General features: G+C 39.8%; 306 protein-coding genes, 10 tRNA genes, 1 other RNA gene, 5 pseudogenes, 2 riboswitches and 1 other annotated feature. Of the genes and pseudogenes, 183 read left to right on the top strand and 139 right to left on the bottom strand.

What is annotated here, in order from left to right:
* The 15 genes from FFM63_RS00005 to ilvA all read left to right on the top strand — a co-directional run bounded on the left by FFM63_RS00005 (position 1) and on the right by ilvA (position 7,008).
* Positions 1-76: transfer RNA gene (locus tag FFM63_RS00005), tRNA-Asp, on the top strand.
* A 31-nt stretch (positions 77-107) separates the two neighbouring features.
* Positions 108-183 (top strand) — tRNA-Phe (locus FFM63_RS00010).
* A 1-nt stretch (position 184) separates the two neighbouring features.
* Positions 185-265, top strand: a tRNA-Tyr gene (locus tag FFM63_RS00015).
* 8 nt (positions 266-273) lie between these two features.
* Positions 274-344: transfer RNA gene (locus tag FFM63_RS00020), tRNA-Trp, on the top strand.
* 14 nt (positions 345-358) lie between these two features.
* Positions 359-431 (top strand) — tRNA-His (locus FFM63_RS00025).
* A 10-nt stretch (positions 432-441) separates the two neighbouring features.
* Positions 442-513: transfer RNA gene (locus FFM63_RS00030), tRNA-Gln, on the top strand.
* A 65-nt stretch (positions 514-578) separates the two neighbouring features.
* Positions 579-649 (top strand) — tRNA-Cys (locus FFM63_RS00035).
* 26 nt (positions 650-675) lie between these two features.
* A tRNA-Leu gene (locus FFM63_RS00040) sits at positions 676-759 on the top strand.
* A 55-nt stretch (positions 760-814) separates the two neighbouring features.
* A tRNA-His gene (locus FFM63_RS00045) sits at positions 815-887 on the top strand.
* Positions 888-1,263: 376 nt separating this feature from the next.
* Positions 1,264-1,854, top strand: coding sequence for a GNAT family N-acetyltransferase (locus tag FFM63_RS00050; protein ID WP_212741160.1), 591 nt, complete (start codon positions 1,264-1,266; stop codon positions 1,852-1,854).
* A 458-nt stretch (positions 1,855-2,312) separates the two neighbouring features.
* A complete protein-coding gene (locus FFM63_RS00055; RefSeq protein ID WP_137608299.1) occupies positions 2,313-2,498 on the top strand; it encodes a hypothetical protein in 186 nt (61 codons plus the stop codon).
* Positions 2,499-2,509: 11 nt separating this feature from the next.
* Complete coding sequence (gene ilvB / locus FFM63_RS00060) at positions 2,510-4,216, top strand: biosynthetic-type acetolactate synthase large subunit (RefSeq protein ID WP_137608300.1); 1,707 nt, start codon at positions 2,510-2,512, stop codon at positions 4,214-4,216.
* Complete coding sequence (gene ilvN / locus FFM63_RS00065) at positions 4,217-4,693, top strand: acetolactate synthase small subunit (protein ID WP_137608301.1); 477 nt, start codon at positions 4,217-4,219, stop codon at positions 4,691-4,693.
* Between the two features lie 48 nt (positions 4,694-4,741).
* On the top strand, positions 4,742-5,737 hold the full coding sequence (gene ilvC / locus FFM63_RS00070) for a ketol-acid reductoisomerase (RefSeq protein ID WP_137608302.1): 996 nt from the start codon (positions 4,742-4,744) through the stop codon (positions 5,735-5,737).
* 14 nt (positions 5,738-5,751) lie between these two features.
* The gene (ilvA, locus tag FFM63_RS00075) at positions 5,752-7,008 is read left to right on the top strand and encodes a threonine ammonia-lyase IlvA (RefSeq protein ID WP_137608303.1); all 1,257 of its coding nucleotides are present in this window, start codon (positions 5,752-5,754) and stop codon (positions 7,006-7,008) included.
* 95 nt (positions 7,009-7,103) lie between these two features.
* On the opposite strand, the gene FFM63_RS00080 is transcribed toward ilvA, so the two are convergent.
* The gene (locus FFM63_RS00080; protein ID WP_137608304.1) at positions 7,104-7,358 is read right to left on the bottom strand and encodes a hypothetical protein; all 255 of its coding nucleotides are present in this window, start codon (positions 7,356-7,358) and stop codon (positions 7,104-7,106) included.
* Between the two features lie 237 nt (positions 7,359-7,595).
* Here FFM63_RS00080 and tuf point away from each other — a divergent pair, with 237 nt between their 5' ends.
* Positions 7,596-8,783, top strand: coding sequence for an elongation factor Tu (gene tuf, locus FFM63_RS00085; RefSeq protein WP_137608305.1), 1,188 nt, complete (start codon positions 7,596-7,598; stop codon positions 8,781-8,783).
* A gap of 130 nt (positions 8,784-8,913) precedes the next feature.
* On the opposite strand, the gene FFM63_RS00090 is transcribed toward tuf, so the two are convergent.
* Together FFM63_RS00090 and FFM63_RS00095 are read right to left on the bottom strand one after the other, a co-directional pair.
* Positions 8,914-9,651, bottom strand: coding sequence for an amino acid ABC transporter ATP-binding protein (locus FFM63_RS00090; RefSeq protein WP_137608306.1), 738 nt, complete (start codon positions 9,649-9,651; stop codon positions 8,914-8,916).
* 1 nt (position 9,652) lies between these two features.
* Positions 9,653-11,815, bottom strand: coding sequence for an amino acid ABC transporter substrate-binding protein/permease (locus FFM63_RS00095; protein WP_137608307.1), 2,163 nt, complete (start codon positions 11,813-11,815; stop codon positions 9,653-9,655).
* 244 nt (positions 11,816-12,059) lie between these two features.
* Here FFM63_RS00095 and uvrB point away from each other — a divergent pair, with 244 nt between their 5' ends.
* From uvrB to whiA, 7 genes are all read left to right on the top strand, one after another.
* The gene (gene uvrB / locus FFM63_RS00100; RefSeq protein WP_137608308.1) at positions 12,060-14,051 is read left to right on the top strand and encodes an excinuclease ABC subunit UvrB; all 1,992 of its coding nucleotides are present in this window, start codon (positions 12,060-12,062) and stop codon (positions 14,049-14,051) included.
* Between the two features lie 383 nt (positions 14,052-14,434).
* Positions 14,435-17,257, top strand: a complete 2,823-nt coding sequence (gene uvrA, locus FFM63_RS00105) for an excinuclease ABC subunit UvrA (protein ID WP_137608309.1) — start codon at positions 14,435-14,437, stop codon at positions 17,255-17,257.
* Between the two features lie 101 nt (positions 17,258-17,358).
* Complete coding sequence (locus tag FFM63_RS00110) at positions 17,359-18,615, top strand: carboxylate--amine ligase (protein WP_137608310.1); 1,257 nt, start codon at positions 17,359-17,361, stop codon at positions 18,613-18,615.
* A gap of 2 nt (positions 18,616-18,617) precedes the next feature.
* Positions 18,618-19,331, top strand: coding sequence for an amino acid racemase (locus FFM63_RS00115; protein WP_137608311.1), 714 nt, complete (start codon positions 18,618-18,620; stop codon positions 19,329-19,331).
* A gap of 335 nt (positions 19,332-19,666) precedes the next feature.
* On the top strand, positions 19,667-20,554 hold the full coding sequence (gene rapZ / locus FFM63_RS00120; RefSeq protein WP_137608312.1) for an RNase adapter RapZ: 888 nt from the start codon (positions 19,667-19,669) through the stop codon (positions 20,552-20,554).
* Positions 20,551-21,549: a gluconeogenesis factor YvcK family protein gene (locus FFM63_RS00125; RefSeq protein WP_137608313.1), complete on the top strand. Its 999-nt coding sequence runs from the start codon at positions 20,551-20,553 to the stop codon at positions 21,547-21,549. Before rapZ ends, FFM63_RS00125 begins: the two co-directional genes overlap by 4 nt.
* 128 nt (positions 21,550-21,677) lie before the next feature.
* On the top strand, positions 21,678-22,613 hold the full coding sequence (gene whiA, locus FFM63_RS00130) for a DNA-binding protein WhiA (RefSeq protein ID WP_137608314.1): 936 nt from the start codon (positions 21,678-21,680) through the stop codon (positions 22,611-22,613).
* Positions 22,614-22,672: 59 nt separating this feature from the next.
* Here the strand turns inward: whiA and FFM63_RS00135 are convergent, their stop codons facing one another.
* Positions 22,673-23,188, bottom strand: a complete 516-nt coding sequence (locus FFM63_RS00135; protein WP_137608315.1) for a thioredoxin domain-containing protein — start codon at positions 23,186-23,188, stop codon at positions 22,673-22,675.
* A gap of 312 nt (positions 23,189-23,500) precedes the next feature.
* Between FFM63_RS00135 and nifJ the strand changes: the two genes are divergently transcribed.
* From nifJ to glmM, 4 genes are all read left to right on the top strand, one after another.
* Positions 23,501-27,169, top strand: coding sequence for a pyruvate:ferredoxin (flavodoxin) oxidoreductase (nifJ, locus tag FFM63_RS00140; protein WP_137608316.1), 3,669 nt, complete (start codon positions 23,501-23,503; stop codon positions 27,167-27,169).
* A 116-nt stretch (positions 27,170-27,285) separates the two neighbouring features.
* Complete coding sequence (gene cdaA / locus FFM63_RS00145) at positions 27,286-28,170, top strand: diadenylate cyclase CdaA (protein WP_137608317.1); 885 nt, start codon at positions 27,286-27,288, stop codon at positions 28,168-28,170.
* Entirely contained in the window at positions 28,167-29,267 is a 1,101-nt protein-coding gene (locus FFM63_RS00150; RefSeq protein WP_137608318.1) for a CdaR family protein, read from the top strand. Before cdaA ends, FFM63_RS00150 begins: the two co-directional genes overlap by 4 nt.
* Before the next feature lie 23 nt (positions 29,268-29,290).
* On the top strand, positions 29,291-30,646 hold the full coding sequence (gene glmM / locus FFM63_RS00155; protein WP_137608319.1) for a phosphoglucosamine mutase: 1,356 nt from the start codon (positions 29,291-29,293) through the stop codon (positions 30,644-30,646).
* Between the two features lie 207 nt (positions 30,647-30,853).
* Here the strand turns inward: glmM and glmS are convergent, their stop codons facing one another.
* Positions 30,854-32,662, bottom strand: a complete 1,809-nt coding sequence (glmS, locus tag FFM63_RS00160; RefSeq protein ID WP_137608320.1) for a glutamine--fructose-6-phosphate transaminase (isomerizing) — start codon at positions 32,660-32,662, stop codon at positions 30,854-30,856.
* Positions 32,663-33,092: 430 nt separating this feature from the next.
* Here glmS and FFM63_RS00165 point away from each other — a divergent pair, with 430 nt between their 5' ends.
* The 7 genes from FFM63_RS00165 to yihA all read left to right on the top strand — a co-directional run bounded on the left by FFM63_RS00165 (position 33,093) and on the right by yihA (position 39,599).
* Positions 33,093-33,380 carry a hypothetical protein gene (locus FFM63_RS00165; protein WP_137608321.1) on the top strand — a complete coding sequence of 96 codons (288 nt, stop codon included), beginning with the start codon at positions 33,093-33,095 and terminating at the stop codon, positions 33,378-33,380.
* Between the two features lie 115 nt (positions 33,381-33,495).
* Positions 33,496-34,524: a signal peptide peptidase SppA gene (gene sppA, locus FFM63_RS00170; RefSeq protein ID WP_137608322.1), complete on the top strand. Its 1,029-nt coding sequence runs from the start codon at positions 33,496-33,498 to the stop codon at positions 34,522-34,524.
* Between the two features lie 2 nt (positions 34,525-34,526).
* Positions 34,527-35,072, top strand: coding sequence for an RDD family protein (locus tag FFM63_RS00175; RefSeq protein ID WP_137608323.1), 546 nt, complete (start codon positions 34,527-34,529; stop codon positions 35,070-35,072).
* Entirely contained in the window at positions 35,069-35,992 is a 924-nt protein-coding gene (locus FFM63_RS00180) for a tetratricopeptide repeat protein (RefSeq protein ID WP_137608324.1), read from the top strand. Before FFM63_RS00175 ends, FFM63_RS00180 begins: the two co-directional genes overlap by 4 nt.
* A 103-nt stretch (positions 35,993-36,095) precedes the next feature.
* On the top strand, positions 36,096-37,379 hold the full coding sequence (gene tig, locus FFM63_RS00185) for a trigger factor (RefSeq protein ID WP_137608325.1): 1,284 nt from the start codon (positions 36,096-36,098) through the stop codon (positions 37,377-37,379).
* A 321-nt stretch (positions 37,380-37,700) separates the two neighbouring features.
* A complete protein-coding gene (gene clpX, locus FFM63_RS00190; RefSeq protein WP_137608326.1) occupies positions 37,701-38,948 on the top strand; it encodes an ATP-dependent Clp protease ATP-binding subunit ClpX in 1,248 nt (415 codons plus the stop codon).
* Positions 38,949-39,002: 54 nt separating this feature from the next.
* On the top strand, positions 39,003-39,599 hold the full coding sequence (gene yihA, locus FFM63_RS00195; protein WP_137608327.1) for a ribosome biogenesis GTP-binding protein YihA/YsxC: 597 nt from the start codon (positions 39,003-39,005) through the stop codon (positions 39,597-39,599).
* On the opposite strand, the gene FFM63_RS09760 is transcribed toward yihA, so the two are convergent.
* Entirely contained in the window at positions 39,596-39,748 is a 153-nt protein-coding gene (locus FFM63_RS09760; protein ID WP_171000165.1) for an SPJ_0845 family protein, read from the bottom strand. The two genes, yihA and FFM63_RS09760, sit on opposite strands and share 4 nt — an antisense overlap.
* 135 nt (positions 39,749-39,883) lie before the next feature.
* Here FFM63_RS09760 and FFM63_RS00200 point away from each other — a divergent pair, with 135 nt between their 5' ends.
* Both FFM63_RS00200 and FFM63_RS00205 read left to right on the top strand, forming a co-directional pair.
* Positions 39,884-41,209, top strand: coding sequence for a hypothetical protein (locus FFM63_RS00200; RefSeq protein WP_137608328.1), 1,326 nt, complete (start codon positions 39,884-39,886; stop codon positions 41,207-41,209).
* Between the two features lie 15 nt (positions 41,210-41,224).
* Positions 41,225-41,410 carry a hypothetical protein gene (locus tag FFM63_RS00205; protein ID WP_137608329.1) on the top strand — a complete coding sequence of 62 codons (186 nt, stop codon included), beginning with the start codon at positions 41,225-41,227 and terminating at the stop codon, positions 41,408-41,410.
* 65 nt (positions 41,411-41,475) lie between these two features.
* Here FFM63_RS00205 and FFM63_RS00210 read toward each other — a convergent pair whose 3' ends face one another.
* Genes FFM63_RS00210 through FFM63_RS00220 form a run of 3 tightly spaced genes read right to left on the bottom strand, consistent with a single transcriptional unit; the run spans position 41,476 to position 45,110 of the window.
* Positions 41,476-43,389, bottom strand: a complete 1,914-nt coding sequence (locus FFM63_RS00210) for a PTS fructose transporter subunit IIABC (RefSeq protein ID WP_137608330.1) — start codon at positions 43,387-43,389, stop codon at positions 41,476-41,478.
* Positions 43,390-43,446: 57 nt separating this feature from the next.
* On the bottom strand, positions 43,447-44,361 hold the full coding sequence (gene pfkB, locus FFM63_RS00215) for a 1-phosphofructokinase (protein ID WP_137608331.1): 915 nt from the start codon (positions 44,359-44,361) through the stop codon (positions 43,447-43,449).
* A complete protein-coding gene (locus tag FFM63_RS00220) occupies positions 44,358-45,110 on the bottom strand; it encodes a DeoR/GlpR family DNA-binding transcription regulator (RefSeq protein ID WP_137608332.1) in 753 nt (250 codons plus the stop codon). The genes pfkB and FFM63_RS00220 overlap by 4 nt, the downstream gene beginning before the upstream one ends.
* Positions 45,111-45,267: 157 nt before the next feature.
* Between FFM63_RS00220 and FFM63_RS00225 the strand changes: the two genes are divergently transcribed.
* Positions 45,268-46,728: an alpha-amylase gene (locus FFM63_RS00225; RefSeq protein ID WP_137608333.1), complete on the top strand. Its 1,461-nt coding sequence runs from the start codon at positions 45,268-45,270 to the stop codon at positions 46,726-46,728.
* Positions 46,729-46,735: 7 nt separating this feature from the next.
* Here the strand turns inward: FFM63_RS00225 and FFM63_RS00230 are convergent, their stop codons facing one another.
* Positions 46,736-48,310: a ClC family H(+)/Cl(-) exchange transporter gene (locus tag FFM63_RS00230; protein ID WP_137608334.1), complete on the bottom strand. Its 1,575-nt coding sequence runs from the start codon at positions 48,308-48,310 to the stop codon at positions 46,736-46,738.
* A 153-nt stretch (positions 48,311-48,463) separates the two neighbouring features.
* On the opposite strand from FFM63_RS00230, the gene pcrA reads away from it, so the two are divergent.
* From pcrA to FFM63_RS00380, 31 genes are all read left to right on the top strand, one after another.
* Positions 48,464-50,701, top strand: a complete 2,238-nt coding sequence (pcrA, locus tag FFM63_RS00235) for a DNA helicase PcrA (RefSeq protein ID WP_137608335.1) — start codon at positions 48,464-48,466, stop codon at positions 50,699-50,701.
* 74 nt (positions 50,702-50,775) lie between these two features.
* Entirely contained in the window at positions 50,776-52,803 is a 2,028-nt protein-coding gene (gene ligA, locus FFM63_RS00240) for an NAD-dependent DNA ligase LigA (RefSeq protein WP_371851295.1), read from the top strand.
* A gap of 195 nt (positions 52,804-52,998) precedes the next feature.
* On the top strand, positions 52,999-53,304 hold the full coding sequence (gene gatC / locus FFM63_RS00245) for an Asp-tRNA(Asn)/Glu-tRNA(Gln) amidotransferase subunit GatC (protein WP_137608337.1): 306 nt from the start codon (positions 52,999-53,001) through the stop codon (positions 53,302-53,304).
* Complete coding sequence (gatA, locus tag FFM63_RS00250; protein WP_137608338.1) at positions 53,304-54,773, top strand: Asp-tRNA(Asn)/Glu-tRNA(Gln) amidotransferase subunit GatA; 1,470 nt, start codon at positions 53,304-53,306, stop codon at positions 54,771-54,773. The genes gatC and gatA overlap by 1 nt, the downstream gene beginning before the upstream one ends.
* A complete protein-coding gene (gene gatB, locus FFM63_RS00255) occupies positions 54,773-56,203 on the top strand; it encodes an Asp-tRNA(Asn)/Glu-tRNA(Gln) amidotransferase subunit GatB (protein ID WP_137608339.1) in 1,431 nt (476 codons plus the stop codon). Before gatA ends, gatB begins: the two co-directional genes overlap by 1 nt.
* Before the next feature lie 11 nt (positions 56,204-56,214).
* Complete coding sequence (locus FFM63_RS00260; protein WP_137608340.1) at positions 56,215-57,225, top strand: diacylglycerol kinase; 1,011 nt, start codon at positions 56,215-56,217, stop codon at positions 57,223-57,225.
* Between the two features lie 242 nt (positions 57,226-57,467).
* Positions 57,468-58,832, top strand: coding sequence for a 23S rRNA (uracil(1939)-C(5))-methyltransferase RlmD (rlmD, locus tag FFM63_RS00265; RefSeq protein ID WP_137608341.1), 1,365 nt, complete (start codon positions 57,468-57,470; stop codon positions 58,830-58,832).
* A 2-nt stretch (positions 58,833-58,834) separates the two neighbouring features.
* Positions 58,835-58,963: a hypothetical protein gene (locus tag FFM63_RS09910; RefSeq protein ID WP_275578068.1), complete on the top strand. Its 129-nt coding sequence runs from the start codon at positions 58,835-58,837 to the stop codon at positions 58,961-58,963.
* A gap of 30 nt (positions 58,964-58,993) precedes the next feature.
* Positions 58,994-59,404, top strand: coding sequence for a hypothetical protein (locus tag FFM63_RS00270; RefSeq protein WP_246033261.1), 411 nt, complete (start codon positions 58,994-58,996; stop codon positions 59,402-59,404).
* A 52-nt stretch (positions 59,405-59,456) separates the two neighbouring features.
* A complete protein-coding gene (locus FFM63_RS00275) occupies positions 59,457-60,125 on the top strand; it encodes a 2,3-bisphosphoglycerate-dependent phosphoglycerate mutase (RefSeq protein ID WP_137608342.1) in 669 nt (222 codons plus the stop codon).
* Between the two features lie 30 nt (positions 60,126-60,155).
* Positions 60,156-60,779 carry an HAD-IA family hydrolase gene (locus tag FFM63_RS00280; RefSeq protein WP_137608343.1) on the top strand — a complete coding sequence of 208 codons (624 nt, stop codon included), beginning with the start codon at positions 60,156-60,158 and terminating at the stop codon, positions 60,777-60,779.
* A 150-nt stretch (positions 60,780-60,929) separates the two neighbouring features.
* On the top strand, positions 60,930-61,313 hold the full coding sequence (locus FFM63_RS00285) for a DUF1149 family protein (protein ID WP_137608344.1): 384 nt from the start codon (positions 60,930-60,932) through the stop codon (positions 61,311-61,313).
* A 466-nt stretch (positions 61,314-61,779) separates the two neighbouring features.
* Positions 61,780-63,171, top strand: coding sequence for an L-cystine transporter (locus FFM63_RS00290; RefSeq protein ID WP_137608345.1), 1,392 nt, complete (start codon positions 61,780-61,782; stop codon positions 63,169-63,171).
* Between the two features lie 85 nt (positions 63,172-63,256).
* Positions 63,257-63,628: a VOC family protein gene (locus tag FFM63_RS00295; RefSeq protein WP_137608595.1), complete on the top strand. Its 372-nt coding sequence runs from the start codon at positions 63,257-63,259 to the stop codon at positions 63,626-63,628.
* A gap of 31 nt (positions 63,629-63,659) precedes the next feature.
* Complete coding sequence (locus tag FFM63_RS00300) at positions 63,660-64,385, top strand: metallophosphoesterase family protein (RefSeq protein ID WP_137608346.1); 726 nt, start codon at positions 63,660-63,662, stop codon at positions 64,383-64,385.
* A 187-nt stretch (positions 64,386-64,572) separates the two neighbouring features.
* Positions 64,573-65,487: a DMT family transporter gene (locus FFM63_RS00305; RefSeq protein ID WP_137608347.1), complete on the top strand. Its 915-nt coding sequence runs from the start codon at positions 64,573-64,575 to the stop codon at positions 65,485-65,487.
* A gap of 91 nt (positions 65,488-65,578) precedes the next feature.
* On the top strand, positions 65,579-67,759 hold the full coding sequence (locus tag FFM63_RS00310; protein WP_137608348.1) for a Tex family protein: 2,181 nt from the start codon (positions 65,579-65,581) through the stop codon (positions 67,757-67,759).
* Positions 67,752-68,201: a SprT family protein gene (locus FFM63_RS00315; RefSeq protein ID WP_137608349.1), complete on the top strand. Its 450-nt coding sequence runs from the start codon at positions 67,752-67,754 to the stop codon at positions 68,199-68,201. Before FFM63_RS00310 ends, FFM63_RS00315 begins: the two co-directional genes overlap by 8 nt.
* 96 nt (positions 68,202-68,297) lie before the next feature.
* Positions 68,298-69,632: a UDP-N-acetylmuramate--L-alanine ligase gene (gene murC, locus FFM63_RS00320; protein WP_137608350.1), complete on the top strand. Its 1,335-nt coding sequence runs from the start codon at positions 68,298-68,300 to the stop codon at positions 69,630-69,632.
* 184 nt (positions 69,633-69,816) lie between these two features.
* A complete protein-coding gene (locus FFM63_RS00325) occupies positions 69,817-70,281 on the top strand; it encodes a MaoC family dehydratase (protein ID WP_371851309.1) in 465 nt (154 codons plus the stop codon).
* Positions 70,274-70,957 carry a Bax inhibitor-1/YccA family protein gene (locus FFM63_RS00330; protein WP_137608352.1) on the top strand — a complete coding sequence of 228 codons (684 nt, stop codon included), beginning with the start codon at positions 70,274-70,276 and terminating at the stop codon, positions 70,955-70,957. Before FFM63_RS00325 ends, FFM63_RS00330 begins: the two co-directional genes overlap by 8 nt.
* A gap of 283 nt (positions 70,958-71,240) precedes the next feature.
* Positions 71,241-73,880 (top strand): DNA polymerase I, encoded by a 2,640-nt coding sequence (gene polA, locus FFM63_RS00335; protein WP_137608353.1) that lies wholly within the window; start codon positions 71,241-71,243, stop codon positions 73,878-73,880.
* A gap of 93 nt (positions 73,881-73,973) precedes the next feature.
* Positions 73,974-74,807 (top strand): DNA-formamidopyrimidine glycosylase, encoded by an 834-nt coding sequence (gene mutM, locus FFM63_RS00340; protein WP_137608354.1) that lies wholly within the window; start codon positions 73,974-73,976, stop codon positions 74,805-74,807.
* A gap of 2 nt (positions 74,808-74,809) precedes the next feature.
* Positions 74,810-75,409 carry a dephospho-CoA kinase gene (coaE, locus tag FFM63_RS00345; protein ID WP_137608355.1) on the top strand — a complete coding sequence of 200 codons (600 nt, stop codon included), beginning with the start codon at positions 74,810-74,812 and terminating at the stop codon, positions 75,407-75,409.
* Positions 75,410-75,593: 184 nt separating this feature from the next.
* Positions 75,594-76,067, top strand: a complete 474-nt coding sequence (gene nrdR, locus FFM63_RS00350; RefSeq protein WP_137608356.1) for a transcriptional regulator NrdR — start codon at positions 75,594-75,596, stop codon at positions 76,065-76,067.
* A gap of 12 nt (positions 76,068-76,079) precedes the next feature.
* Positions 76,080-77,393 (top strand): DnaD domain protein, encoded by a 1,314-nt coding sequence (locus FFM63_RS00355; RefSeq protein WP_137608357.1) that lies wholly within the window; start codon positions 76,080-76,082, stop codon positions 77,391-77,393.
* Positions 77,393-78,319, top strand: coding sequence for a primosomal protein DnaI (dnaI, locus tag FFM63_RS00360; protein ID WP_137608358.1), 927 nt, complete (start codon positions 77,393-77,395; stop codon positions 78,317-78,319). Before FFM63_RS00355 ends, dnaI begins: the two co-directional genes overlap by 1 nt.
* A 117-nt stretch (positions 78,320-78,436) precedes the next feature.
* Positions 78,437-79,150 carry a tRNA (adenine(22)-N(1))-methyltransferase gene (locus FFM63_RS00365; protein WP_137608359.1) on the top strand — a complete coding sequence of 238 codons (714 nt, stop codon included), beginning with the start codon at positions 78,437-78,439 and terminating at the stop codon, positions 79,148-79,150.
* On the top strand, positions 79,131-80,252 hold the full coding sequence (locus FFM63_RS00370) for a Nif3-like dinuclear metal center hexameric protein (protein ID WP_371851296.1): 1,122 nt from the start codon (positions 79,131-79,133) through the stop codon (positions 80,250-80,252). Before FFM63_RS00365 ends, FFM63_RS00370 begins: the two co-directional genes overlap by 20 nt.
* 23 nt (positions 80,253-80,275) lie before the next feature.
* Positions 80,276-81,505, top strand: coding sequence for a peptidase T (gene pepT, locus FFM63_RS00375; RefSeq protein WP_137608361.1), 1,230 nt, complete (start codon positions 80,276-80,278; stop codon positions 81,503-81,505).
* Between the two features lie 98 nt (positions 81,506-81,603).
* Positions 81,604-82,638, top strand: coding sequence for a lysylphosphatidylglycerol synthase transmembrane domain-containing protein (locus FFM63_RS00380; protein WP_137608362.1), 1,035 nt, complete (start codon positions 81,604-81,606; stop codon positions 82,636-82,638).
* A gap of 21 nt (positions 82,639-82,659) precedes the next feature.
* Here the strand turns inward: FFM63_RS00380 and FFM63_RS00385 are convergent, their stop codons facing one another.
* Entirely contained in the window at positions 82,660-83,670 is a 1,011-nt protein-coding gene (locus FFM63_RS00385; protein WP_137608363.1) for a zinc-binding alcohol dehydrogenase family protein, read from the bottom strand.
* 156 nt (positions 83,671-83,826) lie between these two features.
* Here FFM63_RS00385 and clpB point away from each other — a divergent pair, with 156 nt between their 5' ends.
* From clpB to tdcB, 6 genes are all read left to right on the top strand, one after another.
* Positions 83,827-86,442: an ATP-dependent chaperone ClpB gene (clpB, locus tag FFM63_RS00390; protein WP_137608364.1), complete on the top strand. Its 2,616-nt coding sequence runs from the start codon at positions 83,827-83,829 to the stop codon at positions 86,440-86,442.
* A gap of 248 nt (positions 86,443-86,690) precedes the next feature.
* The gene (locus tag FFM63_RS00395; RefSeq protein WP_137608365.1) at positions 86,691-87,554 is read left to right on the top strand and encodes a glucosaminidase domain-containing protein; all 864 of its coding nucleotides are present in this window, start codon (positions 86,691-86,693) and stop codon (positions 87,552-87,554) included.
* Between the two features lie 174 nt (positions 87,555-87,728).
* Positions 87,729-88,658, top strand: coding sequence for a cysteine synthase A (cysK, locus tag FFM63_RS00400; protein WP_137608366.1), 930 nt, complete (start codon positions 87,729-87,731; stop codon positions 88,656-88,658).
* A 93-nt stretch (positions 88,659-88,751) separates the two neighbouring features.
* Positions 88,752-89,201, top strand: coding sequence for a Fur family transcriptional regulator (locus tag FFM63_RS00405; RefSeq protein ID WP_137608367.1), 450 nt, complete (start codon positions 88,752-88,754; stop codon positions 89,199-89,201).
* Positions 89,202-89,757: 556 nt separating this feature from the next.
* Complete coding sequence (gene ald, locus FFM63_RS00410; RefSeq protein WP_137608368.1) at positions 89,758-90,867, top strand: alanine dehydrogenase; 1,110 nt, start codon at positions 89,758-89,760, stop codon at positions 90,865-90,867.
* On the top strand, positions 90,867-91,874 hold the full coding sequence (gene tdcB, locus FFM63_RS00415) for a bifunctional threonine ammonia-lyase/L-serine ammonia-lyase TdcB (protein WP_137608369.1): 1,008 nt from the start codon (positions 90,867-90,869) through the stop codon (positions 91,872-91,874). Before ald ends, tdcB begins: the two co-directional genes overlap by 1 nt.
* A gap of 48 nt (positions 91,875-91,922) precedes the next feature.
* Here tdcB and FFM63_RS00420 read toward each other — a convergent pair whose 3' ends face one another.
* Complete coding sequence (locus FFM63_RS00420; RefSeq protein ID WP_137608370.1) at positions 91,923-92,840, bottom strand: magnesium transporter CorA family protein; 918 nt, start codon at positions 92,838-92,840, stop codon at positions 91,923-91,925.
* Positions 92,841-93,084: 244 nt separating this feature from the next.
* A riboswitch (purine riboswitch) is annotated at positions 93,085-93,182 on the top strand.
* A 76-nt stretch (positions 93,183-93,258) separates the two neighbouring features.
* Here FFM63_RS00420 and FFM63_RS00425 point away from each other — a divergent pair.
* From FFM63_RS00425 to purB, 5 genes are all read left to right on the top strand, one after another.
* Entirely contained in the window at positions 93,259-93,840 is a 582-nt protein-coding gene (locus FFM63_RS00425) for a xanthine phosphoribosyltransferase (protein ID WP_137608371.1), read from the top strand.
* A gap of 1 nt (position 93,841) precedes the next feature.
* Positions 93,842-95,125, top strand: coding sequence for a nucleobase:cation symporter-2 family protein (locus tag FFM63_RS00430; protein ID WP_137608372.1), 1,284 nt, complete (start codon positions 93,842-93,844; stop codon positions 95,123-95,125).
* Positions 95,126-95,369: 244 nt separating this feature from the next.
* The gene (gene purE, locus FFM63_RS00435; RefSeq protein ID WP_137608373.1) at positions 95,370-95,858 is read left to right on the top strand and encodes a 5-(carboxyamino)imidazole ribonucleotide mutase; all 489 of its coding nucleotides are present in this window, start codon (positions 95,370-95,372) and stop codon (positions 95,856-95,858) included.
* On the top strand, positions 95,851-96,972 hold the full coding sequence (gene purK / locus FFM63_RS00440) for a 5-(carboxyamino)imidazole ribonucleotide synthase (RefSeq protein ID WP_171000166.1): 1,122 nt from the start codon (positions 95,851-95,853) through the stop codon (positions 96,970-96,972). The genes purE and purK overlap by 8 nt, the downstream gene beginning before the upstream one ends.
* A 78-nt stretch (positions 96,973-97,050) precedes the next feature.
* Positions 97,051-98,346, top strand: coding sequence for an adenylosuccinate lyase (gene purB, locus FFM63_RS00445; RefSeq protein ID WP_137608375.1), 1,296 nt, complete (start codon positions 97,051-97,053; stop codon positions 98,344-98,346).
* 39 nt (positions 98,347-98,385) lie between these two features.
* Here purB and FFM63_RS00450 read toward each other — a convergent pair whose 3' ends face one another.
* Complete coding sequence (locus FFM63_RS00450) at positions 98,386-98,757, bottom strand: hypothetical protein (RefSeq protein ID WP_137608376.1); 372 nt, start codon at positions 98,755-98,757, stop codon at positions 98,386-98,388.
* A gap of 257 nt (positions 98,758-99,014) precedes the next feature.
* Here FFM63_RS00450 and purC point away from each other — a divergent pair, with 257 nt between their 5' ends.
* The 37 genes from purC (at position 99,015) to gltA (ending at position 142,109) form a co-directional block, all read left to right on the top strand.
* Positions 99,015-99,731, top strand: a complete 717-nt coding sequence (gene purC / locus FFM63_RS00455) for a phosphoribosylaminoimidazolesuccinocarboxamide synthase (RefSeq protein WP_137608377.1) — start codon at positions 99,015-99,017, stop codon at positions 99,729-99,731.
* 1 nt (position 99,732) lies between these two features.
* The gene (gene purS / locus FFM63_RS00460; RefSeq protein ID WP_137608378.1) at positions 99,733-99,987 is read left to right on the top strand and encodes a phosphoribosylformylglycinamidine synthase subunit PurS; all 255 of its coding nucleotides are present in this window, start codon (positions 99,733-99,735) and stop codon (positions 99,985-99,987) included.
* A 1-nt stretch (position 99,988) separates the two neighbouring features.
* Positions 99,989-100,669: a phosphoribosylformylglycinamidine synthase subunit PurQ gene (gene purQ, locus FFM63_RS00465; RefSeq protein WP_137608379.1), complete on the top strand. Its 681-nt coding sequence runs from the start codon at positions 99,989-99,991 to the stop codon at positions 100,667-100,669.
* Positions 100,669-102,888 carry a phosphoribosylformylglycinamidine synthase subunit PurL gene (purL, locus tag FFM63_RS00470; RefSeq protein WP_137608380.1) on the top strand — a complete coding sequence of 740 codons (2,220 nt, stop codon included), beginning with the start codon at positions 100,669-100,671 and terminating at the stop codon, positions 102,886-102,888. Before purQ ends, purL begins: the two co-directional genes overlap by 1 nt.
* Positions 102,873-104,312, top strand: a complete 1,440-nt coding sequence (gene purF, locus FFM63_RS00475) for an amidophosphoribosyltransferase (protein WP_137608381.1) — start codon at positions 102,873-102,875, stop codon at positions 104,310-104,312. The genes purL and purF overlap by 16 nt, the downstream gene beginning before the upstream one ends.
* Before the next feature lie 30 nt (positions 104,313-104,342).
* Entirely contained in the window at positions 104,343-105,386 is a 1,044-nt protein-coding gene (gene purM / locus FFM63_RS00480) for a phosphoribosylformylglycinamidine cyclo-ligase (protein ID WP_137608382.1), read from the top strand.
* Positions 105,383-105,955 carry a phosphoribosylglycinamide formyltransferase gene (gene purN / locus FFM63_RS00485; protein ID WP_137608383.1) on the top strand — a complete coding sequence of 191 codons (573 nt, stop codon included), beginning with the start codon at positions 105,383-105,385 and terminating at the stop codon, positions 105,953-105,955. Before purM ends, purN begins: the two co-directional genes overlap by 4 nt.
* Before the next feature lie 110 nt (positions 105,956-106,065).
* Positions 106,066-107,604: a bifunctional phosphoribosylaminoimidazolecarboxamide formyltransferase/IMP cyclohydrolase gene (purH, locus tag FFM63_RS00490; RefSeq protein ID WP_137608384.1), complete on the top strand. Its 1,539-nt coding sequence runs from the start codon at positions 106,066-106,068 to the stop codon at positions 107,602-107,604.
* 15 nt (positions 107,605-107,619) lie between these two features.
* A complete protein-coding gene (gene purD, locus FFM63_RS00495) occupies positions 107,620-108,873 on the top strand; it encodes a phosphoribosylamine--glycine ligase (RefSeq protein ID WP_137608385.1) in 1,254 nt (417 codons plus the stop codon).
* Positions 108,874-109,086: 213 nt separating this feature from the next.
* The gene (locus FFM63_RS00500) at positions 109,087-109,512 is read left to right on the top strand and encodes a DUF3788 family protein (protein WP_137608386.1); all 426 of its coding nucleotides are present in this window, start codon (positions 109,087-109,089) and stop codon (positions 109,510-109,512) included.
* Between the two features lie 122 nt (positions 109,513-109,634).
* Positions 109,635-110,612 (top strand): GMP reductase, encoded by a 978-nt coding sequence (gene guaC, locus FFM63_RS00505; protein WP_137608387.1) that lies wholly within the window; start codon positions 109,635-109,637, stop codon positions 110,610-110,612.
* Between the two features lie 155 nt (positions 110,613-110,767).
* Positions 110,768-112,189: an aminotransferase-like domain-containing protein gene (locus FFM63_RS00510; protein ID WP_137608388.1), complete on the top strand. Its 1,422-nt coding sequence runs from the start codon at positions 110,768-110,770 to the stop codon at positions 112,187-112,189.
* Positions 112,190-112,915: a nitroreductase family protein gene (locus FFM63_RS00515; RefSeq protein WP_137608389.1), complete on the top strand. Its 726-nt coding sequence runs from the start codon at positions 112,190-112,192 to the stop codon at positions 112,913-112,915.
* 43 nt (positions 112,916-112,958) lie between these two features.
* A riboswitch (M-box (ykoK) riboswitch) is annotated at positions 112,959-113,123 on the top strand.
* Between the two features lie 231 nt (positions 113,124-113,354).
* Positions 113,355-115,961 carry a magnesium-translocating P-type ATPase gene (gene mgtA / locus FFM63_RS00520; protein ID WP_171000173.1) on the top strand — a complete coding sequence of 869 codons (2,607 nt, stop codon included), beginning with the start codon at positions 113,355-113,357 and terminating at the stop codon, positions 115,959-115,961.
* 396 nt (positions 115,962-116,357) lie between these two features.
* Complete coding sequence (pdhA, locus tag FFM63_RS00525) at positions 116,358-117,467, top strand: pyruvate dehydrogenase (acetyl-transferring) E1 component subunit alpha (RefSeq protein ID WP_137608391.1); 1,110 nt, start codon at positions 116,358-116,360, stop codon at positions 117,465-117,467.
* A 2-nt stretch (positions 117,468-117,469) separates the two neighbouring features.
* A complete protein-coding gene (locus FFM63_RS00530; RefSeq protein WP_137608392.1) occupies positions 117,470-118,447 on the top strand; it encodes an alpha-ketoacid dehydrogenase subunit beta in 978 nt (325 codons plus the stop codon).
* 20 nt (positions 118,448-118,467) lie between these two features.
* Positions 118,468-120,078: a dihydrolipoyllysine-residue acetyltransferase gene (locus FFM63_RS00535; RefSeq protein WP_137608393.1), complete on the top strand. Its 1,611-nt coding sequence runs from the start codon at positions 118,468-118,470 to the stop codon at positions 120,076-120,078.
* A gap of 7 nt (positions 120,079-120,085) precedes the next feature.
* Positions 120,086-121,492: a dihydrolipoyl dehydrogenase gene (gene lpdA / locus FFM63_RS00540; RefSeq protein ID WP_137608394.1), complete on the top strand. Its 1,407-nt coding sequence runs from the start codon at positions 120,086-120,088 to the stop codon at positions 121,490-121,492.
* A gap of 439 nt (positions 121,493-121,931) precedes the next feature.
* Positions 121,932-122,210, top strand: a complete 279-nt coding sequence (locus FFM63_RS00545) for a UPF0223 family protein (RefSeq protein ID WP_137608395.1) — start codon at positions 121,932-121,934, stop codon at positions 122,208-122,210.
* 58 nt (positions 122,211-122,268) lie between these two features.
* Entirely contained in the window at positions 122,269-123,030 is a 762-nt protein-coding gene (locus FFM63_RS00550; protein ID WP_137608396.1) for an inositol monophosphatase family protein, read from the top strand.
* A gap of 113 nt (positions 123,031-123,143) precedes the next feature.
* The gene (typA, locus tag FFM63_RS00555; RefSeq protein ID WP_137608397.1) at positions 123,144-124,982 is read left to right on the top strand and encodes a translational GTPase TypA; all 1,839 of its coding nucleotides are present in this window, start codon (positions 123,144-123,146) and stop codon (positions 124,980-124,982) included.
* Positions 124,983-125,302: 320 nt separating this feature from the next.
* Entirely contained in the window at positions 125,303-125,605 is a 303-nt protein-coding gene (locus FFM63_RS00560; RefSeq protein ID WP_137608398.1) for an Fpa/YlaN family protein, read from the top strand.
* 3 nt (positions 125,606-125,608) lie between these two features.
* Entirely contained in the window at positions 125,609-126,799 is a 1,191-nt protein-coding gene (locus FFM63_RS00565) for an FtsW/RodA/SpoVE family cell cycle protein (protein ID WP_137608399.1), read from the top strand.
* A 5-nt stretch (positions 126,800-126,804) separates the two neighbouring features.
* Positions 126,805-130,227, top strand: a complete 3,423-nt coding sequence (locus tag FFM63_RS00570) for a pyruvate carboxylase (protein WP_137608400.1) — start codon at positions 126,805-126,807, stop codon at positions 130,225-130,227.
* A 36-nt stretch (positions 130,228-130,263) separates the two neighbouring features.
* Positions 130,264-131,370 carry a CAP-associated domain-containing protein gene (locus FFM63_RS00575; protein WP_137608401.1) on the top strand — a complete coding sequence of 369 codons (1,107 nt, stop codon included), beginning with the start codon at positions 130,264-130,266 and terminating at the stop codon, positions 131,368-131,370.
* 1 nt (position 131,371) lies between these two features.
* Positions 131,372-131,797 (top strand): YlbF/YmcA family competence regulator, encoded by a 426-nt coding sequence (locus tag FFM63_RS00580; protein WP_137608402.1) that lies wholly within the window; start codon positions 131,372-131,374, stop codon positions 131,795-131,797.
* Entirely contained in the window at positions 131,784-132,131 is a 348-nt protein-coding gene (locus FFM63_RS00585; protein ID WP_171000174.1) for a YlbG family protein, read from the top strand. The genes FFM63_RS00580 and FFM63_RS00585 overlap by 14 nt, the downstream gene beginning before the upstream one ends.
* A gap of 211 nt (positions 132,132-132,342) precedes the next feature.
* Complete coding sequence (rsmD, locus tag FFM63_RS00590; protein ID WP_137608404.1) at positions 132,343-132,897, top strand: 16S rRNA (guanine(966)-N(2))-methyltransferase RsmD; 555 nt, start codon at positions 132,343-132,345, stop codon at positions 132,895-132,897.
* Between the two features lies 1 nt (position 132,898).
* Positions 132,899-133,393 carry a pantetheine-phosphate adenylyltransferase gene (gene coaD / locus FFM63_RS00595; RefSeq protein ID WP_137608405.1) on the top strand — a complete coding sequence of 165 codons (495 nt, stop codon included), beginning with the start codon at positions 132,899-132,901 and terminating at the stop codon, positions 133,391-133,393.
* Positions 133,383-134,426, top strand: a complete 1,044-nt coding sequence (locus FFM63_RS00600) for a SepM family pheromone-processing serine protease (RefSeq protein WP_246033262.1) — start codon at positions 133,383-133,385, stop codon at positions 134,424-134,426. Before coaD ends, FFM63_RS00600 begins: the two co-directional genes overlap by 11 nt.
* A gap of 70 nt (positions 134,427-134,496) precedes the next feature.
* Positions 134,497-135,084 carry a helix-hairpin-helix domain-containing protein gene (locus FFM63_RS00605; protein ID WP_137608407.1) on the top strand — a complete coding sequence of 196 codons (588 nt, stop codon included), beginning with the start codon at positions 134,497-134,499 and terminating at the stop codon, positions 135,082-135,084.
* A 27-nt stretch (positions 135,085-135,111) separates the two neighbouring features.
* Entirely contained in the window at positions 135,112-135,603 is a 492-nt protein-coding gene (locus FFM63_RS00610) for a ComE operon protein 2 (protein WP_137608408.1), read from the top strand.
* A gap of 194 nt (positions 135,604-135,797) precedes the next feature.
* Positions 135,798-137,822: a DNA internalization-related competence protein ComEC/Rec2 gene (locus FFM63_RS00615; RefSeq protein ID WP_246033263.1), complete on the top strand. Its 2,025-nt coding sequence runs from the start codon at positions 135,798-135,800 to the stop codon at positions 137,820-137,822.
* Positions 137,823-137,943: 121 nt separating this feature from the next.
* Complete coding sequence (gene holA, locus FFM63_RS00620) at positions 137,944-138,972, top strand: DNA polymerase III subunit delta (RefSeq protein ID WP_137608410.1); 1,029 nt, start codon at positions 137,944-137,946, stop codon at positions 138,970-138,972.
* A 419-nt stretch (positions 138,973-139,391) separates the two neighbouring features.
* The gene (locus FFM63_RS00625) at positions 139,392-139,841 is read left to right on the top strand and encodes a flavodoxin (protein ID WP_137608411.1); all 450 of its coding nucleotides are present in this window, start codon (positions 139,392-139,394) and stop codon (positions 139,839-139,841) included.
* 29 nt (positions 139,842-139,870) lie between these two features.
* Entirely contained in the window at positions 139,871-140,707 is an 837-nt protein-coding gene (locus tag FFM63_RS00630; protein ID WP_137608412.1) for a sulfide/dihydroorotate dehydrogenase-like FAD/NAD-binding protein, read from the top strand.
* On the top strand, positions 140,700-142,109 hold the full coding sequence (gltA, locus tag FFM63_RS00635; protein WP_137608413.1) for an NADPH-dependent glutamate synthase: 1,410 nt from the start codon (positions 140,700-140,702) through the stop codon (positions 142,107-142,109). Before FFM63_RS00630 ends, gltA begins: the two co-directional genes overlap by 8 nt.
* Before the next feature lie 66 nt (positions 142,110-142,175).
* Here the strand turns inward: gltA and rpsT are convergent, their stop codons facing one another.
* Entirely contained in the window at positions 142,176-142,430 is a 255-nt protein-coding gene (gene rpsT, locus FFM63_RS00640) for a 30S ribosomal protein S20 (RefSeq protein ID WP_137608414.1), read from the bottom strand.
* A gap of 216 nt (positions 142,431-142,646) precedes the next feature.
* Between rpsT and FFM63_RS00645 the strand changes: the two genes are divergently transcribed.
* Together FFM63_RS00645 and FFM63_RS00650 are read left to right on the top strand one after the other, a co-directional pair.
* A complete protein-coding gene (locus FFM63_RS00645) occupies positions 142,647-143,660 on the top strand; it encodes an inorganic phosphate transporter (RefSeq protein WP_137608415.1) in 1,014 nt (337 codons plus the stop codon).
* Between the two features lie 17 nt (positions 143,661-143,677).
* Entirely contained in the window at positions 143,678-144,301 is a 624-nt protein-coding gene (locus FFM63_RS00650) for a DUF47 domain-containing protein (protein ID WP_137608416.1), read from the top strand.
* Between the two features lie 56 nt (positions 144,302-144,357).
* Here the strand turns inward: FFM63_RS00650 and FFM63_RS00655 are convergent, their stop codons facing one another.
* The 4 genes from FFM63_RS00655 to FFM63_RS00670 form a co-directional block, all read right to left on the bottom strand.
* Positions 144,358-146,241 (bottom strand): heavy metal translocating P-type ATPase, encoded by a 1,884-nt coding sequence (locus FFM63_RS00655; RefSeq protein ID WP_137608417.1) that lies wholly within the window; start codon positions 146,239-146,241, stop codon positions 144,358-144,360.
* A gap of 266 nt (positions 146,242-146,507) precedes the next feature.
* Positions 146,508-147,341 carry an undecaprenyl-diphosphate phosphatase gene (locus FFM63_RS00660; protein ID WP_137608418.1) on the bottom strand — a complete coding sequence of 278 codons (834 nt, stop codon included), beginning with the start codon at positions 147,339-147,341 and terminating at the stop codon, positions 146,508-146,510.
* 181 nt (positions 147,342-147,522) lie between these two features.
* Positions 147,523-148,227, bottom strand: a complete 705-nt coding sequence (locus FFM63_RS00665) for a histidine phosphatase family protein (RefSeq protein ID WP_137608419.1) — start codon at positions 148,225-148,227, stop codon at positions 147,523-147,525.
* A gap of 23 nt (positions 148,228-148,250) precedes the next feature.
* Positions 148,251-148,877 carry an MBL fold metallo-hydrolase gene (locus tag FFM63_RS00670; RefSeq protein WP_137608420.1) on the bottom strand — a complete coding sequence of 209 codons (627 nt, stop codon included), beginning with the start codon at positions 148,875-148,877 and terminating at the stop codon, positions 148,251-148,253.
* A 267-nt stretch (positions 148,878-149,144) separates the two neighbouring features.
* On the opposite strand from FFM63_RS00670, the gene FFM63_RS00675 reads away from it, so the two are divergent.
* Positions 149,145-149,516: a phage holin family protein gene (locus FFM63_RS00675; RefSeq protein WP_137608421.1), complete on the top strand. Its 372-nt coding sequence runs from the start codon at positions 149,145-149,147 to the stop codon at positions 149,514-149,516.
* An 88-nt stretch (positions 149,517-149,604) separates the two neighbouring features.
* Positions 149,605-151,947, top strand: coding sequence for a helicase C-terminal domain-containing protein (locus FFM63_RS00680; protein ID WP_137608422.1), 2,343 nt, complete (start codon positions 149,605-149,607; stop codon positions 151,945-151,947).
* Positions 151,948-152,090: 143 nt separating this feature from the next.
* On the opposite strand, the gene FFM63_RS00685 is transcribed toward FFM63_RS00680, so the two are convergent.
* Positions 152,091-152,582 (bottom strand): YajQ family cyclic di-GMP-binding protein, encoded by a 492-nt coding sequence (locus FFM63_RS00685; RefSeq protein WP_137608423.1) that lies wholly within the window; start codon positions 152,580-152,582, stop codon positions 152,091-152,093.
* Between the two features lie 148 nt (positions 152,583-152,730).
* On the opposite strand from FFM63_RS00685, the gene FFM63_RS00690 reads away from it, so the two are divergent.
* From FFM63_RS00690 to FFM63_RS00715, 7 genes and pseudogenes are all read left to right on the top strand, one after another.
* The gene (locus FFM63_RS00690; protein ID WP_137608424.1) at positions 152,731-153,633 is read left to right on the top strand and encodes a YitT family protein; all 903 of its coding nucleotides are present in this window, start codon (positions 152,731-152,733) and stop codon (positions 153,631-153,633) included.
* A 207-nt stretch (positions 153,634-153,840) separates the two neighbouring features.
* A complete protein-coding gene (locus FFM63_RS00695; protein WP_137608425.1) occupies positions 153,841-154,503 on the top strand; it encodes a response regulator transcription factor in 663 nt (220 codons plus the stop codon).
* Complete coding sequence (locus FFM63_RS00700) at positions 154,500-155,867, top strand: sensor histidine kinase (protein ID WP_212741161.1); 1,368 nt, start codon at positions 154,500-154,502, stop codon at positions 155,865-155,867. The genes FFM63_RS00695 and FFM63_RS00700 overlap by 4 nt, the downstream gene beginning before the upstream one ends.
* A gap of 118 nt (positions 155,868-155,985) precedes the next feature.
* A pseudogene (locus FFM63_RS09835) lies at positions 155,986-156,354 on the top strand (VanZ family protein); the annotation flags it as partial.
* Positions 156,355-156,489: 135 nt separating this feature from the next.
* Positions 156,490-157,065 (top strand): annotated as a pseudogene (locus tag FFM63_RS09840) (M15 family metallopeptidase); the annotation flags it as partial.
* 38 nt (positions 157,066-157,103) lie between these two features.
* Positions 157,104-158,150, top strand: a complete 1,047-nt coding sequence (vanA, locus tag FFM63_RS00710) for a D-alanine--(R)-lactate ligase (protein WP_137608427.1) — start codon at positions 157,104-157,106, stop codon at positions 158,148-158,150.
* A 192-nt stretch (positions 158,151-158,342) separates the two neighbouring features.
* The gene (locus FFM63_RS00715) at positions 158,343-158,684 is read left to right on the top strand and encodes a metal-sulfur cluster assembly factor (RefSeq protein WP_137608428.1); all 342 of its coding nucleotides are present in this window, start codon (positions 158,343-158,345) and stop codon (positions 158,682-158,684) included.
* 149 nt (positions 158,685-158,833) lie between these two features.
* On the opposite strand, the gene FFM63_RS00720 is transcribed toward FFM63_RS00715, so the two are convergent.
* On the bottom strand, positions 158,834-159,385 hold the full coding sequence (locus tag FFM63_RS00720; RefSeq protein ID WP_137608429.1) for a TetR/AcrR family transcriptional regulator: 552 nt from the start codon (positions 159,383-159,385) through the stop codon (positions 158,834-158,836).
* A gap of 141 nt (positions 159,386-159,526) precedes the next feature.
* Between FFM63_RS00720 and FFM63_RS00725 the strand changes: the two genes are divergently transcribed.
* Both FFM63_RS00725 and FFM63_RS09970 read left to right on the top strand, forming a co-directional pair.
* A complete protein-coding gene (locus FFM63_RS00725; RefSeq protein WP_137608430.1) occupies positions 159,527-160,423 on the top strand; it encodes a ketopantoate reductase family protein in 897 nt (298 codons plus the stop codon).
* Positions 160,424-160,638: 215 nt separating this feature from the next.
* Positions 160,639-160,776, top strand: a pseudogene (locus FFM63_RS09970) (glycine zipper domain-containing protein); the annotation flags it as partial.
* 493 nt (positions 160,777-161,269) lie between these two features.
* Here the strand turns inward: FFM63_RS09970 and FFM63_RS00735 are convergent.
* The gene (locus FFM63_RS00735; RefSeq protein WP_137608431.1) at positions 161,270-161,833 is read right to left on the bottom strand and encodes a hypothetical protein; all 564 of its coding nucleotides are present in this window, start codon (positions 161,831-161,833) and stop codon (positions 161,270-161,272) included.
* 115 nt (positions 161,834-161,948) lie between these two features.
* On the opposite strand from FFM63_RS00735, the gene FFM63_RS00740 reads away from it, so the two are divergent.
* From FFM63_RS00740 to FFM63_RS00765, 6 genes are all read left to right on the top strand, one after another.
* A complete protein-coding gene (locus FFM63_RS00740; protein WP_137608432.1) occupies positions 161,949-163,484 on the top strand; it encodes an ABC transporter permease/substrate-binding protein in 1,536 nt (511 codons plus the stop codon).
* Positions 163,485-164,438, top strand: a complete 954-nt coding sequence (locus FFM63_RS00745) for an ABC transporter ATP-binding protein (RefSeq protein WP_137608433.1) — start codon at positions 163,485-163,487, stop codon at positions 164,436-164,438.
* A 2-nt stretch (positions 164,439-164,440) separates the two neighbouring features.
* Positions 164,441-165,763: a dihydrolipoyl dehydrogenase family protein gene (locus FFM63_RS00750; RefSeq protein ID WP_137608434.1), complete on the top strand. Its 1,323-nt coding sequence runs from the start codon at positions 164,441-164,443 to the stop codon at positions 165,761-165,763.
* A 74-nt stretch (positions 165,764-165,837) separates the two neighbouring features.
* Entirely contained in the window at positions 165,838-166,524 is a 687-nt protein-coding gene (locus FFM63_RS00755; RefSeq protein WP_137608435.1) for a hypothetical protein, read from the top strand.
* Positions 166,525-166,529: 5 nt separating this feature from the next.
* Positions 166,530-167,441, top strand: coding sequence for a sce7725 family protein (locus FFM63_RS00760; protein ID WP_137608436.1), 912 nt, complete (start codon positions 166,530-166,532; stop codon positions 167,439-167,441).
* Positions 167,398-168,078, top strand: a complete 681-nt coding sequence (locus FFM63_RS00765) for a GNAT family N-acetyltransferase (RefSeq protein WP_246033264.1) — start codon at positions 167,398-167,400, stop codon at positions 168,076-168,078. Before FFM63_RS00760 ends, FFM63_RS00765 begins: the two co-directional genes overlap by 44 nt.
* Here FFM63_RS00765 and FFM63_RS00770 read toward each other — a convergent pair.
* Positions 168,070-168,609 carry a guanylate kinase gene (locus FFM63_RS00770; protein WP_137608438.1) on the bottom strand — a complete coding sequence of 180 codons (540 nt, stop codon included), beginning with the start codon at positions 168,607-168,609 and terminating at the stop codon, positions 168,070-168,072. The two genes, FFM63_RS00765 and FFM63_RS00770, sit on opposite strands and share 9 nt — an antisense overlap.
* A gap of 67 nt (positions 168,610-168,676) precedes the next feature.
* Here FFM63_RS00770 and pbp4 point away from each other — a divergent pair, with 67 nt between their 5' ends.
* The 7 genes and pseudogenes from pbp4 (at position 168,677) to FFM63_RS00805 (ending at position 178,628) form a co-directional block, all read left to right on the top strand.
* The gene (pbp4, locus tag FFM63_RS00775) at positions 168,677-170,698 is read left to right on the top strand and encodes a penicillin-binding protein PBP4(5) (protein WP_137608439.1); all 2,022 of its coding nucleotides are present in this window, start codon (positions 168,677-168,679) and stop codon (positions 170,696-170,698) included.
* A 55-nt stretch (positions 170,699-170,753) separates the two neighbouring features.
* Positions 170,754-170,936 (top strand): hypothetical protein, encoded by a 183-nt coding sequence (locus FFM63_RS00780; RefSeq protein ID WP_137608440.1) that lies wholly within the window; start codon positions 170,754-170,756, stop codon positions 170,934-170,936.
* Between the two features lie 210 nt (positions 170,937-171,146).
* Positions 171,147-172,178, top strand: coding sequence for a DUF1002 domain-containing protein (locus FFM63_RS00785; RefSeq protein WP_137608441.1), 1,032 nt, complete (start codon positions 171,147-171,149; stop codon positions 172,176-172,178).
* Positions 172,179-172,377: 199 nt separating this feature from the next.
* Positions 172,378-173,226 (top strand): hypothetical protein, encoded by an 849-nt coding sequence (locus tag FFM63_RS00790; protein ID WP_137608442.1) that lies wholly within the window; start codon positions 172,378-172,380, stop codon positions 173,224-173,226.
* A complete protein-coding gene (locus tag FFM63_RS00795; protein WP_137608443.1) occupies positions 173,227-174,255 on the top strand; it encodes a hypothetical protein in 1,029 nt (342 codons plus the stop codon).
* Between the two features lie 216 nt (positions 174,256-174,471).
* Positions 174,472-176,352: an asparagine synthase (glutamine-hydrolyzing) gene (gene asnB, locus FFM63_RS00800; RefSeq protein WP_137608444.1), complete on the top strand. Its 1,881-nt coding sequence runs from the start codon at positions 174,472-174,474 to the stop codon at positions 176,350-176,352.
* Positions 176,353-176,741: 389 nt separating this feature from the next.
* A pseudogene (locus tag FFM63_RS00805) lies at positions 176,742-178,628 on the top strand (endonuclease MutS2).
* 89 nt (positions 178,629-178,717) lie between these two features.
* On the opposite strand, the gene FFM63_RS00810 reads toward FFM63_RS00805, so the two are convergent.
* Together FFM63_RS00810 and FFM63_RS00815 are read right to left on the bottom strand one after the other, a co-directional pair.
* The gene (locus FFM63_RS00810; protein ID WP_137608445.1) at positions 178,718-180,820 is read right to left on the bottom strand and encodes an LTA synthase family protein; all 2,103 of its coding nucleotides are present in this window, start codon (positions 180,818-180,820) and stop codon (positions 178,718-178,720) included.
* A 514-nt stretch (positions 180,821-181,334) separates the two neighbouring features.
* Entirely contained in the window at positions 181,335-182,228 is an 894-nt protein-coding gene (locus FFM63_RS00815; RefSeq protein ID WP_137608446.1) for a LysR family transcriptional regulator, read from the bottom strand.
* A gap of 161 nt (positions 182,229-182,389) precedes the next feature.
* Between FFM63_RS00815 and FFM63_RS00820 the strand changes: the two genes are divergently transcribed.
* The 3 genes from FFM63_RS00820 (at position 182,390) to FFM63_RS00830 (ending at position 185,992) form a co-directional block, all read left to right on the top strand.
* Positions 182,390-184,012 (top strand): malolactic enzyme, encoded by a 1,623-nt coding sequence (locus tag FFM63_RS00820; protein ID WP_137608447.1) that lies wholly within the window; start codon positions 182,390-182,392, stop codon positions 184,010-184,012.
* A 17-nt stretch (positions 184,013-184,029) separates the two neighbouring features.
* The gene (locus FFM63_RS00825) at positions 184,030-185,310 is read left to right on the top strand and encodes a 2-hydroxycarboxylate transporter family protein (RefSeq protein ID WP_137608448.1); all 1,281 of its coding nucleotides are present in this window, start codon (positions 184,030-184,032) and stop codon (positions 185,308-185,310) included.
* A gap of 379 nt (positions 185,311-185,689) precedes the next feature.
* Entirely contained in the window at positions 185,690-185,992 is a 303-nt protein-coding gene (locus tag FFM63_RS00830) for a hypothetical protein (RefSeq protein WP_137608449.1), read from the top strand.
* 168 nt (positions 185,993-186,160) lie between these two features.
* Here the strand turns inward: FFM63_RS00830 and FFM63_RS00835 are convergent, their stop codons facing one another.
* Positions 186,161-186,958: a helix-turn-helix domain-containing protein gene (locus FFM63_RS00835; protein ID WP_137608450.1), complete on the bottom strand. Its 798-nt coding sequence runs from the start codon at positions 186,956-186,958 to the stop codon at positions 186,161-186,163.
* An 87-nt stretch (positions 186,959-187,045) separates the two neighbouring features.
* Between FFM63_RS00835 and FFM63_RS00840 the strand changes: the two genes are divergently transcribed.
* Complete coding sequence (locus tag FFM63_RS00840; protein ID WP_137608451.1) at positions 187,046-189,220, top strand: alpha-galactosidase; 2,175 nt, start codon at positions 187,046-187,048, stop codon at positions 189,218-189,220.
* A 114-nt stretch (positions 189,221-189,334) separates the two neighbouring features.
* On the opposite strand, the gene FFM63_RS00845 is transcribed toward FFM63_RS00840, so the two are convergent.
* Positions 189,335-190,948: a glycoside hydrolase family 13 protein gene (locus FFM63_RS00845; protein WP_171000168.1), complete on the bottom strand. Its 1,614-nt coding sequence runs from the start codon at positions 190,946-190,948 to the stop codon at positions 189,335-189,337.
* Positions 190,938-192,893, bottom strand: coding sequence for a sucrose-specific PTS transporter subunit IIBC (locus tag FFM63_RS00850; RefSeq protein ID WP_137608452.1), 1,956 nt, complete (start codon positions 192,891-192,893; stop codon positions 190,938-190,940). Before FFM63_RS00850 ends, FFM63_RS00845 begins: the two co-directional genes overlap by 11 nt.
* A gap of 253 nt (positions 192,894-193,146) precedes the next feature.
* On the opposite strand from FFM63_RS00850, the gene FFM63_RS00855 reads away from it, so the two are divergent.
* From FFM63_RS00855 to FFM63_RS00865, 3 genes are read left to right on the top strand one after another with little or no spacing between them, the layout of a single operon-like run.
* A complete protein-coding gene (locus FFM63_RS00855) occupies positions 193,147-194,628 on the top strand; it encodes a sucrose-6-phosphate hydrolase (protein WP_137608453.1) in 1,482 nt (493 codons plus the stop codon).
* Between the two features lie 13 nt (positions 194,629-194,641).
* Positions 194,642-195,625, top strand: a complete 984-nt coding sequence (locus FFM63_RS00860) for a LacI family DNA-binding transcriptional regulator (RefSeq protein ID WP_137608454.1) — start codon at positions 194,642-194,644, stop codon at positions 195,623-195,625.
* Between the two features lie 22 nt (positions 195,626-195,647).
* Positions 195,648-196,520, top strand: coding sequence for an ROK family protein (locus FFM63_RS00865; protein ID WP_137608455.1), 873 nt, complete (start codon positions 195,648-195,650; stop codon positions 196,518-196,520).
* A gap of 1,024 nt (positions 196,521-197,544) precedes the next feature.
* On the opposite strand, the gene FFM63_RS00870 is transcribed toward FFM63_RS00865, so the two are convergent.
* The 5 genes from FFM63_RS00870 to FFM63_RS00890 all read right to left on the bottom strand — a co-directional run bounded on the left by FFM63_RS00870 (position 197,545) and on the right by FFM63_RS00890 (position 201,844).
* Entirely contained in the window at positions 197,545-198,477 is a 933-nt protein-coding gene (locus FFM63_RS00870) for an alpha/beta fold hydrolase (protein WP_212741162.1), read from the bottom strand.
* A gap of 569 nt (positions 198,478-199,046) precedes the next feature.
* Positions 199,047-199,634 carry an NAD(P)H-dependent oxidoreductase gene (locus FFM63_RS00875; RefSeq protein WP_137608456.1) on the bottom strand — a complete coding sequence of 196 codons (588 nt, stop codon included), beginning with the start codon at positions 199,632-199,634 and terminating at the stop codon, positions 199,047-199,049.
* 78 nt (positions 199,635-199,712) lie between these two features.
* Complete coding sequence (locus tag FFM63_RS00880) at positions 199,713-200,258, bottom strand: Crp/Fnr family transcriptional regulator (protein WP_137608457.1); 546 nt, start codon at positions 200,256-200,258, stop codon at positions 199,713-199,715.
* A gap of 217 nt (positions 200,259-200,475) precedes the next feature.
* Positions 200,476-201,039: a hypothetical protein gene (locus tag FFM63_RS00885; protein WP_137608458.1), complete on the bottom strand. Its 564-nt coding sequence runs from the start codon at positions 201,037-201,039 to the stop codon at positions 200,476-200,478.
* Positions 201,040-201,220: 181 nt separating this feature from the next.
* On the bottom strand, positions 201,221-201,844 hold the full coding sequence (locus FFM63_RS00890; protein ID WP_137608459.1) for an NAD(P)H-binding protein: 624 nt from the start codon (positions 201,842-201,844) through the stop codon (positions 201,221-201,223).
* Between the two features lie 154 nt (positions 201,845-201,998).
* Here FFM63_RS00890 and FFM63_RS00895 point away from each other — a divergent pair, with 154 nt between their 5' ends.
* The 3 genes from FFM63_RS00895 to FFM63_RS00905 are packed head-to-tail and all read left to right on the top strand — an operon-like array spanning position 201,999 to position 203,844.
* Positions 201,999-202,778: a bifunctional hydroxymethylpyrimidine kinase/phosphomethylpyrimidine kinase gene (locus FFM63_RS00895; RefSeq protein WP_137608460.1), complete on the top strand. Its 780-nt coding sequence runs from the start codon at positions 201,999-202,001 to the stop codon at positions 202,776-202,778.
* Between the two features lie 16 nt (positions 202,779-202,794).
* The gene (locus FFM63_RS00900) at positions 202,795-203,289 is read left to right on the top strand and encodes an ECF transporter S component (protein ID WP_137608461.1); all 495 of its coding nucleotides are present in this window, start codon (positions 202,795-202,797) and stop codon (positions 203,287-203,289) included.
* Between the two features lie 15 nt (positions 203,290-203,304).
* Positions 203,305-203,844, top strand: coding sequence for a TIGR01440 family protein (locus FFM63_RS00905; protein WP_137608462.1), 540 nt, complete (start codon positions 203,305-203,307; stop codon positions 203,842-203,844).
* Between the two features lie 43 nt (positions 203,845-203,887).
* Here FFM63_RS00905 and FFM63_RS00910 read toward each other — a convergent pair whose 3' ends face one another.
* The 16 genes from FFM63_RS00910 to FFM63_RS00985 all read right to left on the bottom strand — a co-directional run bounded on the left by FFM63_RS00910 (position 203,888) and on the right by FFM63_RS00985 (position 221,076).
* Positions 203,888-206,110, bottom strand: a complete 2,223-nt coding sequence (locus FFM63_RS00910; RefSeq protein ID WP_137608463.1) for an AAA family ATPase — start codon at positions 206,108-206,110, stop codon at positions 203,888-203,890.
* Between the two features lie 24 nt (positions 206,111-206,134).
* The gene (locus FFM63_RS00915) at positions 206,135-206,614 is read right to left on the bottom strand and encodes a DUF6530 family protein (protein ID WP_137608464.1); all 480 of its coding nucleotides are present in this window, start codon (positions 206,612-206,614) and stop codon (positions 206,135-206,137) included.
* Positions 206,615-206,767: 153 nt separating this feature from the next.
* A complete protein-coding gene (locus FFM63_RS00920; RefSeq protein ID WP_137608465.1) occupies positions 206,768-207,613 on the bottom strand; it encodes a DegV family protein in 846 nt (281 codons plus the stop codon).
* Between the two features lie 79 nt (positions 207,614-207,692).
* A complete protein-coding gene (locus FFM63_RS00925) occupies positions 207,693-208,880 on the bottom strand; it encodes an LCP family protein (RefSeq protein WP_137608466.1) in 1,188 nt (395 codons plus the stop codon).
* Between the two features lie 89 nt (positions 208,881-208,969).
* Positions 208,970-209,821 (bottom strand): prephenate dehydratase, encoded by an 852-nt coding sequence (gene pheA / locus FFM63_RS00930; protein ID WP_137608467.1) that lies wholly within the window; start codon positions 209,819-209,821, stop codon positions 208,970-208,972.
* Positions 209,821-210,324 carry a shikimate kinase gene (locus FFM63_RS00935; RefSeq protein ID WP_137608468.1) on the bottom strand — a complete coding sequence of 168 codons (504 nt, stop codon included), beginning with the start codon at positions 210,322-210,324 and terminating at the stop codon, positions 209,821-209,823. Before FFM63_RS00935 ends, pheA begins: the two co-directional genes overlap by 1 nt.
* Positions 210,324-211,607, bottom strand: a complete 1,284-nt coding sequence (gene aroA / locus FFM63_RS00940; protein ID WP_137608469.1) for a 3-phosphoshikimate 1-carboxyvinyltransferase — start codon at positions 211,605-211,607, stop codon at positions 210,324-210,326. Before aroA ends, FFM63_RS00935 begins: the two co-directional genes overlap by 1 nt.
* A gap of 4 nt (positions 211,608-211,611) precedes the next feature.
* Positions 211,612-212,685 carry a prephenate dehydrogenase gene (locus tag FFM63_RS00945; RefSeq protein ID WP_137608470.1) on the bottom strand — a complete coding sequence of 358 codons (1,074 nt, stop codon included), beginning with the start codon at positions 212,683-212,685 and terminating at the stop codon, positions 211,612-211,614.
* A gap of 15 nt (positions 212,686-212,700) precedes the next feature.
* Entirely contained in the window at positions 212,701-213,861 is a 1,161-nt protein-coding gene (gene aroC, locus FFM63_RS00950; RefSeq protein WP_137608471.1) for a chorismate synthase, read from the bottom strand.
* 3 nt (positions 213,862-213,864) lie between these two features.
* Positions 213,865-214,923, bottom strand: coding sequence for a 3-dehydroquinate synthase (gene aroB / locus FFM63_RS00955; protein WP_137608472.1), 1,059 nt, complete (start codon positions 214,921-214,923; stop codon positions 213,865-213,867).
* Between the two features lie 135 nt (positions 214,924-215,058).
* A complete protein-coding gene (gene aroF, locus FFM63_RS00960) occupies positions 215,059-216,099 on the bottom strand; it encodes a 3-deoxy-7-phosphoheptulonate synthase (protein WP_137608473.1) in 1,041 nt (346 codons plus the stop codon).
* 21 nt (positions 216,100-216,120) lie between these two features.
* Entirely contained in the window at positions 216,121-216,999 is an 879-nt protein-coding gene (gene aroE / locus FFM63_RS00965; protein WP_137608474.1) for a shikimate dehydrogenase, read from the bottom strand.
* A gap of 382 nt (positions 217,000-217,381) precedes the next feature.
* On the bottom strand, positions 217,382-218,164 hold the full coding sequence (locus FFM63_RS00970) for an ABC transporter ATP-binding protein (protein ID WP_137608475.1): 783 nt from the start codon (positions 218,162-218,164) through the stop codon (positions 217,382-217,384).
* A gap of 68 nt (positions 218,165-218,232) precedes the next feature.
* Positions 218,233-219,129, bottom strand: coding sequence for an ABC transporter permease (locus FFM63_RS00975; protein WP_137608476.1), 897 nt, complete (start codon positions 219,127-219,129; stop codon positions 218,233-218,235).
* 4 nt (positions 219,130-219,133) lie between these two features.
* Entirely contained in the window at positions 219,134-220,144 is a 1,011-nt protein-coding gene (gene trpX, locus FFM63_RS00980; RefSeq protein ID WP_137608477.1) for a tryptophan ABC transporter substrate-binding protein, read from the bottom strand.
* 371 nt (positions 220,145-220,515) lie between these two features.
* Positions 220,516-221,076, bottom strand: a complete 561-nt coding sequence (locus FFM63_RS00985) for a hypothetical protein (RefSeq protein WP_137608478.1) — start codon at positions 221,074-221,076, stop codon at positions 220,516-220,518.
* Between the two features lie 165 nt (positions 221,077-221,241).
* Here FFM63_RS00985 and FFM63_RS00990 point away from each other — a divergent pair, with 165 nt between their 5' ends.
* On the top strand, positions 221,242-222,909 hold the full coding sequence (locus tag FFM63_RS00990; RefSeq protein ID WP_137608479.1) for a phosphoenolpyruvate carboxykinase (ATP): 1,668 nt from the start codon (positions 221,242-221,244) through the stop codon (positions 222,907-222,909).
* Between the two features lie 79 nt (positions 222,910-222,988).
* A complete protein-coding gene (gene efbA / locus FFM63_RS00995) occupies positions 222,989-224,692 on the top strand; it encodes a fibronectin-binding protein EfbA (RefSeq protein ID WP_137608480.1) in 1,704 nt (567 codons plus the stop codon).
* Between the two features lie 27 nt (positions 224,693-224,719).
* Here the strand turns inward: efbA and pyrE are convergent, their stop codons facing one another.
* The 18 genes and pseudogenes from pyrE to FFM63_RS01080 all read right to left on the bottom strand — a co-directional run bounded on the left by pyrE (position 224,720) and on the right by FFM63_RS01080 (position 244,772).
* Entirely contained in the window at positions 224,720-225,346 is a 627-nt protein-coding gene (gene pyrE, locus FFM63_RS09845) for an orotate phosphoribosyltransferase (protein ID WP_137608481.1), read from the bottom strand.
* A complete protein-coding gene (gene pyrF, locus FFM63_RS09850) occupies positions 225,347-226,063 on the bottom strand; it encodes an orotidine-5'-phosphate decarboxylase (RefSeq protein WP_137608482.1) in 717 nt (238 codons plus the stop codon).
* A complete protein-coding gene (locus FFM63_RS01010; protein ID WP_137608483.1) occupies positions 226,063-226,980 on the bottom strand; it encodes a dihydroorotate dehydrogenase in 918 nt (305 codons plus the stop codon). Before FFM63_RS01010 ends, pyrF begins: the two co-directional genes overlap by 1 nt.
* Positions 226,980-227,768, bottom strand: a complete 789-nt coding sequence (locus FFM63_RS01015; RefSeq protein ID WP_371851310.1) for a dihydroorotate dehydrogenase electron transfer subunit — start codon at positions 227,766-227,768, stop codon at positions 226,980-226,982. The genes FFM63_RS01010 and FFM63_RS01015 overlap by 1 nt, the downstream gene beginning before the upstream one ends.
* 33 nt (positions 227,769-227,801) lie before the next feature.
* Positions 227,802-230,984: a carbamoyl-phosphate synthase large subunit gene (carB, locus tag FFM63_RS01020; RefSeq protein WP_137608485.1), complete on the bottom strand. Its 3,183-nt coding sequence runs from the start codon at positions 230,982-230,984 to the stop codon at positions 227,802-227,804.
* Positions 230,985-232,064: a carbamoyl phosphate synthase small subunit gene (locus FFM63_RS01025; RefSeq protein ID WP_137608486.1), complete on the bottom strand. Its 1,080-nt coding sequence runs from the start codon at positions 232,062-232,064 to the stop codon at positions 230,985-230,987.
* Positions 232,065-232,068: 4 nt separating this feature from the next.
* Positions 232,069-233,349, bottom strand: a complete 1,281-nt coding sequence (gene pyrC, locus FFM63_RS01030) for a dihydroorotase (protein ID WP_137608487.1) — start codon at positions 233,347-233,349, stop codon at positions 232,069-232,071.
* Positions 233,350-233,362: 13 nt separating this feature from the next.
* Positions 233,363-234,289 carry an aspartate carbamoyltransferase catalytic subunit gene (locus FFM63_RS01035; RefSeq protein ID WP_137608488.1) on the bottom strand — a complete coding sequence of 309 codons (927 nt, stop codon included), beginning with the start codon at positions 234,287-234,289 and terminating at the stop codon, positions 233,363-233,365.
* A 52-nt stretch (positions 234,290-234,341) separates the two neighbouring features.
* The gene (locus FFM63_RS01040) at positions 234,342-235,613 is read right to left on the bottom strand and encodes a solute carrier family 23 protein (RefSeq protein WP_137608489.1); all 1,272 of its coding nucleotides are present in this window, start codon (positions 235,611-235,613) and stop codon (positions 234,342-234,344) included.
* Positions 235,614-235,650: 37 nt separating this feature from the next.
* Positions 235,651-236,187 (bottom strand): bifunctional pyr operon transcriptional regulator/uracil phosphoribosyltransferase PyrR, encoded by a 537-nt coding sequence (gene pyrR / locus FFM63_RS01045; protein ID WP_137608490.1) that lies wholly within the window; start codon positions 236,185-236,187, stop codon positions 235,651-235,653.
* 211 nt (positions 236,188-236,398) lie between these two features.
* Complete coding sequence (locus tag FFM63_RS01050) at positions 236,399-237,307, bottom strand: RluA family pseudouridine synthase (RefSeq protein WP_246033267.1); 909 nt, start codon at positions 237,305-237,307, stop codon at positions 236,399-236,401.
* 12 nt (positions 237,308-237,319) lie between these two features.
* Positions 237,320-237,760: pseudogene (gene lspA, locus FFM63_RS09855) on the bottom strand (signal peptidase II); the annotation flags it as partial.
* A gap of 3 nt (positions 237,761-237,763) precedes the next feature.
* Positions 237,764-238,465, bottom strand: a complete 702-nt coding sequence (locus FFM63_RS01055) for a CBS domain-containing protein (protein ID WP_137608491.1) — start codon at positions 238,463-238,465, stop codon at positions 237,764-237,766.
* 196 nt (positions 238,466-238,661) lie between these two features.
* A complete protein-coding gene (gene argD, locus FFM63_RS01060) occupies positions 238,662-239,801 on the bottom strand; it encodes an acetylornithine transaminase (RefSeq protein ID WP_137608492.1) in 1,140 nt (379 codons plus the stop codon).
* The gene (gene argB, locus FFM63_RS01065) at positions 239,798-240,544 is read right to left on the bottom strand and encodes an acetylglutamate kinase (RefSeq protein ID WP_137608493.1); all 747 of its coding nucleotides are present in this window, start codon (positions 240,542-240,544) and stop codon (positions 239,798-239,800) included. The genes argD and argB overlap by 4 nt, the downstream gene beginning before the upstream one ends.
* 110 nt (positions 240,545-240,654) lie before the next feature.
* Positions 240,655-241,848 carry a bifunctional ornithine acetyltransferase/N-acetylglutamate synthase gene (gene argJ / locus FFM63_RS01070; RefSeq protein WP_137608494.1) on the bottom strand — a complete coding sequence of 398 codons (1,194 nt, stop codon included), beginning with the start codon at positions 241,846-241,848 and terminating at the stop codon, positions 240,655-240,657.
* A gap of 21 nt (positions 241,849-241,869) precedes the next feature.
* Positions 241,870-242,901 carry an N-acetyl-gamma-glutamyl-phosphate reductase gene (gene argC / locus FFM63_RS01075; RefSeq protein WP_137608495.1) on the bottom strand — a complete coding sequence of 344 codons (1,032 nt, stop codon included), beginning with the start codon at positions 242,899-242,901 and terminating at the stop codon, positions 241,870-241,872.
* Between the two features lie 197 nt (positions 242,902-243,098).
* Positions 243,099-244,772: a formate--tetrahydrofolate ligase gene (locus tag FFM63_RS01080; RefSeq protein ID WP_137608496.1), complete on the bottom strand. Its 1,674-nt coding sequence runs from the start codon at positions 244,770-244,772 to the stop codon at positions 243,099-243,101.
* Between the two features lie 173 nt (positions 244,773-244,945).
* Here FFM63_RS01080 and FFM63_RS01085 point away from each other — a divergent pair, with 173 nt between their 5' ends.
* The gene (locus tag FFM63_RS01085; RefSeq protein ID WP_137603134.1) at positions 244,946-245,146 is read left to right on the top strand and encodes a cold shock domain-containing protein; all 201 of its coding nucleotides are present in this window, start codon (positions 244,946-244,948) and stop codon (positions 245,144-245,146) included.
* A gap of 9 nt (positions 245,147-245,155) precedes the next feature.
* Here the strand turns inward: FFM63_RS01085 and FFM63_RS01090 are convergent, their stop codons facing one another.
* Positions 245,156-245,590: an EbsA family protein gene (locus FFM63_RS01090; RefSeq protein WP_137608497.1), complete on the bottom strand. Its 435-nt coding sequence runs from the start codon at positions 245,588-245,590 to the stop codon at positions 245,156-245,158.
* A 32-nt stretch (positions 245,591-245,622) separates the two neighbouring features.
* On the opposite strand from FFM63_RS01090, the gene FFM63_RS01095 reads away from it, so the two are divergent.
* On the top strand, positions 245,623-246,009 hold the full coding sequence (locus FFM63_RS01095; RefSeq protein ID WP_137608498.1) for a ribonuclease HI family protein: 387 nt from the start codon (positions 245,623-245,625) through the stop codon (positions 246,007-246,009).
* Here FFM63_RS01095 and cls read toward each other — a convergent pair.
* The 3 genes from cls to FFM63_RS01110 form a co-directional block, all read right to left on the bottom strand.
* Entirely contained in the window at positions 246,004-247,464 is a 1,461-nt protein-coding gene (gene cls, locus FFM63_RS01100; RefSeq protein ID WP_137608499.1) for a cardiolipin synthase, read from the bottom strand. The genes FFM63_RS01095 and cls overlap by 6 nt on opposite strands.
* Positions 247,465-247,693: 229 nt before the next feature.
* Positions 247,694-250,327 carry an alanine--tRNA ligase gene (alaS, locus tag FFM63_RS01105; RefSeq protein ID WP_137608500.1) on the bottom strand — a complete coding sequence of 878 codons (2,634 nt, stop codon included), beginning with the start codon at positions 250,325-250,327 and terminating at the stop codon, positions 247,694-247,696.
* 267 nt (positions 250,328-250,594) lie between these two features.
* A complete protein-coding gene (locus FFM63_RS01110; RefSeq protein ID WP_137608501.1) occupies positions 250,595-251,647 on the bottom strand; it encodes a DUF7278 family profilin-like fold-containing protein in 1,053 nt (350 codons plus the stop codon).
* Positions 251,648-251,717: 70 nt separating this feature from the next.
* On the opposite strand from FFM63_RS01110, the gene FFM63_RS01115 reads away from it, so the two are divergent.
* Positions 251,718-252,155 carry a GNAT family N-acetyltransferase gene (locus FFM63_RS01115; RefSeq protein ID WP_137608502.1) on the top strand — a complete coding sequence of 146 codons (438 nt, stop codon included), beginning with the start codon at positions 251,718-251,720 and terminating at the stop codon, positions 252,153-252,155.
* Positions 252,156-252,281: 126 nt separating this feature from the next.
* On the opposite strand, the gene FFM63_RS01120 is transcribed toward FFM63_RS01115, so the two are convergent.
* The gene (locus FFM63_RS01120) at positions 252,282-253,631 is read right to left on the bottom strand and encodes a DEAD/DEAH box helicase (RefSeq protein ID WP_137608503.1); all 1,350 of its coding nucleotides are present in this window, start codon (positions 253,629-253,631) and stop codon (positions 252,282-252,284) included.
* 1 nt (position 253,632) lies between these two features.
* A complete protein-coding gene (locus tag FFM63_RS01125) occupies positions 253,633-254,781 on the bottom strand; it encodes a VanZ family protein (protein WP_137608504.1) in 1,149 nt (382 codons plus the stop codon).
* Positions 254,782-254,888: 107 nt separating this feature from the next.
* Here FFM63_RS01125 and FFM63_RS01130 point away from each other — a divergent pair, with 107 nt between their 5' ends.
* Positions 254,889-255,203 carry a hypothetical protein gene (locus tag FFM63_RS01130; protein ID WP_137608505.1) on the top strand — a complete coding sequence of 105 codons (315 nt, stop codon included), beginning with the start codon at positions 254,889-254,891 and terminating at the stop codon, positions 255,201-255,203.
* A 12-nt stretch (positions 255,204-255,215) separates the two neighbouring features.
* Here the strand turns inward: FFM63_RS01130 and FFM63_RS01135 are convergent, their stop codons facing one another.
* The 6 genes from FFM63_RS01135 to FFM63_RS01160 all read right to left on the bottom strand — a co-directional run bounded on the left by FFM63_RS01135 (position 255,216) and on the right by FFM63_RS01160 (position 259,064).
* A complete protein-coding gene (locus FFM63_RS01135; protein WP_137608506.1) occupies positions 255,216-255,563 on the bottom strand; it encodes a hypothetical protein in 348 nt (115 codons plus the stop codon).
* Between the two features lie 110 nt (positions 255,564-255,673).
* Entirely contained in the window at positions 255,674-256,318 is a 645-nt protein-coding gene (locus tag FFM63_RS01140; protein WP_137608507.1) for an HD domain-containing protein, read from the bottom strand.
* The gene (locus tag FFM63_RS01145) at positions 256,308-257,471 is read right to left on the bottom strand and encodes a THUMP domain-containing class I SAM-dependent RNA methyltransferase (RefSeq protein WP_137608508.1); all 1,164 of its coding nucleotides are present in this window, start codon (positions 257,469-257,471) and stop codon (positions 256,308-256,310) included. The genes FFM63_RS01140 and FFM63_RS01145 overlap by 11 nt, the downstream gene beginning before the upstream one ends.
* Before the next feature lie 176 nt (positions 257,472-257,647).
* Positions 257,648-258,020, bottom strand: an RNA gene (rnpB, locus tag FFM63_RS01150) — RNase P RNA component class B.
* A 14-nt stretch (positions 258,021-258,034) separates the two neighbouring features.
* Positions 258,035-258,439, bottom strand: a complete 405-nt coding sequence (gpsB, locus tag FFM63_RS01155; RefSeq protein ID WP_137608509.1) for a cell division regulator GpsB — start codon at positions 258,437-258,439, stop codon at positions 258,035-258,037.
* A 67-nt stretch (positions 258,440-258,506) separates the two neighbouring features.
* Positions 258,507-259,064, bottom strand: a complete 558-nt coding sequence (locus FFM63_RS01160) for an SLOG family protein (RefSeq protein ID WP_137608510.1) — start codon at positions 259,062-259,064, stop codon at positions 258,507-258,509.
* An 82-nt stretch (positions 259,065-259,146) separates the two neighbouring features.
* Here FFM63_RS01160 and recU point away from each other — a divergent pair, with 82 nt between their 5' ends.
* Together recU and FFM63_RS01170 are read left to right on the top strand one after the other, a co-directional pair.
* Positions 259,147-259,752, top strand: a complete 606-nt coding sequence (gene recU / locus FFM63_RS01165; protein ID WP_137608511.1) for a Holliday junction resolvase RecU — start codon at positions 259,147-259,149, stop codon at positions 259,750-259,752.
* 4 nt (positions 259,753-259,756) lie between these two features.
* A complete protein-coding gene (locus tag FFM63_RS01170) occupies positions 259,757-262,021 on the top strand; it encodes a PBP1A family penicillin-binding protein (RefSeq protein WP_137608512.1) in 2,265 nt (754 codons plus the stop codon).
* A gap of 27 nt (positions 262,022-262,048) precedes the next feature.
* Here FFM63_RS01170 and nth read toward each other — a convergent pair whose 3' ends face one another.
* From nth to FFM63_RS01195, 5 genes are all read right to left on the bottom strand, one after another.
* Complete coding sequence (nth, locus tag FFM63_RS01175; RefSeq protein ID WP_137608513.1) at positions 262,049-262,702, bottom strand: endonuclease III; 654 nt, start codon at positions 262,700-262,702, stop codon at positions 262,049-262,051.
* On the bottom strand, positions 262,695-263,405 hold the full coding sequence (locus tag FFM63_RS01180; protein WP_137608514.1) for a DnaD domain protein: 711 nt from the start codon (positions 263,403-263,405) through the stop codon (positions 262,695-262,697). The genes nth and FFM63_RS01180 overlap by 8 nt, the downstream gene beginning before the upstream one ends.
* A gap of 111 nt (positions 263,406-263,516) precedes the next feature.
* On the bottom strand, positions 263,517-264,860 hold the full coding sequence (locus FFM63_RS01185; RefSeq protein ID WP_137608515.1) for an NADH oxidase: 1,344 nt from the start codon (positions 264,858-264,860) through the stop codon (positions 263,517-263,519).
* 238 nt (positions 264,861-265,098) lie between these two features.
* Positions 265,099-267,093, bottom strand: coding sequence for a transketolase (gene tkt / locus FFM63_RS01190; protein WP_137608516.1), 1,995 nt, complete (start codon positions 267,091-267,093; stop codon positions 265,099-265,101).
* A gap of 92 nt (positions 267,094-267,185) precedes the next feature.
* Positions 267,186-267,428 (bottom strand): DUF896 family protein, encoded by a 243-nt coding sequence (locus FFM63_RS01195; protein ID WP_137608517.1) that lies wholly within the window; start codon positions 267,426-267,428, stop codon positions 267,186-267,188.
* A gap of 134 nt (positions 267,429-267,562) precedes the next feature.
* Here FFM63_RS01195 and lexA point away from each other — a divergent pair, with 134 nt between their 5' ends.
* Together lexA and FFM63_RS01205 are read left to right on the top strand one after the other, a co-directional pair.
* Positions 267,563-268,186, top strand: a complete 624-nt coding sequence (gene lexA, locus FFM63_RS01200; RefSeq protein ID WP_137608518.1) for a transcriptional repressor LexA — start codon at positions 267,563-267,565, stop codon at positions 268,184-268,186.
* 102 nt (positions 268,187-268,288) lie between these two features.
* A complete protein-coding gene (locus FFM63_RS01205) occupies positions 268,289-268,552 on the top strand; it encodes a hypothetical protein (RefSeq protein ID WP_137608519.1) in 264 nt (87 codons plus the stop codon).
* A gap of 256 nt (positions 268,553-268,808) precedes the next feature.
* Here the strand turns inward: FFM63_RS01205 and FFM63_RS01210 are convergent, their stop codons facing one another.
* From FFM63_RS01210 to obgE, 8 genes are all read right to left on the bottom strand, one after another.
* On the bottom strand, positions 268,809-269,321 hold the full coding sequence (locus FFM63_RS01210) for an adenine phosphoribosyltransferase (RefSeq protein ID WP_137608520.1): 513 nt from the start codon (positions 269,319-269,321) through the stop codon (positions 268,809-268,811).
* 14 nt (positions 269,322-269,335) lie between these two features.
* Positions 269,336-271,615, bottom strand: coding sequence for a single-stranded-DNA-specific exonuclease RecJ (gene recJ / locus FFM63_RS01215; protein ID WP_137608521.1), 2,280 nt, complete (start codon positions 271,613-271,615; stop codon positions 269,336-269,338).
* 90 nt (positions 271,616-271,705) lie between these two features.
* Positions 271,706-272,134, bottom strand: a complete 429-nt coding sequence (locus FFM63_RS01220) for a LapA family protein (RefSeq protein WP_137608522.1) — start codon at positions 272,132-272,134, stop codon at positions 271,706-271,708.
* A 9-nt stretch (positions 272,135-272,143) separates the two neighbouring features.
* Positions 272,144-272,932: an SDR family NAD(P)-dependent oxidoreductase gene (locus FFM63_RS01225; RefSeq protein ID WP_137608523.1), complete on the bottom strand. Its 789-nt coding sequence runs from the start codon at positions 272,930-272,932 to the stop codon at positions 272,144-272,146.
* Between the two features lie 55 nt (positions 272,933-272,987).
* Positions 272,988-273,911, bottom strand: a complete 924-nt coding sequence (rnz, locus tag FFM63_RS01230) for a ribonuclease Z (protein WP_137608524.1) — start codon at positions 273,909-273,911, stop codon at positions 272,988-272,990.
* A gap of 77 nt (positions 273,912-273,988) precedes the next feature.
* A complete protein-coding gene (locus tag FFM63_RS01235; protein WP_137608525.1) occupies positions 273,989-274,531 on the bottom strand; it encodes a DUF456 domain-containing protein in 543 nt (180 codons plus the stop codon).
* Between the two features lie 123 nt (positions 274,532-274,654).
* On the bottom strand, positions 274,655-275,386 hold the full coding sequence (locus tag FFM63_RS01240; RefSeq protein ID WP_137608526.1) for a winged helix-turn-helix domain-containing protein: 732 nt from the start codon (positions 275,384-275,386) through the stop codon (positions 274,655-274,657).
* 625 nt (positions 275,387-276,011) lie between these two features.
* Positions 276,012-277,325, bottom strand: coding sequence for a GTPase ObgE (gene obgE, locus FFM63_RS01245; protein WP_137608527.1), 1,314 nt, complete (start codon positions 277,323-277,325; stop codon positions 276,012-276,014).
* A 258-nt stretch (positions 277,326-277,583) separates the two neighbouring features.
* Between obgE and gap the strand changes: the two genes are divergently transcribed.
* Both gap and FFM63_RS01255 read left to right on the top strand, forming a co-directional pair.
* Complete coding sequence (gene gap / locus FFM63_RS01250) at positions 277,584-278,594, top strand: type I glyceraldehyde-3-phosphate dehydrogenase (protein WP_137608528.1); 1,011 nt, start codon at positions 277,584-277,586, stop codon at positions 278,592-278,594.
* 259 nt (positions 278,595-278,853) lie between these two features.
* Entirely contained in the window at positions 278,854-279,603 is a 750-nt protein-coding gene (locus tag FFM63_RS01255) for a peptidylprolyl isomerase (protein ID WP_137608529.1), read from the top strand.
* Positions 279,604-279,652: 49 nt separating this feature from the next.
* Here the strand turns inward: FFM63_RS01255 and fabZ are convergent, their stop codons facing one another.
* Positions 279,653-280,102 (bottom strand): 3-hydroxyacyl-ACP dehydratase FabZ, encoded by a 450-nt coding sequence (fabZ, locus tag FFM63_RS01260; RefSeq protein ID WP_137608530.1) that lies wholly within the window; start codon positions 280,100-280,102, stop codon positions 279,653-279,655.
* A gap of 159 nt (positions 280,103-280,261) precedes the next feature.
* On the opposite strand from fabZ, the gene fabI reads away from it, so the two are divergent.
* The gene (gene fabI, locus FFM63_RS01265) at positions 280,262-281,017 is read left to right on the top strand and encodes an enoyl-ACP reductase FabI (RefSeq protein WP_137608531.1); all 756 of its coding nucleotides are present in this window, start codon (positions 280,262-280,264) and stop codon (positions 281,015-281,017) included.
* Positions 281,018-281,143: 126 nt separating this feature from the next.
* On the opposite strand, the gene FFM63_RS01270 is transcribed toward fabI, so the two are convergent.
* The gene (locus tag FFM63_RS01270; RefSeq protein ID WP_137608532.1) at positions 281,144-282,157 is read right to left on the bottom strand and encodes a branched-chain amino acid aminotransferase; all 1,014 of its coding nucleotides are present in this window, start codon (positions 282,155-282,157) and stop codon (positions 281,144-281,146) included.
* Between the two features lie 157 nt (positions 282,158-282,314).
* On the opposite strand from FFM63_RS01270, the gene FFM63_RS01275 reads away from it, so the two are divergent.
* Positions 282,315-283,229, top strand: a complete 915-nt coding sequence (locus tag FFM63_RS01275) for a mechanosensitive ion channel family protein (protein ID WP_137608533.1) — start codon at positions 282,315-282,317, stop codon at positions 283,227-283,229.
* A 118-nt stretch (positions 283,230-283,347) separates the two neighbouring features.
* Here the strand turns inward: FFM63_RS01275 and rpsN are convergent, their stop codons facing one another.
* From rpsN to racE, 5 genes are all read right to left on the bottom strand, one after another.
* Positions 283,348-283,617 carry a 30S ribosomal protein S14 gene (gene rpsN / locus FFM63_RS01280; RefSeq protein ID WP_137608534.1) on the bottom strand — a complete coding sequence of 90 codons (270 nt, stop codon included), beginning with the start codon at positions 283,615-283,617 and terminating at the stop codon, positions 283,348-283,350.
* A gap of 194 nt (positions 283,618-283,811) precedes the next feature.
* A complete protein-coding gene (gene cbpB / locus FFM63_RS01285; RefSeq protein WP_137608535.1) occupies positions 283,812-284,300 on the bottom strand; it encodes a cyclic-di-AMP-binding protein CbpB in 489 nt (162 codons plus the stop codon).
* Positions 284,301-284,391: 91 nt separating this feature from the next.
* Complete coding sequence (locus tag FFM63_RS01290) at positions 284,392-284,904, bottom strand: metallophosphoesterase (RefSeq protein ID WP_137608536.1); 513 nt, start codon at positions 284,902-284,904, stop codon at positions 284,392-284,394.
* Complete coding sequence (rph, locus tag FFM63_RS01295; RefSeq protein ID WP_137608537.1) at positions 284,901-286,241, bottom strand: ribonuclease PH; 1,341 nt, start codon at positions 286,239-286,241, stop codon at positions 284,901-284,903. Before rph ends, FFM63_RS01290 begins: the two co-directional genes overlap by 4 nt.
* Positions 286,241-287,053 carry a glutamate racemase gene (racE, locus tag FFM63_RS01300; RefSeq protein ID WP_137608538.1) on the bottom strand — a complete coding sequence of 271 codons (813 nt, stop codon included), beginning with the start codon at positions 287,051-287,053 and terminating at the stop codon, positions 286,241-286,243. The genes rph and racE overlap by 1 nt, the downstream gene beginning before the upstream one ends.
* A gap of 150 nt (positions 287,054-287,203) precedes the next feature.
* Between racE and FFM63_RS01305 the strand changes: the two genes are divergently transcribed.
* Entirely contained in the window at positions 287,204-287,419 is a 216-nt protein-coding gene (locus tag FFM63_RS01305) for a hypothetical protein (RefSeq protein ID WP_137608539.1), read from the top strand.
* 102 nt (positions 287,420-287,521) lie between these two features.
* On the opposite strand, the gene FFM63_RS01310 is transcribed toward FFM63_RS01305, so the two are convergent.
* Genes FFM63_RS01310 through FFM63_RS01325 form a run of 4 tightly spaced genes read right to left on the bottom strand, consistent with a single transcriptional unit; the run spans position 287,522 to position 290,417 of the window.
* Positions 287,522-288,172: an amino acid ABC transporter permease gene (locus FFM63_RS01310; RefSeq protein ID WP_137608540.1), complete on the bottom strand. Its 651-nt coding sequence runs from the start codon at positions 288,170-288,172 to the stop codon at positions 287,522-287,524.
* 19 nt (positions 288,173-288,191) lie between these two features.
* Entirely contained in the window at positions 288,192-288,836 is a 645-nt protein-coding gene (locus FFM63_RS01315; RefSeq protein WP_137608541.1) for an amino acid ABC transporter permease, read from the bottom strand.
* Positions 288,836-289,669: a transporter substrate-binding domain-containing protein gene (locus tag FFM63_RS01320; protein ID WP_137608542.1), complete on the bottom strand. Its 834-nt coding sequence runs from the start codon at positions 289,667-289,669 to the stop codon at positions 288,836-288,838. Before FFM63_RS01320 ends, FFM63_RS01315 begins: the two co-directional genes overlap by 1 nt.
* A 10-nt stretch (positions 289,670-289,679) precedes the next feature.
* Positions 289,680-290,417, bottom strand: a complete 738-nt coding sequence (locus FFM63_RS01325) for an amino acid ABC transporter ATP-binding protein (protein ID WP_137608543.1) — start codon at positions 290,415-290,417, stop codon at positions 289,680-289,682.
* Positions 290,418-290,679: 262 nt separating this feature from the next.
* Here FFM63_RS01325 and trpS point away from each other — a divergent pair, with 262 nt between their 5' ends.
* Positions 290,680-291,690, top strand: a complete 1,011-nt coding sequence (gene trpS / locus FFM63_RS01330; protein ID WP_137608544.1) for a tryptophan--tRNA ligase — start codon at positions 290,680-290,682, stop codon at positions 291,688-291,690.
* Positions 291,691-291,764: 74 nt separating this feature from the next.
* Here the strand turns inward: trpS and hemH are convergent, their stop codons facing one another.
* A complete protein-coding gene (gene hemH, locus FFM63_RS01335; protein ID WP_137608545.1) occupies positions 291,765-292,706 on the bottom strand; it encodes a ferrochelatase in 942 nt (313 codons plus the stop codon).
* A 300-nt stretch (positions 292,707-293,006) separates the two neighbouring features.
* Between hemH and FFM63_RS01340 the strand changes: the two genes are divergently transcribed.
* From FFM63_RS01340 to FFM63_RS01355, 4 genes are all read left to right on the top strand, one after another.
* Positions 293,007-293,576, top strand: a complete 570-nt coding sequence (locus FFM63_RS01340; RefSeq protein ID WP_137608546.1) for a glycerol-3-phosphate responsive antiterminator — start codon at positions 293,007-293,009, stop codon at positions 293,574-293,576.
* Positions 293,577-293,752: 176 nt separating this feature from the next.
* Entirely contained in the window at positions 293,753-295,201 is a 1,449-nt protein-coding gene (locus FFM63_RS01345) for an NAD(P)/FAD-dependent oxidoreductase (protein WP_137608547.1), read from the top strand.
* Between the two features lies 1 nt (position 295,202).
* The gene (locus FFM63_RS01350) at positions 295,203-296,459 is read left to right on the top strand and encodes an NAD(P)/FAD-dependent oxidoreductase (protein ID WP_137608548.1); all 1,257 of its coding nucleotides are present in this window, start codon (positions 295,203-295,205) and stop codon (positions 296,457-296,459) included.
* A 2-nt stretch (positions 296,460-296,461) separates the two neighbouring features.
* Positions 296,462-296,815 carry a DUF1667 domain-containing protein gene (locus tag FFM63_RS01355; protein WP_137608549.1) on the top strand — a complete coding sequence of 118 codons (354 nt, stop codon included), beginning with the start codon at positions 296,462-296,464 and terminating at the stop codon, positions 296,813-296,815.
* A 108-nt stretch (positions 296,816-296,923) separates the two neighbouring features.
* Here the strand turns inward: FFM63_RS01355 and FFM63_RS01360 are convergent, their stop codons facing one another.
* The 8 genes from FFM63_RS01360 to lepB form a co-directional block, all read right to left on the bottom strand.
* On the bottom strand, positions 296,924-297,781 hold the full coding sequence (locus FFM63_RS01360; protein WP_137608550.1) for an NmrA family NAD(P)-binding protein: 858 nt from the start codon (positions 297,779-297,781) through the stop codon (positions 296,924-296,926).
* A gap of 2 nt (positions 297,782-297,783) precedes the next feature.
* On the bottom strand, positions 297,784-298,194 hold the full coding sequence (locus tag FFM63_RS01365; RefSeq protein ID WP_137608551.1) for a MarR family winged helix-turn-helix transcriptional regulator: 411 nt from the start codon (positions 298,192-298,194) through the stop codon (positions 297,784-297,786).
* A 321-nt stretch (positions 298,195-298,515) separates the two neighbouring features.
* Positions 298,516-300,933, bottom strand: coding sequence for a phenylalanine--tRNA ligase subunit beta (pheT, locus tag FFM63_RS01370; RefSeq protein WP_137608552.1), 2,418 nt, complete (start codon positions 300,931-300,933; stop codon positions 298,516-298,518).
* Between the two features lie 6 nt (positions 300,934-300,939).
* Entirely contained in the window at positions 300,940-301,983 is a 1,044-nt protein-coding gene (gene pheS / locus FFM63_RS01375) for a phenylalanine--tRNA ligase subunit alpha (RefSeq protein ID WP_137608553.1), read from the bottom strand.
* A gap of 398 nt (positions 301,984-302,381) precedes the next feature.
* Complete coding sequence (locus tag FFM63_RS01380) at positions 302,382-302,726, bottom strand: winged helix-turn-helix transcriptional regulator (protein WP_137608554.1); 345 nt, start codon at positions 302,724-302,726, stop codon at positions 302,382-302,384.
* Positions 302,727-302,792: 66 nt separating this feature from the next.
* A complete protein-coding gene (gene addA, locus FFM63_RS01385; RefSeq protein ID WP_137608555.1) occupies positions 302,793-306,470 on the bottom strand; it encodes a helicase-exonuclease AddAB subunit AddA in 3,678 nt (1,225 codons plus the stop codon).
* Positions 306,460-309,942 carry a PD-(D/E)XK nuclease family protein gene (locus FFM63_RS01390; RefSeq protein ID WP_137608556.1) on the bottom strand — a complete coding sequence of 1,161 codons (3,483 nt, stop codon included), beginning with the start codon at positions 309,940-309,942 and terminating at the stop codon, positions 306,460-306,462. The genes addA and FFM63_RS01390 overlap by 11 nt, the downstream gene beginning before the upstream one ends.
* 103 nt (positions 309,943-310,045) lie before the next feature.
* Complete coding sequence (gene lepB, locus FFM63_RS01395; protein WP_137608557.1) at positions 310,046-310,588, bottom strand: signal peptidase I; 543 nt, start codon at positions 310,586-310,588, stop codon at positions 310,046-310,048.
* A gap of 188 nt (positions 310,589-310,776) precedes the next feature.
* On the opposite strand from lepB, the gene FFM63_RS01400 reads away from it, so the two are divergent.
* Complete coding sequence (locus FFM63_RS01400) at positions 310,777-311,373, top strand: nitroreductase family protein (protein WP_137608558.1); 597 nt, start codon at positions 310,777-310,779, stop codon at positions 311,371-311,373.
* 141 nt (positions 311,374-311,514) lie between these two features.
* Here the strand turns inward: FFM63_RS01400 and FFM63_RS01405 are convergent, their stop codons facing one another.
* Positions 311,515-312,009, bottom strand: a complete 495-nt coding sequence (locus FFM63_RS01405; protein ID WP_137608559.1) for a hypothetical protein — start codon at positions 312,007-312,009, stop codon at positions 311,515-311,517.
* A gap of 12 nt (positions 312,010-312,021) precedes the next feature.
* Positions 312,022-312,225, bottom strand: a complete 204-nt coding sequence (locus FFM63_RS01410; protein WP_010739262.1) for a hypothetical protein — start codon at positions 312,223-312,225, stop codon at positions 312,022-312,024.
* Positions 312,226-312,384: 159 nt separating this feature from the next.
* Between FFM63_RS01410 and FFM63_RS01415 the strand changes: the two genes are divergently transcribed.
* The 3 genes from FFM63_RS01415 to FFM63_RS01425 all read left to right on the top strand — a co-directional run bounded on the left by FFM63_RS01415 (position 312,385) and on the right by FFM63_RS01425 (position 313,498).
* The gene (locus FFM63_RS01415) at positions 312,385-312,912 is read left to right on the top strand and encodes a DUF308 domain-containing protein (protein ID WP_137608560.1); all 528 of its coding nucleotides are present in this window, start codon (positions 312,385-312,387) and stop codon (positions 312,910-312,912) included.
* 60 nt (positions 312,913-312,972) lie between these two features.
* Complete coding sequence (locus tag FFM63_RS01420; protein ID WP_137608561.1) at positions 312,973-313,371, top strand: hypothetical protein; 399 nt, start codon at positions 312,973-312,975, stop codon at positions 313,369-313,371.
* Positions 313,372-313,425: 54 nt separating this feature from the next.
* Positions 313,426-313,498: transfer RNA gene (locus FFM63_RS01425), tRNA-Gln, on the top strand.
* Between the two features lie 57 nt (positions 313,499-313,555).
* Here FFM63_RS01425 and FFM63_RS01430 read toward each other — a convergent pair.
* Positions 313,556-313,987, bottom strand: a complete 432-nt coding sequence (locus FFM63_RS01430; protein WP_137608562.1) for a universal stress protein — start codon at positions 313,985-313,987, stop codon at positions 313,556-313,558.
* Positions 313,988-314,265: 278 nt separating this feature from the next.
* On the opposite strand from FFM63_RS01430, the gene FFM63_RS01435 reads away from it, so the two are divergent.
* The 3 genes from FFM63_RS01435 (at position 314,266) to FFM63_RS01445 (ending at position 315,594) form a co-directional block, all read left to right on the top strand.
* Positions 314,266-314,976, top strand: coding sequence for an AzlC family ABC transporter permease (locus tag FFM63_RS01435; RefSeq protein WP_137608563.1), 711 nt, complete (start codon positions 314,266-314,268; stop codon positions 314,974-314,976).
* Complete coding sequence (locus tag FFM63_RS01440; protein WP_137608564.1) at positions 314,969-315,289, top strand: AzlD domain-containing protein; 321 nt, start codon at positions 314,969-314,971, stop codon at positions 315,287-315,289. The genes FFM63_RS01435 and FFM63_RS01440 overlap by 8 nt, the downstream gene beginning before the upstream one ends.
* A gap of 86 nt (positions 315,290-315,375) precedes the next feature.
* On the top strand, positions 315,376-315,594 hold the full coding sequence (locus FFM63_RS01445; RefSeq protein ID WP_137608565.1) for a hypothetical protein: 219 nt from the start codon (positions 315,376-315,378) through the stop codon (positions 315,592-315,594).
* Positions 315,595-315,631: 37 nt separating this feature from the next.
* Here the strand turns inward: FFM63_RS01445 and FFM63_RS01450 are convergent, their stop codons facing one another.
* Positions 315,632-316,747 carry a glycoside hydrolase family 73 protein gene (locus FFM63_RS01450; RefSeq protein ID WP_137608566.1) on the bottom strand — a complete coding sequence of 372 codons (1,116 nt, stop codon included), beginning with the start codon at positions 316,745-316,747 and terminating at the stop codon, positions 315,632-315,634.
* Positions 316,748-317,020: 273 nt separating this feature from the next.
* Here FFM63_RS01450 and FFM63_RS01455 point away from each other — a divergent pair, with 273 nt between their 5' ends.
* On the top strand, positions 317,021-317,341 hold the full coding sequence (locus tag FFM63_RS01455) for a hypothetical protein (protein WP_137608567.1): 321 nt from the start codon (positions 317,021-317,023) through the stop codon (positions 317,339-317,341).
* 113 nt (positions 317,342-317,454) lie between these two features.
* On the opposite strand, the gene FFM63_RS01460 is transcribed toward FFM63_RS01455, so the two are convergent.
* The 13 genes from FFM63_RS01460 to FFM63_RS01520 form a co-directional block, all read right to left on the bottom strand.
* Positions 317,455-318,132 (bottom strand): TVP38/TMEM64 family protein, encoded by a 678-nt coding sequence (locus FFM63_RS01460; RefSeq protein ID WP_137608568.1) that lies wholly within the window; start codon positions 318,130-318,132, stop codon positions 317,455-317,457.
* A gap of 64 nt (positions 318,133-318,196) precedes the next feature.
* Positions 318,197-319,057, bottom strand: a complete 861-nt coding sequence (locus FFM63_RS01465; protein WP_137608569.1) for a nucleoside hydrolase — start codon at positions 319,055-319,057, stop codon at positions 318,197-318,199.
* Complete coding sequence (locus FFM63_RS01470) at positions 319,054-319,719, bottom strand: TIGR04282 family arsenosugar biosynthesis glycosyltransferase (protein ID WP_137608570.1); 666 nt, start codon at positions 319,717-319,719, stop codon at positions 319,054-319,056. The genes FFM63_RS01465 and FFM63_RS01470 overlap by 4 nt, the downstream gene beginning before the upstream one ends.
* Positions 319,712-320,707, bottom strand: a complete 996-nt coding sequence (locus FFM63_RS01475; RefSeq protein ID WP_137608571.1) for an aminoglycoside phosphotransferase family protein — start codon at positions 320,705-320,707, stop codon at positions 319,712-319,714. The genes FFM63_RS01470 and FFM63_RS01475 overlap by 8 nt, the downstream gene beginning before the upstream one ends.
* A 13-nt stretch (positions 320,708-320,720) precedes the next feature.
* Positions 320,721-321,401: a TIGR04283 family arsenosugar biosynthesis glycosyltransferase gene (locus FFM63_RS01480; RefSeq protein ID WP_137608572.1), complete on the bottom strand. Its 681-nt coding sequence runs from the start codon at positions 321,399-321,401 to the stop codon at positions 320,721-320,723.
* Entirely contained in the window at positions 321,398-322,393 is a 996-nt protein-coding gene (locus FFM63_RS01485) for an ABC transporter ATP-binding protein (RefSeq protein ID WP_137608573.1), read from the bottom strand. The genes FFM63_RS01480 and FFM63_RS01485 overlap by 4 nt, the downstream gene beginning before the upstream one ends.
* A complete protein-coding gene (locus FFM63_RS01490) occupies positions 322,377-323,171 on the bottom strand; it encodes an ABC transporter permease (RefSeq protein WP_137608574.1) in 795 nt (264 codons plus the stop codon). The genes FFM63_RS01485 and FFM63_RS01490 overlap by 17 nt, the downstream gene beginning before the upstream one ends.
* On the bottom strand, positions 323,168-324,022 hold the full coding sequence (locus tag FFM63_RS01495; protein WP_137608575.1) for an ABC transporter permease: 855 nt from the start codon (positions 324,020-324,022) through the stop codon (positions 323,168-323,170). The genes FFM63_RS01490 and FFM63_RS01495 overlap by 4 nt, the downstream gene beginning before the upstream one ends.
* Positions 324,015-325,253: an ABC transporter substrate-binding protein gene (locus FFM63_RS01500; RefSeq protein WP_137608576.1), complete on the bottom strand. Its 1,239-nt coding sequence runs from the start codon at positions 325,251-325,253 to the stop codon at positions 324,015-324,017. The genes FFM63_RS01495 and FFM63_RS01500 overlap by 8 nt, the downstream gene beginning before the upstream one ends.
* A gap of 10 nt (positions 325,254-325,263) precedes the next feature.
* Entirely contained in the window at positions 325,264-326,019 is a 756-nt protein-coding gene (locus tag FFM63_RS01505) for a heterodisulfide reductase-related iron-sulfur binding cluster (RefSeq protein WP_137608577.1), read from the bottom strand.
* Positions 326,016-326,375: a 4Fe-4S dicluster domain-containing protein gene (locus FFM63_RS01510; RefSeq protein ID WP_137608578.1), complete on the bottom strand. Its 360-nt coding sequence runs from the start codon at positions 326,373-326,375 to the stop codon at positions 326,016-326,018. The genes FFM63_RS01505 and FFM63_RS01510 overlap by 4 nt, the downstream gene beginning before the upstream one ends.
* A gap of 4 nt (positions 326,376-326,379) precedes the next feature.
* Entirely contained in the window at positions 326,380-326,751 is a 372-nt protein-coding gene (locus tag FFM63_RS01515) for a hypothetical protein (protein ID WP_137608579.1), read from the bottom strand.
* Entirely contained in the window at positions 326,751-327,782 is a 1,032-nt protein-coding gene (locus tag FFM63_RS01520; protein ID WP_137608580.1) for a sulfurtransferase, read from the bottom strand. The genes FFM63_RS01515 and FFM63_RS01520 overlap by 1 nt, the downstream gene beginning before the upstream one ends.
* A 615-nt stretch (positions 327,783-328,397) precedes the next feature.
* Here FFM63_RS01520 and FFM63_RS01525 point away from each other — a divergent pair.
* Positions 328,398-328,937 (top strand): GNAT family N-acetyltransferase, encoded by a 540-nt coding sequence (locus FFM63_RS01525; RefSeq protein WP_137608581.1) that lies wholly within the window; start codon positions 328,398-328,400, stop codon positions 328,935-328,937.
* A 192-nt stretch (positions 328,938-329,129) separates the two neighbouring features.
* On the opposite strand, the gene msrA is transcribed toward FFM63_RS01525, so the two are convergent.
* Positions 329,130-329,636, bottom strand: a complete 507-nt coding sequence (gene msrA / locus FFM63_RS01530) for a peptide-methionine (S)-S-oxide reductase MsrA (protein ID WP_137608582.1) — start codon at positions 329,634-329,636, stop codon at positions 329,130-329,132.
* Positions 329,637-329,653: 17 nt separating this feature from the next.
* Positions 329,654-330,466, bottom strand: a complete 813-nt coding sequence (locus tag FFM63_RS01535; protein ID WP_137608583.1) for a MetQ/NlpA family ABC transporter substrate-binding protein — start codon at positions 330,464-330,466, stop codon at positions 329,654-329,656.
* A 72-nt stretch (positions 330,467-330,538) separates the two neighbouring features.
* Positions 330,539-330,770, bottom strand: a binding site (T-box leader).
* 327 nt (positions 330,771-331,097) lie between these two features.
* On the opposite strand from FFM63_RS01535, the gene FFM63_RS01540 reads away from it, so the two are divergent.
* Positions 331,098-332,462: a DUF1576 domain-containing protein gene (locus FFM63_RS01540; protein ID WP_137608584.1), complete on the top strand. Its 1,365-nt coding sequence runs from the start codon at positions 331,098-331,100 to the stop codon at positions 332,460-332,462.
* A gap of 93 nt (positions 332,463-332,555) precedes the next feature.
* Here the strand turns inward: FFM63_RS01540 and FFM63_RS01545 are convergent, their stop codons facing one another.
* From FFM63_RS01545 to FFM63_RS01570, 6 genes are all read right to left on the bottom strand, one after another.
* Positions 332,556-333,890: an NAD(P)/FAD-dependent oxidoreductase gene (locus FFM63_RS01545; protein ID WP_137608585.1), complete on the bottom strand. Its 1,335-nt coding sequence runs from the start codon at positions 333,888-333,890 to the stop codon at positions 332,556-332,558.
* Positions 333,887-335,389 (bottom strand): AcpB/EbpR/MafR family transcriptional regulator, encoded by a 1,503-nt coding sequence (locus FFM63_RS01550; protein WP_137608586.1) that lies wholly within the window; start codon positions 335,387-335,389, stop codon positions 333,887-333,889. The genes FFM63_RS01545 and FFM63_RS01550 overlap by 4 nt, the downstream gene beginning before the upstream one ends.
* A 182-nt stretch (positions 335,390-335,571) precedes the next feature.
* On the bottom strand, positions 335,572-338,064 hold the full coding sequence (locus FFM63_RS01555) for a hypothetical protein (RefSeq protein ID WP_371851307.1): 2,493 nt from the start codon (positions 338,062-338,064) through the stop codon (positions 335,572-335,574).
* Positions 338,039-338,380 carry an LPXTG cell wall anchor domain-containing protein gene (locus FFM63_RS01560; RefSeq protein ID WP_371851308.1) on the bottom strand — a complete coding sequence of 114 codons (342 nt, stop codon included), beginning with the start codon at positions 338,378-338,380 and terminating at the stop codon, positions 338,039-338,041. The genes FFM63_RS01555 and FFM63_RS01560 overlap by 26 nt, the downstream gene beginning before the upstream one ends.
* Positions 338,381-338,395: 15 nt before the next feature.
* Complete coding sequence (locus FFM63_RS01565; protein ID WP_137608588.1) at positions 338,396-339,430, bottom strand: WxLIP family cell surface protein; 1,035 nt, start codon at positions 339,428-339,430, stop codon at positions 338,396-338,398.
* 58 nt (positions 339,431-339,488) lie between these two features.
* Positions 339,489-340,142 carry a WxL domain-containing protein gene (locus FFM63_RS01570; RefSeq protein WP_137608589.1) on the bottom strand — a complete coding sequence of 218 codons (654 nt, stop codon included), beginning with the start codon at positions 340,140-340,142 and terminating at the stop codon, positions 339,489-339,491.
* Between the two features lie 539 nt (positions 340,143-340,681).
* On the opposite strand from FFM63_RS01570, the gene FFM63_RS01575 reads away from it, so the two are divergent.
* Positions 340,682-342,073 carry an aminotransferase-like domain-containing protein gene (locus FFM63_RS01575; protein WP_137608590.1) on the top strand — a complete coding sequence of 464 codons (1,392 nt, stop codon included), beginning with the start codon at positions 340,682-340,684 and terminating at the stop codon, positions 342,071-342,073.
* A 197-nt stretch (positions 342,074-342,270) separates the two neighbouring features.
* Here FFM63_RS01575 and FFM63_RS01580 read toward each other — a convergent pair whose 3' ends face one another.
* The 3 genes from FFM63_RS01580 to FFM63_RS01590 form a co-directional block, all read right to left on the bottom strand.
* Positions 342,271-348,372 (bottom strand): SpaA isopeptide-forming pilin-related protein, encoded by a 6,102-nt coding sequence (locus tag FFM63_RS01580; RefSeq protein ID WP_137608591.1) that lies wholly within the window; start codon positions 348,370-348,372, stop codon positions 342,271-342,273.
* A gap of 299 nt (positions 348,373-348,671) precedes the next feature.
* A complete protein-coding gene (locus FFM63_RS01585) occupies positions 348,672-349,043 on the bottom strand; it encodes a hypothetical protein (RefSeq protein ID WP_137608592.1) in 372 nt (123 codons plus the stop codon).
* Between the two features lie 1,131 nt (positions 349,044-350,174).
* A partial coding sequence (locus FFM63_RS01590; protein WP_171000171.1) for an IS3 family transposase occupies positions 350,175-350,362 on the bottom strand: 188 nt, incomplete at its 5' end.

Consider the following 350,362-nt stretch of genomic DNA (forward strand, 5'->3'; position numbering starts at 1 on the left):
GGTTCCGTGGTGTAGGGGTTAACATGCCTGCCTGTCACGCAGGAGATCGCGGGTTCAAATCCCGTCGGGACCGCCATTTAATTAAAAAATTAATTTTAAAATAGTATGGCTCGGTAGCTCAGTTGGTAGAGCAATGGATTGAAGCTCCATGTGTCGGCAGTTCGATTCTGTCCCGCGCCACCATGGAGGAGTAGCGAAGTGGCTAAACGCGACGGACTGTAAATCCGTTCCTTAGGGTTCAGTGGTTCGAATCCACTCTCCTCCATTTGTTTCAGGGGCATAGTTTAAAGGTAGAACAGCGGTCTCCAAAACCGTTAGTGTGGGTTCAATTCCTGCTGCCCCTGTTTTTATTAATATGGCGATCGTGGCGAAGTGGTTAACGCACCGGATTGTGGCTCCGGCACTCGTGGGTTCGATTCCCATCGTTCGCCCTTGTATTATTGGGGTATAGCCAAGCGGTAAGGCAAGGGACTTTGACTCCCTCATGCGTTGGTTCGAATCCAGCTACCCCAGTTTTTCAGAAATTATCAAGAAATTTTATTGATAAGCTTGTTCTGAGAAAAAATTAATAGTATAATGGCGGTATAGCCAAGTGGTAAGGCAGAGGTCTGCAAAACCTTCATCACCGGTTCAAATCCGGTTACCGCCTTAGTACTAAAATAGTATTATTGATATGCCGGCGTGGCGGAATTGGCAGACGCGCTGGACTCAAAATCCAGTGCCCTCACGGGCGTGCCGGTTCGACCCCGGCCGCCGGTATAAACTAAGATGCTCAATCATCTTGGTTTTTTATTTGAAATTGAATAGCAACATGGCGAGTGTGGCGAAGTGGTTAACGCATCGGATTGTGGTTCCGACACGCGTGGGTTCGATTCCCATCTCTCGCCCTAAAACGAAAAGAGATCAGAGACAAGTGTCTGGTCTCTTTTTTTTGCATGTTCTGAAAATCACCTGTTATTGGGTTTCATAGCATGATTGATAGTTTTGATTATGAATTGCAGAAATTGAAAATAAGAATCTTTTGATAGGTGAGTTCTTTTGGTGATTCTTTTTTTAGATGATATGATTTAATATGTGGGGCTATAAGCCATTTTCAGAAATACAGAAATATTGAATAATCTGGAATGACGCAGCATTTAACCGAATTCTTGATAAATAATAACAATATGTAATTATATCCATAGAATGGGACTCAAGGCCCATTTACAGCGGCATCAGTCTATCGATATACTTGAGACTAGTGAATACGAAGGAGGTGTGATTATGGATATTTATCGGGCGGATAGATCGCCATTTGATTGCCGTGAAGAATTAGGAATTATTTTTGCAGATGGTTTTACTCAATGGCTAGGATTTTTTTCAAAGGATAAGAATATAATAGCAAAAGCATTCAGTCACTCTTTTCAGTTGGATCAATTTTATGTTGCTGTAGTGGATCAAAAAATTGCAGGCTTTGTCGCTTGCACCAATTGTTATGATAAGAGTCTAGTCTTAGAAAAAGAGGAGCTGAAAAAGCATTTTGGCTGGTTTAAAGGAACGATTGCTGCTAAAGTATTAAAAAAAGAATTCGAAGCCCCGTTTAAAAATCCGCCAAATAATACAGGTTCGATTGAATTTGTTGGTGTCGCTTCGGAATTTAGAAAGCAGGGGGTGGCTTCAAATATAATCGAATATATTATTGAACAGACTCCTTATGCACATTACGTCATTGAAGAGGTGGCAGACACTAACTTAGCAGCTATGTCGTTATATCGCAAGCTAGGTTTTGCTGAGACAAAACGCAAGAATCTTTCTCCAAGTCAAGCGAAGAGATTAAAGATCAATTCTTTTGTATCTTTTCAATTAAATAAATGATAATTCAATTGTGAGGCTGTTTTGATCACCTTTTCTATCAATCAAATTATTAATTAAGTCGGACAATTTTTGTCGGGCTTTTTTTGTACCTTGAATTTGAAGCTTCTTTCAAGTCGATAGAAATTAGATAAGTACACAATTAGTCAGAAAACCTTTATGAAATAAGTTGGAGAATATTATTTAGAAAATATTCTGAAAACTCATTGACTTTTAATTTAATGGGAGGTATAGTATTGAAAAGATTAAAACATCATTAAAAAACAAGGAGACGATTATTATGCATACAAGAAAATACAATAACTATGACGGTATCGTCTTATTAATTATTATGTCCAGGGCTTAGAACGCGGAGAAACAACCGTTAGTTTGAGTCCTGTTTGCGTTAAGAAATGGGACTCTTGCAAGAGCATCCCATTTCTTGATGGGATGCTCTTTTTTGAAGGTAGGAGATGTGAGTAGTGAGAAATATTCAATTAAAAAAAAGAATCGATGCGGGGGCAGTTGGAAGGTTATTTTCTACTGATCAAGCAAGAAATCGGTATGGTGCTATTACGGGTGACTCAGATATTGGCAGTAAAGACAAAAGTTACTCAGTAACAGCTTTAGCGGACACGAACAGCCTAATGAATGTGTCTGAAGTATAGGAGGAATGAGGATGGAAGAAATGAAGCAAAAGGTGGAAGTTGAAGACCTACAAACAGGTGCAGACATATTAATCAAATGTTTGGAAAATCAAGGAGTAGAATTGATTTTTGGTTATCCTGGCGGGGCCGTCTTGCCATTATATGATTCACTTTATGATGAAACTATTCCGAATATTCTTACTCGTCATGAACAAGGAGCAGTTCATGCTGCAGAGGGATACGCTAAAGCCACTGGCAAACCAGGAGTCGTGATCGTTACCAGCGGACCTGGCGCGACCAATGTGGTGACTGGAATTGCTGACGCAATGATCGATTCAGTACCGTTAGTAGTTATCACAGGACAAGTATCGCGGGCAGGAATTGGCAAAGATGCTTTTCAAGAAGCTGATATATTAGGAATCACAGTCCCAATCACTAAAAATAATTATCAGGTTCGAGATATTGAAGAATTGCCGCGAATTGTCAGCGAAGCTTTTCACATTGCGACGACTGGCAGAAAGGGTCCTGTATTGATCGATTTGCCAAAGGATATTACGACATTGAAGTCTAATCCTAAAATTGAAAATGTTGTTCAGCTGGAAAGTTATCAGCCTACGACGACACCTTCAACTTTACAGATCGAACGATTGATGAATCTATTGAAACAAGCAAAGAAACCACTTGTTTTGGCTGGCGCTGGTGTAGTTGCCGCTAATGGCGGAGAAGAGTTGCGACAGTTCGTTGAAAAATATCAATTGCCAACAGTTAACACATTATTAGGCTTAGGGCTATTGCCCCATGAGCATCCTAATTTTCTTGGGATGGGCGGGATGCATGGAGCTTATGCAGCCAATATGGCATTGATGGAGACAGATCTGTTGATCAACATCGGCAGCCGCTTTGATGATCGTTTAGCCTGTTCGCCGGAAGCCTTTGCGCCATATGCAAAAGTCGCTCATATCGATGTTGACCCAGTTGAAATCGGAAAAGTTATTCCAACGGATGTACCGATCGTCGGTGATGCAAAAATTGCTTTGCAGCAAATGTTGGCAGTTGAAATCGGTTCGCCTGACTATGACGAATGGCGGGAACTTTGTAACGAACGTAAACGGAAGCATCCATTGAAATATGAACGGGATGAAAAAGTCATCAAACCGCAAGAAGTGGTTGAGATCATCGGTCGGATCACTGAAGGCAAGTCGTATGTAGTCACTGATGTTGGTCAACATCAAATGTGGGCAGCTCAATTTTATCCATTCCAATTCCCTAAACAGCTGATTACAAGCGGCGGTCTTGGGACGATGGGATACGGGATACCTGCTGGAGTCGGTGTGAAATTTGGTAAACCAAATGATTCTGTAGTAGTTTTTGTTGGAGATGGCGGGTTTGAGATGACGAATCAAGAGTTAGCAATCTTGAATCAAAATAATTTGGATATCAAGTTTGTCTTGATGAACAATCAATCACTTGGGATGGTTCGGCAATGGCAAGAAAAATTCTTCAATGAGCGGCGTTCTCAATCCGTTTTCCAGGAACAGCCTGACTTTATGAAGATGGCTGAAGCTTATGGAATCGGCGGTAAAAAAATCACAGATCCAGCTACTTTGGATAAAGAATTGCAAGAAGCTTTTGCCACACCAGGACCTATGCTGATCGAAGTGATGATTAGCAATCGTGAACACGTATTACCAATGATTCCGGCTGGAATGCCAAATGATCAAATGTTGGGGGTTGATTAAATGAGGCGAATGATTACGGCAATGGTTCATGATCAAGCAGGGGTGCTGAGTCGAATCACAAGTGTTTTGAATCGACGACAAGTAAATATGGATAGTGTTTCCGTCGGCCGAACAGAACGAGCAGGGGAGTCGCAAATGACGATCATTATCCAAGCAGATACCTTAGCCGATGTGGAACAAGTTACCAAACAACTAAATAAACAAATTGATGTTGTTAAGGTATCTGATATTACCGATGAACCGCATCTAGAAAGAGAATTGGCATTGATCAAAGTCAACGCTCCAGCGGCAACCCGTTCGGAGATTCAAGCAATGATCGATCCATTTCGCGCAGATGTCGTGGATGTGGGATTAAAAACGATCGTAGTTCAAGTTGCGGGTTCTACTGAAAAAGTCAACGCTTGTATCGATGTATTGAGGCCTTATGGTATCAAACAATTGGCTCGAACCGGGGTAACCGGATTTAATAGAGGTTAATAGCAGAAATGCTTTTAATATAGTTTAAAAAAATGGAGGAAAAAAATTATGGTTAAAGTTTATTATGATAATGCAGTAGAAAAGGATGCTTTAGAAGGAAAAACAATCGCTGTGGTAGGTTATGGTTCACAAGGCCATGCACACGCACAAAACCTTAGAGACACAGGCCATCAAGTCGTAATCGGTATCCGTGAAGGAAAATCCGCTGAGGCAGCTCGTAATGATGGATTTGATGTATTTTCTGTAAATGAAGCAACTAAAAAAGCCCAAGTGGTCATGATTTTAGCTCCAGATGAAATCCAAGGAACTTTATATGAAAAAGAAATCGCGCCAAATTTGGCAGAAGGCGATGCCGTTGCCTTTGCTCATGGCTTCAATATTCATTTTGACGTAATCAAACCACCTAAAAACGTGGATGTTTTCTTAGTTGCTCCTAAAGGCCCAGGTCATTTAGTTCGTCGTACCTTTGCTGAAGGATTCGCGGTACCTGCTTTATTCGCTGTTCATCAAGATGCTACAGGAGCCGCTCAAGATTTGGCATTATCCTATGCAAAAGGAATTGGGGCTACTCGAGTAGGCGTGTTAGAAACAACCTTTAAAGAAGAAACAGAAACCGATCTATTCGGTGAGCAAGCGGTTCTTTGCGGCGGCTTGACAAGTATGATCGAAGCCGGATTTGAAACATTAGTTGAAGCCGGATACCAACCAGAATTGGCTTACTTTGAAGTTTGTCATGAAATGAAATTGATCGTTGATTTGATCTATGAAGGTGGTTTCGGAAAAATGCGCAACTCAATCTCTAATACCGCTGAATATGGCGACTACGTTTCTGGTCCACGCGTAATCACTGAACAAGCTAAAGCAGGGATGAAAGATATCTTGACGGATATCCAAAATGGAAAATTTGCTAAAGCCTTTGTTGAAGATAATGCGAATGGCTTCCCAGAATTCAAGAAAATGCGCGCGGAAAGTGCCGGTCATCAGATCGAAGCAGTCGGCAGCGAATTAAGAAAAATGATGCCATTTGTAAGTCGCAAGGATTAATGGGGGGATAGCTGATGGGATTAATCAAAGATACCGAAGTTCGAAGTGCGTATCAATTACTAAAGAACTCCGTAAATCATACACCGTTACAATATGATCGTTATTTATCTGAAAAATATCAAGCAACGATTCTTTTGAAACGTGAAGACTTGCAAAAAGTCCGTTCATTTAAATTACGCGGCGCTTATTATGCCATTAAGAAACTTCCGGAGTCTGAACTGAAAAAAGGTGTAGTGTGTGCGAGCGCGGGCAATCATGCGCAAGGAGTCGCCTATACTTGTCAGGAATTAAAGACAAAAGCTGCGATTTTCATGCCGACAACGACACCGCAACAAAAAGTTTCTCAAGTTCAATTCTTTGGCGGCGAATTTGCTGATATTCATTTAGTCGGCGATACGTTTGATGCTTCTGCGACTGCTGCGAGAAAGTATTGCGAAGAAAACGGTATGACTTTTATTGATCCTTTCAATGATCGAAACATCATTGCTGGACAAGGAACATTGGCTTTAGAAATGATGACTGATGCAGAAAGCGAAGGGTATAAACCTGATTATGTGATCACAGCAATTGGCGGCGGCGGATTGATCAGCGGCGTTTCTGCTTATGTGAAGAACACTTCACCAGATACAAAAATAATCGGTGTTGAGCCAAAAGGGGCTGCCTCAATGCAAGCAGCCTTTGCCAAAGATCAGCCGGTGACGTTAACAGAAATCGATAAATTTGTCGATGGTGCGGCGGTTCAACGGGTCGGTGATATCACTTATTTGCATAGTAAAGAATACGTCGATGAATTGATGTCAGTCGATGAAGGTTTGATCTGTTCAACGATTTTAGAATTATATGGCAAACAAGCGATCGTTGTTGAACCAGCTGGGGCATTAAGTGTCGCTGCGTTAGATCTTATGAAAGAAAAGATCAAAGGCAAAACAGTGATCTGTGTCATCAGTGGTGGGAATAATGACATCAATCGGATGGCCGAAATCGAAGAACGCTCGTTGATCTATGAAGGACAAAAACATTACTTTGTTGTGAATTTTCCGCAAAGACCGGGCGCGTTGAAAGAATTTGTCTCAGAAGTTTTAGACAAAGGCGATGACATTACTCGTTTTGAATATACTAAAAAGAGTCATCGTGGCAAGGGGCCAGTTGTGATCGGTGTATTATTAAAAGAGCCGAAAACTTTGCCAAATCTGTTAAAACGATTGGAAAAATTCGATTCAACCTATATTGAATTAAGTCAAAACAAAACATTATACGATTTATTGGTTTAAAACTAAAACGAGACGATGACATTAAACGGTCATCGTCTTTTTTTCTTCAATCAAGTCTGAAAAGTTTATCGTATCGTAGTAGGCAAAAAAATTGATCAGTAGGGAACGACAACGATCCAAGCGGGATGGTTATCAATTTGAACTTCTTTTAGTCTGGATTCAGGATGAGCGATAATGATTGAAGAGCTGCTATAGGTCTCTTTAAAGTACGCTTTAATTTGCGAATCCGTCCATTGGCGGGCTGGAAAATGTTGAAAGGTCTTTTCGTTATACATAAAAACAAAGCCGATACTCCAGGCTTTTCTTATGTTTTCTGGGAATTGTTGAATCTTTTCCTCAAAGGTTTTCATTCACTCACTCCTAGCTAAAAATTTCTTGAAATCAGAGGCTATCTTCATTATTGCGTAATTAAAATCATTCGTCCAGTAGATAGGAGACGAATCATTTGGAGTTTGACCAATTCTGATGTATTATGATCTCGGATAGTTACTTACAAAAAGTAAAAGTGTAAATCTTTTTCATTTAGCTAAAAATGTTTTACACTATATCCGTAAGAATTTTTTTATATTTTAGGAGGTTTGTTTATTATGGCAAAAGAACATTATGATAGAAGTAAACCACACGTTAATATTGGTACCATTGGTCACGTCGATCACGGTAAAACAACATTAACGGCAGCAATCACAACGGTATTAGGTAAGAAAGGTCTAGCAAACCCTCAAGACTATGCTAGTATCGATGCTGCACCAGAAGAACGTGAACGCGGAATTACTATTAACACGGCTCACGTAGAATATGAAACAGAAAAACGCCACTATGCCCATATTGATGCTCCAGGACACGCGGACTATGTGAAAAACATGATCACCGGTGCTGCTCAAATGGACGGTGCGATCTTAGTTGTATCTGCTACGGATGGTCCAATGCCGCAAACACGTGAACATATTTTGCTATCACGTCAAGTTGGTGTTAAACACTTGATCGTCTTCTTAAACAAAATCGACTTAGTGGATGACGAAGAGTTGATCGACCTAGTTGAAATGGAAGTACGTGAATTACTTTCTGAATATGGTTTCCCAGGTGACGATATTCCTGTTCTTAAAGGTTCCGCTTTGAAAGCTTTAGAAGGTGATCCTGAACAAGAACAAGTAATCCTTGATTTGATGGATACAGTGGATGAATACATTCCAACACCAGAACGTGACAATGACAAACCATTCTTATTACCAGTGGAAGATGTCTTCTCAATCACTGGCCGTGGGACTGTCGCTTCTGGTCGTATCGACCGTGGTGAAGTAAAAGTCGGTGACGAAATTGAAATCATCGGAATCAAACCAGAAGTTCAAAAAGCAATCGTAACTGGACTTGAAATGTTCCGTAAAACATTGGATTACGGTGAAGCTGGTGATAACGTTGGCGTATTGCTACGTGGAATCACTCGTGATGAAATCGAACGTGGTCAAGTACTTGCTAAACCAGGTTCAATTACACCGCATACGAAATTTAAAGCTGAAGTATACGTATTGACAAAAGAAGAAGGCGGACGTCATACACCATTCTTCAACAACTATCGTCCTCAATTCTACTTCCGTACAACTGACGTAACGGGTAACATTTTATTACCAGAAGGTACTGAAATGGTAATGCCCGGCGATAACGTAACGATCGATGTTGACTTGATCCACCCAATCGCTGTAGAACAAGGAACAACGTTCTCAATTCGTGAAGGCGGACGGACTGTTGGTTCAGGTATCGTAACTGAAATCGAGGCTTAATGAGTTAGCAAAGAACACCGCAATTTTTGCGGTGTTCTTTTTTTATGGTTAGGAGGATTGAGTTAGTTTATTATTCAGCAGACAAGCATAAAAAAACGTGAGATCTAAAAAGATTTCACGTTTTTTGCTGTTAGATATTTAAGACTTTATTCAAGAAATCTTGTGTTCGTGGGTTGTGGGGATTATTGAAGACTTGTTCAGGTGTGCCGTCTTCTAAAATTTTTCCGCCATCAGTAAAGATCACTCGGTCAGCAACTTCTTTAGCAAAGCCCATTTCATGCGTAACGATGACCATCGTCATGCCTTGCAAAGCTAAGTCTTTCATAACTTTCAAGACATCGCCGACCATTTCAGGGTCAAGCGCAGAAGTTGGTTCATCAAAGAGCATGATGTCAGGGTCCATTGCTAATGCCCGCGCAATCGCGACACGCTGTTTTTGTCCGCCAGATAAGCTGTCAGGGTAGACATCTTTTTTCTCAGCCAGTCCAACTTGAGTGAGTAATTCGACGCCTCGTTTTTCAGCGGCATCTTTTTTTCCACTTTTTAAATCTAACGGAGCCAATGTAATATTTTCTAAAACAGTCAGATGGGGAAACAAATTGAAATGTTGGAAAACCATTCCAATGTGTTGGCGGACTAAGTTGATATTTGTATGTTTATCCGTCAAATCTTGCCCGTCAATAATAATTTCACCAGAAGTTGGTTCTTCTAAACGATTCATACAACGCAAGAAGGTACTTTTCCCTGAACCAGATGGTCCAATGATACAAACAACTTCGCCTTCGCTGATGCTGATATTCAAGTCATTCAGAACGGTGTTGTCTCCGAATTTTTTTACTAAATGATTTACGACAATTTTTTTATCCATCTTATTTCACCTTCTTATCTAAACGGTTTGCTAACTTGGTTAAGATCGTGATCAAGATCAAGTACATGATCGCGATAATCAAATATACGTAAGAACTTTGGGTAGTCCGAGCAACGATGATTTTCCCTGTTTGCAACAATTCGACCACACCGATTGCAGAAATGATCGTTGTATCTTTCAAACTAATAACAAATTGATTGATGAAAGAAGGGATCATGATCTTCACGGCTTGCGGTAAAATAATTTTTTGCATTGTCCGATTATATGAAAGTCCCAAACTGCGGGAAGCTTCCATTTGTCCTACGGGTACTGCATTGATCCCACCGCGGACGATTTCAGCGATATAAGCACTAGCATTCAAAGTTAAAGTGATGATCCCGGCTGCAAAGTCAGGAATTTTGATTCCTGTGATCCCTGGCAGACCGAAGAAAATAAAGAAGGCTAAGACCATCATCGGGATTCCGCGGATGATATCGATATAGATCCCAGCGATGATCCGCAAGCTGCTGACAGGAGAAACACGGAATAGACCGAAAATAACACCAACGACTAATGCTAGTCCAAAGGAAACCAATGCTAAGATGATCGTTTTCCATAAACCGTCTAATAATGACTTATAGTTGTTTTTTAATAAACCGGTAATTGTTGATTCATCAACCGTTGATTGTTTTTCTTCGCTGCCTGAACCGATGTATTGGTTTACGATTTCATCGTATTCGCCTGTACGTTTTAATTCTTTCAACCCTTCAGTGAACATTTCGCTAAGTTCAGAGTTTTGCCCTTTTTTGACTGCAAAACCATATTCGCCACCGACTTCACGCTTGATCGGCGTTTTTAATTCTTGCCCTTGTTTCACCGCATAACCGATAACAGGGTAGTCGTCCATCATCGCGTCAATCGATCCGACTTTTAATGCATCATATAATTGATCGGCCGCATCAAAACTTTTGATAGTGTAGCCATATTCTTTTTTATGCGCTTCTAAGAAATCAGCACTTTCCGTTCCAACTTTGGCACCGACCGTTTTTCCTTTTAGATCTTCATAGTCTTTGATGTCTTTATTGTCTTTAGCAACGGCTAATTGGATACCGCTTTGGAAGTAAGGGTCAGAAAAATCATAGTTTGCTTTTCGTTCATCAGTGATCGTCATGCCGGCGATCATGCCATCTGCTTGACCAGATTCTAGGGCTTGCATCGCAGAAGAGAACCCGATAAATTTGAAGTCGATTTTGAAGCCCTGTAATTCTGCGATCCGTTTTAACAGATCCACATCGATCCCTTTATATTCGCCATCGCTGTCTTTGTATTCAAAAGGAGCAAACGCTGAATCACTAGCAATAACATAGACATCTTTTTTCGGTTCGATCTTTTTCATTTCGCTTGAAGCAGCAGAGTCATTTGAACCGGTAGAGATATATTCGCTGACGATTTTATCATAACTGCCGTTTTGTTTTAAATCTTTCAAGCCTTGGTTGAATTTTTTCAGCAGCTCTTTGTTTTCGCCTTTTTTTACAGCAAAGCCATACGAGCTGCCTTTTTCTGGATCACCGACCATTTTAAAGGATTGGCCATTTGTTACGGCATACCCTAAAACGGGGTAATCATCAAAAATTGCTTCAACGTTGCCATTTGTCAATGCGTTGTACATGGCATCGGCAGCTTCATATTGTTTGATCTCGTAGCCATATTTGTCTTTGTTCTTATTTAAGAAAGTCGCGCTTTCCGTGCCAATTTTAGCAGCAACCGTTTTTCCTTTTAAATCGCTGTAGTCTTTGATATCTTTATTATCATTTTTAACGGCCATTTGAATGCCGCTGTCAAAATAAGGGTCAGAGAAATCAAAAGTCTTTTTTCGTTCGTCGGTGATACTCATACCGGCGATCATGCCATCAAGTTGATCTGATTGTACGCCTTGGATTGAACTGTCGAAACCTAAGGGACGTAAATCTATTTTAAAATTTTGATCCTCAGCTATCTGGTTAAGTAAGTCAACATCGATTCCTATGTATTCGCCATCAGAATTTTGAAACTCGAAAGGCGCAAAAGTCAGATCCGTTCCGATTTTATATGTTTTTTCTGCAGCGTTCGTCTTGCTAGCAAAGCCTAGTGTGAAAATACTTGCCATTAAGAAAACGAAGAATGGAATTAATTTGTTTTTTCTCATAATAATCCTCCTAAGTACTTATCATTTGTTTATTATATGTTAGTTTAAGCTTAAAATACAAGGGAGTTTAGCGTTAGATCAAAAAAAATCGTAATTTAATGACACGTCATGTAACAAAATATGACATTAGAGTTTATGGAAATTTTTTGGAACAAGTACAAAAAATGGCGAAAATATGTTCGGTATGCTATAATTTTAAAACGGAAAATCTTTGTTTAGTGAATATAAAAAGGGGGATTTTTGTGTGATTGAAAGAGTAACGGATACTGCGTTTGACCTTCATTCAAAATATCAGCCTGCTGGCGATCAGCCTGAGGCCATCAAACAATTAGCCGAAGGAATCGTCGATGGAAAAAAAGCACAAATACTTTTAGGCGCCACCGGTACAGGGAAGACTTATACAATTTCTAATGTAATCAAGGAAGTCAACAAACCGACTTTGATCATCGCCCACAATAAGACATTGGCGGGCCAATTATATGGTGAGTTCAAGGAATTCTTTCCTAACAATGCGGTGGAGTATTTTGTTAGTTATTATGATTATTATCAACCTGAGGCTTATGTGCCTTCTAGTGATACTTATATTGAAAAAGATTCGAGTATTAATGATGAGATCGACAAATTGCGGCACTCGGCAACTAGTGCATTGCTTGAGCGCAACGATGTGATCGTTGTTGCTTCAGTTTCTTGTATTTTCGGATTGGGTTCACCTAAAGAATATTTGGAACAAGTCGTTTCATTGCGGGTCGGGATGGAAATGGATCGAAATCAATTGCTGCGAAATTTGATCGATATTCAGTTTGAACGCAATGACATTGATTTTCAGCGGGGCCGTTTTCGGGTTCGCGGCGATGTAGTAGAAATTTTTCCTGCCTCACGCGATGAACGAGCTTTGCGCGTGGAATTTTTTGGGGATGAAATCGAACGAATTCGGGAAGTTGACGCGTTGACGGGAGAAATTACCGGAGAAACCGAACACGTTGCGATTTTCCCGGCCACTCACTTCTTAACAAATGAAGACCATATGGAAGTGGCAATCAGCAATATCCAAACGGAACTGGCTGAGCGATTGACCGAACTGCGGAATGACAATAAATTATTGGAAGCGCAGCGGTTAGAACAGCGGACCAATTACGATATCGAAATGTTGCGTGAGATGGGCTATACATCTGGGATCGAAAATTATTCGCGGCACATGGACGGTCGTAAAGAAGGCGAACCGCCCTACACACTGATTGACTTTTTCCCTGAAGATTTTTTATTAGTAGTCGATGAGTCGCACGTAACAATGCCTCAAGTTCGAGGAATGTACAATGGAGACCGAGCACGTAAGCAAATGTTGGTGGATTATGGATTTCGTTTGCCATCAGCATTAGATAATCGTCCATTACAGTTGAAAGAATTTGAAGAACGGGTAAACCAGATCGTTTACGTTTCGGCAACACCTGGCCCCTATGAGCATGAACAAACTGACACGGTAGTAGAACAGATCATTCGTCCGACCGGCTTATTAGATCCGGTCATTGAAGTGCGTCCAATCATGGGGCAGATCGATGATCTTGTCGGCGAAATAAATGAACGGGCCGAACGCAATGAACGTGTCTTTGTCACGACTCTGACGAAGAAGATGTCAGAAGATTTGACGGATTATCTCAAAGAGTTGGGAATCAAAGTCAAGTATTTGCACAGCGATATTAAAACATTGGAGCGGACGGAAATTATTCGTGATCTGCGATTAGGTAAATTTGATGTACTGATCGGAATCAACTTGCTGCGTGAAGGCTTGGATGTGCCTGAAGTTTCGCTAGTAGCGATCCTAGACGCAGATAAAGAAGGATTCTTGCGCAGTGAGCGTTCACTTGTGCAAACGATTGGTCGGGCAGCGCGGAATTCTGAAGGAAGAGTAATCATGTATGCTGATAAAGTGACGGATTCAATGCAGCGCGCAATGGATGAGACAACCCGTCGACGTACTATTCAGCAGCAGTATAACGAAGATCATGGGATGGTACCAAAAACGATCATCAAAGAGATTCGTGATCTGATCTCTATCAGCAAAGTGGCAGAAGAGACCGGAACTTACGACACGACTTCTTATGAAGAAATGTCAAAAGCAGAGCGGAAAGAGCTTATTGCAAAACTTGAAGATGAGATGCGTGAAGCAGCCAAGACCCTTGATTTTGAAACAGCGGCAACCTTACGTGATACCATTTTAGAATTAAAAGCAGCAGAATAAAAAGATATTGAAAATAAGACTCATTTTTTTCTTTAAAAAATGAATACATTGAATTGAAATAGGATGCCAGTTCTGCTTTTTGTAGATAACAGAATCAAAAGAGCGACTATTCAGCTTTTTAACAATATTGATGACCAGCAGTTTAGCAGAATGGTATACGTGATGAAAATAAGACTCATTTTTTAGTTTTAAAAAATGAATACATTGAATTGAAATAGGATGCCAGTTCTGCTTTTTGTAGATAACAGAATCAAAAGAGCGACTATTCAGCTTTTTAACAATATTGATGACCAGCGGTTTAGCAGAATGGTATACGTAATGAAAATAAGACTCATTTTTTAGTTTTAAAAAATGAATACATTGAATTGAAATAGGAGATATAAATGGCGAATGATAAGATTGTAATTCACGGAGCGCGTGCTCACAATTTAAAAAATGTAGATGTCACGATTCCTCGTGACAAAATGGTAGTTGTTACTGGTTTATCGGGTTCGGGGAAAAGTTCGTTGGCCTTTGACACACTATATGCGGAAGGTCAGCGCCGCTATGTAGAAAGTTTGTCTGCATATGCCCGTCAATTTTTAGGCCAAATGGATAAACCAGATGTCGACAGTATCGATGGTCTGAGTCCGGCGATTTCTATCGATCAGAAAACGACGAGCAAAAATCCTCGATCGACAGTTGGTACGGTAACTGAGATCAATGATTATTTGCGGTTGTTGTATGCTCGCGTCGGACATCCGATTTGTCCCAATGACCACATTGAAATTACTTCACAATCTGTAGAGCAGATGGTCGACAAAGTTTTAGAATTGCCTGAACGGACGAAGCTTCAAATTTTGGCGCCAGTCATTGCGAAGAAAAAAGGGCAACATAAAAAAGTTTTCGAAATGATCCAGCGAGAAGGCTATGTCCGCATGCGCGTTGATGGTGAATTGTATGATGTAACAGAAGCACCAGAGCTGACTAAAAATAAAAAACATGACATCGAGATCATTATCGACCGGATCGTTGTTAAAGAAGGAATCCGTTCACGGTTGTTTGATTCATTTGAAGCGGCATTGCGCTTAGCAGAAGGCTATGCGATCGTTGATGTGATCGGTGAGAAGGAAATGTTGTTTAGCGAACATTACGCTTGTCCTTATTGCGGTTTTACTGTTGGCGAACTTGAACCGCGCTTGTTTTCATTTAATGCGCCGTTTGGTGCTTGTCCGGATTGTGACGGTTTAGGAATAAAATTGGAAGTCGATATGGATCTAGTGATTCCTGATCAAAGCAAAACTTTACGTGAAGGCGCGTTAGTTCCTTGGAATCCGATCAGCTCACAATACTATCCTCAAATGCTGGAACAAGCTTGTTTGAGTTTTGGAATCGATATGGATACGCCTTTTGAAGAATTGCCTGAAGAACATCAAGCAATTATTTTGAATGGTTCCAATGGTGAAAATTTTCATTTCCATTATGAAAATGATTTTGGCGGGGTTCGCGATGTGGAAGTTCCTTTTGAAGGAATCATCAGCAACATCGATCGCCGCTACAAAGAAACAAATAGCGACTTTACGCGCGATCAAATGCGTTTGTACATGACAGAATTGACTTGTCAAACGTGTCATGGTTATCGCTTGAATCCGCAAGCTTTATCCGTTCAAATCAACGGTGAAAATATCGGGAAAATTAGTGAAGCTTCGATAAATGGCACGTTGGGATTCTTTGAAACAGTTGCATTGAGTGAACAAGAAAAAATCATTGCTAAACCGATCTTAAAAGAAATCAAAGACCGTTTAAGTTTTTTGCGAAATGTCGGCTTGGATTATTTGACATTGAGTCGGGCCGCTGGAACTTTATCTGGTGGAGAAGCCCAACGGATTCGTTTAGCAACACAAATCGGATCAAACTTGTCGGGGGTTCTGTATATTTTAGATGAACCGTCAATCGGTCTACATCAAAGAGACAACGACCGCTTGATTGAATCATTGAAAAAAATGCGTGATCTTGGCAACACTCTGATCGTAGTAGAGCACGATGAAGACACGATGCGTGCGGCAGATTATTTGATTGATGTAGGGCCTGGCGCGGGAGATCAAGGTGGCGAGATCGTGGCGGCCGGAACGCCTAAAGAGGTCGAAGAAAATCCTAACTCACTAACCGGTCAGTATTTATCAGGAAAACGAGAAATCGCTGTACCGAAAGAACGCCGTAAGGGAAATGGTAAGAAAATCAAAGTTACCGGCGCAGCTGAAAACAATTTGAAAAATATTGATGCAGAATTCCCGCTAGGAAAATTTGTTGCAGTTACCGGAGTTTCAGGATCAGGAAAATCAACGCTAGTTAATCAGATCTTGAAAAAGGCGCTGGCGCAAAAATTAAATCGTAATTCAAATAAACCCGGGAAGTTCAAGAAACTCACTGGTTATAAACATATCGAGAAATTAGTCGATATCGATCAAAGTCCAATCGGTCGAACACCGCGAAGCAATCCAGCGACGTATACGAGTGTGTTTGATGATATCCGTGATCTATTTGCTCAAACGAATGAAGCAAAAATTCGCGGATACAAGAAGGGTCGATTCAGTTTCAACGTCAAAGGTGGTCGTTGTGAGGCTTGTCGCGGCGATGGGATTATTAAGATCGAAATGCACTTTTTACCGGATGTTTATGTTCCGTGTGAAGTTTGTCATGGCAAACGCTACAATTCAGAAACATTGGATGTCCATTACAAAGGTAAAAATATTGCAGACATTTTAGAAATGACTGTAGAAGATGCGGTTGAATTCTTCAAACACATTCCGAAGATCCACCGCAAACTGCAAACAATCGTGGATGTCGGTCTAGGCTATGTTACGATGGGGCAACCGGCGACGACTTTGTCTGGCGGAGAAGCGCAACGGATGAAGCTTGCCAGCGAATTGCATAAAAATTCGAACGGTAAAAATTTCTATATTTTAGATGAACCGACGACTGGTTTGCATACCGATGATATCGCACGGCTGTTAAAAGTCCTTGAACGGTTTGTTGATGCCGGTAATACTGTTTTAGTGATTGAACACAATCTAGATGTCATTAAATCTGCCGACTATGTCATTGACCTTGGTCCAGAAGGCGGCGATGGCGGCGGCACGATTTTAGCAACGGGGACGCCGGAAGAAATCGCTGAAGTACCAGAGAGTTATACCGGGTATTATTTAAACCGCGTACTCAAAAAATAAATAACTGATAAGTAAAAATGCGAGTAAAGGATTCTCCTTTGCTTGCATTTTTCTTTATGGTATGATTATCAAGGATTTAGAATGAGAAGGTGTAAGAGAATATGAATGAAAAACAAAAATTTGTACCGATTTTATTAGGCAGCGACATCAATGTGTATGGGATGGCACGCTCTTTTCACGAAGCTTACGGAATCGTTTCTGAAGCTTATGCCGGTTTGCAGTTGGCACCGACAAAGTACAGTAAAATCGTGAATGTCCACGTTGTTCCGGGATTCGACAAAGATCCTGTATTTATGGAACAAATGCGTGAACTGGGAAAAAACACTTATAATGACCCTGCAACAAAATATTTAGTGATCGCTTGCGGCGATGGGTATGCGGAATTGGTTTCCCAACACAAAGAAGAACTTTCTGAATGGTTTGTCTGCCCATACATTGAGTTTGATTTGCTGCAACAATTGATCAGTAAAGTCAGCTTTTATGACATCTGCGAAAAATATGATTTGCCTTATCCTAATACGTTCATTATTACAGAAGATATGCTGGAAGCCGGCAAATTGAAACAAGACTTGCCATTTGATTTTCCAATCGCATTGAAACCTGCGAATAGTGTCGAATGGTTGTCAATCGATTTTGAAGGACGTAAAAAAGCCTTTATTTTAGATACACGCGATGAGTTTGATACGATCATTGAACGAATTTATCAAGCGGGTTACACGAGCGAAATGATTGCACAAGATTTTATTCCTGGTGATGACAGCAATATGCGGGTTTTAAATGCTTATGTTGATCAAAATCATCACGTTCGAATGATGTGCCTAGGGCATCCGCTGCTGGAAGACCCTTCGCCAGAAGCAATCGGTAACTATGTAGCGATCATGCCGGAATATAATGAGAAAATCTATCAAACGATCAAAGGGTTCTTAGAAAAAATCAATTATACTGGTTTTGCAAACTTTGATATGAAATACGACCCTCGAGATGGCGAGTATAAATTATTCGAGATCAATTTGCGTCAAGGCCGCAGCAGTTTCTTTGCGACATTAAACGGCTTTAATCTGGCCCGATTTGTGACTGAAGATCGCGTCTTTGAAAAACCATTTACCGAAACACTTTATGGCAAAGCAGAACCTGAAACAGCGATGTTGTGGATGGGTGTACCAAAAAGTGTGTTTGAAAAATTTGCGCGAAATAATTCAGATAAAGAACAAGCTCTAGCATTGATCAAAAAGGATCATTGGGGAACAACGGTCTTTTATAAAAAAGATATGTCCTTAATGCGTTGGATCTTAATGAAATATATGTTCAGCAAATATAAAGGACGCTTCGATTTATTCTTTAAAGAGAAAGAAGGCTAAGCATGGAAAATTTCTTTAGTATTCTTGGTGGGATGGGAACGATGGCGACCGAAAGCTTTATTCGCATCTTGAATAAGCGGACGCAGGCACACAATGATCAAGAATATTTGAATTATGTGATGTTCAACCATGCCACCATTCCTGATCGGACGGCGTATATTTTGGATCATGAAGCGGCGAATCCGTTGCCGTTTTTGTTAGATGATATTGAGAAGCAAAATTTATTGCAACCTGATTTTATTGTGCTGACGTGCAACACGGCGCACTATTTCTTTGAACAATTACAAGGGGCAACAAAAATCCCCATCTTGCATATGCCGCGCGAAGCGGTAAATGAAGTCACTCGGCACCACCAACCCGGCGAGAAAATCGCTGTGTTGGCGACGGCTGGTACGATGACTGCGAAAGTATATCAGAGCGAACTAGAAGCGCGCGGTTTTGAAGTCCTGGTTCCTGAAAAAGAGCTGCAAGACAAGGTCAACTATTTGATCTATCATGATGTAAAAGAACATGATTTCATCAATAGTGAACTGTATTTAGAGATTCTTTCAGATGTTTTTGAAAAATATGGTTGTCAAAATGCTATTTTAGGTTGTACAGAACTTTCTTTGGTCCAAGAGTTGACAGAAGACGTTCCATATCCTGTCATCGATGCGCAATCGATTTTAGCTGATCGCACGATCGAGCATGCATTAAAAAACAGATCTTCCAAGTAGGAGGTCTGTTTTTTTAGTTTTATAACTAGAAGGACAATCAAGAAATCAGTAAAATGAATAAAAAGAGAAGAATTAGGAAAAGGTAAAGAATTATAAATAAGTAGCAAAGACACGCCAGGAGTGTTATAATTTTTATAGATAGCTAAGGAAGCTAACGTTCAGTTTCTTTAGCATCTTTTTGTGTGGTCAGAAATTTAAGTAATCCAAGAATAGTTGCTAAAGAAGCAATCTAGTTGGATTAAATTAAAAAAATCTTGGGAATAAAATCAAGGGTTCAACCATCAGAATCATTTTTTGCAAAATGATTCTCTAATTATGTGAAAGGAGTGACACAAATGACTGATAGTTTACATTTAGTTGTCATTACTGGTATGAGCGGCGCAGGGAAAACCGTCGCAATTCAAAGCTTTGAAGATATGGGCTATTTTTGTGTAGATAATATGCCTCCGGGGCTGATTCCAAAATTTTGGGAATTGATCCGTGAATCAGGCAAGGTAACTAAAATCGCGTTGGTAGTGGATTTACGCTCGCGTTCATTTTTTGAAGATATCCAAAAGATGTTGATAGAGATCGAAAATACTGGCTTCATCGATACGAGTATTTTATTTTTAGATTGTTCAGACGAGGAGCTTGTTTCTCGATACAAAGAGACTCGCCGCGCCCATCCGTTAGCAATGGACGGGATGATCACAGAAGGGATTCGCAAGGAACGTGCAATCTTAGAGGACTTAAAAAATCGTGCAACGCTGATGATCGATACGACTGAATTGTCGCCGCGACAATTACGCGAAAAGATCAATCAATCCTTTAAACAAAAAGACGATGTAGGATTCCATGTCGAAGTCGTTTCTTTCGGCTTCAAATATGGATTGCCGATCGATGCTGACATCGTAATGGATGTTCGTTTTTTACCAAATCCCCACTACATTCCAGAACTGCGTCCGCAGACTGGGTTAGACAAGCCTGTCTATGATTATGTAATGTCTTTTACTGAAACGGAAAATTTCTATACGAACTTTGTCCGCTTGATCATGGATATTTTGCCAGGTTATATCAAAGAAGGCAAAAGCTCGTTGACGATTGCAATCGGCTGTACTGGCGGCCAACATCGCTCAGTTGCCTTGACCGAGAGGATAGGCAAAGCAATCGCTGAGGCGGATTACCGAGTGAATATTACTCACCGCGACAAGGACAAGCGGAAAGAGACGGTGAATCGTTCATGAAAATGAAGACATACCGTATCCGCAAGCCTAAAATCGTTGTGATCGGCGGCGGAACGGGACTGCCGGTCATTCTAAAAAGCCTGCGCAACCAAAGTGCAGAGATCACAGCAGTCGTGACTGTAGCAGATGATGGCGGCAGCAGTGGTGAATTACGCGATTCGATCGATATGGCTCCACCCGGGGATCTACGCAATGTTTTGGCGGCATTATCTGATATGCCTAAATTGTATGAAGATCTATTTCAATATCGTTTTCATGAAGACGATAAGTTTTTAGCCAACCATACGATCGGGAATTTATTGATCGCGGCTTTATCAGAGATGCGCAGCAGTACTTATGAGGCGATCCAGTTGCTTTCTAAGATGATGCATGTGGATGGGCATATTTATCCTTCATCGGAAACGCCATTGATCTTGCATGCGGATTTTACTGATGGGACCAGTGCAATCGGCGAATCAAAAATCGCTCTTGATCGCAAGACGATCGAAAGAGTTTACGTCACTGAAAAAAATGGTCAAGAAGCGGTTCATGCGGCGCGTAAAGTTGTGAATGCTATCAATGAAGCGGATATGGTCGTATTAGGCCCGGGCTCTTTATTTACGAGTATTTTGCCGAATTTGGTGATTGAAGAATTAGGCGAAGCCGTTCGGACGACGGCTGCGGAAGTAGTCTATATTTGCAATATCATGACACAAAAAGGTGAAACCGAGCATTTTAGCGACGCGGATCACATTCGTGTACTGCATAAACATTTAGGCAGCCATTTTATTGACACTGTCTTGGTCAATACTGAAAAAGTTCCAGCAGGTTACATGGATCCTGAGATCTATGATGAATATTTGGTGCAAGTAACACATGATTTTAATGGATTAAGAGAAGAAGGCTGCCGCGTCGTTTCAACGGATTTTTTGAAACTGCGTGACGGCGGTGTGTTCCACGATGGTGAAAAAGTCGTAGATGAATTGTTCCGAATTGTTTTTGGGGCAAAACTTTAAACAAGGCAGACTGCTTCTATTATTTGCCAAAGCAGTGCAATCCTCAAAATCAGAAGTGTTTAGCAAAAAAAATAGCAGGTTCTGCTATATAAAAATAATTTTACCAATTTAAAAAAGGAGGGCTCGTCATGTCTTTCGCAGCAGAAGTAAAAAAAGAATTAACGAGTCTGACAGTCCAAAAGAATCTCGCACAAGCTGAGCTGGCTGCTTTGATTCGAATGAATGGCTCACTTAGTTTGAGCAATCATCAATTTGTTTTAAATGTCCAGACTGAAAATGCGGCGATCGCTCGTCGGATTTTTACTTTGTTGAAGGAACATTACGGTGTGCGCAGTGAATTACTGGTACGTCGGAAGATGAAGTTGAAGAAAAACAATGTTTACATTGTTCGGCTGAAACAAGGGACTCAAAATATACTATTGGATTTAGATATCATGGATGGAATGATGTTCCAAGCCCATATCGCCAATGAGATTAAACAGTCTGATGAAAAGACAAGAGCCTATTTGCGCGGCGCGTTTTTAGCTTCCGGTTCAGTCAACAATCCTGAAACAAGTCGCTATCATTTGGAGATTTCTTCGATCTATGAAGAACACAATCAAGATATTTGTGATTTGTTGAATCAATTCGAACTTAATGCACGGACGTTGGAGCGGCGTAATGGATTTATCACTTATTTAAAAGGGGCAGAGAAAATCGCCGACTTCTTGACGTTGATCGGTGCGACCAATTCGATGCTGAAATTTGAAGACGTGCGGATCGTGCGCGACATGCGCAACTCGGTGAATCGTTTAGTTAATTGCGAGACTGCTAATATGAATAAAACAATCGATGCCGCTTCAAGGCAGATTGAAAATATTCATTTTATTGAAGCGACTGTCGGACTGCAATCATTGCCGGAAAAATTGCAAGAAATTGCTGAATTAAGAATTCAAAACCCTGAAATCAGTTTAAAAGAATTAGGTGAAATGATTCCTTCAGGCGCAATCTCTAAATCAGGCATCAACCATCGCATTCGAAAGATCAATGATTTTGCTGATAATTTGCGAAAAAGAACCGTTTAAAATAGAACCGCCCCTCAAAAGCTAGCGCAAAAAGCTAACTTCTGAGGGACGGTATTTTTTTATTCAGCAATATAGGAGTTTAATGTTGCGTCATCGATCGCTTCATCAAAAATATGCTCACCTAAAATGATCGTCGGAACAAACGTGATATTGGCTTGTTCGGCTTCATTCCGAATTTCTTGTTGCAAACTTCGATTTGCCTGTTGAGCAAAGTGCAATGTTTTTTCAGCGTATTGAGCAACCGCTTCTAATTCAAAGTCTTTCCAAATCTCTTGAGTCTCAAAGGTTTGTTGGATCTGGATCAAGGCTTTTTTAGGATCAGCGCTGATATATTCATGCATCACATTTCCGCGTTGCAAACTAATTTTATCTTTATCTAATAATTTGATGACTCGCTGGATTTTTCCTTCAGCAACTGCCTGATTCAAAGTAGTATCAGATTGTTCAAACCATTGCTTACAATACGGACACCGCAGATTGATAAATTCAATTAACCGTTTAGGGGCAGTATCGGAACCAATCTTTATTCCATTGAAGTCATTGACTAGCTTTGTGTTAATAATCGAAATATCCATAAAAAAGACACGTCCTTTCTCTTAATAGTGTACAAAAAAAAGATTAGAAAACAAAATTTTTCGTATAAATAAATGAAAAAGCTTCAAACCTAGGTTTGAAATTGTGCGAGGTTGGTTTATAATTAAAGCGTTATAGCAATAGTTATATGGAAAGTACTTTAATTTTTCTACGCTTGCCAAATTTAAAAAAATGACAAGTTTTCTGCAATGAATTACAAGCACCTAGAAAAATTGGAGCGTATCAAACAGAGGAATCTGAAGGGATTTCCAGCAAGAAATACCCGGATATTACTATATATGAGGAGGAGAAACATGCGTAAGAAAAAAACGATGGATGGAAATACAGCAGCAGCTTATATTTCCTATGCATTCACGGAGTTAGCCGCAATATATCCAATCACCCCCAGCTCAACGATGGCCGAACTAGTCGACCAATGGGCGTCACAGGGCAAGAAAAATATATTTGGTCAACCTGTATCGATTACAGAAATGCAATCAGAAGCTGGTGCGGCTGGAGTTGTCCATGGTGCGTTGAAAACGGGTGCACTGACTACAACGTATACAGCATCACAAGGCTTGCTGTTGATGATCCCTAATATGTATAAAATTGCCGGAGAATTATTGCCGGGCGTTTTTCATGTAGCGAGCCGAGCAGTGACGACCAACGCGTTAAATATCTTTGGCGACCATGGCGATGTCATGGCGGCACGTCAAACGGGTTTTGCGATGCTGCAAGAAAGCAGTGTGCAAGAAGTGATGGATTTGTCCGCCGTAGCACATTTAGCCGCAATTGAAGGCAGCCTTCCTTTCATGAACTTTTTTGACGGATTTCGGACGAGCCATGAAATTCAAAAAGTGGAAGTCCTTGATTATGAAGAATTGGCTCCCCTGGTCGATCAAGAAAAACTGCGCGCTTTCCGCAAACGCAGCATGAATCCTAATCACCCAATGATCAGCGGGACCAATCAAAATCCTGACGTTCATTTCCAACAGCGGGAAACGGTCAATCGTTATTATGATGAGTTGCCGGCGATCGTACAAAAATATATGTTTGAGATCAATAAACTTCGTGGAACCAACTACGATCTAGTAACTTATTATGGTGCAGAAGATGCAGAAGAAGTTATCGTTGCGATGGGTTCTGTTGCTCAAACAATCGAACAGACAGTGGATTATTTAAATGCGAATGGCCGTAAAGTCGGATTTTTGAATATCCATCTGTATCGTCCGTTCCCAACGGAAAACTTTTTAGAAAAATTGCCAGCTACAGTCAAATCAATTGCGGTGTTGGATCGTTCAAAAGAACCTGGAGCAGATGGAGAACCTCTTTTATTAGATGTTCAAAGTGTGATGTATGAGGCAGATGTTCGGCCGAAAGTTATCGGCGGACGTTTTGGCTTAGGCTCAAAAGATGTGACGCCAGATCAAATCATCGCCGTTTATGATGAACTGTCAAAAGACAAGAAGACAGCGAAAAAACGGTTTACGATTGGAATCGTTGACGATGTGACAAATATGTCATTGGAAAAAAGAGAAGTTGTTGATTTAACTAATCCAAATACGTTCCAAGCAAAATTCTGGGGATTTGGCTCTGATGGGACAGTTGGCGCGAACAAATCAGCGATCAAGATTATCGGTGACCATACGGATAAATATGCTCAAGGCTATTTTAGTTATGATTCAAAAAAATCCGGCGGACTAACGGTTTCTCATTTGCGCTTTGGTGACACACCGATCCGTTCAACGTATCTTGTTGAAAGTGCTGATTTTATCGCGTGTCATACGCCAGCATATATTCATACTTATGATTTATTGAAAGGCTTGAAACCGGGCGGGATCTTTTTGATGAATTCTATGTGGAGCGATGCCCAGATCGATAAATTACTGCCTGCGAAGATGAAACGTTACATCGCTGAAAATGACATTAAATTTTATACAATCAATGCCGCAAAATTGGCGATGGAAGTCGGACTTGGTTCACGAATCAACACTGTGATGGAAACCGCATTCTTTAGTTTGACAGGGATCATTCCATTTGATGAGATTTTGCCGATCTTGCGAGCTGAAGCTGATAAAAGCTATCGTCGCAAATCGTTGGAAATCGTAGAAAAAAATATCGCGGCAATCAATCAAACGGTCGAATTGCTGCACCAAGTACAAGTTCCTGCGACTTGGCGGACCGTTGAAATACCTGAAAAAGTTCGTAAAACTCCAGTTTCTCAATACGTGGAACAAATTGTCGAACCGATCAATTCACAGCAAGGAAATGATTTGACTGTAAATGATCTTGTAGCAAATGGGATGACGGATGGAAGCATTCCAACTGGGACGGCGAAATTTGAAAAACGGGGTGTTGCGCTAGAAGTTCCTCACTGGATCAGTGATCGCTGCACGATGTGTAATGAGTGCTCCTTTGTTTGTCCGCATGCGGCAATTCGGCCGTTTTTAGCAGATGACGAGGAAATGGAAGAAGCACCAGCAGGCTACATCGTTCGCGAAATGCGCGGTGCTGACGGGATGAAATACCGCATCCAAGTTTCAGTTGAAGATTGCACAGGCTGTGGATTATGTGTTGAAGCGTGTCCTGCAAAAGACAAAGCATTGGTCATGAAACCTTACGAAGAAGAAAAAGAACAAGCGATCAATTGGGCCTTTTCGATGACGCTGAAACAAAAAGCTAACCCTGCAAAAACAAATTCTGTTATCGGATCGCAATTCAATCAACCGCTGCTTGAGTTTTCAGGCGCATGTTCTGGTTGCGGCGAAACACCGTATGTTAAATTGATGACACAAATGTTTGGTGCTCGAATGATGATCGCCAACGCGACAGGCTGTTCATCTATTTGGGGCGCAGCAGCACCAGTCAGTCCCTATACAACGAATGAAAAAGGTCAAGGTCCTGCGTGGTCTAATTCATTATTTGAAGACAATGCTGAATATGGTTACGGTATGTTTTTAGCAAATCAAACGCGGCGAAAAGAGTTGGCTGATAAAATCAGTGATGTCTTAGATACTGTTTCTGAACCTTTACGCAATCTGATGGAGGACTGGATGGATCATATGTCCGAATCAGAAGGAACGCAGCAGCGGGCAACGAAATTGACAGCAGCGCTTGAAGCAGAAGGCACTGCTGATCCTAAATTAGCAGATATTTATGATAACCGCGATTTGTTCGTCAAAACGAGTCAATGGATGTTCGGTGGCGATGGCTGGGCATATGATATCGGCTTTGGCGGGATCGATCACATCTTGGCAAGTGGTGCGGATGTGAACATTTTAGTCATGGATAATGAAGTCTATTCAAATACTGGCGGTCAGACTTCTAAAGCAACACCGGCTTCAGCTATTGCGAAATTCTCTGCCGGCGGTAAATATCAGTCTAAAAAAGATCTAGGGATGATGGCGATGACATACGGCAATGTTTATGTCGCGCAAATCGCATCAGGTGCAAACCAAATGCAAACAATCAAAGCTTTAGAAGAAGCAGAGAAATTCCCTGGACCATCATTGATCATCGCTTATACGCCATGTATCAATCATGGATTGCGCGGCGGGATGAGTCAAACATTGAAAGAAGCTAAAGAGGCTGTCAACTCAGGTTATTGGTCATTGTATCGCTTTAATCCTACACAACGCGAAAAAGGAAAAAATCCGATGTCATTGGATTATAAAAAACCTGATTTTGCCAACATGATCAGCTTCATGAAGCAACAGACTCGCTTCTCAGCATTAGAAAGAATCCAGCCTGATGATGCGCAGCGTCTATACCAAAAGACGGTCGATGATGCACAGACTCGTTTTTACAACTATGCACGATTAGCTGGACAGGAAGAAAAGATCCGTGCAAAATTGGAAGGAACGAAAGTCGCTGTTGGCGTCGCTGCTGAGGCGAAACCAACTCGCGAACGTACAGTGGATCCAGAAGCGGAAGCGCGCCGTGCTGCCCGCAGAGCCGCTCGAGCTGAGAAACGCAACAAGTAGTGAAAGTTTTGAAGAGCCTTAGTTTACTAGGGCTCTTTTTCTGTTCAATTCTTATGCCAGAACTGTACCACTGTGGTATAATTGTAGAGAATTTTGGATAGAAAGAGAGGTTATCTATGCCTAATCGTCTAATTGAATTATTCAAACCGGAATATTGGCTTAGCTTTTTTTCTGAGAATCTTTCAACCTGGGATATTATCGTCAACCTTTTAGATATATTTGTCGTTTGGTTTTTGATCTATCGTTTGTTTGAACTTGTTCGCGGAACAAAAGCCGTCCAATTAATCAAAGGTGTGGCGATTTTTATTGGGATCCGAATCGTGGCGGAATTGATCGGGTTGCACACATTGTCGTGGTTGATGAACCAAATCATTACATACGGTGTGATTGCGGCAATCGTAATTTTCCAGCCAGAAGTTCGACGCGGACTAGAACATTTAGGGCGGAGTTCTTTCTTTAAAACGACAAAGAAAGAAGAACGCGACGATGAGCGGATGATTCTGGCTTTTGACAAAGCGATTCAATACATGTCCAAAAGGAAAATCGGCGCATTAGTAACGATTCAACGTTTTACTGGATTGGAAGAATACATTGAAACGGGAATCGATCTGGACGCAGATATCACCGGTGAATTATTGATCAATATCTTTATACCGAACACGCCTTTGCATGATGGCGCTGTGATCGTTAGAAACGGTAAAATCGCTGTTGCTTCAGCCTATCTGCCTCTTTCAGACAGCATGTTTATTCCAAAAGAATTTGGAACGCGCCATCGGGCTGCGGTAGGGATTAGCGAAGTCAGCGACGCACTGACCTTTATTGTTTCTGAGGAGACTGGCGGCGTTAGTATCACACTGAATAATGAATTTCTGCATGATCTATCTCAAGAAGAATATTTAGCTGTGATGCGGCGAGAATTATTGCCGGATGAAAAAAATATTGGTAAAAAGAGTCTCTTGCAAACCTTTTTGGAAGGATTGACTAAAGGAGGCCAGAAATGAGAATTAAATTTAAAAAAAGCAATGTACCGTATATGCTGATCTCATTATTGTTTAGTTTGATTCTGTTTTTTAATGTGAACAGCCAAAGCTTCAGCCGTTTGATCTCATCTGAAACCAATTATGAAGAAGCACTTCAAAATGTACCAATCAACGTTGAGTATGATTCGGATGAATATTTTGTCCACGGTTTCTCGTCAACTGTTTCAGTTAAGTTGAGCGGTGCAAATCGAATTCAGCTAAATCGGGAAGTTGACCCGGATACGCATAATTTTAGTGTCGTAGCTGATTTAACGAAATTATCGACAGGAACACATGAAGTTCGCTTAAAAACAAAGAACTTATCCAGCTCGCTTGTTGCAACGATCGAACCAGAGACTATCTCGGTTACGATCGAGAAAAAAGTGACGAAGCAATTTGATGTGTCGCCGATTTTAAGCAGCACAACTAATAATTCCGGTTTAGAGATTGGCCAGATGTCTGTCGAGCCAACGAAAGTCAAGATCACGACCGGCGAAAGTACGATGAAAGAAATCGATCGTGTAGTCGCGTCAGTAGACAGCAGCAAACTGACTGCGGATCAAAAGAGCATTCGCGCATCTGTTCAAGCGTTGAATGCCAGCGGAGAAGCGTTGCCGATCCAGTCCGATCCGCAAAATGTTACGATCAATCTTGAGATTCAGACACCAAGCAAAGAAGTATCACTTTATCCGATCCAAGAAGGAGCGCTGCCTTCAACGATCGAAAGTGTCAAGATCACCTTGAATCGTTCAAAAGCAACGATTGCCGGTGCAGAATCAGTAATTGATCAAATAGACAGTATCGGAATACCAGTCGATGTCAGTCAAATACAAGGGACCGTTAAAAAATTGGTCGATATACCAGTCGCTGGAAATTATCAAGTTAATCCTAAAACGGTGAACGCGCAAGTGACACCGGTATTCAAGAAATCACAAGAAACAGAAACTAGTAGTACAGATCAGTCTGACGCATCGACAGAAGCATCCAAAAATTCAAGTGAAGCTTCAAGCTCTTCTGAAACAAGTACCACTCAAACGACGAGTGATCAAGAAGCGGCGACAGACCAATCAACGAACTAGATGGAGAAGGGAAATATAATTTAATGGGTAAATATTTTGGAACGGACGGCGTACGCGGAATCGCGAATAAGGAATTAACGCCGGAATTAGCATTTAAATTAGGACGATGCGGCGGGTACGTATTAAGCCAACATCATACAAGTGAAGAACGTCCGCGGGTTTTAGTCGGGCGCGACACACGTATTTCTGGGGAATTATTAGAAACAGCGTTGATCTCTGGATTGTTATCTGTTGGGATCGAAGTATTCCAACTAGGTGTTATTTCAACGCCAGGTGTGGCGTATTTGACAAGACTACAAAAAGCTTCGGCAGGTGTCATGATCTCTGCTTCTCATAACCCCGCAGAAGACAACGGCATCAAATTTTTTGGCGGCGACGGTTTCAAATTAGTCGATGAACAAGAAGCTGAGATTGAAGCGTTGATCGATGCAGCTGAAGATACATTGCCTCGTCCATCTGCTGAAGGACTTGGAACATTGGATGAATTTCATGAAGGTTTATTGAAATACTCACAATTTTTGGTCCAAACAATTTCAGGTGATCTATCAGGTCTGACTGTCTGTGTCGATGCAGCAAATGGTGCGACTTCGACAAGTGTCGATCGTTTATTTGCAGATTTAGAAACAGACTTCTATACGATGGGGACGTCACCAAACGGCTTGAATATCAATGCCGGCGTTGGCTCGACCCATCCTGAAACATTGGCAAAAATGGTAGTTGAAAAAGGTGCAGATGTCGGTCTGGCTTTTGATGGCGACGGCGACCGAGTGATTGCGGTGGACGAGTTAGGAAATATCGTTGACGGCGACCGAATCATGTTTATCTGTGCTAAATATTTAGCTGAACGCAAACGGTTGAAAAAAGATACCGTAGTGACGACAGTTATGAGCAATCTAGGTTTTCACAAAGCAATCGAAGAAATTGGGTTAGCGGATGTCATCACTCAAGTTGGCGACCGTTATGTCGTTGAGGAAATGCGCAAAAATGAGTACAATCTTGGCGGCGAACAATCTGGTCATGTCTTGTTCTTGGATTATAATACGACTGGTGATGGCATGTTGACTGGCGTTCAATTATTGAATATCATGAAACAAACTGGCAAGAAGCTATCTGAACTTGCGGGAGAAGTAACGATCTATCCGCAAAAGTTAGTCAATATTCGTGTGAGCGATAAATATGGTGCAATGGATGTTCCAGCTATTAAAAAGGCGATTGAAGAAGCAGAAGCTGAGATGAATGGCGATGGCCGTATCTTAGTTCGACCTTCAGGAACAGAACCATTATTGCGAGTAATGGCAGAAGCGCCTACCGATGAAAAAGTTGAATACTACGTTGAAAAAATCGCGGCGGTTGTCCGTGAAGAAATCGGTTTAGACTAGCTAAACGAGGTTATGATGGAAGTGAACAGTTTTAAGAAATTTTTGGCTTATTACTTAAAACTGCTTCTGTCACAACGTTTATTCAGAAAAAGAAGAGGGATGACAAACTTTTGTCATCCCTCTGTTTTATTAATAATGACGTTTCCAAAAAAAGCGGACACTTGCGAAATAGATTAGACTATTTTTTGCAAGTGTCCGCTTTTTGATTTATTCTACAGTAACTGATTTTGCTAAGTTACGTGGTTTGTCGACATCATAGCCGCGTAATAAGGTTGCGTAATAAGCAATCAATTGTCCGGGGATAACAGAAACAAGCGGACGTAAGAATTGGTGAACGATCGGTAAAATAATTTGATCGCCTTCTTTGCTCAATTCTTCTGAAACGATGACCAATGTATGAGCACCGCGGCTCTCTACTTCCCGCAGATTTCCACGAGTATGAGGAGCAGTCACTGCTTCAGTGATGATTCCGATAACCGGTGTGCCTTCTTCGACCAAGGCGATTGTTCCATGTTTTAGTTCGCCAGCTGCAAAACCTTCTGCTTGAATGTAAGAAATCTCTTTTAATTTTAGAGCAACTTCCATCGAAACATAATAATCTTCTGAACGTCCGATATAAAAAGCGTTCCGAGTCGTTGCTAAGTATTCTTTCGCCAATTCTTCGATCATTGCTTTTTCAGAGATCATGACATCCATCGCGTTGGCTGCGATCCCTAATTCTTTCGTTAAATCGAATTCTTTGGCTGCTACAATTCCTTTTGCTTGTCCAACAGCTTTAGCTAAGACAGTTAGTGCTGCAATTTGAGCCGTATAGGCCTTAGTTGAAGCCACCGCGATTTCAGGTCCAGCGTGTAATAACATCGTGTAGCTTGCTTCACGCGATAAGGTAGAGCCTGCGACATTCGTTATTGTAAGTGCAGGATGCCCTAATTCGTTCGTTTTAACTAACACTTGACGGCTGTCTGCTGTTTCACCGCTTTGAGTTAAATAAATGAAGAATGGTTTTTTTGAAAGGAGCGGCATGTTATAACCGAATTCACTCGACAGATGAATCTCAACTGGAATATCTGCTAAGCCTTCAATGATTTGTTTGCTTGCCCAACCGGCGTTGTTACTTGTACCGCAAGCAACGATGTAAATACGATCACTCGCTAATAAGCTTTGTAATAAGTCGTTGTCGATTACGACGGTTCCTGTTTCATCAGTATATTCACTGATGATCCGACGCATCGTTGCAGGTTGTTCATCGATTTCTTTCAACATGTAGTAAGGATAAGTACCTTTTTCCATATCAGAAAGATCGATTTTTGCTTCGTAAGGGGCACGTTGAATCTCATTGCCGTTTTCGTCTTCGATCTCAACATGTTCTTTTGTTACGATGACCATTTCGCCATCATTGATCTCAACAAATTGATTGGTTTGTTCTAACATAGCCATTGCATCGCTGCAGACAACATTGAAGCCGTCGCCTAATCCAATCAATAACGGACTTTTATTTTTTCCGACGTAAATCGTTTCACGATCATTTTTGTCGATCAAACCGAAAGCGTAAGAACCGTGGATCTCTTTCAACGCTTTTCGAAAAGCGTCTTTAGTCGAAAGACCTTGATCAGCAAAATATTCGACTAAGTGAACAGCAATCTCTGTATCGGTTTCGCCATAAAAAGTATCATTTGCTAAATATTCTTCTTTTAAATCATCATAATTTTCAATCACACCATTATGAACTAATACAAAGCGCTTACTTTGTGAAGTGTGAGGATGAGCGTTTTCTTCACTTGGTTCGCCGTGAGTTGCCCAGCGTGTATGACCGATTCCGATTGTACCGTGAACGTCTTCGCCGATTTTGCCGGCTAACTCTTTGATTCGTCCTTGTGATTTGATCAAGAAATCTTCGTTTTGATCTGCTACAAAAATACCAGCAGAGTCGTATCCACGATATTCTAATTTCTCCAATCCATTAACTAAAATACTTGTTGCTTGCGCATTTCCTACGATTCCTACAATTCCACACATAATGTTTTCCTACTTTCCTAGCATTATATGTTTCCGAGCTGTCTGACCATTTTTTTGTTCTTTTATAAAGTTTTTGTAATGATCTGTAGAGCACAGCTGCCCTGAAGCCACCCGCCGAATCCTTCGATTAACTTCTTCCTCGTCACCCTTGAAAGGGGTCTGGCGCTATCTTATTGGTACGTTTAAGATTTTTTTGTTTTATTATCGGAAACAAGGACTAATATAATATAAACTTTCCGACTAGTCAAATATTTTTTTATTTTTATCGAATTGGTATATATGTAATTTGTGAAAAAAGCTAAGAAGGTTGATTTGTTTCTGCGTTTCATCTATTAGAAGAATAGGTTAGAATGGAAGAGTATTATTTACAGAGATTCTGCTTGATAGGCGGAGTTGTAAGGAGTTTGGCACAAAAGAGGAGGAAATTTGAATGAATCAACTAGAGAATTTAACGGTCGGAGAATTACGTAAATTTTTAGCACAGCTGACGAATGATCCAGAAGTCACGGATGAAACCAAAATCTTTTTAGATACCGGCTGGGATAGCATCCAAGAAATCAGTCCAGATGCTTTGAGTATTGAAGCCGCACAAGCATTTAAAATTGAAGATCCTTTGACCCATGAATTTTTCGGCGGGTATTCTTTATTGGAGAAAGCTGAAAAGATGAAAGGCGAAGGCCCGATAGAAAAAGTTTTAGTTATCCGCAATTTATATTAAAATTCGGATTCAAGGTCATTTTCCGGCAAAAAACAGCTGTACGTTAAAGAGATATGTCCAAAAAAATCGGAAATAGGTGCATTCAAAAGTATTCGTACGAATGAGGAGGAAAACGATGAATAAAAGACGGTGGGCTGCTATTGGTATTGCAGTAATCTTATTGATTTTATCTGGGATAGCGTCAGCAGTCAGCAGCAAAAAAGACGAAAAAAAAGAACTTAGTCAAGTCAATGAATTATTGTATGGGACAAACGAAGTACAAGAAAAAACAGAAGAAACTGGCTCAAATAATCAAAAAATCGTCAAACTAGTAGTAGAAGGTGCAATTATTGATGATGGAACCAGTGGTCTGTTCTCGACTGGCGGATACAACCATGAATCCTTCATGCAACAATTGGCGAAGATCAAAAATGATTCTAAAGTCAAAGGAATCTTGTTGGAAATCAATTCTCCAGGAGGATCTGTGTATGAGACTGCTGAGATCACTCGTGCGTTGAAGGAGCTTCAAGCATCTAAGGAGATCCCAATTTATGCTTCGATGGAAAGCCAAGCAGCAAGCGGCGGCTATTACATTGCGGCCAATTCGGATAAAATCTACGCGACTGAAGACACGATGACCGGTTCGATTGGGGTTATCATGTCTAGTATGAACTATTCCGGATTAATGGAAAAAATCGGTATCAGCGATACGACAATCAAGAGCGGTGCGTTAAAAGATATTGGTTCCTCCTCGCGTCCACAAACAGAGGAAGACAAAGAAGTCTTGCAAGCTTTTGTTGACAGCATGTATGGTCGTTTTGTAAAAACAGTCGCGGAAGGACGCGATATGAATGAAGCCGATGTGCGCAAGTTGGCGGACGGCAGAATTTATGATGGGGCACAAGCGGTCGAAAACGGCTTAGTCGATACACTTGGTTATCCCGATCAAGCGCTAAAAGCACTGAAGAAAGATAAAAATTTGAGTGATGCAAAAGTTGTTTCTTATACTAGCGGATCGACCAATTTTATGAATACTTGGCTAGGCAATAGTTTGGCAGAACTTCAAGGAATCAAACCTTCACAAGAAGAATTAGTCAGAAATATCGTTGAAAGTGTCGGTACGCCTCAAGCGCCTAAAGCAATGTATCTTTACGGAGGTGAGTAAGTATGAACGAAGAAACCAGCCAAAAACCGGCAGTTGGACCGGTGACACGCTTACTGGAAAAACAAAATCGGCGGCCGCAGTTTCATGATTATCCTAATTATTTCTATGCCGGTTTTTTGATTCGGTTGTTTGCTTATTTATTAGATTTACTATGTATTTCTGCGGTGACAGGGCTTTTGCTGGGTTTGCCCGCGAATTTATTTGGTTTGACAAAAAGCACTGAATTGTTAAGTGTATACGGATCGTTGACACTTCTGATTTATTTGGCGTATTTTATTTTGTTGACAAAATTAAATCATGGACAAACGATTGGAAAAATGGTGTTTGGTATCCGAGTCATCTGCTTTACTGAAGAAGAATTAAGTTGGCAAACAGTTTTGATCAGAGAAGGGGCTTGCCGATTTGTTCTGCGTGGATCATTTTTTATGATTGGGTATCTTGTAACGATTTTTACAGCGAACAAACAGCACATCGGCGATTACTTTTCCGATACCAGTGTGGTAACCATAAACTTATTAGCAGCTAGAGAGGGCTTTATTAAAGAATGAATCCGATAGAATTTCCCAATAATGATCAATATTATTTAGCGCTGGCCGAAGAAGCATTTTCAGCCGGCAACTATCAGCAAGCGTTAGAAAATTATCAACTTGCTTATCAAGAAAATCCTTCGCCGAAACTCAATCGTTTGATCGCAAGTTTGGCGCTAGAACAAGGTGAATTTGCTGAGGCATTAGAATATGCAAATGAAGCAGCCGACAGTTATCTTGAAAATGCTGAAACAGTCGATTTGTATTTGCAGGTCCAAGCATATTCAAAAAATTTTTTTGCTGCGCGTGAATTTTTATGGCGGGCGCAAAAGGATCAGCTGCTGACCGAAGAACAAAACGAACTTTGGCTGCTGCGGATCGATGATCAAGAAGCGTTTTATCAAAGACAGCAGCAAACGTTACTTAAACAACTTGAGGAGCAACTTAGTCAATTACCAACATTAATGCCGATGGAGCAGTTGATGCTGGTCCGCAAAATCAAACAGCTTCCAGAAGAACGTTTGAGATCATTAGCTGAAGCATTCATGATTGATCCTAAAGTAGCTCCGTTAGTTCGCAGCTATTTATTTGAAAGCTTGGCACGCGTGGGGGTTGCTGATAAAGTCCGCTATTTGACCATTCAGGCTGAGATCGTGGAGTTGTCACCAGCAGAGACTGGATTTGATGTAACTTTACAAACTGAGATTGAAACGCGGCTGGATGAAAAGCTGAGTGATAATGATCCGATTCTTTTAGCTAACATATTAGAACAAGTCAAGTTAGAAATGGCTTTTTTATATCCATTGCAGCCGGCTTATCTAAAGCCAGAAGCTTGGGCTTCCAGTTATCTAGCTGATTATTTGGATGAAGCAGAGGCGCTTGACGAAACGATCGAAGCAATCCGTGAAAAAATCAAGCAGCTGATGTTTGATTACCATTAAAAAATGCCGATAGTAAAAGCTTTATATTTACATTTTATAATCAGTAGTGTAATATTTAATGGTATGCAAAATGCAAGTATATTAGTATTCGGAGGGAACAAACGTGACTGTAAATTTTGAAAAAACAGGCACCAATGATGGTGTGTTAACATTTTCAATTGAACAAACTGAGATTCAAAAAGGATTAACAAATGCATTCAACAAAGTGAAAAAAAATCTTAATGTACCTGGCTTCCGTAAAGGAAAAGTATCTCGTCAAGTATTTAACCGGATGTATGGTGAAGAAGCATTATATGAAGATGCGTTAAACGACGTATTGCCAACTGCTTATGAAGCTGCTGTAAAAGAAGCTGGGATCGATCCAGTCGCTCAACCAAAAATTGACGTAGACAGCATGGAAAAAGGCGAATCTTGGGTCATCAAAGCAGAAGTTACTGTAAAACCTGAAGTAAAATTAGGCGACTACAAAGAACTTGAAGTTCCTAAACAAGATGTAGAAGTAAATGAAGCTGACGTAGATGCTCGTTTGAAATCAGAACAAGAATCTCAAGCAGAATTAGTCATCAAAGAAGACGAAGCCGCTGAAAATGGCGACACAACTGTTATCGATTTTGAAGGTTTTGTCGGAGACGAAGCATTTGAAGGCGGTAAAGGTGAAAACTATTCACTTGAATTAGGTTCTGGCTCATTCATTCCTGGCTTTGAAGAACAATTAGTTGGTCACAAAGCAGGTGAAAGCTTAGACGTAACAGTTACTTTCCCAGCAGACTACCAAGCTGAAGATTTAGCAGGTAAAGAAGCTATCTTCAAAGTAACGATCCATGAAGTAAAAGCAAAAGAATTACCTGAATTAGACGATGATTTTGCTAAAGATGTTGATGAAGAAGTAAATTCTTTAGACGAATTAAAAGCAAAATATCTTGAAGAATTAACAAAACAAAAAGAAGAAGCCGCAAAAGAAGCAAAAGACGAAGCAGCAATCAAACAAGCCGTTGAAAATGCTGAAATCGTAGACCTTCCGCATGTAATGGTTCATGACGAAGTTCATCGTTCAATGGATGAATTCCTAAACAACATGCAACGTCAAGGAATCTCACCAGAAATGTACTATCAATTAACTGGTTCTACTGAAGAAGATCTTCATACACAATTTGAAGGCGAAGCTGAAAACCGTGTGAAGACAAACTTAGTAATGGAAACAATCGTTGAAGCGGAAAAAATCGAAGCAACAGAAGAAGATATCGCTAAAGAAATCAAAGAATTAGCAGATATGTATCAAATGCCAGAAGAACAAATCCGTCGTGTCCTAACAGAAGACATGATCGAACATGACATCAAAATGAAAAAAGCAGTTGAACTAGTAACTGGAACAGCCGTAGAAAAATAAGTTTAGCGACTAGACTTTTTGTCTCTTAGTAGCGAAGACTAAATAAATTTTTAAGTATGCAGCATGAAACTATGCTGCATACTTTTTTATGTCTTATACTCTTTTGGCAAAGATAATTTGGCCGAAAAGTGCTGGAAATATGAAGGTTTAGCTTGGTACGCAAAATAATCAGAGAAGTTCTCGGTTTTTCGAGAACTTTTTTCTTTAGAAATTCTTTCTAAATTTCTTCGGATTCTTTGTCTTTTTAGGGCTTTATGTTATTATAGATAAAGACTGCAATCGTGGAAACACTTGTAGAGAAAGAAACAAGAGGTGAAAACCATGTATGAGAGCACAGGCGCAGGTGAAACAGTCCGCTGTTCATTTTGTGGAAAGACCCAAGAAGAAGTAAAAAAAGTCGTTGCAGGTCCGGGTGTTTACATTTGTAATGAATGTATCGACCTTTGTAAAGAGATCATAGATGAAGAATTCCATGAAGAAGCTATTCGTGAGTTTATTGATGTACCAAAACCTAAAGAATTATTAGATGTTTTAAATCAATATGTGATTGGACAAGATCGTGCGAAAAAAGCATTGTCCGTTGCTGTGTACAATCATTACAAACGAGTAAATGCTGAAAATGATGGAGTTGACGAAGTTGAATTGCAAAAGAGCAATATTTGTTTGATCGGGCCGACTGGTTCGGGTAAAACATTTTTAGCGCAAACTTTGGCAAGAACGTTGAACGTACCATTTGCGATCGCAGATGCTACTAGTTTGACTGAAGCCGGCTATGTCGGTGAAGACGTTGAAAACATTCTATTAAAGCTGTTACAATCTGCTGATTACAATGTTGAACGTGCTGAAAAAGGGATCATTTATATCGATGAAATCGATAAGATCACCCGCAAGAGTGAAAATGTCTCAATTACCCGTGATGTTTCAGGTGAAGGCGTTCAGCAAGCATTGCTTAAAATTCTTGAAGGCACGATTGCCAGCGTACCACCGCAGGGAGGACGCAAGCATCCGCATCAAGAATTCATCCAAATCGATACAACAAATATTTTGTTTATCGTTGGTGGTGCGTTTGACGGGATCGAAACAATCGTTAAGAACCGTCTAGGCGAAAAAACGATTGGCTTTGGTCAAAACAATAAAAAGCTTGATGAAAACGAAAGTGTTATGCAGCAAATCATCCCTGAAGATTTATTGAAATTTGGGTTGATCCCAGAATTCATCGGGCGGTTGCCGGTTACGACAGCATTAGAAAAACTAACGACAGAAGACTTGGTTCGTATTTTGACAGAACCAAAAAATGCGTTGGTTAAACAATATCAAAAATTACTTTCTTATGATGAGACTGAATTAACTTTTGATGCGGATGCACTGAACGCGATTTCCGAAAAAGCGATTGCTCGTAATACAGGTGCACGCGGGTTGCGTTCAATCATTGAAGATGTGATGATGGATGTCATGTTCGACATTCCTTCAGATGAATCGATTGAAAAAGTCATCGTTACAAAAGATTCTGTTGAGGGATCGGGTAAACCAATTATCAAGTATCACAACGATACAAAAAAAGCAGGTTAACGAATGAAGGGTTCACAAAGTAATTTGTGGACCCTTTTTGAAAGGCGTGGAAGAATGAAAGTGCATAATGCAGAGATCGTCATCAGTGCGGTCTCACCTAAACAATATCCTGAAACTGAATTGCCTGAGATTGCTTTGGCGGGTCGCTCGAATGTTGGTAAATCTTCTTTTATCAATACATTGATTGATCGCAAGAACCTGGCACGGACTTCAGGAAAACCTGGGAAAACTCAGACTTTAAATTTTTATTTGATCGAGAATGCTTTGCATTTTGTCGACGTACCTGGTTACGGCTACGCGAAGGTTTCTAAGACAGAACGGGCAAAATGGGGCGAGATGATCGAGACCTACATTACTACTCGCGAACAGCTGCGGGCAGTGGTCTCATTAGTTGATTTGCGTCATGATCCTAGTAAAGAAGATATCCAGATGTATGAATTTCTGAAGTATTACGATATCCCTGTGATTGTGGTTGCGACGAAGGCGGATAAAATCCCGCGTGGAAAATGGAACAAACATACGAGCGCGATCAAGAAAAAACTAGATTTTGATTCCAATGATACCTTTATTCTATTCTCTTCTGAAACAAAAAAAGGGAAAGAAGAAGCCTGGCAAGCAATTGAAGCTGCAATCGAAAAGGACCGAGCTTAAGCTCGGTCCTTTTTTTTGTCTGATGGTTCTATTTTTGGTTTTAAGAACTTTTGAATATCTTCGTCCTTCTGTACTTTTTTATCTGGATCAACTACAAAAGATTCAAATAATTTATCCAAATCATCGGTTTTTTCAAATTTTAAGCCCATTTGAGCACCTCCATTTTTAAGTTTTAACATAATTCATTATAGTATACAATTTTTTAAAACTTAGTAATCAATTTTATAGGGATTTTTTAATCTTTACGATATAATTATAATAGATAAATAGGAAAGGGGAAGGCAATGGGAAAAAATCAATTATACTGTGTTAGTCAGCTGCATGATTTAAAACAAGAAGATATCCGATTGAAAATGGAAGACTGGCTAATTATGAGCCGTCTATTGCTGGAACCGGCTGAAATGTCGATCAACGGAAAAGATCAGGCGTTTGATCAGCGAATTTTGCAACAGCTGATTGCTGAATTTGGTCTGAATGAAGATTATTGGCTTCAATTACAAAATGACGAAGAAGAAACGACTATTCATCTGATGGGGGATCGACTATTTGAAAAAAGTATCATCAATGAGACTAATTTTTATTATTGGGAAAAGGTCTATCTAGATTACTTGAAAACACGCTTGATCGAACACGGTTCTTTCGCTTACATGCGCTCTTATGCGGAGTATTTGTATCACAATACGAGCGAATTAGCGAAACGGCGTTCATTTGAAACGGCAGAAGAGACTAAGACGTTGGCTAAAATGAAAGGGCTTAACGGAGATATCGTTGTCGATTGTAATGTTTTTCCAGGGTACGATGTCTTTTATAAAGGTGTTTGTTTGACAGCTTGCTGGCGGTTATTTTTAGGTGCGCCTTACAAAACATTGTTTGCCAAGCAACTGTTATTAGAGATCCAGCAAGTCGAACAAGTGGCAGAACTTGGCGAAGGCGTCTTTTTTGAATTGCACAAAGATCCATTTCAATGGCAGGAAGCAGCAAACTTAAAGTTTCAGCAGTTGTTTCGTGATCAATTAGGCATCCCGCAACTATCTTATACCAATGGAGTCGGATTATTAAAACAGCCATATATCGAATTTGCTTTTGAAGATACAGTGATCCAAACAGTCCAATATCAAAATGAACGATTTCAACCAACTGAAAAGCGCAATGCTTCTTATTTTGTGACACGCACATATAATTTTTTAACTGATCAGTACCGAGTTAACCGAATGAAGGGCGGGTTAAATGCGCTGGCCTATTTTCCGTGGATCGATGATAAAAGCGAGCGGATGATGAATTATCATATTTTGTATCCTGAGTTAACGTTGGATCAGGGCTTAGCGGCTTTTGAATATTATATTCGTGATTCAATGGAATTTGAGATCCATGACAAGCGTTACAAGGAGTATACCGCCATCTTGCAATTGTTTATCCCGAAAAAAGCTTTCTTAGATTTTCCTTCGGAAGAATTGAGGCGAGCCTTAAACGACATTACGATCCACCAGATCAGTCGTAAAAATGATTCGCTCACTTTTTCGTTGGAGAAAGAGTCGAAACACTTGATCGTTTCCTTTATCGATCAAAAGAAAGTCGCATTAAAAAATCAATTAGATATACTTGAGATTTGAGAGGAGAGGTTTATTATGGATCAAAGATACATTAAGATTATGGGCAGTTGTTTATTGATTGTTGGGCTGATATTTATGTTGCCGCTTGCGACATTGGCGATTCCATTATCAATTACCGTATTTTTTATCGGTATCGTTTTATTCGCGGTCAAACCAAAACCTCAACCGGTCCGTGTTCGCAGAAAAGATCGCTGGATGTAATAAAAAAGCAACCATTTCACTAAATTAAAAGATCCGTCCTCATTTTGAGAACGGATCTTTTTGAGTTATTTAGCTACCGGTTTTTTAACTAAACCGTAGATGATTCCTGAAACGATTGCGCCAATTGCGATGAATAAAAGATAAAGCAAAGGATGACTTAATAGGAAGACTACGAAGATCCCGCCATGAGGTGCAAGTAATTTGATCCCAACTGCACCGACTAAACCGCCAGCTAGAGCAGAACCGACAACAAAACTTGGAATGACACGAATTGGATCAGCAGCCGCAAATGGAATCGCGCCTTCTGTTACGAAAGATAATCCCATGATGATGTTTGTCAAACCAGCATCCACTTGGCTTTTTTCGAATTTATTTTTGAATAAACGTGTAGCAACAAAAATTGCTAATGGGGGAACCATTCCGCCTGCCATCACTGCGGCCATCACGATCGAACCGCCTTGTGCGACGCTTGAAGCTAAGGTTGCTGTACCGAAGACATAAGCCGCTTTATTGATCGGCCCGCCTAAGTCAACTGCCATCATCCCACCAAGTAAGGCACCAAGTAAAATAGCGTTAGATCCGCTAAGACCAGTCAAGAAGCCATTTAAGCCATCGTTAATTGCTTTCATCGGAACATTGACTAAAAGCATCAAGAAGCCTGTAATCAATAAGCCGAAGAAAGGATAAAAGAGAATCGCTTTGATTCCTTCAAGTGATTTTGGCAAGTTTTTAAAGAGTTTCTTCAAGAAAATAATGACATAACCAGCTAAGAAACCGCCAATCAAAGCACCTAAGAATCCTGCACCGCCAGCATTTGCTAAAGCACCGGCAGAAAAACCGACAATCAAACCTGGACGATCAGCGATACTAGAAGCGACGAAACCAGCAAGGACAGGGAGCATGAAACCAAATGCGGCGCTGCCGATTTGATTAAACCAACTCGCGGCTTGATTGTAATTACCAAGATTTGCTAATTCAGATTGGGGAACACCCATGAATTGGTCAATCATAAATGATAAAGCAATCATAATCCCGCCGCCGATAACAAATGGCAACATGTGGGAAACACCATTCATCAGATCTTTGTAGATTCGTTGACCGAGTGTTCCGTTATCACTCTCATCTTCGGCAGCAGCCTCTTCGCTGTTTCCGTGATAAATAGGGGCTTTACCGCTTAGTGCTAAATTGATCAATTCTTCTGGTTTGCGAATCCCGTCGCTGACTGGACGATTGACTAATTCCTTGCCATTGAATCGATTCATTTCAACTTTTTTATCAGCAGCAACGATGACGCCTTCTGCACGAGCAATATCTTCTTCGGTCAAGCGATGCTTGATGCCTTCAGAACCATTTGTTTCGACTTTGATGTCGATACCCATTTCTTTGGCTTTTTTCTTCAGAGCGTCTTCTGCCATATAAGTGTGGGCGATCCCAGTAGGGCAGGCGGTTACTGCGACGATGTAGCGTCGGTTCGTATCATCTTCTTGACTTTTTTCAGCTTCGGCTTTTTCTTCCGCGGCTTTCGCTTTTTCAGCAGCTTCAAAAGTTGCTTGAACTTGGTCCGGTGTTTCAGCAGCTTTTAGTTTTGTAACAAAATCAGGATCGATCAATAGTCTTGATAAAGCGGCCAAAGCTTGAAGATGGGTGTCATTTGCCCCTTCTGGAGCGGCGATCATAAAGAATAAATAAGTTGGCTGTCCATCTAATGCTTCATAATCTACTCCGGTTTGACTTTTTGCGAATAAAACGGTCGCTTCTTTTACTGAACTATTTTTTGCATGAGGCATCGCAATGCCATCACCTAGTCCAGTTGAAGTTTGAGCTTCGCGTTTTAAAATACCTTCTTTATACACATCGATATCTGAGATTCGACCGGCGTCATACATTTTTTGAACCATTTCATCGATTGCAGCTTCTTTAGTCACAGCCTGCAAATCCATGATCATGGCATCTTTGATCAATAACTCTTTAATATCCATCATAATTCCTCCGATTTCTAAATTGCTACATATTTTTAACAGAAAGCAAGGCGAAAACTATTTGACTTGTGTGATCTGTACTTCTGGTAATAATTCTTGGATAAAGTCGGCTGTTGCTAAATCATCTGAAAAAGTTGTGGCACTGCCGCATGCAACGCCCCATTTAAATGCTTCGACAGGATCTTGTGTCTTAGTGAAATTGCCGACAAAGCCTGCGATCATTGAATCACCGGCACCGACTGAATTTTTAACTGGTCGTTTTAAAACATTCGAACGATAGATCCCATCTTTAGTAAATAGCAACGCGCCGTCACCTGCCATAGAAACTAATGCATGCTGTGCGCCTTCATCCAGCAGACGTTGACCGAAAGGATAAATATCCTCAACAGAATTGAAAGTTGTCTGATACAACTCAGCTAATTCATGATTGTTTGGTTTGACTAGTAGTGGCCCTTTTACTAAAGCGTCCATCAAATCAGACCCCGTAGTATCGATGACAAAAGCTGCCTCTTGTGCTTTGATGATCTCAATCAACTCTTGATAAAATCCAGTTGGAACACTGGCGGGTTTGCTGCCAGACAAAACAACGATATCGGCTGAAGTCAGGTTTGCTAAAACTTTTTTTAGTTCAGCCATTTCGTTAGCAGAAACACGTGGGCCTTGACCGTTGATCTCAGTTTCTTCGTGGGCTTTCAATTTGATATTGATTCGTGTGTCGTCAGCCACTGTCGTAAAGTTTGTTTTGATCGTCTCACGTTCCAGCCATTCATTGATGAAGTCTCCGGTGAAACCACCAATAAATCCTAAAGCGGTCGAGTCGTGATCGATTCGTCTTAAAATGCGGGAAACATTGATTCCTTTACCGCCAGGCAATTTTAAATCGTTTTTCATTCGATTGACTGCGCCAATTGTCAGTTGATCGACGTGAACGATATAATCGATCGATGGGTTTAGTGTCACTGTATAAATCATACATAAACCTCCTTCAAGGTAGTTTGTTCTGTGATTTGATCACGGATAATCAAAGGACAGGTGTCGGTGAGGATTGAAGCTGCTGATAAAGGTGCGACACTGACAAAGCTAGTTTGATTAAATTTGCTGTGATCGACTAATACAAAAGCTTCTTCAGCTTGTTGGATTGCCGCTCTTTTTAAAATAGCTTCTTCTGGATCGGGAGTAGAGTAGCCGCTGTCTATCTGGACGCCATTCATTCCCATAAACGCTTTATTGAAGCGATATTGTTTTAATTGTTCTAGCGCTTGAGAACCAACAACGGCATCAGTCGTCAGTTTTATTCGTCCGCCAAGTACAATCACGGCAATTTGAGCTTCGACTAAACGTGCAGCAAGGCCAACCGAATTTGTCACAACAGTAACTGTTCGCTTTTTCATAAACGGGATCATTTCAGCAGTTGTCGAACCAGCATCTAAATAGATAACGTCGCCATCGGTGATGAAATCAGCTGCGTATTCAGCGACTAGTTTCTTTTGCTGAACGTTTTTGGCTGATTTTTCGATCATGCCGAGCTCTTGTTCTAAATGTTGCGGGCGTTTGGCACCGCCGTGGATACGTTCTAGCAAACCAAGTTCTTCTAATTCGTGCAGATCTCGCCGAATTGTCGATTCAGACGAGTCTAACCATTGAATCAAATTTTGTAATTTTACTAAGCCGTCACGTTCTAGCCATTCAATAATTTTTCTGTGTCGCTCTTCTGTAAGCATTTTCAAACCCTCCTTCAACTGAAATAGTAGCATAATTTTTTTTACAATACAACCGAAAACGGTCATAAACGTTCACGAACGTTAAAAAAGAAAATTCAGTCCGTCTTAGTTTAAAGGGATTCCTATTTTCTGTATGATAGAAATGGAGGTGAGGGGGATGAAAAAACAAACGATTTTACAAGGATTTGAATGGTATCTTCCTGCTGACGGCACTCATTGGAATACTTTAGCTGAAAAAGCAGAAGAGTTACGTGGCTTAGGAATCAGTGCGATTTGGCTGCCGCCAGCATATAAAGGTGCGGCAGGAGCAGAAGATACAGGTTACGGAACGTATGATCTTTATGATCTTGGCGAGTTTGATCAAAAAGGCAGCATTGGCACTAAGTATGGAACAAAAGAAGACTATTTAAACAGTATCGCTGCGTTAAAAAAAGCTGGATTAAAGATTTATGCGGATATTGTTTTTGATCACTTCATGGGTGCGGATGAAACGGAAATGGTTTCAGCGGTTTCCTATCAGTTTGACGATCGGACTAAACCGAGTTCTGACGAAGAAGAGATAGAAGCTTGGACAAAATTTACATTTTCAGGTCGCCAAGGGAAATACAATTCATACCAATGGAATTGGGAAAATTTTTCTGGGGTTGATTATGATGCTCGTGAAAAGGACCATGCAATTTTTAATTTTAACAACAAAGGTTGGGAAACTAAGGTCGATGATGAGAAAGGCAACTTTGATTATTTGATGGGCTGCAATCTGGATATGGAAAATCCAGCAACGATCGAACAATTAGATCAGTGGGGGAAGTGGTATCAAGAGCTGACGGATGTGGATGGTTATCGTTTGGACGCAGTAAAACATATTCGATTTGATCTATTTGTCGATTGGCTGTTGAATCGTCGAAAAGAAAAGGGGGAAGAACTATTTGTTGTCGGGGAGTATTGGTCCGATGAGCTAGAGAAACTGCAGGAATATTTAGAATCATCAGGAAATCTGATTACGCTTTTTGATGTACCGCTGCACTTTAATTTGCTGCAAGCATCCTCATCGCTGGGAAAATTCGATATGCGGCAGATTTTTACCGGTACTTTGATTGAGACACGACCAGACTGGGCAGTAACGTTTGTCGATAATCATGATACCCAGCATGGACAAAGTTTGGAATCTTGGATTGAAGGCTGGTTCAAACTGCAAGCTTATAGCTTGATTTTATTGAGAAATGAAGGAATACCCGTGATTTTTTGGGGCGACCTTTATGGTACTAAAAATGTTGAGGCTGTCGGTAACGGCTTGAATGCTTTGGTTAAATTACGAGAAGAATTAGAGTTTGGAAATCAAACAGACTACTTTGATGATCCCAGTGTGATCGGCTGGACCTTAACGGGAGAATTTGATCAATTGGACTCAGGGGCGGCAATTATTATGACCGATGCACAAGGCGGTGAAAAAACGATGACTGTCAGCGCGATTCATGAAGGCGCGACCTTTGTCGATTTATTAGGAAACAACGAAGCAAAAGTTACCTTAGATGCAAATGGTCAAGGAGTATTCCCCGTAAATGACGGACAAGTATCAGTCTATGTAAATGAAAAGTTAGCAAAAAAAATCCGAGGGTGAGTTTAACTCAGTCTCGGATTGCTTTGTCTTGTTTTTTCGCAATCGCGGCATTGGAGCGGTTGCGGATTTGTTTTTTGATTTTTTGCGTGTGTCCTTCATCGGTTAAAATCATCAGCAAGTCCCCAATTTTCATGACTGTATCGCCATGGGTAAGTATCTCAGCTGAGCCGCGGCGAATCGAGATCAATAACATTTCTTTAGGCCAATTGAAATCGCGGACCATCGTTCCATCTAATGTACTTTCAGCAGTGACCGGAATTTCGATCACAGTCTTATTTCCTGTGATACTAGGCAGATGTCCAGTCAGCAAACGTTCAAGCAATGATTCATAGATGGGATTTCCTCCTAATAGATCATTGATGACGTATGCAGTCAGTGAACAAACCGCTAGCGGCATTAGATGAGTGATGTTACCAACCATCTCGGTGACTAAAATAATAGCAGTTAAAGGCGCTTTACCGATTGCGGTGAAATAGCCAGCCATAGCAAAAATAGCGAAATCACTGATCAAGACAGAATCTATCCCAAACCATAGGTGTAAAACAGTGCCATAAATGCCACCAATCAGCGCCCCTAAAGTCAGGATCGGCAAAAAAATACCGCCGGGAAGGTTTGCACCGTATGAAATCATTGAAAAAATAAAGCGAAGTAAAAACAAAAGAATCAATAAACTTAATGAAAAATTCTTTTCACCGATCGCTAAAACGATTTGGTTTCCACCGCCTAAATAATGCGGAAATAAGAAAGCGACTGGAATGAGTAATAAAAAAGGAATGATTCCATAAAGATATTCTGGCAAGTACGATCGTTTATACAATTGCGGCAATGACAAAAGGACGACCTGATAGAGATAGCCAAGGAGACCTAAGATGATGCCTAGCAGAACTAATAATCCATAATATTTCAGCGGCAATGATGGGACGTTAGCAATAAATAAAACGGGTTTTAAACCAAAAAAATTAAGTGAAACTAAGTTTGCTGTCAGTGCTGCTGTTAGTGAAGTTAACCAAATCAACGGTGAGAAATGATGATGGACTTCTTCTATCACAAATAATAAGCCAGCGATTGGCGCGTTAAAGGCAGCACCTAATCCAGCAGCCGCACCGCTGGAAATAAAAATCTTTTTCTCAGAAGTTGAGGCATGGGTGTATTCACTGAATCCTTGGCCGACCATGGCACCTAGTTGGATCGATGGACCTTCACGACCAAGAAACAAACCGGAACCGACAGATAAGACTCCACCAACAAATTTTTTCCAAAGAACGGAAAACCAGTTCAATTTTATATCTCCTTGCAGTGTTCCTTCCACTTGAGGAATGCCGCTACCTTTGATGTTCGGCTCTGATTTTATCAAAAGACCGACGATAAACGCGATGCCCAGCATAACCAAACTCCACGGAATCAGTCCCAACGGATGTATTCGAAACCAGAGATAAAGCGTCACAATCTGTTCCATCATTTTTTCAATCAGCAGCCGAAACAAACTGACAACTACGCCGGCTAAAGCACCAATCAAAACACCTTTTAAAATAAAAACGACTTTTGTACCATCTAAACGTTTGATTTCATGTTCGTTTTTCATATCTTTCCTCCATAACCACTATCCAATTTAGCGCGAATTTCCAATAAAAACAAGACCGAATCAATGAATCCGTTTTTTTAAATTGTTGCTAGTGTCGCGAAACTTTCTGAGATGCTATAATAAAAAAGATTGAATAGAGAAAGGACGTTTTGCATGCCAAACAAACAGGAGTTGTTAGCAGGACTTAACCCTAAACAAAAAGAAGCGGTACTTCATACCGAAGGGCCGCTATTGATTATGGCAGGAGCGGGAAGTGGGAAGACACGGGTACTGACTCATCGAATCGCTTATTTAATAGAAGAAAAAAATGTGAATCCATGGAATATCTTAGCGATTACATTTACGAATAAAGCTGCACGAGAAATGAAAGAACGTGTTAATAGTATTCTAGGCCAAGGCGGTCAGGATGTTTGGGTTTCGACTTTCCACTCGATGTGTGTCCGGATTTTGCGCCGAGATGTCGATGCAATCGGTTATGATCGGAATTTTACAATTTTGGACGGTTCAGATCAGTTGACCTTGATGAAACGGATCTTAAAAGACTTGAATATCGATCCTAAAAAATATGACCCTCGCTCGATTTTAGGTGCAATCAGTAACGCTAAAAATGAACTGTTGACCCCAGAAACGTACGCAGAGCGGCAAGGGTCATTCTTTGAAGAAATCGTGGCACGCTGTTATGATGCGTACCAAAAAGCGCTGCGAAACAATCAAAGTATGGATTTTGATGATTTGATCATGAATACGATTCGATTATTCGAAGAAAATGAAGAGGTCTTGACCTATTACCAACATAAATTCCATTATCTGCATGTCGATGAATATCAAGATACCAATCATGCGCAGTATACACTAGTGAATATGTTGGCCGCTCGATTCCACAATTTGTGTGTGGTAGGTGATGCGGATCAGAGCATTTACGGCTGGCGCGGCGCTGATATGCAAAATATTTTAGATTTTGAAAAAGATTATCATGATGCATCAGTTATTTTATTAGAACAAAATTATCGTTCAACTAAAAGTATTTTGGACGCGGCAAATCAAGTCATCAAAAATAACAGCAATCGGCGAGACAAAAATCTTTGGACGGATAATCAAGCTGGCGAACAGATTACTTATTATCGGGCAGACAGCGAAAGAGACGAAGCGCAGTTCATCGTCAGCAAGATAAAGGAAGAAATCCAAAGCCAAAATCGCAGCTATAATGACTTTGCTGTTTTGTATCGAACAAACGCACAATCACGGGTGATCGAAGATACGTTAGTGAAATCGAATGTTCCTTATACGATGGTTGGCGGCCATAAATTCTACGATCGGAAAGAAATCAAAGACATTATCGCCTATTTGAATATTATCAATAATCCCCGAGATGGTGTCAGTTTTGAACGAGTGGTCAATACGCCGAAACGCGGGATTGGTGCCGCGTCAGTTGAAAAACTAAGAAGTTTTGCGACGATGCATGATTGGTCTTTAGTTGAAGCGGCTCAAAATGTAGATCTAGCCAATATCTCCGGTAAAGCCGGTCGAATGATTGGAGAATTCGGTACGATGGTCACACAGTTCCAAGAAATGGTCGCTTATCTTCCTGTAACGGATTTAGTTGATCAAATATTGGAACGAACAGGTTATTTAGCAGAGTTAAAAAATCAGCGGACGTTAGAAGCTGAATCACGGTTGGAAAACTTAGAAGAATTCCGTTCTGTTACGCAAGAATTTGATAAACGCAATGTAGTACAAGACGAGGAAACTGATACAGCAGAAAAACTAGCAGTCTTCTTGAACGACTTAGCATTAGTGTCTGATCTAGATGATTATCAAGAGGACAGTGCACAAGTTACTTTGATGACATTACATGCGGCCAAAGGGCTTGAATTTCCAATCGTCTTTTTGATTGGGATGGAAGAAAAAATCTTCCCATTGTCGCGATCATTAATGGAAGAAGCGGAGTTAGAAGAAGAACGACGCTTAGCCTATGTGGGCATCACGCGTGCGGAAGAACGTCTGTATTTGACGAACGCCTTTTCACGAACGCTTTACGGAAAAACGCAATACAATCAGCCTTCTCGTTTTGTTGCTGAAATCGATGACAGTCTGCTGAATGCTGTAGGAATGCAGCCGCAGCCAAAAGCTAGTTTCAATAGTCCATTTAAAAATAATCCGCTGAAACCTAAATATCAACACGCGACTCGCGAACCGATGATGGATAAGACGGCCTCTGGCGGCGATAAAGAAAACTGGAATCCTGGCGATAAGGTCCAACATCGAAAATGGGGTGTCGGTACGGTAGTAAAAGTCAGCGGCAAAGCCCAAGACATCGAGTTAGACATCGCGTTTCCGCAACAAGGGATCAAACGATTATTGGCGGCTTTTGCTCCAATCGAAAAAATTTAACTTTCTTTTATTACAAGGTTAGTTATCAAAATTAAGTTGTGTGTATCCTTTAATATAAATTAGGAGGGATTTTCTTGGAACCAATAACATTTCAAGCGGCGGAAAAACGTTCCATCGAACTCCGCGAAGAACTCAATCAATATGCGCATGAATATTATGTACAAGATCAGCCTTCGGTGGAAGATTTTGTTTATGATAAAAAATATCAAGAATTGGTCGCGCTCGAAACAGAATATCCAGATTTGATCACCCCTGAGTCGCCTACGCAACGAGTTGGCGGCAAAGTGTTAGCAGGGTTTGAAAAAGTCGTCCACGACATTCCGCTGTATAGTTTAAACGATGTATTCAACAAGGAAGAACTGATTGCTTTTGACGAACGAGTTAAAAAAGCTGTCGGGTATCCAGTTTCGTATTGTTGCGAATTAAAAATCGATGGTCTATCAATCTCTTTGAAATACGAAGCCGGACAGTTTGTCCAAGGAGCAACCCGCGGAGATGGGACAGTCGGCGAAAATATCACAGAGAATTTAAAAACAGTCAAGTCGATTCCGTTACGTTTAAAAGAACCTCTGACAATTGAAGTTCGCGGCGAATGTTACATGCCCAAAGCTTCATTCATTAAATTAAATCAACAGCGAGAAGAGGAGGGCAAAGAAGTTTTTGCAAATCCTCGAAACGCAGCGGCTGGAAGCTTGCGGCAATTGGACACTAAAATTGCGGCAAAACGTAATTTGAGTACTTTTTTATATACGTTGGCTGATTTTGGACCATTGGAATCAACGACTCAAGATCACGCACTGAATGAAATGTCGCGTTTAGGTTTTCGGACAAATCCTGAGCATCGCGTCTGCGAGACGATCAATGAAGTGTGGGAATACATCGAAAATTTCCATGAGACAAGAGATCAGCTGCCTTATGAAATTGATGGTATCGTAATTAAAGTGAATGAATTTGATTTGCAAGATGAATTAGGTTTCACAGTCAAAGCACCACGCTGGGCGACTGCCTATAAATTTCCACCAGAAGAAGCTCAAACGACCTTATTGGATATCGATTGGACGATCGGACGAACGGGAGTCTTGACACCAACGGCGATCATGGAACCGGTTCGCTTAGCAGGAACGACAGTTGGCCGAGCAAGTTTGCACAATAGTGATTATATCGAGAAGAAAGATATCCGCTTAAAAGACACGGTCTTGGTTTATAAAGCGGGTGATATTATTCCAGAGGTCGCACAAGTGGTGCTAGAAAAACGTCCGGCAGATAGTCAACCGTATCCAATTCCGACGCATTGTCCGATTTGTAATAGCGAGTTGGTCCATTTAGATGAAGAAGTTGCATTGCGCTGCATCAATCCAAAATGTCCAGCCCAGATCAAGGAAGGGTTGAGCCACTTTGTTTCACGAAACGCGATGAATATTGACGGATTGGGACCGCGAGTCTTGGCACAGATGTTTGATAAAGGACTAGTTTCGGATGTAGCTGATTTGTATAAATTGGACAAAGAACAGTTGTTAACGTTAGATAAAATCAAAGACAAATCGGCTGAAAATATTTTAACAGCGATCGATGCAAGCCGAGAAAATTCAGTGGAACGCTTGATCTTTGGTTTAGGAATTCGCCATGTTGGAGCAAAAGCTGCTGGGATTTTAGCGGAACACTTCGGCAGTCTGGCGGCGATGAGCCAAGGGACAAAAGAAGAAATCGTCAGTCTAAATACGATTGGTGAAACAATTGCAGACAGTGTTGTGACTTATTTTGAAAATGAGGAAGTCCATGAGTTGATGCAAGAGTTGGCTGAACGTGGCGTAAATTTGAATTACAAAGGACTGCGCGCAAGTCAATTGGCAGCAGTTGAATCACCTTTTAAAGATAAAACGATTGTTTTGACCGGAAAATTAGTGGATTACACTCGAGAAGAAGCTAAAGAAAAGATCCAAAAACTCGGCGGTAAAGTGACCGGCAGTGTTTCTAAAAAAACCGATATCGTAGTAGCGGGTGAAGAAGCTGGCAGTAAGCTGACAAAAGCTCAAAATTTAGGTATTGAAGTTTGGAATGAAAAACAAATGATCCAAGCAATCGAAGAAAGTCGGTTAGATTAGCTAATTTTAGATAGAAGATTGTTGACGAGTCCATAAACGAACGAGTATTATAAAAAAGCGTCGGCTCTATTAAAATCTATCTATTTTAAATTGTTTGAATTGAACAATTTTTTCAAGAAATTTCAAGAAAAAACCATGAATTCTAATAGAGTTATGATAAAATAATTGAAAATTGACAAAAGAAAGAGGGATATTATGGCAATCAATGAAGAACAAGTCAAACATGTGGCAAAACTTGCGAAACTTTCTTTCTCAGATGATGAATTGGCTGGATTTACCGATCAATTAGGGAAAATAATCGACATGGTTGAACAATTAGGTGAAGTGGATACTGAAGGTGTACCTTTTACTTCTAATGTTTCAGCAATGATCAATGTCATGCGAGAAGACGTCGCTGCACCAGGCTGGTCACGCGATGAGTTAATGGAAAATGTACCGGAAAGCGAAGATGGGTTTATCAAAGTTCCGGCAATCATTGACAACGGAGAGGCTGGTGCATAATGGAAAAGTTATATGATAAATCAATTGAAGAATTACACAGTCTGCTTGTTTCAAAAGAAATCACAGCAACTGACTTAACGAGTGAAACGTATGCTCGGATCAAAGAAACAGAAAAAGATATCGATGCGTTCATTACATTAAATGAAGAAAAAGCAATGGATCTAGCGAAAGCAATCGATGCCAAAGGAATTACTGAAGAAAATGCAATGGCTGGGATTCCGATTGGGATTAAAGATAATATTGTGACTAAAGGGATCTTAACGACAGCAGCATCTAAAATCTTGTCAAATTTCCAACCAATCTATGATGCGACTGTTATGGAGAAAGTCTATAGTGCTGATTTGATTCCAGTTGGGAAACTTAATATGGACGAATTTGCGATGGGTAGTTCAAGTGAAACTTCTTACTTCAAGAAAACTAAAAATGCTTGGGATCAAACAAAAGTTCCCGGCGGTTCTTCAGGTGGTTCAGCAGCATCAGTCGCTGCCGGTGAAGTTCCGGTTTCTTTAGGGAGCGATACAGGCGGAAGTATTCGTCAACCAGCTGCGTTTAACGGGATCGTAGGATTAAAACCTACTTACGGACGTGTTTCACGTTTTGGTTTGATCGCTTTTGCTTCATCATTGGACCAAATTGGACCGTTTACTCGTACAGTTAAAGACAATGCTTTAGCACTGAATGCAATCAGCGGATACGATCCAAAAGACGGCACTTCAGCCGGTGTTTCTGTCCCTGATTTTGCGGCTGGTCTAACTGGTGACATCAAAGGAATGAAGATCGCTTTGCCAAAAGAATACATGGCAGAAGGAATCGAACCAGGTGTCAAAGCAGCGATCGTCAAAGCAGTAGAAACATTCAAAGCTCTAGGCGCAACAGTCGAAGAAGTCAGCTTGCCTCATTCAAAATATGGTGTAGAAGTGTATTACATCATTGCTTCATCAGAAGCAAGTTCAAACTTGCAACGTTTTGATGGGATTCGCTACGGCTTCCGTTCAGAAGATGTTCAAAACTTGGAAGATGTTTATGTAAATACACGGACTGAAGGTTTTGGCGATGAAGTGAAACGCCGGATCATGTTAGGTACATTCTCACTTTCAGCTGGTTACTATGATGCATACTTCAAAAAAGCTGGACAAGTCCGGACTTTGATCAAACAAGATTTTGATAAGATTTTTGCTGACTACGATTTGATTATTGGCCCAACTTCACCAACCGTTGCTTTTGGGATTGGCGAAAATGTTGATGATCCAATCACGATGTATTTAAACGATATTTTGACGATTCCAGTGAATTTGGCTGGTTTACCAGGAATGTCTGTTCCAGCAGGATTCTCAGAAGGCTTGCCTGTGGGCTTGCAAATCATTGGGAAACATTTTGATGAATCAACAATGTATAAAGCAGCTTATGCTTTTGAACAAGCTACAGATTTCCATAAACAAAAACCTGTGATTTTAGGGGGGGACAAATAATGAACTTAGAGACAGTTATTGGGCTTGAAGTCCATGTGGAATTAAAGACAAACTCTAAAATCTTTTCACCTGCGCCCGCTCACTTTGGTGCAGAAGCAAATACGAATACAAACATTATCGACTGGGGCTACCCAGGTGTCTTGCCAGTCATGAATAAAGCAGCGATTGAATTCGGAATGAAAGCTGCGCTTGCTTTAAACTGTGAAGTCTCACAAAATATGCATTTTGACCGTAAAAACTATTTCTATCCTGACAATCCGAAAGCTTATCAAATCTCACAATTTGATGAACCAATCGGTCATGATGGTTGGATCGAGATCGATGTCAACGGCAAAAAGAAAAAGATTCGGATCGAACGGGTTCATTTAGAAGAAGATGCCGGTAAAAACATGCACGGGATCGGCGGCTATTCGTATGTCGACTTGAACCGTCAAGGGACACCATTGATCGAGATCGTTTCTGAAGCAGATATGCGTTCACCGGAAGAAGCCAATGCTTATTTGGAAGCATTGCGTTCAATCATCCAATTCACTGGCGTCAGTGATGTGAAGATGGAAGAAGGTTCAATGCGCTGTGATGCGAATATTTCATTGCGTCCTTATGGTCAAGAAGAATTCGGGACTAAAACGGAATTGAAAAACTTGAACTCGATCAGCTTTGTTAAAAAAGGATTGACCTTTGAAGTTCAACGTCAAACAAAAGTTTTATTATCTGGCGGAACGATTCAACAAGAAACTCGCCGTTATGATGAAGGGACAAACAAAACGATCTTAATGCGGGTAAAAGAAGGATCAAGTGACTACCGTTACTTCCCAGAACCAGATATTCCCCACTTTGAAATAGATAGTGAATGGGTCGAAAAAGTCCGTGAATCATTACCTGAAATGCCGGCGGCTCGTCGTGAACGTTACGTAAATGATTTAGGCTTGCCAGAATACGATTCAATGGTCTTGACATTGAGCCGTGAAATGTCTGACTTCTTTGAAGAAACGTTAGCTGAAGGAGCCGATGCCAAACAAGCGTCTAACTGGTTGATGGGTGAAGTTTCGGCATACGTAAACAGTGAAAAACTAGAACTAGCCGATACAAAATTAACACCAAATAATTTAGCGGGCATGATCAAATTAATTGCTGATGGAACGATCAGCTCTAAGATCGCGAAGAAAGTTTTCCGTGAATTGATCGAAAACGGCGGCGACGCAAAAGAAGTCGTTGAAGCTAAAGGGCTTGTTCAATTATCTGATCCTGCACAATTGTTGCCAATGATCAATGAAGTATTAGACAACAACGAACAATCCGTAGAAGACTTCAAAAACGGGAAAGACCGTGCAGTTGGTTTCTTAGTTGGGCAAATTATGAAAGCAACGAAAGGGAAAGCAAACCCTGGTGTGGTAAATAAATTGCTTCAAGAGGAATTAGCAAAACGGTAAGGAGTTCGATCATGAGAAAAGCACGACTGATTTATAATCCAGTATCCGGAAAAGAGATCATGCGTAATAATTTGGCGGATATCTTAGATGCCATTGAAAAAGCAGGTTATGAAGCAAGTGCCTTTGCTACGACTCCTGAACCTGATTCAGCAAAGAATGAAGCGACCCGTGCTGCAAAAGCTGGCTTTGAACTAGTGATTGCAGCTGGCGGGGACGGAACGATCAATGAAGTTGTTAACGGGATTGCTGGTTTAAAAAAACGTCCGAAAATGGCAATTATTCCTGCGGGGACTACGAACGATTATGCTCGTGCATTAAAAGTGCCGCGTGGCAATGTCAAAGCGGCCGCAGAAGTCATTCAAAAACAACAAACGGTCAAAATGGATATCGGAAAAGCTGCCGGAACGTATTTCATCAATATCGCAGCTGGTGGTTCATTGACTGAGCTGACTTATGAGGTTCCGTCTGAATTGAAAAGCATTTTCGGCTACTTAGCTTATTTAGCTAAAGGAGCCGAGATGCTTCCGCGGATCAAGCCGACTAAGATGCGGCTAGTCTATGAAGGCGGGGAGTACGAAGGCAATGCTTCGATGTTTTTCTTAGGGTTGACAAACTCTATCGGCGGCTTTGAAACGATTGCGCCGGATGCCAAATTAGATGATGGAAAATTTTCGCTGATTGTTGTGAAAACAGCCAATCTGTTTGAAATCGTTCGTTTGATCACGTTAGTATTGAACGGCGGAAAACACGTCAATGATTCAAAGGTTTTATATGTCAAAACTAGTTTCTTAGATGCCAGCTTAATTGACACCGATAAAAAGATGATGATCAATTTAGACGGTGAATACGGCGGCGATGCGCCAATGCGTTTTGAAAATCTTCATCAGCACATTGAATTTTATGCAAATACTGATGAAATCAATGATGATGCGATTTTGGGCGACGACGATCAAACCCGTGAAGCAGGGATTGAGCTTGTCAAAGAATACGAAAAGATCCAAGAAGAAGATTCAGAAGAGTAAGATTAAACGTTTCTGTCGTACGGCAGGAACGTTTTTTGTGGCTTGGTGACTTTATCGAACTACTTAAAAATAAGCCAAGTACTTTTGAAAAAAATATTTTCAGCAACAGCAAAAAAATTGTGTAAAACTGATCGGTGAGAGTTCATTCTTACAAAACTCTTAAGGGTCAAACACTTGGTGCCATCTTGCTTTTTCGATTAGAATTCATTAGAATAGGTGAATCAGCCTTGAAGGAGAATGAAATGACCTCAGTAGAAAAAAATCAAACATACAGCGTTACGATCGATGACTTGTCTCATGAAGGATTAGGTGTTGCTCATATCGATGGTTATCCGTTGTTTATCGAAAATGCGTTGCCTGCGGAAGAAATGACGATCAAAGCAGTCAAAGTCGGCAAAAAATTTGGTTACGGAAAAGTGATCGAACGTTTTACTGCAAATCCTGAACGTCAAGAAGTAAAAGACTTAGATTTATTAAGAAGCGGGATCGCACCTTTAAGCCATATGACGTATGATTATCAATTGCGATTCAAACAACAACAAATTGAAAAAGTTCTAAAAACAATTGCGAAATTGCCAGAATTACCAGTAGCACCTGCAATCGGGATGGAACAGCCATTTGGTTACCGAAACAAAGCACAGATCCCAGTCCAAAAAGTAAACGATCAATTAACGACGGGCTTTTATCGTAAAAATTCCCATGTATTGTTACCGATCGAAGACTATTTCATTCAAGAACCAAAAATCGATCAAGCAATCATCGCGGTTCGTGATGTCTTGCAACGATTTAATGTGAAAGCCTACAATGAACGCGAAAATACGGGTTTTATTCGTCACATCATAATTCGGCGCGGTCATTACAGCCATGAGATGATGGTGATCCTAGTTACTAGAACAGAACGTTTCTTTAAAGGAATGGAAATTGCTGAAACGATCAAAAAAGAATTGCCGGAAGTTGTTTCAGTCATTCAAAATATCAATCCTGAAAAGACCAATGTGATTATGGGACGTGAAGAAAAAATCCTTTTCGGAAAAACGACGATCAATGATACCTTGCTAGGAAAAACTTACCGTATTTCACCACAATCGTTTTATCAAGTAAATACCGAACAAACAGAAGTGTTGTACCAGACTGCCATTGAGTTTGCTGAACTTAGTGAAGAAGATGTCGTAGTTGATGCGTATTGCGGGATTGGAACAATCGGTTTGTCCTTTGCTGAAAAAGTGAAGCATGTTTATGGAGTAGAAGTTATTCCACAAGCAATTGAAGATGCTAAAGCGAATGCTGCAGCAAATGGAATCAAAAATGCCAATTATGAAGTCGGCAAAGCTGAAAAGATCATGTCACGCTGGGCACGCGAAGGAATCGAACCAACAGTGATTTTTGTTGATCCGCCAAGAAAAGGATTAGACGAAAAATTTATCGAAGTCTCAGCAGCCGCAAACCCAGAAAAAATTGTTTATATCTCTTGCAACCCAGCGACATTAGCTAGAGATTTGCGAAGATATGAAGATCTTGGCTATCACGCTGTGAAAGTTCAGCCAGTAGATTTATTCCCACAAACTTATCATGTCGAATCCGTTACTTTATTAGTAAAGGCGGTGTAAAAATGAATCAAAAAGAGAAAATGTTAGAATTGATCAAAAAGAAACAAGGTGGCGGACGCTCAAAGCAAATGGATCTGCCAAAAAATGATCGTAAAAACATGCGTAAAGGACCAAAGATTTTTAATAAATAAAGCAGAGATCACAGAAGAGAGGCGATTTCATTGGGAAATAGTTGGATGCAGCGACTGACGAAATTCTATCAAAAGTATGCGTATTTGATGCGCGGGCGTTATGGTAGAGTGGACCAGATCAATAAAGCGCTGCTAATTGTTTGGGCGGTCATGCTGATTTTTGACCGTTGGATCCCTTTTTATATTGGAAATGTCATTGCGTTAGCAGCTTTGGCAGTGGTTCTTTATCGCTTTTGTTCAAAAAAAATCTATCCCCGAAGCAATGAGAACCAAAAATTTATTCAATGGATCGCTCGTGTAAAAGATTTCTTCACAGGCAAGGCGACCTATCGCTATTTCAAATGCCCTGAATGCAAACAAAAGATGCGGGCACCAAAAGGTCACGGGAAAATCAAAGTGACTTGTAAAAATTGTCATACGCAATTCGTGAAAAAGGTCTAGTTTTTTAAACTAGGCTTTTTCTGATATCCTTAAAAAGAGAGGGTGAGAGTAAATGAAATTAATTTTAGTTCGTCATGGTGAAAGTGAAGCAAATTTTGAAAATTATTGGACAGGCTGGTTGGATGTCGATCTAACAGCTAAAGGAATCGAACAGGCAAAAAATGCCGGAAAAAAATTGAAAGCAGCAGGGTTAGTAATCGATGTTGCCTATGAATCTGTATTGAAGCGTTCCATTAAAACGGCACAAATGATTTTACAAGAAGCAGATGCACGGTTTGTTCCTGAATACAAAACGTGGCGGCTGAATGAACGCCATTATGGGGCATTGGTTGGAAAAAATAAAGACATCATCAAGCAAGAATTTGGAGCGGAGCAAGTAAAAAAATGGCGCAGAGGTTTTGATGAAGTACCGCCGCTAGTCGAAGAGAATCATTTTGATCGACGCTATGACAATTTAGATTCAAGTTTGATTCCTCTAGGAGAAAGTCTGCGAATGACTTCACAGCGAGTGATTCCTTTATGGCAAGATAAAATTGCTCCCGCTTTATTGGATGAAAAGACGGTCTTAGTTTGTGGACATGGCAACAGTTTACGTGTCTGGGTCCAATACCTTGAAGCGATTCCTACAGATGAAGTTGATCAAATTGATATACCTAACGCAACACCAGTAGTCTACACATTTGATTCGCAACTAAAAATCAGCAAAAAAGAAATTTTATAAAATTATTATGTTAACTTAGAAAGGTTTGTTATGAATTATATTTGGGATTTTGACGGGACAATCTATGATTCGTATCCAATCATGTTGAAGGCGCTGATGACGACTTTCAACGAGTTTGAGCTAGAAATAAATGAAGAAACAGTTTATCGAAAAATAAAAGAAGAATCGATTCGCCAAATGATCATCGACTGGCAGCTACCGGCACCAACTTTCGATCAGAAGTATCACGCCTATGAGGCGCAACAAAACAAAGCGTCGTTTCCTTTTACTGAAGCGGAAGAGACACTAAAGATATTGCGTGAAAAAGGCGGACAGCACTTTATTTTGACTCATCGTACGGTGGCGTCGACTTGGAAATTATTGAGGCGCGACGGATTAGACGGCTTGATCACAGCAATCATCGGCAGTGATTCAAACTTTCCGCGAAAGCCTGATCCAGCAGCAATCAATTATTTCATTGCTGACTATCGGCTAGATCCTGCTCAGACGGTGATGATCGGCGATCGCAGATTAGATATTGAGGCTGGCAGTAATGCGGGCATCCAGACAGTATTTTTTGATATCGATCATTTTGGTCAAAAAATCAAGGCGACACATTATATAAATAATTTAAAAGAAATGGTACAAATTTTTTGTGCAGAAAGCTATAATTAGGTAACTCGCTGATTCATTGCAACTGTTGAGGCAGACAGTAAATGATTTCAGCAAATGCACTGAATCAGATCGCTTTTTATTTGCATCAAGTATGTCTTATGAAGGGATCAGATTATTGCAAAATATAGATAAGAAACAAGGAGATGCAAAATGGAATTACAACGTGATCAAGAAGTTGTCGAGTCTTTTAATTACGGTCTTCCACCGAAAGATCAAGTAGTGAAACAGAAATTATTGATTAATTTTAGTCCTTTGGAAGCAGTTGATCCGGGATATCCGGCTGAAAATAGTATTATGGGTGTACGAGTCGAATGCGTTATTCCTTTTGAAGAATTCATTATCGGCGGGGTGTTCTCCCAAGTAGTCCATGTGGTTGGACGCAAAGTCAGACAACAAAATGATCTGACCGAAGCTGAAGCTAACGAGATGATCCGCCCGCTTTTGAAACTAATCGAACGAATGGTTTATGAAGTTACTGAAATTGCTTTGGATAAACCAGGAGTAAAAATTAATTTTTCTTCTAATGCTAAATAATTAGTTCCTCCAATTTAAAGAGAGTCTAACACGGTGATTTAGTCTCTTTTTCGAGTTGGAGGATTTTTTTGTGATGTAATTTTTGAAATTTTTCATGTAACAATGCAAAATATAAGACAGATTATTTTATCTAGGGTATAATGTTCAAGTCACTGAAGTGTAGGCGTCGCGCAGCTATATTTTAGGGTAGTTCGTTGAAGAACGGGCACCGGGAACCTTTACTTCCTTTGACAGACTTGTCATTATAGAAAGTTTTTGAGACTATCCGTTCAATTTTTCACAGCTGTTCGCTCGTTTTTTGTTTTTAGCAATCGTATACGTACAAAACTTTTTGAGTTTTTACGTTAAAAAATCAAATCATTATTTATGAGCGGAAAAGCAGAATGTTGAATGATAGACGACTTTCTAAGCGGATTGGTTTTTCCTTGGAAAAATTAATTCAGCACATCACATAAGGAGGAATACAATGACAACTCTGTTCACTGTATTAGTGATCTTAGTATTCGTTGCATTGCTTGTAGCTTTCTACCAAATGCAAAAAAGACATGTAAAATTTTCTAATCGTGTGTTTGCGGGATTAGGAGCCGGAATTATTTTTGGCGGTGTTTTACAACTTCTTTTAGGTAATGGTAGCAAGATTATTACGCAAGCGATGGAATGGATCGGGATCGTTGGTAATGGTTATATTTCATTATTACAAATGTTAGTAATGCCTTTAGTATTTATTTCAATCGTTGGTGCATTCACCAAAATGAAATCTAGTAAAAAACTTGGTAAAATTAGTGCCAATGTTTTAGTAACTTTATTGGCTACAACAGCAATCGCCGCTTTGATCGGTATTTTAGCTGTAATGGTCTTTGGTCTTGATGGGGCGACCTTTACTAAGGGTGCAGCTGAAACGGCTAGAATCAAAGAATTGGCAGACCGTCAATCAATGGTTCAAAACTTCTCAATTCCGCAACAAATTTTATCATTTATCCCAAGTAATGTCTTCGCTGATTTTGCTGGCACTCGTCCAACAAGTACGATTGGGGTAGTAATTTTTGCGGCTTTTGTCGGCATCGCCTTTTTAGGAGTACGCCGCAAAGCGCCAAAAGAAGCAGAATTTTTTGCGAACTTGATCGACAGTTTGTATAAAATCGTTATGCGAATCGTGACATTAGTCTTGCGTCTAACACCATATGGGGTCTTCGCATTGATGACAAACGTGTTAGCAACAAGTGATTTCGAAGCAATTGTTAATTTAGGGAAATTCATTTTGGCGTCATACAGTGCATTGATCGTTGTATTATTGATGCATTCATTGATTCTTCTAGGTGTTAAAGTCAGTCCAATCAATTTCTTTAAAAAAGCCTTTCCTGCATTGAGTTTCGCGTTTACTTCGCGTTCAAGTGCGGGCACATTGCCAATGAATATCGAAACACAAACAAAGGCTTTAGGTGTTGATGAAGCAACCGCAAACTTTGCTGGTAGTTTCGGTATCTCGATTGGTCAAAACGGCTGTGCGGGTGTTTACCCAGCAATGCTTGCAACAATCGTTGCACCAACAGTTGGCGTGGATGTTTTTGATTTGAAATTCATCGTGATGTTGATTGCAATCGTAACGATCAGTTCATTTGGTGTTGCCGGTGTCGGCGGCGGAGCAACCTTTGCTTCGTTGATCGTCCTAGGCGCGATGAACTTGCCAGTCGCAATCGTTGGTTTGGTTATCTCTGTTGAACCAATGATTGATATGGCTCGGACAGCGGTTAACGTTAGCGGCAGTATGGTTGCCGGTGTTGTGACCAGCGAACGCATTCATGAATTGGATCGCGACATCTTGCGTGATCAAAATGCTTCTATTGAAGTGAATTCATAATAATTAAAAGGCTTGGCTAGCGCAACCAAGCCTTTTTTGGTACACTTTTTTTGAGATACAGGAATTTGAGAGGAAAGTGACTAATTTGTTTAATGAACAAGTAAAAGTGATTTTATATGCGAACGATGTAAAAAAAGCCAGTTTATTTTGGCAAACGATCGGTTTTGTAGAGATTAGTTTTGAAGAATTAGATGGGTCGCAAGTTGCGGAAGTGGCAATGAGTGAAAACAGTACGACGCATTTAGTGATTTATGATCGGGCATTTATTGAAAAAAATGATGATGAAGCGACTGAACCTGCACCAGCTTTGATCTTTGGCAGCGATAATACAATCGACTTATATAAAAAAATGCAAGAAGCAGGTATTCAATTAGGAGATCTAACTCAAATTGGTGAAGAATATGTCTTTAATTTTGTGGATACGGACGGCAATTATTTTGTAGTATCCGGTAAATAGTTTGTTTTTTGGCTGGAGGGAGCGAGTGAAAATGGATCAAGTTTTTGTGATTGGCGATGTTCACGGTGAGTATACGTTATTTCAAGCAGTTTTGAAAAAATCCCAGCCGGACAAACAACAGCTGATTTTGATCGGTGATCTAAACGATCGTGGTCCGAAAAGTAAAGATTGTTGGTTATTAGGCATGGAACTAGTCGAAAAATATCAAGCAATTTATTTACGAGGCAATCATGAACAATATTTCTTAGAATTTATGGAAAGTCCAGAAGATTGGTTTCCAAGTTATTTGTACAATGGCGGAAAAGAAACAATCGAAAGCTTGCTGCATAAAGGCGCGACAGAGGAATATTCTCCCACTGAAATTGCGATGATGATCCGCAGCCGGTATCGATCGCTGTTGGAATTCTTAGCTGAGCGTCCATTTTATTATGAATGGAACGACTATCTCTTCGTCCATGCCGGTGTAGACTTAACCAAGCCTTGGCAGGAAAGCTCACCGCAAGACTTTTTATGGATTCGCGAACCGTTTCATGAAGGCAAGAATCAGACAGGTAAGACGATCGTATTTGGTCACACGATCACGCCAATGCTGTATGGCGATATGCAGACGACCGCTCTTTGGCAATCTGATGGAAAAATCGGGATCGATGGCGGCGCAGTCTTTGGTGGCAGTCTCCACGGGGTTGTCTTTGATGAAAATGGCATCGTACAGGATTATGAATTACCGAATACTAACGCGTGGCAACCCGATTTTTAAGCAGTGGATGTGACAAATTGTCGCATCCATTTTTTTGTAATGAAAGTTAACAGCGTTCTAACGTCTCACAATAAGTATCCTTCTATTACAGAAACTCTTTTCTGAATTTTCTTGCAACGACATCTACGTAGCGACAAAATATGATAGAATAACTTTTATATTTTTGAATTTATTAGGAGGCGCAAAGATGTCAGAGACAGTCAAAGGACATTTATCTGCCGGACTAACGGTCGCTATTTGGGCATTGACTTTTATTTCGACCAAAGTCCTGTTAAAAGATTTTTTGCCGATTGAAATTTTATTCATTCGTTTTTTGATTGGCTTTATCAGTTTGTTGATTGTTTCGCGAAAAATGTTGCCATTTAAAAGCTGGCGTGAAGAGAGGTATTATTTAATAGCGGGCCTATTAGGGGTCTTTCTTTATTATTATTTAGAAAATGTTGCGTTGACCTTTACTTTAGCGATGAATGTGGGCGTGATCGGCTCAGTCAGTCCATTTATGACGGCATTGATCAGCCGATTCATTTTAAAACAAGGAACGATTCCACGGGTCTTTGTTTTAGGGTTCATTTGTTCGATGATTGGCATTTCATTAATCAGTCTTTCTGGAACGTTAAACGTGAATCCGCTTGGTGATGGCTTAGCACTATTGGCTACGATTTGTTGGGCGACTTATTCCTTGATCGTCAAAAAGATTAGTACTTTTGGTCATGGCACGATTGCTATGACACAACGGATTTTCTTTTATGGATTATTATGGATGGTACCGGTCTTATTCTTTAGTATCGATACTTTCGATTTTTCACGATTCACCCAAATCACAAATTTCGGTAATCTCATCTTTTTAGGAGTGGGAGCGTCGGCTTTATGTTTTGTTACGTGGAATTTTTCTGTGAAAAATCTCGGAGCTGTTCGGGCGGCTGTTTATATTTATACGATCCCGATGTTAACGACGTTAGCATCCGTCTTAATTTTAGCAGAACCGCTGACCGGTAAAACCTTTTTCGGGATTTTGTTAACTCTGGCTGGTTTAGTATTATCAGAACTACCCAATTTTTTGCGTCAAAGAAAAATATGGACTAACAAACACCTTCACGACTGATAATGTGAAGGCGTTTTGATTTTACTGAAGAAGCATTCTTACTTGAAGTATGGTAGAATAAATAGGATTTTGAATGAAATGAGGAAGTAAAATGGCAGAAAATTTAAACCAAGAGATCATTCAACTACTGAACAAGGAACTGACTGATTATAGTGCAAAACAGATCAAAGTTGCATTGAATTTGTTAGCAGAAGGCAATACGGTTCCTTTCATCGCTCGTTATCGTAAAGAAATGACTGGCAGTCTGGATGAAGTACAACTTCGCGAGATCGAGGAACGCTACAATTATTTAGAAAATCTAGAGAAGCGCAAAAGTGAAGTCTTGCGTCTAATTGATGAACAAGGAAAATTGACTGAAGAGCTAGCTAAAAAAATTCAACAAGCCGTCAAAGTACAAAAGGTTGAAGACTTGTACCGGCCTTATAAACAAAAACGACGGACTAAAGCTACGATCGCTAAAGAAAATGGTTTGGAGCCTTTAGCACAGTATTTGCTGAGTTTCCCGCAAACTGGGGATGTTTATGCGAAAGCGGGAGAATTTATCAATGAGAATGTAGCAAATGCCGAAGAAGCTTTGCAAGGGGCGCATGAAATCGTCGCCGAACAAATCAGTGACAATCCCGATTATCGTACTTGGATCCGTAATTTTACTAAGAAAAACGGTGTTTATCAAAGTAAAGTTAAAGATGCGAATAAAGATGAAAAAGGCGTTTATGAAATGTACTATGATTTCACTGAACCAATCAATAAGATGGTTTCACACCGAGTGCTGGCCTCTAATCGGGGTGAAAAAGAAGAAATTTTGAAAGTCGCGATCGTTGCGGAAGAAACAAAGATCTTCGCGTATTTAGAAAATCAATTAGTGGAAAATAATCGCGCAATTACCGTTGAATTTGTTCGAGAAGCGTACAAAGACAGCTATAAACGTTTTATTGGACCCGCGATCGAACGGGAGATCCGTAATGAGCTGACGGAAGAAGCCGATGAACAAGCGATCAATATTTTTGGTGAAAATTTGCGTAATCTATTGCTGCAGCCGCCATTGAAAGGCAAAGTCGTCTTAGGGTTTGACCCTGCTTATCGGACGGGCTGTAAACTTTCAGTAGTTGATGAAACAGGAAAAGTTTTAGCAATCGAAGTGATCTATCCTCATAAACCCGCTTCGCAGGCAAAACGGCAAGCGGCTGGACCTGCTTTTCAAACGTTGATAAAAAAATACGGCGTTGAGATGGTGGCCATCGGGAATGGGACAGCAAGTCGTGAATCAGAATTATTTGTTGCTGAGCAATTAAAGCAAGTCCAACAAGAAGTTTTTTATGTGATCGTCAATGAAGCGGGAGCATCTGTCTATTCAGCTAGTGATATTGCGCGGACGGAATTTCCTGATCTGCAAGTAGAAGAACGTAGTGCTGTCAGCATTGCCCGGCGTCTACAAGATCCGCTGTCTGAATTAGTGAAAATTGATCCAAAAGCGGTTGGAGTCGGACAATATCAACACGATGTCGCTCAAAAACGCTTATCAGAACGATTAGACTTTGTTGTTGAAACAGCAGTAAACCAAGTGGGGGTCAACGTCAATACAGCAAGCCCGCAACTGTTGCAATATGCTTCTGGCTTAAATAAAACGACGGCTAAAAATATCGTGAACTATCGTGAAGAAAATGGTGCATTCACTTCACGGCCACAATTAAAAAAAGTCCCGCGCTTAGGACCAAAAGCTTATGAGCAAGCGATTGGATTTTTACGGATTCCTGCTGCAAAAAACATCTTAGATACAACGGCGATTCATCCGGAAAGTTACGCTAGTGCAAAAGAGATTTTAAAATTAGCCGGAGTCGAATTGAAAGCATTAGGCTCAGCTGAAGCCGCTGAAAAGATCAACGCACTGCAAATGGCGCAACTGCAACAAGAACTTGAAATCGGCAAAGAAACGATCAAAGATATTTTACAAGCATTAGTCCAACCGGGGCGAGATATGCGTGATGAAATGCCGGCACCCTTGCTGCGTCAAGATGTGTTGACGATGGAAGATCTGCAAGCGGGAATGGAATTGCAAGGAACGGTGCGCAATGTGATCGATTTTGGTGCATTCGTTGATATCGGGGTCAAGCAAGATGGACTAGTCCATATTTCCAAATTGAGCAAAAATTATGTCAAACATCCAACTGACGTTGTTTCCGTCGGCGATGTGGTCACTGTTTGGGTCGAAGCGATCGATGTGAAAAAAGGTCGAATCAGTTTGACAATGATCCAAAGTGAAAGAAATGACTGATCAAGAATTACAAACGCTAGTCGAAAAGGTTTCGCAAGAATCTTTTCGACAACCGTTTTGTCACAATGCTCGGTTCAATCAACGTTTGAAAACGACTGGCGGACGCTATCATTTGCAAAGCCACGATCTTGACTTTAATCGTTTGGTTTTTGAAAAATACGGAACGGCGGAATTGATCAAAGTGATCAAACACGAGCTGTGCCATTACCATTTGCATTTAGCTGGCCGGGGTTATCAGCATAAAGATCTAGAGTTTAAACAATTGCTGCAAAAGACTGGCGGTTCTCGTTTTGCACCGCTCTTAGCACCAGTGATTTTTCAAGTGTATCAATGCCAACAGTGTCAAAAAGAGGTCAAACGCCGCCGCAAGATTGATACGAAAAAGTATGTGTGCGGAAGCTGCCAAGGAAAGTTGAAATTTTTGAAGACGATTGAAGCATAAGTTCGATCTCCTGAAGAATAAAAGATTGCTATTTTTACTGTTTTATATGATAATGTGAACCGCAAACAATTTTGTACATATAAGGAAGATGATTAAATGAATAATAAAGATACACTTTATCATTTTGTTGGAATCAAAGGATCGGGTATGAGCTCGTTAGCATTGGTCCTGCATGAAAAGGGCTACAATGTACAAGGTTCTGACGTCGAGAAATATTTTTTCACACAACGTGATTTAGAAAAAGCCAAGATCATGATCTTGCCATTTAATAAAGACAACATTAAAGCTGGCATGACGATCATTCAAGGAAATGCGTTTCCTGATACACATGAAGAAATCGCGCAAGCGAAAGAATTAGGACTAGAAATCGTGCGTTACCATGATTTTATCGGTCAATTTATTCAGCCTTACACAAGTATCGCAGTGACTGGTTCTCATGGTAAAACAAGTACGACTGGATTGTTGGCACATGTGTTGAACGGTTTAGCACCAACCAGTTATTTGATTGGTGATGGAACGGGTCACGGTGTTCCAGATGCAACATTCTTTGCTTTTGAAGCATGTGAATACCAACGTCATTTCTTAGCCTATGCTCCAGACTACTCGATCATGACGAATATCGATTTCGATCATCCGGATTATTTCAAGAGCATCGAGGATGTTTTTGAAGCCTTTCAAACATTGGCTTCTCAAGTCAAAAAAGGAATCTTCGCTTACGGGGATGACGAATACTTGCGCAAATTAAAAGCAGATGTGCCGATTTATTATTATGGTCTATCTGAAAATGATGACATCCAAGCACGCAATATTGTTCGAACAACGAACGGCTCGGCTTTTGATGTGTATCATAAAGAAAAATTCATCGGCCGCTTTTCCGTTCCTTCATTTGGCAAACACAATATTTTGAATGCTTTATCAGTGATCGCAGTTGCTTATTTTGAAAATCTGGACATGGATAAGGTCAAAGAAGAAATGTTGACTTTCTCTGGTGTGAAACGCCGGTTTACTGAGAAAAAAGTTGCCGACATGATTATTGTCGATGATTATGCTCATCATCCAGCTGAAATCAAAGCGACTATTGATGCTGCTCGTCAAAAATATCCAGAAAAAGAATTGGTCGCTGTTTTCCAACCGCATACGTTCACACGGACGATCGCATTGATGGATGAATTTGCTGAAGCGTTGGATCGTGCCGATAAAGTTTATCTTTGCGATATTTTCTCATCTGCCCGCGAAATAGCTGGTGATGTAAAAATTGAAGATCTAGGCGCGAAGATCCAAAAGGGTGGACAAGTCATCAAAGAAGAAAATATGTCGCCGTTATTGGATCATGAAAATGCAGTAGTCATCTTTATGGGTGCCGGAGATGTTCAAAAATTTGAACGGGCATATGAAGATCTATTGAGTAATACAACACGCAACGTATTATAATTTTGAAGGAGGGTTCAGACAATTTTTGTCAGAGCCCTTCTTTTAGCAAAGTTTAAACGGGTGAAGAACAACGATTTTTACTTTAAAAATCTTTAGCACAAAGCATACACAAACTTGTGTTTTCATTGCTTTCTGATAAAATGATGAGGTAGAACACAATACGGAGGGAATGAGTTTGTATAATATGAAGGCTCGGAAAATAGGCAAGACGATTGATGAAATTGAGGAAGGCGACTCGTTGTCGTTAACAGAATCAATCGAAGATAATCAGATTCTTTTGTATTTAGGTTTGACAAATGATGCAAATCCTTTGTACATCCAACATGATTACGCAAAAGAAACTGAGTATGAACAACCGCTTGTACCATCGATCATGGTGATGGGAATCATCACAAGCGCGATTTCAAAACATTTACCAGGACCGGGTTCTCACGTAGTGAACTTCTCCATCAATTTTATTGATCCAGTTTTTCATTATGAAACATTAACGTTTGAGTTTGAAGTAATCAAAGTAGATAAAATGAAAGATGTCGTAACGATCTCTGTTGAAGCGGTAGAATCCACTGACAACGAAGAAAAACGCATCTTGGATGCTGTGGTCATGGTAAAACCGCCACAAGTACAAATAGGAGATGATCTAAATGAATAATCAAGAAGCACGCGTATACGGCTTGAACCGTTTCTATGGCAAGATCTATGCTTTTCTAGCTTTAGGGATCGGGATCAGTGCTGTAATTTCATATATGGCATTAGGACCTTGGGTATTCCAAGTTCAAAACTTTATTAATAATTTTCCGCTAGGATTCTGGGGAATCTGGATCGCTGAGATCGCCCTTGTTGTTTTTCTTGGATTCAAAGCACAGAAAAATCCCGCATTAGCGATCGGCGGATTTATCGTCTACTCAGCATTGAACGGGTTGACATTGGCAGTCACTTTGGCGATGTACGATCTAGGGACTGTGACGCAAGCGTTTATTACAGCTTCAGCGACATTCTTAGTCATGTCATTGATCGGCTCTTTCACGAAACGTGATCTTTCAGGCATCGGTCGAGCTGCTTTGAGCTGTCTGTTTGGAATCATTATTGCGATGCTGCTAAATGTCTTCTTGTTGCAAAGCAGCGCGGTTGATTTCTTTATCTCAATTTTAATGGTAGTGATCATGTCAGGAATCACAGCTTACGATAATCAAATGATCCGCAAGATTTATCTTGGGACAAATGGTGAAGCAGGAAATGGGGTTGCGGTCTTCATGGCCTTACAATTATACTTAGATTTCATCAACTTATTTATTTCATTTTTAAGAATTTTTGGAAGCAGCAAATAGAGGCGAATATTCGTCTCTTTTTTTATTTTCAGTAATCATAATAATTTTGCAAAAATCAGCGCCATTCTTTTCATTTCATTAAATACTTTGTTAAAATGAGGGGTGGAAGAAGAGCAGCTGTATCAATCAGCAAATAACTGAAACAGACACCAACTATCTTCAACTCGGAAGACGGCTTGTTGTAAGAAAAATGCTGAACAAAGACTATCGGTAACGATTCGTCGGCCGATTTAGAGAAACTGAGAAAAATGAAAATACTTTATATGAATTAGGAGTCGAGGACATGAGTGAGAATAAATTATTATTAGTAGACGGAAACAGTGTCGCTTTCCGTGCTTTTTTTGCCCTGCATAACTCTTTAGAACGATTTAAAAACAAGAATGGGCTCCATACTAACGCAATCTACGCTTTCAATAATATGTTTGAAAATGTAATGGAACGAGAAAAACCCACACACGTGTTAGTCGCTTTTGACGCGGGAAATACGACCTTCCGGACAGCGATGTATACTGAATATAAAGGCGGGCGTTCGAAAACTCCTGGAGAATTTCGTGAACAAATGCCTTATTTGCGTGATTTATTAGCTGGCTTAGGTGTAAAACATTATGAATTAGATAATTATGAAGCAGATGATATCATCGGGACATTGGCACACCGAGCAGCTGATGAAGGATTTGAAGTAGTCGTTTTATCAGGCGATCGCGACTTAACGCAATTGACGACAGAAAAGATCAAAGTAGATATTACGGTCAAAGGTGTTAGTGAAATCGAGTCATATACACCTGAACATGTGGCTGAAAAATATGACGGGCTGACTCCGAATCAAATCATCGACATGAAAGGCCTAGCAGGAGATACTTCGGATAATTATCCCGGCGTCACAAAGGTCGGCGAAAAGACTGCCATCAAATTATTGAAACAATTCGGCAGCGTTGAAGGGATCTACGAAAACATTGCTGAATTAAAACAAAGTAAAATGAAAGAAAATTTGATCAACGACAAAGAGCAAGCCTTCCTTTCAAAAGAGCTGGCGACGATCAAGTTGGACGCACCTGTAACTATTTCAATCGATGAATTAGTTTATGAGGGAAAAGACTTAGATAAATTGATCCCGTTCTTCAAAGAAATGGATTTCAAAGGTTTCTTGAATAAGTTAAACGTAGTTGAAGAAGAAGTCGAATTAGCAGATATCAAGTTTGAAGTCGTCACCGAATTCAGTGCAGACATGTTTGAACCAGATTCTGCTTTATATGTTGAAATGCTGGAAGAGAATTATCATTTTTCAGATATTGTTGGTGTTGCTTGGGGAACCCGTGAAAAGATCTATGTAACGAATGAATTGGCATTATTTGAAAATGAAGCCTTTAAAAAATGGCTGGAAACTGCAAATGGAAAGAAAGTCTATGATGCTAAGCGCACGTATGTTGCGTTGAATCGTTATATTACTAAAACGGAAGGGATCAACTTTGACGTATTACTGGCCGCTTATTTGTTAGATACGACGGATAACAGCAATGATATCGCTGGTGTGGCGCAGTATTATGGTTACACGGAGATCCAAACAGATGAGCAGATTTACGGCAAAGGCGCTAAAAAAGGGTTGCCAGAAGATGAGGAACTTTTATTTGGCCATTTGGCGCGTAAAATCAAAGCAATCCATTTCTTAAATGATAAATTAGAAAAAGAGCTGGAAGAAAAGCAGCAAGATAAATTATTTTATCAAATGGAATTGCCGCTTTCTCGTATTTTAGCTGAGATGGAAATCGCCGGGATCACGGTCGATGCGCAGCGCCTTCAATCCATGCGTGGAGAATTTTCAAAACGGCTACAAGAAATTGAAGAAAAAATCTATCGCGAAGCCGGCGAAGAATTCAACATCAATTCACCCAAACAGTTAGGTGTGATTTTGTTTGAAAAAATGCAGCTGCCTGTGATCAAAAAGACGAAGACCGGTTATTCAACTGCCGTAGATGTTTTAGAGCAATTACGCGAACAAGCACCGATTGCCGAATATATCTTAAATTATCGCCAAATCGCTAAGATCCAATCGACCTATGTCGAAGGCTTATTAAAAGTTATTCAAAGTGACAATAAGATCCACACACGCTATATTCAAACATTGACACAGACGGGACGACTAAGCTCAGTTGATCCGAACTTGCAAAATATTCCGATTCGATTGGAAGAAGGACGAAAAATTCGGCAAGCATTTGTGCCGCGAGCTGAGAATTGGCTGATTTATTCTTCAGACTATTCGCAAATCGAATTGCGGGTCCTAGCGCATATTTCTGGCGATGAACATTTGAAACAAGCGTTCCATGATGGAATGGATATTCATACAAGTACGGCGATGCGAGTCTTCAATGTTTCGCAAGCAGAAGTGACACCGAATATGCGGCGAAATGCCAAGGCTGTGAATTTTGGTATCGTCTATGGTATTTCGGATTATGGATTGTCGCAGAATTTAGGGATCACACGTAAAGCTGCGCAAGAGTACATCGATACTTATTTTGAGAATTATCCAGACGTGAAACGCTACATGGAAGAAAGTGTTCGCGAAGCAAAAGATAAAGGCTATACCGCGACTTTATACAATCGCCGACGCTATTTACCAGATATCAATGCCCGTAACTACAATCTTCGCTCGTTTGCAGAACGGACTGCAATCAATACACCGATCCAAGGTAGCGCGGCAGATATTTTAAAATTGGCGATGATCGAAATGGCCAAACGCTTAAAAGAAGAAAAACTCCAAGCGACGATGTTACTGCAAGTGCATGATGAACTTGTCTTTGAAGTCCCGGAAAGTGAATTGGAACAATTAGACAACTTAGTCAAAGAAGTGATGGAAAACACCGTTCAATTAGATGTACCATTATTAACCGACAGTAGTTGGGGGAAAACTTGGTACGAAGCAAAATAAAGCGGGGGCTGGAGAACATTCCAGCTTCTTCTTTTCTAATTTTTATTAAGTTGACAAAAAAACCAAAATGTTAATCGAGTTAGGATGATAAAGATGCCGGAACTACCAGAAGTTGAAACAGTCAGGAAGGGGCTCGTCTCTTTAGTTAAAGGAAAAACGATTGCAAAAGTGGACGTCTATTGGCCGCGAATCATTGAGTTTCCAGAAGTAGAAATTTTTCAACAACAATTAGTCGGAGAAAAAATCGAGACAGTTGACCGGCGTGGAAAGTATTTGATCTTTCAATTTACCCATTATGAAATGGTCTCCCACTTGCGGATGGAAGGGAAATACGAATACTTTGCGGAGCCGACGCCATTAGACAAACACAGCCATGTACGTTTTATTTTCTCAGATGGGACAGAATTAGTGTACCGTGATGTACGAAAATTTGGTCGGATGGCTTTGTTGAAAAAAGGAACGGCAAAAGAATACAAAGGATTGGCGCAGCTAGGACCTGAACCGACTGAGACAGAATTTGAGCTAGCTGATTTTAAAAGACAGCTTGCAAAGTCTTCAACGATGATTAAACCCTTATTATTAAATCAAAAGATAGTTGCCGGATTAGGAAATATCTATGTTGATGAAGTTTTATGGTTAGCGAAGATCCATCCTGAGCAGCCTGCTAATACACTAAATGCACGAGCTGTTCGGCGTTTGCGCGAAGCGATCATTGAAGTCCTCACAAAAGCAAAAGAAGCCGGCGGGACGACGATCCGAACGTATTTGAATGCTTTGGGTGAAGCGGGACATTTTCAGCAAGAACTGCATGTCTATGGTCAAACTGACAAACCTTGCTCTCGCTGCCAAACACCGATCATTAAAATCAAAGTGGCACAAAGAGGCACACATCTTTGTCCCCACTGTCAAAAATTAAAGAAGGTGTAATGATGAGCTTTATTCTAGGAATAACTGGTGGGATCGCCAGCGGAAAAACAACGGTTGTAAATTTTTTCAAAGCAAAAGGATTCCCAGTCGTAGATGGCGATATTATCGCGCGGGAAGTGGTGGAATCTGGCACAGACGGTTTGGATGCAGTGAAGCAGGCGTTTGGTCCAGCTATTTTACAAAGCGATGGCCGTTTAGATCGTAAAAAATTAGGCGCCATAATTTTTCAGGATGAAAAAAAGCGCCGACTATTAGACAAAACGCTCGATCCGTTTATTCGCGGTGAGATCAAACGTCAAATCCAAGCAGCGAAAAACACGGCAGACTTAGTGATTGTGGACATTCCGCTTTTATACGAAGGGCATTATGAAGCGATGATGGATGCGGTAGCTGTAGTTTATGTGACACCGAACATTCAGTTAAGCCGTTTGATGACCAGAAATGATTTAACTGAAAAAGCGGCATTAGAACGGATCAACAGCCAACTTTCATTGGAAGAAAAGAAAAAAAGAGCGACGCTCGTCTTTGATAATTGCGGTTTGCAAGAAACAACGCACAAGCAAGTTTCAGACTGGTTAAAAGAAAACAAATTTGTTTCTTAATGAATTCAGCGTCGTAGCTTTACGACGCTTTTTTTAGCGGGCTGGTTATGGTAAACTCATGTTATATAAACAAATAACTTTTTTTCTTTTGAACAATATTTGTTTTTAAAAAATTATTCTATATAACAAAAAATTATTCGCGATACGTGAATTTAATCAAGTTTAAGAAAGTGCAGGTGAAATCATGCGTTGTCCAAGATGTAATCATAATAATTCTCGAGTAATCGACAGTCGGCAAACGGATGATGGTCGAGCAATTCGTCGGCGAAGAGAATGCGAAAGCTGCGGATTTCGGTTTACGACATTTGAACGAATCGAAGCAGCACCCTTATTAGTTGTGAAGCGCAATGGCGATCGTGAAGAATTCAGCCGCGATAAGATTTTACGCGGATTGATCCGTTCAGCTGAAAAGCGGCCGGTAGCAATGGAACAGATGGAACAAATCGTTGATCATGTAGAAAATCGTGTCCGCAGTATGGGTGAAAATGAAGTGCCAACGAGTCAAGTCGGCGAATTTGTGATGGAAGATTTGATGGATGTCGATGAAATCGCCTATATCCGCTTTGCAAGTGTTTATCGCCAGTTCAAAGACATGTCTGTGTTTTTAAAAGAACTGCAGGAGATCGTCGATAAAGCAAAGACAACGGAAGAAGAGTAGGAGGCTTTTTTAGTGGCAGAAGAACTAAAACCTAGTACCTTTTACACGGTCTACGGAAAACCACGACTCGATCAAAGCAAACAAGAGTCACTGCTTTATTTATACCAGCCGATCGTCGGCAGTACCGCTTCTAGTTTATATTTGACTTTAGCGAGTGATCTTACAATAGAAGGCAAAAGTCCGAGTCTGATGCATACGGATCTGCTAGCGGCGGTTGATACTGGCTTGATGAATCTGATCAAGGCGCGGGAACGACTTGAAGGAATGGGCTTGCTGGAGTGCTATCAAGCAACTGATCATGAGATCGGTTTGAATTTGATCTATCAGCTGCGTTTACCGCTGACTCCCGAAAAATTTTTTCAAGATCCTTTAATGGCTTATTTATTATTAGATAAAGTTGGAAAAAATCGTTACGAACGGTTAGTTGAGCGTTTTAAAGCGACTGCGTTTGATAAGAAAAACTTGAAGAACATTACGAAACGTTTTCGTGATGTTTATCGATTGGATGAAAATGCTTTTACTAGCCAAGGGGAAGTATTGGAACAAACGCAAGAGGTATTTACAGAGACCCCTGAGTTTGATTGGTCATTATTTGCCCAGCAGCTGAAACGTTTCAATCTGCTGTTAAGTCTTGAAGAGCGGGAGAAACTGCAGACTTTTCAGACACTGTACGGTTTAAATGAATTGGATCTTGCAGAGTATGTGGCTAAAGCTGCTGCTGGAGAGAAATCGGGATTGAACTTCGATTATTTGCGTCAGCTGATCAATAAAGAAAAGCGGCCAAATGTCGCTGCTAAACAGCAAGCGGCCCCCATTGAGCATCCAGAAACGACAAGTAATTTTTCATCTCAAGAATTAGAGATTATTGCACAAAGTAAAAAGATCGCGCCAGTCACTTTTTTACGAGCAATCAAGCGGGAAAAAGGCGGATTTGAGACAAACACAGAAGTCCGGCTGTTAGAAGAATTGATTGGGCGCAACTTGCTGCCTAAAAGTGTCATCAACATCATTATCAATTATATTTTAGTGATCCAAGATCAAGCGGTGATCAACGCGAATTATTTAAACGCGATCGCGAATGACTGGGCGCAGAAAAAAATCGTTACCCCCGAAGGCGCGATCGCACATGTTCGGGAAAATAATCAAAAATTGGTGCGCAAACCGCAAACAAGCCGACCAGCCTATCAAAAGCGTGGGGCTGTTCGCAGAGAGACATTGCCGGAGCATATCAAACAGCCACCAAAAGAAACTAAATTAGCTCCAGAAAAAGAAGCAGAACTAAACCGCAAATTAGCGGAATATCTAAGCAAAGAAGGTGACACTTGATGGAAGATGTCGGAAAAGAATTGAATCGCATCATCAAAAGTCGCGGGGTCGATGGCCGTTATCGTCAAATGATGGAAGAAATTTTAGCTGACCCTGATGTTCGCCAATTTATTGAAGAACATAAAGAAAAACTGACACAAGAGGACATCGAGAAATCTTTTGCGAAATTATATGAATTTGTCCAAGAAAAGAAAAAGTACTTGGCTTCTGATCCTACGATGATCGCACCAGGTTATGAACCGCAATTAAGTTTGAACTTTCATTTTATCGATGTGACATATGTTCCGACAGATGAACTGCTGCGAGTAAAGAAAGAAGAAGAAATCCGTAATCGCGTAAATTCTTTAGATATGCCGAAAGATATTCGTAAGGCTTCTATTCGGACATTTGAAGTCACGTCTGGTCGCGGCGAGGCACTCGAAGCATCACTGGACTTTATCAATCAATACGAAGAAAATCCTAAGATGTTTCATAAAGCTTTGTATTTAGTCGGAGGTTTCGGAGTCGGAAAAACATATTTACTTGGAGCGGTCGCACACGAATTAGCTGTTAAAGGGTTCGAAACGACGCTGCTGCATTTCCCTACATTCACCGGTGAAATGAAACAAGCGATTTCTAAAGATAATGTGGGTCCTAAATTGAATGAAGTCAAACGTGCGCCGATTCTGATGATCGATGATATCGGGGCAGACTCGATGAGTGCTTGGATTCGCGACGAAGTGTTAGGCGTGATCTTGCAACATCGGATGCAAGAACAATTGCCGACGTTTTTCTCTTCGAATTTCAACATGGATCAACTTGAACAACATTTATCTGTCACCCAGCGCGGGGATGAAGAACCATTGAAAGCGCAACGGATCATGGAACGTATCCGTTATTTGAGCAAAGAAATTTTTATGACCGGGGAAAATCGCCGGAACGGTTAAAAAACGAAAATTCTCTTAGAAAAAAACAAACGCCCTATTAAAAAGCGCTGTCATTTAGCTCTTTTTTAGGGGCGCTTTTTTTAAGGAGTGTTATAATCTACTTTAGGATGTGAAAAAATGAACGCCAAAGATTTATCAAATCGTTTACAAAAAGCGGCAGAATTTGTACCGTCAGCTGCTATTTTAGCTGATATTGGGTCAGATCATGCTTATCTGCCGGTCGCTTTGATGCTGCAAGAAAAAATATCGTATGGGATTGCCGGCGAAGTTGTTGCCGGACCTTATGAATCTGCCAAAAGACAAGTAGCTAAGTACGGCTTAGAAGAAAAAATCGCTGTCCGTTTAGCAGATGGACTTGAGGCGGTAGAATTAGCTGATCAAGTTTCTGCAATCACTATTTGCGGCATGGGCGGTGTTTTGATCCGTGATATTTTGCAACGAGGCAAAGCTCAAAACCGACTATCTGGCAAAGAGCGCTTGATCTTGCAACCAAATGTCGGTGAACGTCAATTGCGTCAATGGTTAGTTGCAGAAGACTATCAAATCATCGATGAAGCAATGATTGAGGAAAACCATAAAACTTATGAAATCATCGTGGCTGAAAAAGCTGCGGCAACACCTGATTATTCAGCGAAGGAACTTTTTTTTGGTCCGGTTTTATTAGTTGAAAGAAGCCCAATTTTTATTAAAAAATGGCAGCACAAATTAAGTAAGAGTGAAAATATTTTAGCTAGTTTACATCAAAGCGATCAAGATGTCGCTAAAAAGATCGAGGAAGTCACACAAGAAATCGAATGGATCAAGGAGGTACTTGCAGATGCAGGGGAATGAATTTATCCAACGTTTTAATCAGTATTGTCCTGAGTGGCTGGCTGAAGAGGGCGATCCAGTCGGACTGCATATCGGTACACTAAACAAAGACGTGAAAAAAATCATGATGAGTTTAGATGTTCGGCCGGTGGTTGTCAAAGAAGCAATCGCGAAAAAGATCGATTTATTGATCGTCAAGCATCCACCGATTTTTCGACCAGTTTCACGTCTGACGACAGATGATGTTCAGACTAAAATGTATGCTGATTTGCTCAAACATGACATTGCAGTCTATGCAGCTCATACCAACATGGACATCATCCATAATGGTTTAAATGATTGGTTTTGCGAAGCGCTAGCTGTTTATGATACAGAATATTTGATTCATACGCATACTGTTCAGATGAAAAAATTAGCGGTTTATATTCCACAGACGGATGCTAAAGAAATGCGTCAAGCGTTAGCGGCGGCTGGTGCCGGCGAACAAGGCAATTACCAGGCGACTTCTTTTACAGTGAACGGTACGGGCCGCTTTACACCGACAAGTCAGGCAAATCCTGCAATCGGTTCGGCAAATGTTCCAGAACAAGTTCAAGAAAGTAAAATTGAAGTGATCTTTCCTGAGACAAAGCAAGCTGAAGTATTAGCGGCGATGTTCGCAGCTCACCCATACGAAGAACCTGCTTATGATCTTTACCCGCTGGATAATTTGCCAGAAAAATTTGGGATCGGCCGTGTCGGCAATTTGAAAGCTGAAATGTCTGCAGAAGACTTTATCGCAAAAGTAAAAAAAGTTTTTGGTTTGAAGGGTCTGCGTGTGGTCTATCCGCAGGCGACTAAAGAGACAGTTAAACGGATAGCGATCTGCGGCGGAAGCGGCGAGAAGTTTTATCGCAACGCTTTGGCGGCAAACGCTGACGTTTATATTACTGGTGATGTTTACTATCATACCGCGCATGATATGCAAGAAACAGGGATGCTGGTGATCGATCCAGGGCATCATATCGAGTCGCTGTGTAAAGAGAAAATGGTGGCTCTATTTGAACAATGGAAAAATGAAGAAGGCTGGAACGTTGAATTCCTTACATCTGAGGTTTCTACTGAACCTTTTTCATTTAAATAAATAGCATTAAAGGAGAGAGTACTATGTACGAAAATTTATTACCGCGTTTTTTACACTATGTTAAAACAGAAACTCGTTCTGATGCGACAAGCACCACAACACCAACGACTCAAACACAGGTAGACTTTGCCCATGAGCTGATGAAAGAGTTAGCAGAAATCGGCATGCAAGACATCGCTTATAACGAGAGTAATGGTTACGTGATGGCGACTTTGCCAAGTAATCTTGATAAAGAAGCGCGGACGATCGGATTTATCTCTCACATGGATACAGCCGACTTCAATGCGGCGAATGTTAATCCGCAAATCGTTGAAAATTATGATGGACAATCAACGATTAAATTAGATGCTGCTGGAAAATATACATTGAACGTAAAAGATTTTCCGAATTTGAAAAATTACACGGGTCAAACACTGATCACTACTGACGGCTCAACCTTGCTTGGCTCGGATGATAAATCAGGGATCGCTGAAATCATGACTGCAATGGAATATTTAATCGCTCATCCTGAAATCAAGCACGGTGAAGTTCGGGTTGGTTTTGGTCCGGATGAAGAAATCGGGATTGGAGCAGATAAATTTGATGTAAAAGAATTTAATACAGATTTTGCTTACACAATGGACGGCGGACCAATTGGGGAGTTGCAATTTGAAACTTTCAGTGCGGCTCAAGCTGAAATCACGATGCATGGTAAAAATGTTCACCCAGGTACAGCGAAAAATACGATGATCAACGCATTGCAAATGGCGATCGATTTCCATAATCAATTACCAGAAGATGAACGCCCAGAAAAAACAGACGGTCGCGAAGGATTCTTCCATTTATTAGCTTTAGATGGAAACGTAGAAGAAGCGAAAATGACGTATATCGTTCGGGATCATGATCATGATAAATTCGAAGCCCGCAAACAAATGATCACAGAGATCCAAGCAAAAATGAATAGCCAATTTGATCAAGAACGAGTAGAGATCAATATGTATGATCAATACTACAATATGGGTGAAATCATTGAAAAAGACATGAGCATCATTGAACTGGCTAAAGGTGCAATGGAAGAAGTAGATGTCAAACCAATTATCGAACCAATCCGCGGCGGGACAGACGGTTCTAAAATCTCATTCATGGGTATTCCGACACCAAATATTTTTGCCGGTGCTGAAAATATGCATGGACGTTTTGAATTTGTCTCATTGCAAACAATGGAAAAAGCAGTCGACGTGATCGTGAAGATCATTGAAAATAACGCAAAATAAGTTTAAGGAGAAAGCTTTGAGGAAACTTGAAGCTTTTTCTTTTTTTGCCCATTAGCATGTGGTAGGCTATACTAATAAAGAAAAAATGAGGCTAAAAAATGAATTTATCTATCAATCGTAAATTGATTCTAAATATTTTGTTGTTTGTAGTAATGATCGGTGTGATCATTTTTGTTATTCGCGATTCTTTGAGCGAAATTTTTACTGAGCTTGGCAGAACTTCGCTGCCAGTCCTTCTAGGTGTCACCGCGCTTGGATTGATCAGTCAAGTGATCGAAGGTTATAGCATTAAAAATATCGCAAACGAATTTAACCAGAATTTTTCTGTTCGTGATGGTTTTTTTGCATCTGCCTATGCGACATTTTATCGCGTGATCACGTTTGGGACCGGTTCAATCGTATCTGAGGTGATTTACTACCATAAAAAGAAGTTGCGGTTTTCAGAAGGAACAGGGACCAGCGCGTTAAGAATGATCACTTATAAGATCGCGTTGATCGTTTGGGCACTATTTTTTTTAGTGCTGAAAAATGATGCGATCCAACAATATGTTGCTAATGGGACTTTGTTAGTGATCGCAGGAATAGCGGTAACTTTACTGATCGTCTCAACTTTGCTGATTTTGAGTTTGAATATCAATGCGCAAGTGTTGTTAGTGATTTTTTGCAATCGCGTGATCAAACATCAAAAACTGCGAGATATCGTCGACCGCATCAATAATCAAGTCTATTCATTGCGTGCGGCGATCAAAGCATTTATTCGTGACCGAAAAGCGGTTGTCCGTGTATTTTGTTCGAATATGGCAAAACTAGTTGTCTGGTATTCTTTGCCATTTTTTATTTTGGTCCAAGATCATCCGACTATCGACATTTGGCTAACGGTGGCACTGATCAGCTTCACCGTAATTCTTGGCGGTGTTTTACCGGCACCAGGCGGGATCGGCGGCTTTGAATTCGTTTACGTTTTGTTGTTCCGAAATGTCGTAGGCAAAGTCGATGCAGTGTCTTCATTGCTCTTATATCGTTATGCGACCTATCTATTACCATTTCTGATCGGTATGATCTACGTATTATTTACTAAGCAACGTCAGATCAATCATGAATTTAAAAAAGCAAAAAAAGAAGTTAACGACTAAGATTCGTTAGCTTCTTTTCGCTTAATAATGTATGACGAGTTTTCCAATCATTTGATTTTCTTCGACGATTTGGTGGGCTTGATAGAAAACTTCTGGTGAAAAACCGGGAATGATCTTCGTTAAGGTGCTTTGAATTTTTTTCTCTTGCAACAATCGAACGAGCAGTTCCAAGATTTTTCCTTGAGAAGCAACATTAAAATCATAATCCGTCTTAGCGAACATGTATTCCCAATCGAAACTGCCGGATTTATTTTTTAATTTCGCTAAATTCAGATCTTTGTTCGTTCCTACAATGGAGCCTAGGTGACCAAAGGGTTCAAGCAGGTCGCACATTTCTTCAAAATAGTGATCGGTCGAATGAAGGATCAAAATATTAGGGATCGATTGATATCCAAGCTTATTTAATTGCTTTGTCAAATTTTTGTGATGATCGATGACAAAATCAGCCCCCATTTTTTCCGACCATTCTTTGCTTTCCTTGCGTGAGGCAGTGGTGATCACTGTCAGACCCGCCCATTTCGCTAGTTGAGTCGCAATTGAACCAACACCACCAGCACCATTGACAATCAACAATGTTCCTTCATTTTGTTTTTCTCCAGCTGTTAATCCCATTTTTTCAAATAACATCTCGTATGCGGTAATAAAGGTCAACGGTAGAGCGGCGGCCTCATCAGTTGAGATCTCAGTTGGCAATAGCGCAACGATACGAGAATCGACGACTTGACTTTCGCTATAACTGCCGAATCTTTTAGTCGTGCCGGCAAAAAGAACACGATCACCGATTTCGATATTTTCAACGTGACTGCCTAGTTGGGTCACGATCCCCACGCTGTCAAAACCAAGAATATGCGGCTGAGGGATCCCTTTACCGCTTTGTCTTAATTTTGTATCGACCGGATTGATCGATACCACTAAATTTTTTACGGCAAGATCAAATTTATTCAGTTTAGGAAGCATCACTTCATAAGTTTCAAAATGATTTCCATCCGAAAGCGGAAACCCTTTTTCAAATCCAATTACACGTGAAATCATTGAATCACTCACTTTCTAGTAATGAAAGAATTGTAGCATTATTTTGATTTTCTTCATAATAATAAACGTTGCTTAGAACAAGTACATTGTTTGACCTTTGTTGACCAATGATATATACTTTTAAGTGTAAATTATGAATCAGTCGGAGGTATGTTTATGAATATCGAAAAAATGACGACGACTTTACAAGAAACGATCGCTGAAGCACAGCAGATCGCCGTAACAAGACATCATCAAGAAATTGATATCGCGCACGTATGGAAAATTTTCTTACAGCCGAATCATTTTGGCCGCAACTTTTATACGGATGCTGGAATCGACGTCGAACGCTTTGAACAGGAAGTAGATAAGGCGCTAGATAATTATCCAACTGTTAGCGGAAACGTTCAATACGGTCAAAACTTGAGTCAGAATCTGTTTACGTTATTGAATGAGGCAGATCGATTACGTGAAACTTTTAACGACGATTTCTTATCAACTGAGATCGTCATTTTAGCGTTGATGAAATTAAAAAATTATCCTTTGACGAACTATTTGGTTCAACAAGGGTTGAATGAAAAAGAACTCCAAAAAAATATTGAAGACATGCGAGGAGGAGATCGAGTGACTTCGCAAAATCAAGAAGAAACTTATAAAGCTTTAGAAAAATATGGCGTTGATTTAGTTCAACAAGTAAAAAACGGCAAGCAAGATCCAATTATCGGCCGTGACGAAGAGATTCGTGACGTGATCCGAATTCTTTCACGGAAGACTAAAAATAATCCAGTCTTGATCGGTGAACCGGGTGTTGGTAAAACAGCAATCGTGGAAGGCTTAGCACAACGGATCGTTCGTAAAGATGTTCCGGAAAATTTAAAAGACAAGACTGTTTTCTCTTTGGATATGGGTTCTTTGATCGCTGGCGCAAAGTTCCGCGGCGAGTTTGAGGAACGCTTAAAGGCAGTTTTGAAAGAGGTTAAAAAATCAGACGGAAGAATTTTACTATTTATTGATGAGATCCACAATATCGTCGGAGCTGGAAAAACAGAAGGCAGTATGGATGCCGGCAATTTGCTGAAACCAATGCTGGCACGCGGCGAATTGCATTTGATCGGTGCCACGACACTGGATGAATACCGTCAATATATGGAAAAAGACAAAGCGCTAGAACGCCGTTTCCAAAAAGTACTCGTGAAAGAGCCAACCGTCGAAGACACGATCAGTATTTTGCGCGGCTTAAAGGAACGGTTTGAAATCCATCATGGTGTGAACATCCACGACAACGCGTTAGTTGCTGCGGCAACCTTATCCGATCGTTACATCACAGATCGGTTCTTGCCAGACAAAGCGATTGATTTGATCGATGAAGCCAGCGCAAGTATCCGAGTAGAAATGAACTCGATGCCAACGGAACTTGATCAAACGACCCGCCGTTTGATGCAATTAGAAATCGAAGAAGCAGCGCTGAAAAAAGAAAGTGACGATGCCAGCAAAAAACGGTTAGAAAATTTGCAAGAAGAATTGGCTGATTTGCGGGAAGAAACCCATGCGATGAAATTGCAGTGGGAGACAGAAAAAGAGGAAGTAGCCGTTGTTTCTAATAAGCGGGCAGAAATCGACCAAGCGAAGCATGAGTTAGAAGATGCCGAAAATAATTATGATTTGGAACGGGCTGCGGTACTTCGCCATGGAACCATTCCGAATTTAGAAAAAGAATTAGCTGAACTAGAGGAAAAAAATAAAAAGAGCGACCTTAAAATGGTACAAGAATCGGTTACTGAAAACGAAATCGCTCAAGTTGTCGGTCGCTTGACGGGGATTCCAGTGACTAAGTTAGTCGCGGGCGAAAGGGAAAAACTATTGAGTTTGAACAGTACGTTGCATAAACGTGTAATTGGCCAAGATGAAGCCGTTGATGCTGTAAGCGATGCGGTGTTGCGTTCGCGTGCTGGTTTACAAGACCCTGCATGTCCATTAGGTTCCTTCTTATTCTTAGGACCGACCGGTGTCGGGAAAACTGAACTTGCAAAAGCCTTGGCGGAAAATTTATTCGATTCAGAAAATCATATGGTTCGGATCGATATGAGTGAGTACATGGAGAAACATTCAGTGTCGCGGCTAGTTGGAGCACCTCCAGGTTATGTCGGATATGAAGAAGGCGGACAATTAACAGAAGCCGTTCGTCGGAATCCGTACACGATCATCTTACTTGATGAAATTGAAAAAGCCCATCCAGATGTTTTCAATATTTTATTGCAAGTCTTAGATGATGGCCGTTTGACTGATTCTAAAGGACGGTTAGTGGACTTCAAAAATACCGTTTTGATCATGACGAGCAACATTGGTTCACAAGTGCTCTTGAACGGTGTAACGGCTGACGGAAAAATTCCTGAAACAACAAAAGAACAAGTTTTTGAAATATTACGCGGGCATTTCAAGCCAGAATTTTTGAATCGAATCGATGACACGATCTTGTTTACACCATTAAGTCTGGATGATGTCAAAGGGATCGTCGAGAAAATCATTCAACATTTATCTCATCGCTTGGAAGAACAAGAAATTCAGTTGAACATTACTGAAGGTGCTAAAAGCTGGATCGCAGAAAAAGCTTATGAACCGCAATATGGCGCGCGCCCATTAAGACGATTTATTACTCGAGAAGTCGAAACGCCTTTAGCAAAAGAGATCATCGCTGGGCGTGTGATGCCAAAGACGACCGTATCGATCGAATTATGGGATGATCAATTAATTTTTCAAAATCAATCAAATCCTGAAGAATCATCAGATAAATAAGCAGAAAAAAGTCGGAACAAAGGCAAATCTTTTTGCTACTTGATCCGACTTTTTAAAGTTATTTCGGCTCTTTTGAAAAATCAAGGATTTTTGAATAGCAACAAATTAACTTTTTTATTACACATGTTACGATGCCGTGACAAATTAGTGAATTTAGAGGATATGAATTGTTTGTTGATGATTCTTAGATTATACTTTTAAAAGAAATTAAAATGAAGAGCTCTGTAAAGGTTTCTTGGAGGTATATGATGAATCAATTTAAAACCCGTACCGAAAAATATAATTATATAAGAATGCAGCAAAAAGCGAAAAAACTGAAAGTTGCGAAGAAAACAGTTCCTTTATTAGGGACAGCAATGATCCTTTCACCGGCTGTTTTAAGCATGAACACAGTTGAAGTAAGTGCGGCCGAAACAGGACAAGTACAAAATCAATCTGCGTTTATCGAGCAATTAGGTGCTTCGGCAATGCAAGTTTCATCAGCTAATGATCTCTATGCCTCAATTATGGTTGCTCAAGCGTTAGTTGAAACAGGTTTTGGATCTTCTCAATTATCAGCGGCGCCTTACTATAATTTGTTTGGTGTAAAAGAATACGGCGGCGGAGCATCGGTGACGATGGGCACGCAAGAGTATTTGAACGGACAGTGGGTAACGATGGATGAACCATTTGCTGTATATAACAGTTATGGCGAATCTTTTCAAGCACACGCGAGTTTGTTAGCTAGTTCGTATTACGCTGGCGCACGTAAAAGTCATACCAATAGCTATCAAGATGCAGCTGTTTACTTGACTGGTCGGTATGCAACGGATCCAGGATATGCGGGTAAGTTGATTTCTTTGATCCAATCGTATAATTTAACGCGTTTTGATACGCCAGGAGCCGGAACGGCTGTTCAAACAACGGCGCAAAGTACAGAACAAACAACACAAGCGGCTCAAACGACACAAACGACTGCTGCATCAGCAAGCGGTCAAACATACACAGTTCAGTCAGGTGATTCGATCTGGGGGATCGCTGAGAAATTTGGCATCAGTGTGGATCAACTATTAGCAGATAATGGCTGGAGTACTGAAACGATGATCATGCCGGGCGATACGATCACAATTTGATTTTTCTAAAGATGGAGCATTTTTTGCTTCATCTTTTTTTGCGCCTATTTATTATCGTCGGTTTAAACCCTGCCGAGCAAGGATCAAAGAAAGCTTTTAAAAGTCGAAATCCTCGCATCTTCTCTCATTATTCGTTAATATATTTGTAGAAGATAAGGAATGGAGCGAAGAAACATGACAAAAATTTATGACTCAATTTTGGATACAATCGGTGAAACGCCAATTGTTAAACTCGACAACATGACAACAGATAATATGGCGCAGATTTTTGTTAAGTTAGAATCATTTAATCCTGGCGGCAGCGTGAAAGATCGAATCGCACTGCGAATGATCGAGGATGCGGAAAAAGATGGCAAATTGAAAGCTGGAATGCCGATCATTGAGCCAACTTCTGGAAATACTGGTATCGGACTAGCAATGGTTGGTGCTGCAAAAGGTTATGCTGTAACGTTAGTAATGCCGGATACAATGAGTGTCGAACGCCGTAAGTTGATGCAAGCCTATGGTGCTGAATTAGTTTTAACGCCCGGTGCTGAAGGGATGAAAGGCGCGATTGCAAAGGCAAAAGAATTAGCAGAAGAAAAAAATGGTTTTATCCCAGCGCAGTTTGATAATCCATCAAATCCAAAAGTTCATGAAGAAACGACCGCTAGAGAGATCGTTGATGTTTTTGAGACCCATGGCTTAGATGCTTTCGTTGCCGGTGTCGGTACAGGCGGAACGATTACAGGTGTAGGAAATGAATTAAAACGCATGTATAAAGAGATCAAAATTTACGCGGTTGAACCTGTGGAATCAGCTGTTTTAGAAGGTGGTCAACCAGGTCCGCATAAAATTCAAGGGATTGGCGCAGGATTTATTCCAAGTGTATTGGATACGAAGGTCTATGATGAAGTTTTAGCTGTAAAAGGTGACGATGCAATCGAGACTGCGCGTGAAATCGCGAGAAAAGAGGGAATCTTGGTAGGCGTTTCGTCCGGTGCGGCACTGTTTGCTGCAATAGAAGTAGCGAAGAAAATGAATCCTGATCAAAAGGTCTTAGTTTTATTGCCAGATAATGGCGAACGCTATTTATCGACTGAATTGTTTCAATTTAATCAATAATTTTATGAAAATTATTAATTTTTGATTCTAAACTAGTATTTCCCCTCAGATAATAGTATTATTTAACTGAGAATACGAATAGGAGGGGCTTATATGGTAAATGAGGCAGTTGATCAAGCAGTTAAAGGATTAAAAGCCAGCGGAGTCAGAATTACACCGCAACGTTATGCCATTTTAGAGTATCTGATCCAATATCGTAGTCATCCAACAGCCGATGAGATTTTTCGCTCCCTTGAAAGTCGCTTCCAAAACATGAGTGTGGCTACAGTGTACAATAACTTGAGAAAATTTGTTGAAATCGGAATCGTCCAAGAAATGAACTATGGCGATGCGGCAAGCCGCTTTGATTATACTAACAAACAACATTATCATGCGATTTGTACAGAGTGTGGGAAAATCGTTGACTTTTTCTATCCTGGATTAGAAGATGTTGAGATGGCATCGAGCAAGCTAACCGGTTATCAAGTCAGCAAACACCGTTTGGAAGTTTATGGTCTATGTCCAGAATGCCAAAAGAAAGCTGAAGATGGCGCGACTGCTTAGTCGGGATCAGTCAAAAAAATATTTTTATAGCCTACGGATCATTAATGATCCGTAGGTTATTTTTTTGATTAAATCAATCATTTACTTTAGTTTGACAAGTCTGATTTTTTATCCAGTTCAAAAAGTTTATTTTTTGAAATACGGCTATTAGATTCAATAGTCCTTAATTTTATTTGGTTGAAAGAAGTTTAAGGGGGTTCGATCAAGTACCGCTAAATAGTACTGCGGCAATTTATTTTAATGAAGAAGAGAGAAATCAAATAATTTCACAAATTAGAACAATCACATAAAAAACTGATAACGTTTACTAATTTATTTATTAAAAAAACTATTTAAAGAGAACGATGGATGATAAAATGATAAAACTTTTATTTGCAAACGTTGTTGTATAAGTTTTTTAAGCTTTTTTATTTTAATTAAATGAGTAAAGATTTAAGATTAATGAGATATTAATAACACTTAGCAACCGATTGTTGTTTCAATAAATCATTGTGATATAGTAAACATGTTCAGAAGTTGAAGAACTTCGATAATAATTCTATAGGAGTGATTTACTGTGAAAATTGGCGTAATTAAAGATCCAAAACAAGGTGAGGCACGCGTAGGCATGACCCCTGAAAATGTTAAAATTTTAGTCGAAGCCGGAAATGAAGTACTAGTTGATGACCATGCTGGTGCAGGTTCAGGCTTCACCAATGAACAATACATCGAAGCTGGCGGTAAAATCGTGGACACTGATACAGCGTGGACTGCTGATTTAATCGTTAAAGTTAAAGAACCAATGGAAAGTGAATATCACTACTTCAAAAAAGGCCAAATCATCTGGGGCTTCTTGCACTTAGCTGCAAATAAAGCTTGCGTTGAAAAAATGATGGAAGTTGGCGTAACAGCTTTATCTGGCGAAAATATTTCAATCAATGGCGTTTTAGAATTATTGAAACCAATGAGTGCTATCGCTGGACGTCGTGCAGTTAATTTAGGTCAATATTATTTAGAAAAACAACATGGCGGCGAAGGAATCTTACTTCCTGGGATCGACGGTGTCGAAGCTGGAACTATCGTTATTTTAGGCGGCGGTAATGCGGCTGAAAATGCAGCAGACATGGCTGTTGGTATTGGCTGTCACGTAATCATTCTTGAAGTGAACGAAAAACGGATCAAACAATTAGAAGATCGTTACAAAGATCATAATGTTGATGTAATTGTTTCGAACACTGAAAACTTAGAAGCAAAAATCAAAGAAGCAGACGTCTTTATCTCAACAATTTTGATTCCAGGGGCTAAGCCACCAAAATTAGTAAAAGAATATATGGTTGAATCCATGAAACCAGGTTCTGTAATCGTTGATATCGCAATCGACCAAGGTGGTACAGTTGAAACGATTGACAAACCAACAAACCATGCAGATCCAGTATTCACTAAACACGGTGTGATCCATTACGCGGTTCCTAATATGCCAGGTGCTACACCAAGAACAGCAACAATCGCTCTAGCAAAAGGAAATATCTCATTCCTTAAAGATGTTAGTGTGAAAGGGTTAGACGTAGCGTTAAAAGCTGACGAATCATTATTGTCAGGTTTAAGCATTTACAATGGTAAAGTAGTTTCTAAAGCATTAGCAGATTCAATCGATGTTCCTTATACTGGAGTAGGAGATGTTTTGTAATGACTGAAACAATGACAGATCTACCTGTATCTATTGAAGATATTCATGAAGCGAAAAATGTGGTAAAACAATATGGACGTGTAACACCATTGATTCAATCAATGTTCTTAACTGCCCAAACTGGCGGCCAAGTATTCATGAAATTAGAAAATATGCAATTGACTGGCTCATTTAAATTCCGCGGTGCCTTCAATAAGATCGCTCATTTGACCCAAGCTGAAAAAGATAAAGGCGTTATTGCTGTTTCAGCTGGGAACCATGCACAAGGTGTTGCGTTGACTTCTAAATTATTAGGAATCGAAAGCACGATCGTTATGCCGAAAACAGCACCTAAAGCGAAAGTTGAAGCAACGGAAGGCTACGGCTCAAAAGTTATTCTTCATGGTTCTGGATTTGACGAAGCAAAAGCTTACTGTGAAAAAATCGTTGAAGAAACTGGTGTGACGTACATTCCTCCTTACGATGATGAATTTGTAATGGCAGGCCAAGGAACTATCGGCCTTGAAATCCTTGATTCTATTTGGGATGTTGATACTGTAATCGTTCCTGTCGGCGGCGGCGGATTGATCTCAGGGATTGCTGTAGCAATGAAGACTTTTAACCCGAACATCAAGATCATTGGTGTCCAAGCTGACAATATCCACGGAATGACAGCCTCTTTCCGTGCTGGTAAAAAAGTGGGCCATAAAGAAGCTGCAACAATCGCTGATGGATGTGCGGTTGAATTCCCAGGAAATCTTACTTTTGAAGTAGTAGAAGAACTTGTAGACGATATGGTTACAGTATCTGAACAAGAGATCGAACTTGCTATGAAAGATTTGATCCAACGGACGAAGATCGTTGTAGAAGGTGCTGGCGGATTAGCAACAGCTGCCATCCTTTCTGGTAAAGTAGATAAATATGTGAATGGTAAGAAAGTCGTTGCTGTCGTATCCGGCGGAAACGTTGATTTAAACCGGATCACAGATGTTATCGGACACTTCTCAGTAGCAAACGAATTAAAATAGACAAAAAAAGGAGGTGTGGCAAGATTTTTGCCACACCTCCTTTGTCTTTTATGCGTTGTAATCTTTTCGGAAAAGATAAATGCCGCTGACAATGGAAACAATCAGTGCCAACAATACAACTAAAAATGAACCGAGCTCAGAATCACGCCAGAGCAGCCCGCCGGTATTAATTCCCCATAGGCTGAAAATCAACGTCGGCAACGCCAGCAAAAGCGAGGCCGTATTCAGAAACTTCATCAATTGATTCAATCGATTATCCATCATACTATCGATCAGGCCGCTGATAGAACTTAACATCTCGCGATAAATCTGAACAGAAGTCGTCGCTTGTTTGGTTTGAAGTTCAAGTTCGATCGCCAAATCTCGATCAGAATAAACCAATTTGGACTCTAAAAGCTGAGTGACGGTTTTACGCTGTTCTTTTAATAAATTATCGATATAAACGAGATTTTTTTCAGTATCAGTCGCTTTTTCTAAAATATTTTTATTCGAGCCTCTCGTCGTTCCATAGCTGATTTCTTCGATCGTTTTACGCTGCTCTTTTAAAAATGCCAGATAGTGTTCATTGATTACTTGCAAAGTATGCAAGATCAGCCCCGCTTTAGTAAAAATTTTGGTTTTGAACATATTCAGAACTTGATCAATCAATGATTTTTCACTTACGGTAATCAAAATATCCGAGGTCAAAAAGATCGTCACAGTCGAAGACAAAGATTCGGGTCGGTGGATAGATTGAATGTCGATAAAGAGCATCAAACAAAGCGATTTTTTATCGTCTGTTTGGTATTTTTTGAAAAAAGAAACATTCGAATAGTCTTGACCAAACGAAAAGAAATTTCTAGGCAGTTCATAGTCTACTACCAGTTGTTCTTTTTCTGCTTCGGTGGGGTCGGTGACAGCTAACCAATTTGCTTGCTGTTTATTTTTTTGCAACCCGTCATTTGAAATAAAAAAATAATCAATCAACAGAAGAACCTCCTTGTTTTTGGCTCAGCTTTATTTAATCATCTCAAATTAACGAATGATTGCCAATTATTTTGAATCATTCAACTATCTCAATTATTTTTTTGTCCATATTATAGAAGGATTTTTTGAAAAAAAGTGAGACAATCATTTAATTCAGCTATAAATCTTCTCATTTGATAAGATTCTGGTTTACAGGACAACAGTATTTGATATAATAGTCTTCATATTTCATAAACTATAGTGGAAATTTTCACTATAGTAAACTTATATATCGTCATAATATGGATGACAGTTTCTACCTTGTGCCGTAAACGCAAGACTATAAGTAAAAATCGTACGGTTACGTACCTTTTTTGCTTTGCAGATGAGGTGCGTTTTTTGTATTAATCAAAAAACGACAAGAAAAGGAGAAAAGATAATGAAAGAATTGACAGATCGCATCAAGAGTAATGGCCGAGTTTTGGGTGAGGGTGTTTTAAAAGTTGATGAATTTATCACTCACCAAGTAGATCCTGAATTGATGGATTCAATGGGCAAACGTCTAGCAGAAGTGTTCGCAGATAAAAAAATCACTAAAGTAGTTACTATTGAAGCGTCCGGTATCGCACCAGCCGTCTATGCTGCCCAAGCATTGAATGTGCCGATGATCTTTGCCCGCAAATCAAAAAGTTTAACCATGGATGAAGAACTTTTGACCGCCTCTGTCTATTCATTCACTAAACAAGTAACTAGCACCATTTCTATTTCTCGCAAATTTCTTTCTGTAGATGATAATGTCTTGTTAGTCGATGACTTTTTGGCAAACGGCCAAGCTGCAAAAGGATTGATTGAATTGTGTCAACAAGCTGGAGCAAGTGTAGCTGGAATTGGAATCTTGATCGAAAAATCTTTCCAAGACGGGCGTCAGTTGATTGAAGACATGGATATTTCGGTTGTTTCTTTAGCGAGAATCGCTTCCTTACATGACGGTGAAATAACATTTATTAAGGAGGACGCATAAAGTGACAAGTGAAACGGGAAATGGAAAATCAGCAGTTTTAGGTTTGCAACATCTATTAGCGATGTATGCCGGAGCAGTAGCGGTACCGCTTTTGATCGGTACAGGATTAGGTTTTAACGAAGCGCAGATGACATATTTGATCTCAATCGATATTTTCATGTGCGGGATCGCAACATTGTTGCAATTGACAGTCAATAAATTTTTCGGGATCGGATTGCCGGTTGTTTTAGGTTGCGCGATTCAAGCTGTAGCTCCGTTGATCTTGATCGGTCAAAAGCAAGGCGTAGGGACCGTTTACGGATCAATTATAGCAGCGGGGATTTTTGTTGTTTTGATTGCCGGATTCTTTTCAAAAGTTGAAAAATTATTTCCGCCAATCGTCACAGGAACAGTTATTACAACGATCGGTTTGACATTGATCCCCGTTGCAACTACAAAAATGGGCGGTGGCGATGCGGCTGCTCAAAGTTTTGGTGATCCTACAAACTTAGTCTTAGCGGCTGTAACGATTCTGTTGATTTTAGCAGTACAAGTATTCGGTCGAGGATTTGTCCGCTCAATTGCGGTCTTAGTTGGATTAGTCGGCGGTACGATCTTGGCTGCACTTTTAGGCAAAGTTGATTTAACCGCGATTGGCCATGCGCCGATGTTTCATGTACCACAACCATTTTATTTTGGAACACCAAAGTTTGAGCCATTTTCGATCTTATTAATGATCATTATCTCTATTGTCAGTATGGTCGAATCGACTGGGGTTTACTTCGCTTTAGGCGACATCGTTGGTAAAAAAATCAAAGAAGATGATTTGAAACGCGGATATCGGGCAGAAGGTTTAGCTGTTGTTTTAGGCGGATTGTTCAATACCTTCCCGTATACAGGATTTTCGCAAAATGTCGGCTTAGTTCAATTGTCTGGAATAAAGACACGTCGTCCTATTTATTTCTCAGCGTTTTTTTTGATTATTTTAGGACTTTTTCCTAAAGTTGGAGCTTTAGCTCAAATTATTCCTGAACCTGTTCTAGGTGGCGGCATGCTGGTAATGTTCGGCATGGTGGCTGTTCAAGGCATGAAGATGCTGTCGAAAGTTGATTATAATGACGAAAAAAATCTTTTGATCATTGCGATCTCAATTGGATTTGGTTTAGGTTTCAATGCGATGCCGACCTTGTTTGCAAAATTACCAGAAACTTTGCAAATGTTCACAGGAAACGGAATTGTAATGAGCAGTTTATCAGCTATTATTTTAAACCTTATATTCCACGGTTATAAACGGGAAACGAAATAAAAGAAGACGCGGTGTCGCCGCGTCTCTCTTTTTATTCAAGCTAAACACGAACGTTATTAGATTTATTTCTTAAAATATTCGAATTTTATTTTGACTTACTATAGCGGTCTTGCTAAAATAAATTTGGATAAGTAATAGATAGTAATTTTTGTTTTACATTTCAAAATCTAATGGATTATATACGGAAGAGAATCTTTCAAGTTTGTATTAAAAAATCATTCTTCACTAGGAAAAGGAGCAGAATATGACTTTAGAAGTTGCAGTTATTATGGGCAGCACCTCAGATTGGGAGACGATGAAATATGCCTGTGACAGTCTTGATGAATTAGAAATCGGCTATGAAAAACGTGTTGTTTCAGCTCACCGAACACCGGATCTGATGTTTGAATTTGCCGAAAAAGCTCGCGGACGCGGAATTAAAGTTATCATTGCTGGCGCTGGCGGCGCGGCGCATTTGCCTGGAATGGTAGCAGCAAAGACCACATTGCCAGTGATCGGTGTACCGGTCCAATCGAAAGCGTTGAATGGTTTGGACTCTTTATTGTCGATTGTGCAGATGCCAGGCGGAGTACCTGTGGCTACAACAGCGATCGGAAAAGCGGGTGCAACGAATGCAGGACTACTTGCGGCACAGATGCTTTCCATGTATGATAAAAAAGTAGCTGATCGTTTGGAAGAAAAACGGCAGCGAATGACAGAAACTGTATTAGAAAGTAGTGAACGACTTGGTTAAATCGTTACAACCAGGCTCTACGATCGGGATCGTAGGCGGAGGACAATTAGGCCGCATGATGGCTATCAGCGCAAAGGAAATGGGTTTTCGCACAGGTGTGATCGATCCAACGGGAGATTGCCCGGCTGCGCAAGTTTCAGATTGGCACATTGTTGCTGATTATGACGATCAAACGGCTTTAGAAGAGATGGCCCGAAGATCGCAAGTGATTACTTATGAATTTGAAAATGTTGATGTCGATACAATCAATCATATCCAGCATTTTGCGAATATTCCGCAAGGTACCGACTTGTTGGCAATCAGTCAAGATCGTTTGATGGAGAAGTCTTTTTTAGAAAGCAATAACATTGTGATCGCGCCTTATGCGACAATTATCAGTCCGACAGATATCCAAGATGCAATCGAAGGAATCGGCTATCCTTGTGTGTTAAAAACAACTCGCGGTGGGTATGACGGCCATGGTCAGTATGTACTAAGAAGTACTGCTGATTTGGCACCATCGATGAACCTTTTACGGCAAGGAACGTGTGTTTTAGAAGCGTGGATCCCATTTGAAAAAGAACTATCTGTCCAAGTCGCAGGCAACAATCTGGGCGACTATGTGACTTTTCCAGTGGTAGAAAACATTCATCGCAACAATATCCTTCATGAAACGATCGCACCCGCGGGAATTGATGCTGCTGTTGCAAAAGAAGCCAGCCGAATCGCAAAAGTGATCGCTCAAGGAGTAGATCTAGTTGGAACGCTTTGTGTTGAATTTTTCTTAACAAAAGCTGGCGCGTTATATGTTAATGAGATTGCGCCGCGACCGCATAATTCAGGTCACTACACGATTGAAGCTTGTACGATGAGTCAATTTGAAGCCCATATTCGCGGGATCTGCGGCTGGCCGTTGAGTGAACCAAAATTATTATCAAATGCAGTGATGGTCAATGTTTTAGGTGAAAATTTGTTAAAAACATATGAGCTGATTGATTTGTGGCCAGACTGGCATTTCCATTATTATGGAAAGGCTCAGCCGAAAAAAGGACGTAAAATGGGCCATATCACGATTTTGACGGAAAGCATCCAACGAACACTGGATGATGTTAAAAAAACTGAGACGTGGGACTAATAAGCTAGTTTCAGATAGTACAAGGATTTTTATTTTATAAAAAGATTCCTTCAATTAGCAGAGAAAAAGGAGAATATAATGATACCTCGATACGCAAGAGCTGAAATGGAAAATATTTGGAGTGATGAAAATCGCTATAAAGCCTGGTTGGAAGTGGAGATTTTAGCAGATGAGGCTTGGGCAGAATTAGGAGAGATTCCTAAAGCAGATGCAGAAAAGATTCGAGAAAATGCCGGATTCAGCATCGATCGCATCTTAGAAATTGAGCAGTCAACAAAACATGATGTAGTGGCTTTTACCCGTGCGGTTTCTGAAACGTTGGGGGAAGAACGCAAGTGGGTACATTACGGTTTGACTAGTACCGATGTGGTTGATACAGCGTATGGTTATTTGTACAAACAAGCAAATGATGTTTTACGCCAAGACTTACAAGAATTTTTAGCGATCATCGGCGAAAAAGCCAAAGAACATAAAAATACTGTAATGATGGGTCGTACGCATGGAGTCCATGCTGAACCAACGACTTTCGGCTTGAAATTAGCTACTTGGTATTCAGAAATGAAACGCAACATCGAACGTTTTGAGCATGCGGCAAAAGGGGTCGAAGCAGGAAAAATCTCTGGAGCGGTTGGTACCTTTGCGAATATTCCGCCATTTGTAGAAGAGTTTGTCTGTGAAAAATTAGGGATTCGGCCACAAGAAATCTCAACGCAAGTTTTACCGAGAGATCTGCATGCCGAATATTTTTCAAGTCTTGCATTGATTGCAACATCGATCGAACGTTTCGCGACAGAAATTCGCGGATTGCAAAAATCTGAAACTCGTGAAGTAGAAGAGTTTTTTGCTAAAGGACAAAAAGGATCCTCTGCGATGCCGCATAAACGCAATCCAATCGGTTCTGAAAATATGTCTGGTTTGGCCCGAGTAGTTCGCGGTCATTTGATCACGGCTTTTGAAGATGTCGCTTTATGGCATGAACGCGATATTTCTCATTCATCTGCAGAACGGATCATCACGCCAGACACAACGATCTTGATCGATTATATGTTGGCGCGTTTTGGAAGAATCGTTAAAAACCTAACAGTCTTTCCAGAGAACATGAAGCGCAATATGCAAGCGACCTTTGGTTTGATCTACAGTCAACGGGTCATGTTGAAATTGATCGACAAAGGGATGGCGCGTGAAGCAGCTTATGACTTGGTACAACCTAAAACAGCTTATGCTTGGGACCATCAAACACAATTCCGTCCATTGCTGGAAGCCGATGAAAAGATCACAAATATTTTATCAGCTGCTGATTTGGATGACGCTTTTGACTACAATTATCATTTGAAGAATGTTGATAAAATTTTTGAACGCGTCGGAATCAAATAGAAAAGACCTCTTGCTTTTGGCAAGGGGTCTTTTTGCGTATTATGCGTAAGAATAAACGTCCACAAAACAAGTTTCATGAAGTTGTTCTAATAAACATTTGATTAAGCGATAGTCATAAATTTGCGAGTTTAATAAAATTTCGATTCGATAGGAATTTTTTAAAAATAAGTGATCTTTTAACTGTCTGATAATTAAACGGTCTTGAGTCTGATTGGAAAAATGCAAAGATTGCATCGCCTGAGATTGTTTTGGATGAAATAACTTTTTTAAATTGCGATAAGAATAAAAACTAGTATTGCAATTAAGATTATGCGTAGTATCAAGACCTAATAAAGCATTTAATAAATGCTGTTTGTCCAGTTCATTCGTTGAATCAAGAAATTTTTGAGCTGCTGCAGTTGCATCCAACATAAGCGATTCCTCCATATCGTTTATTCGAATTAAATATAGCATCATTTCCATAAAATGTAAACGTTCTCTAGAATCTGTTTTAGAATCTTTATAATTACCATTGGATTAAACACGAACATTTAACGATTATTTTTATTATAATATACGATAAAATATTGAAATATCAATTTTCAGTTGGTACACTAAAGATGAAAGTAATAAACGAATGATTTGTTGTTCTTAGTTTGTAAATGTTCATTAAAAGGGAGCGTTATATCGTGGAAAAAGGGAATCTACTGTATGAAGGAAAAGCAAAACAATTATTTCAAACAAATGACTCTGAAGTTATCTGGGTCGAATATTTAAATCAAGCGACTGCTTTGAATGGCGCAAAGAAGGATCAAATAAAGGGAAAAGGCGAACTTAATAATCAAATCACTAGTTTGATCTTTGATTATTTGAAGAGCAAAGAAATTAAGAATCATTTTATTAAAAAATTGTCTGCTAATGAACAACTGATTCAAGCGGTTGAGATCATCCCTTTAGAAGTAGTTGTTCGAAATGTCGCTGCTGGAAGTTTTTCTAAGCGATTGGCAATTTTGGAAGGGACACCTTTGAGTTCGCCAATCGTTGAATTTTACTACAAGAATGACGAACTGGATGATCCGATGGTTATTGATGATCACATCTTATTTTTGGAAATTGCTACAACTGAAGAAATCGCGCAATTGCGCCAAATGGCGTTAGAAGTGAATCAAGCGTTGATTGAACTATTTGATTCGATAGCGATCAAATTGATTGATTTTAAATTAGAATTTGGCCGCCAAAAAGAGGGCTCGTTATTGTTAGCAGACGAAGTTTCGCCGGATACTTGCCGTTTGTGGGATAAAAAAACGAATGAACACCTAGATAAGGATATTTACCGTCGCGATTTAGGCGACATCGTTCCAGTTTATCAAGAAGTCTTAAATCGATTAGAAAAGCGAGGAGAATAGCATGTATTTTGTGAAAGTTTATGTAACGTATAAGGATTCTGTATTGGACCCGCAAGGAGAAGCAGTCAAAGGAGCTGTCCATCGTTTGGGCTATGATGAGATTGAGGATGTTCGAATCGGAAAATATTTTGAAATCAAAGTTGCTAAAAGCAATCGTCCAGTCGAAGTGATGATCGAAGAAGTTTGTGACAAATTATTAGCCAACGTCAATATGGAAACGTATCGTTATGAAATTTCGACATTGGAGGAAGCCTAACATGAAATTTGCAGTCATTGTGTTTCCTGGCTCAAATTGTGATTTAGATCTGTTTTGGGCAATGAAAGAAATCATGGGAGCGGAGTGCGAGTATGTTCGTTATGATGCAGACAGTCTTGAAGGATTTGACGGCGTCTTGTTACCCGGCGGATTTTCTTATGGCGATTACTTGCGTTGCGGAGCAATTGCTCGCTTTGCCAATATTATGGCTGAAGTTGTTCGTTTTGCCGAAGAAGGCAAGCCGGTTTTCGGCACTTGCAACGGTTTTCAAATTTTGACAGAAGCCGGTCTTTTGCCGGGTGCATTGCGGCGAAATGAGTCGCTGAAATTTATTAGTAAAATTACGCCATTGAAAGTTGTTAATAACCAAACGAAATTCACCTCTGAATACGATCCGGCTGAAGTAATCCAAATTCCAGTCGCTCACGGCGAGGGAAATTATTATTGCGATGAACCAACTTTAGCGGAATTGAAAGCAAACAATCAAATCGTCTTTACTTATGAAGGCGAGAATATCAATGGCAGTGTTGAAAATATCGCTGGAATCATAAACAAAGCGGGAAATGTCCTTGGAATGATGCCCCATCCCGAACGAGCAATGGAAGAATTGCTTGGTTCAGCCGATGGCAAAAAGTTCTTCGCGTCTATTTTAACTAATTTTGAAAAGGTGGCGGCAAACTAATGATGAAATTGGAACCAACAGCTCAAGAGATCAAAGATCAGCGTATTTATGCTGGATGGGGCTTGACCGATGAGGAATATCGTTTGATTTCAGAAGACATTCTTGGCCGCTTGCCGAATTACACCGAAACGGGTCTTTTCTCAGTTATGTGGAGTGAACATTGTTCTTATAAAAATTCGAAACCTGTTTTACGAAAATTTCCAACAGACGGACCGCAAGTTTTGCAGGGACCAGGTGAAGGTGCTGGAATCGTGGATATCGGCGATGGTCAAGCGGTGGTTTTCAAAGCGGAAAGCCATAACCATCCTTCAGCGGTAGAACCTTACGAAGGTGCGGCAACCGGAGTCGGCGGGATCATTCGGGATATTTTCAGTATGGGTGCGCGCCCGATCGCATTATTAGACTCTTTGCGTTTTGGCGAATTAACTACTCCGCGGACAAAATATTTATTGGAAGAAATTGTTGCCGGAATCAGCGGGTACGGCAACTGTATCGGCATTCCAACTGTTGGTGGAGAAGTTGCGTTCGATCCTTGTTATGAGGGCAATCCTTTAGTAAACGCGATGTGTGTTGGCTTGATCGATCATAAAGATATCCAAAAAGGTCAAGCGAAAGGCGTCGGCAATTCGATCATGTATGTCGGTGCTAAAACTGGACGCGATGGGATTCATGGCGCGACCTTTGCTTCTGAAGAATTCATTGAAGGGGAAGAGCAGCAACGCTCAGCAGTCCAAGTCGGCGATCCGTTCATGGAAAAATTATTACTGGAAGCGTGTTTGGAATTGATCTTAGATCATGCGGATATTTTAGTTGGGATTCAAGATATGGGTGCCGCTGGATTGGTTTCATCGAGTGCTGAGATGGCATCAAAAGCCGGCTCTGGGTTGAAACTTTATTTAGATGATGTTCCGCAACGAGAAACAAATATGACGCCTTATGAAATGATGTTATCAGAATCACAAGAACGGATGTTGATCTGTGTTGAACAAGGACATGAAGCAGAAGTTATTGAACTATTTAAACGTTATGAGTTAGATGCGGTGACGATCGGTGAAGTAACCGATGACGGGATGTATCGCTTGTATCATTACGGCGAAGCGGTAGCGAACTTGCCGGTGGACGCGCTAGCAGAAGATGCGCCGGTCTATCAAAATGAAAAGCAGGAGCCTGATTGGATCAAAGAATTTGCTGAGTTAGCAGATTTTAAACCGAGCGTGACTGATCCTACTGAAGTATTGTTGGAGTTATTGCAGCAGCCAACAATCGCATCAAAAAAAATGATTTATGAAACTTATGATTCGCAAGTACGCACGAATACGGTTGTCCGTCCAGGAAGCGATGCCGCAGTACTGCGTGTTCGCGGAACAAATAAAGCGTTGGCAATGACGACTGATTGCAATGCACGATACTTGTACTTGAATCCTGAAATCGGCGGACAGATCGCTGTGGCTGAAGCGGCTCGCAATATTGTAGCATCTGGCGGGCAGCCGTTAGCAATCACAGATTGTTTGAACTATGGATCGCCAGAAAAACCAGAAGGCTTTTGGGAATTATGGACTTCAGCCGACGGAATTGCAGAAGCATGTCGTGCGTTGAATACGCCAGTGATTTCTGGAAATGTCTCGATGTACAATGAAACAAACGGCAAATCGATTTACCCAACACCGGTGATCGGAATGGTAGGTTTGATTGAAGAACTGGCACATATTACTACGCAAGATTTTAAACAAGCGGGCGATTTGATTTATGTAGTTGGTGAGACAAACGCTGATTTTAATGGAACCGAGATCCAAAAAATGCAAAAAGGTTTCATTGAAGGGAAACTGATGGCTTTTGATCTAACTGTCGAAAAAGCCAATCAAGAGCTAGTTCTTTCAGCAATCAGAGCAGGTTTGATTGAAAGTGCGCACGATTGTGCAGAAGGCGGCTTAGCAGTGGCAATCGCTGAATCAGCCTTCAATAATCTTTTAGGGGTTGAAGCAACCCTCCAACTGTCGGTTGAAAATCTTTTTGCAGAAACACAATCACGCTTTGTGTTGTCAGTAAAACCAGAAAATCAAGCAGCTTTCGAAGCTTTAGCGGGAGAAAAAGCGATCCAAATCGGAAAAGTCACAGCTAGCAACAAACTTAAATTGACCGCTTCTGACGGCGAAATCGACGTAACCACGAAAAAGGCCAGAGAATTATGGGAGGAAGCCATTCCATGTCTAATGAAGTAAAAAGTTTAAATGAAGAGTGTGGCATTTTTGGCATCTGGGGACACCCGGATGCCGCTCGAGTCACTTATTTTGGCTTACATAGCTTGCAGCATCGGGGGCAGGAAGGTGCTGGAATCGTTAGTAATGACAGCGGAAAATTGAATGGGACACGCGGTTTAGGCTTATTGTCTGAAGTTTTCAAAGATGAACGTCATTTGAATCAGCTGACCGGTCAAGCGGCAATCGGACATGTTCGGTATGCGACTGCTGGGACTGGCAGTGTCGATAATATCCAACCCTTCTTATTCAAATTTTATGATGGCGACTTTGCATTGGCACACAACGGCAATTTGACAAATGCCAAAAGTTTACGCAAGGAATTGGAACAAAATGGCGCAATCTTCCATTCAAATTCTGATACAGAGATCTTGATGCATTTGATCCGCCGCAGTCAAAAAGCGACGTTATGCGAGCGAATGAAAGAAGCGCTGAATACTGTAAAAGGTGGCTTTGCTTATTTAATGATGACAAAAGATTCAATGGTGGCGGCGCTTGATCCAAACGGGTTCCGACCATTATCGATTGGGCAAATGGTCAATGGTGCGTATGTCGTCGCATCGGAAACTTGTGCACTAGAAGTTGTCGGCGCGACATTTATTCAAGACGTCAATCCTGGTGAAATCATCACCATCAATGACGAAGGATTAACGGTTGAGCAGTTCACAGAAGATACACAACATGCGATTTGTTCAATGGAATATATTTATTTTGCACGACCAGATTCAAATATTGCAGGAGTCAATGTCCACAGTGCCCGAAAAAATATGGGACGGATTTTAGCACAAGAAGCAGAAATTGAAGCGGATATGGTCGTTGGTGTACCAAATTCCTCACTGTCGGCGGCTAGCGGCTACGCCGAAGAATCGGGTATCCCCTACGAGATGGGTTTAGTAAAAAATCAATATGTTGCTAGAACATTCATCCAACCAACTCAGGAATTACGCGAGCAAGGGGTTCGGATGAAACTTTCAGCGGTTCGCGGTGTCGTAGCGGGTAAGCGTGTCATTATGGTCGATGATTCGATCGTACGCGGGACGACAAGCCGTCGAATCGTAAATCTTTTAAAAGAGGCTGGAGCAAAAGAAGTCCATGTTCGAATCGCTTCACCGCCGTTACGTTATCCTTGTTTTTACGGCATCGATATCCAGACACGAAAAGAATTGATCGCAGCAAACCATTCAGTTGAAGAAATTCGCGAAGTGATCGGTGCAGATTCATTATCGTTTTTAAGCGAGGATGGGTTGATCAATGCGATCGGTTTAAATTTCGATGCACCTTATTCAGGCTTATGTATGGCATATTTTAATGGTGACTACCCAACGCCGCTATATGATTATGAGGCACATTATCAAGCAACTTTGAAAGAAAAAATGTCATTTTTGTAAAAATGAGCAGATCAAAAAGGAGAGAATCGAGTGGGAAATGCATATTCCAGAGCCGGTGTTGATGTAGAAGCGGGTTATGAAGTCGTTGAGCGAATCAAAAAACATGTAAAAAGAACCGAACGTTTAGGTGTGATGGGGGCGATTGGCGGTTTTGGCGGATGTTTTGATTTAAGTCAATTTAAGTTGAAAGAGCCCGTTTTAGTATCTGGAACAGATGGTGTCGGAACTAAATTAATGGTCGCAATCCAAGCGGATAAACACGAGACGATCGGGATCGATTGTGTAGCGATGTGCGTCAATGACATCGTCGCGCAAGGGGCTGAACCTTTGTACTTTTTGGATTATATCGCGACAGGGAAAAACATACCAGCACGATTGGAACAAGTTGTCGCCGGGGTAGCAGAAGGCTGCGTGCAAGCTGGAGCTGCCTTGATCGGCGGAGAAACAGCAGAAATGCCGGGGATGTATGGAGAAGACGATTATGATCTAGCTGGTTTTACAGTCGGTATCGCTGAAAAAAGCCAAATGATCACTGGAGAAAAAATCAAGTCAGGTGATTTATTAATCGGGTTGCCTGCATCAGGGATCCATTCTAACGGTTATTCTTTGGTGCGTAAGATTTTCTTTGAAATGCATGATTTCTCAATCGATGAGAAATTACCAGAACTAGCCGGCGAACTAAGTGATGAGATTCTGACACCGACAAAAATCTATGTTGACGCAGTTTTACCATTGATCAAAAAAGAATTAGTCAACGGGATCGCCCATGTGACCGGGGGCGGTTTTGTTGAAAATCTGCCGCGGATGCTGCCGGCCGATTTAGCATGCGAGATCGAATTGGGCTCATGGCCGGTTTTGCCAATTTTTAATGCTTTAGCAAAGTATGGCGAAATCCCTGAAATGGAAATGTATGAAATCTTCAATATGGGGATCGGTATGGTACTGGCAGTTTCTCCAGAAAAGTTGGCTGATCTGCAAACGGATCTAAACAAACGAGCCGAGCCTTCTTTTATTATCGGTAAAGTAACGGAAAAACAAGAAGCCGCAATCAGTTTTAAAGGAGCTGAGGAATGAGAATAGCCATTCTAGCCTCAGGAAATGGATCGAACTTTGAAGTGATCGCCCAAGCGGTCAAAGAAAAGAAAATCGCTGCCGAAATCGTTCTATTATTTTCGGATCATCGCGATGCATATGTATTGGAGCGGGGGAAGAAATTTAAGATTGCTTGCGAAAGTTTTGAAGTAAAAGAATTTCCTGATAAAAAACAATATGAAACAGCCTTATTAGATTTATTGAAACGATACGAAGTGGAGCTAGTAGTATTAGCGGGCTACATGCGGATCATCGGAGAAGACTTGCTTGCCGCTTATCCAAAGCGAATAATCAATATACATCCAGCATTACTGCCTGATTTTCCCGGTTTGCATGGGATTAAGGATGCGTATGAAGCCGGTGTGAAAGAAACTGGCGTGACGATCCATTATGTCGACAGCGGTGTCGACACCGGTCCGATCATTGCTCAAAAAGCGGTGCAAATTGAAAAAACGGATAGTTTATTTGATTTAGAAACAAAGATCCATCAGGTGGAACATCAATTGTATCCAAAAGTTCTGGCAAAAATCGTTGAAAATGAGCGACCTTAGCTAAAAAAGTATAGAAAATCTTTATTGTTAAAATTAAATCGAAATCAGAACGGGATTCTGATTAAGCTAGAAAGCACAGAAAAACTATATCATCAGACAGGAGAATCAAAATGACAAGAGCGTTGATCAGTGTTTCAGACAAAACGGGAGTTGTCGAATTTGTAAAAGGATTGGTTCAAGCAGGGATCGAAATCATTTCTACCGGCGGGACTAGAAAGGTTTTAACTGAAGCAGGGATCCCAACTTTGAGTATTGATGAAGTAACCGGTTTTCCAGAGATGATGGATGGTCGAGTGAAAACATTGCATCCTAAGATTCACGGCGGTTTGTTAGCGCGACGTGATTTGACAAGTCACATGACTGCTATGAAAGAACAAGACATCCAACCAATCGATTTCGTTTGTGTGAATCTATATCCTTTTAAAGAAACGATTGAAAAACCAGCAGTGACTGAAGCAGAAGCAATTGAAAATATTGATATCGGCGGACCGAGTATGCTGCGTTCGGCAGCTAAAAATTTCGCTTCCGTAACAGTCGTTGTTGATCCGAAAGATTATGCTCTTGTATTAGCAGAAGCAAAAAATGAGCAAGGAACGTCATTAGCCACGCGTAAACAGTTAGCGGCAAAAGTTTTTCGTCATACGGCGGCTTATGATGCGCTGATTGCGGATTATTTGACTAAGCAGACAGCTGACAGCGAGCCAGAAAAATTGACTCTGACTTATGATTTGAAGCAACCGTTGCGTTATGGTGAAAATAGCCATCAGACTGCCGCATTTTATCAAAATGCGTTGCCTGTTCCTTATTCAATCGCAAGTGCGCAACAACTACACGGCAAAGAGCTGTCTTATAACAATATCAAAGATGCCGATGCGGCACTTCGAATCATCAGAGAATTTACCGAACCGACTGTTGTCGCGTTGAAGCACATGAATCCTTGCGGAATCGGCAGCGGCAAAACAATTTCAGAAGCGTACCGGTTTGCTTATGAAGCTGACCCAACATCGATTTTTGGCGGGATTTTAGTGGCTAATCGTGAGATTGACCTGGCAACAGCGGAAGAGCTGCATAAATTATTTTTAGAAATTGTTATCGCACCAAGTTTCAGCAAAGAAGCGTTTGAAGTATTGTCGGGCAAGAAAAACTTGCGGCTGTTGACGTTGGATTTTAGCGAACAGGTAAATGAAAATAACCAGCCTGAAGTGGTCGCTGTTTTAGGCGGACTATTGGTTCAAGATCAAGATATCATTGAAGAAACACCGACAAAATGGGAAGTCGCAACGGATCGTCAACCAACTGAAAGTGAATTAAAGGCCTTAGCGTTTGCTTGGAAGGCAGTCAAACACGTGAAATCCAATGCGATTGTTGTTGCCAACGAACATCAAACAGTTGGTGTTGGTGCGGGTCAAATGAATCGTGTCGGTTCAGTCAAATTAGCTTTGGAAGCCGCGAAAGGCCGAATGGATGGTGCCGTTTTAGCCAGCGATGCCTATTTCCCAATGGACGACAGCGTCGAATATGCTGCTCAGCATGGAATCAAAGCAATTGTTCAGCCGGGTGGAAGTATCAGAGACAAAGATTCGATCGCAATGGCAAATAAATACGGTGTGACGATGGTCTTTACAGGTGTTCGTCATTTCAGACATTAATTTGAGGAGGACTCCATGAAATTATTGATTATTGGCAGCGGCGGTCGCGAACATGCCATCGCAAAAAAGCTGTTGGCTAGTACGAAAGTCCGCGCTGTTTTTTGTGCCAAAGGAAACGTTGGGATGAAAAAAGATGGGATACAATTAGTAGATATTTCTGAAGAGGATCATGGAGCGCTGATCTCTTTTGCTCAACAAAATAAAATCGATTGGACTTTTGTCGGACCAGAGATTCCTTTGCTTAACGGAATTGTCGATGATTTTCAAGCGGCGGGTCTTAAAATCTTTGGGCCGAACAAAGCGGCAGCCTGTATTGAAGGGTCTAAAGAATTTGCGAAAAAATTGATGGAAGACAACGACATTCCTACTGCTGATTACGAAGTGTTCACGGATTATCAAGCTGCGTGTGCTTACGTAAAAGAAAAAGGTGCGCCGATTGTGATCAAAGCAGATGGGCTGGCGGCAGGTAAAGGGGTGACAGTTGCGTTGACTTTAGCTGAAGCGTTGCAAGCCTTGACGGAAATGATGGCTAATCATCGTTTCGGTAAAAGCGGCGATAAAGTTGTGGTGGAAGAATTTTTAAGCGGTGAAGAATTTTCGTTGCTCGCATTTGTGAATCGTGAAAAGGTCTATCCGATGGTAGTTGCCCAAGATCATAAACGGGCGTATGACGAGGATCTTGGACCAAATACTGGCGGAATGGGCGCATATTCTCCCGTACCGCAAATTTCAACAGAAATGGTCGAATCCGCTGTCGAAAAAATTCTAAAGCCGGCAGCGGCAGGAATGGTCAAAAATCAAACGCCTTTTACAGGGATCCTTTATGCAGGTCTGATCGCAACTGCGAATGGACCGAAAGTAATCGAATTCAATGCGCGGTTTGGTGATCCGGAAACGCAAGTTGTTTTGCCGCGCCTAACAAGTGATCTTGCCCAAATAATCGCTGACTTGTTAAATGATCAAGATCCTGAGTTGATTTGGAGTGATCAAGCTGCTGTCGGTGTCGTATTAGCAGCAGAAGGATATCCTGGTGATTATCAAAAAGGATTAGCTGTACCAAAATTTGGAGATCAGGCAACGATTCTTTATGCTGGAGTGGTCGATGATGATCAAGGCGTGATGCGTTCCTCTGGCGGACGTGTTCTTTTAGCAGCCGCAGAAGCCGCAACAATTGCAGAAGCTCAAAAACAGGTCTATCAAGCATTGACGCAGGCTGATACAACCGGTTATTTTTATCGTAAAGATATTGGCGCAAAAGCTCAAAAATAAACAGAAAAAACGGCCTTAGAGTCGTTTTTTTGTTGCCTCTAAGCAAGAGAATAAAAATGACAGGTTTCATTAAAAGTGTTAGACTTAACATGAAGAAAACATTAGAAAGGAATGTGTCCTAGAAGAAAGAATAATTTGATTGTTATAGCGAAAGAAGATGAACGTTTATTAAAATCAATTTCATTTCAGAGCATAGCGAAAGAGGAGAGAATCATGGAAAGGAAAGGATCCAAGGTTGATGAAAAGCATGAATTGCAGGTGATTTTGGCAGAACTGCCTAATTCTCAATATTTAAAGATATTATTGGCTCAAATCATGCGGCATTATGATCCTAAAATCAAGTATATTTTCCAAAAACAAACAGGTTGGCAGTTAGTAATTGAACAATACGATGGGTTGCTTTGCCGAATCAACATTCATAAAGAGTATTTTTCTGTTATTATACCATTCCCGGATTTTGGCATAAGTTATCTCACACCAATGGTGAAAGTGATGTCGAATGAATTCAAAGAAAAATTTGAAACTGTTTCAAAAAATACACAACAAATCGAAATGAAAGTAATGAATGAAGAAGAAATGGAAGATGTTATCTTCTTAGTTAGTCTACAGGCTAAAAAATTAAGAAAATTAGTAGTTTGAAACTTAATGTTCGTGTTTTAGACCGTTTGTTTTAAAAATAGCTTGCTTTTTAACTGAATATGTTGTAAATTACATAGGGCGATAGCGCTCTATGTTTTTTATTTTATTCACTGGAGGCCATTATGAAAGTATTTGATTATGAAGATATTCAGTTGATTCCTAATAAGTGTATCGTAAACAGTCGGTCAGAATGCGATACGACGGTTCAATTAGGCAAGTTTAGTTTTAAGATGCCGGTAGTACCAGCCAATATGCAAACGATTATTGATGAAACTATTGCAGAATTTTTGGCGGAGAATGGGTACTTTTATATTATGCATCGCTTTTATGAAGAAGAACGAATTCCCTTCATAAAGAAAATGCAGTCTCGTGGCTTGTTTACATCGATCAGTGTTGGTGTAAAGGGTTATGAATATGACTTTGTTAAACAATTAGCCGAAGAGAAATTAAATCCTGATTTTATTACGATCGATATTGCCCATGGCCATTCAGATCCAGTTATCAATATGATCAAGCATATCAAGAAATATTTACCTGAAACCTTCGTCATTGCCGGAAATGTCGGAACTCCTGAGGCAGTGCGTGAATTGGAAAATGCCGGAGCCGATGCAACGAAGCTTGGGATTGGACCTGGGAAAGTCTGTATCACAAAAATCAAGACAGGATTTGGAACTGGCGGCTGGCAATTGGCAGCCTTAAGCTGGTGTGCCAAAGCCGCTCGTAAACCAATCATTGCAGATGGCGGAATCCGTACCCACGGTGATATCGCTAAATCAATCCGTTTTGGCGCAACGATGGTCATGATTGGATCGTTATTTGCCGGACACGAAGAATCACCGGGCGAAACAAAGGTGGAAGACGGTGTCGTTTACAAAGAATATTTTGGCAGTGCCTCTGAATTTCAAAAAGGCGAAAAGAAAAATGTCGAAGGCAAGAAAATTTGGATTCCTTATAAAGGTTTATTAAAAGATACATTGGTTGAAATGCAGCAAGATCTGCAATCAGCGATTTCATATGCTGGTGGAAAAGATTTAGAAGCCTTGCAAAAAGTTGATTACGTAGTTGTTAAAAATTCAATCTTTAATGGAGATACGATTTAGAGCGATTTTGATCGCTCTTTTTTTATAGGGTCTATTCTGGAATCATTATATTAAGCAGCATTTTATTTGGAAACTGACAATTTCCAACCGTTCTATTGACAGATACAAATGATTGGAGTAGCGTTAAATCATCCAATATTGAATGAGGAGATCTTATGTGGGAGTTATCAGGTAAAAAAGCAACACCGATTTATCAGCAGATTATTGAACAAGTCATTACTTATATTCAAGCCGGAACGTTAAAACCAGGAGATAAATTACCGGCAGAGCGAAAGCTCGCGGCATTTTATCAAGTGAATCGTTCAACCGTAGTGCACGCATTAGATGAATTAGTCAGTCTTGGCTGGGTATTGCGCCGCCAAGGAAGTGGAACGATCGTAAATGAAGGAAATTGGGGGCGTAGCACGACGCCGCGGGTTGATTGGCGCAGTTTATTTACTAAAGAATCACATCCTAATGAGCCGTTTTTAGAAAAAATTCAAGCGTCACTGAACGATCCAAATGCCATGGATCTGTATTCTGGTGAATTACCGTTAGGCCTGATCCCGGATTTTCGTTTTCCTTCCTATACATGGGAAGAATTATTATTAGAAGAGAAAAAACAAAGTCCTTTAGGGTACCAACCGCTGCAGCAGGTGATTTGTCAGCGGATCAAGGCCGAACAGAAAATCGACATTTCATCCAATCAAGTCTTGATCACTTCTGGAGCGCAGCAAGCGATGTTTTTACTACTGCAAGTCATGTTGCAGAGCGGAGACAGTGTTGCGATTGAAGATCCCTCGTTTTTATATTCATTGCCGATTTTTGCCAGTGCTGGCGTTAGACTTTATGGAGTAGAAATGGATCGCGAAGGAATGCGTATCGATAAGTTGGAGCAATTGATTTTGACGAAGAAAATCAAGCTGATTATTCTTAACCCGACTTTTCAAAATCCCACGGGCTCAACGATGTCGAAACGACGGCGAAATGAATTGATCAAACTGAGTCAAAAATATCAGCTGCCGATCGTAGAAGATGAGGTTTTCAGCGAATTGAACTTTAGCGCGATCCCGCCTTCGTTAAAGGAACTTGCGCCGTATCAAGTGATTCATCTAGGGTCGCTGTCGAAAATTTTCGGCTCTTCGATCAAGATCGGCTGGGTCGTTGCTGATCAAGACTTGATTCAACGGTTGTCCGAAGCAAAACAGATGATGGATTTTTCAATCAGTGTTTTTCCGCAAGTGATTGCTCATACCGCGCTAACAGATCCGCATTTTAAAAAAAATCAAGTGACTTTAGTTGCAGCTTTAAACCAAAGAGCGCAGGCATTTTGTGAGGAGGCGCAGGTGATTGCGGACGATTGGAACGTTTCAAAAATTGACGGAGGAATCTATGTTTATTTAACTTGGCGTCACCGTCATCTGACACGCAAAGATTGGGAAGTTTTTTTGCGGGAGAAAATAGTGATCGCCCCGGCTTTTCTTTTTAGTAATGATACAATGGCTATGAGGGTAAATTATACTCGAATGACGGCGGAAATGCGCCAGCAGTTTTTTTTGAAGTTGCAATTGATCTCAAATGAACTAAGGAGGAATTAGATGGAAGCGTTAGAAATTATGAAACAGCACCGGACTTACCGAAACTTCGACGAAACGTATCAACTGTCAAAAGAAGAGTTGCAAACAATTTTACAAGCCAGCCGCCAAGCACCAAGTTGGATGAATGGCCAGATGTACAGCATTATTGTTGTGAAAGACCGTGGGATCCGCGAACAGCTGGTTGCGCTGAATCCACGAAATCCGCATATGCTGCACAGTTCAGTCTTCTTAGTTTTCGTGGCTGATTTAAAGCGAACTCAAAAAGTTGCGGAGCATTACAAAGTGGACTATCGAATTGATGAAGGCTTAGACCCGTTGATCACGGCTGTCACAGATACCGCCTTGGCGTTAGAAAATGCGGTGATTGCGACGGAGGCTTTAGGTTTGGGGTCTGTAGTAGTTGGAAGCATTCGAAAAGATATTTCTGAGATTGGAAAACTATTGCAATTGCCGGATTATGTATTGCCAGTTGCAGGCTTGAGTATCGGTAAACCATCCGTAGAAATGCGGGTCAAACCTCGCTTGCCAAAAGAAACGGTGATCCACTATGACACGTATCAAGAGTATGATTATTCATTGATTGAAGAATACGACGATACGATGGAGAAGTTTGCTGAAGCGCGTGAAACCAAACGCTGGAGTAAAAAGTTTGCAGACTACTTTGAAAGCTCACCAAACAAGCAAGTTGATGAGTTTCTGAAAGAAAACAAATTCTTCCAATCTTAAGTTTGACAGTAACAAGTAAGTAACATATAGTTAAAAGGTAAATATAAATAGTTGTTAGGTGAGGCTCCTATATGGACACAGGCTACTGCCCAAAAATGTCGAGAGACGCCAATGGGTAGAACAGGAATCATCGTGAAGGTGATTCATAACGTAGCTGACAATTCTGTCTACGCCCTATAGTGCTAAAGCTCGACGATGGACATGAATGAACTTTTCGCGCGTGCTCATTTTCGAGTACGTGCTTTTTTTGTAGATTTTGCTAAGTGAAAAAGACCGATGAAATTTTTATTTCACTTCGTAGCAGATTAAAAAACAGGATGCCGGTCACCGTTTAACCCATGAAAGGATGTGAGGAAGATGGATCATGAAGATAGTCGACCCAAAAGTAAAGACAATAGGGCGGCTTTGGTTGCCTTAAATTTTAGGAGGAACCATTATGATGAACAAAAAAAACCTTCTTGCTCGCAAAAGCAACAAAGACCAAGAATTGAAAAAATTAGCCATTTTATCCGATCGTGATCTTTTTCTAAATTTGCGGACTTCATTGCAAGGGTTATCAGAAGAAGATGCACAAAGTCGCTTGGAAGAATACGGACCAAACGAAGTCTCGGCGCAAAAGCCTACACCGGGAATCTTATTATTATTACAAGCTTTCAATGATCCGTTTGTGTACGTCTTGGCATTATTGGCGCTTGTTTCATTGCTGACAAATGATCTGGAAGCTGCGCTTGTAATGGTGATCATGATTTTAGCCAGTGTGGTGATTACATTTATTCAAGAATATCGTTCACAAAAAGCGAGTATCGCATTAAAAGAAATGATCGAAAATACTGCGGCTGTCACTCGCAACGGCGAGACCAAAGAGATTCCGATGGACGAGGTAGTGCCGGGCGATATTTTGACACTGGCGACGGGCGATATGATCCCCGCAGATGCTGTTTTGATTTGGACAAAGGATCTTTTTGTGAATCAGTCCTCGCTAACCGGCGAATCAATGCCTGTCGAAAAATTTTTAGTAAACGATCAGCGATTGACTGAAGATCTGACCGCGTTGGATCTAACGAATCTAGTTTTCATGGGGACTGATGTGTTGAGCGGTCAAGGTAAAGCAATTATTTTAAAAACGGGGCAAAAAACGTTTTTTGGCGACATTGCAAAAAATGCGACCTCAAAACGTGGGAAAACAACTTTTGACATCGGCTTAGCCAAAGTCAGTAAGTTGTTGCTGCAAATGGTCATGGTTTTATTCCCATTAGTATTTTTGCTCAACGGCTTGACTAAAGGTGATTGGAGCAGTGCCTTCTTTTTTGCCATTGCTGTCGCGGTGGGGCTGACTCCTGAAATGTTACCGATGATCGTAAGTTCTAACTTAGCAAAAGGAGCTTTGACTCTTTCAAAACACAAAGTGATTGTAAAAGAACTAGCTTCAATTCAAAACTTAGGCAGCATGGACGTGCTTTGTACTGATAAAACTGGAACGATCACGGAAGACCGGGTAGTTCTCGTTCAACATCTTGATCCATTAGGTAACGAAAATGAGCAAGTATTAAATCTGGCTTTTATGAATTCGACTTATCAAACTGGTTGGAAAAATTTGATGGATATAGCGGTGATCAATTATTTTGAAACCCAAGACCGGCATCTGCCGTATCAAAACGTCCAAAAAATCGATGAGATCCCGTTTGATTTTTCTCGTCGGCGATTAACAGTCGTAATGAAAACAGACGAACATCAGTTGATGATCACAAAAGGTGCAGTTGAGGAAATGGCTGATGTTTGCAAGTATGTTGAGATCAATGGGAAAATCTCAGAATTGACGTCGGAGATTCGGCAACAATTGCAAGCGGTCAATGAAAAGATGAACCGCCAAGGGATGCGGGTGATCACGGTAGCGGTTCGACGCGATGCGCATGATGAAGCGATTTATTCGACTGAGGATGAAAAAGAGATGGTTTTAGTCGGCTTCATGGGTTTTCTTGATCCGGCTAAAGCTTCTGCAAAACCCGCGATTCGCTCACTGCATCAACACGGAGTGGTAGTAAAGGTTTTGACAGGTGATAATGCGATCGTCGCGCAAAAAGTCTGCCAAGATGTCGGAATTCCCGCAGAGAACTATCTATTAGGCAACCAAGTCGATGAACTGTCGGATGAGGAATTGTATCAAGCGGCAGAAACAACCAATTTATTTGCCAAACTAAATCCAATGCAAAAAGCGCGGATTATTGAATCACTGCAAAGCAAAGGTCATACAGTTGGGTTCATGGGCGACGGGATCAATGATGCGCCGGCATTAAGGAAGGCGGACGTAGGAATCTCCGTGGATACCGCGGCGGATATCACCAAAGACGCCAGCTCGATTATTTTGTTAGAAAAAAGTTTGAGTGTTTTAGAAAATGGCGTGCTTGAAGGGCGGCGTGTATTCAGTAACATGATGAAATACATCAAGATCACGATCAGTTCCAACTTTGGCAACGTCTTCTCGATTTTAGTCGCTAGCGCCTTTTTACCTTTTTTACCCATGTTGTCGATTCAATTATTATTGCAAAATTTGATTTATGATATCGCGCAACTAACGATTCCTTGGGACAATGTCGATGAAGAAGAATTACAAGTACCGACAAAATGGGAAACAAAAGGCTTGTTGAAATTTACAGTGTGTATCGGACCAATCAGTTCTATTTTTGACATCATTACTTTCTTAGTGATGTGGTTCACTTTTGGAGCAAATACGATCGCTACTCAAAACTTATTCCAAACTGGCTGGTTTATGGTTGGTTTAACGACACAATCGTTAGTCGTCTTGATGGTACGGACAAAGAAAATTCCGTTTATTAAAAGTCGACCAGCACCACAAGTTCTGATCAGTTTGTTGCTGGCAGTCGCTGCGGGCGGTTTAGTAGTTTTGACCCCGATTGCAGACCAATTTGATTTTGTCCGCCTTCCAAGTGAATATTGGCTATGGTACATCTTAATCGTTGTTGCATATATGATCACAACCCAATTGGGGAAAGTAATCTATATTAAAATTGCGAAAGAATGGATCTGAACTATAACAGAATGGTCTATGTTACCATTCTGTTTCTTTTTCTGTAAAAAAAGGACTGCTGTTTTTTTACATGCTGTAGATGTACTGCAACTTTTTTTGAAAGCACCGTTGCTCGTCGAAACAATGAAAGCGGAGTCGATCTATGATTTTCCAAGGGGATCGACGACTTAAATCAAGAAATAGAAAATTCCTTTTTCAAGAAAAGTATGCAGAAAATTTCACAAGACTGAAAAGTAAAGCGCTCTAATTTATTCAAAAAAAATGAGCAATTTGGTTGTCAAGTGCGGCTAAAAATGCTAATTTAAAGAAGAAGGCCCAACAGTAATGATACAGATTGAATTACTGTTGTACTGATAACACGATTTAATTTACTTAAAGAGAGGAAAGTGTGACACCATGGCAGAAAAAAAGCTAACAATTGATTTTGAAGCCTTACTAAAAGATGTAAACGCGGATTTCCCCGTTTATCAAGCGCTGGATGAGGATGGAAAAGTTGTAAATAAAAATCTAATTCCTGATTTATCAGATGAGGAACTTGTTAAATTAATGACTTCTATGGTTTGGTCACGTGTCTTGGATCAACGTTCAACTGCATTGAACCGTCAAGGACGTTTAGGTTTCTTTGCACCAACGGCTGGACAAGAAGCGAGCCAATTAGCGAGTCATTTTGCATTTGAAAAAGAAGACGTTTTATTACCAGGTTACCGTGATGTTCCCCAGTTGATCAAACACGGATTGCCATTAGCAGAAGCCTTCTTATGGTCGCGCGGTCACGTTGCCGGAAATAATTATCCTGCTGATTTACAAGCGTTACCACCACAAATCATTATTGGTGCTCAATATGTTCAAGCTGCCGGTGTGGCTCTAGGATTAAAAAAACGTAACAGTAAAAATGTTGTTTTCACATATACTGGCGATGGCGGTTCATCACAAGGTGATTTTTATGAAGCCATCAACTTTGCCGGGTCTTATCATGCAAACGCTGTATTTTATATTCAAAATAATGGGTTCGCGATCTCAACTCCTCGTGAAAAACAATCAGCTGCTAAAACACTAGCACAAAAATCGGTAGCTGCTGGGATCCCTGGTATCCAAGTCGATGGAATGGATCCGTTAGCTGTATACTATGTTTCTAAAAAAGCACGTGAATGGGCAGCAAACGGCAATGGTCCAGTGCTGATTGAAACACTGACTTACCGTTATGGTCCACATACATTGTCTGGAGATGATCCAACTCGTTACCGGACCAAAGAATTAGACAACGAATGGGTGAAAAAAGATCCATTAGTTCGTTTCCGTAAATACCTAACAGAAAAAGGCCTATGGTCAGAAGAAAAAGAAGAAAAAGTAATTGAAGAAACAAAAGCAGAAATCAAACAAGCAGTTACAGATGCTGACCGTGTACCAAAACAAAAAGTTTCTGATTTCTTAAAAAATATGTACGAAGTTCAACCACAAAATATCAAAGAACAAATTGAATTCTATGAAGCGAAGGAGTCGAAATAGTCATGGCACAAAAAACAATGATCCAAGCAATTACAGATGCCTTAGCTCTGATGCTTGAAAAAGATAAAGAAGTTCTGATTTTTGGTGAAGATGTTGGTAAAAACGGCGGGGTTTTCCGGGCTACTGAAGGTCTTCAAGAAAAATTCGGCGAAGATCAAGTGTTTGATACACCGTTAGCTGAATCTGGGATCGCTGGTCTTGGTTTTGGATTGGCTTTGCAAGGCTTTCGACCTGTTCCTGAAATTCAATTCTTTGGTTTTGTCTTTGAAGCAATGGACGAAATCGTTGGGCAAATGGCCCGTACACGTTACCGGATGGGAAATACACGGAATATGCCGATTACCATCCGCGCACCATTTGGCGGCGGGGTTCATACGCCGGAGCTTCACTCAGACAACTTAGAAGGCTTAATGGCACAATCACCAGGTTTACGCGTAGTTATCCCATCAAATCCTTACGATGCAAAAGGTCTATTGATCGCATCTATTCGAAACAATGATCCAGTTGTGTTCTTAGAACATATGAAATTGTATCGTTCATTCCGTGAAGAAGTACCAGAAGGCATTTATGAAGTACCGTTGGACAAAGCGGCGGTAACTAAAGAAGGTTCTGATGTTTCGATCATCACTTACGGAGCAATGGTTCGCGAAGCAATCAAAGCAGCTGATAACTTAGCAAAAGAAAACATTAATGCAGAAATCATCGACTTACGTACGGTAGCTCCGCTTGATGTTGAAACCATCATCAAATCTGTTGAAAAAACAGGACGAGTTGTCGTTGTGCAAGAAGCCCAAAAACAAGCGGGTGTTGCTGCACAAGTCATCGCAGAGATTTCTGAACGGGCAATTTTATCTCTAGAAGCACCAATCGGACGAGTTTCTGCTCCAGATACGATTTTCCCATTTGGACAAGCGGAAGGTATTTGGTTGCCAAACGCAGCGGATATTGAAGCAAAAGTAAAAGAAATCGTAGAATTTTAATTTAGAAGGAGCGAAAAAATATGGCTTACCAATTTAAATTACCGGACATCGGCGAAGGAATCGCAGAAGGCGAGATCGTCAAATGGTTCGTTAAAGCCGGCGACACAATCAATGAAGATGATACTTTATTGGAAGTACAAAATGATAAATCAGTAGAAGAAATTCCATCTCCAGTAACTGGGACAGTTAAAAATATCATTGTTACTGAAGGAACTGTTGCAAATGTCGGTGATGTATTAGTAGAAATCGATGCACCAGGACACGAAGACAACGAAGGTGACTCAGGTGTTGCAGCAGAAGCACAAACTCCTGCTAAACCAGCTGCAGAACCAGCTACCGGCAATGGCGGCGGTGTTTACCAATTTAAATTGCCAGATATCGGTGAAGGAATCGCAGAAGGCGAAATCGTCAAATGGTTCGTTAAAGCCGGCGATACAATCAATGAAGATGATACTTTATTGGAAGTACAAAATGATAAATCAGTAGAAGAAATTCCATCTCCAGTAACCGGAACAGTTAAGAAAATTGTCGTTACTGAAGGAACTGTCGCAAATGTCGGCGATGTTCTAGTGGAAATCGATGCACCAGGACACAACGACTCGAGCGCTTCAACTGAAGCAAGTGCAGCGCCAGAAGTGTCAGAAGCACCGGCAACAGCTAGCGGAGCAACCGCAACAGTTGTTGAAGCAAGTAATCCTGATAAACGAGTATTGGCAATGCCGTCTGTTCGTCAATATGCACGTGAAAAAGATGTTGATATTACACAAGTAACAGCTACTGGTAAAGGCGGCCGAATCGAAAAAGAAGATATCGATGCCTTTGTTTCTGGCGGTCAATCAGCACCAGCCCAAACTCAAACCGAAGCAACTCCTGCTTCTGCACCAGTCAAAGCTGAGAAACCAGCGCAACCATTTACTTCTAACTTAGGGGAAATGGAAACACGCGAAAAATTAACACCAACACGTAAAGCAATCGCTAAAGCGATGGTTAACAGCAAGCATACTGCACCGCATGTTACTTTACATGATGAAGTAGAAGTTTCTAAATTATGGGATCACCGTAAGAAATTCAAACAAGTTGCTTTGGATAACGGCACAAAATTAACATTCTTACCATACGTAGTAAAAGCTTTAACAGCAACTGTTAAAAAATACCCTGTCTTGAATGCTTCAATCGATGATGCTGCACAAGAAATTGTTTATAAAAACTACTACAATATCGGTATCGCAACAGATACAGATCATGGATTATATGTACCAAATGTAAAAAATGCTGATACAAAAGGTATGTTCAAAATTGCTGATGAAATCAATGAAAAAGCAGCTTTAGCTCATGATGGAAAATTAGCAGCAGATGATATGCGCAATGGTACAGTAACGATTTCGAACATTGGTTCAGTAGGTGGCGGCTGGTTTACTCCAGTAATCAACTACCCTGAAGTTGCTATCCTAGGCGTAGGTACGATTGCTCAACAACCAATCGTAGTAGATGGTGAACTAGCGGTTGGCCGTGTAATGAAACTTTCATTAAGCTTCGACCATCGCATCGTTGATGGCGCGACAGCGCAAAAAGCCATGAACAATATCAAACGTTTGTTGGCTGACCCAGAATTGTTATTAATGGAAGGATGATAAAAACATGGTAGTTGGAGATTTTGCCATTGAATTAGATACAGTTGTGATTGGTGCCGGACCTGGCGGATATGTTGCCGCCATCCGTGCAGCCGAAATGGGACAAAAAGTAGCAATCATTGAACGTGAATACATTGGCGGCGTTTGTTTAAACGTTGGCTGTGTTCCTTCAAAAGCTTTGATTTCTGCTGGACATCATTATCAAGAAGCACTTGATTCTTCATTATTTGGTGTTACTAGCGAAAAAGTTACATTAGACTTTGCTAAAACACAAGACTGGAAAGAAAACGGCGTCGTTAATAAATTAACGACCGGCGTAAAATTCTTGTTGAAAAAACATAAAGTAGAAATCATTGAAGGTGAAGCTTTCTTCGTTGATGATAAAACTTTACGTGTGATTCATCCAGATTCTGCTCAAACTTATTCCTTTAACAATGCGATCATCGCAACGGGTTCTCGTCCAATCGAGATTCCAGGATTTAAATTTGGCGGACGTGTCTTAGATTCTACAGGAGGACTTGCTTTAAAAGAAGTTCCTGAAAAATTCGTAATCATCGGCGGTGGGGTTATTGGTGCAGAACTAGGCGGAGCGTATGCGAACCTAGGTTCTAATGTAACTATTCTTGAAGGCTCACCACAAATTTTACCAACATATGAAAAAGATATGGTACAAGTTGTTGAGAAAGATTTTAAACAAAAAGGAATCAAAGTTGTCACTTCTGCAATGGCACGCGAAGCGGTTGACAATGGCGACAGCGTAACGGTTCGTTATGAAGTTGATGGAAAAGAAGAATCGATCGATGCAGATTACGTAATGGTAACAGTTGGTCGTCGTCCAAATACAAATGACATGGGCTTAGAACAAGCGGGTGTCGAAATGACTGATCGCGGATTGATCCCAGTTGATAAACAGGGTCGGACAAATGTACCAAGTATTTATGCAATCGGCGATATCGTTCCTGGCGCAGCTTTAGCTCACAAAGCTAGCTACGAAGCAAAAATCGCTGCTGAAGCAATTTCTGGTAAAAAAGTAGCAGTTGATTACAAAGCAATGCCAGCTGTTGCTTTTACAGACCCAGAATTAGCCTCTGTTGGTATGACGATCAAAGAAGCAAAAGAAGCAGGACTTGAAGCAAAAGCATTCAAATTCCCATTCTCTGGTAATGGTCGTGCATTGTCATTAGGCAAATCAGAAGGCTTCTTGCGTTTAGTAACAACCGTTGACGATAATGTAATTATCGGTGCACAAATTGCTGGTGTTGGAGCAAGTGATATGGTATCTGAATTAGCATTAGCCATTGAATCAGGTATGAATGCAGAAGATATCGCATTGACAATCCACCCTCATCCATCATTAGGCGAAATCGTGATGGATACAGCTGAATTAGCTTTAGGTCTGCCAATTCATATTTAAAGTAAAACACTGATCTATTAAAACGATAATAAAATAATTTTCTAGGCTGCAGCTTGTCGATTGTTTATCGATGATCTGCAGCCTAGTTTTTATAGCTTTTTTGTCAAATCGTGTTGGTGGGGAATTAGTTTTGGTTCCCGTAAAAACACAAAATATTATAAAATAAAATGCATTAAATCATGTGTAAAAACCATATCCTCTAGGAATTTCTCACTCACAAAAATACAGTAATAAAATCTTTTAAAAACCTTTTAGAAGGTAAATATACTTATAACGCCTTTTTTAAATGTTAATTAAAGTTTTTAAAAAGTTTTTAAAAAAGAATGTTCTAAAGTGTAAAAAAGTTCTCGTTCTGTCTAATGAATAAGACTACCAGTAAATTTTTGATCAAAGCTTTTCCTATTATATGGTAAACTGTCTTCAAGTGGGGTGTAGAAGAATGGCAAATTATAGTTATCCAATTGATGAAGATTGGACGCATGAGGAATTGACACTAGTGATTGATTTTTTTAATTTAGTTGAAGAAGCCAATGAAACTGGTATAGAAAAAGCAGCGTTTTTAGCAGGGTATAAAAGATTTAAAACGGTCGTGAAAAGTATTGGCGAAGAAAAAAGACTGGGACGTCAATTCCAAGAAGCTAGTGGCTATTCGATCTATCAGACGCTACAACAAGCAAAAGCTACAACGGGCAAACGCTTTAAAATGTCAGTGAATTGATTAGATCGAGCATGTGTTTTATCAATCATAATAGTTGCAAGTTAGGGGGAATAAGCTAGTGGAAAAAGAGATTATTAGTTGGATCTATGAAGCCGCAGAAAAAATAAAAAAAGGGTTAGGCGAGTCGCTGAAAATTGATGAAAAGTCTGATCGAACTGATTTGGTGACGAATGTCGATAAAGAAGTACAGAACTTTCTTGTTGGAAAAATCAATACCTATGATCCGGATGCGAAAATTTTAGGCGAAGAAAATGGATTGGATCAAACACCCATTGATGAGGGGCGTGTTTTTGTAATTGATCCAATTGATGGCACGTTGAATTTCGTGATGCAGCAAGAAAATTTTTGTATTATGATTGCTGTTTATGAAAATGGCATCGGTCAGCTGGGTTTTATTTATGATGTGATGCGAGATGAACTTTTTTGGGGCGGCGCGAGAGTCGGTAAAGTCTTCTATAATAGGAAAGAAATCTCTGTACCGAAGAATAAAAAGTTAAATCAAGGGTTGATTGGGATGAATGCGGCACTTTATCGGCATAATTTCTATCATGCGCAAGATATTGGGAACACCTCTATGGGGATTCGGATTTTAGGCTGCGCAGGGCTTGAGTTTATCGCCATGATCAAAGGGACCCAAATTGGTTATATCAGCGTGCTGAGTCCATGGGATTATGCTGCTGGAAAAATTATGCTGGATCAATTAGGCATGCCGTCATTCGGGGCAGATCAACAGCCATTAACTTTCCGGAAACGCGAGTTTTTTATCGGCGGAACGCAAGCTGTAGTGAACGAAATCCAAGCATTTAATCGGGAGAATTAGTAAGGAAATTATTTTTCTGAAAAAATGAAAATGTTTTACTAACACTCTTGCGATTTTTCTGTTATAATTGTCAATCGAGTGAGTCTCGCGCTACAAGAAAAGGAGCAATTAAATTGAAATACAGAGAAGATATTCGCAACGTGGCCATTATCGCCCACGTTGACCATGGTAAAACAACTTTAGTTGATGAAATGTTAAAACAATCAGATACCCTTGATAGCCATGTTCAGTTACAAGAACGGGCAATGGATTCAAATGCGTTAGAAAAAGAACGTGGAATCACAATCTTAGCAAAAAATACAGCAGTAAACTATAAAGATTACAAGATCAACATCATGGACACTCCTGGACATGCCGATTTCGGTGGTGAAGTTGAACGGATCATGAAAATGGTTGATGGTGTATTGTTAGTAGTCGATGCGTATGAAGGAACGATGCCGCAAACACGTTTCGTATTGAAAAAAGCATTGGAACAACATTTGACACCGATCGTGGTTGTTAATAAAATTGACAAACCTTCTGCTCGTCCGGAAGAAGTGGTCGATGAAGTATTAGAATTATTTATCGAATTAGGCGCTGATGATGATCAGTTAGACTTCCCAGTGATGTATGCTTCTGCGATCAACGGAACTTCTAGTTTATCAGATGATCCTGCTTCACAAGAAGCAACAATGGCTCCAATTTTCGATACAATCATTGAAAAAATCCCAGCACCAGTTGATAACAGCGACGAGCCGTTACAATTCCAAGTATCATTGCTAGATTACAATGATTATGTTGGTCGTATCGGAATTGGCCGCGTTTTCCGCGGAAAAATGAAAGTCGGCGATCAAGTATCTGTTATGAAACTTGACGGCTCGATTAAAAACTTCCGTGTGACGAAAATTTTTGGTTTCTTCGGCTTGCAACGTTTAGAAATCTCAGAAGCAAAAGCTGGCGACTTGATCGCTGTTTCAGGGATGGAAGATATTTTCGTCGGTGAAACAGTGACACCAATCGATCATCAAGAAGCATTGCCAGTTCTACACATTGACGAACCAACTTTACAAATGACTTTCTTAGTCAACAATTCACCATTTGCAGGACGTGAAGGTAAATATGTGACTTCTCGTAAGATCGAAGAACGTTTGATGTCAGAATTGCATACCGATGTTTCATTACGTGTTGAAAATACAGAATCTCCTGATGCTTGGACTGTTTCAGGCCGTGGCGAATTGCATTTGTCGATCTTGATCGAAAACATGCGTCGTGAAGGTTATGAATTACAAGTTTCTCGTCCAGAAGTTATCGAACGTATTGTTGATGGCGTGAGATGTGAACCGTTTGAACGAGTTCAGATCGACACACCGGAAGAATATATGGGTAGTGTGATTGAAGCCTTGGGTCAACGTAAAGCAGAAATGCAAGACATGATCCATTCAGGCAACGGCCAAATCCGTTTGGTCTTCTTAGCACCAGCTCGCGGTTTGATTGGATTCACTACTGAATTCTTATCAATGACTCGCGGTTACGGAATCATGAACCATACCTTCGATCAATATTTACCAATGATCCAAGGTGTAATCGGCGGACGCCGCAACGGTGCATTGGTTTCTGTTGATAACGGAAAAGCAACGACTTACTCAATCATGAGTGTAGAAGAACGCGGAACAGTTTTCGTTGAACCAGGGACAGAAATTTATGAAGGAATGATCGTTGGTGAAAATAGCCGTGATAAAGACTTAGGTGTCAACATCACGAAAGCAAAACAAATGACTAACGTTCGTTCTGCAAATAAAGACCAAACATCAGTCATCAAAAAACCGCGGATCTTATCATTAGAAGAATCTTTAGAATTCTTGAATGATGATGAATATTGCGAAATTACACCAGAATCAATTCGTCTGCGTAAACAACTTCTGAATAAAGCAGAACGCGAAAAAGCAGCGAAAAAACGCAAAGTAGCTGAATAATTATCTTGAGACTACACTTTATAGTGTGGTCTTTTTTTAATTTAAGCAAGATAAATTTCTGACTTTTCAAATGATAAAGAACCGTTATGTTTCATATTTGCGTTTTGTTTCACGGAGTAATTGGATAAAAAAACTGATTTTTCGCGTTTTCAGTTGAGGTTTCTTGTTTGTAATCTTTATGTAATATTTGATTGGTTGTGCAAAAGTCAAAACCCGAACGAAGAGTTTAGAAAAAGCTTAGTCTCACGTTTTTTTTCCCTTTTTGAAATTTTTCTATGTTATAATGTTGAAATCAAGATAGGAGATAGGAGGGAAGCAAAATGGAAAATATTTCTTCTGATTTTGCCGTTAAGGTGCTGCAAGAGGATGCTGATCGGATCAAACGTTTGATTCATAATCAAACGAATAGTTTGTGCATCGCTCAATGTAAAGCTTTTGAAGAAGTCGTTGATACGCAAATGTATGGCTTCTCGCGTCAAGTCTTTTTTGCTGAAAAGGTAGGTATCTTGAAGCAAGGAGAAGGGCAGCGAATGCTTAGTGAATTAGAAGCTGAATTGAATCGTCTATATACAGAATTATACGAAACTCGTCAAGATCTGACGGATACCGACTGGGAGGCTTAGCCGTTGCCTAGTAAGATAAAGAAACGTCACTTTTTAGATTATAGTATTTTGCTTCCATATTTGATTTTGACCGTGATTGGTCTGATCTTTGTTTATAGTTCAACGTCCTATTTATTGATTACAAATGACGCAAATCCAGCCAGCTTGGTGATGAATCAAGGGATTTTCTGGGGTTTAAGTTTAATCATAATTAGTTTGATGTACAAGATGAAAACAGATGTATTGAAGAGTCAGCAGTTGATTATTTCTGCAACGTATTTGATTCTTGCACTGTTGATTGTTGTCTTTTTTATTGGAGATGAAGTCAATGGAGCGAAAGGCTGGATTCGGATTGGTTCATTCAGCATGCAGCCGGCAGAATACTTGAAAATCATGGTTGTTTGGTATTTATCCTATATTTTATCCAAGCGCCAAGAAACGATTCAAGATAATTTTGTCACGGATATGAAACGTCCATTGATGTTAGTTTTTGCGATGATCTTTTTGGTCGCGGTACAGCCCGATATGGGAAATGCGGCGATCATTACATTGTTAGCGTTGATTTTGCTTTTAGCTAGCGGGATCAATTGGGTCTATAGCCTGATTGTCGGCGGAGCAGGGATCATTGGCAGTTTTCTCGCGATCGAATTTTTGACTCGTTTTGGTGAGAAGATTTTTCCAGAGAAGCTGCAGTATATCGTTAGTCGGTTTGAAAGTTTTAAAAATCCTTTCAAATACGAGTTGGATCAAGGACATCAAATGGTCAATGGTTACTATGCGATGTTCAATGGCGGCTGGTTTGGCCGTGGATTAGGCAATAGTATTGAAAAAAAAGGTTTTTTAAGTGAAGCTCATACGGACTTCATTTTTTCTATTGTAATAGAAGAAGTTGGTTTGATCGGCGCTTTGATTATTTTAGCAATTTTGATTTTCATGATTGCACGAATCTACTTGGTTGGGATTCGTTCAAAAAAACCTTTCAATTCATTGATTTGTATCGGAATTGGAAGTCTGTTGTTATTACAAGTTTTTATTAATCTTGGTGGTATTTTAGGAATTATTCCATTGACCGGGATCACGTTCCCGTTTTTGAGTCAGGGAGGGAACAGCTTACTTGTATTGTCTGTCGGCGTGGCATTTGCACTGAATATCAGCGCGGATGAAAAGCGGACGAAATTAGCAATCGAGTATGAATACTTAAAAAGTCAGGAGTAAAGTATATGAAAAAAGTTTTGGTAGCAAATCGAGGAGAAATTGCAACACGAGTCTTTCGTGCGTGTAGCGAATTAAACATTAAAACGGTAGCGATCTTCGCAGAGGAAGATCAATATTCCGTTCACCGCTTCAAATCTGATGAAGCTTATTTAGTCGGTAAGGGGAAAAAACCGATCGATGCTTATTTGGATATCGAAGACATTATTCGAGTGGCTAAAGAAGCGAATGTGGATGCAATCCATCCTGGATACGGCTTCCTTTCTGAAAACTTAAAATTTGCGCAGCGTTGTCGTGAGGAAGGTATCATTTTCGTCGGTCCTGAATTGCACCATCTAGATATTTTTGGTGATAAGATCAAAGCGAAAGCTGCTGCATTAGAAGCTGGAATTCCGTCAATTCCTGGTTCTGATGGTCCAGTCGATACAATCGAAGGCGTCTTGGAATTTGCTCAGTCACATGGTTATCCAATCATGATCAAAGCAGCTTTGGGCGGTGGCGGTCGCGGTATGCGGGTAGCTCATGATGAAAAAGAAGCACGTGAAGGCTATGAACGTGCCAAAAGTGAAGCAAAAGCAGCTTTTGGGAATGATGAAATCTATGTTGAAAAATATGTTGCTAATCCTAAACATATTGAAGTTCAAATTTTAGGTGATACGCATGGAAATGTTCTGCATTTATTCGAACGGGATTGTTCCGTTCAGCGTCGTCATCAAAAAGTCGTTGAAGTAGCTCCTTGTATTTCTTTGAATACAGAACAACGAGAGAGAATTTGTCAAGCGGCGGTTCAATTAATGGAACATGTCGGCTATGTCAATGCAGGAACTGTTGAATTTTTAGTTGAAGGCGACAATTTTTACTTTATTGAAGTAAATCCACGAGTTCAAGTTGAACACACGATAACTGAACTGATCACCGGAGTTGATATCGTTACTTCTCAATTAATGATTGCTGAAGGAAAAAATCTGCACACAGAGATTGGCTTGCCAAAACAAGAAGATCTTAAAATGTCTGGAGCAGCTATCCAATGTCGGATAACAACGGAAGATCCATTGAATGGATTCATGCCTGACACAGGTAAAATCGATACGTATCGTTCACCCGGCGGTTTTGGCGTACGTTTAGACGTCGGTAATGCTTACGCTGGTGCAACTGTGACTCCTTACTTTGATTCGTTATTAGTAAAAGTATGTACTTTTGCGTTGAGTTTCGATCAAGCAATCGAAAAAATGCAACGGTGTCTAATCGAATTCCGGATTCGCGGTGTCAAAACCAATATTCCTTTTATGCACAATGTCATCAGTCATCCCGTTTTCCAAAGCGGGGATGCCAAAACAACATTTATCGACAATACACCTGAGTTGTTTGAATTTCCTCGGATCCGCGACCGCGGAAATAAAACGATGCGTTATATTTCTGAGATTACTGTCAATGGTTTTCCAGGGATCGAAAAACAAGAAAAACGCTACTTTGAAACTCCGAGATTACCAAAAGTCGAAGCAAAAAAAATAATCACAGCGAAGAATATTTTAGATCAAAATGGTCCTGAAGCTGTGGCTAAGTGGGTCAAAGAACAAGATTCAGTCTTATTGACGGACACGACTTTCCGCGATGCCCATCAAAGCTTGTTAGCGACCCGTGTTCGAACACATGATTTATTGAACGTCGCACAAGCGACTGGTGAAGGTTTGCCTGAGTTGTTCTCAAGTGAGATGTGGGGCGGCGCGACATTTGACGTAGCATATCGTTTCTTGACTGAAAATCCATGGAAACGACTAAAATTATTACGCAAAGCAATGCCGAATACTTTATTGCAAATGCTTTTCCGCGGATCAAATGCAGTCGGCTATTCAAACTATCCAGACAACGTATTGGAAGAGTTTATTAAAGAAGCTGCGCATAATGGAATCGACGTCTTTAGAATCTTTGATAGTCTGAACTGGATTCCGCAAATGGAAAAAAGTATCCAATATGTTCGTGATGCAGGGAAAATCGCTGAAGGGACGATCTGTTACACTGGCGACATCTTAGATCCAGGTCGAACAAAATATAATGTTCAATACTATAAAAACATGGCTAAAGAATTGGAAGCAATCGGCGCTCACATGATCGCGATCAAAGATATGGCTGGATTATTAAAACCACAGGCCGCTTTTCACTTGATCAGTGAATTAAAAGAAACAACGGATCTGCCAATTCACTTGCATACACATGACACAGCTGGAAATGGGATCATTACGCTTTCTGCGGCTGTTAAAGCAGGCGTAGATGTCGTTGACGTTGCAACGAGTGCGATGAGCGGAGCAACAAGTCAGCCAAGTATCAGCAGTTTATATTATGCCTTGCAATACGGCGATCGCACACCGAAATTAAACTTGAAAAATGTTCGTCAATTGAACCATTATTGGGAAGATGTACGCCCATATTATGCAAGTTTTGAAAATGGGATCGTGGCTGCTCAAACAGAAGTCTACGACCACGAAATGCCAGGCGGACAGTATTCAAATCTGCAACAGCAAGCAAAAGCAGTTGGTTTAGGCGACAAGTGGGATGAAATCAAAGAGATGTATCGCACAGTCAATATGATGTTTGGTGATATCGTAAAAGTGACACCGTCTTCTAAAGTAGTTGGTGACATGGCACTGTTCATGGTTCAAAATGATTTAACTGAACAAGCTATTTACGACCATGGGGATGAATTAAGCTATCCTGATTCAGTAGTGAGTTTCTTCCAAGGCGAACTTGGTCAACCAGTTGGCGGTTTCCCTGAAAAATTACAACAAATTATTTTACAAGGGCGCCCAGCAATGCAAGAACGTCCAGGAAAATTGGCTAAACCAGCTGATTTCGGAAAAGTAAAACAAGAATTGCACGAGTTGATTGGCTTTGAACCAAGCAAAACGGATGTTTTAAGCTATTTGATGTATCCGCAAGTATTCTTGGATTACCAAAAAGCTTATGCGCAATTTGCTGATGTTACGTTGTTAGATACCCCAACCTTCTTTGCAGGGATGCGTCTTGGCGAAACGATCAATGTTCAGATCGAAAAAGGGAAAATATTGATTATTCGTTTAGATGAAATCGGTGAAGCAGATGTCGAAGGAAACCGGACATTGTTCTTCAACCTAAATGGACAGCGTCGTGAGATCGTTGTGAAAGATGCATCGATCAAGAGCGCCGTTCAAACGAAACGGAAAGTTGAACCAACAAATCGTGAACAAATTGGTGCGACGATGACGGGTTCTGTTTTGAAAGTCTTAGTTAAAAAAGGCGACCATGTTGAAAAAGGTCAGCCATTGCTGATCACAGAAGCAATGAAGATGGAAACATCGATCGATGCCCGATTTGCTGGTAAAGTTTCTCATTTATATGTTGAAGAAGGCGAAAGTATCGATTCTGGTGACTTATTGATTGAAGTGAAGGAAAAATAGAGCATCTTTAAAAGCAGCGGTTAGGAGGGTGAAAGCGTGAAAAGAGTGATCGGATTTCTTAGTATTCTATTTTTAGTCTTAATCGGCTACTATCTCCAACCGGTCCTCTTTCCGCCAACGCCAAAGAAAGTTTCCGTCGAACAGACCGATCAACGGGTTCGGCATAAGTCGTTGAAACATCAAACAATCAAAACTGAAGGATTTGCTGATTATATTTCGCAGCCGATCGAAACATTTGAACAGCACTTTGGTCAACCGACCAAAACAGAGAACAGCGGCTTCTTTTTTGAAACGCGCAATTATGCGTTTGATCAAGGAACGCTGGAAGTCAATGTGGAAGCGGGCGAGGTCAGCGTTATTAAAGTCATGGCTAAAAAGGCTAAGATTGAACCTTTTAAATTTGGTATGACTAGCAGTCAATTTTCAAATCAAATTAATTTGTCTGCCAATTTTGCTTTGAACTATGATGAGGAACCTGTAGCAATCGAGTTGAGTGAAAATGATATGCGTTTTCGCCCATTAGTGGCATTTGATAATCAGACATTTGCGATGTTTTTCTTCAATGGAGATAGTGAAAAAATGGTCGGTGCGGTCTATTTAGATTTGGAAAATCTGTTAAGATTAATGCCCTATCAGATCAATAGCGGGAATCCTTTAGCCAATCGTGTGCAGGAAAGCAGCTTAGATTGGAATATGTTGAATCAGCAAAAGCAGGCAAGGTTGACTGAAGCAATCAATCGTTACCGCAGTTTGTATAAATTACCAAATTTTACAACAAATGAAACGACAACCAATGACAGTAAGAAGTTGTTAAAGAGTTTTTTAACAGCGCCTAAAAAAGTATTATCAAATGAGCGTTTAGAAGAATGGCAGACGGATCAAGAGGCACATTTGAGTAATCTATCCTTTGAACTATCTGCAGCAGAGTTTAAAGACTTAGCTAAACAAGACAAAATCAATTATCAAGCTGGCTTCTTTTATTCACCGACGATCGACCCGTTATTCAATTTATTTAATTGGATCAGTCAAGATCATTTGAATCAGATAATTGATGCGCCGGAATCGGAACTTGGCGTTGCAATTGATCAAGAAAATGTGCTAGTCTTGTTACAAGAACCAGAAAAAACAAAGGATAGTGAATAGATTGATCATTAATGATGCTTTTTTTCAACTAGAGGATCAGAATCATGTGTTAATTCAAGCGATTTTAGCGAGTCAAAACTATAACACCTATCTTCAGAAAAAAAATCAAATGAATGATTGTTCAGAAGTAGCAGAACTCAAAAAAGCTTTTCAAGTTGAAAAAGATAAATTTGAACGAATTTCCAGTTATGGCAAGTATGCGCCTGACTATCGCCAACAGCAGCGCAGAGTCCGCGCGAGCAAACGTACGCTTGACTTGAATGAGAAAGTAGCGGCTTTTCGTTTGGCAGAGACCGATTTCCAACAACTATTGGATGAGATCAGTCAGCGCTTAGCACAAGCTGTTTCTTCAGAGATCAAAGTTGATGCAGGAAATCCTTTTTTTGAAACCAAGAATCATAGTTGTAAGGGGAATTGTCATGGATAATGCTGAGTTTGTAGTACAAAAGAGACGAGGAATGATCGTTTGGGTATATTCCTTGAAACAGTTGAAAACCTTGAAACGATATGGCTTGGTTCATTTTGTCTCAAGAAAGATGAAATATGTCGTATTGTATGTAAATGAAGAAGTTGCGGATGAAGCAGAAGAAAAACTTCGGGCGCTGCATTTTGTACGTCAAGTCGAACGTTCTTACCGACCAGATATTGAAATGAATTTTGCTGATCGAATCGGAACGAAGGCTGCTTATCAAGTAAACGATGATGATGAGTTAGATGTAGTAGAAGCCAATACAGAGATTCGCTTAGCCGAAACAGTTTAAGCCAATCGAGATAAGTAAGGTGAAAAATGTCTGATTTGTTCAAACATTTTTCATCTTTTTGTTTGATAATAAAGAGGTTGATCTAACTTTTCTAGTTTTTAGTAAGGGATGTTAGAAAAAACGAGAATTTGATAGAAGAATCTATGCACTATTGATCTGCTGTAAATGGCAGAATGAGAGTGAGCGAGAAGAGAGAGGGGCACGCAAGCCAATGCGGGTAGTCGCGGGTGAATTTGGCGGTCGAAAGTTAAAGACACTAACTGGAAGTAATACTCGACCAACTACGGATAAAGTAAAAGGTGCAATTTTTAATATGATTGGACCCTATTTTGATGGGGGGGTGGCGCTAGATTTGTTTTCTGGCAGCGGCTCGTTGGGGATCGAAGCCGTTTCTCGCGGGATGGATCAGGCGGTTTTAGTCGAGAAAAATTTCCGAGCAATGGAGATCGTTCGTGAAAATGTCGCGATGACTAAAAATGAAGCAGCCTTTCAATTAATGAAAATGCCGGCGAATCAAGCTATCCAACAGCTAGCAGTTCGTAAAGAACAATTTGATTTAGTACTTTTGGATCCGCCCTATGCAAAACAAGAAATCGTAAAACAGATTGAAATGCTACTGCAAAATGAATTATTATCTACAGAATCAATCGTTGTCTGCGAGACTGATCAATCAGTTGTATTACCAGAAATGATCGGTAAATTAAAAGAACGTAAACGTCAAGATTATGGCATCACAGCCATAACGATTTATGATTGGGAGGATTAAGATGAAACGAATCGCGCTTTTTCCCGGCAGTTTTGATCCATTGACGATGGGTCATTTAGATACGATTGAACGGGGAGCGAAATTGTTTGATGAACTGATCATCGGCGTTTTCGTGAATACTAATAAGAAAAGTTACTTCACTTCAGAAGAAAAACTTGCCATCGTACAGGAATCTGTCAAACATCTTCCGAATGTGCGAGTGATCGCGCAAGAAAATGATCTGACAGTTAATGTAGCACAAAAAATTGGAGCAAAATTTTTATTACGCGGGATCCGCAGCATCAAGGATTATGAATACGAAAAGGAAATCGCTTTGATGAACCACCATTTGGATCAAGAATTAGAAACGGTCTTTTTATTAGCCGAACCAAAATACAGTCACATCAGTTCTTCGATTTTAAAAGAAGTTTGGACATTCAATGGTGACATCAAAGAATATTTGCCTGAGGCTGTTTATCGGGTGTTGAAAGCGAAGCGTGAGAATAGTGAAAAATAATAAACTTTTCAAACGATTATTAGTTATCTTTTTAGCTTTAGTCGTTGTTGCCTGTGTCATTGTTCCAATTCCATATTATATTGAAGAGCCAGGAGAGACGATTGATCTAAAAGAATTGATCACAGTCAATGATCAAAAGGATAAAGACAAAGGCTCATTTAGTCTGACTTCAGTAGGGATCCGGCGAGCAACCGTTTTTTCGGCACTAAAAGCGAAAACCGAACCTTTCCATGAAATTATTTCAATGGATGAATTAACTGGCGGTGCGAGTGACGACGAATACATGCAGATCCAAGAATTCAATATGGAGACGTCGCAAAATTTTGCGATCGAGCAGGCCTTAAAATTAGCGAACAAATCCTATGAGATGGACTACAAAGGGGTTTATGTCTTAGGTGTCGAAGAAAATTCAAACTTTGCTGGGAAAATCAGCGTCGGCGATACAGTAACAAAAGCAGATGGAAAATCTTTTACCAGCAGTGAAGAATTTATGAAATACGTAAAAGCACAAAAAGTAGGTCAAGAAATGAAGGTCACCTACATTCATGATGATAAAGTCAAAGAGGCGACTGAAAAATTGATTAAACTTCCAACGGATAAAAAACCAGGTATCGGCATTACTTTAACAGATCATACGGAGATCGACTCTCAAGATGATGTGAAAATAGATGCTGGCGATATCGGCGGACCATCGGCAGGCTTGATGTTCACCTTAGAGATTTACGAACAATTGAGCAATAAAGATTTACGTCAAGGCAAAAAGATCGCGGGAACAGGTACGATCAATTCTGAGGGCGAAGTCGGACGGATCGGTGGTATCGATAAAAAAGTTGCGAGTGCAGCAGCTAGCGGTAATCAAATCTTCTTCGCTCCTAATGATGAAATCACAAAAGAGATGAAAAAAGCTCAACCAGGAATCAAATCAAATTATGAAGAAGCAAAAGCAGCCGCAAAAAAATTAAAGACCGACATGAAAATCGTACCAGTCAAAACAGTCCAAGATTCATTGGACTATTTAGCAAAAATGAAATAATCAGACCAAAGAGTGATCGTTGAAAATGACGATCACTCTTTTTGCGTATATTGGTAACAAGGAGGGGGTTATGAGAGCGTATCTAAAAAAATATCCTTATTTAATTGTACTGCCGTTGATTGCAGCAATTGCGGCGTGGTTCTTGTTTAAAAATGAGCCTGAAGAAGAAGTAGATCCAATGATTTTTGCTACGAGCAGCAGCCAAGAGACGAAACAAAGCAGTCAAGAGTGGTATGTCGATGTCAAAGGTGCGGTAAAAAAGGGAGGGATGTATCAAATCGCACAAGGAATGCGGTTAATGGATGCGATTGAGCTGGCAGGCGGTTTTACAGCAGAAGCGGATCAAAATCAAATCAACTTTTCTAAATTGTTAGCAGATCAAGAGATTATTTATGTACCCAAAATAGGTGAAGAGATTCCGACTATTCATGAGACTGATCTGAATAAAACGGCTCAAGAAGCAGAAGAAAAGATCAATATCAATACAGCAGATAGCAATGAATTGCAGCAGTTATCAGGGATCGGTGAAAAACGGGCAGCAGATATTGTAAAGTACCGCGAAGAAAACGGCAGCTTCCGAGCGGTCGAGGATTTGACTAAAGTGTCAGGGATCGGCGAAAAGACGCTTGAAAATTTGAAAGACTCGATTACAATATAAGAAAGATCAAAAGAGAGGGCGAAAAATTTGACGATGCAGAGAATACCTTGGGATCAATATTTTATGGCGCAATCAGTGTTATTATCATTACGCAGCACTTGCGCACGTTTAGAAGTAGGAGCGACGATCGTACGTGATAAAAGAATCATCGCAGGAGGCTATAACGGCTCGGTCAGCGGCGATGTCCACTGTATAGATGATGGCTGCTACGTAGTGGATGGACATTGTCTACGGACGATTCACGCTGAAATGAACGCTTTGCTACAATGTGCAAAGCTTGGCATTGCCACTGATCAAGCGGAAGTTTATGTGACGCATTTTCCTTGTCTGGCTTGCACAAAAGCTTTGTTGCAAGCGGGAATCAAAAAAATTCACTATTTGAAGGATTACCGCAATGATCCTTATGCGATTGAATTAATCAATCAAGTGGGTGCCAGTGCGCATCAAGTCCATTTGGAAAATAAATATTTTACGAAACTTCAATTAGGAGAAGATGCTGCCGCATTGCCAAAAGGATAGACACTATCCGTAATTATTTGATTTTGCCGATCTTAGCTGCTATTTTATTGGCTAGCTTGATCTACCAGCCTAATCTGTGGAATTTTTTAATATTAAGTGCTCTGATGATTCGAATTGTCTGCATGAAAAACCATAAGCTGTTGCTACTGGTCTTTTTGTGCAGTCTTTTTTTAGTACCTCGAACCTATTCTTGCATGCAATTGACAGAAGAAGGAAAGATCACCAATCAAACCGTAGCAATCCAAACAGATTCGGTAACTGTTGACGGCAATTTTTTAAAACTGACAGGTAAAATCAAGCGTAAGAAGTATTTGATCTACTACTCATTGAAATCACTAGCAGAAAAACAAGTTTGGCAAAGAAAAAAATTGCCGAATGCGGCAGTGATCAGCGGGGAGGTCGTGAATTTTACAAATGCTAGGAATTTAAATGGTTTTGATGAAAAGAAATACTATCAAAGTCTAGGCTTTAGTCAGAAGATACAAGTCGCGTCATTGAAGCCATTTAGACAAAAGAAAGCCAGTTTAGCGGATCTTCGGCAACAATTGATCTGGAAAATCGACCGGCGCTATAGCAAACGATTATCCAGCTATGTCAAAGCGATCGTGATTGGTTACAAGGACGCTCAATTTTCTGAATATACTGCTGTCTATAAAACGACGGGATTACTGCACCTTTTCACTTTGTCTGGTTTGCATATTCAATTTTATTTAGGTGGTCTGCACTTATTGCTGAAGAGACTAGGATTGACTAGAAAAGTCCGACTCATTTTATTAAGTGTGCTGGGAATTTTACTGATCTGTCTAACTGGTGCAAGCTTCAGTACGATTCGAGCAGTTGTGAGTTTTCTTATCGCTTTTATTTGTGTAACTTATGAAATAGCACTTGCTAAGCTTGACCAATGGAGTTTGATGCTGTTTTTAATGATCATTGGTTTCCCATTGATCTTTTGGTCAGTTGGTGCGCAACTAAGTTTATACTTTGCTTTATTGTTGCTGTATATCAGTGACTTGCGGTTCAAAAAATGGCAACAAATGGGTTTATTTTCGCTTTTATCATTGCCGCTTCTGCTTTTCAGCTTTAGTGAGTGGCCGATTCTAGGCGGATTTTTCACACTATTGTTATTTCCGCTTTTTGAGTGGCTCATTTTGCCAGGCTGTTTATTGCTCTTTTTAGGGTGCTTTTTACCGATTCCGCAGTTTTTAAGCAGTTTTCTAAATAACTTCTTTCAATTAATAGAAAATGGGTTAGGGCAACTGGCGTTTTCGAATCTAGTAATTGGCCGTCCGACTTTTATAGTCTTGCTAACTCTTATCACATTGGTTCTTTTAAGTCTCGATCGATTGAAATATCGGAAAAACTGCTATTGGCTGTTAGGCAGTGCCATTCTATTAATAGCGGTGACCTCTTTTTCAGCTAATGGGATCGTTGCGTTTATTGATGTTGGACAAGGTGACAGTATCCTCGTCAAATTACCGTTCAAACAAGAAACCTTTTTGATCGATACGGGTGGACGTTTGACATTCAAACAAAAGAAATGGCAAGTCCGGCAGTCAAAACAACTTTCTGATTATCAGCTTTTGCCCTTATTAAAATCATTAGGCATCAGTCGGATCGATCATTTATTGATTACTCATAATGATGCAGATCATATGGGAGAATTGCTGCATGTACTGAAGAAGGTGAAAGTCAAAACGCTCTACTTGGCAGAAGGTTCTCAGATGGAGTTGAAAAAAGAGTTGCTGCCGCTGAAAGGAACTAACATTCAGTTAGTGAAAAGAGGCGACACGATCGGCAAACGATTGAAGATGAGGATACTTTCACCTGAGCAAAGTAGTGGGGAAAACAATGATTCGGTCGTTGCTTATTTTAGGCTAAATCAGCAGCGTTTTTTGCTGACCGGTGATTTAGAGGTATCCGGTGAAGAAAACCTATTGAAAAATTACCCACAATTAAAAATAGATTTCCTAAAAATCGGTCACCACGGCAGCAATACGTCAACCAGTGAAGCGTTAGTAAAAAAACTTCAACCAAAATACGGGATCATTTCAGCGGGGGAAAATAATCGCTATGGTCACCCTACTAAAGAGACATTAGCAAAATTAAAAAAGTATCGAGTCAAAATTTTCCGAACGGATCAGCAAGGGATGATCTATTACGAATGGTCAGCGATAACAAAACGTGGGAAAACCAAAGTCCTAATAGATTTTATCGATTAATCGTGGTAGCATGAATAGTCAGGATAGCAGACCCAATTGGTCCTTTTATCTTAAAACTAGACTTGTTCACATGGAATAATTGATAAAAAATAAGTTTTATTATTGAACTAGGAGTAACCGCATGAATACACAAGAAGCTCTTCAGCAAATTAAAAATGCCCCATTAAAGCCGGCCTATCTTGTTACCGGGACGGAAGATTATTTGATCCAAACGATTCGCCAAGCTTTTTTTGACCGAATGAAAAAAGATAATTTGGAAGAATTGAACTTCATGTCGTTTGACTTGGAGGAGAACGGCTTAGGCGCTGTGATCGATGAAGCCGAAACATTGCCATTTTTTGGTGACTATCGGTTGATTTTTGTTGAAAATCCATATTTTTTGACTAGTGAAAAGAAAAATAATGTTCCAGAGCAAGATACCGAAGGGTTAGCAGATTATTTGAAACACCCTTTAGCGACATCGATCATTGTTTTTTGGGCGAATTATCCAAAACTTGATGCGCGTAAAAAAATTACAAAGGCGTTGAAGAAAACTGAAGTCATTGACGCCGCGCCATTGCAAGAACGCGATTTACGAAATTTCTTACAGCGTTATATCAGTAATGAAAAGGCAAAGATCTCAAAAGAAGCATTCGATCTATTTTTACGTTTAACCGATTACGACCTATCGAAAGCCATGAATGAGATCGAAAAATTATTATTACTTGCTGGACCAGGCGGGACCATTACGCTTCAATTGGTCCAAGATTTGGTTCCGAAAACATTGGAACATAATATTTTTGAATTGACGGAACAGATTTTAAAAGGCGATGCGGCAAAAGCATATCAAACGTATGAAGAATTGCATTTGCAAGGGGAAGAAACGATTAAGTTGACGGCTATTTTGATCGGTCAGATTCGTTTGCTGCTGCAAACTAAAATTTTGCAAAAAATCGGCTACCAACAAGCCAATATCGCCGAAACGTTGGGTGTGCACCCGTATCGGGTGAAACTGGCGTTGCAGCAAGTTTCGAAATTTCCGCTAAATTTATTAGTATCGATGTATGATGAACTAGTTGAAAATGACTATGAAGTAAAAACAGGTCAAGCGGATAAAGAGTTGAACTTCCAATTGTTTATTTTAAAGACTACAGAGAAAATAAAGAAATAGTCAGAACAAGTCTTCAAATAACTGTTATCAAATAATAAAAAGGAATCAACGGATAGATTATTTTATCCTGTTGGTTCTTTTTGTCTTTCAAATAGTAAGATTTATGACGATATTTTTAGGCTGAAAACTAGCCAAAAATAGACAGCAGAAATTATTTTTCAAAAATTCAGTATAAAAATATCTAGGTAATGTTTAATAATTCACATTTTTAAGGTATGATAAAACAAAGTTAATAACTACTTAAAGCCAATAACTAAGATTATTTTGTTAAAAAGGTTCAAAAGGAAACAGGAGTTCTGATTTCGATTTTTATAATTAAAGCAGTAAAGTTGCTCATTTTTCAACTGATAATAGTCAGCATGTCTGACTTTATATATGCATCATAAATAAACAAATTTATTGTAGGAAGGATGAATAAAATGACATTAGCAAAGATCGTTTATGCGACAAACACAGGAAATACGGAAGGAATCTCTGAAATTTTGGAGGATGCTTTCGATGAAATCGGGATCGATGTAGAACGCGTCGAAGCAGATGATGCGGAAGCAGATTTTTATAGAGATGCGGATATTTGTGTTCTAGCTACTTATACGGATGGAGATGGCGAGCTGCCGTTTGATTTGGAAGATTTGCATGAAGACTTGCCGGATGAAGATCTTTCAGGGAAAATTTATGGCGTAGTTGGAAGCGGAGACAGCGAACTGTACCCAGATTATTTCTGTCATGCAGCGGTTGCGTTTGAGGAAGCTTTTGAAAAAACTGGTGCAAAGAAAGCAGCAGAAACCGTAAAAATTGAAAATGAAGCTGATGATGAGGACGAAGAAGTCTTGGAAGCTTTTGTGAAGGCTTTGGTTGAAGCGGTGAAGTAAGGCATGCGAGAACAGAACGGAGTGAGGGTTTGTTTAAAGTATTAGAACGCAGGGAGCTGGCGCCGACTGAGTATGAGATTTTAGTTGATGCCCCGCGAATCGCCAATAAAGCGCAGCCAGGGCAGTTTGTGATCTTGCGGATCGATGAACGCGGTGAACGGATTCCGCTGACGATCGTAGATACAGACCAAAAAGCGGGTTGGGTCCGTTTGATCTTTCAAGTAATCGGTAAATCGACCGCTCAGCTTGCCACTGTGAAGGCTGGAGAATACTTGAAAGATGTTGTTGGTCCATTGGGCAAAGCGACAGACATCAAAAATTATGGAACCGTTCTCTTAGTCGGCGGTGGTGTAGGAATCGCAGCGTTGTTTCCAATCATCAAAGGGTTGAAAGCAGCTGGAAATCATGTGATCACCATTCTTGGAGCAAAAAATCAGCATTTATTAATTCTTCAAGAAGAGTGTGCCAAGTATTCTGATGAGCTGATTTTGATGACAGATGACGGCTCAGTCGGAGAACAAGGTTTGGTCACTCAAGCAATGGAGGCGGTCTTTAAACGCGAGAAAATTGCAATGGCATGGGCGATCGGACCAAGTGTTATGATGAAGTTTTGTACACTGACCGCGCAAAAATATTCAGTACCAATCTATGTTTCATTAAATCCAATTATGATCGATGGAACCGGGATGTGCGGCGGCTGCCGAGTGACGATTGCAGATTCGATTAAATTTGCTTGTGTTGACGGGCCCGAGTTTTTAGGAGAAGAAGTTAATTGGAATGAATTTGTCAATCGGATGCAGCAATATCGGTCAGAAGAACTATTGGCTGACGAAAGATATAAAAAGCAGGTGAGTACAAATGGCTAAACGCAGCTATACTAAAACACCGATGCGTGAACAAGCACCGGAGATCCGCAGTCGAAATTTTGATGAAGTAGCTTTAGGTTACACATTAACAGAAGGTCAGCTGGAAGCTAGCCGTTGTTTACAATGTAAAAATGCTCCTTGTATTACAAATTGTCCAGTAATGATCGACATTCCAGGCTTTATTAAAGCAGTCGAAGAAAATGATATGCCGCTGGCGTATAAAATCTTGAGTCGGTATACAAATTTACCTGCGATTTGCGGACGAGTTTGCCCACAAGAAAAGCAGTGTGAAATGGTCTGTCGGTTAGGGCGTTCGAAAAAATTTGAACCGGTGGCGATTGGAAAATTAGAACGGTTGGTGGCTGATTGGGCGTTGGAACAACCAATAGAATACGCTGAAGCTTCTGGTGAAAAAGGCCGTGTAGCAGTTATTGGTTCAGGACCTTCAGGATTGACTGTAGCCGGTGATTTAGTGAAATTAGGCTATGATGTGACTGTTTACGAGGCATTGCATGCTCCTGGCGGTGTATTGACTTATGGAATTCCTGAATTTCGCTTACCAAAACGTGTTGTGAAGCAAGAAATTGAACGAATCGTTGCTCAAGGTGTAAAAATTGAAACAAATGTAGTCGTTGGTAAAACAATTACTATGGATGAGATAATGACCGATTTTGATGCTTGTTATCTCTCGGTTGGTGCTGGTGCTCCGAAATTTCAAGGAATCAAGGGGACCGCATTGAACGGAGTGTATTCATCTAGCGAATATTTGACACGAGTGAATTTGATGCATGGCTATCAATTTCCAGCGTATGATACGCCTGTTCAAAAATCAAAGAATGTGGTTGTTATCGGCGGAGGAAACGTTGCAATGGATGCGGCACGCTCGGCAAAACGTTTAGGCGTTGAGAAGGTATCGATTGTTTACCGTCGTTCATTAGAAGAATTACCTGCTCGTCAGGAAGAATATCATCATTCAGTAGAAGAAGGCATTGAATACCATTGGCTGAGCAATCCGATTGAATACATCGATGATGGAGCTGGGCGATTAACAGCAGTTAAATGTGTTCGAATGGAATTAGGCGAACCAGATGAGTCGGGTCGTCGTCGTCCGATCGTAATTCCTAATAGTGAATTTATCATCGAAGCAGATACAGTAATTGAGGCGATTGGACAAGGCGCCAATAAAGTTTTATTGGATACGTTCCCAGAATTAGCACTAAATAAATGGGGTTATATCGATGCGGACGAAGAAACTTGTGCGACCTCGATCCCAGGCGTTTTTGCTGGAGGAGACATTGTAACCGGGGCAGCGACCGTCATCTTAGCGATGGGTGCTGGAAAAATCGCGGCAACTGAAATGGATCGCTACATTCAGCAGACCAAGCAAGAACAATTGGTTTAAAGAACCAGACACAATTAATCAAGTAAAAGAACCAAATAAAAAAACCGATCATCTGATCGGTTTTTATTATTTAGCTAATTTTTTAGCAAGACGTGCTTTGTCGCGATTTGCTTTGTTTTTGTGAATCAAACCTTTTGATTCAGCCATATCGATTGCTTTAGCAGCTTCGTTATAAAGGTCGTTCATATTTTCAGCGCCAGCAGCAGCAGCTTCTTCAAATTTCTTAACAGTAGTACGCATTGCACTCAATTGTGATGAGTTTTTAGCGTTAGCAATTTCACTAGTGCGTGCACGTTTGATTGCAGATTCAATGTTTGGCATGGATTTCACCTCCGAATTCAGTCTTATACGGTTATAGCCGTACAATTCAACATTACTCATTATACATAAAGCCGCTTTTCAATGCAATAAAATCGTGACAAGTTTTTTTCCTTAACAGAAAATAAATAGAAAAAAAAGACAAATTAAGAATTTTAAAGACGAAAGGTAATGATTATGCTATCATTACTGGGGAAATAAAAAAATGGGTGGTGCAGTATGAGTATTGCTTTAGTTGTTACAATAACATTGGTTATGGGAGTGGTTTTCGTCAATGGTTGGACGGATGCGCCCAACGCGATCGCTACAGCAGTTTCGACACGGGTATTAAAACCGAATGTCGCTATTTGGATGGCGGTTGCTATGAATTTTTTAGGCGCATTGGTTATGACTTATTTTAATTCACAAGTTGCTGAGACGATCAGTAATATTGTTACTTTTGAAGGGGCAGGAAACGCCGCACAAGTCGCATTGGCAGCGTCTTTATTTTCAATCGTCGTCTGGGCAGTCGCAGCATGGTTCTTTGGTATCCCTACAAGTGAATCCCATGCACTGATCGCTGGCCTAACCGGTTCAGCAATGGCGATGGGCGGATTGGAAGCGGTTAGCGGTGCAGAATGGACAAAAGTTCTGGTAGGTTTAGTAGTTTCAACTATCATGGGATTTGGCGGCGGCTGGTTAGTTACGAAGCTGATCGTGTTGATTTTCCAAGGAGTCTCCAGACGAGTCGCTAATCACGTATTTACGATCGGCCAAGCAGTAAGCGCCGGAATGAATGCGTTTTTACATGGTGCGCAAGATGGACAGAAATTTATGGGTGTTTTTATGCTCGGACTTTTTTATAATGATTTAGCTGAAAAAACAGGCAATGGTTTTGTTATTCCTTTATGGGTAATGGTTTTATGTTCATTAACGATGGGCTTTGGAACGTCTGTCGGCGGAATGAAGATCATTAAATCAGTCGGAATGGATATGGTCAGACTAGAGCGTTATCAAGGATTTGCGGCTGATTTAAGTGCAGCAATCTGTCTGTTCTTGGCCTCTATTTTTGGTGTTCCAGTATCGACTACACATACGAAAACAACCGCGATCATGGGTGCCGGAGCTGCTAAACGACCTTCCAGTGTTGATTGGAGTATCGTAAAAGAAATGATCAGCGCGTGGGTGCTGACTTTTCCTGGCTGCGGAGCTATCGCATTCATCATGGCAAAAGTATTTGTCGCAATTTTTTAAAAAGGGGATCGTAAATAATGGCTAGAAAAAAACAATTTGATTATTTTGGTAAGTTAGAACAAATGGCACAATATTCTTCCGAATCAGCGACACTATTATTAGATTTGATCTTGGATTATTCAACGGAGAAGTTTATCGATAAATCAGAAAAAATCCATCGTTTGGAAGGATACGGTGATCGTATTTCTAAAGAAATCATGACGGAACTTTATGATGCCTTTATCACGCCAATCGATCGTGAAGATATCGTGATGATCACAAATTGTTTGGATGATATGTTGGATGAATTAAATGCAACAACATATCTATTTGAAAATTTATTGGTTTACACAGTTCGACCAAATACGGATAAATTTCTACAATTAGTAGTTAAGGCAACTTCTGATGTAGTACAAGCAACGAAAGAATTTGCGAAATTCAAGCATTCAAAAGTGTTGAAACAATATATCGAACAAGTAAATAATACAGAATCAGAAGCTGATAGATTATATAGTGCATTAGTACAGGACTTATTTGCTAATGAGAAAGATCCAATCGAAGTCATCAAATGGCGGGATATTTACAATCATCTTGAGAAAATCACCGATGCTTGTGAGGCTGCGGCGGACGTCATTGAAGGATTAGTAATCAAAAATTCATAAAGCAAAACCAGACTGCAATAATTGCAGTCTGGTTTTTTTCTTGTCACATGCTGTTTTTAAAGCGTTGCTTTGTATAACGGACAAGGCGCGCAGCTTGATTTATTAAAGCGGTCAAGTTCCTTTAATGGAAGCAACAGCCGCAAGCCGTTTAGAATAACTAGGATAGTGCTGCCTTCGTGGCCAACTACGCCAAGGGGAAGGGTCAAGAATTGAAGAAAATTACTTGCAATCAATAAGATGATCACACTAAGTGAGAATACAATATTTTGCCGGACGACTCGTTTCATTTTTTTTGCTAAACGATGGCTATAAGTTAATTTAGTCAAATCATTTTTCATTAAAACCATGTCGGCAACTTCCATTGCGACATCTGTTCCTTCACCCATTGCAATCCCGATACTAGCAGTTGCTAAAGCGGGCGCATCATTGATGCCATCACCGACCATCGCATTGATGGTTGCGTCTTGTTGCTGTTCTTTGACGAGCTTTGTTTTATCAGCGGGAAGACAGCCACTGTGAAAATCGTTTAACCCGACTTGTTGAGCTACATAATTGGCGGCGCCAAAGTTATCACCTGTGAGCATGATTGTTTGGACACCTTGTTCTTGGAAGTAGTCGATGACTTCTTTTGTATGCGGCTTAGGCAGATCCATCAAGGCGATCAATGCGGCTATTTGATTGTTTTGACTAAGAACAACCACCGTTTTTCCTTCTTGATGCCATTGGTTAATCAATGGATGCGTTTGCTTCTCAGCAGGTTTTCCTAAACGCCACGTTTGATTGAGATAATTTGTTTCTAGTCCAAAGCCGGCTTTTTCTTCCACTTGAAGCTGTAAACTATCTTCATCACTAAAAAAAGTCGCAATCGCTACTGCAAGCGGATGAGTCGAGTGTTTTTCCATTGACAAGAATAGGCGCGGAATCACAGGATCATCAGAAAAACTTTTGTAATCAGTTACGTGTGGGTCGCCTTGAGTCAAAGTCCCAGTCTTATCAAAGGAGATGATACGCAGATCAGCCAGCTTTTCTAATGTTTTCCCAGATTTAAATAGGAGCCCTTTTTTCGCACCATTAGAAATAGCGGCTAAAGTCGCAGGTGTTGCTGAAGCGACCAAAGCACAAGGAGAGGCGACCACTAATAGTACCATTCCCCGATAAAAGCTTTCAGTAAAACTCCAGCCTAATAAAAAATGGGTCAGCACGATCATCAAAGGAACAGCGCATAAAACGACCTTGACATAAATATTCTCAATTTTTTCAATAAATGTAGCGGTTGCACTTTGTTCCTTTTGCGCGTGTTCAACTAGGCGTAAAATTTGGGCAAACAAAGTATTATCGCTAGTTTTGGTTACTTTTAATGTAAAAGCACGTCCTAAATTGATCGTTCCGCTAAATGCCTCGTCGTCAATCTTTTTTTCGACAGGAACGGATTCACCGGAGATGGCTGATTCATCAATCAAAGAAGCATTCAGCATGCGACCGTCAATCGGGATTGCTTGACCTTTAGGGACAAAGACCAAGTCTCCCACGTTTAATTCTTCTACAGGAGTAGCGAGATGCTCACTACCGCAAATTTTTAAAGCTTCATTCGGCGTGACATTCATCAGAGCAGTGATTTCTTTTGTACTTTTATTGGTCGCATATTCTTCCAACGTTCCGCTTAAACAAAAAATAAAAGTCAACATTGCCCCTTCAAACCAATTCCCAATCAGGCAGGCGCCAATCGCGGCTAAAGCCATCAATAAATCTACATTCAAAGTTCGCTCATTCAGCAGTTCGCTAACACCTTCAAAGGTTTGTTTCCAACCGCCGCTGAGAATCGCCAGAATGAAAAAGAGGGGATAGATAGGTTGAGTGAGCGTCATCAGAACTTTACCGACGATCAAAAATAATAGACAAAACAGGGTAGAGAAAAAGGCGTTCCTTTCTTTTGCACTCATAATGCGATCTCCTTTCTAACTTTGAAATCAACGGTTAACTAAATCCATTTACTCTTTCAATCTTATAGTATCATGGGAATCAGAGTAAATGATAATAAAACATACTAGTTGAGAACGAAAGTAATTATCAATTAGCACTGAGAATGACTATCATTCGTGGTTGATCCAAATTAGGCGCAATTAAGAGGATCATTGATGGTAGTTATAATTTATAATAATTATCATCTGTTTAACACAATAAAAAAAGACCCGCAAAAATGCAGATCTTACATAGCGATCAGCCAATAGCCGATCAGAATGATGCCTAAAATAATTCGATACCAACCGAAAACGGTGAAATCATTTCGTTTGATATAGTTTAATAAGAATTTGATCGCGACAATTGAAACGACAAAGGCAGTCGCCATACCGATCAACAGAATAATAAGTTCGGAAGCACCAAAGGAATTGCCTTTTAGTAAAAACTTGATGATTTTTAATCCGCTGGCACCAAACATAACAGGAATTCCTAGGAAAAAGGAAAATTCTGTCGCAACATAACGGGAGCAACCGATAATGATCGCACCAAGAATCGTAGCACCTGAACGGGAAGTTCCGGGAATCAATGAAAGTAATTGGAAAGCTCCTACGATCAGTGCCGCTTTATAGGTGAAGTCATTTAAACTTGTACATTTTGGTGTCTTTGTTTTATTTTTGCGTTCAACAATGATAAACGCGATCCCGTAGACGATCAACATAATTGCTACTGGTAAAAATTTATGAAAATGTGCTTCTAAAAAATCATCTAACGGTAACCCGATCACCGCGGCGGGCAAACAGGCGATAATTACTTTGAACCATAATGTCCATGTATCTTGTTTCTCTTCGTGGGTCTTACTAGGGGCGAAGGGGTTTAGTTTGGTGAAGTACAGTACCACGACCGCTAAAATAGCGCCTAACTGGATCACTACGTTAAACATTTCAATAAAAGCCGAACTCATGTTTAATTTGATGAATTCATCTGCTAAGATCAAATGGCCAGTGGAAGAAATTGGCAACCATTCGGTAATACCCTCAACGATCCCCAAAATAATCGCTTTAAAAATATTGGCAATAAGCATAATGTACGTCCTTTCAACTTAATAACAATAAATAGTATACCGTTTCGCCTTTGAAAAGACCATCGAAAAAAGGCTAAGCTTTTTATAAGAAAAAGAGGTGTGACTATTGTCATACCTCTTTCTAAATAAACGGTATTTTTATTTCTTGAAGCTGCCAACTTCTGTCATGGTCTCTAAGTTTCTAGGCACCAGTATGGTCAGAAATTGTTTTTCCGCGTTCCATATAACTGATATCATTGATCGCACGAATTGAAAATTCGCCATTTTCGTATTTTAACCGATTGATACTGCCGTTCAATAAGTTTGCTCGAACAGGTTGATTTGAATCGATCAGACTAAGCAAGAAAGCGATTGTTAATCCGTGAGAAACGATCAGAACATTTCCACCGCCATGTTTTTCGCGATTTTGTGCAATATCTTCAAATCCATTCCAAACACGATCTCTTAATTGAGTGTAAGGCTCTGCCCAATTTGCTGTATCTGCACCTTCAACGGCATTTGCGATTTCTTCAAAAGTCACATCGGTCGCAAACAAATCATCTTCTGTTTTAAAATTCAATACTCGCGGTAAAACACCCCACATCTCTGCATCGTAAGCCCCTTCTAAAGAACCAAAGCACCATTCACGAATGCGCGGATCCACGTGGTAAGGGATGTCTTTGCCTTCAGGATGCTCGCTTAAAAGAATCCGCATCGTTTCAATCGCTCTGCCAGAGTCGCTTGAATAGGCTTCCTCAAAGGTTGTATCTTGTAAACCAAGCCCTACATATTGGATACCTTCACGCCCCGTTTTTGTCAGCGGCGTGTCACACCAACCTTGGACCCGAGCCAGTGTATTGAACATTGTTTTACCATGTCGAACGATATAAAGATTAGTTTCTGCCATATTTAAAACCTCCAAAAAGTTGATTAATTAAAGAATGGGTTTGTATCGATCTCATGACCGATCGTTGTTGCATCGCCATGACCGGGATAAGCCGGCAGTTCGCGAGGCAAGGTGAAAAGATAATTTTTGATGCTGTATAGCAATTGCTGCATATCACCGGTGTGAAGATCTGTCCGGCCGATACTGCCTTTGAATAATGCGTCGCCAACGACGACAAAGTCATCAAAAATGAAGCTGAGACTGCCAATCGAATGACCTGGCGTTGGGACAACTTGGAATGTCATGCCGCCAATTGTATAGTCTTTCATTTCAAATTCAAATTCTGCTGGTTGAACGATTAGATCGGGCATATTATCGTGACGGCCTAAACCAGAGAGATTCAAAATAGGATCTCCCAACCATTTTTGTTCCAATGGACTAACATAGACGGGAACGTTGTATTTATTTCGCAATTGTTCAACTGCACCAATATGGTCAAAATGAGTATGAGTCAAGAGAATCGCGCAGGGTGTTTTACCGATGCGATCAATTTCTTGGCTTAATCGATCGCCTTCCGAACCTGGATCGACAATCAATAAATTTTGTTCATTATGAATCAAATAGCAATTTTCTTGTGCGATCCCAGTAACAAAGCCTTCGATTTGAATCATTATTTTCCTCCCTGAATTAACAAATAAATTTCTTTGAAGCGATTCATAGTTGCCGACACAATAAAAATCAGCAAGAAATCAACATCTTAAATTCCTTCTTTATTATACCTTAAAAGCAAAAAATTTGTGGCTTCTGTGAATGATTTTGGTATTTCAGGTACGCATTTCATTCGAAACTTTCGTTAATAGATATAAAGGCGATCGAAATCGCTCCTTTTATTAAAAAGGAGGATCAAAAAACGAAGCCGGATAATAGGAGGAGTTAAAATGATGGATTGGATAAAAATGATTGAAGAGGAACCACGACTGCTTTTTGTACTAATGTTGATTTCAGTCGCAATGTTATTGGATTTGTTAACAGGATTGATCGCTGCCAAATTAACGAAACAGATCTCATCAAAAATCGGAATCAACGGTATTTTACGAAAAATCGCTAGTATTTTATTATTAATGTTCTTTTTACCAGTCTCAAGTTTGATCCCGTTCCAAGCAGGGAGTGTCTTACTCTACGCTTTCTATCTCTCATTTCTTTTGATGGAGCTGCACTCGATCTTTGAAAACTATGAAAAAATGGGAATCAAAACGGAGATTTTCCAAACCTTTCTCCAACGACTATTCGAAAAAGACAAAGACAAATAAAACTTGACGAGCAAGAAAAATTCTTCTATGGTGAAACAGCAAAATGATTTCAAAAAAAGCTAGTTGAAACAAAGAGTGAGGAGACAAGATGGCAGTAAAAAAATTGGCGATTCGTGAATTGGTCGAGTTCATCTTGCGAAGCGGGAGCCTCGATGAGGGGAAAAACAGCAACCATACCCCGCAAGAAGGCGCACGAATCCATCGGAAATTACAAAAAGAAGCAGGTCCTGACTATCAAAAAGAAGTTTGGCTAAAAAAACCGCTTGAAATCGCCGAAACTGCTGTTCAAATCGAAGGACGCGCAGACGGAATCTATCGTGAAGGGGATCAGGTCTTTGTTGATGAGATCAAAACCTCTGAGACGCCTTTTGAGGAACTGGAAGCAGGAACGATCAACTTGTATTTTTATCAAGCGATGGTTTATGCCTATATTTATAGTGAACAAGAAGAATTAACGGAGATTAGCACCCGGCTGACGTATTTTCAAACAACGGAAGAAAAAATTACGCGACAAATTCGGGTATTTACTTTTGCTGAATTGACTGATTTTTTCAATGACTTGATCAAGCGCTATGAAAGTTGGCTAGTTTTTCAAATCCGATGGCGCAAAACGCGGAATCAGTCGCTAAAGTCATTAGCTTTTCCTTTTGAAACCTATCGTGCAGGCCAAAGAGAATTAGCTGCAGCCGTTTATAAAACGATTCACGCTCAGCAAAAACTATTTGTTGAAGCGCCGACTGGAACGGGAAAAACGATGTCGACACTTTTTCCAGCGTTTAAAGCGATGGGGGAAGAATTGGGAGAGCGGATCTTTTATTTGACCGCAAAAACGATTACTCGGCAAGTTGCTGAAGAAACAGTCACGAAACTCGAAAAAAAGGGCGTTCGGGTCAAAAGTGTTACGATCACCGCAAAAGACAAAATCTGTTTTATGTCAGAACGAAATTGTACGCCGGAACATTGTCCATTTGCTAAAGGGTATTACGACCGCATCAACGATGGATTATGGGACATGTTGAATAATGAAGATCATTACACGCGGCCAGTCATTGAACACTACGCGCGCAAACATGAACTTTGTCCATTTGAACTTTCTTTAGATATTAGCCGTTTCTGTGATGTGTTAATAGGCGACTACAACTATTTATTTGATCCAACAGTCTATTTGCGGCGTTTCTTCGATGAGGAGAATAAAACCAACTTAGTTTTAGTAGACGAAGCACATAATTTGGTCAATCGTTCGAAAGAGATGTATTCAGCCAGTATTTCCCGCGAAACGATCGCAAAAATCCAAAAAGACTTAGATAAATCTTTTAAAAAATTAAAAAAAGCTTTTAATAAAGTCGATAATGAATTCGAATTGATCGTACAAGCTTTAGATGGGGAAGCCTGTCACCAGCAGCAAGCGGCACCGGAAAGCTTGATTAATAGTCTTTTTAAATTACAAGAGCAGATCAAAGAATGGTTGGCAGAACATCCGGATCATTCTTTGCAGGAAAAAATGCTGCCTGTTTATTTTGAAATTTTGCGTTTTACGCGGATGAGCGAATACTATGATGACCATTACCGAACAACTGTGGAACAAAAGCGCTATGATCTGATTGTCAAAGAGTATTGTATCGATCCATCTTGGTTTTTAGAACAGACGATGGAGAAAGTCGGCAGCAGCATTTTATTTTCTGCCAGTTTTTCACCGTTAGATTATTACCAAGAAGTTTTAGGCGGAGGGGATGACAGCCTCAGCTATCGCTTACCAAATCCATTTCCGATTGAGAATCGTTTAGTCATGGTCGATGCCAGCATCCAGACGACTTATCAACAGAGAACTCAAAGTATCCCGAAAATCGCAGCATCAATCGAGGCATTAGTAAAAACTAAAACAGGCAATTACTTCGTCTTTTTCCCTTCTTTTCAGTATTTAGATCAAGTAGCAGATTATTTCCATGAAGTTTATCCAGAGTACGCGATCCAAATTCAAGGAACGAAGCTGAGCGAAGAGGAAAGAGAAGAATTTTTAGCAGCTTTTAATGATCAGCCTACCAAAACATTGATCGGTTTTTGTGTGTTAGGCGGAATCTTTTCTGAAGGTATTGATTTAGTTGGTGAACGCTTGATTGGTACGGTAGTCGTCGGAGTCGGGTTGCCGCAAGTCAATCATGAGCAAGAACTGATCAAAGAATATTATGACGAGAAAAAGAATCAAGGGTTTAGTTATGCGTATCAGCTGCCAGGAATGAATAAGATTATCCAGGCAGCGGGGCGGGTGATTCGAACGATGACGGATCGAGGGATCCTCTTATTATTAGATCAACGTTATACAAATCAGCATTATCAAAAGCTGTTACCCAGCAGTTGGTCGGATCGCAAAATCGTCTATAATTCAGCAGAAGTTGAAAAAGCAGCAAATAATTTTTGGGACGAACAGAATTAACTGGGACTCGTTTAATCGAGTTCTTTTTTTTAGTAGCAGTAAACGGACTAAAAATATCGCAAACAAAATAAAAACAAATCTTCCTTAGTCAAGCACTTAGCCGCAGGGCCGCTCGACAAAAAAAGCCGATAAAATTGTCGGCTTTAACGATAGTTATTGAATTGAACATCAATGGGTAAATCAATCTCTTTTACTAGTGAGATAACTTTTTGCAGATCGTCCCGATTTTTTCCAGTTATTCGTAATTGATCGTCTTGAATTTGAGCTTTGACCTTCAGTTTGCTATTTTTGATCGCGGTCGTAATTTTTTTTGCGCTCTCTTTATCGATACCGTTGACAAGCTCAGCTGATTGCCGGGCATTACCGCCTAAAGCGTGTTCAGAAGTAGAGAATTGGATATTCTTTAATGGAACCCCGCGTTTGATCAACTTGCTGAACAAGACGTCTTTGACTTGTTCTAGTTTGTATTCATCCTCAGCCTTGATCACCAACTGATTTGCCTCCACTTTGATTTCAAAAATACTTCCTTTAAAATCAAAACGATTTTTTAATTCTTTCAAGGCGATTTGAACCCCATTTTTGACTTCTTCCTTATTCAATTCTGAAACGATATCAAAACTTGCATCTTTAGGCATAAACATCCTCCTCAGGTCTTTTCTTCTAGTTTATCAAAAAATACTAAGAAAGTTATGATTATTCTCCAATAAGTTGTTGAAAACGATTGATTAATCAGGAAAGAACCTGTTACTCTATTGTAGGTTTGAATTAAAGGAGGATTATCAGATGCGGAAGGTTATCAATTATACATCCAAAGATTTAGCAAAAAAAATCTTTGTCATTTTATTTACTGGCTTGACCGGGGCAGTTGGATTGAATTATTTTTTGATCCCAGCAAATGTATTTTCAGCAGGGATGACAGGGATCGCCCAAATTGCGGAACATTTATTATCAGCAACTGGTTTATCGATTGATACCGGGATTTTGATTTTCCTTCTGAATGTTCCAGTATTTATCTTAGGTTTCATTAAATTAGGGAAATCAGCGATGATTTTGAGTTTTGCCAATGTAATCTCAATGTCATTTTTCACAACATTAGTACCGGTTGGTCAAGTGACCGACAATGTACTGATGAACGCGATTACTGGTGGAGTCTTGCTGGGGATCGGCGCGGGTTTTTCATTAAAATTTGGTTTTACTACTGGTGGACTAGATATTGTTTCATTGCTGCTGTCTAAAACAACCGGTCGAACTGTCGGAAATTATATGATGCTGCTAAATGGCGTGATCGTAGTTGTAGCTGGTTTCTTCTTTGCTTGGGAAAGTGCGTTATATACGATCATTACGATTTTCACGATGAGTACAGTAGTGGATTATGTCCATACGAGCCACCAGAAAATGACTGCGTTTATCAGTACTAGTAAAAGTGCAGAAATGTGTGCAGCCTTAAGCAATGAATTACTTCGAGGATTGACAGTAGTCCCTGCTCGCGGCGGCTTCAGTTCCAGTGAACGCGAAGTCATCATGATCGTCTTTACGCGCTATGAATTGTATACATTAAAACAAATCGTTGCTGACATAGATCCGAATTCATTTACGAATATTGTAGCAACTGATTCAGTGGTGGGGAGTTTCTTAACTCAAGACGAACAAAATCGTTTAAAAAAATCACAAATAGATAATGGTTGAGGAATAGACAAAACGATAATTGGATAATAAAAGGGCTGTTCACACACGATAACTGTGGACAGTTTTTTTAGTAGAGTGGTAGTCATGATTTTTGAATTGAAGTAGAATAACACAAATGGCGAAAGACAAACTTTGCGCTGAAAACCACGCCCAATACAGACAAACTACAGATTTTTATCATAAGATTCTTTTGGAGGGATAGATGACATGGTTATACGAATTCTACTTGTAGAAGATGATGAAACGATCCGCAACACGGTCAAAGCATTTTTAACGGAAGCGGGGTATGTGGTAGACGCTTGTTCCGATGGAAATGCAGCTTATGAAAAATTTTATGAACAGACATATCAGCTGGTTATTTTAGATATTTTATTACCGGGTATGGATGGCTACCAATTATTACGGGAATTCCGCAAATTAAATAATACGCCGATTTTAATGATGACCGCACTTTCCGGCGATGAAAATGAGATCAAAGCGTTTGATGAAAAAGCCGATGACTATGTGACCAAGCCTTTTAGAATCCAAGTATTGTTAAAACGGGTAGAGGCTTTGCTAAGACGTTCTGGTACTTTAGAAAAAGTGATCCGCATCGGAGAACTAACACTTATGCCAGAAAGTTTCAAAGCAGTCTATGCTGAAAAAGAATTAAAATTGACCTTAAAAGAGTTCGAGATCTTACTGTTATTAGTTCAAAATAAAGGGCAAACACTTTCCCATGAACTCATTTTATCTCGTATCTGGGGGTATGATTTTAATGGCGATGAAAGTACAATCCATACACACATCAAGAATTTACGGAGAAAACTACCAGAAAATATGATCAAAACAGTCCGTGGGGTCGGCTACTACTTGGAGGAGCCGTTATGAGAAAGAACGGAATCTTCTTTAAAATCTTTAGTTACACTGTCGTCGCGATGTTGTTTTTAGTTTTAGTCACCGCAGGCTTGTTCTTCAATCAATTTTCAACACTCTATAAATCTGTCGAACGGCAATCTATCTATGAATCCTATCAGCCATTAGTGAGTGAAATAAAACGCAGCAAGGTTGAGGCAGTTTCACAAACGGCACAGGAATTTTATCAGAAAAATCGATCATTTGAATTTATGATCACTGACAAAAATGGGGATACGCTGTTTTCAACTCCAAAGGCTGAAGAACTGTCATTGAGTACTCAAAAAGATTTTTTCTTCGTCGTTGATAAAGATGAGAGATCTGGAAATTCAATCATAGCTCTGACTAGACCAACACTAACAAAATTTTATAAGGAGATGATCATTCGCGCCCTCGTGATCTTTTTATTTATAGTTAGTCTGTGTCTAGTGATCGGATACATTTTCACCAAACAAATTGCTGATCCAATCAAAAGTTTGGCGAAAGATACAAAAAAGATGTCCAATCTCCAAGAAGTTCAACCACGTTTTTCAGACCGAAAAGATGAATTAGGCGATTTATCACGCGACGTCCATTCTATGTACAGTAAACTAAAGGAAACGATCGCGCACCAGCAAGACGAAATCCTTCGTGAGCAAGAAATAGAAGCGACACAGCGCTATTTTTTCTCTGCGGCTTCCCATGAACTAAAAACGCCGATTGCCGCTGCCAGTATTTTGCTGGAAGGGATGCTGGCGAATATCGGAGATTACAAAGACCATCCGAAGTATTTACGGGAATGTTTGAATTGGATGGATAAACAAAGTGAGCTGGTCTCTGAAATTTTAGAAATCGTCAAATTGAATGAAGGAAAAGTGATTTTCACTTCAGAAAAGATCAATCTCCTGGAAGTGGTCAAAGCAACGCTCGCTGCTTACCAATCACAGATTCACACGGCCAAGCAAAAAATAGAGTTAGCGATTCCCGACGATAATATCATTGCTACCGATCCAAACATCTTAAAGAAAGTTCTCTCAAATATTATTGTGAACGCTCTGCAAAATTCACCGGAAGATGCATTGATCCGTATCTGGACTGAAGAAGCAGCAGATCATTATCGCCTGAATATCTTAAACACAGAGTCTTATATCGCGCCTGAAACACTTACGAAAATTTTTGATCCATTTTACAAAGTCGATAAAGCGCGGACTGACAAAAATAATCGCAGCGGATTAGGGCTGACGATCGTACAAAAAATGCTGGATGAGCTGAAGCTTTCTTTTTCTTTAGAAAATACTTCAGAAGGCGTCCGTTTCTCCATAGATCTCCCCAAAGAAGGGATTATTAAGAACAACAGCTGATCGCTGTTGTTCTTTTTTTGCTTCTACAGAAAAACTACAGATACTATCCAGTTTATTTACAGATTGATTTGACATACTGCAAAGGTAAAAGAAAACCATTACCTTACGGAGGGCTATCATGAAAAAAATAAATTATTATCAAGTAGTTTTGTTTGGACTATTGATCATCTGGACGTCGATAATCATCGGCTCGGTGATCAGTCAAACAGAAAATTTAGGCGGACGAAGTATCAACTTGATTCCCATTGTAAATCTAATCTGGGGGAACGAATGGCTGGAAGGGTTAAAGAACATTTTTCTATTTATTTCATTAGGCTATCTGCTCGCGGCTCTATTTGCTAAGCCCCCTCGATTATTGAAAGTTTTAACAAAGACGATTTGGATAAGCCTCGGTATTGAGATCATTCAATATATTTTGGCTAAAGGAAGTGCTGATACGAATGATTTGATAACAGCGAGTGCAGGAAGCATTCTTGGCCTTGGGGTATATTTGCTTTTTTCAAACCTTTTTAAGGGAAAAAAGCAGCAACTTGTATTCGGCGGTCTAATTTTAGTGCTGTCGGTGGGGCTTTATCGTTCATTTGACCAGATTTTTCAGCAGGATTCATTTCTAGCTTTTACTGCTGAAGCACAAACAGAGAATAGTGAGCAGGATCAAGGCTGGGAGCTTTTATTAGTCAATCAAGCAAATCCGATCCCTGAAGATTATGAGGTGACACTTGAAAAGCTCTCAAATGGTCAAATGATCGATCAAAGAATTTATGCACCATTGCAAGAAATGTTTGATGCTGCTAGAAAATCCGGTGTTTATCCGGTTATTGTCTCTGGTTATCGCAGTGCCGAAGAACAACAAAAATTACTGGATGAAAAAAAGGCAGCGTATTTAGCTGAGGGCTATTCTAAAAAACAAGCAAAAGAAAAAGCCGAGCAATGGGTAGCGATCCCTGGAACAAGTGAGCACCAACTAGGGATTTCAATAGATATCAACGAGGATAAATTGCATTCTTCTTCCACTGAAGTTTATAACTGGTTAAAACAAAATGCCCATAAGTTTGGCTTTATCAATCGTTATCCGGTCAACAAAACCGCAATAACCGGCGTTATCAACGAGCCTTGGCACTACCGTTATGTCGGAATTGAAGCAGCAACGGAAATCTCTGAGCAAGGTCTATGTTTGGAAGAATATGTCACACGCTAATAGTCGATAACCAATTAAAAATTGAAAGAGGGATTTAAATGAAAAAATTAGCAGTCGCTATTTTATTCGGCGGAGAATCAGAAGAACATGACGTATCGATCAAATCAGCAAAAGAGATCGCGGGTTCAATCGATACTGAGAACTATCAGCCGATTTTTGTCGGTATTACAAAAGCAGGTCATTGGAAACTGTGTGATTCTCCTGAAACAAACTGGGAACAATCAAATTATCCTACAGCTTTTTTATCACCAGACAAACAAATTCATGGGTTGATTGTTTTAGCTGATCGCAGTTATCAAACGATTCAAATCGATGTCGTTTTTTCAGTTTTGCATGGCAAAACGGGAGAAGACGGAGTGATTCAAGGGTTATTTGAATTATCGGGAATTCCTTATGTCGGTTGTGCTATTCAAAGTTCCGTTCTTTGTATGGATAAATCATTAACTTATCTGGTTACTAAACATGCGGGATTCCACACACCAAAATTTATAGTGTTAGAGGAAGAGGAAACGATCGACGAGCATCAGCTCAACTATCCGGTTTTTATCAAACCTGCGCGTTCAGGCTCATCATTTGGCATAACCAAAGTTCAGCAACCAACAGAAGCAGCACAGGCGATTGAAACGGCTAGAAAATATGATTCCAAAATACTGATCGAAGAAGCTGTTTCAGGAATCGAGGTAGGCTGTGCGGTATTAGGAAATCAAACCCAATTGATTACAGGAGAAGTCGATCAAATCACATTAATTAATGGCTTTTTCAAAATCCATCAAGAAACAGATCCTGAAAAAGGGTCAGAAAATTCTTTCTTTACAGTCCCAGCTGCACTATCGATTGAGAAACGAAGAGAAATACAATCCACGGCAAAAAATATCTACAAAAGTTTAGGCTGTACTGGATTGGCTCGAATCGATTTGTTCTTAACAGACAACGGACGCTTGATCATTAATGAGGTCAATACTATGCCGGGATTCACCTCGTATAGTCGTTATCCTAGAATGATGAAAGCAGCTGGATTTTCTATCGCTCAATTGATAGAAACTAGTATCGCATTGGCACTGGCTAAAAAAACATCGTTGAAATGAGAAGCGCAAAAAGCGAATTCGTCGTCAGAAAAGCGGGATAGAATTTAGTTAAAAGCGAAAAGACAGTGGGGACACTAGAGGACGTATAGGGTTGTGCGCGTTGGAAATAACCGATTACAAAAGCCAATTATCATTTACAAATTCATGTAGATAGAGTAAAATACTTTTGAAACTCGAAAGGGAGTGGATCAAGTGGAAGAGAACGCACAAAAATGGACCGATACAGAAGTAGCTGAAATCAAAGAAACTATTTTGACTGCTTTGGAGTCAGTGATTGACCCGGAATTAGGAATCGATATCGTGAATCTTGGCTTAATATATGAAGTAGAATTTGAACAAACTGGAAATACTGTAATCAAGATGACCTTGACCACCATGGGTTGTCCGCTAGCAGATATTTTAACGGATAATATCCAGTCAGCGCTAGCTGAAATTCCAGAAGTAACCAATGTCGAAGTGAAATTGGTTTGGTATCCAGCGTGGACGACCGATAAAATGAGCCGCTATGCGCGGATTGCTTTAGGAATTCGTTAAAACTCATTGATTTAACTGAGATTCTAGTAAATCTGTGCCAATTTTAGAAATTATACAAAGTGTTATTAAAAACTCTTTTACTGACTTTAAAAAGTCGGTAAAAGAGTTTTTTATTATAAATAGATAGTCTATTTTCAAAATAAAAGGGATTATTCAGCCAAATAGGGTTTTACGCCACTTTTATATAAATTATCCATTAATGCGAATACTTCTTCGGAAGGTAAATCTTTGCCGCGTTGAAGCCACAGCCGAAATAATGAGAGAGCTGTGGCTAGATAGAATTCAACTAAATAGGGCGATAAGGCAGCATTCTCATGAAATGGAAAATTTAATTTATCAAACGAAATTTCTTTTTTCAATCTTTCCAAGAAATGCCCACTTCCATAAACACCTAGAAGTGCTTTTAAAGCTGTGAAATGTTCTTCACTTTCCATGCACTGTAACGCATCACGAATCTCAGTATTGGAATCGTGCTTAGTAGCCAGACTTGCCTGGACCTCGTTCAAGAGACTATTTTCAACAACATCCAACAGGTCATAAATATCAGTAAAATATTGATAAAAGGTGCTGCGATTGTAGCCAGCTTTAGTTGCTATTTCTTGAATAGAAATTTTTTCAATAGATTTTCGACTGTATAGATCGCAAAAGCTGTTCATAAATTTTTGCTTTGTTTGTTCCGTTAATTCGGGTTGTTTATTCATTTCATACTCCTTTTTACTCAGGTTATTATCCAACAAATAATAAAAAATTGATGGTTGATAAAACAATCATGAAAAATTATATTTACATCATACAACGCGTTGTTGGATAGTCAAGGGTTTATTTTAAAAGGAGAAAATCACATGATTTCAAAACAAAACAGAGTTTTAATTTTTGGCGCCGGAGTGATTGGGAGCGCCTATGCAGTAAAATTTATTGAAGCAGGAATAGATGTCACTTTATTTGCCCGATCAAAGCGATATGCGTCATTAAAAAAAGAGGGGTTGGGCTACAACAATAAAGGTAGGATCCAAACAATAAAAGTAAAAGTCATCGACAAATTGGAGAACAACGACAGCTACGATTTTATTTTTGTTGCTGTTCGTTATGATAAGGCTGAATCAGCGTTGAGGGCAGTCAAGGAGAATAAAACTCCAAATGTCGTGACACTGATTAGCAATTCAGCAGGTTTTTCAAACTGGCAAAATATTTTAGGCGATCGACTCATCCCTGGTTTTTCTGGTGTTGGCGGTCAGATGAACGACGGCATATTAAACGCACGTTATCTGCCGAAATTTATGGTTTCAACTAATTTTGGTGAAGTAGACGGTGTAATAACCGATCGGATAGAAAAATTGGCGAAATTATTTAATGAGGCAAAACTTCCGTATACAATAAATAAGGCTATGAATGCTTATTTGATAACACATGCTGTTTCAGATATCGCAATGTTGGGAAGTTTATATTCTAATAATGAAATGAGCAATAAAGAAATTGCGCAAAAGATGGTGACTACTTATAAATCATATTTACGTGCAATTCAAAAGGCAGGGATCATAATTAATCCCTCTTCGTCAAGGAATATACTGAAAATACCAGACAGATTCTTACGTTTCTTCTTTACGAAATGGCTGAAAACAAAGATGGTTGGAGAAATGAAATTGCCCGAATATGCGGTGGGTGCCAGCAATGAGATCACAAAACTAAATAAAGATTTAGTGAAGTATCTTGAACAAAAAAACATTGAACTATCAAACTAAATAGCTGACGATCAAAACGGTTGAGCTTATTCGTCGAAACCTTTCTTTTCATGATTTCAACAAACCAATCCCTTAAACTTATTTAACAAAATAAATTCCTCATTTTCAGTAGTTGATCGTTACTTATGAAAAGAATCAGTTTCTATTGACTTGAGGAAGTTAACACCTTACTGGGAAATATTTTTTGAGGAGAAGATAGAGCGAAAAAGGATAAGAAAAATTTGGGTGCTGGAATTGCTATCGGAGTAACGAGCGATGCTGTATTTGGAATAATCTTTGATAGAATTGCTTTAGGTGTTGCTCTGAGTCTTGTGGTTGCAGTTATAATTAGTAACAGCAGTTCAAAGAATTAGTCAAACTATGGATCATAGTCATAGTGAGGGCTATTTGATGAAAGGTCGGCTGCCAACTAATTTTTGATAAGGATCTGACAAAATGGATAAAATAAACGAATCAATCTCAAATCAAGTAGTTCGTCTGCTGAATAAAACCGAAGATTATATCGAGAAAATCTAAAAGTGCCGGTAACGTTGAAAGATTTAGCTAAAATTGCTAATTTATCTAAATTTCATTTTCATAGAATTTTTAACAAGAGATGCGGTTTCTTTTGAAATGTACATAATCGAGCCACCAAAAAAACTAAAAGATAAAGCTTAACGGATATCTATATTCCGATACTTTAAAAATTAATTAATAAAACACTCCAAAGTCGATGAACCTTCAGACCTTGGAGTGTTTTTTGCACAATAAAATGGGATTTTGAAATACTTATCAGCTTAGTCAAAAAGCTTTTCTAGCTTTTTTAAGCAGATCATAGAGTCAGATCATTCAAGTTGTTAAAACCAATCATTTGATAAAAAAATCTAATAAAGCAACAGTTCTGATCCTAGTCGGTTCATTGAGTGATGCAAGCTCTGTTTGACGTTCACTAGCAGAAGTTTCTTTTAGAGCAAGCAGTCGGTAGATCAAGCGTAAGTCTTGGCGTCGGACTTTTGGCAGATGCTGCAGTAAAACTTGATTGAAGTCTGTATTCATTTGGTTGATCCCAATCAAAGGATCTTTTTGAAGCGTATAATTCGTTAAATACCGGTCAAGATCTTGCATCGCAGCGATTGCTTTTTCCGGCATGAACCCATTGGCCCAAGTTGCCGTCAACAAGACAAAGCTATCGGCATCTGACAGTTCTTTTTGAAAAGCAGTGATTGTTGCGTCTAATACTTTTTCTTGTAAGGCTTCGAAAACAGTTGGTTCATTTTTTTTGATCCGCAAGAAATAATTAGTGAAACCATCGCTGTTCAATAAATTTAAATCGATCGCTTTAAACCAATTATAATGATGCGAATTTAAATAAGAGTAAGTTTTCTCTTGTGTAGTTCGTTGGATTTTTTTCAGTTCATCAAGTGTTTTCATTATTTTCCCGCTTTCTTTTTTTGCTATTATACTACTTTTTGACAAGCCAATCCTTTTGCCTCCTATTTTGATTAAGTTATACTGAAAATAGGTCATAATTTTGAAAGGAAAGTTTATGAATGAATTGATAGCTACGTTTAGTGAAAGAAAAGATGAGCTTTTATCGGCGATCTTTGAACATTTAGCGATTTCTTTGAGTGCACTATTAATCGCCATTGTGATTGCAATCCCGTTGGCGATCTTGCTGAGTCAACGAAAAAAATCAGCGGAAGTCGTTTTGCAGATAACTAGTATTTTGCAGACGATTCCTTCATTAGCTTTACTAGGATTGTTGATTCCTTTTGTAGGGATAGGAACAGTCCCGGCATTGATTGCATTAGTCGTGTATGCATTATTACCGATTTTTCAAAACACATATATCGGTTTAGCAGAAATCGATCCATCCATTGAAGAGGCGGCGGACGCATTTGGAATGTCGCGAATGCACAAATTGGTACGTGTTGAGCTGCCGATGGCTATGCCTGTAATTATTTCCGGGATTCGGACTGCATTGGTCTTGATCATTGGGACTGCAACCTTGGCTGCTTTGATCGGTGCTGGTGGACTAGGAACCTTTATTCTGCTGGGGATTGATCGAAACGATCCGAATTTGACATTGATCGGTGCGATTAGTTCAGCTTTGTTGGCAATTATTTTCAGCACATTGATTCGTTTCTTACAAAATCGGAGCGGAAAAGTGATTCTGATTACATTAGGTGTTATTTCCGTAAGTATCGGCGGAATCTTCTTTGCTCAGAGTAATCCGATCGGTCATGAAACCATAACGATTGCCGGAAAACTTGGCTCAGAACCTGATATCTTGATCAATATGTATAAAGAAGTAATCAAAGAGGAAGATCCTTCGATTACAGTGGAGTTAAAACCCAATTTTGGAAAGACTAGTTTCTTATTTAGTGCTGTAAAGAGCGACCAGATCGACATTTATCCTGAGTTTACAGGAACAGTTTTAGAAAGCTTAGTGAAGGTACCGGAAAATACACCTGACGATCTCTCACCCGAAAAAACGTATCGTGAAGCAAATAAATTACTGGCTGACCAGTTTGATATTCATTTATTAGAACCGATGGCTTATGAAAATACGTATGCCTTAGCGATGAAGAAAAGTGAAGCTGAAAAACGCGGAATCACAAAAATCTCAGAGCTGCGTGCTCAGCAAGGACAGTTGAAGGCTGGGTTCACTTTAGAATTTATCGACCGCCAAGATGGCTATCGCGGGATTCAAGATCTGTATGGCGTAAATCTAAGCTCAGTCCAAAGCATGGAACCGGCGCTACGTTATCAAGCCATCAACAATGGCGATGTGGATGTGATCGATGCCTACTCCACAGATAGCGAGATCAAACAATATGATTTAGTGACATTAGAAGACGATCAGCAGCTCTTTCCGCCATATCAGGGCGCGCCTTTAATGAAACAAGAATTTGCGGATGAACATCCTAAAATTGTCAAAGCATTGAATCGGTTAGCTGGTAAAATCACGGAGGAACAAATGGTTGAGATGAATTATCTTGTCAACGTGAAAAAGGAACAACCGGCAAAAGTCGCCCATGACTTCTTAGTGAAGGAAAATATCATTGGGGAGGAGAAATAGATGGAATCGATTATTGAATTTAAAGAGGTCACGAAAGAGTTCGAAGGCAATGTTGTCTTAAAAGATTTGAATTTGTCGGTTAAAAAAGGGGAGATTTTCGTTTTAGTGGGACCTTCAGGCAGTGGAAAGACGACCTCACTGAAAATGATCAATGGATTGATCGAACCTACCGATGGCAATCTTTATTTTAAAGAAAAACGCATCAAAGATTATAATATCCAAAAACTACGTTGGCAGATTGGCTATGTTCTGCAGCAGATCGCATTGTTTCCAACAATGAGTGTGAAAGAAAATATCGAAGTCATCCCCGATATGCTTGGCTGGAACAAGGAACAGCGGAAAAAGCGGGTCGATGAATTATTGAAAGAGGTTGATATGGAACCAGAACAGTTTCGTGATCGAATGCCCAGCGAATTATCCGGAGGGCAGCAACAAAGAATTGGGATCATCCGGGCGCTGGCATCAGAGCCTGATATCGTCTTGATGGATGAACCGTTCAGCGCACTTGATCCGATTTCGCGAGCAAGTTTGCAAGACCTCGTGTTAAAACTGCATCAAAAATTAGGCAATACGATTATCTTCGTAACGCACAATATGAAAGAAGCCATGAAGATCGGCAGTCGGATCGCGGTGATGCATGAGGGCAAATTGATTCAATGTGATACGCCAGAAGAGATCCAAAAACATCCTGCCAATCAATTTGTTGAAGAATTCTTTGATGAAACGACGGACGAAGTTTATACACAGACGCTTGAAGCACTATATAATGGTGGTTTTTATCAAAATGCTGAGATTGCTGATTCTAAACTAGTAGGTCTAACGATCGATACAAGTTTAAGCGATGTTTTTGAACTATTGACCAAACAAGAAGCGTTTACGATCGAACGAGCAGGGAAAGTAGTCGGAAAAATCGATCGAAGCGATGTGTTCAGTTATTTAAGTCGGGAGGGTTAATGATGGAAAAATATGATGTGATCGTGATCGGCAGCGGACCAGCTGGAAATTCTGCTGCGTACAGTTTGAAAGAGCTGGGGAAAAAAGTAGCAATTGTCGAGTCAGATTTATGGGGCGGAACGTGTCCAAACCGCGGCTGTGATCCTAAAAAGATGTTGTTGAGCGGAGTAGAGGCTAAAAAACGCATCGAAACAATGGTCGGCAAAGGTTTCGAACAAACGCCAGAGATCATTTGGGAAGAGCTGATGGCTTTTAAACAGAGCTATACGGATGCTGTGCCTGAAAACACGAAAAAGGGTTTAGCCGCGGCGAGGATCGATTCATTCTATGGTCAGGCCAGCTTTATCGATGCCAACCATATTACCGTTGACCAAGAAACATTAGCCGCTGATCAATTTTTGATTGCGACCGGTCAACGCCCCGCAGTCCTGCCAATCGATGGCCAAGATTTGCTGCAAAGCAGTACAGATTTCTTAGAGTTGGAGCATTTGCCTGAAAAAATCGCTTTTATCGGAGCTGGGTACATCGCTTTTGAATTAGCTATGATCGCAAATGCTGCTGGGTCAGAAGTCCATATTATTCATCACAATGAGCGCCCATTAAAAGAATTTGATCAAGAATTGGTGACGGCTTTAGTCAATCATATGAAATCAGCCGGCATCCAATTTCATTTTAATGTAGACACAAAAGCCGTTGAACGCCTGGAGCAGTATCGAATTATTGGTGAAGCATTTGAATTGAGTGCAGATATGGTGATCGGAGCAACGGGACGTATCCCGAATATTGAAGAGTTGAATTTAGAAGACGCCGGCGTTGCCTACGATAAAAAAGGCATCAAAGTAGACGAGCAGTTACGGACGACACAGCGAAATATTTTTGCTTGCGGGGATGTGTTAGCAAAGACTCAGTCGAAACTCACACCAGTCGCTGGATTTGAGGCGAGTTATGTCGCTAAGGTCCTCAATGGCGAGACTGCTGCAATTGACTACCCATTGATCCCGACGATTGTTTTTGGCGACCAGCGCTTAGCCAGAATTGGATTAAGTGAGAGAGAACTTGCAGCTCATCCAGCGAAATACCACGCTCAGACAATCGATCTTTCTAGTTGGTATACGTATCGTCGGATCAATGATCAAGGGGCTAAGATCAAGTTTGTCTATGATGAAGCGGACACGATCGTTGCGATTACTTGCTTAAGCCAAGTAGCCGATGAAGTCATCAATTATCTCTTGATTGTTTTGACGAAGCAAATGACACATGAAGAGGTAGAAAAATATATCTTTGCCTATCCAAGTCCTGCCAGCGATCTTTCATATTTTGTTTAAAACAGAGGAGACCCTCTGTTTTTTTTAATGCAGATATGCTAAAGTTTACGAAAATACGTTCCCATGGTGAGATTATGAAAACAACTTTAACCCAAGAAATTGAAAAAGCTTTGTACTATTATTGCATTGAACTCGGCGGAATCGTCGTCGAAGAAGTTACCATGCCAGAGGATCAAGGTATCGTTGATACGCTAGCTTGTTTTTTTAAGCCGAATGCAGAAACTGAATGGCGCTGTTATGAGTTGAAAGTCACAAAAGCAGATTTTTATTCAAAAGCCAAACTGTCCTTTATCGGTCATTACGATTATTTTGTTTTGACCGAAGAGTTATACAAAAAAGTTCAAGATGATATTCCTAGTGAGATCGGAGTCTTAGTGTACCGTCCATACCAACAGGTCGAAGATTTACCGGCAGAGGGAACGTTTTTCATCGCAAAAAAACCGTTGAAGCGCCCGTTACAGGTAGAAGAGGCTGCACTGACTCAGCGCTTTATGGCCTCGTTGTTTCGAGAGGTGCAAAAAGCCAAACGAATGTCTTACGGAACTAGTTTCTTCTCGACCGAACAGCTGTATAAGGAATTACGGCGGCGTTTAGCAGAAAAAGACAGCTTGCAAGCGGATAATTATTATCAGCGATTTATCGAAGATGTCCAGTCCGCCCGAATCGAAAGTTTAGAAGAAGAACTGCGAGCACTAGAGCAAGATTATGAATTTTTACGACAAAGACAGGTCCGACGAAGGCCGACTGAACCATTGGAGTGATTTCTATGTATTACCCATATTTGCGCGGAAAACAATTCGATCTATTAGCGATTAATACTTTGATCAATGAACAACGCTGGTCTTCTAAAATCATGCCCGTCATCGAACCAGTCCGTGATTCAGCGACGTTAAAAAAGACGCTCGAATCATTTGATAAAAATGCGTTCACTTGCTACTTAGTGACGAATCCACAAGTTGGAACAGCAAAGCTTTTTGCTGAGAAACGGTTTGAATGGCAACTAAGTGAAACTTCGACAGTAAAAAAAGCGGAGATCGTAACAAAAGAAAATCCATTTGATGCGGAGCTTTATTTATTTAATGCAACTTCTCCACGAAAAGCCAAACAATTAGCTATCCCGCAAGGCGCCCTTTCGATCATCCCGGATCAAGGAAGATTTAGAATTTTGGAAATCGCAAATAAAATTTTACTCAGAGAAGCCTTCCAAGCTCAAAAAAATGTTGCGGATTATGGAGAAAAAGCGGATGATTTTTATAGCGACGAACACCTTTATCTAGGAACGGATTTAATTGGATTTAGTGACTATGCGATCGATGGTAGTCAGTATTTTGACAAGGGCGGTCCGAGCCGAGCAATCGCCCTGCATATTAGCTACTTTGACGCCTATCTTAATTTACGAATCAAACATTTTGTATCTGACAGCAATGAAAATGCGCAAGATCAAAAAGGAAAATTTTTTGAAGCATTGGAAAAATTATCGGTCTGGTATTCACGAAATCAAGATCAGCTGCTGCTGACACTTGGTTTAGCAGAACTGTTGCAATATCAAGCAACACAAAAATTTCCTGGTCTCGGAACGATCAAGAAGTGGTCGTTAGCGCACCATTTAGAATTGATCGGAGCTTTTTTGGAGCATGGGGATCATTGGCAGAGAGGATGGCAAAACAATGGGCTATGAAGACGAAGATTTTATTATTAGACAAGCAAAACAAATGGGAGAGCTCTTAGGCGGGATTATCGGTAAAGAAGACGCTGAAGCAATTTTATCTTTCGGTGATCAAGCAAAAACGAGTGATCCAAAAGATGCTGAATTTGATTTTCGACTAAGTACTTTAGAAGATATCCCGGTAATCGGTATTATTATTAATGAAGCTAAGCAATACTTAAAAGGACAAGGCTCACCGCAATGGCAAAACGGTCACGAGCCTCATGAAGCAGTGATTCGTGAGGACATAAGCAAAAAAGCCAACTATGTGCTGACTTTAAAAGGTGAAATTATTGGCACGATTGCATTGATTACTGAAAAAGATCCTAGTTACGAAGCAATCGAAGGAAAATGGCAAGGGACGGGTCCTTATGTCGCATTGCATCACGCTGCAATCAGCCAAACTCATCGCAGCACCGGCTTAGGAAACCATTTGTTGAGTCTTGCAATCGATCAAGCAAAAAAATTAGGCTATAAAGATATTCGGATCGATACGTATCCTGCGAACCAGCCCATGCTTCATTTGATAGAAAAGCTCGGATTTACTTATTGCGGAATGATTTATTTCCCATTTGAGCATGGGGAGCGTAAAGCATTTCAGCTAATTTAAGGCTTGCTGCAGTTGAGCCAGCATATCGTCTAACGAAGTTTCTCCGTTGATCTCAATCAAATTGGGGAATTTTCTCAAACGAGCCAAGTTTTCCTGATCTTGTTGAAAAATTGCTGAGCGCCTTGCTACCTCGCCAGCGTTACGTTTTCCAAGGCGATCAATAATCGTTTCTTTGGAAATATTGATCCAGATCGGAACCATTTGTTCGCCAAAGAGGCGGTGCAAGTTAATGAAGCCTGTGGTAGTGATTGGATCATAACAGTCACCAACAGTTAAAGCGCTTTGCAGTGTAGCTTTGGCAACCCCATAAAATTGTTCGTCATACGTATCGTATTCAGCAAACTGATCTTCTTTTATCATCTGCTCAAATTCTTTTTTTGACACAAAATAGTAGTCAGTTCCATGTTTTTCTCCTTTACGAGGAGCACGGGTTGTATAAGAAATAATCTTTTGTTTGGAAGAAAAAGCTCTCTCAGCCAAACTAGTTTTGCCTGAGCCGCTTGGTCCGATGAATAAATAGCAATGATTCATATTTTTACACGTCCTTTTTTAATAGTATAAAGAACGAGGACGAAAGATGCTAGGGAGGAATCCTATAATGGAAAGAAGTACACGCAATACGAAACAAAACAAGAGGCTGCCGATTGCTATCGGCGGGATCATCATTCTGCTCATCGTTGGATTTTTCAGCATTCGAGCGTATCAAGCAAGTCAAGTGAAACAACAAGGCGAAAAAACTGTAACTGCCTTTGTTAAGAGCCTGCAAAAAGGCAACTATCAAGATACGACCAAAAATCTAACTGCCAGCTCGCTCAAAAAAAGCGGATACACAAAAAAACAAGTCGCCGAAAAATATCAATCGATTTTTTCCGGGATTAGTGCTTCAAATATTAAGCTGAAGAATCTGGCTGTTGATAAAAAGGCCGGCAATTATCAGTTTTCTTATGAGCTGGCAATCAATACCGGTTTTGGCAAATTAAAAAATCAAAAATATTCCGGTACGTTGAGCGATGACGGACAATCGATCAATTGGAAGCCAAATTTGATTTTCCCTGGAATGTCTGGAAAAGACAAAGTCAATTATTCAGTGGATTCAGCTGTACGCGGCGAACTATTGGACCGTAATGATCAAAAAATCGCTGCAAACGGGACTGTCTATCAAATAGGTGTCGTCCCAGAAAATCTTGGTACAGAAGATCGAACGGCAAAAATCACAGCAATCGCTGAAAGTCTAGCTCTTACTGTTGATGAAGTGGAAGCGACATTAGCTCAAAGCTGGGTACAGGATAATGTATTTGTACCGTTAACAACAACAGCAGATGCACCGACAGAACTTGCAGAAGGTTTAGAAACTAGAGAAACAACTGGTCGGACCTATCCTTTGAAAGAAGCGGCGGCGCAACTCATCGGTTATGTTGGGAAAGTCACTGCTGAAGATATCAAGAAAAATGACAAACTTGCTAGTGATAGCTTGATTGGCCGTAGCGGCTTAGAAATGGCACTAGATGAACAGTTGCGCGGAAAAGACGGGGGCTCATTAGCAATTACAGATAGTAAAGGCAATGAGAAAAAAGTCTTGCAAAAAGTCGCAAAAAAAGATGGTACAACGATCAAATTAACGATTGACAGTCGTGCGCAACAAATTGCATATGACGGTCTAGGTGATCAATCTGGCGCAAGTGTCGTAATGGCACCAAAAACCGGTGATCTCTTAGTTGCTGCCAGCTCGCCAAGTTTTGATCCGAATAAAATGACCAACGGTATCAGTCAAACAGACTATGACGCCTACAGCAATGATGAGAACCAACCTTTCATGAGTCGCTTTGCTACAGGTTACGCACCAGGTTCAACCTTTAAAACAATCACTGCGGCAATTGGCCTGGATGCAGGAACGCTGGATCCTAGTGAAGAATTGGCTATTGACGGATTGAAGTGGCAAAAGGACAGTTCGTGGGGTTCTTATCAAGTCACGCGTGTTTCAGAAGCCAATCCAGTCAATTTAAAAACAGCGTTGGTTTATTCAGATAATATCTATATGGCGCAAGAGACTTTAAAAATGGGTGAAAAAACATTCCGTGCCGGCTTGGATAAATTTATTTTTGAGCAAGACTTAGATCTGCCGATTGCGATGGATCCTGCTCAAATTTCTACGAATGACAGCTTTGATTCAGAGATCTTATTAGCCGATACCGGCTATGGACAAGGTCAATTATTATTGAATCCGATCCAGCAGATTACTGCTTATTCAGTTTTTCCTAATAATGGGACACTGGTTTATCCGAAATTGATCGCTGATCAAAAAACAACGGATAAAAAAGAAGTGATCAAAGCTAGCTCGGCTGAAACTATCACCGAAGACATGCAGTCAGTCGTCAGCGATGAAAACGGAACAGCTCACAGCTTAGCTGCACTGAATATTCCATTGGCAGCTAAAACGGGGACAGCGGAAATCAAACAGACTCAAGATGAAAAAGGGCAAGAGAATAGTTTCTTATACGCGTTTGATTCAGACAAACAAAATTATTCAGTGGTTGAATTTCTTGAAAATAAACCTGAAGGAACTTCTGCTACAGATCTTTCTGAAACGCTATTAACTTATTTGAATCAGACCTATCAATAAAATGCTTGTCTGAAAAGCGGATGCTTGGTAAGATATCCAAGAAGGACGGTGTCTTATGAACAAGCGACAACGAAAAAAACAAGCTTATAAGCAATACATTCGCGCAATTTTTGAAGGTTACGAAAAAATGTTAGAGGATCCTAGCATTGCTGAACTGCATTTCAGCTATTTAAAAGAAACAACTTACTTGGAACGCGATGACCAAGCTAAGATCCATTTTACTACTAAAGAAAAATAATTAATAAAGGAGGCTGCGGCAAAATGTCGTAGCCTCCTTTAACTAGTCTCAAAGCATAACAGGTTGAATTTTTCCTCCGTCCTAAGGCTGAAAAAGTAATTAAGAGATTCTTAGTTTACTAAATAATTGTTTAAAGAATTGATCTATGAGTAAGTAAAAAAAGCTAAATGAGTTAAAATACATATATCAAGAGATACAGGAGGCATTCTAATGAAACTTCACAAATATATTCTATTGGCCGGTGCAAGTCTTTTTATTAGCGCTGGGTTGATTGGTCAAACAAATGCTCGAGCAGCTGATGATGCGATCAACGAACGTTGGGGGAAGCCGACTTTTGTAGCCGGGGCTGGATTGAGTCAGCAGCAGTTGACTGAAACGATGGATACATTAGAGATCAGTCAAGATACTGTCAAAATGGAACAAGCAACAGGAGCGGATCTTGTAAAATATTTAGGTTATGGCAGCGGTGATGACAGTGTCATGCTCAGCTCAGTAGTCGTAAACCGCGAAGATCAAGGCAAAGGGATCAACGTTGAGATCTTGACACCGCAAAATATCACTCAGATCACAGCCGATCAATATAAAAATCCGTTAGTTACTGCCGGGATCACTGACGCGACCGTTAAAGTTGCCAGTGTGGTGAAAGTAACCGGAGAAAGTGCTTTGACCGGGGTGTATAAAGCTTTCGAAGCAAACGGGGAGACGGTGGATCCTGAACGCGCACAACTGGCGCAAACGGAATTAGATACGACTTCAGATGTCGCGCAATCAGTCGTTGACAATGCGAATGAACAAAGTCAAAATCAAGACTTGTCTGATAGTGAGAAAGAAAAAGCTGACGAAGCATATAAAGCGCAATTGAATCAAGCGTTAGTAGACATAAAAAAAGATTTAGCTGAGCTTAAAGAACAGCAAGGAGAATTGGCGACAAAAGAAGATGTTGAAAAAATCGTCAATGATGCCTTGGAAAAGAATAATTTGGCTCAATACGTCACAAAAGATGATATCAATAAACTGATCACTTTGGCACAACAATACCAAACGACAGATGGGGTATTAGACAAAGAATCTATCGAACAATTAGATAAGATCAGCGATGACTTCAAAGGAACCGTCAATAAATTATCGGATCAACTTGGTAAATTTGGCGACTCGCTTAAAGGAACGTTAGAAGAAAACCAAGGATTTTTTGCTAGCTTATGGCAGCAGATCAAAGATTTCTTTAGCGGATTAACTAAATAACAGAAGAAGATCGTGTTAGAGGGTGAGCTTGACACGATCTTTTTTTATTTACTTTGATAGTTTATGCTTATCATTATTGCTGTGCTAGGGTAAAATAGAGGAGTGAGCTTCAATTTAAACTAGGGAATTCACTATATTTCTAATTGAATTGAATAAAATGATTGGAATAAATAATTAATCAAATAAAGGAGGGTCTTAGATGGAGACTCCAGAAAAAAAGGAAGAACTTCAAACTGAAACATCATTTGATTCAGTAAAGGAATCGGCTTCCGGTGTGTTAGGCGGGTTGCTAGGGCAGATCAAGCGATTGGAAGAGGCAATGAAAGCTGAACATATGGGCGATGTTTACCAAATCTATTGGCATGAACTGCCTGCTTCAATCCAACAATCCAGCAATACAAACCATGAGATGGATAATTTCTTGACAAGTAAATTGGATCAAGAGATTCAACGGACGTTCCCATTTATGATCATGCAAGAAGTCGTTTCACCGATCTTGATGAATTATCAAATCGGCAGCTATTATCGCGATCGTGCAGTTTTACAAGTCGATGCGACGCAACCGACGATAGCAATTTTGCCTGAAATCCGTCTACAGTGGGAAAACACATTAAAAGGTGAATACAAAAAACAATTGACCGAGCTAGAGAATCAGCAAGATGATTTTGATGCAAAGTCGATTGCTGCACAATCTGAATTGCAAGCGCTGGATGAAAAGATTGCTCAGCAAGAAAAACTTAAAGCGGAGTTGGAAGAAACCAAAAGCTTCATGAATCGGAAGAAGGTCGAAGAAGAGATTGATGTCATCAATCGTGAGTTGAAAGACTTGAAACAACAACGAAATGAATGGGCGCCATTTGCGGAAGATCAATTATCCAGCGAATCGCAGAAGATTGAATTGGCCAATAAAATCGACAGTCTATCGTTAGAACAAGCGATCGCCTTAAAAGAGCTGCGCTTGATCAAAAAACGTTTCGGCGGTTTGGAAGAGATGGATGCCGCGCTTGCGAATTTCATTAAAGATTTCTTATCCAAGGGGGCGGAATAAATGGCGGAAGAAAAAAATAAAATCAATCAGATTTATGATGCGTTGGTCGATACTGAAGAAGCCAATTTGAATATTCACGAAAAAGAAATTCTTCACCCTGAAGATACTGCCGATGAATCAAACGAAACACTCAAAGCGACCCCATCGACAAAACCAGTCAGTGATTCTTCGTTGAATTACTATGACAATCGGGAAGAAAACTATCAAGATCTGCTGCTTTTGATCGCGGATGCCGAAAAAGAGATCGCTGATCTGAAATTTAGAAAAGTCTTGATGGAATCCGATTTTCCTGCGTTGTTAGATTATTTCAAACAGATCTTTTTAACCGAAGAATTGACTGTCTCGGCTATTGCCAAAGGCGCACTGTTAGAATATTTCACTTTTGAATTGATCAAACCGTTACAAAATCAAGAGTTGTACCTTTCAACCAATGAATTTTCAACTTGGGAAAGCAAGCATTTCAATTTGTCTTATCGATTGACAAGTGCAAATGAGATCCTTTTCAGCTTTATGATGCCGACTTCTGACGGAAAATTCCGTAGTAGCAAGATCAAGTTGATGGAAGTCGCTCCTGAGACGATGAAAGTCACTGTCTTCAATGATGCGGTCTTAACTTTATTGAAGGATTGTTACAACAAACATATCTACACCAGCGGTCAAAACTCGATGTTCAGCCGTGAAATGAACGATGTGATGGCTCATATGAAGGAATTGGGATTTGAATTTGCTGATAACTTATTAGACAACAGCAAACCGTTAGATTTATCCGTTGATCTTCATCATAAAACCCCAATAGATGTGCTGGATAAAATTTTCATCACGGCGATGGAGAACGAAGAGTACGACTTTAAAAAGATTGATCAAAACAGTTATTTGATCGCTTTGAATGACAATCAGACGGTGACGATCAAAACGGTCGATCAAAACAGCAGTTTGAAACTCGATACCGATCGTAAAAATAAATCGCTGATCGAATTCTTTGGCAGCTACCCGTTTTTGGTTCCATTGACGATCACTGACGAACATTAATAAAACAAGCTGTGCCAGCATTTGGTACAGCTTGTTTGTTACTTACTTAGACTTTCTGCTGACTCGATCCAAAAGTTCTCTTTGAAAAAAATTAATCTTTCGCACTTTTTTGATAGGAAATCACGTTCCCTCGTGAAAGTCCACAAATCCTATGATATACTTTGAAAGTTGATATGAAAGAGTATCATTTACCATGTTTGAAAGAGGGTAGAGATTGTGTGTGGAATAGTAGGGTTTATTGACCGTTCAAATACAACGCAAAAAGAACAAATTGTAAAAAATATGATGGATACGATTGTTCACCGCGGTCCAAATAGTGCGGGACAATTTATCGATGAAGGTGCTGCATTAGGTTTTCGCCGGCTAAGTATCATTGACCTTGAGGGCGGAACTCAACCGATCAGAAATGAAGACGGCACAAAAATCATTACCTTTAATGGAGAAATCTACAATTATCAAAGTATTCGGGAAGACTTGATCGCTAAAGGTCATATTTTTACAACTCATGCCGATACTGAAGTCTTGCTGCACGGGTATGAAGAATACGGTATCGATCTATTACAAAAAATTCGCGGGATGTTTGCTTTTGTAATCTGGGATACAGAAAAACAAGAATTATTTGGTGCGCGTGATCACTTTGGGATCAAACCGCTGTATTACGCACTGATGAACGGAACCTTTATGTATGGTTCAGAAATCAAGAGCTTCTTGCAGCATCCAAACTTTGTTAAAGAATTGAACAAAGAAGCGTTGAAACCTTATATGACTTTCCAATACTCAGCATTAGATGAAACATTCTTCAAAAATGTTTACCGGATCAAAGAAGGCCATTACTTCCTTTATAAAGATGGAAAACTAGACATCCAACAATATTGGGATGTAAAAGAACAAGAAACGAACCTGAGCTTAGAAGAAACCGTCGATTTGATCGATGATACTGTAGTGAAATCGATTGAAGCGCATCGGATCGCTGATGTTGAAGTCGGTTCATTCTTATCATCTGGTGTGGATTCAAGCTATGTAACAGCTGTTTTACGTCCAGAACATTCTTATTCGATCGGATTTGGCGACAATTCGTACAATGAATCGATCGAAGCGAAAAAATTAGCTGATTTAATTGACTTAAATAATACTTCGCGGGTAGTTACTGGAGATGAAGCGTTTGAATATTTCCCATTGATCCAGTATCACTTAGATGAACCCGATTCAAATCCGTCTTGCGTGCCACTATATTTCTTAGCTGAACTTGCTAGTCGAGACGTTCGGGTCGCTTTGAGCGGCGAAGGGGCAGACGAGTTGTTTGCTGGATACCAAGCTTATGGGATGAATACGAAATCTAAAGCCGTTAAAGTCGTCGCAGAAGGATTAAAAAAATTACCTAAAGGCATGCGCTACTCGATTGCAAAAGGTCTTAAAGGAAAATCATTCAAAGGTGCTTTACATTTATATACTTCATTGGCACCAGCTGAAGAATTCTTTATCGGACAAGCCAAAGTTTTTGAAGAAGCTGAAGCGGTTGATTACTTGCAGCCTGAGTACCAACAAAGTCCAACGATCAAAGAAATCGTCGACGTTCATTATGAAAAAGTCCAAGATATGTCTGAAATCAAAAAAATGCAATATTTGGATATGCACCAATGGATGCCAAAAGATATTTTATTGAAAGCTGATAAATTGTCAATGGCCAGCTCATTAGAAGTTCGGGTGCCGCTATTAGACAAAGAGCTGATGAAGGTTTCAGAAGTCGTCCCAACAAAATATTTGATCAATGCTGAAAACACGAAATATGCCTTCCGCCAAGCGGCAGCTCGCCACTTACCGGAAGAATGGTATAATCGTGAAAAACTTGGTTTCCCAGTACCGATTAAAGATTGGTTGCGCGAAGAAAAATATTACCAACTTGTTCGTGACTTGTTTACGCAAGAATTTGTCAAAGAGTTCTTCGATCAAGAAAAAATCGTTAAATTATTAGACGATAACTTTTCGGGAACGGCTGATGGTCGTCGTAAAATTTGGACAATTTACACTTTCTTGACTTGGTATCAAGTATACTTCATCAATGAAGGAGTAAAACCAGTTCCGACCGCAATCGCGTAAGGATAATAATTGACAAACGTAAAATACCACGTTAGACTATTATTTAGGAAACTTAACAAAAATTTTGAGGTGTGCTTTGTGAGTGTAGTTATTTAATTTGGAGTAACTTGATAGCGAAAAAAACTAACTGTTAATACAGGTTTATTTCGCATGCCAAATTAGATACCTATCAAAGCTGATGAATAAGTCTATTCGAGCTGTGAAGAGGAATCTTCACAGCTTTTTTTGTCGATATGCTTTTCTGAGGTGTCAGTCTAAGGTAACAATATCTCTGACAGGCTGTTCAGAAAAAATATGCGTACTGAAAAAGATAGCTGTGATCAAAACTAGTTCTAGTTGAGTTTCCCGCAGCAGCGATAGGTGTCTTTTCAATCGAAAGGAAAGAGACTATGAATACTAAAACATTTACTAAAACACAATTTAATGAAATCAAACAAAAATTAAGCAGCTATGCGATTAGCAGCTTTGGAAAAAAACTAATCGCCGCAACACAGCCTCATGCAAAACTATCCGTTGTTGAAAAAAGACTGACCGAAACAACGGAGGCGAAAAAATTACTCGACAGCAATCTTCATGTACCGTTTATGGGGTTGCAAAGTATCGAACATATTACGAATCAACTTGAAAAAGGATTCGTTCTATCGCCGCAAGAATTACTTGAATACGCGGACTTTTTGCGCAGCTTACGCTTGATTCGGCAATTTTTCGCTAAAAATCAAACGATTACGCCTACGTTGGATCGTTATGCCCAGGGACTCAGTGACTTTTCTGAAATCGAAACGGAGATCTATCAAGTGATTCGCAATGGACGGATCGTTGATGATGCCAGTCGTGAGTTGCGCCGAGCTCGGCGAGATATTGCGGAGACACAAGATAAAATCCAGGAACTATTAAAGAAATTTATCCGGCAAAATAAAGAAAAACTGCAAGAAGCGATCATTACTAAACGCAACGACATTTTTACTGTTCCGATCAAAGCCGCTTATAAAAAACAAATTGCTGGAACGATTATTGAACTTTCGAGTAAGGGGACAACGGCCTATATTGAACCTAGCAGTGTCAGTCGTTGGAACGAACAATTAACGTATCATAAAATGGTGGAAGAAGCCGAAATCTATCAAATTTTGGCAACACTCACTGGTCTGTTGGCAGAAGCTTTCCCGCAAATCCAACAAAATCTTGAGATTATTGCTGAGTTCGATCAGATTTTTGCTCGCGGGAAGTTCAGTCGCGAATTGAAAGGCATCACACCAAAAATAAATGCCGCGGGCTATATTCACTTAGTATCTGCGACACATCCATTGATTGAGCACGCGGTGGCACTTGATTTGACTATTGGAAAAGACTATCGATGATTAACGATCACTGGGCCTAACGCCGGCGGAAAAACGGTCGTCTTGAAAACCGTCGCACTGCTGACGCTTATGACGATGATCGGGCTGCAGATTCCTGCACAAGAAGGAACAGAAATTGCGATTTTTGATCAGATTTTTGTTGATATTGGTGATTCTCAAAGTATCGAAAATGCCTTAAGTACATTTTCTGGGCATTTACAAAATATTTCTGAGATCCTCCGCCAAACACGAAAAAATAGTTTGGTCTTACTGGATGAATTAGGCAGCGGGACGGAACCGAATGAGGGTGCGGCTTTAGCGATTGCGATCATGGAAGAGTTTTATCAAAAAGGCAGTATATTGATCACTACGACTCACTATGGAGAAATCAAGCGGTTTACAGAAATGCATCCTGATTTTATTACCGCGGCTATGGATTTTGACGCGCAGCATTTAACACCGAAGTATCGTCTGCTGATCGGTCAGACTGGTGAAAGCAACGCGCTGTGGATCGCTAAAAAAATGGAACTTTCCGAGCAGATCATTGCTAATGCACAAAATTATTTTACGGATCGTAATTATCAACTGGAAAAGAAAAATTTTAAAGTAACCGCACAAAAACTGATTACAAGCGCTGATGAATCGACCTATTATAAAGGGGACAAAGTCTTCTTATTAGAACAACAAAAATCTGCGCTGATCTATCAAGAAATGCCCTTTTCAGACAGCGTATCGGTATATCTTGACGGTCAGTTTATAGAAGTTCCAAAACGCCGGATCAAACTTGAATTCCGTGCAAGCGAACTTTATCCGGCCGATTATGAAGTCGAAAATTTATTCGAAGACTTCCAATCACGGAAAGAGCGGCGCGATATCGACCGCGGCTCAAAAAAAGCACAGCGAAAATTAAAAAAAGAAGCTATGCAGAGGAAACAACAATAATAAATTCTAATAGAGTGTATCGGAGCAGAGAAACCTGATCATTGTCTAGAAAAAAACGACCCGGAAATTTATTTTTCCAGGTCGCTTTTTTATTCTTCATATTGTTGATAGGTCTTAGTTTTATACAAACCGATCGTTGATTTCTGATTGTTCTCGCTATATAAGCTGGAAGACTGTGCACCTTTTTGCCGTTCAATCTCTTCCAAACGCGCTTTTTGATCGTGGTAATCAAATGAACTTGGGTCAATAGAATCTAAGCCGCTATCTTGATAGTACCTCAATAAGTCGCCATTAGTAATTTTATCAGAAGTGATCAATTGCTGGTCCACATCTTGATTCAACTCAACAAACAGCTTTTCTTGCTCAGGTGTCGGCTCATCGATGACTTGTTCTGTTTGATTATCATACATTTTTCCGCCGTAGAAAGTGTATTCTGGAGTAACAAAATCACCGTCACGAAAGGCCACTACTTGTTTATGTTCAGTTGAAAATAGATCTTGGCCAAGTTGCAGATATTTCTTAGAATCGATGCCTAGTAAATGAAGCAGAGTAGGAAGCGCATCGACTTGTCCGCCGTACGTGTGATTGATCCCACCAGTTGTTGTACCGGGAATGTGAATCATAAAAGGAACGCGTTGTAACTGTGCATTATCATAATCCGTCCAGTTGGAAGAATCTTTTCCTAGTAATGGAGCCAGGTCTTTATTACGCGTATTGGAAATCCCATAATGATCCCCGTACAAGACGAAAATCGAGTTATCGTATAAACCGCTCTCCTTCATATAGTCAAAAAATTCTTTTAATGCGGTGTCTAAATAATTTGCCGTTGCAAAATAACCATTGATTGTTTCATCTTTAGTATTCGCTAAAGGAAAGCCGTCTTCATCATTTTTAAAACTAGAATAAGGATAATGGTTCGAAACAGTAATAAATTTCGCATAGAACGGCTGCTGTAAATGTTCTAAATACTGCACAGACTGGTTTAAGAATGGCTTGTCATGCATCCCGTATTGGAACGAATTGTCATCATTAATATCGTAATAAGAGGAATCGAAGAAGTATTCAAATCCTAAATGCTTATAAGTCTTATCACGATTCCAAAATGAAGCGGAATGTCCATGGAAAACCGCAGAAGTGTAATCTGCTTTTTGTTTCAAAATATTTGGCGCCGCTTCAAAGGTATTTTTATCACCCATTTGAGTAAATAACGCGCCTTGATTCAAACCGAATAACGAGTTTTCCATCAGTGTTTCGGCATCAGACGTTTTCCCAGCTTTGACTTGATGGAAAAAGTTATCAAAGCTATACGTACTTTCGCCATGATACAAACTATTTAAGAAGGGGGTAACCGTATGTTGTACGCCATTTTCATCAGTTAATTGATAATCGAGCAAAAATTGCTGGAAACTTTCTAAATGGATATAGACGACATTTTTCCCTTTAGCGATTCCAAACATCGAGTCATTCGGCTCCGCGTAATGCTCTTTGACGTAGCTTTCAACTTCTTTAAGATCATTGGGACTCGCTTCAGCGCGAATTTGGTTATTTTGATAAGTCTGATAACTATCATAAAGTGTAAAAGCATTCACGCCTAGATATTTCACTAAATATTCACGTGAAAATTGTCGGCTCAATAAACCTGAGCGATCGATCTCTGCAAAGAAAATATTTCCGCTGCCAATCAATAAAGAAAGTGCCGCTAACGCTACAGCTTGACGAAAACGCGGGTACTTTTCGTCGATTGTAATTTTCTTTTTGAAAAATAGAACCGGGAAGATAAATAAATCTAAAACATAAAAAATGTCATACCAGCGGAACAAACGAACCGCACTTTCGCCTAAACCAGTTGACACTTGGCCTGCGCCAAGCAATGTATTGATCGTAATAAAATCCGTGAACTCACGATAATAGACCGCATTTGAAAACAGCCAAATTGTCAGCAAGCCGTAAATGATAAATAACGTTATATAAGCAGCTTTCGACCGCTTAATAAATAAGCCGATACTAAGCAGCAGCATTGAAACGCTCAGAGGATTGATTAGTAAAATAAATAATTGCATAGGGTTTTGAATCCCTAAATGGAAATCGACGACATAGGCAAACATATTTTTCACCCATAGTAAGCCGATCAACAAACTAAAAAATCCCATTCTAGTCTTAATAAAATCACTATATTTTTTTAAATGAAACATTCTCATGCTCCTTACAATTATTTTTCATATCCTTAAATAGTTTATCGTTTTTTTATACTAAGGTCAAACTGAAACAAGTTAGATACGCCGACATATCAGCATTTTGGCAGCCATTTTTGTATAATGTAAGTAATTCTTAATAAACGCGGATCCGAAATTTTTTTGAACTTGATCCATCAAACAAAAGGACTGCTCCCTTCGGAGACTTCAGCTGCAAAAATATAAACTGATAGTAAGAATAAACTTATGAATTCAGAGCCTGAATATCGCTATGCTCAAGCCAACTAAACTGACACGAAGATTATTTAATGCTACAGCTATCCTGACAGCTCTTTTCCTCGTTGCATTATTTATAGCTGAAATTAATCCGATTACCTTTGACTAATAAGTAATAGATCCTAACAGTAAGAATTCCCTTCAATAAAAAAGAAAAAGGTTCCTCGCTCTCAATAAGATTAAGAGCGGGGAACCTTTTGTATAGTCATTATTTAATAGTTTCAGGCAGAATAGAGAACTATTCTTCACTTTCGTCGAGTCCGTCTAGTAGGATGATCAATTCCTGCAGCTTTTCACTGAGGAACGCATTCTTTAAATAGGAATATTGGACATGGAAAGTTTGTTTGTCTTCTGCAATCAAGGGAACTTTGACGAGGCCTTCCATATCAGCAAATGGAAGAAAATCCGTCATTAAAGTGATTCCGATATTGGACTTAACGAGCTGACCAGTGGTTTGAATATCAGAAGAACTAAGCAGGATCTTAGCTTTTTTATGATATTTTTCATTGAGGTTCCGGAAAGCTTCCATATGGACATAATTTTCATCGAGTAGGATAAATGGATATTCCAGTGCTTCGCTAAAGGAAATTTCCTTTCGAAGTGCTAAAGGATTATTTTTAGAAACAAAAATATAAAACTCGCGTTCATAAAGTTGTTTAACAAATAAATTTGGATGGTTGAGTGGAGCGATACTGCCAATAAGACTAAAATCAATGTGCCCAGATAGAAGTTTCGCTAACAACTCCTCAGAGCCGCCCGATATAAAATCGAAATTTGCGATAAAATCGATATTTTCTTTTTTTTGTAACAATTGAGTGAGGATCTTTACCCTGATAATAGGCGGAAAACCGATTGGGATCTGCTTGTTTTTAGAATGCTCGATCGCCCGTTCAATTAAATCCAGTTCATCCAAAATATTTTCTATGTGCATTTTTAAAACTTTTCCCTCATTGGTTAGAGCGACTGTTCTATGAGAAGGATCTTTATAGATTAAATCGCAATCATAATGTTTTTCCAACCTTTTTACGGCGTAAGTGATCGTAGGCTGACTGACGCCAGAGTATTTTGCCGCGGCCGTAAAGGAAAGCAAGTTGCCTAAGGTATTAAAGTATTCAAAATCATGCAGATTCATTGGTTAAAAGACTCCTTTCATTTTCCATAGTTTACCACAAGTCTTTCTATTTGATATAAAAAATATTTATCGTATCTAGGGGATTTGACTATAATTTTTTATAAGCATTAAAATACCTCAGTAATGATCACTTATATTAAATTTATTTGGAGGAAACACACATGCGAGCACACGAAATATTAAATAATCCTTTTTTGAATAAAGGAACAGCTTTTACTATGGAAGAGCGTAAAGAACTTGGCTTGGTAGGACTTTTGCCACCATATATCCAAACAATCGAAGAGCAAGCTGAACAAACGTATCAACAATACTTGAAAAAAACCTCTGATATTGAGAAACGTCATTTTTTGATGGAAATATTCAATACGAATCGGACATTGTTCTATTATTTATTTAATCAACATATTGTGGAATTTAACCCAATTGTTTATGATCCAGTTATTGCAGAAACAATCGAAAACTATAGCCATCTTTTTGTCGATCCACAATACGCAGCCTATCTTGATATCAATCATCCTGAAAATATCAAAGCCACTCTAGAAAATGCGGCGGGTGATAGAAACATCCGGCTTATCGTTGTAACAGATGCTGAAGGGATTCTTGGTATCGGCGATTGGGGAACTCAAGGTGTTGATATTTCAGTTGGGAAATTAATGGTTTATACAGCTGCAGCTGGGATCGATCCTGCCACTGTTTTACCTATCGTTATTGATGCAGGGACCAATCGAAAAGAATTATTAGCAGATCCTATGTATCTTGGGAACCGTCACGAACGAGTTTATGGCGAAAGCTATTATGATTTTATTGATAATTTTGTCGAAACAGCCGAAGAAATGTTTCCTAAGTTATACTTGCACTGGGAAGATTTTGGTCGGTCAACGGCTTCAAATATCTTAAACAAATATAAAAACGTAATTCCAACGTTCAATGATGATATTCAAGGAACAGGAATCGTAGTTCTTGGCGGAATATTTGGAGCACTTGATATTACGGGCGAAAAATTAACGGATCAAATCTATCTTTGCTACGGCGGCGGATCTGCTGGTGCTGGTATTGCTGCTCGTGTTCATGCTGAAATGGTAAGCGAAGGTTTGTCAGCAGAAGAAGCCTACAAACACTTCTTTATGATGGATAAACAAGGATTGCTTTTTGATGATATGGAAGATTTGACTCCCGCTCAAAAACCGTTTGCTAAAAAACGCGAAGATTTTGCAAATGCGGCGGAACTGACCGACCTTGCGAACGTTGTCAAAACAGTTAAACCGACTATTTTAGTTGGAACTTCTACAAACGCTGGAGCCTTTACGCAAGAAGTTGTAGAAGCTATGTGCGATAATACAGAACGTCCAGTTATTTTCCCAATTTCTAATCCAACCAAAAAATTGGAAGCTAACGCTGAACAAGTGATTACTTGGTCTGACGGAAAAGCCTTTGTAGCAACGGGAGTCCCTTCAAATAATGTAAACTACAAAGGAACCGACTTCCAAATTGGTCAAGCGAACAACGCGTTGATTTATCCTGGATTAGGATTAGGTATGCTTGCTTCAGAAGCAGCACTTCTTACCGATGAAATGATTGGCGCAGCAGCACATTCATTAGGCGGACTAGTTAATCCAGATGAAGCAGGAGCTCCAGTTCTTCCTCCATTTGAACAAGTAGCAGAAATGTCGATTAAAGTTGCAGAAGCCGTCGCTAAAAAGGCTCAAGAACAAGGATTGGCTAAGGCTGAAGAAAAAGATATGGAAAAAGCTGTTCGAAATATCAAATGGTATCCAAAATACTAGGAGGCTGACTGTTTAAAATGAAAAAATTAAAAGATATAAAAATTTCAGGAATTAGTCTTCCACTATATGCCTTTTTCCTAATCGTCATGATAAGTACGATTGCCCTAGGAAAACTGCCGTTGAATATGGTGGGGATCACACTGCTTCTTGTTTTGATGGGACACCTGCTATATTTTATCGGTGAAAAGCTGCCGATTATGAATTCTTACCTTGGCGGCGGATCAGTTTTCACACTGATCGGAGCGATGCTGATTTCAGCATTTCATCTTCTTCCGTCAGACGTGATCACGGCGGTAGGAAAATTTATGGGTGGACAATTCGGCTTTTTAGATTTCTATATCGCAGCACTTATTTGTGGTTCGATACTAGGAATGAACAGAAGCCTACTTGTTAAAGCATCCGCTAAATTTATACCAGTTGCGCTAGTTACCATGGTTGTCGGCTTTTTTGCAGTAGGGACCGTAGGCGTTTTGCTAGGTAAAGGTTTTGCTCATTCTGTGATGTATGTTTCGATGCCTATGATGTCCGGCGGTATGGGAGCGGGGATTACACCACTTTCTCAAATCTATGCGGATGGCTTAGCACATGGAAATCAAGCAGTGATCTTTTCACAATTAGCACCAGCTGTGACCTTTGGAAATATTATTGCGATCATTGGAGCACTTTCGATTTCCAAAATATTTGATAAGACAAAATACAATGGTCATGGAACGTTGGTCTCTGCGACGAAAGAAGAACTTGAAAAACCAAAGATCACATTTGATGCGACAAAAATCGGTGTGGGGATGCTTTTTGCTTTTTCGCTACTTATGGTTGGGGCGATCCTCAATAAATTTTTCCCAAATGTTCACGAATATGCTTTTATGATTATTATTGTCTTTTTACTTAAAGCTTTCAACGCGGTTCCCAAAGAACTTGAGAATTCCGTTGTAATGTTCAATCAAATCATTATGACGAACTTAACACACGCCGTTTTAGCTGGTATTGGGTTAGCTATGATTGATCTTACAACACTTGCTTCAGCATTAACTTGGCAATTCATCGTACTATGTTTAACGAGTGTCGTTTCGATGGGGCTAACTAGCTGGTTCCTAGGATTGGTTTTAGGGATGTATCCTGTAGAAACTTCTATCGGTGCTGGAATGGTCAATAATTCGATGGGCGGAACAGGAAACATCGCCGTTTTATCTGCTTCTAATCGAATGGAAATGATTGCCTTTGCGCAAATGGCCAATCGATTGTGCGGCGCGATCGTTCTAATTATGGGCGGTGTACTTATCCGGTTCTTTTATGGGTAGCCGATATTTTATAAAGAACTGATTTTTGAATAGCTAGCATTATGTAGCAAGCCCGATCATTTTTGATGATCGGGCTTTTTTAAGAGGGGATAAGTCAGTAAATTTGCAGAATAACTCTAGTTTATTAAAAAAAGATCTTATAAGGGACTGAGGGAACTACATATTGAGGGGGATTGGCTTGTTTACAGAATTGCTAATCATAAAACTTTATCTATTAGCAAGCGGAAGTCACGATGAAGTTTTTAGAGAAACGAAAAAATAATCGTTCGTTTTTTTAAAATTGCATGAATGGTAAAATTTAATTGAGTATGCCGCATTGAAAGCGGTTTACCAAAGGTAGTCATTTGCGTTATAGTTAGTAAAAAGGAGGAGGTATAGTATGAAAAAGATTTGTTTTGTATTAACAGTCAGCACAGGGATCAATTATGGCTCGATCTTTGCTGCGCCAACAATCAAGAATCACGATGATTTGAAAGATTATTTTTCAAAGGATTATGATGTTTCTATCAATTACATCAAGGATAAAGATAACGTCGATTATCTGGTGGTTCCAAAACCATATCCTCCTTTTGAAAACGAAAACTATTTACCAATCATCGAAATACCAGCCATCTTATTTATGAAAAAAGACTATGGAAAAATAAAAACTCTTGTTGATGATTATTTTTCTAAAAACTCTTAGAGATTACATAACAGATTAGGGGAACCAGAACTTTATCTATTAACAATTGGAAGTCGTGATGATTTTTTAGAGAAATAAAAAATAACCGTTCGTTTAGTTTGGAAAACTGAATGAACGGTTATTAGTAAGCCACCATACTTGAAACAGCAGTATTGTGAAAAAGAGTCGCTAATAGTAGCGTGTCTTTTTATTTTTATACTCACTGGGAGAGATACCCATATTTTTTTTGAATACTTTACTAAAATAGTTTCCCGTTGAAAAACCAACCTTTTTTGCGACTATTTCTACAGCTTCATCTTCCCATAAAAGTGACAATGAATGAAATATGCGTACTCTTTTTAAATAGTATATTGGTGAAAATTTATAAGCTAATTCAAATTGTCGTATTAATTTGTATTTTGAAATCTCATATTTTTCAGATAAAAAGTCTAAGTTAATATCTTCGAAATAGTATTCATCGATATATTCCTTTGCAGCTTGGATTTTTTCTGCGTTATAGTGATATTGGATTTCTTTTTGTATCTCTTCCTTAATATCCAAAAAAAGTGAGAAAGCCATTTTAGCATTTTGTACGACCGTCAATTCTCGTGTTTTATTATCCGCAATAAATTCTCGCAGCATCTCAATAAACACTTCTGATAATTCAACAATAGTAACTTCCGTATCTAACCACTGGATCATACTCTCTGAAAACTCAATAAACAAAAAATGCCAATCTTCACCAAAGTAGCGGAAATTCCCAGGGATTTTAGCAAGAAAAGCTTTGTTTTGTGTTAAGCTAAAAGTTTTTTCTCCTACTTGTATAAATCCTTGACCTTTTAAAGTTACTTGCAAAACAATTAGTTGTTCTTTTCGGAGGCTGGCATCCCAATGATAATTAATACTTCCTTGCCCTATGCCGATACCTTGAATTAAAGGGAAATGTTGCTCATTTATATAATGGAATTGACGTATAGATTTTTGCAATATATTACCCTCCGTAAAATATTTTCTTCTTGTTACTACCTACCATCCCTTCTATTATATATATAATAGAAGGGATGGTAGGTATAAATGTCAATTTTTTTTGATAAATCACAAAATATTTTTCATTTGAGTAATAATGAAATTAGTTACATTATTGGAATCGAAAAAGAAAAATATCTTACCCATAGGTATTTTGGTTGTCGTTTGAAAGGTTATCATAAAATTAATCAACTTCAAACTATCGATCGTGGTTTTTCCACGAATCCAATTGGTGAAGAACGTACTTTTTCGGTAAATACGTTACCACTTGAAACTAGTACGCAAGGTAGCTTGGATTATCGGGTGAGTAATTATCAGTTTCGAAATATTGAAGGAAACCATATTACTAATTTCGTATATGATCGATTTGAAATTTTAGAAGAGAAATTAATTTTGAAAGGACTACCCTCACTAAGAGGAGAAAAAGAGCAAACCTTAGCCATTTATCTTGTAGATCATGTTCAGTTGCTTGAAATGGTATTGTACTATACGATATATGATGATCTTCCAGTAATTACACGTAGTGTGGAGTACAAAAATAACGGAGAAAAGGCAGTATATATAGAAAATGCTGGTTCAATGCTTCTAGATTTTTCTCGTTGCGATTTTGATTTAATGACACTGAATGGGGCGCATACAAATGAGGCGACAATTCATCGGCAATCACTACATCCTGGTATACAAAAAATAGGGTCAACCAGGGGAACTAGTAGTCCCCAACATCATCCGTTCTTAGGTCTTGCTGACAAATATACGAATGAAGATCAAGGAGACGTTTACGGGTTTCATTTCATTTATAGTGGGAATTTTATTGCTCAGGCTGAGGTAGAACAATATGGTAGTACACGAATCCAAATAGGAATCAATCCAGAGAACTTTGAGTGGAAATTGATACCTGGATCAAATTTTCAAACACCCGAGGTTGTATTAAATTTTAGCGATGGAGGATTTAACCAGCTTTCTCAGACTTTTCATAAATTATATCAAACCCATTTGATTCCGAAGCAATGGCAACAGGAAGAACGTCCGATACTACTTAATTCTTGGGAGGGAAATTATTTTGATTTTACTGAACGTGATTTAATTAGACAAGCTCGGATAGCTAGTACATTAGGAATTGAATTATTTGTTTTAGACGATGGTTGGTTTGGCTGTCGTGAGGATGATACAACATCTTTAGGCGATTGGAATGTAAATAAAGAAAAGCTTCCAAATGGAATCGAGCATCTTGCAGATAGTATTCATCAACAGAATATGAAATTTGGTTTATGGTTTGAGCCAGAAATGATTTCTGTAAAAAGTCATTTATTTAAGATGCATCCAGAGTGGAGTCTGCAGGTTCCGGGTTATCCTCAAACACAGGGGAGACAACAGCTTGTCTTGAATTTGAGTTTACCAGAAGTTCAAGAATACCTCATTGGTATACTGGTGAAATATCTTTCTTCAAATAAAATTGATTATATAAAGTGGGATATGAATCGACATTTAACAGAGGTCGGAAGTTTTCATCTACCTAATGATCAGCAAAAGGAAGTTAGTCATCGTTATGTTTTAGGACTTTATCGTATCCTCATTGAGGTAACCGAGCAATTTCCAAAAGTTCTTTTTGAAAATTGCTCCAGTGGGGGCGGTAGATTTGATCCTGGAATGGTCGCTTTTATGCCTCAAACTTGGACAAGCGATAACACAGATGCTTTGTGTCGTTCGAAAATCCAATTTGGATATAGTTATCTGTACCCACCGATTATGATGGGGTCTCATGTTTCGGATAGCCCTAATCATCAAGTAGGGCGAATTACTCCTTTAGAAAGTCGTTTTCTAATTGCAATGAGTGGTAATTTCGGCTATGAATTAGCTATAGAGGAGCTATCTCCGCAGGAACTTGATGTTATAAGAGATCAAATTACTTTTTATAAAAGCCATAGGAGTTTATTGCAGTTTGGTCAATTTTTTCGATTAAAAGAAATCGATGCAGCATATTCTACTGCTTGGCTATTTAAAAATGAAACAGAGGCACTTCTTGTCTATTTTAACGGACTAGCTCAACCAGCACAGAAAATCCAGTATCTAAAAACAAAGTATCTTGATGAAGCATCTGATTATAAGGATATGAGTACTGGGGAAATTTATAGTGGTAGCGAATTAAATCATGCAGGGATTCTTATCCCAAGGATCAAAGGTGATTTCCGAAGCTTCCATACTCATTGGACTGTCATAGAATAAAAAATAAACACTGAGAGACTGAAAAAGTACCATTATAGTAAAGCGACCCAAAAAGTTAGATTTTCAGTCTAACTTTTTGGATCGCTTCATAATTCATTTTAAAGTTTTTTCTCGTTACTTTAATAAAACTGCATAAGACTCATATGGAAGAAGAGTCTGACTAATTTCTTTTTCATAATTATGAATCAAAATTTCTTTGATTTGTTGTGTTGAGTCCAATAAAAAATGATCTGACTCATTTGAAAAATTAACAACAACTAACAATGTTTCTTCTTTATATCTACGTATATAGGCTAAAATCGCTGTGTCTCCAGTTGAGATACTTTCGAATGATCCTTCCGTAATCACAGGGAACTTTTTTCGAAACTGAATTAGTTTTTTATACGTATAAAATAATGAAGTTTGATCCTCTAAAGCAGTTGCTACATTAATTTCACTTGAATCTCCAACAGGTAGCCAAGGAATACTTGTTGTAAAACCCGCTTGTTTAGAATCATCCCAATGCATGGGGTGACGACCATTATCTCGTCCTTTGACATTAATAGATGCAATGATTTCCTCTTTCGTATATCCTGAATTTATACGTTCATCATACATTCTACGGCTTTCAATATCGTTAACTTCATCAATGGACTCTACAGGGTAATTTATCATCCCGATTTCTTCTCCTTGATAAAGGTAAGGTGTGCCTTGAAGAAAATAAAGATATATGGCTAACATCTTACCACTGAGGACTCTGTATTCCTGATCATTACCCCAACGAGAAATGATTCGAGGCAAATCATGGTTATTCCAAAACAATGAATTCCAGCCTTTGTCAGCTAATTCTGTTTGCCATTTTGAAAAAACTTGATGTAGCTCTTTGGGGTCAAGTTCTTTTAGATCCCATTTTCGTTTACCAACTTGCTTATCTAAATTAATATGCTCAAATTGAAAAACCATCGATAATTCATCCCTGGACTCATTTGAATAAAGTTGAGCAATTTCTGGAGTTGCTCCCCAAGTTTCACCAACTGTAACCAAGTCATAATTTCCAAATGTACATCGATTCATTTCTTGCAATAATTCATGAAGCTTGGGACCGTTTTTAGTAATCGATTGATCAGGTTCTTTACCAATTAAATCAATGACATCTAAACGAAATCCACCTACACCTTTTTCTATCCAGAAGTTCATCATGCGGTAAATTTCTTGACGCATACTAGGATTTTCCCAGTTTAAATCTGGCTGCTCTTTTGCATGCAAATGAAAGTAGTATTCTCCAAGATCTGGAACATAGGTCCAAGCAGAACCGCCAAAGTTTGATTGAAGGTCATTTGGCGGTTTTTCATCATAGCTCTTTCTCCAAATATAAAAATTATGAAATTCGCTTTTTGGATCATGGACTGCTGATTGAAACCAGGGATGTTCTGACGAAGTATGATTTACAACTAAGTCCATGATTATCCTGATATTCCTTTTTTTTGCCTTTTTAATTAGTGTTTCCACATCATTCATCGTTCCGTATTCTGGATTGATTACCTGATAATCACTGATATCATAGCCATTATCTTCATTAGGGGATTGATATATCGGACTTAGCCAAACTGCATCTATTCCTAGAAATTCTAAATAATCTAAATGCTGAATAATACCTTGAAGATCACCAATACCATCATCGTTAGTATCTTGAAAACTACGTGGATAAATCTGATAGATTGTTGCCTTTTTCCACCAATTAGTTTTCATAATACGCACTTAATGCCAATAAATCTTGGTCGCCATCTACACTTACCGTATTAATTGCTTCAACCGCTTTATAATCGTTAGTATTAGTAATAATCATCATTACCGTTGGATCAAAGCCAGCTTTTTTTACTGCGTCTAAATCAACAGTTCCTAAAATGTCACCCTTTTTCACCAAGTCTCCGTATTTTCGATTCGTTTCAAAGTGTTTTCCACTTAATTTTACTGTATCAATTCCGATATGAATCAGTATTTCTGCACCATGTACTGTTTTTAGTCCATAAGCGTGTTTTGAATCATATAAGACTGTTAATTCTCCATCAGCAGGAGCGTAGATAATTCCTTTTTCTGGAATTATCGCAATTCCTTTTCCCATCATTTCTTGTGCAAAGACAGGGTCGTTGACGTCTTTTAAAGAAATTGGAGTTCCTTTGATAGGAGCGGTTAATACTTCGTCTTGAACAATGCTTACTTCAGGGTCTGCATTGATTTTAGTAACCACTTTAGCAACGCTAGTATCATCATCCGCAAAAACAGACATATGACGTTTACCATAAGCATAGGTGGTAATAAACCCGACACAAATACTTATTACGATACCAATCATAAAATAAGGAATAGATTTAGGTGTAATTGAAATAAATCCAATAACACTTGCTGGGCCCATGGCTACCGATAAAACATGAAGCGCGCCAATAAATATACAAGAAACTGCTGAAGCGATCATGCCACAAATAAATGGGAATTTAAGCTTTAAGTTAACTCCAAAAATTGCTGGTTCTGTAATCCCAAGCATAGCGGAAATACTCGCTGAAGTTGCCAAACTTTTTTGTTTTTTATTTTTAGTTAACAACATGATGGCAAGTGTTGCCGCACCTTGACCGACGTTTGCCATGGAGGCTACTGGAAAAATAAATGAGCCACCAGTACGCGCGACATCGGCCAGCAGAGTTGTCTCGATTGCTGGGAAACTTTGATGTAGTCCTGTAATAACAATAGGTGAGTAGAATAGACCAAATACTCCTAGACCAATAGCGCCTGTTGTATTATATAACCAAACAAGCCCTTCAGTTAGACCATCGGATACAATTCTCATAATAGGTCCGACAATAATAAATGTTAAAAATCCAGTAATAATAATGGCTAGCATTGGGGTAAAGGTAAAATCAAAAGCATTTGGAATTCGTTTGTGAAAGAATTTTTCTAATGTTGCTAAGATCCAAGCAACTACTAATACTGGGAGAACGGAGCCTTGATAACCCGTTTGAGCAACATTCATACCAAAGATATGCCAATAATTCATGCTTCCATCTGCAATTGCATTGGCCACACCGTATCCATTGATTAAATCAGGCATAACCATTGCCATTCCAATAGCGGCACCTAGATAAGGATTTCCACCAAAACGTTTAGTTGCAGAAAATCCAACTAGGATGGGTAAGAAAGCGAACGGAGCAGAAGCCAATAAATTAATGATACTAGCAACATCAGTTATGTTTGGAAACATTTCCACAACAGATTGAGGTCCAAATAAATTTTGGGCAGTTAATACATTGTTCAACGCCATCAATAAACCGCCGGCAACTAAAGCTGGAACAATAGGAACAAAAATATCAGATAATACTTTAATAAATGCCATAATAGGATTATTTTTTTTACCACTAGCTGCTACTGCTTTTAAATCGGCGGTGGATGCTTCCTTAACATTAGTTATTTTTATTAGTTCATCGTAGACGTTGTCTACATCACCTGCTCCAATGATAATTTGAAACTGATCATTGGCTTCAAATGTTCCTTTGACGGCATCGTTATTGTCCAAAGCTTTTTGATCTACCTTGCTTGAATCTTTTAAAACTAACCTCAATCGTGTCGCACAATGTGCTGCTGCTTGAATATTGTCTTCGCCAAGAGCTCGATTGATTTCCTCCGCCACTTTTTTGTAATTCATTCTCATTCCTCCTAAAAATTTTTAAGCGATTTTAATAAGGTTCATTAGTTTGTGCTTAAAAGATAAAATAATGAAATCGCTTTTTTACACCCAAAGTATACCATCCTTCGGAAAAATGTCAAACGTATGACAAAAAATAAATATTATTAAGTTAATATTTTGATTTATATGAGTTTATAATTGATTAACGTTTGACATTTTTTGTTCTTGAAGTTAAACTGTATGCAAGAATACGCTTACGAGGAGAGTGCATATGGCTATAAAAAAAGATTGGACTAAAGAAGAACGATATCGTCCTTATCAAGAATGGGATAAAATGTATCTTACCTTACTCCAAGAGAAAATCGCTGACTCTAAGTGGCGGTTAGGGTATCATATCCAACCCAAAACCGGCTTGCTAAATGATCCAAATGGTTTTTCATTTTTTAATAATCAATGGCACGTTTTTTATCAATCGTACCCAATGGGAGCTGTTCACGGCGTAAAATCTTGGTATCATTTAACTTCTGATAACTTAGTAGAGTGGAAAGAAGAAGGTACGAAAATATTTCCAGATAGTTTATACGATAGTCATGGTGTCTATTCAGGTACTGCTTTGCCGGTTTCGGACAAGTTATTTCTCGCATATACAGGAAATGTCCGTGACGCTGAGTGGGGGCGTCATTCCTATCAGTTGGGTGCATGGATGGATTCGTTAGGTGTAGTTCAAAAAATCAAATCTCCTCTTATTTCTGAACCTCCGGCAGGATACACATCTGAATTTAGAGATCCTCAAGTATTTCGCTACAATGGCGGTTACTTGATGACAATAGGTGCTCAAGATGAGTCAAAAAAAGGAAAAATACTTACTTATCAGAGTTCTGATTTACTTACATGGCAATGGAGTGGAGAATTGAATTTTACTGATAAGGAAATGGGCTTTATGATTGAATGTCCCAATTTGTTAGTAACAGAAAAGGCTACATTACTTATTTTTTGTCCTCAAGGTTTAAACCCAGAAACTTGTTCTTATAGAAATATTTATCCAAATAATTACGTTATCGGTGATTCTTACGATTATAAATCAAATAAAATAATTAATCCTACCACCCTAAAAAATCTGGATGAAGGTTTTGATGTATACGCTACACAAGCATTTCAGGCACCAGATAATCGATTACTATCTATTAGTTGGGTGGGGTTACCAGAAACTGATTATCCAACTGATCAAGAAGATTGGGCACATTGTTTAAGTACCGTTAAAGAGCTGATTATAAAAGAAAAAAAATTATATCAACGTCCTGTTGCGGAAATGAAGGAATTACGCACAGGTGAAGGTGTGGATCTTAATGAAAAATCCGATTCTTTTTTTGAAACATACACAAATCAATATGAATTGAATCTTTCATTTGCACCTCATTCATGTGGGACAATTACTTTATGTGCAGATAAAGAACAAAAACAGGGATTAACGGTTAATTTTGATTCACAACGTGGTAAAATTACAATTGACCGTAGCAAGGCTGGGACGATTTTCGGAGAAGAATATGGATTTATCCGTTCATTTTCAGTCGAACAAAAACCCTTAAATCTGCAAATATTTGTAGATTCCTCGATTGTGGAAGTTTTCATAAACAAAGGTGAAAGAGTTGCAACAATGCGAGTGTTTCCGGAGACAAATCAGACAGGAATTCATTTGAATTGCGAAGGAACCTATCAAGGGAAAATGTGGCAAATACGGAAAACTAACCAATAAAGGATGAAATAACATGGTGGTCAAATTAACCGATGTAGCAAAAAAAGCTGGCGTTTCACCAACTACTGTTTCTCGTGTTATTAATAATTATGGATCTTTAAGTAAAAAAACAATCGATAAAGTAAACTTAGCAATGAAAGAGCTGAATTATCGACCAAATTCCTTAGCGCGTTCCTTACAAGGTAAAAATACACAATTGATTGGTCTTGTTTTTCCAACTGTTGCAAATCCTTTTTTTGGCGAGCTTGTTGAAAGAATCGAAGGTAAATTATTTGATTTAGATTACCGTGTTATTTTGTGTGATAGTGCAAATAACAAAGAAAAAGAACGTCATTATATTAATATGCTTGCAGCCAATAAAGTAGATGGCATCATTGCTGGTGCTCATAATCTAGGAATAACAGAGTATGAAGACATCGAGCTACCAATTGTTTCATTTGATCGTCATTTAGCTGATACTATTCCGATTATCGGTAGTGATAATTTTCAAGGTGGTTATTTAGCTACCGAAACATTGTTTGTTAAAGGCTCACGAAAAATTGCTATTTTAACAGGTTCACAAGAATCCAATTCTCCTACAAATTTTCGTTTAAATGGATATTTAAGCTTTTTAGAGAAGCATGAATTAGAGCCTAAAATTTTCCAGATTCAGACAACGGCTAGATCAACAACCTTGAAAAATTTAGAGATCAAACGTATTTTAGAAACGGAAGACATTGACAGTTTGTTTTGTACAGATGATTTAACAGCTATCCTTGTATATAACCAGTGCAAACAGTTAAAAATAAAAATTCCTGAACAAATTAGAATTATTGGTTATGATGGGACTAAATTCATTCAGAATTATTTTCCCCAGCTTTCGACGATCGCTCAACCAATAGCCGATTATGCGGATATTTTAGTAGATCTATTGTTACAAAGAATACAAAACCCAGAAAAAAAACTTGAAAAAAATTACCTATTACCGGTAAAACTAATTCAAGGTCAAACAACATAAAACTTAAAAGGAGTGAACCAATATGTTATATGGCGCGATCGAGGCAGGAGGCACAAAATTTGTTTGTGCAGTAGGAAACGAAAAATTTAAAATAATTGAACGGGTATCATTCCCAACTGAAACACCTGAAAAAACGATGAGCTCTGTTGTTGATTTCTTCAATAAATTTGATAATGTCAAAACTATTGGTATTGGATCTTTTGGTCCGATTGATGTTAAAAAAGATTCTAAAACCTATGGTTTTATTACATCTACGCCTAAACTTGCTTGGGAAAACTTTAATTTTGTTGGCTATTTGAAAGAACAATTAAATAATATTTCTGTAGTCTGGACAACTGATGTAAACGCTGCTTGCTATGGCGAATATATTGCAGGTTACGGTAAAGGGTTATCTAATGTAGTATATTATACTATTGGAACAGGCATTGGTGGAGGTGCCTTGTTAGATGGGCGATTTATTGAAGGTTTTAGCCATCCGGAAATGGGCCATGCTACGGTTCGACGCCATCCAGAAGATACATTTATAGGAAATTGTCCGTACCATGATGATTGCTTAGAAGGATTGGCTGCAGGTCCGGCTATCGAAAATAGAACAGGAGTTAAAGGACAAAATCTACCTCAAGAAGATTCATCATGGGATATTGAGGCTTATTATATTGCACAATGTGCGTACAATACGACTCTACTTTTCTCACCACAAATAATTATCTTTGGTGGTGGCGTTATGAAGCAAAAACATTTAAGAAAAAAAGTTCAAGAACAATTTGACAAGCTTATCAATGGGTATGTTAAATATCCAGATTTATCAACCTATATTGTTACACCAAAATTAGGAGATGATGCTGGTATAACTGGTTGTCTAGCTTTAGCAAAGGATTCGTATTTGAAAGCCTAAATTAATCTGAATGGAATTTGAAAAAGTTGATCCTATAGAATATTTCGAGCAGAGTTATTCGAAATACCAAATAATTAATCAGAAGTTTCTTAAACATAAAAACAAAGTGCTGTTAATTAGTACTTTGTTTTTTATTTTTCAAAAATATTAGTTAAGTGCTAGAAATTGGGTATCTAATAAATATTGCGTTTAATGTTGAACTGGAGAGGAACCTTAACAGGTTTTTAGACAACAGTATAGATAAAAGTTAGAAACACTTTATAATGTGACTATATTTTTTATATTAGTTTACATAATATACATTAACAAAAGTTAAATACTAAAGGTTAACGCTGGATTTAACCGAAATAACAAATTATCACTACATGCTATTATTCGTGCCTTCTCAAGTTTGTCATGATCTATTTTCTATAAAATATGTGTTTTTATCTATTTTATAACCAATCACTCAACTAAAAGTTTAATTTTGATTGGTTATAGAAATATTTTGAATACTCAATATTAAACTTAAACTTGTATTGTAAAGATTTTCAATCAAATATTTTATTGGTTACGAATTTGCATTGCATTATGTTCAGCATGATCAATTTCAGTTTGAGAAATATTATTGAAATTAGTTCGTTCAGGAATTTATTTCTAAAGTGATCCATTATGATTCTTCAAAATCCGCATTCCCATACAATTTAATTACAAACTTGAACCAAATTTTCTATAGAATCATATAATTAATTAATGTCACAATATATGAAATCAGTTCAACTAAATGTTTAATTGCTGTCATCACAGATTTACCCGTATATTCTTGATATTGTAGCATTTTCTGCGGCCGCGTAGTTTCTTAATATCAAAAGGAACGATCTTTTTTGTAAATCCAGCTATAAATAGTTGGTGTACAAACCTTTCTATTGCGTACTGCATTCGCACTAAGTTGCTAAAGATCAGAAACTACTTCGGTAACGTAATATTCCCCTGAAGAGCCCATACACCTTTATGGGTTAACGAACCTCTCCCTTATTTATGCTAATCATTTTAAAATGTCAGTGTCATTAGAATTTTGTTCTATAAATTCAAGTATTTTTTCATTTATTATTTCAGGATATTCGCCATTAATTGCGTGGGAAGCATTCGGGAAATTTTTAATTTTGATATTCTTGACGACCTTTTCCCCTTTCTTAACAGCCTTTGCTGAGTTATGCATCGTACTGTTTTCTGCCATTAATGCGAAAATTGGAAGATCGATAGTGATTAGATCCTCATCACTGAATTGATCTGGTGCTGGGAGTCTTAGTTTATAATTTCGCATTCCCGACTCAATTAATTTAGCAATAGGATCCCCTTCGTCTGCTTTTGCGCCTCCAGAAATATAACTTAACATTTTCTCTCTAATGAATTTAGGTACAAAAGAAACGGATGCTGGAATAGAGGCAGCAATCATTTTTAGGGATATTGGTGCAAATACAAAGACGGGGTCCAATAAATTAATGGAAGAGATGTGCTCAGGATAGTACCTGGTTAAATTCATGGCTGTCCATCCACCGATTGAAACGCCTACAAGATGCACTTTTTCCAAACCTAAATCAATAAGGACTTCATTTAACCACGTTGCTTGATCTTTTTGGTTTTTAATGGGATTCACCTGAACGCTCATACCAGGTTCCCCAAGTAGATCAATCGTATAAACAGGTCTTTCTTTCACCAGTCCTTTTAAATTTGGTTCCCACATTGGTGTTGACGAAGAACGCCCTGGAAGTAATAGAATAGGTTCTTTATGCTTATTCTCCTCTTTTGTAAATAAATAGACACGAACGACGCCATAAGTTGTCTCAATATTTTTCATTTCTCTAGGACTAGGAAGGAGCGCCATAGCCTCATCATAAGCATTTTGAAAGTCTTTCTTTCCTTCTTCAGAGATAAAATGCCCGATTGAAGAAGGAGCTCTAACCACGGATTTTTTCATCCTACACCTCCACCAAATGATCTTTTTATTATCGTCTTCACAAATAATTATTCTTTTCTTACTTTTCTTGTTTCTTAAACAATCTGGCTCGATTGCGGAATAGAGTAAAAGGAGCTTTTAATCCCTTTTTATAATGTTGTATTTGTTATGTAATTGCCGTAACAAAACGATCATTTCTGTTACATAGTGTGGAAAGTAATATTTTGTCTACTAATCCATTATATATTACATAACAAAAAATACGAAATAATATTAATTGTTTCGAAAAATTGGAAAATAATCAACGAATTGTGCTATCTCTTGCAGTTAAAAAAACCACATTAATTTGTACTTGTGTTTTTTCTGAAAATCAGCGTTCATATAATGTACATAAATTTGCATGGTCTAGTTTGCAGCCGTTTAAATTTTTTGACACGAGCAACTAGCGTAATTGGAAAAATACTTTTCAGTATACCAAATTTTGTCATGTTCTTTGACTATCATCTTCCCTCTCTCCTCCATTGAACACCTGAGTTCCCCCATAAAGACAGTATGACCAAAATCTCTTTACTTTATCTCGAAGCTCATGTTCATATTTTTGCGAATTTATATTCAATATTTTCCAACCATTTTTGTCTTTTTTGCGCTGTGGACATTTTGACCATATTTAAACTTATCCATTTTATATTTTTCATACCGGTCTTTTTAAAGGTTCCTTTTATCAGCGCTTTTTTAACCGCATTTCCATAGGTGAATTTATACATAATTTTCGGGGTATTCATTGTCGTAATAACTGTTGTAGACTTCAATTTTTTCAACCGGCTACTCATACTTAATCCATTTTCTTTATAATCATAAGTTAAACCTGGATAGATCACTTTATCAATAAAACCTTTCATCATTGCTGGCATCAGCTCCCACCAAATCGGAAAAATAAAGACTAAATGATCTGCTTTTCTGATTTTCTCTGCATAGCTTATTGCCATGGGATCGACCGCTTGGTGCTTTACAAAACCTAATAAGTCGGCCGAAGTCATTATAGGGTTAAATTTTTCTTTGTCTAAATCAATGACTTCATAGTCTCCATGCGCTTTTTTTATTCCTTTTATTACTGACTCTAAAATTGCGTGATTGTAACTTCCTTCGTAAGGATGGTTATATATAATTAATGTTTTCATGTCTGATTCTCCTTTATCTTTTTCTGATTAAAGAATATAAGGAAATCAAGTGGCTGTAATTAACAAAAGATAATTCAATCACATAATTCTTTTTTTAATTCTGCTTAAAGAGACGGGTGTGATGCCCAGAAAGGAAGCAATGTATTGGTCTGCAACACGTTTTACTAATTCTGGCTTTTTTTCTAGTAATGAAACGTATCTCTTTTCAGGTGATTCTTTAATTCTTGATAAAAAATAATCTGTATAAGCAATAAACCGTTCTGATAATTGATCCATCATGAAATAAATTAAATCAGGTGAATCTTTCATCAATAGTTTTAGTTTTTCCTTGTCTAAGATTAACAATTCAGTATTCTCAATAGCCTCAATGGAAAATATACTAGGTTTTTCTAGATGGAAACTTTCATAAGATGCAACAATTTGTCCTTCAAAGAAAAATTGAAAGGTAATATCTTTTCCATCATCATTATTCCAGAGTCTAAGTGCACCCTTTTCAATAAAATATATCTTATCCGCTACATCTCCTTCATAAAGTAATGTAGTATTTGCTGAAACTGTCTTTTTATACCAGAAATTTTTCTCTTGTTCCCTGGTCAAATTTAATAAATCGAAAAAATTAGTCATTGATACGTATCCTCCTGTTTTTTCCACTGTATGAAACTTTAAATAGAATGAAAAGTAAGGGTAAAATTATTAAAGACGATTAGCATAGTGGCTGTATTTGAAGGGAATTATGTTTATATCGGATATGCGATATTTTTAGCCCGTTATGTCAAGGGACGATCCTATCAGCTAACTATCCCATAAAAAATAGCCGCCAGCTTTATTATAGAGTCAGCAACTATTTCTTTCGATTTATTCTTCTTTTGATTGTTTCGATCATTCTATTTTGTTTTTCCGCAGGTTCGTTGGATTCGACTTCTTTGCGTTTTTCTACTAATTTGATCTCACGATGCTCCGCACGGAAGATATCTCGCTTGATCGTTTTTACCCGCATTAATTTTTTTAGGGCTTCGGGTTCTTCGTGAAATAACTTTTTAAGTTTTTGATCGTGGATTTTTCCAGATATTTTTTCATTTAAAATACTGATCACTGCTAAATTGATTAATAAGATAATCAATAAAAAATTATCTGCCACTCGTGCACGATCCAAATAACCATTAAGAAACAGCCAAAAAATATAGCAAAGCAAAGCAATCAAACTGAACACTTGATAAACTCGCAAGATTTTTTCTCGTTCCGTCCGATCTGCAAAAGTCGGTTTCGTCTCCTTGAATATGGATAGATAGACATTCCGCGCTTCCGTAAATTCTGGTTGTGTCTTATTCGCTGTTTTAGACGCTTCTTGTTTCGTGAGCCCTTGTTTTTTTATATAATATTTCACGATTTTTCTTTTTCGGATCATTTGAACCCCTCTTCGCTTCCAAACTTGACAGTCTGAAGATTCATTAGGTTAACTCCTTAAGTCTCACCTATTTTATCATTAAGTGACGCGAAAAACTAAAAATAATAGAATCTTTTTTTCAGCAAATAAAAGAACAGTAAAAAGAGCCATTCAGCAAGGCTTAATCACTGAATGGCTCTTTTTAAACTTGTTTAAGTGCTTCTTCGATTGGTGTTTCGCCGTCTCCCATCAAAATAACTTTATGAATCGTATTCTCTTGATTTAAAAGTTCGGCTAAAACGCTAGCAACATTTTCAATCGAATTTTCGGATCTTCCAGTGATATCCGTGGTGATTTTACCATCTCCAGTCGTTTCCAGCAAGGCTCCCGGCTGAAGTATCGTATAATCCAACTGAGTTTTATCAATCAGCCAATTATCTGAAAAGAATTTTGCGATATTGTAATCCGTTAACGCTGTGCCCCATTTTTCAGGCTGTAAGGCAAATAATGAGCTTAAATGAATATATCGGTTGATTTTCTTTTGTTCTGCAGCTTGCATCAACTTCACAGCACCAAACAAATCCGTCTGTAACAAATCTTGACCTCGTGAACCAGCAACGAAATAAATCGCCTCAGCATCTGCTAAAATCTCTGCGATTTCTGAGACTGTTCCATGGAGATCCAAGTGTACGGGTTTAACTGAATCACTTGATGCTAATTTTTCCTCATGTCGTGCGCCTGCATAAACAAAATGCCCTTGCTCAACTAGTTTACTCGTCAACTCTTCGCCTACGCGGCCGGTTGCTCCAGCAATAAATATTTTCATAACTCTTTTCCCCCTTCTCTCACACCGTATGCTAACGCATTTTATGAGATGGAACAACTATTTTCACTTATAATTGGATGAGTAATAAAACAACCAATTGGCTGTTTTATTTTTTAACGATCATTTTATAATAAAAAGAGTAAGGAGTTTAACTATGACAAAAACTGTACTCACAATTGCAGGATCCGACACGTTAGCCGGCGGCGGTCTGCAATCAGATCTGAAAACATTTGAGAATTACCACTTATTTGGTTTAACTGCGATTACTTGTATCGCCGTGGTAAAAAATAATCAATTTGAAATCAATGATCTTCCGCCAGCGTTATTGCAAGATCAACTCGCGACGATCAAACAAACGATTAGCTTATCTGGGATCAAGCTAGGTCTGATCCATGATGTTGCGGCTCTTTCAATCGTGAAAGAATTTTTGCATGATTTTACCGGTCCAATCGTACTTGATCCAGTAATGGCGTTTAAAGAAACGGATCAGCTTTACAGCCAAGCCTATCGAAGCGGACTAATTGACTTATTCCCTTTTGCTACGATCATTACACCAAATTTAAAAGAAGCCGAATTGTTAAGTCAACAAGAAATCACCACGCTTGATCAGATGAAACAAGCGGCGCAAAAAATGATTGACTTAGGTGCACCAGCTGTAGTGATCAAAGGCGGCGAACGTTTAGCTGGTGATTCAGCTTCTGATTTGTATTATGACGGTACAACGTACAGAATTTTTTCAAAGCCTAAACTGGACAAGGCAACGATCAATGGTGCCGGCTGTACCTTTGCTTCAGCGATTACTGCTAATCTAGTTTTAGGCAAAGAATTACAAACAGCTGTCACAGACAGTAAAGATTTCGTCTATCAAAGTATTCAAAACGGTATTTTATTGAACAATGGCGAAGGAAATGTTTGGCACGGAGAATGTGTGTAGAGATGGAGGAAAAAGTATGAAAACAAAAGAAATGACAAAATTAGCTATGATGGTCGCATTAACGGTTACCCTTTCTATTATGTTTATTATTCCAATACCGGCAACGAAAGGATTTGTGACTCTCTGTGAAGTTGGGATCTATGCTTCGGCACTGCTCTTTGGACCAACCGGCGGATTGTTAGTCGGCGCATTGAGCGGCGGATTAATCGATTTGATTTCCGGATATCCTGAATGGGCGATCTTCTCTATCGTGATCCACGGGTTCCAAGGATTTCTTTTAGGTTACTTCTATAATAAGTTTTCTAACAAAAAAGGGCTGTTTTTCGGCTTTTCAATTGCTAGTCTTTTTATGATAATCGGCTATGCTTTAGCAACAGCACTGCTTTATGGCTGGGCTGCAGGACTGGCATCTCTGCCAGGTAATGCCGTTCAAAATATTTTTGGGATTGCCGTGACTTTGCCGCTTTTCCAGGCGTTACAAAAAGTTTTGCGTCATCCCCAATACAAATAGAAGGAAGTTTAAAAAATGGAAAAAGAAGAATTACAACAAGACTTAACAACCATCGTTAACGATGTACTGAATGCAGCAAATTTAAAGGCCGGAGATGTCTTTGTCTTAGGCTGTACTACTAGTGAAATTGTCGGCGGAACTATTGGAAAAAACTCTAGTCAAGAGACTGGCCAATGGGTGATTGAGACTTTGAGAACGATCCTTGAACCTAAAGATATTTACTTGGCTGTTCAAGGCTGTGAGCATATCAATCGCGCCGTTGTCGTTGAACGTGCGCTTGCCGAAAAAAAAGATTGGGAAATCGTTTCTGTTAAACCTGCAATGCACGCTGGCGGATCTTGCTCAGTTGCTGCTTTTGAACAATTTTCTGATCCAGTCGAGGTCGAGCATATCGTGGCTCAAGCTGGGATCGATATCGGTGATACTTCAATCGGGATGCATGTAAAATACGTTCAAGTACCTGTCCGTCCATCGATCAAAGAATTAGGCGGTGCTCATATAACAGCATTACGCAGCCGGCCAAAATATATTGGCGGACCGCGCGCGACTTATTAAAATAAAAAGTGAGATCAGAAATTCTGATCTCACTTTTTTTGTCTTAAATAAAACGGGCGATCAATTGTAATAATTGTTGCGGCAACGTCGAAATATCTGAAATATCCACGAAATTATTTTCGCCATACAGTGTTCTTAGTTGCTCTTTGTCCTCACCAATCGCACAAGCAATAAATAAAATCCCTTGTCGTTCGTAATCGCTTAAGACTGTTTGAATATCTTGTTTCGCCTTATCACCAGTATAATCAGGCAAAGCTTTAGGTTGTCCGTCGCTGATTGATAGTAATAACTTAGTATCGGCAGTTTGCTGATTGAGTTTCTCCGCTAATAAGCGCAACGGAACACCGTCACGATTATTTTGACGCGGTTTCATTGTAGCGATTTTTGCCGCCAGATAATCATAAGAATCGTCAAATTCTTTATAAGAATAGATCGACGTCTTCTCACGCTGACTAAGGTCTGCTGAATCGCCATATAACATTAGAGGGATTTGAATTTTTTCGGCAAATAGACTCAAGGCAACCGCCGCTAATTTTGCTGTTTCGATCCGATCATCCCGTAACATAGAACCGGATTCATCGACTCTGACAGCTAATGCTAAAGAAGGCTGTTCATTTGGCGGATTTTTTTTATCAAAGTTTCGTAAATCTCCATAAGCGACATGACTAGGATTAAAACGAGCTCCGTAATATTTCCCGCCGGAAAAATCACTGCTGACTTCTTTATCTAACAAATCATTGATCACTCGGCTTAGACTCTCGACTTCAGGCAATACTTTTTGTGTTAAGAGCTGCCCTTGTTCTAAGGCGTTTTCTGTGATTTTTGGCCGATGGACGATTGTTCCTTCTTTTGCATGGATCGTCTCTTGCAAAATTTTTCGAACTTCACGATTCAATTCTTTCCGTTTGTCTTTATCGATTTCTGCCAATTCATCCAACGACATTGCTGAACCGAGCTTGTCTTCTTCATCGATCGAGGCCGTCTCACTTTTGGACTCAGCATCTGAAGGCGTTCCATCTTCCGGGACCTCCATTGTTGCTGTTTTTTCTGAAATAGGTTTCTCTTCAGACACTGTATCTTCTTGAGTGACTTCAGCTTCTTCAGCAGAGGCATTTTTTAATGTCGCGGACTCGGCTTCTTCCACGATGTTACGCTGCTCTGCTTCTGCTTGGCTGATCTTTCGACCTTGTCGCATTTTCTGTTGGTTCTTGACTTGTTGAAGCGTGCTTAAAAGGCCACTTTGTTCTAATGCCGCTTGTAAAATAGTCAACTCAGTTTCGTCGGTAGTCAATTTATATAAGACTTTAGAAAAAATACTTTCCAATGGGTCTTGGCCTTGTTTCAAACTATTCACCCAGAAAAAATAGGAGCGCATCCCTGCAACACCTTTGATTGCATTGGCTTTGGCTGTTTCATCAAGCAATCGAATGATTTTCGCCATGATTTCTAAATAATCGTGGTCCGTAAAATTCGTTTTTGCGATCGCACGTTCGATCATTACTTCAATCGAAGGCAGATCCATTTTTTCAGCATGCTGCATACGATCGCGTAGTGACTCATTCAATGGTCGATTGCCTTGATAATTACGATTGGTGGTGATCACCACCACACAATCTGGGTGACGACGGATGATCCCTGTCGGAATATTCAGCAAGCCGTTTGGTTCTAACGCAGAGTTTAACGCAACTAGGACAGAGGCGTCACGAATAACTGTCGGCTCTTGAATCTCTAGCAAATAACCTTTCTGCATTGCTCGTACGATCTCTGAAGGGTAAAATTTATAGTCGACACTGGTTGCTGTTTCAGTTTGGTCGATTCGTTCAATCAATTTGCTCAAACGTTCCTTTGCTTGATTGGCATCAAGTTGAAAATGTGTTGCTATCACCGCTAAAACTTCTTGCAATGAATCTGATTGATAAATTGCTTCTAACAGTTCTCGGTCGTCATCGTTATCCGAAGCAACAACTGGTAAGAGTGCCCCAAAGACATCTGTCTTATCCATATCAGCAAAACAAGTAACTTTAGTATAAGGAAGCTGCAAATCGGCCGAAAGTGCCCGAGCTAATTGGGTTTTTCCTGAGCCTGCGTCTCCTTCTAATAATACGTTCATGATTTTCATCTCAGGATCAAGCCAGTTGTTTTTGATTTCCGAAGCGATCCGAAGTTCTTCTTGACTTGTTTTATGGCTTGCAGGTTTGTGCCAAATCATTTGTTCTTCTACTTTGGTAAAACGCCGACCTTTTGTTACGACAAAAGGTTTCTCCATCTTCACTCACCTCGTTGTTTTCGTTTAATAACCCAATTCATCTAACAAGCGTTTCAGAGTCCGATAACGCTGCGCAATGATATCGCCGTCTTTATTCATCGTATCATTGAATAAAATGATGTCCTCATCGATTTTTGGATTCTCAGTATCGACCTTGACTTCCATCCGACCGCCTTGCAACCCAATAATATCGACTTTAGGATCTTCTGGATCATAAAATTTTTCGTAGCGATACGCATCTTGTAAATAAATGCTTGATTGTGCTACTAAAATAGCTAGATCTAAAATTCGTGTGATCGGCAATTCTTCTGATTGGCGTGACCACTTTTCACCTGTATGGCGCCAAACTTTTCCTGATATATCGACCCGACCGCGATCGTTCCACTGTGCTAAGCCAAGTGTCAATCCTTTAGCGTCACTATCCCAAGCATTATGACCATCAATTTTATCATAGTCTTCTACTAAAAAAACTGGTTTATGTTTTAAATTCGTTGGTATCTTCATCAAAATTTCCTCCTTTTAGTAAATTACTCATTTAGTAACTTACTAAACTACTGATGAAAAAAGGATACGCAATTCCACCACTTTTTGCAACTATCTCACTTCAAAACAGTAAAAAGGCATGTGACAAAAGACTTGCCACACACCTTTTTACTGTTATTTTGCGACGCCTAACGCAATCGCCTTATCGCCTAAATGAGTTCCGATGACCGGACCAAATGTTCCAATCTCAATAATTGCCGCTGGGTACTTCTGACTCAGCTTTTCGTATTCTCGCTGCGCCAACTCAGGATTGTTGCCGTGGATCACAAATATCCGCAGATCTTCACCTTTTTCTTGACGCTGTTCTTCAATAATTTCTTCTGTCCGCTGTAGCGCTTTTTTAAGTGAACGAATTTTTTCAGCCAAAACGATCTTGCCTTCTTTGAATGTTAAGATTGGCTTGATTTTCAATAAACCGCCAATAATCGCCGCGCCATTCGTCAAACGTCCCCCGCGCACAAGGTTATCTAAATCATCAACAATGATATACGCATTTGTTGTGTCGCGGATCTGATCGAGCGCAGCTAGTATTTCGTCCAATGATTTTCCTTCATTGCCCATTTCCAATGCTTTTTCTACCATATATCCCATCGGAACGCTAGTGATTTTCGAATCATAAGGAATTACTTGCAAATCAGCAATGTCTTCTTTAATCGCTGTTAACGTTCGAACAAAACCAGAGATCCCTTCTGACAAATGAATGCTGATGACAGTATCATAGCCCTGCTTTTTGATCGAGTGATACAATCCATAGACTTCACCGAGAACAGGTTGAGAAGTTTTCGGGAAATCTTTGCTGCTTTTCAATTTTTGGTAAAATTCCTCATAACCAATATCTACGCCTTCTTCAAAAGGCTGATCATCAATAATAACCGGAATTGGAATAACAAATAAATCTTTATGATTGCGCGTACGTTCATTCAGATAAGCGGTACTATCTGTCACGATCGCTAATTTCATACTCGCTTCCTCGTTTCAATCAAAATTTACAATAGATATAATATAGCACACTCATAGATTCATGGGAATCAAAAATCGGCTACTCTCCCAAAAATTCTTGTGCTGCTTGTGCATTTTGATTGGTATCAACAGCTAGTGCACTGCCGGCATTCACCGTATCGATATAAGTCCATGAGCCGTCGACCGGCAATGTCAAACGTTCGATTCCGCCGACTGCTTTTGCGAAATTGAATAAATTACCAAATAAGAAAGTATTTGACATATCAGTCGATAAATACCCCCAAATTTTCCCAGCAGCGTACGGTCCGCGCAATAATACAAGCGGATTTTTCAACTGACCGAAAACCGTCTGCATGACTTGCTGCTGACGCCGAACCCGACCGAAGTCGCCTTCTTCATCCATTCGAAAACGCGCATAGTTCAATAGTGTGTGCCCATTCATTTTTTGCGGTCCTTTTGTGATCGGTTCATCGATGTAGGCACTCATATCCTTTTCAGCGTCAAGTTGAACGCCGCTAGGAAAAAGTGTGTCGATGCCTTTTTCAAATGTTTGGAAATCAACCATCGCATAGTAGCGGCAATCGATACCAAAATTACTCTTTAAAGTCTGACGAACGAGATCTGCACCGCCATATGCATAGGCTGCGTTTAATTTATTCTGCCCAACACCTGGAATTTCAACATACATATCCCGCATGAAAGAAACTAGTTTTGGTTTTCCGCTGCCATCAACTTGTAGTACCATCATCGAATCTGCACGTCCGCTAATATTATCACGGGTATCGCTGCCTAAGAGCAAGATATTTTTTGTGCCATTTTCTGATTCTGCACCATTAAATTCTTGTGTTTCGATTTTAGCCATTGAAGAATCGTGCTTTGCCGCGAAATTTCCCACACCAAAGGCAACAACGGAGTAGCCGAGCAGTATGACTAAAAGGATCAGCAGTTTCTTCCGCCAGCTTCGCTTTTTTTTTGGCTTTTGCCCGTAAGGATTTTTAGGCGTTCGTTTAAACGGATTCTTGATTTTCGGTCGTTTAAACGCAAAACGCTTCTTTTTTTGTTCCTGAGTTGGTTCCTGATAATGGTCCTCGTAATAATTGTTTTGCGGTTCCTGGAATTGTTCGCGCTCTTCGTATCTGATTTTTTCGTAATCAGGTCTGTTATCGGTCTGCGGGTCTTTTTTCAGTTCGCGTCGAAAGTTAAACGGTTTTTTATCTTCTTTTTGACTTTCCTCGTGGATCTTTTTGTATTTGTCCATCCGGCTCATAGTGCACCTCTTCATCTCATTGCTATCCTTATTAAAATAGCAAATCATTCGGCCTTTGTCCTATTTTTCCAAAAAAAAATTAGAAAACCTTAACTAAGATTTCCTAATTTTGGAAGATAGGTGGGATAATCCCCGATCAGTGTCACCGTGACATTCTGCGCTTTTAATTGAGCTAGTACGTTTTGCAATTTATGATCTTCTGGTGTTTCAAGATCAATAATAAAGAAGTATTCGCCCAACTTCGTTTTTTGCGTACGAGATTCAATCTTTGTCAAGTTGATCTTCTCTGCCGAAAAAATCGCAAGACATTGATAGAGTGCCCCTGGTTGATTCGAAGCTAAATCACACAGCACAGTCGCTTTTTGCTTTTTCTGAGGCAACTTTCCAGCTAATGGCTGCGAACCCAATACCCAAAAACGTGTTTCATTTTCGCTGATCGATTGGATATTCTCCTTAACGATCGTCAAACCAAATTGTTCTGCTGCTGTTCTTGAACCGATCGCCGCATATTTTTTTGCTGGATTATCGGCTACTTTTTTTGCGCCTTGCGCCGTTGAACCGGTTTGCTCGATATCGACCGTGGGAAAATGATTCAGTAAAAAAATTTGTGATTGGGCCAAAGCTTGCGGATGACTACAGATCAATTCTATCTCTTCCCAAGTCTCAGCATGATCAGGATGGACCATCAACTGTTGGTGGATCGGCAACACGATTTCAGCTTGGATCGTCGGCAACGTTTGAAAAATCAAATCTAATGTCGGCAGCACTGAACCTTCGATCGTATTTTCAATTGGAACGACACAATAATCTAAAGTGCCTTTTCTTTGTTCTTCGAGCAATGCGGTCAAAGAATCATAGGGAAATAATTCGCTCTCTTTAAAAAAATTAACTGCCGCACTGTAAGTAAACGACCCTTTTGGTCCCAAATAGCCAACTTTCATTAGGATGCAACCTGTTGCATGATTTCATTGACGATTTCTTGCGGTAATTTTTTAGAAGTATCCACCGTGATCTTCGCTAATTTTTCATAGAGTTTTTCTCGAGAGAAAAACAACCGCTTCAAGTCGCCATCGTCATTTTTGATCGCTAAGGGACGAACATTTATTTTGTCCTCACGAATTCGCTGAACTAAAACATTCGCGTCCGCTTTTAAATAAACAACTAATTTATCTGATAGAACTTTTTGGTTTTCTTGTTGCAAGATCACGCCGCCGCCAGTTGCAATAACAGACGCTTCATTTAGCGCTTCTTTTAACAGACTTGTCTCATGTTCTCGAAATGACGCTTCACCGTGTTCTTCAAAATACTCACTGATAGGCTGTCCGATCCGTTCAACTAAGACATCATCCATATCAACTACGCGAGCCTCCAGCGCAGCAGCAAGTTCTTTACTAATAGTAGTTTTTCCGGCTCCCATAAAACCGATTAAGACGATTGATTTCATTAGACATTCTCCTTTATTAATAAACTTAAGTCAGTAAAAAAGTTAGGATAAGAAATATTGATTGCTTCAGGATTGTTCAGTTCGACAATCTCTTCAGTCAACAACGCGGCAATTTGCAACATCATCCCAATCCGATGATCACCATGACTATCGACAACACCGCCATGCAAAGGCGTTGGTCCGTGAATGATCAGACCATCTTCAGTCGTTTCGATCTTAGCTCCCAATTTGTTCAATTCTTGAGCAGTCGCATCGATCCGATTAGTTTCTTTAACTTTTAGTTCTTGCGCGTCAGAAATGATCGTTGTACCAACTGCTTGTGTTGCTGCTAGAGCAACAATAGGCAATTCATCGATCAAACGCGGAATGATTTCTCCTGAAATCTCCACTGCCTTCAACGCTGCGGATCTAATCAATAAATCTGCGGCTTGATTTTGCGAGTCGTAAGCTAATTGCTGGATCTCTCCTCCCATTTCAGCCAATACATCTAAGATCCCAGTACGGGTCGGATTGACGCCGACATGATTCAAACGCAACTCGCTTTCAGGTAGTAAACTAGCTGCCACTAAATAAAAAGCCGCTGAAGAGATATCGCCGGGGACTGTTACTTCTTGTCCTACCAGTTGTTGACCTCCAGGTACGGAGATTTTTTTATCTTCTACTAAAATTTCTCCGCCAAATTGTTTGATCATTTCTTCTGTATGATTGCGTGATTTCTCTTTTTCAATAATAGTAGTTATCCCTTTGGCTTGTAAAGCCGCAAAGAGTATCGCAGATTTTACTTGGGCGCTGGCAATCGGCATCTCATAAGTAATTGCTGATAATTCACTGCCTTGGATTTCGATCGGCGGAAATTCACTGCCGGTATTTCCTTGCAAGCTTCCCCCCATCGTTCGCAACGGACCCATGACTCTTTCCATCGGTCGACGATTCAATGAAGCATCCCCTGCTATTTTTGAAGTAAATGGCTGTCCTGCCAAAATTCCCAATACTAAACGCATCGTTGTACCGGAATTTCCGGCATCTAATGCTTTTTCAGGCGCTTGTAAATTTTGAAACCCTGCCCCTTCAACAATAATGTCTTTTCCATCATCATGGATCGTGACTCCTAACGCTTTAAAAACAGCGACAGTACTCAAACAATCCTCTGCTCTTAAAAAATTATGAATCGTTGTCTTTCCCTGACTGATTGCCCCAAACATGATACTGCGATGTGAAATTGACTTATCTGCCGGCACTGTCAGCATACCGTTTATCCCAGCTTTTGTTCCCAATAATTTCATTTGTCTAACTCCTTCTGCAACAATGAAAATCTGCTTCTTCGATTACCGATTGCCCTTTTTCTAAATCTGTTTGATTTTTAAATGAGAGTTCTAAAACGCCGTAAATATCTTCACGGGTTTCTTGGATTTTTAAGTTAACGATCGAAATATCTGCCTTACTTAAAAGCGTCATGACTTCTGCAATCGCCCCCGCAGTATCTGGAATATCAACGTAAAGATCATAAAACGCTGGAATGACTCCGCGATCTTTTGCAGGTAAATGGTCGCGAGAATGTTTTGCCTCGCTAAAAAAATCATAGATTGCTGACTGATCTTCTTGCATTAAGCTTTCTTGAATGAGTGCTATTTCTTTTTGCCAGTCTTTTAATAAGTCTAATAAGATCGAACGATTCGTCAATAAGATATCTGTCCACATTTGCGGATCGGATGAAGCAATCCGAGTAATATCTCGAAACCCGCCTGCCGCAAGTTGTGTTGCTCGCGGATAGTCAAGCGCCAACTGATCACTCATTTTGACTAAGCCAGCTGCGACAATGTGCGGTAAATGACTTAACACTCCAACAATCTCATCATGTGATTCAGGCTCAAGCTCTACGAATTTTGCTCGGGTCGGCTCTAATAATTTGATTAAAGGATCCGTTTTGATGCCTTTAGGCGGTGTCAAAATATAGTACGCTTCTTCAAAAAGATCAGGGTCTTCTGCTTTAACCCCTGATTTATGCGAACCTGCCATCGGATGTCCTCCGATAAAAGTAAAAGGCAGTGTTTTCGCTAATTCCATCACTTCATTTTTTGTACTGCCGGTATCAGTGACGATCACTGATTCTTTCAACGAAAGATCTGCCAGTTTTTGCAAGTATTGCAGTGTCGAACGAACGGGTACGGCTAAAATAATGATATCCATCTCAGGTGCTCTTTCAATAGAAGCAATTTGATCAACCAGTCCGACATCACGAGCGATTTCACAAGTTTCTGATGAATAATCCCAGCCAAACAATTCGATTGCCGGATTGTTGATTGCTCTGCAAAGCGAAGCGCCGATCAAGCCAAGTCCTAAGACCATCACTTGCTGTTTCATAGACGTACCTCTTTCTTAAAAATTCTTAATTGTCTCACGGTATTGCGCTACCGCCTGCTGCAAGTCAGCGATCGTATCAGCTGAAAATTGTTCTAACAGTTCTTCGGCTAATACTGTAGCAACAACATTTTCCGCAACGACTGAAGCTGCTGGAACGGCGGTGCTGTCAGACCGTTCCACACTAGCCTTATACGGTTCTTTTGTATCGATATCAACACTCATCAGCGGTTTGTATAACGTCGGAATTGGTTTCATAACGCCGCGCACGATGATTTGTTCACCGTTTGTCATGCCACCTTCAAAACCGCCTAGATGATTGCTTGTACGGCTGTATCCTTCCTCCCAAACGATTTCATCCATAACTTTTGAGCCAGGCTGACGTGCCGCTTCAAAACCGATACCGAATTCAACACCTTTGAAAGCATTGATACTCAACATGATTTGAGCAATTTTTCCATCTAATTTGCGATCCCATTGAACATAACTGCCTAGACCAGCCGGTACATTATCTGTCCGAACCTCAACGACACCGCCGATCGTATCTCCAGCTTTTTTTGTTTGGTCGATCAATTCCTTAACTGCCGCTTCGACCGTTTCATCTACCATGTTGACTTCTGAAGCTGCCGTTTTTGCTTGGATCTCTTTAACACTTAATTTTTCTGGAATGGACGCTTCAATCCCGCCTAATATCACAACGTGACTCGCGATTTCAATGTCGACAGCGGCTAAAATTTGTTTAGCGATCGCGCCAACAGCTACTCGCATCGTTGTCTCACGAGCAGAAGAACGTTCCAACACATTTCTCAAGTCGTTGTGCTGGTATTTCATCCCGCCGACAAGATCGGCATGACCTGGGCGTGGTTTTGCGACCCGCCGTAATTTCTGGTCTTTTTCTGATACTGCTTCAACCGACATGACTTTCTGCCAGTTTTTCCAATCACGGTTTTCGACGATCATAGTGATCGGTGAGCCTAATGTTTGGCTATGGCGTACACCAGAGGTGATCCGCACTTGATCTTTTTCGATTTTCATCCGTCCGCCACGGCCATAACCGCCCTGTCTTTTCGCTAATTCATGATTGATCGCATCGATCGAAAGTGTCAAACCTGCTGGAACCCCTTCGATGATCGTCGTAAGTTCTGGTCCGTGTGATTCTCCAGCTGTTAAGTAACGCATAAGCTACTTCCCTTCTATTAAAAAGTCTTGGATTTCAGTCAATTTGATTTTTTTGATATACGCTTTGCCGAGTTCTTCCAGCACGACGATATTTAAACTATCTCCACGTGCTTTTTTATCATGTGTGATTGCTGTATAAAATTTCTCAGCTTCCCAAGGTTGGTAATCGGTTGGCAATTGATACTTTTGATTCATTTGTTCAATGGCTGCTGTGATTCCTTTTGGAGAGAGCTGTTTTTTTTCAGCTGTTTGCGATATTTTTATCATGCCGATTGCTACGGCTTCGCCATGACTAACTTTTCCGTATCCAGCAGTATTTTCGATTGCGTGTCCGATCGTATGCCCGAAATTCAACAATAAACGAGTGCCGTTATCAAATTCATCTGCTTCTACTGCCGCTTTTTTAACGTGTAAAGCTTTTAAAATAATCGTTTCACTGTGAGCTAAAAGGTCTTGGACTCCTGTTAGTTTCTCAAGGTCTTGCCACAGCGAAATGTCGCTGATCGCCCCGCATTTGATGATTTCTGCGATTCCTTCGCGAACACGAAGCTCAGGCAATGTATTTAGTGTCTCTGGATCAATTAATACACCCTCCGGTTGTGCAAAAGTCCCAATCATATTTTTGGCTTTGCTTGAATTCACTGCAGTTTTTCCGCCGATACTTGAATCAACTTGCGCCAATAGTGATGTCGGTATTTGAACAAAGGCGATCCCTCGCATATAGGTCGATGCAACGAAACTAGCCAAGTCGCCGACGACACCGCCGCCTAAAGCAATGATTGCGTCGCTGCGGGTAAATTGCTGATCCGCTAAGAAATCATAAAGATTGTTTGCCATTGTCAATGATTTGCTGCTTTCTCCTGCAGGTACGACATAGTGGCAAACTTCATAATCAGCTAATTGTTGCTGGATTTTGTCACCGTAAAGCGGAAATACGTGGTCATCGCTGATGATTGCGATTTTTTTATTTTGCCAAAGCGAGGCGATCCACTCGCCGACAGAATCTAACGCATGACGTTTTACAATGATTTCGTAGCTTTTTTCTGATAAAACAATTTCCATGACCGGTTCCCCCTGTTTCGTAGCTATCTCTTTTTAACTATGGAAAAGATTTTTCTGATCATCTCCAGACTCGGTTGCTAGATTTTAATCTCTACAATAATCCAAGTCTAGCAAAAAGCAGAACAACTATCTTGCTTAAATAAGTGAAGGTTCGTTCGTTAATTCATTGATTTTTTTCATCGCTTCAACCATGATGTCGACTTCACTCATCATTTTCAAGTAATTTTTCTCATTCAATGATTGTTCGCCATCAGACCAAGCGTGTAATGGATCAGGATGGATCTCGACAATCATTCCGTCAGCGCCGCTGGCAACTCCTGATCTTGCCATTGGTCCAACAAGATCCCAAACACCCGTACCATGACTTGGATCAACAATTATTGGGAAGTGACTCAATTTCTTGATCAATGGGACTGCGCTTAAATCGAAAGTATTGCGCGTCGCTGTTTCGTAAGTCCGAATGCCGCGTTCGATGAAAATGATTTTTGAATTGCCTTGTACCGCGATGTATTCCGCTGCATTCAACCATTCTTGGATCGTACCTGAGATTCCGCGTTTCAAGCCAATCGGTTTTCCTGTTTTACCAACTGCTTCCAACAAGCGGAAGTTTTGCATGTTGCGTGCCCCGATTTGAATAATATCTGCGTATTCGCAAACAACATCGATATGGGCTTCGTCCATCACTTCGGTAATTACTTTCAAACCATGAGCATCAGCAGCTTTACGCATGATTTTCAAGCCTTCTTCGCCTAATCCTTGGAAAGCGTATGGTGAAGTCCGTGGTTTGTAAGCTCCGCCACGTAAAATTTTTGCTCCGCCGGCTTTAGCCATACGTGCAGTTTCCATAATTTGTTCTTCGCCTTCAACAGAACAAGGACCCGCCATTGTTACAAAACTGCCGTCACCGATTTTTACGCCATCGACATCAACGATTGTATCTTGAGGATGGAATTCTCTTGAAGTAAGTTTGTACGTATTTGAGATGGCAACCGCCCGCTCAACGACACTGTACGCTTGAAATGGGACATTTTGTATGATCTTTGGATCGCCTAGTAATCCTAGTACTAAGCGGTCTTTCCCGCGATTGATTTGGACGCCTAATCCTTCTTCTTCAATTCGTGATAAAATCGGTGATAATTCTGATTCTTTAATTCCTTTTTTTATAATTAAAATCATTTTGATAACTTCCTTCACTTTTTAGTTTTTGATTGCTTCTTCCAATAACGGTTGGATCATCTCTACCGGCATTTCTTTGCCTGTCCATAATTTAAAAGCGGCGGCTCCTTGATAAAGTAGCATTCCTAACCCATTAACTGCGGTCGCTCCGGCTGCCTTGGCTGCTTTTAAAAGTTTTGTCTCGCCAGGATGATAGATCACATCAAACACCGGCAGATCTTTTCTTAACAATGATTCGTTCGGCAATGGCATTTGATCTGTATTTGGCGCCATCCCGATCCTAGTGGCATTGATCAATAAACTACTTGCTGCTAAAGCTTCGGATAATTGCTGCTCGTCGGCTAAATCATGTAGTTGGATTTGACAGTTGGTTTCTTCAGCGATCATCGCAAGTTTTGGTTCGATTTTTTGATAAAAGTCATCTTTGATATTAAAAACATCAATGGCTTGTACTCCGTCGATCGCCGCTTGTGTGATAATTGCTGTTGCGGCACCACCAGCTCCAAGAATCGTCATTCTTTTGCCAATGATCTCAATCCCATTTTGTTTTAAACTTTCCATACAGCCAATGCCGTCTGTAATATGTCCAATCAATTTGCCGTCTTGGTTCACGATCGTATTGATCGCTCCAATCAGCCGAGCCGCTTGACTCAACTCATCGACATATTTGACAGCTTCCATCTTGTGAGGCATCGATAAATTGATTCCCAACATTTCAAGATCGCGAATCGCTTGAATGCTTTTAGCTAATCTTTCTGGCTGAACGTCAAAGCTTAGATAGACTGCATCGACCCCCGTTGCTTTAAACGATGTCGTATGCATCATTGGCGAAAAGCTGTGTCTTGCTGGTAAAGCATACAAGCCGGCTAACCGCGTCTTTCCTGAAATTTCGTTTTCCATCTTTCCTCACTCCTTCTGATAATAATCAACCTTCAATCCTCTTTTAAATATGAAAAAGGCTCATTGTAGAAAATCTACAATGAGCCTAGTCTCTCCAAAAAATTCCAAAGAAAAAGCCACTATAGATTTTCATCTATGTGGCATTAAGTCATACTTAATCTCTCTAGCCATCATAGATACAAACTGGTGTCGTCTGCATCCATGAATCATGAATACAAACCTATCTAAAATAGCTAAAGTAATAATTATTCAGTTGTGTGTGCGTACTCTTATTCTTATTCATAAAGATCGCTCCAAACTGTGATTTAAGATTGAACTTAGTATAGGATTGTTTATAAAATAAGTCAACCTATTTTTTTAGTTTTCTGTAAATATTTTTTATTTACATCACTTCGACCACTGGATCACTTTCTTCAAACAGCAAAAATAGATCGGTCAGCGTCAGTTGTTTTTTCGCTTCGCCGCGGATATCTTTGATGATTTCTCCTTTTTCCATCACGATCACTCGATCGCCGTAATGTAAAGCGTCTTCCATTTTATGGGTGACCATCAAACATGTCAGCTTTTCTTCTTTGATCCGTTGATCCGTCAATTCCATCAATTGTTTGGCTGTTTTAGGATCAAGTGCAGCTGTATGTTCATCCAATAGTAATAAATCCGGCTGAGTGATCGTCGCCATCAATAGACTTAGCGCTTGTCTTTGCCCACCAGAAAGAGAGCCAGTCGGTGTATCAAGTTGATTTTCTAACCCATTGCCGGTCAAGCGGCATAATTCACGATACAGTTCCTTTTTTTGATTGAGCTGGCGTTGACGCAAGCGACGTTTTTGTCCGCGTTTTTCAGCCAATCCTAAGTTTTCAGCGACCGTCAGCCGCGGCGCAGTTCCCATTTTAGGATCTTGAAACACACGAGCAATCGAAGAAGCCCGTTGTTCTTCAGAAAGTTTAGTCAGGTCTTTGCCCATCACTGAAATCGTTCCGCTATCTAATTGCAAACTACCGGAGATACTATTGAAGAGCGTACTTTTCCCTGCCCCGTTCCCACCTAAAACAGTCACGAATTCTCCCGGTGCAATCGTTAAATCTACTTGATTCAAAATCTTGCGTTTATCATTTATTCCATTATTGATCGTTTTACTAGCCTGTTTTACTTCTAAGGCATTCATAGGCCCACTCCTTCTATTAAAGAAATCATTTCTGCTAAAAGATTCGCTGATTAATCAGCCGGCTGAGGCTAATGTGAATTGCCGCTGGTATCTTTTTCTAATCCGGTCTTTAAATTCAGCGCTTCTTTTAAGCGTGGGATCATCAAACACAATGCTAAGATGATCGATGAGAAAATTTTTAAATAGGTCGTATCCAAACCAACTTTGATGATGATCAAGATCAGCAATTGATAAATAATACTGCCTAAAACGATCGCGACTAATCGCTCAACAAAAGTGACTTCACCATAAAGGACTTCACCGATGATGATTGAAGCGAGCCCGATCACGATCACACCGACACCTTTACCGATATCAGCATAGCCGTCATTTTGTGCGATCAAAGCACCGGATAATGCGATGACTCCATTAGATAATGTTAAACCGATGACTTTCATCCGATCGGTATTAATACCGATCGAACGAGCCATATTCTCGTTATCACCAGTCGCGATATACGCTTGACCAAAATCTGTGAAAAAGAAGAACAGCAACAACGCGATAATAATCAAAATCGCGATTAAACCTAATAAAACAATATCAAAATGGTCTGGCAGATTTAAGTTAGTAAAGAAATCTTGTATCTTCGGTTGTTTCAATAAAGAAAGATTGGGTGTTTGCATGATGAACAACATCACCGAATTCAACCCTGACATCACGAGAATTCCAGCTAAAATGACTGGGATCTTCCCTTTAGTATAAAGGATTCCTGTAATAAAGCCTGCACACATTCCTGCAAAGATCCCTAGAAGCGTCGCAAGAATAGGCGACACGCCATTGGTAATGGCCGTCACACAGACCGCACCGCCTAATGGAAAAGATCCCTCTGTTGTCATATCAGGAAAATTTAGAATGCGGTACGTCATAAAGATCCCTAATCCTAAAATCCCCCATAAAAAACCTTGTCCTATCGCTGAAATTACCATTTGATTACTCTCCTTTAACGACTTCTGCTTCTTCTTTTATTTTTGCTGGAATCGTGATATTCAATTCTTCAGCTTTTTCTTCATTGATGATCATATCACCATAATCGATGACATTGACTGGTGTGTCGGCTGGATCTGATTTACCACTTAGGACAGCTGCTGCCATTTTTCCTGTTTCAACGCCTAGTTCAAATTGATTTTGCCCTACTGTGGCGATCCCGCCTTCTTTTACCATGTTATCAACAGAAACGAAGACTGGTTTTTTGGCTTTGTCTGATTCATTAATTAATGTTTGGAACGCGCTGGCGATCGTATTGTCTTGCGGAATGTACAAGAAATCTGTTTCTTTGCAAGCTTGCTGAGTGATTGTTGCGATATCATTACTTGAAGAGATCGCATATTTTTTCACGGTATAGCCTACTTCAGCGGCTTTCTTTTCAGCTCGTTCAATTTGTGATTTTGAGTTTTCTTCTGAAGAAGAATAGATCATGCCAACAGTTTTTGCATTTGGGAATAATTCTTTCGCCATATCGATCTGTTGATCTACCGGCGTTAAGTTATTGACACCAGTAACATTTCCACCTGGTTTTTTCAAATTCTCAACTAAACCGGCACTGACAGGGTCACTGATTGCTCCCATGATGATTGGTTTATCGCTGGTCGCGTTTGCCAAAGCTTTCGCCGCCGGTGTAGCGATCCCGACTAAGACATCCGATTTCTTTTCTAATAATTGCTGGCTCATACTGTTTAGTTTGCTTTGATCGCCTTGACCATTCAAAAATTCAACTTTGATATTTTTTCCATCTACATAGCCTTCTTTTTTCAATCCGGCAATTACTCCGTCTTTGATCTGGTCTAACGATGGATGACTGATAAATTGTAAGATCCCGACGGTTTTTACTGCTGGTTTATCCGCGGCAGCATCCGTTTGACGCGACCCCATTTGATAAGCAAAGACTCCGATTAAAACAACTGCTAACGCGATGATTGATCCAATAATTCCTTTATTTTTCATAATTAATTCCCCCAAGTATTTTTGTTTTTTGTTTTGTACATATAAAAAGACAACTACCCAAAAACTCTACGGTAGTTGTCTAAAAAACAAAAACCGCATAGATAGTCTCTATGCGGGAATAAGCATGAAAAAATATCCAGCATAGATACAAAATTTAGAAGTTGCCTAAACGTTGTATCTATGAGTGAATCCATAAATACAACTTATCTACGCCAGTTTTGCCAGCTATTCGATTGATTAGATAAGTTTACATGTTTCATGAATGCCACTCCTTCTTGGTTTTTGATGTTGACGTTAGTTTAGCGAAAAAGAAAACAGCTGTCAACACTTTTTATTAAAAAAAACTCATTTATTTCATTTGAAATCTCATTTTACTTATTTAACGTCCACATCGGCAAGCGATTTAATTCTGGAATGAACGTATCGTTTAGATCTTTTAAGCTTTCAACCACAAACCGATTTTTTTCTTTGCCATTCTGAAAAAAAATAAACGTGACTTGCCGCGGATCAAGCTGATATTTTTTAGCGATCGTCTTGCTATCATAAACGATCGGATAGTAATAAAATTTGCGGTTGAGCATTTTTTCTTGATCAGGATCGTCTAAGATCGTCATGACATTTTCATAAGACGTTCCGCTCGGTTGGCTGAACATGATCGAGATAGCTTTAGTGTCTTTTATTTTCTGATCGACAGTTTGATACTCTAACGGAATCAAGTGCTCTGATTTCAATGAATTGAAGACCAGCTCCTCTAATTGGGAGCGGCGAATAGCTGTTTGGGCAAATGCTGCCGAAACTGAAAAGATGAGCACCGCAACTACTAGACTGGCTGCGATCGTTAAGGTGCGGCGCTCATTCTCTGATACTGCACGGATAAATTCACGCCAAAGAATCAAGCATTTTTCTTTAATAATTGCTGCAGATCTTTTCATAATAACGCCTCCCTAGGTATTATTATATTAGTTTTCGTTTAAAAGCGCTACCAGCACAACAAATTTCACCTTGAATCACAATACAAAAAAACACGCTTTATGTTTTATTTGTTAGCGCTTTATTTAAATGATACTATGATATTGAGGACTTAAGGAGGTAATAAGATGAGCAGTATTGAACATTTTCCACGCAAACAGATCACAAAAAGCAACCGACTTTTTTCCAGTATTCGTAGCGTGATCGAGACAGCTTTTTACGCTAACAATGTCATAAAAATCCGGCATTTGACTGATGCGTATGCCTTGGCCAAAGCAAGCCCCGGAACGATCACAACCGATCTGGACGTCGCTCACACAAACCGATTGCAGCTGCCGACTGATGCAAAAGTGCTAGTAACAAATGACGGCGCGATCGTTGGCCGCACCGCTGCTGCTCGCCGGATCATCGGACAACAAGGCGTCGATCCAGTATTTTACAGCAAGCTTTTACGCGAAGCGGTTTTTAAGGCACGGACGAAACAATTTTATTCTGGTGAAGTGATTGTCGGACTGGATGAAGAGTTTACTGTTAAATCCCATTTGATGCTGCCGGCAGATTACAGTCCCAACCTCTACTCTTATTTATTGAATTTTCAAATCAGTGATGCAAAACAGCTTTTTTATCAACAGTCCGTTGAAATCGATACGGGCGATCTTTTTATTTTTGCGGATCCTGATTGGACGCACCCTGATTTCCCAACTGGTCTGGTCATAATTGATCCGCTGCACAATTGTGCGGGGATTTTAGGTTTGCGCTATTTCGGCGAATTAAAAAAAGCAACTTTGACACTTGCTTGGGCAACAGCTCATCGCAATGGGTTTATTGCCTGTCACGGCGGGATGAAACAATATTTATTGGAAAATAAAAACTACACGCTGGCAGCCTTTGGTCTTTCTGGTTCAGGAAAATCAACGATTACCCTAGCAAAACCAAAAAACAATGGAGACGTCTATGTTCTTCACGACGATGCATTTGTCATCTCAAAAGAAAAAGGCTCGACGACTGCACTGGAACCGGCTTATTTCGATAAAACTCAAGACTATCCAATGACGAGCGACCAAATAAATTATATTGTCACTGCTCAAAATGTCGGCGTTACATTGGATGAGCAAAATAAAAAAGTCTTGGTCACAGAAGATATTCGCAATGGAAATGGCCGCAGCATCAAAAGCCGTTTCGCGACTCCCAATCGAGTAGATCACATTGCGGAAAAAGTCGATGGGCTTTTTTGGATCATGAAAGATGATAGTCTGCCGCCGTTGATTAAAATCGAAGACCCTTCATTGGCGGCTATTTTTGGTGCAACACTGGCGACAAAACGTTCCACTGCCGAAAATATTAGTGCTGATACTGCAGATCAATTAGTCATTGAACCTTTTGCAAACCCTTTTCGCTGTTATCCGCTGCAAGAAGATTATCAAGATTTCAAGGAGCTGTTTCAAAAGCAAAAAACAGCTTGTTATCTTTTAAATACCGGCGATTTCCAAGGACGAAATGTCACTCCTGAAGAGACCTTAGATAGCATCGAAAAAATCATTGACGACTCAGCAAAATTTGCAGCTTTTGGTCCGCTTGAAAAAATGAGTTACTTGCCAATCAACGGTCATGAACCAAATTTCAATGATCGCCGTTACTTACAGCAGTTATTGATGCGGCTGGAAACACGCTTAGCATTTGTTCGCGCGCGCAAAACTGAGCAAAATGGTTGTGACCGCTTGCCTGATGAAGCAGAACAACTACTTTTGCAACTGCTTGATACGTTGCGCAGTTATTGTGAAACTTTAGAATCTTAAACTTCTCGGTGAGTTATTTGGTCATTCGCACTTTTTTGTTTATAATAAACGTATTCTGAATAGAAATGAGGGATAAAAAATGTCCTTTGATGGAGTTTTTACCCATGCGATGGTGCAAGAATTGAAAGATCAGCTTGTTACCGGAAGAATATCCAAAATCCACCAGCCTTATGAAAATGAAGTCGTGCTGGTTATTCGCGCCCAAGGAAAAAATCAGCGGCTGCTGCTTTCTGCTCATCCAAGTTATGCGCGGATCCAACTAACTAAGATTGCTTATACCAATCCTGATAATCCGCCTAATTTCGTTATGATGCTGCGGAAACATTTAGATGGTGCGATCTTAGAAGACATTCATCAAATCGAAAATGATCGGGTCGTCCACTTTACTTTTAGTAAACGAGATGAATTAGGCGATTTACAAAATATTGTGTTGATCGTGGAATTAATGGGACGCCACTCAACGATCGTCTTATTGAATAAACAGACTGGCAAGATCCTCAATGCGATCAAACATATTGGTCACTCGCAAAATACGTATCGCTCTATCTTACCTGGCAGTGAATACATTGAACCGCCAAAACAAGAACAAGTGAACCCTTTCCACGCTTCAAAAGAACAAGTCTTTGCGACACTCTCCACAGCTGAAACATTGGATGGTCGTTATTTGCAACAAAATTTCCAAGGATTAGGACGTGATACAGCTGATGAACTAGCCTTTCGCCTTTTAGAAAAACCAAATGAAAAAATGGCGGTTTGGACTGATTTCTGGCACAGCATCCAAAATGAACTTGCACCTACACTCGGTTTAAAAAACAAAAAAGAATTCTTTGCGCCGCTTGTTTTTAAAACCTTTGAAGAACCCGCGACTTACGCTGATTTAAGTACTTTGTTAGATGCCTTCTACGGTGAAAAGGCTGAAAAAGATCGGGTCAAACAACTTGGCAATGAATTGATTCGAAAAGTTGAAAATGAGATCAAACGCAATCAAACAAAGCTTGCAAAACGAGAAAAGACCTTGCAAGATTCTGAGAACGCCGAAGAATTTCGCCGTGACGGTGAATTGTTGACGACTTTCATGGCACAAGTCCCACGAGGCGTTGAAACGATCGAACTGCAGAATTACTATGAGGACAATGCTCCGATCACGATCAAATTAAATCCGGCGTTGACTCCGAATCAGAACGCACAAAAATATTTTCAAAAATATCAAAAACTTAAAAATGCCGTCAAATTGATTTATGATCAAATTGCTGAAGCCAAAGATGAAATCACCTATCTTGAATCTGTCTTGGCACAATTGGAGATCGCGGGTCCAATGGATATTGAAGTCATTAAGGAAGAACTTGTCGCTAGCGGTTATTTAAAACAAAAGCGCAACAAGAAAAATCGCAAACAGGCGCCTTCTAAACCGGAACATTTTACTGCTAGTGATGGTACTTCGATTTTAGTCGGTAAAAATAATTTGCAAAATGACCAATTGACCTTAAAACAGGCTCGAAAGACCGATATTTGGCTGCATGCAAAAAATATTCCCGGCTCTCATGTGATCATAAAAAATGAAGATCCGAGTGAAGAAACATTGTTGGAAGCTGCTGAATTGGCCGCCTATTTTTCTAAATTCCGCCAATCTGCGCAAGTTCCTGTGGATTATGTCGCCGTTAAACATGTCCATAAACCAAATGGAGCCAGACCCGGTTTTGTTATTTATGAAAATCAAAAAACCTTATTTGTAACACCTGAAGAAGCGGCAATCGAACGATTACGCAAAAACGGAACAGCTTAAGCTGCTCCGTTCTTTTGTTTCATCCACTTAGTTCAACCAACCTTCTGGATCCTTGCGCCATTTTTTTAATAACGCAAGCTGATCGTGATCGATATAGTTTTCTTGCAGAGCACTTTCGATCAAAGTAGAATAATTTGTCAATGTGATCAACGGCATTTCCGCTGCTGCAAAATTTTCTTTTCCTTTAGCTAGTTCATACGTGAAGATCGCCGCAACTCCTAACACAGCAGCCCCTTCTCTTTTAGCCGCTGCTGCAGCTTCCAACACACTGCCGCCAGTTGAGATCAAGTCTTCGATCACGACCATTTTTTGTCCTTCTGTGATCCGGCCTTCAATTTGATTGCCACGGCCATGGTCTTTCGCTTTACTGCGGATATAAACCATTGGCAAATCTAAAATCTCTGCTACCCAAGCAGCGTGAGGTATTCCTGCTGTGACTGTTCCGGCGATCACCTCAACATCAGGAAATGCCTCTTTGATTTTTGCCGCTAAGCCTTGTGCGATTGCACGGCGAACTTCAGGATAACTCATTGTCACGCGATTATCACAATAAATCGGTGATTTTAAACCACTTGCCCAAGTAAAAGGCTCATCAGGACTTAAAGTGACTGCTTCGATTGATAATAAATCTTTAGCGATTTGTTCTGCGATCATTTATGCTTCACCGTTCCATTCTTTTTTGATTTGTAAATAACTTTGATAAGGAGCTGGCGCTTGTGTGATTGGTCGGCCGACAACAATATAATTTGAACCGATCTCCTGCGCTTTTGCAGGAGTCATCACACGTTTTTGATCGCCGACATTGGCACCTTGCGGACGAATCCCCGGAGTCAAACAAATAAATGAATTATTTGTTGCTTGATGGATCTTCTCCACTTCATGAGCCGAACAAACAACTCCAGCTAATCCAGCTTTTTCTGCTGTTTTTGCATAATGTAAGACGCTTTCTTGTAAACTGACTGAGATAAGCTGATCTGTGTGCATCTGCTCTTCACTCGTAGAAGTTAATTGGGTCACAGCGATCAGCTCAGGAATTGGTTGACCTTCAGCAGTTCCTTCAAGCAAGCCTTGTTTCGCTGCTCGCATCATTTCCACCCCACCGGCTGCATGGACATTGGTGATTTTAACCCCCATTTTGGCGATTCCGCGCATCGCTTTTTGAACAGTGTTAGGAATATCATGCAGTTTCAGATCCAGAAAGATATCATGACCTTGCGCGCGCAAAAAATTTACAATTGCGGGACCTTCTTGATAAAAAAGTTCCATTCCAATTTTGATAAATAATTTCTCATCGACTGGAAAATAGGTCAAAAATTTTTCAATTTCTTGTTTTGAGGCAAAGTCAAAAGCGATAATTGGGCGTTGTTCCATTATAGGGCCTCCTTGACTTCACGACGTAATTGTTCTAAAGATTCGATCCCCAGCTCAGCCATTCGGACCGGCAGTTCTTCAATCAATTTTGGACAAACATATGGATCGGTAAAATTCGCCGTTCCAACAGCGACCGCACTTGCTCCTGCCATAAACATTTCTAAAACATCATCGACTGTTTGGACCCCGCCCATACCAATAATCGGCAGTTCACTAACTGCAGCAACTTGATTGATCAAGCGGATCGCTACTGGTTTGATGGCTGGACCAGATAAGCCGCCGGTACGATTAGCAAGAATCGGTTGGCGTGTTTTTAAATCGATTCGCATCCCTAATAATGTATTGATCATTGTAAAACCATCTGCTCCGCCCTTTTCGATTGCTTTTGCAATCGGGACGATATCCGTCACATTTGGACTTAATTTAACGTAGACCGGAACATTTGCGACTTCTTTGACTGACTTAGTCAACCGATAAGCTACCTCTGGATCAGTTCCAAAAGCGATCCCGCCATGTTTTACATTGGGACAAGAAATATTCAACTCGATTGCTTTGACGTTAGGTGCATCGCCGATTTTGGCACAAACTTCGACATAATCTTCCTCGCAAGCTCCTGCGACATTCGCAATGATCGGTAATTCTTGATACTGCTCTAAACTTGGTAAAATATCCTGCAAGACAACTTCCATCCCAGGATTTTGCAAACCAATCGCATTCAGCATTCCACTTGGTGTTTCCGCCACTCGCGGTGTCTCATTTCCGAAACGAACTTTAGGTGTTGTCGCCTTGATCATGATGGCGCCTAATTGATTCAAGTCATAATAATCTGCATATTCTTTACCGAATCCGAAACAGCCGCTCGCTGGCATGATCGGATTTTTCAAATCTAGTCCTGGTAATTTAACTGCAATACTCATTAAAAGATGACCTCCCCTGCTTGGAAAACGGGACCGTCTTCACATACTTTGACACTCTTTGTTTCATCTCCCGGTACATGACAGACACACGCGTAACAAGCTCCCATGCCGCAAGCCATTCGAGATTCGATTGAAAGTTGAACATTTTCTACTTTAGAGTAGAGCTGTTCAACTGTTTTTAGCAGACCGTTATTTCCACAAGCAAAAACTGCATCAGGTTGAGAAGATTTTGCCATCAATAAATTTCCAACGTTTCCTTGAATGCCAAAGGTGCCATCGTCAGTTGAAAAATGTGTCTCTCCCAATGCTTGAAATTCATCGGCATAATAGACCGCCTCTTGTGTCCCAAAACCAAGGAAGTGGACAACCTCTACCCCTTTCGCCTTCAGATCTTTAGAAAGCTGGTAAAGTGGCGGTACACCGATTCCGCCGCCGACGATAAATGCAGTATCGCCAGCGTTCAGCTCATCAATTTCAAAACCGTGCCCTAATGGTCCCATGACGTCTAATTGATTTCCCGGTAAAAGTTCAGAAAAACATTTTGTTCCAGCACCCTCGACTCGATAAATGATCGTACAAGTTCCTTTAGCTTGATCGTATTGATTGATACTGATTGGGCGACGCAATAATAAATCGCTTCTTGGCACACGAATATGCAAGAACTGTCCAGGCATCTGCATTTCTTTGACCAACTCTCCGGATAAAACCAGTTCATAAATTTTCGGTGCTAATTCTTGTTGACGAACGATCGTCATCATTTCCTGCTTCATAACGGCCTCCCTATAAATCGACAGAGCAAAGTGTCCTTTGCTCTGTGAAAGTTAAATTTTTTGGATTGAAAATGCTCGTGATTCCATTACTCTCAAAATGGCATCTGCTGTGTCTAATGATGTAAATAATGGGACGCCGTGTTCTACTGCCTCGCGTCGAATGATAAACCCATCTTCTGAAACATTCTGCCGATTTTTATCCATCGTGTTGATGACCACTTGTGCTTCACCGTTGCGGATCAAATCAATGACATTGTGATCATCTGCTTCAGAAATTTTAGCAATTTTCTTCGAGTCCAGCCCATTTTTTTCGAAAAACTCAGCGGTTCCTGCTGTAGCGATCAGACTGTAGCCGACCTCTTTAAATCGTTTAGCCAAGTTCAAAGCTTCTTCTTTTGTTTCGTCTGCGACTGTGAACAAGACTGCTCCGAATTCTGGCAGATGAAGTCCCGCTGCAGCGAATGCTTTGTATAATGCTTTCGCTAAATTCCGATCGGTCCCCATGACTTCGCCGGTTGATTTCATTTCAGGTCCTAAGTACGTGTCTACTTTTTGCAGCTTAGTGAAACTGAAAACAGGGGCTTTGACATGGACCATTTCACTTTCAGGATACAAACCATCTTGATAGCCTAGCTCTTTCAAACTTTGACCTAAAATTGCTTTTGTAGCAATCTGTGCCATCGGAATATTCGTGATTTTACTCAAGAATGGAACTGTCCGGCTTGCCCGCGGGTTGACTTCGATCACGAAGACTTCATTATCATGGATGACGAATTGGATATTCATCATACCGATGCAGTTCATCCCCAATGCTAAGCGGCGCGTGTATTCTTCGATCGTCGCTTTTAACTCAGCCGAGAAAGTCTGCGGCGGATAGACCGCCATCGAATCTCCAGAGTGGACCCCAGCTCGTTCAATGTGTTCCATGATGCCTGGGATCAAGACGGTCTCGCCGTCACAGATCGCATCTACCTCACATTCTTTACCGACCAAGTAGCGATCGACTAAAACAGGATGTTCTGGTGAAGCCTTGACTGCATTGGCCATGTAATCTTCTAAATCAGACTGATTTTCAACGATTTCCATCGCGCGTCCGCCTAAAACATAACTTGGGCGAACTAAGACGGGATAGCCAATTTTTTCAGCGATCTTCACCGCTTCTTTTGCGCTTGTTGCTGTATCACCAGGCGGTTGTGGAATCGATAGGCTTTGCAGAACTTGTTCGAATTGGTCACGGTCTTCCGCTCGATCCAAATCTTCAATAGTTGTTCCTAAAATCTTGACGCCGTTATTTACTAGCGGTTCAGCTAAGTTGATCGCAGTCTGACCGCCAAATTGAACGATGACGCCCAGCGGTTGTTCCAATTCGATCACATTCAGCACGTCTTCTAGCGTTAGGGGTTCAAAATAGAGCTTGTCTGAGACTGAGAAGTCGGTTGAAACGGTCTCCGGATTACTGTTCATGATGATGGCTTCATAGCCAGCGGCTTGGATTGCTTTGACCGAGTGGACGGTGGCATAATCAAATTCGACCCCTTGACCGATTCGAATCGGTCCTGAGCCTAAGACTAAGACAGATTCTTTCTCTGAACGAATGCTTTCATTTTCAAATTCGTACGTGCTGTAAAAATAAGGTGTTTGGGATTCAAATTCTGCCGCACAAGTATCGACCATTTTATAAACCGGTACGATTTTTTCTGCGATTCGGAATTCACGAACTTCGCTGGCAGTCATCTCCCAAAGTTGCGCGATTTTTATATCAGAAAAACCGTTTTGTTTGGCTAGTTTCAAAGTGTCCGGATTCTTTTTGTTTTGCGTCAATGCGGCCTCTAACTCCACGATATGGAGTAATTTATCTAAGAAAAACAAATCGACTTTAGTCAATTTATTGATTTCTTGGATTGAATACCCGCGTCGAATCGCTTCTGTCAGGTAGAACAACCGGTCATCTTGGGCTTTGACCATTTTTTCAGTCAATTCGTCGTCAGTAATTTCACTTAATTCCGGTAACTCGGCATGATAAGTCCCGATTTCTAATGAGCGAACTGCTTTGAGTAAAGATTCTTCAATATTTCGTCCGATCGCCATTACTTCGCCTGTAGCCTTCATTTGAGTTCCCAGAACACGTTCGCCGCTTTCAAATTTGTCAAACGGCCAGCGCGGAATTTTTGCGACCACATAATCCAATGCGGGTTCAAATTCTGCATAAGTTGTTTCTGTTACCGGATTTTTCATTTCATCTAAGGTAAGTCCCACCGCAATTTTCGCAGCTAGTTTGGCGATTGGATACCCAGTAGCTTTACTTGCTAAGGCAGAGGAGCGTGAGACCCGCGGGTTTACTTCGATGACATAATAATTGAAGCTATGTGGATCCAGCGCTAGTTGAACATTACAGCCGCCCTCGATTTTCAATGCGCGGATAATCGATAGGGACGCATCCCGCAACATTTGATATTCATAGTCAGACAATGTCTGGCTTGGTGCAAAAACGATTGAATCCCCAGTATGAATACCAACTGGATCAAAGTTCTCCATATTACATACGACAATGGCGTTGTCCGCTGAGTCTCGCATTACTTCATATTCGATTTCTTTGAAGCCTGCAATCGATTTTTCGATTAGACATTGTGTCGCTGGCGAAAGTTTCAAGCCGTTTTCCGCAATTGTCCGTAATTCTTCTTCATTATCACACATTCCGCCGCCAGTTCCGCCTAAAGTGAAAGCTGGTCGAACGATGATCGGATAGCCAATGATATTCGCAAATGCCACCGCTTCTTCAACTGTATTGACGATCTCTGATTGAGGGATCGGCTGCTCTAATTCTTCCATCAATTGTTTGAACAGATCTCGATCTTCTGCTTGGTCGATCGCTGATAATTTTGTTCCAAGCAATTCGATGTTCAATTCAGCCAGAATCCCAGATTCAGCTAATTCAATCGCCATATTCAAACCTGTTTGTCCGCCAAGTGTCGGCAAGATCGCATCTGGCAATTCTTTACGTAAAATACGAGATACAAATTCTAAGGTGATCGGTTCGATATAAACGGTATCTGCGATTTCTTGGTCGGTCATGATCGTCGCTGGATTTGAATTGACTAAGACGACTTCGTACCCTTCTTCTCTTAACGCTAAGCAAGCTTGCGTGCCGGCATAATCAAACTCTGCGGCTTGGCCGATCACGATCGGTCCTGATCCGATGACCATGATCTTTTTAATATCTGTACGTTTTGGCATTTATGCTTGCTCCTTCCATGCATCCATCATTTCCATAAACTCATCAAATAAGTGAACTCCGTCATGCGGACCCGGCGCAGCATCAGGATGATATTGCACACTAAATGCCGGGTAACTGCGGTGACGGACACCTTCGACTGTCCCATCATTGACTTCTATATGAGTGATCATTAATTTTTCAGGATCGATCGTTTTTTCATCGACAGCGAATCCATGATTTTGAGAAGTAAAATCGATTCGGCCAGTCGCGATTTCACGAACGGGATGGTTCAATCCTCGGTGACCAAATTTCATTTTGTACGTATCCGCACCGTTGGCTAAGGCGAAGAGTTGATGTCCTAAGCAAATCCCAAAAATAGGAACCTTTCCTTGGATTTGTTGAATCATCTCGATCGCTTCCGGTACATCTTTTGGATCCCCCGGTCCATTCGTCAACATCACGCCATCTGGACAAAGATCTAAAATTGATTGTGCATCCGTGTTGTAAGGCATCACCGTCAAGTTGCACTCCCGGCGTGACAATTCCCGCAAGATACTGTGTTTCAAACCAAAGTCGACCACTACTACATTGCGGCCTACACCAGGGCTTGGGTAAGGCGTCACGGTAGAAACTTGCGCGACTTGATTGGTTGGCAAGACCGTTGCTTTTAGTTGGTCAAATGAGTGCTCTAATTGATCGGCCGGATCAACGATACTACCTTTCATTGTTCCCACGCTGCGCAATTTTTTTGTTAATGCTCGTGTATCGATCCCGGAAATCCCCGGAATTCCTTTTCGTTTTAAAAACTCATCCAATGTCATTTGGTTGCGCCAATTGCTGGCTAAACGTGCATGTTCCTTGACGATCACACCTTTACAAGTCGGTGCGATGGATTCATAGTCATCTCGATTCACACCATAGTTTCCCACCATTGGATAGGTGAATGTAATGATCTGTCCGTTGAAACTTTGGTCGGTGATCGTTTCTTGATATCCTGTCATACTAGTAGTAAAGACGACTTCGCCAGCGACAGTTGCTTCGCCGCCAAATCCTTCACCTTCAAATACTGTGCCATCTTCTAAAATTAAAAGTCTTTTCAACGTTTTAGTCCTCCTTGTTGTATACCAACTGACCATCTACAAAGGTCATCAGTGTTGCGCCTTTGACCGGCCAGCCAGTAAAAGGTGTGTTCACTCCTAGTGATGCAAATTTTTTATCATCGATCTTTTCTTCGTGACTTAGATCAAATACCGCGATGTCGGCTGGTTGACCGATAGTCAATGTACCAACAGTCAAGCCGAAGATCTCAGCTGGTTTGACCGCCATCCAATCAATCACTTGTTCTAATGTAAAGCATCCTGTTTCAACAAAGTGTGTGTAAATCAATTGGAAGGCTGTCTCGCTACCGACGATCCCAAAAGGTGCTCGCAAAAAGCTTTGATTTTTTTCTTCAAAACCATGCGGGGCATGGTCGGTCGCGATACAGTCGATCGTCCCGTCAAGCAATCCCGCAATCAACGCTTCGCGATCGGCTGTTCCTCGTAACGGTGGATTCATCTTCCAATAGCCATGATCTTCTGTAATATTTTCATCGATCAAAAGCAAGTGATGCGGCGAGACTTCAGCAGTCACATGAACCCCGGCTTTTTTCGCCTCGCGGATGATTCGAACACTTTCTTTGGTGGATACATGACAGACATGGTAGTGAACTCCCGTTTCTTCAGCTAAAATTAAATCTCTTGCAATTTGTGACGATTCTGCAGCGCTTAAAATCCCAGGTAGTTCTAGTTGTTCGCTAATTTTTCCTTTATGCATCACGCCGCCGAACAATAAGGAGTCGTCTTCGGTATGGGCAACCAATGCCATCTTATTTTCAGCAGCTTCTTTCATCGCTAAGTACATCGTTCCAGCCGTTTGTACCCCTACTCCATCATTAGTGAAAGCAAATGCTCCAGCGGCTTTTAACCCTTTTTGATCGGTCAAATTCTCGCTGCGCAATGCTTCAGTGATTGGCGCGTATTGATGCACTTTCACCACTGCGTCTTTTTCAATAAGTGCTTTTACTTCGTTGAATTTTTCTACCGTATCTGGAACTGGATCTAAATTCGGCATTGCGCAAACCGTTGTGTAACCGCCGCGAGCGGCAGCTTTTGATCCATCTTTGATCGTTTCTTTATAAGTGAAGCCTGGTTCTCGTAAATGAACATGAACATCAACTAAACCTGGTGTGATTAATTGATTTTTCGCATCATACTCTTGATCAAATATCATTGTTGAGAAATTTTTTCCGATCCCGGCGATGATGCCGTCTTCCAACCAAAGATCACATGTCGTTGTTTGATTTTCTTTTGTCACGATTTTTCCATTTTTAATCAATGTTTTCATTTTATCTGCCCCTTTACGATTTCCCTCTGAGTACTGCTTCTAAAATGGCCATCCGAATATAAACACCATTTGTCATTTGTGAAACAATGCGTGATTGCAAGCTTTCGACTAAACTATCCGCAATTTCCACATCGCGATTAACTGGTGCCGGGTGCATAATGATCGCGTTATCTTTCAACTGCTTTCCCCGTTCGAGTGTCAAGCCGTATTTTTGATGATAGTCTTCCTTTGAAAAACTTTCTTGACCGTCATGGCGTTCATGCTGGACTCTTAAAAGCATCATGACATCGACTTGCGGTACTAGTTCATCCAATGGACGAAAGGTTCCATAAACATCAAAGCTTTCATCGTACCATTCTTCTGGTCCTGAAAAATAAACTTCAGCTCCCAACCGTTTTAACATTTGCATATTTGATTTGGCGACTCGTGAGTGAGTGATGTCACCGACAATCGCGATTTTCAAACCATTAAAGTGACTGAATTCCTGATGGATCGTCATAAGGTCTAATAAGCACTGCGTCGGATGTTGCCCGCTGCCGTCGCCGCCGTTCACGATCGAACATTGAATCGTTTTGCTTTGGATCAGCTCATCGTAATAATTTTCATCACTGTGACGAATAACCGCGACATCGACCCCTAATGCCGACATCGTTAAGACGGTGTCGTAGAGAGTCTCGCCTTTTTGGACGGAACTGGTTTTAGCATCAAAATCAATCACATCTAGTCCAAGTTTTTTTTCAGCAACTTCAAAACTCTTATGCGTCCGGGTACTATTTTCAAAGAAAAGATTCGTGACAAAGTATTGATCTTTATATGGTGCCCAACGCGCCCCTTGTTTGAATTGCTGCGCTCGGAAAATCAGCCCCATCACCTCTTGATCGGTCAAGGCTTCGACTGTCAATAAGTGTTTTAGACTAATCTCCTCTGACTGGATGATCATGAAATTTCCTCCTTGTTTGTGCTAGCTTATTTTAAAACTAAGCGAATGATGATTATTTTTCGCTGCGCGCCTTTTCCGGTAAGATAAGGTTCAAAATAATTCCTAGAACTGTGGCTAAAGCCATCGCAGACAATGTGAATGTTCCTGCTTCAAAAACTAAGCCGCCGATACCGATGACTAAGATGGTCGAAGCAATCAATAAATTTTTCTTGCGATCAAAATCGATCTTGTTTTCGATTAATATTTTCAAACCGCTGGCTGCGATGACACCAAACAAGATGAAGCTGATGCCTGAAATCACCGGTCCAGGGATACTTAAGATCAACGCGCTGAGTTTTCCGACAAACCCTAACAGTACTGCGAAGATCGCTGCACCACCGATAACAAAGACGCTGTGAACGCGTGTGATTGCAAGCACACCGATATTTTCACCATAACTTGTTACCGGAGGACCGCCAACGAAGCCGGCAACGATTTGTGCCAGGCCGTCACCCATCAGTGTGCGATCCAAGCCGGGATTTTCAAAGAAATTTCGTTTTGTCAGTTTATTTAATACCATCAAGTGGCCGATGTGTTCGGTCATTGTGACAAAAGCGATTGGTGCCATCGTTGTGATCGCATTGATATACAACTTAGGTTGATAGCTGACAAAAGGGACGTTGAATGCGGGCATTGCTAGCCACTTTGCTTCGATGATCGGCTGATAATCGATGATGCCGAAAATCATTGCTGTGATGTAACCGCCGATGATCCCCAATAAGATTGGAATCAGTCCTAAGAAGCCGGTGAAAAACATGTTGAAAAATACTGTTAAAGCTAACGTGATTAGAGCAACTATTACGTATTTGAAACTATATATCCCATTGTTATACATTGCGTTTTGAGCGGCGTTACTAGCTAAGCCTAAGCCGATGACCATTACAACCGGCCCTACAACGATCGGTGGTAAGATTTTATCTAGCCAACCAGAACCGATCTTTCGAATAATGAAGGAAACGATCAAGTAAACTATGCCACAAGTCAACGCGCCTTGCGCAATTGCGGGATATCCATCGCTCTTCATCAATAATTTCATAGCCGCGATAAAAGCAAAGCTACTGCCTAGATAAGCGGGAATCTTGCCTTTTGTTACGGTTAGGTAAACCAAGGTGCCTAACCCAGAACTTACAAGTGCGATACTCGGATTGATACCGACTAAGATTGGAACCAAAACAGTTGCGCCGAACATCGTAAACAAATGTTGGATACTTAAGCCAACCCAATGACCCGCACTTGGGCGGTCGTGGATATCTAAAACAACATCATCATTGTGAAACTCTTGCATGAAACTCCTTCTTTCTAGCTTCTATCTATTCCTTCGTTTAGTCTTCTTTTTGGATCATGATTCGGTCTTGTCCGTCGCTTTCTTCCATTTCAACGACGATCTCTTCAGTCAACGCCGTTGGGATGTTCTTGCCGACATAATCTGCGCGGATCGGCAACTCGCGATGGCCGCGATCGACTAGAACCGCTAATGAAATACGATTTGGACGGCCTAAGTCAATCACAGCATCTAATGCTGCACGAATCGTTCTGCCGGTGAACAAGACATCGTCGACTAAAATCACTTCTTTACCTTCGATTGAGAAAGGAATATCTGAAGAATGGATCTCTGGTTCTGCTTCTTGAATCTTCACGTCATCACGATACAAGGTGATGTCTAATTCTCCTACGGGTACTTCTTTGTGTTCCAATTGTTTTAAACGTTCAGCGATTCGCTGTGCGATAAAGATTCCGCGGGTTTTGATCCCAATCAAGACGATATCTTGCACGCCTTTATTTCGTTCAATGATCTCGTACGTTATCCGAGTCAGCGCTCGTTTCATCGTTACCTCATCTACAACTTCTTTTTTATACATCCTGTCTCCTCCTTATTTTTGCAATAAAAAAACTCCTACCCGTAATTAGGTAGGAGGAATGTTAGCAACTTCGTCAAAATGATAGTGTTCACCTAGGCGCACCTAGTCCAAACTACTATCGAATTCCTTCTTAGCCTCACGGGACTACTCTTAAAGGATCATATTCAGTTATTTATTACTACAGTTACTATACTATTCCTTAATTAAGAAATCAATCCTTTTCTGTTAACTGTTTTAAAGTTTTTTTGAAAATTTCTGGTAACGGTGCTTCAAAGACCATCATTTCACCGGTCGTCGGATGTTCAAAGCCTAGTAATTTGGCATGAAGAAATTGACCATTCCCTTTTAATGTCTTCTTTGGACCGTATAACGGATCGCCGGCTACCGGATAGCCGATGTATTGCATATGAACTCGGATTTGATGCGTACGGCCAGTCTCTAATTGTAATTCAATCAGCGTATAGCCTTCAAACCGTTTTAGCACTTCAAAATGGGTCACGGCAGATTTCCCATCTTCTGTGACTGCCTGCATCTTGCGATTGACTTTTGAACGACCAATCGGTGCTTCGATCCGGCCTTTTTCATGAGGGATCTCTCCATGGACTAATGCTACATATTTCCGTAAAGAAGTTTTATCTTTCAATTGTTTGGCTAATGCTTCATGAGCTTGATCATTTTTAGCTACCATCAATAAGCCAGAAGTGTCCTTATCAATTCGGTGTACGATCCCTGGACGAACAACGTCATTGATTGTCGATAAGTTTTTGATTTGATATAACAAACCGTTGACCAACGTTCCTTTGGGATGTCCTGCGGATGGATGAACGACCATTCCTTGAGGCTTATTGACTATTACTACATCGTCATCTTCATAGACGATTGTCAGATCAAGATTTTCCGGGATAAGGTCCAGTTCTTCCGGTTCAGGAATCTCAATTAGGATCTTATCTCCAGCGTGTACTTTATAATTTGCTTTGATGACTTTGCCATCGATCGAAACGTGCTGTTCCTTGATCCATTGTTGGAGTTGCGAACGCGAATGATCGGCTAAGCGGTCATTCAACACTTTGTCGATTCTGCCTGTTTCGTCTTTTATGATTACTTCAATTTGATTATCCATTTTTTTATCTCTCTCATCTAATAAAATATAAATAAATAGCATGATTACGCCAGCGACTAAAGCCATATCCGCAATATTGAAAATCGGAAAATTGACAAAATCTAACCGGAACATATCTACCACATAACCTAAGCGAAAACGATCAATGAAATTACCTAACGCTCCGGCTAAAAAGAAACTCAAGCCGATCGTCAGCCATTTGCTTTCATGCAAATGTTTAACTAAATAAAAAATCACTGCGATAACTGCCGCAATTGTAATTAAGATGAAAAAAGTCCGCTGACCTTCAAATAAACTGAATGCTCCGCCGGTATTGCGGATATGGGTCAATGATAACACATTCGGTATTATCTCTTGGCTATCGCCGAAATTGTATTCACTGACGATCCACCATTTGAACCACTGATCCAAACCGATGATCCCTGCACTTAAAACTAAATAAATAATTAACAATCCTTACTGCTCCTTTTCTTGACCATAAATATCACGCGGTCGAATAATCCCTAATAAATTGCCGTCAGATTTCCCGTCTTTAGTGATCAAGATTGCTTCTAACGTTCCTTCGATCTGAAACATTTTTTTTGCTTCAGAAACTTTTGTCGCAGCTGAAACAAATTTGAAATTCACTCGCTTACTATTTGCTAATAACAAATCTTCTGCCACCAGACCTTTGAGATTGATTGTCCCAGTTAGGCTGACTTGGGCAAAATAAAATCCGATCGTGCGCAAAGTGATCAATCCCATAAATTTTCCTGAATCATAAACTGGAAACTGTGAGAAATGCTTCTCCGTGATGATCTTCATGATTTTAACTAGCGGCAAGTTCCGCTCAAAACCAGTCACTTTTTTACCAAAACGTGGCAATACCCTTTCTGGCCGCAATAAATTTTCTTCGATTTTTTTGATTCGTTCAACTGCCCATTCATTGGGTTCGGCGATCACAAAATCATCCGCTACTTGATCGTGGACGATCGCATTGCGCAGTTGCGCTAATTGCAGCAGATCGTTTTCATTCCCGCCGATCGAATTGTCTCGCCGTTTTGACAATCGCCGGACCGCTTCGCTGAAACTCATATTTACCGGATTGCCTAATTGCCGCTTCATTTCTTTTTCGATTCGATTAAATGTACTTAAAAAGATATCTGCTCGTTCTCCCATTAGCCTGCTCCTTACATTTTTACTGTGATCCTTTCGCTATCTGCCAAAGGCTGCTGAGCGCTATTCATTCTTACAGTCACTTCACGTGATAACTTCAGTATAAGTGAAAAAAAGCGTGATGGAAAGCCCGAGACTTTAAAAAGGCCGCTGAGAACAGCTAATCACAAAAAAAGGCGCACCAAACTTGGCGCAACCTCTACTGGATCACTTGACGAATAATTTTTAATCCTTGCTCCAATTCTGCTTGACTGATTGTCAAAGGCGGTAGCAATCTTAAAACTTTTTTGCCCGCTTTGAGTGCTAATAATTGCTGGTTTTTTAAGCCTTGGATTACTGCTTCCAGCGTCTCAGGCGAATCAAGCTCCACGCCGACCATCAATCCTGCGCCACGAACCGCGCATACTTTATCTGACTGATCGATCAATAGTGACAACTCTTGTTTCAAAAAATCACCTTTAGCGGTCACCGCTGACAAAAAGGCTGGCTGGTTGATTTCAGTGATAACTGTTTCAGCGACTCTCATCGCTAAATTATTCCCACCAAAAGTCGTACCATGAGAACCCGGTCCAAAGGCTTCAGCTAATTCAGCTTTTCCCAGCATTGCACCGACCGGAATACCATTGGCCAATGCTTTAGCGGTCGTAATGATATCTGGCTCAACTTGATACGCTTCAAAGGCAAAAAATGTTCCTGTTCTCCCTACTCCGGTTTGGATCTCATCGATGATCAATAAACTATTATTTTCTTTGCACAATTTCTCCACGGCTTGCAGCCAGTTTTTTTCTGCAGGAATAATCCCGCCTTCACCTTGGATCACCTCCAACATCACTGCAGCGACATCATCAGTTAATTTTTCCTTCAAAGGTGCTAATTGATTATATGGCAAGTAGTCAAAACCCGCGACGATCGGATAAAACCCCGCTTGCAATGCCGGTTGACCCGTCGCACTTAAAGCCCCATAAGTGCGTCCGTGAAAAGATTGTTTGAAACTTAAGATTTTAGGACGTCCTGTCGCCTTTCTTGCTAATTTGATTGCTGCTTCATTAGCCTCAGTCCCGCTATTGCAGAAAAAAGTTAAATAATCTTTTCCCATCGTTAATTTCTGAGCGACTTGTTCTTGTAGCGTATTCGCATATAAATTGGAACTGTGCCAAATCTTATTTGTTTGCTCAGCTAAGGCCTGTAAAACATTAGGATTTTTATGTCCTAAATTATTTACGCCGATTCCGCTTGTAAAATCTAAATAGCGGGTCTGATTTTGATCATAGACATAACTGCCTGCGCCATCAACCAAATCGATGGTATCCCGCACATAATTTGGAAATAAATAACTCATACAAAGGTTTCCTCCTTTTTTAGTACCGTTCCAGAATACTCGATCCCATTAGTAATATGGATCTCTGAAACCCCATTTTCTAATGCACTGACAGCACTGGCCAGTTTTGGCAGCATGCCGCCTGTGATTACATGCTCAATTTTTAACTGCTCCACTTCAGTGATAGAAAGTTCTTTAAGCCATTCGCCAGCTTTTTTGACCCCAGGCACATCGGTTAATAAGTACAAGGCTTTAGCACTGAGCGCTTCAGCAATTTTACAAGCGGCAGCATCTGCGTTGATGTTTAACCATTGTCCCTTAGCTGTCATTCCTAAAGGCGCGATGATTGGAATATAGTTTTTATATAAAATATTTTCTATGGGAGCGGAATTGATTTTTGTGATTTTGCCGACATAGCCTTTCTTTTTATCGAGGACTTTTCCTTGGATCAATTTATCACAAGAAGCATTGAGTCCGATCGCTGCAAAGCCTTGCTGCTGGAATAATGCGGTGATCGCCGGCTGGACTTGACCGATCAAAACCATTTGAGTAATTTTCAGCGTCTGTTCAGTAGTGATTCGCAGTCCATCTTTTATCATAATCGGGATATTCAAACGTTCCATCATTTCGGTGATGTAATGACCGCCTCCGTGGACGATAATGACCTCATCTCCGTCTGAATGCCATTGTTTGATTTGCTCAAAAAATTTTTTCGTTAAATTATCACTGGCAATACCGCCGATCTTTACAACAATTTTTCCCATACTTACCGCTCCTAATTCAATGGCTTTATTTTGTAGTCAGAAAAAAATCTGAACTATTTCATTCTTGCTACACAGTTTTCTCAAACATTTACTCAACTGCCGTTTTCGACTTATGTATGATACAAGGCATTTACTTCAATGTATTTGTAGGTCAAATCGCACCCCCACGCTTTTCCACTTTGCGTTCCGATGTTCAGATCGACCGTGATACTGACTGTAGCTTTTTCCAGCGTCTTTTTCATAAGTTTTTCATCAAAAATTTGCGGCTGGCTCTGTTTTAATAATTGCTGGTCTCCGATCCACATATCGATCTTTTCTGGATCTGTTTGCGACCCGGCGTAACCTACCGCACAGATGATCCGTCCCCAATTGGGATCTTCCCCAAACATCGCCGTTTTTACTAAACTAGAGCCCACTACTTTTTTTGCCACTAAACGGGCTTCTAGCTCGCTGTGTGCTCCGGTTACTTGAGCTTCGATCAATTTTGTGGCGCCCTCGCCATCTTTTGCGATCATCTTCGCCAAAGTCTCGCTAACTAATTGAAACATTGCGACAAATTTTTCATATGCTTCGGTGTTTTCTTCAATCATCGGATTTTCAGCTAACCCGTTCGCGAGAACCAGTACCATGTCATTTGTAGACGTGTCTCCATCCACGGTGATCTGGTTGAATGTCGTCTCTGTCTTTTCACTCAGAATGGTTTGCAAAAGCTGTTCTGAGATATGAGCATCCGTCGTAATGAAGGCCAGCATCGTTGCCATATTGGGATGGATCATGCCAGAACCTTTTGCCACACCAGCCATCGTCACCAACTGACCATTGATTTTTTCCGTCACAACGATTTCCTTCGTGCTGGTGTCCGTCGTCAAAATCGCTTCATGAAATGCCCTTGGTACTGGTTTTTGTAGATTAATTTTATTAATCCCCTCTTCAATAATCGCCATTGGTAATTGCTTTCCAATTACTCCAGTTGAAGCAATCGCGATGTTTTCTTTTTCGACTGATAAATGAGCAGCTGCCAGCTCCTGCATCTTTTTTGCGTTTTCCATTCCAAGTTTTCCGGTACAAGCGTTTGCGACGCCTGAATTGACTACTACGGCTTGCAATTTTTGATCTTTTAGCGCGTCTTTTGTAACAAAGATCGGCGCTGCTTTTACTTGATTCGTCGTATAGACTGCCGCTGCATTAGCAGGAATTTCTGAATAGATAACACCTAGATCTTTTTTTACTTTTTTTAATCCTGCGTGTAAGCCAGTCGCATAAAAGCCTTTCGGACTGGCGATCGTTCCATCTATAATTTGCATATTCTTCACACTCCGATTTTTTTATGGATAAATGGGGACTAAGTCCAGACCCGTTTCTTCTGGCCAACCTGCAAAATGATTTAGATTCTGAACGGCTTGTCCGGCCGCTCCTTTAACTAAATTATCTAAGACAGTGACGACAGTGATGATTTTAGTCACTTCATTGTAGGCCACACCGATATCGCAAAAATTTGAACCGATGATTTGGCGCAATTCAGGATAAACGTCTCGGGCTTGAACACGGACAAAAGGTTTTTCTTGATAAAAAGCGTGATAGATCTCCCATAATTGTGACTGCGTTAGCTGCTCTTTACTTTTGGCATAAGCCGTAATAAAAATCCCGCGTGTTACAGGGATTAATGAAGTTGAAAATTGGATTGCAGAGATATTGCTGTTCCACGTTTGCAACTGTTGCATAATTTCGGGGATATGTTGATGGCTGTTCATCTTATAAAGCGTCATATTTTCATTACTAGTTACAAAATGAGTGCTATCTGATAATTTCTTTCCTGCTCCTGATAAACCGGATTTCGCATCTACGATTATCGAATCCTTTTCAATTATGTCTTGTTGAACTAAGGGAGCTAGTGACAATAAGGTTCCTGTCGCATAGCAGCCGGGATTAGCAATCAGTTTTGAGCTTGGCTCCGCATAAAAATCAGCTAGACCGTAATGAGCTTTTTGCAGATATTCACGTGGCGCACTTGAATTTTTATACCATTTCTCATATTGTCCTTTTGCTTTCAGACGGAAATCGCCTGAAAGATCAATAATAGGAAAATCGGCTTTGATAAACGCTTGGGCGACTTTTTTTGAAATACCTGAAGGTGTCGCTAAGAAAACCAAATCAGCTTGTTCCATGATAAGTTTTGGGTTGATTGATTCTAATGGAAGGTCTAACAACCGATTCAAGTGCGGCAAATAATCAGCGATACCCTCCTCTTTTTGAGCGTGACTATGAATGGAACAAATCTCCACATTAGGATGTCTTAAAAGAATACGGACCAGTTCAATCCCGCTGTATCCGGTTACTCCGATAATCGCGACCTTCATATTAACATCTCCTTGTATTTTAATTATATATAGATTAAAACTCTATCATTTTTAAAATTATACGAGTTGTTTTTATGCAAGTCAATGGTTTTTTATAAATTAATATGTGGATTTATGATAAAATATGCATAATTTTCACTTGTTCTATACAAAAAAAGATGTGACAAAAATCTCGTCACATCTTTTTTGCTTATTATTTAGAATAAACCGATTGCGTTTCCTTGTTCATCCACATTCATGTTCAATGCGGCTGGTTTTTTCGGCAGTCCAGGCATAGTCATTACATCACCTGTCAGTGCCACAACAAATCCGGCTCCGATTTTCGGAACAAATTCACGGATAGTCACATCAAAATCGATTGGCGCACCTAATTTGTTCGGATCATCTGATAGCGAATATTGTGTTTTCGCCATGCAGACCGGTAAACGATCCCAACCATATTTTTTAAACGAAGCTAATTGCTGCTGCGCTTTTTTACTATAGATCACTTCATTACCGCCATAGATTTCACGGACGATCGTTTCGATTTTCTCCGTTAGATCATCTTGCTCTCTACTGAAGATTGAGTGGAAGTTATTTTCTTCAGCCGCGATCACATCAACAACTGTTTTCGCTAGATCAATCCCACCATCGGGACCTTTTTCCCAAACACTGGCTAATTCGACTCTGACTTCTTCTTGTTGACAAAGTTCTTTTAACAGTAAGATCTCTTTGTCTGTATCGCTGATGAATTCGTTGATTGCCACAATCACCGGTAAACCATACTTGCGCATATTCCGAATATGTTTAGCTAAGTTGCCAAAACCAGCCTTTAAGGCATCCAGATTTTCTGCACTCAACTCTGTTTTCGCCACTCCGCCGTGCATTTTTAATGCACGAATCGTTGCAACGATTACGACGGCATCTGGGGATTTCCCTAAATTAGGGACTTTGATATCTAAGAACTTCTCTCCACCAAGATCTGCACCGAAACCAGCTTCAGTTACAGCGTAGTCACCACATTGCAAAGCAGCTCTTGTCGCCAAAATACTGTTGCAGCCATGAGCGATATTCGCAAACGGTCCGCCATGGACAAATGCCGGTGTCTGATAAATTGTTTGAACTAAATTGGGTTTAATCGCATCTTTCAGAACAAGTGCCAACGCACCTTCAATTTTCAAATCACCCACTGTAACGGGTTCACGCTCAAACGTATATGCTACAACGATATTAGCTAAACGATTTTTTAAATCTTCAATCCCAGTTGCTAGACACAAAATCGCCATGATTTCACTTGCAACAGTAATATCAAAACCATCCTCACGCGGAACGCCGTTAATTGGACCGCCTAAACCAACCGTGATGTGCCGAAGTTCACGATCATTCAAGTCGACCACGCGTTTCCAAATCACGCGACGTGCGTCGATATTTAATTCATTTCCTTGATGAATATGATTATCCAGCAAAGCTGATAACGCGTTATTAGCAGTCGTGATCGCATGCATGTCGCCGGTAAAATGCAGATTGACATCTTCCATCGGCAAGACTTGGGCATAGCCGCCGCCAGTCGCTCCGCCTTTCATCCCCATAACAGGCCCTAAGGAAGGTTCGCGTAAGGCGATGACAGTCTTTTTGCCGATTTTATTCAGCGCATCACCTAATCCAATCGTCACAGTTGATTTGCCTTCGCCTGCTGGTGTCGGATTAATCGAAGTCACCAGAATCAATTTCCCTTCTGGATTTTTTTTCATTCGTTCCAAAGCATCAAATTCGATTTTTGCTTTATATTTTCCATGTAATTCTAAATCATCAAAAGATAGATTGATTTTTTCAGCTACCTCTGTAATCGGTGCTAAAGCTGATGCTTGTGATATTTCAATATCCGTTTTCATAAAAACTCCCTTTCCCGAACGTTATTCAGAGAACTACGTTTTTTATTCGTTCATTTTTATTATAACGAATTTCCTAAAGAAAAACATCATCTAAAGGCTGCAATCTTATTGATTCGCATTTTTTGTTTCCATCACGTATAATAAAACCAGCAATTGCAAAGGGGTGTTGCGTTATGAATAGTGGCATTGTTAAATGGTTCGATGAGAAAAAAGGGTATGGCTTTATTACCTATGAAGAAAATCAAGAAGTATTTGTTCATTTCACCGCTATTGAAGAAGAAGGATTTAAGACTTTGGACCCTGGTGACGAAGTAGAATTTGTAATTGTAGAGGGTGCGCGCGGCATGCAAGCGGCTCATGTTAAAAAGAAATAAACGAAAAGATCAGTTACGGCTGATCTTTTCGTTTATTTCTTTCACCTGTATTTCCGGATAAAATGCAGTAAAATCTTTGATAAATGCGGCTTTTCTTTTCTTCGTCATCGCAAAATGAAACGATGTTCCGCTAAGACCTTTCCGTTGGATGATGATACCATCTTTGCAAAGGACTAAATAATCGATATGCTCTCGCAAGACGGTCTCACGTCGCCAAAGTCTGGAATACCGAACCTTTATCCCGGATTCTTCCAAAAACAAATAACGATGCAGTCCGACTAAGGCAAATACGATAAATATCCCAAGGAAAATATTTCCTTTTAAATAAGGATGTGTTTTTTCTAAAGTCAGAATCAGACCATAAAAAAGAATAATAAAAGTCACTGACCAATAAATAATACTAATGGATAACTCCGGTTGCCAAAAATAGCGTTTTCTTTGCATTTCCTATACCCCTATTCTAAAGGATGATTATTATGTTAAAAGTTTTCACTGATGCCGCAACAAATTTAGAAAAAAGCGGCGGCGGTATTCTGATTATTTCTAATAAGCAAAAACAACTAGCGATTTCATTACCCGAAAAAAATAACCACCAGGCGGAGCTGGCCGTGATCCTTTATGCGTTGAATTATTTGATCGATCACAACTTAAATAACCAGTCAATTTTGCTTTATTCCGATAGTAAAACTGCAATAAAAATTTTAGACCAAGGACAAACAAAAAACAAGCTCTTCTTGCCATATTTATCAGAGTTTAATGAATTGGCGCCTAAATTTCCTTTATTAGTCCTTCAATGGATCCCTGAGGCAAAAAATAAAGGGGCGGACAATTTAGCCCGCCAAGGATTGCGAAAAAAATTATAAAACCGGTGACAGCAGCCGTGAAAAATGCTGTTTGAATGTCAGCCAATGAGATTGCGCAGCGATCATTTCATCTGTTAACAAAATGCATTCTTTCATATCTTCCTCAAAAATTTTACGGAATAATTGCGCAACTTCCGGATCATAGATGAAACTGCTGACTTCAAAGTTTAGTTCGTAACTGCGGATATCTTGATTGGTTGACCCAAATGTCGCCAACTCATCATCCACCACGATCGTTTTAGCATGAAGAAAACCGTCGGCATAATGATAGATCTTGACTCCGCGCTGATGCAAGTAATTGGCATAATATTGCGTTGCTCGATAGATAAAAGGATGATCCGGCATATTAGGAATCATGATCCGAACATCGATCCCAGAACGAACCGCGATCAAGATAGCAGAAATCATCGTCTCATCTGGAACAAGGTAAGGACTCTGGATCCAAACACTTTTTTCAGCCGCTAAAATCAGCCGGACAAAGCCGTCTTTGATGATCTGTTCACTGGAATCTGGGCCATCCGCAACAATTTGCATTGGTACGCCTTTTTTGATTTGTTTTTGCGGCAAAACAAAATATTCCGGTAAATAACTCATTTTTTCAGACTTGTTTGTGACTGACGCATTCCAATCGCGAATAAAGATTTCTTGCAGCGTAAAACTTGCCGTTCCTTCAATTCTTCCGTGAGTATCCCGCCATCTGCCGAAACGATCAGATTCTCCAAGATACTGATCCCCAACATTGAAGCCCCCGGTCCAACTGATTGCACCATCGACTACAACAATTTTTCGGTGCAAATGATAATTCAAACGTGTTTTAGCTAAAATATTTCTGGAAGTAATAAATGGTGTCACTCGTCCGCCATTTTTAATCAACGTTTCAAAAAACTTTTTATTCGTTTTCGGTGCTCCCCAGGGATCATAGATCATTCGGACTTCGATTCCTTGTGTGGCTTTTTCCTCAAGGATACGCATAAAACGATTGCCGATGCGGTCATTAAAAAAAGCATAATATTCTACATGGATCGTCTTTTGTGCTTGGCGTAGATCGACAAACAAACGCTCAAATTTTTCTGTTCCATCCAAAAAAAATTCCAAGTCATTTCGAATCGCTAATGGGGATTCATCCAAATTTTTGAAATACTTCACTAACGATTGGACCGCTGGATACAATTGATCCGGTTCGTTATGATCCACGTGCTGATTGTCTTTTTGGATAATTTCATTGATTTCTTTTACCCGCTCAGCATCGCCTTGTTCAAAACGATACATCGTTTCTCCATCGATTCCGCGACCGCAAAAAGCATAGATCAAAAATCCGATCACTGGCAAAAAAATCAATGTTAACAGCCAAGCCCAAATCGTCGTGATATTCCGAGGTTTACGAAAAACGGTGACCATTGCACCCACAGCATTAATAACAAAGATCAAAAAAATAATCTGCTCAATAATTCCCAAATGATCCCCTCTTTTCTCAAAATAAGTGCTCATTAAGATTATACCTAAAGCATCCGAACATTAAAAGAAAACATGGCGCTAAAACAGTGTTTTCTCATTTCAAGTAAGCCACTAATGAGTTCGCTCCCAGAATTAAAATAATTGATTGGCTAATTAAAAAAGATTTTTTGCTAAATAGTTATTTGAAAAAAAGGTCGTGACGATTTTTGTCACAACCTCTCATTATAAATTATGCTAACCAGTTGGCTACTTCAGCTAATGCATCAGACAACCCTGCTGGATTTTTACCACCGGCTTGCGCCATATCTGGACGACCGCCGCCGCCGCCGCCAACTTTTGGCGCGATTGCTTTGATCAAGTCGCCAGCTTTCAATCCTTTTGTGTTCGCTGCTGGGCTCATTGCAGCTAAAAGATTTACTTTTTCACCTTGAACTGTTCCAAGAACTAAAACATCTGACAATTCTTTTTGTTTCCATTGATCAGCCAATTGACGCAACTGGTTCATGTCTTTAACGTTGACTTGAGCCGTGATTACCGTTGTACCGTTGATCTCTTTCACATCTTTAAAGACATCGCCAGCTTGCTGATTCGCTAATTTGGTTGCTAGTTGTTCGGTTTCTTTTTGCAGTTCACGAACTTGTTGTTGCAATTGTTCCGTCTTTGCGACAACTTCTTTGATCTGTGGTGATTTTACGATTTGTGCGATTTGCAATAATTGTTCTTCTTCTTCACGGAAAGCTTCATAAGCTTCTTTTCCGTTCAATGCTTCGATTCGGCGAACGCCTGCCCCAATACCTGATTCAGAAACAATTTTGAATAACCCGATATCCTCTGTATTAGCGACATGAGTCCCTCCACATAATTCGATCGACCAATCACCGATGTTTACTACACGCACGTCGTGACCATATTTTTCGCCAAACAATGCCATCGCACCCATATTTTTTGCTGTGTCGATATCTGTTTCGATCGTTACGACGGGGATTGCTTCCCAGATTTTTTGATTTACGATTCTTTCCATTTCTTTCAATTCAGCGGCTGTAACTTGACCAAAATGAGTGAAATCAAAACGTAAATGAGCATCTGTCACTAATGAGCCCGCTTGGTTCGCATGATCGCCTAAAACTTCTTTCAGTGCTTTGTGCAACACGTGTGTCGCAGTATGATTTTTGATTACTTTATTGTGGAAAGCTTGGTAGACTTGTAAAAAGTAGGTTGCGCCTTCCGTTAACCCTGCCAGTACCTCAACAGTATGCAAAGCTTGACCGTTTGGTGCTTTTTGGACATCTGTAACGTGTGCGACGATTTTGCCGGCTTGATCGACGATATCTCCCTTGTCAGCGATTTGGCCCCCCATTTCAGCATAGAAAGGGGTCTCCGCAAAAATCAATTGTGCCTGACCATCTGTTACACTGTCTACGATCGCGTTGTCTTGTAAAATGACTAATAGTTCGCTCTCACTTTCCAAATGATCGTAGCCAACAAATTTGCTGTTAACCTTGATATCGCCTAAAAGTGCTGTTTGAACGCCCATTGATTTTTCAGTTGTCCGAGCGGCACGAGCACGTTCTTTTTGCGCCTGCATCTCTACTTCAAAACCTTCATGATCGACTTTCAAGCCTTCATCTTCTGCGACTTCTTCAGTCAGCTCTACCGGGAAACCGAATGTATCATAAAGCTTGAAGATCGTTTTTCCATCCAAAATCGTTTCATTTTTTGCTTTCAATTCGACTAGCACATTGTTTAACATGCTCAAGCCGTCATTGATTGTTTCATGGAAACGTTCTTCTTCCGTCCGCACAACTTTTTCAATGAATGCTTCTTGTTGTTTCACTTCAGGATAGTAACTTACCATGATCTCGCCAACGACTGGAATCAATTTATATAAAAAGGCTTGATCAATTCCTAGTTTCTTCCCATGCATCACAGCACGGCGTAATAGACGACGTAATACATAGCCGCGCCCTTCGTTTGACGGCAACGCACCATCACCGATTGCAAAAGCTAATGAACGAATATGGTCAGCAATAACTTTGAAAGAGATGTCTAATTGCTTGTCTACACCATATTTCTTGCCGCTTAATTCTTCTACTTTTCCAATGATTGGTAAAAACAGATCGGTTTCAAAGTTGGTCGGTGCATCTTGGATGATCGACACCATCCGTTCAAGTCCCATCCCGGTATCAATGTTTTGATGCGGTAATGGTTCATACGTATTTTGAGGCGTATGGTTAAATTCAGAAAATACAAGATTCCAAATTTCTAAATAGCGTTCATTTTCTCCGCCAGGATAATTTTCAGGATCGTCTTCAGCTAAATCATTGAAAGATTCGCCGCGATCATAAAAGATTTCTGAATCCGGACCACTTGGACCCGCGCCGAGATCCCAAAAATTATCTTCAATCTCAACTACGTGATTTGCGGGGATCCCCACTTCTTCTAACCAAATACGTTTTGCTTCTTTGTCTTCTGGATAAACCGTTACATACAATTTATCTGGATCAAAGCCGATCCAATCAGGCGAGGTCAAGAATTCCCATGCCCATGTGATTGCTTCAACTTTAAAATAATCTCCGATTGAAAAATTGCCTAACATTTCAAACATCGTGTGATGACGAGCTGTTTTCCCGACATTTTCGATATCATTCGTTCGAATAGATTTTTGGGCATTTGCGATCCGTGGATTTTCCGGTACAACACTGCCGTCAAAATATTTTTTCATTGTTGCGACCCCTGAATTAATCCAAAGTAATGTTGGATCATTGACAGGAACTAATGAGGCACTTGGCTCAATCATGTGTTCTTTCGTTTTAAAAAAATCTAGAAACATTTGGCGCACTTCAGCGCTTGATAATTTTTTCATGTATTTTCCTCTTTTCTCAAAAAATAAAAACTACCACTGCAGTCAAGGACGAAAACTCGCGGTACCACCTTGATTGCAATGATAGTTTGATCATTACCTCTTCAGCTCGTTAACGCTGAGCAGCGTTGATTTTTCAATCAAAAAATAGTGGGAGCAATTTATTTTTCGCAACATGCAACTTTCAGCAAAACGTGCACTTTCTGTAGAAACGTAAAAAATAAACCATATCCTTTTAAGAGTATAGAAAAAAGTCGCTCAAAAGTCAAACTAGATTTTGATCAAGATTGCTTTACGGTATAAAAACTCGCTTGGCGCTAAAACCGTTTCGTGCTGCATCGTAATGTTATTGCTGTAATAGCTTGATAGTGGCAGAAAATCAACGATTGGAATACCGACAGTGTATTTTTGGTTGGTCAATTTCAAAACTCCCGGATCTTCCGTGATCTCAAAGCGTTCCATCGAGGTATCGAAAAACAGACCAAACATATTTGCTTGTTCAATCAGTTTTTTTACGTTCTTGCCGCGGTAAGGATCTGTAATATTCAAATCATTGCCCCAACGGAATAAACGACGGCTGCCAGCGCCATTAACATATTCCCACTGATCTTCGGTCAACAAATCAAAGTTTTTCTTCCGAATTTTTTTTCGTAAACTGCTGTAAGTATGTTTTTCATGGCTAAAGACATAATAATTGTCTGAATGCGGAGCCATTTCAATATACCAACGGTCTTCTTTCAATATATTTTTTGGAAATGACCACGTCATGCTTTCTTCTGGTGTTAAATTCGGTGATAAGACGGCTTTGATCTCTTCTTCGTACGTCGAGAATTGATCTGCCTCACCTGAAAAACTGCCGGTTACCGCATTATAAACGCCTAAATAGTTTGTCCCTGCCGGTAATGCATGCCGCTGAACAAACATCGGCGGGATTTGAACTTTGCGCAAACTAGTCGTTTGATCATTGATCATTTCACCTAATGATTCCACGTCGAAAAAATTATATTGTCCGCGCAGCTCTTGCGGAATAGTAATTTCTTGCGCATTTGGTGCTGTTTCTAATAATGACAGTCCTTTCGTTCCCAAATTCCAACCCAAAATCGCATCTTTGTTTCCAGGGATAAAGATAAATTCTTCATCATCGATCATTAATTGAAAGGTTTGGCATTTGATACCGTATAAATGAAAATCTTTCAATTCAATGTCTGAAATCTTCATTAATGGATTGACAAAATGAAGCAATAGCTGGCTCAATAACGTGCGCTTCTCTCTTGGATTCAACCGTTTCCAATAGGACCAGTCTAATTGATCTAATAAGTTCATAAATCTTTCTGCCTCCTTCGACATTCATATGCTAAAATTATACCATTACCCTATGGAAATGAGGAAAAAGATGAAGGAATATTTTGGTGCTTCGCCTAAATTGCAAGCGGCGGCCTTTTACTTGCGTTATAAAATCTTTGTTTTGGAACAAAATATCTTGCCCGAATTGGAATTTGATATGCTGGACACAGCTAAGCGGCAGTATGTAGTTTTTTTTGAAGAGAACCTCCCTATTGCAACAGTTCGTTATCAAAAGATTGATGAACGAACCCTCAATCCAGATCGACTATGTGTCCATCCTGATTTCCGCAAACAAGGATTTGGGAAAAAATTGTTGGCTCAAATTGAAGAGCGAGCTAAAAAAGAAGGCTGTCATACCTCGATTCTTTCGGCTGAGCTCCAAGCGCAAAGATTTTATGAAAAATTAGACTATCGCGTGAGCTCCGCTCCGTTTGAAGAAGACGGGATCATTTGTGTCAAAATGAAAAAAGACCTTATAGCTGAGTAACCGCGCTATAAGGCTTTTTTATAATAATTTTCTCGTACACGTGCTGACCACAGCTGATAATGACTGCCGATTCCGAAAATACAGCGATCGGATCAAAAAACAATGATCGAACTTTGAAAAACTATTCTATGAATTTGAACTTTTTTTATTTTTACGAACACTGCGTTCTGCTTGTCGACGTGTTTGACGACGTTTTTGTTTATTTGATTCTGAGATTGCCCGGTCGATTTTCTTTTTGTAACCCGGTTTGATTTTTTTCTTCGATTTTTTTACAAGACCAATCAATGTCGGATCTAATTCATCCTTTGATTTCTCCCGTTTTTTACGACGATTACGGTCATAAGTATCACTGATTTCGCCATTTTTGATTTCTTTCGGCTGGAAATGAATGCCTAAATTTTCAATTAAGCTGATATCATTTTCATCACTTGGGCTGTATAGCGTAATCGCTGTTCCTGACAAGCCATTTCGTCCCGTTCTTCCGACCCGATGAATGAAGAAATCTAAATCTTGTGGAACTTCCGCATTAATAACGTGAGAAACGCCTTCGATATCGATTCCTCGTGCAGCCAAATCAGTCGCAACTACATATTGGAACTCTAAATTTTGAACTTGGCGCATCACGCGCTTACGTTCCCGCGGAGAAATGTCGCCATGGATCTTAGCAACTTTCAATCCTTGTGCTTTTAAATAGTTGCTGATTTCATCGACGTGTTGTTTCGTATTGGCAAACACGATTGCTAAATAAGGTTGACCCAGTGTTAACAATTGATAGATCAGACGATTTTTATCTTGTCCTTTTGTTGAGATCAACCAATTTTCGATTGTATCAGAAATGACTGCTTTTGATTTGATCTCTTCAATCACAGGATTTTCCATATATTTCAATAGGAAAGGTCGTAATTTTTCTGGAATCGTTGCAGAAAAGACCAGCATCTGCAAATGCTTCGGCAAACGACTCGCGATTTGATCGACTTCAGTCAAAAAGCCCATGTCTAATGTCATATCGGCTTCATCGACAACAAAATACTGTGCTGTATGAACTTTTAGCGCTTGTTCGTTCATCAAATCTAAAATCCGCCCGGGTGTTCCGATGACAACATGAGGTTGGTGCGTGGTCAATTTATCTACTTGGCGTTGTTTATCTGTTCCGCCGACAAAGTTGGTCACTCGAATCTCGACTGGTGAAAATTTGGCGATCTGGATCGCTGCTTGATAGATTTGGCTTGATAATTCACGACTTGGTGCTGTGATAACTATTTGTACCTCGTCTTTAGTTGGATCGATCTTATTCATCAATGGGAATAAGAATGTGTGTGTTTTGCCTGATCCCGTTTGTGATTGACCGACAACATTTCTTCCTTTTTTGATCAATGGGATTAATTTTTCTTGAACCGCTGTCGGCTCAGTAAACCCTTTATCCTTGATAGCTTCAAGAATAAATGGCTGAAAATTGAATGATTCAAAATTTCGCATATTATACCTCTTTCTTTAACGTGCTAATCGTATATGTGTGACTTGCTCTATCATGGAATAGGCGGCTTTTTCTTCTTATGAGAGCATACAATAAGTTGAATAGAAATAAAAGCAAAATTCCTAAACTAACAAAACCAAATGTAACATATGCAATAAAAATCGTGTGATTTGTCGTTGTTAAGTGGGTCATTGTGAACTGGAAAATTTGAAGCAGACCGTAAAGCAATAAATAAAATGCGCTATACCGTTTCACCAAACTGCTAAAACGTAGATGCTGACGATTTTTTTCGACAACTTTGATTCGGACGATCTTCTTCCCAATCGTCTGACCATTCCAAAAATACATGCAGACCATAAAATAAAACATGATCTCTATAGTAAAACTAACAATTGGATAACTGACCAATATTCGCAAACTTGCGGGTAAAAATCCAGCAAACATACTTAGAAGCGTACTGAAAAAACCAAGTACGACCCAATCGATCGCCATCGCGACGAATCGCCGCAAAAGTGTGACTTGTTGGCCTTTCGCTAGTGATTCTGAATCTAATTCGTTTCTAGTAGGCAAGAAAAAAGTAAACAACGGCGCACAGATAAAGCCGATCATCCCACCTACTGTATTGTTCAGCAAATCATTTACATCAAACAGTCGATAAGAACGAGGATAAATAAAATACAGTCCGCTCAACTGAGTCAGTTCAAAAAATAAGGACAAACAAAGACTGACTAAAATCGTCTTAGTAAAAGAAAGTCTAAAATAATATCGGCAATATACCCCGAATGGAAAAAGCAGAAAAATATTAAAGACTGGTTCCAAAAAGACACTTTGTTTCATTGCCGGTAAATAAGTACGCGGATCACTTAACTGGAGTACCGTTTGATCCATAAATTGCTGCCACGATCGAAACAATTCGAGTTCATAACGCGAGCCAGTTAACTGGGCGACTTCAGAAATAGTAGGCAATGGTAAAATGACTAAATAATAGGCACACAATAAATAGAAGACAAATGAATAGAAAATGACGCTTCGCAACTTTCCTAATTGGCCATATTTGCGGTAATAATAGATCAAAAACGGTGCAGTGATCACTAATGCTAATAATGGGAAAGTAAGTACTGCTGCTTTGATTGGAAAAATATAACTACTCATAAAGCTCCCTCGTTTTGTTTTTTTTGCTGATTGCTTGCTAATCAGCAAGGCTTTTTTCTGTCTTGTGGTAAAATAGACATGACTATTTCCTAAGGAGGTAACAGTACATGCTAAATCCACTTTTCGCTTTTGGCGTTCCAGCGGCTTTGATGGTCGCTTATCTGATTTTTTATTTTGCTAAGAAAATGAAGAATAGTGATTATCGACGGTTTGCTTTGACGTTGATTGCAGTTTTTTTAACGACTTTTAGTTATCAAGTTTACAATTATAGCCGAACCGTCATCGCCTTTACATCCACAGAGAGTTTTCAAAAAAACTTTGGCTACAGTCAAGGTCGTTTAATCGTCCCATTCATATTAGGCGCCATTTTGACTGTGATCAATCTCTACTATCTTTTCCGTCAATTCAGAAAAAAAGAATAACAGGATATCCTGTTATTCTTCTAAATCAAAGAATTTGATTTCCACATTATTTAACAATTTCAAAGTGTTTAAATCTAAATTGATCCACTCTTTTGAGATTGGTTGATAATAATTATTCTCAAACGACATTTCAATTTCATTCAACAGTTGTTCTGGTGTCCCAAAAAAGCTTTGCCGTTCTTCAAGCAAGACGTTGATCAGTGCTAGATTCTCTATTAAGAAATGATCTTCTTCATATTTATATATGATAACTTGATAAGTCTTGTTTGCCAGTTGACAACGGATAGCAAACAATCCCTCAGACAAGTTGGGCATCTTTTCTAAAACTTCTTCAGGACTCAATATTTCGCGATGTAGCATCAGAGTTCCTCCTAACCAAGAACATTATAGGAGAAAAGTAGGTTCACTGGAAATAATACGCCTTGTCTCAGAGATTTTTTTACTTTTAACTTATAATCTTCGCTTCATGTTTATGATAAATTCCATTCAGCATAAAACCTTGCTAAAAATTCTTCCATAAATGCCACCCGCCGCTGAGCTTCCGCCTTACCTGCTTCAGTATTCATCGTAGCTGGGAGTTTAAATAATTTTTCATAGAAATGATTGATCACCGTACTTTTTTGACGGTATTCTTGTTTACTCTTGAATTCTTGTGGCGAAAGATCAGGATCGTATAACGGGCTTTGGGTATGCCCGCCGTAATACGCTGTCCGCAAAATACCGATTGCACCTAATGCATCGATTCGATCCGCGTCTTGGACAATCTTTCCTGCTAAAGTCAGCCGCGCTTTTCCTGCTTCCAACTCTTTAGAAAAAGAGATATTTTCAATGATCTCAAAAATTTCTTGACGATTTTTTTCAGAAAATCCAAGTTCTTTTAAAAACTTTTTAAGATGTTCTGTCGCAACCACCACATCTGCGACCACTTTATCATCGATAACGTCGTGCAGGTAGCTGGCCGCTTCAATAATCAGCGTATCTGAAACACCTTCTTGTTCAGCTAGCTGTTTAGCGATTTTTGCAACACGTTCAACATGATAAAAATCATGTCCGCTTCGATCATCACCAAGTTTTTCTTTTGCATAGCTGCGAATTGCTCCAATCTTATTCGGCATCTGTTTGCGGCTTTCTTGGCGGACGTTCGCCCCAATATTGGAATAGGTCTGTTCTCATCGCCCCATTGTACAACTTCCGTTTCTTGGTCGCTTTCGCCCCGTAAGATTCTTCAAAAGTCAAATCACTCGTTAAAATATATTTGCTCCATGTTTTTAACGGACGGAAAACTTCACCCATTTCATGGTACAATTCACGGACTTGTTCTTCATCACCTAAACGTTCTCCATAAGGCGGATTCGCTACGATCACACCATAATCTTTTTCAGTTTTAAAATCTTTCACTGCTCGTTGTTTAAATTCAATGGAATCCCCTAAGCCAATTTCTTCAGCATTGGCACGAGCAATTTCGATCATCCGGCCATTGATATCTGATCCTGCGATATCTAATTGAATATCATAATCAGCCGCTTCATCAGCTGCTGCCCGGACTTTTTCAAAGACTGCCGGTTCAAACCAATCCCAGGCTTCGCAAGCAAATTCGCGATTAAACCCAGGCGCGATATTATGTCCGATTAACGCCGCTTCGATACATAGCGTACCGGAACCACAAACAGGATCATAAAATGGACGATCTTTGCGCCAATTTGTCAACATTACTAAAGCCGCCGCCATATTTTCTTTTAATGGTGCTCCGCCTTTTTCAAGACGATAGCCGCGTTTGAACAAACTTGGTCCAGTCGTATCTAAAGTCAGGACTACATGATCTTTTAACAAAGCGACTTCTAATTGGAAAAACGCGCCTGTTTCAGGCAATGGTACGCGAGCTGGGCGATGATAGACTTCTCGTAAACGTTCGACGATTGCTTTTTTCGTAATAGATTGGCAATCTGGGACACTGTACAATTTAGATTTAATTGAGCGACCAGCTACCGGAAATTCTGCATCCAGCGGTAAGAAGTCTTCCCATGGGATTGCTTTAACTTTTTCGAATAGTTCGTCAAAGGTAAATGCATCAAATTCATCAACGATTATTTTTACTCGGTCTGCTGTTCGCAGCCATAAATTTGCTGTAGCAATCGTCTCCAAGTCGCCTTTAAAGCGGGCACGTCCATTTTCGACTTGGCAATCGATCCCTAACTCTCTTAGTTCCTTGCCTACTAACGCTTCAATTCCTGCTGCGGCAGTCGCAATCAAGTTGTATTGTTTTTCCATAATATCTCCTTACTTCAATTGAGTTCCTTAGTTTTTTACAGAAAAATACGTTTATCGTTCTATGATACTATTTTTCAAACGATGTTTAAATCATACCTTTATTTAATTGTAGATTAATTTTCAATAAAAAAACCTTCACAACAAAGTTGGAAGGTACACCCTGAATTGCTGCAATTTTCTGTAAGCCATGTTTTGTCCGACGATCAACTCAGGGAAGTGTGATCATCGGGGTAATCATCTATCTCCGACATTACTGTCGGCTCTTTCATCGTTCATTTCCTTAGAAAAAGCGCCCCTACCATTGTTTGGGTTGCTCGCTCGAGGGGTTTACCGCGTTCCACCATTTTGATTTCTCAAAATGCTTCGTCACTGTGGCACTTTCAAGAATACTCAGACATAGATTGCTCCTTAGCCCTTTTTTCTGCCGTTACTTCCTAAGAAGTACCTTAGCTTATGGTTTCGCTAAGCACGAACACTACAGACATCTCAGTCTGTGCGAGCATGGACTTTCCTCAGCCTGCGTAATGCAGACCGCGATCACCTGAAAATTGCATCATTCAAATTTAAAACTGACGAGTTTTTTCGATGTCGCTTTCATCTTGAGTATAGTTTTGACTAAAATCAGATGAAGCTGCGTTGCTTGACGCTTGTTGGTCAAGTTTCTTACCGAATACTTCTCTTTCAAGATTTGATAAACGTTTCAAAATATCAAAGTTTGTAACAGCTGAACTCTTAGGCGCCGCCTCTTTTACACGAGAAGGTGCTGGTTGAGCTTTTGACAGTTGTTCCACTTTCGCTTTCAAACGATCATTTTCTTCTTTTAATGTTAGTACTTCTTTGTTATAAGCTTCATAATCTTTGATGACATTGTCCAAAAATTCATCAACTTCGATTGGATCGTAGCCACGCATTTTTGTTTTGAATTCTTGCTCCAAAATATCATTTGGAGTATAGATTACATTCGCCATTTTTTCACCTCATTAGCTCAATCTTAATTTACTTCCTTACATATTCTAGCTGATATATCAAAGGAAATCAAACACTATCCTCAAAGTCTGAAAAATTTTCTAAATCATCCATCGTGATAGAAAGCAATTCATAAGGATTTTTTTCTTGGTATTTGCTGACATCTTCTAAAAAAAACTTGCTTTTACCTGGATATTCACTATCATACACGACCAATGCAGCGTCTGTATGCTGCAGCAAGAAATTTACATGATTTTTAAACTGTCCTGGCTGCTGATACGGTTGATGGCTGACCGCATCAACAAAATCAGCGGTTTGTACAAGCTCACTTAAAAGCAATTGATTGGGTTCTTTCCATTTGTTCCCAAAACTTTCAAAAGGAAAAATGATTGCTAATTTTATTTCTGGATACTCCTGTTTCAATTCATTGACTAACTGCCCCACCCAAATCTCTGTCCCAAGATTTCCGCTGATAATGATCCACTCTAATCCATTTTCAATCAAAGCGGTCAATTCTCTTCTTAAAATATTCTTAATCACCTTTACACGCGGGTCCTTCTCATTGAAAATTCCCAATTCATAACTTTGATAACCGGTCACGTATAATCTTTGTATTATTTCATTCATTGCATTTTCCTTACTTTCACTTAAAAATAAAATATCTTTCGAAAAAATTTGCTATAATAACTAACAGGAGTGTGATGAAAAAATGACCTTCCGTTATCCTAATGGTCAATCATTTTCACAAAAAAATCCACGAGAACGCTCAGCAACAAGAGAAACGACGTTTGCTAATCGCGGTATGCGCTTTGAAGAAGCAATCAATCAAAGCAACGAATACTACTTAACTCATGATAAGGCAGTTGTCCATAAAAAGCCAACGCCGCTTCAAATCGTTAAGGTCGATTATCCTAAACGAAGTGCTGCAGTTATTAAGGAAGCTTATTTTAGGCAACCTTCTACTACTGATTATAACGGTGTTTATCGCGGATATTATTTAGATTTTGAAGCAAAGGAAACAAAGAACAAAACCTCGTTCCCACTTAAAAATTTTCATCAGCATCAAATTACTCACATGAGGCAATGCTTGAAGCAAGAGGCGATTTGTTTTGTTTTACTTTGGTTTTCAAGCTTGAATCGTTGCTTTTTTCTTTCTGCCGAAGATTTGGTAGACTACTGGAATCAACAAGAAAACGGCAGAAAATCAATACCGCTGGATCTGATCGAAACAGCTGGTATCGAGATCGTACCGCAAATCGCTCCAAGAATCCCTTACTTAGTAGCGGTAGAACAATATCTTGAAAAAAGGAGTTAATCACATGGCTAATCCCTCCCGTTCGCAAAAAAACAAGCGAACTACCAAAGGAAAGAAACCAACACCACGCAACCCGCAAAAGCGTCATATCGGGTTGAAAATCCTCATTGCAATCTTCGGACTGCTCTGCGCCGCGCTACTTTCCGGCATTGGGCTCTTTTTCTTTTATGTGAAAGATGCACCAGCTTTAAGTGAAAAAAAATTAGATGCGACTGTCTCATCAAAACTTTATGACAGTGACGGCAATATCTTTGAAGATCTCGGTGCTGAAAAACGCGAGAAAGTCAGCGCCACCAAAATTCCGCAAGAATTAGATGATGCAATCGTTTCGGTTGAAGACCGCCGCTTTTTTAAACACAACGGCGTAGATCCAGTCCGAATAATGGGTTCATTAGTCCACAATGTGACAAATGACGGCGGATTACAAGGCGGAAGTACGTTGACCCAACAGCTTGTCAAACTATCTTTCTTCTCAACAAAAACTTCTGATCAAACGTTGCGCAGAAAAGCGCAAGAAGCTTGGTTAGCGATCCAACTTGAGAAAAAGAATTCAAAACAAGAAATTTTGACGTATTATATCAACAAAGTCTATATGGCCAATGGTCTTTACGGAATGGAAACAGCTGCAGAAGCTTATTTTGGGAAAGAATTACAGTATTTGTCGATTTCCCAAACGGCCCTACTGGCTGGGATGCCGCAAGCACCTAATTCCTATGATCCTTACCAACATCCAGAAGCAGCGAAAGAACGACGCGATACTGTTCTTTATACGATGTTGAATAATAAAAAAATATCCCAAACAGATTACGACAAAGCAACAAAAGAACCAATTGATGAAGGGTTACTGCCGTTAGAAACAGACAACCAAGAACGAAAAGTTGCTGACAACTATGTCAAAGAAGTCATTGCTCAAGTCGAAGAAAAAACAGGGAAAAACGTTTATACTGACGGCTTGGAGATTTATACCAATCTTGATACGGATGCTCAGAATCAACTTTATTCGATCGTCAATGGTGACGAGTATGTACAGTATCCTGATGAATCGTTACAGATTGCCGCAACATTAGTCGATAGCAAAACCGGTAAAGTCTCTGCTCAAATCGGCGGACGAAACATCGCCGATGATGTTTATCTTGGGATGAATCGTGCTGTGACTACGAACCGTGACTTTGGTTCAACGGTTAAACCTATCACTGATTATGGTCCGGCATTTGAGTATTTACAAAAATCAACTGGTGATCGAATTAGCGACAGTCCTTATACTTACGAAGGAACAAAAACAGCGGTAAAAAATTGGGACAACAGTTACCAAGGCAGCATCACCTTGCGCCAAGCTTTATACGATTCACGGAATGTCCCCGCTGTAAAACTATTCAATGAAGTCGGCGCAGAAGATGTCGGCAAATTTTTGAAAAAGCTAGGGATCCAATATAAAGATATCCAGCAAGCTAATGCCATTTCAAGTAATACTGAAACACAAGATGGAACGAAATATGGTATTTCTACTGAAAAAATGGCGGCGGCTTACGCGGCATTTGCCAATGGCGGAACTTATAATGAACCGCTGTACATCAATAAAATCAAGTATCAAGATGGTTCTGAACAGACCTTTTCTGCTGAAGGTGAAAAAGCGATGGAACCTTATACAGCCTACATGGTCACCGATATTTTAAAAGATGTGATCTCAAAAGGAACTGGGACCAAAGCTCAAATTACTAACTTGTTCCAAGCAGGAAAAACTGGAACTTCTAACTATACTGACGATGAATTAGCAAAGATCGCACATTATGGATCCATTTCACCCGAAGTTATGTTTACTGGTTTCACCCCCAACTATTCATTATCGATTTGGGCTGGCTATGACGATCGGATGACGCCGATTACGAGCCAATCTGAAGGAATCGCACAAGATGTTTATCGTGAATTCATGAGTTATGTTTCCGAAAATGTCTCGAATGAAGATTGGGAGATGCCAGATGATGTTTTAAGAATCGGAAACGAACTTTATGTCAAAGGGGCTTCTTCAGTTCCTAGCCAATCTAGTTATTCTGTTCAAAGTTCTTATTACAACAACACATCATTTAGTCAAACGACTGATTCCACCAGCAGTATTGGATCAGCCGCGTCAGAGTCGGCAACCGTTGTTCCATCAGAAAGCAGTGTAGAAACACCGCCAGTTAGCTCAGCGGATCCGGTACCTTCCTCATCTGCTGAGGAGCAACCGCCCGCCTCTAGCGCTGAAGAGCCCGAGGCAACACCAGATCCATAAATAGAAGACTAAAAAAGCCGTTCGAAATTATTTTCGAGCGGCTTTTAATCTATCTTTTCCATCTTGACACATCTCTAACAATGGACAAATCTCGCATTTAGGGGCGCGTGCTGTACAATGATACCGCCCAAAGAAGATCAATGTATGATGACTCTTGACCCAAAGTTTTTTGGGGATTTTTCGCATCAATGTCGCTTCCACTTCAGTCACCGATGCATTTAGTTTGCATATGCGCAACCGTTTAGCAACTCGTTCAACATGCGTATCGACCGCAATTGCCGGTACCCCGAATGCATCGCCAAGTACAACATTCGCTGTTTTTCGGCCAACGCCAGGTAACTTAATCAGTTCTTCACGAGACGCCGGAACGCTCCCGCCATAATTATCTAACAACATTTGAGCGCATGCTTTAATATTTTTGGCTTTATTCCGATACAAACCGATCGTTTTGATTTTTATCATAATGTCTTCTAGCGGGGCTTGAGCTAAAGCTTCTGGCGTTGGATAGGCGGCAAAAAGTGCCGGTGTTGCTTTATTGACGGAAACATCGGTTGCCTGGGCGCTTAAAATCACTGCAATCAGAAGCTGAAACGGCGATTCAGAGTGCAATTCGCCGACTGCATCGGGAAACATCTCATACATCCGCGATAGAGCTTCCATTGTTTTTTCCTTATTAAGCATCCGGATCTTTCCTTTCCAACCAATTATACAAAGAAACTTTCGGTAATTCTTCGGTTTGATTTTGTTCGTCTTTTTGCAATAAGATTTGTTTTCTTCGCCGCTGCTCTTCTTCTACCTGAGCCTTAGAACGAATATTTTTCTTTTCCCAACTTTGTAAGACTGTTTCGATATATTTAAAATTATAGGCTTGATTCAATACTGCTTCTTGCAGCGCCAATTCAATCAACCCTGGTGAATAGTGATCGTCATTTATCCAATAACCGATTTTTTGATATTCAATTGGTGACAACGGACGACCAAATTCTTGCTCAAAGGATTTCAGCATTTTCTTTTGTGCCGCTAAATCGTTTTTTTCTTCTGTTTCAAAACGCTCTTGTTCTTCTAATCTGGACAATTTTTCAAAAGCGGGCAATAGATTGTAGCGATCACTTTGCTGTCCATTGGCATCTAAGGCTGTCTCAAGGGTCACAAACTCTTTTTCAACCAGATTATTCAATGAACTGTAAATCTGCTCTGCCGTGCTCCCCATGGCTTTAGCGATCAGTGTCAGATTTGGAAAATCTTCTCCTGATTGATGAGCCGCATAAAGCTGCAGCCATAACATAAATTCATTTGTATTCAAATCAAGTTTTGTATAATTTTGCAGCAGCAAATTCGAGATCGTCGTCTCGCCGGCTGCTAGATAATCTTGTAATGAAATCATTTGAAATCCTCCAATTCCATCTTAGTTTACACCAAAAAAATCGGAAGTCCAACTATAAGGAAATAGTTTTTACTTACAAAAAAACAGAAGGGTCTCCCCTCCTGTTTCAGTTTATTCTGCTTCTGCTAGAGCAGCTTGAGCCAAAATATTCAAGTAATTCCACGGACGATCAAAATGTGGTTGGAAGAAGAAATCTTGCAATGCCAAGTCTTCCAAAGTCATCCCATTTTGAATGGCAATAGATAACGTATTCGCTGATTGAGTGATGTCATATTTTGAAAGGAATTGGGCACCTAAGATCTTGTTCGTTCCCTTTTCCGAAACAATTTCCATCAATACTTTTTCTGTTGTCGGCATAAATTCAGGACGATAGTTGTCTTCAACGACTGTTACATTTGCATCGATTTTATTCAATGCCGCACTTTCTTTTGTTAATCCAGTCGATCCGATCGTCCAGCCAAATAGGTACAGTCCAGAAGTTCCTTGTGTTCCGCGATACTTCATTTTTTGTTCAACTAAATTTTGTCCAACTAACATTCCTTGACGCACGGCATTCGTCGCTAAAGGGATGTATTGAGCTTGTCCAGTCGGGTTATAATGAACGACTGTCGAATCACCAGCTGAAAAAATATCTGGGTCGCTTGATTGCATATATTCGTTTACTTTGATTGCACCGCTTGGCAGCATATCAACTTTGCCTTTCAATAAATCAGTGTTAGGACGGAAGCCGACACATAAAATCACCATGTCCGCATCAAACTCTTGACTGGCAGTCACCACTTTTGTCACTGTACCAGACTCATCTGCAACGAATTCATTTACATTTTCCCCTAATGCTAAAGTTACTCCACGATCGACTAATTCTTTTTCTAAGACGTCTGTAAATGGTTCATCCAAATATTTGTTTAAAATTCTTGGCAATCCATCAATCAATGTTACTTGCTTGCCAGATTCTGCAAAAGCTTCCACTAATTCGATTCCGATATAACCGCCGCCGACTACGACTACTTTTTTCGCATCCTTTGCTTGTTCAATGATGACATTGGCTTGATTATAGTTTTTACATAATAAAATATTTTTGGCTTCGATTCCTTTGATTGGCGGAATAATCGGCCAAGAACCGGTTGTTACTACTAATTTATCATACTCGACGATTTTTTCTTCGTTTGTTTTAAGATCTTTGGCCGTTACTTTTTTTGCCTCAGTATCAATAGTTGTTACATCATGTTCCATGTTCACTTCTGCACCTAAAGATGCAAGCTCTTCGGGGTTAGAGTAAAACAGACCCGCAGGATCCTTCACAACCCCGCCAACATATAAAGCGATTCCACAAGACAAGAAAGAAATATTATCATTTCGCTCAAAGACCGTTACTTCTGCATCTGGGTGGTTAGCTAAAATATTTTTAACGGCTGCTGTGCCGGCATGTGTACATCCTACTACTACTACTTTCATCAGTATCCCTCTTTCATCCAACTGTTTTTTATTTGCAAATTTTTGCACAAGGACAGTATAACAAAATTTATATTTCTCCCAAATTATTTTGCTCATAAACAAACAATTATTTTTTGTTTAAAGAACATATGTAAGCGTAGTTAGATTTTAGTGAGTGTCAGTAGTTTTGTATAATATTATGTAAACTTTTTATTCAAATAAAAAAGTTGAGAAGGATTCCTTCTCAACTTAGTGATAATTATAATTCGTTAAATGTATTTACAACATTCTCAACCGTAAAGCCGAATTGTTCTAAGACGTAATCGCCAGGCGCTGAAGCTCCAAAATGATCAATTCCGATCATCTTGCCTTCTGTACCGATATAACGTTCCCAGCCAAATGGTGAAGCTGCTTCAACTGCTACACGTTTTGTCACTGCTTTTGGCAAGACAGATTCTTTGTATGCTTCGTCTTGAGCTTCGAATAAATCAAAACTTGGAAGAGAAACAACAGAAACATCTTTTCCTTGAGCTTTTAGTTCTTTTTGCGCTTGAACGGCTAGATTGACTTCAGAACCTGTCGCAATCAAGATACCATCAGGTGTATTTGATTCAGCTTTAGAGATAACGTAACCGCCTTTAGCCACGCCTTCTTTTGCGGTATTCTTGCTGTTAGGTAAAACTGGCAAGTTTTGACGACTCAAGACTAAGATCGTTGGTTTGTTTTTAGTTTCTAAAGCTTTTAACCAAGCTGCGGATGTTTCATTGCCGTCAGCCGGACGAATCACTTGAACGTTTGGCATGCAGCGAACACTTGCTAATTGTTCGATTGGTTCATGAGTTGGTCCGTCTTCGCCGACAGCTACTGAATCATGCGTCAATACGTAAACAACTGGTAAGTTTTGGATTGCAGACATCCGAACTGCTGGACGTAAGTAATCAGTAAATACGAAGAATGTTCCGCCATAGACACGTGTTCCGCCATGTAAATGAATACCGTTCATTGCGCTCGCCATTGCAAATTCACGAACACCAAACCAAATATTACGTCCTTCATAAGAACCTGGTTGGAATTCAGCTTCATTGGCAATCGTCGTATTGTTTGAACCAGATAAATCGGCTGATCCGCCCCAGACGTTAGGAACGGCTTTCGCGATTGCTTGGATCGCCTCTTTGCTTGAAACTCGGCTTGCTTGAGCGGTGCCTTCTTCATAGACTGGTAACGCTTCTTCCCAGTTTTCAGGCAATTCGCCGGCAAAAGCTGTTTTAAATTGTTTCGCCAATTCAGGATGTGCTTTTTCATAGTTTGCAAACATTGCATCCCATGCAGCTTCTGTTTTAGCACCTTTATCATTGATTTCTTCTTTGAAACGTTTTGCAACTTCTTCTGGTACTGTAAAGTCAGGATATTCCCAGCCATAAACAGCTTTTGCTGCGGCGATTCCGTCTTGTCCAATCGGTGCGCCGTGAACTGCTGAAGTTCCTTCTTTAGGAGCACCAAAGCCAATAACCGTTTTGATTTCGATTAATGTTGGTTTTTCAGTTTCAGCCTTTGCTTCATCGATTGCTTTAGAAATTGCTGCTAAGTCATTGCCGTCTTCAACTAAAATATGTTGCCAGCCATATGCTTCATAGCGAGCACCAACATTTTCAGTGAAGGCTTTTGAAGTTGGTCCATCTAATGAAATATCATTTGAATCGTATAATACGACCAATTTACCAAGTTTTAAATGTCCTGCCATTGAACTTGCTTCGCCAGAAACACCTTCCATTAGATCCCCATCGCCACAAAGTGCGAAAGTATAATGATCCATTACATTGAAGCTGTCGCGGTTATAAGTTGCTGCTAAATGAGCCTCAGCCATTGCCATTCCGACAGAAGTTGAGATACCTTGGCCTAGAGGACCTGATGTTGCTTCAACACCATCTGTGTGTTGATATTCAGGGTGACCTGGCGTTTTACTTTCCCATTGACGGAAACTCTTCAAGTCATCGATCGTTACTTGATAGCCTGCAAGATGCAACAAGCTGTAAAGCATCGCTGAACCATGTCCTGCGGATAAAATAAAACGATCACGATTTGGCCAGTTTAATGAAGTTGCTGGATTGATATTTAAATGTTTTGTCCATAAAGCATATGCCATTGGAGCTGCCCCCATTGGTAAACCTGGATGGCCAGAATTTGCTTTTTGAATTGCCTCGATACTTAATGTTCTGATTGTGTTTACACCTAATTGATCGATTTTATCGAACAAAATAATTCCTCCTTTTTGGTCATAAATACTTTAATTGTAGCCTTATTGTAACCGATTTATTTTGACATTTCAATGACTTGCCAGCAAAAGATTTATTTTCTGTTGTGTAATCCTTTTTTCTTTTGGATTTCTTTCAACTTTTCTGGCGTAACATCGTTGCCTTCGGGATCAACGACTTTCATCCCTTCGATGTGATGGCGCATTCCGCTGCGGAACGATGCAATGTATTCTTTTCGCAAGACGCTTTGCTCATGCGCTTCCGCGTCTGTTAAGCCAACTGTTTTCTTTTTCTTAGCTAATTCATTGATTCTTGCTATTGTTTCATCGTTAATCATCTTGAGCACCTCTTTTCCTTCTCTAATTATACATAAAAAATAATAAGTTAAAAGTACAAGCAAATACGAACGCTTGTTTGATTTGTTCTAATAACTATGCTAAACTAAAAAAAACGAAAGAAGGTGCGGACACATTGGCAAAAAGAACGGAAACAAAACAATTAGAAGTTTTGCATTTCATTCATGAACGTGTTGAAGGCAAAGGCTACCCTCCCACTGTTAGAGAAATTGGTGAAGCTGTAAATCTTTCATCTACTTCGACAGTCCACGGCCATTTATCCAGATTAGAAAAAAAAGGCTGGATTCAACGAGATCCGACAAAACCAAGAGCGATCGAATTAACCATCACTGGTTTAGAAAAAATTGGAGCAGCGCCGCAAGTTATTCCTATGCTGGGTGTCGTTACCGCAGGCGAACCGATCTTAGCAGTTGAAGAAGCCTCAGACTTCTTTCCTGTCCCCCCAGATTTATCGAGTGAGGAAGGCAGTTTGTTCATGTTGATGATTCGCGGGGAAAGTATGGTCAATGCCGGGATCTATGATGGCGATCACGTCATCGTCAGAAAACAAGCAACCGCGACTAACGGCGAGATCGTTATCGCCATGACTGACGAGAACGAAGCGACTTGCAAACGATTCTATCGCGAAGCGGATCATATCCGTTTACAACCGGAAAATGATGAATTGTCTCCGCTGATCTTTGACAATGTTTCTATTCTAGGAAAAGTCGTTGGTCTGTATCGTAACCACATTTATTAATCGGAATGAAATTCCGGTTATTTTTTTCTTTACAAAACGAACAAACATTCGTATAATAAATACACAAACATATGTTCGTATATTTATTAGGAGTGATTATTGATGAAAGCAGTAAGAAGATTTGGTTTAGTTATCGCCGTATTGTTGTTAGGTCTATTGATTGGTAAGTTAGGTTCTTTAGCTACGATCGTCATTTTTTCTGGTCTGTTCCTAGTTTGGTTTATGTTGTGGGATGAACGGAAATACGCACAACATTATAGCGAACATCCGGTTGAAGAAGAAACTGAAGTTGAGCATTATTACAAAGAGCCCGCTGAAGATTTCTATTATGTGACTTATGATCAGCATTATCACAAGTCTGCTTAAATCGTCTCAATAAATCAAAGAATTACTTATTAAATAAACAAATGAACTCCCAAAGATTAGAGTAAAATCTAATGTCTGGGGGTTCATTTTTTTACACTCCGGATTGGTTCAAAGCCAAAAAGCAGTCTAAATAGAAGCTAGCGAACGATTGTCGTCCCTTTCAAAATAAAAAGCAGTCAACAGATCACTATTAACTAGTGATGTCTGTTGACTGCTTTTTATTGATTCATTAAAAACTATTTTTCTTTTTGGTTTCTTAGTAATCCATCAATGTTAAGATATCATAACCTTGGATCTTATCTCGTCCGTGCAATTCTTCTAGTTCGATTAAGAAGGCACAGCCGACAATGACTCCTCCAAGTTTTTCAACTAGTTCGATCGTTGCTTTGATCGTACCGCCAGTAGCTAGAAGATCATCTGTGATCAATACTCGCTGGCCAGGTTTGATCGCATCGCTATGAAGCGTTAATGTATCTGTGCCGTATTCTTTTTCGTACTCAACTTCAATGACTTCACGAGGTAATTTTCCTGGTTTGCGGACTGGGGCAAAACCTACTCCCAACTCAAACGCTACTGGACAGCCGACGATAAAGCCGCGAGCTTCCGGTCCTACTACCATATCGATTTGTTTTTCTTTTGCGTAATTTACGATTTGTTTAGTTGCTTCACGGTAAGCTTCGCCATCAGCCATCAGCGGTGAAATATCGCGAAAAACGATCCCTTCTTTTGGATAGTCGGGGATGCTGGCAATATAATCTTTCAAATTCATTTCAGTTGTTCCTCCTAGCTTTTCAGCCAATTTCTAATAGTTTGAATATCGTTCATCACTAAAAACTCTTCGCTCTCGATTCGAGCTATGCGTTTTTGATAAATCTCACTCTCTTCAAAAGACCGAGTTTGTGGTGCCTCGACCATTTGTAAAACACCGTCGTTTATTGTAACAAATTTCAGCTCAGAAAACACGTGAATCATGAAGACTAATCGTTTTTCTGGAATTCTTAAATAATTTGAAACAACTTTTAATTTAAATCGAATATCAACTTTTGGTTGTTTGCGGAAAAATTGATAAAGTTTTGCAAATTGTTCGCGGCTTGGCAAACCGTTGAGATACGCTTCATCTGGACTGTAAAGATAGAGATAGATCCGTTCAAAGGTGCCTTTTTTTAAAACTTCTTTCAACAGCTCTTTTTGATCCGGACAGTCAAGCACCGCTAATTGGTCATAATCAGACCAGCTGATTGTTTCATCATACAATGTAACGGTCTGTTGCAATTCTTGGGTAAAAAATTTCTGACTTTTTTGTTGGAACGCCAGATAAAGGATCTGCCCGCTTTCGATTCTCTGATCCCAAGTATACTTTGCTCGGCGATCAATCACTTGCAGGCCATCGGAGACAAAATCAATCAAACGCAGCTGAACCTTTTTTTGTCCATTCCATTCATTAATTTCCAAATCTCCCACAAATTTTGTATCTGGCTGTTGAATCTCTTCATCATTCGCGCCAAAACCAAAACCGATTACGTCCAACTGAGCAGCTTCGTTTTTCAATGAGAACTTGGCATGTTGCTGCTCGCTGCCGATTCGTTTGAAGGAACTGACAGCTCCTTCAATCAAAAAGTGCGGTGCGGGATTATCCGTTCCAAACGGCGCTAATTTATTTAATTCCTCGACAAACTTCAATTCGACGGCGGATAATTCTAATGATTCATCAATCAAAAGTGCCGCAGCTTTCGTCAGATCAACCTGTTCGGCAGAAATATAAGCATTCATTCGTTTTTGCAAAGCCGGGATATTGTCAGCCGGCATGGTTAAACCAACAGCCGCTGCATGTCCGCCAAAATGAGTAAATTCAGAACGCATAGTCGTCAGCATACCAAATAAATCTAATGCTTCACTACTACGTCCAGAACCTTTGGCTATTCCATTTTCATCAATCGCTAACACAATCGCTGGATGGCCGGTTTGTTTTAAAATATTTCCAGCAACAATTCCTAAAACGCCTGGATTCCATCCTTTAGCTGCGATTAAATGAATGGAATCTGCTGGATCAACGAATGCCGTTGCTTCAGCAGTCGTCGTTTGGACGATTTGTTTACGCTCATTATTGATTTGATCAAGTTTTTCTGCCAATTCATGAGCGCGTTCTTCGTCAAAAGTAGTCATCAATTCTACTGCCGGATTGGGATCGCCTAAACGACCGATCGCATTCAGCCGAGGCGCAATGCTGAAACCAATACTTGTTTCGTCGATCTTTTGCAAAGTAACACTGCTGACTTTAAGCAATTCTAACAGTCCTAACCGTTGTGTCTGTTTAATAGCTTGCAAGCCTAGTTTGACAAGAGCACGATTTTCCCCGGTCATTGACACAAGGTCAGCAACCGTCCCAATCGTCACTAGATCTAGCATCTCTAACGGTACTTCTTCCAACAGTGCTGTAGCCAATTTAAAAGCCACGCCAGCACCAGCGAGTTCGCCAAAAGGATATTGTCCATCTGGATGGCGCGGATGAACGATACAAAACGCATCCGGTAAAACAGGCGGCAGTTCATGGTGATCCGTGACGATCACATCGACATTTTGGGAATTAGCAAAATCAATCGCTTCATTTCCAGCGACACCGTTGTCGACCGTGATAATCAGCTGGATTCCTTCGTTGATTTTTTCAGCAAAAAGTTCTTTGTTCGGACCATAACCGTGAATGAAACGATTAGGCAATACATAATGAACGTCTGCTCCGATCATCTGCAAAGTTTCTAACATAATGGATGTACTAGTAATGCCGTCTGCATCATAATCACCGTAGACTAAAATCGGTTGCCCTTCCATAACAGCCAGCTGGATTCGCTCCACCGCTTTAGCCATATCATGCATCAAAAATGGATCATGCAAGTCATCAACGGTTGTTTTTAATAATTTAGAAAACGCTTCTATTGTATGTATGTTTCGATTCCATAAAAGTTCAGCGAACGTTTCGCTGTATCCTTGGTTCATTATCTCTGTTTTAAACGCCAAATCAATTGGAGATACATCTTTAAATCGCCAATCGAAGCTTGATTTTTTCACTGTATCACTCCCCAACCGTACTAGTATAGCAAAAAAGAATCAGACAAGAAAGAGAAGAAGACTTTAGTTTTTCAACTAAAGTCTTCTTGATTAATCATAATAATCGATTGGCTGATCGTCGCGCTTTTCAGCTTGTGCATTTTTATTTTCAGCTAAAGCTTGATCTTTTTCTTTTAGAAGACTTTCGTAGTTTGCCTTCAGCATTGCGATTTCGTTTTCTTGTTCGCGCTGAAAAGCCGCCTTTTCTTCTGCCAGTTTTTGTTCATTATTTGTTTCGTAACTTTGAATCGTCTCTTTTAGGTGTTTGATCTCTTTACGCTGTTGGAAAAGCGTCGCGCCTGAGGTTAGGAAAACGACCAGTGCTCCTATCAACGCTGAACCCACGATAACTAAAACCAGCGACAGATAGATTTTCTTGATCAAAAAATTGACTGGGACTTCCTGATTATTGGAAAGCGCAAAGATGACGATCAATAAGACTAAAATAAAGCCTAAAAAGACCTTCCATTGTTTTTTCATTTTGCTTTCCTACTTTCTATTGAATAGTCCGCCAGCTAAAAAGTCTCCAATATGCGGGAACAATCCATAAAAGCGGCTGGCACCTTCCATAATGATTGGTCGATTGATCTCACGAGTGGGTCTCCCCATTTTATTGACGATCGTTTTCGCTAATTTTTGCGGATCTAAAACGATTCCGCCTAAATTTTCCAGATAACTGCCGCTTGGATCGGCTTTGTCAAAGAATTCCGTAGCGATTGGTCCTGGATTGATCGTTGTTACATAGACATTGGCTGGCCGCAATTCAAGCCGCAGCGCATTTGAAAAACCAAGGACTGCAAATTTTGTCGCAGAATAAACCGTCGATTTCGGCGTGGCCATTTTCCCAGCCATTGATGCTACGTTAAAGATATGCCCTTGTTGATTATCGACCATCGAGATCGCGATTTTTTGTGTGAAATACATCATCCCCAAAACGTTCACATCAAACATTTTCTTGGCGACTGCTAAATCAAACGAGACGAAATCATCAAACAAACCAAAACCGGCATTGTTTACTAAAACATCTACTTCACCGACTTCATCCGCGATTTTTTCAATCACTGATTCCACGCTATCTGGATCAGCAATGTCTAACTGGAAGGCAAAGGCTGCTTTACCGCTCAACTCGCTGCAGCGTTCTTTTACTTGGCCGATCAGGTTGATTCGGCGAGCACAAGTTACCACGATTGCTCCGCGTTTAGCAGCTTCATAACAAATTTGTTCGCCTAAACCGGCAGAACTGCCAGTCACGACGACTACTTTATCTGTTAAATCCATTGAATCTCCCTCTTTCTATAAAACGTATCTTTTTTCAAAAAGTTATTTGCTCTTTTTATGAAAATGGAATATCGATACTATCAAAATCTTTGGCAACTTGTGTATTCGGAAAGATTTCTTTGGCTTCTTCTTCCAATTCTTTCGCTTCTTTGGCTAAATACCTCGCTGAGATATGTGTCAGCATCAGTTTTTTCGCCTTCGCCTCTTTTGCGATCAACGCGGCTTGCTGCGTTGTAGTATGGAAATACGCCCGCGCAAGTTTTGCTTCGTTTTTATTAAAAGTACTTTCATGGACGATCACGTCGCTGTCTTTCGCAAATTGACTAGACTTGTTCATAAAGCGAGTATCTCCAAAGATCGTCACTACTCGACCTTTTTTACTGGTGCCTACAAAGTCTTTTCCGTCGATTACTCGTCCATCTGACAGCGTAACTTTTTGACCTTGTTTTATTTTCCCGTAGATTGGTCCGGCAGGTATGCCTAATACCGCTAGTTTGTCCACTTGCAGCATCCCTTCATGGTCTGCTTCACTTACTCGAAATCCATAACTGTCGACACCGTGATCCAACAGCATGCACTCCACTGTAAACTGTTTATCTTTAAATATGACACCTTCACTTAATTCGATAAATTGCAGCGGATAAGCTAGATGTGTTTTAGTCACCTGTAATGACGTGCGCACATATTTTTCCAGTCCGGCAGGGCCATATATTTCAACTGGCTCTTCTCCCCCTTGGAAAGAACGGCTGCTCAATAAACCGGGCAAGCCGAAGATATGATCACCATGTAAATGAGAAATAAAAATTTTCTCGATTTTACGAGGTCTAATCGTTGTTCGTAAAATTTGCATCTGGGTTCCTTCACCGCAATCAAACAGCCAAATTGCATTACGTTCATCTAACAATTTTAGTGCGAGACCACTGACGTTTCGATGCTTTGCCGGTACCCCTGCACCCGTTCCTAAAAATTCTAATTCCATAATTCTCCTGACTTTCTATCAAATTAATTTTATTCTAGAAGAAAGTCTTGTTCAGTGCAATCTAAATAAAGAAATTTTTATTCCTCTTTTGAATTGTCTTTGTCTGTTTCTTGAGAGGATTTTGCGATTTCCTGAGTCTTCTTCACGTCAGCTTCTACTTCTTCATAGTCAAGACGAGTGATTTCTCCGCCTAATTCCATCATGATCAGCTGATTCAAAGGTCGATTGTCTTCTTCCTCAGCAATTAGCAATAATGCAGTGTCACCTTCGCCGATTTTATCAATCAAGAATTCAAAAACACCGGTCGCATCCCGAACTTCCTTTGCATCTTGAGTTGCGCCGATCATTCCGCCGGTGAACCAACCTAATAAGATCCCGATTGGTCCTCCAAGGATCCCGACTAACATGCCGATCAACCCACCAGCTGAACTTTTATTGCTGCCAGTAAAATCTAAAAAATCTTCAATTTCAAATTTATGTTCCCCATCATCTGAATGATGAACGATAGCCATTTGTTCACCCTTGAAAGCTTTGCTCAGATGCAAGCGTTTTGCCTTTGAAAATGCTTCATAGGCTTTTGACTCTACATCAAAGTTCATGATTATCACACGTTTTTCCATTGAAATTCACTCCCTTTTTCTATTAACCTTAGTGTAGCAATAAATAGCCGTTTTTGAAAATAGAACGAGTTTGCTGCTTCGATCGTCTAAATAATCGTCTAAATATACGATAAAAACCGGGAATTAATTCCCGGTTTTTATTTCTTCCATAATTCGATCATCTACAACATAGTGATCAAAGAATACTTTCGATAACTGATAACCCTCGCCCCAATTTGTGCGAATGACATCATATTCTACACCATCGATCTTCAGTTTGTTCCGCAAATGTTTGATGATCGTAGATAAACGTGTCATATGACTGGCCGAATCACTGTCCCCCCAAATTTTTATTGCTAGATCATTTCGACTGATTGGTGCTTCTTTAGTTGAAATCAACGTACTCAACATCTCCCGTTCAGAACGAGTTAGATTCCATAATGGAATTGGACGTTTTTCCTGCACATTTTCTGCTTGCTGTGTCGTTCCAAAACTGATTGAATAGCTGGATTCTTTCAATGTTCGCTCAGCAAGTTTTTCCCGTAATCCACTAAGCGACTCCTCTTCAAGCAGCCATTCATCCACACCGCGTGCTTCCCACTCTGTTTTTTCTTCTTTTGAAGGCATTTGATCTGTTTGACGAAGAATAGTGAAATTTTCACCGACTTCTTCCAAAATAATTGTCAATTCTTGGTCAGAAATCGTTTCGCTAGCGATCAAAACATTGAAAAAGCTCATGACTTCCAATGGTACTTGCTTTGCCTGAAGCATCGTTAATAATTTTTCAGAACTTAAAACTTCAATATTTAAACGTTGTAATTTTTCAACCAATGGTCGTTCAACTAAAATATTATGTGTCAAAATCAATACTTGCATCAAATTATTCCCCTTTTTATTATTAAGAATAAATTTCCAACGAGTATTCTTGGAAAGTTTTATTAATTAATAATATATTCATTTTTTAACATAATGTAAGTTTACACTGAGATTCCTTCTGGCGCTACCAAAAAGCTTATAATTCAGTAAGTCAAATTAGAAATATCGCTAAATTTATTGGGTTTAAAAAACTTTTTCTAACTAAAAGAACTCAATTATCATTTTAAAAAAACATTTTCTCAATTATTTAGGTGGTTTTAGGACATATAACATATATAATCTTTCAGCAGTTTTTATTAACAAAATATATTTATTCCCGCTACTTTGATTATTTTTCCGCTTATTGAAGGACTTTTAAGCTTGATTTTATTTATGTTGCTTTCTATCTTCTAAAATACGTTCGTGTCTCGAAAAATAGGTAGTTAGCTAGTTACCATTGATTAGGCATAAAAAAACAGATGCTGCTAACAATAAAATAACACCGTTTCTCATTCATCTATTATCACTTAAGATTTTCCCTCAAAAAATTTCTATTAAAAAATTTAATAATTGAATAGACATTTTTAGTATAAAAAAAGAAGCTATGACAAAAAATTTTGTCACAGCCTCATTAAATCAATTATTTTTAGTCAACAAATTCAAATTCAAACTTATCGATTCGAACAAGATCGCCGTCTTTGGCCCCGCGAGCGCGTAACGCTTCATCGACTCCCATAGAGCGAAGTTGCCGCGCAAAGCGCATAACCGTTTCGTCGTGATCGAAATTTGTCATTTTGAAGAGTTTCTCTAATTTTTCTCCGCCAAGTACCCAAGTAGCATCAGGTTCTCGAGTAATCGTAAATTCTGGTTCGTTTGATTGGAAGCCGTAGTTGACTGTGTCTTCTTCGATTTCTTCATCATATAATAAGAATTCCGGCGTTACATCTAATAAGTCCGCAGCTGCGTTCAAAAGATTATCCAAGCCTTGTTTTGTGATCGCTGAGATTGCAAAAACTGGAATGTCGTCAGCAAACTCGTCTTCTTTATCCTTTTGCAATGCTTCTTTGAATTTTTTCAAATTCTCCTCGGCATTTGGCATATCCATTTTGTTAGCAACGATAATTTGCGGACGTTCTAATAAGCGTAAGTTATGCGAACCTAATTCTTTATTGATCGCTTGATAATCCTCGTAAGGATCGCGTCCTTCCATTCCACTCATATCGATCACGTGAAGAATAACCCGTGTGCGTTCGATGTGCCGCAAAAATTGGGTACCTAAACCGACACCTTGAGAAGCGCCTTCGATCAAACCAGGCAGATCGGCTGCCGCAAAACTCCTGCCATCACTCGTCGTTACCATTCCTAAATTAGGAACTAATGTAGTGAAGTGATACGCTCCGATTTTAGGACGGGCAGAAGAAATTACTGAAAGAATGGTTGATTTCCCAACAGATGGAAAACCGACTAAACCAACATCTGCTAAGACTTTTAATTCCAATTCAATGTTCCGCTCTTGACCCGGCTCCCCATTTTCGGCTAATTCAGGTGCTGGGTTTCTCGGTGAGGCAAAACGGGTATTCCCGCGTCCGCCGCGTCCGCCGTGTGCAACGATCAACTCTTGACCATTTTCAATTAAATCTCCAATCAGAGTGCCTGTATCGGCATCACGAACAGTTGTACCCGGAGGGACGCTGACATAGGTATCTTCAGCACCACGTCCGTGCATTCCCTTGCTCATCCCATTTTCACCAGGAGTAGCTCTAAAGTGGCGATTGTAGCGAAAATCCATCAATGTACGTAATCCTTCATCGACTACTAAAACAACATCGCCTCCGCGTCCGCCGTCGCCTCCGGCTGGTCCGCCGTCTGGTACATACTTTTCGCGACGAAAAGCTACCATTCCATCTCCGCCTTTACCGGCTTTGATATCGATTGTTACTTGATCTAAAAACATGGACATCTTAGTGTCCTCCTTATCTCTTTGTTCTATTGACTACTGAATCTCCACACTAAACAAAGTCTCATATATTGTAGCTAGATTAATCAAAAATGTCCATTCTTATTGATGGAAGCTTATAAAAAAATTGTTAGATACACACTTACTTGCTGATAATTGTTTCTCAGGTAATATCTTTTGACAAAAAAATTGAAGCGTTGCACAATTAAAAATGTAAGGCGTCAAGCTTTGCCTGATATAAAAAAGGAGGAACTTTTGGTTATGACAGTAAAAGTAGGTATTAACGGATTTGGACGTATTGGTCGTTTAGCTTTCCGTCGGATTAAAGAAGTCTCTGACGATATTGAAGTAGTAGCAATCAACGACTTGACTAGTCCGACAATGTTGGCACAATTATTGCAATTTGATTCAACACATGGCACCTATCCCGGCACCGTTACTGCAACAGAAGATTCAATCGTTGTTGATGGCGAAAAAACTCGTGTATACGCTGAACCAGATGCAAGCAAGATTCCTTGGGCTAAAGAAAACGGGGTCGATATCGTCCTTGAATGTACTGGTTTTTACACCTCAGAAGAAAAAGCAAAAGCGCACTTAGATGCTGGTGTTGAACGGGTCGTGATCTCAGCTCCTGCTGGACAAATGAAAACGATCGTTTACAACGTCAACGATGATACTTTAGATTCAAATGATAAAATTATTTCCGCTGGTTCTTGTACAACAAACTGCTTAGCTCCAATGGCTTATTTCTTAAATAAAGAATTTGGTGTGGAAGTTGGAACGATGACGACCGTTCACGCGTATACGTCAACCCAAATGTTGTTAGATGGCCCAGTTAAAGGCGGTAATTTACGTGCTGCCCGTTCTGCTGCTGACAATACGATCCCACATTCAACTGGCGCAGCCAAAGCAATCGGTTTAGTTATTCCAGAATTACAGGGGAAACTGCAAGGCCATGCTCAACGTGTACCCGTTGTAGACGGCTCATTGACTGAGTTGGTTTCAATCCTTAAAACAAAAGTAACTGCTGATCAAGTCAACGAAGCGATCAAAAAACACACCGTTGACAATCCATCATTTGGTTATGATGATCGCGAAATTGTTTCAGGTGACGTTATCGGAACGACGCAAGGTTCGATCTTTGACCCTACGCAAACCGAAGTTACTTCAGCCGGCGACTATCAATTAGTTAAAACAGTTGCTTGGTATGACAACGAATACGGTTTTACTTGCCAAATGATTCGTTTATTAGAAAAATTTGCTAACTTGTAAGAGCTAGCTCGATCCTAAAGAAGTTGTGACAAGAATTTTGTCGCAACTTCTTTTTTGTCGTCTCGTCTAAAAATTCCAAATCAGAAATAACTTTATAGCGAACTGTCTAAAATCAGTTAGACGGTACCCTTCTCTCATTATCCGATCTTCGTAGTTTCTCTTTAATAGGTCTCAAAACAAAAAGTCAAATTTTTTTCATAGGAACACTGTTAAAAATTTGTTATCATGAGGATGACACTAAGTTTAAAAGGAGACTATTATGCATTACAAAAAATTGATGATCGGCGCAAGCTTAATGGTAGCGCTCGGATTATTCGCTGCCTGCAGCGGGGATAATTCAACCAAAGAAACGACGGAAAGCAGCACCAAAACAACGGAATCCAGTGTGGATTTAAATAAATTAACACTTCCGCAACTTAGTGATGAAGTTGCGGATGATGAATATTTAGTTGAACTTGTTACGACAAAAGGAAGCATCAAAATCAAACTCTTTCCTGAACAAGCACCAAAAGCAGTTGAGAATTTTGTGACTCATGCAAAAGACGGCTACTATAACGACACTACCTTCCACCGCGTGATTCAAGATTTCATGATTCAAGGTGGCGATCCTAAAGGCGACGGTACTGGTGGGGAAAGTATTTGGGAAAAAGGCTTTAAAACAGAAGATTCCAATCAACTTTATAATATTCGCGGCGCGCTTTCGATGGCTCGAGCAGAATCTCGCAGCAGCAACGGCAGTCAATTTTTCATCGTGACAAACAAAGACGATGTCAGTGATGGCTTGCCGATTCAGTATTACCCAGAAAAAATCATCGAACGTTATAAAGATGGGGGCGCCCCTAACCTTGATGGTGAATACACCGTCTTCGGTCAAGTAACAGAAGGCTTAGACATCGTGGATCAAATCGCTAGCGGTGAAGTTGAAGACAACGGCTCCGGCGAAAAATCTACTCCGAAAGATCCAGTCAAAGTTACCGAGATCAAAGTATTGCAAGAACCGAAGAAATAGAAAAAAGAATCAAAATCTCAGCTGGGATTTTGATTCTTTTTTTGTTGAATTATTTTTTCTGCTCTTTATCTCCGACAATAAACGTAAACGTGCATTCTGTGACAACCTGTCCTTCGACTGTTGCCCATGCTTTGGCTGTTCCGACAGGTCCTTTGATTTTTTGGATATCAAAATTCAAAAACAAAGTATCTCCTGGACGCACAAAAGCTAAAAATTTTGCGTCATTGATGCCGCCGATATACGCCGTTTTTCCTTCAAAAGCCGCAGATTTCAAAATTAGCAAGGAACCGGCTTGTGCAAGTGCTTCTACGATTAATGTTCCAGGCATCATCGGTTCTTCCGGGAAATAGCCTTGGAAAAAATCTTCATTCATCGTTAAATTCTTTACTGCTGTAATATGCTTCTCATCCTCAAATTCAGTGACTGCATCTAAATAATAAATCGGAAAACGATTAGGGATCGTTGCCATTATTTCTTCGACATTCATAATTTTTTTCATTTTACACCTCGACGGATATTTTATTTGATTATCAAACTATCATATTCTAATGTTTTAATCAAGGTGTATTATAATAATAAAAAAATAGTTTGACAATCAAAGTTTTTTACAACATAATAAAAGCATATTATTTTATATTATTTAGGAGTGTGTCATCTAATGTCTATTTTAACTGGGAAAAAAATTATCGTAACCGGCGTAGCAAATAAAAAAAGTATTGCTTGGGGATGTGCGAAAGCTATCACCGCTCAAGGCGCTGAGATTATTTACACGTATCAAAATGATCGGATGAAAAAAAACTTGATCAAATTAGTCGGCGAAGATGCTTCGATGGTAGAACTCGATGTAGCTAGCGACGAAAAAATAGCGGCCGCTTTTGCTTCTATTAAAGAAACATTCGGTACGATTGACGGCTTAGTCCATTCAATTGCTTTTGCCAACAAAGAAGAACTATCCGGCAACGTAACGGCAATTACTCGCGACGGTTTCCGATTGGCTCAAGACATCAGCGCGTACTCTTTATTAGCAGTGTCTAGATATGCGGCGCCTCTAATGACTGACGGCGGCAGCATCGTGACGATGACGTACATGGGTTCAGAACGCTCGATTCCTAACTACAATATGATGGGGATCGCTAAAGCTGCTCTAGAAGCTGAAGTTCGTTACTTAGCGACTGAATTGGCACCGCAAAATATTCGTGTGAATGCTATTTCTGCTGGAGCAATCAAAACCTTAGCGGTAACTGGCGTGAAAGATTATCAATCACTGTTGAATTTATCTGAAGAACGCACACCGGATAAAGTCGGTGTCACGATTGAAGAAGTTGGGAACTCTTGCGCCTTCTTGCTTAGCCCTTTAGCGACTGGTATCATCGGCGATATTATTTATGTTGATAAAGGAGTTCATTTGAGTTAGTTTTATTTAGCCAATCTTCTTTATCGATTCACTGCAAAAAGCCGCTCATTCGAGCGGCTTTTTTAATAGATTTAAAAATGGATCACTATTCAATAAAACGGCGAAAAATATTTATTAAACGAACGATTAGACTTCAAATATCCAGCCTTCGGGCCCTGTTACATCCCCAACTTGAATCCCAACGAGTTCATCGTATAATTTTTGGGTAACTGGGCCAGTCTCAGTCTCACTGTAAAAAACATGGAAATCGTCGTTGATTTGTACTCCGGCAATTGGTGTAATGACAGCAGCCGTTCCACAAGCCCCAGCTTCAGCAAATTTGTCCAACTCGTCTAAGTAGACATCTCCTTCGATCGCTTCCATCCCGAATCGTTCTTTTGCCAAATGCAATAACGAATATTTTGTGATACTTGGCAAGATCGACGGTGACTTAGGTGTAATAAATTGATTGTCATGTGTGATCCCAAAAAAGTTTGCTGAGCCGACTTCTTCGATTTTTTTGTGTGTTGCCGGATCCAAATAAATACAGTCGGAAAAGTTTCGATCATGAGCAATTTGTCCTGGCAATAGACTTGCTGCATAATTTCCGCCTGCTTTAGCAGCACCCGTCCCATAAGGTGCTGCCCGATCATACTCTGAGACAATAAAATTACTTGGCGTCATTCCACCTTTGAAATATGGACCGACCGGCATGCAAAAGACGCTGAATAAGTATTCTGGTGCTGGTGAGACGCCGATATTAGGACCGACTCCAATTAAATATGGTCGTAAATATAAGGTTGCTCCTGTCCCATAAGGCGGTACATATTCTTGATTCGCACGTACAACTTGCTTGACCGCGTCGATAAATTTATCTTCTGGAACTTCCGGCATTTGTAAACGTTCTGCACTTTTATTCAAACGTTTTGAGTTTTCATCGGGTCTAAATAAGTTGATTCCTCCATCTTTGCGACGATAAGCTTTCAACCCCTCAAAGCATTCTTGACCGTAATGGAGACAAGTAGAGCCTTCATTAATGGTGATTGTATTCTCCTCTGTCAACGTCCCTTCATCCCATTGACCGTCTTTCCAATGAGAAATATAGCGGAAAGGTGTTTTGATATAATTAAAACCTAATTCTTCCCATTTTATATTCACCATTTTATCATCTCCTTCTTATTTAAAAGATAGTCTATCACTTTCTTTCGCTGTTGTCATGAATTTTTTCAATTTTAAGAAAATTATGACTTTAAAGTCTTTTATCGACAGAAACAGGAAAGATTGTTAAACTATCTCTATCAATCTATAGGAGTGGCTTATGTTTTTACTTACAACACAAACAGTAGATTCCAGTGATACAACTGTAGTCGATCAAGCAACGGAACAACTATCAGCTTGGCAAAAATATTGGCAGTCGATCGACTGGGACCACGTCTTTTCGATCATGATCCAAAAAGGTTTGACACTTTTAGCTGTCTTAGTTTTGTTTTATCTGATTCGTAAGATCGGAAGTTTCTTGATCAATCAATCTTTTGAGCGGCAAAAGAAAAAAGTGGCCAACAACGCGACTAGGATCGAGACAATCCATGCGTTATCTTTGAATATTTTTTCTTATACACTGTTCTTCTTCTTTCTTTATTCGATTTTAGATACGATCGGTATTCCAGTAGGATCGCTTTTAGCCGGGGCTGGGATCGCCGGGATCGCCATTGGTTTAGGTGCGCAAGGTTTTACAAATGATATCATTACTGGTTTTTTCATTATCATGGAACAACAAATCGATGTCGGTGATTATATTCGACTGACCGATTTGCAAATCGAAGGAACTGTAACTTCAGTCGGTATTCGAATGCTGCAAATGAAATCTGCTGACGGAACCGTCCATTTCATTCCTAATCGAAACATCACTACTATCAGCAATCTGTCTCGAGCGCATATGCAAGTCAAAGTAGACGTGCGCATCCAGCCAGACGAAGGCTATGATAAAATCAGCAGCTTGATCGATGAAACCAATCAAAAACTTGCTGCGGACTTTAAAGATGAGATTTTTGATGGTCCGACACTTTTCGGAATGGTCGACCTAGGAAATAGCAACTATGCGATTCGAACGATTTTGTATGTAACTAATGGAAAACAATACAAGGTGAAAGAAGAATTCTTGACAGCTTATGTAAAAATTTTGCATGAAAACAACTTCACCATTCCAAATAATCCAATCTCACTTGGACAATAAAGATCCATTCTCTAAAGAAAGTTAGCCATAAAAAACCGAGCAGCAAAAATTAGATCTTCAGTCTAATCTTTGCTGCTCGGTTTATTTTTTAAAAGAATATTGTGGATTGAGCCAGTTTTTACCAGCTGGCTTTTTTTATGCCGGGAATTTGACCTTTATGAGCAAGTTCACGAAACTTGATTCGCGACATCCCAAATTTCCGCATATATCCTCTTGGCCGGCCATCGATTTGATCGCGGCGTTTCAGCCGATTAGGATTTGAGTCTCGTGGTAGTTTTGCTAAGCTTTCGTAGTCTCCCGCAGCTTTTAAGGTAGCGCGTTGATCTGCATATCGTTCGATCAAAGCTTGCTGCTTCTGCATTTTAATAATTTTTGCTTTTTTTGCCATAGATTTTCTCCTGTTCCTTTTTTTATTTAATCGAGCTTAATCGTAATGATTCTTATTTAAACACTTGCTAAAAATAGCATGACGCTCATTTAAAGTCAATTAACTATGCTTATTGCGATCCTTTACCAACAAGGACTAGCCAGCAAAATTTTTTCTATAGTCAAAAAAAGAGACCCTGTTAGGATCTCTTTTCGTTATCTAGATGAATTTGCATGAAAAATCAATTTTGTCTCGTGATTTTTTCGTTCAAATGTGTGAAAGGTATAATTCACTGCTTTTAAGATCTCTCTGCGCGTCATAATGCCACGGAACACGCCGTCTTTATCTAGCACAGGTAAGAAAGCCGCGTCTACTAGTAAATGCAATACGTCTTCTAACTCCGCATCTAAACGCATCACCGGTACATCCGTCTTCATAACGTCTGCTACTGTCAGCTCTTCTAAATTGGATGTATCAATACCATTGATCCCCAACATTCTTTTTACAATATCATTCAAGCTCAATAAACCAACAAAATGATCTTCTCTATCTAAAACCGGAATTGTTGAATAACCAGCTTGAGACAACAGCAGCAAAGCGTGCTCTAAAGGATGCTCCTTTATCACATTTGCAACATTTTCTGCTGGGATCATCATGGTATCTTCATGTTCCCTCATTAATTGTTCAATCGCGGGACTAATCATACGATGCCTCCATTCTAATATCCTCATTTCATTTTACCTTATCAGCAAAAAGAAAGCGCTATTTACTCGAATATTTAATAAAAATTAGGAACTAACGTTCAAAATCCGCCACTAATTCTTCGATCGGTTGATGGGACCGATTATAAAATTGAACGTGATAACTTTTATTTTCGCTGTCGATGATCGCATAACTAGGAATTTGTACAGGACCACGAGGCTGAGAAATACTTCCCGGGTTCACAAATAAGATATTCTTATCATATTCAGCTACCGCCTGATGGATATGTCCAAATAAAGCGATATTTGCGCCAACTTCTTGCGCGCGAATGGAAAGCATTGTGAGTCCGAATCGAACATTCGAACGATGACCATGTACCAGATAGATCACATCATCTTCGATCGTAATGATTTGTTCTGCTTTGTAATCAGGATCATAGTCACAGTTTCCAGCGACAACCGTGAAATGGTTCCACAATTCATCATTGGCTTCTAATTCTGAATCTCCGCAATGAAACATTCGATCTACCAGCCCCATATAGCGGTTGACGATTTCTGATAAGATATTCCGATCGCCGTGGTTATCACTAACAACTAAATATTTCATTCGTTTTCCTCCAACCAATTTTTCCAAACTTTTTCTAGTTCTTTGACCGCCAGTGCGCGATGACTGATAAGATTTTTTTCTTCATTTGTCAATTCGGCAGCCGTTTTTTCGTAACTAGGTACGATAAACAACGGATCATACCCAAAACCGTTGTCTCCTTGCGGAATGCGGCCGATCCGCCCCGCCCAGCCCGCTTCAACTACGAGACTGTCTTTTTTAGGTGCTGCAAAAACAAGCGTACAATGAAAATGCGCAGTCCGTTGCTCATCCGGAACCTCTGTCAATTCATGCAATAATTTCGCATTATTGGCTGCATCACTTTTTCGTTCGCCTGCAAAGCGCGCTGAAAAAATGCCGGGCATCCCATTTAACGCCTCTACAACTAGACCAGAATCATCTGCTAAAACTGGTTGTTGCAAGATTTGAGCGATCGTTTCGGCTTTTAAACGGGCGTTTTCTTCAAAAGTTTTACCAGTTTCTTCAACATCAGGCAAGTCAGGGTAATCTAATAGTGTTTTGATTTGATATCCTTCTTTTGAAAATAGTGCTGTAAACTCCCTAGCTTTTCCAGGATTGCGCGTTGCAATCACGATTGTTTTTTCTTCAACTTCGATTGTAGTAAAAAGGGCTTCTTTTTGATAAGCGATCAATTCTTCGATCCCGGCTTTTCCATGTAAGATCAACGCATTCAATTCGCCATCATCAAAAGTCGCTTCCTCACCGGTTCCTTGTATCTCAACAAAGTGGCCAGATTCAGTCATCACCAAATTCATGTCGACTGCTGCCGAAGAATCTTCCAAGTAATCTAAATCGGTAACAACGGTTCCATCAGGCAAGATGCCCACGCTGATTGCAGCTAGATGTTCGTTGATTGGATCTTCTGCTATTTCGCCACTAGCTAATAATTTGTTGATCGCTAAGCGCAAAGCAACAAATCCCCCCGTTATACTCGCTGTCCTAGTCCCGCCGTCAGCCTGGATCACATCACAGTCCACGATGATGCTGCGCTCCCCTAGTTTTTCTAGGTCGATCACAGCGCGCAGCGAACGACCGATTAAGCGTTGGATTTCCATTGTTCGGCCGGTTAGTTTTCCTTTAGCGCTCTCACGGCGATTACGCGTATTCGTGGCTCTTGGCAACATACTATATTCCGCCGTTACCCAGCCAGTCCCGTTGCCGCGTAAAAACGGCGGTACGGAATCTTCTACAGTCGCTGAACAGATCACTTTTGTATCACCAAAAGAGACAACAACTGATCCTTCTGGATGTTTAAAAACATTGGTCTCGATGTTTATCGGTCGTACTTGTTGGACCGCTCTTCCGTCATGTCGCAAAATTATTCTCCTCCTAAATCAATGTGTTCCACATTTAAATCGGTAATATTCAACCATTCACCCGCAATATCTTTAAACATTTTTGGTGATCCTGTTGTATAAAACGTTTTAGCTTTCACAGCCGTTTGTTCATAATTATTTAGATTGAAATAATCTAACAATGTGCTGACATCACTGACCGTTTCTGCTCCAGAGTCGATCAAAGTCACTTGCTGCCCGATCGCATTTTGAATAACCGGACGCAGCAAAGGATAATGTGTGCAGCCTAAGATCAATGTATCCAGTTTTTCTTTTTTGAGCGGCAACAATGTTTGTGAAACGATTTTTTTCGCAACAGAGCTGTTGTACTGATTGCTTTCAACGATCGGCACAAATTTCGGACAAGCCAAACTAGACACATATGTGTATGGTGCCTTCTCATGTAATTCATGCCGATACGAGTCGCTTTTAATCGTCCCTAATGTTCCGATGATCCCCACACGACCTGTATTACTCGCCTTCAATGCTGCTCGTGAGCCTGGTTGAATAACACCGATCACAGGTATATCGACATTTTTTTTGATTTCTTCTAAAGCTACGGCAGTCGCTGTATTGCAAGCGATCACGAGCATCTTAATATTTTTTTTCAATAAAAAACGAGTCATCTGCCAAGTAAACTCAATGATTTGTTCAGCTGGTCGCGGCCCGTATGGACAACGTGCCGTGTCTCCAAGATATAAAATTTCTTCATTTGGCAACTGGCGCAGCGCTTCTTTGACTACAGTCAAACCGCCTACACCAGAGTCAATAAATCCAATCGGTCTTTCATTTGACAAAATGCTCACCCTATCTAGTTCCAAGTATCACCTTATTTTCCACTTTTTAATGAAATTTTTCAAGCCCTAGAACCCCGATCGATAAAAAGCGTTTTCTTTTGAACGAATAATAATCAATGCTACACTTAAATGAAAGAGAGGTGGATTAAAATGGATAAAAAAGAACTGAACGAAAACTTAGGAAAAGTTTCTGCCGGTGATCGCAATCAGGATCCTGCAATAAAAGAAACAGAAGAAAAGAAACAAGCAGCTGAACACGAACCTGGAATATTAGAAAAACTAGGCAAGACACAAGCCGGTGCTGTCTATGAAGATCCTGCGATGAAAGAAACCGAGCGTGAAACAGAAAATGAAAAAGAAGATTAGCAGCTGAACTTAGGAAAATTGTCTCAATAAAGTGATTCCCTAACTGCCTCTTGCTTGATCTTATTAAAAAGTGAGGATCTCTTTGAAGAGGTCCTCACTTTTTTAATAGTTATATTTGCTTGTTTCCAAAAAGCTAGAGACGAGCGATAGTAAGTAACAAACGACAAAGTACATCAAGGTCATCGCGATAAACATCGGAATGACATAATTAGTATTTTGTCCATAAACGATTTTAGCGTTATGCGTCAGTTCCGGTAAAGAAATGATCACTGCTAATGAAGTGTCTTTAATCAAAGAAATCAACTGACTTAAAATAGCTGGCAGCATCGCTTTGAATGCTTGCGGGATAATGATCAATAGCAAGGTTTGAACATAAGTCAAACCAGAAGACATCCCCGCTTCTGTTTGCCCTTTAGGCACAGAATTCAAACCGGCACGGAATATTTCTGACAGCATTGCGGATTCAAAAATCGTCAATGCGGCAACGGCTGCCCAAAAGATATTCAGCTTGATCCCAATTTGCGGCAAAGCAAAGTAGGTGAAGAAAATAATTAGCAACAGCGGCAAGTTTCGAATGATATCGACAATGATTCCTACGATTCGCGAAAGAAACGGGACGTTGCTGTAACGGACAGTTCCTGCGATCCCGCCAAGAATCATACTAAAAATGATTGAGACAATCGACACTTGGATCGTCACCCACAGCCCATCTAAAAGGAAACGCAGATTCATCCATGAAAAAGCTTCACTCATATTCTGTTACTCCTTCCTTTTAGGCTTTCGACCAATGTTTATCTAAATAATTCATTAGATAAGACAGCGGCAGTGTTAAGATCAAATAGAATAATCCGACAATAATATAAGTATCAAAGGTATTGAATGTTGTGCTGGCAATCAGGTCTCCTTGGTACATCAAATCTAGACCTGCGACCATTGCCAAAATGGATGAATTTTTGATCAGATTGATAAACTGATTTCCCAGCGGCGGGATAACGATTTTAAACGCTTGCGGTAAAATAATGTAGCGCATCGTTTCAGCATAAGTAAAGCCAGAAGAAAGACCAGCTTCCATTTGCCCTTTCGGTACAGTCTGGATCCCAGAACGAACCGTTTCGGCAATAAAAGCAGAAGTATAGATTATCAAACCGATCGTTCCAGCTTGAAAGCCGTCAAAACTATAGAAATACATCGGTGCTATGACATAAAAAAACATCACGATAATCAGCAATGGGATATTACGAAAGAAAGCCACATATGCTTTCGCTAAATGACGAACGACCCGATTGTGGGACAGTTGCAAAATCGCCATCAATGTTCCGATAATCAAACTAAAAACTAATGCTAGCAAACTCGCATAGATCGTATATTTGAACCCGCTGACAAAATCAGCTGAAAAAGTTTGGAATAATTGTGTCATTAGAACTGTGCCCCCTTTTCTGCTCGGCCGTCTGCATCTTTAGGGAACCATTTTTCAAAAATTTCATCATAGGTACCGTTGTCATGCATTTTAGACAATGCGTCATTAACCTCTTGCAAGAAGTCGTCTTGGCCTTTGTTGATGGCAATCCCATAAGGTTCGTTTGTAAACGCACCGCCTGCCAATTCATAATTTTTATTTTCTGAAGCCATTCCTAACAAAATGGCGTTATCTGTTGTCATCGCTTGACCTTGGCCTGATTGCAATGCCGTGAATGCTTCGGCATAATTTTCCAGTTCAAGAATCTTTGCATCTGGCGCGTTTTTGCGGATATTGATACTTGAAGTAGATCCTTTGACGGCTAAGACCGTATCATCAGCAGTCAAACTTTTGACATCTTTGATTGGACTCCCTTTTTTAACTAGCAGCGATTGCCCAGCATCAAAATAAATATCAGAAAAATCAACTTGCTCTTTCCGCTCTTCAGTGATCGTCATCGTTGCAATGATCGCATCGATATTTCCATTTTTCAACAATGGAATCCGAGTCTTTGACGTCACTTCGGTAAATTCAGCCTTGCCATCTTTTCCTAAAATTTCTTTAGTGATCGCTTTGGCGATATCAATATCAAAACCTTCAACTTCCCGTGTTTTGATATCCATCATGCCGAATAGACGCGTATCATATTTTACTCCCCATACGATGGTCGGTTCTTCTTTGATACGTTTTGCGATATTTTCATTTGCGACGCTTTTCCCTTTACAGCCGGACAGTACGATCACAACTAGCAGCGGCAAGAATAAAAGGGCGCCTACTTTTTTTATCTTCGACATACGCCGCCTCCTAATGATTGATTACTTTGCTGACAAATTGCTGTGCTCGCTCATCTTCCGGTTTATCAAAGAAGCCTTTGACATCTCGTGTGTCTTCTAACACTTCCCCATTTGCCATGAAAATGATCCGATCCGCTACTTCTTTCGCAAATCCCATCTCATGAGTCACGACGATCATTGACATGCCATCGCGGGCGATTTTTTTCATAACATTCAAGACATCACCGATCATTTCTGGATCTAGCGCAGAAGTCGGCTCATCAAAAAGCAGCAAGTCGGGATTCATCGCTAAACCACGGGCGATGGCAATCCGTTGTTGCTGGCCTCCGGATAACATTGAAGGATATGAATCCTTCTTATCTAACATGTCTACGCGATTTAATAATTTCTCAGCAGTTTTTATCGCTTCTTCAGATGATTGTTTCAAAACTTTGATTGGTGCTAACGTAATATTTTCTAACGCTGTCTTATTAGGATAAAGATTAAAATGTTGAAAGACCATTCCGATATCTTTGCGAATATCTTTCAACTTAACATCTTTGCTATGTAAGTCTTTGTCATTCACCATGAGTTGTCCAGAGGTAATTCCTTCCAGACCATTGATACACCGTAACATTGTACTTTTCCCTGAGCCGGATGGTCCGATGACTACAACGACCTCACCTTTTTCGAAGGTCAAGTTAATATTTTTCAAGGCATGAAACTTCCCATAGTATTTTTCTACATGCTTAAATTCCACCATTGGCATGTTTAACCACCTCTTTTTTCCTTATTATTCTCTAATTATTCCAATGTGGGTCTAATTATATGCTAAATATTTTTACTTTGTAAAGAAAAATACCTGATGTTAGAAAAAAACATTTGAATTGCTTCTGTTTCGATGTAACGTTTCCTTACATATTTACTAGTTACTCTTTCAACAAAAATAGTAATAAGAGTTGTCTTGACTGAAAAAAAAAGGTAGTATTTGAAGAGACTATTGAAAGAATTTTTTACGAAAAGGTGAGTTAATGAAAAATATCATACTAACTGGAGATCGCCCAACGGGTCAATTACACTTGGGCCATTATGTTGGTTCTTTGAAAAATCGTGTTCTGATGCAAAAAGATCCTGAAAATAATTTGTTTATCATGATCGCGGACATGCAGGCTTTAACGGATAACGCAAAAAATCCAGAAAAAGTTTCCTCCAATGTGTTGCAAGTCGCATTAGACTATTTGGCGGTAGGTTTAGATCCAAAACGTTCTACTTTATTTATCCAGTCACAAATTCCTGAACTGGCTGAACTGACTATGTACTATTTGAATTTGGTCAGCGTGGGTCGCGTCCGCCGCAATCCAACAGTAAAATCAGAAATCGAACAAAAAAAATTTGGCGAAAGCGTACCAACAGGCTTCTTTATCTATCCTGTTTCACAAGCCGCTGATATTACTGCTTTTAAAGCAAACCTAGTGCCTGTCGGTGAAGACCAAAAACCGATGCTAGAACAAACTCAAGAAATCGTCCAAAGTTTTAATCATACTTATGGCGAAGTCCTGGTCGAACCAAAAGGCGTGTTCCCGGAAAAAGGACAAGGCCGCTTACCAGGAATTGATGGCAACGGAAAAATGAGCAAATCATTGGGAAATGGGATTTATTTAGCTGACCCTGCCGATGTCTTGGCAAAAAAAGTCATGAGCATGTATACTGATCCAAATCACATCCATGTTGCAGACCCGGGTCAAGTTGAAGGAAATATGGTCTTCACTTATTTAGATGTTTTTGGAACAGACAAAGAAAAAATCGCTGAGCTAAAAGAACAGTACCGTCATGGCGGTCTGGGTGATGTGAAAATCAAACGCTACTTAATCGATGTCTTAGAAGCCGAGTTCGGACCGATCCGCGCCCGCCGCGAAGAATTTGCAAAAGATCCAGAAGCGATCATGCAACTGTTAAAAGTAGGCAGCGAACAAGCACAAGCCGTTGCTGCTAAAACATTAACTGAAGTAAAACAAGCTATGGGGATCAATTATTTCGCCTAACTAATTGCTTAAAACTTGAATAAAATGAATCGACCGTCAACAATCAGTGAACTGACTTTTGGCGATCGATTTTTTTACATTTCTTCTATTATAGAGTGCAAAATATTGGTAAATTCTGGTGAATCATTAAATGGATGCACGTATTCAAAATATTCTCCACCGTTTTCCATAAAATACCCGCGATTTTCATCATCGATTTCTTCGATCGTTTCCAAACAGTCCGCTACAAAACCTGGAGTGATCACTAAAACTTTTTTAACATTTTGACTTGGAAAAGCCTTTAAAGTCTCCGAAGTCATCGGTGTCAACCACTGTCCCGGTCCGAACTTTGATTGATAAGAATGCGCGTAAGGAAAATCACCTAATTTTTCCATGACTTTCTGAGTAGTCAGCTGGCACTGTTCTTCGTAAGGATCCCCCTGATCTACTATCGAAACGGGAATTCCGTGATAAGAAAATAAGATCATATCAAACGTTTTACCCGACAGATGCTGCTTGATCTGATCTGTCAGCAATTGAATGTATCCCTCATGGTCATAAAATGAACTGGAAATTCTAAGCTGCGGAATCTCTGCCGCCTTTTGATAAACTTGGCTGATCTGATCATAAATTGGCGCAACAGTAGTTTCAGAATACTGTGGATATAATGGGACAACACACAATTCCGTCATCCCTGCTTGTTTCATCTCAGCAAGTGTTTCTTGGACCCCTGGATTGCCATAAGTCATCGCGTAACGAACGATCGTATCTGGCATAAGCGCTTGTAAGAGTACTGCCTGCTTTTTAGTATAGATCCAAAGCGGCGAACCTTCTTCGCGCCAAATTTTTTGATAGGTGCGCGCGGTTTTTCTGGGGCGAATCTGCAATACGATCCCGTGTAAGATTGGCAGCCACAACCCACGCGGCCACCGGATCACTCGACGATCAGACAAAAACTCAGCTAGAAAACTTTTTACGGCCTTCGGTGTCGGTTCCTCGGGTGTTCCTAAATTTACTAACAAAATCCCTTTTCTCATGCTTAACATCCTTCATCTTAAATTCTAAATTAAACTATAGCAGAAGCAACGCAAAAAAACACTTGTAATACTTATTGAAAGAAGAATTTTTAGCTTATTCAGAAGCTCCATAAAAGTTTGCCTCATCTGTTCTAGAATAAATAGTTTTTAATAAAATTAATTTTAGTTTACACTTGGTATTTTATGTCTACTAACTAATCTCATCACCCCTTTTAGAAATTCGATCTTAGAAACTGCCCTTTTCCTTCTTTTTTTCTCATGGTAAAATAAAAAGTGAGAAAGTCGAAGGAGTTATGTTGGATGAATTTTCATGAATTGTATCAAAAACTAGAACTTGCCCCGGTAATCGCAGCGGCAAAAAATGAAACCGATTTAGATGCTGCCGTAAATTCAGAAGCAGAAGTCATCTTTATTCTCCAGTCACATATTATGGAGTTAACTGAACTATCCAACAAAATCAAATCTAGTGGGAAAGCCGCAATTTTACACGCCGATTTAGTCAAAGGTTTATCTTCTGATGAAAAAGCGATCGACTACATCAAACAAACCACTTCTTTTGACGGGATTATCTCGACGAAACCAACCATTATTCACCAAGCAAAAAGACATCATTTATTAGCGATCCAACGTTTTTTTTTACTAGATTCTTCTGCCCTAGAAAACATCGATCGTCAACTAAAATATTCCGAAGCAGATTTAGTTGAAGTTCTCCCAAACATTGCTCCAAAAATTATCAAAGAGTTGGTCAATCACTCTAGAAAGCCATTAATCGTTGGTGGATTGATTCGTGATAAGGAAGATATCATGGGCGCATTAGGTGCTGGCAGTCTTGCTGTCTCGACGACCGAAAGTTCAATTTGGGCTGTTTAGTGATTGTTGAACTTTTTTATAAGTGTTATAATACAGTTAACTAAATAATTGCTAGAGATAAAAGAGTATAGCCGCAAACGTCAACAAACATTGGCGTTTGTTTCCTATACTCTTTTTTGCTGCAATCCAAACAAATCCAGAGTGACTGTTCACTCAAATACGTAGGAGGAAAATTTATGTATGATGTAATTGTAATCGGTTGCGGAATCGTCGGTGCCGCGACCGCCTATGAATTGAGCAAGTACCAATTAAAAACGTTAGTCTTAGAAGCAGAAAACGATGTGAGCTTAGGCGCGACTAGAGCCAACAGTGCCATTTTACATGCCGGCTATGACCCAGAACCAGGTACTTTGATGGCAAAATTAAATGTTGAAGGTGCAGAACGGGCAAAAGTGCTCTGTCAAAAACTTTCGGTCCATTATAATCAAATCGGTTCACTCGTAGTCGCTTTTTCAGCAGAAGAATTAACACTGATCCAAGCACTTTATGAACGCGGCGTCAGAAATGGTGTGAAAGAATTAGAGATTCTCGATCAAGCAGCACTGCTTAAAAAGGAACCGAATCTTTCTCATAAAGCCCTCGGTGCTCTTTACGCTCCAACTGCAGCGATCGTAAACCCATGGGAGTTTTGCCTCGCCTTAGCAGAAACCGCTGCAAAAAACGACGTGGAGATTGCTTTGGATAATCGAGTGATTGCGATCAAACAAATAGCAGATGGTTACGAAGTTACGACAAATAAAGCAACCTATCAGACAAAATACATTATGAATGCCGCTGGTGTCCACTCTGATGATATTCATAACTTGATCGCTGAACCAAATTTCGAAATCAAACCAAATCGCGGCGAGTATTACTTGTTAGATAAATCAGAAGGCACCGTCGTTCAGCACGTTGTTTTCCAATGCCCATCTAGCAGCGGTAAAGGCGTCTTGATCAGTCCAACTGTTCATGGCAATTTAGTCGTTGGACCGAACTCAGAAAGTATCAAGCGAACTGATTTAGACAGCGGAAAAGATACGGGAAATACGATTGCTGGATTAAAAACGGTCGTTGATTTGGCGAAAAAATCAGTGCCTGATCTTAATTTGCGGCAATCGATCCGTAATTTTTCTGGCGTTCGTGCCAACAGCACTGCTGATGATTTTATCATACAAGAAGCAGCTCCGGGCTTTATTGATTTAGCTGGGATCAAGTCTCCTGGTCTGACGGCTGCTCCAGCGATCGCCCTATACGCAATCGAGCTATTGGAAAAAGTGGCAGGAAAAAAATTTAAACAGAAAGAGTTCCATAACGATTCGCGAGAAAAAATTATTTTCCAAGAACTAAGTTTCAAAGAAAAAAATGAAGTGATCGCTAAAAATAGTACTTACGGTAGAGTTATTTGCCGCTGTGAGACTGTCACTGAAGGCGAGATTCGAACAGCTGTGCAATCCTCTATTCCTCCTGTTTCTATCGATGGGATCAAACGCAGATGCAATGCGGGCATGGGACGTTGCCAAGGCGGATTTTGCGGACCGCGAGTAGTTGACATTTTAGCCGATGAGCTGGATTGCTCGCCGCTAGATATTTTACAAGATCGCGCAGACAGTTATGTTTTAGTCGAAGCTACCAAAGGAGGACGTTAATATGCATGATTTAATTGTGATCGGCGGTGGTCCCGCTGGATTAGCAGCTGCAACCGCGGCTTATGAAAACGGCATCAAAGATATTTTGATTATCGAACGCGACCAAAAATTGGGTGGGATATTGAATCAATGTATCCATAATGGGTTTGGACTGCATCATTTTAAAGAAGAATTGACCGGTCCTGAATATGCGGCACGTTTTATTGATCAGGTTCAAAAAACGGAGATCACCGTTCTCTTAGATACGATGGTATTAGAAGTGACTGAAGATAAAGAAGTTCACATCGTTAATAAAGACCAAGGCTATCAGATCCTAAAAGCTAAAGCTTTAGTCTTTGCGATGGGCTGTCGTGAACGAACGCGCGGTGCGATTGGTATCGCCGGCAGTCGACCAGCTGGTGTCTACACAGCCGGTACAGCGCAGCGCTATGTCAATATGGAGGGGTATTTAGTTGGCAAAAAAGTCATTATTTTAGGTTCAGGTGATATTGGTCTGATCATGGCGCGGCGAATGACTTTAGAAGGGGCAGAAGTATTGGCTTGTATCGAAGTAATGCCCTATTCTGGCGGCTTGACGCGAAATATCGTTCAATGCCTAGATGATTTTGATATTCCTTTGTATCTTTCCCACACGATCACTGAAATTCGCGGCAAAAATCGCGTCGAGCAAGTCGTTGTTTCAAAAGTTGATGACAACCGGCAACCGATTGCTGGAACAGAGCGCACTTTTGATTGCGACACGATTTTGTTATCTGTTGGTTTGCTGCCGGAAAATGAATTGAGCCGCGATGCAAAGCTCAACTTAGATACTAAGACTAGCGGTCCTTTTGTTTACGAAAATATGGAGACTTCGACTCCTGGTATTTTCGCCTGCGGCAATGTAGTTCACGTCCATGATTTAGTCGACTTCGTAACTGCGGAAAGTATCAAAGCGGGAACTGCCGCAGCCGCTTATATTTTAGGTCAAGAAAATGAACAATCCAGATGCTTTACCGTCAAAAATGGTGATCACGTGACCTATGTCGTCCCTCAATTGATCCGTGATGAAAATGTCGCTCGCAGGGTAGAACTTTTCTTCCGCGTCAATCAAGTCTTCGATGAAAGCCAGATTTTGATTAAATCACAAGGCGAAGTTTTAGTGAAGCAGAAAAAAAGCTACATCGTACCTGGTGAAATGGAAAAAATCAAACTTTCTAAAAAAATCTTGGATAAAGCGGCGAATGGTGAATTGGAAATTTGTGTCGAGGAGGTCAAGTAAGGATGAAAAATTTTATCTGTATCATGTGTCCCAAGGGCTGTCATTTAACAGTAGATGAAACGAATGATTGCAAAGTCAGCGGTCACAGCTGTAATAAAGGCGTAAAATACGGCAAGGCCGAAGCAACGAATCCTGTGCGCGTAGTCACTTCAACGATCCGTGTTAACGGCGGCAATTCGTATCTTTGCTCCGTAAAAACGACTGATGGTATTCCTAAAACAGCTGTGTTAGAAGCTATGAAGACCATTAATACTGTTCAACTGCAAGCGCCCGTCAACATTGGTGATGTCGCGATCGAAAACCTGTTAGACACTGGCATTGATGTCGTGACAACAAGTGAGATACAAGCAATCTAAAATCAGTAAAACGCAAAAGGGATCTGAGATAATACGCAGATCCCTTTTTATCTATTTTTTCTAAAAGCGCTTAGTTGCTGATTAAAATTCATCCCCTATCCTTTTTCCTCACACAAAACAATCTTTATAGTCAGATAGGTATTCTTGGATCGTCCTAGGCGGCCGGTCGAGAATTGTTTCCAACACGTTCGTTACTTTTTTGGCGTTTCCTAATTGTGTGATCAAGTAAAGCATCACCATTACGTTCGCATAATCTTTCGCAATCCCTCGTTTGATCATGGCTTGGCGGAATTTCAATAAACTTGGCTGACTATAAGAAATCGTTATACCTAAAATTCCACTCATTTCTCTGGCGATTTCATTATACGTCAACGCTGCTGGTCCAGTAATTTCTAACGCTTGGTTTAAGTACTTGGCATTTGTTAAACAAACGGCTGCTGCTTCACCTATATCTCTTGTATCAATGAAACTGGTTTTTGAGTGACCGGCCGGAATGAATAAATCATGGGCAACCTTGATGTCTTCTTGATGAGTAGTATTTAAATTTTGCATGAAGAAGCTTGGTTGGATAAATGTATAGGGTAATTTCAACTGCTTAATCATTTTCTCAATTTTATGATGCGGCGTCATTGGATTTTTTTCAACACCAATTAGTGAAACAAAGACGATCTGCTGGATATTTTGCTGTTTCGCATAAGACAAAAAGGGAAACATGTCTTCTTTCGGTTTAGAAAGTTGCGGCGGCCGAATAAAAAAGACTTTATTTACGCCAGAAAATGCTGCTGGAAACGTGCTTGGATCAAGAAAATCAAAATGAGTAATCGTTACATTTTTCATTCCTGCAAATTTCTCTTGAGCCGGGTTATGCATACCAATCGTCAGCGCCACATTTTCTTTTTTGGCTAAACTCTCGATCAAAGGAAAGCCAATATTCCCCGTTCCTCCGATGATGAGTATGTGATCCATGCTTAACCCCTCTTTTCTTGATTGATTTTAGCTAATAAATGATTGAATGACGCTTGTTCTTGCTCGGATAAAATCGATAGGTGTCTTTCAACAACATGATCGCTTAATTTTTGATAATCTTCCAGAGCGTTTCTTCCAGTTTTTGTTAAAGATAATAAAAAAGAACGTTTGTCTGCTGGATGATTGCTTTTAACAAGCAGACCTTTTTTCTCGAGCCGTTGAATAATACCGGAAATCGTTGGTTTGTCCATATCTAGAATGTGAACCAATTCTGTAGCGGTCACTCGTTCTTTTAGATCAACTTGTTGGATGACCGCCCATTGCTGAACCGTGATTCCTTTTTCTGATAATGCTTGATTAAGATCATACTTTAATTTTTTTGAAATATTCATTAATAAATAGCCAGTATTCATTAGTCTCTCCTTTTAGTTAGCGTGCTAACTTCATTTGATTAGTATACTAACTATATTTTCCGAAAATGTCAATCTTGATAAATAAACACTCAGCAAAAAAACAGCTGAGTGTTTTGTTCCTCTGATCAAAATGGTTGTGACAAAGGTGGTCAGTTTCAAGCAATAAGAAGGAATTTCCGGAAATTTTTTCAAATTTTTATGCAACTTCAGTTTATTGCTTGAAGTGACTTCTCACCGTTTATTAAAAAAATAATGTATGACAACAATCTTGTCATACATCATTATTTCTGCCAAGTCTTTAGGCGACTTTGACATGCTTGATTAGCGGATAACTGCTTGTAATTTTTCTGTTAAGCTCTTAGTAACTTTTTCCATGCTGCGGTTGATTTCATCATCAGTCAGCGTTGCTTCAGGATTTACAAACGTCAAATTATAAGCCATTGACTTTTTGCCTGCTTCGATGTTGTCGCCTTGATACACATCGAATACTTGTAATTTCGTCAAGAATTTTCCGGCGGTAGCTGTAATCACTTCTTCGATTTCTGCGCTAGCGCTTGTTTCATCAACGAGCATCGCGATATCGCGGCTGACAGCTGGATATTTTGAAACAGCCTCAAAAACTAAAGGCGCTTTTTCTTGAGCGATCAATGCAGCGAGATCGATTTCTGCTACATAAGCTGATTTTAGTTCGTAGCTGGCTGCTATTTTGGGATGAACTTGACCGACAAATCCGATCAATTCTTCTCCTAAATAAATACCAGCAGTTTGGCCTGGATGCATTTCAGTTAGTTGAATCGCCTGATAAGAGACTTCTTTTGTTAAACCTAAGCCTTCGATCAATTCTTCGACTATTCCTTTAACCGTGTAGTAATCGGCAGCTTCAGCTTTTTTTGCCCAAGATTTATTACTGCTGTTGCCAGTAATGGCGATCGCCACATGATTTTGTTCACTTGGCAAATCTTTTTCTGGATCATTATTTTGGTAGAAGACGTGGCCGATTTCATAAAAAGCTACATCCGTATTCTTACGAGCGACATTGTAAGCTAAATCTTCTAATAAGCCGCTGACTAAGTTCAAGCGCATCGTTGAGCGTTCTTCACTCATCGGCCAAGCAACTCGTGTCACTTTACTTTCATTTAATAAAAACTGCTGTGCTTTTGCTTCGGTCGTCAAAGCATAACTGATCGCTTCTGACAAACCGGCGCTTTCTAAAAGATTACGGACTTTTCTAGTTGTTTTTTGTGTTTTAGTCAAGAAGCCGGCAACGGTTTGCCCTTCTGGTAATGTCGATGGCAGATTATTATAACCATAAATTCGAGCAATTTCTTCCATCAAGTCTGCTTCGATCGTGATATCCCAACGACGCGGCGGTACACTGACAGTAGTAATTCCTTCAGCAACTTGTGTCGCAAAGCCTAAAGCTTTGAAGATCGCATCGATTTGTTCTTGTGATAGATCAGTTCCTAAAAAGCGATTGACATTTTCAACCGTTGTGCTGACTTCAACATTTTGCGGCTGGACTTCACTGCCTTTTACGGCTCCTTGTAAAATTTTGCCGCCGGCTAATTCCGCGATCATCGTCGCCGCAACTTCTCCGGCTAAACTGATTTCGCCTTGATTGATCCCTTTTTCAAAACGCATAGAAGCTTCACTGCGCAAGTTATAGCTTTGTGACGTACGGCGAACAGACGTGTGGTCAAACATCGCCATCTCTAAAGCGACCGTCGTTGTTTCATCAGAGATTTCTGAATCTAAACCGCCCATCACACCTGCAAGAGCGACTGGAATCTCGCCGTTAGTAATCACGATATCTTCTTGGTTCAATGTTCGTTCAACGGCATCTAGTGTCGTAAAAGCTTCATTTTCTTTCGCGCGGCGAACTAGAATCTCATTACTGCCTAACTTATCATAGTCAAAAGCATGAAGCGGTTGACCGAATAATAATAAGATATAATTAGTCACATCTACCACGTTGCTGATTGGACGAATGCCTTCATTGATCAAACGATTTTGCAACCATTGCGGGCTTGGTCCGATTTTTACATCTTCAATAATCCGAATTTCATAATGCGGCGCGTCTTTTTTATCCGCCACAGAAACTTTGATCTTATCACTGGCCTTTTCAGCGGTCTCTTTTAATTCAACAGCTGGAAAGTCTACTTCTTTATTATAAATCGCTGCGACTTCATGGGCGACCCCGCGAATACTCAAGGCATCTGCCCGATTGGGTGTGATTGATAAATCAATGATCGCATCATCCATTTCTAAATATGGAAAAACTGGTTTTCCTGCAATCGCATCTTCTGGCAAATAGTAAATGCCTTCAGCATATTCTTTCGGGATGACTGAATCACTGAACCCAAGTTCTTGCAACGAACAGATCATTCCATTTGAGACTTGTCCGCGCATCTTGCCTTTTTTGATTTTTACATTGCCGCCGATTCGAGAGCCTGGCAATGCCACGATCACTTTGACACCGGCTTTGATGTTTGGTGCGCCACAGACGATTTGCGATAATTCTTCTTCACCGATATCAACTTGGCAAATCGAAAGATGATCTGAGTCAGGATGCGGGATACATTCTTTGACATCTCCGACAACGATTTTTTTCAATCCTTCTTGAGGTATATTTACCCCTTCAACTTCGATCCCTGTTAATGAAAGACGATCCGCTAATTCTTGCGGAGTGACCTCTTTTACATCGACATATTCATTTAACCATTTATATGAAACTAACATTGCTTTTTACTCCCCCTTGAATTGTTCCAAGAAACGAACATCATTTAAATAGAAATTTCGAATATCATTGACCCCATAGCGCAGCATCGCGATCCGGTCTGGTCCTAAGCCAAAAGCAAAGCCAGAATATTCTTTTGAATCGATTCCTGACATTTCTAATACGTCGGGATGAACCATACCGGCACCTAAAATTTCGATCCAGCCGGTATGCTTGCAGACATTACAGCCTTTGCCACCGCACTTGAAGCAGCTGACGTCGACTTCCACAGACGGCTCAGTGAATGGGAAATAACTTGGACGTAGCCGAATTTTACGATCAGCACCAAACAATTCTTTTAATAAGACTTCTAATGTCCCCTTCAAGTCTCCCATCGTGATACCTTTATCGACCACTAGGCCTTCGATTTGGTGGAATTGATGACTGTGAGTGGCATCATCTGTATCGCGCCGGAATACTTTCCCTGGTGAGATCATCCGCAGTGCGCCTTTTGAGAAATCATGTTGTTCCATCGTTCGCGCTTGCACCGGTGAAGTATGTGTCCGCAACAGCACTTCATCAGAAATATAGAAAGTATCTTGCATGTCGCGCGCAGGATGATCTTTAGGCAAATTCATGCGTTCAAAATTATAATGATCGGATTCAATTTCGGTTCCTTCAATCACTTGGTAGCCCATCCCAATAAAGGTATCTTCGATTTCTTCCATGATTTGGGTAAGCACGTGGCGAGTGCCTTGAGAAACTTGCTTTCCTGGCAATGTAACGTCTAGTGATTCTGCCGCTAATTGCTCAGCTAACGCGGATTCCGCTAAATCAGTTTTACGATCTTCTACGGCTTTTGTCAGCAAGTCGCGGATTTCATTTGCAAAAGCGCCGACTTTTGGTCGTTCTTCTGCGGAAAGATCCCGCATGCCCCGCAATACTTCGGTGATTGGTCCTTTTTTCCCTAACGTTTCCACTCGAATCGCTTCAACTGCGGAAAGTTCCTCAGCCGCGTTGATTTTTGCTAACGTTTGACTTTTTAGTTCTTCTAATTGTGCTTGTAAACTCATTGTTTTCTTCCTTTCCTTATTGCTGAAAATAGAATCGCAACTAAATATCCTATCGAATTCTTTCGAAAAATCTTTTAACCATTGATTCAAAACGAACCGTTCACTTTTGTTCTCAAGCGACTTGTTTAAAAACGACAAAAAGACCTCGTTCCCTAAAGGAACGAGGTCTCGCGTTACCATCCTAATTCGCCGATTACACTTTGGCGCTCTTAATTTTTAACGGCTCTGCCGGTCTTGCGACAAGCTCCAGAAGTGAACTTCATCTTTTCTTTTCTTAGTCTGCTTCCAGTCAATGACAGACATTCCCTTTTAAGATCTAAAAAAACTACTCTTTTCTATCGACACTTTTTAAACTATTCAATTGACTATTCCAATACTACAAGAAATCGAACAATTTATCAACTACATTCTTCGTCAGTAATCCAAGTTTCGCCCCATTGGTGGATCTCGCTCATCACTTTGTTCAAAGCTTTGCCTTTGTTTGTTAGACAATAATCCATCCGTTTTTGACTTCCACAAGCAATCATGCGACCAACAATGCCTTCTGCTTCTAGTTCTTTTAGTCGTTCCGTTAAAACCCGATCGCTGACATTGGGAATCATTGCAGCAATATCGACAAATCGTTGAGGCCCACCTTCCAACAATACATCAATAATCAGACCGTTCCATTTTTTGCCTAAAATCTGAAATCCTTTCTCAAATTTTGGACAGAGCGAAAAGTCCATTACTTCTATTTGTTCCATAATTCTCACCTCGATAGGAGAAGTATAGCACATCACTTACCTTTTATAAGTATATCTTGCCTATCCCTAAGGAGTTTTTAACAAATTAATCGCTCGGTTGCCTTGTAAGAAAATTAAATAGGCTGCCTCAACGGGTTTTTGTTTTGCTTTTTCTAACGCATCACGGTACAGATATAATTGACTGCGATAACGATCGATCAGCTGTGATTCTCTTTCTGGCGTGTAGTAATCCGTCTTTAGATCATACAAGAGGATTTTATCATCAAATTCTAAATAACCGTCAATAATCCCATGAATCAGAATCTCATCCTGGTTTTGATACTCGCTGAATAATTGATCTGCCGGCAGCAACATCGCAAAAGGTTCTTCACGAGATAAATACGCTGCATGTTGAATCAAATAGCTGCCAAATTCAGAATCAAAAAATTGCAAAATGTTATCAATCGCTATTTTTTCTGCGATCTCCGAGGTCAACGTTTGGCGTAAAACGAGTTCTTCAAGCAATGTTTCAATCGTGTTGCGTTGCGGTTTTTCTTTTAGCGGCAATAATTGCATCACTAAATGAGTAGCCGTGCCGATTTCAGCTGGCGACAGCTCTTTTTTCGTTCCTAAAAATTTAGGTTCGCTCAATTCGCTTTCGGTAAAACGATATTGCGGTTGTGAAGGCGTCAAGCTTAGTGTCTCACGATTATCAGGATCATCATACAATCGCTTCAGTTCGGATACCGATTGATAGCTCGTAGTTTTGGTCGCTTCAGGGTACGGATATTCAAACAACAATCGCTGCTTCACCGGTTGAATATTGATTGCGCCTTGCGGGATCTCTAATGTTTTGATTTCTGGAAGATACTCTTGAACAGCTTTTGCGATCGTTTGTGGCTCGATAAAATCCAATTTGAAAACGGCTGGATGCTTTTTTAAGCTTGGTGGCTGATTGATCGCATAATCCTTTTGGTAATTGTCCATGATTGGGTGTCTAAATAACGTCAAACCTACCCAGTCAAAGAAACTTTCCTTTTGTCCGCTTCGAAGTCCCTCGTCTAAAACAAGTTTTTCATTCAAAGATCCTTTGCTCCAAGTTTTGTAGGCTGTTTCTTCATTCTCATAAGAACCAACCAAGAACAATTTTTGTTCGGCTCTTGTCAGTGCGACATAAAGTTTCCGCATTTCTTCTGACAATAGTTTATTCAGATTTTTTTGTTTGACCGTTTGGAACAACAAGGTGTCTTTTCTGATTCGAGTATCCGGCGTCAGCAATTTTACTCCTAGCCCCAACCGTTCATCAAACACATAATTTCTTCGAGTGTCTTGGACATTGAAACTTTTGCTCATGTCCAGTAAAAAAACTACGGGGAATTCCAAGCCTTTGCTTCCATGAATGGTCATTACCCGGACAGCATCTTGGATCTCTTCAGTTGGCGGTTCACCTAAATCTTTATCTTTTTCCTGCATTTTTTCAATAAAGCGAATAAATTGGTACAACCCGCGAAAACTGCTGCGTTCATAATCTTTTGCTCGTTCGATCAGCGCTAACAAATTCGCATGCCGTTGTTGTCCTGCCGGCATTCCTAAAACATAATCTAAATAAGCCGTCTCATTATAAATTTTCACTAATAGATCGGCCAATGATTCTCGGCGGGCAAATTCGCGCCACTCGTTTAATTGACCGATAAAAGCGGATAATTTTTTAGCAGTAGCATCTTCATTTGTTTGAAGATAGCTTTTCACCGCTTGATAATAATCTTTTTGTGGCAATGCTAACCGTACTTGGGCCAATTCTTCTTCGTACAATCCTACGATTGGCGAACGTAAAACGGCTGCCAGCGGGATATCTTGATACGGATTATCAATGATCTGCAATAAGGCAATGATTACTCGCAATTCTGTTGATTGAAAATAATTTTGCGTATCATTGATAGCTAATGGAATACCTAATTGTTTAAATATTTCCAAGATCGTCAGATTGTTGCTTCTAGTCGGGATCAATAAAGCGATGTCTTCATAACGAACTGGCCGCATCGCTTTTTCTTTTTTATCATAGATCTCAAAATCTTGGTCGATCAGCTCACGAATTTTCAGCGCTGTCATAAAGATCTCGCCCATTGATTTGTCTTCGATCCATTCAGGTACTTCACCTGCTTTTTGATAGATCAATAATTCTGGGGCGAAACTATCCGTTTCAGGAAAAGCAGTAAATCCATTGATCAATTCTGCTTGTTTGTCGTATTCAATCTGTCCGACTACCGGATCCATCAGCTGGCTGAAAATCAAATTAGTAAAGTCCAATACTTCTTTTCGTGAACGGAAGTTTTCTGCCAAAATAATTCGCCGTCCGCCGACTGCTTCAGAAAAGTCATGATATTTTTGAATAAATAATGTCGGATCCGCTAAACGGAAACCATAGATGGATTGTTTGACATCGCCAACCATAAAGAGATTTCCCGGTTTTTCGACACTAAGTTGACGCAAGATCGTCTCTTGCAACTGATTGATGTCTTGATATTCATCGACTAAAATCTCAGCAAACCGTTTGCGATAATAGTTTTCTGCCGGTCTCTCGCCATTGATGGTCGTTTGCAAGATCTGCAAAGTAAAATGTTCTAGATCATTAAAATCCAGCATCCCTTTTTCACGTTTCTTCGCGGAATATTCTTCAATAAAGCGTTTTTCGACCCGAACCAATTCTTCAACGATAGGCAATGCTTCTTGCAATCGCTCTACTTGTTCTTCTGGTGAGACAGAAAAATACATTTCTTTGATTTTCAGCAGTTCTTGTTTGGCATGATCACGATAGTTTTTACATTCTGCAATGACATCGCCGTAAAGTTCTTTGATCTCTTTTTTACGCGGTGAAGGATATGCTGGGAATTTGATCGTTTCAAATAGCGTAAACACATCCGTCAGTTCATTTTCTCTGATTTTTTGTTCGATCTGCTGTGTCAGTAGTTTTTCTGTTTGAGCAAGCGCGGTGATTTTTTGCAGCTCATCTGCTCCTTGACTTGCTGAGATCAGCCACTGATAATTCTGATCGATCTCTTGCAGCGTGTTTAAAACTTGCGGACGAATCAAGTCTTGATATAACGCTGAATCAACCAAAGTCTCAACCCGATAATTGTCGACTAAGCCGTCCAACCAGCGAAAAGGTTCTGGATTGGCCCGGGCAAATTCATACATCGCTAAGATCAAATCTTCCAAGCCGCTATCGCTGCGATCGTTTGAGAAATTTTCTGTCAGACGATAAAAAATCTCCTGATTTTCTTCATAAAATGTTTCTCGTAATTCGTCCCACACATCTTCTTTTAACAAAATCTTCTCAGTATCATCAGTCAGCATCCGATAACTTGGGTCCAGATCGATCAAATAGAAAAAACGCTGGATGACTTTGGAACAAAATGAATGCAACGTTGAGATATTCGCAGTCGGCAACAACGTCAACTGATGAGTAAAATGATTTTTTAATTCTTGATCGGTCTCCTCGTTGATCGCTTCTTGTAAAGCGCTCTGGACACGTTCCTTCATTTCAGCTGCCGCGGCTTCCGTGAAGGTCACGACTAAGAGCTGATCGACTGAAAGTTTCTGGCGTTTGATTTTTTCAATGACACGCCGAACCAACACAGCCGTTTTTCCTGACCCAGCCGAAGCCGAAACTAAGAGATTGGTCCCTTGATCATAAATCGCCTGCCACTGGGAATCAGTATAGATTTCGTTTGGTGTTTTCGGAGGGATGGGATAGTTAGTTGTCATGCAGTTCTTCCTCCATTCGTTTCAAGACTTCCTCTTTAGAAAGTTTTTCTAAGCGGTGATAATTATTTTCTTTCAACATCGCGTCAAATTTGCAGACACTGCGGAATGGGCAGTATTGGCAAGCGATCCGCTGATTGTCTTTATAAGTTGGATTCAATTTAATTTCACCGGAAACAATTTGATTGCCGGCTTGTTGAATTTTTTCTCGGTTGTATTTGCGCAGCAGTTCGATCTCAGATAGATCATAAAATTTATCTTTAGAATGCGATACGATTACTGTTTGCCCATCTTTATCTTTTTTGATTGGGAACAATGAGGAGCTTTCTTTTTCTTGTAAACTCTGATCCAGCTGATCATAAAGCTCCGGCTCTTTTGCAAATAAGCCGTCGTATTGATAGGCCTTCAACATCTCTTTTTCAATATTTTTAGGCTCTTTTAATACAGGATTGTGAATGTGCAAATAGTAAGCGCCCGCCGGTTTGACCTCTTTTGCATTGGCTTGATTGAAGTCGGTGACGGCCACATCCAAGTAAGTGATTAACTGCAAAGCGATGCCATAATACGCATCCGTCACATTGAAACTGTGAGGACTCGATTTATAGTCGATTACACTCAGCCAATCATTTTCTTTACCTTGCAGTTGGTCTAAGCGATCGATTTTTCCGCGGACTGCCACTTTGCCGCCATTTGATAATGGCAAGTCGATTCCTGGAATTCCTTTTTGTCCGCCAATTGATCCAAAGAGAACTTCCGTTTGCTGCGGTTCAAGCTTTGTCCGCATTCCTTGCTGCACCAAGCCCCAGCTGACTCTTTGAATCGTTCGTGACAACTGATAGCGAATGTAATTCATTCGAGCTGAACTGGAAAGAATGGCAAATTTCAACTCGCCAAAAATTTTTCTCAAAACTTCTTCAGCCAGCTGATTGCGTTCTGCTTCATTTAATTCTGCTAAGCGCAAGCCTTGCTCTTTAATCAAATGGAAAAAATAATCCAATGCTTCATGATAAAAATCTCCTGCCGCCGCCGGTGTCAACCCGTAAACCGTCCGCTCTTTTAAGCCTAAGCCGAAATTAGCAAAGTATTTATATTGGCAATTATAGAAATTCTCGATTCGTGAAACGGAAACATACAGATTTTTTCCGTATAACTGTTCAGCTGTTTCTGGCAGCAGTTCCCGCGGCACGTTGAGATCTTGCAAACTTTTAAAGACACGCTGAGCCATTGGGGCTAGCGAACTATTTTGGATAAATTTTTGCAATTCCCGCCATGATGGCAAGAAAGCCCGATTCTCATCTTGCGCAAAGCGGTTCAAAGCAATTAGATCGGACAGCAGCGTCCGCATTGTTCCTAAATGATCTTCCGGCAGACTCGTTAGTTTCAACGATTCATTTTCTTTGATTGGCAATTGGAGTCCTTGGCTTAACTGGCGTAAAAAGGAAGAAACTTCTAATTTTTTCTCTCCTTCAACCGTTGCCGCCAAACTCAAATAAAGTTTTTCTGTTGCAGAAAGAAAGACAGAGTAAGCTAAAAAAGGTTCTCGACTTACTTTAGAACTATTACTTTCTGGTAAAAACTTTCCTTCCGGCAGATTTTGATTGAACAACGAACGCTCTTCTGCCGATAACAAGCCTTTGTCGTCAAAACGAGCAGGAAAATCATTGTTGTTCAGCCCGATTGCGAACGTGACTTTCATTTGATCCACACGCGCCAGTTCTAAATCATTGACTCGAACTTGATCGATCGCAGTTGGAATCTTGCCGTAAGATAGATTCATCAAACCCGCTAAAAAGATTTCTTGAAAAGCGGGCCAATCAAAGGAATCTGCACCATAGATCAAGACATACTCATCCAAAAGATCAAGTAATGCCTGCCAAGTTTGTTCATGATTGCGGGCTTTATCTAAATTTCCTCTTTCAACTTCTTGATCCCGCCAAAAAAGCAATTGTTTTTTTACTCCACTTTTTTCTAAGAATCGATAAAAAATCGTCGCGGCTTCTAGTCCATTTGCCGCTTGTTTGATTTTTTTTAAAAATGCCGGCAATACTTGTTGGATTGAGCGGCGGACTTCATTAGTCACAGCTTCTAATTGTTTCGCATCCTTGAAAACATCGGCCTCAAAATCATAATCGACAAATTCCCAATCTGATTCTTTTGTCCAAGCGCTTCCGCGAAAATTGTAAGCTAAACAAACATTTTCAGTCTGATCGATTTTTTCGCGGTAGTCTTGTTGCTGCGAAAACCAAGTATCCGCCGCCCAATCAAAGGGGGCAAATAATTCTGTGCGCAGCAAGCGAAACACATCGTTGATTCGGTAATGGTAGTTATCGACCAAAAACAATGCTTGTAAAAATTCAATCAACGGATGGGCTGCCATCGCTTGCGTCTCATCCAAATAAAATGGAATAGCCAGTTTTTGGAAAATATCTGGCAAGACACTGTCATAAATTTGCGGATTACGCAATAAGATTTGAATGTCTTTATAACGATAGCCCTCATCTCTGACCAAATGCCGGATCTTTTCACCGACCTTTCGGATCTCTTCCGCCACTGTGGCATATTTGGTTAGCTGAATCTGGTCTGATTGCGACAGATCGGCTTTTTTCTGATCCGCCCAAAATGTGCCGATTTGATTGAAAACAGTTTGTTTCGCTTGTGAAAAACGGTCCGACCGTACGGGAATTTGTTGCAAGTCTGCATTTTTCTTTAATTGAAAATAGGTCTTGCCCGGATCTGCAAACAAGTTCAAAGGATTTGGTTCTTCGTTTGGATATGGACGATCCAATTCCAAAGAAACAAACAGTTCCCCGCAAGTCATCAACGTATTCAAAACATTCAATTCTCTAGCGTTGAACCGGGTAAATCCGCTGACGATAAACAAACTATGCGATAAGTCTTGCCCACCTAAATAATCATGCAGCAATAACAATGGATCTTCATTCGCCACTTGATAATCAATCAATGCTTCTTCATAGGCCGCAAAAACTTTTTGCAAGTCTTGCAGTTTCAAAACTTGATCTGGGTCGCTCCCATTTTCAACTAAGTCTGCGACGGTAACATTACCGATCTGCATCTCTTGATAAAAGCCGACTAATTGTTGAATAAATCCCGTTTTATTTACTTCGCCGCGAAAAATCGTCAACTCTTCACGCTGTTCTTGGAGAATTTTCCGCAAGATCATCGCATTGCCGGCTTCAGATAAAATATTTCCTGGAACTTGTCCGTCGCGCTGTAAAAAATACCAAGCCAACCGTTGAAAGCTAAATACTTGGGTACGGATCGTACTGAACGCTGTCTTTTTTTCTGATTGTTTTATAGCGGACAAAAGTGTGATCTCTTGTTCAAATTTATTGTAATTGGGGACTAAGAAAAACACCCGATTCTCTGAACTGCGCGCTAACCAAGCTTGCGCCGTCTGAATCATTTGTTCTGTCGCGTCGTTCTGCCCAGCACCTAACAAAAATTGTAATGCCATCGTTTCCCCTCTTTTCTTCAAATGATGGTACTTGTTTATTATAACAGTTCAAGTAAAACAGCGCATAGCGAAAGACAAGACAAAAAAAGACTAGCAATATTTGCTAGTCTACAGTCCCAAAACGATCAAGCGGCCAGAAAACAAATTTAACATCCGCCATAATATCTTTTTTCTTAATCGTGCCGATGATTCGGCTGTCCTTCGAGATTCGGCGGTTGTCACCTAGTACAAATAACTCACCTGCCGGAACTTTTTCTGAGCCAAATAATTCTTTTAAATCAAAATCATAAGTCAATGGCTGATCGTCGGTCAATTCTCCCTTAAATTCAGCTAAATAAGGTTCAGCATATTTCTTTCCGTTAATATAGAGCGTATCATTTTTGTATTCGACTGTATCGCCAGGTAGTCCGATCACCCGTTTGATATAATTTTTGCCAAGATCATCAGGCGCTGGGAAAGTGACGATGTCAAAACGTTTGATCTCAGTATTTTTTAAAGCGATCACGCGTTCACCATCAATTAATGTCGGATCCATCGAATCTCCTTTAACAACTACAGGAGTAAAAACAAACTGGCGCAAACCAATCAAAATAGCTGCTAAGAATAAAAAATAAAGAATAGTCTTTCCTATTTCTTTGATATTCATTTGTTGTGTGCCTCCGTTTTTTTCATTAATATCGCTAGTTTATCATATTTTAAAAGGATTATTACAGGTTATTCCTCCACCTTTGAAAAAAATTTCGTTTTTGCGAGCATATTTCTTTCCTTACTTTTTGTAAGATGTTAAAGTAGTCTTTGTAAACAAGAACAAAACAAGAAAAGGTGGAATTTATTATGTCTCAATTTTTAGAATCATTAAAAAACCGTCGTTCATTTTACGCTTTAGGCCGCGACGTTAAATTATCACAAGAAGAAATCACTGAATTAATTAAAGATACTGTGAAAAATAGCCCAACCGCATTTAATGCACAATCACCACGCGCAGTTATTCTATTTGGAGCAGCTCATGAAAAATTATGGAACATCGTTGAAGAAGCGTTGAAACCATTAACTCCAGCAGAAGCTTTTGCTAACACACAAGAAAAACTTGCTGGTTTCCGTAACGCTTACGGAACTGTTCTATTCTTCAAAGAAACAGATACTGTGAAAAACTTGCAAGAACAATTCGCATTATATGCTGATAACTTCCCTGACTGGGCAGAGCAATCAAACGGTATTGCTACAGCAAACACATGGACTGCTCTAACAACAGCTGGTCTTGGCGCTAACTTACAACATTACAACCCAGTTATTGACGAAGCCGTTGCAAAAGAATGGAACATTCCTGCTAACTGGCAATTACGTTCTCAATTAGTCTTTGGTTCTAAAGAAGCTGAAGCAAATGAAAAAGAATTTTTAGCTGACGACGAACGTTTCCGCGTTTTTAACTAATTCGCTAAAAAATGATAGAAAGCAATACTGATCGATTTCAGTATTGCTTTTTTTGATTATTACAGAAAGAACTCATTTGAACAAGCTCATCAGACGCTATTCATTTCTGACTAAACAAAAAAAGATGACGTTTCCGCCATCTCATTGACCATTCTTATCTTGATCATCTTTAGTTAAGATCTCCAACTTACTTCCTTCGTTAAGATGTGTCGAAAGAAAAACGACAAACTCTGTCAGCGAATAATCAAAGGTTAAAATTGGTCCGCGACGTTCTTTCCGAAAATAATTAAGTTTGATCAAGCCACTTTCCTCTTGGAACAAGACTACTCGCTCGATCTCCTTTAAGGGAACCCCGCGATTGTCCAAACTAAAAAGAATCAAACTCTCTTCAGTGAACCCTTTTTTATCCAACAAAAAGCTTAACATTACTAGCGCAGCCAAAATCGTCTGCACACGGCCGTTCAAATCTTGCCAACTAGTAAAGCCGATCCATAGAACCAGACCTGTTAAAAAAAGATAGAAAAGATCTTGCTTTCGCCGTTTAACTACCGGGATGACGATGTCTCTGCGAACCATCAATAAAAAAGCATACAGAACGATCGTAAAAATCCCCAATATTATTGTAAATATACTCAAAAAAACCGCCTTCTAACTTGGAATGAAATTAGAATATTTTACCACGACCATGTTAGATTTGTCATCTCGCTGCTCTTGATCAATCTCTTCACATTGGTTAATACGAACGACTGCACAATTCGTCATCTTAGAAATTACTTCGCCTTCCACACTTTCTTCAAAACCAATTGGATGACAACGATAACTTCTTCCTAGTTCAATTTCTTCTTCATTCATAAGTAAGCCCTCCAGTATCGACATTCATTGTTCGTCTAGCTTTTGGATCAATGTTATTCGCAATTATACATAAGTATGGAATGGTTTACAAATATTTTTTTCGCTTCAGTCGCAAAAATTTGCTGAATCGGGTAAAATTATTTTAAAGGAGTGATACTTATGTCAAATTTTATCGATTCAATCAAAAAATATGGCTATTTGAGGAGCGCTTGTTACCTCATCCTCGGAATCGCCACCTTACTTTCACCGCAAAGTGTTTTTAAGGGAATCGTTTATATTATTTTCTTCTACTTATTAATTTTAGGCATTTTGCAAATCATCCGTGGCTTGAGAGCGAAAAAATATACTGGCAATGTCGGCTTTGAAACTACTGGCGGGATCACCCGTGTCATCATCGCATTCGTTGTTCTTTGGTTCTCAAAAGGAATCATCAGCATTTTACCAATGTTCTTAGGCTTTATCATTTTGATTTTTGCGATTGGACAATTTATGCAAAATTGGACGGCTAAGAAAAATGGTTTTCCAGTCACTGGTCAAATGGTTTATAGTGCCTTGATGATGATCGCCGGCTTTTTTCTTTTATTCAACCCTTTCAGCAGCATGATGATCCTCTTTCAAATTTTTGGTTTCTTATTGATTACCATGGCTGTTTCAGAATTCATCAATACCCGCCGTTTCAATCGCTGACCCATTGTTTCTATCAATAGAAACACTTATACTGAAAGTATCAAACAGAGCGAGGTTATTATGAATACAGCAAGCGAGCTTTATCAATTCACCAAAAAATATGGGATCAATTACAACACGAATGAAGACAAAGGCGTACTTTTATTCGACCGTTTCTTACAAGCATTTCCCAAAACGAATTTTACCTTTTCTTTTATCGGCTTCCACAAATACGAAAGTCTGAAAAAACAAGAAGGCTTGACGGCTTATGGACTTTCTGGAAATACGCTCTACGCCTTGAGTAAACAAAAAGCTTACAGATATAATTTGTATCAATGTCAAGAAATCAGCGGCAAAAAGAAATTGAACGGGATCCGTTTAACTTTGGTTTTCAAGACTGAAACTATTAAGATCAATCTTGGCTTTGCTGACGGCAACTTAGTTTTAGCAGCCTTAAAACAAGCCAGTCAAAAAAAATAAGTCGATTTATTTGAAGAATAGAAAAACTAGCGTTATACTATTTTCTGTTCTTAGTGGGATATGGCCAAACTGGTAAGGCGTCTGACTCTGAATCAGAAGAGTGCAGGTTCGAGCCCTGCTATCCCAATAAAAAAAGTTTTTGCTTTGATTAAAGCAAAAACTTTTTTTGTGTTTAAAACATTGGTTAAGATTTAACCACCATAACATTGCAATGCGCATGATTGATGACATATTCCGCAGTTGAGCCAACCAAGGCTTGTTCAACAGCCCCTCGGCCAGTTGCGCCAAGAATGATTAGATCTGCTTGATTTTCTAATGCGTAATCAATAATCTTGCGTTTAGGATTTCCCGAATCGATTTTTGTTTCATAGTCGAGTTGATTTAAAGCTGAATTAGCCGTCAGCTGTTCCAGTTCGATTTCAGCATTATTAAGATGAAATTTCAATGCATCATTGATAAATGCCGGATCTCCGATTGAAAATTTGCAATCAACTACCGTAACGATAAAAAGTTTTGCTTTATTCCGCTCAGCAACATTTAACGCTTCATTAAAAGCATTAGTTGAAGCAGCTGAACCATCCACTGCAACAAGAATTTTATTATAACTTTCTTTCACTGAAAACGCCTCCCCTCGCAACCATTATACATCAATCAGATCTTTCTATAAAATTAAAGACATCTCGCCTTAACAAAAAAACATTATTGATTACTTAAAAAATAAAAATAACTTTTTTAGTTTTTTATCCATATTTTTTATGATAGAATAAAGTGAGCAACAATTTCCCCACCAATTGATCAATTGTTATCGTTGGGTTGTTGCTCTTTTATTTCTGCCTCTTGTTTTTCCATTAGATTTGTTCTAATATGATTAAAACAAAATGAGAGGGTGACCAGATGAATAATCAATCAACACAAACTTCCAGTTTTTCTGACGGCGTAAGAGATTGTCTTCCGACAGTTATGGGGTATTTAGGGATCGGAATCGCTATGGGAATCGTGGGAAAATCCGCTCATCTGGCTATTTGGCAAATATTTTTGATGTCTACATTAGTCTATGCAGGCAGTGCTCAATTTATTCTCTGCGGTTTGATTTTAATTGGTGCACCCATTCTATCCATCGTCTTCACGATCTTTCTTGTTAATTTGCGCCATCTTTTGATGAGTCTTTCTGTCGCTCATTATTTTAAAGAGGATTCCTTATTAAATGGCGTTGCGATTGGAACACTGCTGACAGATGAATCGTATGGTGTTTTGACAGCCGCTCTTGCTAAAGAAAAAAATGTCACCAGCAATTGGATGCATGGTTTAAATATTACCGCTTATTTAGTTTGGATCCTTTCAACTATTCTTGGTGCTTTGTTAGGAAATTTCATTCCTGATCCAACGATATTCGGGTTTGATTTTGCATTGACAGCAATGTTTCTTGGTCTCTTCTTATTTCAAGTCCAACTGCCGTTAAAAAAACGAAAAAATAAAACACTGATCATTTTGGCAGTAACATCGGTTAGCCTATTTTTCTTGATGCGCTTTGTTACTGCAGAACTCTCTGTCATTCTGTCAACATTACTAGGATGTTTAACGGGGGTGTTGATCAACAATGAGTAATTCTTATTTTTTGTTAATAATTTTTGGTTGTACTTTGGTTACATGGATTCCAAGAATTTTGCCCTTTGTCCTGACTAAAGCGATCACGTTGCCGCCTATTTTAGAAAAATTTTTAAGTTATCTGCCAATGACGATTTTGACTGCGCTACTGTTGCAAAGCCTTTTAAATTTCCACGAAGGTCATTTTCCAACCCTTCGTTTTCCTGAAATCTTCGCCTGTATTCCGGCTCTGATCGTTGGGATTCGAACAAATGATCTCATGAAAATTGTCTTGACCGGCGTTTTAGGAATCGCTTTGTTGCGACTAGTTTAAATAACGTTTGTTATAGAGCTTATTTCTGGTTTTACTCCTTATACTGATGTAATATATAACAAAATAGAACAAAAGGAGTAAATTCCATGAAAAAGATTACTGGATATTTCTTTAAAAAACCCTTAGTGTTAGAGGACAAAAAACCTTTCGAGATCGAGCTTCAAATAGATGCTTTATACGATGGAAAAGAACCGGTCATAAAATCTAACCAACAAATTTTGCGTGAGATAGGGAAGAAATATGATTACTCAGTGGACAGTCTTCATAGCTTTTTTATTATTTCAGAAATCTCTGATATCGATTAAAAAAAACCTCGATGAAAATCTTCATCGAGGTTTTTTATTATTGTCCGTACCAACCAATTCCCTCATTGCGCCAACCATGTTTGATCAGATTGTCACGTTCATTTTGAAGCAATGTGTAGTGATGGGCTCCTGCTTTTGCATTTGGATTGTACAGACGATAGAGAACTTTACTTCCGCCTGAATACCAACTAATTCCTTCATAGCGCCAGCCAACTTTTACTAAATTATTTTTTTCAGCGAGATGCGGCGTATAATGATGATCTCCAGCATTTGGATTATACAAACGATAGACTGGCGAACCGCTTCTAGGTGCCTGCCAACCGATCCCTTCGTAACGCCAGCCAGCTTTTCTGACATTATCGCGTTCTGCAGCATTCGCTGTATAAAAATGTTCTCCGCTGTTTGGATTATATAGACGATACATGGCATTTGTTTGAACCACAGAACTATTCGTATCATACTGCGTCAAGCTATACATAGCGATGACGCTATTCAATGTTGTCCCATAATTAGGAGCGGTTGCATACCTGCCCGTCAACCATGCCGTTGCATCTTTATAAGATTTTGTATTGCTTTTCCAAGCGCCGGAATAATAATAATTTCCCGATGAAAATGATGTCTGCTTCAAAATAGTTACGTTATCTTGTAAGGATTCCTTGTAAGAAGGATATTTTCTAAACTTTGCATTTATATAATACCATCCATCTTTCTCGCTCCATTCTTGTGTTTTCATCGTCACCGACTGACCATTATATTCTCCTTTGATTCCAAATAAATTATAGTTTGGTGCTTTAGAAAGGGTACTACTCCCCCAGCCGCTTTCAACAATTGCTTGTGCGATCATCACTGAGGCATATAGATTGTTACTGTTTGCCAGAACCTTTGCCGTAGGAGCTACTTGATTGATAAATGCTTGTTGAGTGCTTTGTGCTGACCTGCTAAAAGTAGGCGGTTCTAAAGTAAATTCTTCGAATGGAATTGGATGATGAAATTGCAGATTTCCTAATGAGTCATATTCTGTCTCATCGATATGTTCAATTTCATCGCTGACTTCAAGTGAACTGGTATCAGCTGTTTCTTCTCCGTGAACCCCTGTCGCTGGTCCAAAACTCCCCAACAAAATTATCAAATAAAATATTTTTTTATAAGCCATAATATCCTCCAAATAATAATTATCAATAAATAGTTATAAATATTTTTTAATATTCTTTTACCATTTATAAAGTAACAAAATTTAATCATAAAGTAAAATATTTTTACCTCTTATTGAAGATAAAATCGTGTTTTCATAGCTATTTGTAGGTTTAGATTGTTAGGTTCTATAATGGTAATCCGTTGAATCATTCACAAAGAATTCGTAATTTTTTTATTTGTTCTATGCTATAATAAAGCATATTTATTCTGAATTATTTGAAGGAGCTTTATTATGACACTTTTATTGACACTGCTATTTGACCTTCTAATGATCGTCTTGTTTCTATTTAGGCTAGTTCAAGGAGATCAAATTATTTTTATCGTTAGTATCATTTTACAAGGATTACTATTTATCGATTTGCTTGCGGTCGTTCTCTTACGTTCGCAAAAGCCTAAGAATTTAATTACTGAAGAAGAATCTCCCCGCAGACGATCACATTCTCATCAGTCACCTAAGTCTGCCCGCGGTGGTTTTTTAGCTAAACTCTCGTGTATTGTTGCACTATTATTATTAGCTTACTATATCTATTCTGTTCTCTATATTTTCATCTAGAATCTAGCAATTCCTGCAACAACTTACTATCCATAAATGTTAAAATAAATAAGTAAAGGGCTGTGACCAATATCTGTCACAGCCCTTTAACTATAAATAAACGCAATTTTTACTTATTTTACTTTCTTGTATTCTGAGCTTAAGCGATTGATTTTTTTACTGATTTTCTTTGGCAAATAAGCTATTAATGCTAAAAAAATTCCAGCGATTGTCAGTTCCACTAACAAAGTCAACGAGACGCCTTTCGCAGCGATTTCCGAAGCCATAAAGGCATAGATAAAACTGGCCGGCATCATGGTCAAACAAGAAATCAAACTAAATTTTTTGAGACTCATCGGTGTCATCGCGTACGCATAACTTTGAATGGCGAAAGGAAAAACCGGAACTAAACGCGTAAAAATCAAAAATGACAGCCCGTTTTCTCGAACACCTTGTTCGATTTTTTGAAATGTCGGATCATTACCGAATCGCTGTAAAATATAGTCTCTCGCTACATATTTGCCAATCACAAAAGAAATACTTGCGCCAATTGAAGCACCGATAATCGTCAACAATCCGCCAATAAAGCCGCCATAGGCAAGTCCACCGACGATGGCTAAGAATTGTCCGGGTAAAAGAAAAACAGCCACGACAATCGATAAAACGATAAAAATCAGATAGCCCCACCAACCGAGATTTTCTAAATACTCTCTCAGTCCAGCGATATCGGTCAAGAAATCGACCAGTCCAAACTGATAAGCAAATAAAATCACGATCAAGACTAACACGATAAATGCAATTATTTTTTTCATCGGTTCTCCTTTCTTGTAGTTATTAGGTTTTTTATCGAGAAAAATGGACTCTTCTCCAACTAATCTATTTAGTTTTTTTAAGCCCCATGACCATCCGTTTGATCACTAATTGATTGAATTCAGAAATAGCTAACAGCTGCTTCGGCATTTTCACGAATTTTTTTGATTTATTCGTTACTGCTATTCTACCTTCAGAAAGTGCCGACTGTTCTTCCGCCAAATAATAATATTCCTCACTGAAAAATTCCGGATGTTCCAAATATACGGCAGTTGTCATATCCCAATTGCAAAAACCTTGAAATCCAAAGGCCGCTTCGTTCCACAAAATCCATTTTTCCAATGTCGCTTTCAGCCAATTGAGTGATTGCTGATCGACCCCTGCTTCTGCTGCTCGCAAAAATTGATCAAGTTCTGTGTTGGAGAAAAATGCTTGTGCCGTCATATGACCATTCATAATAGTCAGCTGTGCTTGACTTAACAATACTGCTTTAGCAGCAGCTGGATCACAGGAGAAATTCAGCTCAGTCACTGGTCGCTGATTCACTACTAACGGTTTGACCGTCCCTCCCATCAAGACCACTTCTTGAACCTTTTCAAAAAAATCCGGATCGATTTTTTGAGCTGCAAATAAATTGGTCAAAGCACCTGTCGCAAGTACTGTGACTTCATTAGGAAATTGATTGACCTGCTCAACTAAAAAATCAGCTTGCTTGGTTGCGTAATAATCAAATGATAACTGTAATCGTGTTTGAATTGTTTGTGTCATTTTTTCAGTCTCTTCAATGCTTCCGTTACCATAAGTCAAGGTCACACCGAGTAATTCAATCGTTGGCGCCCCTAATAGATAAAACAAAGTCAAACCATCATCGACGTCTCGATTGGCTAAACCAAAAGTATTATCGCAATCAAAAATCACTTTTCTCATTCTAATACTCCTCTATTTTTTTCCAACCATTGCAGCAAATAGTGGTTTTCTGTCCGCAACTCAGGGTAGATTCGCTTTAGATCAGAAGGATAATCGATATCTTGCAGCGGAGATAATAACGCAACATCGTACGCAGTCAGGCGTTGCAAAGTTGCTTTCAATACCTCGTTTTTTCCCCACGCGATATTTGTCTCAAAAATAGGCGTCAAATCAATTCCACAGCGGCTGCCAATGAGATAATAGCCGCCATCTGATGAAGGGCCTATTACGACATCTTGTATTTGATCCAATGCCGACTGAATCGTCCGTGCATTCAAATTGGGAATATCGCTGCCGGTCAGCACGACTTTTTCATACCCTTTTGCAAAAACAAACTTCAGCGCGTGATTCATCCGCTGACCAATCGTCTTGCCTTGTTGTTCAAATGCATGAAATGATTCAGGCATAGTTAAAAATAATTCGGCAGGATCTCCTTCATCAGAGTAAGCTAAGTATAAATCGACTCCTTGCATACTCAATCGTTCAAATTTTGTAAAACTATCTTGCAAAATTTGGTGTTGGACTTGACACGCTTCTTCGCCGCTGAGCAGACTTTGCAGCCGGGTTTTGACCTTATTTGGCACAGGAACGCGGGTAAATAAAATATATGCGGATTTATTCAAAGATTTGCTCCTTTAACGCTTGTCGTAAAAAATCTTCCTCTAAATAGGCAGCGACTTTTTTAAAAATTTCTTGATTTGTTAATTTTTTTGTCTCTTTTTGATAACTGTCGTACGCCATCGCGGACCAAGCTAAAGCCCGTAACATCAAAAACGGATGATAGATTTTCAACGCTTCTTCAATTGCCTGACGCTCAAATTGTGTTTCAGCGATGTAACGCGTAAGAAAATCTTTTTTTTCAGATTGACTCAGGATCAAGTTGCTGCGCCAAAGGGTCGTCGTTGAAGCTAAAAATTGAGAAAGATCTTGTACTGGATGACTGATGACCGGTTTTTCCCAATCAATCAAAAAACCTTTTTCTCCAATAATAAAATTATGTGAATTCACTTCTGTATTAGTGACTGACCACTGATTCAAATCGATAAAAAATTGTTGCTGCGCGGTCTTATTTTGACACCTGACTAGCGCAGCTGTTAATTGTTTTTTAGCCTGTATCGGCACAAATTCGCTATTCAGAACGGGCTCCAGCAATTGTTGGCATTCCGTTACTCGATCAGATAGGATCGTCTCTTTTTCTTTTACAAAAATATTTTCTGCACGTTCATCGATCGACTGCTGATGGATCTGTCCAAAGATCCGTGCAGCTTCAGGCAGATCTTTTCGGTAATCTAAAGGCTGGCCTGGTAAAAATTCCATGATCAATAATCCCTGCGAAAAGAAATCGCAACGGTCATCTAAATAGTAGACTTTCGGCGTCCACTTGGTTCGTTCTAACCATTTTAAGGCATGATATTCGTAACTGATCTGATTAGCCAAATGCAGTTGACTGCCATAATTCAAGCGAAAGACATAGCTGATTTTCCCATCAGAAATCAAAAAATTCTGGTTGTATTCGCCTTGTGCTAGAAATTCAACAGTAACGGGTTCTTCTAAGTGCAGTTTCTCGATCAGTTGCTTTTCTTTCAAATAAACTCGAATTTTTGCTAACATAGCTGACTCCTTCTTATTTATAATACCGCTTTGCTAATTTCTCAGGTGACATGCCTAATAAATAAAGCAACTTGATTCGATGCATCTTTAAGTGTGTACGAATTTTTCCTTTACGAAACCGCCGGCTAGACGTGGTGATCGTCAGCGAAAGCGGATAAAACTTCCCTTGCTTTCGTAACTTGCGGCTCAACCGCCAATCTTCCATCAACGGTATTGTTTCAAAACCACCTACCTGATCATATTGTTTACGGGTTGTAAATAATCCTTGATCCCCGAAAATCAAACCAAGATAATCTGCCCGCAAGTTAGAGGTTTTCGCCAAATAACGATAAAAAAGTTCTGACGAATCAAAGGCTAGTTTAAAATGTCCCGCGCTATAACTGGAATCTTCTAATGCCCTCTGGATTTGCAGCAACGCTTGCTGATAATCTTTTATTATGCTGTCACTATGTAAAAACCATAAAATGTCACCGCTGCTTTTTTCGACACCAAGCTTCAACTGCGCCCCGCGATTGGCTTGCTTCAATTGGTAAACAGCCGCAAATTTTTTTGCAAGCTCAACAGTTTGATCTTGACTGCCGCCATCGACAACAATGATTTCAAACGAAATACGATCGTCCAATTGCTTTAACTTTCGCAATAAGTTCGCCAGCTTTTTCTCTTCATTTAGGACAGGAATAATAATTGAAATCATCGCTTCATCACCTGTAACGAATCGACTGGTTTTAGAAAAACAGTCTCCCCAGCAATCACTTTTTCAGATAAGTTGGTAAACGTACAACTTGTTTTGCCGATCCTAACTTTTACTTGTTGACCATTAGGTATCCACTCGGAACTTTCAACAAACACGGGGAGCCCATTTTCGCCGACCTGCATTTCCATGCCAAATGGAATAAAAAGCAATCCTTCACCAGTTATTTGTGTCGGATTTTGGACACTCAACTCAAAATCATCGGTTTGAAAAAGTTTATCTGTGACGACTCCAGGAATGAAATTCGTTTCTCCAATCGTTTCGGCAACCCGCCGATTTGCCGGGTAAAAATAGATCTCTTTTGGCCTGCCGATCTGCTGGATTGTCCCATCCAGTAAAATAACCATTCGATCAGCCAGGTGAAAAGCTTCCTCGCGATCATGAGTGACTAAAATAATACTAAAGCGATACGTTTCTTGCAGTCGCTGCAAGTAAGTTCGCATAGAGCGCGTCAGTTGCTCGTCTAGATTGGCAAATGGTTCGTCCAGCAATAACAACTTTGGTTCCAATACGAGCGCACGCGCCAAAGCGACACGTTGTTTCTGCCCGCCCGATAATTGATCTGGAAAATGTTGTTCTAAACCGTTCAAATCAAATACTTCCAAAATTTTCGCTATTTTTTGCTTAATCTCTTCTTTTGAAAATTTGTGAGCCTTCAAGCCAAAAGTAATATTTTCGACTACATTCATATGCGGGAACAACCAAAAATCCTGAAAGACTAATACTGTACTGCTTTGCGAAAAATCGTCGGTAAAAAGGATCGCCTGTTTCTCTGTTGGTTGAATCCCTGCGATCATTTTAAGCAAACTCGTTTTACCAACACCAGATGGCCCAAAAAGCGCGACAATTTCGCCTTCATTCACATCAAAAGATAAATCATGGAAAATTTCTTTTTTTCCATACTTCAATTGTAAATTTTTAACGCTTAGTCCCACGCTGGATTCCTCCTATTGCTTTTTTAAATATAAATACTCCCAACATCGTACAGCCTAAAAAAACTAAACTATACGCTGAAGCTAAACCGAAGCGCCCATTATTGGCATACGGCAATAATAATAACGGCAGTGTGAGGATCCGCCCGCCGCCGATGAAAAATGTCGGCAAATATTGACTAAATGATACGATAAACACTAAACTTGCAGCTGTCGTCATTCCGGGCCTTAATAACGGCCATGTAATTTGCCAAAAAGTCGACCACGAGCTGGCACCTAGACTTTGGGCCGTTAAGCTGTATCCTTCACCCAATTGGCGATAACTGGCTAATAAAATTTGCATCGCGTATGGCAAACAAAGATATGTATGGATCAGAATGATTCCACTAAATGTCCCCGTTAGTTGTAATTGCAGAAATAAAACTTGACTCGAAGTGATCACTGCAATAGCGGGTAAAATCAGCGGCAAGTAGATTAGTACTTCGATCAAGCGTTGAGACAGATTCGCCTGAAATGCAAAATAGCGAGCTGCCGGTATAGCAATCATAAGACTAGTCACTGTAGTAACTGAAGCAATCAGCAAACTGTTTAGACTAGCTGGCAAAAAACTAGGCTCATTGATCATCTGCTTAAAAATTTTAAACCCGATTTCTTGCGGCCAAAGACCTGGATACTGCCATTTTTTGCTGACAGACCATAATAGCAGCAAGATCAGCGGCAATAATATGAGAGCGGCCGCAAGCAATGTAAAAAAATACCTTCTTTTTGACGAGAGTCTCATGTTGTTTTCTTCCCTCCCGGCAATAGACGACTGATGATTAAAGCAATCAGCGTGACGATCAAACAAATTCCTGACATCACTAAGTTCAAAGCAAAAGCTTGTGGACGAGTGGTCAGGTCCGCTTGTGAAAACAAATCGTAAGCTGTTAACGCCACCGTTTGATTGCTTGGATTTCCTAGTAAGTACGGGACTTCAAATGAAGCAAAAGTAAAACAAAAAAGTATGATGAACAAAGTGATCACTGTCTTTTGGATCATCGGTAAAATCACCGAAAAAAAGATTCGGGTATTGGATGCGCCTAAATTTCTGGCGACTTGTATGTATCCTAATTGCAGCTGCTGTAAAATGGCTAAGGTAGTCACTGCAACATAAGGAATTTCTTTATAAAGAAATACTAAAATGATTCCAAAGCCGGCGGAATCATGGATCAATAAAGGAAATTGGTTGATTTCTTGAATAAAGCCTAATTGATAGAATAAACGAGAAATAATTCCGGACTGGCTGATTCCTTGCATCACCATCAATGCCACGATGATGTGCGGCAAAGAGATCGGCAGACTGATTATTTTATTCAACCATGCTCTTTTTGTCTTTAAGAGTAAAAACGCCAGACCAACACCCAATAACAATGACAAAAAAGTCGCGGTCAAAGCTAAATAACAGCTGTAAACTAGCGACTTTTGAAAAAAAGGATCTGTTAAGACTTGTTGATAATGGGCTGCCGTAAGCTCTCGCAGCCCAATTACAGGATAATATCCTAAACTAATTTGTAATCCCTTGAACAGTGCAGCAAAGATCACTGTCCCGTTTAAAATGAGAAAAGGAACTACTGCTAACTTTTTTTTATTCATGTAAAACATGCTCTTTCCACAATGCTTCGATCATTGGAATTTTTTCTGCTTGAAGTTCAGGAATTTGTTTTTCCTGCATTTCTTCAAGGGAAAGGACTCCTTTATTTTTATACAAATCGGTCAATTTCTGATTGGTCTCTTTTGATAATTTTTTAGAATCAAATGGCGGAATACTATAGCCGTATTTAGCTTCAGCTTTTTTTAATTGCGCCGACTCGCTGGTCATTTCATTAATCAAAACGAATGAAGCTGCTTTGACCTTTGAAGTATTTGCGACAGCTAGATAATTTTGATTGGCGATCGTTCCTTTATCAAATAAGAAAGATTCCGTCGTTGCTGGGAATTCATTGTCGCTGCGTTTTTCAGCTACGTGCATTTGCGAGTAACTATAGCTCAGATCAATCTGCCCTGCGGCAAACATTTGATCCAACTCCGCAGTCGTTGTTGGGTAAGTTTCCCCTTTTTGCCATAAATAAGGTTTGATCTCATTTAAATAATCTAATCCTGGTTTGATGACTTTGTACAACTCTTCTTTATCTGCTGCAGCTTTTTCTACTTTATCATAACCTACGATATCACAGATTACATTACGGATAAAGGCGCTGCCAGTAAATTCTGGCGGTGCTGTGTACGTTATTTTCCCAGGATTTGCTTTAGCATATTCCAGTAAGGCTTGTGTATCAGTCGGAAACCCTGTGGCAAATTTCTCTTTATTTCCGGCAAAAACTAATTGGGCACTGCCGTAAGGTACTTCATACCCATCGATTTTGACACCAAAATCATAGTTTGCATCATGACCATCTACAGCCATCAACTGATCGAAACTTTCAATTTTATTTGTGATCGGACCATAAAGCAGCTTGGCTTGTTTCGCTGTATAAAAGTTCTCGCCGTTGATCCAAACAACATCGACGTCTCCAGCTTTTGCGTTGGCTTCTTTTTCCGTAGTCAGCTTATTCAAAATTTGATCGATATCCATCGGCACACGTTTGACCGTGATGTCATACTTTTCTTTCATAGCGGGTGTGATGACTTCATCGACCCAAGCATTGGCTTTTTCATCGCCGCCGTAGCCATAAAAAGTCACTGTATCGCCTTTGCTTTTTTTGACAGCCTCAGAAAAACTGCTGATGGATTCCGTTGCTTTCGTTGCTTTTGTTTCATTCGTTTTACAAGCAGCTAAAGAAAAAAGTGTTCCCGCTGCCAGCATACCGATTAACCATTTTTTCATTGTTTTTCCTCTATATCTTTGTCACTATTTTTTTGGATTGATAGCGATTTTTCCACGCTTTGACTGGACTGGCCAGTGGATGCGTGGAGCTTTTATCCTCCTGATAGATAACATCGCCAAAGATCAGATCTAATAAATGCCAGGCTTGACCGCCGCCCAGAATCATTGCTGAAGTACAGCTGGCACAATAAGTAACGATATGATCCGTCTTAAAGTCTTGCACGCGTTTTTCAGTAAAACTTTTCGCTAGCACTGGGTTTGTGACACCACACATTCCCCCCATGCCGCAGCATAAAGTATTTTTTCCCGATAAACGATTGCTCGCAACTTGATACCCTAACTGTTCCAACAAATACCTGACCGCTTGATGAATCTCTGTCATTTCTTTCGTTGGGCAAGAATCTTGGATCGAAAAAACGACATCGCTGGCTTTTGCTTTGCCGATAGCTTCTTCAGGTAATCCTAATTCCGCCATCTTGACCCATAAAGAAGCGGTCGGAAATTGATTTTGAATCGTCATCGTTTTGATACAACCTTGACACGCGACAATCAATTCGTCAATCTCAGCCTGATGAACTTGATCAGTCAAACGGCTAAAGCGTTCTTGAAATAATTGTTCTTGTCCGATCAAACGAGTCGGTTTTCCGCAACAGCCTTGAATGACTGCTAAATCGGGATAATAACCTTGCAAGTATTTAATGATCTGCGCAACTTGTTTGGGACTGCTGGAACTCAGCGAACAGCCCGCCATAAAACCATATCTCATTTTTTATTCCCTCGATTCACTGCTGTAAAGAGTTTACTCGTTGAAAGTTTTTGATGCCACTCGACACTTTTCAACTCTTTTAAGGGCAAGCCGTCCCTGATCAAATCTTGACGCATTGCTAAAAAGGCTTCATCTAATTTTAACTGTAACGGACAAACAACACTGCAGCGACCACACAACATGCAAGAATATGGAACGATCGGTTCAAGCCCCTCTTCCAAAAATTGTTGGAATAATTTTTGTGGATCTTGGCAATACTGCTGTAAAAAAAGACAATCTTTCATACAACGTTTGCAGCTCGTACAATTTTCTGCAATCAGCCGTGCCATTTCGATTGTTTTTTCCGAGTAATCCATCAGATTAGCTCCTTTTTAGAAAAATATTGATCAATTGTAATAAACAGCCTACACCTAAAATCCCACTAACTAAATAGTAGACCGGTGTGGCTGTTAATGTAAACATCGTCTGCCATACCAGAAAAATAATTCCTAAGATAATCAGCAGGAGACTTTCCCAACTTCTTTTTTTGATCATTAAAAAAACAGCTAGTACCACTAATAAGAGCGGCAGCAAAAACAACTTGCTGCCGAACATACTAGCTTCAATTTTTTGGGAATAAAATGAAACATTCCGCATAAAACCTAAATGATTTTTGTACAGATCATCCATTAAATAGATGACATAAATTAATCCCAGTTGCAAAACATGGAAAACGTAACGAAGTGCCTTCATTAGTTTAGAATTTCCAAGTTTTCTTCATCTCTTGGATCACCAACTTGAACTGGGTATTTGCTTGGATCTTTTTGATGTGCTTTATCCCAATCATACCAACCGCCATCAAATAGTTTTACATCTTTCCAACCTTCTTGTTTCGTGATAAAGAAAGTTGTTGCTGCACGCCAGCCAGTTCCGCAATAGAAAGCGACTTCTTTATCTGGTGTGATTCCCCATTTTTCCCAAGCGGCAAAAATTTTGGTTGGTTCTTTGACTGTTCCATCACTGTTCAATAAACGGGCAACATCTGCACTCGTTTTACTTGCTTTTGCATAAACCGCGCCTTCAGGTTCGCCAGCATTTTCGATGTAATCGTAACCGCTGATTTTACCAGTAAATTCTTTCCATGAGCGAACACTTGCAAGAACTAGATCAGGATTTTTTTCTCTAGCTGCTACTAAATCAGCAGACGTTGAGATCAAGCTTTCTGGACGTCCTGGAACTTCTGCACCAAAATCAGTTGCAGCTTTTGCTTTTTCAGTACCTTTTTCTACTTTATAATCTGCTTTTTCCCAAGCACTCAATCCGCCATCTAAAATCTTCACTTGATCGACACCTAACCAATAAGCAACAAAAGCAATCCGTGATGCTGCATTGATATCGCTAGAATAGATAACTACAGGAGTTGTCTTTGTAACGCCGAGTTTTAAGAATGCTTCTTTAGATGTCTCAGCGTCTAAGATATTCCAATTATTTTCTTCTGTTTCGATTTCCATTGTATCCATATGGAATGCTCCTGGAACATGCGCTTTTTTATAATCTTTTCCTTCGCCATAAGAAGCTTCGATTACGACTGTTTTGTCATCGTTTTTCAATTGTTTTTTCAACCATTTCGCATCAACGAAAAAGTCGCTGTCTTTGATATCTTTGCTATCCACTAATCGTTGAACTTTGGTTGATTTATCTGCTGCGTGAACCTCCTCTGTTTTTGAATACACCACTAACGCTGTTAATAACAAACAACTGATTACTGCAACTATTTTTTTCATTTTAAAACTCCTTAAATGTTTTTATTTTCACTTGAAACGTTTTTAGCAGCAACAAAGACTTCTTTTAAGCACAACAAAAAAAACATACTCTATCAGTATGTTTCCTCCTGATATTATTTTTTTACACGCTTAAAAACCCTTTTAAGAGAAAGTAAAAAAAGTTGATTGGAGGAAAGTCGAATGTTCTACTAGCTTAGCAACTCTAAGCAATGCTTGACTTCATAGTCATCGTTGATAGTTTTTAAGCATGCGAACACCTCCACCATTCAATTTTGAAACCGGACTCTTTTACTTACCGAGTATAGCGAAATGCCATTCATTTATCAAGAGCATTCGGCTAAAAAGAACAGAAACTTGCTTTGTGAAAGAATGATTATTATTTGGTTTTTCTAAGTTGAGCAAAATACTGCTTCGGATACTTTTTTATTAAAAATAGTTGATTTGATCAGAAAACTGATTTACTAAGTACTGAAAATACTAGTCACTGCCGTTTGCTGATTGAACTTATAGTAAAAGAAGGCAGCGCTTTAAAAATCAACTATTCTCTATTTGTAAATAGTAGCTTTTGCTATTTTTACATGATACGCTTTTATTAGAAAAGAAGGAGGTCTAGTTATGCTGGATAAGTCTGTCCCTTTTATCCCATTTGCAATGTTCCGTCCATCAAATGCACCCTCATTACCAGTTATCCAATTACCGGAAGGCTATCGCCTGGTTTTTTATCAGCCTGGCGATGAAAAAGACTGGTGCCGAATCGAAACAGCTGTTTTGGAATTTGATACCGAGCAGGCCGCGGCTGATTATTTTCAACGATCATTTATGCCTTATCAAGAAGAACTAAAACGTCGAATGCTCTTTATTGAAAATCCTCAAGGAAACAAGGTTGCGACTTTTACCGCTTGGTGGACAGAAGAAAATGAACCGCGGCTTCATTGGTTAGCGGTACTTGCTGAAGAACAGAAAAAAGGATTGGCTAAAGCTTTAGCGATCCGAGTAACCGAACTGCTGCATATCTATTATCCGGACCAAGATCTTTATTTGAGTACTCAGACTTGGAGCCATCATGCGGTGAAATTGTATAAGAAATTAAATTATGAAATTTTTCAAAATCAAAATTATCAAAAAATCTTGAATATCTTAGCGGCTGCTGAATGATTTTTGATTTTTGATTTTTGATCTTTCAATCGTTACGATAATACGTGGAAAATCCCCGTTGAAATCAATTTTATAGTTGATTTTAACGGGGATTACTATTCTCTTTGCATATTTTTTATAGCAACTTTTCTTGCGATTTGCTTCAGAAATCTTGTTGCCATTTTAATACATTCAACCTCTAACTATCTCTGCTTACCAAAATTCAGCGATAAATTTTTTTCTTCGCTCAGCATTTTTTTGATAGTTTTCTGGATTTCGCTGGTAATAATCTTGATGCTCTTTTTCTGCGGGATAAAAAATGCTGGCTGGTTCGATCTGAGTCACAATCGGCTGATCAAAATGTCCGCTGTTTTGCAAATCAGCGCGGCTTGCTTCTGCTGTTTTTTGTTGTGCTTCATCAAAATAATAAATGACTGGCCGATAGCTGCTGCCACGATCCTCAAATTGACCAAAAGCATCGGTCGGATCTGTTTGCTGCCAATAAATTTCTACTAATTCACGATATGAGATCAACGCTGGATCAAAGATAATCTCAACTGCTTCAGTATGACCAGTTGTTCCGCTTTTTACTTCCAAATAAGTCGGATTTTCTTTTGTTCCGCCGGTATAGCCGGAAATCACTGATTCGATTCCTGGAAGACTGTCAAAGGGTTTGATCATACACCAAAAACATCCACCTGCAAAAATTGCTCGTTCCATTTTATCACCTGTTCTTTCTATTCATTGACTGGTACGACAGAGCCGCCCCATTCTTTTTCAATCCATTTTTGAACTTTTGGTTCATGCAATACTTCAACGATTTTTTTGATATCTTTATTTGATTTGTCGCTGGTTTTGGTTGCGACGATATTTACATAAGGAGAATCATTTTGTTCAATCATTAATGAATCTTTTACCGGATTCAATCCTTTTTCATAAGCAAAGTTAGAATTGATCGCCACTAGATCGCCTTCATCATTTTCATAAGCTGAGGTCAACAACGTCGGATCGACGCTGTGTTCAAATACTAGATTTTTAGGATTTTCGGTAATATCATCAAATGTTGCTTTGTCGATGGCTACGCCAGTTTTGATTTTGATTAATTTGTTTTTTACAAAAATGTTTAAGACCCGTCCCCACTCAGAAGGTACATTTGAAACGATAACTTTTGCGCCATCCGGAATATCGCTGACTTTTTTTATATCGTGTGAATAAATCCCCATTGGCTCTAAATGAATCGCTCCAACATTTGAGAATTTATAGCCATTTTCCTTCTTCTGTAAATTGAAATACGGCACGGTTGAGAAATAATTCGCATCGATTTCGCCATCTGCTAGCGCCTTATTCGGTAGAACGTAATCATCGAATTTTACAACTTCCAAATCGATCCCTTTTTTCTTCAACTCTGGCTTGATGTGTTCCAAAATTTCAGCATGGGGTGTTGGTGAAGCCCCGATTTTTATTTTATCTACCTTTGCTGAATCAGATCCGCAAGCAGTCAAAAAGATTATTGCGCTTAAAATCAATATAGTTAAACTAAGTTTTTTCATACCTAACACACTCCCCAAATTTTTGACAAATAAAAAAATATCCATCCCTTTACCTACCAGATCACTGATAAATAAAGGGACGAATATTTTCGCGTTACCACCCTTATTCGTATCATCTTCACAGATAATACCTCAACGGTACAATTATACCCGGCAATGTAACGGTCGCTTCCCGTTCAGCTTGCGTGAACAAACTGAATGCTCAGAGCTCATCTTCATTGATTTTCCACGATCCCTCTTTTCACCTGCCGAGGGTCTCTTTGATCGTTTCGCGGTCAATTACTCTTCTCTTCATAGCCTATCGATTGATTAAAACTATTCTAATATAAATAAAACCAATATGCAATCAAAAAAATCTGAATTTTCATTTAACTCCATTTATTAAAGTTTCTGGAAAATCTGTATCAGACAAATTTACGTACAATTTTAATTCCATCTGTTTTTTTATGCTTATTTTTCTCTTTGATTACTTGAATAATGTATAATAAAATTATACCCGTTTGTTTTTTTATATTTCACTTTATAAATAAAGAACAAACTACTTCCCCTGATAAAATTCTAGTCTAAAATTTTGCGTACTTTAAAAATAGCAGTTACTTCCAGCTTAATTACTTAACAGGAGTGTGATTTCTTGAAAAAAATTGATCAACCACTGTTTTCTACCAACTTTATTTTCATTTTTTTGCTGTCCTTTGGTTTGGCGATTACATTTTCTGCTTTCTTTTTAGCCAGCCCGCAAGCCCTACTTTCAGGAATGCGGGAAATCATTTATACACCAAGCAATTTGATTACGGATTATGTTCAAGTTGCCGGTGTTGGTCCAACCTTTTTAAATAGTGGACTGCTGACTTTAAGCAGTTTGTTTATCCTGCGCAAGCACCGCCACCACTTTTGTTCACTGACGGTCTCGATCATTATGATGCTTGCTGGATTTTCTTTCTTTGGAAAAAACATTGTTAATTCTGCACCGATCGTTCTAGGAAGTTTGATCTTTTTGAAGATTCATCATTCAAAACGACAAGATTTATTGGTCATGGGACTTTTAAGCACTTGTTTGTCGCCTATTGTTAGTACGATCTATTGTGCTCCAAATCATTTTTTTGTTTCAAATAAACTACTTGCGTTGATCGTTGGACTGCTGATCGGCTATATAAGCTTACCGATCTTTGAATTTTTTAAAGACCATACGAAAGAATTAAACCTTTACAACATGGGCTTTTCTGCCGGTGTGATCGGGATCATCGGCAATTTGACTACTAGAAATATCTTAGCAATCGAAATGGTTCCTCACACGCTTTCTTTTGAACACCATCGTTCACTGCTCTATTTTCTGATTGCTTTATTCACGATTCCAATTTTGACAAACTTCTGCTTTTGCAAGTTAAGTACAAATTACTCGAAATATTTGCTGGATTTAAAAAAAATCTTTCGTTTTTCTCTGCACGGGTTTCTCGGCGTGTTCGTTGCACTGATTTTAAATGTTCCGCTTAGTGGCAGTTTAGTTGGTGCGATTTTGACCTTTGCCGGATTTAGTATGTACAATTTCAAACTTCGCTACTTCTTATTCCCTGTTTTAGGCGTTTTATTGGCTTCACAGTTTATTTATCACGATACGGCTACAACTAACAATATTGTCATTTTCTTATTTGCTAGTACTCTATCACCAATGACGCGCAAGCATGGTTTACTGGCTGGTGCATTTGCCGGATTTCTTTTTTCATTGATCACTAGAAACTCTCAATACTTAACTGCCGGGATCAATTTGTATCATTGCGGTTTTGCCGGCGGCGTCACTGTTTTATTATTAGATTCTATCCGCGTACTATTTTATCGCAACCTTCGGATCAGATTTCATTGCGAGAGAATTTATCTGCAGACCATTCAATTAGAAGAACAACTGCTGTTTAGATTTCAATTAGTCGCCGAAACTTTTTTATTCAAGTTCAATAAGAATAAGGAAAAACAATCTATCAGTGAGCGTGACCCCAATAACTAACAATCAATTGACCTTATCAAAAACAGCATGACTTCACTATTTAGCCATAAAATAGTGAAGTCATGCTGTTTTTTTAGCGCTGTTGTCAACGAATTAATCGCTAGTTTGTTGTAACACTTGGAAAGCTAGCTCATTTAAATAATGAAACAATGGGGTGTACTGCGGTACGAAACAAAAATTTTCGACTGCTAAGTCCATGATCGTTGTCTTATGCTGGATCAACGCGCTCAATAAATTTAGATCTTGCAGCAGATGTTCCTTGCTGATTAGTTGTGCCCCAATGATTTCCATCGTGTCTTGCTGATAAACTAGTTTTACTTTTGCCATTTTTTCTTCAACGACATAAGCAGGTGTCAAACAAACTTCTGTTTGAACAGAGCGGACAACCATATCTAGAAACGGCGCTTCTTCTTCAGTCACTCCTACCGATCCCAAAAAATAGTCCATAATTTTAGTCGCACTCACTTTGTTTTTTCGATCAAATGGAGTTGGGTGCCCAATCAATGATAACGCTGCTGCCCGCGCCATATGCACTGCCCGAGTAACTAGCGGCATAAATACATGAGCCGTCTTAGAATAAGTAATCGGAACGATATCACCGATCGCATAAATATCTTGTTCGCTTGTTTGTAAATAATCATTTACGATGACCGTATCATCTTCGTTCAAAGCAACTTTATCTCGTAAAAATCCCGTATTAGGCTGGGCTTGAGATGGAAATATTACTGTATCTGCCTCAATTGTTTTGGATAACAGGCAAACTTTATTCACTTTATTATCGACGGTCTGATAATCGATCAAAAATTCATTGGGATAAAAATGAATCCCATGTGCTGTCAATGAATCTTGAACTTCTTCGATCATATCAGAATCAAAATAACGGGAAAGGATCATCGGCATATTATCAATCAAATGGATTTCCCGACCATTTGCCGCTAACACATTTGCCAACTCTAATCCAATGTATCCTGCACCAAAGATCACAATTTTCTGTGCTGTCTCTAATGACTCCAGCACATGTTGAGATTCTTCCAGACCTTTATAAGTAAAAACATTTTCAGCATCGATGATTGTCTTGACCGCAGTTGGGGAAGAACCCATGGCAAGGATCAATCGATCATAGGAAAAAATTTCTTTCTGGTCTTCATATTCCAAAACTAATTGATGATTTTCCGGATCGATATCGATTACTTGCCGCTCAGTTAAGATGTTCACGCCTAAGTCGATCAAAGGCTGAACATCTGTCGTCACCTCGGTCAACTCTTGAATGATATTCTGAAAGTGCAGATTGACTCCGCTAGAAATATACCCCAAAGTATGCAAAGGCTTTTTATCTATTAAATAGACCTCATTTTCACTTGTTAGCTTACACAAACTCATAGCGGCAGCAATCCCTCCATGAGATGCACCAATAATCACAATTTTCATGACCTCATCCTCAAATCGATTTTTTCTAAGTAACACCCTTTTAAGATTTCATTTATATACGGAAAATCAAAATCGTACTCATTGCTTAACATCACAAATACTCGGGCATTCTTTTGCAACGGATATTCTTTGATCTGATTGGTTAAAATAACATCATATTGATTATTCTTGTTGTACCTAGTTAGATTTATTGGAAAATTTGCCGTTATCCGTTCCCTGATTATCTCAATCACCGCATCGATCATGATCCGTTCATATGAAAAATCACACGCAACGTTGATACATGCTTCAACTTCTTTAAAAATAATTTGCAAAATTGAAGCATAGCGAATGAATAATTCCAATTGAATATTTTGACTATCAAATTCAGAATAATTTGAAATTTGAAGTGATCGTTGAGTTAATGTTTCACAAACGTTCAGAATCTTTTGCTCATTGATTTTTGTCATCCGCGACTGCAATCCCTGATGTCCAAAAATGTTGATCCATCCCCTAAAATAAACAAGCCGTGAATGGTTTTGAATGATAGTCAAGGCGATTTTATCTGAAAAGGTGTCTGAAAAAGTATACATATAAAAAATTTCATCTAGGGTCGCTTTGAATAACCCATTTAATTGAACGACTAAACTATCTCTTGATTTCTCTTGCAATAAAAATTTATGAACATGGGAATTTTCCGTATCCAGCGTAAAATTGGAAATCATAAAAATGTAAAAAATCAGCGTTTCATTCTGATTCCAAACAAAAGCATGCTGAATAAAAAAGCGAGCTAAAATCGCTTGTAATGATAATAAAAAGGCATTTTCTTCAAAAAGTTGATTAGGCAGATTGTCATAGTTTGGGTTTTCTTTTTTTAAATTACGTAATCGTTTCCTAGTGATTGCCATCCAAATCTCAAATTTCATTTGCCCATCATCAGTAAATGGAAAGCCAAATTCTTTTTTTAATAAGGTCAATAAAATATCACTAGTCGTATCTTCAAATTCCTTGAGATTTACTAAGTAAGGCCGTCCAAACCATAATAATTGATAATAAAAATACCGAATCTGACTCTCAGATCCAAGTAGTTTACCATTTTTTATTTGCAAATGAAATTCTGCAAGCAAAACATTTATTTCTCTAATTCGTCTAGTAAACGTTGCTGAGCTGAGACTTAATAAATCTAAAATCTTTTGCCGTTCAAAACTTCCATATTCTAACAAATACATCAAAATTTGATATTTTACAGCATCCTTCAAGTATGAATAATAGACATCTGTCATTGATAAATTTCCCAGTCGCCGTAAGAAAATTTTCCCATCACTGATATCCAGGACCAATTGTCCGTTGAATTTTTCTAGATTCTCTTTTAGTAGTGCCAGATCTTCTTTGAATGTCGCTCGATCGACCGATAACTGAACAAGCATTTCATTAACAGACAGGTTGCTACGCTCCAATAAAAGTTGAAAAATTCTAATTTGACGTTGTTCATTCTTCTCAAGTAAACTGAACAATTCCAAGTTTGTTCTCCTCCTAATATCAGTTCATTTTTAGCAGCCGATATTGGCAAACTAGCTCAGAAAGCCTGACTCAATTATTTTTAACAGCAATTTTCATAACTATTATAAATAGAAAAAACTTCAACTCAAAAAATCTATATTTGAGTTGAAGTCAACAGTTAGATCATTGATTACTAGCTTTCTTATTTCACTGGACCTGTCGATAGTTCCCAAGTGATGACTCCTTGATAAGTTGTGTCTGCCTGAGTATACGTGCTATTGCTTAACTCTAACAGTAGCCCATCACTACTAGGAAAGTCAACCGAAATATCCCCCTTTTTCGCACCATCATTTTGATAGATCAGCGCGTTGTCTTTAGTGATTGGAATCTTATTTCCATTATGACTAAAATATAGGCCTGCATTCAATTCTTTGCCTTCTCCAGTTTTAAATGGCGTAGTCAATCTGCCAGAAAGCTGCCATGCAGAATCTGTACTTGGCAAACGGGTATCTTTTACATCAAAAGAAAAATCACCATTCGCTTTATAAGATACTGCTTGTGTTGGCACTGGAAGATCGTTACCAAACGTAAAATCATCGGGTACATCAATCAGAGCTAATTCTTGCTTAGGAATCTGAATCAAATCGGCATCTGTCTTGATATCTGTAAATGGTAATTTTGTTCCGTCAGATAACGCAATATTTCCTGATAATATCGCCGCTTTGGTCGGCAAATCGATCGCGTTTGTCGTTGCAGTATTCGTATTTATTTTATATTTGTAGGTGATCGTCAGTTTTTCTCCGGCTTTTGTTAAATATTGTGCTGGTACATTGATTCCATTTTGGATGCCATCATCAGAGATCACGGTCCCATTCAGTGTTAAGCTGCCTTTTTCATAGGTAACATTTTCCGGAAGCGCCACGCTGACTTTCTTATCTGCTAAAGAATCCCCCATTTTATCCAAAGTAAATGTAATATTTTCTTGGACAGTATCACCCGCCAAAGCAATCAAAGGTTTTCCTGTCTCTGGCGTTCGACTAAGATTTTTCAAGTAGCTTTCTTTAGAAATCGATGGGAAACCAGCAACCGTAATTGCTTTCAAACTAGAGATACCCGTTTGTTCTGACTGCCATTTATAGGCAAGGCTTGGATAAGCTTTTGAAAGAGTATCGTCAATCAATTTATAATCAAAATAATATTGACCAGAAGCAAGTGCCGGTAACGTTGCAGCAGCTGAATTATCGCCGCCATTATTCGTTGAAATCGTTTGAAATAATTTGTCTTCAAAAGTTCCCACTAATTTTTGTGTTGTTTTATTATACAATCGGTAATGAATGGACCCTGTTGTTAAATCACTCGCTCGCCAGATAGCATTTACTTGATAAGGGGTACTGGTGAGTAATTTTCCCCATTGACTATCTGGTTCTAAATTTGTCGGCTTGACTGTCCCATCTGCCGCATATTTTTCAAGTACTTTCAAAGTAACTGGTGACAGAGCAGTCCCTCCCGCATCTTTTCCTGTATATAAAATATTTGTTTGCTGATTCAATCCGAGTGTTTGTGTCGGCGTATGAGTCAATGTTGCTCCAGTCGTTACATTCTTCCCAGTAAAAAAATTCACTACTCGATTGAAACGAGTTGCTGGTAATTGAGCAAAGCTCCCTTCTGAGAGTCCCATCGTCAAGGTTCGGTTGTTGGTTGTTCCAGGAAGATTCAGATTGTTGCTGTCAACATACTCAGTTGTATCAGCAGAACTATTGTACTTATTCGTCGTATCCCACGGGGAGATGTAGCTATTCCATGTTGGTAATTTGAAAGTTGATGTTTTTGCGTATGTAGTGGGATTCAGTGCACCATTCGTTAGTTTAGGATAAAAACGTCCACCTGGGCTAATTCCTGGCCATACCCTATCTTGAACCACATTATTCGAATCATAGAAATCTACAGAAAAATCAGCTAGTTTTGTAGTAGAGGGTTGCAGTTTCCCTGTGGTTAATACTTTGTTTGGACTGGTATCATATTTGTCGCCACTTGCGGTCATCTTTGCAACATCGACGGTAATATCAAAAGCAATCGGAATATTTCCAGCATTGAATCCAGGCTGAGTGATGATATTGAAAACTGAACCTACAATATTTCCATTGTCCCATGAACCCATACCAAATCGCAATGTATGGTTACCGGCGGGCATTAATCCACCAGCATCTAATTTAATATTAGCTCCATTAATTTTTAAATACGCATTGTCCCAGTCGATTGCCTTTAAAACGTCCTCACTTGAGACATATTTAGGTAAATTGATGATCGCCACAAAAGCAAATCCTTGAGCAGAAATATTTATTACATCTAAATAGTTCGTCAATTCCACATGGCTTTCCCAATGAAACCCGATTTTCCCGCCCTTCCAAGGATCATTAGATCCATCATTTGTGTAGGTAACATTCAATTTGGGTAATTGATCGGCTCCAGTCAATTGAACGACCTTGCCACCATCAATCTTTGGTTGCCCAAAAATATTGGAGTTTGTTCCATTTGTTGGTGTGATATTTTCATAAGTATCTGGATCATATGCAATATTTGGCGGTGTTACCCCAACCGCATTTACTGGTTTGGACAGTTCAAAAATTCCCACAGTTAGAATCACGGACAAAAGAAAAAAGGAAAGAAGATCAGTTACTATTTTTTTGTTCATCATCTTCCTCCTCCTTCCGTCGTTTCCACAAAATAGCCAGACTAAGTAAAATCAATTCGCCGCCAATAAATGAAACTAAATAATTCAGCGGTTTATCATTGGTTTGGGGAAGTCTTTTATTTTTGTTGGTTATTACTGGCTGACTATTCACTTTACTTGTGGTCTCATCATTTATCGATATAACTGGTTTGGGAACTGGGCTGGGATCATAAAATGTGATGGTTGCCTGACTACTTGTCTCTTCTAGGGCATGGACCTGCTGCCCTCCAACAAACAGCAGGCATACGATTAATCCTCCTTTTAACAATAGTTTTTTCAACAAAATCACCTCATTTTACTTTGATTCCTCATCCTTTTTGCGACGTTTCAAATAGACAATCAGAATAATCAGCAGCAACAAAGCAATCACAGCGAGAATAACGTAGATCCAAGGGAAGCTCTTCTCTTCTACTGCAAAAATAGAATTTTCGTTGACTTTTTCAGCTTCTTCTTCTTTAATCGTGAATTTTTGAGTAAAATGCCATTCGTATTCCTCACCTGATTTTGCAACGATCTCCGCTCGATAGTCTCCAGCTTTCGCACGTTCTCCAGCTAGATCAAGATTCAAATGGAAATTTGAATTGGGAGCTACTAAAAATTCATTCGAAGTATTTTCGATATATAATTGATCTTCATAATAAATTTTGCTTGTAAAAATTAGCTTATTGATGATTGTTGGTTTTGGATTTTGAAAAAACAATTGAACGGTTGGACTAGCATTCACGGCAACTACATCGCCTGACAAAAGTTTCAAATCCGGTGTGACTGCGTCTTGGCTTTCTTGTAAAACTACCGCAAGATTATACGCGATTCGATTTTTTATTTGGACGCCATCTTTTTTAGAAGAATTTTTCTCTTCTTCCTCTTTAGGAGTGACGTGGATTCCCGCAAGAACACGACCAGTAAATGCTTCAGTTGGGATTTTTGCTTTGATTGGAATCGTTATCTCCGATTTAGCCGCGACCGTATATTCCTTCTTTTCAATCGTCAGCACTTTCCGTACGTCAAACGGCAAACTTTCATCTAAGCGCGGCTTCTCTTGCCCATAATCAATCGTTCCGCCATCGCTGGTCACCGCTGGATTGATAGTAACTTCAAATACTCTTTCCTTATCAGCGGAATTTGTGAGAGTCACTTCCAACGTCTGCTCTTGTGCAGGAGTCACTAACAAATCAAAATAACCGATTGCTTTGTCTAGTTGATTTTCTGGAAAAACTGGTTTCACACCAAAATCTCCCGAAGCATCGGCGGCGTGACTGATCATTGGAAAACTAAAAAATATCCCTAAAATGGTAAAAAACACGAAAAGCAATCGTTTTCTTTGATTCACTATTGACCACTATCCTTTCAAAAAGGGAGCAAAATCGCTCCCCCTCAAATTTATTTTTTTATTCAACTGGAGCTGCACTGATTGTCCAAGTTAGTGTTGATTCAAATGCGCCTTTTGCTTGTTGAGGTACTGTTAAGTTCACAGCTGTTGGATTAAACGCTTCCAACCAAGTTCCAAGACCTTTGCCTTTTTCAGCGGTAAGAATTGTAGCGGCTGCTGTTGCAGGCGATAAGTCAACTGCGCTAGCTGCAGGAAAACCATCTGCATTCGTATTTGTATCAGAAGCATCAACGATTCCTGTACCAATCGAAAGTTTCGTTCCAGGAAGTGTTGTTGTGCCATCTGAAAATTCGGACATCGAAACGTCTACAACCCAACCTTGTGCTTTTCCGTCTACACCTACCCCACGGCGGTCAGAAACTTGCAAATAAGGTACTCCCGTATTTGTTGATGTGTACTTTTGTGATGATCCAGTAACTTCGTGTTCACCAAATGTAAAATCAGGAACTGTATCGATCGTCAATGGTCCTGTATTTCCAGTACCAGGTTGCGTTGGATCAACGGGATCAACTGGTCCAGTCGCTTCAGTAAAACTAACCGTTCCTTTTGAAGTTGCTGGTTGAGGGGCATCTGCCGCAAAAACGGGGGTTGCTGCCAAAGTGCTAAGTAAAACTGTTGAAAATAACATTGCGCCAATAATTTTGTTTTTCATAGTAATCTCTCCTTTACTCTTGTGGGTTCATTATAAATGTAAAGGCTCTCAAAAAATCATCATTTTTTCATCAATTGATATGAGTTTTTGATCCAAAATGAAAAAAGCGACATAATCTTCTCATCACAGCCAGTTATTTAGCTGTTTTTTGACTATCGTTGTCATTATAAACAGTTCAATAAAGCCATTCTAAGCAGCATAAATGGCATGGAGATTTAACTGTTCATTTTCGACATCATTATTGTAAATGACTCCGATTTATTGTTGGCAGACTGTAGACAAAACTTATTTCAATTAGCTGTTGCTTAGATTTCTCATACCTCTTAAAATATCCAGCTACAAATACTCCAATTTTATTTAATCGGCTGCAGATAAAGTTGAGAATTTCTATTTCAACTTTTCCGATTAATCGTGTTAGTTATTTTCTACAGCTATATTAGTAATCCCATTCAATTTCATTTGAATCAGTTAATATACCTCATTTAAACATACAGCCGATGGTACAATTGTATGGTAGATAATTATTTAGGAGGAACCACATGCCTATCAATTCATTTGACGATTACCCATTGTCTTGGCGACCAGACAAAACGAAATTAACTCGGCCGTTATACAAAAGTTTAACTAAACTAATGGAGGAAGATATTCTTTCAAGTAAGCTTCAGAAAAATACTCGCTTGCCTTCGCAAAGAGAATTAGCGGATTATTTAGACATAAATTTTACAACCGTTGGCCAAGCTTATAAATACGGGGTTGAGATTGGCCTTCTTTATACTAATATTGGCAGCGGGACTTTTGTTTCTCAAAACGCACTTAATTCTATTACCATCTCTAATGACAAAGTTCAAGAACACATCATTGACTTTGGTCTGGTTAGTTCCTTTGAAGAGTGCAATCGTTTTGTCATTCCGCATCTGGAGGCCGCCAGCAGAAATGTAAATATAGCTAGCCAGTTAAATTATCAAGACCCTTTAGGCAGTCCGCACCAATTAGCCATCGCTCAGCAATGGCTGTTGACTCAAGGAATTACAACCAACGTCGAAAATATCGCCACTGTTTCCGGTGTACAAAATGGGCTGACCATCATTTTGATGGCTTTATTTTCTCCTGGTGATCGAATCGCTGTTGATCGTTATACCTATTCCAATTTCATTGAATTAGCCGCACTTTTACATTTGGAAATAGTTTTAATTGATTTTGATAGTGAAGGAATGATTCCCGATTTATTAGCTAAGGAATGCAAAAAGAAAAAAATTGATGGGATTTTCTTTATGCCTTCTTGTAATAATCCAATTGGGTTCCAAATGTCCGATTCTCGCAGACAAGAGTTAGCTGACATTATTGAACAAGAACGATTATGGGTGATTGAGGATGATATCCATGCTTTCTTGACGACCTACAGTCAAAACAAAGTACTGCCAAGTTTTCAGTCATTATTGCCCAATCAAACGCTATACTTAGCGGGCATGACAAAGTTTCTCTGCTCAGGACTTCGAGTCGCCTATCTGGTCTTTCCTGATTCAGTTCGTTCTTTAATCAAAAAAGCCTGCTTCAATACGAATGTTAAAACATCCGGTTTCGATGCGTCCGTCATCTCACATATTCTTTCTTCTAGCACTGTCCAAGAAATTTTGGTAGAAAAATATCGTCTGACTAAAGCAGCTAATGAACTTTTTGATTACTATTTTGACTTACCGCGGCCGAGCAACGACTTGCCTTACTATCGGATCATTCCAATTGATCCTGCTGTAACTCAAGGTCAGATTGAAAATGACTTTTTAGCCAAAGGAATCCGGCTTTATCATTCAAATCGTTTTACGACGATGGAACAAAAAGATCCTTTTATCCGAATTGCGCTTTCTTCAAATTGTTTAGACGTTTTAGATCAAGGACTCGCAATTATCCAAAAGGTTTTACCAGCCTACCAATAAAAAATAAACCGAGTGATCGACAAGCTTTTGGGCTTTCGTTATCACTCGGTTTATTTGTCTTTCAGTTAAGATTGAGGCAGTATCAATGATTAAGCTCAGAAGATCCTCTAATCTGCGAATCCGACTTAGTTTACGCGGACAATCTATTAAATAAAACTCAAAGTCCTTTTTAATCTATAATCTTTATCCACCTTGATCTAATCTCTCTTATGGTATCTTCGGAGATAAATCACTAAGAGCGTTCCAGAAAGGATGACTAATCCTGTTGCAAAAAGAAAGGCATTGCGTTTTTCGCCTGTCTTAGGAAGACTAGACTGAGCACTCGGTGTATTAGTCTTTATTTCTGAATGTGTCTTCACTAATTTACTATTTACAAAATCTTTTACGTGCATGACAACTGGTTTGCCGGCAGACGTTTTTGGAATCGTAAAGCTTCGAATCTCGTTACTTAGTTGATAGCCTTTTGGTGCTTTTACTTCAATAAATTCATATTTTCCCGGAGCAAGTTGCTCGATTTGAATTCGACCGTTCTGATCTGAGATAAGCTCCTTTTGAACGATCTTGCCTTGCGCATTTCTAACTTTAAACTCAGCGCCTGCCAAAGCATTCTTATCTTCGTCAATTTTGATTAATTGAGCAGATCCTTGATAATTAATCAGATTGCCGCCCACCTTAAGGACCGTTTGACTATCTACTTCATCGGGAATTACGACTTTTATCGGCTCGCTGTTGATAATAAAACCATCAGGTGCTTCAGTTTCTAGCAAATAATAGGTGCCTGGTTGAATTCCTTCAGCTTGAATATGACCGGCTATTGCATGCAACGCCGTTGTTTCTTGGCCGGCGCTATTGTAAATAGATACTTTGTGATTCCCTTGCCGATCTTTTGCAAGGACAAAGGTTCCGCCTGTTAACGGTTTGTTTTGTTCACTAACTTTACTAATATCAATTTTCCCACGATAATTTTTGATTTCACCTAAATCGATCGTTTCCGGCTCGCCAACTTGTTCTTTGATTTCAAAAGACTGCGGCTGTGTGGCTAAAACATATCCTACGGGTGCTTTTGTCTCAACTAATAAATAGTTGCCGACAGCCAGACCCGTCGCGCTGATTTTTCCTTGCTCATCTGAAATCAATTTTTTTGTTGTTTGACCATTTTTGTCAATAAAGGCAATCGGTCCTTCCCCTTTATTTCCATTTTTATCTTGTTTGTAGATCTCAAACTCAGCTGCGGCTAAGCCTTTTGTTGTCAATCCATCGCCATCGACCTTTTGACCAATAACTTTAGACTGATAATTTTCAAAATCAAAATGGTCAATCGTCCCTTCAAGCTTTGGATCTACCACAAAATAAATTGGCTGGCTATTAATGATATATCCCGGCGCCGCCTTGGTTTCGATCAACTTATATTGTCCGGCGCCTAAATCTTTGATTGGTAAAATTCCTGATTTTGGCACGACTACTGTCTTCAAAAATTTTTCTTGACCATTGACTACCCCATAAAGTGCAAATTCTGCACCGGCGATTGAGCCATGCTCACCAGTTTTTTGAATCTCAGCTGTTCCTTTAAAATTTTGAAATTCTCCTAAGCTAAGATTTACAGGTTTGTCGTCTGTTTTATCTGGGATAACTACCTTGATAGGATAAGAATTGATTACATAATCAGTCCTGTCAGGCAAACGAGGCGCTTTTGTTTCTACTAGGTAATACGTTGCCGGAACTAGTTGTTTGAACTGGATCCAGCCATCTGCTTTAGAAACCGCTTTGGCTATTTCATTCTTGTTCTGATCATATAAAGTAAATTCGGCGCCAGCTAATGGTTTGTGATTGCTATCGACTTTTTTGATTTTTATGCCGCCCTGATAATTTATCAACGAACCTACTTGAACCGTGATTGGCTCCCCTTTAGCCGCCGCTTTGATTGTAAAATTCATTTTTTTTGTATTTAAAATATAACCGATAGGAGCCTTCGTCTCGATAAATTGATAGTTGCCTGGAGCTAAATCTTTCACACGGACTTTTCCGGTTTTATCAGAGAGCAAATTAGCTTGGATCGTCTTTCCATTTTCATCAATAACTTTAAAAACTGCACCGGCCAAAGGTTTGCCAGACTCATCTTTTTTGATAAGCTCAGCTGATCCTTGATAGTTGATCGCCTTTCCTACCGTTACGATATCCGGCTTGCCAGCGGCTGCTTTTTCTATGGTAAATCCATATTTTTCACTGTTTAAAATGAATCCATTCGGCGCCTTCGTTTCCACGAAGAAATATTTCCCCGGGATCAGTCCATCAACTGAGATTTTTCCTTGAGCATCTGACACTAGATTTTCTTTGACTAGCTGTCCTTGCGCATTGACCACTTTGAAAATAGCGCCGGCTAATGGTGTTTGGTCTGCTTTTTGTTTTACTAAAGTAGCCGAACCTTGATAATCAATCATTGTCAAATGGATTTCAGGAATCTGATTTTGATTATTTTTACTAATCGTAAATTCAATTGGCTGCGTATTGATCAAATAGCCGTTAGGAGCTTTTGTCTCGATCAATCGATATTTTCCTAATGCCAAGCTATTGATTACTAGCCGTCCTTGCATATTCGTCACCAGTTTTCCACTTGAAACAGTTGTCCACTGACCGTCTTTCTTTTGTTCAAGACGAAACTCTGCGTTTGCTAATTTTTCCTGCTGTTCCCCAAGCTTAGTTAAAATAACCTTGTTCGGGGTATTGATGATTTGTGTTGGTAAGGCGCCTTCTATGGAAGTTTTCGGTGTAATCAAAAGTTTTCTTCCTTGAACTAAATCATCTGGAATCGTATACCCAGTCGGTGCTTTTGTTTCTACAAGTAAATATTCTCCCAACTGCAGATTTCCAAATGTAATCTGACCAGAATCATCAACGTCTCCTTCACGTAAAATCTGGGTTTTTTCGCTGTTCCAAATCTGAAAATGCGCGCCAGTCAAAACAGTCGACTTATCTTCAGCCATTTTTTGTAAAGTGATTCGGCCTTTTGTTCCTGAAGCAGAACCGCCGCTATGATCAATTTCAACGGTGATGTCTTCCCCGCTGTTGTCGGTTACTGTTTTTGTCCCTTCACCTGCAATACTTGCTTCATTAGTAACCGTGTCCGTTTGCCCCGCTGTGGAGGAGTTGATCAGTGCTTTATATTCTAAATAGTAGGCGTGAGAGATCTCATGCAGAAACTTGATCGTCACTACTTGATCTCCAGTCACATTATCCGTTGTTAAATTTAAAGAATAATCTTTTCCTTCTATTAAAACCTTGGACTTATCAGGTGTAATGGTTCCGTCTGCAGCGACACTTGTTTCATAAATTTTAATTGAATCTTGATCAATTATTTGATTATTGGAAGGCCTGTCCGTCACTACTACATTATTTAAAACCGATTGCGCAGCATTGACCATAATGTGCCAATTCACATAATTAGGATTTGCTTCGTCTTGTTCCCCCGATTTTTTAACGTGATTGCCGCCGTTGTTAACGGTGACTTTTCCGATAACCTCACGATCTTGACCATCATTAGAATAGGTTGCATGATTATCATACTCTTTTGATGTTTCGATAACTTGTCCCGCTAGTGACGTCTCAAACTCAATGACATACGTATACTGACTTTGATTTGGAAAACGAATATCAATTGTTTGTTGGTTTTTGATTGCAGGTTCCGTCACAGAGAGCATTTTTTGATTATCCGAAGCTTCATCTACTTTTTCAACTGTACCGTCCGATTTCGTGTGAGCTTCATAAACTTTCAGCGTGCCGGGAATATATTTTTGATTATCTTTGATTTGATCACTCAAAAAAGCATCGTTTAAAAGTTGTCCGCTTAAATTGACCGCAATCTGCCAGTTGATCGTTTTTGTCTGAGCATTGTAGCTGCCGCTTTTTTGCGCATTTAATGTGTAGTCTGGCTCTGGTTTGAAATTATCTTTGTCCTCAGAATGATGATGATCACCATTTTTTGAAGTCCAGTCAGCATCAATCTTATTCGTAAAATAATCTTCTTCTGAATTGAGCAATTTTGTATCAAAAGCAGTCGTATATCTCACGGTAAAAGATTCATTGGTCGGATTGTATTTTCCAATAAATTTCAACTCATAACCGGTTTGCTGTTTTTGATTATTCAGTGTTGGTTCGACAGTGTAGTCGACGCCTTGCACCAATTCGATTCCTGAAGCAGTAGTGACCGTCATCTTATAATCCGTTTGTTCTGGCGTCTGAACCAATTGCAGCCCCGGCACTGGCGAAAAATGATCCGTTAAGATTAGGTCTTGCATCTCATAATGATTTTTATTCACCTGGATTACCCAATCGACCGTCTTGTTCTGGTAGTCGATGCTATTCTTGTCTAATGATTTAATGACATTTTGTTGTTCTGCTGTCCCTTGATTTTCATCAGTTTCTCCAGTTCCCACTTCCACTTTATTTGTGACCTCAGTAGGATCAGTGATAGTTCCTTCCACTTTCGTCCGATACTCGATCTTGTACGCACTAGCGATATCGTGTAAGAATTCAATCATAAAACCATTCCCGTTAGGATTCTTAACTAACCGATAGTCGGTCCCTTCAACTAGTGGGGCATTTCCTTTAATCTCTTCCCCATTAGAGCCAAAAGTAATCGGATAAATGACTGGATTTTCCGAAAGAATCATGTTATTGCTCATACTATCAGTGATCACTGCATCAGTCTGATCGATTTCTTTTTCACCATAGTTGTATTTTATCTCCCAAGAAAATTCTTGATTGTTTGGATCATAGCCCACTTGATTTTTTTCCAACATTTCCCCAAAAGTATTAGTCACCGTGGCTTCCGCATCAAGACCGTCCGGATCATCTTTGTCTGTCAACGTTGCCGTGTTGGTAAAAGAGACCTCTCCATTTTCTGGAACTGCCGCTTCATCAATACTCGTCACATATTCTACGCGGTATGCATTCGACGTTTCGCCTTTGATTGTGACATTTCCATTAGCATCGACAGTGTATTCATTTGCTGACAATTCTCGCCCAACTTTTTCCACTGTTCCGTCCAAATTCATTACCAATTCATAAACTTTAACCGATTGATACGTCAATCCCTTAGGCCAAGATTCAGTAATTGTAGGATTATTCAACTCATTCATCCCTTGATTAAAATCCACTTCCCAAGTTACTTCAGTCGGATTTGGCGTACGATCAAAATGACCAGATTTAGCAATAGCTGTATCTGTTGCAGGCTTGACCGCTACACTTACTGGCGGCAAATTATCTTCTGTCGGAAAAGTAATTTGATGTTCTCCCGGACCATCAATATGCGTTTTATCAAATTCTGTACTAAAATCAAAATCTCCAGTTATATCGACTTCCTTCGTGACATTCTCATTGAACGTAATAATCACTTGGCCGTTTTCATCCATTTCATAAGTCGCATAAATCGTTCCATCCGGACCTTTTAAATCTCCACTTTGACCTGCTTTAGGTTTCACTCCTTCCGGTAAATTAAACGTAAAATGATCACCTGATTTGATTTGTTCTCGTACTTCTTCAGGTATCGACCATTCATAATGAATCCGAATTTCCGCGTCGGCCGGTACTGGTGGTTGAAGTTGATTTCCATCCTGATCATAGTAAGCGACATCGGCGCTGTCTATGATCGTTCCATTGCCATTTGAAAAATAATCCCGGATATCATTCCCAGCTGCTTTTGAATCAGCCGCATTCTCCACCGCTGATGTCTGCGTCTCTTTCTCTGGAACCGTTGAAGTTTCTGTGGTGGTCTCCGATGAAGCTTCTATCTCGGAATTCGTTGAGCTTGATTCTGAACTTACGGATGGTTGCTCACTATTACTTGTTGCGGTTTCCGTATTTTTTAGTGATTCAGGAATTTCAACTGCAACTTCTTGCTGTCCAAGTTTAAGAGTCATTTTATCCTTGATCGCAGCAGGTACAACTTTTACTTTAAAGTTAAAATCTGTATTTGTGTTTGCCTCTACGCTAAAATTAAGTTTTTCGGCTTCAACAGAAACTGTTGCATTTTCTATCCCTAATCCTTGATCATTTTCTGGTATAAACCTCCCTTCTGAAATGCTCAACTCCTCTGTTACTTTTTGTTCCTTAGTCTGAATTTCCCCTTCAAGATTAAGTGTGGCTTCTTGGGTATCCCCGCTTAGTTTTGCTTTTGTAATTGTGATCGCTGGAGCAGTTTCTTCTACAGTCTCAGCGACTGCGATCCCAGGTAAAACAACTTGGAGTATCACAAGTAATGCCATAAAGCTGTAAATCATCTTTTCAATTCGCTTGTTTTTCATCTGTATAATCCTCCTAAAAATATAAGCAAAGTTCTATTTTTAAACTTTTTAGAGCTTCATCAACGTTCTAATCTTAATTTTGTAAATATCTTCAATCAATACAAAAATTGTATGGTATACAATTCTCAAGTTAAGCTAACAATAAAAAAAGCCGTCCAATTACTTGGACGGCTAAGTGGAATATCGTAGATTTTTGATGATACATGCTATAAATCAAATTCGAACGCTGGAAATAGTTTGATAAGAGACTTTTCCCACTAATTATTTCATTTTTTAATTGGGACAATTTTATTATTGGGCTATTCCAATTCCTCCCACTTTAATTTGTTCAGTAAAAATTCTTTATTTTCACTGCTTCCTGCTCGTTGTTCCGCTAATTCTTTTAACGCTTTACCAAACGCTTCATTGATTTCTTCTTGTGTATAGCCTTCCGTTTCGACAACGAATACTGTTCGATCTGGAAAATCAGCTTGTTCCTCACCGTAATCGATTATTTGATTTGCAAAATTTGCGTAATATGTTTTAAACGTATTTTCATTTCTGAAACGATTTTTTAGCAGATATTCCTCAAACTCAGCTTCGGTTTTCCAAAAATGATTCTTTTTTAATTGTTCGATAAATTCCTGATATGTACCTGTAAATACAAAATTTTTCTTTTGATCAAAGAACATTTCTATCCCCTCTTTTTGCTGTTTTATCATTAATGAAGAAAAGGTACTGTTGCAATTAAGAACAGCGCTTGCTGTAAATTGTTTTTTTGCTGAACACGATTGCGGTGCTTGTTTCAGGATTCTTTTGTAAATTCGCTGAATTAAGTTTTTATATGTGGGTGTTCATCACAGTTGTGGGATGGATTTTTACTATAATCCAATTTAAGAAAACTGATCTTTCAGTAAATTGGAAGAAATCCTCAAAATAGTTTTGCTGGAGCTTACATGCGTAGGCTCCTTTTTCACCTAATTTTAGACTATAACAAGACTACCGTTACTGTAAAAAATCTACTTTGACGTTTAAGTTTTCTTAATGTATTTCCCCATGGATTTTAGGTTGAGTTAAGCTCATCTGATTATGATATAAACAGTTAAACAAAAGGATGTGATTGATGCATTTGATAAAATTAGATTCCTCTTATATGTCTTTGCTATCTATAGAGAAAGCAAAGCAGCTGTTCCAAACTTTTGAAGATAAGAGGCTCAGCCGCTTATCTTCCTACTAATTTTGTGGATGAACTTGGTGTTTCTACTCATGGGTGGGACTTAAAACGATAGTTTGTTTCATTATTTTCGAGGTACAGGTTCGATTCCTGTCGTCCACGTTGTGCAGATGCACTTTATATAAAAATTTTTTTGAAAGGAATGGTTTCTATGAAAAAAACACTTATTATCCTCACGATTGGTACTGTCGCTGCTGCTGTTCCTATCGCAATTAGAAAATTTAGTCATCCGTTCTAAACTAGCTGATCTAGCTAGTTTTTTTGACTATTTCTGCCTAAACACGTTAATCTAATAATTCCCAATTGTATGATACCAGAGCAAACTTAAATGAAACTTATTTTTGGAGTTCATTCATTATAGATATATACGGTTTGTTTTTTCACATTCGGCCATTTTTAAATCAGATTTTGTCATTTCAAATTGATTCCTGTTGGATTTTAATTTGTGCCGCTTCTCCCTTACTTCAGCTAAATCCTCCGTTAGCTGACTAAAGTGAATCCTTCCAATAAATTAGTCATCAGCGTATAATAGATTCAAAAAGGAGGTTGGATTTGAGTCAATATCTTGGACATATTTTAGTAGAGACTGCTAAGACATTTTCTCTGTTTCTAAATCTTCAAACTCCTGTGGAGTTAAGTAATGAATCGAACTATGGATTCGATTACGATTATAAAATCCTTCAATGTAGCTAAATAAAGATCGATTCGCTTCTTCGAAGTCTGAGTAAGTCGTCGTGTATACTTCTTCTTTTTTCAATGATGCATGGAAGGACTCAA

Origin of the sequence: Enterococcus pingfangensis (assembly GCF_005405205.1) — a bacterium.
Lineage (GTDB): Bacteria > Bacillota > Bacilli > Lactobacillales > Enterococcaceae > Enterococcus_A > Enterococcus_A pingfangensis.

Coding starts and splice junctions, on each gene's coding strand:
- FFM63_RS01180 (WP_137608514.1), bottom strand. CDS start 263,405: ATGATTTCATTACAAGATTATCTAGCAGCCGGCGAGACGACGATCTCG.
- FFM63_RS01495 (WP_137608575.1), bottom strand. CDS start 324,022: ATGAATAAAAAAAAGTTAGCAGTAGTTCCTTTTCTCATTTTAAACGGG.
- FFM63_RS00855 (WP_137608453.1), top strand. CDS start 193,147: ATGGCTATAAAAAAAGATTGGACTAAAGAAGAACGATATCGTCCTTAT.
- tdcB (WP_137608369.1), top strand. CDS start 90,867: ATGACTGAAACAATGACAGATCTACCTGTATCTATTGAAGATATTCAT.
- glmM (WP_137608319.1), top strand. CDS start 29,291: ATGGGTAAATATTTTGGAACGGACGGCGTACGCGGAATCGCGAATAAG.
- rsmD (WP_137608404.1), top strand. CDS start 132,343: ATGCGGGTAGTCGCGGGTGAATTTGGCGGTCGAAAGTTAAAGACACTA.
- clpX (WP_137608326.1), top strand. CDS start 37,701: ATGTATGAGAGCACAGGCGCAGGTGAAACAGTCCGCTGTTCATTTTGT.
- nifJ (WP_137608316.1), top strand. CDS start 23,501: ATGCGTAAGAAAAAAACGATGGATGGAAATACAGCAGCAGCTTATATT.
- sppA (WP_137608322.1), top strand. CDS start 33,496: ATGAATAAAAGACGGTGGGCTGCTATTGGTATTGCAGTAATCTTATTG.
- FFM63_RS00300 (WP_137608346.1), top strand. CDS start 63,660: ATGGATCAAGTTTTTGTGATTGGCGATGTTCACGGTGAGTATACGTTA.
- FFM63_RS00700 (WP_212741161.1), top strand. CDS start 154,500: ATGAGAAAGAACGGAATCTTCTTTAAAATCTTTAGTTACACTGTCGTC.
- gatB (WP_137608339.1), top strand. CDS start 54,773: ATGAACTTAGAGACAGTTATTGGGCTTGAAGTCCATGTGGAATTAAAG.
- FFM63_RS00280 (WP_137608343.1), top strand. CDS start 60,156: ATGAATTATATTTGGGATTTTGACGGGACAATCTATGATTCGTATCCA.
- FFM63_RS00895 (WP_137608460.1), top strand. CDS start 201,999: ATGACAAAAACTGTACTCACAATTGCAGGATCCGACACGTTAGCCGGC.
- glmS (WP_137608320.1), bottom strand. CDS start 32,662: ATGTGTGGAATTGTAGGAATCGTAGGAAATGCGCAAGCAACAAGTATT.
- argD (WP_137608492.1), bottom strand. CDS start 239,801: ATGAGTTATTTATTTCCAAATTATGTGCGGGATACCATCGATTTGGTT.
- gatA (WP_137608338.1), top strand. CDS start 53,304: ATGGAAAAGTTATATGATAAATCAATTGAAGAATTACACAGTCTGCTT.
- FFM63_RS00650 (WP_137608416.1), top strand. CDS start 143,678: ATGGCTAGAAAAAAACAATTTGATTATTTTGGTAAGTTAGAACAAATG.
- FFM63_RS00660 (WP_137608418.1), bottom strand. CDS start 147,341: ATGCTTATTGCCAATATTTTTAAAGCGATTATTTTGGGGATCGTTGAG.
- purF (WP_137608381.1), top strand. CDS start 102,873: ATGTCTAATGAAGTAAAAAGTTTAAATGAAGAGTGTGGCATTTTTGGC.
- coaE (WP_137608355.1), top strand. CDS start 74,810: ATGAGCTTTATTCTAGGAATAACTGGTGGGATCGCCAGCGGAAAAACA.
- fabZ (WP_137608530.1), bottom strand. CDS start 280,102: ATGAAAAAAATTATGAATGTCGAAGAAATAATGGCAACGATCCCTAAT.
- FFM63_RS00825 (WP_137608448.1), top strand. CDS start 184,030: ATGAAAAAATTAAAAGATATAAAAATTTCAGGAATTAGTCTTCCACTA.
- aroA (WP_137608469.1), bottom strand. CDS start 211,607: ATGAAATTATTGGGAACAAAAGCTGGGATAAACGGTATGCTGACAGTG.
- FFM63_RS00645 (WP_137608415.1), top strand. CDS start 142,647: ATGAGTATTGCTTTAGTTGTTACAATAACATTGGTTATGGGAGTGGTT.
- FFM63_RS00395 (WP_137608365.1), top strand. CDS start 86,691: ATGAATCAATTTAAAACCCGTACCGAAAAATATAATTATATAAGAATG.
- FFM63_RS00910 (WP_137608463.1), bottom strand. CDS start 206,110: ATGGAGAAACCTTTTGTCGTAACAAAAGGTCGGCGTTTTACCAAAGTA.
- trpS (WP_137608544.1), top strand. CDS start 290,680: ATGAAAAATATCATACTAACTGGAGATCGCCCAACGGGTCAATTACAC.
- FFM63_RS01275 (WP_137608533.1), top strand. CDS start 282,315: ATGTTTTTACTTACAACACAAACAGTAGATTCCAGTGATACAACTGTA.
- FFM63_RS01460 (WP_137608568.1), bottom strand. CDS start 318,132: ATGAAAAAAATAATTGCATTTATCGTGTTAGTCTTGATCGTGATTTTA.
- FFM63_RS01410 (WP_010739262.1), bottom strand. CDS start 312,225: ATGAATGAAGAAGAAATTGAACTAGGAAGAAGTTATCGTTGTCATCCA.
- ilvB (WP_137608300.1), top strand. CDS start 2,510: ATGGAAGAAATGAAGCAAAAGGTGGAAGTTGAAGACCTACAAACAGGT.
- FFM63_RS00670 (WP_137608420.1), bottom strand. CDS start 148,877: ATGATTCAAATCGAAGGCTTTGTTACTGGGATCGCACAAGAAAATTGC.
- dnaI (WP_137608358.1), top strand. CDS start 77,393: ATGGAAGATGTCGGAAAAGAATTGAATCGCATCATCAAAAGTCGCGGG.
- FFM63_RS00720 (WP_137608429.1), bottom strand. CDS start 159,385: ATGAATAAACAACCCGAATTAACGGAACAAACAAAGCAAAAATTTATG.
- purB (WP_137608375.1), top strand. CDS start 97,051: ATGATACCTCGATACGCAAGAGCTGAAATGGAAAATATTTGGAGTGAT.
- FFM63_RS00500 (WP_137608386.1), top strand. CDS start 109,087: ATGGAAAGGAAAGGATCCAAGGTTGATGAAAAGCATGAATTGCAGGTG.
- FFM63_RS00750 (WP_137608434.1), top strand. CDS start 164,441: ATGGAAAAATATGATGTGATCGTGATCGGCAGCGGACCAGCTGGAAAT.
- FFM63_RS00090 (WP_137608306.1), bottom strand. CDS start 9,651: ATGGATAAAAAAATTGTCGTAAATCATTTAGTAAAAAAATTCGGAGAC.
- FFM63_RS01140 (WP_137608507.1), bottom strand. CDS start 256,318: ATGCCGAATAAGATTGGAGCAATTCGCAGCTATGCAAAAGAAAAACTT.
- FFM63_RS00200 (WP_137608328.1), top strand. CDS start 39,884: ATGGGAAAAAATCAATTATACTGTGTTAGTCAGCTGCATGATTTAAAA.
- rnz (WP_137608524.1), bottom strand. CDS start 273,911: ATGGAATTAGAATTTTTAGGAACGGGTGCAGGGGTACCGGCAAAGCAT.
- FFM63_RS01290 (WP_137608536.1), bottom strand. CDS start 284,904: ATGAAATATTTAGTTGTTAGTGATAACCACGGCGATCGGAATATCTTA.
- FFM63_RS00795 (WP_137608443.1), top strand. CDS start 173,227: ATGGCGGAAGAAAAAAATAAAATCAATCAGATTTATGATGCGTTGGTC.
- pyrE (WP_137608481.1), bottom strand. CDS start 225,346: ATGATCGCAGAACAAATCGCTAAAGATTTATTATCAATCGAAGCAGTC.
- FFM63_RS01315 (WP_137608541.1), bottom strand. CDS start 288,836: ATGACACAATTATTCCAAACTTTTTCAGCTGATTTTGTCAGCGGGTTC.
- FFM63_RS00230 (WP_137608334.1), bottom strand. CDS start 48,310: ATGAAAAACGAACATGAAATCAAACGTTTAGATGGTACAAAAGTCGTT.
- aroE (WP_137608474.1), bottom strand. CDS start 216,999: ATGGAAAACGAAATTTCAGGAAAGACGCGGTTAGCCGGCTTGTATGCT.
- gatC (WP_137608337.1), top strand. CDS start 52,999: ATGGCAATCAATGAAGAACAAGTCAAACATGTGGCAAAACTTGCGAAA.
- FFM63_RS01130 (WP_137608505.1), top strand. CDS start 254,889: ATGCTAAATCCACTTTTCGCTTTTGGCGTTCCAGCGGCTTTGATGGTC.
- FFM63_RS01525 (WP_137608581.1), top strand. CDS start 328,398: ATGCTGGATAAGTCTGTCCCTTTTATCCCATTTGCAATGTTCCGTCCA.
- FFM63_RS09910 (WP_275578068.1), top strand. CDS start 58,835: ATGAATCAAAAAGAGAAAATGTTAGAATTGATCAAAAAGAAACAAGGT.
- FFM63_RS00180 (WP_137608324.1), top strand. CDS start 35,069: ATGAATCCGATAGAATTTCCCAATAATGATCAATATTATTTAGCGCTG.
- FFM63_RS00210 (WP_137608330.1), bottom strand. CDS start 43,389: ATGGATATTAAAGAGTTATTGATCAAAGATGCCATGATCATGGATTTG.
- pfkB (WP_137608331.1), bottom strand. CDS start 44,361: ATGATTTATACAGTGACACTAAACCCATCGATCGATTATATCGTTCAC.
- FFM63_RS00985 (WP_137608478.1), bottom strand. CDS start 221,076: ATGAAAAGATCTGCAGCAATTATTAAAGAAAAATGCTTGATTCTTTGG.
- FFM63_RS01450 (WP_137608566.1), bottom strand. CDS start 316,747: ATGGCTTATAAAAAAATATTTTATTTGATAATTTTGTTGGGGAGTTTT.
- gpsB (WP_137608509.1), bottom strand. CDS start 258,439: ATGGCGAATGTAATCTATACTCCAAATGATATTTTGGAGCAAGAATTC.
- FFM63_RS00770 (WP_137608438.1), bottom strand. CDS start 168,609: ATGAATCATTGCTATTTATTCATCGGACCAAGCGGCTCAGGCAAAACT.
- FFM63_RS00655 (WP_137608417.1), bottom strand. CDS start 146,241: ATGAGTGCAAAAGAAAGGAACGCCTTTTTCTCTACCCTGTTTTGTCTA.
- argJ (WP_137608494.1), bottom strand. CDS start 241,848: ATGCAAATTATAGATGGAACGATCGCCAGTCCGAAAGGCTTTTATGCG.
- FFM63_RS01535 (WP_137608583.1), bottom strand. CDS start 330,466: ATGAAAAAACTTAGTTTAACTATATTGATTTTAAGCGCAATAATCTTT.
- FFM63_RS01490 (WP_137608574.1), bottom strand. CDS start 323,171: ATGAGACTCTCGTCAAAAAGAAGGTATTTTTTTACATTGCTTGCGGCC.
- FFM63_RS00275 (WP_137608342.1), top strand. CDS start 59,457: ATGAAATTAATTTTAGTTCGTCATGGTGAAAGTGAAGCAAATTTTGAA.
- FFM63_RS00260 (WP_137608340.1), top strand. CDS start 56,215: ATGAGAAAAGCACGACTGATTTATAATCCAGTATCCGGAAAAGAGATC.
- pheA (WP_137608467.1), bottom strand. CDS start 209,821: ATGAAAGTTGGCTATTTGGGACCAAAAGGGTCGTTTACTTACAGTGCG.
- FFM63_RS00850 (WP_137608452.1), bottom strand. CDS start 192,893: ATGAATTACAAAAAAGTGGCGGAGGAAATCAATCGAGCTCTTGGCGAA.
- FFM63_RS01445 (WP_137608565.1), top strand. CDS start 315,376: ATGAAAAAGATTACTGGATATTTCTTTAAAAAACCCTTAGTGTTAGAG.
- rapZ (WP_137608312.1), top strand. CDS start 19,667: ATGACTGATAGTTTACATTTAGTTGTCATTACTGGTATGAGCGGCGCA.
- FFM63_RS01455 (WP_137608567.1), top strand. CDS start 317,021: ATGACACTTTTATTGACACTGCTATTTGACCTTCTAATGATCGTCTTG.
- FFM63_RS00790 (WP_137608442.1), top strand. CDS start 172,378: ATGGAGACTCCAGAAAAAAAGGAAGAACTTCAAACTGAAACATCATTT.
- FFM63_RS01360 (WP_137608550.1), bottom strand. CDS start 297,781: ATGGATCACATACTCATCATCGGAGGAACGGGGAATATTGGCTTTCCT.
- vanA (WP_137608427.1), top strand. CDS start 157,104: ATGAAAAAATTAGCAGTCGCTATTTTATTCGGCGGAGAATCAGAAGAA.
- FFM63_RS00840 (WP_137608451.1), top strand. CDS start 187,046: ATGTCAATTTTTTTTGATAAATCACAAAATATTTTTCATTTGAGTAAT.
- cysK (WP_137608366.1), top strand. CDS start 87,729: ATGACAAAAATTTATGACTCAATTTTGGATACAATCGGTGAAACGCCA.
- FFM63_RS00150 (WP_137608318.1), top strand. CDS start 28,167: ATGAGAATTAAATTTAAAAAAAGCAATGTACCGTATATGCTGATCTCA.
- aroC (WP_137608471.1), bottom strand. CDS start 213,861: ATGCGTTACTTAACAGCTGGAGAATCACACGGACCAGAACTTACGACG.
- FFM63_RS00425 (WP_137608371.1), top strand. CDS start 93,259: ATGAAAGAATTGACAGATCGCATCAAGAGTAATGGCCGAGTTTTGGGT.
- FFM63_RS00545 (WP_137608395.1), top strand. CDS start 121,932: ATGGCAAATTATAGTTATCCAATTGATGAAGATTGGACGCATGAGGAA.
- FFM63_RS01365 (WP_137608551.1), bottom strand. CDS start 298,194: ATGAATACTGGCTATTTATTAATGAATATTTCAAAAAAATTAAAGTAT.
- trpX (WP_137608477.1), bottom strand. CDS start 220,144: ATGAAAAATAAAGGAATTATTGGATCAATCATCGCGTTAGCAGTTGTT.
- purL (WP_137608380.1), top strand. CDS start 100,669: ATGATGAAATTGGAACCAACAGCTCAAGAGATCAAAGATCAGCGTATT.
- FFM63_RS01520 (WP_137608580.1), bottom strand. CDS start 327,782: ATGAAAAAAATAGTTGCAGTAATCAGTTGTTTGTTATTAACAGCGTTA.
- FFM63_RS01575 (WP_137608590.1), top strand. CDS start 340,682: ATGCCTATCAATTCATTTGACGATTACCCATTGTCTTGGCGACCAGAC.
- nth (WP_137608513.1), bottom strand. CDS start 262,702: ATGCTTAATAAGGAAAAAACAATGGAAGCTCTATCGCGGATGTATGAG.
- FFM63_RS00535 (WP_137608393.1), top strand. CDS start 118,468: ATGGCTTACCAATTTAAATTACCGGACATCGGCGAAGGAATCGCAGAA.
- FFM63_RS00560 (WP_137608398.1), top strand. CDS start 125,303: ATGGAAAATATTTCTTCTGATTTTGCCGTTAAGGTGCTGCAAGAGGAT.
- FFM63_RS00765 (WP_246033264.1), top strand. CDS start 167,398: ATGGGGATCATTGGCAGAGAGGATGGCAAAACAATGGGCTATGAAGAC.
- FFM63_RS01320 (WP_137608542.1), bottom strand. CDS start 289,669: ATGTCGAAGATAAAAAAAGTAGGCGCCCTTTTATTCTTGCCGCTGCTA.
- FFM63_RS01585 (WP_137608592.1), bottom strand. CDS start 349,043: ATGTTCTTTGATCAAAAGAAAAATTTTGTATTTACAGGTACATATCAG.
- mutM (WP_137608354.1), top strand. CDS start 73,974: ATGCCGGAACTACCAGAAGTTGAAACAGTCAGGAAGGGGCTCGTCTCT.
- FFM63_RS00385 (WP_137608363.1), bottom strand. CDS start 83,670: ATGATTTCACGTGTAATTGGATTTGAAAAAGGGTTTCCGCTTTCGGAT.
- FFM63_RS00290 (WP_137608345.1), top strand. CDS start 61,780: ATGACAACTCTGTTCACTGTATTAGTGATCTTAGTATTCGTTGCATTG.
- FFM63_RS01050 (WP_246033267.1), bottom strand. CDS start 237,307: ATGGATAATCAAATTGAAGTAATCATAAAAGACGAAACAGGCAGAATC.
- FFM63_RS01435 (WP_137608563.1), top strand. CDS start 314,266: ATGAATAATCAATCAACACAAACTTCCAGTTTTTCTGACGGCGTAAGA.
- FFM63_RS00050 (WP_212741160.1), top strand. CDS start 1,264: ATGGATATTTATCGGGCGGATAGATCGCCATTTGATTGCCGTGAAGAA.
- FFM63_RS00570 (WP_137608400.1), top strand. CDS start 126,805: ATGAAAAAAGTTTTGGTAGCAAATCGAGGAGAAATTGCAACACGAGTC.
- yihA (WP_137608327.1), top strand. CDS start 39,003: ATGAAAGTGCATAATGCAGAGATCGTCATCAGTGCGGTCTCACCTAAA.
- FFM63_RS00860 (WP_137608454.1), top strand. CDS start 194,642: ATGGTGGTCAAATTAACCGATGTAGCAAAAAAAGCTGGCGTTTCACCA.
- ilvC (WP_137608302.1), top strand. CDS start 4,742: ATGGTTAAAGTTTATTATGATAATGCAGTAGAAAAGGATGCTTTAGAA.
- FFM63_RS00515 (WP_137608389.1), top strand. CDS start 112,190: ATGGAAGCGTTAGAAATTATGAAACAGCACCGGACTTACCGAAACTTC.
- ilvA (WP_137608303.1), top strand. CDS start 5,752: ATGGGATTAATCAAAGATACCGAAGTTCGAAGTGCGTATCAATTACTA.
- FFM63_RS00725 (WP_137608430.1), top strand. CDS start 159,527: ATGATTTCAAAACAAAACAGAGTTTTAATTTTTGGCGCCGGAGTGATT.
- FFM63_RS00685 (WP_137608423.1), bottom strand. CDS start 152,582: ATGCCTAAAGATGCAAGTTTTGATATCGTTTCAGAATTGAATAAGGAA.
- FFM63_RS00125 (WP_137608313.1), top strand. CDS start 20,551: ATGAAAATGAAGACATACCGTATCCGCAAGCCTAAAATCGTTGTGATC.
- FFM63_RS01510 (WP_137608578.1), bottom strand. CDS start 326,375: ATGGATTACTCGGAAAAAACAATCGAAATGGCACGGCTGATTGCAGAA.
- cdaA (WP_137608317.1), top strand. CDS start 27,286: ATGCCTAATCGTCTAATTGAATTATTCAAACCGGAATATTGGCTTAGC.
- pdhA (WP_137608391.1), top strand. CDS start 116,358: ATGGCAGAAAAAAAGCTAACAATTGATTTTGAAGCCTTACTAAAAGAT.
- uvrA (WP_137608309.1), top strand. CDS start 14,435: ATGGCGAATGATAAGATTGTAATTCACGGAGCGCGTGCTCACAATTTA.
- rlmD (WP_137608341.1), top strand. CDS start 57,468: ATGACCTCAGTAGAAAAAAATCAAACATACAGCGTTACGATCGATGAC.
- FFM63_RS01110 (WP_137608501.1), bottom strand. CDS start 251,647: ATGAACTTATTAGATCAATTAGACTGGTCCTATTGGAAACGGTTGAAT.
- FFM63_RS01185 (WP_137608515.1), bottom strand. CDS start 264,860: ATGAAAGTAGTAGTAGTAGGATGTACACATGCCGGCACAGCAGCCGTT.
- purH (WP_137608384.1), top strand. CDS start 106,066: ATGACAAGAGCGTTGATCAGTGTTTCAGACAAAACGGGAGTTGTCGAA.
- FFM63_RS00870 (WP_212741162.1), bottom strand. CDS start 198,477: ATGAAAAAATCCGTGGTTAGAGCTCCTTCTTCAATCGGGCATTTTATC.
- FFM63_RS00845 (WP_171000168.1), bottom strand. CDS start 190,948: ATGAAAACTAATTGGTGGAAAAAGGCAACAATCTATCAGATTTATCCA.
- FFM63_RS01350 (WP_137608548.1), top strand. CDS start 295,203: ATGCATGATTTAATTGTGATCGGCGGTGGTCCCGCTGGATTAGCAGCT.
- FFM63_RS00680 (WP_137608422.1), top strand. CDS start 149,605: ATGGCAGTAAAAAAATTGGCGATTCGTGAATTGGTCGAGTTCATCTTG.
- fabI (WP_137608531.1), top strand. CDS start 280,262: ATGTCTATTTTAACTGGGAAAAAAATTATCGTAACCGGCGTAGCAAAT.
- FFM63_RS01310 (WP_137608540.1), bottom strand. CDS start 288,172: ATGAGTGAAGCTTTTTCATGGATGAATCTGCGTTTCCTTTTAGATGGG.
- FFM63_RS01270 (WP_137608532.1), bottom strand. CDS start 282,157: ATGGTGAATATAAAATGGGAAGAATTAGGTTTTAATTATATCAAAACA.
- FFM63_RS00925 (WP_137608466.1), bottom strand. CDS start 208,880: ATGAGCCGGATGGACAAATACAAAAAGATCCACGAGGAAAGTCAAAAA.
- FFM63_RS01170 (WP_137608512.1), top strand. CDS start 259,757: ATGGCTAATCCCTCCCGTTCGCAAAAAAACAAGCGAACTACCAAAGGA.
- FFM63_RS01355 (WP_137608549.1), top strand. CDS start 296,462: ATGAAAAATTTTATCTGTATCATGTGTCCCAAGGGCTGTCATTTAACA.
- FFM63_RS00510 (WP_137608388.1), top strand. CDS start 110,768: ATGTGGGAGTTATCAGGTAAAAAAGCAACACCGATTTATCAGCAGATT.
- FFM63_RS01570 (WP_137608589.1), bottom strand. CDS start 340,142: ATGAAAAACAAAATTATTGGCGCAATGTTATTTTCAACAGTTTTACTT.
- FFM63_RS00665 (WP_137608419.1), bottom strand. CDS start 148,227: ATGGCAGAAACTAATCTTTATATCGTTCGACATGGTAAAACAATGTTC.
- FFM63_RS00970 (WP_137608475.1), bottom strand. CDS start 218,164: ATGAATGCCTTAGAAGTAAAACAGGCTAGTAAAACGATCAATAATGGA.
- FFM63_RS00405 (WP_137608367.1), top strand. CDS start 88,752: ATGGTAAATGAGGCAGTTGATCAAGCAGTTAAAGGATTAAAAGCCAGC.
- argC (WP_137608495.1), bottom strand. CDS start 242,901: ATGAAGGTCGCGATTATCGGAGTAACCGGATACAGCGGGATTGAACTG.
- alaS (WP_137608500.1), bottom strand. CDS start 250,327: ATGAAAAAATTATCAAGCGCTGAAGTGCGCCAAATGTTTCTAGATTTT.
- FFM63_RS00735 (WP_137608431.1), bottom strand. CDS start 161,833: ATGAAAACACTTGATGAACTGAAAAAAATCCAACGAACTACACAAGAG.
- aroB (WP_137608472.1), bottom strand. CDS start 214,923: ATGGAAATTGTTTTATCAGAAAAAAGCTACGAAATCATTGTAAAACGT.
- holA (WP_137608410.1), top strand. CDS start 137,944: ATGAATACACAAGAAGCTCTTCAGCAAATTAAAAATGCCCCATTAAAG.
- purS (WP_137608378.1), top strand. CDS start 99,733: ATGTATTTTGTGAAAGTTTATGTAACGTATAAGGATTCTGTATTGGAC.
- FFM63_RS00865 (WP_137608455.1), top strand. CDS start 195,648: ATGTTATATGGCGCGATCGAGGCAGGAGGCACAAAATTTGTTTGTGCA.
- purE (WP_137608373.1), top strand. CDS start 95,370: ATGACTTTAGAAGTTGCAGTTATTATGGGCAGCACCTCAGATTGGGAG.
- FFM63_RS00225 (WP_137608333.1), top strand. CDS start 45,268: ATGAAAAAACAAACGATTTTACAAGGATTTGAATGGTATCTTCCTGCT.
- recU (WP_137608511.1), top strand. CDS start 259,147: ATGACCTTCCGTTATCCTAATGGTCAATCATTTTCACAAAAAAATCCA.
- FFM63_RS00745 (WP_137608433.1), top strand. CDS start 163,485: ATGGAATCGATTATTGAATTTAAAGAGGTCACGAAAGAGTTCGAAGGC.
- FFM63_RS00625 (WP_137608411.1), top strand. CDS start 139,392: ATGACATTAGCAAAGATCGTTTATGCGACAAACACAGGAAATACGGAA.
- FFM63_RS00310 (WP_137608348.1), top strand. CDS start 65,579: ATGGCAGAAAATTTAAACCAAGAGATCATTCAACTACTGAACAAGGAA.
- FFM63_RS09760 (WP_171000165.1), bottom strand. CDS start 39,748: ATGGGCTTAAAATTTGAAAAAACCGATGATTTGGATAAATTATTTGAA.
- obgE (WP_137608527.1), bottom strand. CDS start 277,325: ATGTCCATGTTTTTAGATCAAGTAACAATCGATATCAAAGCCGGTAAA.
- FFM63_RS01255 (WP_137608529.1), top strand. CDS start 278,854: ATGCATTACAAAAAATTGATGATCGGCGCAAGCTTAATGGTAGCGCTC.
- FFM63_RS00815 (WP_137608446.1), bottom strand. CDS start 182,228: ATGAATCTGCATGATTTTGAATACTTTAATACCTTAGGCAACTTGCTT.
- FFM63_RS01090 (WP_137608497.1), bottom strand. CDS start 245,590: ATGCAAAGAAAACGCTATTTTTGGCAACCGGAGTTATCCATTAGTATT.
- pyrF (WP_137608482.1), bottom strand. CDS start 226,063: ATGGAACAACGCCCAATTATCGCTTTTGACTTTGCCTCAAAACAAGAA.
- FFM63_RS00615 (WP_246033263.1), top strand. CDS start 135,798: ATGCAATTGACAGAAGAAGGAAAGATCACCAATCAAACCGTAGCAATC.
- FFM63_RS00330 (WP_137608352.1), top strand. CDS start 70,274: ATGAATAATCAAGAAGCACGCGTATACGGCTTGAACCGTTTCTATGGC.
- pheS (WP_137608553.1), bottom strand. CDS start 301,983: ATGAGTTTACAAGCACAATTAGAAGAACTAAAAAGTCAAACGTTAGCA.
- FFM63_RS01115 (WP_137608502.1), top strand. CDS start 251,718: ATGAAGGAATATTTTGGTGCTTCGCCTAAATTGCAAGCGGCGGCCTTT.
- mgtA (WP_171000173.1), top strand. CDS start 113,355: ATGAACAAAAAAAACCTTCTTGCTCGCAAAAGCAACAAAGACCAAGAA.
- FFM63_RS00755 (WP_137608435.1), top strand. CDS start 165,838: ATGAAAACAACTTTAACCCAAGAAATTGAAAAAGCTTTGTACTATTAT.
- pbp4 (WP_137608439.1), top strand. CDS start 168,677: ATGGAAAGAAGTACACGCAATACGAAACAAAACAAGAGGCTGCCGATT.
- FFM63_RS00780 (WP_137608440.1), top strand. CDS start 170,754: ATGAACAAGCGACAACGAAAAAAACAAGCTTATAAGCAATACATTCGC.
- msrA (WP_137608582.1), bottom strand. CDS start 329,636: ATGGAACGAGCAATTTTTGCAGGTGGATGTTTTTGGTGTATGATCAAA.
- FFM63_RS01345 (WP_137608547.1), top strand. CDS start 293,753: ATGTATGATGTAATTGTAATCGGTTGCGGAATCGTCGGTGCCGCGACC.
- addA (WP_137608555.1), bottom strand. CDS start 306,470: ATGACAACTAACTATCCCATCCCTCCGAAAACACCAAACGAAATCTAT.
- FFM63_RS00095 (WP_137608307.1), bottom strand. CDS start 11,815: ATGAGAAAAAACAAATTAATTCCATTCTTCGTTTTCTTAATGGCAAGT.
- FFM63_RS01160 (WP_137608510.1), bottom strand. CDS start 259,064: ATGAATGAAATAATACAAAGATTATACGTGACCGGTTATCAAAGTTAT.
- FFM63_RS01085 (WP_137603134.1), top strand. CDS start 244,946: ATGAATAGTGGCATTGTTAAATGGTTCGATGAGAAAAAAGGGTATGGC.
- FFM63_RS01225 (WP_137608523.1), bottom strand. CDS start 272,932: ATGGATTTAACAGATAAAGTAGTCGTCGTGACTGGCAGTTCTGCCGGT.
- hemH (WP_137608545.1), bottom strand. CDS start 292,706: ATGAGAAAAGGGATTTTGTTAGTAAATTTAGGAACACCCGAGGAACCG.
- FFM63_RS00175 (WP_137608323.1), top strand. CDS start 34,527: ATGAACGAAGAAACCAGCCAAAAACCGGCAGTTGGACCGGTGACACGC.
- cbpB (WP_137608535.1), bottom strand. CDS start 284,300: ATGATTAGTCCCGCGATTGAACAATTAATGAGGGAACATGAAGATACC.
- FFM63_RS01420 (WP_137608561.1), top strand. CDS start 312,973: ATGAATACAGCAAGCGAGCTTTATCAATTCACCAAAAAATATGGGATC.
- FFM63_RS01340 (WP_137608546.1), top strand. CDS start 293,007: ATGAATTTTCATGAATTGTATCAAAAACTAGAACTTGCCCCGGTAATC.
- FFM63_RS00820 (WP_137608447.1), top strand. CDS start 182,390: ATGCGAGCACACGAAATATTAAATAATCCTTTTTTGAATAAAGGAACA.
- FFM63_RS01515 (WP_137608579.1), bottom strand. CDS start 326,751: ATGAAGGCACTTCGTTACGTTTTCCATGTTTTGCAACTGGGATTAATT.
- FFM63_RS01095 (WP_137608498.1), top strand. CDS start 245,623: ATGTTAAAAGTTTTCACTGATGCCGCAACAAATTTAGAAAAAAGCGGC.
- FFM63_RS01390 (WP_137608556.1), bottom strand. CDS start 309,942: ATGGCATTACAATTTTTGTTAGGTGCTGGGCAGAACGACGCGACAGAA.
- FFM63_RS00905 (WP_137608462.1), top strand. CDS start 203,305: ATGGAAAAAGAAGAATTACAACAAGACTTAACAACCATCGTTAACGAT.
- FFM63_RS00915 (WP_137608464.1), bottom strand. CDS start 206,614: ATGAAGATACCAACGAATTTAAAACATAAACCAGTTTTTTTAGTAGAA.
- FFM63_RS00740 (WP_137608432.1), top strand. CDS start 161,949: ATGAATGAATTGATAGCTACGTTTAGTGAAAGAAAAGATGAGCTTTTA.
- FFM63_RS00785 (WP_137608441.1), top strand. CDS start 171,147: ATGAAACTTCACAAATATATTCTATTGGCCGGTGCAAGTCTTTTTATT.
- purD (WP_137608385.1), top strand. CDS start 107,620: ATGAAATTATTGATTATTGGCAGCGGCGGTCGCGAACATGCCATCGCA.
- FFM63_RS01440 (WP_137608564.1), top strand. CDS start 314,969: ATGAGTAATTCTTATTTTTTGTTAATAATTTTTGGTTGTACTTTGGTT.
- FFM63_RS00305 (WP_137608347.1), top strand. CDS start 64,573: ATGTCAGAGACAGTCAAAGGACATTTATCTGCCGGACTAACGGTCGCT.
- FFM63_RS00690 (WP_137608424.1), top strand. CDS start 152,731: ATGCGGAAGGTTATCAATTATACATCCAAAGATTTAGCAAAAAAAATC.
- FFM63_RS01135 (WP_137608506.1), bottom strand. CDS start 255,563: ATGCTACATCGCGAAATATTGAGTCCTGAAGAAGTTTTAGAAAAGATG.
- tuf (WP_137608305.1), top strand. CDS start 7,596: ATGGCAAAAGAACATTATGATAGAAGTAAACCACACGTTAATATTGGT.
- FFM63_RS00890 (WP_137608459.1), bottom strand. CDS start 201,844: ATGAAAATATTTATTGCTGGAGCAACCGGCCGCGTAGGCGAAGAGTTG.
- FFM63_RS01010 (WP_137608483.1), bottom strand. CDS start 226,980: ATGAGTATTGCAGTTAAATTACCAGGACTAGATTTGAAAAATCCGATC.
- FFM63_RS00205 (WP_137608329.1), top strand. CDS start 41,225: ATGGATCAAAGATACATTAAGATTATGGGCAGTTGTTTATTGATTGTT.
- pepT (WP_137608361.1), top strand. CDS start 80,276: ATGTACGAAAATTTATTACCGCGTTTTTTACACTATGTTAAAACAGAA.
- FFM63_RS01480 (WP_137608572.1), bottom strand. CDS start 321,401: ATGATTTCAATTATTATTCCTGTCCTAAATGAAGAGAAAAAGCTGGCG.
- FFM63_RS00135 (WP_137608315.1), bottom strand. CDS start 23,188: ATGGATATTTCGATTATTAACACAAAGCTAGTCAATGACTTCAATGGA.
- FFM63_RS01040 (WP_137608489.1), bottom strand. CDS start 235,613: ATGCAAGAGTTTCACAATGATGATGTTGTTTTAGATATCCACGACCGC.
- FFM63_RS01415 (WP_137608560.1), top strand. CDS start 312,385: ATGTCAAATTTTATCGATTCAATCAAAAAATATGGCTATTTGAGGAGC.
- FFM63_RS00880 (WP_137608457.1), bottom strand. CDS start 200,258: ATGACTAATTTTTTCGATTTATTAAATTTGACCAGGGAACAAGAGAAA.
- FFM63_RS00325 (WP_371851309.1), top strand. CDS start 69,817: ATGAAGGCTCGGAAAATAGGCAAGACGATTGATGAAATTGAGGAAGGC.
- FFM63_RS00285 (WP_137608344.1), top strand. CDS start 60,930: ATGGAATTACAACGTGATCAAGAAGTTGTCGAGTCTTTTAATTACGGT.
- FFM63_RS00115 (WP_137608311.1), top strand. CDS start 18,618: ATGGAAAATTTCTTTAGTATTCTTGGTGGGATGGGAACGATGGCGACC.
- FFM63_RS00530 (WP_137608392.1), top strand. CDS start 117,470: ATGGCACAAAAAACAATGATCCAAGCAATTACAGATGCCTTAGCTCTG.
- FFM63_RS00220 (WP_137608332.1), bottom strand. CDS start 45,110: ATGCTTACAGAAGAGCGACACAGAAAAATTATTGAATGGCTAGAACGT.
- argB (WP_137608493.1), bottom strand. CDS start 240,544: ATGGGAAAAATTGTTGTAAAGATCGGCGGTATTGCCAGTGATAATTTA.
- FFM63_RS00380 (WP_137608362.1), top strand. CDS start 81,604: ATGAATTTATCTATCAATCGTAAATTGATTCTAAATATTTTGTTGTTT.
- FFM63_RS01400 (WP_137608558.1), top strand. CDS start 310,777: ATGTCTCAATTTTTAGAATCATTAAAAAACCGTCGTTCATTTTACGCT.
- FFM63_RS01380 (WP_137608554.1), bottom strand. CDS start 302,726: ATGGAACAAATAGAAGTAATGGACTTTTCGCTCTGTCCAAAATTTGAG.
- FFM63_RS01240 (WP_137608526.1), bottom strand. CDS start 275,386: ATGCAAGTATTGATTTTGACACATAATATTTTAGTTGAACGACCATTG.
- FFM63_RS01055 (WP_137608491.1), bottom strand. CDS start 238,465: ATGGGAGAACGAGCAGATATCTTTTTAAGTACATTTAATCGAATCGAA.
- FFM63_RS00935 (WP_137608468.1), bottom strand. CDS start 210,324: ATGAAATCAATCGTCTTAATCGGTTTTATGGGAGCCGGAAAAACTACT.
- FFM63_RS01325 (WP_137608543.1), bottom strand. CDS start 290,417: ATGCCAATGGTGGAATTTAAGCATGTAGAAAAATACTATGGGAAGTTT.
- pheT (WP_137608552.1), bottom strand. CDS start 300,933: ATGTTAGTTTCATATAAATGGTTAAATGAATATGTCGATGTAAAAGAG.
- FFM63_RS00675 (WP_137608421.1), top strand. CDS start 149,145: ATGATGGATTGGATAAAAATGATTGAAGAGGAACCACGACTGCTTTTT.
- FFM63_RS00975 (WP_137608476.1), bottom strand. CDS start 219,129: ATGGTAATTTCAGCGATAGGACAAGGTTTTTTATGGGGGATTTTAGGA.
- lepB (WP_137608557.1), bottom strand. CDS start 310,588: ATGAATATCAAAGAAATAGGAAAGACTATTCTTTATTTTTTATTCTTA.
- FFM63_RS00365 (WP_137608359.1), top strand. CDS start 78,437: ATGAACGCCAAAGATTTATCAAATCGTTTACAAAAAGCGGCAGAATTT.
- carB (WP_137608485.1), bottom strand. CDS start 230,984: ATGCCAAAACGTACAGATATTAAAAAGATCATGGTCATCGGATCAGGA.
- FFM63_RS00080 (WP_137608304.1), bottom strand. CDS start 7,358: ATGAAAACCTTTGAGGAAAAGATTCAACAATTCCCAGAAAACATAAGA.
- pcrA (WP_137608335.1), top strand. CDS start 48,464: ATGCCAAACAAACAGGAGTTGTTAGCAGGACTTAACCCTAAACAAAAA.
- FFM63_RS01505 (WP_137608577.1), bottom strand. CDS start 326,019: ATGAGATATGGTTTTATGGCGGGCTGTTCGCTGAGTTCCAGCAGTCCC.
- clpB (WP_137608364.1), top strand. CDS start 83,827: ATGAATATCGAAAAAATGACGACGACTTTACAAGAAACGATCGCTGAA.
- FFM63_RS01580 (WP_137608591.1), bottom strand. CDS start 348,372: ATGAAAAACAAGCGAATTGAAAAGATGATTTACAGCTTTATGGCATTA.
- FFM63_RS01125 (WP_137608504.1), bottom strand. CDS start 254,781: ATGAGTAGTTATATTTTTCCAATCAAAGCAGCAGTACTTACTTTCCCA.
- FFM63_RS01475 (WP_137608571.1), bottom strand. CDS start 320,707: ATGTTAGCAAAAATTCGAGTTTATTTGAAAGAAAAGCAACTGATCGAG.
- FFM63_RS00110 (WP_137608310.1), top strand. CDS start 17,359: ATGAATGAAAAACAAAAATTTGTACCGATTTTATTAGGCAGCGACATC.
- pyrR (WP_137608490.1), bottom strand. CDS start 236,187: ATGTATAAAAAAGAAGTTGTAGATGAGGTAACGATGAAACGAGCGCTG.
- rpsT (WP_137608414.1), bottom strand. CDS start 142,430: ATGCCAAACATTGAATCTGCAATCAAACGTGCACGCACTAGTGAAATT.
- lpdA (WP_137608394.1), top strand. CDS start 120,086: ATGGTAGTTGGAGATTTTGCCATTGAATTAGATACAGTTGTGATTGGT.
- FFM63_RS00760 (WP_137608436.1), top strand. CDS start 166,530: ATGTATTACCCATATTTGCGCGGAAAACAATTCGATCTATTAGCGATT.
- murC (WP_137608350.1), top strand. CDS start 68,298: ATGAATAATAAAGATACACTTTATCATTTTGTTGGAATCAAAGGATCG.
- FFM63_RS00605 (WP_137608407.1), top strand. CDS start 134,497: ATGAGAGCGTATCTAAAAAAATATCCTTATTTAATTGTACTGCCGTTG.
- rpsN (WP_137608534.1), bottom strand. CDS start 283,617: ATGGCAAAAAAAGCAAAAATTATTAAAATGCAGAAGCAGCAAGCTTTG.
- FFM63_RS01210 (WP_137608520.1), bottom strand. CDS start 269,321: ATGAATTTGAAAGATTATATTGCCAGCATCCCCGACTATCCAAAAGAA.
- purQ (WP_137608379.1), top strand. CDS start 99,989: ATGAAATTTGCAGTCATTGTGTTTCCTGGCTCAAATTGTGATTTAGAT.
- FFM63_RS01305 (WP_137608539.1), top strand. CDS start 287,204: ATGGATAAAAAAGAACTGAACGAAAACTTAGGAAAAGTTTCTGCCGGT.
- ilvN (WP_137608301.1), top strand. CDS start 4,217: ATGAGGCGAATGATTACGGCAATGGTTCATGATCAAGCAGGGGTGCTG.
- pyrC (WP_137608487.1), bottom strand. CDS start 233,349: ATGAAAACATTGATTAAAAATGGAAAAATCGTGACAAAAGAAAATCAA.
- FFM63_RS00810 (WP_137608445.1), bottom strand. CDS start 180,820: ATGTTTCATTTAAAAAAATATAGTGATTTTATTAAGACTAGAATGGGA.
- nrdR (WP_137608356.1), top strand. CDS start 75,594: ATGCGTTGTCCAAGATGTAATCATAATAATTCTCGAGTAATCGACAGT.
- FFM63_RS01195 (WP_137608517.1), bottom strand. CDS start 267,428: ATGATTAACGATGAAACAATAGCAAGAATCAATGAATTAGCTAAGAAA.
- FFM63_RS01545 (WP_137608585.1), bottom strand. CDS start 333,890: ATGAAAATTGTGATTATTGGTGCATCTCATGGAGGGATTGCTGCCGCT.
- FFM63_RS00885 (WP_137608458.1), bottom strand. CDS start 201,039: ATGATCCGAAAAAGAAAAATCGTGAAATATTATATAAAAAAACAAGGG.
- whiA (WP_137608314.1), top strand. CDS start 21,678: ATGTCTTTCGCAGCAGAAGTAAAAAAAGAATTAACGAGTCTGACAGTC.
- FFM63_RS01205 (WP_137608519.1), top strand. CDS start 268,289: ATGAAAGCAGTAAGAAGATTTGGTTTAGTTATCGCCGTATTGTTGTTA.
- FFM63_RS01555 (WP_371851307.1), bottom strand. CDS start 338,064: ATGATGAACAAAAAAATAGTAACTGATCTTCTTTCCTTTTTTCTTTTG.
- FFM63_RS01035 (WP_137608488.1), bottom strand. CDS start 234,289: ATGATCATCCAGTCAGAGGAGATTAGTCTAAAACACTTATTGACAGTC.
- FFM63_RS00695 (WP_137608425.1), top strand. CDS start 153,841: ATGGTTATACGAATTCTACTTGTAGAAGATGATGAAACGATCCGCAAC.
- FFM63_RS00315 (WP_137608349.1), top strand. CDS start 67,752: ATGACTGATCAAGAATTACAAACGCTAGTCGAAAAGGTTTCGCAAGAA.
- FFM63_RS01080 (WP_137608496.1), bottom strand. CDS start 244,772: ATGAAAACGGATATTGAAATATCACAAGCATCAGCTTTAGCACCGATT.
- FFM63_RS00990 (WP_137608479.1), top strand. CDS start 221,242: ATGAGCAGTATTGAACATTTTCCACGCAAACAGATCACAAAAAGCAAC.
- FFM63_RS01220 (WP_137608522.1), bottom strand. CDS start 272,134: ATGAAAAAACAATGGAAGGTCTTTTTAGGCTTTATTTTAGTCTTATTG.
- FFM63_RS01235 (WP_137608525.1), bottom strand. CDS start 274,531: ATGGAAAAACGTGTGATAATCATGAACTTTGATGTAGAGTCAAAAGCC.
- FFM63_RS00920 (WP_137608465.1), bottom strand. CDS start 207,613: ATGAAATTAGCGATCGTGACAGATAGTACCGCTTATCTGAATGAACGT.
- FFM63_RS01500 (WP_137608576.1), bottom strand. CDS start 325,253: ATGAAAAAATGGTTAATCGGTATGCTGGCAGCGGGAACACTTTTTTCT.
- FFM63_RS00945 (WP_137608470.1), bottom strand. CDS start 212,685: ATGAAACAGCAAGTGATGGTCTTAGGACTTGGCTTGATCGGCGCTTCG.
- coaD (WP_137608405.1), top strand. CDS start 132,899: ATGAAACGAATCGCGCTTTTTCCCGGCAGTTTTGATCCATTGACGATG.
- FFM63_RS01145 (WP_137608508.1), bottom strand. CDS start 257,471: ATGGAAAAACAATACAACTTGATTGCGACTGCCGCAGCAGGAATTGAA.
- FFM63_RS00875 (WP_137608456.1), bottom strand. CDS start 199,634: ATGAAAACATTAATTATATATAACCATCCTTACGAAGGAAGTTACAAT.
- FFM63_RS00165 (WP_137608321.1), top strand. CDS start 33,093: ATGAATCAACTAGAGAATTTAACGGTCGGAGAATTACGTAAATTTTTA.
- FFM63_RS01120 (WP_137608503.1), bottom strand. CDS start 253,631: ATGCGAAATTTTGAATCATTCAATTTTCAGCCATTTATTCTTGAAGCT.
- FFM63_RS00830 (WP_137608449.1), top strand. CDS start 185,690: ATGAAAAAGATTTGTTTTGTATTAACAGTCAGCACAGGGATCAATTAT.
- FFM63_RS00450 (WP_137608376.1), bottom strand. CDS start 98,757: ATGTTGGATGCAACTGCAGCAGCTCAAAAATTTCTTGATTCAACGAAT.
- guaC (WP_137608387.1), top strand. CDS start 109,635: ATGAAAGTATTTGATTATGAAGATATTCAGTTGATTCCTAATAAGTGT.
- gltA (WP_137608413.1), top strand. CDS start 140,700: ATGGCTAAACGCAGCTATACTAAAACACCGATGCGTGAACAAGCACCG.
- FFM63_RS01465 (WP_137608569.1), bottom strand. CDS start 319,057: ATGAGAAAAGTGATTTTTGATTGCGATAATACTTTTGGTTTAGCCAAT.
- efbA (WP_137608480.1), top strand. CDS start 222,989: ATGTCCTTTGATGGAGTTTTTACCCATGCGATGGTGCAAGAATTGAAA.
- aroF (WP_137608473.1), bottom strand. CDS start 216,099: ATGATTTTAATTATAAAAAAAGGAATTAAAGAATCAGAATTATCACCG.
- FFM63_RS00900 (WP_137608461.1), top strand. CDS start 202,795: ATGAAAACAAAAGAAATGACAAAATTAGCTATGATGGTCGCATTAACG.
- polA (WP_137608353.1), top strand. CDS start 71,241: ATGAGTGAGAATAAATTATTATTAGTAGACGGAAACAGTGTCGCTTTC.
- purN (WP_137608383.1), top strand. CDS start 105,383: ATGAGAATAGCCATTCTAGCCTCAGGAAATGGATCGAACTTTGAAGTG.
- gap (WP_137608528.1), top strand. CDS start 277,584: ATGACAGTAAAAGTAGGTATTAACGGATTTGGACGTATTGGTCGTTTA.